We start from the raw sequence: 454725 nt of genomic DNA, 5'->3' as shown, positions 1-454725 counted from the left end.
AGCAGCACACGGAACGGCAGCTCCTGGATCGGCTTCGGAGTCAACCGGGTGGCGGTCCGAATCAGGACGTTGTGGGCGTCGAAGAAGCGCTTCTGCCCCTTGGTCGGGTGCAACTTGAGCATGTCCTGGAACTCGGTCGGCAGGTAGCCCAGGGTCAGCGCCTCGGCATACCAGCCCAGCAGGGCGGTCGGCACCTCGCCGAGGAAGGTCAGCTTCGCAAGCTTGGTGAGGTACTTGCGGACTTCCTCGTCCATCTCGATGCCGGCGACGGTCTCGTCCCAGTACTTCTGGAAGTCGGCGCGGGTCTCCGGCCACATCTCGTAGGGCATCTGCAGCGTGGTGCCCATGGTGGCGCCCATGCGGTAGTGCTCTTCGCTGAGGTTCTTCTTGTGGCCGTACAGGCGCTCGGTGTCCTCCCAGCCCTTGTAGAGGCAGGCGGCGACCCAGAGCTGCAGCTTGGGGTCCATCGCGTTGTACTTGACCGGCGATTCCTTGGTCGAGTGGACCTGGCGGTGGGCGGAGTTGACCGCTTCGCGGTACGCCTTGCGGTCCGCCGGGCTGCCGATCGCCGCGACGGCCAGGTAGCTCAGCGTCGTGCGGGTGCGCTTGATCGGGTGCTTGAGGATGTTGCCCGACTCGACCTTGCTCTCGACGACGCCGCGTCCGACCGGGGCGTTGGCCATCTGCATGATCACGTTCGCAGGTCCCGCGAGCAGGGCCGCGGAGTGCAGCGGGATCGTAGAAACGAGCGCGTCCATCTCTTCGCGCGACATGCGCTCGGGTCGCTGGTCGGCGGGGACGTACGACGGAATGGCGCTCGACGAGGTGGCTGTCATGCTCGCTCCTAGGTTGGTAGAACGATTATCCCACTCTCGCCGTTGAAAGTGTGACAACAACCGTTCTCACTTTCATTGAACGCCCCGACGAGGCCGGTGTCAACGTGACTTTGGGCCCTGGTCCACGACTGCGTGACTGGGGTTACACCAAGGGTTTGCCGATGCGCTGTCGCAGCCGCATATCGAGGATGAGCAGCCGGAACGGGAACTCCGCGATAGGACGCGGGATGAGCCTGCCGACGATGCGCCCGGCAACGTTGTACGTGTCGAAGAATGCCTTCTGCGCGCGGGTCTGCTCGACCTGCATCATCTCCCGGAACTCCGGGGGCAGGAACCCGACGGTCATCGTCTCGGAGAACCAACCGCCGAGCTTCGAGACGACCGGGCCGAAGTTCTCCACCCGAGTCAGGCTGCGCAGGTAGTCGCGCACCTCGTCGTCCATCTCGATGCTGGCGACGGTGTCGTCCCAGTACTTCTGGAACTCCTGGCGGTTGGCCGGCCACATCTCGCGCGGCATCTGCAGCGTCGTGCCCATGATCGCGCCCTGTTGGTAGGCCTCGTCGTTCAGGAGTTTGGGCGAGCCGTAGAGCTTCGCGGTGTCTTCCCAGCCGCGGTAGAGGCAGGCGGCCACCCACAGCTGCAGCTTGGGGTCCATCGCGTGGTACTTCACCGGCGATTCGGCCGTCGAGCGGACCTGCCGGTGCACCGAGTTCACCGCTTCCCGGTAGGCCTTGCGGTCCGCCGGCGTGCCGGCCACTGCGACAGCCATGTAGGTGATCGTGGTGCGCGCCCGCTTGACGGGGTGCTTCATCGCTCTGCCCGACTCGACCTTGCTCTCGACGACGCCGCGCCCGACAGGGGCGTTGGCCAGTTGCATGATTACGTTTGCGATTCCGGCGAAGGTGCCCGCCGGGAACATCCGCAGCGCGTCGGTGGGCAGGGCGTCACGCTCCTCGCGGGACATGCGGGCCGGCTCGCCCGGCGGTACCAGTCTCAGCGACTCGGTCATGAGGGCTCCTCTGGGGCGTTAGTGAGAACGCACGTTGTCACAATCGAGTGAACGCCGGTCGGTGGTGGTTGTCAACGCTGGTCGACGCGCGCCGCGTCCCCTGATACTTACCCGCCCGAGCGCGTGGCTTTGACACAATGGACAGATGTCCTCCCCGTTGTCGATGAACGAGCTGCGCACCTACGCCGGTGAGCAGGGCGACCAACGCGTCGCCCGCCGGCGCCAGCAGCTGCTCGACGCGGCGCTGGAAACGCTCGGATCCAGCGACGGCGGCAGCCTGTCGGTTCGCGGTGTGTGCCGCGAGGCGAAACTGACCGCGCGCTACTTCTACGAGAGCTTCGCCTCCGCCGACGACCTGGTGGCTGCGACCTACGACGGCGTCATCGACGAGATCATGGCGACGGCGAGCGCCGCCTTTGCCAAGCCGACCAAGATCACCGACCGGGTCCGCGCCGCGGTGGCGGCCATCGTCGACCTCATCGACGGCGACCGCCGCAAGGGCCGACTGCTGTTCTCGCAGAGCCTTGTCTCGCCGACCCTGGCGAACCGCCGGTTCGCCGCGACGCAGAAGTTGGCCGAGATCACCGCGCAGTCGGCGGCGAGCATCAAGAACTCGGCATCGCCCGCCGACGTCGCCGCGGCGTACTACCGGGTCGGCGGATTGGCCAACCTGCTGGCCGCGTGGCTCGACGACCACGTCGAGCTGTCCCGCGACGAGCTGATCGACTCCTGCACAGCACTGCTGATCGGCGACCAGGGCTCGCAGTAGTCCCGACTGTCAGGGCGCGATGACACCATCGCGCCATGCGGATCGAGCACGGCGAGCGGATGAGCGCGTCGATCCTGCACGCCGACCTCGACTCCTTCTACGCCTCCGTCGAGCAGCGCGACGACCCGGCGCTGCGCGGGCGACCGGTCCTCGTCGGCGGCGGGGTGGTGCTCGCCGCCAGCTACGAGGCCAAGGCGCTCGGGGTGAGCACCCCGATGCCCGGCGGTCAGGCCCGCGCGCTGTGCCAGGGCGCCGCGGTCGTCGTACGGCCCCGGTTCGACGCCTACGTCGAAGCCTCCCGCGCGGTGTTCGAGGTCTTCCGCGACACCACCCCCATCGTCGAGGGCATCTCCGTCGACGAGGCCTTCCTCGATGTCGGCGGGCTGCGCAAGATCGCCGGCAGCCCAGTGGCGATCGGTGCGCGGTTGCGTCACCGGATCCGCGACGAGGTGGGTCTGCCAATCACCGTCGGCGCCGCCCGCAGCAAGTTCCTCGCCAAGGTGGCCAGCGCCGTCGGCAAGCCCGACGGCCTGCTCGAAGTGCCGGTCGGCGGCGAACTCGACTTCCTGCACCCGTTGCCGGTGCGCCGACTGTGGGGCGTCGGGGCCAAGACCGAGGCGCGCCTGGCCGACGCCGGCATCGAGACCGTCGGCGACCTCGCCGCGCTTGGCGAGGAGCACCTGTCCCGACTCCTCGGCCGCGGCTCCGGTCGACACCTGTACGCCCTGTCGATGGCCCGCGATCCGCGCCGTGTCGAAACCGGCAAGCGGCGCAAGTCGATCGGCGCACAGCGCGCGCTGGGTCGGCGCATCAAGTCCGAGGACGAGATCGAGTCGACGCTGATCGCCATCGTCGACGGCCTCGGCAAGCGCTTGCGGACGGCCGACCGCCTCTGCCGCACCATCGTGCTTCGGCTGCGCTTCGACGACTTCGACCGCGTCACCCGGTCCCGCTCGGTGGGTGAGCCCACCGACTCGACCGCGGTGGTCCTCGCCGTCGCGCGCGGGCTCTTCGACGAGGCGCTCCCGCTCATCCGCGAGCGCGGCTGCACGCTGATCGGGCTGTCGTTGACGAACCTGTGCGGCCACGACGCGGTCCAGTTGGCGCTCCCCTTCACCGCCGACCACGACGCCGAACTCGACGTCGCCGTCGACCGGCTACGCACCCGCTACGGCCGCGACGCCGTCACGCGCGGGCGGCTCGTCGGGCGGCACCACGGGCCCGACGCCCCGATGCTGCCGGATTGATCGTCGCGCCGGTATCGCGTCAGGGCAGAATGCCTGACATGACCAAGGACGAAGAGGACATGATCGCGTTGGTGCGCGACTTCATCGACCAACGGGTCGTCGGCAAGGTCCGCGAGTTCGACGAGCCGGACGTCTACCCCGAGGAATTCATCGAGGAGATGAAACAGCTCGGCTTCTTCGGCCTGCTCGCCCCCGCCGAGTACGGCGGCGTCGACGTGTCGATGGCCTGCTTCGCCCGCGTCTGCGAGGAGTTGGCCCGCGGCTGGATGAGCCTCGCCGGCGCCATCGGCGGCCACTCGGTCATCACCTACCTGATCAAGACCTTCGGCACCCAGGAGCAGAAGGACAAGTACCTGCCGCAGATGGCGGAGGGCAAGATCCGCGCCACCATGGCCCTGACCGAGCCCGGCGGCGGCAGCGACCTGCAGGCCATGCGGACCTATGCGGCCCCATCCGACGACGGCTACACGATCAACGGTTCGAAGACCTGGATCTCCAACGCCGCCCACTCGGGACTGTTCGGGCTACTGTGCCTGACCGACCGCGACGCCAAGCCCGCCCACAAGGGCATGAGCGTGATCCTGGTTGAGCGCAGCGAGGGGAGTCCCGACCTCGAGCCCGGCGACGGCTTCACCATCTCCAAGAAGCTGCCCAAGCTCGGCTACCGCGGCGTCGAGGCGTGCGAGCTGGTCTTCGACGGCCTGCACGTCCCTGCCGACGCGGTACTGGGCGGCGAGCCGAACAATGGTTGGGGCCACATGATGCGCGGCCTGGAGGTCGGTCGCATCCAGGTCGCCTCGCGCGCGCTCGGCGTCGGCCAGGCCGCGCTGGAGGCGGCGACGAAGTACGCCCAGGAGCGCGAGTCCTTCGGCCAGCCCATCTGGAAGCACCAGTCGGTCGGCAACATGCTCGCCAACATGGCCACCAAGCAGCAGGCCGCGCGGCTGCTCACCGTCGACGCCGCGGACAAGCTCGACCACGGGGTGCGCGCCGACATGGAGGCCGGGATGGCGAAGCTCTTCGCGTCGGAGACGGCGATGGAGATCGCCCTCGACGCGATCCGCGTGCACGGCGGCTACGGGTACTCCAAGGAGTACGACGTCGAGCGCTACTTCCGCGACGCCCCGCTGATGATCGTCGGCGAGGGCACCAACGAGATCCAGCGCAACGTCATCGCGGCGCAGCTGATCGCCCGAAACAAGATCTGAGGACGCCATGACCGGACTGCGCCGAGCCGCGATCGTGGCGCCCCTGCGGACCCCCGTCGGCACCTTCGGCGGCGCGCTCAAAGACCTGCCCGTCGAGGACCTCGGCGCGACGGTGGTGCGTGCCGTCGTCGAGCGTTCCGGCATCGATCCGGCCCGCATCGACGACGTCGTGTTCGCGCAGTCGTATGCGAACTCCGAGGTGCCGTGCGTCGGGCGCTGGCTCGCGCTGCACGCGGGCCTGCCCATCGAGGTGCCCGGCATGCAGCTCGACCGGCGCTGCGGCGGCGGCCTCCAGGGCCTCATCACCGCGGCGATGATGGTGCAGACCGGCGGCGCCGACGTCGTGCTGGCGGGCGGCGTCGAGTCGATGAGCCGCATCGAGTACTACTCGACCGCCCAGCGGTGGGGTGCGCGCGCGGGCAACACGGTGATGTACGACCGCCTCGACCGCGGTCGTGAGCGCTCCCAGCCCGAGGACCGGTTCGGCAAGATCTCCGGGATGATCGAGACGGCGGAGAACCTGGCGACCGACTACGACATCACGCGCGAGGCGGCCGACGCGTACGCGGCCCGCAGCCACCAGCGCGCCGCCGCGGCCTGGGCCGCCGGCAAGTTCGATGCCGAAGTGGTGCCGGTCTCGGTGCCCGCCCGGCGCCGGGAGCGCCAGCGAGCGGGCCGAATCCAAGGCGGCAAAGGTGACGTCGATGTTTTCACCCGCGATGAGGGAATCCGACCCGACACCACCGCCGCGACGCTCGCCAAACTGCGGACGGTGATGCCGGGCGGCACCGTCACCGCCGGCAACGCCAGCCAGCAGAACGACGCGGCGGCCGCCTGCCTCATCGTGGCCGAGGACAAGCTCGACGAGCTCGGCCTGACGCCGATCGGCTACCTCACCGGGTGGGCAGCGGCCGGCTGCGATCCCGCCCGCATGGGCATCGGACCGGTTCCGGCGGTGGCCCGCCTCGCCGAGCGCTCCGGCACGACCGTCACCGCGCTGCTCGACGGGCTCGACCTCGTCGAACTCAACGAGGCCTTCGCGGTGCAGGTCCTCGCCGTGCTCAAGGGCTGGGGGTGGGACGAACAGGACCGGCTCAACGTCAACGGATCGGGCATCTCGCTCGGCCACCCGATCGGTGCGACCGGCGTCCGAATGGTCACGACCATGCTCCACGAACTGCAGCGCCGCGGCGGCGGCCAGGGCCTCGCCACCATGTGCGTTGGCGGCGGCCAGGGCCTGGCCGCGACTTTCGAAGCCGTCTAGGGAGTGATCACGACCAGCGTCTCGGCGACGCACGCGGGCTTCGCCGCGCCGCTGGCGGTCACGGCGTACTTGATCGTCAACGTCGCGCCGGCCGGGCCCTCGGTCAGGTCGGCGAACGTCGCCGTCGCCGTCAACGAGCTATCGACGGGTACCGGCGACGGAAAGCGCACCTTGTTGGCGCCGTAGTTGATCCGCGCGCCGCCGAAATCGAGGTGGAACAGGTCGGCGCCGAAGAGCGGCAGCAGCGACAGCGTCAGGTAGCCGTGCGCGATCGTCGTGCCGTACGGACCGTCCTTCGCCCGCTCGGGATCGACGTGGATCCACTGGTGGTCGCCCGTAGCGTCGGCAAAGGCGTCGATCCGCTGCTGGTCGATCACGACCGGTTGGCCGGGTCCGATCTGTTCGCCGAGCGCGGTGCGGACTTCGTCGAGAGAGCTGAAGATGCGGGGCATTGGGTCAATCCTTCCGTCCGGCCAGGGTCAGGCCGAGGGTGGTGCCGGGATGTTCGGCGTCGGGTCCGAAGAGTTCCACCGTCTTGCCGGTGTCGGTCGGCCGGGCGCTGATCGTCGCGGTCTGTTCGCAGAACAACGGTGCGTTCGTGCGGTGGGCGAGTGCGGTGACCGGAGAACCGTCGTCGAGGCGGTGCGCTTCGGCGAGGGCCAGGGTCTGCAGCGGGCCGTGCACGACGAGTCCCGGATAGCCCTCGACGCCGGTCGCGTACGGCCAGTCGTAGTGAATGCGGTGTGCGTTGGCCGTCGCCGCGGAGAACCGCATCAGCAGCGTCGGGTCGGTGCGGAAGCGCCAGCGTCGTCCATCGGCGGATAGCGGTGCTCCGACCGGTTCATTCGAAGGCGTCGCAGCTTGGTCGGTCGCCGGGGAGGCTTCCCGATAAATCAGGTTCTGCTTCTCGGTGAGCGAGCCGTTGGGGCCGATGAGGGTCGTCGACGTCACGACGATGACGAGCGTTCCGCTGCGGCCCGACTTCTCGGTCACGGACTCGACGATCGCTTCTCGTCGTACCTCGTCGCCCACGCGCAGGGTCCCGCTGTACTCGGCGGAACCGCCCGCGAACATGCGTCGTGGCAGCTTCACCGGCGGCAGGAAGTCGCCGCGCCGCGGATGGCCGTCGGACCCGAGCTGCGATGACGGGCACCAGCGCGGCAGCGCCACCCAATGCCAGAGCGGTGGCAGCGGGTCGCCCGGCCGCGGCGTCGGCAGGCCGTCGTCGAAGAGCGCGGCCAGTGCCGCCACCGGGCCGGGGTCGAGGACCTCATCGGTGGTGACCGTGCGCGGCTCCCAATCCATCACATGTACCGGCCGCCGGTGACCTCCAGGACCGTTCCGGTCATGTACGACGAGAGGTCGCTGGCCAGGAACAGCGCGACCTTGGCGATCTCGTCGGGCTCGCCGGCACGGCCCATCGGGATCTCGGTCATCTTCGAATCCCACGCCGCCTGTGGCATCGCCTCGGTCATCGCGGTGCGGATCAGGCCGGGCTGGATCGCGTTGATCCGCACCCCCTTGGCGGCCACCTCCTTGGCGGCGGCCTTGCTCATCGCGACGATTCCGGCCTTGGCGGCGGCATAGTTGGTCTGGCCGAAGTTGCCGACCTTGCCGGAGATCGACGACATGTTCACGATCGCACCGCTGCCCTGCTCGCGCATGATCTCGGCGGCGAGCTTCATACCCAGCCAGGTGCCCTTGAGGTGCACGTCGATGACCTGGTCGAACTGTTCCTCGGTCATCTTGCGCATGGTCGCGTCGCGGGTGATCCCGGCATTGTTGACGACGACATCGAGCGAGCCGAAGGTCTCGACGGCGGTCCGGAGCAGCGCTGCGACGTCGTCGGCCTTGGTGACGTCGGCAGCGACGCCGACCGCCTCGGCGCCGATGGACGTCGCCGCCGAGGCGACCTGTTCGGCGTTCATGTCGCCGAGGACGATGTTGGCGCCCTCGGCCGCGAAACGCTGTGCGATGGCCAGGCCGATGCCCTGGGCGCCGCCGGTGATGACAGCGGTTTTGCCGTTGAGAAGTCCGGTCACTTGCTCAGCCTTTCGTCGCTTGCTTCTTGGCCTCGCGCACGAGACCGCCGCCGATGATGAGGCGCTGGATCTCCGAGGTGCCCTCGTAGAGGCGCAGCAGCCGGACGTCGCGGTAGATGCGCTCGACGGGCATCTCGCGCATGTACCCGCTGCCGCCGTGGACCTGCACGGCCTTGTCGGCGACCTGTCCGACCATCTCCGTGCAGAACAGTTTTGCCACCGACGGCGCGATGCGCCGGTCCTCCTCTGCGACCCACTTGCGGGCGGCGTCGCGCGCCAGTGCGCGCCCCGCCATGATTCCGGTCTGCATGTCGGCGATGTGGGCCTGGACCAGCTGGAAGTCGCCGATCGGGGTGCCACCCTGGGTGGTGACAGCGACGTGCCGCAAAGACTCGTCGAGCGCCCGCTGGGCGGTACCGACCGACATTCCGGCGATGTGGACGCGACCGCGCGCCAGGGACGTCATCGCGGCGCGGTAACCGGTGTCGACATCACCGCCGACGAGGGCGGCGCCGGGCACACGGACGCCGCTGAAGGACACATTCGACGTCCACGCGCCCTGCTGGCCCATCTTCTCGTCGTGCGGGGCGACGGACAGCCCCTTGGCGTCGGCCGGGACGAGGAACACGGCGATCCCCGGCCCGTTCTCGTCGGCGGGTCGGGTGCGGGCGAAGGTGACGAACAGATCCGCGGTCTGTGCGTTGGTGATGAAGCACTTCTCGCCGTCGATGACCCACTCGTCGCCGTCGCGGACGGCCTTGGTGCGCAGCCCGGCAGGGTTGGACCCCGCGCCCGGCTCGGTGAGGGCGAACGACGCGACGACCTCGCCGGAGGCGATCTTGGGCAACCACGCCGCCTGCTGCTCGTCGGTGCCGAAGTTCACCAGCACCTGACCGGCAATCCCGTTGTTGGTGCCGAACATCGAGCGGACGGCGAGCGAGGTGTAGCCGAGCTCCATCGCCAGTTCGACGTCCTGGGCCAGATCGAGGCCCAGGCCGCCCCACTCCTGGGGAATCGCGAACCCGAACAGACCCATGTCCTTGGCCTGCTGCCGCAGGTCGTCGGGGATGGCGTCGTTGTCGGCGATCTCGGCCTCGCGGGGCACGACGCGCGTGCGGACCCACTCGCGCACCGAGTCGCGGATCGCGGCGAAGTCATCGGCATCGACTTCGGCGCCGGCGATCGCCGGGCTCGTGTCAGACATCGGCATGCACTAGAAACTAATGCATGGGCGCAGACGTGGACTGGGAACGGTCGGTGGCCGCATGAGCGGCGACCGGCCCCTCGACGGGCTGCGGGTCGTGGAGTTCGCCAGCTTCGTCGCCGGGCCGTCGGCCGGGATGACGCTGGCCCAGCTCGGCGCAGATGTCATCCGGATCGATCCGCTGGGCGGGAACGCCGACTACCGGCGGTGGCCGGTTGACGCCGGGTCGAGCGACAGCGAGGGGGATGCGGCCGGGTCGAGCGACGGCGAGGGGGATGCTACCGCGTCGGAGAACAGCCTCTATTGGACCTCGCTGAACCGCGGGAAGCGGTCGGTGGCGGTTGACGTCCGTGATCCGGCCGGGCGCGAATTGGTGGTGGCCCTGGCAACGGCCCCGGGGCGCGACGCCGGGATCTTCGTCGACAACACGGTCGGGCGGCCGTGGCTGGCGCACGACGAGTTGGCGGCCAAACGATCCGACATGATCACCGTGCACATCGAGGGCCGCGCCGACGGTTCGAGCGCCGTCGACTACACCGTGAATTCCGAAGTCGGGGTGCCCGACCTGACCGGGCCGGTCGACGGTGGTCCGGTCAACCACGTGCTGCCCGCGTGGGACCTGATCGCCGGGCAATCGGCGACGACGGCCCTGCTGGCCGCGCTGCACCGGCGGGAACGAACCGGTCGGGGGGCGCGGATCGAATTGGCGCTCGCCGACGTGGCCGCCGCGGGGGTGGCCAACCTGGGCTGGGTCACCGAGGCCGCACAGCGCGGCGACCGCGAGCGGCACGGCAATCACCTGTACGGCACCTTTGGCTGCGACTTCGAGACCGCCGATGGTCGGGTCATGGTCGTAGCCCTCTCTGGCCGGCAGTGGAAGAACCTCACCGAGGCGACGGGAACGACTGCGGCACTCGCCGAGCTGGGGGAGTCCGTCGGTGCCGACTTCTTCACCGACGAGGGGCGGTATTCGCACCGTGCCGCGATCACCGACGTGCTGCGTCCCTGGTTTGCGGCGCGCACGTCGGCACAGGCCGCCGAGGCGCTGGAGGCCGGCGGTGTTCTGTGGGGTCCGTACCGGACGATGCGCGGCTTCGCCGACGAGTACCGCTCCGATCCGTCGTCGGCGCCGGTCCTCGTCGACGTCGAGCAGCCGGGCATCGGTTCGGTGATCTCGGCGAGCGCACCGTTCCGCGTCGACGAGGAGTACTCCGGCGCCGTACCGGCCCACGACCTCGGCGCGGATACCGAGCAGGTCCTGGGCGAAGTGCTCGGCCTGTCTGACGCCGAGCTCGCCAAGCTCAAAGCCGCCGGCACCATCTGACCCCCCTTTCCGCCGAGTGGGCGGTCCAACATCGCCGAGTGGGCGGTCCAACATCGTCGAGTGGGCGGTCCAACATCGCCGAGTGGGCAGTCCAACATTGCCGAGTGGGCACCCGGTGACGCCCAGCGAGCCTAGGCTCGAGTCATGAACACGCTGATCGTCGCGGGCCTGGTGGTGGCGGCGGTCATCCATCTGATGCCGCTGCCGGGGGTGCTGGGGGCGTCGTGGCTCGAGCGGCTGTACGGCACGCCGCTCGACGACCCGGACCTGCTGGTGATGATGCGCCATCGCGCCCTGCTGTTCGGCGTGCTCGCCGGGATCATGATCGCCGCGGTCTTCCATTCGGAATGGCGCGGTCTGGCAGTCGTCGTCGGGCTGGTCAGCGCCGCGGGATTCCTGGTGTTGGCGTTGCTGGTCGGCGGGTACGGGCCCAAGACGCGGCGGGTCGTGATCGCCGACGTCGTCGCGGTGGCGGCGCTGCTCGCCGCCGGTGTGGCGCTGGTGGCGGGCTGAGGTCTTTGACGGCCACGCGCACCGCGTGACACTCTGCAGCGAGACAACCAACCGAGCGCTCGCTCGGTGGAGCGGAGTGAGTGATGCCGATCGACCTGTCCTACTCGACCGAGGTGACCGACCTCGTCGCGCGCACCGACGCGTTCATCGCCGACGAGGTGATGCCGGTCGAGATGGAGTTTCACGGCGACATCGAGGCGGCCGGCGGCGACGACCTGCGCCGCGACCTCAACGCCAAGGCCAAGAAGGCCGGCATCTTCGCGCCGCACGCACCCGTCGAATACGGCGGGCTCGGCTTGAACATGGCCGACCGCTCCCCGGTCTTCACCGCCGCCGGGCACTCGGTCTTCGGCCCCGCGGCGCTGCACATCGGCGCCCCCGACGAGGGCAACATCCACATGCTCGCCCACATCGCCAGCGACGCCCAGCGCGACAAGTACCTCGGACCGCTCGCCACCGGCGAGGTGCGCAGCGCCTTCGCGATGACCGAACCCGCCCCCGACGGCGCCGGCGCCGATCCCAATCAACTGTCGACGACGGCGGTTCGAGCCGACGGCGGCTGGAAGATCAACGGCCGCAAGCGCTTCATCACCGGCGCCGACGGCGCGGGCTTCTACATCATCATGGCTCGCACGGCGGGCAAGGTCGGTGACCGCGGCGGCGCGACGATGTTCCTCGCGCCGGGCGACGCGAAGGGCATCACGATCGACCGCCACGTCGGCACCATCGACAAGGCCATGATCGGCGGCCACTGCGAGATGACCTTCGCCGACGTCTTCGTCCCCGACGAGGACGTCCTCGGCGAGGTCGACGAGGGCTACCGCTACGCGCAGGTGCGCCTGGGCCCCGCGCGGATGACCCACGTGATGCGCTGGATGGGCGTCGCGCAGCGGGCGCACCGGATCGCCGTCGACTACGTCCGTGAACGCGAGGGCTTCGGCGGCAAGCTCGCCGACCTCGGCATGATCCAGCAGATGATCGCCGACAACGAGATCGACCTCGCGGCGACCGAGGCACTGCTGATGAAGGCCTGCTACGAGCTCGATCAGGGCGAGCACGCATCGGATTCGACGTCGATCGCGAAGACCTTCGGCGCGGAGGCGTTCTCCCGCATCGTCGACCGGTCGATCCAGATGTGCGGCGGACTCGGCGTCTCCGACGACCTGCCGCTGGCCCGCCTCGCCAACGAACTGCGACCGTTCCGCATCTACGACGGCCCGTCCGAGGTGCACCGCTGGGCGATCGCCAAGCGCGCCGTCGGCCGCGCCCGCAAAGCCGCCGAGCGGAGGGGCTGACCGTGGCCGACCACCCCGGGCTCACCGCCGAATCCCTGCGCAAGCTGCTGGTGGCAAACGGCGTCGACGTTGTCGGCGACTTGAAGATCGACCTCATCAGCGGCGGCCGCTCCAACCTGACTTTCGACGTTCGCGACGACGAGCACCACTGGGTCGCCCGCCGACCGCCGATGGGCGGGCTCACCCCGTCGGCGCACGACATGGAGCGCGAGTGGGCGGTCACCTCGGCCCTTGCCGACACCGACGTCCCGGTCGCGGGCACCGTGGCTATCGACCGCGCGGGTGACATCATCGGCGCCCCGTGCGCGGTCGTCGAATTCGTCGACGGCCTGGTGATCCGCTCCACCGACGACCTGAAGGTCTGGTCCGACGACCAGGTCGGCGCCAACTTCGACGCCCTCGTGCGGACCCTCGCGAACCTGCACGCCGTCGACTACAACGCCGTCGGCCTCGGCGAGTTCGGCCGCCCGGAGGGTTTCGCCGGCCGTCAGGTCAAGCTGTGGGCGCGACAGTGGGGACTGGTCAAGACGCGCGAGCTGCCCGACGTCGACACCCTCGTCGCCAAGCTCACCGATCGGGTGCCGGCGCAGGCGCGCAGCACGATCGTGCACGGCGACTTCCGCGTCGACAACACGATCATCGACCGCGACGACCCGACGACGGTCAAGGCCGTCGTCGATTGGGAAATGGCGGCGCTGGGCGATCCGCTCACCGATGCCGCCCTCATGTGCGTCTATCACCAGCCCGTCTTCGCGAAGGTCCTCGGCTTCGAGGCCGCCTGGACCAGCGACCGCTACCCCGACGAGGACGCCATGGCGCAGGCCTACGCGGCCGCGACCGGGATGGACCTGGGCGACTGGGACTTCTACCTCGGCCTGGCGAACCTGAAGCTCGGCGTCATCGCCGAGGGCATCACCCACCGCGCGCTCGCGGGCGGGTCGTCCGGTGCCGACGGCGCCGAGCAGGCCGCCGAGGCGACGGCGTCGTTCATCGCGGCGGGCCTCAACGCGGTCTCGTAGGCGAAGCCGGCGTCGCCGCGATCAGCGGAACGTCGCGATCCCGCCGTCGCGGTCGGTGAGGTGCAGGTGTTCGTTGACCGAGAGGACCGTGACGCCCTTGCGTCCGACGATGGTCCGCGTGATGGACGCGTTCATCATCGAGGCGGCCAGTTTCGGCCAGTGCTCGGCGTCGATCCCGAGGTGCTGGGCCAGCCAGAGCGTGATGGAACCGGCCGACGACACGACGAGCACGGTCTTGCCCGACCCCGCCTCCTCGACCGCCCGCTGACCGGCCTCGGCCACCCGTCGGGCGTACACGTCGAACGACTCCGGCGCGTCGACGTCGCCGCGGATCCAGGCGCCCAGCGCCGCGTCGAGGGAGGTCTGGAAGCCGCGCCCGTCCGCGTAGTCGTCGGCTGACGTCGTGCCCAGCAGACCGGACAGGTCGTACTCGTCCCAGGCGTCGTCGACGCGGGGCGCGGGGCTCGCGTCGAACGCGCTCAGCACCCCGGTCAGGGTCTGCTTCTGGCGGATCAACGACCCGCTGACCGCCGAGGTGAACCCGGGAACGATTCCGGCGAGCGCGGTCCCGGTGACCTGCGCCTGCATCTGCCCGGTCGGGGTCAGGCTGCCCGGCACCGGTCCGCCGTCGACGCCTTCGACGCCGTAGGCCGATGCTGATGCCTGCCCGTGACGGACCAGGTAGAGGGTGCCCATGGACTCAGGCTACGACGCCGGCATGCGCACGGCGCCGCGGTCTGCGCAGCGGGGTGACCTGCACCACGATCAGACCCGGTCCCGGCGTCGCCGTATTGCGCGTGCAACCTTTTCGCTGCTAGCTTGGCCCACATGTCGTCGCAAGCGCACCGCGCCCCGGAGGTCACCTACGTGACCACCGCTCTGGGCTGCCGCCTGCCGCTGGCGCGAATGCTGTGTTGTTGCCGAATGCACTGAGCTCGTCCTCATCAGCCTGATTCCAGGCGTTTCCCGCATTCACCTCCCGACGCTCAATCGAGCGCATGCCTGCGCGCGTCGGAAATCCGAAAGACAACACCATGACCAGCATTCTCGACCGTCCCACGACCACCACTGCCCGACCGCGGATCCCGCACGCCCGGTCGCCGCGCCCCATCGGCGTTCCGGTCCCGCCGCGCCCCCAGCGCTCCGAGTTGCACATCGCGACGCCCGACCTCGCGCTGTCCGACAAGCCCGCGGCCCAGGTGCTGCGCGCCATCCGGCTCGCCGCTCCGGTGTTCCGCGATGAGATCGCCGAGTCCACCGGCCTGTCCATCTCGACGGTGAACCGTCAGGTGAGCGCCCTGCTCGCCGCCGGCCTCATCCGCGAGCGCAGTGACCTCGCACCGGCCGGTGCCGTCGGCCGCCCGCGACTGCCCGTCGAGATCGCCGTCGCCGAGCACCTGACCATCGGCGTGCACATCGGCTACAAGGTCACCTCGATCACCGCCCACGACCTGCTGCACCGCGTCGTCGGCGCCATCTCGGTGCCTACGCCCGCCGACGCCGGCGCGGAGAACGCACTCACCGCCCTCGCGCACAGCGTCGCCGGCTTCCTGCACCGCTGGCGCGGTCGGGAGATCCGCTGGGTCGGCGTCACCCTCGGTGGCCGCGTGCACGACGGCGGCGTCGTCGACCAGCCGCGGTTCGGTTGGTCGCAGGCCCCCGTCGGCCGCGTCTTCGCCGAGGTGCTGGGCTACCCGGTTTCGGTGGCCTCGCACGTGGAGGCGATGGCTGCCGCCGAGCTGGTCGCCAACCCGGCGCAGCGGTCGAGCTTCCTGTACTTCTACGCGCGCGAAATGGTCGGCGTCGCGTTCAGCGTCGACGGCTCGGTGCACACGCCCAGCGGCGGTCCGCCGGTGATCGGCCACTTCCCGATCGGCGCGACGACGCTGCTCGACCCGCACCGCACCGGGCAGTTGGAGGCCGCCACCAGCGACACCGGCATCGTCGCCGCGGCGAAGGCCGCCGGGCTCGACGTCACCGAGATCGCCGACGTCCACGCGGCCGCCGCTGACGGGAACGAACTCGCCCGCGACATCCTTGCCGAGCGCGCCGAGGTCCTCGGCCGAGCGGTGGCGCTGATCGCCGACATCTTCAACCCCGACCACGTCGTCCTCGGCGGGCAGGCGTTCACCGACGCGCCGCAGACGCTGCCGGTGGTGGCCAAGGTGATCCGCGAAACCAGCGTCACCGACAAGCGCGACGTCCGTGTCTCGCGCGCCGGGGTCACCGTCCAGCAGCAGGCCGCCGGAGCCGTGTCACTCGACGCCCTCTACAGCGACCCGCTGGGCGCGATCGCCATCACCAGCTGAAAAATCTCCCCTGGTGGTACACGGGTGGCAATCTTCCCTCGAAGGGGTCACCAGGGGAGAAACTTCAGCAGCTCAGTCCGTCGTGCGCTTGTAGTAGGCCCGCAGGGCGAACGGCGCGATGATCGCGGTGAGCGCGACCGACCAGATGATCGTCGCCAGCGCCGGGTGCTGCAGCGGCCAGGGGGCGGTCGCGGGTGCCGCCGGACCGTTGCCCCAGAGCACGCGCATGGCCTGCACGAGGGCCGAGATCGGGTTCCACTCGGCAATCGTCCGCAGCCAGGTCGGCATGCCGGCGGTCGGCACGAAGGCGTTGGAGAGGAAGGTGATCGGGAACAGCGTCGTGAACATGAAGCCGTTCACCGCCTCGACGGTCTTGAACGTCGACCCGACCCACAGGCCGAACCAGATCATGGCGAAGCCGAACAGCAGGACCAGCGCGAAGGCGAGCAGCGCCTCGGGCACCGAGGTGCGGATCCGCCAGCCGATCAGCAGGCCGGTCACCGCCATGACCACGATGCCGATGGACGAGTGCAGCAGCGCCGCGATGGCCCGCCCGACGATGACCGACGACTGCCGGATGGGCAGGGACCGGAAGCGGTCGATGATGCCCTTGTCCAGGTCCGACGTCACGCCGTTGGCGACGATGAACCCGGTGAAGGCGATGGTCTGGCCCATGATTCCGGGCAGCAGGAATTCGCGGTAGTTGCTGCCGGCCGGCATGGTCACGGCGGAGCCGAAGACAAAGGCGAACAGCAGCACGAACATGACCGGCTGGAAGGTCACGTCGGCGAGCATCTCGGGCATGCGCTTGGTGTGGATCAGGTTGCGCTTGACCATGATCCACGACTGCTGCCACAGATTGGTGGGCCGGATGGTCACGGCCGGGGCGGTGGCGGTCATGCGAGGGACTCCTGCTCGTCGTCGGATTCGGCGCGTTTGCCGGTGAGGGAGAGGAAGACGTCGTCGAGGCTCGGGCGCGCCAGGCCCAGGTCGTCGACCTCGATGCCGGATTCATCGAGCCAGCCGGCGGCGGTGGTCAGGTCTTTGAGGCCGTTGGCCGCGACGGTCACCCGGCGCGGTCCCTCCTCGATGTGGACCTCGTTGCCGGTGCGTCGCAGCAGCTCGGCGGCGGCGGCGAGGTCTTCGGTGTGCGACACGGTCAGCACCAGGGCGGCCGCACCCGCGCGCTCCTTGAGCTGGAGTGCGGTGCCCTGCTCGATGATCTTCCCGTGGTCGATGACCACGATCTCGTCGGCCAGCTGATCGGCCTCCTCCAGGTACTGCGTCGTCAGCAGCAGCGTCGTGCCCTCGTTGACCAGATCGCGCAGCACCTCCCACAGATCGGAGCGGGCGTGCGGGTCGAGGCCGGTCGTCGGCTCGTCGAGGAACAGGACCGGCGGCGCGGCCAACAGGCTGACCGCGAGGTCGAGCCGGCGCCGCATGCCGCCGGAGTAGTCCTTGACCGGCTTGTTGGCGGCCTCGGTTAGGGAGAACTGCTCGAGCAGCTGGTCGCCGCGGGCGCGCAACTCCTTGCGCCCGATGCCGTAGAGGCCGCCGATCATGTTGATGTTCTCGCGACCGGTGAGGATCTCGTCGACGCTCGCCGCCTGGCCGGTGAGGCCCATGCTGCGGCGCACCTCGTCGGGCTGGGTCCGCACGTCGTAGCCTGCGACGCGGGCGGTGCCGGCGGTCGGTTCGGACAGCGTGGTCATCATGCGGACCGTCGTCGTCTTGCCGGCGCCGTTCGGGCCGAGCAGGCCCAACACGGTGCCGCGCGGTACCGCGAAGCTGACGCCGTCCACGGCGGTGAAGTCACCGAACCGTTTCACCAGGTCGACGGCTTCAATGGCCAGGTCCGAGCTCTCGGTGGAGGTCATGGGTATCGACGGTAGGCGAGGGGTCGGACAAGTGCCACCCGATTTTCTCGGGCGACGATCTCACGTTCGGCCCGGCCCGGCCGTCTACCGTGTGATGACCATGCAGGAACCCTTCGACCGCGCCGTCCGCGCACACGGCCCGACCGTGCTGCGCGTGTGCCGCGCGGTCCTCGGGCCAGGCCCGGACGCCGACGATGCGTGGTCGGAGACGTTCCTGTCTGCGCTGCGCGCGTGGCCCGAGCTGCCGGCCGACGCGAACGTCGAGGCGTGGCTCGTGCGCATCGCCTCGCGCAAGGCCGTCGACGTGGTGCGCGCGCGGCGGGAGGTTCCCGTCGACGCGGTGCCGGAGCGGCCGGCGGCGGCGGTCGACGACGGCGGGGTGTGGCAGGCGGTCGCCGCGCTGCCCGAGCGCCAGCGCCTGGCCGTCGCGTACCACTACTTCGGCGGCCTCCCGCACACGGAGACCGCGGAGATCATCGGCGGGACCCCCGATGCGGTGCGCCGCGCCGCCGCCGACGGACTGAAGACGCTGCGCAAGACCTACCCGGACCAGATGGGGGAACGGCCATGACCGACGACCTGACGACACTGCACACCGACCTGGCCGCACGGGCCGACGCCGCCGGCCTTCTCGACGTGGCGTACCGCATCGTCGACAGCCCGATCGGTGCCCTGCTCCTGGCGGCCACCCCGACGGGCCTGGTCCGCGTCGCCTTCGAACGGGAGGGATTCGACGACGTCCTCGACGCCCTGGCCGCGAAGATCAGCCCCCGGATCCTGGCGTCGTCGGAGCGGCTCGCAATCGCGGCGACCCAACTCGACGACTACTTCGCCGGTCGACGCCGGCACTTCGACCTGCCGATCGACCACACCCTCTCGTCGGGCTTCCGGCTCGACGTCCAGCGCCACCTGCCCGACATCGACTACGGGCACACGATGTCCTACGCCCAGGTCGCCGAGCTGGTGGGCAACCCGAAGGCGGTCCGCGCGGTCGGGACGGCCTGCGCGACCAATCCGCATCCGGTCGTCGTGCCGTGCCACCGGGTGCTGCGCGCCGACGGGGGCCTGGGCGGCTACCTCGGCGGTGCCGAGGCGAAGCGGGCCCTGCTCACGCTGGAGGGCGCGGCTTAGCGCGCCTGCGTCGTGACGGCCGGGCTGGTTTGGGCTTGTCGGCCTTGGCTTGGTCGGGCGTGGCGGGCTCGGGTTTCGGCTGGTCGGGCTTGGTGCGCTCCGCCCTGACCCGCTCCGCCTTCGGCGTTGACAGCGCCCACGCGCGCAGTCGTCGATAGCCGCGGACCGACAGCGGCGGAATCGACCGGACCCGGAACCGTTCGTCGGCGGTCAGCGCCTCGGCCAGCTCGTGGTCGACCAAGATGCTGCCCGGCCGAGCCGAGCTGCACAGCCGCGAGGCGATGTTCACCGGTTCCCCGAACACGTCGCCGTGCCGGTTCAACACCTCGCCGCGGGCCATGCCGACGCACAAGTCGGGCACCGGATCGATGTCGGCGACCTTCTCCAGGATGTCGATCCCGGTCTGCGCCGCGGCGATCGGATCGTTGTTGACGAACAGAACGGCGTCCCCAAGGGTCTTGACCACTTGACCGCCGCGGCCCGTGATGACCTCGTGCGCGCGGTCCTCGAAGGCGGCCAGGAGGCGCTCGAGTTCGAGCATGTCGATCCGCCGGGACAGGCTGGTGAAACCGACGATGTCGGCGAACCCCACGACCTCGGTGGTGCGCACGCCGGCCAGGCGCTCCGATTCGGCCGCCGCCGGATCGACGGGTCCGGTGTCGCGATTGAGGTTGTTCTCCAGATGGCGTCGCCAAACCAGGTGCTGGATCGCTCCGGTCGCCTTTGCCATGTCCTCGACCGACCAGGTGATCGCCTCGTTGTGCGACAGGTCCAGCAGGGTGTCGGCCTGCCAGTCGGCCAGGCGCGCCATTGTCTGGCCGATCGCGCGGGCCATCGCGGCCTGCTCGTCGTCGGGGATGACCCCCGACGCGCTGGCGAGCAGCTTGAGCGAGTCGATGTCACGCTGGGTGAAGACCTTCTCGTCGGCCTGCCGCCGGGCGAAGCCGAACGCGTTCCAGAGGCGTTCCACCTGCTCGGGGGGTGCGTCGAGCGCGGCGATCAACTCATCTCGGTTGTACCGGGGCTCGTCCGTCATGGCTTCAATTTAGCCGCGGTCGGCGGACAACACACCCTTCATCAGGTAGGCCATCTGCGCCCCGAACTCCGGGCGCGACGTCCCGCGGCGCAGGCGCACCGCGTCGTTGACGATGGACAGCGCCGCGTGCACGCCCACAGCCGCCTCGCCGGGGCCGATTCGCCCCTCGCCCGCCGCGGCGTCGGCCTGCGGGAGCAGATCGATCCAGCGCGCCACGTACCGCCGTTGGGTTTCCAGCAGCTCGCGCGCGGCCGGGTCTTCGGCGAGCGCGGCAGCGTTGTTGAACGACACCGAGAGGTCGGGCGTGGCGGTGATGACCGTGACGTAGGAGTCGACGAGGGCGTCGAGGATCTGCGCGGGGTCGTCGGAGGCCGCATAGGCGGCCATGACGCCGGCCTCCAGGCGGGCCGCGCTGCGCTGGCCGATGCCGACGAGGATCGCCGCCTTCGACGGGAAGTGGTTGTAGACGCTCGGCCCGCTGATCCCGACTGCGGCCCCGATCTCGTCGACGCCGACGTCGGCGTAACCGCGCTCGGCGAACAGGTGCGACGCGGCGTCGAGGATCTCGTCGCGGCGGGTCGTCGACGGCAGTGCGGGGATCGCGGGCGGGCGGGGCGGCGCCAGCGACGGGCGCAGCCGCAGGAGCCGGCGCGCCCGGCCGACCAGCTCGTCGATCTCGCGGGTCGGCGACAGTCGTGCCTTGTGCACCGCGCTCGACCCCGCGACCGACAGCAGCGCCCAGGTCAGCTGCGAGCGCTCCCAGTCGGTCAGGCCGTGGTCGTCGCCGAAGAGGATGTCGGCCCAGCGGCGCAGCACCGCGCGGGTGCGCAGCGCGACCTCGCGGTTCTGCTCGTCGCTCAGATAGGCGCCGGTCCAACGCCACAGCGACGCCGAGTCCGGCCGCTTGGCGATGGCTTCGATGAGTGCGCGCAGGGTGTCGTCGGCGGTCGCCTGCGGCGCGGAAAGCGCCCGGTCGGTACAGGTTTCCAGGTCGTCGACGCCGGAGAGGACGGCCGCGCCGAGCAGGTCGCGCTTGTCGGCGAAGTGCCGGTACAACGACGGTGCGGTGACACCGGCCGCGCGCGCGATGTCCGCCATCGAGACATGCGGGTAGCCGCGCTGCACGAAGAGGTCGGCAGCGTGGTCGATGAGCTGTCGACGGCGGTCGGCCGGACGGCTCGCGCGAGCGGATTGCACGGTCATGGTGAACAGACCATAGCCCACAAATTCACGGTGGTGAACATTTTGACCAGTAGGTATAGCCAAATAAGTTATTCCACGTTAGTCTTGCTCGCGTAACCAACGATGGTTCGTGTGAAAGGAACATCCGTGCCTGAGCAAGCATTCATCTACGAGGCGGTCCGCACGCCCCGTGGCAAGCAGCGCGGCGGCGCGCTGCACAGCGTTAAGCCGGTCGACCTGGTCTCGCGCCTGATCGACGAACTCCTGGCCCGCCACGGCAGCCTCGACCCCGCCGACGTCAACGACGTCGTCCTGGGCTGCGTCGGCCCGGTCGGCGAGCAGGGCGCGGTCATCGCCCGTACGGCCGCCCTCGTCTCCGGTCTGCCGGAGTCGGTCCCGGGCACCCAGATCAACCGGTTCTGCGCCTCGGGCCTGGAGGCCGTGAACCTGGCCGCGGCCAAGGTCGCTTCCGGCTTCGACGACCTGGTCCTGGCCGGCGGCGTCGAGTCGATGTCGCGCGTGCCGATGGGCAGCGACGGTGGCGCCCTGTTCATGGACCCGACTACCGCCTACGACAACTACATCGCCCCGCAGGGCATCGGCGCCGACCTGATCGCGACGATCGAGGGCTTCTCCCGCGACGACGTCGACACCTACGCCGCCGAATCGCAGGCCCGTGCCGCCAAGGCATGGGAGTCGGGCTACTTCGCCAAGTCGGTCATCCCGTTCAAGGACATCAACGGCGTCGTCCTGCTCGACCACGACGAGCACATCCGTCCGGGCACGACCGTCGAGTCGCTCGGCAAGCTCAAGCCGGCGTTCCAGGGCCTGGCCGACATGGCCGGCTTCGACGACGTCGTCATGCAGAAGTACCCGAACGTCGAGAAGGTCAACCACGTCCACACCGGTGGTAACAGCTCCGGCATCGTCGACGGCTCCGGCCTGGTCCTGATCGGCTCCGAGGAGGCGGGCAAGCGCAACGGCCTGACCCCGCGCGGCCGCATCGTCTCCTACGCCGAGATCGGCACCGAGCCCTCGATCATGCTCACCGGTCCGACCCCGGCCACCGAGCTGGCCCTGAAGAAGGCCGGCCTGACCGTCGAGGACATCGACGTCTTCGAGCTCAACGAGGCGTTCGCGTCGGTCGTCATGAAGTGGATGAAGGACCTGAAGATCCCGCGCGACAAGGTCAACGTCAACGGCGGCGCGATCGCCATGGGCCACCCGCTCGGCGCCACCGGCGCGATGATCCTCGGCACCTGCCTCGACGAGCTGGAGCGCACCGGCGGCCGCTACGGCCTGGTGACCCTGTGCATCGGCGGCGGCATGGGCGTCGCAACCGTCATCGAGCGCGTCTAAGCGCAGACCAGCAGACCTGAAGAGAGAAGAACCATGAGCGACAACATGTTCAACTGGGAGAAGGACGGCGACGGCGTCGTCATCCTGACCATGGACGACCCGAACCAGGGCGCCAACACGATGAACGACCTGTTCGTCACCTCCATCGCGGCCACCGTGGACCGCCTCGAGGCCGAGAAGGACGACATCACCGGTGTCATCCTCACCTCGGCGAAGAAGACCTTCTTCGCCGGCGGCGACCTCAAGGACATGACGGCCGAGCGCAAGGAGAGCAAGGAAGAGATCGCCACCGCGATCACCGAGCGCGCCAACGGCATGAAGGCCGTCATGCGCCGCCTGGAGACCCTGGGCAAGCCGGTCGTCGCGGCGATCAACGGCGCCGCCCTCGGTGGCGGCCTCGAGCTCGCGCTGCACTGCCACTACCGCATTGCGGCGGACGTCAAGGGCTCCAAGATCGGCCTGCCCGAGGTCACCCTCGGCCTGCTGCCCGGTGGCGGCGGCGTGGTCCGCACCGTGCGCCTGCTCGGCATGCAGAACGCGCTGATGGGCGTCCTGCTGCAGGGCACCCAGTTCAACCCGGCGAAGGCCAAGGAGACCGGTCTGGTCGACGAGGTCGTCGGTTCCATCGAGGAGCTGGTCCCGGCCGCGAAGAAGTGGATCAAGGCCAACCCGGAGGCACAGCAGCCGTTCGACGTGAAGGGCTACAAGATCCCGGGCGGTGCCCCCACCAACCCGGCGGTCGCCGCCAACCTCCCGGCGTTCCCGGCGCTGCTGCGCAAGCAGATCAAGGGTGCCAACATGCCGGCCCCGCGCGCCATCATGGCCGCGGCGATCGAGGGTGCCTACGTCGACGTCGACACCGCCGACCTCGTCGAGACGCGCTACTTCGTCTCGCTGGTCACCGGCCAGGTCGCGCAGAACATGATCAAGGCGTTCTTCTTCGACCTGCAGCACATCAACGGTGGTGGCTCGCGGCCCAAGGGCTTCGACAAGTACACCGCCAAGAAGGTCGGCGTCATCGGCGCCGGCATGATGGGCGCGGCCATCGCGTACGTCAGCGCCAAGGCCGGCTGCGAGGTCGTCCTGAAGGACATCAACCTCGACGCCGCGAAGAAGGGCAAGGACTACTCGGTCAAGCTCGAGGAGAAGGCCCTCTCGCGCGGCAAGACCACCGAGGAGAAGTCGAAGGCGCTGCTGGATCGGATCCACCCGACCACCGACGCCAAGGACTTCAAGGGCGTCGACTTCGTCATCGAGGCCGCGTTCGAGTCCGTCGAGGTCAAGAACCAGGTGTTCCAGGAGATCGAGGACGTCGTCGAGCCCGACGCCGTGCTGGGCTCGAACACCTCGACCCTGCCGATCACCATCCTCGCCGAGGGCGTGAAGAAGCCGGAGAACTTCATCGGCATCCACTTCTTCTCCCCGGTCGACAAGATGCCGCTGGTCGAGATCATCAAGGGCGAGAAGACCTCCGACGAGGTGCTCGCCAAGGTCATCGACTACACGCTGCAGATCCGCAAGACCCCGATCGTCGTCAACGACAGCCGCGGGTTCTTCACCAGCCGCGTGATCGGCACCTTCGTCAACGAGGCCATCGCGGCCGTCGGCGAGGGCGTCGAGCCGGCGTTCATCGAGCAGGCGGGTTCGCAGGCCGGTTACCCGGCGCCGCCACTGCAGCTGATGGACGAGCTGACCCTGACCCTGCCGCAGAAGATCCGCAAGGAGTCCGAGGCGGCGGCCAAGGCCGAGGGCATCGAGTTCCCGCAGCACGGTTCCTACGCCGTCATCGACTGGATGGTCGACGAGGGTCGGACGGGCAAGAAGGACGGCAAGGGCTTCTACGACTACGAGGACGGCAAGCGCGGCCTCATCTGGCCGGGCGTGCGCGAGCACTACAAGTCCGGCAGCAAGGAGATCCCGCTCGAGGACATGAAGGAGCGCATGCTCTTCGCCGAGGCCCTCGAGACCGTCAAGTGCTTCGACGAGGGAGTCCTGACGTCGGTGGAGGATGCCAACATCGGCTCCATCTTCGGCATCGGCTTCCCGCCGTGGACCGGTGGCGTCGTGCAGTACATCAACCAGTACGAGGGTGGCGTGGCCGGCTTCGTCGAGCGTGCCAAGGACCTCGCGTCCAAGTACGGCAAGCACTTCGAGCCCCCGGCCTCGCTGGTTGAGAAGGCCAAGAAGAACGAGAAGCTCACCAACAAGAATCTCGTCAAGGCGAAGGTCAAGGCCTAAGTCTTCCGGCTCTGTGATCAGGCCCCGCACCGACTCGGTGCGGGGCCTGATTTATTCGGTTGCCCACCCGTGTCGCCGGTGGGAGAGTTCTCGCTCGGAAGCAGCGAGTGGAAGCGGCCCGGCCGGGTTACCGCAACCGGGTCCCGCACGTCGCACGAGCTGAGTCCATCCAAGTGGCAAGGCTCTCGAAAAGCCCGAAGGTTCAAGTCCTTCAACCAGGTACGCCGTCCCCGGGGCCACGGGGTTGCGACGGTCCTGCGGTGCCCGGCTCGCCGGAACACCCCACCGTCGGCCCCGCCCGGGGGCGGCGTCCGCTTGGTGGTCGAGCATCCGTATCGAGACCCACAACTGAATCAACAACTTTGCGCACTAAAGGAAAGGAGGCGCGCAATGTCCATTTTCACCCGCTGGGTCGTGAACCCCGGTGAGACTGCCCTGGAGTACCGGGACGGCCAGCTCGCGCGCGTCCTGACCCCGGGTGCGCACCGCGTCGGCCGGCGCAGCGCCGTCGTCCGCGTCGACCTGCGCGAGCGGATCGTCCGCGTCGCGCCGCAGGAGGTCGTCACCGCCGATGGCGTGCCGGTGCGCGTGTCGTTGGCGATCATCATGACCGTCGTCGACGCCGTGGCGTTCACCGAGCGGTCCGACGATCCGATCGACGCCGTGTACGTCGCCGCGCAGGTCGCCCTGCGCACCGCCTGCGCGTCGGTGACCGCCGACGAGTTGGTCGGCCGCACCGACGCCTTCGACGCGTCGGCGCTGACGGCCGCCGCGGTGGCCGCCGGTGAGCCGGTCGGCATCGCCGTGAAGGCCGTGGCGATCCGCGACGTGATCCTGCCGCACGAGATCCGCTCGGCGGCCATGGAGCTGATCACGGCCAAGGCGCGCGGTCAGGCCAAGTTGGAGGCCGCGCGGGCCGAGACGGCCGCGCTGCGGAGTTTGGCGAACGCCGGCCGCATGCTGGACGAGCACCCGGCCCTGGCGCGGATGCGCATGGTCGAGGCGGTGCCGTACGGCTCGAAGGTCGTGCTGTCCGTCGGCAACGACGAGTAGCCCGGCTACCGGGACGGGTCCGCACCTTCGGGTGCGGGCCCGTTCTCGTCAGCGACCGCGCACCAGGGCCAGACACCCGACGGTCGTCACCGTCGCCGACACCGCCGCGATCACCGCCAGGGAGGTGATCGTGTCGGCCCACAGCAGAATCGCCCCGGCTTCCAGCGCGACGGCCACCCACACGGCGATGCCGATCGCGGTGCGCGATGCGGCGATCACCGCGAGCAGCACCAACCCGAGGACCGCGAGGACCGCGCCGGTCAGTGCGAACACCCAGAGGATCCCGGTCAGCGGCTCGTAGTCGTCGCCGACGATCCGCGGGACCAAGGGAGAGGCCAGCCAGACCGACGCCACGGCTATCGCACCGATCCCCGCGACCACCCCGATAGCGACCCGCAACGAACGGCCGCGCCCCGGTGCCGCGAGCCGCGGGTACACGACCGTCCCGATCGCCTGCGGCAACCAGAACGCCGCCTTCGTCGCGACCGCGCCCAGCGCGTAAACACCCGCGTCGCCGTCGTTCACGACGACCCGGGCGAGCAGGAGGTCGATGGACACCGCCGCCAGCAGGGCCAGCTGGACCTGGGACGCACCCAGGACGCTCCTGACATTTTCTGCCGCTGTGGGGGGCACCGAGGGGATATTCCCCTCGGTGGCCGTGTGAGCCGCAGAAAATGTCAGCACGGCGGCGGCCAGCGTCCCGACTGCCCCGGCCCAGAGGGCGCCCACGGCGGAAGCGCCCAGCAACAGCGCGACGATCATCGGCCCGAACCGCAGCACCCCGACCAGCGCCAGTACCCAACCGAGACGCCGGAACCGCCGCTGCCCCTGCAGGAATCCCTGCGCCGCTGCGGTCAGCGTGATCAGCGGCGCCATCACCAGCCCTGCGGCCGCGGCCGCGACGGGGATCCGGGTCAGCGGCACGAGGATCGCACCGGCGACGACGGCCAGGGCGGCGACGAGCAACGCCGTTTGCACGGCCAGCCGCGTCAGCCCCGACCGCCCGTGCACGACTTCCCGCGCGACCACCGCCTGCACGCCCAGCGACGGTGCGGCCACGACGACCATCGCGGCCATCACGACGCCGAACACCCCGTAGTCGGCGGCACCGAGCGCGCGACCGGCCGGAATCGCCACCAGGTAGGCGGCGACATTGGCGACCATCGACCCGATGGTCACCGCACCCACCGAGCGCAACGTCGTCACCCGTTCAGTGTGCCTGGTCACGCGCTCGCGCCAGAACTTTGGCATCCCGACGCCGATAGGCGACGATAGTGGGCGTGTACGACGAGGAATTCGTGACCAATCCTGACTCCGACGACGTCGGGTCGCGCATCGATCCGGTGCTCGCGCGCAGCTGGCTGCTCGTGAACGGCGCTCAGTACGAGCGCTTCGAGCCCGCGTCGAAGTCGCGCGCCGACATCGTGATCCTCGATATCGAGGACGCGGTGGCGCCGAAGGACAAGGTCACCGCCCGCGACAACGCCGTGCGCTGGATGAACGAGGGCCACGAGGACTGGGTCCGCATCAACGGTTTCGGCACCCCCTGGTGGGCCGAGGACCTGGCCGCCCTGTCGAAGACCTCGGTCGGCGGCGTCATGCTGGCCATGGTCGAGTCGATGGACCATGTGACCGAGACCGCGAGCCGCCTGCCCGGCGTGCCGATCGTCGCGCTGGTCGAGACCGCCCGCGGCCTTGAGCGCATCGGCGAGATCGCGTCGGCGAAGGGCACGTTCCGCCTGGCCTTCGGCATCGGCGACTTCCGCCGCGACACCGGTTTCGGCGAGAACCCGCAGACCCTCGCCTACGCCCGGTCGCGGTTCACCATTGCCGCGAAGGCCGCGCACCTGCCGAGCGCCATCGACGGACCGACGGTCGGGTCGAGTGCGCTCAAGCTGTCGGAGGCGACCTCGGTCAGCGTCGAGTTCGGCATGACCGGCAAGATCTGCCTCACCCCCGAGCAGTGCGCCCCGGTCAACGAGGGCCTCTCCCCGTCGCTCGACGACATCTCCTGGGCCCGTGAGTTCTTCGCCGAGTTCGACCGCGACGGCGGCGAGATCCGCAACGGCTCCGACCTCCCCCGCATCGCGCGCGCGACGAAGATCCTCGACCTCGCCCGTGCCTACGGCATCACCTCCAGCAGCTACGCGACCGACGAGTCGGGTCACTCCGCCGCGCCGTCGGACACCTACCACCACTAGGGACCTCCCGGTGTCGCGCGCGTTGGTCGCGGTCAGTGCGACGGCCGGCGCGCTGGTGCTCGGCCTGCGCGGCGGACCGCTGCTTATGCGCGACGCGGTTTCGACGCCGCGCTCCCACCTCACCGACGCCGCACTCGGCTTGACCGAGACACCCGCGCGCGCCGTCCCGCAGGACGGGTTGCTGGCGATGGTGAGCACCGTCGTCCCCGGAACGGTGGCGGTCATCGCCATCACCTGGTTGGCCCTCGCGCTCGCCGGCATCGGGGCCGGACTCCTCGCGACGCGGGTCGTCGGCGGCGGCTGGGCGCCGCAGTGTGCCGCCGCGCTCGTCGCCGTCTGGAACCCGTTCGTCGCCGAGCGCCTCATGCAGGGACAGTGGAGTCTGCTCGCCGGGTATGCGGCGGTGCCGTGGATCGTGCTGGCGGGCGACCGGATCCGACGGTCCGAGCGCGGCGGTTGGCCGATGCTCTGGGCCGCGGTCGTCGGCGCGGGTCTGACGCCGACGGGCTCGCTGCTCGCCGCGGTCGCGGTTATGGTCGCCGTGGTGTCGGTCAGAGATCTGCGACGGTCCGCGGCCGCGCTCGCCGCGGTTGTCGTCGGCGCTCTGCCGTGGCTCGTCGCGACGGCGTTGAGCCCGTCGTCGACGCCTGCCGATCCCGCTGCCGCCGGCCTCTTCGCGCTGCGTGCCGAGCCCGGACTGGGCCGCGTCCTCACCGCCCTCGGGATGGGTGGCATCTGGAACGCCGACGCGGTCCCGGGTAGTCGAACCACCTGGTGGGCGGGGGTCGCGACGGTGCTGCTGCTGGCTGTCGTTGTCGCGGGCTGGGTCTTCGTCGTGCGGGATCTCGAGACGACGACAGTCGCGTCGCGCGCTGCGCTCCTCGCCCTCGGCTCCGCGTCTCTGGTGGTTCTCGCGTCGACCCCGCCCGGTCTGAGCGTCCTCGAGTTCCTGATCGAGCATGTGCCCGGCGCCGGCCTGCTCCGCGACACCCAGAAGTTCCTCGCCCTCCTGCTCCCCGCCGTCGCGATCGGCATCGCCGGAGCGACCCGGGCCCTCGGACGACTGCTCCCGGCGGGCTTCGCCTTCGCCGCCGTCGCGCTGCTCGTCGCCGCACCGCTGCCCGACGCCGCGCTGCGGCTGCACCCCGTCGACCTCCCCGACGACTGGCAGCGCGTCGTCGCGATCATCCCGGCCGACCGGGGAGCCGTCGCGCTCTGGCCGACCGGCATGGTTCGCGACTACTCCTTCACCACGACGCCGAGCCTCGACCCCGCCCGCCGACTCTTGCGCGCACCCGTCCTGGAGACCGGGCAGCTCGACGTCGACGGAAAGACCGTCGACGCGGCACCGGCGTCGCGGGCCGCGCGGGTCGAGGATCTGCTCACGCGGGGCGGCGGGCCGCAGGAACTCGCCCGTCACGGCGTCGGCTGGGTCCTCGTCGAAGAGCCCGAGCGCAATCGGACCCCGGCCGGGCTCACCGATCCGGTGTTCAGCGGTCGGTACCTGACGCTGTACCGCGTCGAGAATCCGGTGATCGTTCCCGGTGCCTCAGCGGCGAAACGGGCCGTCGCGGTCGGCGCCCACCTGACTTGGTTGGCGGTGCTGTTGGTCGCGCTGGCATGCGCCGTTGCGGCACTCGATCATCGAAAGGCGACTGAGGCGAAGACGCGCTCGAAGCCGTCGGCGGTCGCCGACCAGGAGTAGCCCGCGGCCGCCGCGCGGGCGGCGTCGCCGAGCTCGCGGGCGAACGCCGGGTTCTCCAGCAGCTTGCGGGTGGCGGCGACCAGTTCATCGGGTCCCTCGACGAGCAGACCGGTCTCCTCGTCGGCGATCGAGTCGGTGAGCCCGGCCGACGAGCGGTAGCCGATGGTCGGCACGCCGTGCTGGGCGGCCTCGACGACGGCGATGCCCCAGCCCTCCTTGCGCGACGGCATGAGGTGCACCCGCGCGCCGGCGAGCAGCCGGTGCTTGCGCTCCTCGGACACATGCCCGTGGAAGACGACGCGGTCGGCCACCCCGACGGACCGCGCGTGTGCCTGCAGCTCGTCGTCCCACCAACCGCCGCCGACGATGTCCATCCGCAGCCCGGGACGCTCGTCGGCCAGCGCCGCCACCGCGTCGAGCGCGTGCTCGATCTGCTTGTGCGGCACCAGGCGCGACAGCACGACGATCCGCTCGGCAAACTCGCCGACAACCTCGTCGACGGCGAGCGGCGGATCGATGCCGGCGCGCACGACGTCGATCCGGTCGGCGGCGACGCCCAGGTCGACGAGTTCGGCCCGCGACGGCTCGGAGACGGTGATGTACCGCCGACGGCGATGGGCCCACGGCGACAGGCGCGACTCGACCCACCAGCCGAGTCGGGACAGCAGCGGACCGGCGACCGGCCACTGCTCGCGGTGGCAGTGGTGCACCAGCACGACCGTCCGCTTCGAGAGCAGCGCCGCGAAGAAGGGGACGCCGTTCTGGGTGTCGACCACGACGTCGGGCACCGAGCCGCGCAGCGGACCGACGCCCAGTCGGGCACCGACCAGCGTCAGCAGGGCGCGCGGGTACACCGACAACCGCCCGCCGCGGCGCACGATCCGGACGCCGTCGACGACCGACTCGTCGTCGCAACCGGGGAAGGCGGAGGTGAGCAGGGTGACCCGCATGCCGCGGTCGACGAGCTCGGCGCCGACGCGCTGGATGTAGCGCTCGCTGCCGCCGCCCTGCGGGTGCTCGAGGTCGCGCCAGCAGAGCAGGGCGACGACGGGTGCGGCGGTGCTCATCTCGCCGACCAGGATACGCAGGCGGCGACGGTACGCTGGCATCCGTGAGCGACGAAGCTACCCCGGTTCCGGGCACCCCGCGCTGGTGGGCGCAGCGGTCCGCTCAGGGCGAGCCGACGGCGAGCCGTCGCGGCCGTCCGTCGCGCCCGCTCGACGAGATCGTCGGCGCCGCGCTGGCCCTCCTCGATCGGGGCGGCTCCGAGGCGCTGTCCATGCGCACCCTCGCCCGCGAACTCGACTCGTCGACCGCCACGCTCTACCGCCAACTGCCCGGCGGCAAGGAGGAGCTCGAGGCGCTCATCGTCGACCGGCTGATGGGCGAGATGATGGCCGAACTCACCGAAGATCTGAAAGGTGCGTCGGTCGAAGCCGGAGTCGCGCACCTGGCCGAACGAATCCGGGCAGGTGCGCGCGCCAGCTACCGGGTGTTGCGCCGACACCCAGCCGCAGCCAAGCTGTTCCTGCTACAGCGACCGGCTGGGCCCATCGCCCTCATCCGTCAGGAGCTCGGCATCCGGCAGATGGTCCGCGACGGCCTGAGCCCGTCGGAAGCGGCCGACACGTATGTGTCGCTGGGTCGGCTGGTCGTCGGATCGGCCGTGCAGGGGACGCCCGAAGACAAGGACGACGTCGACGAACTGCGCGAGTACTGGGACTCCCTCGACCCGGAGTTCTTCCCGGCGATGACGCAGGTCAGCGACTCGCCGCGCGAGATCGACGACGAGTTCGAATACACCCTGGGGCTGATTGTCGACGGCGTCCTCGCCCGGGTCGGCCGCGGTTGATGCTCGACCGGATGCGACGGCTCGCCACCTGGCGCCGCGCCTGGGGATTGCTCGGCGACTTCCGCTACGAACAGTCGGACCCGGCGCGCTTCTACGGCGCCCTCGCCGACGACACCGCCGCCATGGTCGACGCGCTCGCCCCGGTCGACGGTGCGGTAGTCCTCGACGTCGGCGGGGGGCCGGGCTACTTTGCCGACGCGTTCACCGATCGCGGCGGTCGGTACCTGGCCGTCGACCCCGACGCCGGGGAGTTGCGGGCCGCGGGCTTGGCGCACCGCACCACCGTCCGCGCGGCGGGCGAGGCGTTGCCGTTCGCCGACAACTCGGTCGACATCGCCCTCTCGTCGAACGTCGTGGAGCACACCCCCCGACCATGGGAGATGGCCGACGAGATGATCCGCGTGACGCGACCGGGCGGCGCGGTCATCATTAGCTACACGTTGTGGTGGGGCCCGTTCGGCGGGCACGAGATGGGGTTGTCGCACTACCTGGGCGGTCATCGGGCCGCGGCCAGGTACACCGCGCGGCACGGCCACCCGCCGAAGAACCTCTACGGGCAGTCGCTGTTCAAGGTCACCGCCGCCGAGGGACTCGCGTGGGCGCGCCAGGTCCGCGGCGCCCGCCTTGTCGCCGCCTTCCCGCGCTATCTGCCGAGCTGGCTGTGGTGGGTGCTGCGGGTCCCGGGGCTGCGGGAGGTGGCCGCGACCAATCTGGTGATGGTGCTTGAGGTCGGCGAGTAGCGTGGCCGATGTCACAAGCGTTAGGCTGTCTCCACAGTTAGACAACGACCGTTATCAGAAAGAAAGGCTCCCATGCCCTCGCTGCGCACGACGCTAGATCAGGTGTCCGACACCTTCGGAGCACTCAAAGTCCTGCAGAACGCCGGCGCGATCGATCTGAAGAAGCCCAAGCACGTCGTCGAGTCGGTGAAGCTCGGCAAGCAGATCGGCCCGGTCGCCGCCGTCGTCGGCCAGAATGCCGCCGACTTTCCCAGCCAGCCGGCCATCGTCGACGAAGCCGGCACGCTCACCTACGCCGAGTTCGATGCGCGCGCCAACGCGATCGCCAACAAGCTGCACGCTGACGGGATCAAGCAGGGCGACGTCGTCGGGATCCTCGCCCGTGACCACCGCGGCCTGCTGACGCTGATCGCCGGAACCGGGCGCGCCGGGGTGCGCCTGGCGATGATGAACACCGGCTTCGGCAAGCCGCAGTTCGACGAGGTCGCCAAGCGCGAGGGCCTCAAGGCGATCTTCCACGACGAGGAGTTCACCGACATCGTCGACGGCTTCCCCGCCGACAAGCGCTACCTCACCTGGCGCGACAGCAAGAAGAAGCTGCCCAAGGGGGTGCAGGTCGTCGAGGAGATCGTCACCACCGGCGACACCTCGGTGCCGCCGCGGCCCGAGGAGTTCGCCGGGTTCGTCATCCTCACCTCCGGCACGACGGGCCTGCCCAAGGGCGCCAAGCGCTCCAAGATCTCCCCGTTCGCCAGCGCGCTGATCTTCGACCGCATCCCGGTTCCGCAGCGCAAGGCCGTCGTCATCGTGTCGCCGATCTTCCACGCGACCGGCTGGGCGCTGTGGAGCGTGTCGACCGCCCTCGGCAACGCCGCGGTCCTGCTGCGCCGCTTCGACCCGGAGAAGACGCTCAAGGCGATCGCCGACAACAAGGCCGAGATGCTCGTCGCCGTCCCGACGATGCTGTACCGCATCCTCGCCCTGGGCGACGACGTCATCAAGAAGTACGACACCAGCTCGCTCAAGACCGTCGTCGTGGCCGGATCCGCGCTGCCCCCAGCACTGTGCGAGCGGTGGCAGAACACCTTCGGCGACACCCTCTACAACCTGTACGGCTCCACCGAGGTCGCGGTGGCCTCCGTCGCGCAGCCGGCCGACCTGCGCAAGTCGCCCGGGTGCATCGGCAAGCCGCCCGTCTCCAGCTACCTGCGCCTCTACGACGACAACGACAAGCAGGTCCGGGCCAAGAACAAGCCGGGCCGCCTGTTCGTGCGCAACGGCGCGCCGTTCGAGGGGTACACCGACGGGCGCAACAAGCAGATCATCGACGGCTACATGTCGACCGGCGACATGGCCCTGGTCGACGACGAGGGTCTGTGGCACATCGCCGGCCGCGACGACGACATGATCATCTCCGGCGGCGAGAACGTGTACCCGCAGGAGGTCGAGAACCTCCTCGCGGCGCACGACGGCGTCGCCGACATCGCGGTGATCGGCGTCGACGACGAGGAGTTCGGCACGCGCCTGCGGGCGTTCATCGTGCCGGAGGAAGGCGCGAAGCCGACCGCCGACGAGATCAAGGCCCACGTGCGCGAGCACCTGGCGCGGTACAAGGTGCCGCGCGACGTCATCTTCGTCGACGACCTGCCGCGCAACCCGACCGGCAAACTGGTCCGTCGCGAATTGCCGACCGGACCGATCTGATCCACAGACGCAGAAGCACCCGACCGCAACGGTCGGGTGCTTCTGCGTTTGGCGGTCAGCCCCAGTTCAGGAACTGGCCGGCCGAGCGGCGGCGGCGCATGCGGTCGCGCAACCGGTCGCGACGGCGCTGCTGCTCGAGTCGGCGCTGACGCCGGCGACGCCTGCGACGACGGCGGCGGCGGCGGTCGTAATCGTCATCGAAGGGCATGGGCGGCTCCGTTCGCTCGGGGGATGGCTGTAGTGCCGAGGGTAGCAACGAAATCGGACATTCCGGTGCCGGACAGCGAGAAGCCCGACTGCCGGGGCAATCGGGCTTATCGCAACTGTGTCGTCAGACGCAGGGTCGGCTCAGAACCAGCCCCACATCCAGCGGCGGTAGCGACGGTCGTAGTAGCGACGACGGTAGCGGCGACGACGGCGGGGGCCGTAGTGACCGTGATCGTGGCCGTAGGGGCCGTTGTTGTGGGGACCGTGCCCGTGCGGGCCGTGGTGGTGACGCATGATGCGCTTCCTTTCGTTGCGGTCGGTTTCGTTCAACCACCATGAACGTATCGAGCGAAACCCAACAAGAGCTTCGGGCGAACTGGACATTCTCTGGGAGTCCGATCACGTGTTGGTCACGATGCCGTCGGGCGTCGGGCGGACCTTCGCGCCGCGGTCGGCGATGATGGAGCGATGCGATCCGCCCGCTGTGCCGTGCTCCTGGCCGTCCTCGTCGTCGCGTCGGGCTGCGCGCGGACCGTCGACGGCGATCCCCGCGCCGGGGAGGCGTCGTCTACGACGGTGAGCGTGCGCGAACTGATCGGCACGTGGCGCGGCACCTACCACTGCGCCCAGGGCGAGACGGCGGTCGACCTGGACGTGACGTCGACGTCGCAGCCCGGCAGCGACCTGCCGCGCGCGGCGGCGGTGATGACCTTCGGCCCCGTTCCGTCGAACCCGCGCGTCGAGCGCGGCAGCTACCGGATGACCGTCGTGAACGAGCACGGCAACACGTTCCGGTTCACCCAGCAGGAGTGGATCAGCCGACCGGCCGAGTACGTGATGGTCGACCTCGTCGGCGAGCTGGTCGGCAACACGCTCAGCGGCGGGGTGGCCGGGCCGGGCTGCACGACGTTCCGCGTCGTGCGCGCACGGTGAGCGCCACGTTCTAGGCTGGGTCGATGATCGAGTACCTGGTGATCGCCGGGGCGGGACTGTTGCTGATCGCCGCGGCTACGATGCTGAGCCCGCGCGTCGGCATCGCGACGCCGCTGCTGCTCGTCGGCGCCGGGGTGGCGGCGAGCTATCTCCCGATCTTCCACGACTTCCACCTCAACCCCGAGCTCATCCTGCAGGGCGTGCTGCCGCCGCTGCTCTATGCCGCCGCGGTGGCCATGCCGGCGATGAGTTTCCGACGCGAGTTCGGCGCCATCAGCGGACTGTCGGTGCTCCTGGTCGTCGCCAGCTCTTTGGTCCTCGGGTTGTTCTTCATGCTTGTGATCCCCAGCGTCGGGTTCGCCTGGGGCGTGGCGCTCGGCGCGGTGATCAGCCCGACCGACGCCGTCGCGACGTCGATCATCAAGAAGACGTCGGTGTCCAAGCGCGTGGTCGCCATCCTCGAAGGGGAGAGTCTCCTCAACGACGCCTCGGCCCTGGTCCTGCTGCGCACTGCGATCGTCGCCACGGCGGCCTCGTTCTCGTTCTGGGGTGCGGTGGGCTCCTTCTCGTACTCGGTCGTCGTGGCCCTGCTGATCGGCATCGCGGTCGGCACGGGCAACCTGTTGCTGCGCCGCCGCCTGCACGACCCGGCGGTCAACACGGTCATCTCCTTCACCGTGCCGTTCCTGGGGGCGATCCCCGCCGAGCTGCTGGAGGCGTCGGGTCTGGTCGCCGCCGTCGTGGCCGGTCTGATCACCGGCTTCCGCCAACCCCGCATGCTGCCGCCGCGCAACCGGCTGTCGGACCGGGAGAATTGGCGGACCATCGAACTCGTCCTCGAAGGCGCGATCTTCCTGACGATGGGCCTGCAGATCCGCACCATCGTCGAGGACGTCCAACGCGATCACGAGGGGGTGCTGCACGCCGTCCTGCTCGCGGCGATCGCGCTGCTGATCACCGTGGCGATCCGCGCCGCCTACGTCGCGCCGCTGCTGGCGTGGCTCGGGCGCCGCAGCAACCGCATCGCCAAGATCCAGCCGAAGGTCGCGGACCTGCAGGAGAAGATCAGCACCCCCGAGGGCAAGAGCAAGGTCGCCGACCGGATGGCCCAGCGCAGCGGCCGCGAGCCGACCGAGGCGCACCTCGAACGCTTCTCGACGCGGCTGCGGCGCAGCCTCGCGGACTTCGAGTACTTCCTGCGCGCCCCGCTGGGCTGGCGCGAGGGCGCCGTCGTGGTGTGGGCCGGCATGCGCGGCGCGGTGACCGTCGCGGCGGCGCAGACGCTGCCGTCGGATACCCCGAACCGGTCGGTGCTGATCCTGATCGCCTACACCGTCGCGCTGCTGTCCCTGGTGGTGCAGGGCGGGACGATCGGGCCGCTGCTCGGCGTGCTCAGCCGCAACCCAGACGAGGCCGAGCTGGCCGCCGAGCGGGAACTCGAAGAGGCCGACCGTCGTCGCCTGCACGAGATCATGCGGGAGGCGTACAAGTCGGTGCCGGTGGTCGAGATCCCCGAGGACACCCCGCGCGACGAGCAATTCGAGCTGCGCAAGAAGTACCGCAACGCCATCATCGACGCGCAGCGGGCGGCCCTCCTCGATGCGCGCGAGGACGGGATTTTCGACGCCGACGTCCTCAAGGACGAACTCACCGGATTGGATGCCGACCAGATCGCGCTGAGCATGCGCGGCCCGGCCAGCCACCTCTGATCCGTCCACAGGATTCCACCGTCCACAGATCACCACTTCGGGGGCGGCGCAACGTCGGTCCGGCCGTCTAACCTGGTCGCCATGCCGTCCTACTCCCCGCTCGCCGTGACCACGGGTGAGCTGTTGGACTGCTTCGACGACGGCACGATCGCGCGCGGCACCGCGTATGCCGATCAGGGCCGTGTGATGAACCGTCGCTGGCGCGACGATTTGCTGCTCGAGGGCAGGTGCGTCGGGTCGGGACACGTGTACACCGCCCGGGTGCGCTTCGAACCGGATGGCGATGGTGGCCGGGCGATCATCGACGCGACGTGCACCTGCCCGATCGGGCACTTCTGCAAGCACGCCGTCGCGCTGCTGCTGGCCGAGTCGCGCGACGCCCCGTCGGGCGGCGAACCGGGCGGCGAGCACCAGTGGCGGGCCATGCTCGGCGGCCTCACCGCGGGCGGCGCGCCGTCGACGCAGCCGGCGCTAACGGAGGACACCAAGCCGCTGGCCATCCAGTTCCACGTGCCGGCGAGTACCCGCTACGCGCAGCACCAGGCGCCGACGATCGCACTGCTGACCGTCGGCAAGAGCGGCGCGTGGGTGCGCACCGGCATCAGCTGGAACGCGACGATGAGCACCGACACACCCGGCTACGCCTACATGCCCGGCGTGCCGAGCGAGTTCGACCCTGAGGCGTTCGACGAGCGCCAGCTGGTTGCGGCGCGCGCGATCGCCCGGGCCTTCGCCGGGCACTACACGGCGCAGCACGCGGGCCAGATCTCGCTCGCGGCCGCACCCCCGGACATCTGGGAGCTGCTGGCCCACGCGCGCGACGCGGGGATCGCGCTGTTGCCCGGCAACGGGGTCGATGCCCAGTCGGTGGAGTTGGTGAAGTCCTCCGGCGTCGGGCTCGAGGTGTCGAAGGCGACGGGCGGCATCAACGTCAAGCCGTTCATCCACGTCAACCACGAGGCCTACACCGGCGGCGATGTCGGGCTGATCGGGACGCCGCGACCGCACGGCATGTACTCGGTCTCGGATGGCGTGATGCTGATCGGGTACTTCGAATCGCCCGGCGACGACACCGGTCTGGCGAAGCTGCTCGGCGCCCCGGCCATGTTCATCCCCGACGACGAGGTCGGCGAGTTCGCGACCGAGGTCGTCCCGAGCCTGCCGGCGTCGCTGCCGGTCCTCGTCGACGACGACGCGATCGTCAAGCCGGACGTCGTGGGTCCGTTCGCGCTGCTGAGCGTCGAGTTGAACGATCAGGGTGCGCGGGTGCGGTGGCGTCCCGCGTACGAGGTCAACGGGAAACTCAAGCCCGTGGACGACGGGGGTGCGGCGCTCGCCTATCGGGACGTCGGCGCCGAGGGCGCGGCGTTGGCGTCGGCGGTCGATGCGATGCAGACGGTCGCGGCGGTGTGCCAGCGCTGGCGCAACCAGGCGATCACCTACCTGCAGCACGAGCGTCGGCGGCTGCCCGTCGGGATGGGCGTCGAGCTGTCGCACCAGATCGATGCGCTGATCGAGGCGAAGACCGTTCCGGAGGCCGCGCGGCAGGCCGACGTCGAGCTGCTGCGGCGGGTCTACACGTACTCGCCGATCGACGCCGCGGTCCTGTGCCACGAGGTGCTGCCGGTGTTGCGCGAGCGCGGCGTGCGCGTCGACGTCGACGGGGACGCCGAGCGGTTCCGCGCGGCCGAGGGCGAACCCGACATCACGCTGAGCTCCGACGGCGGTGGCGGCAACGACTGGTTCAACCTGCACCTGCGGGTGGAGGTCGACGGCGTCGTCGTGCCGATCGACCGGCTGATCATCGAGTTGAACAGCAGCGCCACGCACATGCTGCTCGACGACGGCACCTACTTCCCGCTCGATCATCCCGCGCTGGCGAAGCTGGCCGAACTCCTCGACGAGGCGCGGGAGATCGGCGAGATCGAGGGGTCGAAGGTCCGTCGCGACTCCTACAACGCGACGTTGTGGGAGGAGCTGCTGTCGCTGGGCGTCGTCGACGACGATCTGGCGCGGTGGGCCGAGCGGATGCGCCGGCTGGCGTCGGCCGCGCTGCCGGAGCCGGGGGAGCCTCCGGCGACGCTGCGGGCCGAGCTGCGCGACTACCAGCTCGACGGCTACAACTGGCTCAAGTTCCTGTGGGACAACAAGATCGGCGGGGTCCTCGCCGACGACATGGGCCTGGGCAAGACCGTGCAGGCGCTGTCGATGATGGCGGCCGCGCTCGAGGAGGATCCGGACGCCCGGTTCCTGGTGATCGCCCCGACCAGCGTCGTCGGGAACTGGGTGCGCGAGGCGGAGAAGTTCCTGCCGTCGGCACCGGCGGCCGCGGTCGGGTCGGTGCGCACGGACGGGTCGATCGAGTCGCAGATCGGCGACGCGCGGATCGTCGTGACGTCGTACACGCTGTTCCGCCTCCAGTTCCAGGCCTTCAGCGGGTACGAGTGGGCCGCGGTGCTCTTCGACGAGGCGCAGTTCATCAAGAATCACAACGGCAAGACCCACCAGTGTGCGCGGCGGATCCCGGCGGGGCTGAAGATCGCGATGACGGGTACGCCGATGGAGAACAGCCTGATGGAGTTGTGGGCGCTGCTGTCGGTGGCCGCGCCGGGGCTGTTCCCGTCGCCGCGGACGTTCACCGACTACTTCCGCAAGCCGATCGAGTCGGGGACCGAGCCGGAGCGGTTGGCCGTGCTGCGCCGACGGATCAAGCCGGTCATGTTGCGGCGCACCAAGGACCAGGTGGTCAAGGATCTGCCGCCGAAGCAGGAGCAGGTGCTCGCGCTCGAGCTCGCGCCCAAGCACGAGAAGATCTACCAGACGCGGCTCAACCGCGAGCGGCAGAAGGTGCTCGGGTTGCTCGGCGACTGGGAGAAGAACCGGTTCGAGGTGTTCCGGTCGCTGACGATGCTGCGGCAGTTGGCGCTGCACGCGGGACTCGTCGACGAGGACGATCTGGGCGTGGCGTCGGCGAAGATCGACCACCTGGCCGAGCAGCTGCCCGAACTGATCGCCGAGGGGCACTCGGCGCTGGTGTTCAGTCAGTTCACCGGGTTCTTGGGGCTGGTGCGCGCGCGGCTCGACGCCGAGGGGATCGCGTACGCGTATCTGGACGGGTCGATGAGCGCGAAGGCCCGCGCGAAGGAGATCGCGGAGTTCACCTCCGGCGGCGTCCACGTGTTTCTCATCAGCCTCAAGGCCGGCGGGTTCGGCCTGAACCTGACTGAGGCCGACTACTGCTTCGTCTGCGACCCCTGGTGGAACCCGGCCGCCGAGGCGCAGGCCGTCGACCGTGCGCACCGCATCGGCCAGGAGCGTCCGGTCACGGTCTACCGGCTGGTGTCGGCGGGGACGATCGAGGAGAACGTCATCGCCCTGCAGGACCGCAAGCGCGCCTTGTTCAACGCCGTAGTCGAGGACGGCGATCTCTTCGGTGCGGGCATCAGCGAGAGCGACATCCGCGAGTTGTTGGGCGGCTGACGCTCGTAGTCACGCGAGTGGATTCGCGTCACGCGTTGACGATCGTTCACGCGCGACGACAATCGGCCCGCGGGAAGGTACCGGCGCGGTTACGGTGACGTCATGACCGTTGACCAAGACGCCCTGCAACTGATGATCGAAGAGGCGGAAGTCCGTCGACTGCTGACCCGGTACTGCACCGCGGTCGACAGTCACGACTGGGAGCTGTACCGGTCGGTCTTCACCCCCGACGCCTGGATCGACTACACGTCGGCCCCGCACGGCGAGGCGGGGACGCTCGACGAGACCGTCGACTGGCTGTCGAAGAACCTCACCCTGTTGCCGATGACGATGCACTGCGTCATGAACATCGACACCAAGTTCGACGGCGACACCGCGACGGTGCGCGCCCAGTTCTACAACCCGCTGGACATCCCCGGCGTCGACGGGACGTCGTTCTGCGGCGGGTACTACAACCACGACCTGGTCCGCACCGCGGACGGCTGGCGCAGCAAGAAGCTCGTCGAGGATAACGTCTGGTTTGAGAACAACCCGTTCGTGCAGAAGGACTGAATTGAACGTCCCCTGCGTGCCCGCCGACCTCACCCCGGACTGGCTCGGCCACGTGCTGGGCGCCGACGTCGCCGACGTCCGGGTCTCGCCCGTCGGCACCGGGCAGACCGGGGCGACCTACCGCGTCGAGTACGCGCGCGGCGACGGCGAACCGGCCGTGCCGCTGATCGCGAAACTCCCGTCGCAGGATCCGGCGGTGCGCGAACGCGTGGCGCTGAGCTATCGCGCCGAGCACTCGTTCTACGCAAACGCCGCGGACACCGTCGCGGTGCCGCTGCCCCGGGTCCACCACTGCGAGGTCTCCGAGGACTGCACCGAATTCGTATTGCTGATGGAGGATCTCGCCCCGGCGGTGCAGGGTGATCAGCTCGACGGCTGTTCGCCCGAGCGGGCCCGCCTCGCGGTGGAGGCTCTCGCCGGATTGCACGGACCGCGCTGGTGCGATCCCGCGTGGACGGAGTTCCCCGGCGTGACGATGCCCAAACCGGACGCGGACTTCGCGCGGGGGATGGGAGAGCTCGCGCGGATGGCCACCGACATCACGCTCGGCAAGATCGGTGATCGCCTCGACGACGGGCAGCGCGCGACGATCAATGCCGCGGCCGACCGCGTCGAGCGCTGGCTCGGACTCGAACCGGACCGCTTTGCGCTGCTGCACGGCGACTACCGACTCGACAACATGCTGTTCCCGCCCGACGACTCGGCGATCACCATCGTCGACTGGCAGACCCTCACCGTCGGGTTGCCCGCCCGCGACCTCGCCTACTTCGTCGGTACCAGCCTGGTGCCGGAGGTTCGTCGAGAGCACGAGCGCGATCTCGTCGACCGCTACCACGCGGCGCTGCTCGGGTATGGAGTGCGGGACTACACTGCCGACGACTGCTGGCGCGACTACCGGTTGGGCATGCTGCAGATCCCACTCATCACGACACTTGGCTACGCGTTCTCCGCCGAGACCGAACGCGGTGACGAGATGGCCGCGACGATGCTCGCCCGCGGCGCGCGGGCCATCGACGACCACGACACCGTCGCCCTCGTAGAAGAGGTTGCCTGATGGCCGCGCGGGTGCTCGACGATCTCGGCTGCTACCTGCTGGCCGGGGCGGGTGCCGACAACCCGGCGACGCTCCTCGACGAGGCGCGTCGCGCCGAGGAACTCGGCCTGGGGACTGCTTTCATCTCCGAGCGGTGGAACGTCAAGGAGGCGGCGTCGCTGACTGGGGCGGCATGCGCGGTCACCGAGCGAATCCAGATCGCGACCGCCGCCACCAACCACAACACGCGCCACCCGCTGATCACCGCGTCGTGGGCGACGACCATGCACCGGCTGTCCGGCGGGCGGTTCACCCTCGGCATCGGCCGCGGTATCGCAGCGGTGTACTCGGGCTTCGGGATCCCATCGGTCACCACCGCGCAGATGGAGGACTTCGCGGCGGTCATGCGTCGGCTGTGGAACGGCGAGGTCATCGTCGGGCATGACGGCCCCATCGGGCAGTACCAGGTGCTGTTCCTCGATCGCGACTTCCGCGAGAACATCCGCCTGGCGCTCGTCGCCTTCGGGCCGAAGACCCTCGCGCTGGGCGGTCGCGCGTTCGACGACGTCATCCTGCACACCTACTTCACCCCCGAGACCCTGCGGCGCGCGGTCACGACGGTGAAGCGGGCGGCCGAGGAGGCGGGCCGCGATCCGGAGTCGGTGCGGGTGTGGTCCTGCCTGGCAACTGTCGGCGATCACCTGCCCGAAGACGTGCGGCTCAAGAAGACCGTCGCGCGACTGGCCACGTACCTGCAGGGTTACGGCGATCTACTCGTCCGCACCAACGACTGGGACCCCGCGGTCCTCACGCGTTTCCGCGAAGATCCGGTCGTGCTGTCGGTGCCGGGCGGGATCGACCACAAGGCCACGCCCGACCAGATCGAACACATCGCGACGCTGATCCCCGACGAGTGGCTCGAGCCGGCGGCCACCGGGTCGCCGCGGCAGTGCGCGGCGCGGGTGCGCGACGAACTCGGCTATGGCGCGGACGCCGTCATCATGCACGGGTCGACGCCCGACGAATTGGCGCCGGTGGTCGACGCATACCGTCGGTAGCCGCGCATCCTCAGCGCCACCCTGATTCCAAGGGTTTCTTGCATTCGTCGACGCGCATACGGTCGCGGGACAGATCCCCGATCCGGAAGAGCCGTCATGTCTGTACTGCCCGAAGTCCTTGCCGCCAACAACGCCTACGCCGAGTCGTTCGGAGAGAAGAGCGACCTCGCTCTCCCGCCAGCGCGTGGGTTCGCCATCCTCACCTGCATGGATGCCCGCCTCGACCCGGCCAAGTACGCCGGACTGTCCGAGGGTGACGCCCACGTCATCCGCAACGCCGGTGGCCGCGCCAGCGACGATGCGATCCGCTCGCTGGTGATCTCGTACAAGCTGCTCGGCACCAAGGAGTGGTTCGTCATCCACCACAGCGACTGCGGCATGGAGTTCTTTACCGACGAGGTCATCCGCGGCCTGCTCGCCAACAGCCTCGAGACCGCCGAGCTGGGCGCCGACGGCTTCCGAGACGTTGGCAAGGGCCCCGGCTCGCGCGAGGGCGACTACATCGATTGGCTCACCATCGCCGATCAGGCGCAGTCGGTGACCGAGGACGTCCGTCGCATCAGGGAGCACCCTCTGGTGCCAGCGGGCATCCCCGTGTACGGCTACATCTACGACGTGAAGTCGGGTCGTCTACTCGAGGTGCCGACCGCGACCGACGCGGGCAAAGCCGCGTAGCGTCTGCCAGCGGTGGCGATACGCTGCCATTCATGGTCATCGAGCGACTCAGCGAGCACGTGGAGTTGCTGCGCGGAGACAATGCCGGCACATTCCCGCGGGGCAACCCGCTGCTCGTGCGCGGCGGCGATACGACGGTCCGGATCGACGCGTCGCTCGACCACCCCGCCGACGACGATGCCGACCTCATCCTGATCAGCCACTATCACGAGGACCACGTCGTCGGGCTCGGCGAGACGTCGACGCCGGTGCGCGCGCATGAGCGGGACGTGGACGCCGTCCGGTCGTGGGCCGAGTTCTGCCACCGCACCAATCTGAAGGCGGACCGGGAGGAGGAGCTGCGCCGGACGTTCAGCGTGTCCGAGCGCCCCGGCGCAACCGGCTTCGACGATGACGACGTGATCGACGTCGGGGGCGGCGTGCGCATCCACGTGGTCCCGCTGCCCGGCCACACCGCGGGGCACAGCGGATTCCTCATCGAGCCCGACGGGGTGCTGTTCATCGGCGACGTCGACCTGATGGCGTTCGGTCCGTTCTACGCCGACGTCGGCTCCGAGCTGTCCGACGTGCGCCGGACGCTGGTGCGCTGCGCGGAGGTCGAGGCCGACGTCGTCACGACCTTCCACCACAAGGGCCCGTACGCCGATCGTGACGAATACCTCGCCACTCTCGCCACGCACGCCGCCGCGCTCGATGCGCGCGACGAGCAGATCCTCGCCCTCGCGGCCGACGGTCCGATCACCGCGCGCGACGCCGTCGGCAAGGGTGTCATCTACCGACTCGAAGGACGACGGCCGTGGTACGCCGACGAGGTCGAGGAGATCATGATCGGCCAGCACCTCGAAGCGCTGGGTCTCTAGGTTTCAGGCAAGGCGTCGCCGAGCTCAGGCATCGCGGACCGGCGGCAGGTAGTCGGGCCGCTCGTCGGGGAGGTCGTACTCGGCGAGCACAACCTGGCCGTCGCGAAGCTCGGGAAATGGGTCGCCGGGGTGGCGTTGCTCGAAGCAACCGATGGCGAGGTAGGAGTCGGGGTCGCCGCCGTCGAAAGCGGCCAGGCTGACGCTCCGGAAGATGCCGTACGGGTCGTCGATCTCGCCGGCGGTGCCGCCGAAGTCGGCGTAGTACTTGCCGAGCGTCTTACCGGGCTCGTCGAAGTGCGCGCCGGGGTTGTGGTCGGTCAGTTCGCCGATCATGCGCATGCGACGCGGGGTCATTCGAAGTAGCCCGTCCGCCGGGCGAATCTCGCGATGAGTGTCTGCGGCATGGTCTGGCCTTCCGGGTCGACTGCCCAAAGGGTGTCACGCCGGTCTGACAGCGGGCTAGAGCGAGCGGACCATCGTGAGCTGGTGGACGGGCTTGCCGCGATACCGCATGCCGGGCACGCGCGGAGCAGCGCCGCGGGGCTCGAAGCCCTCCTTGGTGAAGAACTTCGTCGCGCGCTCGTTCTCGACGAGGGTCTGCAGGTAGATGCCGGGGCACTTCGCCTTGCGGGCGTGGGCGACGAAGGCGTCGACGAGCTTGCCGGCGAGACCGGTGCCGCGCGCCTCGGGTGCGACGTTGATGTGCAGGTGTGCGGGGAAGGCGGGGTCGTGGAACTCGCCGGCCGATTCGCGCCCGCGGTTGCGGAAGGTGTCCCACGCGGCCCGCGCGAAGAACCGGATCACGCTGGGGATCAGGAACAGTCGGTGCTGTTGGATGACCGCGGACATGCGGTCGTCCTCGCTGTCGACCTTGCCGTCGCCCAGGCTGCCGACGAGGTACCCGACCAGCTTGCCGTCGACCTCGGCCACGAACACCGACTCGGGCTCCTCGTCGAGGTAGGGCGTGAGGTAGATGTCGAGCTCCGACGCCGAGTGCCCCCAGAGCGACTCCGTCGGCGCACCCTCACCCGCGCGCTCGGCGAGCGTCAGGAGCTCGGCGCGGTCGGTGGCGGCGTAGGGCCGGATCGTCTGCTTACTCATCCACAGTTCAGAGTCGTCCACAGAGGGGCGGTGCGCAAGCATCGCCGCGCGGGTTCTGTGGGATCTGCGGCCTACCGTCGACGGTGAGCGGCGAGAAGTGGGTGCAATGTGCACCCATCCGGCCTTAGAATGGGGGGATGTCGAAAGTGATCCAGATTCGCGGGCTTTCCGACGAGGCGCACGCGGCGTTGGTCCGTGCCGCGCAGTCGCGTGGGGTGTCATTGACCAGCTATGTGCGCGGTGAGCTAGAGGCGATAGCCCGACGTGCAGATGTCGCGCAGCACAACGCCGAGGTCATCAGGGAAGCGCGGGCTGAGATCGGCACCCGCGTGAGCGTCGACGATATCGTCACGGCGATTCATGAGGGGCGAGGCGAATGAGGGTCATCGATGCGAGTGTCGTCGTCAACGCGCTACTCGGCAGGAATGATCGGATCATGATCGATGCAGACGACTTGGCCGCGCCTCACTTGGTCGACAGCGAGGTTGTGAACGGACTTCGCCAGATGGTCCGTCGCGGAGACTTGCCGTCGGGTGAAGGCGACCGTGCCTTCGAAGCGTTCACCCGGCTCGCGCTGACCCGTTATCCGGTCACCGGAGTGCTGGGCAGGGTGTGGGAACTGCGCCACAACCTCTCGGGCTACGACGCGAGCTTTGTTGCGTTGGCTGAAGCGCTCGACGCGACGCTTCTGACGGGCGACGCGAAGCTCGCCGCGGCTCCGGGGATCCGCTGCCCGGTCGAACTGGTCGCTTAGATCTACGACTGCGACGAACCTGACGAGCCGGCCGGTGGCGGTGGCTTCTGCTTGCCGCGCGGCACCGCCCAGGTGGCGAGGGTCTTGCCGCAGTCGCACTTGTAGATGATCAGCGTCGGGCGCGGGCCGTTGTTGACCTGGAACGAGAGGCTGCCGCCGACGCTCTGCCCGGGCGAGAGCTTGCGGGTGGGCAGGTTGCTGGTCGGGAACTTGTAGGTCGTGCCGCGGGCCAGCGCCGAGAAGTTGAGACGGTTGACCGGAACCTCGCCGCGCGTCGACGTGAAGCGGACGTTGAACCGCAGCGTGCGGCCCACCATGCGGATATTGGTGACGTCGACATAGCCCGAATACTTCGGGTGGTTGATCTGCTTGCCGGGGATCTTGGGGGCGATCGGCGACGGAGCGGGCGGTGCCGAGTGCGCACCCGGCGGCGCGACGAGCGCGGTGAGGCCGAGTGCCAGGGCACCGGTCGCGGTGGCGATGCGCGTCGTGGTTTTCATGGCTTCGACGGTACTCCTTTCCACAATTCTGCTGGGTCCACAACGGAGAGTCCTTCGGCCCTGCGTGCACGCGTTCTTGCCGGTCAGGGGACATAGATTCCGTCGGTGGTCGAGTGAATCCGAGCGCAGCGAGGATTCGTATCGAGACCTGCGGGGGAGGCATACGAGATCACGCTGGTCCCGTCGGGCCTAGTGGACTGACTCGCCGAGGTGGGCTCGGCAGCCGAGCCGAAACTCCACAATTCGGCGAGTTATCGGGTTGCGCTTGCAGCCGCAGGCCAACTGCGAGTAGCGGCGGAAACCCCACCAAGTGTGCGGCCGCGGACCCCAGATCGACCAGCGCTCGAGAGGCGTGAGGTGGAAACACTCGATCGAGCCATCTTCTTCAACCCACGTGATGTTCCCGTTGAGTAGCCGCTGTGCACGATCGCGAGCGCGGGTAGTCCAATTGCGCATGCTTGACGGTAAGTCGCAGGCCTGACAGTAGGCGAACGAGTTTCTTGGCGTAGCTCGACATCTCGTTCCGCAAATCGCTCCCCGATCTAAGCTGACCGGATGTCGTATCCGGTGATGCCGCGCAAGTTGCGCGACGTGGGTGCCCCGCTCGGCGCGATCATCGCGCTCGGCACGATCGCCGCGCTGATCCTGGTCCTCGTCTTCGTGACGAACCCCGTCGGCGGGGGTATCGCCTTCGTGTTGACGAGCATTGCGATGACCGTCGTCGTCGGGTCCTATCTGTGGCTCGACCGCTGGGAGCCGGAGCCGCCGCGCCTGCTGGTGATGGCGTTCCTGTGGGGTGCGTCGGTGGCGCTAATCGTCGCGTTGGTTGTGAGCCTGGTTTTCTTCGACACCGGCAACCAGTGGATCTCCGGTGTCGTCGGCGCCCCGTTCGCCGAGGAGGCAGCCAAGGGTCTGTTCCTGCTCATCATGATGACCGGGGTGCGCCGCAACGAGCTCAACTCGCTCACCGATTGCCTGGTGTTCGCCGGGCTGGTCGGCGCGGGGTTCGGCTGGATCGAGGACATCTTCTATATCGCCGGCGGCGGTGCCGATGCGACGTTGGCGATCGCAATCCTGCGGCTGGCGATGGGCCCGTTCGCGCACTCGCTGTTCTGCAGCTTTCTGGGCATCGGGGTGTATTTCGCGCTGAACCAGCGGACCACTGCCGCGAAGGTCGGCTGCATCCTGCTCGGCTACCTCGGTGCGGTCGGCATGCACGCGCTGTGGAACACGTCCGCGCAGCTCGGCACCGACTGGTACTTCGGCATCTACGTGGTCTGGATGATGCCGGTCTTCGCGACCATGATCGTCGTGGCCGTCCTGAGTCGACGACGGGAGCAGCGCACGGTCGCGGCCAAACTGCCGGGGATGGTCGAGGCGGGGCTGATCTCGCCGAGTGAGGCCGGCTGGCTCGGGTCGATGAAGACGCGCAACCGGGCGACCGCGATCGCCAAGCGCTTCGGCGAACCGGCGCACGGCGCGGTGCGCGAGTTCTCGCGGCAGGTCGTCTCGCTGGCATTCGTGCGCGACCGGATCGACCGCGGCTTCGGCGATCCCCGGACCACGGCCCTGTTCAACGAGGAGACGCAGTGGTTGCGTCAGGCGCGGGTCGACGCTGGCCCGGCGCTTGCCGCGTTGGCCAATATCCCGCCGGCGCCGGGTGGCTACGTCCCGCCGCCCCGGGTTTAGGGCCCGTACATCCAGACGCCCGAGACACACATGATTGCCTTGCCGGCTCGGTTGCGGGCCACGGGGTAGGTGCCACTGCACGCGGTGCCACCCTCGCGGACGATCGGGTCGACCTTGGCGGTCTGGGTCCAGCGGGGTGTCGGGCGACCGGCGGTGATGCATGCGACGGGCTTGCCTGCCGACGTGTAGCGCAGGTCGCCGAGCTCACTCTTGCTGCAGGCGGCGCCTTCGACGGGCGCGGCATGGGCAGCCGGGGCGGCAAGGCTCAGGCCGGCAATCGCGAGGCCGGCGAGGATGGCTGCTTTGGTCTTCATGGGAGGAACGTACCCCGACCCTCGGACATCGGCACCGGGTTCACCGTCGTCGCCATAAGCTGAGCGCGTGGCGACGAAAGTGATGCTCACCGTGTTCGGCGACGACCTTGGGCCGGTCCTCCTCGGGCCGCAGTTGCGGGAGGCGCTGGCGAAGGCGGGAGCGACCGCGCTCCAAGTGAACATCGACGACGAGAGCGTCGCCCCCGCGATGCGCATCCCCGCCGCCGAGCCCGTGACGGCGGTGCTCTCGGTGTGGACCGATGGAGAGCCGCAGGGGATCGTCGACGCGGTGGCCGAGGCGACCGGTGAGCGGCCGAACGCGTACCGGGTGACGGAGAAGGTTCGTCTCGATCCGCGACCGGTCGCCGACGGTGAGCGGGCCGACGTGTTGGCGAACGTCGCGCTGCTGCGACGGCCGTCGGACATGTCGCGGGCGGACTACCTCGACTACTGGATGCAACACCACACGGCGGTGGCGATCCGGACGCAGAACACGTCGGCGTACGTGCAGAACATCGTCGAGGAAGTGCTCACGGATGGGTCGCCGGAGGTCGCGGGCATCGTCGAGGAGCACTTCCCGATGGCCGGCATGACCGACCTGCACGAGTTCTACGGGAGTCGCGGTGACGACGCCGAACTCAAGCGGCGGATCGAGGAGCTGATGGACAGCGTCGGCAAGTTCGGCGCCGGGGACGGGTTGGACCTCGTCCCGAGCAGTCGGTACTTCTGGAACTTGAAGGCGAGCTAGGACGCCCGGCGCGGGTTCCGCGCTACCGTGAGGAGGAATGGTTCGTGCGAAAAGAGTCAGCGAAACCGACTGGTCAAACGCCACTATCGAAGGAGGCGCGTGCGGATGCTTCGGTGGCCAAGGATGCCAGGGACAGGAGCCGCCAGCGGTTTCAGAGCCGTTTACTGGGCCAGCTGATTGCCATCAGCTACACCTTGTTCTTCTCTGCTGCGCTAGTTCCCCTGGTGAAGGAGCCTGGCAGTCAACCGATCGCGCTCTACCTGCCACATAAGTGGTTTCCGAAGACGCACGACGCCCTCGTCGGCGCGGTTCCGCCAGCAGTAGCTGCAACCGTCGTAGCGTCTCTGGTCGCACTTGTGGCCACTTTGTCGGTGGCATTGTCGGTAAGTTCGAGACCCGAGTCGATTGAAGAGCAGGCCTCAACCGACTTCTGGATTCAGTGTGTGGAAGCGGTCCTTTTTATGGCCACAATCGTTTCGGCGGTAGTAGTCGGAACCGGCTGGTTCAGCGTCGACGGACCGACGGACGCTGGCTTGGTCACTATCGCAACTGTCGCCCTTGTCATCACAGTCGTGCTAGTCAGCGCTATCAAGGGGAACAGCTGGCCGGTGAAGGGGCTCGTACGTTTGAATTCAAGCGAGCAGAGGGTGGAGAAGCTGACTGAGTGGGGGCGAACGCTTAGCACTTGGAACATTGGAATCAACCAGGCGACTGATGTAATGCCTTCCGTTTGGCGCGGTGCTGGTTTGCGACTACTGGTCACCGCCGGGGTGTTGGCCCTTTACTACTTGGGAATATCCTGGTGGGACGGGGCAACCTTCACTTTGAAGTTTGCTGTCGGCCTTCTGGGACTCATGGTGTTAACCACTAGTGAGATCGCCCTCTTTGGCTACTTCGCGGTGCAACGTCGGTCTGCCTATCGAACTCGAATGCCACGGTGGCGCCTCCTGGGACGTCCCGCACTTGAGGTTGTAGGAGTCCTAATGCTGCCGATGCTCGTTCTAGTGGCTGAGTGGGGGACGCACAGAAGAGCCGTGATTCTGGCGGTCGGAGTGCCGCTGATCGTTCTGCCGCTGGTGTTTCTTGTAGTACTTCGGTTTGCTCGTCAGTCCAGGCAGAGTGTCGCAGGCAAGCTAACCTTGCCGATATGGGCCAAAGCCGCCAACAACATCGAACGAGAAACTCGCCTGGCGGCTGCTGACCTTATCGAAGCCGAAAATGAGGTAGCCGAGGCGTACCGACAACGGACTCAACGTTAGTTGGCCTGGTTGTTCGCGACTTCGGAGGGGACTATGCCCTTAGGCTGTTTCCCTCGGCACGGCGGAGTCTGTGATGCTCCGCAATGTCCTGACGATCGCGTTGACGTCGGCCTCGGGGAAGACATAGTCAGGCCCCGTCGGTGCGCGATCAGTGTACGGCGATTCGTACAGGCGGCGCGGATCCATCACACCGTTCCTCGTCAGCTCGTCGACGATATGGCTGACGAAACGAATCTGATCGACCGAGAACGTGGTGTTATCTAGGTACTTCTCGAACGCTTCGGTGACTGCTGACCGGTCGAGGCCGACAAGGCCACGAACGAATAGGCCCAGCCCGCCGGCCTTCTCGCGAGCAGCCGCAATGTCGCCTTCTTTTGCTCCCGCGGCGACCAGCAACTCCTCGAGCTCCACAACGTCGGCAGGCGTCAACTGGCGGTTGCGTCGCAGCCGCTGAAGGGCGATGTTGTCCAGATGCTCCTGCAGGTATGCCTCGGCCTTCGAGCGGAACCTTTCGAAATTGGTCCCTGGAGTGGTGCCGGGCAGGTTTACCTCGACAGCCTCGCTGAAGGTGTCCTCGATGTCGGTGTACACAGGGTTCTGCCTGGCCTTCTTGATCAGTCGGACAAGCGAGCGCATTCGCAGCCGTGCCAGCTCAAGCATCGGCAGCGTGACGTCCACCCACCATTCATCGCCAGCCACGGATTCAAGGAGCTCAGATTGCTCAGCGACCATCGGGACCGTGGTTTGTCCGAGCAGCGCGACGGCGGTTTCCTGCACGATCTCACGAAGACGCTCGGCGGCGACGGCATCACCGTGAAGCTGGGCGAGCTGACGACGCAGCATGATCAGATCGAACCGTTTGGCGGCCTCGTCGTCGTCGCGAACCGAGGACGGGAGCCCCGCCAGCTCGAGCGCGGCTGCAGCGTCGTCTTTGGAGAGGTTCTTCCACGCGTCGGCAGAGGCGAACCACTCCACGGCCTTGCGGTGCTTGCGGACGAGGAAGTTGTCGAGGTTCATGCCATCGACCACTTCATGGAGAGACCCAGCGGTCGATCGACGCAGTTCCGGTTCGCTGTCTCCAACAGTGGTCACCAGGTCGAGCCGAGCCTCGAAAAGTCGCTGCGCGAGTGACTTTTGAATCTGCCCCTGCGATCCGGGAAGGTCCTGGCTGAAGTACTCGAGGTTGCCGCAGAAGTCGAAGACCAGGAAGTCCTGTTTGTCTTTACCGGGGCTGAACAGGTCCGGGCACAATCGTGTGCCGCGTCCGATCATCTGCCAGAACTTCGACTTCGACCGCACCTGCTTGAAGAACACGAGGTTGACCACTTCTGGCACGTCGATACCGGTGTCGAGCATGTCGACGCTGATAGCGATGTGAGGTGCCTTGCCGGGTATGGAGAAGTCGTCGATCAATGACTGTGCGTACGGATTTCCGTGCGTGATGACGCGAGCGAAGTCGCCGCGATACTCAGGGTAGGCGAGGTTGAATCGCTGCTCGATGAAGTCGGCATGCCTCTGGCTCTTGGCGAAGATGATCGTCTTGCCGAGGCGGTCGCCGCCGGCAACCTTGTAGCCCTGCTCCATGAGGGTGGCGAGGACTCTGTCGACGGTGTCTTCGTTGAAGAGGACCCGATTGACTTCCTCGGCACCGACTTCATCTGGTGGGTCATCGTCGCCCCAGTCTAGTGTGTCCCAGTCGTCTCGCTGTTCGGGCGTTAGGTCGCGGTACTTGATACCGGACCTCAGAATGGCGGACCCGATGCTGATGCCCTTCGGCCGAACCAGGTAGTCGTCTTCGATCGCTTCCTCAAGGCTATAGGCGTCGGTGGGCACACCGTCCTCGAGATGGAACAGCCGGTAGGTGTTGTGGTCGACCTCGTCCTTGGGTGTCGCGGTGAGCCCGACGAGGATCGAATCGAAGTAGTCGAAGATGGCGCCGTACTTGGCATAGACGGACCGGTGCGCCTCGTCGATGACAATCAGATCGAAATAACCCGGACCGAAGCGACGCAGGTTGCCGTCGGTCTCGTTTATCAGGTTCATCATCGTGGGGTACGTCGAGACGTACACGCGGCCGTCGACGTCTTTCTCCGTCACCAGATTGACGGTGGTGGAGCTCGGTAGGTGTGCTTTGAAGGCATTCGCCGCCTGGTTGACCAGCGCTATGCGGTCGGCCAGGAAAAGAACCCGTTTGGCCCAGTTCGTCTTCTGCAATAGGTCGACGAGGGCGATCGTGGTGCGTGTTTTGCCTGCACCGGTCGCCATCACCAACAGGGCTTCGCGCTGCTTGCGGTCGAAGGCGTCGGCGACGGCCTTCACGGCGCGGACCTGGTAGCTGCGGCCGGCGATGTCGGTGTTCACCTCGGCAGTCGCTAGCGGCGCCTTCGTGCGACGGCGTTGGATCAGCAGCTCGAGCTCGTCCTTTGTGTAGAACCCTTGGACCTCACGCGGTGGATAGCCGCCGGCGTCGTCCCAGATCCGATGCTCGTAGCCGTTGCTGTAGAAGATGACTGGTCGGCGTCCGAACTGCTTCTCCAAGCAGTCGGCATACAGCTTCGCCTGCTGTTGGCCTACCTCCGGGGACTTCGACGTGCGCTTGGCCTCGACCACCGCCAGCGGCAATCCGTCGTCGCCCCACAGGATGTAGTCGACGAATCCCTTGCCGTCGGCGTTCGGCATTCCGCTGACCTCGTACTCGCGGTCGCGGGCCTGGTCGAGCGGCCAGCCGGCCTCGTTGAGGAGGACATCGATGAAGAGGTCCCGGGACTCGGCCTCGGAGTAGTCGCGGTCGTCGGGTTTCGCCTCCGCCTGGGCGGCAGCGATCTGAGCTTTGAGCTCAGCGATCTCGGCGGCGTGGGCAGCTTCGCGTTCCTCAAAGGCCTTGGCGTGCGCTCGATCCTGCTCCTGGAACTTTGCGAAGAGCTGCGCGGCCTCACTTCTAGTGAGTGGTGCTGACTGCGCCGCGAGTTTCGGGTCGAACCGTGCTTGAAGGGGAACCACATCCGGTTTCGCGGAGTGGTGGTACGACGTCCACACGGCGACGTTGAAGAGCTCGCGCAGTACCTGAAGGGAGATGTCGGGGCGAATCTGGCGGTTGTCGTGGACTGCGGTGTTGGCGATGCGCCGGATCGCGGTCATCTTTTGGGTGATGCCGAGGGGGACCTGGCGTTTGAAGGCTGTGTCGTCGATCTTGGCGGCGAGGTCGTTGCGATAGGGCTCGCGGAGGGAGAGGACGTCGTAGAGGTAGTCAACGATCTCTTCGACCACGCGACGCGAGTAGAAGCAGGCTGTTCGCGGGTCAGAGCTGAGGTACGACTCGGCGCGGGAGCAGTCCTCGTAGACAGACGGCAGGGTTTGCCGCACGAAGGCAAAGTTGCTCATTGGCACTAGTCTCGTTCCTGCTCATTGCCAAGCATGTCGTGATTAGCGACGCAGCTGACGATATCGCTCTTCACTCCAGCTCGTGCCCATCTCAGACTCGCGCCATCCTGACGATGCGTTCTGAACCGGCGTCATTCGAAGAAGTCCTCGTCGACTTCAACGATCTGCACGTGGTGCTTTACCTGCACCCCAACTCCGTAACGGATCATCAGCTGGGTGAGGCGATCTCCGTCGATGAGGATCACGCGGGTAGGTATCGAGTCGGCGTATTCGTAGGCGCCTTTCGAGAATCGACTCGATGTGATGAATACGCCTTGATTTGCCTGGCGGCCTGCGAGGGCGCCGACGAAAGCCTGGATGGCCTCCCTGCCAACCGTGTTCTCGGCGGCGTACCGCTTAGCTTGAACGTAGATGCGAGAGAGTCCGAGGGCGTCCTGGTCGATGACGCCGTCGATACCTCCGTCGTTGGACAGCTGGGTGCGTGTGGCCCGGCCATCCGCCCCGCCGTAACCCATCGCCATCATGAGGTCGAGGACCGCCTGTTCGAAGAAGACTGGTTCGCTCGCCCAAATCCGTTGGAGGAGCTGCTTTGAAACGTCCTCGTCGATGCTCGCTTTGCCTTGGGCGATCATCTCCTGGGGGTCGAGGATCGTCGCATCATCGGACACCGGAGGAGGTATCGACGACGACTTGGTTCGCGCGGACGTGTAGGGGCTTTCGTAGCCCGCGAGATCACGCAGGTCACGCTCGGTGATTCCCTCGGGGTTGTCGGCGAGTAGTTTCCTACCAACGTCGGTGATCCGGTAGTACCCGCGCGAGGTCCGTTCGACTGCGTTGGCTCGGGCAAGATAGGAAAGCGCCCAATTGCCTCGATTATGAAACTGTACTTGGCCGGAGGGGATCAGAATCGCGCGCTCGTCATCGGTTACACCCAGGAAGTCAGCGGCCGCGAAGACGATCGAACGCGCCCGATGAATCTCGCCATCCGACAGGACTTGCAGCGATGGAGCCATGTATCGATCCCACGTAGGTGCGGACATCAGAGCTCTCCTCGGAAGGCGCGCGCCTGCAAGGAGGCAAACAGCTGGTTGTCTGTGTCGAGTGCGCGCTTGACGTCGGATCGAAAAGCGTCTACTGCGGATGCGCGGATCTCGAACTCATCCTGCAGATTCCTTGGTGGATACGGGATCTCAAGCGAACGGATGTCATCGAAGTTCAGACCGGCTTTCACTGCTTCGCGATTTCTGCCAGCGATACGACGCTGTCCTTCGGGTGACGAAATGAAAGCCGACAGGTACCTCGGATTGAGGGACGGCGCTCGGAGGATCGCGAGGTGCTGGTTTATGAAGGTAGTTCCGAGGCCGTTGGGTACGACAGCTGCGCGTCCAAGGTCTGCGGTGATGCTTAGCAGAACATCTCTGGGCTGGACGGCAGTTCGACGGGCCTCTGCGCTATCTGGTGCCGACACAAGGGCCATGTCGTCGAGAATTAGCTCGTCGCGTCCCACATTCTGAATCCGCAGAAAATTGTCGCCAATAGGGCTGTAGTACTTAGCCCAACCCCGCGACCCGCTCGTTAGGAATACGAGCTCGTCGCCGAGGGTGGTTACTCGGTTCGACTCGCCGAACATCAGATCGAATATTGACTGAGTCAGCGAATTCAGGTGGGCCACGACCTGGCGGCGCTTGGCGCGGAGTGTGTCGGCGTGGTCCAGGATCGCAGCGATACGTCGCTGTTCAGGGAGTGGGGGCAGCGGGATTTGCGAGCATTTGACGATTCGCTCGGTGACAGCGGGGTAACTGGCACCCGTTGCCTTGCGAACCATGTCGGCAATGAACTGCCCTGAACGTACCCAGTGGTACAGATACTTCCGGTCTAGCCCGTCGGAGGCGCGAAGGACGGCAAACCCGGTAGATGCGGTAGCTCCGTCCAGTTCTTCAGGGACCATTGCGACGGCATTCAGGTTTGGGCGGACAGTCGACACGAGCACGTCACCGGCTGCGACGATCCGGCGAGCACGGCTAGGTGCCGTCCTGCCGACGTGGGATACGGCACCGTCGATCACCTTCGCGGTGTTGTCGACTGCACTGAGATCGATGTATACGAACTCGGTGTCTGGCGCGTTGGACGGGTTCCAGTTGTTGACCGCGTCGACTAAGTCGCCGATTGAGGAGCTTTTCATCTCAGTAGTGCCTTCAACCTGCCGAGGGTTGTTGATATATCGCCATTCAGCAGCTCGATGTCGGCGATGATCTCCAGCGGCGGCCGATGTTCGACTTCGTTGTACTCGATCTCCCTGTAGCGGCTCAGGGAGAGGTCGTAGTCCTGAGCGGCGATGTCTGCCTTGGGTACGAGGAACGACTTGTCGGTTCGTGCACGGCTCGCCTCGACAGGCTCGCCGGCGGATAGAGACTGCCAGCGGGCGAGGACATCTGGGAGGTCGTTGGCGTCGACCGGCTTGCGCTTGTCATCCAGGGAGAAACCGTCGGCTTGAACGTCGTAGAACCAAACGTTGTCCGTGCCGCCGGAGTTGGTCTTGGTGAACACGAGGATCGCGGTCGAGACGCCGGCGTACGGCTTGAACACACCGCTTGGCAACTTCACCACGGCGTCGAGCTTCTGGTCCTCAACGAGGATCCTGCGCAGCTCCATGTGAGCTTTCGATGATCCAAAGAGGACTCCATCGGGCACGATCACAGCGGCCCTGCCACCGGTTTTGAGCAACTTCAGGAAAAGAGCTAAGAAGAGCAGTTCGGTCTTCTTGGTCTTGACTACTCGCTGGAGGTCTTTGCTAGTGGACTCGTAGTCGAGTGAGCCGGCGAACGGTGGGTTGGCGAGGACCAGCGTGTACTTCTCGGAGTCCTCGCTCGCTCCTTCTGAGAGGGAGTCGCGGTAGCGGATGTCCGGGGCCTCCACGCCGTGCAAGAGCATGTTCATTGAACCGATGCGGAGCATCGTCGAGTCGAAGTCGTATCCGTGAAACATCGACCGGTGGAAGTGGTCGCGCTGCTTCGCGTCGAGCAGGGCGTCGGGATGGGTCTCACGGATGTACTCGCTGGCAGCGACGAGGAAGCCTGCGGTGCCTGCGGCGGGGTCGCAGATCTCGTCGTCGGGCTTTGGGGCGGTCATCTTGACCATTAGGTCGATGATGTGGCGAGGTGTCCGGAATTGGCCGTTCTTTCCAGCAGAGGCGATTTGGGCGAGCAAGTACTCGTAGAGGTCGCCGTTGGTGTCGCGGTCGGCCATCGGGATGTCGTCGAGCATGTCGACGACCTTGCTCAGGAGCGCTGGAGTCGGGATGGTGAAGCGGGCGTCCTTCATGTGCTCGCTGTAGGTGGTCCCATCGCCGAGCGACCGCAGGAACGGGAACACCTCATCACCGACGGTCTTGAACATCACATCGGGGGCGTCATTCTTGAACTCGCTCCACCGAAGATGCTCCTGGTCCGGAGAGAACACGGGGTTCTCGACCTCCTGGCCGGTGGTGCGTGCCTTCTTCTCGGCGAGGGTCTGGATGTCGTCGAGGCGGCGGATGAAGAGCAGGAAGGTGATCTGCTCGATCACCTCCAGCGGGTTGCTTATGCCGCCTGACCAGAAGGCGTCCCAGACTCGGCCGATCTTGCTCTTCAGTTCACCGGTGATCACGAGCTTCACTCTAGTGAGGGTCGTACCACGACGAACGGCATTGACACCCCAGGCTTCGGCTGATCCACGCGGTGTCAGGGTGGGTCCGTAACCTGTAGTGAGTCACCTCACAGCCTGGTGTAAGGAGAACGATGGAAGTCGGGTATCGCGCGGTGCTGCGCCTTGATGACGCGGACAATGCAGTCGCTGTGGCTGAGTCCCAGCTGAGTTCGTGGCTGCGCGGTAAACGACGAAAGGGCGTTGAAAGAACGGACTGGGCCGGGCCAGGTGAGCACCAACTAGGACCTGACGCGTCGCTCACTGTTGTTCATGGTGAGGTGGGGAAGGACCGGAGCCGGCGCCGCTTGTACCGATTTCGTGAGGTCAATTCGAGCGGCACTTTCGTGGTCTCGGTCTTCGCGTTCGATGTTCCAGATGCGCGGCACGCAGCTCAGACTCTAGTCGTTGATGTTTCAACCGACGCGCCGGACGCGAGGAAAGCTGTTAGCAAGGTTGCGCCACCGGCTCTTGCTCGTCAGATTCTTGAGACCTACCAGGCTCATGATGGTGCCACCACTCTGACCGGATCGCCGCAGGTCGTTCGAGGGTCAGACGTGTCGGAAGTGATTGCCGCGATTTGTGATTCCGAACGGACCGCTTCGGTCATTATCGCTCCGAGTCCGGGTGGAAACGAGCTCGAATCACAGTGGCGAGATGTGGTTCGAAGCCTGACCCGGGAAAGTGTCGGAGTGGCCGCCGTGTACCTCTTGGACGCCACTGCCACGGACGCATTGGTGCGAGCCCTTCCTTCGTCGCACACGGTCTCCGCTGGCGTCATCCGGACCTTCTCGCCGCGAGTCGAGCTCGACATCCCGGAAGACCGACTCAGGCACCGGATGTTATTCCCGGACACGCTGGCGAGGGCCTTGTCGCCCTCGAACAAGGTCGCGCCTGGCCTTGCTCGACGCCATGCGGAGTCGACACGGTTGCGGTTCATAGAGCGTGAACTCCCACGTGACGTCCGTCGTGGAATCGACCTCCTCCGGAAGGCGGAAGCCGCCCAGCAACGCTCGCAGGCTGTCAGCCAGCGAGTTGGGGCAAAGCCGTCAACGCCAGAGGAATTGCCAGGCGGTGCCCGCGGTGTCGTACGGCTGCAGGCCCGATTGGCCGCGCTGGTCAAGCGATGGGTTGCGTCTGATGCACCGCTCGACGAGAAGGCGATCATCGACCTCGGAACCACGCTTGAGGTTAAGGCGACGGAGGTGGCGCTTCTTGAGGAGCAGCTCGATAGCGTCGCTGATGAGAACTCCCAGCTCAGGGAGGAGCTCGAAGCCGCTCGATCCCAATTCGAGGAGCTACTCCTTGCGGCGACGATTGCAGAAGACGAACAGCGGAAGGCTGAGCGCCACTCAACCCGATTGACCCAACAACTAGCGGAGATCGGTAGGCTCGACCAGCTCTACGTCGAGCCTGATGGCGAGGTCTGGGAGCCACCAGACGGAATCTACGAGCTTCTCGACCGGATTACTCCTGGCTCGAAGACCCACCGGGCTTTCGACCGCGTGGTTTTTACCGGCGACGAAGATCTAGCGCTCGAAATTGAGAAGCGTGGCCAAGGAATGCGCTACGCACACGCGTTCTGGGACTACGTCCATGTTCTTTATGACTACGCGGAGGGAAAGTCGGACGGTGTGGTTAAGTGTGGCGTCCATTCTTACCTAACTTCGGATCACCTACCCGGCCACAAGTGTTCTCCTGAGCGTCACGCATCGACCGAGAGTGAAACTACGCTCAACAGGTGGGGGAAGGAGCGCGTTTTCACTGTGCCGAAGACTGTGGACAAGTCTGGGAAGATTTTGATGGATGCGCACTTTCGTCCGACCCACATGGACACATTCGCGCCTCGCATGCACTATCACGACGACGTGCATGGGACTGGCAAGATCTACATCGGCTATATCGGGCGCCACCTGCGGAATACGAAGTCTTAAGTTCAGTCACAACTTCAACTGTGCCCACTTGTGGATGGGTAGAGGCCGTCCAGAGCGTGCGGATTCCAACTGGGTTCGCGTGCGAGCGTCACCGCCGAGCTTCAGGAAGGTTGGGCATCGCGGGGAAGCTCGCACCACCGCCAGCTCTCGTCGCGATTCCAGGCAAGAACAACCCAACCACCGCCGTTTAGCCATATGTGCGTCGCGCAGAAGTCGGCAGGCGGGGTGTAAGTCGGAAGTAGGTCACGTCCACGCAGTAACGCATCTACGAGTCCAAACTCAGTGCCGTACAAGTCGACTCCGACAGCAATGTGTCGTTCCGACACGTCTGGGTGGAGTCGGAGCTTCGCCAACTTCCCTTCGAGCCGGGGGTCGTTGAGCAGTGCTGCGACCTGATCGTCCAGAACATCTTGGTTAACGGTGACCATTCCACTGACCCCAGGCAAGCGGATAAAAACCTGTCCTTGACCAACCCACTCGGCGGTGCGAAGGTGCTTCGTGTTGGAGGCCACCCACTGGACGTCATCGGTCCACTCGGATGGCGTCAGCGCACCGAGGCGGTCCACCCCGACCTGATCGCAAAGGCGAATCACGCCTGGAAGATATTCGAGTAGATCGCTGCGCCGGGTATGGAGCCCGACCTCCAGGGACCAACCCCGGGGCGATGGCACTGCGATCCGGTGAGATTCTCCGAGGACCGAATACCATGCGGCCGCATCGCTGTTCCGTATTGAGGTGACCTCGACTGCGCCGTTGCCGTTGGGGGAGGTGAATACGTAGTCGACCGCGTTCTGTCGTCCATTGGTGTCCCACAGCTCAAGTTCGACTTCGTGAACGCATTCGATCGCAAATCGCATGAAGCGTTCAGTCGAGTTCTCCGCAGGTGCCACGATCCTAAGGGCACTGCTCACTCAGCTTCACGGCCCCAAAACTGATGGTGGGGCCCATGACGCGGACCTGGGTGCCGGGCGGCACGGATTGCGTGCACACCTTCCAGTTCCGGTCCATGACCTGCTGCCGGCCGGCGCCCGTCGCATCCGTCGAAGAGGTGAAGTAGCCCGGGTTGCCGGTGATCCGCTGCATCTCGTCCTGCGCGGCCTGCAGTCCCATGCCGACCACGTTCGGCATGACGAAGAAGCCCTCCTGCGCCTGACCCGGCTTCGGAACGCTCGACTCCGCCGGCGTCGGACGCGGCGTTGCGGTCGGCTTAGGAGTCTCCGTCGGAGCAGCCTGCTCCACCGTCTCGGTGCTGACGACGGTCACCGTCGCCGGCGCGTCGTTCTTCGCGCCGCCGCACCCGGTCAGGGTCAGCAGGCCGATGCCGACAGCAGCGATGGCCGCGCAGGCCTTGGTCGTGGTGTTGATCCGCATTGGTGGATCGTAGCCCGACGCTACCCTCGGTGTTATGACTTGGACTCCCACCGAACCCGGTGCCCCCAGCCCGCTGCCCACGCTGCCAAACCTCCGCGACCTCGGCGGCTGGACAGGCGACGGCGGCCGGCCCGTCCAGTACGGCCGGGTGTTCCGCTCCACCGATTTCCGCGCGGTCAAAGACCCGTCGACCGTGCTCGCCGAGGTGCCGCTCAAGATGGTCTACGACCTGCGCACCACCAACGAGATCACGCAGACGCCGGACCCGAAGATGACCGGCGTCGACGACCTGCACCTCGACGTGCTCGCCGACCTGATGGGCTCCAGCGGCGACGCGACCGCGTCGGCGATGCCGGCGGAGATGAACGCCGCGCTTGCCGACCCCGAGAAATTGCACGAGCTGCGCGACCAGATGAAGAGCATCGACGTCGTCGGCAAGATGTCCGAGAGCTATCGGTCGATGGTGTCGTCGGGCAGCGGCAAGAAGGCCTACCGCCGCTTCTACGAGGGCCTACTCCACCAGGACCAGCAGCCCGCCCTGTTCCACTGCACCACCGGCAAGGACCGCACCGGCTGGGCGGCCGCGTCGTTCTTGTCGCTCATGGGCGTCGACCGCGACGACGTCTACAAGGACTACCTGCTCACCAACGACCGGCTGCTGCCCGCGCTCAAGGGCGTCACCGACAAGTGGGTGGCGGCCGGCGGAACCCCCGACGAGGTCGTGCCGTTCTTGGGCGTCGAGAAGGCCTACCTCGACGCTGCCTTCGACGAGCTGGAGAAGAACTTCGGCGACGTCGCCGGGTACTTCACGAGCGGTCTTGGCCTGAGTGTCGACCAGCAGGGCGCCCTGCGGGACAAGTTCCTCGCCGGCTGAACTGACGCCGACGCCAGGCACTGAGCGCGTAGCATCAGGACACCTGGCGAACCCTGACCCAAGGAGTCGATATGCGCCCATTCACCCGCATCGTCGCCGCAGGTGCGCTCAGCGCAGCCACGGTTGTCGGCACCACTTCGCTCGCGCCCGACGCAGACGCGCGAGTCTCCGAGGGCCGCTACCGCGCCGTCACCAGCGTGTTCGGGATGACCTTTCGGACGTACGTCGCCGTGAACGGCCACACGCTCTACGACTTCGGGCCGTTGGGGGCGCAACGCTCCCGCATCGTGTCGACGCGCACCGGCGGCTTCTACGACGCCTACGGCCAACGCCGGGTCCTGAATCGACGTCCGGGCGGCGGCTTCAGCGGCCCGGTCTTCGTGGGTCCCGTCGTCGTCGGCCACTCTGAGCTTCGTCCCACTTCGCACTGACGGTCTGAGCAGCAGTTTCCACAGGTCTGCGGCTTCCACAAGCGGACTTCCTCCGAGTCCTGAGGTCGGCTCGGGGCTGGTCGGCGCCGCCTACGTTCCATGGTTATGGGGGACCAGGAGGCTTACAGTGGCAACCATGATGACCGAGGTGCTGGGCTTGCCGCGCGGGCGAGCGCTGACCCGCGACGACCTCGACTCGATGCCCGATGACGGGCACCGGTACGAGTTGCTCGACGGGGTGCTCGTCGTGAGCCCGTCGCCGCGCTGGGTTCACCAGCGTGTGAGCGTCAACCTGGTGACCCGGCTGTTTGCGGCGTGTCCCGATGATCTGGAGATTCTGCACGCGCCGTTCGACGTCGTCCTCGCCGAGGACACGGTCCTGCAACCCGATGTACTCGTCGTCAGGAGATCCGCGTTCAACGAGCGCGCGTTGCAGGGACCCCCGGAGTTGGCGGTCGAGGTGCTGTCACCGTCGACGCGAGGTGTGGACCTGTTCTTGAAGAAGGACCGTCTGCGGCGGGCGGAGTGCGCTCACTACTGGGTCGTCGACCCCGACGAGCCGTCGATCACGGCGTGGACGCTGCGCGACGGGGAGTATCACGTCGCCGGTACCGCGAAGGCCGATGAGGAATTGGATGTCACGCAGCCGTTCGAGTTCTCAGTCGCGCCGGCTGTGCTTCTGGGCTGAGTTCTGCACAAGTTTGGCGCGTCCACACTTGGGTGTGGAGGTGGACTCCGCCACCGCTTTCCGATTGGTTGAGCGGCCTAGATTCCGTGGCTATGGGGATTGAGGAGGCATACGATGACAACCATGACGACCGAGGTGTTGGGGCTGCCGCGAGGGCGAGCGCTGACCCGCGACGACCTCGACTCGATGCCCGATGACGGGCACCGCTACGAGTTGCTCGACGGGGTGCTCGTCGTGACTCCGGCGCCGCGGATCGCGCATCAAGACGTAGTCGGGAATCTGTTCCTGCTTCTGCGTGCCGCTTGCCCGAAGGGGCTGAAGGTTCTGTTCGCGCCCGTCGACGTCGTCCTGGCGGAGGACACGGTGGTTCAGCCAGACCTGTTGGTGGCTCGACGCGACGCGTTCACTGAGCGGGAGCTGCCGGGTGCGCCGGTGCTGGCGATCGAGGTGCTCTCGCCGTCGACGCGAAACGTCGACCTCATGCTGAAGAAGGAACGGCTGCAGCGGGCGGAGTGCGCTCACTACTGGGTCGTCGACCCCGACGAGCCGTCGATCACGGCGTGGACGCTGCGCGACGGGGAGTATCACGTCGCCGGTACGGCGACGGGCGACGAGGAGTTGACGCTCACGGAGCCCTTCGACATCACGCTCGTGGCTTCGGCGCTGTTGGAATAGCTAGATGCTCTAGCCCCGCGCCATATCCACGAACCGGCTGAGGTGGAGCTGGTGGGCGACGGTGATGGTGGCGGTGGGGCCGTTGCGGTGCTTGCCCACGATGATGTCGGCCTCGCCGGCGCGCGGATCGTCGCGCTCGATGGCGTCGGGCCGGTGCAACAGGATGACCATGTCGGCGTCCTGCTCCAGCGAGCCCGACTCACGCAGATCGGCGACCTGCGGTCGCTTGTCCGTCCGCTGCTCGGGACCGCGGTTCAACTGCGAGATCGCGATGACCGGAACCTCGAGCTCCTTGGCCAACAGCTTCAGCGACCGCGAGAACTCCGACACCTCTTGCTGGCGCGACTCGACCTTCTTGCCCGACGTCATCAGCTGCATGTAGTCGACGACGATCATCTTCAGGCCGTGGCGCTGCTTGAGCCGTCGCGCCTTGGCGCGGATCTCCATCATCGTCAGGTTCGGCGAATCGTCGATGAACAGCGGGGCCTCGGCGATCTCGCCCATCCGCCGCGCCATGCGCGTCCAGTCGTCGTCGCTCATCGACCCCGACCGCATGTCGGCCAGCTTCACCTTCGACTCGGCCGAGAGCAGTCGCATGACGATCTCGGACTTGCTCATCTCCAGCGAGAACATGGCACTGGTCAGCCCGTGCTGGATCGAGCACGACCGCAGGAAGTCCATCGCCAGCGTCGAGTTGTGCGTCGGAACCATCGCCTCGCCGGCCAGGTACAGCTGCGCCGGGTTGTCGACCTGCACGCAGCGCACCGGCACGCTCGGCACCGGCGTGATCGCGACGATCTGCCGCGTCCGCGACGGGCGCCGCACCTCTTTGTGCTTGACCGCCTTGTGGTGGACGGTGAACACGTCGTCGTCGGCGTCGACGCTGAGCCATCCCGACGCCAGCCGTCGGTACGAGTACCCCAAACCGGCCACCAGATCGGCGACCACGAAAGTCATGTGCCGCGTCGCGGCGGCGACGGTGATCCGGCCGTCGTCCTCGACGATGGCGCGCGCGTCGAGGATGCCGGCCAACAGCGCGCGACGCTGCGCGATCGACCCGCGCAGGTACTCCAGGGGCACCTGCCCGCCCAGGTCGGCCATCAGCGTCATCACGTCGACTTCGCCCTCGGCGTCGATGCGCATCGAGATCTCGGGGTCGTCGAAGGCCATGCCGGCCAGCGCGCCCACCGTGTACGGCCCGTACGCGAACCGACGCTTCGGCAGCTCCAGCGGCGCGCCGTTGCGCACCGCGGCGACGCCGGCGTGCGGGCGCAGCTGTTCGGTGGTCGCGATGACCGTGTGCTCGCCGATCTCGGCCTGCCACTGGTGCTCGGCGTCGGCGACGAGGACCGCGCCGTCGTTGAACCGCACCGCGTAGCACGGCCGCTCGGTCATCACCTCGGTGCTGGCGACGACTCGCGTCGGACGACCGTCGGCGTCGAGGAGCTCATCGCCGACGGCGACATTGCCCATCGTCGTCCAACCGCGCGGCGTCGGCAGCGGGGTGTCGAGCGCGAGCGCCTTGCCGACACCGGGGCGCGCCGCGACGATGATCATCTGTCCGGGGTGCAGGCCGTTGGTCAGCTTGTCCAGGTCGGCAAAGCCGGTGGGCACGCCCAGCGAGATGCCGCCCCGCGACGCGATCGAGTCCAGTTCGTCCATCGTCGGCTGGAGCAACTGCTCCAAGGGCACGTAGTCCTCGGAGGTGTTGCGCTCGGTGACGTCGTACACCTCGGCCTGCGCCCGGTCGACGACCTCGGCCACGTCCTGCGCGCCCTCGCCGCCGGCGTACCCGAACTGCACGATGCGCGTACCGGCCTCGACGAGCCGTCGCAGAATCGCTTTCTCGCCGACGATCTCCGCGTAGTACCCGGCGTTGGCCGCCGTCGGCACCGTCTGGATCAGCGTGTGCAGATACGGCGCCCCGCCGACGCGCTTGAGGTCGCCGCGGCGCTCGAGCTCGGCGGCGACGGTGACGGCGTCGGCCGGCTCGCCCTTGCCGTACAGCTCGAGGATGGCGTCGTAGATGGCTTGGTGCGACGGGAGGTAGAAGTCGCCCGGCCGGATCTTCTCCAGGACGTCGGCAATGGCGTCCTTGGAAAGCATCATGCCGCCGAGAACCGACTGCTCTGCTGCCTGATCCTGCGGGGGCTGGCGGCCGAACTCTTCGCTCGGCAGATCCTCGGGGACCGGATCGTGACCATGGTCTTCGGTCACAGACATCTACCCACCCCCTCTCGGAACTCCTGGCAAGCCCCAGTCGCTGGGCCGCGGCGGCCCGCCTACGTCTTTGATACGCCGGACCCCTGACAACGGCGGGGGAGGTTCCCGGGCGGTGACCCGGTGCCGTCCCACCGCCGCGTCGTCTTGGGGGATGCGGCGATCCAACGAGGGAAGATTATTTCCCGCCGCAACTTGGCTCAAACGGCGTTGTGGAAAGGGGTGTGGACAAGCTGTGGACAGCCCCGCGTTGTGCGAGAACGGTTGTGGACAGCGTCGGGGAAAACTAATGAGTAAGTTCACTATTTTCGACGTTTCGCCAGGTCAGCGGGGGTAAGCCTTATCCACACTCGGGGAGTTTAGGATTTGTCGGCGTGTCGCGGAAAACGCGCCGGAGCAACCCTCAAGCAAACCCTGAACCCTGAACGGGAGACCGCAAAGTGAACGGGGTCACAACGCCCGGTAACCTGGCAACCGTCCCTGGGCGGTACCTGCGAATTATCCCCAGGACGCCCGCCGCCGAGCCGTCTCGTGATGAAATGGCATGCAGCAAGAGCAAGGGGAGAACTCAGATGAACACCGCACTGCAGCGCGCGCTGACGGCCACCGTGGCCGGGGCCGCCGCGCTCTCGATCGCGCCGGCGCTCGCCTCGGCCACCGCGCCCGAACTCGACTTCGCCCGCTACCCGGGCGTCAACGCCAACAGCTACGTGTCGTACAACTACGACAACAACGGCGGCGCCTGGTTCCGCGCCGGCGGCTACTACTGCCAGATCGGCCAGTACCCCGGCCGCGTCGCCTGCAAGGGCTTCGTCGGGACCGCCCCGGCCGGCACCCAGGGCGTCCTGCTGAACAACCACCAGGGCCCGTGGTGGGTCACCCCGAAGGGCATCTTCGAGCCGAGCATCCGCATGGAGCCCCGCGCCCACTATCGCGCCAAGGTGCTGCCCGTCGGCCGCAGCATCAATATCTACGACGTCACGTGCGCCCGTCCGCGCGCCCACGTCGTCTCCTGCACCACGCGCGGCCGCGCCTTCGTGATCAGCCCCCGCTGGCACAAGTTCATCGGCCCCGGCGGCACCCACAACTACAACCCGCCCAAGTCCAAGCTCCCGCCGAGCTTGCGCTGAGGCCGTCGGCCTGACAAACGAAAGCCGCCGCCCGGTTCCCCGGACGGCGGCTTTTCGTTTGCGTGCGAACTACTCCGCGACGACAGCCAGATCGAAGTTGGCCGCGACGTTCGGGTGCAGCTTCACGACGACCGGGTAGGTGCCGGTGGCCTTGATGTGGCCGTTCGGCAGCTCCACGTTGCGCTTGTCGACGGCGGGACCGCCGGCGCTCTTGATGGCACCGACGACGTCGCCCGTGGTGACCGAGCCGAACAGCTTGCCCGAGTCGTGCGTCTTCACGCCCAGCGAGACGCTCGACAGGCCCTCGAGGGCCTGCTTCAGCTCGTTGGCGTGCTCGACGTCGCGCACCTCGCGGTCGGCCTGGGCGCGCTTGATGCCCTCGACCTGCTTCTCGGCGCCACGGGTGGCGACGATCGCGAGACCGTTGGGGAGCAGGTAGTTGCGGCCGTAGCCGTTCTTGACCTCGACGATGTCGCCGGCGACACCGAGGTTCTCGACAGCAGCAGTCAGGATGAGCTTCATAGTCAGATCCCTTCCGCTTATCGACCCGTCGAGGTGAACGGCAGAAGCGCCACCTCGCGCGAGTTCTTGACGGCGATCGCGACATCGCGCTGGTGCTGCACGCAGTTACCAGTCACGCGACGCGAACGAATCTTGCCGCGGTCCGACAGGAACCGACGCAGCAGCGCGGTGTCCTTGTAGTCGATGTCCTGCGACTTGTCCTTGCAGAAGCTGCACGCCTTGGCCTTGACGACCTTCTCGATGCGGGGCTTCCGACCCTTTTGCTTTGCCATGTATTACTCCAGATGAATCAGAAAGGTGGTTCTTCCGAGGCACCGCCCGCCGAACCCGCGGCAGGCGCGCTGCCCCACGGGTCCTCGTTCGCTGCCGGCTGGCTCGATGCCGCGGGACGGCCTCCGCCGCCCTGGGGGGCACCGAAGCCGCCACCGCCGCCACCACCGCGCGAAGCGCGGGTGACCTTGGCGGTTGCGTACCGCAGCGACGGGCCGATCTCGTCGACGTCGAGCTCGTACACCGTCCGCTTCTCACCCTCGCGAGTCTCGAAGGAGCGCTGCTTGAGGCGACCGGAAACGATGACGCGGGTGCCCTTGGTCAGGGACTCCGTCACGTTCTCGGCGGCCTCGCGCCAGATGTTGCATCGCAGGAACAGCGCCTCGCCGTCTTTCCATTCATTGGTCTGACGGTCGAAGGTGCGCGGCGTCGAAGCCACCGTGAAGTTGGCGACCGCGGCACCGGACGGCGTGAACCGCAGTTCCGGGTCGGCCGTCAGGTTCCCGATGACGGTGATAACCGTTTCTCCAGCCATGTGCTTTCCCCTCGAGGATCGTGGTGTGTCGGATGGTGGGCAGATGCTCGACGTGCCGTTCCAACCAGGTTGTTTGTCCCTAGCCTATGGACCGGCACTGACAGGCGCGACGCGTATGGGCGAATCGCGCCGTCGGGCTTACTGCTTGCGCAGGACCTTGGTGCGCAGCACCGACTCGTTCAGCTTCAGCTGACGGTCGAGCTCGTTGACCGTGTCCGGCTTCGCGTTCAGGTCGATGACCGCGTAGATGCCTTCGGCATTCTTCTCGATCTCGTAGGCAAGACGGCGCTTGCCCCAGATGTCGACACCGTCCACAGTGCCGCCATCCTTACGGACGACGTTGAGGAAGGTATCCAGGGAGGGGGCGACGGTGCGCTCGTCCAGGTTCGGATCGAGGATGACCATCAGTTCGTAGTGACGCATAAGACCACATCACCTCCTATGGGCTAATCGGCCACGGACGTTCCGTGGCAGGAGGGTCGCCTGCGTCGGCAACCGCTCAAAGATACATGAGGACCGGTTGACCTGCGAAATCGCGGACTCCCCTCGCCGCTCTCGTCGACGACCGCATAGCCTGTACCCCATGTCCGACGACAGCAAGACCGCCGCGCTGGGCCCCCTGGATCGCACGCGCCGCGGCGACGCGGTCACCGCGGCCGTCGTCTCGGTCCTCTTCACGTGTCTGGCGATGGCGTGGAGCTTCGCCGCCAAGCTCCAGTGCGGCGGCCCGCCGTACAAGGCGGAGGGCCGCTCCAAGCGCTGGCCGATCGGCGACGGCGACGCGGTCATCCCCTGCTACAACGACATGATGAACCTGTGGTTGGGCAGGGACATCAACAACCACGTCTTCCCCTACATCCACGGTTCGATCACCTCCGGCGGCGGCCTCGTCGGCGGCTCCGTCGAATACCCGGTGCTCTCCGGCGTGCTGATGTGGCTAGGCGCGATCGGCGCCCACACCGACCGCGAGTTCTTCATCCACTCGGCGCTGATCCTCGCGCCGTTCGGCATCATCGTCACGCTGCTGCTGGTGTACCTGGTCCGCTGGTGGGCGCTGCTGTGGGCCGCGACCCCGCCGCTGGTCCTCTATGCCTTCCACAACTGGGAGCTGCCCGTCGTCGCGACCGCCGTCGGCGGCATCGCCGTCGTCGCATGGGGCGCGTCGCCCGGCCGCGACGGCAATCCGCGGCTGTCCCTGCGCGCGGCGGGGGTGTGGGCGGCGATCCTGTTCGGCATCGGCTTCTCGCTGAAGATGTATCCGGGCTTCTTCGTGCTGCCGCTCGCGCTGTACGTCTTGACGCGCGGCGGCGGGTTCACGCAGCGGTTCCGCTCGCCCAAGGAGGTCGCGACCGACCTCGACTGGCGCGGCTTCTGGACCGTCGCCGGCGCGGCGACCGCGACGGTCGTCGTGACGCAGGGTCCGTTCATGGTGCTCGGCTGGGAGGGGTGGCGCGCGGCGCTGTCGTTCCAGGGCAAGCGCAAGGCCGAAGTCGACACCAACTCCATTTGGTACTGGGGCTGGCGGATCGTCACCGGCGGCGAGCCGGGCTCCTACAAGACATCGGACTCCCTCAACACGTTCGTCGGGATCGCGTCGCCGCTGCTGATCGCGGTGTCGTTCGTGCTCGCCGTCTGGCTGGGCTGGCGCGTGTACCGACCCGACAAGGTGACCATGGGCATCTACCCGTGGATCGGCGTGTGCGGCGCGATGCTCGCCGGCTTCATGGTGTTCCACAAGGTCCACTCGCCGCAGTACACGCTGTGGATCCTGCCGTTCTTCGCGCTGTTGAAGATCCGCTGGCCGGTGATCGTGGCGTACCTCGTCGCCGACCTCGCCCTGGACCTCACGATCTTCCGACTCTTCGGCATCATCAACAACCCGGCGCACCCGCCGATGAAGTGGTGGGTCATCGGGGGCGTCAACCTGGGCGTCTGGGTCCATGCGGCGCTGTTGATCTACCTGATCTTCGCGTTCGTGAAGGCCGCTCCTCGCGCGCCGTTGGCGTCGATGGGCCTGAAGCTTCCGCCCGCGGCTTCTCCCTGACTTCTGGGCGGATCGCCGGTGGGCCCCGCCCGCCGCGCGCATACTTGCCCCATGCTGACCGCCGGACTCGTCCTCGCCATCCTCGCCGCGCTCCTGCACGTCTTCATCTTCTATCTGGAGTCGATCGCCTGGACGTCGAAGCGGGCCCGCGCGGTGTTCGGCACCACCGAGCAGCAGGCGCTCGACACCCGCGAGCTCGCCTTCAACCAGGGCTTCTACAACCTGTTCCTCGCGATCATGGTCGTGGTCGGGACACTGGTCGTCGCGCTGTCCGACCACCGCGGCGTCGGCCTGGCGCTGGTGTTCGCCGGTACGGCGGCGATGCTCGCGGCCGCACTCGTGCTCGGGATCTCCTCGCCGTCGCACCGCGGTGCAGCGGTGCGCCAGGGAGCCCTGCCGCTCCTGGCCGTCGTCGTGCTGGCGATCGCCTGATCTTCGCCCGCCGGCCGTCGACGCGGCCGAGCGGGACAGATCAGCGCGGGACGAGATGCGCGACGATGGCTTGCTCGGCCGCGTCCAGGTAGACCCGCGCTTCGGCGATACCGATGACCAGGTCGTAACCCTCGTCGGTGGTGAAGTCGTGGATATACCCGTTCAGGAAGCAGAAGGTGACCATCAAGGTCCAGCCGGTTCGCTTGTTGCCGTCGATGAACGGGTGATTCCGGACGACGCTCTCGAGCAGTGCCGCGGCCTTTCGCGACAGGGTCGCGTACGCGTCCTTCCCGAAGACCGTCGTCGCGGGCCGTGCCAGCGCCGAGGCGAGAAGGCCGGCGTCGCCGACGATGAAGCCGAACTCATGCGCGACGAGAAGGGCGTCGTCGAGCGTGAGGTAGTCGGTCACGAGTCGGCGAGCCGATCCAGCAGTTCGGCGTCGTGGCTCCGGACGAAGTCGACGGCGGCAAGTATCTCGTCACGACGGCCGTTGCGCTGAGCAAGCGCCTCGATGGCTTGCAGGACCAACGCGTGCTTGGACACGTGCTCGGCAGCGGCGATCGCGTCGAGCCGCGCGTCGAGCTCAGGCGGGATCCGCAGCGTCATAGCCATACCGAAATGGTATCAGTCGCGATGTCGACGGTCGAGAGTGTTTCAGGCCGACAGCGGCGACCGGCTCAGGTGCGGGGTGGGCGTCTCGACGACGTCCGGCTCGTCGTCGTAGTGCTCCCAGATGATGTGCAGGCACACACCGAGCAGCGCGACCATCCGCACGACCACGGCGAGGGTGTACCACTGCGGCGGCAGCCAGTGGTGCGACGGCGCGAGGTAGACGCCCATGCGCGGCACCCACGCCAGGGCCTCGATGAGCATCCACACCATCAGGATCCGACTCGACCGCACCGCCAGCACGGCGAACGGCACCAGCCACAGCGTGCTCTGCGGACTCCAGGTCTTCGACGCGATCAAGGTGCCGGCGATCAGGAGGAACGCAATCGAGTACACGTCGAAGGGCTTCGGCGAGCGCACGACGATCACGATCACCGCGGCGATCGCCGCGATCACCAGCACCAGGGAGATCACGTTCACCGCCGTCACGTTCAACGACAGCTTGACCAGCGTCGCAATCGCGCCGTAGAGACTGTCCGGCTCGGGCGCCCGCGCGGAGAAGAACCGCCAGTACTGCAGCCACCCGGTGCTCGCGCCGATCGCGACGGGCAGGTTCACCACCAGCCACGTCGCCAGAACGGCGACGACGACCTTGAGGGGGTCGCGATACAGATCCCTCGCGGGCCTCGCTCGCCCCCGCCGCTCGAGGTACAGCGACAACCCGAGCGCCAACAGCACGAGCAACGGCCACAGCCCCGTCGTCAGGGCGAGACCGAACAGCACGCCCGACGCCCACCACCGTCGACGGTCCCAGGCCAACAAACCGAGCATGACGAGCATGACCGTCAACAGGTCGAACGACGTGAAGGCGTGGACGAAGATCACCGGCGACAGCGCCGCCACCCACACGAACCAGCGACGTTCGTCGGAGAGCTTCACCAGCACCCAGATCGTCACCAGCCAGCACAGCGCCAGCACGACGGCCACCAGGTTGAAGAACAGCACCGGGCTGATCACCGACGGCACGCCCCAGTGCACGTGCAGCCACTGCCAGCCGGCCACGACCTTGGCCGCGCCGTACGCGAACATTCCGGTCCCGACCGGCGTCGCCCACCGCTGCGTCACGGTCTTGCCGGCGGCGGTCTTGCCCTGCCACGACGTCCAGAACGGCACCCCGTCGCCGAGGTGCTGGCGGCCGTAGACCGCGACGACGTCGGTGTAGCAGAGCGAGTACATCTCGCGCTGGTTGTCCCAATTGAGCCGGTGGGTCTTGTCCACCGACACCCGGGGGCCGTCGGCGGCCGACGACGGCGCCTGCTGCAGGCACGCGGTCTTCCCGGAGAACCCGATCGCCAAACCGACCAGCGCCAGCGCGAACAGCACGCGCAGCGCGGAGAACCGGGCGCGCCCGATGGCGGCGTGTGTGCCGACGGGCCCGCCGATTCGCTCCGAGGACGGAGCGACGAGGGGATCGTCGAGCGACGGCGCCCACCGCCGCACCGACCGATTCAGGTCGGGTGCGAGCGGCGCGGGCGAATCGACCGCGTCGGTCACGTCGGGCTACCGATCAGCCCCAGGGGAACGGCAGTCGCGGCGGCGGCGGTCGCTGCGGACGCGGGCGCGGACGCGGTGGCGGGTTGTATCCGCCGCCCCCACCGCCGCGCGGCGGGTTGTACTGACGCGGCGGCGGCGGGCCGGGCACGGTGATGCCCGGTGCGACGGTGAAGTTGCCGTCGCGACCCTGGCCGGGCAGGCGCTGGCGCTGCGGCGGGGGGGTGTAGCGCGGTGCCGGAGCGACCTCGATCGGCACACCGGCCTGGCCGCCGACCGCTTCGGGCGTCGGGAACTGCTCGATGGGGTCGCCGGAGAGGGCGCCGTCCATCGCCTGCTTCCAGATCTGCGACGGCAGACCCGAGCCGTACACCGGGCCGCCCCACGGGGTCTTCAGCGCGGTGCCCTTGTCGGTGCCGACCCAGACGGCCGTCGACAGCTGCGGGGTGTACCCGACCATCCAGGCGTCCTTGTTGTCACCGGTGTTGCGCAGCTGCGCGGTGCCGGTCTTGGCGGCCGCGGGGCGCGAGCCGTAAGTCGGGTCGTACAGGTTGGCGCCGTTGGAGTAGGCGGGGATCGGCTCCAGCGCGGCGGTCACGTTGTCGGCGACCTTGGCGGGGAAGACGCGCTTGCCCGGATCCTTCTTGCGCTCGAAGAGCACGTTGCCGTCGTTGTCCTCGACCTTGGTGACGAAGTGCGGCTTGCGGTAGATGCCCGACGCGGCGAGCGTCGCGTAGGCCGACGCCATGTCGATGACGCGCGAGGGGTACTGGCCCAGGACCACACCGCCCTCGACGCCGCCGTTCTTCTCCTGCAGCGTGTGCGGGATGTCGCCGAAGCTCTCGGCGATGCCGGCCTTGTGCGCGGCCTTCGCGACCGCGTCGGCCTGGCCCTTGAGGTCCATCATCAGGCGGTAGTAGACGGTGTTGAGCGACATCTTCATCGCCGTCGCCAGGTTGCACGATCCGCAGGACAGTCCCTCGGAGTTCTTCACGACCAGGCCGTTGGTGCCCTCGTAGGGCTCCGAGCTGTAGATCTTCGACAGCGGGATGTCCTGCTCCAGTGCCGCGACGAGCGCGAACACCTTGAACGACGATCCGGTCTGCAGGCCGGCGTTGGCGTAGTCCCAGCCGGCCGCCTGCTTGCCGCCGTAGTAGCCGGCGACGCCACCGGTGCGCGGGTCGATCGAGACGATGCCCGTGCGCGTGGACTTCGGGTAGTCCTCGAGCTTGTCGTCGGCCGCCTCGGTCAGCGAGTTCTGCACCTTCTTGCTGATCGTGGTGGTGATCTTGAGGCCCTCGGTGCGGACCTGCTGCTCGGTGATGTTGAGCTCGTCCAGCTCGTCGAGCACGCGGCGCTTGATCAGGCCCATCGTGCCGTCGTCCTTCTGGCCGGCGCCTTCCTTGTACTTCAGCACCTTCGGGTACTTCATCCCCGCACGGTCGGTCGCGGACAGCGAGCCGGTCTCGACCATCGACGACAGCACCCAGTTCCACCGCATCTCGGCGGCTTCCTTGTTGTTGTCGGGGTCGTAGGTCGACGGCGAGCGGATCGACGACGCGAGAACGGCCGACTCGGCGGTCGTCAGCTTCGACAGCGGCTTGCCGAAGTAGGCCTGCGACGCGGCGGCCACGCCGTACGAGCCACGACCGAAGTAGATCGTGTTCAGGTAGGCGGCCATGATGTCGTCTTTGGACCACTCGTTGCTCATCTTGGTGGCGATCGCCAGCTCGACGAACTTGCGGCGGTAGGAGTGCTCGTCGCCGACGAGGGCGTTCTTCACGTACTGCTGGGTGATCGTCGAACCACCGCCGGCGTCCTCGCGGCCGGTGACGCGGCCGACCACCGCGCGACCCAGGCCGCGGATGGAGAAGCCCGAATTCTTGCGGAACTCACGGTCCTCGGCGGCGATGACCGCGTCCTGCAGCGACTTGGGGATCTCGTCGATCTTGACGTCGGTGCGGTTGCCCTCGGGCGGGATCACCTTCGTCATCACGCCGCCCTCCTTGTACAGGATGTTGGCGACCTGGTTGTGCTTGATATCACCCGAGGCGGGAACGTTGGCGAAGATGTAGGTCAGCAGGAAGGCGAGGATGCCGATGACGGCCATCACCGGCACGAAGCCGCCGACGAGGCCGACGCCCCAGGCGATCTTCTTCTGCTTGGACATCTCTTTGACGCGGCGGGCAGCGGCCAGCGACTTGCTGGTCACCGAGCCCTTAATGCCCGCTGAGCTGGTGGAACCACCCTTCGGTGCACCGGTACCGCTGCTCATGTGTTGCCTTTCCGTGTGCCGCATCGCACGCCGTCATTCCCGACAGGTGCGGGAGACGCAAGAATCACTTCGCTATTTTACGCGTTCGCGGCGTCTGAGAATTCTGACCGGAAACGTATGACCGGATCAAATGGTTCCAATGGCAGGATCGGCACACCTCGACGACGTGCACCGACAGCTCCCCATACTTGTTCGCGAGCTGGTCGATCTCGGCCAGCGAGCGGGCCGATCCGGACGCCTGGCCGAGGCGGTCGCCGAACACCCACGACACCAGGGTGAGTGGTTCCTTGCGGCAGATCGGGCACGTGATGTCCGACGGGCTGCCGTGGAACGCCGCGGCGTTCAGCAGATACGGATTGGCGTCGCAGACCTCGCCGACGCCGATCCGCCCGGAATTGACCTCGGCCAACCGGGACCGTCGTCGCAGGGCGTAGTCCACGACCTGACGCGGCGCGGCTTCCTCCCACGGCGGTGAGTCCGGACGGGGCGCTGCCATGACCCGAGCGTACTCGTGCCCTCCCGCCGGATTGGGGAGGTCGGTGATCTATCCCACCCGACTGGCGCTCGAATATATCGGTGCGATACATTCGACAGCAGCATCGAACCAATGGCTAATCGTGATAGGGCGAACCGCGCATCCGTGCGCGCCGAGGAAAGGAGGCTCAGATGCTCGAACTGGCAGTCCTGGGTCTGCTCCTCGAATCGCCCATGCACGGCTACGAGCTGCGCAAGCGGCTTACCGGTCTGTTGGGCGCGTTCCGTGCGTTCTCGTACGGCTCGCTCTACCCGACGCTGCGCCGGATGCAGGCCGACGGATTGATCGTCGAAGACACCAGTCGCGACGGCACCAAGGTGCGTCGCGGTCGCCGGGTCTACGTGCTGACCGACGCCGGCCGTGCTCGTTTCAACGAGCTCGTCGCCGACACCGGTCCGCAGAACTACACCGACGACGGCTTCGGTGTGCACCTCGCCTTCTTCAGCCGGACCCCGGCGGTGGCGCGGATGCGCATCCTGGAGGGCCGTCGACGGCAGGTCGAGGAGCGCCGCGAGCGGCTCCGGGAACTCATCGGCGGGACCGCCCGCAGCGATGACCGCTACAGCCGCCAGCTCCACGAGCTGAGTCTGGAATCGAGCGAGCGCGAAGTGCGCTGGCTCAACGAACTCATCGCCGCCGAGGCTTCGGCCGGTGATGACACAACAGGTAAGAGAACGACGGCCGGCAAAGCCGCGTCGTCGCAACGAAAAGGAGAGCCCGACCATGGGTGAGCACAATCAGGTGCGTGTGGCCATTGTGGGCGTGGGAAACTGCGCCTCATCCTTGGTCCAGGGAGTCCAGTACTACAAGGACGCCGACGAGAACTCGACCGTCCCCGGTCTGATGCACGTCAAGTTCGGCCCGTACCACGTCCGCGACGTGGAGTTCGTCGCCGCTTTCGACGTCGACGCCAAGAAGGTCGGCTTCGACCTGTCCGAGGCGATCAACGCCTCGGAGAACAACACCATCAAGATCTGCGACGTTCCCCCGCTGAACGTCCAGGTCCAGCGCGGCCACACCCTCGACGGTCTCGGCAAGTACTACAAGGAGACCATCACCGAGGCCGACGGCAAGGGCGTCGACGTCGTCAAGGCGCTCAAGGATGCCAAGGTCGACGTGCTCGTCTCCTACCTGCCGGTGGGTTCGGAAGAGGCCGACAAGTTCTACGCCCAGTGCGCCATCGACGCGAACGTCGCGTTCGTGAACGCCCTGCCGGTGTTCATCGCCTCCGACCCCGTGTGGGCCAAGAAGTTCGCCGACGCCGGCGTGCCGATCGTCGGTGACGACATCAAGAGCCAGGTCGGCGCGACCATCACCCACCGCGTAATGGCCAAGCTGTTCGAAGACCGCGGCGTCGTGCTCGACCGCACCTACCAGCTGAACGTCGGCGGCAACATGGACTTCAAGAACATGCTCGAGCGCGAGCGCCTTGAGTCCAAGAAGGTCTCCAAGACCCAGGCCGTGACCTCGATCCTGGACGGCCCGCTGTCCGGCAAGGTCTACGACAAGAACGTGCACATCGGCCCGTCGGACTACGTCCAGTGGCTCGACGACCGCAAGTGGGCCTACGTCCGCCTGGAGGGTCGTGCCTTCGGTGACGCCCCGCTGAACCTGGAGTACAAGCTCGAGGTCTGGGACTCGCCCAACTCGGCCGGCATCATCATCGACGCGGTTCGCGCCGCGAAGATCGCCAAGGACCGCGGCCTCGGCGGCCCGATCCTGCCGGCCTCGGCCTACCTGATGAAGAGCCCGCCGGAGCAGATCCCGGACGACATCGCCCGCGCCCAGCTCGAGGCGTTCATCATCGGCGCCGAGTAAAGCCGCTCAGCACAGGAGCCCCTGCCCGTTCGGGTGGGGGCTCCTGGCATGTGTGCTGAGATTTCTCCCCTGCTGACCAATGGATGGCAATCTTCCCTTGAGTGGTCACCAGGGGAGATTTTTCAGCAGGGTTCGTCAGACCGAGAAGCAGCCGAGGATTCCCGGCGACACGGTGACGACGATCGGCGCGCTGTAGATGCTGCGGCCGCGGGTCGTCTGTACCGCGCGAAGGACCCGGCGGCCGGGCTCCTTGGGGCGCCAGATGAAGATGCCCTTGTCCGCGGCCGGCACGGTGCGTGCGACGACGCGAGCGCTGCGCGAGCCGGCGCGGCCCTCGACGAGGCGGATGGTGTTCGAGCCGTCGTTCACCCGGACGCGTGCCTCGTAGGGGCAGCCGACGGTGAAGTTCGAGAACGACATCGGCGACGACAGGCTGACGCGCGAGACGACTGTGGCGTCGGCGGGCGCGGTCACCGCGGTGGACAGTGCAGCACAGGCTGCCGCGCTCAGGGCTGTGGCGGCAGTAATCCTCTTCACGACCTTCTCCCTCAGGTTCGTCGAAATCTGATCGCTAACAGAATGACGCATCCCCGTGACCATAACCAGGGGATTACCTGTCAGATCGCTGTGGATGGGCGGCGGCGAAATGTCGCACACTGCAGGGATGTTGGCGAGTGGGTCACGATAGGGTTCGCTAGCGAGAACGACACCCAGGAGGACTCCCGATGACCACCACCGAGGCGCTGCAGCTCAAGGTTCGCGAGATTCTGGCCGAGAATCTGCAGGACAAGGTCCAGGAGACCAAGGCCGGCGGCTTCACCGTGCGCAACGGCTCGAGCCGACTGTTCATCGAGGTCCAGGCCTGGAAGGACAAGACGCTGGTGAGCCTGCGGGTGCCAGTCCTCTTCGACGTGCCGTGCACCGCAGAGCTCAACGAGTACATCGCCTACCACTCGGACTCGTTCGTGTTCGGGGCGCTCGGGCTGCACAAGGGCGAGAAGGCGGACACGGCGACGGTCAGCCTCAAGCACAACCTCCTCGGCGACTTCCTCGATCCGGAGGAGCTGATGTCGGCTGTGTACGGCCTGGCATTCGTGGCCGATGACGTCGACGACGAGTTGAAGGCCAAGTTCGGCGGACTTCGCTTCCATGAGGACGAGGACGAGGCGCCGACCGGGTCGGACGATTCGAAGGCCGAGGACGCCGAGGGTGAAGCGGAAGCTGCTGCCGATGACGACGTTGAGGACGGCGACGCCGAGTAGTCGCCGCTACGTCCCGCGTACCGGGGCGCCCAGGATCTGCGACGCCCGGTAGACGTGCCCTTCGACCGTTCGCACGGAGACGACGAGGCGCTCGGCGATCTCCTTGTTCGACAATCCCTTCGCGGCCAGCCGGACGATCTCGCGCTGACGGTCGGTGAGCCCGTCGTCGTCGACGGCCGCGGCCATCGCCGGGGTCTGGGCGCCGGTCCGTCCGGCCAGTGCTCGCATGCGCTCGGCAGCGGTGAGTGCGGAGCCCGATCTGCCCTCGCGCCGATAGGCCGCGGCGGCCTGGGCGGCGGCGTCCGCGGCACCGACGAGGTCGCCGTAGCGCTCGTACTCCTCGCTTGCCGCCATCAGCGCGGCGGCGTCGCCGGCGGCCAGCGCGGCAGCGTGGACCGCGGCCGTCTGCGCCCTCGGAAGATGGGGCAGCTGCCGGGCAAGCGCGGCCAGCCGCTCGGCGACACACGCCGACCCGAACCGCGCGGCCGTCTGCAGGCAGTAGACCTCGTACGCCGCTTGGTCGGCCTTCTTCGCGAGGGCGGCCGCATCGAGGGCCTCGGTGATCGCCGCCGACGTCGCACCGTCGAGCGCGTCCGCCCAGGCGGCGATGGCCTGCCACTGCGGACGCATCGACGCGTAACCGTCGTGCTCGCCGGTGCTGAGCCGTTCCAGCAGCTCGCCGAGGCGCTCACGGTCGCCGACCTGTGCCGCGACCTCGGCGCGCTCGAGGGCGAAGCTGAACCACATCTCCGGCCCCGCGTCGACGTCGTCAAAGGTGGCGAGTGCATCGTCGAGCAGCGCTCCCGCCGTCTCCAGTTCGCCGCGCGCGCTCGCGGCGACGCCGGCAAAGCCGGTCAACCAACCGGTCACCGCGCCGGGCTGCGGCGGCACCTGCGTCTGGACGGAGCGCCAGACCTGCTGCACGCGCTCGGGGTCGCCGGCCAGCTTCAGTCCGCGCAGGTGCGGCAGGGCCAGCGTCAACCGCCAGTAGGCGATGAGCGCCGACGTCTCGGCGAGCACGGCGCCGCGTCGCACGGCGTCCTCGAGTTCGGGCAGTCGACCCGTCTCGGCCAGCGCGGTCAACTCTGCCCAGTCGACGGTGATGCGGGCCTGTTCGCTCTGCGGCGCCGTCGAGTGGAACTCCGCGATGACCTTCAGCGCCTCGACCGGCTTGCCGGCGGCGGTGAGCAACATGCCGTCGGCGGCGAGGGCCGCGGTTCCGGCGTCTGCGGATCGCGCCCGCTGCACAATCGCCGCCGCACCGTCGGCGTCGTTGCGGGTCCACAGGCGCGTATAGGCCTCCAACACCAGCAGCGATTCCCACTGGGCCGGGCTCAGTTTGGCGACGTCGATGCGCGCATACATGTCCTCCGCGCCGTCGGCGTCGCCGAGCACGGTCATGGCGTGCGCGGCGGTCAGCTGCGCGCTCGGCAGCTGCTCGCCCGGACCGACCTGCGTGGCCAGCTCGATCGCCAGCGGCAGCGCGGCCAGTCCCATCGCGGCGACCGCGCCGTCGCCAAGCACCTCGCCGCGGACGGGCGTGGCATCGGCGCGGCCGGCCAGCACGGCCCGCTTCACGCGGTCCTGGACGTCGGGGTGCTTGACGTTGCCGAGCGCCTCGACGAGTCGGGTCCGCAGGCGCCGCTGTCGTGACTCGGAAAGCCTCGCGAGACGGACTTCGCCGTACAGCGGGTGCGTCAGCCACACGTCGGCATCGCCGGTCGTGCGGCGCTGGGCGTCGACGGTGACGACGTGGGCGGTTTCGGCGGCTTCCAGGGCTTCGGGACTCGTCAGGTCGGCGACGACGGACAGCGGCACCGGTTCGGCGAGCGCCACGACGTCGAGCACGTCGAGGATGTCGTCGGGCAGGTCGCGCAGCCGGGCGTCGAGCACGCCAACGAGCGTCGGTGGCAGCTCACCGTCGCCGCCCGCGAGCCGGCAGGCGGCTGCCGAGGGATTGGCGAGCAGCGACGTGACGAACAGCGGATTGCCCTCGGTGAGGCGCCAGAGTTCGTTGAGGCCTTGGTCGCCGAGGTCGTCGTCGAGAAGGTCGCGCGAGAGCTCCTCGACCGATTCGCGGGACAGGGGAGCGAGGTCGACGCGGGTCAGGCCGTCGACGCGGAGCAGCGGTGTCAGCTCGGGGCTGAGCGGCTCCTCCGAACGCCAGATCAGGACGACGCGAACCGCGTCGGACAGCGCCAGGGCTTGCGTGACGACGATGGACAGCGGGTCGAGGGCCTGGACGTCGTCGACGACGACCACCGCCTCGCCGGGCGGCGACGACATCGCACCGATGAGCTGACCGATGCGGAGGGCGGGATCGACCTCGTCGCCGCTGATGTACTCGGCGTACGCGCCAAGCGGAACCGTGCCCGCCGAGATGCTGCCGCGGACCCAGCGGGTGTTGGCGAGGTCGGCGGTGGCCTCGGCGACCAGGCGGGTCTTTCCGATGCCGGCGGGTCCGGACACCACGACGGTGCGGACCCCCTCATCAAGTCCGCTCTGCACCTGGGCGACCTCGCTCGCCCTCCCCACCAGGGGCCATCGCGAAGGCATTGAATGGATAGTAAGTCTGATTGCCGGACGCCGCGGGAGGTCCGCTCGACAAGCCCTGCGACAATGACACCGTGATCCGCATCTTCGGCCTGTCAGTGGCTGTGACCCTCGCAGCCCTCGTCGCGGCCTACCTGTACGGCGGAACCTCGCAGATGGGTGCGGCCCGCGCGCTGTTCCTCGTCGTGGTCCTGGGCATCCTCGAAGTCTCGCTCTCCTTCGACAACGCGGTCATCAACGCCTCGATCCTGCGCAAGATGAGCCTGTTCTGGCAGCGGATGTTCCTGACCATCGGCATCCTCATCGCCGTCTTCGGCATGCGCCTGGTGTTCCCGCTGGCGATCGTGTGGGCCACCACCAGCCCGCGCCTCGGCCCGATCGAAGGCCTGCGCCTCGCGCTCAACCCGCCGACCGACGGCAGCAAGACCTACGAGCAGCTCGTCACCGCCGCACACCCGCAGATCGCCGCCTTCGGCGGGATGTTCCTGTTGATGCTCTTCCTCGACTTCATCCTCAACCGCCAGGACCGCACCTGGCTCAGCTGGATCGAGAAGCCCCTCATCCGCGCCGGTCGCCTCGACCAGGCGTCGGTGATCGCCGCCCTGATCGTCCTGCTCGCCACCGTGTTCATCTTCGCCGACGCCCGCGAGGAGCACCCGGTCATGATCGCCGGCATCCTCGGCCTGCTGACCTACCTCCTGGTGAACGGTCTCAGCAACTACTTCCACATCGAGACCGAGGAGGACGACGACGAGGAGCCCGCCCAGTCGCACGACGGCCCCGGTCCGATCATGAAGGCGACGGGCCGTGCCGCGTTCATGCTGTTCCTCTACCTCGAGGTCCTCGACGCGTCCTTCTCCTTCGACGGCGTCATCGGCGCCTTCGCGATCACCGCCGACCCCATCATCATCGCCCTGGGCCTCGGCCTCATCGGCGCGATGTTCGTCCGCTCGCTGACCGTGTACATGGTCCGCCGCGGCACCCTCGACGACTACGTCTACCTCGAGCACGGCGCGCACTGGGCGATCGGTGCGCTCGCCATCATGTTGCTGGTCTCGATCGGCGTCCACATCCCCGAGGTCGTCACCGGTCTCACGGGCGTGTTCATCATCCTGGCGTCGTACCTGTGGAGCATCCGCTACCGCAAGCGCAACGTCGCTGCGGCCCCCGAGGCCGTTGATTCGTGAATCGGTCTAGTCCCGCGTGCGGATTGTCATCGCGCGGGCACGATTGTCGACGCGCGACGGCAACCCCCTCGCGCGAGCGGAGAATCTAGGCCGACAGCCCGAACTCCGCGGCGCGATAGCCACTCATGCCGTGCACGCCGCCGCCGGGCGCGGTCGCCGATGAGCAGAGGTACACGCCGGGCACGCCGGGCACGCCGGTCGCATACGGATTCGGGTTGACGAGATTCGCCGACAACCGCGGCCGCGCCAGGACCTGCCACAGCGACGCGGCGCCCGACCCGATGTCCCCGCCGACGAAGTTCGGCTCATGCTCGCCGAGTTCGGCGGCCGTGACCACCTTCGACTCGACGATCACGTCGCGGAACCCCGGCGCACACCGCTCGATCTCCGCGGTCATCGCCGCACCCATGTCCCGCGTCGACCCGTTCGGCACGTGGCAGTACGCCCACGCGATGTGCCGCCCGGTGCCGCCCGCGCGCGACGGATCGATCCGCGTCGGCTCGCCCGCCAACAACCACGGCCGCTCGGGGTGCTCGCCGCGCGCGACGGCCGCCTCGACGTCGGCGATCTGTCGGTAGCCCTCCGCGACGTGCACGGTCGCGGTCCGGGTGGGCAGCGCCGAGCGCCACGGAATCGGCTCCGACAACACGAAGTCGACCTTGCAGACCCCGGGCCCGAAGCGCCAGCGCTCGTATCGCCGTCGCATCCGGCGCGGCAGCCGGTCCCCCAGGATCGCCGCGGCATCGCTCGTCGACGTGTCGAAGTAGTACTGCCGCGCGACGGGCAGCTCGTCGAAGGAGCGCACCCGCCACCCGGTCTGCACCTGGCCGCCCGCCTCCCGCAGACACGACACCAGCGCGTCGGCGATCGCCTGCGACCCGCCCTCGGCGATCGGCCATCCGGTCACCGACGCGGGCGCCAACAGCAGCAGCCCGGGTCCCGTCGACGCGGCCGCCGACAGCGGCCGGATCGCATGGGCGGCGACGCCGGCGAACAGCGTGCGCGTGCCCTCGTCGTCGAAGGCCCCGGTGAACCCGTCGACCGACCGCAGCGCCTTCAGCCCGAACCGCGCCATCACCATCGGATGACGCGGAATCCCCAGCGGACGCAGGACCGAATCGATCAGCATCGGCAGCGTCGACGAGTCGACGCCCACCAACCGTCGCCACGCCCGACCGTCGCCGCCGAGCCCCGCCGTCGTCGCAGCCAGCTCGCGATACACCGCGACGGCCCGCTGCGCGTCGAAGACGTGCGCCAACGACACCTCGGGCGTCACCCAGCGCAGCCCGTGCGCCGCCAGGTCGAACTCGGCGAACGCGGGCGAGACCCGGCCCAGCGGATGGACCGCCGAACAGACGTCGTGCACGGTGCCCGCGCCGAAGATGTCGGCAGATCGCATACCGCCGCCGACGGTGTCGTCGGCCTCGATGACCAGCACCGACCGCCCGGCGCGCGCGAGCTTGGTCGCCGCGGTCAGCCCGTTCGGCCCGGACCCGACGACGACGGCGTCCCATCGCGCCGCGCCACGCCCCGATCCCGACCTCCGCATGGCGTCACTATCGCACGCACAGCCGCTAGATTGGAGTCCATGGCTTTCGCGCGCGTGATCCTTCGACAGTTGGCCGTCGCCGTCGTCCTGTTCGCGTCGGCCTTCCATAGTTTCGTCGCGGCCGGGGCCGCCCACGCCGAGCCCCCGATGAACCTGCCCGAGCAGATGCAGATCCACGACGCCGCGCAGGTCATCAGCGATGACGACCGCGCCAAGCTGCAGACCGCGATCGACAAGCTCTACGAGCAGCGCGGCGTCAGCCTCTGGGTGGTCTATGTGAAGACCTTCGACAACCTCAAGGCCGACCAGTGGGCCAAGCAGGTCGTCGAGAACAGCGAGTTCACCGCCCGCGACGTCCTGCTGGCCATCGCCACCGACTCGCGCCGCTACTACTTGTCGACGCCGGAGGTCCTCGGTCAGTCGAAGATCGACGAGATCGGCGCCAAAGACGTCGAGCCGAAGCTCAAGAAGGGCGAGTGGGGCGCCGCCGGCATCAGCGCCGCGCGCGGCATCGACAAGGCGCTCTCCCCGTCGCGGACGCTCGCCTACGTCGCCACCGGCGTCGGCGGCACCGCGGCCCTCGCCGGCGGCGGCGCCTACCTCTACTCGCGGCGCAAGCGCGAGGAGGAGGCCAAGGCGCGCCTGGAGTCGCTGCGCACCGCCTCCGACGAGCTCACCGTCGACCAGCTCGCCACCCAGTCCCTCGACGTCCTCGATGACTGGTCGCGCGAGATCCTCACCGACACCGACAACGCCGTCCGCACCAGCGCCGAAGAACTGCAGCTGGCCGTCGACGAGTTCGGCGACGCGCAGACCAAGCCCTTCCGCGACGCCGTCGAGTCGGCGAAGAAGAACATGGCCGACTCCTTCGTGCTGCGCCAACGCCTCGACGACGACATCGAGGAATCCGCCGACGAGCAGCGCTCGATGCTCGTGCAGATCATCACCACCTGCCACGACGTCGACGCCAGCCTCGACGAGCAGGTCCGCGAGTTCGACGAGATGCGCAACCTGCTGCTGAACGCGCCTGAGCGCCTCGACGGCCTCACCCGCAGCGTCGTCGACCTCAAGACCCGCGCCGACGCCGCCGAGAGCATGCTCGGCTCCCTCATCGCCAAGCACGGCGAGGACCGCGTCCAATCCGTCTCGCACAACGTCGAGCTGGCCGAGAAGCAGATCGCCTTTGCCGAGGAGAACATCGACGACGGCCGCGTCGCCACGGCCGCTCCCGCCGGCCAGCAGGGCGCCGCCGTCGCCGCCATCCGCGCCGCCGAGGGTGCCGTCGCGCAGGCCGGCAAGCTGCTCGATGCCGTCGCCAACGCCGACGGTGCGATCGCCGCGGCGGGCGTCCGACTGCCCGCCCTCATCGACGAGGTGAAGGCCGAGATCAAGGCGGCGGGCAAGCTCGACTCGTCGCCCGCCCTCGACGACGCCGTCGCCGAGGCGCAGGCAGCGCTCGACTACGCCGCCGCCAACACCGAGAGCGACCCACTCGGCTCCTTCACGACACTCGTCGAGACCGACGCCGTCCTCGACCGCGAACTCGACGCCGCCCGCGCCCAGACCAAGAAGCGCAAGCGGACCGTCGAACTGCGCGAGCAGACCGAGACCGCCGCCGCGTCGAAGGTGGAGTTCGCCCGCGACTTCATCGACACCCGCCGCGGTGCCGTGCAGTCGGAGGCGCGCACCCGCCTGACCGAAGCGCAGCGACTGCTCAAGTCCGCCCGGGACCGGCCGGCCAAGCAGGCGAGCGAGGCCGTCGACGAGGCGCGGCGCGCCGGAGCGCTCGCCGACGAGGCGTTGATGAGCGCGCAGGCCGACGTCGTCGACTGGCAGGCCGTCGAGCAGCCGACCAACCCCGGCAGCGACCCGTCCGCGATCGGCGCGGTCCTGTCCGGCGTCCTCGTCGACAGCTTCCTGCGCGGCACCGCCGGTCGCGGCAACCAGGGCGGCTACACCTACGACGGTCGCTCGCCGGGTTCCTACGGCGGCTCGTCGAGCTCGGGCCGGATCGGTACGGGCGGTCGGTTCTAGCGCGTTTCGCGCACCTCGTCGAGGGATCCGACCCACCCGGAACCCTGGAGGCTGCGTGCCTCGTCGAGGGGCAACGGTTGGTCGCCGGCCGATCGGCGCAGCGCCCACGCACCTGCGGCGGCGACGAGCGCACCCAGCGCGGCGAGCAGCGGGATGATCCGCCCCGCCAGCCAGCCCGGTCGCGCCTGCGAGCGGGCCGCATCGGCGAGCGATTCCCGGGTCTTCGCGTCGTAGCGGAACGTCGCGGCGAATGAGCTGAGCCTGCGGTCTCCGGCGCGGTAATCGCGGTGCACGACGATCTGGGCGTCGATGATCAGCCCCGACTGCTCGTCGACAGAGAGCGTGTAGCTCCCGCCCTGAAACGCGTGCGCTTCGACGCTGGCGCCCGGCCAACCGAACCACGATCCGGGTTTGACGATCCGAGTGCGCGGATCGGCGTCGGGGAGGGCGGCGAGGTCGGTGTCGGGGATGTCGGCGCGCAGCTTGGTGACCGACCGCCCGGCGACGGTGTCGCGGCCGAGCTTGTTGAGGTCGACGGTGCGACGCGTGATCGGGTCGAAGAAGCGCTGACCGTCGGGGTTGAAGCCGGGGGCGAACAGGTAGGTGACGCCGTCGCGCTGGGGCAGGACGACGGCGGGCCGGTTCGAGTCGGTCTGGATGCTCGACTCGCCCGTCGGGGCGGCTGTCGTGCGGCGGACGGTGACGCGGTCGACGACGGCGAGTTGGACCGGGTCGGCGCAGCCGGTCGCGTTGTCGTCGCGGCGGATCACGGTGCCCGCCTGCAGGGTGGCGATGTGGCGGTCGGCCGGTCGGACGGCGACCACGCGCTGGCTGCGGATCAGCTTGCCCGGCGCCAGCATGGCCGCTCTGGGCCGGTCGAGCGAGCAGCGGTCGAGTGTCGCGATGGGCTCGGTCGACGTCGAGATCGCGACCAGGCTGGTGTCGAGGGAGACGCGGGCCAATTGCGGCGCGAGAAACAGGGGCGAGGCGATCGCGACCGTCGCCAACAGCGCGGCCAGGAAGACCAGCGTCGGGGGCAGGAGCTGGCGGGTGGACCACCTGCTGGTCTGGGCGTCGGGCACGGTCGCGAGCGTACCTGTGGTGGTCGAGTGCCGACGAGCGAAGCGAGTTGGTGTATCGAGACCCCGCGAGCCGAACATGCCAACGCCGGTAGATTGGCGCGGGTCATGACAGCAACGACCGACGCCGGGACGCGCCGCTACTACCCGCAGATGGAGGGCATGCGCGCGGTCGCCGCGCTGGGCGTGCTCACCACGCACGTGGCGTTCCAGACCGGTGCGGTCGTGTGGCCCGTCGCCGGCCCGGTCCTCGGTCGGTTGGATCTGGCGGTCGCGCTGTTCTTCGCGTTGTCGGGCTTCCTGCTGTGGCAGCCGCACGCCGCAGCGGCGTGGGGGCTCGGGCCCGAGCCGTCGCTGGCCCGCTACGCCCGCCACCGCTTCTGGCGCATCTGGCCGGCGTACCTCGTGGTGGTCGTCGTCGTGCTGACGCTGCTGCCCGAGGCCAAGACGTCCGACCCCGTCGTGTGGCTGGCCAACCTGACGCTGACGCAGGTGTTCGTGCCGCTGTCGCTGACGGCCGGTCTCACCCAGATGTGGAGCCTGTCGGTCGAGGTCCTGTTCTACGCGGTGCTCCCGCTGTTGGCGCTGCTGCTGGTGTCGTTGCGCGGCGAGCGGGCACGGTGGCGGGTGCTCGGGGTGCTGGGGATCGGGGCCGTCGGACTGCTCTGGGGGCCGATCGCCTCGCTGATCCCCGCACCCGACGGCGTCGAGGCGCAGAACTGGCTGATCGGGCACCTGCCGTGGTTCGTCGCGGGGCTGCTGCTCGCCGAGCTGGTGGCGTGGCGGTCGTCGGGGACGCCGATGCCCCCCGCGCTGCAGCGGTTCTGCGCGCTGGGGGAGAAGCGCGGTGTGATGCTGGCCGTGGTCGTCGTCGCCTATGGGCTGGCGTGCACCCCGCTGGCCGGTCCCGTCGGCATGGGCGAGCTGAGCGCTCCGCGGTTCGCGACGAAGATCCTGCTGGGTGCGATCGCCGCGTATGCCGTGCTCGCCCCGCTGGCGCTGACCGACGGGCCGTTCCGCTTCCTCGCGTCGCCGGTGATGACGACGCTGGGCCGGTGGTCGTACGGCATCTTCATCTGGCACGTCGCGGTGCTGTCGGTGGTGTTCGGGCTGTTCGGGATCATCCCGTTCAGCGGCTCGTTCGTCCTGGTGTGGGTGATCACCGCGGTGCTGTCGATCGGTATCGGCGCCGCGAGCTACGCGTTCATCGAGGACCCGGTGCGACGGTGGGCCGTGCGGCGCGATCGAGAACCGACCGCCACACGGTGACGGCAACCGCGGCGAGCGCCAGGCCCTGCACCCACCAGTCAAACCCGTGGTATCCCGTCGGCGACTTCCACGGTCCGGCGGCCAGGCCACACGCCGCGGCGAAGAACAGCGTGAAGGCCGCGACGACGGGAGCGCTTCGGTAGCGCTCCTGGTTGCTCCACCACCACATGGCCGCACCCGTCGCGGCTGCGACGGTCAGGCCCGCCCAGCCGGCGAGGAGCCAGGAGGCGGCGAGGGTTGTCGTTGCGGTCGCGACTTCGGCTGCGCGGGGTCTCGATACGCCGTCCTCGCAAGCTCGGACGGCACTCGACCACCGAATGGGGGTGGTCGAGTGCCCGGGGAGCGGCTTGGGTCGAGTGCCGAGGAGCGCAGCGACTCGGTGTATCGAGATCCCGACCCGGGTGTATCGAGACCCCCGCCAGTCGAAGGCTGCCAGCGCGAGCACGGCCGCCATCAGGGCGAGCCCCACTCCCAGCGCCCAGCGATACGGCCGATCCAGGGGGTACGTCAGGTCGACGGTCCCGCTGGTATTCGCGGGAATGATCCAGCCCTGCTGCCAGCCGTTCACGGTCTGGGTCTGGAGGTCCTTGCCGTTCAGGCGCGCTCGCCAGCCGGGGTTGGTGCTTTCCGGGATGGCGAGGAGCTGGTCCTTCGGATGCGGGGTGATCTGGACCGAGCGGTTGGTCGCGTCCCAGCGTGGGGTTGCGGGGTCTCGATACACCGAGTCGCTGCGCTCGAATTCGCTCGACGCGGGCGAGGGGTCAGGGGTTCGAGTCCCCTTAGTTCGCAGCTCGACGGCGTCGACGGAGAAGCCCTGGCCCGGGTTGACCGTGAACTCCTGCTCGCCCGCGCCCAACTGGACCGGCCCGCACGGAACCGCGGTCACCGTCGAGCCCGACCGCAGCGCGCCGACCGTCGTATCGACGCGCAGCGGCACGACCTGACCGGAGACGCTCACCGACAACCCCGCGTCGCACCCAACCTGCACCGGACGTGCATCGCCCGGTACCGGCATCGGCGCAGCGGGCACGATCCCTATCTCGCTGATCCCCACCGGCGCGGGCTTGGCGAACCCGAGGTTGTTCACATTGATCAGATCCGACGCCCGGCGGACGGTCAGCACGATCCGATCGGTGACCGCCGGATCGAGCACCACCGTCCCGTCGGCGCCGACCCGTCGCACCTGCTCCCCGTTGCCCAAGTCGACCGCCACCTCGACGGGCGCGGCCGGATAGCCGCGCGGTTTCCCGATGACCAGCTTCTCGACGCGCTGCGGCGCCGGCAGGTGCAGCGTCAGCCGCGCCTGCTTCGCGTTCTTCGACGGCTTGCGCCGCTTGGCACCCCTGGGCGGGGAGGCCGTCGTGTCGGCGCTGGCCTCCGGTGCGATCCACGTGGTCGCCGGGTCGCCGTCGACGGCGGCCGTGGCCGACCCGCGCGGATCGGCGATCTCACCCTCGCCGGACGCGGCCACCGTGCCCGGTTGCAGCAGCAGGCGGCTGAGTGCGTCGCCGGTGCGCGGGCGCAGCGTCACCGTCGCGTCGACCGGTCCGGCGACCGGCACCGACAGCACCCGGGAGAACGCCCCGACGGTCTCCGGCGCGAGTCCGAGACCGGGCGAGCAGCGCACCGTCGCGGCATCGGACACGCACTCGCCGCGACCGGCCTGCTCCTGCCGCAACGACCAGCCGGCGACCGTCGCACCGGCGGGCAACGCGGGCAGTACGACGCGGTGGCGCACCCGCAGCGGCTGGCCGCTGGCCAGGTCGGTCAGCGCGACCTCGGCGAGGGCGAACTGGTTGCCCGCCGTGCCGTTCTTGGTCCGCGTCGCCCGGATCTGGACCTGCTCCGTCGCGCCGGGCGGGAGGGTGACGGTGACGGGCTGGCCCGGCTTGATCCCCTGGGCGACGGCGGTGCCGGTGTCGGTGGTGACGAGGATGCCGGTGACGTCGGGGCCGAGCGCCTTCGCCGTCGTGAGGGTGACGGCCAGGTTGGCGCGCGGCTTGGCGAAGTCGAGCGAGAGCCAGTGGCCGACGGCGTGGTCGAGACCGGCGCTGACCCACGAGGTCGAGTCGTCCTCGTCGAACACCGCCGCCGCCGAGTGCCCCGGCGCGGTCTGCCCCGGCTGCGTCGCATCCGCCGCCGACGACGAGGTGCGCACGCGGACCGCGTCGGGGACGTTGTCGAGGAGCCACTGTCCGACGGCCCGCGGCGGATCGGGGTCTCCGGCCGGATAGTCGGCGACCGCGTTCTTTGTGCGCCGCGGATCGCCCGGAGCGCGGATCGCCGACCGGTTGTCGTCGACGCGGCCGAAGTCGGTCTCGCGGTCGGTCGGGGTGTCGCTCACCCAGACGGGTCCGCCGGCACCGCCGAGGATCGACAGCCGTCCGGGTGGCGCCGCCTCCGGGCCGCCGAGCACGCGCGGCACCGCATCGACGTCGGCGAGGACGGGTCCGGTGCCGTCGAAGATGCGGGATCCGACGGCGAAGATCTGGATGGCGGGCAGGGGCGGCCGCAGCCCGTCGTCGACGACCACGCCCTTGACGACGCGCGGGGCGACCGGATCGCCGAACTGCGCGACCTTCCGCAGCCCCGGCGACGACGCCAGCGCCTGCTGGGCCAGCAGCGGGCGTGCCGAGCGCGACTCCCGCGGATCGAGGTCGGCGCGCAACACCACGTACCCGACCCCCAACTGCGCGAGCATCGGCGCCAGCTGTGCCGACCCGTGACCGGCGGCGACATCGCGCTGCACCGCGTCGAGCGCGCGGATCGCCGGGGGCGGCACGAGCGGGATGGCGTCGCGCACGGCCCACGGCTTCTCGGCGAGGGCCTGCATCGGTTCGTCGCGCGTGGTGCCCCACAGCTGCTGGGCGAACGGCGAGCCCGGCACGACGAGGGCGCGCGACGGATGCGGCCCGGACTGGTGATCGTCGAGCCAGGCCGCCGCGACGCGCCAGTGCTGCGGCAGTCCGCGATAGGTGGCGTCGCCGGCGAGCCCGCCCGTCCACGCGAGCGTCCCGGATCCGAGGAGCGCGACGAGGAGCACGATGGTCGCCGCGATCGGGCGGGAGCGCTGCGGGTGTGCGAAGGCGGCGAGGGCTTCGCGCACCGACACGGTCGGGGGCAGCGGCACCCGCGCGATGAGGTGGGCGATGCCCAGCACGAGCGGGATCCGCAGGAACGGGTCGAACTTGTGCAGATTGCGCAGCGGGGCGCCCGGGCCGTCGAGGAAGACGCGGACGGGCTCGGCGATCGGCGAACCCCACTCGCCGGCGTAGCCCAGGCACATCAGGACCAGGCCGACGCCGAGGATGGCGACGAGTCGTCGGCGATGGGGCAGTGCCGACATGGTGAGCCCGGCCAGGCCGGCGGCGGCGAGCACGCCGGTCGCGAGGACTGCGGCCGGTTGCGTCACGAGGATCGCGCCGGCGACGCGCTCGGGGGAGACGAATGGCGTCCACGCGCTCGTCCCGCGCAGCACCTCGGTCAGCGACGACCACTGGGTCGTCACGCGCGACGACTCGATGAAGTCGAGGAACGGCGGGCTCACCCGCGACATCAACGCCAGGGGGATCAGCCACCACGCGCACACCAGCAGTGCGCCCAGCGCCCACCAGGCGCCGAAGCCGGCCCAGCGTCGACGATCACCGTCGCGGAACGCGAGCGCCCACCACAACACGCCGACGGCCGTCGCGGCGATCGTCGCCACGGCGTTCACCGCGCCCATCAGCGCGATCGGGACGGCGGCCCGCAGGCCCAGGCGCCACAGCGGCGTCGACGTCGACGCGAGGCCGGTGACGACGGCGAGTACAACCCAGGGCGCGAGCATCATCGGGAGGGTCTCCGACGAGATCGAGCCGATGGTGGTGAGCACGCGGGGGCTGAGCGCGAAGACGGCGCCGGCCAGCAGTCGGGAGCCGGGCGAGCCGATGCCGAGGGCCTGCGCCAGCTTCACGATCCCGACGACGCCGACGACGAGCAGCAACGCCCACCACAGTCGCTGGGTGATCCACGGCGGCAGGTGCAGCAGGTCGCCGAGCGCGAAGAAGGCGCCGTGCGGGAAGAAGTAGCCGTAGGCCTGGTTCTGCACCTGGCCGAGTGGGGCGGTCGGCGACCACAGGTGCGCGGCGCGCGCCAGAAAGCCCCACGGGTTGGCCGTGAGGTCGAGTTTGGTGTCGGCGGCGATGCGCCCGGGGGACTGGCTGAACGCCAGGACGAGCGCCGCGGCGCAGATCCCCGCGAGTCCGCGTCGGGTCAGAACCTGTGTTGGGGCGCCACTCAGTTGGCCGCCCCGCCGTCGCCGCGCGAGCCGTAGTCGACGCTGCCGGGCACAAACCCGTCGTTCGGGTTGAACTTGTTGGCGTCGGTGGCCGGGCTGGAAGTGGTGGCGATCCAGGCCGCCGCGAAGATGCCCAAAACCCCGACGAGGATGCCGATGGCTGCGGCGACAGCACCGGCGACCAGGCGGTTATTGAGCATGGCGTCGAAACTACCATCCGACATGGGACACTCGACGTCATGCACATGCGTAGAACAGTTGGCGTTGTCTCGGTTCTGACGGCCGGCGCGATGGTGATCGGCGGCTGCACGACCACGGAGAAGCCCGCCGATCCCGGTTACCCGTCCGTCCCCGCCTACTCGTCGTCGTCCGCGGCGCCGTCGTCGTCGGCCGTGCCGCTGGCCGCCGGCTGCATCAGCGTCGAGGCGGGCAAGATGTCGACGCGCCAGAAGCTGGCCCAGATGCTGATGGTCGGCGTGAAGGACGCCGCCGACGCGAAGGCCGTCGTGAAGAAGGAGCGCATCGGCGGGATCTTCGTCGGCAGCTGGACCGAGAAGTCGATCCTGACGTCGGGCGCGGCGAAGTCGCTGTCGAGCGGCAAGGTGCCGACCATGGTGTCGGTCGACATGGAGGGCGGCCGGGTGTCGCGGCTGAAGTCGATCGGCATCGACCTGCCGCCGGCGCGCGAACTCGCGTCGACCAAGTCCGCCACCCAGGTGCGCCAACTCGCGTACGACGTCGGCGTCAAGATGCGCAACCTCGGCGTCACCGTCGACTTCGCGCCCGACATCGACGTCTCCGATCAGCCGGCCGACTCGGTCATCGGCGACCGGTCGTACTCGGCCGACCCGATCACCGTCGCCCGCTACGGTCGCGCGTTCGCCGCGGGCCTGCGCGACGCCGGCGTCCTCCCGGTGTTCAAGCACTTCCCCGGCCACGGCCACGGGTCGGGCGATTCGCACACCGGCACCGTGAAGACCCCGCCGCTGTCGGACCTGGTCGACAACGACCTCATCCCGTTCCGCACGCTGCTGCCGATGAAGGGCACCGCCGCGATGGTCGGGCACCTGATCGTGCCCGGACTGACCGGACCGGACACCCCGGCGAGCATCAGCCCCGCCGCGATCCAGATGCTGCGCACCGGCGAGGGCTACAACGGTCCCGCGTTCAACGGCGTGATCTTCTCCGACGACCTGTCGGGCATGGCCGCGATCACCGAGAAGTACCCGATCACCCAGGCCGCGCCGATGGCGCTGGCCGCCGGGTCCGACATCGCGCTGTGGCTGACCACCGACAAGGTCACCGCCGTCCTCGACGCCCTCGAGAAGGCCGTCGCGAACAACAAGCTGTCGATGGACCACGTCAACGCCGCGGTCAACCGCATCCTGGCCGCCAAGCGGCTCAAGCGCTGCTGACCCGCCCGCCTTCTCGTCGAGTGGGCGGTCCAACGTCGTCGAGTGGGCGGTCGAACACCGCCGAGTGGGCGGTAAACCACGCCGAGTGGGCCCCTAACTTACTCGTCGGTAATAAAGTCGGGTAAACTTGACTCCGAGGCAAGGAGTCGACGTTGGCCGGTGGGACGAAGCGGTTACCGCGCGCGGTGCGCGAGCAGCAGATGCTCGACGCCGCGGTGAAGGTGTTCGCCGCCAACGGATTCCCGGAGACGTCGATGGACGCCATCGCCGCCGAAGCCAAGATCAGCAAACCGATGCTGTACCTGTACTACGGCTCGAAGGAAGAGCTGTTCAGTGCGTGCATCGCGCGCGAGTCGGCCAAGTTCATCGACGCGATGTCAATCGGCTTCAATCCCGCCCTGCACCAGCGTGAGCAAGCGCGCCTGGTCGTGCGCGAGTTCCTCCGCTTCGTCCACGAGAACGCCGAGTCCTGGCGCGTGCTCTATCGCGTGGCCGTCGGGACCGCGAGCTTCTCGGACCTGGTGCGCCAGAGTCGTCGACGGGTCATCGAGATGGTCGCCGGCCTGATCGAGCAGGGCACCACCGTCGAAGGCGCCACGGGCGTCGACTTCGAGATCACCGCCGTTGCCCTCGTGGGCGCCGCCGAAGCAGTCGGTGACCGGATCAGCGAGGGCGACGTCTCCCTGGAGACCGCCACCGAGCTCCTCGTCGGCATCGTCTGGCGCGGTCTGCGCGGCGTCGGCGTGCACGACGACACCGCCGCTGCCGAAGCCTGACGCTTCACCGCCCACTCGGCGTTGTTTGACCGCCCACTCGGCGTTCTTAGACTGCCCACTCGACGGTGTTTGACTGCCCACTCGGCGAGATTCACCGCCCACTCGGCGAAAGTCTGACGGAGAGACGAGAGAACCCCGCGCCGGTCGACGCGGGGTTCTGGCTCGTGGGACTACTTGATCGCGCGGGTGGTCGCCGTCAGGTGCGGGAAGCCCTTCTTGCGGTCCAGGATCGAGATGTCGTAGTCGCCCGGTCCACCGGCCGGCGTGGTGTAGAGGTTCACCTTCGCCGGCAGCAGGATCGGCTTGCCGAAGCGCACCTCGTACTCGACCGCGTCGGGCAGCTGGTTGCTGACGTTGGCGATCGCCGCCGCGGCGCTCCACATGCCGTGGGCGATGGCGCGCGGGAAGCCGAACGCCTTCGCCGTCAGGTTGCCCATGTGGATCGGGTTGCGGTCGCCCGACGCCGCCGCGTAGTTGCGGATCTGGCCCAGGTTGACCGACAACACCGCGTCCGGCGGGGGCGGGGTGTGGTCCTTGGGCGCCGGACCGCGCTCCTCGTCGGACAGGCTGGTGCGCTGCTGCGAGAGGAAGGTGCCGACCTGCTCGCACACGACCTCGCCGCCGACCTCGAAGGTCGAGGTGACGTCGATCAGCAGGCCCTTGCGGTGCTCGCGCAGGTTGCCCGCCTGCGTGCTGATCGTCAGGTGCTCGTTCGGCGCGATCTGGCGGAATCGGCGGATGCGGTTCTCCACGTGCACCGAACCGACCGCGCTGAACGGGAAGTCGCTGCTCGTCATCAGCTTCATGACGAGCGGGAACTGCAGCACGAACGGATAGGTCAGCGGCAGGTTGTTGCCCAACTGCAGACCGGTCGTCCGGCAGTACTCCTGCAGGCGGTTGAGGTCGGCCGGCCCGGTGGTGAACCGGTAGACGGTGTCGGGCACGACGGCGTCCGGTCGCACCGGACCCGACTTCCCGACCACGGGCAGCATCGCGGTCACGGCCCGCGAGTACACATCGAACGTCGACGGCAGCGCGTCGAGCGTGACGACCTTGCCCATGTCAGGCACCCAGCATGCTCTGGCCGCAGACGCGGACGACATTGCCGCTCACCGCGTTCGACGCCGGGTTGGCGTACCAGGCGACGGTCTCGGCGACGTCGACGGTCTGACCGCCCTGCTGCAGCGAGCTGATGCGACGGCCGACCTCGCGGGTGGCCAGCGGGATGGCCGCGGTCATCGCGGTCTCGATGAAGCCCGGTGCGACGGCGTTGATGGTGATGCCGCTCTTGGCCAGGATCGGCGTGTAGGCGTCGACGAGGCCGATCACGCCGGCCTTGGACGCGCCGTAGTTGGTCTGGCCGCGGTTGCCGGCGATACCGGCGATTGACGACACGTCGATGACGGCGCCGCCGGCCTTGAGGGCCTTGGCCTTCACCAGGTCGTCGACGAGGCGCTGCGGCGCGATCAGGTTGACGCCGATGACCGCGTTCCAGCGGGCGTCGTCCATGTTGGCGAGCAGCTTGTCGCGGGTGATGCCGGCATTGTTGACGATGATGTCCAGGCCGCCGTGGCGCTCCAGGACGTGCTCGGCAATGGTCTTGCCGGCGTCGGGGGCGGTGACGTCGAGCGGCAGGGCGGTGCCCTTGACCTTGTTCGCGGTCTCGCTCAGCGCTTCACCGGCGGCCGGGATGTCGGCGGCGATCACGTGGGCGCCGTCGCGGGCCAGGACCTCGGCGATGGTCGCGCCGATGCCGCGGGCGGCACCGGTCACCAGGGCGACGCGGCCCTCGAGCGGCTTGTCCCAGTTCTTGGGGGCCGTGGCGTCGGCCTCGCCGATGCGGATGACCTGGCCGTCGACGAAGGCCGACTTGGCCGACAGCAGGAAGCGCAGCGTCGACTCGACGCCGGACAGGCCCGTCTTGGCCTTGGGGTGCACGTACACCAGCTGGCAGGTCGCGCCGTTGCGCAGCTCCTTGGCCAGCGAGCGGGTGAAGCCCTCCAGGGCGCGCTGGGCGACCTGCTCGTCAGGCTTCTTGCAGAGCTCGGGGTGGGTGCCGAACACGACGAAGCGCGCGGAGTTGCCGTGCTGGCGCATCGTCGGGCCGAAGAACTCGAAGAGCGCCTCGAGCTCGGCCGGCTTGGTGATGCCGGTGGCGTCGAAGACGGCGGCGCCGAGCTTGTCGGCACCCCGGCCCCCGGCGTTGTTGGTGATCAGGTCGTAGTCCTTGGCCGCGGCGAGGATCTCGCGCAGCGGCTCGACGAGGCGGCCCGAGCCGCCCAGCAGCACCGGCCCGGCCAGCGGCGGCTGCGACGGCGAGTAGCGACGCAGGGTCGGCGGCTGGGGCAGGCCGACGCGGCTCGCGATGAACGAACCGGGGCCGGAGGTGACGAAGGTCGAGTAGAGGTCCTTGTTTGCTTTACCGGACACGAGGCGTACTCCTTCAAGAGTGTGATTTTCGCGGCGTTGGGTCGCTGTCGGCTCGACTGAGTTCGACAAGCAACTTACTCGGGAGTAAGAATACTCTACGAGAAGCACATCCCATCTTTCAGGAGTAGGAAGCCAATGGCCACCACCCCCAGCACCCCGGCGAAGAAGACCGCCGCGAAGAAGACCGCGCCGAAGATCAGCGCCTTCGCGACCAAGCCGAAGCGAAAGGTCGCCATCCTCGGCGGCAACCGGATCCCCTTCGCCCGCCAGGACAAGGCGTACGCGACCGCCAGCAACCAGGAGATGTTCACCGCCGCCCTGTCCGGCCTGGTGAGCCGCTTCAACCTGCAGGGCGAGCAGCTCGGCATGGTCGCCGGCGGCGCGGTGCTCAAGCACTCGCGCGACTTCAACCTGATCCGCGAATCGGTGCTCGGCTCCGAGCTCTCCCCGTACACCCCGGCCTTCGACCTCCAGCAGGCGTGCGGCACCGGCCTGCAGGCCATCACCGCCGTGCACGACGGGATCGCCGCGGGCCGCTACGAGGTCGCCATCGGCGGCGGCGTCGACACCACCTCGGACGCCCCGATCGGCGTCTCCGAGGAGATGCGCCGCCAGATGCTCGAGGTCAACCGCGCCAAGTCGACGGGTGCCCGCGTCAAGGCCGCCCTGGGCCTGGCCAGCAAGCTGGGCATCGAGATCCCGAAGAACGGCGAGCCGCGCACCGGGCTGTCGATGGGCGAGCACGCCGCCATCACCGCCAAGGAGTTCGGCATCAAGCGCGAGGACCAGGACGCCCTGGCCGCCGCCAGCCACCAGAACATGGGCAAGGCCTACGACCGCGGCTTCTTCGACGACCTCATCACCCCGTACCGCGGCCTGACCCGCGACGAGAACCTGCGCCCGGACTCCTCGACCGAGAAGCTGGCCACCCTCAAGCCGGTCTTCGGCGTCTCGCTCGGCGACGCGACGATGACCGCCGGCAACTCGACGCCGCTGACCGACGGCGCGTCGGCGGTGCTGCTGTCGAGCGACGAGTGGGCCGCCGAGAAGGGCCTGCCGGTGCTGGCCTACTTCGTCGACAGCGAGACCGCCGCCGTCGACTACGTCAACGGTCCCGACGGCCTGCTGATGGCGCCGACCTACGCGGTGCCGCGCATGCTCGAGCGCAACGGCCTCACCCTGCAGGACTTCGACTTCTACGAGATCCACGAGGCCTTCGCCTCGGTCGTGCTTGCGACGCTGGCCGCGTGGGAGTCCGAGGAGTACTGCCGCGAGCGCCTCGGCCTGAAGAAGGCCCTCGGCAAGATCGACCGCAAGAAGCTCAACGTCAACGGCTCGTCGCTGGCGGCCGGGCACCCGTTCGCGGCCACCGGTGGCCGCATCGTCGCCCAGGCGGCCAAGCAGATCCACGAGAACGGCGGCGGTCGCGCGCTGATCTCGATCTGTGCCGCGGGCGGCCAGGGCGTCACCGCCATCATCGAAGGCTGACCGGTGGCTCGGGCGTAACGCCCGACGGCGTCGCGCCGATAGAAGTGAATGGGTCCGATTGAACTGCCTGACCCCCGACCCGGCAGTTCAATCGGACCCTTCCCGTTTGTGCCCCGTTCGCGCATTTGGGTGCCGCGACACGGCAACCCGCGTGGTCACCAAGTAGATTTGTGTCAATGAATCCGTCCCTGTCCCGACGCTTGGCCCTGGCCGGCCGAGTAGCCGCGGCGTCCCTGCTGCTGTTCAGCGGGATCACCGCGAGCGATGCGATGGCGACGCACGGGCACACCGCGCGCGGGACGACCATCGCGCAGGTCAAGCTGAGCAACAAGACGTCGGCCGAAGTGGACACGGCGCTCGACCAGCTCCAGCAGACCGCCACCCAGCCGGTGAAGCTGCGCACCTCGTCGGGCGAGACCACCCTCACCCCCGATCAGCTCGGCCTGACCTTCGACGAGCAGAAGACCGTGCAGAAGGCCATGGAACAGCCGCGCAACCCCTTCCGGCGGTTCCTGGCGATCATCGGGTTCAAGCGGCGCGTCCACCCGGTTGTCGGCATCGACCGGGCCAAGTTCGACTCCTCGCTCGACGACGAGCGGGCCAAGCTGGAGAAGGCGGCCGTCGAGGGCGGCGTGCACTTCGAGGCCGACGGCGACAAGGTCGTCCCCAAGCCCGACATGCCCTCGTCGGGGCTGCGCATCAACCGGGACGTGGCGGCGCGCGTGACCGCCGAGCACTGGCTCGACGGCGCCCAGATCACGCTGCCGATGGAGCCCTTCTCGCCGACCGTCTCGGCCGACACAGTCCGCGACACCGAGCGCGGACCGGCGCGCCAGGCCGTTTCCGGGCCGGTGACCCTCAAGGGGCGCGGCGGCAAGGTCATCACCCTCACGCCGAAGGACCTGGTGGGGCTGCTCTCCTACCGTCCCGACGGCAAGGGCGGCCTCGCGCCGACCGTCGACAAGGTCAAGGCGAAGGCGCAGCTCAACTCCCTGCGCGGCACGCAGTCGAAGCCGAAGAACGCCTCCTTCGTGATGAAGGGCGGGCGGCCGACGCTGGTGTCCGGGCAGTCGGGCTACATCGTCGACTGGGCCGGAACGTCGGCCGCGATCGCCGCCGCCGTCGGCAGCCCCACCCGCACCGCCGCCGTCGCCTACAAAGAGACCAAGCCCGGGCTGAGCACCGCGCAGGCTCGCAAGCTCGGCATCCGGCAGGTCGTCAGCGACTACACGACGGGCGGCTTCACCCAGCTCTCTGGCGAGAACATCCGCCGCGTCGCGCAGACGGTCGACGGCGCGATCATCCGACCCGGCAACAAGTTCTCCCTGAACAATTTCACCGGCCCGCGCGACGCGGCGCAGGGATACGTCTCGTCGACGATCATCGACCACGGCCACGCGTCGAAGGCCGTCGGCGGCGGCATCTCCCAGTTCGCGACGACGCTCTACAACGCGGCCTACTTCGCCGGGCTCGAGGACATCGCCCACACCGAGCACAGCTACTACATCTCGCGCTACCCCGAGGCGCGCGAGGCCACCGTGTTCGAGGGCGCGATCGACCTGGTGTTCCGCAACAACACCCCGTACGGCATCTACATCCAGACGATCTGGACGCCGTCGTCGATCACGGTGAAGTTCTGGAGCACCCGCACCGTGAACGTCGAATCGATCACCGGCAACCGCTACGCCTACACCGACCCGCAGACCATGACCCTGCCCAAGGGGGACAACTGCATGCCGTCGAACGGCAGCAAGGGCTTCACGACGTCGAACACCCGCGTCATCACCGACGCGAAGACCGGCAAGGTCATCTCGCGCCAGACCCGCACGGTCAAGTACGACCCGGAACCGATCGTCCGCTGCAAGTAAGGCTGCCCCCTCGCTTCCCTCGACCCGACGGTTAGCCAGGTCACACGCTTTGCGTATCCTCGGCGTATGGATATCAAGGGAGCAAGTGCAATCGTCACCGGTGGTGCCTCCGGCATCGGCGCGGCCTCTGCCCGTCGTCTCGCCGCCCAGGGCGCCAAGGTCATCATCGCCGACCTCAAGGCCGAGGACGGCGAGAAGATCGCCAAGGAGATCGGCGGCAAGTTCGTCCAGGTCGACGTCACCAACACCGAGCAGATCGAGGCCGCGGTCAACGCCGCCGTCGAGCTCGGCCCGCTGCGCGCGGTGGTCAACTCGGCCGGCATCGGCTGGGCCCAGCGCACCATCGGCAAGGACGGCGAGTTCGCCTCGGCGCACAACCTGGACCTCTACAAGAAGGTCATCGCGATCAACCTCGTCGGCACCTTCGACGTGGTCCGCCTCGCGGCCACCGCGATGAGCAAGAACGAGCCCAACGAGAGCGGCGAGCGCGGCGCGATCGTCAACCTCGCCAGCGTCGCCGCATTCGACGGCCAGATCGGCCAGGCCGCCTACTCGTCGTCCAAGGGCGGCGTCGTGGGCATGACCCTGCCGGTCGCGCGCGACCTCTCGGCGGTCGGCGTCCGCGTCAACTGCATCGCCCCCGGCCTGATCGACACCCCGATCTACGGCGAGGGCCCCGACTCGGAGGCCTTCAAGGCCAAGCTGGGCGAGAGCGTCCTCTTCCCCAAGCGCCTGGGCGTGCCCGACGAGCTGGCCTCCATGGTCGAGGAGCTGATCACCAACTCCTACATGAACGCCGAGGTCGTCCGCGTCGACGGCGGCATCCGGATGCCTCCGAAGTAGTCGAACGACTCACCAACAACCACTGAACCCCGCGCTTTCGAGCGCGGGGTTCAGTGCTTGGCGGCTAACTTTGGAGGAGACCCCGACGAAGGATGAGCAATGGCGCGGCACGATTCCGAAGACATCTCGATCAACCCGATCTTCTCCCGCCCCGGGGAGGCGACGTCGTATCCCAAGAGCAGGTTCCCGCAGGGCGAGAGTCTGCCGTCGACGGCCTATCAGGTGGTGCACGACCAGTCGATGCTCGACGGGAACGCCCGGCTCAACCTCGCGACCTTCGTCGGCACCTGGATGGAGCCCGAGGCGTACAAGCTCTACACCGAGGCCTTCGACAAGAACATGGTCGACAAGGACGAGTACCCGGCGACGGCGGAGATCGAGAACCACTGCTGGCAGATGCTCGCCGACCTGTGGCACGCGGAGGATCCGGAGGGCACCATCGGCACGTCGACGATCGGCTCGTCGGAGGCGGCGATGCTCGGGGGCCTCGCCATGAAGCGCCGCTGGCAGAACGCGCGCAAGGCGGCCGGCAAGTCCACCGAGAAGCCCAACCTCGTCCTCTCCAGCGCCGTTCAGGTGTGCTGGGAGAAGTTCTGCAACTACTGGGACGTCGAGGCCCGGCTGGTCCCCATCAGCGACGAGCACAAGGTGCTCGACGGCCACGACCTCGAGAAGTACGTCGACGAGAACACCATCGGCGTCATCGCGATCATGGGCGTGACCTACACCGGCATGTACGAGCCGGTCGAGCAGATCGCGGCCAAACTCGACCAGATTGAGAAGGCCACCGGGCTTGACATCCCCATCCATGTCGACGGTGCGTCGGGCGCCATGATCGCCCCGTTCTGCCAGCCCGACCTTAAGTGGGACTTCCGCGTCAAACGGGTCGTCTCGATCAACACCTCCGGCCACAAGTACGGCCTGGTGTACCCGGGGCTGGGCTGGATCGTGTGGCGCGACAAGGAGAGCTGCCCGGAGGATCTGATCTTCTACGTCAGCTACCTCGGCGGCTCGGAGGCCACCCTGGCGCTGAACTTCTCCCGCCCCGGCGCCCAGGTGCTGCTGCAGTACTACCTGTTCCTGCGCCTGGGTTACGACGGCTATACGCGGATCCAGCAGAACTGTCTCGACGTCGCGCAGGGCCTGGCGAAGGCGATCGCCAAACTCCCGCCGTTCGAGCTCTGGAACGACGGTTCGGACATCCCCGTCTTCGCGTGGAAGCTCAAGGACGGCTACACCGAGAACTGGACGCTCTACGATCTCGCCGACCGCCTGCGCCAAGCCGGCTGGCTGGTGCCCGCCTACCCGATGCCCAACGACCTGCAGGACATCACCGTGCAGCGGATCGTCGTCCGCAACGGGCTCAGCCACGACCTCGCGCAGAAGCTGATCGCCGACATCGAGAAGCAGGTCAAGTTCCTCGACGGCCTCGACGGTCCCATGCCGCGCGCGCACGAGACCACCAAGCAGTTCATCCACTAGGGATGCGAATCGGGCCCGACACCTGTGCGGCGTCGGGCCCGATTCGTTGTTCAGCGGATCAGAACGCGGCTTCGTCGAGCTCCATGATGTCGTTGTCGACGTTCTCCAGGATGCCGCGGGTCGCGGTTAGCTGGGGGAGCATGTTCTTCGCGAAGAAGGTCGCGACGGCGACCTTGCCCTCGTAGAACGCCTTGTCCGCGCCGTCGGCACCCTTGTCCAGGGCGGCGAGGGCGACCTCGGCCTGGCGCAGCAGCAGCCAGCCGATCAGCAGGTCGCCGACCGACATCAGGAAGCGCACCGAGCCGGTGCCTACCTTGTAGAGCTGCTTCGGGTCTTCCTGCGCCGACATCAGGAAGTTGGTCAGCGTCGCCGCCATCGCCTGGGTGTCCTCCAGGGCGGTGTTCAGCAGCGCGCGCTCGCCCTTCAGGCGACCGTCGACCTCATCGTTCTTGATGAACTCGGAGATCTGGCCGGCGACGTGGGCCAGCGCCTGGCCCTTGTCGCGGATGATCTTGCGGAAGAAGAAGTCCTGCGCCTGGATGGCCGTCGTGCCCTCGTACAGCGAGTCGATCTTCGAGTCGCGGATGTACTGCTCGATCGGGTAGTCCTGCAGGAAGCCGGAACCGCCGAAGGTCTGCAGCGACTCGGTCAGCTTCTCGTAGGCCCGCTCCGAGCCGACGCCCTTGACGATCGGGAGCAGCAGGTCGTTGACCTTGAACGCCATCTCCTTGTCGGCACCGGACACCAGCTGTGCGGTCGCGTCGTCCTGGTGGGCGGCGGTGAACAGGTAGATCGCGCGCAGACCCTCGGCGTAGGCCTTCTGGGTCATCAGGGCGCGACGCACGTCCGGGTGGTGGGTGATGGTAACGCGCGGAGCGGCCTTGTTGGTCATCTCGGTCATGTCGGCGCCCTGGATGCGGTTCTTCGCGTAGTCGAGCGCGTTCAGGTAGCCGGTCGACAGGGTCGAGATGGCCTTGGTGCCGACCATCATGCGGGCGTGCTCGATGACGTCGAACATCTGCGCAATGCCGTTGTGGACCTCGCCGACGAGCCAGCCCTTGGCCGGGACGCCGTGCTGGCCGAAGGACAGCTCACAGGTGGCCGAGGCCTTGAGGCCCATCTTGTGCTCGACGTTGGTGACGAAGACGCCGTTGCGCTCGCCGAACTCCTGGGTCTCGAAGTCGAAGTGGGTCTTCGGGACGTAGAACAGCGACAGGCCCTTGGTGCCCGGTCCGGCGCCCTCGGGGCGGGCCAGCACGAGGTGCATGATGTTCTCGAACATGTCGTCGGAGTCGGCCGAGGTGATGAAGCGCTTCACGCCCTCGATGTGCCAGCTGCCGTCTTCCTGCTCGACGGCCTTGGTGCGGCCGGCGCCGACGTCGGAACCGGCGTCGGGCTCGGTGAGGACCATGGTGGCGCCCCAGCCGCGCTCGGCGATGATCTCGGCCCACTTCTTCTGCTCGTCGGTGCCGTTGTTGTAGAAGACCTGGGCGAAGGACGGGCCGGCCATGTACATGAACAGCGCCGGCTGCGCACCGAGGATCATCTCCGCCAGCGACCACTGCAGGGCCGGGGGAACGACGACGCCGCCGAGCTCCTCGCGCAGGCCGAGGGAGCCCCAACCGGCGTCCTGGTAGGTCTTGACAGCCTTCTTGAACGCGTCGGGGATGGTGACCGTGTGGGTGTCCGGGTGGAACACGGGCGGGTTGCGGTCGGTGTCGGCGAACGGCTCGGCGAGCGGCCCCTCAGCCAGCGCCGCGACCTCGCGGAGCATGTCGTCGGCGGTCTCGCGATCGAGGTCGGCGTATTCGCCCTCGCCGAGGACCTTCTCGAGGTCGAGGACCTCGAACAGGTTGAACTGGATGTCACGCAGGTTGGACTTGTAGTGGCCCATGGTGGTGCTTCCTTTGTTGTTGGGCTGTCGGGTTTGGCACGGCCCGCTGTGGGGTTGTTGTCGCGACGGTAAGTTACTCGTCGGTAACCAGGCAAGAATACTAGCAACTCCGAGGTGGAACAACTGGAGGGTTTGTGACCTCGGTCAACCACCCGTGACTACAGGTTAGCGCGGAGATAGGCCAGGTCATCGGGGATTCCGGGGGCCGGAGTCTCAAGTACGACAGGAGCATCGGCGGCCTCGATCACGCCCACCAGGACGGCCGGGTCGATATGGCCGTCGGCGAGGTTCGCGTGCCGGTCGCGGCCGGAATCGAACTCGTCGCGCGAGTTGTTCAGGTGCACCAGGTCGATCCGGCCGGTGATCGCGCGGATCCGCTCGACCAGGCCGACGAGGTCTTCGCCGCCGGCCCACGCGTGACAGGTGTCCAAGCAGAAGCCGGCCTGCTCGAAGTCGCCCACCGCCTCCCAGAGCCGCTCGATCGATTCGAGGGTCCGGGCCATCGCGTGATCGCCGCCCGCGGTGTTCTCGATCAGGATCGGGACGCCGAAACCGCCCTTGTCCTCCTGACGCTCGAACAGCTTGCGCCAGTTCTCGAACCCGAGTGCGGCGTCCTCGCCGTCGCGCAGGTGCCCGCCGTGCACGACGAGGCCGAAGGCGCCCAATTCGGCGGCGGCCGCCGCCTGCTGCTCGACGGCCTTGCGCGACGGCATCCGCAGCCGGTTGTTCAGGCTCGCGACGTTGATCTGATAGCTGGAGTGCACGACGACGTCGACATCCGACGCCGCGATGGCCGCCGCGTCGTCGCGCGCCTCCGGCTTCTTCCACCCCTGCGGGTCGGTGACGAACATCTGGAAGACGTCGATGCCGAGTTCCTTGGCGGTCTCGAGCGGGTTGTCCTCTTCGCGCAGGTGGGCTCCGATTCGCATGGCTCTACGATAAGCGCCATGACGCCGTTGCGATCACTGCTCCTGTTCGTCGCCGCCGCGGTGCTCGAAATCGGTGGCGCCTGGCTGATCTGGCAGGGGCTCCGGGAACACCGCGGCTGGCTGTGGGTCGGCCTCGGCGCCATCGCCCTCGGTTGCTACGGCATCGTCGCCGCCGGCCAGCCCGACGCCAACTTCGGCCGGGTGTTGGCCGCCTACGGCGGCGTGTTCATCGTCGGATCGCTGATCTGGGGGATGGTGGCCGACGGCTTCCGGCCCGACCGCTACGACGTCGTCGGTGCGCTGATCTGCCTCGTCGGCGTCGGCGTGATCATGTACGCGCGCTGACTGTCAGCGCGGGACTTCGACGTCGCCGATCTCGTACTCGGTCTCCACCGACAGCGGCACGCCGGGTGCGATGAGCAGGCTGCACGGTGTCGGGCTGTCGGGATAGAGCGTGAACCACTGATGGTTGGCGTCGTCGCCGTAGACGGTTTCGAGCACGCGCTGCAGGCGGGCCTCCCCCTCGCGGTTGAGGATGTATTTGCTGCCGCCGTAGTGCAGGAATCGATTCGGCATGGGCACCTCCACGAGCTGGATCGTCATGTGACCTGGATCACCATGCTACGGCAGCGGTGCGGCAACGGCGAGCCCCCGAAAACGAGCGAGCCCCGGACCCTGTCGGGTACGGGGCTCGCTCGAAAGGCTGTTGACTAGCCGCGGCGCAGGTTCACCTTCATGAAGTACACCTGGTAGCCGTGCCAGATCGAGTACGTGAAGTACATCGTCGGGCCGTCCAGCGACCACGGGTGGATGAACGGCGCGTAGCCGCCCACCGGGTTCGACGCCGGCACGATGATGTGCGGCTTGGTCCACGGGCCCTCCGGGCGCGGGGCGGTGCGCAGGGCGGCGCCGTCGCGGGTGGAGAGGGACACGTAGCGGCCGATGTACTTGTTGTAGGCGACCGAGAGCTCACCGGTGGGGGCGCTCATGATCGGGGTCGCCAGCGACGGACCCTTGACCCAGTGGCCGTTCGCCCAGTACTCGTACGCACCGAGGTTGGCGATCTTGTCCTCCGGGACGCGGCCGAGGTAGACGGCGCCGAAGCGGCCGCTCGGGGTGCCGTAGGTGTAGACGTAGCCGCCGTCCTTCAGGAAGGCGATCTGCTGGAACTTGCGGTTGCCCTTGTAGTTCGGGCGCTTGGCCACGATCTGCTTGAAGGTGCGGCCGTTGTTCTTCGACACGGCAATCGCGCCGTAGCGGGTCTGCCAGCGGCCCGGGTCGCCCCACAGGTTGATCGCCTGCATGCCCATGTACTGCTTGCCGCCGACCGAGATGCCGCCGGTCGGGACGATGGTGACGTCGCGGCGCGAGGCCTTGACGACGCGCTTGGCGTGTCCGGGCGGGCCCGAGTGGCCGGTGAAGTGCAGGCCGTCGGACAGGTGCGGGTCGCGCGAGCGCAGCAGCATGTTGGAGCGCAGGGCGAACAGGTTGCCGCGCAGCAGCGACCACCCGTTGAAGGACTGGGTGTCACCGAAGGCGGCGAGCACCTCGCGGCGACCGTTGTCCCACAGGATGCCCAGGTCGGTGCCGATGACGTTGTAGCGGCCGACGGTGTCGTTGATGGAGCCGGGGCCCGTGATGCGGGCGACCATTTGACCCGGTCCGGCGACGAACGCGTCGGCGTCGGCAGCCGTGTAGGCAGAGGCCAAGCCGGCGGCGGTGGCCGCGGCGGCGCCGAGGGCGACGGTCTTGACGCTGATAGCTGGAAAACGCATGAAAGGCAGGCTACCAGCGATCGTGACCAATCCGTGATTCGAGCCGCGACGACGGTGACCTACATCACGCTTGTTTCATCCGGTCTTCGGGTTTGACCGACGTGAAGTCGATCTCGGCCTTCGCGTTGTTGACCGCTGCCACGGCGCCGGTGCCGAACGGTCCGTCGACGTCGTAGAGGGTGCAGGTGCTGGCCGAGATGCCGTCGTCCTCGAGGTGGAAATCGGCCTCGACGCCGACCCGCACGCCGCGCGGCAGCCGGGCCAGGACGACAGTCAGGTCGCAGTTGATCAGCGCAATGCCGGTGGTGCCCCAGTTGGCCATCAGGCTGGTCGACTCGGCGGCGATCACGGCCCGCACGAACGGGGAGGGCGTCTCGCCGGGCACGACCGGGAGTGGGTGGGTCCAGTGGCGCTTGCGCCCCGGTCCCTGCAGGGCGGCCAGATCGCTGGTCCACTCGATGGCGGCCACCGGCGAGCCGTCTGCGCTGGTCGTGGCGTCGGCGGCGAACCGCGGGTAGTAGTCGTCGTCGGGGACTTCGGGCGGATCGAAGGCGGACGTCGGGCGCTCCCAGCGCTCGCCGGCGGGGTTGGTCGACTCCTTGAGGAAGACGGTGGTCGAGCGGGCGACGCGGACCGGCTCGTCGCCGCCGTGCTGGAAGATGTCGACCTCGACGACCCGCACCCGGCCGCCCTCGCGCAGCATCGTGGCCGTCGTCGTGGTCGGGTCGGCGCGGGCCGCGCGAAACAGGTCGATGGTGAATCGGACCGGGCGGAATCCGTCGGCGCCACCGGCGATCTCGGCACTGCGGGCGGCGATGGCACACACCGCCGGACCGTTGAGGGTGCGGGGCGCCCAGAGGCTCAGGGAGAAGCGGGTGGGGTCGAATCGGCCATCCGATTCGGTGAAAAAGCTCGCTGTCGACACGTGTCCTTATTACACCCGGCGTGCACCGATCTGAGCCGCGGGATGTGTTCATCGCGGATTAAATTGGAGTTGGTACGGACAACCGGTGTTTCGTGGGCTAATCTCAACGCATGACAATTGCTGATATCGAACGTCAAATCCCGGAGAAGGCCGTTGCCTCCGTTCGGGGAACCATCCTCTTCTCGGCTCTGCTTGGCATCGTGCTCGGCATTGCCGCGCTCGTGTGGCCGGGCAAGACCCTCAACGTCCTGGCGATCCTGCTGGGCATCGCGCTGGTCGCCTCCGGTCTCTTCCGCATCTACCAGTCGTTCTCGGCGACCCTGCTGAGCAAGGGCCTCCGCTTCGCCTACCTGCTCATCGGTCTGATGATCCTGTGGGCCGGCATCGTGGTGCTGTGGCACCCGTCCAACGACGGCTGGGCTGAGGCCGACCGCATCTGGTTCCTCGCGGTCTTCATCGGTGTGGGCTGGATCTTCCAGGGTCTCGCCGAGCTCTTCGCCGCGACCACCGGTTCGGGTCACTCCTCGAAGCTGCTGGCCGTCCTCGCCGGCCTGGTTGCGATCGCCGCGGGCATCATCATGCTGGTGTGGCCGGCCCCGTCGCTGCTGACCTTCGTCTGGATCTCCGCGATCCTGCTGATCGTCGTCAGCGTCGCCTCGCTGTTCACCCTTCCGAAGAAGGTCTAACCGGCCGCGTCGTCAACGACGCGCACGACTACGAAGCCGGCGCCAATCCGTCCACTGTGAGCGGGTTGGCGCCGGTTTCTTTTGTGCTCAACTCGGTGATCGTTGTCAGCAGGTCGACCTTGTGCCGCAGCGGCTGCGCGAGCTCGGCGGAGTCCACCTCGGTGGCGTAGGTTGCCGGGGCGCCGAGCAGTCGTCGCGCGGCATCCGGGTCGGAATCCCACAGGGCGTCGGCGGTCTGCAGGTACAGCGCGACCGCCTGCGGGTAGTCGCGCAGGTTCAGCAACGCCCACGCCCACCGCTTCGCGACGTCGACGGTGTCCTGCTCGGCTCGCCCATGGGTGCGCACGTACTTGCCGTGCAGCTCGGTGCACAGGCCGACGCACTCGGTCCACTTGCTCAGCTCGTAGGCGCACCGGATGCAGTCGTGCAGGTTGTGCAGGTACTGCGGGGAGTACGGGCCCTCCCGTCGGGCGCGGATCTCCGCCAGCACGGAGAACTCGGCGAGGGCGGACATGTATTCACCGTCGGCGTAGAGGGCGCACGCCTCGGCTTCCATCTCGTTGAGCATGGTTCCAGTGTGGCGCATCGGAGTGTGATCTGTGTCATATCCGGGTGATGGGACAATGGCCGGGTGACCAGACGCGCCCGACTCCAACGATTCGCGTGGCTCTCGATCGCGACGGCGGTGGCGACGATCGCGCTGAAGGTCGTGGCGTGGCAGCTCACCGGATCGGTGGGATTGCTGTCCGACGCGGCCGAGTCGGTGGTGAACCTGGTGGCCGCGGTCGTGGCGCTGATCGCCCTGGGCGTCGCGGCCCGGCCCGCCGACGACAACCACAACTTCGGGCACGCCAAAGCGGAGTACTTCTCCGCCGGCGTCGAGGGCGCGATGATCTTCGTCGCCGCGATCGTCATCATCTTCGCCGCGATCGAGCGGATGCTCCACCCGCGTTCGCTCGAGTCGCTGGGAATCGGTGTCGTCGTGTCCGTGGTGGCCGCGGTGTTGAACGGGGTCGTCGCGCTGGTGCTGTTGCGCGCGGGCCGTCGGTACCGATCGATCACGCTGACCGCCGACGGCAAGCACTTGATGACCGACCTCGTCACGACGGCCGGCGTCGTCGTCGGGATCGTGGTCGTCGCGCTGACCGGATGGGAGTGGCTCGATCCGATCATCGCGATCGCCGTCGCGCTCAACATCCTGTTCATCGGCTACCGGCTCATCGTCGAGTCGACCTCGGGGCTGATGGACGTCGCGCTGCCCGACGAGGATGTGGCCCGGTTCTTCTCCGTCCTCGACGAGTTCCGGTCGCCCGACGTCGAGTTCCACGACGTCCGCACGCGCACGAGCGGGCACCTGCGCTTCCTGCAGCTGCACATGCTGGTGCCCGGCGACTGGTCGGTGCAGCGCGGTCACGACCTCGTCGAGGAGGTCGAGGCGAGGCTGCACGAGCAGGTCGAGGACCTCGTCATCACCGTCCACCTCGAGCCGATCGAGGACCCCCGGGCGTACGAGCCCGACCGCCGCCCCTGACCCCACCCGCACTCTGACCCCGCCGAGTGGGCACTCTGACCCCGCCGAGTGGGCACTCTGAGACCGCCGAGTGGGCGGCTACTTGGACTTGAGTATGGCCAATTGCTCGTCGATAGCGGCGTCGAGTTTGTTGCGCACAGCGCCGTGCGCGGCCAAGGTTGCGGCGACGTCACCGTCGGCGAACATCGCCAGCAGTAGGTGCTCGGTACCGACGTAGTTGTGCCCCTTGCCCAGGGCGACCGCCAAGGTCTCGTCGAGGACCTTCTTGGACGCGTCGGAGTACGGGATCATGGTCCGCGCATCGGCTGCGAGCGTGGTCTCGGCGGGCGTTGGATCGCCGAAGGCGGAGCGGAGGCCGTCGACGTCGGCGCCGGTCTGCTTGAGCGCGGCGACCGCCAGCGTCTGATCGTCGGTCAGCAGGTGTCGTGCCACCAGGGCCGGCCCGATGCTCTCAACCTGAGAGCGAACCGCATCGTCGTGAGCCTTGACGAGAACTGCCCGCGCGCGGGGTGTGAAGCGCTCGAACGTGTCACCGTCGGCTTTGGGGGTGAAGCGCTTCTGGGCGGCCTGCTTGGTCACGCCCATGCTGGCGCCGATCGCACTCCAGGGTTGGCCCGCTCGACGTGCCTGGTCGACGAAGTAGCCGATGAGGGAGTCTCCGACATCGCCGAGGTGCTCTGACACCGTCATGGCTGCGGAGAGCTGTTGCAACGGATCCGCAGCGGCTTTGCGCACGGCACCGATGAGGTCGTCGAGGCGAACGTTGGACAAGAACTCAGGGGCATCACTCATGCGTCAACTCTAGGTTGACGACAAGCATCTGTCAACCACGGGTTGACGCGCAGTCTCCTGTGGCTCACCACCCACTTGGGTGAGAGTGACCGCCCGCTCGGCGTGGTTGGGGTGCCCACTCGGCGTGAAACGGTGCCCACTCGGCGGGGAAACGGTGCCCACTCGGCGAGATTTGGTGCCCACTCGACGATAGGGTTGGGGCCATTGCTCAACTGCCGGAAGGGCTGGACTTGATCGGGTACGTCGCGCGACGCACCGCCACGTGGTCGGTGCTCGTCTTCGTCGCGGTCAACCTCACGTACTTCATCGCGACCAGATTCCTGGACCCGCGGTCGAACTACGCGGCGCGCAAGCCGCCCCTCCCGCCGGCGCAGGTCGACGCCCAACTCAGCACCTACAACCTCAACGACAAGACGCCGATCCTCGAGCGCTGGTGGAAGTGGCTGACCGACATCCTGCTGCACTGGAACTGGGGCTCGAGCCCGACCGGCGTCAGCGTCAACGGTCAGATCGCCTACCGCGCCGGCGTCTCCGCGCAGCTCGTCTTCGGCGCGACCGTCCTCGCGACGCTCCTCGGCGTCGGCCTCGGCGTCTACACCGCGATGCGCAAGTACCAGGTCTCCGACCGCGTGCTGCAGGGCGTCTCGATCTTCTTCATCAACCTTCCGGTGGCGGTCATCGGGCTGGCGGTCGTCCTCATCGGCATCACCGTCAACCAGAAGACCGGCCATTCGGTGGTCCTGGTGTCCGGTGCGCGCAGCGTCGACGTCGAAGGCTTCTTCCCGACGGTCCTCGACCGCCTGAAACACCTGATCCTCCCGACGATCACCCTCGTCCTCGCGCAGTACGCCGGCCTGCACTTCCTGCAGCGGTCGCTGCTGCTCGACACCATCGACGCCGACTACGTGCGCACCGCGCGGGCCAAGGGCCTCACGCGCGGTCAGGCGGTGCGCAAGCACGCGCTGCGGACGGCGATCATCCCGGTCGCGGTCGGCGTGGCGTTCGCCATCCCGGGCATCTTCACCGGAGCCGTCATCACCGAGACGATCTTCGGCTGGGAGGGGATGGGCCGCTACTTCGTCACGTCGATCAACTCCAACGACATCCACGGAGCCGTCGCCGTCGCGGCCTTCGGCGCCCTCGCCACCGCGATCGGCGCGATCCTCGCCGACGTCGCCGTCGTCCTGCTCGATCCGCGCGTGAGGAGCAGCCGGTGAAATCCCTGATGTGGCAGCGGTTCGCGCGGCAGAAGCCCGCACTGGTCGGCCTGTGGCTGTTCGTGGCGCTGGTCGCCTTCGCGGTGTTCGGCGGCCTGTTCACCCGCTACAGCTACACCGACACCGACTTCCTCTCGATCGGCTTCCCGCCGAGCCGTGGGCACTGGTTCGGCACCAACGACGCCGGCAACGACCTCTACGCGCAGGTTGTGCACGGCCTGCAGCGCTCGTTGATCATCGCCCTCGCCGTTTCCGTGGGCACGACGCTGATCGCCGCGGTCGCCGGCTCGCTGGCCGCGTTCTTCGGCGGCTGGGTGGAGAAGGCGACGCTCGGCGTCATCTACCTGCTGCTCGTGGTGCCGAGCTTCCTGATCCTCGCGATGACCGCCAACGCGACCGGTGGCGACTGGCGCTGGATCATCGCGGCGCTGATCGTGTTCGGCTGGATGATGCTCGCCCGCGTCGTGCACTCGATGGCGGTCTCGCTGCGCGAGCGCGAGTTCGTCATCGCCGCGCGGTACATGGGAGAGCGGCCGTGGCGGATCATCGCGCGCCACATCATCCCCAACCTGTCGTCGCTGCTCGTCATCAACTTCGCGCTCGGCGTCGTCGGCACGGTCCTCACCGAGACCGGCCTGTCCTTCCTGGGGCTGGGCGTCAAGATCCCCGACGTCTCGCTCGGCTCGCTGCTGCAGTCGGGCGTCGGCACCATCGTCGCCTCGCCGTGGCTGTTCTACTTCCCGGCCGGCGTCCTCGCACTGCTGACCGTCTCGATGACCCTCATGGCCGACGGCCTGCGCGACGCCCTCGACCCCAACGCCGCCAACCCGACGATCGCCGAACCGGTCGACGTCGACAAGGGGGGCGTGGCATGAGCGAGCCACTGTTGCGGGTCACGGACCTGCGCGTCGCCTTCGGGTCCGAGGCCGGTCGCGTCGACGCCGTCCGCGGCCTCGACTTCACCGTCGAGCGCGGCCGGACGCTCGCGATCGTCGGTGAGTCCGGGTCGGGGAAGTCGGCGTCGGCACTCGCCGTCATGGGCCTGTTGCCCGACTCGGCGCTCGTCAGCGGATCAGCGAAGCTGCGGGGCCGCGAGTTGATCGGACTCGACGACGGCGAGCTGTCCGACATCCGCGGCAACGAGATCGCCATGATCTTCCAGGACCCGCTGTCGTCGCTGACACCGGTGTTCACCGTCGGCGACCAGATCGTCGAGGCGCTCCAGGTGCACCGCTCGATTCCCGCCGCGGCCGCCAAGGCGCGCGCCATCGAGCTGCTCGACGCCGTTGGGATCCCCGACCCCGCCACGCGCGCCCAGTCGTACCCGCACCAACTCTCCGGCGGCCAGCGCCAGCGCGTCATGATCGCCATGGCCATCGCCAACGAGCCCGACCTGATCATCGCCGACGAGCCGACCACGGCCCTCGACGTCACCGTCGCCGAACAGGTCTTGCGCCTGCTCACCACGCTGCAGCGGGAGACCGACGCCGGGCTGGTCCTCATCACCCACGACTTCGGCGTCGTCGCGCGCGTCGCCGACGACGTGATCGTCATGAACAGCGGCGACGCCGTCGAGCGCGCCCCCGTGAACGAGCTCTTCGACCACCCGCGCGACCCGTACACGATCCGCCTCCTCGACGCCGTGCCGCGGATCGACGGCCCGATGCGGACGGAGGCGCAGGGTCTCGATACACCGACCTCGCAGGCTCGGTCGGCACTCGACCGCCAAGATGCGGTCCTGTCCGTTGACGACCTCACCAAGACGTTCGCGGTGACGTCGCGGTTCCTGCGTCGGCGCACCGGGGAGGTGCGGGCGGTCAAGGGCGTCTCCTTCGACCTCGACGCCGGCCAGACGCTCGCGATCGTCGGCGAGTCCGGCAGCGGCAAGTCGACGACGCTGCACGAGATCATGGGCTTCGGTCAGCCGCCGGGCGTCGTCCGGCTCGCCGGTCGCGATCCGGCGACGCTGCGCGGTCGGGAACAGCGTGCGCTGCGCCAGCAGATCTCGATGGTCTTCCAGGACCCGGCGGGAGCGCTGAACCCGCGGATGACCGCGCGCGATGTCGTCGCCGAGCCGCTGCGCGTCGCCGGCCAGTCCGCCGACGAGGCCCACGCCCGCGTCGCCGAGCTGCTGGCCCAGGTCGGCCTCGACGCCGACCACGGCGACCGCTTCCCGCGCGCCTTCTCCGGCGGCCAGCGCCAACGCCTCGCGATCGCCCGCGCGCTGGCGACCGAGCCGGCGGTCATCGCGCTCGACGAGCCGCTGTCGGCGCTCGACGTCTCCATCCAGGCCGACGTCCTCGATCTGCTGATCCGGCTCCAGGAGGAGACCGGCGTCGCCTACGTCATCGTCGCCCACGATCTGGCGGTGGTCCGCAAGATCGCGCACCGCGTCGCGGTGATGAAGGCCGGCGAGTTCGTCGAGCAGGGGACCGTCGCCGACGTCTTCACCCACCCGCAACACCCCTACACGCGCGAGCTGATCGCGGCGGTGCCGCCGCTCGATCCCCGCCGCGCCCGGATCGAGGTCGAGGCATGAGACTGCGATTGGCGGCCGTGGTCCTCGCGGCGGCGACGGCCATCGCCGGCTGCGGCGTGGACCTGTCGGCGGACAGTTCCTTCGAACCGGGCAAGGCGCAACTCAACGCCAAGCCGCGCGACCAGGTCCGCGACGGAGGCTCGCTGACGACGGCTCTGACCGAGGTCACCCCGCAGTGGAATAGCTTCCACGCCGACGGCACGGCGTACACGTTGTCGTTGTGGCGCTGGTACAACCCGGTGTTGGCCTACTTCTCGGCCGACGGCGAGTACTCGTTCAACCGTGACTACCTCACCGATGTCCACAAGGCCGTCGTCGGCGGAAAGACGGTCGTGACGTACACGATCAATCCCCGCGCGACCTACAACGACGGGACACCGATCGACTGGCGGTCCTTCGAGAACACGTGGCGAGTCAACAGTGGCGCCGATCCCACCTATGCGGCCAGCAGCACCGACGGCTACGACCAGATTGAAACGGTGACTCGCGGCGTCGACGACAAGCAGGCCGTCGTCACCTTCCGCGGCGTGTGGGCCTGGCCGGACGGGTTGTTCAACCTGCTGCAGCACCCGAAGATCGTCACTGCCGACGACTTCAACCGTTCGTACATGCAGAACCCGCGCGCCGACCTCGGAGCCGGTCCGTACACGGTCGAGTCCTATGACCGGAACGCCGGCACTGTCGTATTCCGCCGCAATCCCAAGTGGTGGGGCAAGCCGGGCAAGCTCGAGCGTCGCGTCTTCCGGCAGATGGAGCCGCAGGCGGCGATCAACGCCTTCCGCAACGGGGAGTTGGATGCCACCGGGGTGAGCAGCAAGGACAACCGAGCCCAGGTGGTGACGATGACCGGCATCGATGTCCGCGCGTCGGCGACACCGGCCAACGCACTGCTCGTGGTCAACCTCGACACCCCGGTGCTGCGTGACATTCGCGTGCGCGAGGCGCTGCTGCGCGGCATCGACCGGCAGACGCTCGCCCGTATTCGTTTCACCGGCCTCGGCTACACCGAGGACTTGCCCGGCTCCTTCCTGCTCTATCCCTTCCAACCCGGTTACCGCGACAACGTCGGGTCGACGGTCACCTATGACCAGGAACGCTCGCGCCGCCTCCTCGACGAGGCCGGCTGGCGGTCCGACAGCGGAGGCATCCGGCACCAGGATGGCCGGCGGTTGACGCTGTCGATGCCCATCCTCGGCGACGACTCGACGACCGCGAACCTCGCGCGGGCGATGCAGGCGATGCTGCGCCAGGTGGGGATCGACCTGGCCATCGCGGTGCGGCCCACTTCCGACTTCTCCAAGGTGATCGTCGGCAAGGAGTTCGACGTGTTCCAGATGGGGTTCAGCTCGTCGGACCCGTTCGGGCTGGCCTATCTGTGCCAGATCTGGTGCTCGAACTCGCAGCTGAACCGGGCGGGCGCGGGATCTCCCGAGCTTGACGCGGAGATCAAACGGGTCCAACAGATCCCCGACCCGACCCAGCAGATCAAGGCAGGCAACGAGGCCGAGGCGAGGGCCTTTAAGCAGTACTCCAACCTGCCTTTGTTCAACGGGCCGACAATGGTCGCCGTGAAGAAGAAGCTGGCGAACTACGGCGCCGGGATGTTCTTCATCGGGCCCGTCGAAGACATCGGCTGGGAGAAGTAGCGCCTTTAGGCGTGCACGTGCGGCGCCGCCCACTGCGGCAGCGGATCGGGGAACTCGGTCCACCCCTGCGGCCCGAGCGCCATCTCGTCGTCGGTCAGCAGGGCCGCCGACAACACGCGCTGCGGCTGGCTGCGGTCCAGGCGCACCCCGATGAACACGAGTTCCTGACCGGGCTTCTCGTCGGTGTTCGCCCACGGCCCGGCGGCCTCGATGAACAGGTTCGGGCCGGCCTGCGACCAGATGGCCGCCGTCTCCGGGCGCGTGGCGACCCAGCAGAAGCCCTTGCTCCGGATGATGCCCTGCAGACCGTCGAGCGCCTGCGCCAGCCGCGCGGGGTGGAAGGGGCGGTCGGAGCGGAAGACGACGCTGCTGATGCCGTACTCCTCGGTCTCCGGCGTGTGACCGCCCGCGATCTCCTCGGCCCAGCCCTCGAGCTGTCGGGCGGCGTTGACGTCGAACAGGCCGGTGCCGAGCACCTCGTCGAGGTCGATGTCGCCCTTGATCGTGCGGATCAGCTTGGCGTGCGGGTTGAGCCGGCTGATCGTCGCCTCGGTGGCGCCCGCGACGGCCTCGGACACCAGGTCGGTCTTCGACAGCAGGATGACGTCGGCGAATTCGACCTGGTCGACGAGCAGGTCGGAGATGCTGCGCTCGTCGCCGGGAGCCGCCTCCAGGTCGCGGTCGGCGAGGTTCTCACCCCGGGTGAGTTCGGCGAGGAAGGTCGAGGAGTCGACGACGGTGACCATCGTGTCCAGGCGGGTGACCGACGACAGCGAGAAGCCGTCCTCAAACTCCCAGTCGAACGTCGCCGCGACGGGCATCGGTTCGGAGATGCCCGTGGACTCGATGACGACGTAGTCGAAGCGGCCCTCCGCGGCCAGGCGGGCGACCGATTCGACGAGGTCCTCGCGCAGGGTGCAGCAGATGCAGCCGTTGGTCAGCTCGACGAGCTTCTCCTCGGTGCGGTCGAGCCGGGCGTCGCCGAAGTCGCCGTCGACGAGCTGGGCGTCGATGTTGACCTCGCTCATGTCGTTGACGATCACCGCGACGCGCAGACCGCCGCGGTTCGCGAGGAGGTGGTTGAGGACGGTGGTCTTGCCGGCGCCGAGAAAGCCGGACAGGACCGTGACGGGGATGCGGGTATCACTGGGGGCTGCCATCTACTAATGATAACCATTATCAATAAGGATTCCCAGTCGGGCCGCTCGACCGGGGCGGCTGACATACTTGGCGGGTGAACCGCGGGACCCTTGCCTTCGTCGGCCTGCTGGTCGTGGGTGTGCTCGTCGCCGTGCCGTTCAACTCCCGGCTCAACGGCGACGAGACGCTCGCGACGGCAGCCACGATCTTCTCCGGCGTCTTCCTGCAGGCCGTTCCGTTCCTCGTCCTCGGCACCCTGGTCAGCGGGGCCATCGCTACGTGGGTGACCCCGGCGATGGTGGCCCGGCTCCTGCCGAAGAAGACCGGCGCGGCGATCGGCGTCGGCGGCCTGGCGGGCGCCCTGCTGCCCGGCTGCGAATGTGCGTCGGTGCCGGTGTCGGCGCGACTGATGGACCGCGGTGTCCCGCAAGCGGCCGCACTCGCCTTCCTGCTCTCCGCGCCGGCGATCAACCCGGTGGTGCTCGTCTCGACCGCCGTCGCGTTCCCGGGCGAGCCGAAGATGGTCGCCGCCCGCTTCGCCGCGTCCCTGCTCACTGCCATCGCCATGGGCGGGCTGTGGGCGCGCTACGGCGACCCGTCGCTCATCGCGCGCCGCGCCGCGCGGTCCGCGGACGACGAGCGGGGCAGCTGGCCGGAGTTCGCCGAGGCGGTGCGCCACGACTTCCTCGAGTCGGCCGCCTACCTCGCGCTGGGTGCGGTGGCCGTCGCGACGCTGCACGTGGTGGTGCCGGACTGGATGTTCGAGAAGGTCGCCGGTCAGATGCTCATCGGGATCGTGTTGATGGCGCTGCTCGCCGTGGTCCTCGCGGTGTGCTCGGAGGCCGACGCCTTCGTCGCTGCGAGCCTGTCCATGTTGCCGCTCGTGCCGCGCCTGGTGTTCCTCGTCGTCGGCCCGGCCGTCGACCTCAAGTTGATCGCCATGCAGGCCGGCGCCTTCGGCTCCCGCTTCGCCGCCCGTTTCTCGACGGCTACGTTCCTCGTCGCCATCGGTGTCGGGACCGGTGTCGGCGCGCTGATCCTCGGGTGGCGCTGATGGGCCGCGAAGCGCAGAACCTCGTGCTGCTCTGCCTCGGGATCACCGTCGCCAAGGTGGTCCTCGACGGGAGTTACGAGCGCTACGTCAAACCCGGTATGTGGCCCTACCTGCTCGTGTCATCGGCGGTGCTGATCGTCCTGGCCGTGTTCGCCATCGGCGCCGACGTCAGTCGGGGCGGCCCGCCGCCGCACGACCACGCGCACGGGCGCTCCCGGGTGCTGTGGTTGCTCACCGTCCCGGTCCTGGTGGTCCTGTTCCTCGCTCCGCCGGCACTCGCCCCGGCCCGCTCCGGCACGACGGCCAACGTCTCGGCGGCCGACTCCGGCGAGTTGCCTCCGCTTCCCGCGGGCCCGGCGCCGACGGTGGGCATCTTCGACGTCGTCCAGCGCGCGATCAGTCCCGGCGGTGGCGGGTTGAGCGGCCGGCCCATCACCCTGCAGGGTTTCCTGCAGCCGCGCGACGGTCGCCCGGAGCTCGCCCAGGTGGTCATCATCTGCTGCGCCGCGGACGCGCGCACCTACCGCATCGAGCTGAGCGGGCCGAAGGCGCAGGAGCTGCTGACCGAGCAGCCCAAGACGTGGTGGCGGATGGTCGGCACGGTCGTCGACGGCAGTACGACCGTCGCGCGCAAGAACGTCCCGCTCTTCGACGTGACGAGCGCCGACGAGGTCCCCGCGCCGAAGAACCCGTACGGCTACTGACCGCGTTCAGGCGGCGGCCGGTGAGTCCTGGAGCGCCGCGACGGCCTTGGCGAACGTCTTCACCCGGTGGCGGCCGACGTCGTAGCCGACGCGGCCGAGCATCGAGTCGCGGAATTGCGGGTGGATCTTGGACGCCACCGGTGTCCACCAGGGCTTGTGGCTGCGCGGCAGGTCGGCGAGCAGCCGATCCGACGCGGCGGTGAACACCGGCGCCAGTCGCAGGTAGTCGGGGCGGAACTCGCGCAGATCGTGTCCGGGGAAGTGCTCCTGCTGCACCTCGACGAGTGCGCGCGGCAGATCGGCATCGATGTGCGCCGACACCCCGTAGAGCAACCCCTTCATCACCGGCAGGTGCGGCCGCTTCGGGTCGCTCGACTCGGCCGTCGACCACGCGGTCGCCCACGCCGGTTCGACGTCGCCGCCGGTCCGGTACGCGGTGAGGTTCCGCTCGTAGTAGTCGTGGAACGTCGGGATCAGGGCCAGTACCCAGTCGGGGTGCTCCAGGCCCAGTGCCGACGGGTCCTGCGCCGCGGCGATCATCTCCTCGGTGACGTACTGGTAGACGCGGGCGAACCACTGCTTCGGATCGTCGTCGGCCGCGAGTTCGTCGGCGAGGGCCCGCTGGGCGGCGAGTGACTCGTGGGCGTCGGCGAGCAGGCCGTCGAAGGTGGGCGCAGTCGACGAGGTGCCGACGGGGCTCGTCGTGGGCAGGGGATCGTCGAAGGAGGCGCCGGCGGCGAGGCCGGCCAGCAGGTCGAGGGAATCGCCGACCTGCTTGCGGATGACGCGACACAGCACGGTGGCGAGCGGGGCGGCCACCAACCGCATGGAGACGTGCCAGGTCAGCTCGGTGCGGTTCCCGTCGACGGGGGTGAAGGTCTGCACGCCGCGATGGCTGATCAGCAGCGGCCCGCCGTCGTACACGCGGTAGCGGAACTCGCGGGGCATCTGTGCGAACTCGACAACCTCGCGCAGCTTGCGCTTGCCGTCGGGGAGCGTGACGACGCGCAGGGCGCCCGCGGTGTCGGGACGGTCGCCGGGGCCCGGTTCGGCGAGGTCGATGCGGGCGGTGGACCAGCGATTCATCTGGTCGGGGTCGGTGACCAGGCGCCACGCGACCTCCGGCGGACAGTCGAGCACGCGCCTGAGGGTGAATGAGGCGCTCATGCGACCGGGTCCATCCGGTTCTGGTCGGCGGCGCGGTACCGGGCGCCGACGATCTTCGGGTCGGACAGGTCGATGCCGAGTCGTCCGGTGGCCAGGCGCAGTTCGCGCCGGGCGACCTTGCGCTCGGAGCCGAGGAGGCCGAGGGCGCGGGCCAGCTCGCGCGAGCGCACGACGGGCCGGGCCAGATCGACGAGGTGGTGCAGCGGATTGGGCCGCAGACCCATCGCGGCGGCGACCTCGTCGTCGACCCAGCGCGTGGACACCGCGGCGAACACCGGTCGCAGGAACGGGCGGGCGACCGCGTGGACGGCGTCGTTGAGCGGGCCGGGCAGCCCGGTGGTCGGCCGGAACCCGTCGTCGAGCAGGGCGCGCACCAACGCTTTCGCCTCGTCGTTGGGGCGGAGCTGGAACTCCTGCGAGATCCGCCAGGTGCGCATCGCGTCGTCGTAGCTGATGGGCAGCAGGTGGTCTTCGACGCCCATCACCCAGCCGACCCAGCGCCACATGTGGGTGATCGCCTCGAGGTCGGCGCGCGAGTAGCGGATGCCGAAGTCCTTGGCGATGTTGAGCGGCAGGGCCAGGAAGCCGGCGGTGATGGTCAGTTGCGAGTAGGTCTGGTTGATCGGGACGCCCCAGGCGTCATCGTCCCAATCGTCCTGCGCGTGCAGGTGGTGGCGGACCATCGCGTGGACCAGCCGGATGCGCAGCGTCTCCACCCAGCCGCCGGCCCCGACGTCCATCAACCCCGGCGCGGTCGCGAGGGTGACCCACCGGGCCGTCGCCTGCACGCGATCCCAGGTGCCCTCGGTGAGGCGCCCGGTCGCGGCGAGCGGGCGGGTGAAGCCGCGGGCCTGGTAGCCGTAGATCAGCGACTGGTAGAGCGTGCTCGACTGCAGCAGTCCGAAGCGCCACCAGGCGTCGGCGCCGGCCCGGGCCAGGGCCGGGTCGAACCACGGCGGTGGCGTGCTGGCGCGCTCGAGGAAGGCGCGGAACCTCGGTGCGTTCTTGAGCAGCACGGGGTCGACGAGCGTCGGGTCGTCGAGCGCGGAGACGATGTCGTGCCACGTGTGCTTGGCCTTGCCGGCGAACAGCTCGGCGATGACCGCGTCCGCGAGCTCGTCGCCCGCCTGCAGGCCGTCGGCCATGGCGTCGACGTGCTCGGGGTAGCGCTCGCGGACGTCGTCCCAGTTCTGGGATCCGGTGATGGCCGCGGCAATCGTCGACGGCACGTGTTTCGTCATAAAGACAGTGTGTCTTTTATGGTCCGTCAGGTCAAGGATCAGGCGTCCGGGGAGTCCTCGTCGTCGATCCCGGAGAAACCCGACCAGACCAGCAGGAACAGGTGGTCGACGACCTCGTCGCGGCTGATCGTCCGGGTCGTCGACCACCAGCCGATCGTCGACGACACGGCGCCGATGAGTGCGCGCGCCCAGGTCTGCGCCGGTGCGTCGTCGCTGCCCCGGGAACGGAAGCCCTCGGCGAGGATGGCCGCGATCGTGTCGACGACCATTCCGCCGGCCGCCGGGGTCGTCGGCAGCAGGTGTCCGGCGAGGGCCTGGGAGAGTTCGGGCTCGTCCTCGAACCAGGCCGCGAGGATGTCGATGGACGCGCGGGTCTGCTCGGCGGGGTCGCTGATGCCGCCGACGATGTCGACGAGTCGGCCGACCAACCGGGCGGCGTGCCGGGTGGCCAGCGCGCTCAGGACCGCGTTGCGATCGGCGAAGGAGGCATAGACGGCGGACCTGGTCAGCCCGGCGGCTGCGGCGACGTCGGCCAGCCCGGCGTCGGGCCCCTGTTCGCGCAGCACGGCCTCGGCGGCGTCGAGCAGCTCCTCGCGGCGCTGCGCGGGATCGACGGGTGGGCCCGGTGGGCGGCCCCGGCGTCGTCGCGCGGTCGTCTTGTCGGCCATGGTCGCCCCAGGCTACCGGTCGACGCAGCGGGGACTTGTTGCTTTCGATGCCGCGCGAGTGTCGGAGTCGAGTCATAAAATCGGTCATATGGAACCGTTTGTCGCCCCCGACGGTGATCCGCGCTGCGCATGGGCCGGCGGGGCCCCCGAACTGTTGGCCTACCACGACGCCGAGTGGGGATTCCCGGTCGGCGACGACGTCCGCCTGTTCGAGAAGGTGTGCCTCGAGGGCTTCCAGTCGGGGCTGAGCTGGCGGACGATCCTGAACAAGCGGGACAACTTCCGCAAGGCCTTCGCGGACTTCGACTTCCACCGCGTCGCCGAGTTCGACGAGGGCGATGTCGAGCGGCTGCTCGGCGACCCGGGGATCGTGCGGCACCGCGGCAAGATCGAGGCCGCCATCAACAACGCGCGGCGGGCCGTCGAGTTGGCCGCCGACGAGGGGTCGCTGGCGGCCTACATCTGGCGATTCGAACCGCCGCCCGGCGAGGTCGGCGTCCCGCAGACCAAGACGACGTCGGCGACCTCCCACGCGTTGTCGAAGGACCTGAAGAAGCGCGGGTGGCGGTTCGTCGGGCCCACCACCGCGTTCGCGTTCATCCAGTCGATGGGGTTGATCAACGACCACCAGTACGGCTGCGTCACGCGCGAGAAGGTCGAACGGGCGCGCCGCGACTTCACGCCGCCGCGTTGACCCGGGAGGCGCGCTAAACCGTCAGCGCGGTCGGTTCGACGAGATCGGCGACGTCGACCGGTCCGTCGAGGAAGCCGTTGTCGTGCAGGAAACGGATCTGGCTGTCGAGCAGGTTCAATCGCGCCGGAGTCAGATCGATGTCCAGCTCGCTGGTCAGCGTGGGCGAGAAGGACGGGATGACCAGTTCTTCGGGGATGCCGGCCTCGGCGGCCAGGATCCGCGCGGATCCGGCCGCGTTGTCGCCGGCCCATCGCGCGGCCGCAGACGTCTCCTCGACGATGGCCGCGACGACGTCGGGGTCATCCTCGAGAAGGTCGCGCGAGACCGTCAGGGTGAGCGGACGCAGATTCGACGACAGCGCGGGATCAGTGTGTGACGACTCGCCCACTTCGACGACCGGTACGGCGCCGGTGATGGCCTGCGTGACGACCCGGTTGGACCCCTCGGAGAAGATCGCGTCGACCTCGCCACGGAAAAGCGCCTCGATCTCGGCGCGCTGGAAGCCGAGCATGAAGCCGGCATCCCACAGTGTCGACGTGGACCCGGTGGCCCGGGTGGACTCGGCCACGAAGGTGCGGTCGACGATGATGTCGCGGAACGTGACGTCGTCGGGGCCCAGGCCCGCCGCCTGCACCGCCCGCTGCGCGCCCTGCAGAACCGACGCCCGCCAGAAGTCAACTGGGTCGTTGACGCGTTTGGGCACGCCGATGGTCTTGCCGCGCAGGTCTTGCGGCGACGCGATGCCCGACGACGGAAGCGTCAGCAATGCTGCGCGCGACGGGGCCACGGAGAGCCCCACGATCGCGAGGCGGGCGCCTCGCGACGTCGCGACAATGGGCGGGATGTTCCCACCGTGCCGCGTGGACCGGGGCTGGGCCTGCGTGAAGTGTGCGGTGCGAGTGCTCGCATCCCGACTGGTGGCCAGGGACTGGAAGTCGACGCCGAGGTCGGCCAGCCGCTGCGGCAAGCCTCCCGTTGCCACCGCGATGCTGAACGCGGTGGGAACGGGGCAGCGCGTGAACCAGACCGGCCCGCGTGCGCTCACGATGCGACCTTCGTGCGGCGCTCGAGGAGCGCGGACACGCGCGGGAAGATCTGCTCGGCGAATCGTCGCGCCTCGCGCTCCACCGGCTGGAACTGCAACATGAAGAGTTCGATCCCGAGGTCGTAGAACTCGACGATGCGCTCGGCGATTTGGTCATAGGTGCCGACCAGGCCCGCGGCCGTGCCGCCGTTGGTGCCGATGTGCGGGAACTTCTTGAAGGTCTCGAACATGACCGCCTTCGGGTCGGCGTTGGCGAAGACGCCGGCGAGCGTCTCGGCATCCTCGTTGGCCAACCGCCAGAACAGCTCGAGCTCCTCGTTCGCCTCCTCCTCGGTCTCCCGGGCGATGACGAAGGCGGACAGCCCGAAGTCGATCGGATCACCGGTGCGGGGCCGATCGGCCACCGACTTGATGAGGTCGCGGACGACCTCGACGGGCTGGCCGTTGATGAACCACGCATCAGCCCGCTTGGCGGCGAGATCGCGGGCGGGTTCTGATTCGCCGCCGAGATAGATCTTCGGCTTGACGGCCGGGTCGGCCGGGCGGATCACGTAGTCGTCGATGGTGAAGTTCTCACCGCGGTGGCTGACATGCTCGCCGCCGATCAAGCGGTCGACGATCGAGAGCCACTCATCACCGTAGGCATAGCGGTCGTCGTGGTCGGCGAACGTTAGACCGGCTTTCTCCAACTCGGGTTTGTACCAGGCGTTCACCAGGTTGATGGCGAACCGGCCGTCGGCGATCTCAGCGATCTGTGCCGCGATCTTCGCGAGGAATACCGGGTTGAACAGGTAGGGCTTGATTGCCGCGATGATCTCGATCCGACTGGTGATCGCTGCCAGTGCCGCCGCGGTCGACCAGGCCTCGAGTTCCGGGAGCTCGTGACCGTTGGGATTCAGGTTGTGCTGGGCGACGAGCGTCGAGTCATAGCCGAGGCGCTCGACTTCGAGCACGAAGCGGCGGTTCAAATCCCAGCTCGCGTCGAAGGGGTCGTCGGGGTAGTTCTGGGCGGCGAAGGGGCCCCAGACGGGCGCCCAGACGCCGAAGCGAGGGCGGGCGAGGTCGGGAGCCCAGGCGAATGGGGCGGTGGTCACGGTGCTGTTGCTCATACCGCGACGGTAGGGAAGGTATTCGAGTGGGGACAGGGTCCGATTCAGGCCGGGTTTAAGTGCTCATCCGATCCGGAACCGCTTGATCCGACTCGTCGCTCCGCTCGCCAGCTCGACACGGCTCTTGGGGACGCCGAAATGCTCGGCGAGGAGCCGGCCGACGGCCTTGGTGGCCTTGCCCTCGGTGGCGGGCTCGCGCACGTACACGGTCAGCTGGCCGTCGTCGCCGACCTCGACGAGCGGACCCTTGCGGCTGTTCGGCTTCACCGTCACGGTCACCGTCTGATCGGTCACCACTGCACGATGCCCTGGCGCTTGCGCTTGTAGTTCTTATTGCTGCGGTTCGGACCGGTGCGGTCCTCGTCGAGGCACATCGAGCGCAGCACGTTGTGGAACACCACCAGCCCGTAGAAGTTCGGCGCGGTGAGGATCCCGACGGTGCGCGGCAGCAGCGTCGGCGAGACGTCGGTGGCGAGCAGGTCGCCGAGGATGCCCGCGGCTGAATCCTGTCCGCCGAGGAACCAGACGGCTTCGACGATGTGCGCGGCGATGCCGTACGCGTAGTACGCCGCGGTCAGCGAGTGCGACACCGTCAGCTCCGACAGCGGGACCGTCTCGCGAAAGTCGAGGCCCTCGAGGTGGTTGTGGTTCAGGCCGATGATCGCCTCGATCGGCGCGCCGCCGACCACCGGGATCATGTACGAGATCTGGGACAGGATCCATTCGCCGAGCGTGAAGTCCGCGGGATCGGTGGGGATCAGGTTGTGGTGGATCCGCGTGTGCTTCATATAGACGTTGAGGTTCTGCGTGACCCCCTTGATCTGCGGAGCCATCGCCGGGTTGGTGGCCACAAGGAACTCCGACGTGCGCGCCACGATCCGCTTGAGCGGCAGGGTTCCGATGTGGCGGCAGGTCTCGACATCGGCGACCGACACCTGACCCGCGATGTCGCGCACGACGTCGGGCACCGCCCACGCGAAGCGCAGGTCCTTCTCGAACTTGCCGGCGCTGTCCTTCTCCTCCTTGGTCACCGACGCGACGCAGGCGAGGGTCAGGTTGACGCTCATGGCCTTGTACAACTGGGTGACCCCGACGACGCCGAGCATGATCGGGATCGACAGGAACATGCCCAGGCTGAGCGGACCGAAGTCGAGCAGGCGCGGCACCGTCCGTCGGAAGATCGTGGCCGGGACGAGCACGGTGACGTAGAGGTACAGGAACGCGGTCTCGACGGCCTGGGCCAGGCTCAGTTTGTCCAGTGAGATCGAGTGCGCCGTCTGGCCGCGGCGAACGTTGACCAGCTGGGTGACGATGTACTGCGAGATCGGATCGCGATACCGCATGATCGGGTCGGCGTCGTCGGCGTCCATGTCGTAGGGGTGGTTGGACACCCACAGCGACGAGATCCGCACCTTGCGCATGTCGGCGCGCATCCGCTTCTTGATGCTGGGCGCATCGCGCCGGATCTGCGGCCCGAGCGTCGGCAGCAGCGAATCGAAGACCGCCTCGACGACGGCGCCCAGCGGTGCGAATCGCGAGCCGACGCACTCCTTCTTCGCCGTCGGGCTCAGGTTGCGCGGCACCTGTTGGGAGCGCTGCTGGTCGGACTGCGGTGCGGCCGCGGCCTGCGGGGCGCCCTGTTCGCCGGCGAACGCGAGTGTGATTGCCAGACAGAGCGCCACGGCGACGCCGGCCAGCCGACGACGACCGGCGCGCGGTACCCGACCCCGCATCGCGAACTCCCTTTGGCGCGCCGCGGTATGACGCGACGATCCGACTACACAGTGATGCAGGAAGTGTATGACCGTGGCCGTCGGGTGGCTCGGGGAATCGGGAGTTACGCGCTCGCGGCGTCGAATTCCCTTCCGATCAGGTCCATGTTCACCATCCCGCCGGTCATCGCGGCCGATCCGATCGCCATGGGGACGGTGAGTGCCGGGTTGATGACGTTGCCGACGGCGTACACGAGCGGGTGGCTGGTCCGCCCGAATTCGTCGACCGTGATGAAACTGCCCATCGGGTTGTCGGCGCGGTCCAGGTTCAGCGGGGCGAGGAAGTCGTCGTTGGGTTTGATCGGGGCACCGGCGAACACGGCGTCGAGCTCCACGACACCGGCCTCGGTGCGCACGCCGGTCAGCGTCGTGCCCTCGCCGAGCAGTTCGAGGACGGGGGCGTCGACGATCTTCACTCCGCGGGAGGAGAGGCGACGGCGCAGATCGTCGTCGACGGCGACGATGTCGTTGGTGAACAGCGTGAGGTCGTCGCTCCATTGGCGGATCAATTGCGTCTGGAGGCCGGCCATCGGCGACAGGCCGAGGACGCCGAGGCGCTGGCCGCGCACCTCCCAGCCGTGGCAGTACGGGCAGTGCAGGATCGACGACCCCCACCGCTGCGCGAAGCCGGGGATGTCCGGCATCTGGTCGGTGAGCCCGGTGGCGGCGACCAGTGCCCGGCCCACGACGGTCGAGCCGTCGTCGAGGGTCACGGTCACGGTGTCGTCGTCGGCCTCGACCGCCGTCGCCCGACCGTCGCAGACGGTCACGGCGTAGTGGCTGACGTCGGCGCGACCGCGGCGCAGCAGGTCGGCGGGTGCCTCGCCTTCCCACCCGAGGACGCCGTGCATGTGCGGCGCGATCCGGTTGCGGGGCTCACCGGCGTCGACTACGAGAACGCGTCGCAGGGCTCGGCCCAGCAACAGCGCGGCAGACAATCCGGCGGCGCTGCCGCCGACGACGATGGCATCCCAGGTCTCACTCATGTGACCAGGAGACTCCCGCTTCGGCAGTTCTGCAAGTATTCTTGCGGAATTGGCAAGGAGGTCGGTCGGTGGGCGACGAAGTGAAGCAGGTCGGCGCGCGACTGCGGGCGCTGCGCAACGGTCGCGGGTGGACGCTCGACGATCTGGCGGCCCGCGCGGGGATGTCGCCCAGCACGTTGTCGCGGCTCGAGTCGGGCAAGCGGCAGCCAAGCCTGGACCTGTTGCTCCCGTTGACGCGGCAACTCGGCATCGGCCTCGACGACCTGGTGTCGCCGACCGTCGCGGACCCGCGCGTCCGGCGTGAGCCGATCCGGCGGGAGGGGATGATCATCCACCCGCTCGTGCCCGAGGGGTCGCCGATGAAGACGTACAAGATCCACTACCTGCCGACCCGCGGCGAGCTGCCCGAGTTGCGCGTGCACGACGGCTACGAGTGGGTCTACGTGCTCTCCGGCAAGCTCCGGCTGCGACTGGGCGACCAGGACCTGGTGCTGTCGCGCGGGGAGGCGGCCGAGTTCGACACCCGGGTGCCCCACGCCCTGGGCGCGCACGGTTCGCGACCCGCCGAGGTGCTGAGCATCTTCAACGACGCGGGCGACCGCATCCACATGCGCACGGGGGAGTGAGCGCCCACTCGCGCAGGTTTGCACCCCAGAGCTGAAAGCGGATGGTCACGTCTGGTTCAACGGACCGAAACATTGCTCGGCCACGCTGGCCGCATGATGACGATGACAGGTTCGCGCCGGGCGGCAACCGGGTTCGCCGCCACGCTGCTCGCGACTTCCCTGCTCGCCGCCGCGGCTGCCGAAGCAGCGCCGCGGCCCGGCGAGTTCAAACCCGATCCGGCCGCGTTGCCGACCCCGCTGCACGATCGTTTCTACGCGAAGCCGGGCAACCTCGACGGCAAGCGCAACGGTGACATCCTCGCCACGCGCGCCCGCGCCAATCCGCCCGGCTTCTTCGACGTGCGCACTTTCCAGGTCAAGTTCCGGAGCACTGATTCCCAGGGCGCCCCGATCGCCGCGGTCACCACCGTGCTGGTTCCGAACCGGCGCGTGCCGAACGGTCCGCTGTTCTCCTTCCAGCACGTGGTGAACGCGACCGGACTGCAGTGCGCCCCGTCGCAGGCGCTGTGGACCAGCGACCCGAACCTCACCATTCGGGAGGCGCCCGGCCTCAACGCGGCGCTGCAACGCGGCTGGACCGTCGCGATCCCCGACCACCTCGGTCCGCGCAGTGCCTACGGGGCCGCCAAACTCGGTGGCCAGATCACGCTGGACGGCATCCGGGCGGTGAAGAGCTTCCGGCCGGCCGCGGCGCGCAACAGTCGAGTCGGCATGGCGGGCTACTCCGGTGGCGGCATGGCGACCGCGTGGGCCGCGGCGCTGCAGCCCACCTATGCCAAGGACCTCAAACTGGCCGGTGCGGCCTATGGCGGGGTGCCGATGAACCTGGTCAAGATGGCCGAGGGCCTCGGCTACGCCAACCCCCATCCGGCGTTCGGCCTCGCGTTCGCCGCCGCGATCGGAATGGCTCGCGAATACCCCCAGGCGATCCCGATGCGCCGCTACCTATCGCCGCTGGGCCACCAGATGTTCCGGCAGCTGCGCAACGCCTGCACCAACGACATCTTGCGCGTGGGCGCCGGACACAGTGCGCGGCAGGTCGCGATCGGGGGTCGTCAGATCTTCAACGACCGGACTGCGCGCAGCAAGGTCGAGGAGAACAGTCTCGCGCTCTATCGCGGCATCCCGAAGACTCCCGTCTTCGAGTGGCACAGCCCCACCGACGTGCTCATCCCCGTGATGTCGATCGACGCGACCAACCGCCGCTACTGCCGAGCCGGCGCGCGGGTCCAGTCGCTGCTGACGCCGTCGCCGGACCACATGAGCGCGGCCGTCATCGGGTTGCTGCCGGCGTTCCAGTATCTGCAGGACCGCTTCGACGGTCGGCCCGCGCCCAGCACCTGCTGAGTCGGCCGAACCGCCGGATCGGCGGACGCCGCCGTCCGCGGCGCCTACCCTCCGGATATGGGCATCGCAACGGCGGTCTGGGGCACCGGCAACGTCGGCCGTGCCGCCATCAGGTCCGTCGCGGCACACCCGGAGCTCGACCTCGTCGCCGTCATCGTGTCGAATCCGGACAAGGCCGGCCGCGACGCCGGTGACCTCGCCGATGCCGGTCGAGACCTGGGCGTCGTCGCGACCACCGACGTCGAGGCCGCCCTGACGGGTCTGGGTGGCGCCGGTGCCGTGGTCTACGCCGTCAACGGCGAGCTGCGACCCGACGAGGCCCTCGTCGACATCCGCAGGGCCCTCGCGGCAGGAGCCGTCGTCGTCAGCCCGTCGGTCTACGCCCTCTACGACCACCGCGGTACGCCGCCGGAGCTGCGCGATCCCGTCGAAGCAGCATGCCGGGCCGGGTCGTCGGCGCTATTCGCCAGCGGCATCGACCCCGGATGGGGCAACGACCTGCTGCCGGCGCTGGTCAGCGGCCTGGGCTCGGAGATCGAGCAGATCCGCTGCCAGGAGATCTTCGACTACTCGACCTACGACGCCGAGGACTCGGTCCGCTACATCGTCGGCATGGGTCAACCGATGGACTACGACCCGCCGATGATCGTGCCCGGGGTCCCGTCGATGGTGTGGGGCGGTCAGGTTCGGCTGATCGCGCGGGCCCTCGGCGTCGAACTCGAGGACGTCCGCGAGACGTCGACGCGTATGCCGCTCGCGGAGACCGTGACCACCGCGCTCGGCGAGTTCGCCGCCGGCACCCAGGGCGCGCTGCGCTTCGAGGTCCAGGGCATCGTCGACGGCGAGCCCAAGATCGTCATCGAGCACGTCACCCGGATCACCGCCGCCGCGGCGCCGGACTGGCCGCAGCCGCCCGACGGCGGGGACGGCGCGCACCGCGTCATCGTCGAGGGCCGACCGCGCATCGAGATCAACGTCGAGGCGACCGACGAGGGCGGCAACCGCTCCGCCGGCGGCAATGCCACCGCCGCCAACAGGCTGGTCAACGCCATCCCGTGGTTGCGGGCCGCCGAGCCGGGCCTGTACGACGGACTCGACGTCCCCCTGACCCCGAGCGCCTACCTGCGCGCATCCCAGCCGGCGAGGAGCTGACATGTTTCTGGACATCCCTGAGGGCAAAGACCCGATCATGTACGTGTGGGGCGAGATGGTCCCCGGTATCGGCCCGGCCGCCGCCGGAGCCGCCACCAGCGTCTACGAGCACAGCACGCTGGGCCTGCGCGAGTTCGAGGCCGCTCGGCTGCGCATCGCCCAGATCAACGGCTGCCTCTTCTGCCAGGACTGGCGCACCGAGCGCGACGGCGTGAAGGTGGAGGAGGGCTTCGACGACGAGGTCGCGAACTGGCGCACCAGCGGCGCCCTCGACGACCGGGCCAAACTCGCCGCCGAGTACGCCGAGCGCTACGCCACCGATCACCACGGCATCGACGATGAGTTCTGGAAGCGGATGCGCGCCCACTACACGGACCGGGAGATCGTCGAACTGTCGATGTGCCTGGGCTCCTGGCTCGCCTTCGGTCGGCTCAACCGCGTCCTCGGTCTCGACTCGGTGTGCGTGCTGCCCAGCCACCTGACGAACTGATCCAGCACGGTTACCTCAGTGCTGCATCGATCCATGCGGGACTGTCGAAACGATGTGGGGTTGTGGCCGATCTCGCCGGCTGAACGACTGACGCGGCCGACCGCCGTACGGTGGCCGTCATGACTGCTGCCCACCCGCCGGTGTCGCCGGCGCCCGCCAAGCGCCGGTCCGCGATCCGGCTCGACCCGCGGATCCTGGTCCTGCTCGCGTCGCTGATCGGCACGACCGCACTCACCTGCGTCCTCGGGATCACCGATCCGGCGGCGCCGCTGTCCTACCCGAGTCGGTTCCTGATCTGGAATCTGTTCCTCGCATGGATCCCACTGGCCTTCGCCCTCGCCTTCGCGGTGGTGCCCGGACGCTTCTGGCTGATCCCCTTCGGCATCGGCTGGCTCGCCTTCCTGCCGAACGCCCCGTACCTGGTCACGGACCTGATTCACCTGCGCGAGGGCTACGAGCTGTGGCGGCACGTGCTGCAATACGGCTTCGCCGCGTGGACCGGCATCATCCTGGGCGTCGTCTCGATGCGCCTGGTCCACCGCCGGCTCACCGCCGAGTTCGGTTCGGTCGTCGGGTGGCTGGCGATGCTCGTCACCGTCGCGCTGTGTGCCGTGGGCGTCGTCATCGGGCGCTTCCAGCGCTGGAACTCGTGGGACTTGGTCCATCGGCCCGACGACGTCGTCGCCGCGACGCTAGATTGGGTGCGCAACCCGTTCTCGTCGGTCCAGTCGACGGGAGTGGGGATCGCAGTGGCGGCGTTCCTCGCGCTGGCCTACCTGACGCTGTGGGGCTACGAGGCGATCGGGGCGAGCGGTCGTGCCGACCACTGACGCTGAGCGGGCCGCTACCATCAGATCCATGACAATGACGAGCAGCGGTAAGCGCGCCGCGCTGGTATTGGCAGCTGCGATCGCGGCCCCCGCGACCCTGACATTCCCGACCGTCGCCCACGGTGACCCGGCACCGGACGCGATGGGCCGGCACCAGGTCGCACGCCCGGCTTTCCCGGAGACCGCCGCCGGGCTGTCGCCGGTTCGCCGTCGCATCGTCGCGGTGTTGCGCGCCGAGTACGCCAACCCGCACGCGCCCGAGTACTACGCGCAGGGCATCCGTGAGGCCTGGTGCGCCGACTTCGTCAGCTGGACCCAGCGCAAGGCCGGCAGTCCGGTGCGCAATCCGAGCAACGGCTCCTGGCGGATTCCCGGTGTTGCGACGCTGACCGAGTACTACCGCTCCGTCGGGCGCTTCCGTGGTCCCGACTACCGCCCCAAGCCCGGTGACGTGGTGCTTTACGCGCCGCCGAACCGCTTCCGGCAGCACACCAACACCGTGATCGCGGTCAACGGTGACCACGTGACGACCCTGGGCGGAAACGAGCCGCCGCACGGCATCAGCATCAACGGTTACGACCGGTCGACGGTCCGCGGCATCGTCGGCTACGGCCTGCCCAAATAACGCGGCAACCTGCGCCTGGCTGGAGAGCCGATGACGGGAATCGAACCCGCACTCTCAGCTTGGGAAGCTGATGTTCTACCACTAAACTACATCGGCATTTCGCAGGTCAGCGACCTGCGAGTGACAGACTAGCAAACTCCTCACACTGTGATCGGCGTCGTCGCGCACAGCCGCGGAAACCTGGCAGAGTTGCGGTCATGGCCCAGAGCAAGCTCAACAAGCCCGTCACCCTCACCCTGTCCGGCGCCGCCGGTCAGATCGGCTACTCGCTGCTGTTCCGCGTCGCGGCGGGGGAGATGTTCGGCCCTGACACCCCGGTCCGACTGCGCATGCTCGAGGCGCCCCAGGCCGTGCGCGCGGCCGCCGGCGTCGCGATGGAGCTGCAGGACGCGGCGTCGCCGCTCGTGGCCGGCATCGAGGTCACCGCCGACCCGCAGGTCGCCTTTGAGGGTTCCAACCATGCCATCCTCGTGGGCGCACGACCGCGCACCGCGGGGATGGAGCGCTCGGACCTGTTGGAGAGCAACGGCGCGATCTTCGGCCCGCAGGGCAAGGCCATCAACGACGGCGCGGCCGACGACGTTCGCATCTTGGTGATCGGCAACCCGGCGAACACGAACGCGATGATCGCCGCCGCCCACGCCCCCGACGTCCCGCGCGACCGTTTCACCGCGCTCACCCGCCTCGACCACAACCGCGCGGTCGCCCAGCTCGCCGCGCGCACCAGTGTCAACGTTCGTGAGATCAAGCGGGTCACCATCTGGGGCAACCACTCGCGCACCCAGTACCCCGACATCCGGCACGCGACGGTCGCCGGTCGCCCCGCGCTGGAGATGGTCGGCAACGAGTGGGCCGAGGGCGTCTTCATCGAAACCGTCGCCCAGCGCGGCGGCGCCATCATCGAGGCGCGCGGCGGATCGTCGGTGGCCTCCACGGCGACGGCCATCATCGACCACGTCCGCGATCGTCGGTTCGGCCTGTCCGACCCGGAGAACTGGACGTCGGCCGCACTCGTCTCCGACGGCTCCTACGGCGTGCCCGAGGGACTGGTCAGCTCGTTCCCGGTCCGCCCGGTCGACGGCAACTGGCAGATCGTCACCGGCCTCGAACTCGACGAGTTCTCCCGCGCCAAGATCGATGCGTCGGTCGCCGAGCTCCAGGAGGAGCGCGCGGCGGTCAAAGACCTCGGCCTGATCTAGACCTGCCACCCCTCGGACTCGCGCCAGCGGGTCCACAGGTCGGCGAACACCCCGCCGCGCTCGAGCAACTCGTCGACCTTGCCGGAGTCGACGATCTTCCCGTCGTCGAGCACGATCACCCGATCGGCCAGCGACACCAGCGCCGGTCGGTGCGTCACGATGACCGTCGTCCGCTCGCCGCGCGTCTGCTCCAGCGCGTCGACGACGGCTCGCTCGGTGATCGCGTCGAGGGCCGAGGTGGCCTCGTCGACGAGCAGCAGCCCCGACGGCTTGGCCAGGGCGCGAGCCAGGCCCACGCGTTGGCGCTCGCCGCCGGAGAGTGCGTTCGCGCCCTCGCCTACCCGCGAGTCCCAACCGGCCGGCAGCGACTCGAGCACGTCACCGAGCTGCGCCCGCTCGGCCAGCGTCGCGAGTGCCGCGCCGTCGTCGGTGCCGACGTTCTCCTTGAGCGTGCCCGGCCGCAGCTGAGTCGACTGGAACACCACCGACGAGCCGGCGAGGCGGTCCGAAGCGGGGCGCACCGCGTCGCCGACGAGTACCTCGCCGTCGGTCGGTTCCCGCAGACCGGCGACCACGTCGAGCAGCGTCGACTTGCCCGAGCCGGACGGGCCGACGATGACCGTGATGCCGCCGGCGGGAATCGCCGTGTCGACGCCGGTGAGAGCGCGCGTCCCGTCCGCGTAGGTGTAGCCGACGTCGCTGAGCGTGAGCTCGGGCGCCCCGGTCACTGGATTGGCGGCGGGGGCGGCCGCCACGGCGGCGTGCTCCTCGTCGACGAGTTCGGCCACCTCGCGGAACACGCGGGAGCCGTTCGCGACGGCGGGACCCAACAGCGACAGCGAGCCCACGACCTCGACGATGCGCAGCAGCACGACGATCATCGCGGCCGCCGTCGCGCCGGAGATCTCGTGGGACAGGTAGAGCGACGCGGTGGTCACTCCGAACGCCAGCAGCGTGAGCTGCAGGACGATGCTGAACAGGAGTTCGCCCGGGATCGTCCAGGCGAGCAGCTTCAACCCGCGGCTGCGGGACTCGCCCAGCACCGAGTTCACGGTCTTGGTGCCGGCGCCGGAACCGCGCAGCGTGGGCTGTGCCCAGGCGAACTCAAGGACGCGGTCGTCGAGCTGCCGATTGGTCTCCGAATAGGCCGCCTCCGACCGCGCGACGATGCGCTGCGAGGCGAGCAGCGCCAGGAACATCACAATCCCGCCGACCAGGGCGACGAGGGCGAGCTTCCACGAGACGAACAGCAGCATCAGCGCGAGCAGGGGCGTGAGCAGCACGACATGGATCAGGGGCGAGCCGAGGAGTACCACCGACGAGATTGACTCCGGTGCCGACACCGACACCAGATCGCGGAGCTTGGATGCGCGCTCCGAGCGCAGTTCGCCGGGGTCGAGGCGGCGGATGCCCCCCAGCCCGGCCTCGGTGATCGTGTCGATGATGCGGAACCCGAGTTTGAGACCGGCGTACATCGCGATCCGGTCGGTGGCCAACGCCAGCAGGAGGAGCACGAGGAGAAGTCCCACCCAGGGCCACGCCTGCGACGGCTGGTCGCCGAAGAGCGCCCGCAGCAGCGGCACCAGCGCGATGACCGACGCCGCCTGCAGCGCGGTGGACACGACGGTCGCCCCGATGAATCGGATGCGCTCACCGCGCGCCCGCGGTCCGGTGACGGTGACAAGGTCCTGGTAGATCATGCGAGTGCCTCCATCGCCTGGTTCTGCATGCGGGCGTACAGGCCACCCTTGGCCATCAGTTCCTCGCGGGTGCCCTGCTCGACGATCCGCCCCTCGTCGAGCACGACGATCTGGTCGGCATGCGCCACGGTGTGCAGGCGATGGGCGATCACCAAGACGGTGCGGCCCGCCAGGAGCCTGGTCAGCCCCTGTCGGACCTCCCACTCGGAGTCCGGGTCGGCGGCCGCGGTCGCCTCGTCGAGGATCACCAGGCGCGGGTCGCCCAACAGCGCGCGGGCGATGGCGATGCGCTGGCGCTGACCACCGGAGAGGCTGTCGCGGTCGACGACGGTGTCGTACCCGTCGGGCAGCGCCTCGATCTCCGTCGCGATGAAGGCGGTCTTCGCGGCCGCGGCGATCTGCTCGCGGGTCGCGTCCGGATGGCCCAGCGCGATGTTGTCGGCGATCGTGCCGTGGACCAGCTGCACATCCTGCAGGACGACCGCGACGTGCCGGCGCAGGTCGTCCTCGTCGATGGTGCGCAGATCGGCGCCGTCGAGGGTGACGGCACCCTTCTCCGGATCCCACAGCCGCGCGGCGAGCGCGGCGACCGTCGACTTGCCGGCGCCGGAGGGGCCGACGACGGCGGTCGTGCCGCCGGGCGGCAGGGTCAGGCGGAAGTCGGTCAGCACGTACTGACCGGGGACGTAGCCGAACGAGACGTCGTCGAAGACCAGTGCCGCCGGACCGGTGCCGGCCGGGACCGGACCGGTGCCCGCGGCGAGCTCCGAGGTGCTCAGCAGCAGTTCGAGGTTGGACTTGGCGTTCATGCCGTCGCGCAACCCGCCGACGGCGAACCCGGCGCCGACGAGTCGGTCGCCCAGCGAGGTGCCCAGGATCAGGAACGGGAGGATGGCGACGGCCGGCATCCAACCGACCGTGATCAACAGCGTGCCGACGACGGCGATCAGGACCGTCGACGTCATCGGCCGGTTGAGTTGGATCATTGTGGCCTTGGCGCCGATCGTCTCCAGCTGCCAGTCCTTCATGAAGGCGCGCAGCTTCGACATCTCGCCGGGCAGGTCGACGGTGGCCCCGTCCCCGAAGACGCGGCTCACGCTTTGGCCGGCGATGTACCGGTCGGCGTCGCCGGGCAGGGTGGCGTTCCAGCGCAGCATGCGGGTCATCCGGGCGCGGTCCATCGCCGCGATCCGGATGGTGATGACCAGGTAGGTGACCACCGGCACCAGTAGGACCAGGGCAAGGGTCCAATTCACCGTGAACAGGTAGACCAGGATGGCCAGCGGCGTGACGATGGCCGTCGCGAGATCGGCCACCGCGTGGGTGATCAGGTAGTGCAGCGACCCGACGTCGTCTTGGGCGAGCTTGCGCACCTCGGACTGTCGACGGCCCTGGAACCAGCCCAGCGGTAGCCGGGTGAACTTCTCCATCACGCGTCGGCGCAGAGCGGTCGCGTAGTACTGGTCGTACACGTGCAGGCCGAACATGAGCGCCGACGTCAGCAGCGCCCCGATCACCAGCACGGCGATGCCGGTGACTCCGACGCGGACCAGGTCGTCTCGGCCGGCTCCCTCGACGAAGCGCTTGGCCAATTCGGCGAACAGGATCAGCGGCACCACCGACAGCGCGGCGAGGGCCACGGCAATGACCGCACTCAGGTAGAAGGCGGGCTTGGCCGGAGCGAGGACGGAGAACTCGCGGTTGCGCTCGCGCGAGGCCTTCATCATCTCCTTCTGGCTCTCAAAGGCGACCGGCGCGGCGGCGGCTCCGGCCGCGGTCGGCGCGAGCTCGACGACGTCGGAGCTCTCCGCCTCCTTGCCCATGGCACGCCCGCGGATCCAGTACGCCTGAGCGTGCATCGTGCCTTTGTTGTGGCCGTCTTCCAGCGTCAGTCGCGACCGGACCAGACGGGTCGCGGTGGTCTCCGCGGCGACGTAGGACTTCCAGCCCTGGAAGCTCTCGGTGCCGAGCGCGTGGACGAGGGCGCGGCCGTCCTCGCTGCCGGGGACGTACGTGACGTCCAGCAGCGGGTGCTCGGGGAAGGGGAGGTCCTTGTCGTCGTCGTGGGTGTACTCGAAGTACACGCGGATCGGGACGGTCTGGTCGGCTTCGGCGACGATCGTGACGAAGGCCGGCCACGACGCGGCGTCGCCGACGAGCAGGTACCCGGCGGGTTGCGGGTCGTCGAGCGGCCACCCGTCGCCGCCGAGGCGCTGCACCACGATCTCGTCGCCCGCTTCGACGTGCTGCGCCCAATACGACGCTGGGCCGCCCGGCTCGTGGGTGACGAAGCACATCGAGAAGCGGCCGGTGGCCGGATCGGGGTCGAGGAGGGTGTAGCCGCGCTGGTGCAGCTTGCTGGTGCCGTGCGGATCGGGGAACCACGCGCGCACCCACGCGGTCGGCTTTTCCCCGTCGGCGTAGAGCAGTGTGTCGCTGATGAAGTCGACCCGGATCACCGACGACGTGAGCTGCGAAACCCCCGTCACGGTGGCCACGTGGTCCTTCGCGCCGGCGACGCGCATGATGACGCCCTGATAACCCTTGCCCATGCCCCTACCTCCGTTACTGGGATAAGCTAAGCCTTAGCTTAGCGACGGGCCGTCGCCCGCGCTTCCCCGGATCGAAGGTTGAGAAATGAAGAAGCTCCTCCTGGCCGTCGCATCGGCCGCCCTGCTGACCGGCGCCCCGGCCGCGCCGGCGCACGCGGATATCGGCATCCGCGACACCCGTACCGCTGACCTGTTCGTGCGCGCGGAGCGCCCCACCGGCACCCAGATGGGGCGGGAGGCCCTGGCGTTCTGGAACCCGAGTGTGCCCAAGAGCGAGAAGCTCAAGGTCGTCCGCGGCGGCGCCAAGGAGAGCGCGAACCTGACCCGGATGTTCTCGGCGGGCAAGACCTACGACCTGTTCTCGGTCACCGGCCGTGCCGCGGGGGCACCGCAGATCGCCGGCGACACGATGTCGGTGCGCTTCCTGGCGAAGATGGCCGGCATCCCGTCGCTCGACACCACCTATTTCTACTTCCGCGAGGGCGGGCTGTGGAAGCTCGACATGAAGCGCTACGTCAACGCCAACCCCGAGCTCAAGAAGATGGGGTGGACCTGGTCGTACTGACCGCGGCGAGCAAACTAAGGTTTGACTAACCTAATTTCCGCTGCCTACAGTTCACGTGTTCCGACCCGCTCACGAAGGAGCCCCCGATGTTGAAGACCGCCAAGATCGCCGCTGCCCTGTTCGCCGGCTCGGTCACCCTAGGCCTTGTCGCGCCCGCCGCCCAGGCTGACGTCTCGGTGCGCGACGGAAAGACCGCGGATCTGTACGTGCGCGCCGAGAAGCCGAACAACGGCCAGCTCGAGCGCCAGTTCGCCGCGTTCTGGAACCCGCGCGTCCCGACGAACCCGAAGGTCGCCGTGTCCTACGGCGGCGAGAAGGCCCGCCCCGCACTGAACCAGGTCATGGGGATGTCGAAGACCTACGACTACTTCTCGATCCAGGGCCGCGCGGCAGGGCCGATCACCATCAACGGCAACCGCATGTCAGTCGTCGTGCACGGCGTGATGGCCGGCTTCCCCGCGCAGACCCTCCGCTACCACTGGCTGCGCGACGCAAACCTGTGGAAGTTCGACTGGAAGCGCACCTGCGCCGAGATCAAGTGCCAGGGCAACCCCAACTTCGGCTACTGAGCCGTAGTCACCGTCCGCAAGGAGACAACGATGTCCACGATGATGAAGACCATCACCGGAACCCTGTGTGCCGGGCTGCTCGCGGCGGGCCTGGCCGCCCCGGCCGCCGCGGCGCCCGACGTAACCATCCGCGGTGCCAAGACCGCCGACCTCTACATGCGTGCGGACAAGCCGTCCAAGCTCGAGGTCAAGAAGTCGTACGCGGCCTTCATGAACCCGAGCCTGCCGATCGGCCCGAAGCTCGAGGTCTCGGTCAACGGTGCGCAGAACCGCGGTGAACTGCAGCGCATGCTCGCCCAGTCGCGACAGTACGACTTCTTCTCGATGAAGGGCGACGTGGTCGCCGTGACCGTCAACGGCAACACCATGACCGCCCGCTTCCACGGCACGATGGCCGGCTTCCCGGCGCAGAGCTTCACGTACTTCTACGTCCGCGAGGGCAAGCTGTGGAAGTACAACTGGAAGCAGAACGCCAAGACCAACGGCATGCCCGCCAGGTTCGTTTGATCGAGGTAGCGGGGGTCACCAAGACCTACGGGAACAAGACCGCCGTCGACGACGTCTCGTTGACGGCCGCATCCGGCGAGATGACGTATCTGCTGGGTCCGAACGGGGCCGGCAAGTCGACGGTCATGCGGATGATCGCCGGGATCGCCAAGCCCGACCGGGGAACCATCACCGTCGACGGCAAGCCGCTGCGCGCGCACGGCGACCTCACCGGGGTGATCGGCTTCTGCTTGGGCGCCCAGTCGCGGAACCCGCAACACACCGCGGTCCAGCACCTGCGCTGGCAGGCGCGGTTGGCGGGGATCGCCCCGCGCGAGGCTGAGCGCGTCCTCGCGCTCGTCGGGCTCGAACCGGCGGCAAAGAAGCTCGTCGGGGGATTCTCCCTCGGCATGCTCCAACGGTTGGGCATCGCTTCGGCACTCCTCGGCGACCCCGCGACCCTGGTGCTCGACGAACCCGCCAACGGGCTCGACGTCGAAGGCGTGCTCTGGCTGCGCGAGCTGTTCCATCAGCTCACCGACCGGGGAACGACGCTCCTCGTCGCGTCGCACAACCTCCCCGAGGTCGAGGTGACCGCGTCGCGGATCATCATCATGGGCCAGGGCCGGGTGCTGTGCGACGCACCGCGCGACGACGTCCTCGCCCTCGGCGAGCAGCCCCGCCGACTCGAGTCGGCCTTCCTCAAGCTCACCCGCGGAACCGTCGAGTACGTGGCCGGGGCGCAGCGATGACGGGGCTGGTGCGCGCGGTGCGCTCGGAAATGGCGAAGCTGTCGTGGCGCAGTCCGGTCTGGTACGCGCTGGTGCCGTTGGCGATCATCCTCCCCATCGGGATCAACTCGACGCTGGCCGCCGCCGCACAGATGAACAAGATCAACGGCGGCGGCGGCATGGACACCGACAACGCCGCCTACTGGGTGATCATCTTCTCGACCTTCATCCTCATGGCCGGTGCGGTGACCTCGTATTGCGGTGAGTTCGCCAACCGGACCGCCGAGATCGTCTTCGGGATCTCGCCGCCCCGCTGGCGGCTGCCGGTGGCCAAGGTCGTCGTGTTCGGCGCCATCGCCGCGGGCACGGTCTTTCTGACCACGCTGGCCAACCTGGCCGTCCTGCCCAAGGTCTTCCCCGAGATCTGGGACCGCGTCGATCCGCTGGACCCGGCCGGTATCCGACTGCTGATCGGCACGCCGATACTCGCCCTGCTGGTGGTCGTGCTGGCCGTCGGCCTGGCGATGATCATTCCGCGTGCCGGCGCCGTGATCATGCTGCTGCTGTTGTGGAAGTGGGGCGTGGACATCGCGGTGGCGTTGATCCCCGGCGGCTTCGGCATCTTCCTGCAGCGCAGCTCGCTGTTCAAGAACGGGGAGATGGGCGCCGGCCAGTCGCCAACCTTCCAGAGCATGTTTGGCAGCGCCAACGGTTCGATGGCGTACTTCGCGGTCGTCTCCCTCATCGTGTTCGGCATCGGCCTGCTCCGGCTGACCCGGCGCGACGTCCCGAACGACTGACCCGGCCACTCGCGATTCCGCGGCGGCCCCGATCCGATAGCCTGGGAAACCGTGCTGCTCTCCGATCGCGACATCCGCGCCGAACTCGACTCCGGCCGCCTGGGCATCGACCCCTTCGAGGCCGACCTGGTCCAACCGTCGAGTGTCGACGTGCGTCTGGACGGGCTGTTCCGCGTCTTCAACAACACGCGCTACACGCACATCGACCCCGCCCAGCGGCAGGACGAGCTCACGACCCTCGTCGAGCCCAAGGAAGGTGAGCCGTTCGTGCTGCACCCCGGCGAATTCGTCCTCGGCTCCACCCTCGAGGTGTGCACCCTGCCCGACGACCTGGCCGGCCGCCTCGAGGGCAAGTCGTCGCTCGGCCGCCTCGGCCTGCTGACCCACTCGACGGCGGGCTTCATCGACCCGGGCTTCTCCGGCCACATCACCCTGGAGCTGTCCAACGTGGCCAACCTGCCGATCACCCTGTGGCCGGGGATGAAGATCGGGCAGCTGTGCCTGATCAAGCTCTCCAGCCCCGCCGAGAACCCGTACGGCAGCTCCGCAGTCGGTTCGAAATACCAGGGCCAGCGCGGCCCCACGCCGTCGAAGGCCTACCTGAACTTCATCAAGTCGTAGCCCGCGCGTCGGACACCCGCCACCGGCCGTCCCCCCGGCGCCGGTAGCCATGGGGTCATGAAGATGACTGTGATCGGCTGCGGCTACCTCGGTGCGACGCACGCGGCCTGCATGGCCGAGCTCGGCCACGAGGTCCTCGGCATCGACGTCGACGCCGCCAAGATCGAAGCGCTCGCCGCGGGCAGCGTCCCCTTCTTCGAACCCGGACTCGACGACGTGTTGCGGCGCAACATCGCCGCGGGCCGTCTGCGCTTCACCGGCGACTTCGCCGAGGCCGCCCGCTTCGGCAAGGTCCATTTCATCGGCGTGGGCACGCCGCAGCAGGCGAACTCCGACGCTGCCGACCTCACCCACCTGCGCACCGCCGTCCGCGAACTGGTCGGTCACCTGCGGGGCGACCACCTGATCGTCGGCAAGTCCACCGTCCCGGTCGGCACCTGCGCCGAGGTCGCCGAGGAGATCGCGGCCCTCTCCCGCGACGCCACGATCGAGCTCGCCTGGAACCCCGAGTTCCTGCGCGAGGGCTTCGCCGTCGACGACACCCTGCGGCCGGACCGCATCGTCGTCGGCACCGATCCGCAAACCACCGCGTCGACGGCCGTGGGTACCCTCACCGAGGTCTACCGGCCGATCATCGACGATGGCACGCCCTTCCTGACGATGGACTGGGCCACCGCCGAACTGGTCAAGGTCTCCGCCAACGCCTTCCTGGCCACCAAGATCTCCTTCATCAACGCGATCAGTGAGATTTGCGAGGTCGCCGGCGGCGACGTGACCGCCCTCGCCGACGCCATCGGCCACGACGCGCGCATCGGCCGCCGCTTCCTCAACGCCGGCCTGGGCTTCGGCGGCGGCTGCCTCCCCAAGGACATCCGGGCGTTCGCCGCGCGCGCCGAGGAACTGGGCGTCGGATCGGCGCTCCACCTGCTGCGCGAGGTCGACGCGGTCAACATGCGCCGCCGCGCCGCCGTCGTCGCCATGGCCGAGCGGGCCTGCGACGGATCGGTGCTCGGCCGCAACATCGCGGTCCTCGGTGCCTCGTTCAAACCGGAGAGCGACGACGTCCGCGATTCACCGGCCCTGGCGGTTGCCGCGCAACTCTCCCTGCTGGGTGCTCGGGTGTCCGTGTTCGATCCGAAGGCCGCCGCCAACGCGGCGCGCGTCCAGCCGTCGCTGCGCTACGCGGAATCGGCGCCCGACGCGGCGTGCGGAGCCGATCTGGTCATCGTCGCGACCGAGTGGGCCGAGTTCGTCCACATGGCACCGGCCGAGCTGTCCGAGGTGGTTTCGCGTCGACTCATCATCGACGCCCGCCGCTGCCTCGACGGTGCCGCATGGACCGCCGCCGGCTGGGACTACCGAATGGTGGGGTCGGCTCCGCAAGGCACGGTCGCCGGTGTCCGCGCGGTGCCATTCAACATGGCGAATACCTCGCGAATTCCCCTTCACCCTTGATATTCTTTGCTAATGCAAACGCCGGACGGCCCAGCTGTGCGTCGTCACGCGGAGCCGAATGCAGCTCTTGACCATGCGCTTGCCGCACGGTTGATCGCTGACGGCCGGGTACTGCCGCCCGAGACCCCGCAATGGGAGGCCGAACTGCTCGCGGTCATGGCCACCGCCCGGGCGCGACTCGAATCCCATTCCTCGGCCTACCTCCTGGGCGACTCGTACGTGTCCCTGGTGCTGGTGACCCGTGAGGACATCGAGGGGCTGGAGCGGGAAGCGCGCCTGACGCGGTTGGGGAGCGAGTTGCCCGACCACATCGATGCGCGGCATACGCTGGGGGCCCACCCGCCGGCGCCGGAGACCATCCCGCCCAAGTGGCGTCGGCCGTCCGGCGGTGAGTCGACACAACAGACCGCGGCCAACGATTCCCCCTTTGCGGTGGAGGTGTCGGTCCGGGTGGAGGGCACCGGCTCCGGGCAGCCTCGCGTCGAAGTCAATCAGCCTGGTGCGCCGTCGCCGACTTTGCCGCCGGGACCGCCGCAGCCGCCGCCACCGAGCAGGCCGCACCGGCCGCACCGGACTCCGCCGGTGGAGGTCGTCGGCACGCCGTGGATCGAGCCGGTCGGATCGCCGCCGGTCGAGGTGGTGGGCGGCGCGGTGGCCGCGGCCGCTCACCACGATCAGCACGACGAGGGTGCCGACCACGTCGACGATGCTGACGAGCAACGCCCCCGCCACGTACGGGTGATCGCCGCCGTCGGGGTCATTGCGCTGGGCATCGGATTCGCCGCGGGCGCGGCCACCCGGATGAACTCGGATCCGGACGATGAGGTACCCCTCGCCAAGGCGTCGGTATCGATACCGACGGGCCCGGATCTGACGGATCCGGACGATGGCTCGGCCGCCGACTATCCGTCGGAATCCGTGGAACCGCTGCGCCTGATCAAGCGTCGACCGGAGGATGCGGCCAGACGGCCATCAGACGAAATGCCTGTTCCGGCGACTCAGCCGCAACCGTCGCCCCCGGGCCAGAATGGCGCGGCCCCGCAGTTGCACCCCCGGCCGCCGCACCTGGGTCGGCGAGCCATTCCGAACCCGCTTCCGGGCCTTGGTCCTATCCCGTTGCCCTAGTTCCAGGGTTCGTGGATGAGGCTTTGACGTGCTAGTTTTGGCCCATGCAGGAGAAGGACGGCCCCGCTGTGCGGCCCTCTGCTGCCGTCACCACGATGGTCGAGCCGAGCGCTGAGAAGGTGGACGGGCCCCTCGTCGTGCCGGCGCAATCCGGCCCCCCGTCGGCCGAGCACTCCGTCGTCGGCGAGTCCGAGTACCACGACTTCGACCCCGGTGAGGACTACTTCGAGCTCCACGAGCAGTTCGATTCCTACGCCACCATCACCGACGCGGAGCCCGCACAGCAGGCCGGCGCGAGGCCGGCCGCGGGCCTGCTGAACCGCGACGTGCCGCGCTGGGCAGTGCCGGCCGGTGGCGCTGCCGCCGTCCTCGTCGTCGGCATCGGCATCGTCGGGGTCGCCGCCGCGGACAAGGGGAGCGCGCCGGCGAAGCCGGAAACCGCAGCCGTCCCGACGGCCGAACCGACCCAGCCCGTCCCGCGGCTCGCGGCGCCCAAGGCCAAAGCGCCGGCCGCGCCGGTCACCACGCAGCCGCTGAAGGCGATGCGCCCGCCGGTTCAGGTCTCCGTCCCGCAGTCGCAGAACCAGACTTCCCGTTCGGGTGGACCCGTGCGCCAGCGCGCGCGCCGCTCGGCACCGCGCCCGCCCAGCATCAACATTCCGGGCCTGCCGCCGCTCCGCCTGCCCTAGCCCCGGTCTCCGAGATAGTCGGCCAGCTGGTTCGACATCGCCGCATCCAGCTCACGGTTGAGCACGTTGTGCGCCGACACCATGCCCGCCTTGCGCAACTCGGCGAGCAGTTCGGCGGCCCACGCCGACTCGTCCTTCGTCTCCGGCAGCCAACCGTCGTGATGCTGCTCGGCGATGAAGGTCCGGCCCGCCGAGATGAGCGTGCTCGCGACGTCGGCCATCTCCTTGGCCGCCTTGCCGTGGACGGTGAGGATTCCGTCGAGGGAGACGCCCAACTTGACCAGCCGGCTGTACGCCTCGATGGTGTCGGTGTCGAGCACGCGGTAGCGACGCTGCTTCGATTTCGACGACGGCTCCTCGGCGATCAACCCGAACTCGGTGAGCTTCGCCAGGTGCCGCGGATTCGTCGTGTTGAGCAGGTCCTTGAGCTCGGCGGCCGTCATCGTGGCGGTGTGCGTCGACGCGAACGGCGCCGACACCACGTCTTCGAGGCCGAGTACCTCGGCCAGGTCGTCGCCGCGCTGCATGCCGGTGAAGAAGTCGGCGATGTGGCGGGTGGTGAAACCCTTGCGCAGAAGTCGGTTGATCACCTGGAGCCGCTCCAGGTGCATGTCGCTGTAGATGGCGATCCGGCCGCGGCGCACCGGGCGCGGCAACAGTCCGCGGTCCTGGTAACCGCGGACGTTGCGCGTCGTCGTCCCGGCCTCGCGGGCGAGGTCGTCGATGCGGTATTCAGCCATGGTGGCCCAACCCTACTGCCGGTAGGACGACAGGAAGTTGCCGATTCGCTCGATCGCCTCCGACAGATCCTGGGCCCAGGGCAGGGTGACGATGCGGAAGTGGTTCTTGTCGTCGAGGTTGAACCCGCTGCCCTGCACGACGAGGATCTTCTCCTGCAGGAGCAGGTCCTGCACGAACTGCTCGTCGTCGTGGATCTCGTGGACCTCCGGGTCCAGCCCGGGGAAGGCGTACAGCGCGCCGCGCGGCTTCACGCAGGAGACACCGGGAATCTCGTTGAGCTTCTCCCAGGTGACGTTGCGCTGCTCGTACAGTCGGCCGCCGGGCTTGCACAGCGCATCGATCGACTGATAGCCGCCCAGGGCCACCTGGATCGCGTGCTGACCGGGCACGTTCGAGCACAGGCGCGTCGAGCAGAGGACGTGCAGGCCCTCGATGAAGCCCTGCGCATGTTCCTTCGGCCCGGTGAGGACGACCCACCCGGCGCGGTACCCGCACACCCGGTACGCCTTGGAGAGGCCGTTGAAGGTCAGACACAGCAGGTCGGGGGCCAACGACGCGATCGAGACGTGCTCGGCGTCGTCGTAGAGGATCTTGTCGTAGATCTCGTCGGCGAGCAGCAGCAGCGAGTGGCGCCGGGCGACGTCGGCGATCTGGGTGAGGACCTCGCGCGAGTAAACGGCGCCCGTCGGGTTGTTCGGGTTGATGACCAGCAGCGCCTTGGTGCGGTCGGTGATCTTCGACTCGATGTCGGCGACGTCGGGCTGCCAGCCGTTCGACTCGTCGCAGCGGTAGTAGACCGGCTTGCCGCCCGACAGCGTCGTCATGGCCGTCCACAGCGGGTAGTCCGGCGACGGGATCAGTACCTCGTCGCCGTCGTTGAGCAGCGCCTGCATCGTCATGGTGATGAGCTCGGAAACGCCGTTGCCGAGCAGGACGTCGTCGACGTCGACGTAGGGGAACTCGTCGATCGTCTCGTAGCGGGTGACCACTGCGCGCCGCGCGGACTGCACGCCGGCGGACTCGGAGTAGCCCTGCGAGTACGGCAGCGCGTGGATCATGTCGCGCATGATCACGTCCGGCGCCTCAAAGCCGAACAGTGCGGGGTTGCCGATGTTCAGCTTCAGGATCCGGTGGCCCTCGGCCTCCAGCCGCGCTGCGTGCGCGTGCACCGGTCCACGGATCTCGTAGCAGACGTTCTGCAGCTTGTAGGACTGCTCGAGCGGCTTGAGGTTCGTGTTCGGGTGCGAAACGTGCGGTCTACTCACCAGTCAATTGTGACAGCCGCCCACAACCGGATTTCACCGAACCCGGGCTCTGTTGCCCAGGCGTGACCGGCGCCATATCTCCTGGCAGCGCCGTACGGCGTCGACCTAGTGCTGTCCCGGCTTCTTCTTGCCCGCGGCCATGCCGAAGCCCTTGGCCTTCGCCTCGGTCGCCTCGGTGTCGGCGGCGCCGTCGGTCGACGGGGCGGGAGCCGGTGCGTCGCTGACGGGAGCCGGTGCGGCCTCCTCGGCAGCGGGTGCGGCTGCGGCCTCCGCGGGAGCCTCGGTTGCCGGTGCGGACTCGGCGGCCGGAGCGGCTGGTGCCGTCGCGGCCGGAGCAGCGGCTTGTCCGGGCTTCTTGATGCCGCCCTTCATGCCGAAGCCCTTGGCCTTGCCCTCGGTCGCCTCGGTGGTCGCCGCCGTCGCCGGGGCAGCCGGAGCAGCCTCGGCAGCGGGTGCGGCCGCGGCGGGAGCCTGGGCGGCCGGTGCGGACTCGGCGGCCGGTGCGGCTGGTGCACTCGCGGCCGGAGCTGCTGCCGGTGCCGAAGCCTGTCCGGGCTTCTTGATGCCGCCCTTCATGCCGAAGCCCTTGGCCTTGCCCTGGGTCGCCTCGGTGGCGGCCGGAGCGGCGGGGGCTTCAGCGGCGGGTGCGGCCTGGGCAGCCGGCGCGGCGTCAGCAGCGGGAGCCGCGGCCTGTCCGGGCTTCTTGAGCCCGCCCTTCATGGCGAATCCCTTTGCCGCGGGCGGACCGGCCGGTGCGGCCGGTGCCTCAGCGGCGGGAGCCGACTCGGCGGGAGCGGCGGGCGCAGCGGCAGGAGCGGCACCTCCACCGGGCTTCTTCATGCCGCCACCCATGCCGAAGCCCTTGGCGGCCGGGGGACCGGCGGGGGCCTCGGCTGCCGGAGCAGCCGCAGCGGCAGGAGCGGCCGGGGCGGTTCCGCCGCCGGGCTTCTTCATGCCGCCACCCATGCCGAAGCCCTTCGCGGCCGGCGGTCCGGCGGGAGCGGCCGACGTGGACGGAGCGGCGGCGGCCGGAGCGGCAGCGGGTGCCGGTGTGGCGGCCGGAGCCGGCTCCTCGACCAGTGCGACCGGCGGGGCCGGCTGTTCGACGTCGCCGGGGCTGCGGACCTTGCCCTCGCGGGTCACGTCGATCTCGATGCCGCGCTTGACGCCCTCCAGCAGCAGCTGGGCGACGTCGACGACCTCGATCTGGTCCTCGTTCTCGGTACCGGCGGTCTGTGCGGTCACACCGTCGGTCAGCATGACGCGGCAGAACGGGCAGCCGGTGGCGATCTTCTGCTTCTCACCGGTCAGCTCGGGGCCGTTTTCGAGCGTGTTCAGCGCCTCGTCGACACGGTCGATGTTGATGCGCTTGCCGATCTGCTCCTCCATCCACATGCGGGCGCCACCGGCGCCACAGCACATGGAGCGCTCGCCGTGGCGAGGCATTTCGGTCAGCGTCGAACCCGAGGCCTCGACGAGCTCGCGCGGAGCGTCGTAGACCTGGTTGTGCCGACCCAGGAAGCAGGGGTCGTGGTAGGTGACCGACTCGCCGCTGGGCGGGGCCACCGGGATGAGGCGCTTCTCGCGGACGAGGCGGTTCAACAACTGGGTGTGGTGCACGACCTCGAAGCGGCCGCGCTCGTCGTCGACCTGCGGGTACTCGTTGCTCAGCGCGTTGAAGCAGTGCGCACAGGTGACGACGATCTTCTTGCGCTGCGTCGGCGCGGTCGCGAACAGCTCGTCGAATTGCTCGATGTTCTGCTGCGCGAGCATCTGGAACAGGAACTCGTTGCCGGCGCGGCGAGCGGAGTCACCGGTACAGGTCTCGCCCTCGCCGAGGACGAGGAAGTTGACCGCGGCGGTGTCGAGCAGCTCGGCGACGGCCTTGGTGGTCTTCTTGGCGCGGTCCTCGTAGGCACCGGCGCAGCCGACCCAGAACAGGTACTCGAAGCCGGCGAAGCTCTCGGTGTCCTTGCCGTAGACCGGGATGTGGATGTCCATCTCGTCGATCCACGCGGTGCGCGCCGACGGGGACTGGCCCCACGGGTTGCCCTTGTTCTCCAGGTTCTTGAACAGGCCGGCCAGCTCGGTCGGGAAGTCCGACTCGATCAGCACCTGGTAGCGGCGCATGTCGACGATGTGGTCGACGTGCTCGATGTCGACCGGGCACTGCTCGACGCAGGCGCCGCAGTTGGTGCAGCTCCACAGCGTCTCGGTGTCGATGACGGCGCCCTCGCCGTGGCCCAGGGCCTCGCCGACGAGCGGGCGCTCGGCCTCGGCGCGCGCCGCCTCGGGAATGGCGTTGATCTTGTCGGTCAGCGCGTTGCCGTCGGCGTCGACCAGGCCGACCTCGTCGCCGCCCATGTCCTTGCGGCCGCCGGCCAACAGGTACGGGGCCTTGTCGTAGCCGTGGTCGCGCAGCGACATGATGAGCAACTTCGGGCTCAGCGGCTTGCCGGTGTTCCACGCGGGGCACTGGCTCTGGCAGCGACCGCACTCGGTACACGTGGTGAAGTCCAGCCACGCCTTCCAGCTGAAGTCCTCGATCTTGCCGGCGCCGAAGGCGTCGACGTCGGGGTCGGCGGTCTCCATGGTGAGCGCCTTGCCGCCGGACATCATCGGCTTGAGCGCACCGAGGGCGACGCCGCCGTCGTTCTCGCGCTTGAAGAAGATGTTGGGGAAGGCCGAGAAGCGGTGCCAGGCCACGCCCCAGTTGACGTTGCTGCCGACCAGCAGCAGGAACAGGCTGCCCGAGAGCAGCTTGATCAGCGCGAAGATCGAGACCATCAGCGGGCTGGCCGGGAGCAGCTTGGCGACCTGCATCGTGAAGAAGTCCGACGCGGGGTTGCTGTGGTGGTAGGTGGCGATCTTGCCGGCCTTGACGAACACCATGCCGAGGCCCTCGATGAGGACGATCGTCTCGATCGTGTACGCGGGGAGGAAGCGGGAGCCGGAGAAGCGGGAGAGGCGCGACGGGACGCGCGGGTGGTTGAGCTGGCGCAGGATGATCAGGGTGACGATGCCGACGACGGTGCCGATGCCCAGGAGCTCGTCCCAGAGGTGCCAGCCGAAGGTGTTGCCGATGATCGGCCAGTGGAAGTCGGGGTTGATCGATTGGCCATAGGCCTCGAAGAACAGCGGGAAGCCGCCGAGAAAGCCGATCATCACCAGCCAGTGGGCCCAGCCGACGGTGCGGAACTTGGCCATCCGGGTGTGCGCGAGGAACTCCTTGAGCATCGTCCACAGGCGCGGGAGGAACGGCAGGAAGCGCCCGGGGGCGGGTTGGCCCTGCGCGACCGTGCGGAAGATGCGGATGACACCGCGCCCGAAATTGGCCCAGCACAACAGGCTCAGAAAAGCCCCGATGAGTCCCAAAGTGATCGTCGTTGTACTCAACGAAGTCACCTCGCCTTTCGTCGACACGAGCAGGTACTACATACCGTCGTGAATACGGTAAAGCGTCGACCCCGGGTTGCGCCTCCCAGGCTTACCTAACTTTGCTGGTCACCGCGCTGGTCGGTGACCTGGGCAACACCCTCCAGCTCGACCAAACCCTCCTCCAGATAGTCCAGGAGGCGCTGCAGGCTCGGCAGCTGGGCGCGTGCCCCGATCAGGCCGAAGCCGATCTGGTCGGCCTCGGAGGTGAGGGTGATGTTGAGCGCGTTGCCCGACGTCGCGATCGACACCGGATAGCAGCCGTCGAGCTTGGCGCCGTTCCAGTACATCTGGTTCTTCGGACCGGGCACGTTGGAGATGATCAGGTTGAACTGCGGCGGCGTGTAGTTCACGAAGCCGGGGATGGACATGAACGCCAGCGGCGCGATGGTCGCCGCGCCCAGGGCGAGGGCCTGGATCGGCTGCAGGCCGCGGATGACGTTCTTGCTGGCGTTCATCGACGCGACCAGCTTCTTCAGGCGAGCGGCCGGATCGGGGTCGTTGGTCGCCAGGTTCGCCATGACGGCGCTGACCGCGTTGCCGTCGTCGGCGTCGCCGACGTGCATGGACACCGGGATCATGGCGACCAGCGGGTCGTCGGGCAGCGACCCGTTCTCGATCATGTACGTCCGCAGCGCCGAGCTGCACATCGCGAGCACGACGTCGTTGATGGTCACCCCGAGTGCGTCGGCCACCTTCTTCATCCGCGACACCGACCACTGGTCGGCGGCGAAGCGCCGCGCGCTGCCGATCGGCACGTCGAACATCGAGCGCGGGGCGAAGGTGCCGGGTGAGACGAAGTCCTCGTCGTTCATGGCCTTCCAGGCGACGTGTCCGGCCGCGGGGACGAGGCCGGCCACCTGCTTGCCGATATCGGCGGCCGCGTTCACCTGTTTGCCGATCTGCTTGCGCAGGTTGCCGAGCAGGCCGCGGTCGGCGGTGTGCTCCTGGTCGAGGATCGCGCGGATCGGCTCGGCCAACGCGCCGCTGCGCTTGCGGAGCTTGGCATCCCACGGCGCCGTGCACTGCCGGTTCGCCGGATCCTCGGACAGCGTGCGGGCCAGCAGTCGCATGGCGGTCACGCCGTCGACGAGGGAGTGGTGGACCTTCGTGTAGAGCGCCGCCCGGCCGTCGGCCAGGCCCTCGATGATGTGGGCCTCCCACATCGGTCGCGACCGGTCGAGAAGCGTGGAGTGGTTGAGCGAGACGTAGTGGAACAGTTCGCGGATGCGCCCCGGGCTGGGCAGGGCGATGCGCCGCACGTGGTAGGCCATGTCGATGTCGTCGTCGACGCTCCACGCCAAGGACCCGACCAGGCTGAACGGCTGGGCCGGTCGTCGCCGGAAGGTCTCGCTGATCGTCATGTCGGGGGAGGTGAAGGCCGCGTGGACCTCGTCGGCGAGTTCGTGCGCGGTCTGCCCCTCGCGGGGAACGAACAATTGCAGGCCGCCGACGTGCATCGGTTGCTCACGCGTCTCGGCGATGAGGAACATCGACGAGGTCATGGGCATGTACTGCATGGAATCCCCTCCGCACGGCTTCGCTGGGTGTCGAACGCTTCGTCACCCTATCCGCGGCGGTGCGTCTCAGGTGCCCCATCGGTCACGTTGTGACCCACTCGACGCCTACGCGGCTACGGTGGCGGGATGGGCAAGGTGCGCACGCGGCGCTGGGGCTGGCCGATCCGGCTGTTGATGCTGGGACTGGTGGTCGTGGAGGGCATCATCGCGGCGGCGGCCACGTGGGCCTATGTCGGTGCGCGGGGCCGGGTGCTCGACGCCGGCGACGTGCCGCCGGGCTCGACCGTCCTGGTCCTCGGGGCGAAGGTGTCCGACGGTGAGCCGGGCGAATACGTGCGGGCGCGGTTGGACACGGCGGTCGAGCTGTATCGGAGCGGGCGCGCGGCACGGATCATCAACTCGGGCAACGGATCGTCGCGCTATGGCAGCGAGACCGACGTCATGCGCGCCTACCTGGAGCGCCAGGGTGTGCCGGCGTCGGCGATTCTGGACGACCCGGCCGGCTACGACACGCAGCGCAGCTGCGCGCGGGCCAAGTCGGAATTCGGTCTGGCCGACGTCGTGCTGGTGACCCAGGACTTCCACCTCGACCGCGCCATCGCCCTGTGCCGGCTCGACGGGCCGTCGCCGACGGGGGTGGCGGCGCCGTGCCCGGATTGTGCGCGGTGGACGATCGTGCGCAACCACCTGCGCGAGACGCTGCTCGCTAGGCCGCGGGCGCTGCTGTCGACGGTGCTGCCGTAGCGCTCTTGCCCTTGCGCAGCTGCGGCATCGGCAGGCGCTCGCGACCGGTCAGGTAGAGCGAGCCGGGCAGGCGGCGCAGGACCTCGACGACGGCCAGCGAACCGGCGACGGTGAGGACGTACACGACGACCGTGCCCAGCGGCTGCGGGACGTGGGTGATCAGCCACGACTTCTCGCCATGCCAGTTCATCCCGAGGACGAAGAACAGCACCAGCACGTGCACCAGGAAGACGCTGAACGAGCGGTTCGACGCGTACGTCACGACGCGCGCGAACCGCGGGGTGTCGTCGCGCTTGTAGTGCGCCCAGGTGAGGGCGGCGGCGTACAGGCACGCGATCGCAACGACGAGGAACGGCAGCAGCGTCGGCTCAAAGGCGCCCGCCGAGGCCGACGGCGGCGGCACCGCGTCCGGGGTGAGCGCTGCCTTGGCGTCGATCCGGCGGTGGAACTCGAACAGGGCGTAGCCGCCGGTGAGGATGGCCGCGGCGGCCAGCCCGAGCCGCACCGAGCGACGGTTGGGGCCGGTGATGATCCGCGCGATCGCGTCGCGGTGGATCGCGGCGACGGCGCCCAGCACCAGGAAGAACTGGTAGGGCAGGAACGTCGCGTAGTGGTGCCACCACGGATCGGTCGTCGGCAGCCAGTGGGTGATGGCGACGGTGGTCAGCACCTGCAGCGCCAGCGAGGCGGTGAGCACGACGGCGTGGAAGCCCTTGGTCGCCTCCAGCAGCCACAGCAGCAGCGGGAACAGCAGGTACACCTGGACCATCACGAACAGGAAGTACATGTGGAAGCCGCCGCCGCCCAGGCCCCACAGCAGGTTGTTGCCGAACTCGCGCAGGTCGCCGCTGACCGTCGACGGGAAGTCGCGCAACGACGACGAGCCGGTCAGGCCGCCCCAGAGGTAGCCCCCCAGATCCTTGGCGTCGCGGGAGAAACGGCCCTGCGGCAGCAGGATCTTCACGGTGAAGTAGATGGCGGTGAAGATGACGTACGGGTAGGCGACGAGCTTGATGCGCCGGCGCCAGAAGGACCAGGTCGTGAAGTCCTGGCGGCCGAAGTACTGGTAGGCCAGGACGAAGCCGGTGAGCGCGAAGAAGGTGTTGCGGGTGAAGTGCAACATCAGGCTGGTGCTGGTGACGCCGACGCTGTTCACCTCGTCGGCGGTCTGCGTCAGCACGTGGACGAAGATCACCAGGGAGAAGGTCGTGGCCCGCACCAGGTCGAGTTGGTGCAGGTAGGGGCGCTTTGCCTTGGCCGGTTTCGGGGCCGCGACGGTACCGGCGTCGTCGCGCGCGAGATCGCGCGTGGCAGCCGCACTGGTCATCGCTGATCGCCCCTCGAGGTTGGATTCTGTGCCGGCATCTGCGGAAGGCGCCGCAGGAAGCAACAGGAACCCAGTCTAACGGGCGAACCTGGGAAGCGGCTAATGAAATGGTTCGATAGCCTAAGTGTTATGGGTCACTCCGGGTGGCCCCGTCACCACCAGCCGGTGGCCTTGCCCAGGTCCTTGCCCAAGGCGGGCGAGAGGCTCCGCGCGAACGTCGCGGTGAAGTGGTGCGTGTCGCGGTAGACCAGGATGTTGCCGACGATGGCCGGGCAGTACCCGTCCTTGCAGACCGCCTTCGTGTAGTCGAGGAAGGTGATGTCCGGGTAGTCGCCCCGGATCTTGAGCGTCGGATCGGTTTTGCTCAGCGCGACCTTCTGGTCGACGCCGCAGATGTGCGCCTTGCGCCCCGACATCAGGCACTCGGGCGGGTTCTGCTTGTTCTCCAGGTGGGTCCACGGGGTGTCGCGCATGGCGATCACCTTCTGGCCCCAGCTCTTGAAGTCGTCGAAGATCTCGATGTAGTCGTGCGGCACGTAGTCGCCCGGGCGCTTGTCGTCCTGCTCGGTCGGGCGGGTGCTGTTGGTGAAGATGAAGTCCGGCTTGTCGACCTGCAGCCGCTTCATCACCTTCGCCGCCCACCGGTTGCAGTCCGGCCGTTCCTTGCCGTACCACTCGAACATGTGCGTCTTGACCAGCGCGCAGCCGACCTTGACGTAGGTGGTCACCTTGAAGTGGTGCTGCTTGCCGAGCTTGTCGATCGCGGGCAACCACATGTCGGCGTGCGAGCCGCCGGCGATGGCGAGGGTGCGGGTCGCGGTCTTGTCGCCGTAGACGCCGACCTTGACGGTGTCGTCGTTCCACCCGGTGATCATCACGTTGGGCTTCTGCCACGTCTGGCCGCGGTCCATGTAGGCGGCCTCGGGCGGCGGCTGCGGCGGCAGGTGCGGCGCCGGCACGTTCCACAGGTAGGCCAGCCCGCCCGGGTACAGCTTCGGGTCGAGGTTCATGGTGTCGACGCGGATGTTCGCGGCGCGGTGGATCCACGCCGCCGACGTCGTGCCGGCGGCGATGGTCGCGATCACCAGGCCGACGACGAGCAGTCGGCGGTAGAGCTTCGAGAAGCCGTCGCCGCGCCCGGCGCGCAGCGGCGTCTCCACGAAGCGGGACACCAGCCAGGCGAGCAGGACCGAGATCGCGAGGATCGCCGTGCCCTCGAAGAAGTTGGCCTTGTCCTTGTAGCGCCAGGTGAGGAAGAAGACCAGCAGCGGCCAGTGGATCAGGTAGAGCGAGTACGCGATGTTGCCCAGCCACACCATCGACGGCCGCGCCATGAGTGCATTGACGTCGGAACGGTCGTCGACGTCGATGTTGGGCGCGCTGTCCGGGCGGGTGGCCGCCGAACCGGTCCAGATGATCAGCAGCGTCGCACCCGCGGGGACGAGCGCGAGGGCGCCCGGGTACTGCTTGACGCCTTCGATCCACCAGCCGCAGGTGACGATCAACAGCAGCGCGAAGACCGTCAGGGCGTTGCGCATCCGCGCGGTGAGCAGGCGGCGGGGCATCCAGACGGCGAGCAGGCCGCCGGCCAGCGGTTCCCAGAGGCGCGCGATCGTGTCGTAGTAGTTGACCGGCTGGTTGATGCCGTGGCGGTAGTTGGCCCACAGGAACGACACCAGGGTGACCGCGCCGAGCGACAGGCCGACGACCCAGCGGATCCGCTGCGGATCGCCCCACTCGGGCCGGCGCACCGCGGCCCACTTGAGGATGCCGCCGAGCGCGAGCGCGGCCAGCAGCGTGACGAGGAAGAACTGGCCCTGCATCGACATCGACCACAGGTGCTGCATCGGGCTCGCGGCCGACGTCGCGGCGCCGTAGTCCTGGGAGGACAGGGCGAGTTGGTAGTTCTGGTAGTACAGCGCCGAGGCGATGACCTCTTTGCCGAGCGGTCCGTAGCGCGACAGCGGCATCACGACGGCGATCAGCACGACGATGACCGCGAGCACCAGGTAGAGCGCGGGGAGCAGGCGGCGCAGCAGTCGGGACAGGCGCGGCCACGGGTCGACCGCCTCGCGCCACGACACCGAGCTCGGGTTGGAGTTGGTGACGTGCTTGAGCAGCGACGCGACGAAGAAGTAGCCGGAGAGCGTCAGGAAGACGTCGACGCCGCCGGATACGCGGCCGAACCAGACGTGGAAGACGGCGACGAGCGCGATCGCCAACCCGCGCAGACCGTCGAGGTCGTGGCGGTACGGGGTGGCCTTGGGCGGGGCTGAGGCGCCGGGGGCCGTCGTCGGGCTCGCAGTCACAACAGGCCAGGGTAGCGGCCCGAGCGCGGCGATGCCTAAGCAGCGCGCGGTGTGCCCGTTTTGTCCCGCCGAGTGGGCACCAGATTCCGCCGAGTGGGCACCGAATCTCGCCGAGTGGGCGGTCAGACGACGCCGAGTGGGCGGTCAGACGACACCGAGTGGGCGGTCAGACGACACCGAGTGGGCGGTCCGACGACACCGAGTGGGCGGTCAAGCAGCGCCGTGGAGGTTCTTCGCCGTCTTGGACGTCGGGACGTCGGCGGGGTCGGGATAGGTGCCGAGCAGGCGGTCGGCCGTGCCGGAACTGGTCACGGTGTACCAGTAGTGCTCGTTCTTGAAGTGGTGATAGCGGTGGTTCTTGTAGACCGCTCGGTAGGGCTGGTGCCGCGGCTTGTAGTCGGTGTGGATCAGGTAGTGGGTCCACTCGTAGAACAGCAGGAACGCGGTCACCGTCAGCAGGAAGGTCATGCCGAGTTCGAGGCGGCTGAACGCGAAGGCGCCGATCAGGACGAGGGCCGGCAGCAAACCGACGAGCACCGGCCAGGGGATGAAGATGAGCGGGATGTCGCGCGGGTCGCGGTGATGGCGACGGTGGTCGCGCGGTAGGACCCAGTCGATGGTCACGCCGCGGAACTTGCGCGGCCGCCAATGCAGGATGCCGACGTGGATCAGCCACTCCACCACGGGTGAGATTGCCAGCAGGACCGCGACGACGAGGGCGTCGGTCCATTGCCAATTGCCGAGATCCAACCGGACGATGAGTGAGCCGAGCAGCGGCACGGCGATCATCCACGGCGACGGGTGCCGCCAGAACTCGAGGAACGCGCTGCGGAGGGTGGTGATCCGCTTGGGCCGGGTCGTGGTGGTGCTCATGGGTGTCTCGCTTCGGTGGCCGACAACCCGATTTTAGGCCGCGCGGCCGCTATTCGTCGTCGATGACGTGGATTGCGGCCTCCTCGGCGGAGGCGCCGGCACCGTCGACGCCGACATCCGTGGCGAGCAGCTGCTCGTCGACGTCGGGACCGGAGCCCTGGTCGGGAGCGACGAGCCGTCCGGCACGCTGGTCGCCCACCTCGTAGGAGGCGGCGTCCTGGTCGTCGTTGGCCGCGTCGACGTCGGGCTCCTCCTCGGCGAGGCGTTCGTCGAGGGTCTCGTGGATGTCGTTGCCGCGCTCGTAGTCGTGCGGCGGACGATCCGGCGGCGAGTAACCGCGGTCGAGGACATCGCCCAGTTCCTCGTCGGCCAGCATGTCCTCGGGCTGAAGTTGCTCGGCGTTGTAATCGCCGTCGACCTCGTCGCGATCATCGCTCATGCCTGCAGCGTATCCGGTGCCGGTCTCGACCACCGGCCGACGGCGCGGGGCACTTGGGCCCGATAGATTGGGACCATGTCACGCGCGAGTTGGTCGTTGGTCCCCGCGATCGCGGTCTATGCGATCACCTGGTGCTGGGTCGCGGTCAGCGCCCCCGACCGGGTGCCGATGCACTGGGGTGCGGGCGGGACGGTGGACCGCTGGGGCAGCCGCACCGAGTTCCTCGCCTTTAGTTTCGGGACGGCGGCGGCGGTGACAGCGCTGCTCGTCGGGCTCGCGGTTTTCGCGGACCGGCTGCCGACGTCGGTGATCAACACCCCGCACCGCGACTACTGGCTCAGCCCGGAACACCGCGCGGCGTTCAACCGGATCAACCGGCAGATGCTGTTCGACATCGCCGCGCTCACCATCCTGCTGTTCGCCGCGATCAACGTCTTCGTGGTCACCGACGCGGGTGGCGGTGCGGTGATCGGCCTGGTTGTCGCCTTCCTCATCGCCATGGCGGTGGTCATCGCCATCCCGGTCCGACGGCTGTACACCGAACCGCGCTCGGCCGGGTCGCGCTAGCGTGTGGCGATGAGCAGCATCGACTACGACGTCCGCGACAACGTCGCGCACGTGCGCCTCAACCGGCCCGACAAGCACAACGGCCTCACGCTCGACATGCTCGACGACCTGGCCAAGGCCGCCGACCGTGCCGGGAAGGACCGCTCGCTGCGCGCGGTGATCCTCTCCGGCGAGGGCAAGTCGTTCTGTTCCGGGCTCGACTTCGCGTCGGCGGGCAAGGAGCGCGGCCGCATCCTGCGCAACCTCGTCCCCAAGCGGTCGTCGGCGGCCAACAACTTCCAGGCGGCCGGGTGGGCCTGGCGCAGCGTCCCGGTGCCGGTGATCGCCGTGATCCACGGCCACTGCTACGGCGGCGGCCTGCAGATCGCCCTCGGCGCCGACTTCCGCTTCAGCACGCCCGAGGCCGACTATTCGATCCTGGAGGCCAAGTGGGGCCTGATCCCGGACATGTCGCTCTCGGCGAGCATCGCCCAGCTGACCACGATCGACGTCGCCAAGCGACTCACCATGACCGGTGAGATGTTCGACGCCCGGCAGGCGCTCGACTGGGGGTTGATCAGCGGCATCGGCAAGGATCCGATGGCGCTGGCCGACGAACTCGTCGACGCGGTCAAGCAGCGCTCGCCGGACGCCGTCGCGGCGTCGAAGGCCCTGTTCGAGAACACCTGGTACAGCGGGTCCCGACTGTCGTTCCCCGTCGAGCAGGCGCTGCAGGTGCGACTGTTGCGGGGCAAGAACTCGGCCATCGCCCGCAAGGCGGGGATCGCCAAGGAGACCCCGCGGTTCGTCGAGCGACAGCTCTGAGCCAGGCGAATCTCGCCTGACCTGCGCAAACCCGACAGTTCGGCACAAAACCCAGCACCCAACGGTGTCGGGTCTTGTCCCGAATAGTCGGGTTTGCGCGGATGAGGCTCAACTTTCTTTCCGAATCCGGGAATGGATCCTGTGCGACGCCGGTTGAACCAGACGTGAAACTTGAGTGCGACTGACTCAAGCAAGGTTGACCGACGACGAATCGGCGACTAGAACTTGAGTCGGAAGCGCTGAGGTTTTCAGCCAAAGACTTTGACCACGGTCGACGATTCGTCGGCGACCAGATCAACAGGAGGAACAACTCTTATGTCCCGTGCTGTCGGAATCGACCTCGGAACCACGAACTCGGTGGTGTCTGTCCTGGAGGGCGGCGAGCCCGTCGTCATCGCGAACGCAGAGGGGTCGCGCACGACCCCGTCGGTTGTCGCCTTTGCGCGCAACGGCGAGGTCCTGGTGGGCCAGCCCGCCAAGAACCAGGCGGTCACCAACGTCGACCGCACCATCCGCTCGGTCAAGCGCCACATGGGCGAAGGCGACTGGTCGGTGGAGATCGACGACAAGAAGTACACCCCGCAGGAGATCAGCGCTCGCACGCTGATGAAGCTCAAGCGGGACGCTGAGGCCTACCTGGGCGAAGACGTGTCCGACGCGGTCATCACCGTGCCGGCCTACTTCAACGACTCCCAGCGCCAGGCCACGAAGGAAGCCGGCCAGATCGCCGGCCTGAACGTGCTGCGCATCGTCAACGAGCCGACCGCCGCCGCCCTGGCCTACGGCCTGGACAAGGGCGAGAAGGAACAGACCATCCTGGTCTTCGACCTCGGTGGCGGTACCTTCGACGTCTCGCTGCTGGAGATCGGCGACGGTGTCGTCGAGGTCCGGGCGACGTCGGGCGACAACGAGCTCGGCGGTGACGACTGGGATCAGCGCATCGTCGACTGGCTCGCCGACAAGTTCAAGGCGGCCAACGGCATCGACCTGACCAAGGACAAGATGGCGATGCAGCGTCTGCGCGAGGCCGCGGAGAAGGCGAAGATCGAGCTGTCTGCCTCGCAGAGCACGTCGATCAACCTGCCGTACATCACGGTCGACGCGGACAAGAACCCGCTCTTCCTCGACGAGCAGCTCTCGCGCAGCGAGTTCGAGAAGATCACCGCCGACCTGCTCGAGCGCACCCGTGCGCCGTTCCAGGCGGTCATCAAGGACGCCGGCATCTCGGTCGGCGACATCGACCACGTCGTGCTCGTCGGCGGCTCGACCCGCATGCCCGCGGTCACCGAGCTCGTCAAGGAGCTGACCGGCGGCCAGGAGCCCAACAAGGGCGTCAACCCCGACGAGGTCGTCGCGGTGGGCGCCGCCCTGCAGGCCGGCGTGCTGCGCGGCGAGGTCAAGGACGTGCTCCTGCTCGACGTCACCCCGCTGAGCCTGGGCATCGAGACCAAGGGCGGCGTGATGCACAAGCTGATCGAGCGCAACACCACGATCCCGACCAAGCGGAGCGAGACCTACACGACCGCCGAGGACAACCAGCCCTCGGTGCAGATCCAGGTCTACCAGGGTGAGCGCGAGATCGCGTCGAACAACAAGCTGCTCGGCAGCTTCGAGCTCGGCGGCATCGCACCGGCCCCGCAGGGTGTCCCGCAGATCGAGGTGACCTTCGACATCGACGCCAACGGCATCGTGCACGTCACCGCGAAGGACAAGGGCACCGGCAAGGAGAACAGCATCCGCATCCAGGACGGTTCGGGCCTCTCCAAGGAGGAGATCGACCGGATGGTCAAGGACGCCGAGGCCCACGCCGAGGAGGACCGCAAGCGCCGCGAGGAGGCCGAGACCCGCAACCAGGCGGAGTCGCTGGTCAACCAGACGCAGAAGTTCCTCTCCGACAACGAGGACAAGGTTCCGGCCGACGTGAAGTCGAAGGTGGAGAGCGCGGTTGACGAGGCCAAGAAGGCCCTCGACGGCAACGACACCGCGACGATCAAGACGGCCATCGAGAACCTCTCGGGTGTTTCGCAGGAGATGGGTCAGGCGATCTACGCGGCGACGTCCGCGGAGGGCGCCGGCGCCGAGGGTGGTGCCGAGGCGGCCGACGACGATGTCGTGGACGCCGAGGTCGTCGACGAGGCCGACGAGGGTGAGTCCAAGTGACCGAGCCCTTCGAGCCCGGCCAGGGCGAGCCCGAGCCGGACGTGACCGAAGCCGCTGCGGCGGGGGCCGATGACGCCCCCGCCGCGGCGGGCGGCCCGGCCGACGCGAGTGCCGACGCGGGTGCCGCTGCCGACGACGAGGTCGCCGAGCTGACCGCGGCACTGCAGCGGGAGCGGGCCCAGTTCGCCAACTTCAAGCGGCGCTCCGAGGAGGAGTCCGCGCAGAAGGTGTCGCTGGGCAAGCAGCTCGTCATCGAGCAGTTGCTGCCGATCCTCGACGACCTCGACCGTGCCCGCGAGCACGGCGACCTCGAGTCCGGCCCGCTGCGCGCACTGTCGGACAAGCTGACCGCCACCCTCGCCGCGCAGGGCCTGAGCACCTACGGCGCGCCGGGCGACCCGTTCGACCCGGAGCTCCACGAGGCCGTCCAGAACGACGGCACCGGGGCCAGCCCGGTCCTCGGCGAGGTGTACCGCGTCGGCTACCGGGTGGGCGACCGCGTCGTCCGCACCGCGATGGTCACCGTCACCGACGGTGACGCCGCCCCTGCTCCCGACGCGGGGTAGACGGCAATCGACCAGATGGAACGAGAACGAGAAGGAGGTGACGCCTGATGGCTCCTCAGCGTGAATGGCTGGAGAAGGACTTCTACTCGGACCTGGGCGTCTCCTCCGACGCGTCGGCCGATGAGATCCGCAAGGCCTACCGCAAGCTCGCGGCCGAGCTGCACCCCGATCGCAACCCCGGCGACACCGCCGCCGAGGAGCGGTTCAAGCGGGTGTCGGAGGCCAACAGCGTCCTCTCCGATCCGGAGAAGAAGAAGGAATACGACGAGACGCGGGCCATGTTCGCCGGCGGTCGGTTCCGCGGCGGGAACGGGTTCCCGGGCGGCTTCGGCGGCGGCGGTGGCGGCACGACGTACACCACCGGCGGCGATTTCGACCTCGACGACCTGTTCGGCGGGGGCGGAGGCGGCGGTGGCGGTCTCGGCGACATCCTGGGCGGCATGTTCGGCGGGGGTGGCGGTGGCGGTCGCGGCACGACCCGCAGCGCCAGCCGACCCCGGCGCGGCCAGGACCTCGAGACCGAGACGACGCTGTCGTTCCGGGACGCGGCCAAGGGCACGACCGTCAGCATGCGGGTCACCAGCCCGTCGCCCTGCAAGACGTGCCACGGCAGCGGGGCCAAGGCCGGCACCACGCCGCATGTCTGCTCCCGCTGTGGCGGGTCGGGTTTCGTCAGCCGCAACCAGGGCGCCTTTGGTTTCAGCGAGCCCTGCCGCGACTGTCAGGGCACCGGGTCGATCATCGACGATCCGTGTCCGGACTGTGGCGGCAAGGGTGTGCAGGTCCGCCCGCGCAACATCAACGTGCGGATCCCGGTGGGCGTCGAGGACGGCCAGCGCATCCGCCTGGCCGGCCAGGGCGAGGCAGGGATGCGGGGCGCCCCGTCGGGCGACCTCTACGTCACGGTGCACGTCGCCGGCGACAAGATGTTCACCCGCAGCGGCAACGACCTCAAGGTCGAGCTGCCGGTGAGCTTCTCCGAGCTGGTGCTCGGCGCCACGGTGTCGGTCCCGACGCTCGACGGCACGGTCGGGGTGAAGATCCCGCCGAACACCGCCGACGGTCGCACGTTGCGCGTGCGCGGCCGCGGCGTGCCCAAGCGGGCCGGCGGATCGGGCGACCTGCTGGTCACCGTCAAGGTGGCCGTGCCGGCCAAGCTCGACGACAAGGCGACCGAGGCGCTCATGGCGTACGCCGAGGCGGAGAAGGCCGCCGGTTACGACCCGCGCGCCGGATGGGGGCGATGAGTCATGGCCCCGGACCGACGACGACCCGGCGACCGTAGCCCGGCCGACGAGGGCGCGACCTATGTCATCTCGGTCGCGGCGGAGTTGGCCGGGATGCACGCGCAGACCCTGCGCACCTATGACCGCCTGGGGTTGGTGACGCCCGCCCGCACGAGCGGCGGCGGGCGTCGCTACTCCCGCGGCGACGTGGAACTGCTGCGCGAGATCCAGCGCCTCTCCCAGGAGGAGGGCGTCAACCTGGCCGGCATCAAGCGGATCATCGAGTTGACCCGCGAGGTCGAGGACCTGCGCGCCGAGCTTGAATCCGGCGGCCGCCGGCGTGGCGGCGAGATCGTCCCCGCGCCGCGCACCACCGCCCTGGTCGTCTGGCAACCGCGCCGGGGTCGGCGCTCCTCCTGATAGCCTCGGCGGTGACCGCCGGTCCGGGCGGGTCGGGGCAGCGACGAAGGTGGAGACAGTGGCGCATGTGATCGGCATCGCCGTCGTCGACGGCCAAATCGTCTCGGTCGTCCGCGACGACACCGATGCCGTCGTCGCCACCAACTCCCTCAATCTCGCCGACGAATCGGCGGCGACCATCACCGCCGCCGTCGACGACCTGGTCTCCTCGGCCCCGTTCGACGTTTCCCGTATCGGCGTCGTGACCGCCGACCCCGCGCTCGTCGACCAGCTGCGCGCTTCTTTCCAGGCGCCCGGCGGACCGGTCTGGCACGCCGACGTCGTCGTCGACGTCCTCGATTCGGCGATGGCGACACTCATCCGCACCGCTCCCGGGCAACACGCCGGTCAGGGCGCGGTCGCCCTGGTCAACCTCGACGAGTACACGGCGCCCACCGCGGGCATCCCGATTCTCGCCGTCGACCAGAAGACTGGCGCGGTGGCCGGCCGTGCCACGTGGCAGCCCTCCTTCGACGAGCCGACCGCGGTGCTCGACCCGAGCGGCGCGGCCAACGTCGCACGGGCCATCGCCGCAATGCCCGGCGGTGACGACGTGACCGCCGTGGTGTGCACCGGCACCGGTGCGGGCGTCCCCGGCGTGCGCGCGGCCTTCGAGCAGGCATTGGGCCGACCGGTCGCGGTGGTCCCCGAGCCGCAGTACGCGCTTGCCGGTGCGGCGGCCGGACTCGCGCGCACCGCGCCCGACCCGGCGTCGGGCACCTTCGCCGCCGCGCCGTCACAGGCCTTCTCCGTTCCCCCGGTGCCCGCCTATTCGGTCGACGCCGACGACAGCACGACCTCCGTCGTCGCCGGGCCGTCGGGCGGCGCGCGTGGCGGTTCGACACCCCGACCGCCGGCCGACCGCCAGACCCGCCGACGGTGGTGGCTGCTCGGCGGCACCGCGGCCGCCGGCTTCTTGATCCTGGGGGCGGCGATCGCCGCGGTGCTGTTCTCGACCGGGACCGCGCAGAAGGTCGTCGGCGTCACCACGGTGTCGGTGAGCACCGAGACGCGGACGGTGACCCACACCGAGACGCAGTCGAACCACACGACGCAACACCAGACCGATACGACGACCGTCCGCCCGGCGCCGCGGACGACGACGGTCACCAAGACCACCACCCAACCGCCGTCGACGGTGACCTCGACCGTCACCGAGACGGTGACCGAGCAACCCGGACCCGATGACGGGGAAGGCGACTTCTAGATCTCGTCGGAGCGCGGCTAGAACGCGTCGTGATGGATCCGACGCGAACTGGCGCCGCTGATGAGCAGCTTGCGCTTGGTCGCCTCGATCATCGCCGGTGAGCCGGCGATGAGGACGTCGCGATCCTCCCAATAGCCGGGCGCGGCGGCCGCGTCGTGGGCCACTGCTTCGGCGAGGGTGCCGATCAGGTGCGGGAACCCCATGTCGCCGGGGGGTGCGAGGGAGGTCAGCCACCAGGGATCGTCGCGCTGCTCGGTCACCGCCGTCACGGTCAGCCAGGGATTCATCGCCGCCATGTGCTGCAGGGTCGGCAGCTCGTACAACTCGCCCGGGTGGCGTGCGCCGTAGTAGAGGTGGACCGGCGGGTTGTTCACGTTGGTGCACAGCGCCGTCAGCAGCGCGCGCATCGGGGCCAGCCCCGTGCCCCCGGCGACCATCGTCGTGGGGGTGCGCGGATCGACGTGCAGCGTGCCGTGGGCCTGGGCGATGGACCAGACGTCGCCGACCTGGGCGTCCTGCACGATCGATCGGCTCACCGTCCCGCCGGGCACCGTCCGCACGTGGAACTCGACCTCGCCGGCGTCGTTCGCGGGGATCGACGGCGAGAGCATCCGCCAGGCGTGCGGCCACTGGGGGATCCGCACTTCGAGGTACTGGCCGGGCAGGTAGACGAGCGGGTGCTGCGCGAGGAGTCGGACGACCGCGTGCTCGCGACTGATCTGGAACTTCTCCACGATCCGGGCCGGGGTGACCGTCGGGCCCGGCGCCCGGTCGGCCGCCTGCCGCATCACGCCGGTGATCAGGCCGGTCACCTGGCCGACCGCCTGCGCCACGTCGGGGGTCCAACCCGGCCCGAGGATGCCGGCGAACTCGGCCATCAACGCCTGGTAGGCCAGGTCGTAGTGGTAGCCGGTGACGCCGTACTTGCGGTGGTCGCGCCCGAGTTGGGCGAGCAGCTCGACCGTTTCGGCGTGCCCGGTGGGCGCCGGGGTCACCTCCAGCACATGGTCGACGATGTGGTGGAAGCCGGTGCGCGCGTGGGTCAGCGAGGCGGGGAAGAGGTCGCGCACGGCCGGGTCGAGGGCGAACAGCCGGGCGAAGAAGGAGCCGGTGAACCGATCGGGGTCGGCGTTGATGCGCTCGCGCAGGCGTGCCAGGGCAAGGGCGGTCTCGTCGGACACGGGCTGGGAGTCCTCTCGGGCGGTGGGCTGCGGTCGAATCCTACGCTCGCCGTGGCGGTGCACGTCGCTCTCGCGTAAGCTTGTGATATCGCCATGATATTGGGAGGTCGCATGTTGAAGAAGGCATTCCGCGTCAACGGATTCATCGCACTCGCCGTGATCGTGCTCCTGATCCTGGGGCTGGGCGCCCTGGCGCTCAAGGCGTTCATCTCCTTCAGTTCCTCCGGTGGCGCCGGCACCCTGATCGCCGCGATCGTGGCCACGTTGGCCGCCGCGGCCGCCTGCTTGCTGCTGACCGGTCTCACCGTCGTCGACCCCAACGAGGCGCGGGTCGTCCAGTTCTTCGGCCGCTACGTCGGCTCGGTCAGCGACCCCGGCTTCCACTTCGTGCTGCCGCTGTCCGTGCGGCGTCCGATCACGCTGCGCGTCCGCAACTTCGAGACGCAGCGGTTGAAGGTCAACGACGCCGACGGCAATCCGGTCGAGATCGCCGCGGTCGTGGTCTATCGCGTCGTCGACAGTTACCAGGCCGCCTTCGCCGTCGACGACTACGAGGAGTACGTGGAAACGCAGTCGGAGGCGGCCGTGCGACACTTGGCCACCACGCATCCGTACGACGCCCACGACGCCGGTCGCACCTCGCTGCGCGACGGAGCCCTGGTGGCCGAGGAGCTCACCGAAGAGCTCGCCGAGCGGACCGGCCTGGCCGGGGTAGAGGTCATCGAGGCGCGGATCACCCACCTGGCGTACGCCCCGGAGATCGCGCAGGCGATGCTGGTCCGCCAGCAGGCCGCTCAGGTCGTGGCGGCCCGCCAGCGGATCGTCGAAGGCGCCGTCGGCATGGTCGGCCTGGCGCTCGACGACCTGTCGAAGCAGGGCATCATCGAGCTCGACGGCGAGCGCCGCGCGACCATGGTGTCGAACCTGCTCACCGTGCTGTGCGCCGATCGCGCGACGCAGCCGGTGCTGAACGTGGGCTCGCTCTACTCCTGATGGCCGCGACGGCACCACCGCCCGACTCCGGGCACAACGCCAAGCGCGAGCCGAAGAAGGTGCTCCTGCGCCTCGATCCGGCGGTCCACGAGGCGATCGCGAAGTGGGCGGCCGACGATCTGCGCAGCGTCAACGGCCAGCTGGAGTACGCGCTGCGGATGGCGCTGAAGCAGGTGGGTCGGCTGCCGGAGTAGCGGTCAGCCGCGCAGGACGGTCGGGCCGAGGAACTCGCAGACCTGCAGGGCGAGGGCGATGTCGAGCCGGTCGTGGATCCGCGGCCCGGCGAGCGCCTTGTCCACGCGGTACTTCACCGTGTTGCGGTGCAGGTTCAGCTTCTCCGCGGTGTGCAGGTGGCTCTCCCCGGTGGCGAAGAAGGTGCCCAGCGTCTGGCGCAGGACGGCCGCGTTCTCCGTGTCGTCGGCCAACGGGCCGAGGACCTCCCGAACCCACGCCCGGGTGGAGTCCAGGTTCGCGGCGAGCAGCGACGTCAGCGCGATGCCGCGGTCGCCGAACCCGACGAGGCCCGCACTGGGGTCCTGCTGGACCGTCGCGACCTCGTAGGCGGCGATGGCCTGCTCGTGGCTGCGACGGAAGCCGTGGACCCCGCCGGCGGGCAGGCCGACGGCGATGTGGAGCGACGGCGGCAGGCTCAGCACGGCGCGCAGCGCGCCGGTGTCCAGGCGCGGCGGTTGGTCGCCGAGCGGGATCCACACCCAGAGCGTCTCCTGGTCGACCGCGGTGGCGATGAGGTCGCCGCCCGCCCCGATCGCGCGGGCCAGGCCCGTCGCGGCGGTATCCATCGAGGCCGGAGTGAGTGGCTGATCGGAATCCGACCAGATCACCGCGCCGAGGTGGTGCTGGCCCAGCCGGTAGCCGGTCTGCGCCTCGAACGCGGCGGTATCGGCGGTCGGATCCCGGAGCAGCCCGTGGATCAGCGCCGAGCGGATGTTGCCGGCCGTGCCCAACCAGAGCTTGCGCTCCTGCTCGTAGACGTCGAAGACGTAGATGGAGATCCAGTCGATGTACGCGAACACCAGGGCGGTGCCGTGGCGCAGCACGCCGACGGCGAGGTCGCGGGGCAGCTCCATCTCGTCGAGGAGCGGGTAGAACTCGTTGAGGAGGTCGTGCTGGCCCATGTGGTACGCGCGGACCAGCGAGTTCGACGGCACGCCGCGCTGGGCCAAGCGGCGGGCGTACTCGACGGCGGCCGACGGCGGCTGCAGCTTGGTCGTCGGCACGTTGTTGGCCAGGCCGTACAGGATGGTGGACACGTTCGACTCGACGCTGTTCCACAGCAGGTCGACGAGTACCGGGTCTTCGTCGAGGCCCTCGATCTCGCGGGCCATGACGGCCGACAGCCCGTCGGTGAGCTCGTCCAGCCGCTTCTGCAGCTTGCCGGCGACCTGGGCCAGCGCGTCGACCACGTCGGGCGCGGCGGGCGGCGGCTGGCGCGGGGTGATCGGCACGGGGGTCAGCCTAGTGGCGGCCCCCGCGGCGTGCGGGGAATACCGAGTCGCGCTAGGTGCGGGGGATGCCGGCATGGCGCAGCGCGCGATCGGCGGCGTTGTAGCCGCACATGCCGTGTACCCCGGCGCCCGGTGGCGTCGACTGCGAGCACAGGTACACCCCGTCGACACCGGTCGCATAGGGGTCGATGCCGAAGCGCGGTCGGAAGACCAGCTGCAGGCCGTCGTTCGCACCGCCGATGATGTCGCCGAGGGCGTAGTTGGGGTTGTACTCCTCGAGCTTGACGGCGTTCGACGACTGCGCGTGCACGATGATGTCGCGGAAGCCGGGTGCGAAGCGCTCGATCTGGTTGATCACCAGCTCGGTGGCGTCGCCGTCGAACCCGCGTGGCACATGGGCATACGACCACAGCGGGTTGATGTTGCCGGCCGAGCGACTCGGATCGGCGAGGTACTGCTGGCTGACCAGGGTGAACGGGTTGTCGACCAGGGTTCCGCCGATGCGGGCCTTCTCGGTGGCGGCGATCTCCTCGAAGGTGCCGCCGACGTGCACCGTGCCGGCCTTCCGGCAGTCGGGGTTCGTCCACGGGACGTCGCCCTCGATCGCGAAGTCGACCTTGAAGGCCCCCGAGCCGACGCGGTATCGCTCATAGGCGCGCCGGATCCGCCCGGGCATCTCGTCGCCGTACAGGTTCAGCGCCTGCGCCGGCGTGAGGTCGAGGAGCACCAGGTCGGCATCGGGGATGTCGGCGCGGGAGCGCACGAATGTGTCCGTCGCGATGGTGACGTCGTAGTCGTTGACGGCGTCGACGAGTGCGCGGGTGATCGAGCCGGAGCCGCCTTTCGCGACGACCCAGCCGTAGCGGTGGCCGCCGGCCAGCATCATCAGGCCCAGGGACGCGGTGAGCGGGCGGTCGAAGCGGGTGAAGGCGTGCGCCGCGGCGCCGCCATACAGGGCCCGGGCCGTGTCGGTTCGCAGGTACTTGCCGACGACGGAGGTGGGCAGCAGCGCCTTGGGCCCGAAGGCCGCCAGGCGGAGCGGGTGGTGCGGAACACCCAGGACCGGTCCCAGGAGGTCTTCGGCGAGTTCGTCGAAGTGCTCGGTGAGCCCGCCGACGAGGTGGTGCCACCGCTTGCCGTCGGAGCCCATACCGGCGGCCGTCCGGTCGACGGATTGGTAGATGACGCCGGCGCGGCCGTCGTCGAGGGGGTGGGCGCAGTCGACCTCGGGGTAACACCACTCGAGGCCGTACCGCTGCAGGTCGACCTGCTTCCAGAACGGGGACCCGATACCGAGCGGGTGCGCCGCCGAGCAGTAGTCGTTGATGAGTCCGGGATAGCCGGCCTCACCGGATCGGGCGCCGCCGCCGACGGTCGACTTGGCCTCCATGATGGTGACCGCGACGCCGTGGCGGGCGAGGTGCAGGGCGGCGGCGAGCCCGTTGGGCCCGCCGCCGACCACTACTGCGGTTGTCACGCGTGCGCTCCCGCGGGGGTCGCGCTCTTGCTGGTGTACGTGTAGGTCAACGGGATGGGCCCGTCGGGGAGCCACGGTTGGGCATCCGCCGAGTCCTTGACCTTGTACGTGCCGCGCTCGACGACACCGAGGGCCGCGTCGATCAACTTCCACTCCTGGTAGTCCTTGTGGATCGGCTGGGACTCTACCCAGGCGACCAGGAACTCGCCCGGCTTGAAGTTGCAGCGCTTCTGAATCGCGGCGATCAGATCCTCGTTGTGGAAGTGGCCGTCGCCGAAGTTGAAGGCGACCACCGAGTTACAGGCGAACTCCGCCTCGCGCATCGTGTACTCGTGCTGGAACTTCTCGTCGCCGAGGTAGTTCCACAGGATCGACATCAGGCCCGGTCCCTGGCTGTGCATGCCGCGCCAGCCGTTGGTGTTGTGCAGGACGACTTCGGCGATGTCCTCGGGGTAGGTCGCCTGCAGCTGGGTGATGGTGTTCGGCGCCGAGCGCACGATGAACTCCTCCATCTTCTTCTCCGCGCCCGGTGCGAAGGCCCACTGGGCCGAGGCCCAGTTGCCGGCGTACTGGCGCATCGACGGCAGGAAGGAGACCAAGTCGGGACGCAGGTTGCCGAGGATGGGCAGCACCAGCAGGGCCGCCAGGATCGGCAGCGTCCAGGCGTAGTCGGATCCGATGAACCCGAAGCCGTCCTTGTTGGGGAAGCCGATGTAGAGGAACACGACGGCGAAACCGAACAGGACGTTCCACTCCAGCGGCACGGCCAGCGGGAAGGTCGAGAAGATCACCACGTGCAGGCCGACCATCATGATGACCGACGCGACGACCAGCCACCACGGGCTGCCGACGAAGAGCAGGACCAGCGGGAAGGTGATCTCGACGACGGTGCCGAGGCCGTGGGCGACGAAGTGGGCCAGACCCGACGGCTGCAGGTCCTCGGGGAAGTTCCGGTAGAACTTCCGGCGGATCCACTTGCCGGGCAACACCGGGGTGTTCGACATCATCGCGGGAACGACCTTGCCGAAGTGCTTGCCGATCTTCGAGATGCCGGCACCGAGCCACACGATGGTGATCAGCACCTTGAGCGCGACGATCATCGTGGCCAGGCCCATGGTGGGCGCCAGCGCGAAGAACAGCATCGCGGGCATGTACTGCTCGGGCCGGGTGGCCAGGAAGGCGACCTTGTCGCGCAGGCCCAGGATTAGCAGGAGCACGATCACGGGGACCAGCAGCACCGGGTTGATCAGCGGCAGCTTGTCCGCCGCGGCCAGGCCCAGGTGCTCCTTGACGGTCGCCCCGCCGGTGTAGCCGGAGGCGTCAACCGTCGGCCAGAACAGCGTGGCGGCCATGGTGATCAGGATCAGTGCGTACACCGTGACGTCGAACCCGGTCCGCCGGTCGCCCTTGGTGCCGGGAACCTTGTCCGGCCACGGTGGGAGGCGGATCGTGTCCGGCTTCAACCAGTGCCGCAGACCGCCGGTCATCGGGCTGAAGTGGGCCGCGAGGGGACCCCACGAGCCGGCCAGGCCGATGGTCTCCAGCAGGGCCGTCCACATGATCATCTTCTGGTAGAAGACCGGCTGGTTCCACCACTCGGACGGGTGCAGCGGGCTGAAGCCGCTGGTCAGGGTGGCGATGCTGATGCCGATGGCCAGGTACAGCACCAGGACCTTGACGACGTAGATCGTCGGCAGGATCTTCGGCGTGCCGAACCCGTTCTCGACCCACGAGCGCGACATGATCTTCACGCGCTCGAGGTAGGGCTTGTCCATGAAAGTTGCTGGATCAGTGTCGGGCAGAACGCCCTCTTTGAATCCCATGGCGATGACTCCTTGACTGTTTCGGGCCGCAGTCGGGCGGCCCCGGGGTGGTTCCGGTGCAGGGGGTTGGGGGTTACGAGCCGGGTCAGGCCGGTGCGCGAGCCTGACTCCGGAGGGTGGGTTTGTCGATCTTGCCCACCGGGTTGCGGGGCAGGGCTTCGACAACGGTGACCGACACGGGCAGCTTCACCCGGGTCAGTCGGCTCGACAGGTGGTCGAGCAGTTCTTCGCCGGACACCTCGGCGTCCGGATAGGCGACGACGTACGCGATCGGCACCTCGCCGTATACGTCGTCGGGTCGCCCGACGACGGCGGCTTCGAGAACGGCCGCGTGCTCGGCGAGCGCGTTCTCGATCTCCTTGGGGTAGATGTTCTCGCCGCCGCGGATGATCATGTCCTTCACGCGGTCGACCAGGGTCAGGTAACCGTCCTCGTCGAGCTTGCCGACGTCGCCGGTGTGCAGCCAGCCGTCGCGGATCGTGCTCTCCGTGGCGTCGGGCAGGCCGAGGTAGCCGCGCATGACGCTCGGGCCGGCGATAACGACCTCGCCGGCCGTGCCCGCCGGCAGGTGCGTGCCGTCGGGGCCGGCGATGGCGATGGTCTGGCCGGGCAGCGCCGGTCCGACCGTGCCGGGCTTGCGCTCGCCGTGGAGCGGATTGCACGCCGACGCACAGGTGCCCTCGGTGAGGCCGTAGCCCTCGAGGATGGGGATGCCCAGCTTGTCCTGGGCGTGGGCGAGCAGTTCGCGGGAGATCGGTGCGGCGCCGCAGATCGCGAACCGCAGCGACGAGAGGTCCGCCGACGGGGGCATCTTCGAGACGAGGAGCGCGTAGATGGTGGGCACGGCCGAGAAGTAGGTGGGCCGCAGGCGGGCGATGTCGTCGAAGAAGCGGGACACCGAGAACTGGCCGGTGATCGAGAGCTGGCCCCCGGCGAGGACCGGGGCGACGAAGCTGATGGCGATCGCGTTCACGTGGAACAGCGGGAGGATGAGCAGCGCGTGGTCGGCCGCGGTCAGTTCGCAGTTCTGGCCGATCGCCGAGCCCATGTAGTGCAGGTTCGCGTGGGTCAGCTCGACGCCCTTGGGCACACCGGTAGAGCCGGAGGTGTAGATCAGCAGGGCGGTGTCGTCGGGGCTCGGCTGCTCCGGCGCCCGCCAGGCCGGGTCGGGCTCGGTCGTGAGGTCGTCGACGAGCAGGACCGGGTGCCCGAGGTCGGGCTGCGCCTCCTGGGCGACGACCAGGACCGCGTCGCAGTCGTCGATCTGTCGCTTGGCCTCAGGGAGGAGGAACTGCGGGTTGACCGGGGTGGCGACCGCGCCCAGCCGCCACGCGGCCATGAGGGTGATGAGGAGTTCGACGCGATTCGGCAGCCAGGCGGCCACGACCGAACCGCGGGTGACGCCCAGCCGCGCGAACTGCGCGGCGGCGGCTTCGGTGCGCGCGGCGAACTGCGCGTAGTCGAGCTCGCTCGCATCGTCGCGAACGCAGGGCGCCTGCCCGCGGTCGGTCAGGTTCCAGGCGAAGTAGCCGATCTCCGACATGCTGTGCATCACTTCCTCAGTGGTATGTGATGCACAACACTAAGGAGGCACTTAGCACCAGGCTACGGTCTGGCCCCATGAACTTTCGGGCCAGTTTTGTGCTTGGAGCACAAGTAACTGGGTCGGATGACCGGATTTGCCGGGGAAGGCGCCGAAACGACGAAGCGCGGGACCCCGTGATGGGGCCCCGCGCTCCGGGGAAGCGTCGTCGCGCTCAGTGCTCGTCGTAGTGGCCGTCGTGCGGTGCGTGGTGGTGGCCGTCGTGGATGTAGTCGACGTGATCGTCGTGCGGGACGGCGACGTGGCCGCAGCCTTCGCCGTGCACGTGATCGTGGTTGGCGTGCTCGGCGTGGCCCGACGGCTCGCAGTCGTCGTAGTGGCCGTCGTGCGCCTTGTGCAGGTGGCCGTCGTGGGCGTAGTCGACGTGGTCGCCGTGGGGGACGGCGACGTGGCCGCAGCCCTCGCCGTGGATGTGCTTGTGGTCGACGTGCTCGGTGTGGGTAGCCATGGGACTCTCCTTTGTTCGTGCTCCGAGTCCTGATGAACTCGATATATGCATCATTGCATATATAAAGAATGACGCATAGGTTGTGTGGCGGGAATCACAGTATGCGGCCCTGTCAGACTGTCGGTTGTGTCGATGTACCCGCAGCTGCGCCTGCATCTCCCGCGCCTCGAGGCGAACATCGCCGCGACGGCCCGCTGGTGCTCGGCCGCCGGGGCCGACTGGTGGCCGCACATCAAGACGACGATGTGTCGGCCGGTGGTGGAGCGGCAGCTCGCGGCGGGGGCGAGCGTCGTCACCGTGGCGACCGTCGGGCAGGCGGCCATCGCGGCGCACTGGGGCTGCGCGCGCCTCCTCGTCGCCAACGAGGTCGTCAACCCGGCCGACCTCGATCAGCTCGCCAGGCTGGCGCGCTCGGCGACCGTGATGCTCCTCGTCGACTCCGCCGCGGGAATCGCTGCGGCCGACAAGGCGGCCGTTGCCGCCGGCGTGCGGTTGAACGTCTTCGTCGACGTGGGCCGGCCCGGTGGCCGCACCGGCGTTCGCGACGCGCGCGCGGCCGTCGACGTCGCCCAACGGGTGCGTGCGGCACGGGGACTGCGCCTGGTTGGCGTGAGCGCCTACGAGGGGGCGGTTCCGCCGCGCCGAGACGAGCAGACCCTCCAGATCGTCGACGAGCACTGCCGGCTGGCCGCCGAGGTCTTCCTCGACGTGATCGGCTTCGCCGACACCGGCACCCCGGTGTTCACGGCCGGCGGGTCCGCCTTCCCCGACCGCGTGCTCGAGGCGTGCGGTCCGGTGCGTGCGGTCCCCGGCGCGATGATCGCCCTGCGACCGGGTTGTTCGACCATCCACGACCACGGCCTCTACGAGCGCGTATCGCCAATCCCCGGCTTGGCGGCGGCGGTGACGATCCGCGGGCAGGTGCTGTCCGCGCCGGAGGCTGGGCTGGTGGTCGTGGGGGCGGGCAAGCGCGACCTGCCCTACGACGCCGACCTGCCGACGGTTGTCGGCGCGTGGGATCCGAAGGGGCGCAGTCGGAAGGGAGGCGCAGCAGAGGTGACCGAACTCTATGACCACCACGCGGTGCTGCGCGTCGAGGAGGCGGGGCCGACCGTCGGGGACCTCGTCGACTTCGGGGTCTCCCACCCGTGCGGCGCGTTCGACCGTTGGCCGACGATCACCGTCGTCGACGATGACGGGTCCGTCCTGGACGAGTGGTCGACTCAGTTCCGGTGAGGCTCGGCGCCGTTCACGCCGAACTGGCGGCGTTGGTCGTCGATCCAGGGGTGGATGGGGGATTGCCCCTTGTCGAGCTGCCAGCGGTAGTTGCTGCACATGATCTTGCGGCCCTGGGCGTCGGTGACCTTCCGGCCGATCTCGGCGCCGCTGCACGGCTGCCCGACCTCCGGCTTGGACGCCTTCGCGGCGGCAACCGGCAGCGAGACGGCGACGGCCACGGCGATGGCGGTCGCGCTCAAGCGCGCGAGCAGCGGGCGGACATGGGTCATAGGTTCGACGGTATCGGCGGTTGCGGGGTCCCAACAGGCCAAGATGCTGGGAAGTTCCCAAGAAAAAGTTCAGCGGACTACAGTAAATGGACCAGAGTCCAGTTCGTTGGGCCCCGGGAAACCCGCGAAGGAGAAAACATGAATACCGCTCTCTGGATCGCCGCCTGGGTGCTGGCCGCCATCTTCCTGTTCGCCGGCCTCGCCAAGATCTTCACGCCGCAGGCCAAGCTCGTCGGTGCGGGCATGGGGTGGGCCGAGGACGCCGACCCGATCGGCATCAAGATCCTCGGTCTCCTGGAACTGCTCGGCGCCATCGGCCTGGTGGTGCCGGCGCTCGCCGACAAGCACACCTGCCTGGTGCCGTGGGCCGCGGTCGGCCTCGGTCTGACCATGGTCGGCGCGATCATCGTGCACCTGCGCCGCAAGGAGACGCCGAACATCGGCGTCAACTTGGTGCTGCTCGCCCTCGCGGTCTTCGTCGCCTGGGGCCGCTTCGGCGCCCACGCGTTCTGACCGCGACGTTCAATCTAGGTTCAGGCGCTCCCGGACTCGGGGGCGCCTGAACTGCTCGTGGGCGGCGAATCTGCTGGGCAAATCCTGACAACGGTTCACTTGCGGCCGGTGCGCTCCTAGGCTGCGAAGTGCGTGACAGTACGACGAACCGATCAGGAGGACACCATGACATCACCGAAGCACCTCGTGCGGTTGGGCGCGGGCGCAGCCGCGGCCGCGGTTGCACTCGGCGTCGTCGGCGCCGGACCCGCGGCAGCGGATCGCGTCTATCCGCTCACCAACTGCACCGCCATGAGCCCCAACGTCGTCGACCTGCCCTACAGTCCGACGCGCGTCATCGTCTCCGAATACGCCGGCAAGACCTACCTCACCACCGAGTTCAACAGCGTGTGGCTCGGCGTCGGCTACACCTCGCGCATGCGCCTGGACTACCGCAACCTGCGGACCGGGCAGCGCGGCGTCCGCTTCTCCACGCGGCACGTGTCGCCGCCCTACACCGGCACGCACCAGATCGTGATCGCGACGTCGTCGCTCGGCCGCGGCCCGGTCCGCCTGGTGTTGAACGCGACCAACAGCAACGCATTGTGGTCCATCCCGGCGCCGACCTGCACGTCGACGATCGTCGTGCGCTGACGTCGGATGGCCGACGCCGGAAGTCCCGATCGGCCGCCGCTGACCGCTGACCTGACGGGCGATGAGCTGCTGCGGTGGTACTGGCTCAAGGATGAGTTGATCGGCTTGGCACGCCGGCTCGGCGTCCGGACTTCGGGCAGCAAAGAGACGCTGACACTGCGCCTCGCAGCCGCCCTCGACGGCGAACCCTTTGCGGAACCGGACCGGGCGCGCCCGACAACCGCGGCGCAGCTGTCCGGGAGGCTCACGGCCGACACCGTGATCCCGAAGGGGCAGCGGTGCAGCCAGGCGGTGCGCGCATGGTTCGTCGAGCAGGTCGGGGAGTCGTTCGGGTTCGACGGCGAGTTGCGCGCGTTCTTCGCCAACACCGACGGCACGCAGACCTTGCGGGACGCCCTCGACCACTATGTCGCCGGTCGGAACCGCGGGTCGACGGAGATCGGCGAGCAATTCGAGTACAACCGCTTCACCCGCGCCTGGCGCACCGAGCACCCGGACGGTTCCCGCGAGGATCTGCTTGCCGCGTGGTACGACTACCGCCGACGACCCGTCGACGAGCGCGGGCGCATCTGACGTGTTAGTTGAGTGGAATAGACTCAACTAGTGCGTGGTTGGACCTATCGACGGACAAAATTGAGTCCGAATGACTAAACTTTACCGCGGGAGAACCCGCAGGTCAGACGAGAGGTAGCAACGAAGTGGACAACTTCAATCCCACCACCAAGGCGCAGGCCGCCCTCCAGGCCGCGGTGCAGAACGCGGCAGCCGCCGGCAACTCCGACGTGCGCCCCGCACACATCTTGGTGGCCCTGCTCGACCAAACCGATGGGATCGCGTCGCCGCTGCTCAAGGCGGTCGGCACCGACCCGTCGCTGATCAAGCGCCAGGCCCAGGAAATCGTGGACCGGGCGCCGACCGTGGCGAGCGCGAGCGCGCCGCCACAGTTGTCGCGCGAGTCGGTCGCGGCCGTCTCCGCCGCGCAGAAGCTCGCCACCGAACTCGGCGACGAGTACGTGTCGACCGAGCACCTGGTCGTCGGCCTCGCCGAGGGCGACTCCGACGCGGCCAAGCTGCTCGTGAACAACGGTGCGACCCCCGACGCCCTGCGCGACGCGTTCGTGAACGTGCGCGGGACCGCCCGGGTCACCAGCCCTGATCCCGAGTCGACGTACCAGGCGCTGGAGAAGTACTCCACCGACCTCACGGCCGCCGCGCGGGAGGGCAAGCTCGACCCGGTCATCGGCCGCGACTCGGAGATCCGCCGTGTCGTGCAGGTCCTGAGCCGGCGCACGAAGAACAACCCGGTGCTCATCGGCGAGCCCGGCGTCGGCAAGACCGCCGTCGTCGAGGGCCTGGCCCAGCGCATCGTCGAGGGCGACGTGCCCGAGTCGCTGCGCGACAAGACCCTGGTCAGCCTCGACCTGGGCGCGATGGTCGCCGGTGCCAAGTACCGCGGCGAGTTCGAGGAGCGCCTCAAGGCCGTCCTCGACGAGATCAAGGCCTCGGCCGGTCAGATCATCACCTTCATCGATGAGCTGCACACCATCGTCGGCGCCGGTGCGACCGGCGACTCGGCGATGGACGCGGGCAACATGATCAAGCCGATGCTCGCCCGCGGTGAGCTGCGCCTGGTCGGTGCCACCACGCTCGAGGAGTACCGCCAGTACATCGAGAAGGACGCCGCCCTGGAGCGCCGTTTCCAGCAGGTGCTGGTCGGCGAGCCCTCGGTGGAGGACACCATCGGCATCCTGCGCGGCCTCAAGGAGCGCTACGAGGTGCACCACGGCGTCCGCATCACCGACTCGGCCCTGGTGGCCGCGGCGTCGCTGAGCGACCGCTACATCACGTCGCGGTTCCTGCCGGACAAGGCGATCGACCTCGTCGACGAGGCTGCGTCGCGCCTGCGCATGGAAATCGACTCGCGCCCCGTCGAGATCGACGAGGTCGAGCGCACCGTCCGCCGCTTGGAGGTGGAGGAGGTCGCCCTCGAGAAGGAGACCGACGCCGCGTCGAAGGAGCGGTTGGCGAAGCTGCGCGCCGAACTGGCCGATCACAAGGAGAAGCTCAACGAGCTCTCCGCGCGCTGGCAGAGCGAGAAGTCGGCGATCGACGCGGTCCGCGACTCCAAGGAGAAGCTCGAGCAGCTGCGCGGCGAGGCCGATCGGGCCGAGCGCGACGGCGACCTGGGCAAGGCCGCCGAGCTGCGCTACGGCCAGATCCCGGCCCTGGAGAAGGAGCTCGAGGCCGCGATCGAGAAGACCGGCACCGACCCCGACGAGGACGTGATGCTGCAGGAGGAGGTCGGCCCCAACGACGTCGCCGAGGTGGTGTCGGCATGGACCGGCGTCCCCGCCGGACGCATGCTCGAGGGGGAGACCGCCAAGCTGCTGCGCATGGAGGACGAGCTCGGCAAGCGCGTCGTCGGCCAGACCGATGCGGTGCAGGCCGTCTCCGACGCGGTGCGCCGCGCCCGGGCCGGCGTCGCCGACCCGAACCGGCCGCTGGGATCGTTCCTGTTCCTCGGCCCGACGGGCGTCGGCAAGACCGAGCTCGCCAAGGCGCTCGCCGAGTTCCTCTTCGACGACGAGCGGGCGATGGTCCGCATCGACATGAGCGAGTACGGCGAGAAGCACAGCGTCGCACGACTGGTCGGCGCCCCTCCCGGGTACGTCGGCTACGAGGCGGGCGGACAGCTCACCGAGGCGGTCCGACGACGGCCCTACTCCGTCATCCTCTTCGACGAGGTGGAGAAGGCCCACCCGGACGTCTTCGACGTGCTGCTGCAGGTCCTCGACGAGGGCCGCCTGACCGACGGTCAGGGGCGCACGGTGGACTTCCGCAACACCATCCTCATCCTGACGTCGAACCTCGGCGCCGGCGGTGACGAGGAGCAGGTGATGGCGGCCGTCCGCACGGCGTTCAAGCCGGAGTTCATCAACCGTCTCGACGCGGTGCTGATCTTCCACGCGCTGAGCCCGGAGGAGTTGGTGACGATCGTCGACATCGCACTGAAGAGCCTGAACAAGCGGCTCGAGGCGCGGCGCCTGACGCTCGACGTCACCGGCAAGGCAAAGGAATGGTTGGCCGAGCGCGGGTTCGACCCGCTCTACGGCGCCCGCCCGCTGCGCCGCCTGGTGCAGCAGGCCATCGGCGACCAGCTCGCCAAGGCGCTGCTGGCCGGGGACATCCGCGACGGCGACACCGTCGTGGTGGACGTGGCGGGCGACGGCGAGTCGCTCACGGTCAAGTCGGCGTCCGCCGTCGAGGCCGAGGCCAAGCCGAAGGCCAAGGGCAAGAAGGCCGAGTAGATCCAACACGCAAGGGCAGGGTCCAACACCGAAAGGTGTTGGACCCTGTCGCCTTGTGTTGGAACTTGTGATCAGCCGAGTAGGCGGTGCGCGATGAGCGCGTACAGCCGCGCGGCCGTGAGCAGGTCGTCGACGGGGACCGACTCGTCCACCTGGTGTGCCTGCGTGTGGATGTCCCCGGGACCGACGACGATCGACGGGATGCCCAAGTCGCGGTGCAGGAATCCGGCGTCGCACGCGGCGCTCCACACGCGGGGGACCGGGTCGAGGCCGAGGGTGGCGAGCGAATCGGAGACGCCGCGGGTCAGCGCGTCGTCGAGCGGCGTGGCGAAGGCGGGGGTCTCGGAGTCGACGGTCACCGTCACCGATGCGTCGGCGGGCAGGTCGAGCGCGGCGATCCGCTCGCGCAGCTCGTCGGTGACGACGGCGATCTGCTCGTCGGGCAACAGCCGTCGGTCGACGCCGAGGCGGCAGTCGGCGGCCACGACGTTGATGCCCTGCCCGCCGGCGATCGTGCCGACATTCCAGGTCGCCGGGCCCAGGTCGGGGTGCGGACGGCTCTTGAGGCGCTCGCCGTCGTCGGCGATCACCGACAGGATCTGGCCGGCGACCGCGATGGCGCTGCAGCCGTCGTCGGGCCGGCCCGAGTGGGCCGCCTTGCCGGTGACGGCGATCTCGAGGTTGGCGGTGCCGCGTCCGGCGTGGACCGCGCGCAGGCCGGTCGGCTCGGCGACGATCGCGCCGAGCACCCCGTCGCGGCGCGAGTCGGGACGGCCGACGTAGGACTGGGCGCCCAGGCCGCCGGCCTCCTCGTCGACGGTGCACACGAACTCGATCCGGCCGGGGGCGCCGGCCTCGCGCAGCGCACCCATCGCCGCGACGATCGCGGCCAAACCGCCCTTCATGTCGGTGGCCCCGCGGCCGATCAGCCGGCCCTCGGCGACATGGGCGGCGAACGGGTCCCCGGACCAGCCGGTGCCGGCGGGCACGACGTCGGAGTGGCCCAGGAACAGCAGCGTCGGAGCGGCGTCCCGGTCGCCCAGGGATGCGATCAGATTGGGGCGCCCGGGCGCGACTTCGTCGACCTCGACGGAGAGCCCGGCGCCGCGGCACGCATCGGCCAGGACGGCGACGGTCCCCGCCTCGGCACCGCCCGGGTTCTCGCTGCGCTCGGCGATCAGCGCGGTCGTCAATTCGACGATCGGACCGGCCTCGAGGCGCGCCAGCAGGTCTCGCTCGACCGTCGACGGTGAGGCGCTCATGGACGTCTCCTCACGGTCTAGGCGGTCAACCATGCGATGCGCAGGTACACCGATAGTAAGGTGACAGGCGATGACCACGATTCTGTACTTCCTCATCTCCGCCAGCGCGCTGGCCGGTGCTGCCGGTCTGTTGTGGCTCGACAACCGCCGTTCCTCGGTGACGCGGCGCGCCCGCGAGGTGTGGGGCGAGTCCCACGGCTTCACCTTCCGCGAGTCCGACACCAAGCTCCGCCGCGTGTTCCGCCGTGCCGGCATGGACGTCCCCGACCACGTCGAGGTGCGCGACGTCGCCTTCGGCGACTACGAGGGCGCCGAGGCGGTCGTGTTCGACCTCACCGAGACCGCCACCGTCGTCGCGGTGCGCCGCGAGGCCGCCTCGCAGGTCATCATCGACCTGCGCCACGAGGACGTGCTGGCACCCGCCGAGACCGACGTCGAACTGCTCGGCGCGATGGGCCCGCGCGTCATGTTCTCCAACAACCTCGAGGTCGCCCGCCGCGTGTGCGACCGCCGCATGGGCGCCTTGGCCAGCACCGCCCCCGACTACGTCGAGGTGCTGTGGACCGAGGGCAAGTGGGCCCTGGGCGCGATGCCGCTGACCAACGACCCGGAGCAGCTCGACACGGCCCTCGACGTCGTGCAGCGGTTCGCCGATCTGCTCCGCGTGCTGCCGCCGTCGGTCGACCCCCAGGATGCGCCGGATCCGCGCGACCCGCACGGCCCGGCGAACCCGGAGCTCGCCGACGAGAAGACCGACCACATGCGCGACAAGCGCCGCCGCGAGGCAGCCGAGCGCGCCGCCGCCGAGTTGGACGCCGTCGAGCCGGAGACCAAGCTGACGCCGATGCCCCCGCGACCCGCCGGTCCCGCCGGTCCGGCGCGACCACGACCCGGCTGGCCGGGCGGTCCGCAGGCGGCCCCGCGCGAGCCTGCGCCGCGGGAACCCGGTCCCCGGCCGTGGCAGCCCGAGCCCGGTGCGCCGGCCGGTCCGCCGCCGCCCGGGTGGCAGCCGCGCCCGAGCCGTTCGCCGCTGCGTCCCGGCGACGACCCGCTGTGACCGCCGCCGACCGCGACCGCCTTGCCACCCTGGTGCGCGAGCTGTCGGTCGTCCACGGCGAGGTGAAGCTGTCGTCGGGCAAGATCGCCGACTACTACGTCGACCTGCGCCGTGCGACGCTGCACCACGAGGCGAGCCGCCTGATCGGCAAGCTGATGCGCGAGATGACCGCCGATTGGGATTTCGCCGCCGTCGGCGGCCTGACCCTCGGCGCCGACCCGGTCGCGACCGCGATCATGCACGCCGACGGCCGCCCGGTCGACGCCTTCGTCGTCCGCAAGGAGGCCAAGGCGCACGGCATGCAGCGCCAAGTCGAAGGGCCGGAGATCAAGGGCCGCCGGGTCCTCGTCGTCGAAGACACCTCCACCACCGGCGGCTCGCCGGCAGCCGCGGTCGAGGCCGTGCGCAAAGCGGGCGCGACGGTGGTCGGCGTGGCGACCGTCGTCGACCGTGCCACCGGCGCCGACAAGGTCATCGGCGAGCTCGGCGTGCCCTATCGCTCCCTGCTCGGCCTGGGCGACCTCGGCCTGGCCTGAGCGCCGTGCCCGCGCCGCCGCCCGACGGGCTGCCCGGCCCCACCGAATGGCAGGGCGCCACGCCGCCGGTGGGCGTCGGACCGTGGCCGGGTGAGCCGCCCGACGACCCGCGCTACGACCCAGAGCTGCTCGCCGACGGCGACCGTCGCAACGTCGTCGACGCCTACCGCTACTGGACGCGCGAGGCGATCGTCGCCGATATCGACCGCCGTCGCCACCCGTTCCACGTCGCGATCGAGAACTTCACCCACGACGCCAACATCGGCACGGTCGTCCGCACCGCCAACGCCTTCGCCGCCGCCGCGGTCCACATCGTCGGCAAGCGCCGCTGGAACCGTCGCGGCGCGATGGTCACCGACCGCTACCAGCACCTCGAGCACCACGAGACGGTCGCCGACCTGATCGCGTGGGCCCGCGAGCGCGGACTGGCCGTCGTCGCCGTCGACAACACCCCCGGCGCGCGGCGGATCGAGCGCACCGAGTTGCCGCGCGAGTGTGTGCTGCTGTTCGGCCAGGAAGGGCCCGGCGTGAGCGACGACGCCCAATCCGCGGCCGACCTGACGGTGTCCATCGCCCAGTTCGGGTCCACGCGCTCGATCAACGCCGGCGTCGCCGCCGGGATCGCCATGCACACCTGGATCAGCCAGCACGCCGACTTCGACGACGCCTGGTAGCACTCTTCCCGCACGAATCGACATATCCCGACGCGATTCCGTCGGGAAGTGTGGATTGGTGCGGGAGGAGCCGCTTGACGTGACGGGCCTCACACCCTAGCGTCATACATCATTCGAAAAATGTATGACGTATAGCGGGGATCTGATGGGCAACCTGGGCAAGCGCGCGGTGATTCTGGGCGGCAGCATGGCCGGCATGTGTGCGGCGGGCGCCGTCGCGCCTCACTTCGACGAGGTGGTCGTGCTCGAGCGCGACGAGATCCCCGCCGACGCGGAGCACCGTCGCGGGGTGCCGCAGAGCAAGCACCCGCACTTCCTGCTGAACTCCGGCCGCCGGGCGATCGAAGAGATCTTTCCCGGCTACGAGGACGCGCTCATCGACGCCGGTGCGCTGCACCTGATGCCGTCGTTGGCCGCCGCCCACTGCGAGGGGTCCGGCTGGATTCCGCGGCAAGAGGGCTCGATGACGATGGTCTACGCCTCCCGCCTGCTGATCGAGCGCACGCTGCGGGCCAGACTCGCCGAGGTGCCGGGCATCCGCGTCGAGGAGGGCGTCAGCGTGATGGGCCTGCAGATCGACGGCAACGCCCGCTCCGGTGGCCGGGTGAGCGGCGTGTGGGTCGCCGGCGGCGAGGCGGGGCCGGAGCGCCGACTGCTCGACGCCGACCTCGTCGTCGACGCCCTGGGGCGCGGTTCGGCGGTCTCCGACTGGCTGCACAAGGCCGGGTGGCCCGAGGTGCCGGTGCAGTCGCTCGACGCGGGCGTCACCTACACCTCGCAGTGGTTCCAGAAGCCGGCCGACCTCCCGGAGAGCTGGTGGTGGGCCCACATGTCGGTGATGCCGACCGTCGAGCCCGGCGACCATCCGCCCGAGCACGACTTCCTCTGCCAGATCTTCCCGATCGAGGGCGACCGCGTGCTCGTGACGCTCGGTTCCTGGGGCCACCCGATGCCGCGCAAGGAGGACGAGTTCCTCGATTCGGTGCACAAGGTGCGCGCGCCGGGCTTCGGCCGCGCGGTCGACCTCTGCGAGCCGATCTCCAAGGTGTTCGTCACCAAGTCCACCGGCAACAAGCGCCGCCGCTACGACCAGGTGTCGAATCCGCCCGCGGGCCTGGTCCACGTCGGCGACGCGATCTGCGGCTTCAACCCGTTCTACGGGCAGGGGATGAGCGCCGCGGCAAAGTCGGCCCTGCTGCTCAAGACCAAGCTCGCCGACGCGACCGCCGTCGACACCCCGTTCGTCACCGACTACCTCGCCGCTCAACGCCAGCTGCTCGATGACATCTGGACGCTGGCCCTGGCCCGCGACCAGGGGTATGCGAACGCCGAGGGCACCGAGGTCGCACCGCGCTGGCGGCAGAAGCTGGCCTACCGCGCGAGCTGGCCGGCCTTCAACCACATCTCGGCGACGACCCGGGAGGATCAAGTGGTCGAGGAGCACTTCTCCCGCGTCTTCAACCTCGACGAGTCGGTGACGACCTTCGTCAAGAACCCGCGCGTCGTCGCCGGTCTCGCATGGTTCGCGGTGAAGCGGGCCTTCGGCCGGAACCGACTGCCGCTGGGCTTCGACAACCAGGCCGACCCGCCGTCGGACATCTGGCGCGACGGCAAGCCCCACCCGGGCGGGCGCGTACAACCCCTCCCCAAGGGCGCCAAGCCCGCCGGGGCCATGGCGAAAGGAGCCTGAGACATGGCTGTCTGCACCGCGGGCGACGTCCCGTCGATCATCACCCGTTACCTCGGATTCGACTGCGCGTCGGCCAACCCGGTCATCACGGTCCGCAACCCGGCCGACCTGGCGAACTGGACGCTGCCGGTCCTGGAGATCACCATCATCATCGGCGCGATCCTCGCGCTGCTGCACGCGATCCGCCGGTGGCGCCGCGACGGCGACCCGACCAACCTGACGATCTGGGTCGCCTCGCTGGTCTACCTGTTCGTCATCGAGCCGCCGCTGTACTTCCCGGAGTGGTTCCACGCCGAAGAGGCGATGGGCTTCATGTTCTCCCACAACGTCTTCACGGTGAACCTCATGTTCGACCGGCTGCCGCTCTACATTGTCGCGATCTACCCGGCGCTGAGCCAGCTGGCGTACGAGCTGGTGCGGTCGTGGGGCTTCTTCGACGGCACGACGCGGGCGGCGGTCAAGGGATCGGTCGTCGTCGCCGTCGTGTTCCAGGCGTTCTACGAGATCTTCGACCAGCTCGGCCCCCAGTTGAAGTGGTGGGCCTGGAACGTCGACGCCCCGTACTACGCCGACACGATCGCGCAGATGCAGGCGCAGGGGATCCACCCCGACAAACTCGGCAACCCGGCCGCGGTGCCGACGCTCGCCTCCGTCCCGTGGGGGAGCGTGTGGCTCTTCGCGACGGTGTCCTTCGCCGTGCTGGTGTTCCTCGCCGTCCGGCTCGTCTACAACCCGACGGTCGCGGGCCATCGCCCGCGCGGACTGTCGTGGGGCTGGCGCACCCTGGTCACCGGCGTGCTCGCCGTCGTCAGCCTGCCGCTGCTGTCCATCCCCACCGGGATCTTCGGCCGCGACGACAACGCCAACGTCACCGCGCAGCACATCGTCTACGTCACCGAGTTCTGCATCGTCTGGATCCTCGCGGGCTACGCGCTGTGGACCCAGTGGCAGCACCTGCGCCGCGACCCGTCGACCGCCGTCGCCGCGGCTCGGTCCGCGCGCCCCTTCCTGGTGGTCTTCGGACCGCTGTTCCTCCTGGTCCACCTGGGCCTGTGGATCACCGCGCTGCCCGCGTTCTTCGCCGCGAAGGACGGGATCACCGCCGACGACACGCCGATCGGCAACCTGCCCTACGTCGTCGTCTGCTTCGTCGTGGCCACCGCGGTCCTGGCCGTCGCACTCAACCGCGGACGGTCGCGGGCGGCCGAGCCGACGCTTGCGGGCGCCGCGTCGCGCTAGCGGCCTGTGGGAGCATGGCGCCATGAGGACGCGCGGCTGGCAGGGCGACCTGCCCCAGGATTCGGACGAGGCGCGCGCGCGAATCCTGGCGGCCGCGGCCACCTGCGTCGAGCGGTTCGGCGCGGACAAGACGCGGCTGGCCGACGTCGCCGGTGAGCTCGGGGTGACGCGGCAGACGGTGTACCGCTACTTCGCCTCGGTCGACGACATGCTCGTCGCCGTCGCCCAGGCCGGCGTCGACGACTTCCTGGACCGGATGCGCGTCGAGCTCGCCCACGTTCACACCGCATCCGACGCGGTCACCGAGACGATCATCTGGTGCCTGCACGCGTTGCCGGAGGAGCCAGCGATCGGGCTGATGGTGCGCACCGGGAAGACGGAGTTCTTCACCCGGGAGGCGACGACGCCGGGCGCGGTCGCGCTGGGCGCGCAGATGCTCCGCCGGCTCGACGTGGACTGGGCGGCCGAGGGCTTTGACGACGACGCGCTGAGCGGGCTGGCCGAGCTGGTCATGCGGGTGTGGCTGAGCTTCCTGCTCTACCCGGCGTCCCCGCCGCGCTCTGACGACGAGCTGCGCGACTACATCCGGACGTGGGTGTGCCCGCCGGCCCTCGCGCGGCGGTCGGTGCCCCAGCGGGTCGACCGCTAGGAAGCGGCTCCGTCGACGTTGCCGGCCCGACGGCGGCGCAGCACCTCGAGGAAGATCGGCACCACCGAGATCAGCACGATCGCGATGAAGATCGGCTCGATCAGCTTCTGGATGATCTCGAACTGGCCCAGCCAGTAGCCCAGCAGCGTGATGCCCGAGCCCCACACGATTGCACCGACGACGTTGTAGGCGGTGAACTTGCCGAAGCTCATGCGCGCCGAGCCCGCCACGATCGGGGCGATGGTGCGGACGATCGGCACGAAGCGGGCCAGGAAGATCGTGATCGGGCCGTGCTTCTCGAAGAACTCGTGCGCCTCGTCGAGGTAGCGCTGCTTGAGGAAGCGGGCGTCGGGCTTAAACATTCCGACGCCGATGGTCCGGCCGATCCAATACCCGACCTGGCCGCCGAGGATGGCGGCGATCGGGATCGCGATGACCAACAGCCAGATGTTGAAGTTGGCGTCGGCGACCTGCTGCGCGTGCTCGGCGGTCGCGCTGCCGGCGGCGATCAGGCCGGCGACGAACAGCAGCGAGTCGCCGGGCAGCACCGGGAACAGCACACCGGATTCGATGAAGATCACGAGAAGCAATCCGACGAAGGCCCACGTCCCGAAGAAGCCGATGACGTTGAAGGGGTCGAGGATGCCGGGCAGGGCGACGACGTCGCCGGCCAAAGACAAGGTGCTCACAGGCCATCAGGGTACCGGCGGGGCGCTGAGAGGGCGCTGAGGGTGGCCGATTCGCAGGTGGCGGCAAGTCGCCCGACCCGACTTGCCATACTGGACACAGCTCACAGCGACTCGCGCCGCGCGAGTGCCCGATCATCGGTTGGAGGACCGTTCCATGCCCATTGCGACTCCGCAGCAATACGCCGAGATGCTTCAGCAGGCCAAGGACGGCGGGTACGCCTTCCCGGCCATCAACTGCACCTCGTCGGAGACCATCAACGCCGCCATCAAGGGCTTCGCCGACGCCGGCAGCGACGGCATCATCCAGTTCTCGACCGGTGGCGCCGAGTTCGGCTCGGGCCTGGGCGTCAAGGACATGGTGACCGGCGCCGTCGCGCTCGCCGAATTCGCGCACGTCGTCGCCGACAAGTACGGCGTCACCATCGCGCTGCACACCGACCACTGCCCCAAGGACAAGCTCGACGGCTTCGTCCGCCCGCTGATCGAGATCTCCCGCGAGCGCGTCGAGGCCGGCGGCAACCCGTTGTTCCAGTCGCACATGTGGGACGGCTCGGCCATCCCGATCGACGAGAACCTGCAGATCGCGCAGGAGCTGCTGGCGGCCACCCAGGCGGCCAACATCATCCTCGAGGTCGAGATCGGCGTCGTCGGCGGCGAAGAGGACGGCGTCGAGAACGAGATCAACGAGAAGCTCTACACCTCGGTCGAGGACTTCGAGAAGACCGTCGACGCGCTGGGCGTCGGGGAGAAGGGCAAATACCTGCTCGCCGCGACCTTCGGCAACGTCCACGGCGTCTACAAGCCGGGCAACGTCAAGCTCAAGCCGTCGGTGCTCAACGACGGTCAGCAGGCCGCCATCGCCAAGCTCGGCCTCAAGGCCGGTTCGAAGCCGTTCGACTTCGTCTTCCACGGCGGCTCCGGCTCGCTCAAGAGCGAGATCGACGAGGCGCTGAGCTACGGCGTCGTGAAGATGAACGTCGACACCGACACCCAGTACGCCTTCACCCGTCCGATCGCCGGCCACATGTTCAGCAACTACGACGGCGTGCTGAAGGTCGACGGCGAGGTCGGCGACAAGAAGACCTACGACCCGCGCAGCTACCTGAAGAAGGCCGAGACCTCGATGGCCGAGCGCGTCGTCGAGGCCTGCAACGACCTGAAGTCGTCGGGCAAGTCGATCAGCGCCAAGGCCTGATCACCCGCACCAACGACGAGGCCCCGCCCGGTGACCGGGCGGGGCCTCGTCGTAGTCGGCGTCGTGTCCGGCGCTACTTGTCCGGGGTGCAGACCTTCCACTCGCCCTCGACCTTGCGCAGGTTGATGGCGGTGGGGGTGACCTCGTTCTCCTTGGCCGTGCGGAAGGTGTTGACCTCGACGACGGCGGTCTTGTCGCCGACGACCTTCGCCGCGCGCACGCTCTGGATGTTCACCAGCTCGTTGCGCTGCTTCTGGGCGTTGAACAGCTGCTGGTACTCCGAGTCGTCGATGCCCTCGTAGTACTTGTGGGTGTCGCCGCACGTCACCGAGCGCAGCGACTGCAGGTCGCCGTTGTTCATCGCCGTGACGTACTTGGTGGCGGCCTCCGCGGCGAGGTCGGCCTGGGCCGGCTTGCGCAGGAAGAACCAGCCACCGGCCGCTGCGCCCGCGAGCAGCAGGATGGCCGCGGCGATCGCCAGGGGCTTCTTGCTCCGCTTGCGCTTGACCTTGACCGGCTTCTCGGTCTCGGTCGCCGGGATGGTCGTCGGCGTCGCCTTGACCTCTTCGGGCTTGGTCTCGACCTTGTCCTTGACCTCGTCGACCTTGGCCTCGACCTCGTCCTTGGCCTTTTCGACCTCGGCTTCGACCTTGTCCTTGACCTCTTCGGCCTTCGACTCGGCCTTCTCCGCGACCTCTTCGGTCTTGGTCTCGGTCTCGTCGGCGGCGTCCTCGGCCTTCTTCGCCGCGGCGGCCGTGGCAGCGGCGGCGGTGGCGGCCGCAGCAACAGCGGCGGCCTTCGTGGACTTCGTGACGCTCGGCGACGACTTCTTGACGCTCGGCGACTTCTTCACGGCGACGTCGTCGGCCTCGGCGTCCTTGTCCGCATCTTCGGCGGTTGCTTCGTCAGCCTTCTCGTCCTCGTCGGCGACAGCCTCCGGCTCGCCGGATTCCGCCGCCTCGTCGGCCTCGGCCTCGGCACTGACGGCCTCGTCGGCCGCGGCGGCCGCGGACTCGGTGTCGTCGTCGGCGGTGTCCTCGGCCTCGGCGGCCTGCGCCTCGCCGGCCTGGTCGTCAGCGGCGGCCTCGTCGGCCTGCGCCTCGGCCGCGGAATCCTCGGCGTTCTCGCCGGCGTCGGCGACATCGCCCAGGTCGGCGGCGTCCAGGTTCTCGGCCGCCTCGGCCGCGGCAGCGGCATCGAGGTCGTCGATGTTGGCCTTCGGCACATCGGCGGCGTCAGTCGGCTCGTCGGCCTTCGTCTCGACCTTCGGCTCGTCGGCGACCGCGTCGATGTCGTCGAGGGGCGGCAGGTCGGCGGCCTTGGGCAGCTGGTCCTTGCCGATCACCCGGGTCGCGGCGTCGATTCCGCCACCGCCACGCGGCTTGGCCTTGTCGGTGGCCTTCTTCTTGGCGGGCGACTTCTTCTTCGCGGGAGCCTTCTTGGCACCGCGCGTCGAATCCGCCTCCGGAGTGCCGGAGTCGTCGACTTTCGTCTCGTCCGTGTCCGGGGTGTCGTCTGACTTTGCCATCGCCCGCGCCCTGCCTTTGTCCTTAGATTGCTAGCGCTCACACACTAGCGAAAACCGCGGGGTAAGACACATTCGGGATGCCCGACCGACGGGGCGATCCGCGCGAGCGCCAAGTGGTTGAATTGGGGTGTGACTTCCTTCGGAGACCTCCTCGGCCCCCCGCCCACTCTGCTCACCGGTGACGACGATGCCGAGTCGGAACTGTTGAACGGCGCCGCTCCCGCGACCGTCGCGGCCGGTTCGCCCACCGCGTCGATCGCGTGGGCCCACCTCGCCGAGGCAGCCCTCGAGGGCGTGGACGCGGCTGCCGCAGGCGCCGGCGACGTGCCGCCGGAGGTCATCGCCGCCTACGCCTACGCGCGGACCGGCTACCACCGCGGCCTCGACCAGCTGCGCCGCCACGGGTGGAAGGGCTACGGCCCGGTGCCGTGGGACCACCAGCAGAACCAGGGGTTCCTGCGCTGCGTCGGCGCCCTGGCGAAGTCGGCGAAGTTCATCGGCGAGGAGGACGAGTACCTCCGCTGCCTCGATCTGCTCAACGACTGCGACCCGAAGGCCGCCGCCGAAGTCGGCCTCGTCTAGCCCCTCAGAGCAACTCCCGCGACACCAACTCGGTGGTCACGAGCACCGCAATGGCGCTCACCGCGAGGAGGGCGACGAGTACGAACAGCTGCATGATCGCGGCGGCCGTCGTCGACGCTCCGCCCAGCACCATGCCGACGAAGGAACCCGGCATGCCGACCAGACCCACCGAGCGCGTCTGATCGATCCCCGGGATCAACGCGGTGGCCGCGGCCGGGCGGACGACGGCGAGCCGGGCGTCGCGGGGCAGGAAACCGAGTGACAGCGCGGCCTCGACCTCGCCGTAGCGGTGCGACAGGTCCTCGTGGGCGTGCTTGCCGGCCAGCGACGTGGCCATCATCGCGTTGCTGAACATGATCCCGGCGGTGGGAATGATGGCGATGCCCGTGGCCGGCACAACGCCAATGGCGACGACGGCCACCATGATCACCGCGTTCGACGCGGCCACCGGCAGCAGGCACAGCGCGACGGTGCGCAGTGGTGTGGGCGACTTCCGCAGGTGGCCACCGGTGATACGGCTGGCCGACGTCGCCGCTGCGGCGACCGCCATCAGGGCGGTGAACAGTATCGACAGTCCCAGGTGCCCGATGACCACGGCGAGAATGGCCGCGAGGGCGGACAGCTGGACCACCGCGCGGATCACCGCGACGACCGTCTCCCGACCGTGACCGCTGGAGGCGGCGACGTTGACGGCGATCGCGAGGCCCGCCAGCACGACGATCACGATGACGAGGGCCGGTCCGATCCGGATGATCGCGTCGCCGATGTGGTCCACGCGCTCATCCTGTCAGTTCGCCGCGTGCCGCCGCTATATCGTGATGCGGTGCGACCACTGAGGGGCAAGGACCGCCCGCATCCGGCGCAAGCCGTGGGGGAGCAGTGGATGCGCGCCCGGGAGCCGGGCAGCAAGGCGCTGCGGCGTCTGCCGCCGCCCTTGCAGCGGCGGGTCCGTCGCCTGCTGAACTCGGCCGTCCCGATCCTGCAGTGCGCGCTCGCCGCGGCCGTCGCCTGGTGGATCGCCACCGTGGTGTTCGACCACCACTCCCCGTTCTTCGCGCCGATCGCCGCGATCATCTCGCTGGGGCTCTCACTGTCCAAGCGGTGGCGACGGTCGGCGGAGCTGGTGGGCGGTGTGGCCATCGGCGTGCTCATCGGCGACTTCTTGGTCCAGCGGTTCGGCTCCGGCGCCTGGCAGATCGCCGTGGCGGTCCTCGTCGCGATGTCGCTGGCCGTCTTCGTCGACAACGGTCCGATCATCCCCATGCAGGCCGCGTCGTCGGCGGTCCTCGTCGTCGCACTGCCGGTCAGCGGCGCCGGCCCCGACCGGGCGATCGACGCGCTCATCGGCGGGGTCGTCGGCATCCTCATCGTGGTCATCCTGCCGACCAATCCGGCCCACCGCGCCCGCCTCGATGCGGCCCGGATCCTCGCGACGGCGCGAGACACCTGCGCGGCGTTGGCGACGGCGGTCCGCGCGGGCGACACCGCGGCCATCAGCGACGTCCACGGACAGATCAGCGGACTCCGCGGCGACTTGGACGAGATGCGCACGGACATGCGCGCCGGGCGCGAGGTCAGCGTGATGTCGCCGCTCTATTGGGGATCGCGCGCCCGGATCGCGCGCATCGCCGCCACCGCCGAGCCGATCGACGCCGCCGTGCGGAACCTGCAGGTGCTCACCCGGCGCATCGACGGGATGGCCGCGCGCGGGGAGCCGGTGCCGGCGCCGGTGGTCGAGCTGATCGCCCAACTCGCCGACGGCTACGAGATCCTGCGCGCCTTCATGCTGGCGCCGCCCACCGGCCAGCCCGACGCCGCCGACGCGGCCCGCGTGTTGCGCGGCATCGTGCGCCAGGCGCGCCCGGAACTCGTCGCGGCCGAGGATGTGACCGCGGCGTCGACGTTGGCGCAGATCCGCTCCCAGCTGGTCGACATGATGATGATCGCCGGGCTCTCTCGCACGACCGCCGTCGCCCAGCTGCACCGCTCGACGGGATAGCGCCCAACTTGCCCATATGCATGACCCCGCATATGTTGGACGCATGGGCCACTCACACGACCACGCGGGACATGCCGCCGCGCGCCGGCGGATCTGGCCCCTCGCGGTCGCGGCGGCGCTCATCGGCGGCTTCATGGTCGTCGAGTTCGCCGTCGGCTTCATCGTCGACTCGCTCGCCCTGATCGCCGACGCCGGGCACATGGCCACCGACCTGGTGGCCCTGCTGATGGGGCTGTCGGCCCTCCTGCTGGCGCGCCACGGCTCGACCACCGCCCAGCGCTCCTTCGGCTGGCACCGAGCCGAGGTGTTCAGCGCCGTCATCAACGCCGTGCTCCTGCTGGCCGTCGGCGCCTACGTCCTCTACGAGGCGATCGAGCGCCTCGGCTCGCACCCGACGGTCCCGGGGCGCACACTGATCGCCGTCGCCCTGCTTGGCCTGGCGATCAACGTGATCGTGATGGTGCTGCTGCGCGCCGACGCCAAGGAGTCGATCGCCGTGCGCGGGGCCTACATGGAAGTGATCGCCGACGCCCTCGGCAGCATCGGCGTCCTCATCGCCGGCGTGTTCGCACTCTTCACCGGATCCGGCTATGCCGACATCGTCGTCGCGGTCCTCATCGCCCTGTGGGTCGTGCCGCGCGCGCTGCGCCTGGCCGGCGACGCGCTGCGGATCCTGAACCAGCAGGCGCCCAAGGACGTCGACGTCGACGCCGTCGAGGCCCAGCTGGCCGCCATTCCCGGTGTCGTCGACGTGCACGACCTGCACGTGTGGACGTTGACCACCGGCATGGACGTCGCCACCGTCCACGTCACCGCCGACGCCGACGGCGCGCCGGTGCTGGCGGCGGCCCAGGAGATCCTCGCCGACCACGGCCTCGAGCACGCGACCGTCCAGGTCGAGACCGGCGGGCGGTCGGGCTGCCGCGACGCCGAGCTCAGCTGGTAGGAACCACCAACCGCCACGGGATGTGGTGCGGGTAGAACGTCGACCGTGGCACCGGCCGCGGCGTGAGCACCCCCTCGCGCTCCACGAACACCTCCGGTCCACCGGTCTGCACCGCGCGGCCCGGCGTCCACCGCGTCGGCAGCACGCGACGGGCGACCCGGCCGCGCAGCCCGGGCGCCGAGGCCAGGGGTTCGATCTCGACCGCGATCGCCTCGCCGTCGAACAGCCGGACGTCGTCGAGGTATCCCTCCCCGCGCAGCGGCCCGCCGTCGGCGCCGACGTGCCGCGCCCGGCCGACGACGACCGATGCCGCGTCGTCGCGGATCAGCGGGAACTCGCGGGCCGTGCCGGCCTCGGCCAGCGCGCGGGCGGCAGCGCCACCGGGCAGGCCGTGCACCCGCGTCGCCCGGGTGGGGCGGGGCGGGACATAGGCGATCTCGACGTCGAGGCGCTCGGCCACCATCAGCCGTGCGACGACGGCGCCCAGGAACGCATCGGGGTGGCCGCAATCGCCGTCGACGACGAGCCGGACCGCCCCGCCGGCCAACGCCTCGTCGACGAGGCTTTTGACCGCCGAGCGCAGCGGCAGCAGACTCCAATCGGAGATCGCGGGCGGCGTCAGGACGGCAGCGGGCACGCGCAATAGCGTAGCCGCGGCGCAAACCAAGTAGGGTTGGGCCGGATTGTCTGGCGAACAAGGAGTCTGACGCATGCCTGCGATCGTGCTGATCGGCGCCCAGTGGGGCGACGAGGGCAAGGGGAAAGCGACCGACTTGCTGGGCGGCAAGCTGCAGTGGGTCGTGCGCTACCAGGGCGGCAACAACGCCGGGCACACCGTCGTCCTGCCCGACGGCGAGTCCTTCGCGCTGCACCTCATCCCGTCCGGAATCCTGACGCCCGGCGTCAAGAACGTCATCGGCAACGGCGTCGTCGTCGACCCCAGCGTGCTGCTGTCCGAGCTCGCCGGTCTGGAGAAGCGCGGCGTCGACACCGCCAACCTGCTCGTCTCGGCCGACGCCCACCTGCTCATGCCGTACCACGTCGCGATCGACAAGGTCACCGAGCGCTTCCTGGGCAACGCCAAGATCGGCACCACCGGCCGCGGCATCGGCCCCTGCTACCAGGACAAGATCGCCCGCGTCGGCGTGCGCGCCGCCGACGTCCTCGACGAGAAGCTGCTCGCCGAGAAGGTCGAGGCGGCGCTGGAGATCAAGAACCAGATCCTCACCAAGATCTACAACCGCAAGGCGCTCGAGCCGCAGGAGATCACCGACGAGGTGCTCGAACTCGCCGAGGGCTTCAAGGGGCGCATCGCCGACACCCGACTGCTGTTGAACCAGGCGCTCGAGCGCGACGAGACGGTGCTGCTCGAGGGCTCGCAGGGCACCCTCCTCGACGTCGACCACGGCACCTACCCGTATGTCACCTCGTCCAACCCGACCGCCGGCGGCGCATCGGTTGGCTCGGGCATCGGCCCTGGCCGCATTTCGACCGTGCTGGGCATCCTGAAGGCCTATACGACGCGCGTCGGGTCGGGTCCGTTCCCGACGGAACTGTTCGACGACGCGGGGGAGTACCTGGCCAAGGCCGGCGGCGAGGTCGGCGTCACGACCGGGCGCGCGCGCCGCTGCGGCTGGTTCGACGCCGTCATCGCCCGCTACGCCACCCGCGTCAACGGCATCACCGACTACTTCCTCACCAAGCTCGACGTCCTGTCGGGGCTCGACGAGGTGCCGATCTGCGTCGCCTACGAGGTCGACGGCAAGCGCTTCGACGAAATGCCGATGACGCAGTCGGACTTCCACAAGGCCAAGCCGGTCTACGAGACCATGCCCGGCTGGTGGGAGGACATCTCGGCGGCTCGCTCCTTCGACGAACTTCCCGCGAACGCCCAGCGCTACGTGCTACGACTCGAAGAGCTGTCCGGCGCCTACATGTCCTGCATCGGCGTGGGGCCGGGCCGCGACGAGACCATCGTCCGGCGCGCCATCGCCTGACGCCTCGCTGACGGGACCGATCGGAAGGAGACGCGGCAATGCCGTTTGCCTCCGCGCGCGACTACGGATCGGTCCTGCTCGGGTCCGCCACCGACAGCCAGCTGGTCAAGCGGATCCGCACCCAGACGCTGTTGACGTCCGCGATCGTCATCGCCAACGTCATCGGCATCGCGGTGGCGGTCGTCTTGCTGACCGTCGGGATCCCGGTTCCGACCATCTTCCGACCGGACACGGTGTGGCTCAACTTCGTGGCCGCGCCGATCTACGTGGTGTTCTCGTTGGCGTTCGGGGTGGTGACCGGCACCTACTTCACCGTCCGCGATCTGCGCTGGGCGATCCGCGGTGAGAAGCCGACGGCCGCCGACGCCAAGAACGCCCGACGGGCACCGCGGCGCCTGACCGCCATCCAGGGCCTGCTCTGGATCGGCGCCACCATCGGGTTCACCGTCGCCTACGGCATCATCGACGCCCAGCTCATCCCCAAGGTCTTGTTCGTCCTGTTGTTCAGCGGCACGGTCGTGACCGGTATCTCGGCCCTGTTCGTCGAGTTCATCCTGCGACCGGCCGAAGCCGAGCTCATTGAGGCGGGATTCACCGGCGGTCGGCGTCGGCTGCGCGGCCGGGCCATCTCGGCGTGGCTGGTCGGCTCGGGCATCCCGATCGTCGGGATCCTGCTGGTCGGCCTGTTCACGCTGCTCTTCGACAACATGGGCAAGCACGACATGGTGATCGCGGTGTGGATGATCGGCGGCGTCGCGCTCTTCACCGGCCTGCTGCTGACGGTGCTGTCCAACATGAGCGTCGTCGGGCCGGTGCGTTCGGTCCAGGAGGGCATGCGCCGCGTGCGCGCCGGGGACAACGACGTCGACATCGTCGTCTACGACGGTTCCGAGCTCGGCGACCTGCAGCTCGGCTTCAACACGATGGTCCACGGGTTGCGCGAGCGGGAACGCATCCGCGATCTCTTCGGCCGCCACGTCGGCCAGGACGTCGCGGCCGCTGCGCTGCGCGAGGACCCCGAACTGGGCGGCAGCGAGCAGATCGTGGCCACCATGTTCATCGACGTCATCGGTTCCACGACGCTGGCCGCCACCCGCAGCCCGTCGGAGACGGTCGCCATCCTCAACCGGTTCTTCGGGGTCATCGTCCGGGCGGTCGAAGACCATCGCGGCCTGGTCAACAAGTTCGAGGGCGACGCCGTGCTCGCCATCTTCGGGGCGCCGCTGCACCTGGAGGACCCCGCGGGCGCCGCGCTGGCGACCGCCCGCACGATCGCCGCGGCCCTGCCGGCCGAGGTCCCGGAGCTGTCGGCGGGCATCGGCGTCGGGTACGGCAGGGCCGTCGCCGGCAACGTCGGCGCCATCGAGCGCTTCGAGTTCACGGTCATCGGCGATCCGGTCAACGAGAGTGCCCGTCTGTCCGAATTGGCGAAGCGCGATCCGCGTCGACCGCTGGCCTCGGAGGTCGCCGTCGGGGCCGCCGACAAGACCGAGGCCGCCCACTGGGAGACCCTCGACGCCGAGGTCCTGCGCGGCCGAACCGAGCCGACTGTGGTGTGCGCCGCGCGGATGGGTGCGAGTGACGTGCACTCAAAGAAAACGGGGAAGTAGGATTCACAACATGACTAGCGATGCCACGCCGTCGGTGCCGTCCGTGCTGGGCACCCCCCTGACCGATTCCGCCGTCCGAGTGTTGCTCCTGGGCGCCGGTGAACTGGGCAAGGAGCTCACCATCGCCTTCCAGCGACTCGGCGTCGAGGTAATCGCCGTCGACCGCTACGAGGGTGCGCCGGCCCAGCAGGTCGCCCACCACTCCGCGGTCATCGACATGACCGATCCGGCGGCCGTCACCCGGGTGGTCAAGAAGTTCAAGCCCGACTTCGTCGTCCCCGAGATCGAGGCGATCGCCACTGCGGCCCTCATCGACATCGAGTCGAGCGGTCTCGCCCGGGTCATCCCGTCGGCCTTCGGCGCCGACGCGGCGATGAACCGCGAACGCGTGCGCCGACTGGCCGACGAGGAGCTGGGCATCCCGGTGCCGCCGTACCTGTTCGCCGACTCGCTCGATGAGTTGAAGGACGCCGCCGCCACCATCGGCTACCCGTGCGTGGTCAAGCCGATCGTGTCGTCGTCGGGCAAGGGACAGACCGTCCTGTCGGGCCCCGCCGATGTGGAAAAGGCCTGGGAGGCCGCCAAGACCAAGGCGCGCGTCAGCAACGACCGCGTCATCGTCGAGGGCTTCATCGACTTCGACTACGAGGTCACGCTGCTCACCGTGCGGTCGGTCGACCCGGCGAGCGGTGAGGTCATCACGCAGTTCTGCGCGCCCATCGGGCACCGCCAGGAGGACGGCGACTACGTCGAGAGCTGGCAGCCGCAGCCGATGGAGGCCTTCGCCATGGCGTCGGCGACGTCGATCGCGGCCCGCATCGCCACCGCGATGTGCGGTGACGTGAACGGCCGGGGCATCTTCGGCGTCGAGCTGTTCGTCAAGGGTGACGACGTCTACTTCTCCGAGGTCAGCCCGCGCCCGCACGACACCGGCCTGGTCACCCTGGCGACCCAGCGGGTCAGCGAGTTCGAACTGCACGCCCGGGCCATCCTCGGCCTGCCCTGCGAGGTCACCCTCGCCTCGCCCGGCGCCTCCGCGGTCATCTACGGCGACCGCGACGAAAAGGCGGTCGGGTACGCCAACGTGGCCGCCGCGCTCGCGGTGCCGGAGACCAGCATCTGGCTGTTCGGCAAGCCCGAGTCCACGCAGCGCCGCCGCCTCGGCGTCGTGACCGCCACCGCCGACGACATCGACGAGGCGCGGGCGCGCGCCACCGCGGCGGCCGGCAAGGTCGGCATCGTGTCGCCGCCGAAGGCGAAGCCGGCCCCGGCGAAGAAGACGCCGGCCCGCAAGCCCGCTGCCAAGAAGGCCGCTCCGAAGAAGCCCGCGGCCAAGAAGTCTGCGACGAAGAAGACTGCGGCCAAGACTGCGACCAAGAAGCCTGCGGCAAAGAAGTCGCCGGCCAAGAAGTCGGCCGTGTCGGCCGCAGCGGTCACGGCCGCCGCGGTAACCCCCGCCGCGACGCCCGCGGTGGCCAAGTCCGAGTAGCCGCCGGTGTCCTTCACCGGTGAGGCCCTCGTCGGTCTCGCCATCCTCGTCGGCCTGGTCGGCGTCGTTGTGCCGGTGTTGCCCGGCGGGCTGCTCATCCTCGGAGCGATCGGCGTCTGGGCTTTCCTCGTCGGCGGCTGGGCGTGGGCCTATTTCGCGGCCGCGGCCGTCTTCATCGTCGCCGCCGAGGTGATCAAGTACTACGTCGCGGGTCGCACCTTGAAGTCGGCGGGCGTGCCCAACACGACGGTCCTCGTCGGCGGTCTGTGCGGCATCATCGGCTTCTTCGTCGTACCGGTCATCGGCCTGCTGCTGGGCTTCATCGTCGGCGCCATGGTTTCCGAGCTGGTGCGCGGGTGGAGTTTCGAGAATGCCTGGCGCGGCGCGTGGGCCGCGACGAAGGCCGCCGGCGCGAGCATGCTCGTCGAGCTGTCCGGCTGCCTGATCGCCACGGTGATCTGGCTCGTGGGGGCCTTCGTCTACTAGGTCAGGCCCGCGCACTCATCCGGGTGGGTGGCGAACGCGTGGAGGACCAGGTCCTCGATGCGGGCCGACACGTCGTGGTCGGCTCCGTCGACCCAGTGCGCGAGCTGGCTCTGCTGGATGGCCAGCAGCGCCCGCGCGTAGGCGTCGGCGTCACCGGGCCGCACCGATCCGTCGGCGATGCACCGTTCGAAGAGGCGCCGCTGGGTGTCGAAGGTCTGGTGCCAGATCGGGGAGAACGACGGACTGTCCGCCGACCAGGCCCGGCTCTCGCGGAGCTCCATCTTCAGGTAGTTGGGATGGTCGATGAAGTACTGCGTCGCCCCGCGGACGCCGAGGACCAGGGTCGCCAACGGTGTCGTGGCCGGCGCGGCGACGACCTCGGCGCGGGCCACCAGCGCCCGCCGGTGGCGGTCGCACACCGCGTCGATGATCTCCTGCTTGCCGGCGAAGACCGAGTAGAGGGTGCGCGGCGCGATGCCGGCCGCCGCCGCGATGTCGTCGACCCTGGTGCCGTCGATGCCGTCGGCGAAGAGTTCCTCGGCACATTCGAGAATGACCCGGCGATAGGCCTCTTGCTTCGCCATGCGGGAGCGGCTCGGTGCCGACATTCGCCCTCCCGACCAGTCGATTCGGTCAAGTCCGCCACAGTGGGGACTTCCCGGTAGTAGTTTCTAACATCATCATGTTAATTCAGTGCGGCCGCGCACGGCAGGAGTCGGAAGAATGAGCAAACGCGTCGTGGTGTGGGGGACCGGGTTCGTCGGGCGGATGGTGATCGCCGAGATCCTCGACCACCCGGATTTCGAACTCGTCGGAGTCGGCGTCAGCAACCCGGACAAGGTCGGCCGCGATGCCGGCGAGCTGTGCGGGCTGGACCAGAAGACCGGCATCGCGGCGACCGACGACGTCGACGCCCTGATCGCCCTGAAACCCGACGCGCTGGTGCACTACGGCCCGACCGCCGCGCACGCCGACGCCAACATCGACCTCATCGGCAGGTTCCTGCGGGCGGGCATCGACGTGTGCTCGACCGCGATGACCCCGTGGGTCTGGCCGCAGATGAAGCAGAACCCGCCCAACTGGATCAAGCCGATCGAGGAGGCGTGCGCCGACGGCAAGGCGTCGTGCTTCACCACCGGCATCGATCCGGGCTTCGCCAACGACCTGTTCCCGATGACGTTGATGGGCCTGTGCTCGAAGGTCCGCACCGTGCGGGCCTCCGAACTGCTCGACTACACGAACTACGAGGGCGACTACGAGTCGGAGATGGGGATAGGCCGCGAGGCGGACTTCACGCCGCTGCTGGAGTACCCGGAGATGCTGATCATGGCGTGGGGCGCGACCGTGCCGATGATCGCCCACGCCGCCGGAATCGAACTCGACGACATCACGACGACGTGGGAGAAATGGGTCACGCCCACCGATCGACAGACCGCCAAGGGCGTCATCAAGGCCGGCAACGTCGCCGCCGTGCGCTTCACCATCAACGGCGTCTACCGGGGTGAGACGCGGATCCAACTCGAGCACGTCAACCGCATCGGGCGCGACGCGGCGCCGGACTGGCCGTCGGGCACGACCGACGACGTCTACCGGGTGGACATCGAGGGCACCCCGAGCATCTCCCAGGAGACCGCGTTCCGTTTCACCGACGGATCGGGCCGCGACGCGGCGACCGCCGGCTGCCTGTCGACGGGGCTGCGCGCGCTCAACGCGGTCCCCGCGGTGAACGACCTCCCGCCCGGGTGGGTCACCCCGCTGGACCTGCCACTGATCGCGGGGCACGGCACTATCCGGTAGCCCCGCCTATCTCGGCCGGCCGTAGCCGACGACGCCCCGCTCGGTCGCGTGGTCGAAGCCCTGGACGCCGATCCCGCCCGGCTCGTTGCCGCCCACGGTCGTGACCCGGCCGCCGTCGACCACGACGACGATGTTCGTGTGCTGTCCCCACTTGCTGTCCGACTGGTAGAGCGCCACGTCGCCGGGTTTCGGCAGGTACTGCGGGCCGCGAAACCGGCCGGTCGAGCGGTAGTAGTCGGTCAGGGTGGCGACCCCGGGGATCCGCCACGTCCCGCTGTTGGGATTGGTCAGCGGCACCCCTGCCCGGCGCATCGTCGTGCTCACGAAGTCGGCGCACCACGGCTCGGTGATCCCTTCGGCGTAGTACTCGCCCGGCTGCGGATCGTCGTACTCCGCGCGGAGCACCTCGATGATGCGGCGTCGGGTCGGCGTCAGCGCGGTGGTGTCGACCGTCGGGAACGGCGGGCGCAGGCCCAGGGCGCGGCGGATCCGATCGTGCTCCTGCCAGGCCACCAGAGCGGCGGCCACCACCGTCGCGATGACGACGAGCGCGAGGATCCGGCTCCCCGCCCGTCGGCCCGTGGTGCTCATGGATCCGATGGTAGCCATGGCCTGCGGGACTTCTGTGAAGTCGCTGCGAAGGGCCGATCTGGCTAACCATCGGGCCGACGATCGCGACATACTCTCTGGCATCGGCCGCACCCCGCGGCCGCACACCTAACAAGGAGGCGAGAAGCCATGCGCAACTCCACCAACATTCGCCGCGGCCTGATCGCTGCCGGCGCCTCGACCATGCTGGCGGCCTCGGCCGTCATGGCGGCCGCACCGGCCAACGCGGCCGGCCCGGGCGAGCTCCAGATCCGCGGCGGCATCGAGTGTCACTTCGGACAGAAGGGTTCCACCTGGAACAACCTCTGGTACCAGGTGCGCTGGATGACCGTCGTCAACGTCGGCGGCTCGACCATGCGCAACGTGAGCCTGCAGGAGATCAACGGTCCGCGCGTGACCGTCCGGGAGATCAAGCCCGGCAAGTCCATGTCGAAGTGGAACACGAAGACCAAGCGCTGGCAGCGGCCGATCGAGACCCGCTGGCCCGGCTGCGTCCCCACGTCGATCAGCGGCTACACCTGGGGCGACACCTACGACGACCTCGGCAACAACTTCGGTTACTGGAGCACCAACATCGACCGTCCGGCCAACCCGCGTATCCCGGCTCCGCCGGCCACCGGGTCCTGACAGGTCGTAAACCTGCCAGGTCGAGTGAATCGCGACGAAGGAGCGATTCGTATCGAGACCCGACAGTTACGAACAAAACCCCACACCGAAAGGTGTGGGGTTTTGTCACGTTCTGTCGGGTTTACCCCGGGCGTCAGGCCTTCTGGACCTTGTCCGGCTCCGAGGCGGCGAGCATCTCCTCGCGCTCGACGACCTTGATGCGCTCGCGGCCCTCGGCGGCGCCCAGGGCGCGCTCGTGCTCGTCGAGGCGGTACCAGCCGTCCCAGGTGGTGAACGGGATGCTGCGCTCCTCCAGGAGGGCGATGACCGCGTCCTCGGACGTGTCGGCGGGGGAGCCCAGCTTGTCGTTCTTCATGTCGTCGACGATGCAGTCGACGGTCTCGTTGGCGTCGCCCTTGGTGTGGCCGATGAGGCCGACGGGGCCGCGCTTGACCCAGCCGGTCGTGTAAAGGCCGGGAAGGTGCGCGCCCTCGTCGAAGATGCGACCCGCCTCATTGGGGATGACGCCAGCAGTGTGGTCGAACGGGATCTCCGGCAGGTTGTCCGAGAGATAGCCGACCGCGCGGTAGACGGCGGTGACATCCCAGTCGGTGGTCTTGCCGGTGGGCTGCACGTTGCCGGTGCCGTCGAGCTCGGTGCGCTCGGTGCGCAGGCCGACGACCTTGCCGTCGTCGCCGAGGATCTCGACGGGGTTCTCGAAGAAGTGCAGGAACAGCTTGTGGATGGCGCCCTGCTTCGGCTCGCGGATCGCGTAGTTCTCGATGATCGTCGCGACCTGGTCGGTGATCTTGCTGCTGCGCCGCGCCACGGCCGAGCCCTCGTCGTACTCGATGTCCTCGGGGTTGACGATGACCTCGATGTTCGGCGAGTGGTCGAGCTCCTTGAGCTCGAGCGGGGTGAACTTCGCCTGCGCCGGGCCGCGGCGGCCGAAGACGTGCACCTCGACGGCCTTGTTGGCCTTGAGGCCCTCGTAGACGTTGGCCGGGATCTCGGTGGGCAGCAGTTCGTCGCCGGTCTTGGCGAGGACGCGCGCGACGTCGAGGGCGACGTTGCCGACGCCGATGACCGCGACCTTCTCCTCGTCGAGAGGCCAGGTGCGCGGGAAGTCGGGGTGGCCGTCGTACCAAGCGACGAACTGCGCGGCGCCGTAGCTGCGCTCCAGGTCGACGCCGGGGATGTCGAGGCCGCGGTCGTCGGTGGCGCCGGTGGAGAAGATCACCGCGTCGTAGTGGCGCTTGAGATCGTCGAGGGTGATGTCGGTGCCGTAGTCGATGTTGCCCAGCAGGCGGATCTGCGGCTTGTCGAGGACCTTGTGCAGCGCGTTGATGATGCCCTTGATGCGCGGGTGGTCGGGGGCCACGCCGTAGCGGATCAGGCCGAAGGGCGCGGGCATCCGCTCGTACAGGTCGATGCTGACGCCGCGGTCGGCCAGGTCGTCGTGCTTCATCAGCGCGTCGGCGGCGTAGATGCCGGCCGGGCCGGCGCCGACGATGGCTACCCGCAGCGGGCGGTTCTCGGAGCTCATGGCTTCTACGGTAGGTGCTCGGCGGCGACGGCCAAAATGGCGGTCCGGACCGGCGGTGAGGTTCGCCTCATTTCGACCGCTGACCTGCGCCGCCATATACTTGGGCGTTGTGGCTGACTCCCCCGACGATGACTTGGGCAGATTGACCGAAGAACTCGACGCGCGCGATGCCCCGACGAAAGCGCCGTTCATCGGAGCGCTCGTCCTCGTCGCACTTTTAATCGGCCTGATTTTAATTGCCCAGTTCGCGAACCCCTTCCACAAGCGGCTCAGTCCGGAGGACCAGGTCCGCGTCGTCATCAGCGACCAGTACACCGCGCGCAACGCCATCGACTACGCGGGCTACCTGCGGGTGACCTGCCAGGAGAAGGCCCAGTCCCGTGCGGACTTCCTCGCGCAGAACACCGTCGCCGCGCGTGACGCGAACGGGAAGATCGTGATCCCGGAGATCACCGGCGTAGTCATCAACGACGACAAGGCCAGTGCGACGGTCGTCTGGAACTACGAGAAGAAGGCCGCCGAGAAGACCACGGTGCCCACGACGCTGGTGCGCCAGCAGGACGGATGGAAGGTCTGCTCATGAGTTACGCAGGCGATGTGACCCCGCTCGAGGCGTGGGAGTTGCTGGAGAACGACGAGAACACCGTCCTGGTCGACTGCCGCACGAGCGCGGAGTGGAACTTCGTCGGCGTGCCCGATCTGGAGATCGTCGAGAAGAGCACGGTCTTCGTCGAGTGGACGACCTTCCCGAACGGCGAACTCAACCACCTCTTCGTCGACCAGTTGCGCGACGCGGGCATCACCGACGACAACCGCGTCCTGTTCATCTGCCGCTCCGGCAATCGGTCGATCGGCGCCGCCGAGGCGGCCACCGCCGCCGGCATCAAGCAGTCCTACAACGTGCTCGACGGCTTTGAAGGACACCTCGACGAGAACGACCACCGCGGTGCGACCGGGTGGAAGGCGCTCAACCTGCCCTGGCGGCAGTCGTGACCGACGACATCTTCGGCGAGCTGCCCCGCGACGTCGGCCCGGACACCCTGGCCGTGCAGGGCGGCACCGCGCGGTCGCAGTTCATGGAGACCTCTGAGGGCCTCTACCTGACCAGCGGATATGTCTTCGACTCCGCCGAGTCGGCCGAGCGCGCCTTCACCGGCGAGGAGAAGCGCTTCGTCTACTCCCGCTACGGCAACCCGACCGTCGCCATGTTCCAGGAGCGCCTGCGCCTGCTCGACGGTGCGGAGGCGTGCTTTGCGACGGGCAGCGGCATGGCCGCGGTCTTCGTCGCGCTCGCCGCGCTGCTGAAGACCGGCGACCGCCTCGTCGCCGCCCGCAGCCTCTTCGGCTCCTGCTTTGTGATCTGCAACGAGATCCTGCCGCGCTGGGGCGTCGAGACCGTCTTCGTCGACGGTGAGGACCTGCAGCAGTGGGAGGAGGCGCTGTCTGAGCCGACCACCGCGGTCTTCTTCGAGACCCCCGCCAATCCGATGCAGACCCTCGTCGACATCGAGGCCGTCTGCAAGCTCGCCCACGCCGCCGGTGCCCAGGTCGTGCTCGACAACGTCTTCGCGACGCCGCTGCTGCAGCACGGCTTCGAGCTCGGCGCCGACGTGGTCGTCTACTCGGCCACCAAGCACATGGACGGCCAGGGCCGCGTCATGGGCGGCGCGATCCTCGGCAGCGAGGAGTTCATCAGCGGACCGGTGCAGAACCTCATGCGCCACACCGGGCCGGCGCTGAGCCCGTTCAACGCGTGGACCCTGCTCAAGGGCCTGGAGACGATGCGCCTGCGCGTCGACGCCGCCGTCGCCTCGGCGCTCAAGGTCGCCCAGTTCCTCGACGACGATCCGCGGACGTCGTGGGTGAAGTACCCGTTCCTGCCGTCGCACCCGCAGTACGACCTCGCGCGCAAGCAGATGGCCGGCGGAGGCACCGTGATCACCTACGAGGTCGCCGACCGGGACGGCAAGAGCGGCAAGGAGCGCGTCTTCGAGGTGCTCAACAAGCTGCGCGTCGTGAAGATCTCCAACAACCTGGGCGACGCGAAGTCGCTGACCACGCACCCTGCCACGACCACGCACCGCGCGATGGGTCCGGAAGGCCGGGCCGCGGTCGGCATCACCGATTCGGTCATCCGGATTTCTATCGGCCTGGAGAACGTCGACGACCTGATCGCAGACCTCGATCAGGCCCTCGGCTGACGGCAAACCCGACCCTGCGTGACAAGACCCGACCGGAATCTCGGTCGGGTCTTGTGATGCAGGGTCGGGTTTGGGTGGCGCTACTTGAGAGCGACCTTGACGCCGCTTGAGAACATCGAATCGTGCAACTCAAGGGTGGTTGGGACCGCGCCCTTGGGGATGTCGAAGACGAGTTTGACGGTCACTTTGTTGCCCGGGTTGATCTTGTCCCAGATTGGGATCTCCGCTCCGCCAAGCGCGATGGCCGCCATCGCGTCCGATTCATGGGTGCGATCGGAGTTGTCGATCAGCTTTTGACTGCTAGGGGTAAACCCCTGGGACTTCTTGTCGATGTTCTTGACGGAAACCGTCACCACCGTGAACGCACCCTGGGCCTTTTCGGTCAGATACGGATTGTCGCCGACAGAAGCGAGGCCAGATTCGACGCCGGTGACAACGAATTCGAACTTGCCATCTCGAACTGCCTGGTTCATCTTGGCGGCGCCGTTCGACTTATCGGTAGTCTTCGGCGCTTCGGTGGACTTCGGCGCGTCCGTCGTCGGGGTTGATTCGTTTGCCGCAGCGGGGGTTTCCGAAGTAGCGGAGGACTTGTTCGCAGTGTCGTTGCCGCCCAGCACGGCTCCGAGGCCACACAGGGCAACCACTGCGACCGCGATTCCGATAATCCATGGCGTTTTGGATGACTTCTTGGGCTCTGGGGCGGCGGGCGGCGGATATTGCGGAGGCTGACCCGGCGGAGGTGGGTATTGGCCTTGAGGAGGATATTGCGGGTAACCGCCTTGCGACGGCGGGTATTGCGAGGGTCGGCCCTGCGACGGGTAATGCGGTCCCTGACCGGGAGGCGGTGTCGTCATTGGTGCTCCTGCCTATGGATTCGGAGAGGCGCGAACCGTCCTCTGGAACAGCACCGTATCCCGCGGCAACTGCACGATCGCTCGAGTTCGTTGAGATTGATCGTTGCGGAGGACTGTTCAAATGGCAGGGGAGGCTCCAACACGGCGTGACACCTTCCAACACCAGACCGTGTTGGAACCAGTCTCGCGGTGTTGGAACTACGAACCGGCGATCGCGGGATCGGCGCCGAGGGCGCGGAGAGCGGTGCCGAACTTGGCGGTCGTCTCGGCCAATTCGGCGGCGGGGTCGGAATCGGCGACGATGCCGCCGCCCGCCCAGGCGGTCACCCGACGACGGTCGGCGGCCAGCTGCACGCAGCGGATGGTGACGACCCAGTCGCCGTCGCCGTCGGCGTTGCACCACCCGACCGCGCCGCCGTAGAAGCCGCGGTCGCCCTCGTATTCGGCGATCATCGCGGCGGCCACATCGCTGGGGGTGCCGCCGAGCGCCGGGGTCGGCGACAGCGTCAGGGCGAGGTCCAGCGACGTCGTGGCCGGGTCGGCCAGCGTCGCGGTGATCGGCGTCGCCAGGTGCCACAGTTCCCCGGTCGACAACAGCACCGGCTCGGCGGGCGCGTCGACCTCGGTGCAGAACGGGGCCAGCCGCTCGCGCAGGAAGTCGACGACGAAGGCGTGCTCGGCCAGGTCCTTCGCCGATCCCCGCAGCGCGGCGGCGCGCTGCTCGTCGACGTGCGGGTCGGGCGAGCGCGGCATGGTGCCCGCGTACGGCCGGCACGACACCTCCCGCCCGCGCTTGCGCACCAGCAGCTCCGGGCTCGCCCCGACGATCCACTGACCGGTGAAGTCGTCGCCGGCCGCATCCAGCGCGACGGCGAAGGCGTTGTGGGCGGCGTTGCCGTTCGCAAAGGCCGCCGCGAGCGCGAGGGGGTCGAGCGCCTCGTCGACGTCGAGCTCCAACGCCCGCGCCAGCACGACCTTGTCCGCCTCCCCGGCGCGGATCCGCGCCACGACCTCGGCGACCCGTCGCTCGTGCTCGGCGGGCTCGGGACGGCGGGCGGCCACCGTCACCCCGTGGCGCTGCGGCCAGGCCGGCCGAACAGGGTTGTGGTCGACGGTCAGCCGCGCCGGCTCCCACAGGGCCGCCGGACCGTCGACGTCGAACGGCAGCGCGCCGACGATCCCGTCGCACTCCCCGGATCGCAGCGCCGCCACGGCACCCGCGCCGTCGGTGAACGCGCGCGCCGCGCCGGCGCCGGTCACCGATCCGGGACGCCCGGACAACAGGAAGTTCGTGTCCACCGCACCACCGTAGCGCCCGGGTGAGCCTGCCCTTACTACCGCACGGCGTGATCCGCGCGACGGACGTCGTCGCCCCGGCCCAGTAATGTCGGCCCGGTGAGCCTTCCCGACATCCCAGCGATCGCGACCGCCGCCGGAGCTCCCGTCGACGGCCCGGCGGGCCAGGCCCTCGCCCTCGGCGCGCCCGAGGCGCTGCGCCACCGGACGTACTGGAACTCCCCGGAGCTGCCCGACGCCGTCGGCGCCCCGGTCACGATCCGAGCCGAGGAGCGCACCCACATCGAGCGGATCGTCGGCAAACCCATCCACCGCCAGTCGTGGCTGGATGCCGCCGACGACTACCTGCGGGGCCGGCACATCAACGCGACCGCCGGCGAACGCGCGCTCGACATCCGCGAGGACGTTCTCGACGACAGCCGCGACGTGTACCTCGACGTCGACGCCTGGCTCACGGCAGTCGGCGCCGCGGGCACCGACAAGGAGTGGGCCGACCACGAGATCGACGCCGTGTCGCGCGCCGCGGTGAAGGCGTTCCAGATCGAGCGCCAGCTGACCGACGACGGCCTGCTGCCGGCGGGCAAACGCGTGTGGACCTACATGGCCTACGACCTGGCCGGCGCGGTCTATCTGGTGCAGGCCGGATTCCGCCTCGGCTTTGCCGACCCGGCGCTGGCGGCGCAGATCCTCGACGCCGCCCGCGACAACGCCGCCGCGATCTTCGGCGACTGGCAGCAGTTCGGCATCAGCTACCTCGCCGCTCGGTCGTGCCTGCACGGCAGCTACCCGTGCGACGACGTGTGGCGCGACGCGTCGAGCACCGTGCGCATCCTGCTCGACGACCCGTCGAGCCCGTGGGTGACCCTCCCGTTCCCGGCGGCGGAGGCCGCCGATGGCTGACGCCGACGACTTCGACGACCTGGCCGCCTCGCTGCGGATGGACCCCGCGTCGACCGGCGCCGACGTCGGTTGGGTGCGCCCGGCGCAGCAACCCCGGATCGACCGGTCCGCGCTCGTCGACCACGCCCTCGCCGACGTGCCGGCCGACCCCGACGGCCCGCTCTACAGCCACCTCGCGCAAGGGCTCGCGCTCGGTGGGCTGACCGCGGTCGCGACCGAAACCCCGTGGAACTCGCTGCGCGACCTCGCGCTGCCCGCCTATCAGCTGCGCGTCGAACTGGAACGCATCTGGGGCATCCACAACGCCGAGGACTGGTTCGCCGTCATGGCGTCGATGATCGGCTTCCAGGAGTTTAGCGAGGCCGAGGCCATGCTCGACGCCCGCGGCGAGGCCGTCGCCCGCGGCGGATACACCCCCGACGACTACGACGGGCTGTGGCGCCAGTGGCTCATCGACCGTGACTTCGACGCGGATGTGTACGAGGGCACCCATGAGCGCCTGGCCACCGTCACGGCCGTCGACGACTGGCTGCGCGACTGCGGCCTCCTCGCCCCCGACGGCCACGTCGGCACCATCGCGGGCTACGCGATCGAATGGGCCGTGCGCCTGGCCCGCGCGGGCCACGTCGCCGGTTACGCCGACGAGGCCGAGGCCGTACAGATGATCCTCACCGCGCGCGACAGCGCGGCGCGCATCTTCGCGTCGTGGACCGAGTACGCGGTGTCGGTCGTCGCCGGCACCCTGCTGCACCACGACGGCGGGTGGGACACCATCCGCACCGCCGTCGCGACCCTGCTCACCGTCGACCACAGCCCGTGGCGGGCGTTGCCCTTCCCGCTGAGCGACCTGCCCGCGCAGGAGGCGTCGTGACCGTCGAGGCCGGCGATTCGCCGGAGCAGGTCGCGGCGGCGATGGCGGTCGACTACTCCCGCGCGCCCATCACCGCCGACCCCGACGGCCCGCTCTACGGCATGCTCGCGCAGGGGCTGGCGCTCGGTGCGCCGCTGACCGTCATGCACGACGGCACGGCGTGGAACTCCGTCTACGACTGCGGCGAGGACGACACCGAGGACTGTCGCTACCTGTTGACCGAGGTGTGGGGGATCGGCTCGGAGGAGCACTGGCTCGAGGTCATCTCCCGCCTCGTCGACGGCGAGTACGGCGACTCCGAGGCCTACTGGGCGGTGCGCATGCGGACGCGGGCGCGGCGTCGTTTGGGTGGCCCGCGCGTCGACGACGCCGCCTGGACCGCCGAGATCGCGAGCGCCTTCACCGAGCCGGAGAACGAGAAGTTCATCGAGCAGATCGCCTCGGCGATCCCGCGGGTGCACGCCGCGGAGAACCAGCTGCGCGCCGCGCACCTGCTCGATTCCGATGAAGAGGTCGAGCACTGCGATGCCTACGACTACACGCGCGCCATCTCGGTCGCCCGCTGGGGAGTGCGGTTCGGCTGGGGCACGCCCAATGTCGTGCCGAACGTCGCCGTGGACGTCGCCCGTCGAGCCGCCCTGGACTATTCCTCGTGGCGCGCCTACGCGCTGGGCTGGGACCTGGGCCGCATCGTCACCTACACGGAGACGTGGGGTCGGCAGACCGTCCAGTCGATCGAGGCCATCCGCCCCCTGCTGGACTCGGTCGCCTCGCCGTGGCGCAACCTGCCCTTCCCGGTCCCGGGGCAGTGGGAGGGCGACGAAGAACCCGGCTGAGATTTCTCCCCAGCCGACCAATGGATGGCAATCTTCCCCCGACGGGGCAGCAGGGGAGGTTTTTCAGCAGGTGAGGTCAGTGACCCTCGGTCTTGAGCCGCTCGACGGCCTCGTCGAGGACCTTCTGGGCCTGCTCTCGGCCGACCCAGCCGCCGGGGGTGACTTCCTTGCCCGGCTCCAGGTCCTTGTAGTGCTCGAAGAAGTGCGCGATCGCCTTGGTCTCGAAGTCGCTGACGTCGCCGATGTCCTGGATGTGGTCCCAGCGGGTGTCGTCGGCGGGCACGCAGAGCAGCTTGTCGTCGCCACCCTTCTCATCGGTCATCGTGTACATGCCGACGACGCGCGCCTTCACCGTGCAGCCGGGGAATACCGACTCGGGGAGCAGGACCAGCGCGTCCAACGGGTCGCCGTCCTCGCCGAGGGTGTGGTCGACGAAGCCGTAGTCGGCGGGGTAGCCGAACGCGGTGTAGAGGTAGCGGTCCAGGAACAGCCGACCGGTCTCGTGATCGACCTCGTACTTGTTGCGGCTCCCCTTGGGGATCTCGATGATGACGTCGACGGCCACGGTGTTAGTCCTCTCGTTGGTCGGCTCTGAGCCGGTTCAACGATACTGTTTACCGCAAGGACGACGACGCGGAGGTAGTGGTGGCCGACACGGTAGAGCTCGGGGCCGGGAGCGGTAAGCGCAAGACGGCGCGCTCGACGGTGATTGGGCTGTTGGTGGTCGCCCTGGTGGCGGCCGCCGGGTTCGTCGGTTGGCGCACGTGGTTCGCCGGCGAGGAGGTGCCCGAGGGCACGCCGGCGCGGCCCGAGCTCATCACCCCGACCCCGGCGATCAAGCCGGTGAACCCGCAGGCCCCGGTGCCGACGTCGCAGGGGCTCGCGATGGCGCTGTCGAAGGTGTCCACCGCGGCCGACCTGGGTGAGCTGACCGGCCAGGTGTCCGATCCGATCACCGGCAAGGTGCTGTGGGAGAAGAACCCGGGCAAGCCGCTGATCCCCGCGTCGAACGCGAAGGTCCTCACCGCGGCCGCCGCACTGCTCGGCATGGCACAGGACCGTCGTCTCACGACGACCGTTCTCGAAGGTCCGGGCGGGCAGGTCATCCTCAAGGGTGCCGGCGATCCGACGCTGTCGGCCCAGCCCATCGGCAAGGACACCTTCTTCACCGACGCGCCGCGCATCGCCGACCTCGCCCAGCAGATCCGTGGTGCCGGCATCAAGGTGAAGTCGGTGGCCATCGACACCTCGCTGTTCTCCGGCCCGACGATGGACCGGACGTGGGACCGCCGCGACATCGCCGGCGGCGACATCACGCCGATCAAGTCGCTGATCATCGACTCCGGCCGCGAGGTCCCGCTCGACGAGTTCTCCCCGCGCGTCGACGAGCCGGCCATGCAGGCCGGCAAGGCGCTGGCCAAGGCCCTCGGCGTCGACGGCCCGGTCAAGACCGCCCGCGCCGCCGACGGGGCCCGCAAGTTGGCGTCGGTGAAGTCGGCGACGTTGGCCACCCGCGTCAACGACATGATGCGCTTCTCCGACAACGTGCTCGCCGAGACGCTGGCCATCGAGCTGTCGCTGTCCCGCGGCGGCCCCGGCACTCTCGACGGCGGCGCCGACGCCGTCCGCAAGACCCTCGCCGACAAGGGCTTCGACACCACCGGCGTCACCCTGCGCGACGCCTCCGGCCTCTCCTACGCCAACAAGGTGCCCGCCCGCGTCCTCAACGACATGATGTCGGGCATCGCCGGCACCCGGTACCCGCAGCTGCGCGTCCTGCTCGACGGCCTGCCGATCGCCGCGGGCACCGGCACCCTGGCCGAGCGGTTCAACCCGAAGAAGACCTCCGGCGCCGGCTGGGTGCGTGCCAAGACCGGCACGCTGACCGGCGTAAGTTCGCTCACCGGCATCGTGCAGACCGTCGACGGCCGGGTGCTCTCCTTCGCGCTGATGTCCAACGGCACCTCGCCGGACCAGGCGCGGCCCGCGCTCGACGCCGTCGTCGGCAAGATCCGCGATTGCGGCTGCCGGTGACCGAGCCCGCCGGCGAGATCGGCCCGGCCATCGACTGGTCGATGGCCGCCGGCATCGGCCGCCGGTTGGCGCGCGGCGGTCCGGCGATGACCGAGTACACGCGCAACCAGGTCTACACGGAGCTGGCCGACGCCTCCCGGCGCGCCGAGGGCCCGGTCCGCGAGGTCACCGGCCTCGCCGACGGACTGGCGGTGCCCGCCGCCCGCGTCGTCGACCGCCCGCAGTGGATCTCGGCCGCCGCCGACTCGATGAGTTCGATGCTCGCGGCGCCCGGACCCTCGTCGACACCGGTCCCGCACGCCGAGCCGGCTGGCGGCAACGGCCTGATGTCGACGATCTCGGCCAAGGCGGGCGGCTTCCAGGCGGGCGGTCTGCTGGCCTTCCTGTCCGGTGCGATCCTCGGCCAGTACGACCCGTTCACGGCCGATCCGGCGACCGGCGACGACGGTGTGCTGCTGCTCGTCGCGCCCAACATCGTCGCCGTCGAGCGCAAGCTCAAGGCGGTGCCGTCGGACTTCCGCCTCTGGGTCTGCCTGCACGAGGTCACCCACCGCGTGCAGTTCTCGGCGAACCCGTGGCTGCGCGACTACATGGTCGACAACATCGCGACGCTGACGGCGGTCGGCGAGGAGACCACCGCCGAGCTGGTCGGCAGGCTCGCGTCGGCGGTCCGCAGCAACCAGCCCCGCGAATCCGGGGTGCTGGGCGTCATGCAGCTGCTGCAGTCGCCCGAGCAGTACGACGCCTTCCAGAACATGATGATGCTCGGCACCCTGTTGGAGGGCCACGCCGACCACGTCATGGACGCCGTCGGGCCCGCGCACGTCCCGACGGTAGAACGGATCCGCGCCGGCTTCGACGCCCGCCGCACCGCGCCGCGCAACCCGATCGCGCGGATCATGCGCGCCCTCATCGGCATGGACGCCAAGATGGCCCAATACATCCGCGGCAAGGCGTTCACCGACCACGTCGTCGAGAAGGTCGGCATGCCCGCCTTCAACACCGTGTGGACCGGGCCCGAGACCCTGCCCAAGCCCGACGAGATCGACGAGCCGGACCGGTGGATCACACGCGTGCTCTGACCGACGCGGTTGCGGCCTTCGCGAAGGAGCACTTCGCCGCCGACCGCCGCGTCTGCGTCGCCCTCTCCGGCGGCCCCGACTCCCTGGCCCTGACCGCCGCCGCGATCGGTGCCGACCTGGCGGTCACGGCCCTCGTCGTCGACCACGGCCTGCAACCGGAATCCGCAGGCACCGCGGCCGAGGCGGCGGCGGCAGCGGAGCAGCTGGGGGCCGACGCGCGCGTCCTCCCGGTGACGGTCGGGGCCGACGGCGGACTCGAGGCCGCCGCCCGCGCCGCGCGCTACGGCGCCCTCGACGGTGCGCGCGAGGGACGGCCGGTGCTGCTCGGCCACACCCTCGACGACCAGGCCGAGACCGTGCTGCTGGGCCTGGCCCGCGGATCGGGCCCGACGTCGCTGTCCGGCATGCGCGCGTGGCGGCAGCCCTGGGGCCGACCGCTGCTGTCGGTGCGCCGCGCCGACACCGTCGCCGCCTGCGCCGAATGGGGACTGCACCCGTTCGACGACCCGCACAACAGCGACCCCCGCTTCACCCGCGTGCGCGTGCGCACCGAGGTGCTGCCGCTGCTGGACGACATCCTCGGCGGGGGAGTCCCGCGGGCGCTGGCCCGCACCGCCGACATGCTGGCCGCCGACGACGAGGCGCTCGCCGGTCTCGCCGACGAGCTCGCCGCCACGACCACGACGCCCGACGGCCTGCGGCTCTCGCCCCTGCGCGCGGCCCCGACGGCGCTGCGCACCCGGGTCCTGCGGCGCTGGCTGCTCGACGGCGGCGCCACCGAACCGACCGGCCGCGTCATCGCCGCGGTCGATCAGTTGGTCATCGGCGCACCGGGCCGCGGCGCCGTGGCCGTCGGCGGCGATCCGGCGACCCGGCTGACGGTCGCCCGTGACGGGGACCTTCTGGTGTGGCGCACCGCGCCCCGCGGCTAAGGTGACATGCGTGAGCAGCCATCCCTACGGCGACGACATCGAAGCGGTGATCATCACCGAAGAGCAGATCAAGCAGCGCACCGCGGAGCTGGCTGAATCGGTGGCCGAGCGCTTCCGGGACGCCCCGGACGATCTCGTGCTCATCGGCGTCCTCAAGGGCGCGATCATGTTCATGACCGACTTCGCCCGCGCGCTGCCGATCCCGTCGCAGATGGAGTTCATGGCGGTCTCCAGTTACGGCTCGTCGACCTCGTCGTCGGGCGTGGTGCGCATCCTCAAGGACCTCGACCGCGACATCGCCGGGCGCGACGTCGTGATCGTCGAAGACGTGATCGACTCCGGGCTGACGCTGTCGTGGCTGATGCGGAACCTCGCGACCCGCTCGCCGCGCTCGCTGAGCATCTGCACGCTGTTGCGCAAGCCCGATGCGCTGAAGGTCAACCTCGACATCGCCGACGTCGGCTTCGACATCCCGAACGACTTCGTCGTCGGCTACGGCCTCGACTACGCCGAGCGCTACCGCGACCTCCCGTTCATCGGCCGCCTCAAGCCGTCGGTCTACCAGCGCTGACGCGCCCGCCCGTCACCGCCATCGCCGACGCTGAATCGGCGCCACGGGTAGCCTGGTAGCAATCTCTGTGATGGAAGGACGATGGCGGCCCGAACCGGGCCGCCGCACCACGTATGAACCGTAAGACTGTCTTTCGCAATGTTGCGATCTTCGTCCTGATCCTGCTGGCGCTGTGGGGTTGGAGTTCCATGCGCGACAGCGCGCGCGAATACCACTCCGTGGACACCTCCGTCGCGCTCACGCAGCTCAACGTCAAGAACGCCAAGTCGGTCGAGATCGACGACCGCGAGCAGCAGTTGCGCATCGAGCTGAAGAACAAGATTCCGCTCAAGGAGAAGGACGCCCGCAACCCCAAGCGCGAGGAATCGGACAAGATCTCGGCCAAGTACCCCGCGCGCGGGGCCGACTTCGTCTTCCAGTCGGTGCGCGAGTCGGGCGCGGAGTACCAGACCAACGTCCGCCAGGACTCGGCACTGATGCAGATCCTCGCGCTGATCCTGCCGCTCGTGCTGCTGCTGGGCCTGTTCATGTTCGTGATGAACCGCATGCAGGGCGGCGGTCGGGGCGGCGTGATGGGCTTCGGCCGTTCGCGCGCCAAGCAGATCACCAAGGACATGCCGCAGAACACCTTCGCCGACGTCGCCGGTGCCGACGAGGCGGTCGAGGAGCTCTACGAGATCAAGGACTTCCTGCAGAACCCGGCGCGCTACGAGGCGCTGGGCGCGAAGATCCCCAAGGGCGTGCTGCTCTACGGTCCGCCCGGCACCGGCAAGACGCTGCTGGCCCGCGCGGTCGCCGGCGAGGCCGGGGTGCCGTTCTTCACGATCTCCGGTTCGGACTTCGTCGAGATGTTCGTCGGCGTCGGCGCCTCGCGCGTCCGCGACCTGTTCGAGCAGGCCAAGCAGAACAGCCCGTGCATCATCTTCGTCGACGAGATCGACGCCGTCGGCCGCCAGCGCGGTGCCGGCTTCGGCGGCGGCCACGACGAGCGCGAGCAAACCCTCAACCAGCTGCTCGTCGAGATGGACGGGTTCGGCGACCGGTCCGGCATCATCCTGATCGCCGCCACCAACCGCCCCGACATCCTCGACCCCGCGCTGCTGCGCCCCGGTCGGTTCGACCGCCAGATCCCGGTCAGCAACCCCGACATGCGCGGTCGCGAGGCGATCCTCAAGGTGCACGCCAAGGGCAAGCCGTTGGCCCCCGACGTCGACCTGGCCGGCCTGGCCAAGCGCACCCCCGGCATGTCCGGCGCCGACCTGGCCAACGTCATCAACGAGGCCGCGCTGCTCACCGCCCGGGAGAACCAGACGGTGATCACCGCCGCCACCCTCGAGGAGGCGGTCGACCGCGTCATCGGCGGTCCGCGCCGCAAGAGCCGCGTCATCAGCGAACACGAGAAGAAGGTCGTCGCGTACCACGAGGGCGGTCACACCCTGGCCGCGTGGGCGATGCCCGACCTGGACCCGATCTACAAGGTCACCATCCTCGCCCGCGGGCGCACCGGCGGTCACGCGCTCGCCGTGCCCGAGCAGGACAAGGATCTGATGACCCGGTCGGAGATGATCGCCCGCCTGGTCATGGCCATGGGCGGCCGTGCCGCCGAGGAACTCGTCTTCCACGAGCCGACGACGGGCGCCTCCAGCGACATCGACCAGGCCACGAAGATCGCCCGGGCCATGGTCACCGAATACGGCATGAGCTCCAAGCTCGGCGCCGTCCGCTACGGCCAGGAGCAGGGCGACCCGTTCATGGGTCGGTCGATGGGCTCGCAGACCGACTACTCCGACGAGGTGGCCGCACAGATCGACGACGAGGTGCGCCGACTGATCGAGGCCGCGCACAACGAGGCGTGGGCCATCCTCGCCGAGTACCGCGACACCCTCGATGTGCTGGCCACCGAGCTGCTGGAGAAGGAGACGCTGACGCGCAAGGACCTGGAGAAGATCTTCGAAGGGGTCACCAAGCGCGAGCGCATCACCGACTTCAACGACTTCGGCGGTCGCACGCCCAGCGACAAGCCGCCGGTGAAGACGCCGGGCGAGCTAGCCATCGAGCGCGGCGAGCCATGGCCCCCCGAACCCGAGCCGGTCCCGCAGCCGGTGGCGGCGCCGCAGGGTTACCCGCCCGCCGACTTCCCGCCGGGCACCCAGCCCCAGGGCTACCCGCAGGGCGCCTACCCCCAAGGCGGCTACCCGCAGGGTGCGCAGCCGCAGTCCGGCGGCGTCGACTACGGCGCCCCGGCGGGCTGGTCGGCGCCCGGCTGGCCGCCCGCACCGCACAACCCCGGTCGGCCCGACGGATCCCCGATCCCGCCGGCCGCACCGAACGGGCAGCAGCCCGCCGGCGACCAGGACGTCAACGGGACGGGTGGCGATGAGCGCTAAGGACAAGAACGTCGCCCACGGCGACTTCGACCAGGCGCGCGCCGAGGCAGCGGTGCGCGAACTGCTGATCGCCGTCGGCGAGGATCCCGACCGGGAGGGGCTGCGTCGCACCCCCACCCGCGTCGCCAACGCGTTCCACGAGGTGTTCGCCGGGCTCTACACCGACCCCGACGAGGTCCTGGAGACCACCTTCGACGAGGACCACGACGAACTGGTCCTGGTCAAAGACATCCCCCTGTACTCGACCTGTGAGCACCACCTCGTCGCCTTCCACGGCGTCGCGCACGTCGGGTACATCCCCGGCTCGTCGGGCCGTGTCACCGGGCTGTCGAAGCTGGCGCGCGTCGTCGACCTGTACGCCAAGCGCCCGCAGGTGCAGGAGCGGCTCACCAGTCAGATCGCCGACGCCGTGATGAACAAGCTCGATCCGCGCGGCGTCATCGTCGTCATCGAAGCCGAGCACCTGTGCATGGCGATGCGCGGCATCCGCAAGCCCGGCTCGCGCACGACGACCTCGGCGGTGCGCGGGATCTTCAAGTCCAACGCTGTTTCGCGCAGCGAGGCCTTGCAGCTGATCGTCAACTGACCCGGGCGGAGACGAGCCGATGGGCGGGGCAGTGACGGGCAGCGGGGTGAAGATCCTCGGCGTGGTCAACGTGACCGCCGATTCGTTCTCCGACGGCGGCAAGTTCCTCGACGTCGACGCCGCGCTCGCCCATGCCCGCAAACTCGTCGCCGACGGTGCCGACATCGTCGATATCGGCGGGGAGTCCACCCGACCCGGCGCCCACCGCGTCGACGAGGAGACCGAGGCCGGCCGCGTCGTGCCGGTGATCGCCGAATTGGCCCGTGCGGGCGTGCCCGTCTCCGTCGACACGATGCGCTCGGGTGTGGCCGCCGCCGCCATCGAAGCCGGCGCCGCCTACGTCAACGACGTCTCCGGCGGTCGGGCCGACCCGCAGATGGCCAAAGTCGTCGCCGCGGCGGACCTGCCCTGGATCCTCATGCACTGGCGCCCGCTCACCGAGCGCGCCGGTGCCGGCCCGTACGGGCCGGAGGACTTCACCCACCGCGCCGGGCAGACCGGCGCCTACCGCGACGTCGTCGGCGAGGTCAGCGGCGAACTGCTCGCCCAGGTCGATTCGGCCGTCGCGGCGGGCGTCGACCCCGACCGGCTGATCCTCGACCCCGGACTGGGGTTCGCCAAGAGCGCGGAACACAACTGGGAGCTGCTGCGGGGCCTGCCGACGCTGCTCGGCCTGGGTTTCCCCGTCCTCGTCGGCGCCTCCCGCAAGCGGTTCCTCGGCTCGTTGCTCGCCGAGCACGGCGAGGACCGCCCGCCGGCCGGGCGCGAGATCGCCACCGCGGCGGTGTCGGCGCTGGCCGCGGCGGCCGGGGTGTGGGGCGTGCGGGTGCACGACCCGGCCGCGAGCCGCGACGCGATCGCCGTCGCCCAGGCGTGGACCGGTGCGGAAGGGGAGGGTCATGGCTGACCGGATCGAACTGCGGGGCCTCAAGGTCCGCGGCCACCACGGCGTCTTCGACCACGAGCGCCGCGACGGCCAGGACTTCATCATCGACGTGTCGGTGTGGATGGACCTGTCCATCGCCGCCGATTCCGACGACCTCGCCGACACCCTCGACTACGGCGAACTGGCCCAGCTGGTCCACGACATCGTCGCCGGCGAGCCCTGCAACCTGATCGAGAAGGTCGGGAGCGACGTCGCCGAGGCGATCATGGCCGACGAGCGGCTCGCCGCCGTCGAAGTCACCGTCCACAAGCCGTCGGCGCCGATCCCGCTGAGCTTCGAGGACGTCGCCGTCGTGACCCGCCGCTCGCGCAAGACGATGCTCCACCGGGGGCTCGGTTGAGCGCACCCACGACCACCGCCGTCCTGTCGGTCGGCTCGAACCTCGGTGACCGCCTCGCGCACCTGGCGAGCGTGGTCGACGGTTTCACCGCCTCCGGCGACACCGTCGTCGCCGTCTCGCCCGTCTACGTCACCCCGCCGTGGGGCGGGGTCGAGCAGGACGACTTCTACAACGTCACGATGATCGTCACCGGCCGGCGCGACGCGCTGTCGTGGTTGCGGCGCGGCGCCGAACTGGAGAACGACGCCGACCGTCGACGGGAGGTCCACTGGGGGCCGCGCACCCTCGACGTCGACGTGATCGCCGTCCGCGACGACGCCGGCCGGCCGGTGTTCAGCGCCACCGACGAGTTGACCCTGCCGCACCCGTACGCGCACCAGCGCGGGTTCGTCCTCGTGCCGTGGCTCGACATCGATCCCACCGCCGTGCTCGACTTTCCCGAGGGGGACAGCGCCCGCGTCGCCGACCTGGTCGCCGCGCTGGACCCGGCCGAGCGCGCCGCCCTGCAGCCCCTGGGCGCCGATCTGCCGAGCGGACCCGTTCGATGACCGCGACCCCGCCCGACAACGACGCTGACGGCCGCCTGGGGCCCACGAAGGTCCGCGACCTGCTGCTGTGGGCCGCCGCCGCGGCGGTGCTGGCCTGGGTGTTCGTCTCCTACAACTTCGGCGACCTCCCGATCATCCGCTGGTACACCAGCGCGGTACTCCTGGTGCTCGCCGCACTCGAGGCGGCCGCCGCCCTGATGGTCCGCCGCCGCGTCGCCGACGACGAGGTCGGGCAGGCGCAGGAGCAGCTCCATCCGGTGACGGTGGCCCGGCTCGTCGCCCTGGCCAAGGCGTCGGCGATCCTGGGTGCCGTCGCGGCCGGAGCGTGGGCGGCGATCGCGCTCTACCTGTTCCGCCTCGACGACGTCGCGAGCGCGAACGCGAGCAAGGTCGGGACCGTCGTCGGCGCCATCGGCGGCGTCGCGCTGGCGGCCGCCGCACTGTGGTTGGAGCAGTGCTGTCGCACCCCCGAGGACCCCGCCGACGAGGGCCAAGTGGCCAATCCGGACGTCGCCTGACAGTCTGAAGGGCGAGAATCCGCAAATGTGACTCTCCGGCTGAGGTTGAGCCGTTCCCCATCGCAGACAGGTAAGTTCACGACTATGGCGACTCGCGAAGGTCGTTCGGCGCGTGCCACGGGCCAGTGGCTCGTCGGCCTGCTGATCGTGCTCGCCCTGGTCGCCAGCTGCCTGATGGTCTGGAGCGACCAGCTGACCGTGCCGGCCTCGGTCGCCGTCATCGCCGCCCTTTGGGCCGCCGTCTTGGGCGCCATCGGGATCACCCGCTACCGCCGCCAGGCCGAGCTCGCCGAGGCCCGCGGCCGCGACATGCGCCTGGTGTACGAGCTGCAGCTCGAGCGGGAGATCGCCGCCCGCCGCCAGTACGAGATGGACATCGAGGCGCAGATCCGCACCGAGGTCGCCGCCGAGGCCAACGAGGACCTGCAGGCGCTGCAGGCCCAGATCGTCGCCCTGCGCGCCAGCCTGGAAGCGATGATGGGCCGGCCGCTGCCCGAGGAGCGCGTCGCCCTGCCCAATGAGCGGCTGCGCGAGCTCGCCTCGTCGATACCCACCTTCGAGCCCGACGACAGCGCCCTGGCCGCCACCGACTTCGCCTCCACCGCGCCGCCGCCCAGCAGCGGCCGCCACGGCCCCGCGCCGCAGAGTGGGCGGTCCGAGTGGACCGAGGTCATCCCCATCGTCGAAGAGGTCGACGAGGTCGAGGTCGACGCGGCCCACTACGACGGGCCCGGCTTCGACGAGCCGGCGCCCCGCCAGCGGGAGTCGCGGCGGCCGAGTTGGTCGTCGGACCAGACCAGCGCCACCTGGAGCAGCGACCCCGCACCGCGGGAGGCCGACACCTGGTCGCCGTCGGCACCGGTCGATCCCGAACCCGAAGCCGGCGGTCGGAGCCGTGGCAAGAGCGGCCGCGGGCGCGGCCAGCACCAGTCCGGCGGCATCTCGGCGGCCGAGCTGCTCGACCAGCTCCGCCGCGAAGACGACTGACCCGCCGCGCGGCTGCGGTGAAGCCGGTCACACCGGATGGTCAGCACCGACTCGAACGCCGTATTCTTGGGAGGTAAACGTCTGGTACCCGCCGTCTGTGGCAGGACTGGAACGGACTCTGGAGGATCACGGTGACCGATTCACCGCTGCTCGGTGTTGCCGACCCGTCGGCACCCGCGCGGCTGGCCGTGGGCCTCGTCTCCGCCGGTCGCGTCGGTACCGCGCTGGCCCAAGCCCTCGAATCCGTCGGCCACGTCGTCGGCGCCGTCCTCGCGCGCTCCGACGAATCCCGCGAGCGCGCGGCGCTGCGCCTGCCCGACTCGGAGGTCTTCGACAACGCCGCCGACGTCGCCGCGCGCAGTGAGCTGCTGATCCTCGCCGTACCCGACGACGAGCTCGCCGCCATCGTCGCCGAGCTGGCCAGCAGCGGGGCGGTGCGCCCCGGCACGATCGTCGCGCACGTCGCCGGCGCCCACGGGACCGCGGTCCTGGACCCCCTGACCGAACTCGGCGCGCTGCCGCTGGCCCTGCACCCGGCGATGACCTTCGTCGGCGGCCCCGAGGACACCGAGCGACTGCAGTCGGCGTGCTTCGCGGTGACCGCCGCCGACGAGGTCGGGCAGACCGTCGGTGATTCCCTCGTCTACGAGATCGGCGGACAGCCGGTCCATATCGCCGAGGCCGACCGCACCCTCTACCACGCCGCCCTCGCCCACGGCGCCAACCACCTCGTCGCCCTCATCAGCGACGCCGTGACGGTGCTGCGGTCGGTCATCGAGCGCGCCGACGTCGACGGCACGTCGTCGCCGCTGCGATCGGCCCCGGAGATGCTGGCCCCCCTGGTGACCGCCGCCCTGGCCAACGTGCTCGAACAGGGCCCGTCGGCGCTGACCGGTCCGGTGGCGCGCGGCGACGCCGACGCGGTGGCCGCCCACCTCGACGCCCTGCGCGACTGGTCTGCCGGGGCCCCGGCGGCGGACGCGACGATCGTCGACGCCTACCTCGCCCAGGCCCGGCGCGCTGCCGCGCATGTGCCCGCGTCGCCGGAGTTGGCCCGCGTGTTGGGGGAGGCGTCATGACCGCGCCCGCGTTCGCGCCCGGCGAGCTCACCGTGCACCGCGACCCCGCCGACATGAACCGGGTCAGCAAGGCGCTGCGCAGCACCGGCAAGCGGGTGGCCCTGGTGCCGACGATGGGCGCGCTGCACGACGGCCACCTGCAGCTGGTCCGCACGGCGCAGGCCGCCGGCAACACCGTTGTGATCGTGTCGATCTTCGTCAACCCCCTGCAGTTCGCCGAGGGCGAGGACCTCGACGCCTATCCGCGCACCTTCGACGAGGATTGCGACAAGCTGCGCGAGCTCGGCGTCGAGCTGGTCTTCGCGCCGACGGTCGGCGGCATGTACCCCGGTGGTCGGCGCACCACGATCCTGCCCGGCCCGGCCGGCGAGGGCCTGGAGGCCGCCTCGCGCCCGACGCACTTCGCCGGGATGCTGACCGTCGTCAACAAGCTGCTCAACATCTGTGCCCCGCACGCCGCGTACTTCGGGGAGAAGGACTACCAGCAGCTCGTCCTGATCAACCAGATGGTCGCCGACCTGAACATGGACGTCGAGGTCTACGGCGTGCCCATCGTCCGCGAGGCCGACGGCCTGGCGATGAGTTCGCGCAACCGCTACCTCGGCCCGACCGAGCGCGAGCTCGCCACGGCGCTGTCGGCGGCCCTCGTCGCGGGCCGGCACGCCGGCACCGGCGGCCGCGAGGCAATCGTCGCCGCTGCCCGCGCCGTCCTCGACACCCGGCCCGAGATCGAGGTCGACTACCTCGAACTGCGCGACCGCAACCTCGGCGTCGCGCCCGACGAGGGTGACGGGCGACTGCTCGTCGCCGCCAAGCTCGGCACCACCCGACTGCTCGACAACGTCGGCGTGGTGATCGGCGAACCAGACCAGACCGACCAGCAGCACACAGACAGCCCGGACCCGCAGGGCCGGGACTAGAAGAGGGGTAACACCATGTTTCGCACCATGATGACGTCCAAGATCCACCGTGCCACGGTGACGCAGGCCGACCTGCACTACGTCGGCTCGGTCACCGTCGACCAGGACCTCCTGGACTCGGCCGGACTGCTCGAAGGCGAGCAGGTCGCCATCGTCGACATCGACAACGGCAACCGGCTCGAGACGTACACGATCGCCGGTGAGCGCGGCTCCGGCATCATCAGCATCAACGGCGCGGCCGCGCACCTGGTGAAGCCGGGCGACCTGGTCATCATCATCGGCTACTCCATGCTCGACGAGAAGGAGCTCAAGGAGTACTCGCCGAAGGTCGTCTTCGTCGACGAGAACAACCGGCAGGTCACGCTCACCGACGACCCGGCCGACGTGCCGGCGGGCTCCGGCCTGAAGGATCCGCGGACCCCGGCGGGCGGTCGCGCGCACCAGCACGCCCCGCTGCCGGACTACGACGTGGACGAGCTGTCCGCCGACGAGCTCCTCGCGCTGGCCGGCGAGCCGCGCTGGTACAAATGCTGCTGACCATCGACGTCGGCAACACCAACATCCACCTCGGGGTGTTCGCCGGCGCGGGTGATCACGCGCACCTGGTGCGCGATTGGCGGGTCCACACCGACCCGCACATGACCGCCGACGAGCTGCAGCTGATCATCCGCGGACTGCTCGGGCCGGACATCGAGCAGGTCACCGGGGTGGCCGCGCTCTCGACGGTGCCGTCGCTGCTGCGGGAGCTGCGGACCATGGTCGACAAGTACTACGGGTCGGGTCAGAACGTGCTGTTGGAGCCCGGCGTGCGAACCGGGGTACCGCTGCTCGTCGACAACCCCAAGGAAGTCGGCACGGACCGCGTCGCCAATGCGGTGGCCGCCACCGGCAACTTCGGCGACGGCCCGTGCATCGTCGTCGCCTTCGGCACGGCCACCGTCGTTGACGCCGTCTCCGCCAAGGGCGAGTTCCTCGGCGGCGCGATCGCCCCGGGTGTGAACCTGGCCGTCGACGCGCTCTCCGAGCACACGGTCACCGTCCGCCGCGTCGAGCTGCGCCCGCCGCGCAGCGTCCTGGGCAAGAACACCGTCGAGGCGCTGCAGTCGGGCATCCTGTTCGGCTTCGGCGGTCAGGTCGACGCGCTGGTCGACAAGATCCGCGACGAGGTCGACGGCTTCGACGCCGACGACGTGACGGTCGTCGCGACGGGCTACCTCGCCCCGCTCATGGTCGGCGAGTGCCAGACGATCACCGACCACCACGCCCACCTCACCCTCGACGGGCTGCGCCGCGTTTACGAGCGCGTGAAGGCCGGCAAGAACCGCTGACGATTCCCGCCGAGTGGGCACCCAAACCTCGCCGAGTGGGCAGTCGAACCTCGCCGAGTGGGCAGTCGAATACCGCCGAGTGGGCACCCAAACCTCGTCGAGTGGGCGGTCGAATACCGCCGAGTGGGCGGTCGAAACGAACGAACCCCGCACCGAATCGGTGCGGGGTTCGTCGCGATCTGTTGGGTTAGTCCCAAGCGGCCCTTACGGGAGCTTGATGACCTGCCCGACGTTGATCAGGTCCGGGTTGGCGATCCCGTTGAGCTCGGCGAGCTGCGGGAACTTGTCGCCGTCGCCCAGGAAGCGCTCGGCGATGGCCCACAGGGTGTCGCCCTCGACGACGGTGTAGGTCTTCTCGCCGCCCGACTCGTTCGACGCGGCCTGGATGGCAGCGTTCTTGTCGACGGTCTTCGAGCTCCACTTGCCCTGCTGGCCGACGTACAGCACGACGTTGCGGTCGTCCTGGACAACCAGGCGAGCGCCGGCGCCGGAGGTCTTGGTCGACCAGACACCCTTGTCGGAGCCGTCGTACAAGACGAAGTTGCCGTCCTCCTGGACGGTGGCGCGCGTAACGCCCTTGCCGTTGGTCTTGGTCGACCAGACAGCGTTGCCGCCCTCGGTCAGAACGAGGTTGCCGTCGTCCTGCAGCGTCAGCGTGTAAGCGCCGTTGGCCGAGGTCAGCGACTGGCCGGTGCCGAGACGGTCACCAACGTTGAGCGTGTCACCCATTTAAATCCACCTTCACTTCGATTGTCCGCACCGCTGCGTGCGCGATGCGACTCCACAGTAGTCGTCCGGTGGTGTGCCGGGATGAACCGGCGGTGAAATCTGGTGGATTTCGCGCAGGGCGGAACCAAATGTTGAGCGGGCATGGTCGGCATGGCAAACTGGTCGTCGTGATCAAGCGTTGTCGGAAGTGTTGTCAGGGCTAGAGCTGCCTCCCCAGGCGCCGGCCCCGATTCCCGCTTTCCGAAAATCCGCTTGCTCGTCCTCGATAGGACTTGAGCGATCACACCCCGAAAGGTCTGCAATGACCACCACCGTCTCTGCCCCCGTCCCGTCGGCCACCGTCGTGCCCGCCGCGCCCACCGAAGCGCCGGCGGTCGCCACCAAGCTCTCGGTGCCCGCGCGCGACTTCCGTCCCGCGCTCGACGCCGGACTGCGAGCCGTCGACATCCGCACGCAGGACCGTCGCAACGCGACCGGCGCCATCCACGGCGCACTCGCGCTGGCCCCGCTCGAGGCGCTCGATCGCCTGACCCCGGGAACGACCGAATCGCTGCGGTCCGCGACCGCCGATGCCCGCTGGCTGCTCATCTCGGACGACGGCGACGACGCCGAGTGGCTCGCATGGCACTTGCAGGCCCGCGGCGTCACCGGCGCGATGTTCCTCGCCGGTGGCCACGAGGCGCTGCGTCGCCACCAGGTCAACGGCGACCTCGCCGACGGCGAGCTGGCCATGATCGCCGACCACGAGCGATAGGTTCGACTGCCCACTCGGCGACGTTCGGGTGCCCACTCGGCGGTGCAGGGGTGCCCACTCGGCGTTGTTAGACCGCCCACTCGGCGGGAAATGCCGCCCACTCGGCGTTGATGGACCGCCCACTCGATACAGTTGGCACCCGTGAGCGATGCCAAGAATCCCGCCCCGGACGCAGCGGAATCCGACCTGCCCGAGCAGCTGCGGATCCGGCGGGAGAAGCGCGAGAAGATCCTGGCGCAGGGTCGCGAGGCGTACCCGGTCGAGGTGGCGCGCACCCACACGCTGGCCCAGATCCGCGACGAGTACGGGCACCTCGAGGCCGGCGCGGAAACCGGCGTCGACGCGGGAGTCGCTGGGCGCGTCATCTTCCTGCGGAACAAGGGCAAGCTCTGCTTCGCGACGCTCCAGGAGGGCGACGGCACGCAGCTACAGGTCATGATCAGTTTCAACGGGGTCGGCGAGGAGTCGCTGGCCGCGTGGAAGGCCGACGTCGACCTCGGCGACATCGTGTTCGTCCACGGCCAGATCATCTCCTCGCGCACCGGCGAGCTCTCGGTCATGGCCGACGACTGGGCGCTGGCGTCCAAGTCGCTGCGCCCGCTGCCCGTCGCGCACAAGGACCTCAGCGAGGAGACGCGGGTGCGCCAGCGCTACGTCGACCTCATCGTGCGACCCGAGGCCCGCGAGATCGCCCGCACCCGCATCAAGGTCATGGCCGAGCTGCGCGCCTTCCTCGGTGAGCGCGGCTTCCTCGAGGTCGAGACGCCGATGCTGCAGACGCTGCACGGCGGGGCCGCGGCGCGCCCCTTCGTCACCCACTCGAACGCCTTCGACATCGACCTGTACCTGCGCATCGCGCCGGAACTGTTCCTCAAGCGCTGCGTCGTCGGCGGCATCGACAGGGTCTTCGAGGTCAACCGCAACTTCCGCAACGAGGGCGCCGACTCCACGCACAGCCCCGAGTTCGCGATGCTGGAGACCTACCAGGCCTACGGCACCTACGACGACGCCGCCGAGCTGATCCGCAGCCTCGTGCAGACCGTCGCGCAGCAGGCGCTGGGCACCCTCACGCCGACCATGCCCGACGGCAGCACCTACGACCTGTCCGGCGACTGGACCGAGGTGTCGATGTACCCGTCGCTGTCCGAGGCCCTCGGCCGCGAGATCGTCCCGCAGCACGAGGTCGACGGCGTCGCGCAGGGGACGTCCGTCGACGAGTTGTTGAAGATCGCCGACGAGGTCGGCCTCGACGTTCCCAAGGACAAGGGATATGGCCACGGCAAGCTCGTCGAAGAACTGTGGGAGCACCTCGTCGGCGCGAAGCTGGACCAGCCGGTGTTCGTGCGCGACTTCCCGGTCGAGACGTCGCCGCTGGTGCGCGCGCACCGCAGCGTCCCCGGCGTCGTCGAGAAGTGGGACCTCTACGTCCGCGGCTTCGAGCTGGCCACCGGCTACTCCGAGCTCGTCGACCCGATCATCCAGCGTGAGCGCTTCGTCGACCAGGCCCGATTGGCGGCGGCCGGCGACGACGAGGCCATGGTCCTCGACGAGGAGTTCCTCGCCGCGATGGAGCACGGCATGCCGCCGACCGCGGGCACCGGCATGGGCATCGACCGCCTCCTGATGGCGCTCACCGGCCTCGGAATCCGCGAGACCGTGCTGTTCCCCCTCGTGAAGCCGCGCGCCGACTGATCACCCGCCCCGACGCGGCCAGCGCCGGAACCCGCCGATGTAGTCCGGTGCGGTGTGCAGCGCGCGCACGGCGGCGAGCGCGGAATCATCCGCCGGGATCCGGTGCCAGGGCTGCTCGGGCGGCACGACGTTGGCCGTCTGCGACCGTGCGACGTCGGCCGTGGCGTCCGACGCGTCCGGTCCGCGGCCCTCGATCCGCGCGATCCGGGTCGCCTCGTCGAGTTCGAGCCAGACCCCGGTGAACCGGGCGCCCGCATCGCGGGCGACCCGCTCGATGCCGTCGCGACGGGCCGGGGTGCCCCACACCGCGTCGGCGATCACGCACATCCGCCCGTCCAGGTCGATGGCGGCCAGGCGCTCGAGCTCGCCGAAGACGCGGGCGCCCATCTCGCTCGTGTAGCCCGACTCGGGCAACCGATCGAAGACGCCCACGCCGGCCAGGCGTTTGCGCAGCACGTCCGAGCGCAGGATGCGGGCACCCGGGGCCGCGCCGACGTCGCCGCCGACGGCCCGCGCGATCGTCGACTTCCCCGTGCCGGACGACCCGCCGATCGCCAACAGTCGGACCGTCGCCGGCTCCAGCACCGCCAGCGCCAGATCGAGGTAGGACCGCGACTCGTCGACGTCCTCGGCCGCGGCCAGCACGTGCGCTCGGACGGTGGCGCGCACGCTGATCAGCAGCGGCAGCAACCCGAAGCCGTCCTCGTCGTCGGGCGAGGAGTCCAGGTACGCGTTGGCGACGACGTTCGCCTCGTGCCGCAGACCGCGCGCCCACAGGTCCATCAGCAGGAACGCCAGGTCGTAGAGGACGTCCGACGTGGCCAGTTCCGGATCGAACTCCAGGCAGTCGAAGGGGACGGGGACCGGACCTGAATCAGACCGCTCACCCGCTCCCGGCGCCGCGTCCAGCAGGGCGATGTTGGCCAGGTGCAGGTCGCCGTGCCCGTGGCGCACCCGTCCGCGGGCGGCACGGCGATCGAGTAGCTCGGCATGCGCGGCGATCAGCCCGCGCTGCCTCTCGGTCAGTTCGTCGGCCCGCACCGGATCCAGCACCTCACCGAAGCGCGCCATGCTCTCCCGGTTGCCGACCACGACGTCGAGGATCCGATCGGCCCCGGCCGGATCGGTACTGATCTCGGCGTCGGTGTGCAGCGCCACCGCCTGATCCGCCAGCGCGGCCAGCAACCGGTCGTCCAGCTCGCCCGCCTCGGCGCGGTCGGCGAGCAGCGCGCCGTCGGGGAACCGCTTCATCTCCAACACCCAGTCCACGACGTCCCCGTCGCCGTCGAGCTCGACGCCGTCGTCGGTCCGGGTGATCGCGTGCACCCGGAGGTAGAGCTGCGGGGCGGTGCGCCGGTTCAGCTCCAGCTCGGACCGCAGGGCCCGTCGGCGCAGATCCGCCGTCGAGAAGTCGAGGTACCGGTAGGCGACGGGTCGCTTGAGCTTCCAGGCGCGGTCGTCGTCGAGCACGATGACGGCGCCGTGGGTGACGATGTGCGACGCGCGCGGGCCGACCGCACCGGTTGCGGCCAACAGCTCGGCGAGTGGCGCTCCCGGATCGTCGACGGTCATGTCCCGACCTTAACCCGCGCCCAAATAACCCCTCGGGGGGATGTGGCCAAGCACACGGTCGCAGCCGGGGTGCGCGCCCTTAGACTGGGGTGGTGAGCAACAAGGAGCGACCACGTCCGCCCATCGGGGAGTTCATCCCCTACGCCTATGGCCGACGCACCTACGGCAAGCGCCCCCTCCCGGCGAAGTACAACGACTGGGTGCGCGAGGACAACGCCGGACCGGGTGCCACGCGCCGCGTCGTGACCCGCTTCATGATCCCCGTCGTGCTGCTCATGTCGCCGTTCCTGCTGACCCACGAGTCGGTCGGCTGGGGCAGCGCGATCATCATCACGCTCCCGATCATCCTGGGCGCCCTCTACTTCTGCTTCGTCTTCGACAAGTACTACCGCCGCGCGACCCTGCGCCGCCACGGCTTCGCCGAGTCGCTCGCCGACGAGAACGTCCGCCGCAAGGACGCCGACGCCCACCTCGAGTACGAGAAGCGGCACGGCCGCGCCTGATCGGTGATGGCGGCGCGGCGCGACCTTCTCGCCGCGATGCCGCGCGTCCTCGACCCCGAGGGCAAGTCCTACTTCCTGGTGCCCCGCGACATGGGCGGGCCCGATCTGCGGCGCGCCGTGCTCGACACCTATGTCGCCAATGCCGGCGGCGGGTACCCGGGCGGCGACTTCCCGGTCACCCCGTTCTCGCCCGATGAGATCGCACGCGTCGAGGCGCGCCAGACCGCCAACCGATGGACCTACAACCGCGTCGCCGGGTGGGCGATGGCGCACGGCGCGGCGTTGGCCACCACGCCCAACGGGATGCTCATGGGCATGGGCGGCAACCCGCTCGCGAGGGCCTGGAGCCAGCAGGGCGGCACCACCTGGGGCGACCTGTTCCTGATCAACGTCGGCCGCGGCGTCGACCCGACGGATGCGCTGACCGCCACCATCGTCGGCGGCGCCCCGGTCTACCGCCGCAAGGCGACGCTCTACCGCGGCGATCTGCCCCTGGACCTGTTGCTCCACCACGAAGAGATCCATGCCCGGCAGTGGGCGCGCTACGGGCGGGCGCGGTTCGCGGCGGCCTACCTGCGCGAGCAGGCGCGGGCCGCGCGCACCGGAACGGCGAACCGCTACGAGGTCGAGGCGGGCCTGGCCGACGGCGGCTACTAGGACAGTTCGCGCTTGAGGATCTTGCCCGACGCGTTGCGCGGGAACTCCTCCACGACGACCACCGACCGCGGCACCTTGAAGTTCGCCAGGTGCTCGCGGGCATGCGCGACGACGGCCTCGGCGTCGACGGCGGCACCGGGCTTGGCGGTCACATACGCGCGGCCGACCTCGCCGAGGCGCTCGTCGGGGACCCCGATGACCGCGACCTCGGCCACGCCGTCGACGTGGGCGAGGACCTGCTCGACCTCGGCCGGGTACACGTTGAACCCGCCGCAGATGTACATGTCCTTGAGGCGGTCGGTGATCTTGAGGTTGCCGTTCGCGTCGATGGTCCCGACGTCGCCGGTGTGCAGCCAGCCGTCGTCGTCGATCGTCTTGGCGGTCGCCGCCGGATCGTCGAGGTAGCCGCGCATGACCATCAGCCCGCGCGCGAGGACCTCGCCGGCGCCGCTCTCGTCGGGGTTGTCGAGCTTGATCTCCATCCCCGGGTACGCGCGGCCGCAGGTGGTCGCGACGGTGACGTCGTCATCGTCGGCCGTGCAGGTGGTGATGAAGCCGCTGGTCTCGGTCTGCCCGTAGGCGGTCAGCACGGTGTCGACGCCCAAGTCCGACTGCAACCGCTCGACGAGCACCACCGGCACGACGGTGGCGCCGGTGACGACGAGCCGCAGCGACGACAGGTCGTACCCGGAGCGCTCCGGCGAATCGAGGATCGTCTGGAAGACGGTCGGGGCCCCCGGGAAGACGGTGATCCGGTGCTCGGCGACTGCGCGCATCGCGGCGTCGGGGGAGAACACCGCGAGCGGCACCATCGTCGTGCCGAAGAGCACCGACGGGAGGATGCCCGCCTTGTAGCCGAAGGTGTGGAAGTACGGGTTCGCCTGCAGGTAGCGGTCGTCGGCGGTCAGGCCGCCGTTGGCACCCCAGCCGTGCGCGCCGGCGACGGTGTGCCGGTGCTCGGCCAGCACTCCCTTCGGCTGACCGGTGGTGCCGGAGGTGAAGAGGATGTCGGACAGGTCGGTGGGCCGGACGGCGTCGGCGCGATTGTCGGCGGCGCCCAGGTCGGTGCCGCGGGTGAGGAACTCGGGCCAGCCGACCGCGGGCGCGGGCAGGGCGCCGGAGCCGTTCAGATCGATGCCGACGACGGTGCGGCCGTTGCTCACCGGGTTGCCGAGGAGGTCGGCGAGCCGGTTGGTGCCGACGAACTCCTCGACGGTGACGATCAGGCGGGCATCGGCGCGCTCGATGATGTCGGCGGCCTCGCTGATCGTGTAGCGGGTGTTGAGGGGGACCAGCACGGCGCCCGCGTAGTGCGTGCCCAGCGCGGCGATCGGCCAGTGGTAGCTGTTCGGCGCCCAGATGGCGATGCGGTCGCCGGCCTCGATGCCCGAGGCGATCAGGGCGGCGGCGAAGACGCGCACCTGGGCCAGGAGCTGCTCCCAGGTGAGGGTGATGGGGGCATCCAGATCGAGGAGCTCGGTCCACTGGTCGTCGATGATCGCGGGCCGGTCCGGCCAGGTCTGCGCCGCTCGTCGCAGCGCTTGCGGGGTGGTCTGGGCGGGCGCATCCATAACCAAAACCTAGCAAATGCTTGGTAGGTTAAGCTAGGGGTCATGACGTCGATCAACCTGGCCGACCGTGCCGTCGACCTCGGCGAATGGGCGGCGAATACCCCCGACGCCGACGCCGTCTTCGCGGCTGCGGTGCGGGAGTGGCTCGAGCAGAACCTGACCGGCGAGTTCGCCCACCTGCGCGGCCGTGGCGGGCCCGGCAGCGAGCACGAATTCTTCAACGACCGACTCGCCTGGGACCGCCACCTCGCCAAGCACGGCTGGACCTGCCTCGGCTGGCCGTCGCGCCATGGCGGCCGCGGCGCGACGATGAACCAGCGGATCATCTTCCACCAGGAGTACGCCCGCGCCGACGCGCCCGCCCGCGTCAACCACCTCGGCGAGGAACTCCTCGGTCCGACGCTCATCGAGTTCGGCACCCCCGAGCAGCAGGAGCGCTTCCTGCCCGGCATCGTCAACGTCACCGAGCTGTGGGCGCAGGGCTATTCCGAGCCCGGCGCCGGGTCCGACCTCGCCGGCGTCGCGACGACCGCCCGCCTGGACGGCGACGAGTGGACGATCAACGGACAGAAGATCTGGACCTCCCTCGCGCACGTCGCGCAGTGGGTCTTCGTCATCGCCCGTACCGAGCCGGGTTCGCAGCGCCACGCGGGCCTGTCCTTCCTGCTGGTCCCGCTCGACCAGCCGGGCATCGAGGTCCGCCCGATCCAACAGCTCACCGGCACCTCCGAGTTCAACGAGGTCTTCTTCGACGACGCCAAGACCGACGCCGACCTGATCGTCGGCAAGCCCGGCGAGGGCTGGGCCGTGGCCATGGGGCTGCTGCAGTTCGAGCGCGGGGTGTCGACGCTGGGCCAGCAGGTCGGCTTCGCCCGCGAACTCGACGACCTGATCGACATCGCCAAGCGCACCGGCGCCGCCGACAACCCGGAGATCGCGAGCGCCCTGAAGCGGGCCCGCATCGAACTCGCCGTCATGCGCGCCCACGCCGGCCGCACCCTCGACGAGGCGTTGGGCGAGACGACCGCCTCGCGCACCACCCACGGCTTCAGCACCGCGGCCGGCGACGCCTCGGTGGCCAAGCTCCTGTGGGCGAACTGGCACCGTCGTCTCGGCGAGCTCGCCATGGCGGTCATCGGCGCCCCGTCGCTGGTCGGCCCGGCCACGACGACCGAGGGCGTCCCCAACGACCTGACCGACCCCGAGCACGTCGAACTCGACGAGTGGCAACGACTCTTCCTCTTCACCCGCGCCGACACGATCTACGGCGGGTCGAACGAGGTGCAGCGCAACATCATCGCCGAGCGCGTGCTCGGCCTACCCCGAGAGGCCCGCGCATGACCGACCGCCCCCAGTCCCCGCTCGCAGCCGTGCCCGACGAGATCGGCGGCCACAACCTGCTCGCCGGCAAGAAGGTCGTCGTGACCGCCGCCGCCGGCACCGGCATCGGTTTCGCCAGCGCCCGCCGCGCGCTCCTGGAGGGCGCCGACGTGCTCGTCTCCGACTTCCACGAACGCCGTCTCGGTGAGACCGTCGAGGCGCTCTCGGCCGAGTTCGGCAAGCAGCAGGTCGCCTCCTTCGTCTGTGATGTCTCCAGCACCGAGCAGGTCGACGCCCTGATCGCGTCGGCCGCCGACCAGCTCGGCCGCGTCGACGTGCTGATCAACAACGCCGGCCTCGGCGGCGAGACCCCCGTCGTCGACATGACCGACGAGCAGTGGGACCGCGTCCTGGACATCACCCTGAACAGCTGCTTCCGCGCCACCCGGGCCGCGCTGCGCTACTTCCGCGAGGCGGACCACGGCGGGGTCATCGTCAACAACGCCTCGGTCCTGGGCTGGCGCGCCCAGCGCGGCCAGGCCCACTACGCCGCGGCCAAGGCCGGAGTCATGGCGCTCACCCGCTGCTCGGCGGTCGAGGCCGCCGACTACGGCGTGCGCATCAACGCCGTCGCCCCGTCCATCGCCCGGCACCCGTTCCTGGCGAAGGTGACCAGCGACGAGCTGCTCGACGAGCTGGCCTCCCGCGAGGCCTACGGCCGCGCCGCGGAGGTGTGGGAGATCGCCGCGACGATCGCCATGCTCGCCAGCGACTACACGACCTACCTGACCGGGGAGATCGTGTCGATCTCCAGCCAGCGCGCCTGACGCGACCACTTCTTAGGAGTACCCATGAGCACCCCCCAGGCCTACATCGTCGACGCCGTCCGCACGCCGGTCGGCAAGCGCAACGGATCGCTCGCCAAGGTCCACCCCGCCGACCTCGGCGCCCACGTCATCTCCGCGATCGTCGAGCGCACCGGCATCGACCCGGAGGCCGTCGACGACGTCGTCTTCGGCTGCGTGGACACCATCGGCCCGCAGGCCGGCAACATCGGCCGCACCGCGTGGCTGACCGCCGGCATGCCGCTGGGCGTGCCCGGCACCACCGTCGACCGCCAGTGCGGTTCGAGTCAGCAGGCCATCCACTTCGCCGCGCAGGGCGTCATGAGCGGCACCCAGGACATCGTGCTGGCCGGCGGCGTGCAGAACATGAGCGCCATCCCGATCAGCCAGGCGATGATCGCCGGGCAGGAGCTCGGCTTCACCACGCCGACCGCCGAATCGCCCGGGTGGACCAAGCGCTTCGGCGACGCCGAGATCAGTCAGTTCGTCGGCGCCGACATGATGGCTAAGAAGTGGGACATCAGCCGCCTCGATATGGAGAAGTGGGCGCTGCAGAGCCACGAGCGCGCTCGCGCCGCGATCGCCGCCGGACGGTTCGACTCCGAATACGTCCCGCTGGGCGACTGCGTCGTCGACGAGTGCCCGCGCGAGACGTCGCTGGAGAAGATGGCCTCGCTCGACGTCCTCGCGCCCGGTTCGGACCTGACCGCCGCGGTCGCCTCGCAGATCTGCGACGGTTCGTCGGCCGCGCTCATCGTCAGCGAGAAGGCCCTCAAGGAGCACGGCCTGACCCCGCGGGCCCGCATCCACCACCTCTCGGTGCGCGGCGACGACCCGGTGATGATGCTGTCGGCACCGATCCCGGCCACCAAGTGGGCGCTGGGGAAGACCGGCATGAGCATCGACGACATCGACGTCGTCGAGATCAACGAGGCCTTCGCCCCCGTGGTGCTGGCCTGGCTCAAGGAGACCGGCGCGGACCCGGCGAAGGTGAACCCCAACGGCGGCGGCATCGCGCTCGGCCACCCGCTCGGCGCCACCGGCGCCAAGCTGTTCGCCACCCTGCTCAACGAGCTCGAGCGCACCGGCGGTCGCTACGGCCTGCAGACGATGTGCGAGGGCGGCGGCACCGCCAACGTCACCATCATCGAGCGCCTCTAGACCCGACGACGGAGATCAACCCCGGCGCGATGCCTTCGCGACCGGGGTTGATCGGCATCGGGGGTGTGATCGGCGCCACCCTTCGGGGTAGGCTTTGAGATAGATCAGTGGTTTTGTTTCACGCATTGGAGTTCCCACATGACCAAGCCAGCCGAAGTCGGTGTGCGCACCGGCGACAAGGTGTCGTCCGAGACCCACACCATGGAGGAGCTGCTGGAGATCCAGCGCGCCGCGTTCCTGCGCGACGGGATCCCCGATGCGAAGACCCGCATCGACCGCATCAACCGGCTGCAGGCCCTGCTGCTGGACAACGCCGACGAGATCTGCGAGGCGCTCGACGCCGACTTCGGCACCCGCCCGCGCGAGCTGTCGATCTCCGCGGACGTCGCCGGCTGCATGATCGACCTCACCCACCAGCGTCGCAGCGTGACCAAGTGGATGAAGGAGAAGAACGTCTCGAAGATCCAGGGCGCGCTCGGCTTCACCCAGCGCCTGCGCCACGACCCGCTCGGGGTCGTCGGGATCATGGGCCCGTGGAACTTCCCGCTGCAGCTGACGATCGTCCCGGCCGGTTCGGCCTTCGCCGCGGGCAACCGCGTGCTGCTGCGCCCGTCGTCGATCACCGCGAAGACCACCGAGGTCATCGCCAAGCACGCGCCCGACTACTTCTCGATCGAGGAGCTGGCGGTCATCACGGCCAAGCATGGCGGCGGCGCCGACTTCTCCAAGCTGAAGGTTGACCACATGTTCTTCACCGGTTCGCCCGAGGTGGGCGCCTCGGTGGCGGTGGAGGCCGGTAAGAACCTCGTGCCGGTCACCCTCGAGCTCGGCGGCAAGAACCCGGCCATCGTCGACGTCGACGCGGATATCGACGACGCCGCGAAGTTCCTCGCCGACGCCCGCATGGTCAACGGCGGCCAGGTCTGTCTCTGCCCGGACTACGTGTTCGTCCCCGAGAACAAGATCGGCGAGTTCACCGACAAGGTCATCGAGCGGTGGACCACCAACTACCCGTCCATCGTCGGCAACAAGCAGTACACGTCGACGATCAACGACAAGAACTACCAGCGCATCGTCGGGCTCATCGACGACGCCGTCGACTTGGGCGCCACCAAGCGCCAGGTCATCCCGGCCGGTGAGAAGCTCCCCAACGACACGGCACGCAAGATCCCGCCGACGCTGCTCACCGGCGTCAAGGCGGGCATGAAGATCGAGGAGGACGAGGTCTTCGGCCCGGTCCTGACCGTCTACCCCTACCGAGAGCTCGACGAGGCGATCGACAAGATCAACTCGGCCGGCCACCCGCTGACCCTGTACTGGGTCGGCAAGGACAACGACCGGATGGCCAAGGTCGCCGACCACACCCGCAGCGGCTCGATCAGCGGCAACGACTTCGCGATGCACCTGATCAGCCACGGACTGCCGTTCGGCGGCGTCGGCCGCTCCGGCATGGGCAACTACCACGGCGAGTTCGGCTTCCAGACCTTCAGCCACGCGCGTGCGGTCACCAACTCGACGCTGCCCATCAAGTTCGCCGAGTTGATGTCGGCGCCGTTCACAGACCGTGACACTAAGCTCGTCGACCGACAGATGGCGATGTTCCGCCGCTTCCTGCGCGGTTCGATCCGCAAGAACGCCAAGCGGTAGGTCGGTGGCCGCACACGGCACCTGCGACCCCCGGTTCGGCGGGGTGCAGAAGGCATTCGGCGGGCTGTTCGGCGGTCGTCTGAACGGCGGCGGCGCGCTTGCGGTCTATCAGGACGGCGAACCGATCGTCGACCTGTGGGCCGGTACGTCGGATTTGCACGGCAACCGGCCGTGGACGGAGTCGACCGGGGCGATGCTCTACTCGGCTTCCAAGGGCCTGTCCGCGCTCGTCGTCCACCGGCTGGCCGACCGCGGGCTGATCGACTACGACAAACCGGTGGCGGATTACTGGCCCGAGTTCGCCTCGCGCAGTGGCGACACGAAGCTGACGGTCCGCCGGTTGATGCTGCACCGCGGCGGCCTGTCGCAGCTGCGCGGGATCGCCGAGGACGCCTCCGACCTCCTCGACCACGAGCTGATGCACTCGCGCTTGGCCGCGGCCATGCCGGACCGGTATCATGGTGCGCCGGCCTATCACGCGCTGACCTTCGGCTGGCTGATGAGCGGCCTGGCCGGCGCGGTCACGGGCAAGTCGATGCGCGAGCTCTGGCACGACGAACTCGCCATCCCGCTCGACCTCGGCGACGAACTGTCGCTCGGTGCGCCGCCGGCCGGCAGTGCGATGACGGTGGCCGAGTTCGTCGATCCGTTCAAGATCGGTGAATACGGACTGAGCGACGCGGTGTTCTCGGTCGTCAAGCACCTGCCGACCTCGTTGGGGAACATGGTCGGCAGCGTCGACGCCGGCAAGGGCAGCGCGGAGCTGCTCAAGGGCCGCGATCCGGCGCTGCTGGAAGCACAGATGCCGGCGGCCAACGGCGTGGCGACCGCACGGGCGCTCGCCCGCATCTACGCCCCATTGGCCACCGACGGCACCCTCGACGGGAAGCGCTTCCTGTCCGAGGCGGCGGTGCGCTCCTTCGACGGGCCGTACCGCTGGCGTCGCGACCGGGGGCTGGGACTGCCGATGTCGTGGAACCACGGCTTCCACCGGGCGCCGATCCCCGTCGCCAACGGCTTCGGCCACGTGGGCATCGCCGGGTGTTTCGGCTGGGCCGATCCGGCCACCGGGGTCTCGGTCGGCTTCGTCCACAACCGCATGCTGTCGACGGTCGTCGGCGACCTGGGGATCTTCCTGTGGCTGCTGCCGATGGTCACCCGGGCGGCGGCGAAGGAGAAGCCGCGGTCGAAACCGGTCGGTTCGCCGACGCGGCCCTCGCGCGCGAGCTGATCAGCAGGCGCGGTAGACGCGGCGCACCCGGAAGGTGCCCAGATCCGTCACACCGCCGCGCCGGGTGACGCCCCAACGGCTCGCGCCGACCTCGTGGCCCTCGCTGCCCCAGCGGTAGGTGGAGCCGTCGGGCCGTGTGCCGCTGTTGCAGCTGGAGAAGATCCGGTCGACGACGACGCGGTACGCGCGCCGAGATTGCAGGCCGCCGAAGACCATGCAGCCGCGGGGCGAGGAGTTCAACGTCCGTTTCGCGCCGAAGTCCCAGAAGTTGCGGTTGTTGATCGTCATCGGCCCGACGTAGGGGTCGCCGCCGAGGCGGGCGCACACGCGCACGCCGGTGACGGCGGCGTCGGCCGTGGCCGGTTGGGCGGCGGCGATCCCGCTGCCGAGGGCGGTGGCGGTGGCGAGGGTGATGAGCAGCTTCTTGGCGATCATGGGTCTACCTTCCTCCAGGTTCCGTGCGGAGACTAACAAGCAAGCACTTGCTAGGGTGAAGAGTCCGACGAAATCCCAGGAGGAACGCGGTGGCGACGAAAACTGGTGGCGCGTCCGGCGCCACCCGGCGCGACGAGCTGCTCGGCATTGCCGGCGAGCTGTTCGCCGACCGCGGGCTGCGCTCGACGACGGTCCGCGACATCGCCGATACCGCCGGCATCCTCTCCGGCAGCCTGTACCACCACTTCGACTCCAAAGAGGCGATGGTCGACGAGCTGCTCAGCGGCTTCCTCGACGAGCTGTTCTCACGCTATCGGGCCATCGCCGACGCCGGCCTCCCGGCTACCGAGACCCTGCGCCAACTCGTCATCGCCAGCTTCGAGGCGATCGACGCCCGGCACACCGCCGTCGCGATCTACCAGAACGAGGCGCGCCACCTCGCGTCGCAGGAGCGCTTCGCCTACATCAACGAGCGCAACGTCGAGTTCCGCGAGCTGTGGGAGTCGGTGCTGCGCCGCGGCGTCGCCGAGGGCGACTTCCGCAGTGACCTCGACGTCGACCTGGTCTACCGCTTCCTGCGCGACACCGTCTGGGTCGCCGTGCGCTGGTACCGCCCGGGCGGGCCCAAGCCGGTCGAGGAGATCGCCGACCAGTACCTGGGCGTCGTGCTCGACGGCATCCTCCCGCGATGACCGGCGACATCCCGGCGATCCAGTACACCTACGTCTGCCAGGACGGCGACGCGAAGCGCTTCACCCGGGACGGCCTGCGACGCTACTACCGCCACTCGCGCCGACCGTGGATCGTGTTGGCCGTCCAGGCCCTGGTCTTCGTCGGGATAGCGCTGCTGACCGGCTGGTGGTGGCTGTTGGTGCTGGTGCCGCTGACCCTCGCGTTGGCCATCGCGATCGACGTGCGCAATGTCGGCCGACGCTTTCGGACGGTCGCGGCGCCGGGCACCGAGTGGGCGTCGGGCTTCGACGACAAGTCGTTCATCATCGTCGACGGTGGCGCGCTGACCGTCGTCGACTACGCCAACGTCACCGCGATGCGGCGGATGGACGACGGCTATCTGCTGGTGCGGACCAATGCGCCGGGCGTCGTCGTGTTTCCGCCGGAGTTGTCGCCCGCCGCCGCCGAGGAAGCGATGCGAGCGGGCGTCAGCGCCGCGTCGACGCGGTGACGGTGAACTTGCGGTTCCGGGCGATCTGACGGGTCGGGCCGACTGTCCGCTCGAGCGCGCCGCGGTAGCGCAGGTGGGAGTTCCACACGCACCACAGCTCGCCGCCGGGCCGCAGCACCCGGGCCGCGTCGGCGAACAGGTGCTCGGCGATGCCGGTGGAGACGGCCGCGTCGGAGTGGAACGGCGGGTTGAGCAGCACCAGGTCGAGTGAGCCGCCGGTGATCGTTTCGGCGCCGTCGGACCGACGGACGTCGACCTCGACCCCGTTCGCCTCGGCGGTGGCCAACGCCGACGCCACAGCCGCTGCCGATCGATCCGTGGCGATCACGCGGGCGTCGGGGTGGGCCCGGGCGAACCACGCCGCGACGGTTCCGTTGCCACAGCCGAGGTCGAGGACCTCGGCTCCATCGGCCCCGCCCAGGTGCTCCACCAGCAACCGTGTGCCGATGTCGATCCCGGTGCCGGCGAACACGCCGCCGTGCGCGGCGATCACCAGGTTGGGGTCGTCGTGACGCTCGGCGTGCGGCTGGGAAAGCAACAGGTCGCGGGCGGTATCGGACCGCGGCCCGCGGGCGAGTAGGACCCGCGACTTCTGCCGGGCGTGCGTGACGTCGACGCGCTCGAACACCTGGCCCAGCATGTCGTTCATCCGGGGCGTCATGTGCTTGATCCGACCGCCGGCCACCACCACGACGTCCGATGCGGCGTGCGCGGCGATGAGCTGGGCGACCTCGGCGAGACGGTCGAGCGAGCGGGGGAGTCGCAACACCACGAGGCGCGCCCCTCGCACGGCATCGGGACCGAAGGGCACGGAGCTGAACCCGGTGATGGCGAGCCGCTCGGCATTGGCGGCAAGGGCGCGTTCACCGGTCAGCAGGTCCTGGTGGACCCGGATCGTGCCGTCGCCGTCGACGGCCTCGAGCAGACCGAGCGTCAGCGCGCCGTACGCGTCGTCGATGACGACGACATCGTCGCGGGTGAGGCCGTCGGTGAACGCTGCTGCCTCGTCGAGGATCAGTCGGTCGGCGGCATCGACGGCCACCAACCCGGGCCCCTCGACGTCGGGGAAGCGGCGCAGATCCACGGATCGAGCGTACTTGGCGGGCAGATGTTGCCGTTTGGTTCGGTTACCGGTTCAAACCGCAATGAATCCCGCGGGTCAGCCCAGCTTCTTGAGCACGTCCAGGCGCGCGTGCGCCTGCGCCATGATCGACTGGATCAGCTCGTCGCACGACGGCAGGTCCTCGATCATGCCGACGACCTGACCGGAGGCGAGCACGCCCGCATCGGTGCGGCCCTCGACGAGGCCGGCCTTCAGCAACATCGGGGTGTTGCCGGCCATGATGATCTGCTGCCAGGTGCGCTCGCCCGACTTCTTCATCGAGCGACCGTCCTTGAGCATGGTCGTCCAGCGCATGCCGGTCATCTGCTTGAAGTCGTTGGCGTTCTTCGCCGCGGCGGCCAGCGCCTTGACGCCTGAGCCGCTCTCCAGCGCTTCGACGAGCTGGGTGCGCAGCACGCGGTGCGGCATGCCGTCGACCTTGGTCGACACGACCGTGTCGCCCAGACCGCGGGTCAGGTACTCCTGCTTGACCGAGTCCGGCACCGCCGAGTCCGACGTCAGCAAGAAGCGGGTGCCCATCGCGACGCCCTCGGCGCCGTACGCCAGCGCTGCGATCAGGCCGCGACCGTCGAAGAAGCCGCCGGCGGCGACGACCGGGATCGACGTCGGTCCACCGCTCTCGCTGAGAGCGTCGATCACCGACGGAAGCAGCAGCGTCGTGGCGACCGGACCGGTGTGGCCGCCGCCCTCGCCGCCCTGCACGATGACCGCGTCGGCGCCCCACGAGGCGACCTTCACCGCGTGCTTGGCGGCACCGATCGACGGGATGACCACCACGCCGTTGTCCTTGAGCTTCTTGATGAGCTCGGGCTTGGGGGCCAGCGCGAACGACGCGACCTTGACGCCCTCGCGGATGAGCAGGTCGATCCGCTCACCGGCGTCGGTCGCGTCGGCGCGTAGGTTCACGCCGAACGGCTTGTCGGTGAGGGTCTTCGTCTTCGCGATGGCCGCTTCGAGCTCGTCGTAGGTCATCGTCGCCGACGCCAGGATGCCCAGACCGCCGGCGTTCGCCGTGGCCGACGTCAGCGCCGGACCGGAGACCCAGCCCATGCCGGTCTGCACGATCGGGTACTTGACTCCGACGAGCTCGGTGAACCGGGTCGACAGCGTCGGGGCGCTCACGCCTTCACCTCGCGATCGCGCACGCCCTTGGGATCGAGGACCTCGCGGATGATCCGAAGCTGCTCGCCGGTGGGGGCGGCGGTCTCCGGCGCCTTGTCCAGGCCGACGACCTCGAAGGTGGTGTTCTCGGCGACCTCGTCGGCGGTGACGCCCGGGTGCAGCGTCAGCGCCTGCATCGTGTGGTCGGGGCCGTTGAAGTCGAACACGCCCAGGTTGGTCACCACGCGGTGGATGTTCAGGTGGTCGTAGGCCGGGTTCTTCGGGTCGACCTTGTCGAAGCCGACGCCCGAGACGATGTCGACCTGGTCGACGAACACGCGCGCGGAGTGGCGCGCCACCCAGTAGCTCGTCGGGTGGTTGATCGTGTTGCCCGGAGCGCCGCGCACGCCGAACATCTGGCGTTTGGGGTGCTGCAGCGGACCGAACGCCGACAGGTTCTGGTTGCCGTGGCGGTCGATCTGGTTGGCGCCCATCACGACGTGGCGGCGGCCCGACGCGACGACGTCGAAGACCCGGCGGAAGGGCATCCAGCCCTCGATCGGACCCGACTTCCCGATGGCCGGGGTGTCGGCGAAGATCAGCGCCTCGCCGTCGGTGATCAGCAGGTCGGGCTCGCTGGTCAGGCGGGCCAGGCGGGCGCCCAGCAGCGGCGTCGGAGCCATCGGCGACGCCATGATCTCGCCGGCGCCGGTGAAGATGTCGGCGCAGGCCGCGACGCAGTACTCGGCGCGGGTGATGTCGGTGCTCACTTGCTGTCCTCCTGCTCGGCCTGCCACTTGGCGACCTCGGCCTGATAGGTCTGCTCGTCGACGTCGAGGAAGCGCGCCTTGAACGCGGCCCAGGTGTCATCCTCCCCGGCGGCCTCGACGTAGAACCGCTGGAACGCCTCGTCGCGGCCGTAGCCGCCGGCGAAGGTGAAGTGCGCGCCGTTCGGCGCGAGAACGACGCGGTCGACGTTCATCCGGTTGATGAGCAGTCGCTCGCGTTCGACCGAGCCGACCAACTCCTCGGTGGAGACGAGTTCGTCGGTCTCCAGGTAGCGGCGGTCGGCGGCGGCCAGGTAGAGGTCGTCGAAGTACGGGTCGACGCCGGTGTAGGCGGCGTTGCCGTGGCAGTCGGCGCGGTCCAGGTGGACGAACGCGGCGTCCAGGCGCAGCCCGGGCATCGCGATCAGCGTCTGCGTACGCCCGTCGGCGTCGGGGTAGGGCGACTCGACGGTCTTGAGCTCGCCCTCCCAGAAGTTGGGGACGTCCGAGCCGAGGCCGGCGCGGATCGGCAGGAACGGCAGTCGGGCGGCGGCGGCCTCCAGGCCGCACTTGACCATGCCTTCGTCCATCTCGCGGACGGTGATGGCACCGGTGGTGCGGGCCTTGGCGAACCAGGGGTCGTAGAACGGCGCCGAGTCCAGCGACACGAAGCCGTAGTAGGCCTTGCTGACCTTGCCGGCCTCGCACAGCAGGCCCAGGTCCGGTCCGCCGTAGGTGACGACGGTCAGGTCCTTGACGGTCGAGCGGGCCAGTGCGCGCACCAGGGCCATCGGCTTGCGGCGCGAGCCCCAGCCACCGATGCCGATGGTCATGCCATCGCGCAGCTCGCCGATCACATCGTCGAGCGATGAGGTCTTGTCGGTCGCCATCTCTACTTCCCCTTCGGCTTTCCGGTCTCGACGAACGCGTCGCGGTGCTCGTCGGCGACGCCGGCGAGGTTCAGTTCGTAGGTGTAGCGCTGCTCGAGCAGGTAGCTGTTCTTCACGTCGACCGGGTCGATGCCGTTGATTGCGGCCTTGGCGCGGCGGATGACGCGCGTGTCCTTGGTGGTGATCATGCGCGCGACCTCGAGGGCGGCGTCGTAGAGCTCCTCGCGCGGCACGACCTTGTAGACCGAGCCGAACTGGTGCAGTTGCTGGGCCGTCGCGTTCTGCGCGGTGTAGTACAGGGTGCGCATCATGTGCTGCGGCATGAGTCGGGCCAGGTGGGTGGCCGCGCCGAGCGCGCCGCGGTCGACCTCGGGGAGGCCGAAGACGGCGTCGTCGGAGGCGACGATGCAGTCGGCGTTGCCGACCAGGCCGATGCCGCCGCCGACACAGAAGCCGTTGACCGCGACGATCACCGGGACCGCGCAGTCGTAAACCGCCGAGAAGGCGGCCGCACAGCCCTGGTTGGCGGCGATGAGGGCGTCGAAGCCGGTGGTCTGCTGCATCTCCTTGATGTCGACGCCGGCGTTGAAGCCGCGGCCCTCGGCCCGCAGGATCACCACGTGGGTGCTCTCGTCGGCGCCCGCGGCGGTGATCGTGTCGGCCAGTTCGAACCACGCGGCGCTGGGCAGCGCGTTGACCGGCGGGAAGTCGACGGTGATGGTGACGATGCCGGAGTCGTCGGACCCCGCGGCACCGCGAGTCGTCGTGATGGGCACGGGTGCGGCTCCTCATCTCTGGGCAAACCAAGCAAGTGCTTGGTTGTTTGTTAGAGTAGCAGCCATGACACCAACGCGTCCCGCGACGTCGAGCACCGCTGATCTCGGTCTGAAGGGCCGGGTGGTTCTGGTAACCGGCGGTGCACGAGGGGTCGGCGCGGGAATCGCGACGGTGTTGGACGGGCTGGGTGCGATTCCGATCGTGTGTGCCCGCAACAAGGGCGAGGATTCCTTCGAGTTCCACTCCTGCGACGTGCGCGATTCCGAAGCCGTCGCCGCGATGATCAAGGCCATCGTCGACAAGCACGGTCGACTCGACGGCGTCGTCAACAACGCCGGCGGCTCGCCGTTCGCGCTCGCCGCCGACGCGTCGGACAACTTCGCCCGCAAGATCGTCGAGCTCAACCTCGTCGCCCCGCTCGTCGTCGCCCGTGCCGCGCACGCGGTGATGGCCGAGCAGGACGGCGGGGGAGCGATCGTCAACGTCTCCAGCGTCAGCGGCCACCGCCCGTCGCCGGGCACCTCAGCCTACGGGGCGGCCAAGGCGGGCCTGGACAACCTGACCGAGAGCCTCGCCGTCGAGTGGGCGCCGGCTGTGCGCCTCAACTCCGTCGTCTGCGGCCCGGTCGAGACCGAGCTCTCGCACCTGCACTACGGCGATGCCGACGGCGTGGCCGCCGTCGGTGCGACCATCCCGATGGGTCGCCTGGCCGCGCCCGCCGACATCGGCAACGCCGTGGCCTTCCTGCTGTCCCCGCTCGCCGCGTACATCACCGGCTCGACCCTCACCGTCCACGGGGGCGGCGAGAAGCCGGCCTTCCTCGACGCCGGCAACTCCGACAACCGCGTCTAACCACCAACCGCTTCCCGAAGGAGCACCCATGTCCGATCAGATCAGCACCGGCCGCGTCGTCATCGTCACCGGCGCCGGGCAGGGCATCGGCCGCGCCCACGCGCTCGCCTTCGCCGCCGACGGCGCCAGCGTCGTCGTCAACGACTACGCCAAGGATGCCGCCCAGGCGGTCGCCGACGAGATCGTCGCCGCGGGCGGCAAGGCCGTCGCGAACGGCGCCGACGTCGCGGACTGGGCGGCCGGCGCCGAGCTGGTGCAGACCGCCATCGACGAGTTCGGCGGCCTCGACACCGTCGTGAACAACGCCGGCTTCGTCCGCGACCGCATGCTGGTCTCGCTGTCCGAAGACGAGTGGGACTCGGTCGTGCGCGTGCACCTCAAGGGCCACTTCGTGATCCTGCGCCACGCCGCCGAGTACTGGCGCGCGCAGTCGAAGGCGGGCGCGCAGCGCGAGGCGCGCGTGGTGAACACGTCGTCGGGCGCGGGCCTGTTCGGCTCGGTCGGCCAGGGCAACTACGCCGCGGCCAAGGCCGGCATCGCCGAGCTGACCATCCAGGCCGCCGCCGAACTGGGCGGCTACGGCATCACCGTCAACGCAATCGCCCCGGCGGCCCGCACCGCCATGACGATGGGCGCCGGCGAGGCGATGGCCGCGCAGATGGCCGCCCCCGAGGACGGCTCCTTCGACGCCATGGACCCGGCGAACATCTCGCCGCTGGTCGTCTGGCTCGGCTCGGCGCAGGCGGGCGACGTGTCCGGCCGCGTCTTCGAGGTCGAGGGCGGCGTGATCACCGCGCTCGACGGCTGGCAGCGCGCCGCCACCGTCGACAAGGGTGCGCGCTGGGAGCCCGCCGAGGTCGGTTCGGCCGTCGCGAAGCTCATCGCCGATTCGCCCAAGCCGGTCCCGGTCTACGGCGCTCGCTGAGAAAGGGTCTCGATACAACCGCTCGCGTCTCGATAAGCCGGCTCCTGCGTCGCTGGCACTCGACGTGCCTCCGGCATCGCGGCCACTCGACCAGCGGTGGTGGTCGAGTGCCCGAGGAGCGACTTGGGTCGAGTGTCGGTGAGCGAAGCGAGCCGACGTATCGAGACCAAGACTCGGGTGTATCGAGACCCGGGCGTCAGGCGCCGGGGGCGCGCACGACCATCGGCACGCCCGGGAAGAGCGCGGCCATCTCCGAGCGCGACTTGCGCAGCGCGGCCATGCCGAAGCCCTGCTTGCGGCGCTCGGGGCGGATCCAGATCCGCACGTCGACCTCGCCGTCGGCGAGTTCGCCCATGACCAGGCCGATCTTGGCGTCGCCCTCGACAGCGGTCAGCCACACGGCCTCCTCGTCGTCGACGCGGCCCGACGCGGCGGCCATCTCGTCGTCGATGGCGCCGGCGGGCTTGCCCGAACCGTCACCGGCCGAGCCCTGCTCCGCGGTGCGCTCGGCGAACAGGTCCGCGTCGGCGTCGGGGGAGAAGGGGCGCAGGTCGAGGGTGTCGCCGCTGGCGGCGGGGCGCTCGGCGAGGGTGAAGGTCAGCGTCGAGTTGAGGTCGTCGAGCTCGGCCTGATTGCGCCGGCGCTGATCCTTGGTGAGCTGGTAGAAGGACATCCCGAGAACAGCCTCGGCGCCGAGCTTGGACTTGTCGAGCAGGTCGGCGACGGCGTCGACGGCGTCGGCGCGGGTGTCCGCGGCGACGATCGCGTCGAGGACCTCATGGCGGCGCTCCAGTGCGGTGAGCAGGGCGTCGGTGATGTCGCGGCGGGCGGTGGTCTTGTCCAGATCAGTCATGTGGCCGATCGTAACGCCGTATTCTTGCTACTGGTGAGTCTACTGAGGAGTAGTTTTCTCGGCGGAAAAATGTAACACGTTCTTGATCTAGGTGTTGCGTACGAAACCATCTGTGAACTGTGTGTTTCGGGGTACCGCTTCCCTCAAACTAGAACACGTCCTAATCTGGACGTCATGACGGAAATCGACCTCCTGCGCGGCGACACCCACCTTGGCGACTACCTCGTCGCCGCTCTCCATCGACACCGGAGCCGCCCGGTCCTGCAACTCGGCGACGTCGAGCTCACCGGCGCACAGATGGCCGACGCCATCAGCACCTATGTCCAGGCCTTCGAATCGCTCGGCGCCGGGACCGGCACCGCGGTCGGCCTGCTGGCCCTCAACCGGCCGGAGGTCCTCCTGGTCATCGGCGCCGGCCAGACGCAGGGCTACCGGCGTACCGCGCTGCACCCGCTCGGCTCGGCCGACGACCACGCGTACGTCCTGAACGACGCCGGCGTCTCGACGATCATCATCGATCCGAACCCCAAGTTCGTCGAGCGCACCCTCGAGCTGCTGCAGAAGGTGCCGGGCTTGAAGAAGGTCCTCACCCTCGGCCCGGTCCCGCCGGAACTCGCCGACGTCGGCACCGACCTGATCGCCACCGCCGCGGGCTTCGCGCCCAAGCCGCTCGAGGCGGCGCGTCTCGCACCCGACCACGTCGTCTCGATCACCTACACCGGTGGCACGACCGGCAAGCCCAAGGGCGTCGTCGGCACGGCCCGGGCGATGTCGACGATGACCCAGATCCAGCTCGCCGAGTGGGAGTGGCCCGATCGCCCGCGCTTCTTGATGTGCACCCCGCTCTCGCACGCGGGTGCGGCCTTCTTCACGCCGACACTGATGAAGGGCGGCACGATGATCGTGCTCCCGACCTTCGATCCGGCCCTGGTCCTCAAGACCATCGAGGAGCAGAAGATCAGCGCCACGATGCTCGTGCCGTCCATGCTCTACGCATTGATGGACCACCCCGACTCGAAGACGCGCGATCTGTCGTCGCTGGAGACGGTCTACTACGGCGCCTCGCCGATCAACCCGGTGCGCCTGGCCGAGGCGATCGACCGCTTCGGCCCGATCTTCGCGCAGTACTACGGCCAGTCCGAGGCGCCGATGGTGATCACCTACCTGCGTCGCGACGAGCACGACCCGGCCCGCCTCGGCAGCTGTGGCCGCCCGTCGGCGTTCCTGCGCACGGCGCTGCTCGACGGCGACGGGAACAAGGTGCCCGCGGGCGAGCCCGGCGAGATCTGCGTGTCCGGCCCGTTGCTGTCCGGGGGCTACCTGGACCTGCCGGAACAGACCGCGGAGACGTTCACCGCCGAGGGCTGGATGCGCACCGGCGACGTCGCCCGCGAGGACGAGGACGGCTTCTGGTTCATCGTCGACCGCACCAAGGACATGATCGTCTCCGGCGGCTTCAACGTGTTCCCACGCGAGGTCGAGGACGTCATCGCCGAGAACCCGGCCGTCGCGCAGGTCGGCGTCGTGGGCGCGCCCGACGAGAAGTGGGGCGAGGCCGTGACGGCCGTCGTCGTGCTGCGCCCGGGGGCCGCTGACACCGACGACGCCAAGAACGTGATCGCCGACGAGATCAAGGCCGCGGTCAAGGACCGCAAGGGTGCGGTGCAGTCGCCGAAGGAAGTGCTCTTCGTCGACGCCCTGCCGCTCACCGCGCTGGGCAAGCCGGACAAGAAGGCGCTGCGCGCCCAGTTCTGGAAAGGCAGCGACCGCAGCGTCGGATAGCCCGCTAACCGCTCGCCGGGTGGTGCGCGCCCAGTGGGTGCCCGCCGTCCGCCAGCTGCTGCCCGATCGCTGTCGGGATTTCACCGGTCACCGTCCGGCACATCGAGAACGCGATGCGGGCCGCCTGCAGCTTGGCCAGGTCGGCGTTGGGGCCGCTGTGCCGGTCGTCGACGGTCCGCTGCCAGATCTGCAACCAGCGCTCGAAGTGCGCGGCGCCCATCTGCGCCTTCTCCTGCAGCTCCTTGTGCGGGATCAGCACGTTCCGCTTGTAGACACCCTCGTGCAGCACCGTCTTGCACCAGAAATCGGTGATCGCCGGGATGTGCTTCGCCAGGTCCATCTGCGCGATGTCGACGAATACCGGGCGCAGCAGCTCGTCGGCGAACGCACGGGTGTAGAAGTCGTCGAGGAGCTCCGCGACGTCGCCGCGGTCGACCAGGTCGGGCATACGGCCCAGGCTAGGCCTTGGCCATCGGGCAGCCGTAGTCGACGCCCAGGCCCTTCACCCCGTTGAGCCAGCCCGAGCGCACGCGCCGGATCTCGCTGACCCGGCTGATGTCGGGCATGACGTCGGCGATGGCGTTGAAGATCAGGCCCAACTCCATGCGGGCGAGGTTCGCGCCGATGCAGAAGTGGGCGCCGTTGCCGCCGAACGCCAGGTGCGGGTTCGGGTCGCGCAGGATGTTGAACGTGAACGGGTCGTCGAACACGTCCTCGTCGTAGTTGGCCGAGCTGTAGAACAGGCCGACGCGCTGTCCCTGCGCGATGTCGACGCCGCCGATCTGGGTGTCGGCAGTGGCGGTGCGCTGGAAGGCGTGCACCGGCGTCGACCAGCGCAGCACCTCGTCGACCATGCTGCCCGGGCGGTCGGACTTGTAGAGCTCCCACTGGTCGGGGTGGTCGAAGAAGGCGTTCATGCCGTGGCTGGTCGCGTTGCGGGTCGTCTCGTTGCCGGCCGTGATCAGCAGGATGACGAAGAAGCCGAACTCCAGCTCGGTCATCGCCTCGCCGTCCTCGCCCGCCTGGACCAGGGCGGTGACGATGTCGTCGGTCGGGTTCTTCCGGCGCTCCTCGGCCATCTGGTACGCGTAGGCCATCAGCTCGGCGTTGGCGGTGACCGGGTCGAAGGGCTGGTCGGGGTCGTTGTAGTTGATGATCGAGTCGACCAACTGGTGGATCCGGTGCTGATCCTCCTCGGGGATGCCGAGCAGGCCCATGATCGCCTTGAGTGGCAGGTGGATGGCGACGTCGTCGACGAAGTCGCCGCTGCCCTTGGCCGCCGCGTCCTCGACCACCTGGCGGGCGGTCTCGGTGAGCTGCTCCTTCGAGCGAGTGGACCGCGCGCGGGGTGAACATCCGCGAGACGATCTTGCGCAGGCGGGTGTGCTCGGGCGGGTCGTGGTTGATCAGCAGCGCCTTGGTGAACTCGAGCTGGTCGGGCTCCATGTATTCGGGCAGGCGGATGATCGCGCCCTTCTCGTTCGTCGACCACAGGCCGCTGTCCTTGGAGATGTCGCGGACGTGTTGGTGTTTGGACACCACCCAGAAGCCCTCGTCGCCGAAGATCTCGCCCATGACCGGCTGTTCGTTCCACCAGACCGGCGCGGTCTTGCGCAGTTGGGCGAACTCGGCGACGGGCATGCCGCGCTCGAGGACGTCGGGATCGGCGAAGTCGAAGCCCTTGCTGATCGGACAGGCGTCGGGGACTGCGGTCATCGGTGTACCTCGCATTGGTCGGCTGTGGCGGCGATCACTACACCATACATGAATCAAGAATGTGTATGGTCGACGATCGCCGACATCCACCTGGGTAGGGTGGGCAGCCATGCGCACCCACGGCTGGGGCGGCAACCCGCCCGTCGACGACGAGGAGGCGATCGCCCGCATCCTCGCCGGCACCCGCGAGTGCATCGACGAATCCGGCGCGGCCACCAGCCTCGCCGACGTCGCCCGCCACCTCGGCGTCACCCGGCAGACGGTCTACCGGTACTTCCCCAGCACCGGCGACCTGCTCGCCGCGACGGCGATGGGCGCGGTCGGCGGCATGCTCGACCGGCTGACCGTCGAGCTGGCCGGATACACTCGCCCCGACGAAGCTGTCGTGCAGGGGCTCGTGGCGGTCATGTCCGCCCTCGCCGACGATGCCTACATCGGCCTGGTGCTGCGCGGCGACCAGCTGAGCCTGCCCGTCGTCGGCGACTTCACGTCGGAGGTCGGCCAGGGGTTCGCCCGCGAGATGATGGGCCGCATGGCCGTCGACTGGGCGTCGTGGGGGCTGGGCGAGGCGCAGGTCGCCGACATCTCCGAGATCATCCTGCGCACCCTGCAGTCCCTGGTCCTCGACGACGAGCGGCGCGACCGCGGCGAGCTGGCCGGGTTCCTCGATCGGTGGACGGGTGCGGCGATCCGGGAGATGTGCGCGCCGCGTGACGTAACTTGAAGTCATGGTCGAAGACTTCGAAGCCGTCCGGCGGCGGCGTCAGAAAATCGCCGGGACCGTGTTGCTGGTCGTGTTCCCGATCGTGCTCTTCCTGGTCCTGCTGTCGTTCGGGATGCAGTGGGTGACCGCTCTCGGGATCACACTGCTGGCCCTCGTCGTGGCGTTCGGCCGCTGGCGCCTCAAGTACGGCGTCTGGCCGTGGCAGGCGCCCGGCTGACGACGCGTGATCGGCGTGGCTAGCCCCGCGGCTCGCAGATGACGACGGGGATCTCCCGGTCGGTCCAGGCGTCGTAGGTCTCGAAGTCGGCGTAGAGGTCGACCAGGCGCGGCCACAGCTGCGCCTTCTCCTCGGCCGAGGCGGTACGGGCGGTCAGCTCGTGGCGGGTGCCCTTCACCTCGACGACGACGTCCGGGTTGGCCTGCAGGTTCAGGTACCAGGCCGGATGCTTGGGCAGTCCGCCCTGGGAGGCCACGACGACGAAGCGGTCCCCGTCGGCCAGGTAGATCAGCGGCGCCGTGCGCGGCTCGCCGGACTTGCGCCCGATGGTCGTGAGCAGGCAGACCGGCGCGGGCTTGCGCAGTCCGGCGCCGACCCGCCACGTGCCGCCCAGTCGGCCCCCGGTGGCGCGGTAGAGCCGCGTGTTCAGCCGCGAGCCGACCTTGATCAGTTTCGCGACGACCGGGGAGTCCAGCTGGTCGGGCCGCTTGTCGCCGTCCATGGCCGCGACTAGATCCGCTCGATGATCGTGCCGGTGGACAGCGCGCCGCCGGCGCACATGGTGATCAGCGCCGTCTCGCCGTCGCGGCGCTCCAGCTCGTGCAGCGCGGTGGTGATCAGGCGCGAACCGGTCGAGCCGACCGGGTGGCCGAGCGCGATCGCTCCGCCGTTGACGTTGACCTTGTCCATGTCGGCGTTGTGGACCTGCGCCCAGCTCAGCACGACCGAGGCGAAGGCCTCGTTGATCTCCACCAGGTCGATGTCGGACAGCTTCATACCGGACTTGGCCAGCACGCGCTCGGTCGACTGCACCGGACCGTCGAGGTGGTAGTACGGCTCAGCGCCGACGAGGGCCTGCGCCTTGATGCGGGCGCGCGGTTTGAGGCCCAGGGCCTTGGCCTTGTCCTCGTCCATCAGCAGGACCGCGGCCGCGCCGTCGGAGATCTGCGACGAGGTGCCCGCGGTGTGGCGGCCGCCCTCGATGACCGGCTTGAGCGCGGCCAGCGACTCCAGGGTCGTGTCGCGCAGGCCCTGGTCCTTGTTCACGGTGAGCTTGTTGCCGGTCAGCTCGCCCTCTTTGGTGCGCTCGGGGGCGATGACCTCGAGGACCTCGCGGTCGAAGCGGCCCTCGTCCCACGCCTGCTTGGCCAGCTGCTGGCTGCGCAGGCCGAAGGCGTCGAGGTCCTCGCGGGTGATGCCGCGCAGGTCGGCGATCCGCTCGGCGGCGTCGAACTGGTTGGGCATGTCGATGTCCCACGACTCCGGCCGGCGCGGGCCGGCACTCTCGACGACGTTGGCGCCGAGCGGCACGTGGCTCATCGCCTCGATGCCGCAGGCGACGCCGACGTCGATGGCGCCCGCGGCGATCAGGCCCGCGATGAGGTGGTTGGCCTGCTGGGCCGAGCCGCACTGGCAGTCGACGGTGGTCGCGCCGGTCTGCCACGGCAGTCCGGCGTGCAGCCACGCGGTGCGCGTGACGTTGTTGCCCTGCTCGCCGACCTGCATGACGCAGCCGCCGATGACCTGCTCGACCAGAGCGGGGTCCAGGCCGGCCCGTTCGATGACGCCTTTCTGGGCGGCGCCGAGGATTTCCGCAGCGTGCAGACCCGAGAGCCAGCCGTTGCGCTTGCCGATCGGCGTGCGCGCCGCTTCCACGATTACCGGGACACCCATGTCCGTCTCACTTCCAGTTGAGGACTTTCGCCTTCAAAACTAGAACAAGTTCTTGTTCCATGTCTATGCAGTGTGGCAGAGTGATCACTGTCATAAATTGAAACACGTTCTTGTTTGGTCGCAGCCCGACAGGGAACAGGTTGGAAGAGGTACAGACGTGACCCAGGCGAACGACATCGCGGTCTCGCAGGGCGACGCCGCAGGGCAGTGCCCGTTCATGAAAGACAAGAGCTGGGACTTCACCAGCCCCGACCTGCTGGAGCAGGGCGTTCCGATGGAGGAATTCGCCTGCCTGCGCAAGACCGCCCCGGTGTGGTTCAACGCGCAGCAGCCCGGCAAGGGCGGTGGTTTCCACGACGCGGGGTACTGGGTCGTGTCGAAGCACGCCGACATCCGCGACATCTCGAAGAACTCCGAGGACTGGTCGACCAACGAAAACGGCGTCATCATGCGCTTCGAGGACGACATGCCGCCTGAGGCGATGGAAGTCACCAAGGCGCTGCTGATCAACAAGGACGCCCCCGAGCACACCCGACTTCGCAAGGTCGTCGCGAAGGCCTTCACCCCGCGCGCCGTGCAGGCGCTCGAGGAGAAGCTCGACGACGCGGCACGCAAGATCGTCCAGGAGGCGGCGGAGAAGGGTCAGGGCGACTTCGTCCACGACGTCGCCGTCGGCCTGCCCCTGATGGCCATCGCCGACCTGCTCGGCGTGCCGCAGGAAGACCGCATGAAGCTGTTCGACTGGTCGAACTCGATGATGAACGCCGACGACCCGGAGTTCACCACCCCGCCGGACCAGGCCTCCGCCGAGATCCTCGGCTACGGCTACAACATGGCCGACGAGCGTCGCAAGTGCCCGGCTGACGACATCGTCACCACGCTGATCACCGCCGACATCGACGGCCACTCGCTCGACGAGACCGAGTTCGGCTTCTTCTTCATCCTGCTGACCGTCGCCGGCAACGAGACCACGCGCAACGCGATCAGCCACGGGATGAACGCCTTCATGGACAACCCCGACCAGTGGGAGCTGTTCAAGAAGGAGCGCCCGGCGACCACCGTCGACGAGATCGTCCGCTGGGCGACCCCGGTGAACTGCTTCCAGCGCACCGCGCTGCGCGACACCGAGATCCGCGGCGTGCCGATCAAGAAGGGCGACCGTGTCGGCATGTTCTACGGGTCGGCCAACTACGACGAAGAGGTCTTCGACGATCCCTTCAGCTTCAACATCCTGCGCGACCCGAACCCGCACGTCGGCTTCGGCGGCAACGGTGCCCACTTCTGCGTCGGCGCGAACCTCGCCCGCATGGAGATCGGCCTGATGTTCAACGCGCTGGCCGACCTGGTGCCCGACATCACCAAGCTCGAGCAGCCGCGCCGCCTGCGCCACGGTTGGATCAACGCGATCAAGGAGATGCAGGTCGACTATGGCACCAAGTGAAGCCGCCGCCGGCGAGCAGCAACTGCCGTCGTACCTGAACATCGACCGGGAGAACGCGCCCGGCGTCGTCGTGGGGCGCAAGTCCCGTGCCGCCGTCGAGGCGCGCGACAAGGAGGCCTGGCTGGCCAACTTCGCCGAGGACGGCATGGTCGAAGACCCGGTCGGCCCGTCGATGTTCGACGAGCAGGGCGTCGGCCACCGCGGTCGCGATGCGCTGTCCAACTTCTGGGACATGACCATCGCGACCACCGAGAAGATCGAGTTCGTCTTCGACGAGGGCACGATCTGCGGCAACGAGGTGGCCTACGTCGGCAAGATCGTCACCCACATCGGCGGCCACATCTCCGAGGCGAAGGGCGTCTTCACCTACGCCGCCGACGAGAACGGCAAGCTGAAGTCGCTGCGCGCCTTCTGGGAGGTCGCGAAGACGATGGAGTCCTTGCGCCCGGCCTAAACCCGACTCTGCCTGACAAGACCCGACACCCTGCGGTGTCGGGTCTTGTCACGTAGTGCGGGGTTTGCACGCATTGGTCCGCCCGATCGGCGTTACATTTACGCGGCGGCGCGCGAAGGAGGGGTATGTCGAAGGCACTGTTGATCTGCGTTTCGGTTTCCCAGGGCAATACTCGACGCGTCGCCGACGCGATGGCGCCGGTGCTCGGCGCCGCCGTCGTCGCGCCGGAGGACGTGTCCGTCGCGGAGCTGGCCGACTACGACCTGGTCGGCTTCGGTTCCGGCATCTACAACCAACGACTGCACGCCCGGCTCCGCGACTTCGTGGCAGCGATTCCCGACGGCGCCGCCTCCGGTCGTGCATTCGTATTCGGCAGCAGTGGGTTTCCGCCGCTGCTGCCCAAGCAACTGCAGCGACACTTGGTGCGGGCCGGGTTCACCGTGGCCGGGGAGTTCTTCTGCCGCGGCTACGACACCTCGCCGCCGTTCGGCTGGTTCGGCGGCGCCAAGCGCAACCGCCCCGACGATGCCGATCTGGCGGCGGCTCGCGCATTTGCCCAACGCCTCGTCGACTAGCGGCGTTACAGTTTCGCCGTCCGGCGCGAAGAGGTGATGGATGGACGGTGGATTCGAGGGCATATACCGCGAACACGTGACGCCGCTGTGGCGCTACGTGCGGGTGCGCGTGCCCTCGGACGCCGATGCCGAGGACGTCATCAGCGAGGTGTTCGTGGCCGCAATGCGATCGTGGGACCGCTACGACCCTGCCGCGGGCAGCGTCGGCGCCTGGCTCACCGGCATCGCCCGGCACACCGTCGCCGGGTGGTGGCGCAAGAGCGGTCGGGAGATCCCGTCGGAATCGGTCGCTGAGGACCGGGTGGCGCCGGGCGACGATCCGGAGACTGCCGCGCTGCGCCGCCTGGCCGACGACGAGGTGCGCGCCCATCTGTCGGTGCTGACCGACCGGGAGCGCGACGCCGTCGCACTTCGCTTTGGCGCCCGGCTGTCGTCGCCGGAGATCGGCGAAGCCCTCGGCATCTCGGCGCCGGCCGCGCGGATGCTCGTCTACCGCGCCGTGGGCAAGCTGCGAAAGGAGGTGGTGGCATGAACGCCGACCAGCGGGCCGCCGACGCCCTCGACGTCGCCATCGACGACGCACTCGCCGGTGACCGCGCCGACCCCGCGCTGACCTGGCTCGCCGACGCCTTCGCCGTCGTGCCGCCGCCGGCCACGACCGAGCGCGTCGCCCGGCGCATGGCCTCCGCCCAAGCTTCCGGGCGGCGGCGACGGCCGACGCGTGCGCGCCCCGATCTGTGGCGCTGGCCCCGGATCGCCGCGGCGGTTCTCGGTGCGCTGCTGGTCTTCCAGGGTGTCTCCAACCTGACGTCGGGGCGGTGGATCGCGGCCAACCTGGGCGAGGCCTTCGCGCCACACGTCTCGACGGAGGCGGGGTTCGCGCTGATCGCCGCCGGATTGGTCGCCCTGGTCGCCTCGCTCGACCGCCAGTGGCTGGTGCTCGCGCTCGTGGGCGGAGTCCCGCTGGGTGCCGCGCTCGGCGTGCACGGGATCCGCGAGCTCAACGTCTGGTCGATGGGGGCGGCCCTGCATCTCGCCGAGGGGGCGTTCGCCCTCGTACTGCTCGTCACGTTCGTGGTCGCCTGGCGTGCGCGACGGCGGGCGGGAGGCTAGGAGATGCACGTCTTCGTCACCGGAGGGACCGGCGCGATCGGCCGCTACGCGGTCCCGGCCCTGATCGCCGCCGGACACCGGGTGAGCGGGCTGGCGCGCAGCGATGCCGCGGCCGCGTCGCTGACCCTGGCGGGCGCGACCCCGGTGCACGTCTCCCTCTTCGACGTCCCGGCGCTCACCGACGCCTTCGCCGGGTGCGACGCCGTCGTCAACTTGGCCTCCGCGCTCCCGTCGACGGCGACGTTTCCCTTCTACTCCGCGTGGCGCGAGTGTTTGAAGATCCGGTCGGCGGGCTCGGCCGCTGTGGTCGACGCCGCGCTCGCCGCCGGCGTCCCACGAGTCGTCCAGGAGTCAGTGGTGATGGTGTACGACGACGGCGGTAGCGCCTGGCTCGACGAGTCGTCGCCCGCCGATCCGTATCCGATTTCGCGGGGCAACCACGCCGCCGAGGCCAGCGCACTCCGATTCACCGAGGCGGGTGGCAGTGGCACCGTCCTGCGGTTCGGCCTGTTCTATGGCGTCGGCGCGGCGCACAGTGAGGAAATCATGGCGATGGCCCGACGACATGTCGGGCTCGTCGCCGGCCGACCGGGTTCCTACCAGTCGTCGATCCACCTTGCCGATGCAGCCTCCGCGGTGGCCGCTGCCCTCGAAGCTGCGGCGGGAACCTACAACGTCGTCGACGACGAGCCACTCACCAAGCTGGCCAACGCCGAGGCGCTTGCCGACGCGGTGGACCGACGTCGATGGGTCACGGGCCCGGGTCGCGCTCCCTACGCGCTCGGTGATCGGACGACCTCCCTGACCCGTTCGCTGCGGGTCAGCAACGCGAAGTTCAGGTCGGGAGTCGGCTGGTCACCGCGGTACCCGAGTGTCCGCGAAGGGTATGTGCAGATGGCGGCCCAATTGTGAGGGCGGGCCGTTACGGATCGGCACGCCACCGCCAAGTACGGGAGTAACCCGCCGGGCAACAGGAGGAAACCATGCGCGCGATGCGTCGAATGTGGAGCTACACCAAGGCCTTTTCGCAGACCAAGCGGAACCGGACCGACTTCTTCGGTTGGATGATCCGCCGCCCGCTGCTGTTGATCGCCAACATCTGGTACGAGACGGCCGCGCTGTTCTCCAACCGCGTCGACCCGCACTACAAGGAGTTGGCGCTGCTCAAGGCCGCCGGCATGGTCAGCTGCGAGTTTTGCCTCGACATCGGTTCGACCCTGGCGCGCACCTCCGGCATCACCGAGGCGCAGATGCGCGACCTTCCCCGCTACGCCGACAGCGACGCCTACACCGACGACGAGAAGCTGGTGATCGCCTTCGCCGAGGCGGTGACCGCGACCCCCGCCGTCGAGGAGCGCCTGACGTCGCTGCGCACCGAATTGCTGGAGCACTTCACCAAGGGGCAGATCGCCGAGCTCGCGGCCGAGATCGCGTGGGAGAACCACCGCGCCCGGCTCAACCAGGCCCTCGGCGTGCGGCCCACCGGCATGTCCGACGGTGCCGTTTGTGCGATGCCGGAGATCCCGGCCGCCTAGCCGAGCCGCGGCCCGTGCCGCGATCGGTCCGCGGCGCGTACGTCGAGCGACTGATGCTTCCGCGTGCATGGACCCGGTGCTTGATATCGTCCATAGGCCGGTATTCGCACGCATGACCTGCGGATTCGACGGCTACGAGGAGGATTGACATGGCATCTCGGCTGACACGACTCGCGGGCATCGCCGCGGCGGTTGGCGCACTGGTGACGGCGACCGCGCCCATGGCGGCGGCGGAACCCCACCTGGTCGACCAGGACGTCGTGAACGCGACGGTCGCGATCAAGACGGTCCTGACCGCGCAGATGCTGATCCCGGACCCCGACGGCGGCAAGGCGGCGTGGACCAGCCCGGTCGACATCCCGATGCTGTGCCAGGGTTTCTTCGTCGACGACAAGTCGTCGATCGCCACCACGACCGGTTGCATGAGCCGCAGCACCAAGACGCTGCGCCGGCAGATCATCCGCGCCACCGCCAAGGGCACCTTCTCCGACGCCGACGTCGACCGCACCACCGACATTGCAAACGATGCCGGTTGGACGGTCCGAGCGAACGAGGCGAACCCCGACTCGCTCTACGAGCGCAAGGTCTGGGTCAAGCAGGTCTCGCAGTCGGCCACGATCACCGATTGGGCGCCGGCGCTCGTGGTGAAGGTCGAGGACTGGGTGCTCGGCGCCAGCTCCAACGCGCTGATCCGGCTGTCCGAGCCGAAGACCGGCCTGCCCTTCCTGCGCCTGGCGCCGACGCCGCCGGAGATCGGCCAGAAGATCACCGTGTTCGGCCTGCCCGACGAAACCATCACGACCACCAACCCGATGCCCGAGCCGAGCGGCAAGGCCGGCACCGTGGTCGCCCGTCCGGTATCCGACAAGGGCGTCACCCAGACGCAGTTCTCCCCGCAGCTGTCCAGCGGCGATCTCGGCGGACCGGCGCTGAACGAGCGCGGCGAGGTCGTCGGCATCGTGAACAACTTCCAGCCGGCGAGCAGCTCGGACGCCAGCGCCAACACGGTCAGCGACATCCCCGGACTGCGCGCCTTCCTGACGCAGAACGGGGTGAACCTGGCCGACCCGACGAAGGGCTCCGGTTCCCCGTTCGGCTTGATCGCCGCCGTCGTCGGCGGACTGGTCGGCCTGCTGCTCCTCGGACTGATCGTCATGATGGTGCTGCGCTCCAAGCGCAAGCCCGCCATGGCCGGTCCGCAGTTCGGCGCCCCGCCCTTCGGCAACGCCCCGGGCGGCCCGCAGCCGTTCGGCCCCCAGCCGCAGTTCCCGCAGCAGCCGCCGGCGCCGCAGGGCCCGCCCCCGCAGGCGTACCCGCAGCAGGGCGCCCCGCACCCCCAGCAGCAGCCGTTCCCGCCGCCGCAGGGTCCGCAGGGCGGTGTGAACCCGAACAGGCCGCCGGGCCAGTAGGACGGCACGCAACGACGAAGCCCTCCCGGGTGATCCCGGGAGGGCTTCGTCGTGAGTGGTGCTAGTTCTCCGGCTTGTCCTTGCCGAGCAGCCACATGGAGAAGTACTGCGAACCGCCGCCGTAGGCGTGGCCGAAGGCCTTGCGGACGCCGTCGACCTGGTGGTCGCCGCCCTTGCCCATGACCTGGATGGCGGCCTCGGCGCAGCGGATCATGCCCGACGCCCCGATCGGGTTCGACGACAGCACACCGCCGGAGGCGTTGACCGGCAGCTTGCCGCCGATCTCGGTCTCGCCGGCCTCGGTGAGCTTCCAGCCCTCGTTCTCCGGCATGAAGCCCAGGTTCTCCAGCCACATCGGCTCGAACCACGAGAAGGGAACGTAGATCTCCGCGGCGTCGACCTCCTCGAGCGGGTTGGTGATGCCGGCGTCGCGCCACAGTGCTGCCGACGCGTCGCGGCCAGCCTGCGGACTGACCACGTTGCGGTGCGCGTAGGCCAGCGGCTCGGTGCGCATCGCCGTCGCGTGGATCCAGGCGACGGGACGGCCCGCGGCGACGTTGTCGTCTGCCGCGGCCTCGTCGCCGATCACGACGGCACACGCGCCGTCCGACGACGGACAGGTCTCGTCGAACCGGATCGGGTCCCACAGCATTTGTGAGGCCATGACCTTCTCGACGGTGATGTCCGGCTGGTGCAGGTGGGCGAGGGGGTTCTTCGCGCCGTTGCGCCGGTCCTTCGCCGCGACCATCGCACCGATGTGCTCGGGCGCCTTCGAGTTGTGGATGTAGGCGCGCACGTGCGGGGCGAAGAAGCCGCCGGCACCCGCGCCGACCGGCATGGTGAACGGCACCGGGATCGACAGCGCCCACATGGCGTTCGACTCCGACTGCTTCTCCCACGAGACGGCCAGCACGCGTCGGTGCACGCCCGCTTTCACCAGCGACGAGGCGACGACGGCCGTCGACGCGCCCACCGAACCGGCGGTGTGCACGCGGATCAGCCGCTTGCCGACGGCGCCGAGCGCCTCGGCCATCGCCAGTTCCGGCATCATCGAGCCCTCGAAGAAGTCGGGGGCCTTGCCGATGACGATCGCGTCGATGTCGTCGATGCTGACGCCCGAGTCCGTCAGCGCCCGGTCGATGGCCTCGCGGACCATGCCCGACATCGTGACGTCGGTGCGCTTTGCCACGTACTTCGTCTGCCCGGTGCCCAGCACCGCGGCCCTGTTGCGTGCCATCACTTGTCTCCCTTGAGGGTCACGACCATGTTCTGCTGCAGCATCGGACCGCTCGTCGCATGCGCGACGGCGCTGCCGGCCTCGCCGCTCAGGATCGCGGTGGCGGCGTAGCCGATCCGCTGCAGGCCCGCCGAGAAGAGGGCGTTGCCGCCCTGCACCCCGCCGGACGGGTTGATCTTCGTCTTCTCGCCGATGCCCAGGGCGTCGCGGACGATCAACTCCTGGTGCGTGTACGGCGCGTGGATCTCGGCGACGTCGACGTCGCGCGACTGATCGCCGAACGCGGTGTCGGCGGCGAGCTTCGTCGACGGGGAGACCGTGAGGTCCCGCGCGCCGAAGTTGGGGGAGTCGATGCGGTGGTCCCAGCCGGTGATGAAGGCCGGGTTGTCCACCAGCTCGCGGGCCTTCTCCTCGGTGGCGAGGATGACCGCGGCCGCCGCGTCGGCGTACGGCGCGATGTCATGCGGGCGCAGCGGGTCGGCGACGTAGTCGGCCTTGAGCAGCTTGTCGACGGAGTCGCCGGTGAAGCGCGAAGCGACGGCCGCCATGTCGGCCTCGGTCCACTTGCCGGCGTCGATGCCGGCGCGCGCCTGCAGGCCGGCCAGGCCGTACGCGGTCGGCCACAGCGGTGCGACGGTGTACGGGTCGGTCTGCAGCGCCAGGGTCAGATCGCTATCGCCGGCGGAGGCCTTGCCGAAGCCGTAGGCCAGGGCGGTGTCGACCTCGCCGGAGGCGATCTTCACCCAGGCCTCGTACAGCGCCCAGGCGCCGTCCATCTCGACGTGCGACTCGTTGATGGGCGGCACGGCGCCGATCGAGTCGATGGCCGAGATGAACGAGAACGCGCGGCCGGCCAGGTAGTCGGACGATCCGCTGCACCAGAAGCCGATGTCGGAGCGGGTGATGCCGAGCTGGCCGTAGAGCTTGTCGAAACACGGGATCAGCATCTCGACGCCGTTGGTGGTGCCGGTGGTCTCGGCGACGTTGGGGCTGTGCGCGAAACCGATGACGGCGATGCGGGGCAGGGTTGAACTGCTCATGGTGGGTATCTCCTTCGCCTACAGGTGGTCTCGGTACGACTCGAAGTCGGCGTCCGGCTCACCGCTCGGCGCGAAGTGGCTGATGTTGCGCAACGTGTAGTCCCACTCCTCCTCGGGCCGCCAGACGGCCTTGACCCGCATGCCCATGCGGACGTCCTCGGCGGGGCAGTCGAGGATCAGGTGCAGGAACGGGATGTCCGCGCCGTCGAGCAGGACGTAGGCCGCGACGTAGGGCGGCTTGATCTGCTGGCCCATGAAGGGCACGTTGACAATGCAGAAGGTGGTGACGGTGCCGTGGTCGGAGACCTCGACGCGGTCGGTGGTGCGCGACCCGTCGGCGGGGCTGACCTGGCGCGGCGGGAAGTAGACCTCGCCGGTGGTGACGCGGCCGCCGAGCAGCTTGCCGGCCTTGAGGCCCTCGAGGTACCAGGACTCTTCCTCGGTGGCGGTGTGCTCGATGGTCATCGAGATCGGCGTCGTGATGACGACGTTGCCGTCCTTGCCGGTGATCTCGGTGTCGTCGGTGTTCGCCGGGGCCGGTTGGGCGGCATCGGCGAGCGTGAAGTGTGCGATGTCCTTGATCCAGCCCCGACGGTCCGGGCGCCACACGGCGGCGACGCGGGCGCCGGTCTTCAGCTGCGACGCGTCCTCGGCGTCGACGGCGTGCAGCAGCGCGGTGTCGGCGCCGTCGAGCTTGATCAGCGCCCACGCGAAGGGCTTGTCGAGGGGGTGGCCGGGCTCGGGCTTGGGCTCCCACGACCACGACGTGACCGTGCCGACGGGCTGGACCTCGACGAGGTCGGTGGTCGGGGCGCCGGTGCCGGCGTCGAACTCGACGGGCGGGACGCTGACGCGGCCGTCGCTGCCCTTGGACCCGAGGATCTTGCCGTCGCGCAGGGCGAGGGCGAAGGGGGACAGCACCGGGCCCAGCGACCGGGTGTAGTCGAAGGAGTTCGTCAGCGGTGCGGACAGGATCTTGGTGGCGGGCGCGGGCACCTCCGCGACCGGATCGGCGATCGGGCTTTTACTCACACCTCTACTAGAACACGTTCTAATATTGGCGCGCAAGGACGAGCGCAATGAATGTTTCCCAGGGCGGTAACAGGTTCTAGGAAACTACTGATCGAAGTCGACCGACACCTCGCTGCTGATCGGCACGGCCTGGCAGGCAAGGGTCAGGCCCGCCCGCAGATCCGCGTCGACGAGGGTGTCGTTCTTGAGCATCTTGACCTCGCCCGAGGTCACCGTGCAGGCGCACGAACTGCACTCGCCCTCGCGGCAGGAGTACGGGGCGTCGAACCCCTGGGACAACAGCAGGTCGAGCAGCTTGGTCGTGCGCGGCCACGCCAACTCGACGGTCTGCCCGGCCCGGGTGACCGTCACCGTCGCGGTGTGCTCATCGGCGCTCGGCGGGGCCACGACGACGTCGGCGAAGGGGTCGCCCTCGAGCGAGCGGTACTTCTCGACCGCGATGTGCCCGGCGGGGATGCCGACGCGGCGCAACGCCTCCCGCGCCAACGACATGAACGGCGCCGGGCCGCAGACGAAGGCGTCGTAGGCGGAGAACAGTTCGAGCGCGCGGGTCAGTCCATCGGCGGTCGGACGGCCGCGCTCGCTCTCAAACCAGTGCTCGACGGCGAACCGGGTGGGGAACTCGGCGAGCATCGAGGTGAGTTCGCGGCCGAAGATCGTCGACCGCGGGTCACGGTTGGCATAGAGCAGGTAGACGGTGCCGCTGCCGCCGATCAGGACCGATTTCGCAATCGACATCAGCGGGGTGATGCCGCTGCCGGCGCCGACGAGTAGGACGTCGTTGTCCAGATCGGCCGGGGTGAAGTGGCCGGACGGGGTGAGGACCGTCAGCGTCCCGCCCGGATGCGCGTTGTCGCACAGCCAGTTGGATCCGTAGCCCCCCGGCGTGCGCTTGACGGTGATCACCAGATCCGTCTCGAAATGCGGGGAACTCGACAGCGAATAGCTGCGGGCGGCGCCACCGGGGCGATCCGTCGGAATCTTGACGGTCAGGAACTGCCCCGGGTGGTAGCGGAACGCGGACTCGAGGTATTCGGGGACGTCGAGCACGATCGACATCGCGTCGGGCGTTTCGGCGACGACTTCGACGATCTCGAGCTCATGGGCGTGGCTGACCGGCGCGGTGGCAACCGCGGAGCGGGGGGAGGACATGACGGGTCAGCGTCGCCGATCGGCGTCGACCTTGGCCCGCAGGTCGGGCGGGAGGGCGCCGGAGAGCTTGTAGAGGCGGGTCGTGACCGGCCCCTTGATCATGCCGGCGTCGTAGAGGAACTCGAGCAACGGACCGGCCATGAACTGGCCCGTCTCTTTGAACTGCGGTGAGCGGCGCGCGTCGATCATGCCGCGCAACGGGCTCAGCCCGACCGAGCGGTAGACGCGCGGGTCGATGATCTGTTCTTGGACGAAGTTCACCATCAGGGCGAACGCGACGCGGTGGGCGGCGTTGGACATCCGGCCGCGGGCCTGGATCGAGCGCACCAGCTCTTCCCGGGCGTAGGTGATGTGCCGCGCCTCCTCGAGGATGTGGATCTTCATCAGCTGGCGGAAGTGGGGCTGGAGGGTCTCGTCCATCATCCCCTCGCGCTGCAGGCGGTCGAGCACTTCTTCGATCAGCAGCGTGCCGGCGTAGATCGCGGGCCCCATCGGGACGAAGCCGACGAACCGGAAGAACTTCAGCACGGCCTTCGGCTGCTTGTACGGCTTCAGGCCGGTCTTGTTGATGAGTCGGCCGAACATCGTCGAATGGCGGGTTTCCTCGGCGACCTCGGCGAGGGCATAGCGGGTGTGGTCGTCGACGAAACCCGGGTTGCGCAGCACGCCGCGCATGAGGTTGGTGGAGAGTGCGACCTCGGCAAAGATGCCGTAGGAGAGGACGGCGACCGCCTCGTACATGGTGAGCAGTCGCTTCTGCTCGTCGGTGAGTTTGTCCCAGTGCTCGGTACCGCGCAGGGTGAGCCGATGAATCGGGATCCACGGGGCGCCCTCGACGATGGGTGCGTCCCAATCGATGTCGAGTTCGCCGTCGTAGGAGCGGTCGGCCGTGGAGCGCAGGAGGCGTTGCGCGGTCTTCTGCCGGTCCCCGACGTCGACGCTGGTGGTGCTGACCGCGCCCTTGTAGAGGCGGGGACCCCCCGACGGGTCCCGTGCCGCCTCGGTCGCAGTCGAGTCCACTACGGTCATGATTCTCCCCTCGTGAACCAGAGGTATCGGCTACCGCTGGTACCAGTGTCCTGCGTCACAGTCCCCGTTGTCAAGATCGTGGCCGCCGGAATCCGGCGCGCCGCAGCATCGATCGGCTCATCGGGTCGCGGAACAAGCCGGCCTCGGCCGCGAAGCGCACGGTGTCGGTGAACGCGGCGTCCATCCGATGCCGATGCGCGTCGGAGGTGCGCGCGGCGCGCACCGCGCGGGGCACGGGCAGGCCCATGTCGCGGTACACATCCGGATTGATCATCAGCCTGCCGACGGCGGTGACGACTCCGGCGCCGGCGACAGAGGCGGCGGCGCGGCGCACCGGACCGCGCCCGGCCAGGCGCTCCACCAGGTCCTCCCGGGCGAACCGGAGGTGTCGGCGGCTGGCGATCAGGTGGATCTGGGTGATCTGCGCGACGTGCGGCTGGACCTCGCCGTCGCCGGCCATGCGCATGAGGCCGGCCAGCGCGCCCTCCAGCATCAACGTCACCGCGCCGGTCGTCGCGCCGTTGGGCACGAGCAGCGTGTACTTCTCCAGGCGGCGCGCAAGCTTCTTGCGCCGGTAGGCGGGCAGTCCGGTGAGGTCGACGAGGCGGCCGAACATGGTGATGTTGCGCGCGTGGGTGTCGACACACTTGAGCATCCACCGAGCCCGGTCGTCGGCGATGCCGCTGCGCTCGGCGACGTCGCGGAAGGTCAACATCGACAGGACGGTCTCGGCGTAGACCGCGAGGGTGAGGAGATCGACGAGCTCGCGGCGCGACAGGTCGTCGCGCTCCACCGGCGAGAGCGCGGTCCACTGCTCGGTGCCGTGAAGGGTGACCATTGTCGGCGGCAGCCACGGCAGCCCGTCGATGGGCGGTGCATCCCAGGCGATGTCGAGTTCGCCGTTGTAGGAGTCCTCGGCGGCCTCGAACAGGAAGCGCTGTGCGGTCGCCTGACGGTCCACGATGGATCGCCGTCGGGAGACGGGGCCGCCGTCGGTGGTGGTGGGTTCGAAGAATTCGGTGCCCATGGTCAGCCCTTCACCCGTGCGCGTCGACGAGACTTCGCCGGGGTGAAGTGCAGTGCGTCGTCGGCGATCGGCCGCAGGCGCAGGGCCACATAGTCGGCGACGTAGTCGTGGCGGACCTTCCACACCCCGCTGCGCCCCTGCTTCGGCAGGGTGTCGGCGGCGCGCAGGACGTATCCCGCGGTCAGGCTGCCGAACACAGTCTCGTCCGACGTCGGAGCGCCGTCGGCGGTGGGCACGACGACGCCGTAGCCACGGTTGGCCATGTAGCCGAGCAGCCGGGTGAGGTAGTGGGTCGCCAGGCCGACCTTGAGCGTCCACGACGCGTTGGTGTAACCGAAGATGAACAGGGCGTTCGGGACGCCCTCGAGCATCACGGCCTTGTAAGTCAGGCGGTCGGCGACGACCACCGGCTCGCCGTCGACCAGGACATCGATACCGCCGTTGAACTGCACGTTCAGGCCGGTTGCGGTGACGATGATGTCGGCATCGACATGCTCGCCGGAGGTCATCTGCACCCCGGTCGGGGTGAACTTCTCAATCGTGCCGGTGACGATCGAGGCCGCTCCGCTGTTGAGCGACTTGAACAGGTCGCCGTCGGGGACGACGCAGATCCGCTGGTCCCACGGCTTGTAGGACGGCGTGAAGTGCTTGATGTCGATCTCGGGCCGCAGGCGCCCGGCCGCAACCCGGGTCAATGCGCGCTTGGTCGTGCCGGGGAACGTGCGCGTCGCCCCGAACACCACCCGGCCACCGACGGCGGCGGCCGTGCGGACGGCGGCGAACAGCGGCTTCTCGGGCAGGAACCGCATCGCGACGGCGGCTGCCCTGTTAACCGCCGGCAGTGGGACGACGTAGGTGGGGGAGCGCTGGATCATCGTGATGTGCGCGGTGTCCTCGGCCATGTTCGGCACGAGGGTGACCGCGGTGGCGCCGCTGCCGATGACGGCGACGCGCTTGCCTCGGTAGTCCAGATCCTCGGGCCAATGCTGCGGGTGCACGATGGTGCCGCGGAATGCGGTCTCGTCCGGGAACTCGGGCCGGTAGCCGTGGTCGAAGTCGTAGTAGCCGGTGCAACCGACGACGAACCTCGCGACATAGTGCCGCTCGGCGCCGGTGTCATCGGTCGCGAGCAGGGACCACCGCTGCTCCTCGGTCGACCAGGATGCGTGCCGCACCGTGATGCCGAAGTCGATCCGGTCGGTGACGCCGTACCGCGCGGCGGTCTGCTCGACGTACTCGCGGATCGACGGGCCGTCGGCGAGAACCTTGGCTTGGGTCCACGGGGCGAAGTCGTAGCCGAAGGTGAACATGTCCGAATCCGACCGGATTCCCGGGTAGCGGAACAGGTCCCACGTGCCGCCGATGCGCTGGCGACGTTCGACGATCCGCACGTCGAGTTCGGGGCGATGTTGCGCCAGCCGGCAGGCGGCGCCGATTCCCGAGATGCCCGCGCCGATGACGAGCACGTCGACTTCGAGCGCGTCGGGGTCGACGTCGGTGGGGTGGAGTTCCTCGACCGTCATGTGTTACCTCCGGTATCCGATACCGCCAGTATTGCTAACCGCGACGACGTGTGGGCCGGTTTCGAGGTTTCCGCGCATGATCCATACTGGGTCGGCAGAATCAGCCGACAGCGAGAGGGGGCGACATGGCGGACGCGCGCACCGAACGGTGGGCCGAGCACCGCAAGAAGATGCGGCGCACCCTCGTCGACGCCACGATCCGTGCCATCGACGACCGCGGGCCCGACGTCAGCATGCGCGAGATCGCCGCCGAGGCCAAGATCCCCAAACCGACGCTGTACCGCTTCTTTACGGACAAGTCGGCGCTCGTCAACGCCATCAACGACCGTGTCATGGACGCGCTCACCGAGCGGATCGTCACCGGGCCCCAGCTCACTGCGGGCACGTTGGGCGAGCTGGTCCGCGCGGGGATCTCGGGCTATGCCGAATTCGTCGGCGAGCACCCCAACGTCTTTCGCTATCTCCAGCTGAACTTCTCCGCCACCAGCAACACGTCGTCCTCGCCGAGCGTCCACGCGATCGAAACCGCGCGGACGATGGCCTCCGACATCGCCACCCTCCTGGCCGCCCTGGTGCCCGGTGACGAGGACGGTGACGCCCGTCCGCGGCAGCTCGACTCCGCGGCGGCGATGATCATGGGTGCGGTGGTGTTCGCGGCCGACGGGTGGGTCGGCGATGACGGGCCGACCGAGAGTGTGGACAGCTTCGTCGACCGGGTCGAGCCCTACATCCGGGCGCTGCTGCAGGTGGCCGCGGCCAACAACGGCGGCGCCGCGTTGGACTTCGACGCGTCGATCGCCGACAACCTCGCCGCGGTCTACGCCGGCTAGGGCGACTCGTCGGCAGCTTCGACTTCTGCCAGCTCGGTCGGCACGTGGTACGGCGGCGTGCTCTTTCCCATGATGCGGAAGCGGTTCCACGGATCGGGATCGCCGATCACGGCCGGTCGCGCGCTGTGGTCGGTGCGCACGGTGATCGTGGTGCGCTGCGCGTCGCCGAGGACCTCGGCCAACTGCTCGTTGGGCGACACCCGGCCGATCCACCGGTACACACCGTCGATCGGTTCGCGATAGCCGCGCATCTCGACGTGTACCGGGATCTCCGTGCCGCGAACGATGATTGTCGCGTCCCCGATGTAGTCCGAGCCCTCGTGCGGGCTGTGCGTGAAGACGCTGTTCATGCTACCGATGGTATGCGATACTTCCGGTTCTGATCGGCACATCGCCGAACCACCACCGACGAGGGGGAAGTCGTGCGGAAATTCGAGGGCAAGGTAGCCGTCATCACCGGGGCGGGCTCCGGAATTGGCCGGGCGCTGGCGGTGAACCTCGCCGGCCGCGGTGCGATTCTGGCGCTGTCGGACGTCGACGAGGCCGGTGTCGCCGAGACGGTGGAGCGCTGCGAGCAGGTGGGTGCGCGCGCCGCGGGGTTCCGCCTCGACGTCGCCGACCGCGACGCGGTCTACGCCCACGCCGACGAGGTCATGGATCGCTTCGGCCGCGTGAACATCGTGGTCAACAATGCGGGCGTCTCGCTGTCCGCGACGGTCGAGGACATGGCCTGGGACGACTTCGAGTGGCTGTTCAACATCGACTTCTGGGGCGTCGCCAACGGCACCAAGGCGTTCCTGCCGCACCTCATCGCGTCGGGCGACGCCCACATCGCCAACGTCTCGTCGGTGTTCGGGCTGATGGGCATCCCCAGTCAGAGCGCGTACAACGCGGCGAAGTTCGCCGTGCGCGGCTTCACCGAGTCGCTGCGTCAGGAGATGCTGATCGCCGGGCACAACGTCGGCGTCACGTGCGTGCATCCCGGCGGCATCAAGACCAACATCGTCGTCAACGGTCGTGGCGCGGGTGACAGCCCGGAGGAGATCGCCAAGGCCGGTGCGCAGTTCGACAAGATTGCGGTCACTTCACCGGAGGGTGCGGCCAAGGCCATCGTGCGCGGGATCCGTCGCAACGCGCCGCGAGTGCTCATCGGTCCCGACGCCCGCTTCTTCGACGCCGTGCCCCGGGTCATCGGGCCGCGCTACGAGGACATCGCGGGCCGACTGGGCAAATGGGGCGGAGTCGCCGACCGCCTCTGACCGGGCCTACTCGCCGGTGAAGACCGGCTTCTCCTTGTTGGCGAAGGCGCGGGGGCCGATCTTGGCGTCGGCCGACTTGAACACGCCGAGGCCTACCCGGCCGTCGGCCTCGAAGGCGTCCTCTTCGTGTTGCCCCTCCGAGTCGCGCATCGTCTTGAGGATCGCCTGTACCGCGAGCGGGCCGTTGGCGGCGATCTTCTCGGCGATTTCCATCGCCGTCTCGAGCGCGCCGCCGTCGGGCACGACGTAGCCGATGAGGCCGTACTCCTTGGCCTCGGCGGCGGTGATGTGGCGGCCGGTCAGCAGCAGGTCGGCGGCGATCGTGTACGGGATCTGGCGCGGCAGGCGCACGGCGCTGCCGCCGAGCGGGTACAGGCCCCAGCGGGCCTCGGCGACGCCGAACTTGGCGCTCTCGCCGGCCACGCGGATGTCGGTGCCCTGCAGGATCTCGGTGCCGCCGGCGATGGCGGGGCCCTCGACCGCGGCGATGAGCGGCTTGGTCAGCCGACGGCCCTTCAGCAGGGCGGGCAGCTTGGCTGGGTTCCACGCGCCGCTGTCGGCGGTGTCACCGGGGGAGTTCTTGTTCATGGCCTTGAGGTCCATGCCGGCGCAGAAGGCGCCGCCGGCGCCGGTCAGCACGCAGACGCGGATGTCGGGATCGGAATCGACCCGGTCCCAGGCCTCCTCCATGATGCGCATCATCTCGGTGGACAGCGCGTTGCGCGCCTCCGGGCGGTTCATGGTGACGACGAGGACGTGTCCGTGCTGCTCGACGAGGCAATCGGCCATCGTGGGCTCCTTCTCCAGGCGCGGTCCGCTGTCCGGGCCGGTCGGCCTGCCCGGAAGTGGTTGCCGAAAACAGTAACACGTTCTAGTTTCTATCCATGGCCTATACGATTGCCGACCTGATCGAGCACGCCGTCGACCTCATGCCCGAGCGCATCGCGCTCGAATCCGGCGACCGTTCGCTGACCTATGCCGAACTCGAGGACCAGGCGAACCGGCTCGCACACGTCCTCGTCGACGCCGGCGTCGAACCGGGTGACGCAGTGGGTCTGTACAGCCGAAACACCATCGAGGCCGTCATCGGGATGCTCGCCATCTTCAAGGCCCGCGCGGTCATGGCCAACGTCAACTACCGCTACGTCGAGGCCGAGCTCGAGCACATCTTCACCGACTCGGGCATGAAGGTCCTGATCCACGAGGACCGCTACACGGAACGCGTCTGCAACACGTTGCAGAACTGCGACACCAAGATCACCAAGCGCATCGTCATCGCCGACGAGGACAGCAAGGGCGGCCCCGCGGCCTGCACCGGCGACAAGGCGAGCAAGGTCGACGTCGTCGGCTACACCGAGGCCCTGGCGGACGCGTCGGGCGAGCGCGACTTCTCCGAGCGCACCGACGACGACCTGTACATGCTCTACACCGGCGGCACCACCGGCAAGCCCAAGGGCGTCGTGTGGCGCCAGGAGGACGTGTGGCGCGTGCTCGGCGGCGGCATCGACTGGTACTCCGGCGAGCCCGTCGCCGACGAGTGGCAGATGGCCAACACCGGCAAGGAGGGCGGCCAGCTGGTCCGCTTCCCGATCCCCCCGTTCATCCACGGCGGCTCGCAGTGGGCGATCTTCCAGTCGCTGTTCGCCGGCGGCAAGGCCGTCGTCTACCCCGACTTCGACGCCGAGGAGGCCTGGCGGGTCATCGAGCGCCACGGCGTCAACGTCGTCTTCATCACCGGCGACGCCATGGGCCGCCCAATGATCGAGGCCTACGAGGCCGGCGATTTCGACACCTCGACGCTGGTGTCGGTCGCCTCGTCGGCCGCGCTGTTCTCCCCGTCGGTCAAGGACCGCTACGTGACCGCCTTCCCGAACGCGGTCGTCATCGACGCCATCGGATCGTCGGAAACCGGTTTCGGCGGCATGAGCGTCGTCGAGAAGGGGCAGAGCCACGTCGGCGCCCCGCAGGTCAAGGCCGACCCGGAGACCCACGTGCTCCGTGAGGACGGCACCCCGGTCGAGCCGGGCAGCGGTGAGATCGGCGTCCTCGCGCGCTCGGGCCACGTGCCGCTGCGCTACCACAACGACCCGGCGAAGTCGGCCAAAACTTTCGTCGTCTACGACGGCGTCCGCTACTCGCTGCCCGGCGACTTCGCGACGCTGGAGTCTGACGGCACCATCACGATGCTCGGCCGCGGCTCGGTGTCGATCAACACCGGCGGCGAGAAGGTCTTCCCCGAAGAGGTCGAGGCCGCCCTCAAGGCGCATCCCGACGTGTTCGACGTGTCCGTCGTCGGCGTCCCCGACGAGCGCTTCGGCCAGCGGGTGGCCGCCGTCGTCGCCACCCGCGACGGCGCCCGCCCGACCCTGGCATCGCTCGGCGAGGCGTCCCGGGCCGAGCTCGCCGGCTACAAGGTGCCGCGCAGCGTGTGGTTCGTCGACGAGATCAAGCGTTCCCCGGCGGGCAAGCCCGACTACCGCTGGGCCCAGTCGGTTGCCGAGTCCCGCCCGGCCGACGAAGCCTCCTAGAACCCCCAGCCCCCCAACGTCAGGAACCCCCGTGAAAACCCAGCTCAGCGAAAAGTTCGGCATCGAGTACCCGATCTTCGGCTTCACCCCGAGTGAGGACGTCGCCGCCGCGATCAGCCGCGCCGGCGGCCTCGGCGTCCTCGGGTGCGTCCGCTTCAACGAGGCCGAGGAGCTCGACGCCGTCCTCGAGCGCATGCACGAACTCACCGAGGGCAAGCCGTTCGGCGTCGACATCGTTATGCCGGCGAAGATCCCGACCGAGGGTTCCAAGGTCGACCTCGACGCGATGATCCCGCCGGAGCACCGCGCCTTCGTCGAGCGCACCCTCGACGACCTGGGCGTCCCGCCGCTGCCGGACGGCAGCCGCATCAACACCGGCGTCCTCGGCTGGCTGCACTCGGTGGCCCGCTCGCACGTCGACGTCGCCATGGAGCACGCCCGCAAGTACGGCCAGATCAAGCTGATCGCCAACGCGCTCGGTTCGCCGCCCGACGACGTGATCCAGGTGGCCCACGAGAACGGGGTCGCCGTCGCCGCGCTGGCCGGCGCCAAGGAGCACGCCATGAACCACGTGCAGGCCGGCGTCGACATCGTCATCGCCCAGGGCTACGAGGGCGGCGGTCACACCGGTGAGGTCACCTCGATGATCCTGTGGCCCGAGATCGTCGACGCCATGGGCGACACCGCGCCCGTGCTCGCCGCCGGCGGCGTGGGCAGCGGCCGCCAGGTCGCCGCGGCCCTCGCGCTCGGCGCGCAGGGCGTGTGGATGGGCACCTATTGGCTGACCGCCGCCGAGTACAAGCTCGGCGCCACCGGCGACGGACCGTCGACGGTCCAGGAGGCGCTGCTGAAGGCGACCTCGCGCGACACCGTGCGCCGCCGCATCTACTCCGGCAAGCCCGCCCGCCTGCTCAAGACGAAGTGGACCGACGCCTGGGATTCGGAGAACGCCCCCGATCCGCTACCCATGCCGCTGCAGAACCTGCTCGTCGGCGAGGCGCACGCGCGGATCTCCGCGTCGGACGACCCCGACGTCATCGCCATGCCCGCCGGTCAGATCGTCGGCCGCATGAACGCGATCACCCCGGTGGCCGATCTGATCGCCGATCTGGTGAGTGAATACGACGACGCGGTGGCCCGGCTGAACAAGACCCTGTAACGGGTCGGATCGGACCTCGTAACAAGACGGCATACCCGACCGGCCAAAGGTCCCTTTTGCCGCTTCGATGTGGTCGAATTGACCACATAAGCTGCGCGGATGCGCGCGCGGGAGTTCTTGCGAAGGGGTGCCACAATGGCGTGGTCGATTGACGACATCGACGACCAGACCGGCCGGACGGTGGTGATCACCGGGGCCAACGGCGGTCTGGGCGAGGTCGCGACGCGCGCGTTGGCCGAGCGCGGTGCGACCGTCATCATGGCGTGCCGCGACACGCGGAAGGCCGAGCTGATCGCCGAGGGCATCTCCGGCGACGTGCGGGTCAAGCCGCTCGACCTGGCCAACCTCGCGTCAGTGCGGCACTTCGCGGCGCGGATGGGCGAGTTCGACGTCCTGATCAACAATGCGGGGCTGATGAACCTGCCGCTCAAGCGGACCGCCGACGGCTTCGAGATGCAGTTCGGCGTCAACCACCTCGCGCATTTCGCGCTGACCGGGCTGCTGCTCGACCAGATCACCGACCGCGTCGTCACCGTGGCGAGCATCGCGCACCGCCAGACGCCCAAACTGTGGATCGACGACCTCAACTACGAGAACCGCCGGTACCAGCGCAACCTCGCCTACGCGCAGTCGAAGCTGGCCAACCTCATGTTCGCCCGCGAGCTGCAACGGCGTCTCGACGAGGCAGACTCCCAGCTGCGCTCCTACGCGGTACACCCCGGTGTCTCCGGCACCGACCTGTTCACCAAGACCGAGACGCCCGTCGACCTGGTCGGCAAGGGCTTCGCCGCCGTATGGGGCCACGAGCCGAAGAAGGCCGCGCAGTCGATCCTGTTCGGCGCGACCGAGCCCGACATCGACCCGCACAAGTACTGGGGCCCGACCGGCGGCATCGGCCAGTCGCGCGGCCCGGTCCGTTCGGCGCCGTCGTCGAAGCTCTCCCAGGACCGCCGCATGTGGCGCCGCCTGTGGGAGGAGTCGGAGGCGATGACGGGCGTGACCTACAAGCTGCCGCGGTCGGTCGACGAGACCGCGCGGTAGCGCCGGTCGACCCGCGACCAGTCCGGCGGCTCTGCCGCACCGCGCAGCTCGGTGCGCACGGTTTTGAATGTCGCCGTCTGCGGCAGCTCGTCGACGATGCGGATGTGCGACGGCCACTGTTTGGGGCCGAGGTCTGACTGCGCGGCGAGGAAGTCGGTGAGGTCGTCGGGCGTCAATCCGGGTGCGACCAGGGCCGCCCACAGCTCGTCGCCGATCTCCACCGGCACCCCGTAGACGGCGGCCTGCCGGATCGCCGGGTGCCGCAGCAGGATCTTCTCGATCGGCGCGGTGCCCAGGTTCTCCCCGTCGACGCGCGCCCAATCGCCGAGCCGTCCGGCGAAGTGGATGTAGCCGCCGGCGTCGACCCAGCCGAGGTCGCCGGTGCGGTACATGCCGCCGCGGAGCCGTTCGGCGGTCGACGCGTCGTCGCCCCAGTAGCCGTCGAACAGCCCGGGCCCCGACGTGTTCACGATCTCGCCGACCTCGCCGGCGGGAACCGGTGACAGCGTTTCCGGGTCGACGACGGCAATCGGTTCCCGCAGCGGGCCGAGCGCGTCGGGCGGGGTGTCCGGGGTGCGCGAGATTGAGACGCCGCCCTCGGTGGACCCGAAGCCGTCGACGACGGTGCAGTTGAAGCGGCGGGCGAACTCGGCCCGATCCGCGGCGCTGGCCTCGTTGCCGTACATGATGCGCAGGGCGACGTCGGCGTCGTCGGGCCGCGGCGGGACGGCGAGGATGTAGTGGAGCGGTTTGCCGACGTAGTTCGCGTAGGTGACGCCGTAGCGGCTCACGTCCTCGAGGAACCCCCGTGCGGAGAACGCCGGGCGCAGTACGAGCGAAGAGCCGGCCGCCAGCGCCACCGCCCACCCGGCGACCATCGCGTTGGAGTGGAACAGCGGCATCGAGACGTACACGACGTCGTCGGCGCCCAGCCCGAACCGGTCGGCGAGCATGACCCCCGGCGCCGCGAACTTGCGCATGCTGCAGCGCACTGCCTTCGGGTCGCCGGTCGTGCCCGAGGTGAAGATCAGCATCACCAGGTCGTCGGGGGAGCGATCGGGCACGACGACCCGCTCCGGCGATTCCACCGCGTCGACCATCTCGTGAAACGGCTGGTCGTGCACGACGAGTTCGGGCACGTCGAGGCCCTGGAACAGCTCGGTGGTGGCCGAGTCGGTCAGCACGAACTGGCAGTCGGCGGTCGCCACGTCACCGGCCAGGGCTGCCCCGCGCCTGGTGGTGTTGATGCCGACGACGACAAAGCCCTCCAGCACCGCCGCGGTCAGGAAGACGCAGTAGTCCACCGGCATGGTGAGCGCGACGCCGATATGCGGCGGGCGGTCGGGGTCGAGGCGGGCGCGCACCGCCTTGCCGATGTGCGCCGCCTGCCGCAGGTGGTCGTGCCAGGAGATGTAGATCTCCCCGTGGTGCAGCCCCCGGTCGGTGACGTCGACGAGCGGCGCCAACAGCTCCGACAACGAGCGCGCGTCGGCGACTGAAGGCGCGCTCGGCGAGTTTCTGGGCACGCTCGGCGAGAGGCTACGCGGGGTCGGCGGCGATGCGGTCGCCGAGTCGGGCCAGCACCGCGGGTTCGCCGGCGAGGGCGTACTCGTTCTGCTTGGCCCGCAGGAAGTAGCGGTGCGTCGGGTGCGAGGTGTCCAGTCCGACGCCGCCGTGCACGTGCACCGCGGTGTGTCCGACGCGGTGCCCGGCCTGCCCGGCCCAGAACTTCGCCGTGTCGATCGCCTCGGCCGCGTCCATGCCCTCGGACAGCTGCCACGCGGCCTGCGTGGTGGTCAGCTGCAGACCCTGGACGTCGATGTAGCCGTCGGCCAGCCGCTGCGCGACGGCCTGGAACGAACCGATCTTGCGGTCGAACTGCTCGCGCTCGGCGGCGTACTCGGCGGTGCGGCGCAGCGCCTGCTCGACGATGCCGCACTGCTCGGCGCAGGCGGCCAGGTTCAGCCGGTTCACCAGCTCGGCGACGGCATCGCCCTCGGCCACCACGTTCGCGGCGTCGACCGCGACACCGGCGAAGTCGACCTGGGCGGTCGGCAGCAGGCCGGTGGACGGCGCGGGGGTGACGGTGACTCCGGCGGCGCCGGTCTCCACCAGGACGGCGACCGGGCCCTTGCCACCGTCGGCGGTGACCAGCAGCGCCTCGGATGCGCCGGCGAAGCCGACGTTGACCTTGGTGCCGTTCAGCTTGCCCTTGGCGTACTTGACGGCGGCCGGTGCGAACGGGTCGTAGACGGTGTCCTCGTCGACGGCCGCGGCGATGACGGCCTGGCCGCCGGCGACCTTGGCGATCCACTCGTCGCGCTTGGCGCCCGACCAGCCGGCCAGCGCCGGTAGGACGGCGATCGCGGTCGTGGCGTAGGGGACCACGCCCAGGGCGCGGCCGACCTCGGTGGCGACGGCGACGGTGTCGACGGTGGTCAGCCCGCCGCCGACGCCGGCCAGATCCTCGGGCAGCTCCAGGCCGATCAGGCCGGCCGAGCCGAGTTCGCGCCAGAGCGTGTCGTCGAGCGGGGCCAGCTTCTCCTCGAGCTCGGCGACCCGCTCGGGCGTCGAGATCTTGGTGGCGATGTCGCGGGCGAGCGTGACCAGCTCGCCGGTGGTCTCTTCGGTGCGGAAGTCCATGAGAAGTCTCCTTATCGCCGCTGGTGCGGCTGGCCGAGGGCGAGCATGGCGATGATGTCGCGCTGGACCTCGTTGGTCCCGCCGCCGAAAGTGAGGATCAGCGACGAGCGCTGGAAACGCTCGAGGCGGCCGAGCAGGTGGGCGCCGGTCGAACCCTGGCGCAGCGTCGCCGCCGGGCCGATGACCTGCAGCAACAGGCGGTAGGCCTCGGTGGCGAACTCGGTGCCGTACACCTTGGTCGCCGACGCGTCGGCCGGGCTGGGGGCCTCGCCGGAACCCGCCTGCGAGGCGATCTTCCAGTTGATCAGCTTCAGGAATTCGACCCCGGCGTGCACGCGGGCCAGGTTCGACCGGACCCACGGGGTGTCGATGACGCGCTCCCCGGTCGGGGTCTTGGTCTGCTGTGCCCACTGGGTGGTCTCGCGCAGCGCGGTCTGGATGGGCGCGGCGCTACACAGTGCGACGCGCTCGTTGTTGAGCTGGTTGGTGACCAGCGGCCAGCCGCCGCCGAGCTCGCCGACGAGCGCCGTCTTGGGCACGCGCACGTCCTGGTAGTAGGTGGCGGAGGTGTCGACGCCGCCCATCGTGTGGACCGTCGTATAGGAGAAGCCCTCGGCGGTCGTCGGCACGATGAGCATCGAGATGCCCTTGTGCTTCTTGGCCTCCGGGTCGGTGCGTACGGCCAGCCACACGTAGTCGGCGTAGGGGATGAGGCTGGTCCACATCTTCTGGCCGTTGATGACGAACTCGTCGCCGTCCTCGACCGCCGTCGACCGCAGTGACGCGAGGTCGGTGCCGGCGCCCGGCTCGGAGTAGCCGATGGAAAAGTGCAGTTCACCTGCGGCGATCTTGGGCAGGAAGAACTTCTTCTGCTCCTCGGTGCCGAAGTGCATGATGGTCGGCGCGACCGAGTTGATGGTCAGGAACGGCACCGGGGCACCGGCGATGGCGGCCTCGTCGGTGAAGATCAGCTGATCCATCATCGAGCGGTTCTGGCCGCCGAACTCCTCGGGCCAGCCCAGGGCGAGCCACCCGTCCTTGCCCATCTGGCGCACGACGTCGCGGTAGGCGTCGCCCTCGCCCATCTCGCCGGAAGTGGAGGTGAGCGCCGCGCGACGCTCGGGGGTCATGAGCTTCTCGAAGTACGCGCGCAGTTCCCGGCGCAGCGCTTCCTGCTCTTCGGAATAGGCGATGCGCATCGCGACTCCAGCTTTCGTTTTAGGGGGTTTACTCGCTTGTTTCTGTAACACGTTCTAACCTGAGACGAGTGGGTTCGTCAACCGAGGCGGACTCCAAGGAGAGGAGTTGTGCGATGCGCATCAGTTGTGACTTCGACCTGTGCGAGTCAAACGCGATCTGTGTCGGTATGGCGCCGGACGTTTTCGAGCTGGATGACGACGATTACTTGGTTATCCTGCAGGAAGACCTCCCGACCGACCGTGCCGAGGAGATGCGTCAGGTGGTGGCCAGCTGCCCCAAGTCGGCCCTGACGCTGCACGAGTAGACCCCGTAGGAAATTCTCGGGGTGTCAGCCCACACCCCGCCGCGAGCCTGTATGGTGCCTGAAACAGGTTCTAGTTTTGAGTCAGTGGACTCGACTGCGAATACAGCCCGGACATAGCTGGAGGATGAGCGTGAGTGGATCGTTGGACGGCCGCGTGGCCGTCGTGACCGGTGCCGGCGCCGGATTGGGCCGTGCCGAGGCCATCGGCCTGGCGCGGGCCGGTGCGACCGTCATCGTCAACGACCTTGCGCAGGCCCTCGACTCCAGCGACGTGCTCGACGAGATCAAGGCCGCGGGTTCCCGCGGCGTCTCGGTGGCGGGCGACATCTCGGCGTCGGAGACGGCGACCGAGATCATGCGCACCGCCACCGAGGATCTCGGCGGCCTGAACATCGTCGTGAACAACGCGGGCATCACGCGCGACACGATGCTCTTCAACATGACCGACGACGAGTGGGACCTGGTGCAGCGCGTCCACCTGCGCGGCCACTTCCTGCTCAACCGCAACGCCGCGGCCTACTGGCGCGGCCTCGCCAAGGAAGGCGACGGCACGACCTACGGCCGCCTGATCAACACCTCGTCGGAGGCGGGCCTGTTCGGCCCGCCCGGACAGGCGAACTATGCGGCCGCCAAGGCCGGTATCACCGCACTGACCCTGTCGGCGTCGCGCGCGCTGGGCCGGTACGGCGTCACCGCGAACGCCATCTGCCCGCGGGCCCGCACGGCGATGACCGCCGACGTCTTCGGCGATGCGCCGACCGACGGCGTCGACCCGCTCTCGCCCGAACACGTCGTCAAGCTCGTCACCTACCTGGCCGGACCGTCGGCGCAGTCGGTGAACGGCCAGCTCTTCGTCGTCTACGGCCCGAAGGTCACGCTGATGGCCGCGCCGGAGATCGCCGAGGTCTTTGCGGCGACCACGGACGATTGGTCGGATGGGGAGCTCGATAAGGCGCTGACCAGCTATTTCGATGCGCGGGATCCGAAAGTCACGTTTGCGGCAAGCTCGCTGGCCAACTGACAACGGTGCAGTAACGCGCATGGTAGGTTTTCGAAAGTCACGGGGGAAGGAGTGACGGTGCTCACTAAGCTTGCGACGCCGTTCGCTGCTTTTGGCGACTTCTTCGCCCTGACCACCGAGACGGCGCGGGAGTTGTTCCGCCGTCCGTTCCAGTGGCGCGAGACGATTGAGTGCTCGTGGGCGATCGCGCGCGTCTCGATGGTCCCGACCCTGCTGGTCGCGATCCCCTTCACCGTGCTGGTCAGCTTCACGCTGAACATCCTGCTCCGCGAGATCGGCGCCCAAGACCTCTCCGGCGCCGGCGCGGCGCTGGGCACCATCACCCAGATCGGTCCCATCGTCACCGTGCTCATCGTCGCCGGTGCCGGCGCGACGGCGATCTGTGCCGACCTCGGCGCCCGCACCATCCGCGAAGAGATCGACGCGATGAAGGTGCTGGGCATCAACCCGATCCACCGCCTCGTGGTCCCGCGCGTGATCGCCTCGACCGGCGTGGCCCTGCTGCTCAACAGCCTGGTCTGCACCATCGGCATCGGCGGCGGCTTCGTCTTCTCCGTCTACCTGCAGGATGTGAACCCGGGCGCCTTCCTGGCGAACCTCACGCTGCTGACCGGCCTGGGCGAGCTGATCATCTCGATGATCAAGGCGGCCCTGTTCGGCCTGTTCGCCGGCCTCGTCGCCTGCTACCAGGGACTCAACGTCTCCGGTGGCGCGAAGGGCGTCGGCGACGCCGTCAACGAGACGGTGGTCTATTCGTTCATGGCACTGTTCGTCGTCAATATTGTCGTGACGGCGGTCGGACTGACGGCGACGGGGAGCTGAGATGGTCTTGCCCCACACAACCAGTCTTCGACGCGCGCGCGTCGCCCTCAAGCGCTCCGGCGATCGGTGGGCGGATCTGGGCGACCAGGCGCTGTTCTACTGGGACAGCATCGTGTCGATCCCGCGCGCCCTCAAGCACTACAAGAAGGAGACGCTGCGCCTGATCGCGGAGATCTCCATGGGCACCGGTGCGCTCGCCATGATCGGCGGCACCGTCGTGGTCGTCGGCTTCCTGACCCTGTTCACCGGCGGCACGATCGCCGTGCAGGGCTACAACTCGCTCGCCAACATCGGCGTCGAGGCCCTGACCGGCTTCTTCTCCGCCTTCATCAACGTGCGCATCGCGGTCCCGGTGATCGCCGGTATCGCGCTGGCCGCGACGATCGGCGCCGGTGCGACGGCACAGCTGGGCGCCATGCGCGTCAGCGAGGAGATTGACGCGCTCGAGACGATGGCCGTGCAGTCGGTGCCCTACCTGGTGTCGACGCGCATCATCGCCGGCCTGGTCGCGATCATCCCGCTGTACGCGCTCGCCGCGCTCGCCTCCTTCGTCGCCAGCCGCATGGCGACGGTGTTCCTCTACGGGCAGTCGCCGGGTGTGTACGACCACTACTTCCGGACCTTCCTGATCCCGTCGGACATCATGTGGTCCTTCGCGCAGGCGATCGCCATGGCCGTCGCGGTCATGATGATCCACACGTACTACGGTTACACCGCGTCGGGCGGCCCGGTCGGTGTCGGCGTGGCCGTCGGCAACGCCGTGCGCACCTCCCTGGTCGTGGTCGTCGTGATCACGCTGCTCACCTCACTCGCCATCTACGGCGCCGACGGCAAGTTCAACCTGGCGGGGTAGGGGCATGTTGGAACGAGATGAACGCAGCCCTGCGGTCCGGCGGACCGCCGCGGTCGCGATGGTCACCGTCCTCACCCTGCTCGTCGTGGGTGCGGCCGGACAGTTCCTCGGCTGGTTCACCCGGACCGCCGACGTCACCGTCGTCGCTCCGCGCGCCGGCCTGGTGATGAATCCCGACGCCAAGGTCAAGCTGCGCGGCGTCGAGGTCGGCCGCGTCCGCTCGATCACCGAGCAGGACGGCCACGCGGTCCTCGACCTGAAGATCCCGCGCAGCCAGCTGGGTAAGATCCCCGGCAACGTCCGCGCCGACATCAAGTCGAACACGATCTTCGGCGCCAAGGCGGTCACGCTCGTCGAGCCGTCGGACAAGGTCGGCTACTCGCTGCAGGCCGGCTCGGAGATCAAGGGCGACAACGTCACCGTCGAGCTCAACACCGTCTACCAGCGCCTGGTGGGCGTGCTCGCGGAGCTGCAGCCGGACAAGCTGAATGCGGCGATCGGCGCGATCACCACCGCCCTCGACGGCAACGGCGAGTCCATCGGCAAGGGCATCCAGAGCCTGTCGGACGTGCTGGGCAAGACCAACCCGCACCTGGACGAGCTGACCACGCTGATCAACCAGTCCGCGCCGGTGATGAACCTCTACGGCGACGTGATGCCCGACCTGATGAAGACCGTCGACAACGCGGTCTTCCTGGGCAACACGATGGTCGACAACCGCACCAACCTCGAGGCGCTGCTGGCCAACACCATCGGCATGTCGAACACGATCAACGGCATCTTCGAGCCGAAGAAGGCCGCGATCATCGCGATGCTCAACGACTCGAACCCGACGATGTCGCTGCTCGGCTACAACGCCCCCGGCATCGCCTGCTTCATCCGCACCGCCGCGGTCGGCCACGAGATCGGTGCGCCGATCTTCGGCCTGAACGACGGCATGCTGAAGCTCAACGCCGGCCTGCTCCCGGGCAAGGACCCCTACGAGTACCCCAAGGACCTGCCGTGGAACCGCGGTGCGGCCCCGCCGACCTGTGAGAACGGCCTGTCCAACCCGCGCACCAAGAAGAAGGCGAACTTCCTGGTCATCGACAACGGACCGAACCCGTACCAGCCGCGCACCAAGGCGAAGATGAGTACGACCAAGGTCTTCCAACTGCTATTCGGAGCGCCGCCCCGTGGATAATCGCGCACGCCAGTTCCGGGCGACCTGTATCAAGCTGGGCGCATTCGCCACCGCGATGCTCCTGGTCTTCGTCGGCCTCGTCGCCGTCTTCAGCCGCTTCCAGGGCACCCGGACCAACACCTACGACGGCATCTTCACCAGCGCCTCGGCCATGCGGCCCGGCGCGAAGGTGAAGATCGCCGGCGTCGACGTCGGCGCGGTCAAGGGCGTCGCACTGACCGATGACAACAAGGCGAAGGTCACCTTCTCCGTCGACCGGAAGTACCCGCTGCCGAAGTCCGCCGAGGCGCTCATCCGCTACGAGAACCTGACCGGCGACCGCTTCATGGAACTGCGCCGCGGTTCGGGCAACCCGGGCGATGTCCTCGCCCCCGGGTCGACGCTGCCGCTGACGCAGACCGAGCCCGCGCTCGACCTCGACAAGCTGCTCGGCGGCTTCAAGCCGCTGTTCCGGACGATGGACGGCAAGCAGGTCAACGAGCTGTCTAACAACCTCGTCCGGGTCTTCCAGGACGAGAACATGGGCCCGTCGCTCAACAACCTGCTGAAGATGACCGCGCAGCTGACCGACGCCCTCGCCGACCGCGACGAGTTGATCGGCGCGGTCATCGACAACCTGAACGCGACGCTGACGACGATCGACAAGGACCGCACCGGCCTCATCGACAGCATCGACCGCCTGGAGACGCTGATGACCGGCCTGGCCGACCAGAAGGGCACCATCGGCTCGTCGCTGACGTCGACCGCCGCGGTGGCCACCGACATGGCCAAGCTCCTCGGCGACACCCGCCCCGGGCTGCAGAACACCTTCAAGAACCTCGACGGCGTCTCCGAGGCGCTGCTGCGCGACGAGGCCTACGTCCGCGGGCTGCTCGGCCGCTTGCCCAGCGACTTCAAGAAGCTGTCCAACCTGGGCAGCTACGGCGCCTGGCTGCAGATCTGGATCTGTCGCCAGCGGCTGATCTTCGGTGCCCCTGGCACCCCGCAGCTGGTCATGCCGACCATCGACGCCACGGGTAACACGCAGATGGCCGGCGGGAGGTGCCAGCCGACATGACCGACGCAGTCCCCGAAGTCCAGCGCAGCGGGTCGAACGCCGCCGACGTCGAGCGCGACATCGCGCGCGGTCAGCGCAGCCGTGCCGCCACCGGCGTCATCGGCTTCCTCGTCACCGGCCTGGTCGTCGTCTCCGCGCTGGAGATGACCAGCCTGCCGTTCCTGTCGCCGGTGAGCACCTATAAGGCGTACTTCGACGACGCCGGCGGCCTCGTGCCCGGCGACATCGTGTCGGTGTCCGGCGTCGAGGTCGGCAACGTCGAGTCGATCTCGCTCGCCGATACCAAGGATGGCAAGAAGGCGGCGGTGAAGTTCCGCCTCAAGGACCGGGTCAACCTTGGCGTCGACACCCAGGCCGCGATCAAGACCGAGACGGTCCTGGGCCGTCGCAACCTGACGCTGATTCCGCACGGCCCCGGCCGCATCGAGCCGGGCAGCGACATCGGCCTGGAGAACACGGTCGCGCCGTACTCGCTGACCGACGCCCTCGACAACGCGACCAGCACGCTGGAGGAGACCGACACCGACCAGCTGCGGACCGCGATCGACGCGATGTCGAAGACCTTCTCCGCGACGCCCGACGTCGTCCGCAGCGCCGTCGACGGTGTCGCGCGGCTCTCGCAGTCGATCGCCGACCGGGACAAGTCGCTGCGCGAGCTGCTGGGCAAGGCCAACAACGTCAGTGCGATCGTCGGCGACCGCAACGAGCAGGTCAACAAGCTGCTGATCAGCGCCAACGCGCTGCTCGGCGAACTGCAGACCCGTTCGGCCGCGCTGGAGCAGATCATCACCGGTGCCCGCGATGTGTCCAACCAGATCAAGGGCTTCATCAAGGAGAACAACGCGCAGTTGACGCCGATGTTGAGCAAGCTCGACCGCGTCACCCAGATCCTGATCGACAAGAAGTCGGACCTGGAGCAGGCCGTCGACCGCCTCGGCCCGTACGCCAACCTGCTCGGCGAGGCCGTGTCCTCGGGCCCGTACTTCTCGTCGCTGGTCGGCGTGCCGACCTTCGGCGACTACACCGCGGTCTTCATGAAGGCGCTGCAGCGCAAGTACCCGGAGATCTGGCAGGCGTACGACTGGACCAACTCGACCTTCCTGCCGAACAAGTGGCAGATCGCGCCCGAGTACAACCCGAACAAGCCGAAGAAGCCGGTTCCCAAAATCACCTACCCGGACGGAACGGGGGGTTAGGCGTGATGACGAGTAAGCGTTTGATCACCGCGGCGATCGCCGCATTCGCCGCGCTGCTGCTGGTGGCCGCGGGCTACTTCGGCTACCAGAAGGCGACCACCGACACCGTGACCGTCTACTTCCGCTCGGCGACCGGGCTGTTCCCCGGCGACCCGGTGCGCGTCCTGGGCGTCAACGTCGGCCGGGTCGTCGCCGTCGACCCCCAGCCGGACGCGGTCAAGGTCAAGCTGCGCCTGGACAAGTCGGTCGACGTCCCCGCCGACGCGCGCGCCGCGATCGTCGCGCAGTCGCTGGTGTCGGGCCGCTTCATCCAGTTGGCGCCGGTCTACAAGCAGGGGCCCAAGCTCGTCGGCGGCGACGACATCCCGATGGAGCGCACCGCGGTCCCGATGGAGTGGGACGACCTGAAGAAGCAGCTGTCGAAGTTCACCGAGGCCGTCGGCCCCGACGGGGCCAGCGATGGCGCCGCGACCCGCGCGGTGGGCGTCGCGAACAAGAACCTCGAGGGCAACGGCGAGGCGATCAACCGGTCGCTGCGCGAGATGTCGAAGCTGACCGGCACGCTGTCGGCCGGCCGCGACGACCTGTTCTCCACGATCCGCAGCCTGCAGAAGCTGACCGACGTCCTGTCGTCGAGCCAGGAGCAGCTGGTCCAGTTCAACGGCCGCATCGCCAGCGTGTCGACGGTCCTCTCGGACACCGCCGCGCTGAACGACGCCCTACTCGGTCTGGACTCGGCGATGGTGGAGATCAAGAAGTTCCTCGACACCAACGGCGACGCCCTCAGCAACTCGGTCAACAAGCTCACCACCGCGACGAACATCCTGCGCGAGAAGGACGCCAAGCTGCGCGGCCTGCTGCACTCGGCGCCCACGCAGCTGTCGAACTTCTACAACATCTACAACCCGATGACCGGTTCGCTCGGCGGCATCTTCGGCCTGGGCATGGGCAACAACATCATCACGCTGCTGTGCGGCACGATGCAGGCCAACAACCGTCCCGGGCAGAGCCAGGCCGAGGTCGACAAGTGCGTCGACGTCCTCGCGCCGGTGATGAAGGCGATGGTCGTGAACTACCCGCCGTTCCTGACCAATCCCGTTCAGGGCCAGGTCGCCCGACCGGAACAGCTGCGCTACCAGAACGACGACGTGAAGGCGCGGGCGCAGAACCGCATCCGCGAGCTCGACGAGAACACGCGCCAGCGCAACAACCTGCCCAACCCGCTGGGGAACATGCTCGTGCCGTTCGGGGCGGAGAACTGATGACGACGCAGACGAAGAAGTATGTGCGCCGCGGGGTCGCGGCGGTGGCCATCGGCACCGCGGTGACGACCGGCCTCGTCGGCTGTGGCTTTGGCGGTGCCAATACGCTGCCGGTTCCCGGTGCGCCCGGCACCGGCGACGGTTCCTACCGGGTCAGCGCGATCATTCCCACCGCCGCCGGCCTGGTGACGAATGCGCCGATCATGCTCGACGACGCGACCATCGGGTCGATCGGCAAGATCACCGTCGACAACTGGAACGCCCGCGTCGAGATGCGCATGAACAAGGGCGCGCAGATCCCCAGCGGATCGCACGTCATGGTCGGTATGACCAGCGTGCTGGGCTCCTCGCACTTGCAGATCTTGCAGCCGGACTCCCCGGGCGGCTCGATGATGCGGGCGGGCGACACCATCCCGTTGGCGAAGTGCCCCGAGCAGCAGAACATCGCGGGCCCCGCCGACAAGGGCAAGGCCATTCCCGACGTCAGCGTCGCCCAGCAGGTCTCGGCCTGTGCCTTCCCGACGACCGAGCAGGTCCTCAGCTCGCTGTCGGTCGTGCTCAACGGCGGCGGCCTCGCCCAGTTCGGCGACATCGTCACCGAGGTCAACAAGACGTTCGACGGCCGCCAGGACGCCATCGCGGACCTGGTGCCGCGGATGAACAAGCTGGTCGGCACGCTCAACGCCCAGCGCGGCAACATCATCAAGGCGATCGACGGCCTCGACCGGTTGACGCAGACGATGAACGAGCAGGCGCCGACGATCGAGAAGGCGCTCGCCGACTCGCCGAAGATCCTGCAGCTATTAGTCGACCAGAAGCAGCAGCTTGTCGATGCGCTCGGCGCGATCGGCAAGCTGTCGGACACCGCCGACGACATCCTCAAGGCCAACGGCGACGACATCCGCACCGCGGTGAAGGCCCTCGAGCCGACGCTGGCCCAGCTGGAGTCGACCGGCCCGTCGCTGGCCAAGTCACTCGGCGTGCTGCTGAGCTTCCCGTTCCCGGAGAAGGCGATCAGCAATGTGGTCCGCGGTGACTACGTGAACACCGACCTGAACCTGGACCTCACCTTCTACCGCCTGGGCAAGACGCTGTTCCCGTCGGTGCTGGGCAGCCGCATCATCGGCCCCGAGGCGGTCGCCGGCCGTCCCGCCGGGGCCGCCGGGCGCGGGCTCAACCCGTTCCGGTCGCCGATGCAGCGAGAGAACCTCAACCCGCAGAACCTCAATCCGCAGGGCATCATCCCGGGTCTCGTCCCGGGTCAGGCGCCCGGTGCGCGCAAGCCGGGCGCGAAGAAGCCGAAGCGGAACCAGCAACCGGGGAGGGCGCCGCGATGAAGATCTTGAGCTTCCAGCGTGCCCAGCTGATCATCTTCACGATTGTCGCGATCATCGCGGTGATCGCCATGGGCATCTACTACATCCGAATCCCGCAGATGCTCGGCGTGGGCGTCTACCGGGTGAACCTGGACCTGCCGACCACCGGCGGCATCTACAAGAACGCCAACGTCAGCTACCGCGGCGTCGACGTCGGCAAGGTCGAAGCGGTGCAGTTGACCGACGAGGGCGTGCGCGCCCGTCTGGTCATCAACTCCGGCGCGAAGATCCCGGCCAACTCGAAGGCCGGCATCCGCTCGGTCTCGGCCGTCGGCGAGCAGTTCGTCGTGTTCACCCCGCCGGGCGACCCGTCGTCGGATTCGCTGCACAACAACGCCACGGTGACCAGCGATGACGTGCCGGTCGAGATCTCGACGATGCTCGACCAGGCCGATCAGTTGCTGACCAGCGTCGGCGACTCGCAACTGCGGTCGGTCATGGACGAGGTGTTCCAGTCGTTCAACGGCACCGGTGAGGAACTGCAGCGACTGCTCGACTCGATGACGCTGCTCACCACCGAGGCGAACAAGAACTCCGAGCAGATGATCGCCCTGGTCCAGCAGGCGGGCGACGTGCTGTCGACGCAGAGCCGGACTGCCGACTCGGTGCGCTCGTGGACGTCGCAGATGACCAAGGTGACCGATCAGCTGCGCGCCAACAAGCCGGAGATCACCGGGATCCTGGCCAAGGGGCCGAACGTGACGGCGCAGACCGGGCAGGTCTTCGAGAACATGAAGATGTCGATCCCGCTGCTCGTCGACAACCTCGGCACCACCCTGAAGACGCAGGCGGTGTACCACCCGAACATGCGCCAGATCCTGGTGCTGTACCCGCGCCTGCTCGACGTGCTGATCACCGCGGTCAACACCGGCGACGTGGACCGCTACGGCGCGAACGCCGACTTCGCGCTCGGGTTCCAGGACCCGGGCACCTGCACTGTCGGCTTCCTGCCGCCGAGCGCCTGGCGCTCGGGCTCGGAGGTCGAGGCGCGCGAGATGCCGCCGGGGATGCTGTGCCGGGTCCCACAGGACCAGAACCTGGCCGTCCGCGGTGCCCGCAACTTCCCGTGTGTGGAGTTCCCCGGTCGACGCGCGTCGACGCCGGAGGAGTGCCGCACCGGGTACAAGCCGCTGGCCCGGCAGAACGGCCCGTTCCCGAACGGGCTGCCCTTCGGCCTCAAGTGGCAGGGCCCCGGTACGCCGGGGGTGGCCACGGCGGGCTTTGGCGGCGGCACCGGTACCGTGGTGCCCGGAACGCCGAGCCAGTTCAAGAAGAACCGCAATCAGCCGGCGGTCTACTCGACCACGTACGACCCCAAGTCGGGCGACTACATCGGTCCCGACGGCAAGACTTACAACGCGGGTCTGGGCAAAGACTCGCGGGGGAAAACGACTAAATGGCAAGAGATGATCAACCCGAGGGTCAAGTGAGCGAATCCACGTCGGATTCAGCGAGCACACCGGAAACCCCTGAGACCACCGAGACCGTGGCGAAGCGCGCCAAGCGCCCGGCGGCCCAGCCCGTCCGCGTGGCGCCGATCAAGCGTCGCCCCAGGGGTGGTCGAGTGGCGGCGGAGCGCAGCGAGCCCGTTGTATCGACGCCCAGCAAGGCGACGGCGCCGGCCGAGGCCGCTGTATCGAGTGACCGCGACTCCGCTGTATCGAGTCCCCGCAAGTCGAAGCCGGAAACCGCCAAGGCCTCGTCGAAGACGGAGTCCTTCGTCACCGTCGACCGCGTCGACCCGCGCGTGGCGGCCCTGGGCTTTGCGGCCGCAGCCGTCGCGACGCTGCTGCTCGTCGCCTCGGTGCTGTTCGGCTACTTCGGCTACCGGCTCCACGAGCGCAACGATCTGCGGCATCAGTACGACGACTTCGCCCAGCAGGTGACCGTCAACCTGACGTCGCTCAACAAAACCAACGTCGACACCATCCGCAAGACGCTGCTGGACAAGACCAGCGGCACGGCCTACGAGAACCTGAACCTGGTCACCCAGCAGATCATCGGGATGATCGAGCAGCACGACATTCAGACCCAGGGTCAGGTGCTCTCGCGCGCCGTGACCCGGGCCGAGCCCGACTACGGCCAGGTGCTGATGGTCCTCGGGTGGACGCAGCGCCTCAGCAACAAGAAGGAGGACGTCGAGCGGCAGGTCTTCCGCTGGAAGGTCGACATGCGCCGGATCAACGGCGACCTCAAGGTGACCAAGTTGGATTGGGTGTACTGACGTGGCGGAGACAGTGAGCGAACGGGCCGAATCCGTGGCCCGGCGGATGAGTGGGAAGTCCGAGTCCGAGGAGATCCCGCGCAGCTGGTACATCGTGGCCGCCGTCCTGGCGGCCCTGCTGGTCCTCACCCTGGTGCTGGCCCTCAACTGGTTCCGGCTCTGGCAGGTCGAATCGGCGCGCAACAACTCGTTGGACGCCGCCAAGGGCTACGCCGACACGATGTTCAGCTACGAGCCGAAGAACGTCGATCAGAAGATCGAGGAGTCCAAGGGCTTCCTCATCGACCTGGCGCGCAAGCAGTTCGACGAGCAGGTCAGCGACCTGAACATGGCGAAGAACGTCAAGGACAACAAGATCATCTCCAAGCTCACCGTGCGTGACGCGGGCGTGGTCACCAACACGCGCAAGACGTCGACGGTCCTGCTGTTCCTCAACCAGTCCGTCACGAGTGCCGCCGAGCCGAAGATCCGCGTCGACCCGAGCCGCGTGCAGTTCACGATGGCCAAGAAGGGCGGCGAGTGGAAGATCAACTCGATCGACATCTTCACCGACGACTCGCTGCGCAACGTCGTCGAGCGCCAGACGAAGACGCCGGCGACACCCAACCCGCCGGCCGGTCCCCGTCCCCCGCGCTAATCGCCGCTTGGGTCGAGTGGCCGCGACGTAGGAGCGGCTGTATCGAGACCAGGGCACCAATAACTCGCCGAGTGGGCACCAATAACTCGCCGAGTGGGCACCAAACGAAAACCGGCCGCACCCGGATCGGGTGCGGCCGGTTTCGGCTTTGTGTGACTAACCCTGCGACGAGTAGCCCATCGGCATCAGGATGGCCTTGTGCTCGAGGTAGGACTCGAGGCCTTCGCGGCCGTTCTCGCGACCGATGCCCGACGTCTTGTAGCCGCCGAACGGCGAGGCCGGGTCGATGGCGTACCAGTTGATGCCGTAGGTGCCGGTGCGGACCTGCTTGGCGATCTCGACGCCCTTCTCGATGTCCGAGGTCCACACCGAGCCGGCGAGTCCGTAGTCGGAGTCGTTGGCGATGGCGATGGCCTCGTCGACGGTGTCGTAGGGGATCACCGAGATGACCGGGCCGAAGATCTCCTCGCGGGCGATCGTCATGTCGTTGGTGACGCCGGTGAAGATCGTCGGGGCGACGAAGTGGCCGGAGTCGAGGCCGTCGGGCCGACCGCCGTCGAGCACGGCCGTGGCGCCCTCGTCCTTGCCCTTCTTGATGTAGCCCTCGACCTTGTCGCGCTGCTTCTCGGTGATGATCGGGCCGAGCTTGGCCTCCGGGTCCGACGGCACGCCGGGGGTGAAGGTCTTGGCGGTCTCGACCATCGCGGCGACGATCTCGTCGTGCCGCGAACGCGGGACCAGGACGCGGGTCTGAGCGACGCACGCCTGGCCGTTGTTCAGCAGGCCGGAGAACACCAGCATGTGGATGCTCGACGGCAGGTCGACGTCCTCTAGGACGATCGCCGCCGACTTGCCGCCCATCTCCAGCGAGTAGCGCTTGAGCAGCTCGCCGCAGCGCGACGCGATGATCTTGCCCGCGGCGGTGGAGCCGGTGAAGGTGATCTTGTCGACGTCGGGGTGCTCGACGAGCGCCTGGCCGGCTTCGAGACCGCCCGTGACGACGGAGATGACGCCCTCGGGCACGCCGGCCTCGGTGAAGATCTCGGCGATCAGGTTCGCGTCGAGCGGCGTCTCCGGGGCGGGCTTCAAGACGATCGAGCAGCCGGCCGCCAGCGCGGGGCCGAGCTTGTTGCAGACGAGGAACAGCGGGACGTTCCACGCGGTGATCGCTCCGACGACGCCGACCGGCTCGCGGACGACGATGGTCTCGCCGAACAGGCCGGTGCGCTTCTCTTCCCACTGGTAGGCGTCCGACGCGTCGGCGTAGGCGTTGAGCACACCGGTGCCCGGCAGCATCTGCAGCGTCGCGACGTCGGCGGCGGATGCGCCCATCTCGGCCGAGATGAGGCCGGTGACGTCACCGGCGCGCTCATTGAGCAGCTCGGCGGCCTTGCGGAGCACCGCGGCGCGCTCGGCCGGCGCCTTGGTGCGCCAGATGCCCGAGTCGAACGCCGCCTTGGCGGCCTTGACCGCGGTGTCGACGTCGGTGGCGTCGCCGTCGGGGGCGGACCCGACCTTCTGACCGGTCGCCGGCGAGATGACCTCGAGGCGCTTGGTCGAGTGCGGCGCAACCCACTTGCCGCCGATGTAGAGGTTGGGCTGGTCGCCCCCACCGACGAGGGTGTCGGGGGCGGTCGCGGTCTCGGTCATGAATGCTCCAAGGTTGGTGATCTGGTTCACCTTCGATACTAGAACACGTTCTAGTTCGCGACCAGGGGTTCGTGATTCGTGGTCGGATGGAGGGGCAGGAGCGCGAGTCCGCGCGGCGCGGTCCGGGTGCGCTACTTGCCGGACGGCTTGGCGTCGATGACGACCTCGAATTCGAGGAGGTTCGCACCCGATGCGACGGGCTTCTGCGTGCGCTGCGCGGCGTGGGCGGCACGCGCGTCGCCGTTGGCCCAGTTCTGGTAGTCCTCCTCGGACTCCCACTCGGTGTAGACGAAGTAGCGGTCGTCGCCAGCGACGGGGCGCAGCAGCTGGAAGCCGAGGAAGCCCGGCGACGAGTCGACGCTGTGCGCACGGTTGGCGAAGCGCTTCTCCAGCTCGGGGCCGGCGCCTTCGGGGATGCTGATCGCGTTGATCTTCACTACTGACATGAGCCCCAGCCTATCGACGCCGCGAGTGCGCCAGTAGGGACCAAACGCCCGGTACCGTCGAGCCGTGACCGACTTCGACGCGCTCACCGACCACGGGGGCGACGGACCGCCGATCCTGCTGCTGCACGGACTGATGGGCCGGGGCCGCACCTGGTCGCGCCAGGTCGGGTGGCTGCGGCGCTACGGCCGCGTGTTCACCGTCGACGCGGCTTTTCACGCCGGCCCGCTCGACGAGCCCGAGCTCGCGCCCGACGCCATCGCGACCGAACGCTTCGTCGACGACACCGTCGACGCCCTGGGCCGGATCGCCGCGCGGACCGGCGACGACCGCGCCGCGGTGCTGATCGGCCACTCGATGGGCGGCTTGCACGCGTGGTGCACCGCCGCGGCGCGTCCGGAGCTCGTGCGCGGGCTCGTCGTCGAAGACATGGCCCCCGACTTCCGCGGTCAGACGACTCGCAATTGGACGCCGTGGTTCGAGACCTGGCCCGACCGGTTCGAATCGCTCGCGCAGGCGCAGGAGATGTTCGGCGAGGTCGCCGGCCGCTACTTCTACGAGGCGTTCGACGACGGCCGCCTGCACGGGCACATCGACACCTTCATCGCCATCGCCGATCAGTGGGGGCGGCGCGACTATTGGCAGCAGTGGGCGGCCGTCGACGTCCCGACGTTGCTGATCGAGGCCGGCTTCACCGTCGCACCCCCGGGTCAGATGGCCCAGATGGCCGTGCGCAACGCCAACGCACAGCACGTCGTCGCCGACGGCGCCGGGCACCTCGTCCACGACGACGCCCCCGAGTTCTTCCGCGGCGCCGTCGAGGCCTTCCTCAGCGCGCTTCCTCCCGCAGCGATTCACACTTCCCGCTGAAACCGCGTCGGGAGCGGGAGGAACGCTAGCCGCCGAGGCGGAACAGGCCGTCGTCGGTGACCTCGATCAACCCGTCGACGAGCAGCGAGTCGAGTGCTCGCGCGCGTTGTCCCGGATCGATCGGCCATGCGACGTCGAGCCGTGCCCGCTCGACCGGCCCGGGGCTCTCGCGCAGCACGTCCAGCAGCCGACCGCGGGCCTGGCGGTCGGTGCCCTCGTAGCGCTGGCTGGGTTTGCGCGGCGACGTCGACGCGGGTTTGCCGGCCGCGACCCACGCACAGGTCGCCAGCAGCGGGCATTCGTCGCAGCGCGGATTGCGCGCGGTGCAGACCAGTGCGCCGAGTTCCATGAGCGCGGCGGAGAACCGGGGCGCCGTCGCGGCGAGCGAACCGTCGGGATTGCGCGGTGCGACGGCGAGCGCATCGTCGAGGTCGGTGCGCTTGGGCGGTCCGGCCTCGGCCAGCCCGTGGCAGGCGCGGGCGATCACCCGGCGGACGTTCGTGTCGACGACGGGGACCGCCTGCCCGTACGCGAAGCAGGCGACGGCCCGCGCGGTGTACTCGCCGACGCCGGGCAGGGCGAGGAGTTCGTCGACGTCGTCGGGGACGATGTTGCCGTGGTCGGCGGCGATCGCCCGGGCGCAGGCGTGCAGTCGTTGTGCCCGTCGCGGATAGCCCAGTTTGCCCCAGGCGCGCAAGACGTCGGCGCCGTCGGCGGCGGCCATATCCGCAGGTGAAGGCCATCGCGCGACCCACTCCCGCCACGGCTGCAGGACCCGCGCGACTGGCGTCTGCTGGAGCATGAACTCACTGATCAAGATGTGCCACGCGGTCGCGTCGTCGCGACGCCAGGGCAGATCCCGCACGTTGTCGTCGAACCAGCCCAAGACCGATTGCGGTGGCATACTCGGAACCATGCACAAACCTTCAGAACGGTTGACGCCCGCCCAGGCCTGGGCGAACCTCAAGGCCGGGAACGATCGCTTTGTCGCAGGGAAGCCGGAACACCCGAACCAGGGTATCGACACCCGCGCGGTCCTGGCCGACGGTCAGTCGCCGAATGTCGTCCTGTTCGGCTGCTCGGACTCGCGCGTCGCGGCCGAGATGATCTTTGACCAGGGTCTCGGCGACATGTTCGTCGTCCGCACCGCCGGGCACATCATCGACTCCTCGGTCCTCGGCTCACTCGAGTTCGCGACCGAGTTGCTCGACGTCCCGCTCATCGCGATCCTCGGGCACGACTCGTGCGGCGCGGTCGGATCGACGGTCGACTCGCTCAACGACCTCACCATCCCGACGGGCTACATCCGCGACATCATCGAGCGCGTCGGCCCGAGCATCCTGTCGGCCCGCGCCAAGGGCAAGACCCGGCTCGACGAGTTCGAGGCAGAGCACGTCGTCGAAACCGGCCGACTGCTGCTCCAGCGCAGCCAGCTCATCAAGGAGCGCGTCGACCGCGGCGAGGTCGCGATCGTCGGCCTCACTTACCACCTCGCCGACGGCCGCGTCGCGCTCCGCAGCGCCCTCGGCGATATCAACGATCTGCCGGTCGAGCCCGTCGAGGTGTAGCCGGGGCGCAAATCCACGTTTCGTGTGATCAGCGCCCTATTCGCGACACGCCGGATAGCCTCAGCGGCCGCATCGCCGCTGGCAGTTAGCGTTGATGGCGTGATCGAACCGCAAGGCCCCCTGCCGCAGGAAATCTACTGGCGACGCCGCATCGTCGCCGGTGTGGGCGCGCTTGCCTTCGTCGGTTTGGTCCTGGCGCTCATCATCTCGGCGCTGCCGTCGAAGGGCGACAACCAGAAGGTCGCCGCGACGAGCTCGGCGCAGCCCGCCCCGAAGCCCGCTCCGCCCGCCCCGGCCGGTGACAACCAGGCCGGTGCCCAGTCGGGCGATCAGGCCAACGGTCAGGGCGATGGCACGCAGGGCGACGACCAGTCCGCGCCCTCGACGCCGAAGGCCGCACCCACGCCGCGGCCCGACGGTCAGGCGGCCGCTCCCGACGGCACGCCCGGCGGTCCGAACAACGCCGCCGGTCCGGCCATCCCCGCGCAGAACCTGTGCACCGACCAGAGCCTGTCGGTGGTGCTCTACACCGACAAGCCCACCTACAAGGTCGGCGACCAGCCGGTGTTCACCCTCGCGGTGACCAACGGCGGTCTGACCGAGTGCACCCGCGACATCGGCAAGTCCGTGCAGAACGTCGTGGTCCGCTCGCTCGACGGCACGCGCACCCTGTGGACCGCGCGCGACTGCTCGCCGCTGCGCTCGGTGAACAACGTGAACTTCCAGCCGGGCCAGCAGGAGCGCGACACCATCAACTGGTCGGGCACCACCAGCAAGCCGGGCTGCAAGACTCCGCGCGAGCCGATTCCGCCGGGCGCCTACCGCGCGATCGGCAAGATCGGTGAGCGCGAGTCCGCGCCGATCACGTTCAACGTCGTCGCCCCCGCGCAGCAGCCGTAGTCCCGCTTCACGAATCCGCTCCCGCGCCGTCGATCGGTGGCGCGGGACCGAAATCAGGGTGCGTTAGTACCGGTCCAGACTTGATTCGGCCAGGCGCGACAGTCCTTCACGGATGTGGCGGGCCCAGATGCTGCCGATTCCCTCGACGCCCTGCAGGTCGGCGGCACTGGTGGCCAGGAGCGACTGCAGCGATCCAAAGTTGGTGACCAGGCGGTCGATGTGGCCGAACTGCAGCCGCGAGATCCGCGACAGCAGCCGATAGCCGCGCGGGGTCATCGTCGTGTCCAGGGCCTCGACGGTCGTCGGGTAGCCGAAGCAGCGGCCGATCAGCGAGAGGTCGAGCAGGTCGGTGTCCGACAGCTTGCCGATCGCCGCCAGTGCCCGCTTGAGCTCCTCCGACGTCGGCGGCTCGGGCGAGGCGTAGTAGTCGCGGACGAGCAGTTCGCGGCTCGCGTCGTTGTCGCTGAGGAGCTCCTCGCGCTGCAGCCGGACCTGTCGTCCGTTGGTGCCGAGCTCGAGGATGTAGAGGTCGATCTCGTCGGCGACGCGTCGGACCATCTCCATCCGCTGCGCCACGCTCATCACGTCGCGCAGGGTGACGTCGTCCTCGATCTCCGACCGCGACAGCTGGCCCAGCACCTCGTCGAGCCGCGAGCGGTAGCGCTCCAGGGTGGCGAGGGCGACGTTGGCGCGCGAGAGGATCGGGTCGGGGCTCTCGACGATCCGCCGCGCGCCGTCGACGTAGATGCTGACGATCGACATCGACGCGCTGACCGAGATCACCGGGTAGCCGGTCTGGATCGCGGTGCGTTCGGCGGCGCGGTGCCGGGTGCCCGACTCGCTGGTCGGAATCGTCGGGTCCGGCATGAGCTGCACGTTGGCGCGCAGGATCCGCGAGCCGTCGGTCGACAGCACCAGGGCGCCGTCCATCTTCGACAGCTCGCGCAGCCGCGTCGGGGCGAAGTCGACGTCGAGGGTGAACCCGCCGTCGCAGAGCTTCTCCACGTCCTTGTCGTAGCCGAGCACGATCAGGGCGCCGGTGCCGCCGCGCAGGATCCGCTCCAGGCCGTCGCGCAGCCCGGTGCCCGGCGCCACCCGCGCGAAGGTCTCACGCGTCAGGTCCGACATCGGGGCGGGCATGGGTGCTCCAGGGGCTCAGGGGTGTGGGTGACACCGTGGGGGAGAAGTGACGAAACTAGAGTATCGGTCTATGAGTGGCAGTTTTGCAGTACCCGAAGACCTGGAGCCGTTGACGCGCCATCCGAAGGTCTCCCCGCCGGGTCAGATCATGCGCTACCACCACGCCCTCTGCTACGGCTGCGGCGACGACGCGATCAACGGACTGCACGTCGCCGTGACCGCGGGCGAGGGCCTGACGTCGACCGCGACGATGACCGTCCGCCAGTGGATGGAGGGCGGTCCCGGCGTGATCCACGGCGGCGTCCTCTCCGCGGCCTTCGACGAAGTCATGGGCACGACGGCCCTGCTCTGCGGCGTCCCGGTGGTGACCGGCCACCTCGAGATCGACTTCGCCAAGCCGATCCCGATCGACTCGTCGCTGCGGTTCACCGCCGAGATCCTCGGCAAGCAGCGGCGCAAGATCTACACGAGCGCGACCGCCTACATCGAGGGCCCCGACGCCCCGACGGACCCGGTGGCCCGCAGCCGCGCGCTGTTCGTCGGCATCGACCCGCGCCAGCACTTCTCCGAGCACGTCGCGAAGGCGCAGCGTCCGGGCGAGCACTGGAGCAAGTACTCGAGCCCGTAACCCTAGAAGTCGAACGACGGCTTGCCGCCGGACAGGCAGGCGTCGACGGCCTCGAGGAGGTTCGCGACCCGGCTGACCCGGATGCCCTTCGGCAGCTCCTCGCGGTCGGCGCCCGACGACGGGATGACCGCGTGGCGGAAGCCCAGCCGCTTCGCCTCGGCGACCCGTCGGGTGAGCGACCCGACCGGGCGCACCTCGCCGGCCAGCCCGACCTCCCCGATCACGACCGTGTCGAACGGGATGGGGGCGTCCTTCGCCACCGAGGCGATCGCCATCGCGATGGCCAGGTCGGCGGCCGGCTCGGTGACCTTCATGCCGCCCACCGTCGAGGTGTAGACCTCCGACTTGCCGAGGTCCTTCATCCCCAGCCGCGCCTGCAGCACCGCGAGGACCATCGCCACCCGGGCGCTGTCGAGGCCGGAGACCGCGCGCCGCGGGTTGTTCATCTCGGCGGGGTTGGCCAGCGCCTGGATCTCGCCGACCAGTGCGCGTTTGCCGTCCATCGTGACCAGCACGGCCGAGCCGGTGACGTCGCCCGCGCGCTCGTGCCAGAAGATGCCCGACGGATCGGTGACCTGGTGGATGCCGTTGTCGCGCTGCTCGAAGCACCCGACCTCGTCGGCGGCGCCGAAACGGTTCTTGACCCCGCGCACCATCCGCAGCGGGGAGTGGCGGTCGCCCTCGAAGCTCAGCACGACGTCGACGAGGTGCTCGAGCGAGCGCGGCCCGGCGACGGCGCCGTCCTTGGTGACGTGGCCGACGAGGATGACGGCGACGCCGGTGTTCTTGGCGAGCGAGACCAGCGCGGTGGTGACCGCGCGGATCTGGGTGACGCCGCCGTGCACGCCGTCGGAGTCGCCGGCGACCATCGTCTGCACCGAGTCGACGATCAACAGCGTCGGATCGACCTCGGTGACGTGCCCCAGCACCGTCCCCAGGTCGGACTCGGCGGCGAGGTAGACGTTCTCGTCGACGGCATCGGTGCGCTCGGCGCGCAACCGCACCTGCCCGGCCGACTCCTCGCCGGTGACGTAGAGGACCTTGCGGCCGCCGCGCGCCCAGTGCTTGGCGGCCTCCAGCAGCAGCGTCGACTTGCCGACGCCGGGCTCGCCGGCCAGCAGGATCACCGAGCCGGGGACGACCCCGCGGCCCAGGACGCGGTCGAACTCGCCGATACCGGTGGGGATGACGGCCGCCGCCTCGGAACCGATCTCGGTGAGGCGCTTGGCCGGGCTGCTCGGCGCGACGCCGGCCGTCGTGCGCCCCTTGGCGGCGACAGCGGCCACCGCTTCATCGACGGTGCCCCATTCGCCACATTCCGGGCAGCGTCCCACCCACTTGGCGGGTTGGTGCCCACAGGCACTGCACCGGAATACCGCTCGGGTCTTGGCTGCCACGCGGTCAGCCTAGAGCGCGGGTCGGACGCGGATCGCTCAGTGGCCGCTCTCGGCCGAGTCGGCCGGGTCCTTGTCCTTGCGCTCGGCCAGCGAACCCACGTCGACCGGGGTGTTGACGACGACTTTGATCGGCTTGCCGGCCTGGGTGAAGTTGAACGTGAGCGGCACGGTGAGCCCGGGCGCGACGGTCTTGCCGGCGCCGTTGAAGGTCACGTCGAGCTGCTTCTGTCCCTCGGCGGGGGTCATGCCCGCGGGCTTGCCGGCGCGCAGGGCCAAGCCCGGCTTCACGTCGGTGTCGGCGGGCAGGGTGACGGTGCCGGTCGGCGCCTCGATGGAGTCGAGCTTGAGAACGTTGACCGGGTCCTCGTTGGTGATGACGAAGGCCAGCTTGAACGGGCCGCCCGCGGCGAAGGCCGCGGCGGAGTCGCCGTCGGGGTAGACGATCTGTGCGTCGTTGACGGTGATCGAGCCCTCGCGCACGGTGGCGCCGTTGACGGCGGCGGCCTGCGTCGCGGTCTGGGAGACCTGGCCGGAACCGCAGGCGGAGGCCGAGACGATCACGCCGGTGCCGATGGCGACGGCGAGCGCGGACTTGACGAGTGCGGACTGGGAGAGCAGGGACACCGTAATCCTCCAGCTGGTGGGGCTTCATCGCGCTCACTGCGGCACATCGGTCGCGGAACGCTCACTACGCAGCGTAGTGGGCGTGGACCGGTTCCGTCCCCCGGGGTGGCGAGATTCGTCGAAAAATCGTGCCGCCGTCGTCGGTGCGCGCCCCACAATCGTCGTCGGGTGTGGGCGCTACCACAGTCCGTAGTAGCCCCCGATAGTCCCCCTGGCCAGCACAAAGGGGTCTGATCACCCCCTTGACCTGCACCTTCGTGAAAGGGGTGTCTGACCCGCGTGTTAGACTTGCCTCAGTTGAAAGGGGCGCTAAGTTCATGAATTTCAAAGTCGGCGACACCGTTGTCTACCCCCACCACGGTGCCGCGAGGGTTGAGGACATCGTCACTCGCACCATCAAGGGCGAGCCGGTCGAATACCTCGTACTGAAGGTGACCGACGGTGACATGACCGTCCAGATCCCTTCGTCCAAGCTCGAATACGTCGGTGTCCGCGACGTTGTCGGCGAGGAGGGCCTGGACCAGGTCTTCCAGGTGTTGCGCGCGCCGCACACCGAGGAGCCGACCAACTGGGCCCGCCGCTTCAAGGCCAACCAGGAGAAGCTGATCTCCGGCGACATCATCAAGGTCGCCGAGATCGTGCGCGACCTGTGGCGCCGCGAGCAGGACCGCGGACTGTCGGCCGGCGAGAAGCGCATGCTCACCCGTGCGCGCCGCGTCCTCGTCGACGAGCTCTCCCTCGCGCAGAACACCGACGACGAGAAGGCCTCCAGCATTCTCGACGAGGTGCTGGCCGCCGCCTCCTAGGCGCACCGCCACTTGTCCACCTCGGTCATCGTCCCGGCCGCCGGGTCGGGGACCCGGCTGGGCGAGAACCGGCCCAAGGCCTTCGTCGACCTCTCCGGTGCGACGATCCTGTCCCGCACGCTCGCCGCGGTGCAGTCGTCGGACGTCGGGCTCGACCGCATCGTCGTCGTCGTGCCCGAAGAGCTGATCGAGCAGACTCGTGCCGAACTGACCGGATCGCGCTGTGCGGTCGACGTCGTGGCCGGCGGTGCCGAGCGCTCTGATTCCGTGCGCGCCGGGCTGGCCCGCGCCACCGGCGAATTCGTGCTCGTCCACGACGCCGCCCGCCCGTTCACCCCCGCCGCCGTTTTCGAGCGCGTCGTCGAGGCGCTGCGCGCCGGGCACCAAGCGGTGGTGCCGGGGCTGCCCGTCGTCGACACCCTCAAACGCGTCGACGACGAAGAGCAGGTACTGGAAACAGTCGACCGCTCGGTGCTCCGCGCGATCCAGACCCCGCAGGGCTTTCACGCCGACGCACTCGCGCGGGCCTACGCCGACGCCGGGGACGTCGCCACCGACGACGCCGGACTGGCCGAGCGCGCCGGGATTGCGGTGCACGTCGTCGCGGGCGACCCCGACGCTTTCAAGATCACGACGCCGTGGGACCTGCGGTTGGCGCGGGCCATCGCGAAAGGGTGGGACTGACATGCGGGTGGGCATCGGCACCGACGTGCACAAGATCGCCAAGGGTGTGCCCTGCTGGCTGGTCGGCCTGAACTTCCCCGACGACGACGGCTGCGAGGGCCACTCCGACGGCGACGTCGGCGCGCACGCGCTCTGCGACGCCGTGCTCTCGGCCGCCGGGCTCGGTGACCTCGGCAGCGTCTTCGGCACCGGTCGGCCCGAGTGGGACGGCGTCTCCGGCGTACAGATGCTCGAGCACGTCGCCACACTGGTCGCCGAGGCCGGGTTCGCCGTGGCCAACGGATCGGTGCAGGTGATCGGCAACCGTCCGCGCATCGGGCCGCGCCGGGAAGAGGCGTCGGCGGTGCTGTCCAAGGCACTCGGCGCACCGGTGTCGGTCTCGGCCACGACCACCGACGGACTGGGCCTGACCGGGCGCGGCGAGGGCATCGCCGCCGTCGCCACCGCGCTGGTCACCGAGGCCGGGCGCGGCGCCGACCGCGGCCGGTAGGATTGCGCGTCGTGACCCTCCGCCTCTTTGACACCGCCGCCCGCGAGGTGCGCGAGTTCCGTCCCCTCGTCGATGGACGGGTGACGATCTACCTGTGTGGCGCGACGGTCCAGGGCGTGCCGCATATCGGTCACGTCCGCAGCGGAATCGCCTTCGACGTGCTGCGCCGCTGGCTCGCCCACCAGGGCAACGACGTGCTCTTCGTCCGCAACGTCACCGACATCGACGACAAGATCCTGCGCAAGGCCGACGAGGCCGGCCGCCCCTGGTGGGAGTGGGCCGCCACGCACGAACGGGCCTTCGACGACGCCTACCGCGCATTGGGCGTGCTGCCGCCGTCGGCCGAGCCGCGCGCGACGGGGTTCGTCCCGCAGATGATCGGGTACATGCAGCGGTTGATCGACCGCGGCCACGCGTACGTCGCCGACGGCAACGTCTATTTCGACGTGCAGAGCCTGCCCGACTACGGCGCGCTGTCCGGGCACAAGCTCGACGACGTCCACCAGGGCGAGAGCGCCGGCACCGGCAAGCGCGACGCGCGCGACTTCACGCTGTGGAAGGCCGCCAAGCCCGGCGAGCCGTCGTGGGACACCCCCTGGGGACCGGGCCGACCCGGCTGGCACCTGGAGTGCTCGGCCATGGCGACGAGTCTGCTGGGCCCCGAGTTCGACATCCACTGTGGCGGCATGGACCTGGTGTTCCCGCACCACGAGAACGAGATCGCCCAGAGCCACGGCGCCGGCGACCCCTTCGCACGCTACTGGCTGCACAACGGCTGGGTCACCATGAGCGGCGAGAAGATGAGCAAGTCGCTCGGCAACGTCGTCGCGATCCCGGAGATGCTCCGCAAGGTGCGCCCGGTCGAGCTGCGCTACTACCTGGGCAGCGCCCACTACCGCTCGATGCTCGAATACTCCGACGGCGCGCTGGCCGAGGCCGCGACCGCCTACCGCCGCGTCGAGTCCTTCGTGCAGCGCGTCGACGCCCGCGTCGGCGCGGTGACCGTGGGCGAGGTGGACCCCGAGTTCACCGCCGCCCTCGACGACGATCTCGGCGTGCCCGCCGCGCTCGCGGTCATCCACAACACCGTGCGCGCCGGCAACACCGCGCTGGAGAACGGCGACGGCGACGCGGCGGTGAAGATCGCCGGCTCGGTCCGCGCCATGATGGGCATCCTCGGCGTCGACCCGATGGCGTCGAACTGGGCCCAGGCGCAGGAGAACGCGACGGCGATGGAGGCCCTCGACGTGCTGGTGCGCGCCGAATTGGACCGTCGTTCGCAGGCTCGCGCGGACAAGGACTGGGCGGTCGCCGACGAGGTGCGCGACCGACTGGCCAAGGCCGGGGTCGAGGTCACCGATACCCCCGACGGGGCGCAGTGGGCGCTGAGGGAAGGTGAAGCCTGATGGCCGGCAACTCCAAGCGCAAGGGCGCGATCCGCAAGTCGGGCACCAAGAAGGGGCAGACCGTCGGGTCCGGCGGTCAGCGCCGCCGTGGCCTGGAGGCCCGCGGTGCGACGCCGAAGGCCGAGGACCGCGTCTACCACGTCGCGCACAAGCGCAAGAACGCCCAGCAGAAGCAGGCCGCGAGTCGTCGCTCGCGCCGCGACGAGGACACCGCCGAGTACGTGCTCGGGCGCAACCCCGTCGTCGAGTGCCTGCGCGCCGACGTCCCCGCGACGGCGTTGTACCTGGTCAGCGGCGGTCCCGCCGACGAACGCGTGACCGAGGCGGTGCAGCTCGCCGGCACCAAGGGCATCTCGATCCTCGAGGTCACCAAGAACGAGCTCGACCGCATGTCGTCGAACGGCCTGCACCAGGGCATCGCGCTGCAGGTGCCGCCGTACGTCTACGCCCACCCCGACGACGTCATGGCCGACGCCATCGCCTCGGGCGAGCCGCCGCTGCTCGTCGCACTCGACAACATCACCGACCCGCGCAACCTGGGCGCGGTCATCCGCTCGGTCGCCGCGTTCGGCGGCCACGGCGTGCTGATCCCGCAGCGGCGCAGCGCGAGCGTCACCGCCGTCGCCTGGCGCACCAGTGCCGGCGCCGCCGCCCGACTGCCCGTCGCCCAGGCGCCGAACCTGACCCGCACCCTCAAGGAGTGGGCGAAGACCGGTGCACAGATCGTCGGCCTCGACACCGAGGGCGCGGTCAGCCTCGACGACTACGACGGCACCGGTCCGACGGTGATCGTCGTCGGCTCTGAGGGCAAAGGGCTGTCGCGCCTGGTCCGCGAGACCTGTGACTCGGTCCTCGCCGTGCCGATGGCCGGCGACGTCGAGAGCCTCAACGCCTCGGTCGCCGCGGGAGTAGTGCTCGCCGAATTCGCCCGCCAGCGTCGCCAGGCCTAGCTCGCGCGTGTGGATTCGCGTCGCGCGTGGCCGATTGTCGACGCGCGATGACAATCCCCTCGCGGGAGGCGTCAGTCGCGGCTGATCGGCGCGATCTTCACGCCCGCCGCCAGGAGTGCGTCGCGCGTGCGGGTCGCGTGCTCGACCGCCCCCGGGGTGTCCCCGTGCAGGCAGATCGACTCCGCGTCGACGGTGATGACCGACCCGTCGACGGCGGTCAGCGTCCCGGTGGTGACCAGCTCGACGACCCGTCGCGCGATCTGCGCGGAATCGGTCAGGAGCGCACCGGCCTCGGTGCGCGGGACGAGGGTGCCGTCGGGGCGGTAGCCGCGGTCGGCGAAGGCCTCGGTGATGACGGGCAGTCCGGCGTCGCGGGCGAGCGCGAGGACGAGGGAATTCGGCAGTCCCATCACCGCCAGCCCCGGATCGACCGACCGCACCGCCGCGACGACCGCCGCCGCTTGCTCCTCGTCGGCAACGACCGTGTTGTAGAGCGCGCCGTGCGGCTTGACGTAGGTGACGCGGGATCCGGCGGCCGACGCCAACGCCGCGAGGGCGCCGACCTGGTACACGATGTCCGACCGCAGATCCTCCGGGTCCATCGCCATGTAGCGGCGGCCGAAGCCCTCCCGGTCGGGGTAGGAGACCTGGGCGCCGATCGCGACGCCGCGCTCGTGCGCCTGGCCGCAGGTGCGGGCGAGGAGCGTCGGCGATCCGGCGTGAAAACCGCAGGCGATGTTGGCGCTGGTCACGACGCCGAGCATCGCCTCGTCGTCGCCGACGCCCTCGCCCAGATCGGCGTTCAAATCGATGGTGCTGCCCACGAACATCGATTCTAGGAGGGCTACCCTGGAGAACCATGACATCGATGAATGATCTGATCGCCACGGCCGAGGGCCTGGTGGTCGGTGTTCGCGGCAAGCGCCTGCGCGCGGGCACGATCAGCTGGAAGGGCATCCCGTACGCCGCGCCGCCCGTCGGCCCGCTGCGCTTCCGTGCGCCGCAGCCAGCTCCGCCGCTGAAGGGCAAGTTCCTCGCGAACCGCTACGGCAAGGCCGAGATCCAGGACAAGCTCTACACCGCGACCGGCGCCGGCGGCTTCCAGCCGATGAGCGAGGACTGCCTGACGCTCAACGTGTTCTCCCCCGACCGCATCTCCGCGACGCCGCGACCGGTCATGGTGTTCATCCACGGCGGCGCCTACCTGCTGGGCGCGACGGCGACCCCGCTCTACGACGGCGCCCTGCTCGCGAAGGCCGGCGGCGTCATCGTCGTGACCATCCAGTACCGCTTCGGTCCGTTCGGGTGTCTCGACTTCTCCCAGTTCTCCAGCCCGGGCCGCAAGATCGACGACAACCTCTGCCTGCGCGACCAGGTTGCCGCGCTCGAATGGGTGCAGCGCAACATCGCGTCCTTCGGCGGCGATCCCGACAATGTGACCGTCTTCGGCGAGAGTGCCGGCGGGTCCGCGGTTACCGCCCTGCTCGCCACGCCGGCGGCCGAGGGCCTGTTCCACAAGGCGATCGCGCAGAGCCCGGCCAACGAGTTGAACCTGTCCAAGGACACCGCCGACCACCTCGCAGGCGAGTTCGTGAAGATGCTCGCCGACCGCTCCTACCGAGCGGGTTCCGGTGGCGCGCCGATCGAGAAGTCGCGCGCACTTGAACTGCTGCACAGCGCGTCGCCGGAGGTGCTGCACAAGGTTGGCAAGAAGCTGACCGCGTACACGCCGCAGTCCGGACTGGGCGAGTTCCTGCCCTTCGGCCCGACGTTCGGCACCGACTACCTGCCGGAGGAGCCGAACCAGGCCGCCCGCCACGGCAACACCCACCCGGTGCCGCTGATCATCGGCACGAACCGCGATGAGGCCAACCTCTTCACCAAGGGCATGAGCCTGCTGCCCGGCAACAACCGTGACTCGCTCGAGGGGGTCTTCCCGACGGGCGAAGAAGTCTTCGTGAGCGTGCCCGACCCGGCGAGCCGCACCGAGCTCGTCGAGGCCTACCGGGTGGGACACCGCGGCGGCGACCCGGTGCACATGCTCGGCGACTCCGTGTTCTGGGGGCCGGCGGTCCCGTTCATCGAGGGGCACGCGGCGGCGGGCAACCCGACCTACGTGTACCGCTACGACTTCGACACCAAGGTGCTGCGTGCCACCGGGATGCGGGCCACGCACGCCATGGAACTCTTCCCGGTCTTCGGCATGTTCCGGTCCTTCGGCGCCGGCCTGGCCGCCGGCGACTGGCGCAACACCGGCAAGATCACCCGCGTCATGCAGGGCCACTGGTCGACGTTCGCGCGGACCAGCCAGCCGGAGTTGCAGTGGACGCGGTACACCGCCGAGCACCGCGACACGATGGTCTTCGACGTCCACTCGCGGATGGTGAGCGACCCGTACCCCGAGCGCCGCGAAGCGTGGATGCGCGCACACGGCCAAGTGCCCGCGTGATGCCGGCCGTTCGTCGGACGCTCGGCTGCGGCGGTGTCGCCGCGCTGGTGCTGGCCGCCGTCGTCGGGTGTGGTTCTGATGCCGACGACTACCGCGCTGCACCCGAGCCGACGACGGTGAGCACGACCGCCGACGCGGAGTCGGACTCGCCGAGCACCTCGGTCGTGTACCTGCCACCCCCGTACATCGATCACACGGAGTGGGTCGAGACTGCCGTCGGCCCGAGCCTGCAGGTCTATCCGACGCCTAACGGTCGTCGCGTGACGACGGCGGATGCGCAGGGGAAGGCGTGGCGCGAGGTCGTCAAGAGGTCGAGCGGCTACGGCCAATACTCCGCGCGCACGCCGGGGATGCGGGCCCAGTTCGACTGTCACTGGATCTGGGCCCGGGCGGTCCAGCCCGACAAGTCGTCGTGGAACCTGGAGCCCACGCGTCCGGTCGTGTCCGAGGACCAGATGGTCGCCACCCGCTGCAACCCCGGATTCGCCGAGGAATACTGACCGCCGACGATTGTCCGACCACGCGGGGATACTGGGCAGCACACCCCGCGACGGAAGGTGCCGATCATGGCCGACGACGTTCTTGACATCTACCAGGGCGGCCTGGACTTCTTCGGGTCGATAGTCCAAGCGGTGCCCGACGGTGCATGGCGGCGGTCGTCGCCCTGTGCCGGGTGGACCGCGCTCGACGTGCTGGGCCACGTCGGGGAGACGACGCGGATCGGTGCGCTGATCCTGTCGGAGGCGCCTTTCGATCCCGTCGAGTTTGATCCGCCGGCCAAAGCGGTCGACGGTGATCCGGCCTTCTGGTGGCAGCAACAGGCGGGCAAGGCCTACGAGGTGCTGGCCGGCGACGTCGATCTGGATCGGGTCGTCGACAGCCCGATGGGTCGGCGGTCGGTTCGCGAGGGGTTGGCGTTCCCGGCGGCCGACCTCTACCTGCACGGCTGGGACCTGGGTACCGCGACCGGGCAGTCCGTCACCATCCCGGATGGGGCGATCGCCTTCATCCGCGGCATGTTCGAGTACGTGCCCGAGGAGGCGGCGCGACGCCCCGGCGTCTTCGACGCGGCCAAGCCGGCGCCGGCCGACGCCACGCCCACCGAGGACCTGATCGCCTGGACCGGGCGCGACCCGCGCGGCACCTGACCATGCTCAGCGTGAAGGCGCTCGCCCGCGACGAGCGGGCCAGCCTGGCGGAGTTCCTCGCCACGCTTACGCCTGCCGAATGGGACTACCCGTCGTTGTGCGAGGGTTGGTCGGTGCGCGACGTCGTGGCCCACCATCTCAGCTACGACGAGCTGACCGTGCCGGCCATGCTCGGTCGATTCGCGCGCAATTTGGGGCGCTTCGACCGGGCCAACGCCGATGGCCTCGCCGCCATGAGCGGCGTCGGGCCGGAGCAGTTGCTGGAGTTGCTCGACGGCCACCTCACGCCGAGTGGCCTGCCGACCGCCTTCGGCTCCCGCATCGCGCTGCTGGACTGCATGGTCCACCAGCAGGACATTCGACGCCCGCTCGGGCGGCCGCGCGAGATCCCCGCCGAGCGGTTGATCCCCGCATTGAACTTCGCCCGGATGGCACCGCCGATCGGTGCCCGCGGCCGCATCAAGGGCCTGCGGCTCGTCGCCGACGACATCGACTGGGCCGCCGGGCGCGGTTCAGAGGTGACCGGCACCGGTGAGGCGATCCTGCTGGCCATGGCGGGCCGGCGTGACGCGGCGTCGGCGCTCTCCGGCCCCGGTGTCGCGACACTGCGGGAGCGGCTGGGCTAGAGCCGTCGCGCACGCGGTAGCCGGGTCGAATCAGGCGAGGATCGAAAGGGAGGGTTCTAATGTATGCGATCTACCTGGGCGAACTTGGTGAGCGCCCGATGAAGGACGAGTTGACGTGGTGGGCGTCTCAGGAGACTTTCGAAAGAATGATTGACGAAGCACTCGCCCATCACGGCCTCGACGAAAGCCACGCCGATCGGAAGTTCGAGGCCAGTATGTATAAAGGGCTTTCCGGATTGAACCGATGGCCCGAGTTGCTGGAAGCTCTCGACAGGGTCGCTTCCTCGCCTTCTCGATGCCCCAATGAGTCAGATGATGACTTCGAGTACTACTCAGGCCAGGCTCACGAATTTCGGGGCATCTACCAGAATTACCTCCGGAGCCGTCCCGCGTAGGCGTGGGCAAGTCCTGGACCAAGGGGCCTGATGAAGCCAGATGAGGCGAAAGTCTTCGACATCGCGCTGAGTTATGCCATCGAGGACGAGGTTCCGATCTACTTCCTGTACGGCGCAGTTAAGTATGTGACTGGTTCAACCCACCACGCGCGGCGGATCCTCGACGCGGTATTCGACCGCTTGCTCAGCGAGGGGCTTGTCGTGGTCGGAAACCCGGGTGCAGGACAGTTCAACCCTTGGCCTGGCGAGGCGATCATGGCAATGGAGCGAATTCGCTCCTTTCTGGACGACTACCCCTTGGACCCCGGAATGGAGGGCACGGGCATTTGGTACATCTTGACCGACGCAGGGCACGACCTCGCTGAGCGCACGCCAGACCCCTTCGACGGTGAGGATGCCTGACCTTGGAGGGTCTAGCTGTCCCAGTTCAGCTTCGACCCTCCAGCCACGCAAAGAACTCGTGTAGATCGAGCGGTGCCAGTCGCCATGCCCATTCACGGCCGGTGAAGTAGGTCGATCCCTGAACCCACGTTCGTGGCTCGCAAGAAATCTCTGGGCCGTCCGAGCCGTTGCCGATGCTGATGTCTGGGAGGACGGTCCCCCGCACCGCCGCATTTCTCAGGCGATGGGAACGGTCCCAACGCTCGACCGCCTCAAACTCTCGCGCCGCCGGATCGTCGGCTGGTGTGTCGACCCAGATATCCGGCACGGCGTCAAAGGCTCTCCGGTAGGCATGTGTGAGCGATTCCGTCTTCATCACCACAAAGGGTGGTTCCTCGGAGCAAAGTGCGTCTCGATTCTGCTGGCACCAGCGAGTGAAGACGTCGGTGTCGAGCTCCCCAGTAAATAGCGGGACACGACTGCCGCTCTCACTGAGGAGGTACAGGCTGGCGGTCGGCACCGAGGTTGGCGACCAATCAGCTCGTTCTATGCGCTCAATTCGCAGTATATACACGCGTGCTCCCGTGCTCTGTCCGCAACCACTCGAAGAATTCATGGAGGTTGACCGGGTAGTAGCGCCAACGCCACTCGGCACCCGTGAACGCTTCATCGTCGTCGGGAGGCCTCGGCTCGCAGGAGATTTCCGGGCCGTCGATCCCGGTGCCCATTGAAATGCCGGGCAACTTCCATTCGCGGGACCAAGCCAGCGTGTGTGCCTCACCCCACTCGTCGACGAGAACCTCATACAGGAAGTCCGGATCATCGTCTGCGACCTCTAGGCCGGTGTACGGGGCGGCTTCCTGTGCCCGCTGGTAGGCCGCGCTCAGTGACTCATCGCGACGTACCGGAAAAGGAGGCAAGGTCTCGGCTTTGATCGATTCTTCGTTCTCGACGCACCATTCGTGGAAGTCGTCGAAGTCGAGAACACCCTCAAAGAGTGGTATCTGCCGGCCATCATCGTCAACAAGGTAGATCGAATGAAACGGCTGGACGTCAGCGGCGTCGGCGACGACCAAGCTGGCGATCCTCAGCCTCAGCATGGCTGGAGCTCCATATCGATCAGCCCTTTCGATAGTTGTCGCGCGGGGTCTTCGGATACCCCTGGGCACCTTGCTCCGCTCATCTACCGGTATCGCGATTCTGACGCCAGCGCGAGAGTGGACTTTCGCGGCGCGGCACGCTCGCCGATCGCCGGGCCTCAGCGGCGCGCAACTCCCGATTCCGTCGCCTGTCAGCACGCCTTCGCGCTATTTCATAGCGGGAATCAAAGCTCAGTTGCCCGACGGCAGCGGCAAACACGAACCAGGTGACGACTAGCGCGCGCCACCCCTCTAGAACACACGCAAGTATTGAGACGGCAAAGGTAAGCGGGATCAGAACAAGCATTGCCTTGCGGTCAAGGATGGTTTCAACGAATAGGTTCACGATGGAAAATGAGCAGAGCCAGATTATCAGCGCTACCCCACCAGCAATCTGTAGTGGCGTCACGCTCGGCATCTCCAGGCGCCGTCGATGTCCGCCATGCTGTCGTTGATGTCGCGGTACATAGTCATCGAGGACACATCGCCGGGTTGTCGTACCCCACTACGTACGGTTTGACGGAGCCATCCTGATGTCGGGCCTTGCCGATGGCCAGGCAACCACCGTGCCGCGTGGCGCTGTCGACGCTTTCCTTGATCAGATCCATCGTGACCGATCGATACGCTTCGTCGACCTGTGGTGGAAAGTAGCGCTCGAAGAACTGCTCGTCCGGAAGCCTCCTGCTGAACGCGCTGGTCTCAGCGGCACTGAAGCGATGTTCGTCGAAGGTCTGAAGGCCGGGGATCTCGAAGGGCCTGCCTTGTTTGGCGGCGCTGTCCTGACACCCCGCCAGCGCTATTGCTCCAGCCACGACTACGGTCGCTGCGGCCGTTTTGGTCAGCGGTCTTCCCGTGCTTAACGGGGACATAGTCGTGACCACCCTGCGCACTGCGTTCCCTTCTGAAAGCTCCTCAACCTGCCCAGATTAGTAGCACGCACCGCCCAGCCGACGGGGGCGGATTCAAGAGAATCGGGAGAAGCTCAGACGCCGTCGCGCACGCGGTCCCGGCCGATCCAGCGGCAGACCAGATAGATGACGAACGAGATCGTCGTGACGAACACCGACACCGGCAGGCCGGGGGCGAGTGACAGGATCAGGCCGCCGATGGCGGCGGTCTCGGCGAACAAGATCGCCAGTCCGGTGACCACCGCGGGGTTCGACGACAGCCGCATCGCCGCTGCGCCCGGCGTGATCACGAGGGACATGACGAGCAGTGCGCCGACGACCTGGACGCCCTGTGCGCAAGCCAGGCCCATGAGCACGGCGAACAGGATCGACAGCCAGCGCGTTGGCACGCCGCTGGCCAGCGCGACCCGCGGGTCGACCGACGAGAAGAGCAGCGGGCGGTAGACGACGGCGAGAACCAGCAACACGACCCCGGTGGTGATCGCGACGCCGATCAGGCGCTCGGCACTCACGCTCACGACCTGGCCGGTCAGCAGGGCGAATCCCTGGCGCACGTTGGTCTGCAGGGCGAGGAACAGCACGCCCAGGCCCAGGCCGAAGGACATCACGACGCCGATCACCGAGTCGCGTTCGCGGGCGCGGTTGCCGAGGATGCCGAAAGTCAGCGCGGCGACGACGGCGCCGAGGATCGCACCGACGTTCACCGCGGTGTTCAGGCTTGCGCTGGCCGCGCCGACCACCAGCATGGCGGCGGCCGCACCGGTGACGGTGAGTTCGCTGATGCCGTGAACGGCGAACGACATCTGTCGGGTGACGATCAGCGGCGAGATGACCCCGCCGAGCAGTCCGAGCAGCGCCAGGGCGAGCAGTGCCTGGTGGACGAAGTCGCGGCTCAGGAGATTGGCGGTCTCGGTGAAGAAGCTACCCATGGACCGGCCTCTGCTCGCAGTGCCGGGCTTCCTCGGTACCGAGGACGACGATCCGGTCATCGACGCGTACGACGTCGATCTGTGCGCCGTAGAGGTCGGAGAGGACCTCGGTCGTCAAGACCTCGTCGGGGGTGCCGACGGCGAACCGGCCGTCGACGAGGTAGAGGACGCGGTCGACGTAGGGGAGCACCGGGTTGATCTCGTGGGTGACGAGCACGACGGCGGTGTCGGCCTGCTGGCGACGCTGGTCGAGCAGGCTGAGCACGCGGCGCTGGCTGCCCGGGTCGAGGCTCGCGAGTGGTTCGTCGCACAGCATCAACTGCGGGTCGCGGGTCAGGGCCTGGGCGATCCGCAGGCGCTGTTGCTCGCCGCCGGACAGCAGGCCGAAAGGGCGGTCGGCGAAAGCGGTCGCGTCGACTTCGGTCAGCGCCGCGTCGACGAGTTGGCGGCGCCGGTTGCGACCGAACCAGCCGATGCCCCACGCCCCGCCGTCGACGCCGAAGCCGACGATGTCGCGCCCGCGGACCGCGAGCGGGTCGGCGTCGTCGGCATGCTGTTGCGGGACGTACCCGATGCGCCCGGTCACCTCGACGGTGCCCGCGGTGGGCTGGATCTGGCCGAGCAGCATCCGCAGGAGCGACGTCTTGCCCGAGCCGTTGGCGCCGAGCACGGCGATGAACTCGCCCGGCGCGACGTCGAGGTTCAGCCCGCTCCACAGCACGCGATCGCCGAACGCCAATTCGGCGTCGACGAGGCGGGCGACGGGGGCCGCGGTCACTTGTCGAGGGCCTGCGCGAGGGCGTCGATCTGCTTGCCCTGCCAGTCGATGTACGACGTGACGCCGGCCGGCAGCGACTCGCTGAAGTTCACCACCGGAACGCCCGCCTTCTCCGCGGTGGCGCGCACCGAGTCGGTGACCGCATCGGTCGACTGCGTGTTGTAGACCAGCGCCTTGACGGTCTTCGAGGTCAGCAGGTCGTCCATCTTCGCGCGGTCGGCGGCCGACGGGGACTGGCCGTTGGCGACGGCGTTGGTGAACGCTGGCGGCGCGGCGTCGGTGATGCCGGCGGCCGCGAGGAGATAGCCGCCCAGCGGCTCGGTCTGCGCGACCCGGGCGCCGCGGTGCTTGGCGGCGATGGCGGCCAGCTTCGCCTGCAGGCCGTCGAGCTGCACGCCGAAGGCGGCGGCGTTGCGGCGGTAGTCGGCGGCGTGGTCGGGGGCCTTCGTCGCGAGTTCGTCGGCGAGCTTGTCGGCCGCCTTGCGGACGGCACTCAGGCTGTAGAAGACGTGCTCGTTCGGGGCGTCGGCGGAGTGGGTGTGCCCGTGGTCGTGGTCATCCCCATGGTCGTGACCGTCGTGGTCATGGTCGTGACCGTCGTGGTCGTGGTCGTCGTCGTGCGATTCGATGCCGAGGAGCGCGGCGGCGTCGACGATCGCGACCGTGCGCGTCCGCTTCGTCGCGTCGGCCAGGTATTGGTCGTAGTGGGCGCCGTTCATCAGCACGACGTCGGCGTCAGAGATCTGAGCGGAGTCGGCGGCCGACGGCGTGAACTCGTGCGGGTCGCCGTCGGGCGAGCTGTAGAGCGCCTTGACGGTGCCGTGCTCGCCGACGACGGCTTGCGCGACCGAACCCCAGACGTTCGTCGACGTGACGACGAGGGGTCGGGTCACGTTCTTGTCGGAATCGGTCGAGCATCCGGTCAGGGCGGCGGCGAGGGCGAGGACGGCGATCGCAACAGCGGCGACGAGGCGCAGGGGGTGACGCACGGAGGGCCTCCAGGGGCGGTGGTCGTGGGCTTGCACAAACCGTTAATGAAAATGGTTGCCGAAAGAATAGCGTGGACGTCGGCGATGTGCCCACTCGACCGCCGAAATCAGGCGACGACGACCGGTGCGACGAAGGTGCGCAGCATGTGCGCCTCGTCGGCGGGGGAGGCACCCGGGGTGCTGAGCAGCGACAGCATCGCGCGGACCAACCAGTGCGCGCGGTCCTCGGTGTTGGGGCTGCCGAGTCCGGCGACGAAGTCTCGGGCGAGCGCTTCGATCGCCGGGGAGACGACGGCGAGTTGAGCCGCGGTCGCCACCCCGTCGGGGCGGAACCAATTGGCGAAGGCCGGGTTCTCGCGCACCAACCGCAGGGCTGTGGTGACGGCGGCGACCAGTTGCTCGGCCGGATCACCGGCGGGAACTTCGTCGGCCACCGCCTTGGCCAGGCGTCGTGCGGAGCGTTCGACGAACGCGGCCTGGACCTCCTCGCCGCTGTGGAAGTAGCGGTAGAGCGTCGCGCGCGAACAGCCGACCTCGCCGGCCAGCGCACGCATCGTCACCCCGTCGACGCCGCGGGCGGCGTACATCCGTTCGGCGGTGTCGAGGATCCGCTCGGCGACGGCGTCGGTGCGCACGGTCTGCCACGCGGCGACGGTCATGCGCGGCGCCCCGGGTGGAAGGGGATGTACTCGGGCCAGCGCACATAGTTGCCCGGCGCCCAGCGCATCCCGGACTCGTCGACGTCGAAGTCGGGGAAGCGGGCGAGGATCTCGGTGAGCGCGACGCGCGTCTGCATGCGGGCGGCGGCGGCGCCGAGGCAGTGGTGGTTGCCGTGACTGAAGGTGAGGATCGTGCGCGGGTTGCGGAGCACGTCCAGGCGGTCGGCGTCCGGGCCGTACTTGGCCGGATCGCGATTGGCCGATCCGTAGCAGAGCAGGACCTTGCGGCCCGCGGGGATCGTGACCGGGCCGCGCGGGGTGTCGGGGTAGTCGACGTCGCGAGTCGTCATGCGGGCCAGTCCCTGCGCGGGGGAGGTGAGGCGGAGCAGTTCTTCGCCGGCGGGGCCGATCAAGTCCGGGTCGTCGAGGAGGATCCGTCGCTGATCGGGATTGGCCGCGAGGAGTTGCAGGCTGCCGCCGAGCGAGCCGGTCGTCGTGTCGTTCCCGCCGGCGACCATGGTGAAGGTGAAGGCGAGGATCGACAGCAGCCCGGCGGGGTCGTCGCCCTTGCCGGCCTCCACGAGGGCGGAGACGGTGTCGTCGCCGGGATGTTGTTTGCGGTACTCGATCAGCTCGCTGAAATAGCCCAGCATCTCCGCGGTGGCGTTGCCCGCGCCCGTCGCCGCGGCGGCCATACCCCCGGCGGCGTTGGCGCCGACGATCGCGTGCGTCCACCCGTCGAACCGCGACCAGTCCTCCTCCGGCACACCGAGGTAATACGCGACGACCATCGACGGCAGCGGCTTCAGGAGTCGTCCGACGATGTCGACGGTGTCGTCGGCGGACTGGGCGATTTCGTCGAGCCGGTCGACGACGAAGGAGCGCACCAGCGGCTCGACGTCGGTCACCTGCTTGGGCGTGAACCCGCGTGCCACCAGCTTGCGGAACTGTGTGTGCACGGGCGGATCCTGCATGACCATCGGCGGGTGGTCGGCCATGCCGATCGCCTCGAGGTCGCCGTAGGTGACGGTCAGCCCCTGGGCCGACGAAAAGGTCTCCGGGTCGCTCGCCGCCGCCCACACGTCCGCGTGGCGGGTGAGCACCCAGTACTCCCCGGGGTCGGCGCCCTCGGCCGCCGTCTCGACGCGGTGGACCGGGTCGAGTGCGCGCAGGTCGTCGTACATGGGGAACGGGTTGCGCCAGGTCTCGCCCGAGCACAGCCGGAAGCGCGGCGGACTGGTCACGGAGGTACTCATGTATGAAGAATAAGACACTTAGCGGATTATGTCTTGCGATTCACCGCACACTCGGCGATGCCTCACCGCCCACTCGGCGGGGTTGGACCGCCCACTCGGCGGAATCTGGTGCCCACTCGGCGGAATCTGATGCCCAGTCGGCGGGGCTAAGCTGGACTCATGCCATCAGCACTGTCGCGGAACCCGGCGCTGCCGCGCCGGATCGCGGTCATCTCCGTGCACACGTCGCCGTTGGCCCAACCCGGCACCGGCGACGCGGGCGGGATGAACGTGTATGTCTGGCAGACCGCCGTGCGCCTGGCCCGTCGCGGCGTCGAGGTGGAGATCTTCACCCGCGCGACGTCGTCGTCGGACGAACCGATCGTGCACGCCGCACCCGGCGTCATCGTGCGCCACGTGCAGGCCGGTCCCTTCGAGGGCCTGGACAAGGCCGATCTGCCCGCCCAGCTCTGCGGCTTCTCCGCCGGGGTCCTGGGCGTCGAGGCGGCCCAGCCGACCGGCTACTACGACCTGATCCACTCGCACTATTGGCTCTCCGGCCAGGTCGGGTGGCTGGCCGCGAACCGGTGGGGCGTGCCGCTCGTGCACACCGCGCACACCCTCGCCGCGGTCAAGAACGCATCGCTGGCCGACGGTGACGTCGAAGAGCCCCGACTGCGGATCGTCGGCGAGCAGCAGGTGGTCGAGCTGGCCGACCGCCTCGTCGCCAACACCGCCACCGAGGCCGGCGAACTGGAGTCGATGTACGGCGCCGACCCCGCCAAGATCGACATCGTCGCGCCCGGCGCCGACCTCGACTGCTTCACGCCCGGTCCGCGCGACGCCGCGCGCGCCGAGCTGGGCCTGCACCCCGACGAGACGATCGTCGCCTTCGTCGGCCGGATCCAGCCCCTCAAGGCGCCCGACGTGCTGCTGCGCGCTGCGGCCCCGCTCATCGACGCCGCGCGCGCCGCCGGCCAGCCGCCGCTGCGCGTCGTGGTCTGCGGCGGTCCGTCGGGCACCGGCCTCGAGCACCCGACCGCCCTCGTCGACCTCGCCGACGAGCTCGGCATCGCCGACCGCGTCACCTTCCTGCCGCCGCAACCCGCGCCCAAGCTCGCCCAGCTCTACCGCGCCGCCGACGTCGTCGCCGTGCCCAGCTACTCGGAGAGCTTCGGCCTGGTGGCCATCGAGGCGCAGGCGTGCGGCACCCCGGTGCTCGCGGCCGATGTCGGCGGACTCGGCGTCGCGGTCGTCGACGGCAAGACCGGCGCACTCGTCGACGGCCACCGCACCGCCGATTGGAGCAACGCGCTCGAGAAGCTCCTTGCCGACCCGGGCCGCCTCGCGACGATGGGCACGGCTGCCCGCGCCCATGCCGAACAGTTCTCCTGGGACCGGACCGCCGACGGCCTGCTCGACTCCTATGCGCACGCCCTCGCGGCCAGGCGCCAGGCCCGCGGCACCCGGATGCGGTGGCGCCGGCGCTCCCGCCAGGAGGTGCGGCCGTGAGCAGCGCCGACAACCTGGCCCTGCTGGAGCGGGTCCTCACCGAGCGGGAGATCGCCTTCGACCGCAAGTCCTCGGGCGGCACCGACGGCGAGCACCTGGTGCTCGAACTCCCCGGCGAGAAGAAGCTCAAGACGACGGTGCTGCTGACCGCGACCGCTCACGGCGCGCGGGTGGAGGCCTTCGTCTGCCGCCAGCCCGACGAGAACCACCTCGGCGTCTACAAGTATCTGCTGCAGCGCAATCGTCGTCTCTACGGCGTCGCGTACACGATCGACAACATCGGCGACATCTACCTCGTCGGCCAGATCAGTTCCGACGCGTTGACTCCCGACGAGCTCGACCGCGTCCTCGGCCAGATCCTCGAGGCCGCCGACGGCGATTTCAACGTGCTCCTCGAACTCGGCTTCGCGACGTCGATCCGGCGGGAGTGGGCGTGGCGGGTGTCGCGCCGCGAGCCGCTGCACAACCTGCTGGCCTTCGAGCACCTCATCGACAAGGAAACGCTGCCCGAGCCGGGCGAGCCGCTGCCCGAGCAATACCGCCCGACCCGCCCCGTTCAGGGTGCGGCGCAGGGCGACGACCCCGCCGGACCACCCGCCTGATCGACCGGGCAACTGTGCGAAAATGGCTGCCATGAGCAACGGCACCCTGATCCTGATGCGCCACGGCGAGAGCGAGTGGAACGCTTCCAACCAGTTCACCGGCTGGGTCGACGTCGCATTGACCGACAAGGGCCGCGCCGAGGCCGTCCGGGCCGGCGAGCTGCTCGTCGAGCACGACCTGCTGCCCGACGTGCTCTACACGTCGCTGCTGCGCCGCGCGATCATCACTGCGCAGATCGCGCTGGACACCGCCGACCGCCACTGGATCCCGGTCGTCCGCGACTGGCGCCTCAACGAGCGCCACTACGGCGCGCTGCAGGGACTGAACAAGGCCGAGACCAAGGAGAAGTACGGCGACGAGCAGTTCATGCTCTGGCGCCGCAGCTACGACACCCCGCCGCCGCCGATCGACCCGGGCGACCAGTACAGCCAGGTCGGGGACCCGCGCTACGCCGACATCACCGTGCCGCTGACCGAGTGCCTGCTCGACGTCGTCAAGCGGCTGATCCCGTACTACACCGAGACCATCGCCGCCGACCTGCGCGCGGGCAAGACGGTCCTGATCGCCGCGCACGGCAACTCGCTGCGCGCACTGGTCAAGCACCTCGAGGGAATCTCCGACGCCGACATCGCCGAGCTCAACATCCCGACCGGCAACCCGCTGCGCTACGACTTCGACAGCGACGGCAAGGCGACCGGCAAGGGCGTGTACCTGGACCCCGAAGCGGCCGCCGCCGGTGCCGCCGCCGTGGCCGCCCAGGGCCAGAAGTAATTCCTGGCGGGGGCCGCGACCCGCGCGCTAGGCTGGCGATATGTCCGATCTCCGCGTTGACCACCAGCCCGCCCGAGAGCGCTACGAGGCGTTCCTCGATGAAGACGGCACGGAGAAGTCGATCGGCTACGTCGACTACATGACTGAGCCGAACACGATGCTGTTGACGCACACGGTCGTGCACGAGCAGTTCGGCGGCCGCGGGTTCGCCGGCCAGCTGGTCAAGTACGTCCTCGACGACGCGCGCGCCAACGGCCAGCAGATCGTCCCGGTGTGCAGCTACATCCAGAGCTACGTCACCAAGCACCCGGAGTACGCGGACCTGGTCCGCGCCCAGGACTGAGCTCCGATACCACCTACTCGGCGAACGCCGGGTAAACGCGGGCCGAATTTCCACCGGCGGGCTGGGTATTGCGAACCTGCTCGTCGTACTCTTGTGGTGTGACCGTTGCCTGGATCGTCGCGGCGATCGCCCTTGCGCTCATCGGAGGCATCGGCATCGGACGCATCCTCTTCGGCCAACCGGCCTTCCTCTTCGATGAGCCGCTCACCCCGCTCTCGGTGTTGCCGGCGGCCCCGCCCGCCCCCGAGGGCCTCACGCCGCAGGACCGCAGCGACATCCTGCGAATGATCGTCCGCCGCTCCGAACACGGCGTCATCGTGGTCGAGGAGAGCGGCGACCTGGCCCTCTACAACGAAGCGGCCGTCAAGCTCGGCCTCGTCACCGACAACGACCTCAACGCTGGCGTCATGTCGCGCGCCGAGGAAGTGCTGCGCACCGGCGAGGACTTGCGGTTCGAGTTCGTGCCGCCGCCGACCACGGCCGGCTTCCTGGCCACCGCCCGCGCCACGGCGGCGCACCCGGTGCTGTCGGTCCGCTGCCTGGCCCGCTATGTCGAGCGCGGCGGCATGCGCTTCGCCATCATCTTCGGCGACGACGACTCGGAGAACGTGCGCGTCGAGGCGACCCGGCGCGACTTCGTCGCCAACGTCAGCCACGAGCTCAAGACCCCGGTCGGCGCGATCGGCCTGCTCGCCGAGGCGCTCCTCGAATCGGCCGACGACCCCGACTCGGTGCGCCACTTCGGTACGCGGATCGTGTCCGAGAGCAAGCGGATGGGCAACCTGGTCACCGAGCTGATCTCCCTGTCGCGCCTGCAGGGCGGCGAGACGGCCGAGCTGGAGCCGGTCGACGTCGACGGCCTGATCGACGAGGCCCTGACCGTCGCGCAGATCCCCGCGGAGGCCGCCGGCATCACGTTGAACAGCGACGAGCCCTCCGGGCTGAAGCTGTACGGCGACCGCCCGTTGCTGCTGACCGCGCTCAACAACCTGCTGTCCAACGCCGTGGCCTACTCCCCCGAGGGGACCACCGTTTCGGTGAGCCGCCGCCTGATCGAGCCGGCCGAGCCCGAGGCCGCCCCGATGGTCGCCATGGCCGTCACCGACCGCGGCATCGGCATCGAGCAGGCCGACCAGGAGCGCGTTTTCGAGCGCTTCTTCCGCGTCGACCAGGCGCGCTCGCGGTTGACCGGCGGCACCGGGCTGGGTCTGGCCATCGTCAAGCACGTCGCCGCCAACCACTCCGGCACGATCAGCGTGTGGAGCCGCCCGGGCACCGGGTCGACCTTCACGCTCGCCATCCCGCAGGCCGGCGTCGTCGACGCCGCCCCCACAGCCACCGAACCCACAGACAAGAGGGAAGAGGAAGTTTCGTGACGCACGTTCTCATCGTCGAAGACGAGGAATCGTTGGCCGACCCACTGGCGTTCCTGCTCCGCAAGGAGGGCTTCGAGGCCACCGTCATCAACGACGGCGCCGCCGCGCTGGCCGCTTTCGACCGGGCCAACCCCGACATCGTGTTGCTCGACCTCATGCTGCCCGGCATGTCCGGCACCGAGGTCTGCAAGGCACTGCGCGCCAAGTCGTCGGTCCCGGTGATCATGGTGACCGCGCGCGACACCGAGATCGACAAGGTCGTCGGCCTCGAACTCGGCGCCGACGACTACGTGACCAAGCCGTACTCGGCGCGCGAGCTCATCGCGCGCATCCGCGCCGTGCTGCGCCGAGGTGCCGACACCCCGGCCGACGAGGAACTCGTCGACGGCGTCCTCGAGGCCGGCCCGGTGCGGATGGACGTCGACCGGCACACGGTCAGCGTCAACGGCGAGGCGATCACGTTGCCGCTCAAGGAGTTCGACCTCCTGGAGTTCCTCATGCGCAACGCCGGCCGGGTGCTGACGCGCGGCCAGCTGATCGACCGGGTGTGGGGCGCGGACTACGTCGGCGACACCAAGACCCTCGACGTCCACGTCAAGCGGCTGCGCTCCAAGATCGAACCCGATCCGTCGACGCCGACCTACCTGCTGACCGTGCGCGGGCTGGGCTACAAACTCGAAGCCTGACCCCAGGGTGGCTCTCTCGCGCCGTGCGGCGCTCACCGGCTCGCTCGCGGTGACCGTCGGCGCCGCACTGTCCACCGCGGGATGCGACCGCCGTGAGCGTCGCATCGGCCTCGTCGACCTCGAGCGTCGGCACGGTGCACGCATCGGCGCCTACGCCCGCGACCTGGTGTCGGGCCACCGAATCGTCCACCGCGCCGACGATTTCTTCGCCATCTGTTCGACCTTCAAGGCCTACGCGGCCGGTCGGGTGCTGCAGCTCGCCGATGCGCGAAAGCTGACCCTCGACGACGCGATGACGATCGCCCCGGGTGACGTGGTCGAGTACTCGCCGGTGACCGGGCAGCGCGTCGGCGGGTCGATGACGCTTGCCGAGCTCTGCCGGGCGGCGCTGCAGCAGAGCGACAACACCGCAGGCAACCTGCTGCTCCGGACCATCGGCGGGCCGCCCGCGATCACCGCTTTCGCGCGCAGCATCGGCGACGACCGCACCCGGCTCGACCGCTGGGAGACCGACCTCAACAGCGCCGTCCCCGGCGATCCGCGTGACACGTCGACGCCGACGGCACTCGCGGCGGGGTACACCGCGCTGCTGACCGGTGACATCCTCGGTGCCGGCCGACGCGAGCAGCTCGCGCGGTGGATGCTGGGCAACGAGACCTCTTCCATGCGGCCCGGCCTGCCCGCCGGGTGGTCCAGCGCCGACAAGACCGGCGGCGGCGATTACGGCACCACCAACGACGTCGGTGTCGTCTTCGGGCCCGGCGGCCGGCGGGTGGTCGTCGCCATCATGATTCGGTCGGCCGGCGATGAGAAGGCGGCGTCGAACTTCCGCGACATCGTGCCCGAAGTCGCACGGCGTCTCCTTGCCGCGCTCTGAGGCTTACGTAGGTTCAGCAGTTGCCGCGTCATCGCGCGGCAGGATGACCCAGGCCAGCAGGCTGCCGACGAACAGGAAGAGCGCACCGACGGCGAATCCGGTCAAGAAGCCCTCACGTGGGACGGTGAAATGGCTGGCGATCGTCACCAGTACCGCCAGGCCGATCGTGCCGCCCAGCTGGCGCGCGCTGTTCGCCACGCCCGAGGCGATGCCGACCTCGTCGGATGACACGCCCCTGGTGGCGACGACCCCGACCTGCACCATTGCGGCGCCCAGGCCGATCGCGGTCACGGCTGATGGCAGCAAGATGCCGAGCCAGAAGTTGAATTCGGCGGGAATCTGCGAGAACAGCAACAGCCCGACTGCGGTCACAGCTCCCATCAGCACCATCGTCCGGCGCGCACCGATAGCGGCGGCCAGCTTGTTGCCGACCACGATGCCGACGAACACGCAGGCGGAGAACGGGAGGAACAATGTGCCGGCGATCCCGGGATCGACGTGCCACACCGTCTGCACGTAAAGGGACGCAAAGTAGAACGCGGCGAGTTGGCCGGCGGCAAGCATGAAGCCGAAGGTGTTGGCCCCCAGGATGCTGCGGCGGCGCATCAGCGCGGGTGGCATCAGCGGATGCGGCGCGCTGCGCTCAACGATCGCGAAGCCGGCCAGCAGCACCGCCGCCACGACTGCACCGATGAGGAAGCGGGGCGAGGACCAGCCGTGGTCGCCGGCCGAACTCACCGCGTACACGAGGGAGCCGACGCCGGCGGTCACCAGGATTGCGCCGACAACGTCGAGCCGGCCCGTTGCCTCGCCCCGGTCGCGGGGAACTCCGCGTAGCGCGCCCAGCAGGGCGATTAGCACGATCGGCACGTTGATGAACAGCACCGCGCGCCACGAGAACCAGTCGGTCAGGAGACCGCTGAGCACGACGCCAACGGCGCCGCCCGCTGCGCCGGCGCCGCCCCACATGCCCATCGCCTTCTTATGCCGGACCGGGTCCGTCACCGTGGTCACCAGCGCGAGGGCGGCCGGCGCGAGCAACGCACCCGCGACGCCCTGCAGCCCGCGAGCGGCGATGAGCATGCCGGCCGACGTCGCCCATCCGCCCACCAGACTTGCGGCGGCAAACACGATCAGGCCGGTGATGATCACCCTGCGCCGTCCCACGAGGTCGCCGAGGCGCCCGCCCAGCAGCATGAAGCCGGCGAAGGTCAGCAGATAGGACGTGACGACCCACTGCAGGCCACTCGCCGTGAAGCCCAGGGCGTGCTGAATCTCCGGGAGCGCGATGTTGACCAGCGACATGTCCAGGGCGACGAGGAATTGCAGGAAGAATACGGTCACCAAGAGGGCGGCGAAGTGTGTCTCGGTCAGTGTTTCGGCGGGTTCGTTCCGGGTCATCGCATCCCCTCGAGTTGTGTTCGTACGCGTACGGTATTCGTACGCGTACGATAGGTTACCCTAAGTTCTAGGCGATGCCAACGGATGGCCTGTGATGGGCCACAATGGGGCGCATGTCGCCCGCCGCCCGTCTCGACCGCGACGCCATCGTCGATGCCGCCGTGCGCATCATCGAGCGCGACGGCGCGGAGGCGCTGAGCATGCGACGATTGGCCGCCGAACTCGGCTCCAAGCCGATGTCGCTCTACCACTACGTGCCCAACAAGGCGGCTCTGATGTCCTTGGTGCTCGGCGAACTGGCGGACCGGATCGAGTGGCGAGTGATCACCGGCAGTCCGCGCGACCGCATGGTCGGCCTCGCAATCGACATGTACGACAAACTGAGCCAGATTCCGTGGCTGGTGCGCATTCTTCGCGAAGGGGTGTTCACCGGACTTCCCGCGCTCACCCTGCCCGACCAGTTCATCGCCGCAGCCAACGAGGCTGGGTTCGATGACCGGCAGGCATTCGGTCTCTGGCGATCGTGTTGGGATCTCGTCGCGTCCGAGCTGCAGTTCCAGATCTCGGCGGCGCAGCGCGCGTCCGGTGAGCGGCCGTGGTACGACGCCGTCGACCCGGCCGACCTTGCCGACTACCCCGCCGTCCTCCGGCTGCTCCCATCGTGGGGCGAATACTCCAGAGGGTTCCGCGTCGACGATGCGGTGGCAATGCTCATCGACGGTGCGCTGGCAACCCGGCTTTAGAGAATCTCGTACTTGACGTCGGTCTCCCGACGCCGGCCGGCGGCAGTCGTGGCCGGGTGCACCGCGAGGAGACCCAGGGCAGAGCGTCGACGGCAGGCATCGGCCAGCACCGCGTACGCGCTCGCGCCGATCAGCTCGGTGAGCTCGGGCGCGTAGGACTCCCACACCTGCTTGGCGCCGACGTGCGCCTCCGGCGAGCCCGAGCAGTACCAGGCCAGGTCGTGCCCGCCCTCGCCCCATCCGCGACGGTCGTACTCGGTGATCGTGTCGACGAGGATCTGCGTGCCGTCGGGGCGGTCCTCCCACTCCTGGGTGCGCCGCACCGGCAGCTGCCAGCAGACGTCGGGCTTCACCGTCAGCGGTTCGAGGCCGCGGCGCAGCGCCATGCCGTGCAGCGCGCATCCGGCGCCCTTCGCGAAACCCGGCCGGTTCAGGAAGACGCACGCACCGTCGTGCACGCGCGTCTTGAGCGCGGGCCCGTCGTCGTCCTCGTCTTCGACCAAGTAGCCGTTCGGGCCGAGCGGGTCGCCGCCGCCGCCGATGTCGCGCAACTGCCAGTCGTCGGGGCCGAGCATCGCGACGCTGGCCTCCAGTCGTGCGCGGTCGTCGGCGTCGGACAGGTACGCGCCGTGGCTGCAGCACCCGTCGTCGGGCCGGCCCTCGATGATGCCGTGGCACGCCGGGGTGCCGAACACACAGGTCCAGTGCGAGCACAGCCACGTCAGATCGGCACGGACCCAGTGCTCGGGGTCGTCCGGATCGGCGAACTCGTACCACTCGCGCGGAAAATCCAGGTCTGCTTCGGGCTGCACATCTCCACGGTAGCCACCGAACGGCCGCGGAGCGCGCCGGAGACACGCCCGGGTGCAATCACCCGCCGCGTCGGCGAGCCACTACCGTGGAGTCGTGCGTTTAGGAGTCCTCGACATCGGCAGCAACACGGTGCACCTGTTGGTCGTCGATGCCCATCGCGGGGGGCACCCGAACCCGATGAGCTCGACGAAGTCGGTGCTGCGCCTGGCCGAGCGGATCGACGCCGACGGCCGCCTCGCCGACGACGCGGGCAAAGACCTCGTGGAGGCGGTCGACGACTTCACCCGGATCGCGCGCACCTCCGGGTGCGAACAGGTGATGGCGTTCGCGACGTCGGCCGTGCGCGACGCCACCAACTCCGACGACGTGCTGGCCGACGTGCTCGACCACACCGGGGTCGAGATCGGCGTCCTCTCCGGCCGCGACGAGGCGCGGCTGACCTCGCTCGCCGTGCGCCGCTGGTACGGGTGGAGCGCCGGGCGCATCCTCGCCCTCGACATCGGCGGCGGTTCGCTCGAGTTGTCCAACGGTGTCGACGAAGAGCCCGACGTCGCACTGTCGGTGCCGTTCGGGGCGGGTCGGCTGACCCGTGAATGGTTGCCCGGCGATCCGCCCGACCGCCGGCGCATCAACGTCCTGCGGGACTGGCTCGACGCGGAGCTGAAGCCGGTGGCCGCCGAGGTGCGGGCACCCGGCAAACCCGATCTGGCGGTCGGGTCGTCGAAGACCTTCCGCAGCCTGGCGCGGCTCACCGGTGCCGCCCCGTCGAGCGCCGGTCCGCGGGTGCGCCGCCAACTGACCGCGAGCGGCCTGCGCCAGCTGATCTCCTTCATCTCCCGCATGTCCCGCGACGACATCGCCGAGCTCGAAGGCGTCAACGCCGCGCGCGCCGGTCAGCTCGTCGCCGGCGCCCTGGTGGCCGAGGCGGCGATGCGCGCGCTCGATCTCGATACACTGGACATCTGTCCCTGGGCGCTGCGGGAGGGTGTGATCCTGCGCCGCCTGGACTCGGAACTGTTCGACGGCGAGCTGGCGATCCTGCCGGTGTCGAGCGACGACAACGACTAGTGAGGACGTAGCCATGGCCAAGGACGACCCGGAATCCCGGCCGATCCCGGCATCCGAGCTGCTGGCGCGCAAGCGCGAGGCGGCCAACGCCGCCGAGGACACCGGCGAGATCCCGCGGGTGGCGTTCCCCCGGTCGGCCAGTCCGACCGCCCAGCGGGCCACCGGCGGCGTGACCGCGAGCGGGATGCCCGCCTTCGCGCCGGCTGAGCCCGCCGAGCCCACGACCGCCGAGTCCAACCGCGTCACCGGTGTGATCCCGTCGGTCGACCACACGATCGCGTCGGCCGAGAGCGCCCCGGCCACCGGCTCGATCTTCCGCGGCCAGGACGACATCGACTTCGAGTCCTATCGCAACTTCGACGACGTCATCGCCACCGAGGAGCCGACCGAGAAGAAGGGGCTCTTCGCGCGCCGCAAGCGCAAGGAGAAGGACAAGGGCAAGGCGAAGGCCAAGGGCCGCACCAAGACGGAAGAGCCCGTCGACGAGGCACCCGCGCCCCGCACGGCCGCCACGCCGGTCGAGGTGGCCCACGCCGACACCGGACCGATCCAGCCGGTCGCCGTCGCGCCCGCCGAGGACACCGCGTCGCTCGCCCCGGTCGACGATGAAGACCTCGTCGAGGTCGACGTGCCGGTCGTCGAGCACGCGCCGCTGGTCGACCCGGTCACCGGCCGGTTCGCCGCGCCCGCCGCTGCTGCTGCCGCCGCCACGGCGGAGGAGGAGGCCGCGCCGGCCGTCACGCCGTCGGTGACTCGCCGACCCGCCGGGGCCGAGGCCGCCGCGCCGCTCGTCGACGATGACGAGGACGAGGAGAAGCCGCGCGAGCGCCGCCGTCGCCGCAAGTCGAAGGCCAAGGCCGACAAGCCGGCCAAGGCCGCGACGGCCAAGACAAAATCGCCCAAGACCAAGGTGGCCAAGGCCACGACCGCCACGGCGACCGATGCCGACGACTCGGACACCGCGGTCGTCGACGAGTCGCCGCTGGCGTCGGAGTACTCGCCGCTCATGCAGTGGGTGATCCTGATCGGCCAGATGCTCGGCGGGCTGGTGTTCGGCGCCGCCGCCTTCTGGGGATTCGTCCAGCTGTGGCGCTGGAACGTCTACTTCGCCCTCGTCGCCGCCGCGCTGGTCATCTTCGGCATCGTGACGCTGGTGCACATCGTGCGCCGCCGCCACGACCTCGCCACGACCCTGCTCGCGTTGGGCGTCGGACTGTTCATCACCATCGGACCATTGATCCTGCTGGCCACTTCGTGAGCCAACGGGTCATCGAGGAGGGGGCCTGGTGATCCTGGAGGAGATCCCGGTGGGGCTGTCCACCGCGTCGGTCTACCCGCAGGGGATCGAAGCGGCGTTCCGCTACGCCGCCGACCTCGGCTACGACGGGGTCGAGGTCATGGTCTGGGGCGACCCGATCAGCCAGGACGTCGGCCGTGTCGAGCGGCTGTCGCACAAGTACCAGATGCCGATCCTGTCGATCCACGCCCCGTGCTTGGTGATCTCGCAGCGCGTGTGGGGCCGCGATCCCATCCGCAAACTCGGTCGCGCGGTCGAGGCCGCGGACGCGCTCGGTGCGCCGACGGTCGTCGTGCACCCGCCGTTCCGCTGGCAGCGCGCGTATGTGGCCGCCTTCGAGGACCTGGTCGGCGAACTCGAATCGGACAGCGGCATCGCCGTCGCCGTGGAGAACATGTTCCCGCTGCGCGCGGACCGCTTCTTCGGGGCGGGGGAGCGGTCGGCCAAACGCATGGCGGCGCGCGGCGGCAGTGCCGGGCTGGCGACGTCGGCCTTCGGCAAATCCATCGATCCCACCGACGACGGCTACGCGAACTACACGCTCGACCTCTCCCACACCGCGACGGCCGGCATGGACGCGCTGGCGATGTTCGAGCGCATGGCGTCGGGGATGCGGCACCTGCACCTGACCGACGGCGACGGCGCCGCGCACGATGAACACCTGATCCCCGGTGACGGGAACCAGCCGTGCAGCGAGATCTGCCGCCGCATCGCGGCCAGCGACTTCGACGGCGGGGTCGTCCTCGAGGTCACCACCAGCGGCGCCCGCAGCAAGGACGAGCGCGCCGCCATGCTCGCCCGGTCGCTCGACTTCGCGCGCACGCACCTGCGTCGACCGGGAACCATCGACGGCCACGACCCGGCCGTCCGACAGGGCCGCCCGTGAGTGCGCTGGGCGACGCCCTGACCCCGACGATCATCGACCGCGACGACGAGTCGATGCGGCTGCGCGCGACCATCGACCCGGTGTTCACCATCGGGCCCAAGGTGCACGGCGGCTCGGCGCAGGCGTTGATCGTGAACGCCGCCCACGCCGCGCACCTGGCACTCACCGGGCAGGAGGGCGTCGACCTCGCCGACGTCGACGGGGCCGCGGCGCTGCCGGTGGCCGCCACCAGCACCTACCTGAACGCACCCGACCCCGCGGAAGTCGAGCTGGTCGCCCGCCTGGTCAAGCGGGGCCGGACGGTATCGGTCGTCGACGTGGAACTGTCCCAGGGCGGCCGGGCCATGATCACCACGACCGTCGTCATCGCGCTGCTCGACCATGGCGAACCGCGCCACAGCGCCGCGGTTCCGCTGCGCGAGTTACCCGTCGAGCCGGCCGCCGATGCGCTGCACCTGGCCGGGTCGCCGATGGAAGAGATCATGCACATGCACCCGGTCGTCGACTTCGCCCTGGATCCGGCCACCTTCCCGGCGGCCGTCGGCGGTCGGGGCGAGCCGACCACCCGCGGTTGGGTGCGGCCCACGGCGGCGGCCGCGGACCTGCCGTTCGTCACGCTCGTGTGCGACATCTCGCCGCCGGTCGTGATGAACCTCGGGGTTTTCGGCTGGGCGCCGACCGTCACCCTGGCGACCTATCTGCGGCGCATCCCAGCGGCGGCACCGGCGTCCGACGGCGGGCCGGGGTGGCTGCGCTTCGAGAATCGGAGCATCGAAGTGGGGCAGGGGATGTTCGAATCCGACCACACCGTGCTTGACTCGACCGGAGTCGTCGTCGGCCAATCCCGGCAGCTCGCGCTGATCCCGGCCAAGCCGGTACCGGGCCCGACATCAGTGAAGTGAACATATTGAGGAAAGCGAGAACCCCATGTCCGAGCGCGTAGCCATCATCGGCGGCGGCAAGATCGGCGAGGCCCTGTTGGCCGGCCTCATCGCGTCGGGCAAGCCCGCGCGCGACCTCGCGATCGTCGAGCGCGGACCGGAGCGGGCCGCCGAACTCGCCGACGTCTACAAGGTGCTCGTCACCGACATCCCGACTGCCGCCGAGCACGCGCAGATCGTGGTCATCGCGGTCAAGCCCGACGCCGTGGACTCGGTGTTGGCCGAGCTGGGCAAGGTCGAGGACAACAACGACGTCGAGCGCGTCACCGTGACCCTCGTCGCCGGGCTCCCCGCCGCCAAGTACGAGAACGCGCTGCCCGCGGGTTCGCCGGTCATCCGCGTGATGCCCAACATGCCGCTGCTGGTGAACGAGGCGATGAGCGCGCTGGCCCCCGGGCGGTATGCGACCGACGAGCAGGTCGCGGCGGTCTCCGAGCTGCTGTCGGCGGTCGGCAAGGTGATGGTCGTGCCGGAGAGCCAGATGGATGCGGTCACCGCTATCTCCGGCTCCGGCCCCGCCTACGTGTTCTTGCTCGCCGAATCGATGATCGACGCCGGCGTCGCACTGGGGCTGACCCGCGCGCAGGCGGCCGAGATGGCCAAGCAGACCATCCGCGGTGCGGGCGCGATGCTCACCGAGTCCGGCATGACGTCCACCGACCTGCGGGCGGCGGTCACCTCGCCCGGCGGCACGACCGCCGCGGCGATTACGGAACTGGAGCGCGGCGGGCTGCGTTCGACGATGTATGCGGCCACCGCGGCGGCGGCGGCGAAGAGTGCGAAACTCAGCCGTCGATCCGAGCTTGAGGGTTCCTCCGGTAACGGAAAAGACCGAGAAGACTGACGCGTATAGCAGTTGATCCGGCAAACTCCCAGGTGACTCGCCGGTTTTGGCCACGCTAAGGCAACAAATCAGTACTTGTCCGCAACTCCCGTCGCTATTTTCACATCAGCCACGCTAAGCTGCCTTCAGCACGTGCGTGTCAGATAGCCGTCGGAGGGGAAGCCAACGGCCGCGACTCGTGCTGTGAGAGGTATGAGTACTGATGGCACCTGCAGATATGTCTGGTGACCGCAACGGCGGGAATGCGGCTGGTTCGCAGTTCCTGACCGTCGCCGAGGTCGCTGCGCTGATGCGCGTCTCCAAGATGACCGTCTACCGCCTGGTCCACAACGGCGAGCTCCCGGCGGTTCGCGTCGGCCGTTCGTTCCGCGTCCACGCCAAGGCTGTGCACGACTACCTGGAGACGTCGTACTTCGACGTCGGCTAGCGGTTATCGCTTAGCAAACTCGTCAAACCCCCGGCCACCATCGGAGGTCGGGGCTTTGTCGTGTGTACCGGGCGATTAGGGGCAGTCGGCGCCAGCCCGGTAAAGTGGCCCTATTCGCCAGGGGTGGCCGCGCCGCCCGACCACGAACGTGAGGAACGACCCCATGGGTTCTGTCATCAAGAAGCGCCGCAAGCGCATGTCGAAGAAGAAGCACCGCAAGCTGCTCCGCCGCACGCGCGTCCAGCGTCGCAAGCTCGGCAAGTAGGCCAGAGCCGCACTACGATCGCCGCATAGGGGGTAACCGCCATGGCACAGGATGATTCCGGTACGCAGGCGGCTGCCCCGCGCGTGGTCCTGGTGACCGGCGCGTCGACCTTCCTCGGCGGCCACCTGGTGGCCCGGTTGGCCGCCAACCCCGAAATCGAGAAGGTGCTCGCGGTCGACTCGCGGGTGCCGAACAAGGCGCTGCTGCGCCGCATGGGCCGGGCCGAGTTCCTGCGCCTGGACATCCGCCGGCCGGTCATCGCCAAGACGATCGCCGCGCACGAGGTCGACACCGTCGTGCACGCGGCCACCTCGATCATGGACGTCGCCGCCCATTCCGCGGCGATCAAGGAGTTCAACGTCGTCGGCGCCATGCAGGTCTGCGCGGCCTGCCAGCGCAGCCCGTCGGTGAAGCGCCTCATCCTCCGCTCCACCGCCATGGTCTACGGCGCCAGCAGCAAGGATCCCGCGTACTTCAGCGAGGGCGACCGCGCGGTGCGCGAGCCCACCAACGGCTACGGCCGCGATCTCCTCGACATCGAGGGCTATGCGCGCGGACTGGCCCGTCGCCGCCCCGACATCGCCGTGACCATCGCCCGCCTCCAGGCGATCCTGGGCCCGCGGATGCAGACCCGCATGGGCGCCTACCTGTCGGCCCCGCTCGTCCCGACGGTGATCGGCTACCAGCCGCGCCTGCAGTTCCTGCACGAAGAGGATGCGCTCGCGGCGATGGAGCGCCTCACGACGTCCGCGCCGGCGGGCACCTTCAACATCGCCGCCGACGGCGTCATCACCATGACCCAGGCGATCCGCCGCGCCGGCCGCATCGAGCTACCCGTCCCATCCGGGCTGGTCACCCCGATCAGCGGCGTGTTCGCCGACGTCCGCTCGGCGCGCCTGCGGTCGTCGCAGATGGACTGGGTGACCTACGGCCGCGTCCTGGACAACACCCGGATGCGCACCGAGCTGGACTTCCACCCGCGGTACACGACCAGCGAGACCGTCGACGACTTCATCGAGCGCGGCGCCTCCGACATGCTGATCAGCCCCCGGCGCTGGCACGACCTGGAACAGCGGGTCGTCGGCGCGGCACATCAGCTTTTGTGATCCTGACCTGGCGATTCGCCAGTGTGACGCAATCCTGTGTGATTTTTCACGACCCTGAGCGGCAACGTCCCGCGCGCGGCCGCCACGTCGTAAGCTTGGCCCGATACAGCTGTCCGTCGATCCACGAACGGGGGTGAAACCCATGGCCGGCCGTCGCGCACACGACCCGCGCACCGCGAAGGTGATCCAGCTCTACTCGACGCCGGGCGCCCAGCCCGTCAACGAGGCGGCCGCTCGACGGCAGTCGGGCAAGCAGCGCCACCCGTCGCAGGCCGTGGGCCACCCGAACACCGACGGCTTCGGTCGCGAGCCCGCCGCGATCACCCCGATCAACGACGACGTGCAGCTGCCCGACGAGGCCCTGGGCATCGAGCACGTCGGCCCCGCGCAGCCGAGCCCGTTGCTCAGCCTGGACGGTGTGCGCACCAGCCTCGCGGACGCGCTCACCAACACCGCCGGCTACCTGCGCGAGCGCCTCGCCGGCGAGTACGAGGTCGACGACTTCGGCTTCGACCCGCACTTCACCGACTCGGTGTGGTTCCCCGCGATCCGCCCGATCTACGAGAAGTGGTTCCGCGTCGAGGTCACCGGCATCGAGAACCTGCCCGTCGACGGCGGTGCGCTGCTCGTCGCCAACCACGCCGGCAGCATCCCGATCGACGCGCTGATGACTTCGCTCGCGGTGCACGACAACCACCCGACCGGTCGACACCTGCGCATCCTGGCCGCCGACATGGCGTTCGACGCGCCGGTCGTCAGCGAACTCGCCCGGCGCATCGGTGCGACCCTCGCCTGCAACAGCGACGCCGAGCACCTCCTGCGGGCCGGCGAGCTGACGGCGGTGTGGCCGGAGGGCTACAAGGGCATCGGCAAGATGTACAAGGACCGCTACAAGCTGCAGCGCTTCGGGCGCGGCGGCTTCGTCACCACCGCGATCCGCACCGGCGCCCCGATCATCCCCGTGTCGATCGTCGGCTCGGAGGAGATCTACCCGATGCTCGGCGACCTCAAGCCGGTCGCGAAGCTGCTGGGCCTGCCGTACTTCCCGATCACGCCGCTGTTCCCGTGGCTCGGCCCCCTCGGTGCGATCCCGCTGCCGTCGAAGTGGCACATCCACTTAGGCAAGCCGATCGCCACCGACGGCTACGACGAGTCGGCCGCCGACGACCCGCTGGTGGTCTTCGACCTCACCGACCACGTCCGCGAGGAGATCCAGCAGACGCTGTTCCGCATGCTGAGCCGCCGCGGCAGCGTCTACCTGGGCTGATCAGCCGCTGCGCCCGCGCCGCAGCACCGCGGCACCCACACCGCCGAGCGCGCCCAGCGCGACCGCCGTCGGCACGCCGTACTTCGCCGCCTTGCGCGCGGTGCGGAAGTCGTAGGTCTCCCAGCCGCGCACCCGCGCGACCTCTTTGAGGTCGGAGTCGGGGTTGATCGCCACCGCGGTCCCGACGAGCGAGAGCATCGGGACGTCGTTGTGCGAGTCGGAGTAGGCCGTGCAGCGCTGCAGGTTCAGCCCCTCGCGGATCGCCAGCGAGCGGACGGCCTGCGCCTTGCCCGGCCCGTGCAGGACGTCGCCGACGAGGCGTCCGGTGAAGATGCCGTCCTCGCTCTCGGCCACCGTGCCCAGGGCGCCCGTCAGGCCCAACCGGTTGGCGATGGTCTGCGCCAGTTCGACCGGGGTGGCGGTCACCAACCAGACCTGTTGGCCGGCGTCGAGGTGGCGCTGCGTCAGCGCGCGGGTGCCCGGCCAGATCTTGTCGGCGATGTACTCGTCGTAGATCTGCTCGCCGAGTTCGACGAGCTCGGCGGTGGGCCGACCGGCGATGAACGACAGCGCCTTGTCGCGGCCCTCGGCGACATCCTCGGCGTTCTCCTTGCCGGTGATCCGGAACTTGACCTGGGCCCACAGGGCGCTGGCGACGTCGTTGTAGGAGAAGTACTTGTGGGCGGCCAGGCCGCGGGCGAAGTGAACGATCGAGGCGCCCTGGACGAGCGTGTTGTCGACGTCGAAGAAGGCGGCCGCGGTCAGATCGGCGCCGTCCGGCCGGGTCTCGGCGCGCTGTGCCAACGATTCCAGCGCGGCCTTGGCGGCGGCCTCCCCGGCGAGGTTCTGCCGGAGCTCCGCCGCCGTTTGCCGGAACCGGCCACTGGCGGAACTGACCCACTCCCGGACGCGGCGATCCGACTCGGTCTCGACGGCCTCGTCGCCCGCGGCGACGGTCTCCGCGTCGGCCTCGAGGTCGTCGAGTTCGTCGAGGTCCTCGGGCTCGAAATCAACGTCCGGGTCGAGGTCGCGATCGCGGACCGGGACGTCGTCCGGCTCGTCGTGGCGGTCGTCGCTCACGTCGCTCCCTCCGCTGGGCAGGCACCGCTGCTTGGCTAGGACTCCAACACTAATCGCAATGGCACACTGGTGGAGGTGAGGAGGGCGACATGCGAATCGTGTTGCTGAGCCGGGCTGGCTGCAGCGCCTGCGACACCGCGCGCGGCGACCTGACGCGGATCTGTGCCGATCTCGGCGAGGGTTTCGACGAGGTCGACGTCGACGAGCGCGCGGCGGCCGGGGACGCCGAGTTGCGGGCCGAGTACGGCGACCGACTGCCCGTCATCCTGCTCGACGGCGACGAGCACAGTTATTGGACCGTCGACGAGGGGCGCCTGCGCAACGACCTCGCGTCGTAGATATCCTGTTCCAATGACGTCGCTGTCTGAGAGCAGACCGACGGCCAGGATTCCCGGCCCGTCGGTGGCCCGCTTGGCGACCTACCTGACCGCCCTGCGCGAGCGCGCCGCGACCGGCGTCACCGTCATCTCCAGCGCCGAACTCGCCCAGGCCTCCGGGGTGAACCCGCTGATCCTGCGCAAAGACCTGTCCTACGTCGGCGGGCACGGCGTCCGCGGCGTCGGCTACCAGGTGCACAAACTGATCGCGACGGTCTCGATGGCGCTGCACAGCGACTCGGCCCAGGTCGTGGCCCTCGCCGGCGTCGGCTCGCTCGGGCGGGCACTGCTCGCGCACACCGGCAAAGACCCCCGCTACACGCTCGGCGCCCTGTTCGACGACGACGTGGACCTCGTTGGCACCCGCCTGGACCCGGACGGCCCGATCGTGCAGCCGCTGAGCGCCATCGGCGGCAGCGCGGCCGACGGCGAGCCCTTCGACATCGGCGTCATCGCCACCGACGACGCCAGCGCCCAAGCGGTGTGTGACGCCTTCGCGGCGGCCGGGGTCCAGCAGATCCTCAACGTCACAACCGTGTCGCTGACTCCGCAAGACGGCCAGTCCATCCGCCGGATTGACCTAGCCTTGGAGTTGCAGCTGTTGAACTTCGCGGCTGCGGCGGAGAAGGTGAGCCCGTTGTGAGCATCCTGTTGTTCGGTGTGTCGCACCGCAGCGCCCCGGTCGGGGTGCTGGAGCGGTTGGCCATCTCCGAGCACGACCGCCCCAAGATCGTCGACAAGCTGCTCACCGCGCAGACCATGTCCGAGGCGATGGTCGTGTCCACCTGCAACCGCGTGGAGATCTACGCCGTCGTCGACGCCTTCCACCCGGCGCTCGAGGCCGTGGGCAACGTCCTCGGCGAGCACTCCGGCCTCAGCATCAACGAGATGACCCAGCACGCGTACGTGCGCTACTCGGAGTCGGCGGCCGAGCACCTGTTCACCGTCGCGGCCGGACTCGATTCCCTCGTCGTCGGCGAGCAGCAGATCCTCGGCCAGATCCGCAGCGCCTACGCCAGCGCCGACGCAAACCGCACCGCCGGCCGCGTGCTGCACGAGTTGGCGCAGCAGGCGCTGCGCGTCGGCAAACGGGTCCACACCGAGACCGGCATCGACCGGGCCGGCGCCTCCGTCGTCTCGGTGGCCCTGCACAAGGCCCGCGGCGTGCTCGACTCGGCGGGCGGCGAGCTGCGCCGCGGCGTCGTCCTGGGCGCCGGCGCGATGGGCGGGCTGTCGGCCGTGCACCTGGCGCGCGAGGGCGTCAACCAGATCACCATCGTCAACCGCAGCGTCGAGAAGGCGCAGCGCCTGGCCGACAACGTCGCCGCCAACCACCCGTTGGTCACCGCCGTCGGCGTCGGCCTCGACGAACTGCCGGCCGCGATGGCGTCGGCGGACGTGCTGATGACCTGCTCCGGCTCGGTCGGCTCGGTCGTCAGCGTCGCCGAGGTGCACCACGCCCTCGCCGCGCGCACCGCCGAGACCCCGCTGGTCATCTGCGACCTCGGCCTGCCCCGCAACGTCGACCCGGCCGCGGGACGCCTGCCCGGCGTCGAGCTCATCGACATCGAGGGCCTGCGCGGCGACGAGGAGGCCCAGGCCGCCGAGACCGACGTCGTCGGCGCCCGCGCGATCATCGCCGCCGAACTCGCCGACTACCTCGCCGCCCAGCGCCGCGCCGAGGTCACCCCGACGGTGACCGCGCTGCGCCAGCGCGCCAACGACGTCGTCGAGGCGGAGATCCTGCGCCTGGAGTCGCGCCTCCCCGAGATGTCGGACACCGAGCGCGACGAGGTCGCCAAGACCGTGCGCCGCGTCGTCGACAAGCTGCTGCACGCCCCGACCGTCCGGGTGAAGCAACTGGCGGCGACCGCCGACGGCGATCAGTACGCGCAGGCGCTGCGCGAGCTCTTCGAGCTCAAGCCCGGTGCCGCGGAGGCGGTGGCCGCGCCGGACGCCGACGCGCTGCTGCTGCCCGACCAGGACGGACCCCAATGACCCCTCCGGTGCTGCGCATCGGGACCCGCGGATCACTGTTGGCCACCACCCAGGCCGGGCACGTCGCCCAGGCTCTGACCGACGCCGGACACCCCGCGGACCTCGTCATCATCAAGACCGAGGGCGACCTGTCGGCGGCCCCGGTGGCCGAGATCGGCGTCGGCGTCTTCACCACTGCGTTGCGCGTGGCCCTGCGCAACGACGAAATCGACGTCGCGGTGCACTCCTACAAGGATCTGCCCACCGCGCCCGAATCCGACCTGGTGATCGCGGCCGTCCCGACCCGGCAAGATGCACGAGATGCCCTGGTCAGCGTGGGAAACCGGGTCTTGGGGGAGCTGCCGCCCGGAGCCACGGTGGGCACCTCGGCCCCGCGACGGGTCGCGCAGCTTAGAGCATTGGGTCTCGGTTTGGAAATCCGCCCCCTAAGAGGCAACCTTGATTCTCGGTTGGGCAAAGTCGCCAACGGTGAACTCGACGCAGTCGTGGTTGCCCGGGCCGGGTTGGCCCGCATCGGCAAGACCGAGGTCATTGCCGAAGCGTTCGATCCGGTGGTGCTGCTGCCGGCGCCGGCCCAGGGAGCCCTGGCCGTCGAGTGCCGCACCGACGATGCCCAACTGGTGAGCACGCTCGCCACGTTGGACGATCCGTCCAGCCGTGCGGCGGTCGACGCCGAACGCGCAGTGCTGGCGGCCCTGGAGGCCGGTTGCACCGCGCCGGTCGGGGCCTACGCCGAGGTCGTCGAGTCTCTCGACGACGACGGTCGGATCTTCCTAGAGCTGTCGCTTCGTGCGGCGGTCGCCGCCCTCGACGGGTCCGATGTGATCCGGAGTTCGGCGGTCGGCCCGATCGAACGGGCGGCAGACGTGGGGCGCGAGCTCGCAGCGGAAATGCTGGAGTCAGGAGCCGCGTCGCTTCTGGCCTAGCAGACGAACTACCACCCCGCAGGGGTAGGAGAGTGCGACTGATGAGCCGGACGACTAAGAAAGTCACCCCGGGACGGATCCTGTTCGTGGGCGCCGGTCCGGGCGACCCGGATCTGCTGACGGTTCGCGCGCGCAGCGTGCTGACCAACGCGACGACCGCGTTTATCGACCCCGACGTCCCGCCCGGCGTCGTCGAACTGATCGGCAAGGTGCACCGGCCGGAGGTCGCGCCGACCACCCGGCGCACCAAGGCCGCCCAGCCCGAACCGGCCGACGCCGACCAGGCGCAGGACGCGACCGCTGCCGATCCCGCCGCCGACACCGCTGACGAGGCCCCCGAGGACCCGGTGAACATCCACCCGGCGCTCGGCGATCCCGCCGACGTCGCGAAGACCCTCGTGGCCACCGCCAAGACCGGCACCGACGTCGTGCGCGTCGTCGCCGGCGACCCCCTGACCTCCGACGCCGTGCACGCCGAGGTCACCGCCGTGGCCCGCACCGTCGTCCAGTTCGAGGTGCTGCCCGGCCTGCCCGCCGCCGCGGTCGTGCCCAGCTACGCCGGCATGGCGCTCGGCTCGGGCTACACCGTCGCCGACGTCCGCGGCGACGTCGACTGGGCCCGCCTCGCGTCGGCCCCGGCGCCGCTGGTGCTGCACGGCACCGCCAGCCACCTCGCCGAGGCGATGTCGGCCCTCATTGAGAACGGCCTGTCTGCGAGCACCCCGGTCGCAATCACCGTCAACGGCACGACCTGCGCCCAGCGGACCATCGAGGCCACGCTGGAGACCGCCGCCGAGCAGGGTGGCGAGCTCACCGGCCCGCTGCTGCTGACCGTCGGCAAGATCGTCAACCAGCGCGGCAAGCTCTCCTGGTGGGAGTCGCGCGCCCTCTACGGCTGGACCGTCCTGGTGCCGCGCACCAAGGAGCAGGCCGCCGACATGAGCGAGCGCCTGGTCGGCCACGGCGCCATCCCCAAGGAAGTCCCGACGATCGCCGTCGAGCCGCCGCGCTCGCCGGCGCAGATGGAACGCGCCGTCAAGGGCCTCGTCGACGGGCGCTACCAGTGGGTGGTGTTCACCTCCACCAACTCGGTGCGCGCCGTGTGGGAGAAGTTCGCCGAGTTCGGCCTGGACGCCCGCGCCTTCTCCGGCGTGAAGATTGCCTGTGTGGGCGAGGCGACCGCCGACCGCGTCCGCGCCTTCGGCATCGAGCCGGAGCTGGTCCCGTCGGGCGAGCAGTCCTCGCTCGGCCTGCTCGAGGACTTCCCGCCCTACGACGAGGTCTTCGACCCGGTCAACCGGATCCTGCTGCCCCGCGCCGACATCGCCACCGAGACCCTCGCCGAGGGCCTGCGCGAGCGCGGCTGGGAGATCGACGACGTCACCGCCTACCGCACGGTGCGCGCCGCGCCGCCGCCCGCGGAGACGCGCGAGATGATCAAGACCGGCGGTTTCGACGCGGTCTGCTTCACGTCGAGCTCCACGGTGCGCAACCTCGTCGGCATCGCCGGCAAGCCGCACGCGCGGACCATCGTCGCCTGCATCGGCCCGAAGACGGCCGAGACCGCGATCGAGTTCGGCCTGCGCGTCGACGTCCGCCCGGAAACCGCGTCCATCCCGGACCTGGTCGAGGCGCTGGCGTCGCACGCCGCCCGCCTGCGCGCCGAGGGCGCCCTGCCCCCGCCGCGCAAGAAGTCGCGCCGCTCGCGGTCCTAGGCTCACTAGACTCGACGCCGTGACTGCTGACCGAGTGCCCGGCCCGACGATCCGTCCGCGCCGCCTGCGGTCGACGCCGGCGATGCGCCGACTGGTCGCCGAGACCGATTTGGCCCCGCGGCGGCTGGTGCTCCCGATGTTCGTCGCCGACGGCATCGACGAGCCCAAACCGATCGCGTCGATGCCCGGCGTCGTCCAGCACACGCTCGATTCGCTGCGGTCGGCCGCGGACGAAGCGGTCGCGGCCGGCGTCGGCGGGCTGATGCTCTTCGGCGTCCCGCGCGCCGCCGACAAGGATGCGATCGGCTCCGGTGCCGACGCCGCCGACGGCATCCTCAACTGCGCGCTCGGTGAACTGCGCAAGGACCTGGGCGATGCGACGGTCCTGATGGCGGACACCTGCCTCGACGAGTTCACCGATCACGGGCACTGCGGCGTCGTCGACGACGACGGCCGCGTCGACAACGACGAGACCCTGCAGCGCTACGCCGCGATGGCCGTCGCACAGGCCCGCGCCGGCGCTCACGTCCTCGGGCCCAGCGGGATGATGGACGGCCAGATCGCCGCGATCCGCACCGCGCTCGACGACGCGGGCTTCGACGACATCGCGCTGCTTGCCTACACCGCGAAGTACGCGTCGGCGTTCTACGGCCCGTTCCGCGATGCCGTCGACTCGTCGCTCGACGGCGACCGCCGCACCTACCAGCAGGACGCCGCGAACCGTGCCGAAGCGCTGCGCGAACTCGAACTCGACCTCGCCGAGGGCGCCGACATGGTGATGGTGAAACCGGCGATGGCCTACCTCGACATCCTCGCCGACGTCGCCGAGGTGGCCACCGTGCCGGTCGCCGCCTACCAGGTCAGCGGCGAGTACTCGATGATCAGCGCGGCCGCCGAGCGCGGCTGGATCGACCGTCGCGCCGCGGTCCTCGAATCGCTGACCGCGATCCGTCGGGCGGGCGCGTCGATCGTGCTCACCTACTGGGCCGCCGAAGTCGCCGGCTGGCTCAGCGGCGGCGACGGTCAGTAGCCTGGACTCATGACCGTTCCACAGCAGCCAGAGCGCCCCGCGCTGGCGTCGCCGATCGCCATTGCGACGGAATTGTGGCTGGTGGTCATCGCCGCGATGTCGGTCGCGACCATCGGCAGCTACCCCCGCCTGCGCGAGGTGATGGTCGACTACCGCGACAACCTGCCGAAGGACGCGAGCGCATCGGTGCGCGAGTCGGCGGACCTGCTGACGCAGTCGTCGGTGGTGATCACCTCGCTGGTGCTGTCGGTCCTGCTCGCCGCGGCCGTGGCGCTCGTGGGCATGGTGTTCGTGCGGCAGGGCTACAACTGGGCCCGACTGCTGCTGTCGGCGTTGAGCGCCTACCTCGTGGCCAACGGACTGCTCACCTTCGCCGGTGAGCGCGCCTGGACGCAGGTCCCCCAGTTGATCGCTGCCGGCTGCGCCGGTGGTGCCCTGCTGCTGCTGATGCGCCGCGAATCCGACACCTACTGCCGGGAGATGGCCGAGTTCCGCGCCGCGACCAAGGAGCCCGCCGTACCGCCGACCGGAGCCTGGTCGCAGCAGCCGTGGCAGTTGCCGCCCCAGCCGCCGCAGGGCCCGCCCGCCCCGCCGCAGAACCCGGGAGGTCAAGCGTGAGCGACTCCGACGAGCCCATCGAGGAGTCCCTCGACGACGTCGAGGTGCTGCCCGGCCCCTTCGAGGGGCTGACCCCGATTCCCGACGACGTCGGCGAGGTCCTGTACGCCGAGCCCGGCAGCAGCTGGTGGCCGATCTTGATCGGCCCCATCCTCATCGGCGCCATTCTGATCATGGAGGCCCTCGGGCCCGGCCAGGTCCACTGGCTGGTCATGGGCATCTTCTTCGTCGTGATCACCGGCCCGGTGTACCTGTTCATCACGGCGGCGAAGGAGTTCGCGAGCGTCGAGCTCACCGAGAAGACCCTGCGGTGCGGCACGCGGCGGATCTGCCTGTGCGACATCGCGACGATCTACCCGGAGAACAACGGCAACGACTTCAAGGACTGGCAGAAGGCCACCGCCCTCGGCGGCCTGCCGACCGTGCCGCGCGGCCGCAAGGGCATCGGCCTCAAGATGGTCAACGACAAACTGACGCAGGCCTGGGCGCGCGACGTCGACGTCCTGCGGACCGAGCTCACCCAGGCCCACCTCGCCGTCCAGATGGGCCTCTAGCCCCCTTTACGCCGAGTGGGCGGTCAGATCACGCCGAGTGGGCGGTCAGCCGTGCTCGAGCATGGGCGCGACGAGGAGTTCCTCCGGGATGCCGAAGGCGTCGACGAGGGTCCGTGCGTAGGGGCGCAGGTCTGAGCACAGCTCGTTGACGCCGCGCCGGATCGCCTTCGCGCGCTCCACCGAGACGTGGCGGTGCATCAGGAACCACGAGAGGTCGTTCTCCAGCGCCGAGTACACGTACAGGTCGCAGACCTTGCCGAGGAGTTCGGCGGCCGCTTTCGAATCGCAGTCGGCGATGGCCTGGATGAACGACTCCAGCACGAGCCGCTCGATGTGGGCGTTGGCCGCCTTGAGCAGGTGGTCCTGCGCGTCGTTGAAGACGGCGAACGGGTCGTCGGCGTCGGCGGCCTTGCGCAGGCGCTGGGCGCACGTGCGGCGCAGGTGCTCCTCGCGGTTGCGGAACAGGCGGACCTGGGTGCCGCGATTGGTCAGCTCGGAGTCGTCGGTGTTCTCGTCGGAGGAGTCGAGCACGGTCTGCACGACCTGGCGCACCGCGGTCTTCTCGGCGACGGTGTCGCCGACCATGCCCGCGACGAACTTCACCCAGCCGGCGGCGTTGAGGCCGCGCATCTCCTCGCTATAGGAGCCGAGCAGCTCCTTGCCGACCAGCTGCGTCAGCACGGTGTTGTCGCCCTCGAAGGTGGTGAACACGTCGATGTCGCCGCGCAGGATCGACAGCTGGTTCTCGTCGAGGTAGCCGGCGCCGCCGCACGCCTCGCGGCAGACGTTGATGGTGTGGCTGGCGTGTCCGCTGCCGTAGGCCTTGAGGCCGGCGGCCCAGCCCTCCAGGACGCGCTGGCGCTTCTCGTCGACGTCTTCGGGCTTGAGCGTCTGAACGTCGTGCAGTTCGGCGGTGAGCTCGTTCTGCGCGAAGGCGATGGCGTACGACTTCGCCAGCAGCGGGAGCAGCTTCCGCTGGTGCGCGCGGTAGTCGAGGATCGTCACCTCGCTCGACCCGTCCGGGGTCTCGAACTGCTTGCGGATCAGCGCGTACCGCACGGCCAGGGTCAGCGCCTTGCGGGCGGCGGCGCCCGCCGTCGCACCGACCGAGACACGACCGCGGATGAGCGTGCCGAGCATCGTGAAGAAGCGACGGTTGTCGCTCTCGATGGGGGAGCTGTAGGTGCCGTCCGCGGCGACGTCGGCATACCGGTTGAGCAGGTTCTCGGCCGGGATGCGGACGTCCTTGAAGGAGATGCGCCCGTTGTCGACGCCGCGCAGACCGCCCTTGTAGCCGCAGTCGGACGTCGTGATGCCGGGCAGGTCGTTGCCCTTGGCGTCGCGCAGCGGCACGTAGAAGCAGTGCACGCCGCGGCTGTGCGGTTCCTCGCCGGGTCCGCCGGTGATCAGCTGCGCGAAGACCGCCGACACCTTCGCGTGCTCGCCGGCGCCGCCGATGTAGTCCTTGCGGGCCAACTCGGTGGGGGAGTTGAGGATGAATTCCTGCGTCTTCGGGTCGTAGGTCGCGGTGGTCTCCAACGACTGCACGTTGGAGCCGTGGCCGGTCTCGGTCATGCCGAAGCTGCCGAGGAGCTTCAGATCGATCAGGTCCTTGACGTACTTGTCGTGGTGGCGCTTGGTGCCGAGGTTCTCGACCGCGCCGCCGAACAGCCCCCACTGGACACCCGACTTCACCATCAGCGACAGGTCCGCGTAGCCGAGCATCTCGATCCCGACGATGGCCTTGCCGACGTCGCCGGTGCCGCCGTGCTCCTTGCGGAAGCCCGCGGACACGAAGTTCTTCTTCGCGAGGATCTTCATCTCTTTGAGGATCTTCGCGCGCGACGGCCCCAGGTCCAGCGCGGGATCGGCGAGCAGGTCCGAGCGGGAGATTTCCTTGCGCAACTCGTCGCGGGTCTGCGCCCACGGGCCGTCGAGCGCGGCGCGCAGCCCGTCGAGGGTGGTCTTGTCGGAGATCTGGTCAGCGGTCGTCGGGTCCGATTCAGCCATGTGTCCACCGTAGGCGACCGGTCGTCGTGACGGCAGGGGCCGGGCCGATCCGGTGCTGCGAGTTGGCTGTGGGCGACCGCCGCGCGAGCGCCTACCCTCGACGATGTGCAGACGAGACGGGTGATCGCCGCCGCCGGGTGCGCGGTGGCAATGGCGGTGGCCGGGTGTTCGCCCGGCGACGACGGTCCGGCGCCTTCCGCGGCCCCGGTCGGCGCGCGGTACGCGCACCTCGGCGACAGCTACGCCGCGGGCTCGGGCATCGACCCGATCATCCCGGACTCGCCGGCCATGTGCCTGCGCTCGCAACTGAACTTCGGCCAGCTCCTGGCCAAGGCCCGCGGCTATACCGGCGCCGACTTCGCCGACAGCTCGTGCGGTGCGGCGACGACCGCCAACGTGACCGCCACCGACCAGTACTTCGGGGTGCCGCCCCAGGTCGAGGTCCTCGGCCCGCGCACCGAGCTCGTCACCTTGATGATCGGCGGCAACGACGACCGCCTGTTCCTCGACGTCGTCTCCGACTGCGGCTCGGTCGCCGGCAGCGACCCGACCGGGGATCCGTGCCGCCGCGGCCACCGCGGTGAGTTCGACGAACGGATCGACGACGTCGTCGCGCCCGCCGTCGACGACGCGGTGGCGACCGTCCGCGAGCGGGCCCCCAACGCCAAGCTCCTCGTCGTCGGCTATCCGCGCCTGCTGCCCGCCGACCACGGCTGCTACCCGCAGGTCGGCGTGGCCAGCGGCGACGTCGCGTACGTCAACGAACTGCTCCAACGGGTCAACCGGGCCCTTCGCGCCGCGGCCGAGGCGCACGACGCGGTGTACGTCGACACCTGGTCCGCGTCGGTGGGGCGCGACGCGTGCGAGAGTCCCGAGCGGCGCTGGATCGAGCCGACGCAGGGCTCGCGGATCCGCACGACGGCGCACCCCAACGCCGCTGGTCAGCGGGGGATCCTGGCGGCCGTCGAGGCGGCGCTGCGCTGATCGACCGTCGAACCTGACAGCACGCTGAGCCGGATTGGGTTTCACCGGGCGTTTTTGGAACACTGGACGTCGTGACTGTGAGCCCCGAGCGACGCACCGCGGTGTCGGCCGAATCCTTCGCCCGCGCCGAGCAGGTCATCCCCGGCGGCGTGAACTCTCCGGTCCGCGCGTTCTCCGCCGTCGGCGGTACTCCGCGCTTCATCGCCTCGGCGGCCGGTTGCCGCCTCACCGATGTCGACGACAACGTCTACGTCGACCTCGTCTGCTCGTGGGGCCCGATGATCCTGGGCCACGCCCACCCCGCCATCGTCGACGCCGTGCGGACGGCCGCCACCGGCGGGCTGTCCTTCGGTGCGCCCACCCTCGCCGAGGTCGAGCTGGCCGAGGAGATCGCCGCGCGCGTCGACCCGGTCGAGCGTGTGCGCCTGGTCAACTCCGGCACCGAGGCCACCATGTCGGCCGTGCGCCTGGCCCGTGGCTTCACCGGCCGCGCCAAGATCATCAAGTTCGCCGGCTGCTACCACGGCCACGTCGACGCCCTGCTCGCCGACGCCGGCTCGGGCGTCGCCACCCTGGGCCTGCCGACCTCGCCCGGCGTCACCGGCGCTGCCGCCCACGACACCATCGTGCTGCCCTACAACGACCTCGGCGCCGTCGAGGCGGCCTTTGCCGCGCACGACGGTCAGATCGCCGCCGTCATCACCGAGGCCGCCGCCGGCAACATGGGCGCGGTGGCCCCGCTCCCCGGGTTCAACGCCGGCCTGCGGAAGCTGTGCGACGAGAACGGCGCGCTGCTGATCATCGACGAGGTGATGACCGGCTTCCGCGTCAGTCCCGCCGGGTGGTTCGGCCTGGAGGGCATTGGCGGCGACCTCTACACCTTCGGCAAGGTGATGAGCGGCGGGCTGCCCGCGGCGGCGTTCGGCGGTCGCGCCGACGTCATGGCCCACCTCGCGCCGACGGGGCCGGTCTACCAGGCGGGCACGCTGTCGGGGAACCCCGTCGCCGTCGCCGCCGGGCTCGCCACGCTGCGCAACGCCGACGCGGCCGCCTACGCCACGCTCGACGCCAACAGCCGACGGCTCGGCGACCTGATCGGCGCGGCACTCACCACCGCCGGCGTCGGACACCGCGTCCAGTACGCGGGCAACCTGGTGAGCGTTTTCTTCACCGACCGGCCCGACGACCCGATCACCGACTACGACAAGGTGCGGGCCACCCAGACGTACCGCTTCGCGCCGTTCTTCCACGCGCTGCTCGACGGCGGGGTCTACCCGCCGCCCAGCGCGTTCGAGGCGTGGTTCGTCTCCACCGCCCTCGACGACGACGCCTTCGAGACCATCGCCGCGGCGCTGCCGAGTGCGGCCGCCGCGGCCGCAGCCGCCACGGGCGGGGAGTAGGACCCATGAGCGAAAAGGCCATCCGCAGCAGCGGCGTGCGCACCGGTGAGCACACGATCGTGCACCTGATGCGCCACGGCGAGGTGCACAACCCCGAGGGCGTCCTCTACGGCCGCCTGCCCGGCTACCGCCTGTCCGACACCGGGCGCGCACAGGCGCAGACCGTCGCCGACTCGCTGGCCGACCACGACATCGCCGTCGTCTTCGCGTCCCCGCTGCAGCGGGCGCAGGAGACCGCGGCGCCGCTGGCCCGGGCGCACGGCCTGGAGATCATCACCAACGAAGACCTCATCGAGGCGGACAACGTCTTCGAGGGGCTCAAGGTGTCCGCCAGCGGCGGCGCGCTGTCGAAGCCGCGGCACTGGCCCAAGCTGCGCGACCCCTTCACGCCGTCGTGGGGCGAGCCGTACATCCAGCTGGCGCACCGGATGCTGGCCGCGGCCACGACGGCGCGCGACAACGCCCGCGGCCGCGAGGCGGTGTGCGTGAGCCACCAGCTGCCCGTCTACACGCTGCGGCGCTTCCTCGAGGGGCAGCGGCTCTGGCACGACCCGCGCAAGCGGCAGTGCTCGCTCGCCTCGGTGACCAGCCTGGTCTACGACGGCGACGCCCTCATCGACATCGTCTACTCCGAGCCGGCCGGCGCGACCGACCCGACCGTCACGGGAGCCTGACGTGGCCCCCCGGTTTCTCCGACGCCTGACCGCCGCGACCCTGGCCGTCGCGGCCGGTGCCACCGTGCTCGTCGGCTGCAGCACCGGCAAGGACGCCGTCCACCAGGGCGACACGTGGCAGTTCGTCTCGCCCGGCGGGCAGACCGTCATCCACTACGCCCCGGCGCAGCGCAAGCCCATCGCGCCGCTGTCGGGCCCGGAGCTGGTCACCGACAAGCCGGTCGGCGTCGGCGACTTCCCCGGGCAGGCCGTCGTGATCAATGTGTGGGCGTCCTGGTGCGGACCGTGCCGCGGCGAAGCAGACCTGCTGCTGCGCACCTACCACCAGACCCGCGATCAGGGCGTCGCCTTCCTCGGCATCAACCTGCGCGACGACCGCGCCGCCGCCCGCGACTTCGTCGCCGACCGCAACGTCGACTACCCGTCGATCTACGACTTCACCGGCGCCCGCCTGGCCGCGCTGACCACGCCGACGTCGGTCGTCCCGACGACGGTCATCCTCGACCGCCAGCACCGACCGGCCGTCGTGTACCTGCGCGCCGTGGAAGCCGTCGAGCTCAAGGACGAGATCGGGCGCGTGCTCGCCGAGCCGGCCGCCGCGCCCGCCGCTGACCGGGTGCCCGCGGCGAAGTGAACGTCGCCAGCCCGCTTTCCGACGCAGCCGCCTCCGGGCCGCTGCTGATCGCCGTCCTCGCCTGCGCGGCGGCCGGGTTCCTGTCCTTCGCGTCGCCGTGCGTCGTGCCGCTGGTTCCCGGCTACCTGTCGTACCTGGCCGGTCTCGTCGGGGCACAGGCGCCGGCGGTGACCGTCGACGAGTCGCGGGGGGTCCGCCGCTCGGGCCGGTACCTGGTCGTCGGCGCCGCGCTGTTGTTCGTCCTGGGGTTCACCGCGGTCTTCGTCGCGGCCTCGGTCGCGGTCTTCGGGCTGACCGGCACGCTGGCGCGGGGGAGCGAGGCGCGCCAGTGGCTCCAATACATCGGCGGCGGGCTGATCGTGGTGCTGGGCTTCGCCTTCCTCGGGTTCATCCCGGCCCTGCAGACCGAGCGCCGATTCGCGCCCGCCCGCGTGACCGGCCTGATCGGTGCCCCACTCCTCGGCGGCGTCTTCGCGCTCGGGTGGATCCCGTGCATCGGGCCGACGCTGATGGCGGTCCTCGCGACGGCCAGCGCCACCGAGGGCACCACCGCCGCACGCGGGACGCTGCTCATCGTCGCCTACTGCCTCGGCCTGGGCATCCCGTTCCTGGTGCTCGCCCTGTCGTCGACGTGGGCGGTGCGCAGCTGGAGCTGGTTGAGCAAGCACACCCGGACCATCCAGGTCATCGGCGGCGTCACGCTGATCCTCGTCGGACTGGCCGTCATGACCGGGGTGTGGGAACACTTCATCGCCTGGCTGCAAACCCGGTTCGACCCCGACGCGGGACTGGTGCTGTGATGAGCGCTCCCCGTCGCCAGTCCTCGCTGCAGCGCTACCTGATCGCACCCGCCCGCAACGCGTGGCGGTCGTTGACGTCGATGCGCACCGCGCTGATCCTGCTGTTCCTCCTGGCGCTCGCCGCGATCCCCGGCGCGCTGCTGCCGCAGCACCCGCTCAACGAGGCGAAGACGCAGAACTACATCCAGACCCACGGCACGCTCGGCAAGGTCATGGACCGGCTGCAGTTGTTCGACGTGTTCGCCAGCAGCTGGTTCACCGCGATCTACGTCCTGCTGTTCGTCTCCCTCGTCGGCTGTCTGCTGCCGCGCACCCTCGAGCACTGGCAGAGCCTGCGCGCCCGGCCGGTGCCCGTCCCGCGCAACCTGCTGCGGATGCCGCGCCACGAGGAGATCGAGGTCGACGGCGACGTCGACCCGGCCGAGCTCGCCGAGCGCATCGAGGGCAACCTGCGCGGCTGGCGCAAGACGATCTACACCCCGGAGCAGAGCAAGGCCGGCACCTACGAGGTGTCCGCGGAGAAGGGCTATCTGCGCGAGTTCGGCAACCTGGTGTTCCACTTCGCGCTGTTGAGCCTGCTGCTGGCCGTCGCGGTCGGCAAGATGATCGGCTACGAGGGCACCCGCAGCCTCATCGCCGACGGCGAGCAGGGCATGTGCAACACGTCGACCGCCGTGTACGACTCGTTCCGGGCCGGGCGCCTCGTCAACGGCACCAAGCTCCAGCCGTTCTGCATCCACGTCGACGACTTCACCGCCACGTACCTGCCCAGCGGTCAGCCCGACATGTACGAGGCGACCATGCGGTACGCCGAAGGCGCCCCCACCACCGACCCGCAAACGTGGCCGGCGGCGAAGGTTCGCGTGAACGCGCCGCTGCGCGTGGCCGGCAGTCGCGTGTACGTGCTGGGCCACGGCTTCGCGCCGACGTTCACGGTGACCTTCCCCGGCGGCCAGAAGCGCACCCAGACGGTCCCGTTCGCGCCGGACGAGATGGCGACGATGCTGTCGTCGGGCGCCGTCCGCGTCGACCCGCCGGCGGGCATGTTCCCGGCGGAGAAGGTGCGCCGCCGGAACCAGATCGGCATCGACGGCATCTTCGCGCCGACGGCGAGCTTCGACGGGACGCTGCTCTCGTCGTCCGGGCCGATGCCGAAGGACCCCTACGTCGCTATCCGCGTCTACCGCGGCGACACCGGGCTCGACTCGGGGCGCCCGCAGAACGCCTACGCGCTGGACACCTCGCTCATGCACAGCGGGCAGCTCAAGCGCGTCGGGCAGGCCAACCTCAAGCCCGGGGGAGTGCTGCGCCTCGACGACGGGACGTCGGTGACGTTTGACGGCTACCAGCGCTGGATCTCGATCCAGGTCAGCCACGACCCGACCCAGGTGTGGGTGCTGGTGTCGGCGATCACGATGGTCGCCGGTCTGCTGGTGTCGTTGCTGGTGAAGCGCCGTCGCGTGTGGGCCCGGATCCAGACCGCCGATGACGGGCCGGATGGTGAACGACGTACCGTAGTAACGGTGGCCGGACTGGCCCGCACCGATTCCGCGGGCTGGGGCGACCACTTCTCGGAGCAGGCGCGCGAGCTCGTGCTGGGCACAGGCAAGAGGTGAGGCAGATGAACCAGGTTCTGGCTGAGACCGGTGAGGCGACGGTCCACATCAACGAGACGCTGTCGCGCTGGTCGGGCGTCCTGTACGGCACCGCGCTGGGCGTGTACGCGATCGCCGCACTGCTGCTGTTCGCGGGCTTCGCCGCGTCGACCAAGAAGTTCAGCGTCGGCGAGCGCGCCGCGGTTCTCGCAGGCTCCGGCGGCCCGGTCGTCACCGCCGATGAATCGGCACCCGGCCGCGTCGTGCCGGCCGAGCAGAAGTCGAACGACCGTCGCCTGCTCAACATGGGCTACGCGGTCGCCATCGTCGGCGCGCTGGCCCACTTCGCCTCGATCGTCACCCGCGGCTTCGCCACCGGCCGCGCGCCGTGGGGCAACATGTACGAGTTCATCGCCCTGACGATGCTCGCCTGCATGGTCGGCGGCCTCGTCGCGCTGCGCTCGCAGGCCAGCCGCCGCTACCTGGGGTTCGTCGTCGCGGTCGTGCTGCTGTTGCTCGTCATCAACGACCGCTTCCTCTCGACCGACGCAGGACCGGTGGTTCCCGCGCTGAAGTCGTACTGGCTGGTCGTGCACGTCTCGATCATCTCGATCAGCTCCGGCGTCCTGTTGGTGTCCGGCGTCGCCAGCATCCTGTTCCTGCTGAACAACTCGTTCGGGTGGTTCGGCCAGGAGGCCGCCGACCGACTCGACCGCATCGCCTACCGCTGCGTCGTCTTCGCCTTCCCGCTGTTCAGCCTCGGCGTCATCTGCGGCGCCATCTGGGCCGAGCACGCGTGGGGCCGCTACTGGGCCTGGGACCCGAAGGAAACCGTGTCCTTCATCTCCTGGGTGATCTACGCGGCCTACCTGCACGCCCGCGCCACCGCCGGCTGGCGGATCCAGGCCGCCGCGATCAACGTCGTCGGCTTCGCGTCGGTGTTGTTCAACCTCTTCGCGATCAACCTGGTCGTCTCGGGCCTGCACTCCTACGCCGGCGTCGGGTAGTTCCAACACCGCAGTACAACTTCCAACTCGGATTGGTGTTGGAAGTTGTCGTGGGCTGTTGGAACCTCGGGTCGACCCGCGTAGCGTCGCCGTTACAGAGCGACCGCCACCCGCGAAGGACCGGATATGAGGAACTGGAGTTTCGCCCAGATCGGGCTGTTCGTCATCGCGTTGCTGCACGTCATCCAGGCGATCATCGGATTCATCGCCGAACCCAGCTTCGCCATCGGTCCCGACGCTCCGACCGCACGCGTACTCGGCATGGACTACAACGGCTGGCACGCCGTGGGCGGGCTGGCGCTCTTCGCGCCGGGCCTGATCCTGGCGTTCAGCAAGCCGTGGTCGGTGCTGTACCTGCTGCTGGCCGGCGTCTTCGGGGCGATCCCCGGCATCTGGGCGTTGTTCTCGAAGCAGGTCGGCATCGTGCTCGCCTTCCCGAACAACATCACCGACGCGATCCTGCATTTGGTGACCGGGGCGATCATGATCGGCATCGCGCTCATTCAGATCCGGCGCGACGGCGGACTTCGAAACTCGCTGGCCGGGCTGCGTGCGCCGTCGCGCACCGGCTAAACCCGACACTGCATGACAAGACCCGACACCCCCAGGTGTCGGGTCTTGTCATGCAACGTCGGGTTTGCGGGACTAGTCGCGGTCCTGGTTCTTGCGGCGCAGGTCCAGGAGGAAGTCCGGATCGTCGTCGGGGCCGATGGGGCCGCGGGGAGCTTGCGGTCGGGGGGCGCGGGGCGCACGGCCGGCGATGCCCCCGGGTGCGCGGGTCAATCGGAAGATGACCACGCCCAACACGACGACGAACGCGATCAGCAATAGGAACTGCACGTCGAACCTCCCTCAACGCCTCCAGGGTACGCGAGGGAGAGGGCGGGGCGGACGGGCAAGAACGGTGCGGTCAGACCGGGAGGTCGTCGCGGTTGTTGAGCAGGGCAACGACGTCGCTCTCGCGGTAGCGGCGATGGCCGCCCGGGGTACGGATCGACTGCAGCAGGCCGGCGGCCGACCAGCGCGCAACCGTCTTCGGGTTCACGCTGAACATCGCGGCGACGTCGGCGGGCTTCAGGTTGAACTGGCTCGCGTTGGCCGCGGTGATCGTCGACGGCTCGTTGAGGATCGTCACGAGTACCCCTCTATCTCGGGCGGAATTACCTGGTTCGACCGTTTTACCCCCTGAGACACCGGGTGTTCGAACCGTCATTGACAAGTAAAGGGATGGTCAAATTGCCCGGTTTGGGGGTTTTGCTCCGACGGCATCGAGTCGCGGCGTCGCGGGACCGTCGCGCCAGATAGGCTGGCCGGGTGACTAAGGAAACCCCCGCCGACGAGCCCGCCGCCGCGGCCCCCGACCTGATCGGGCTGATCGGAGCCCTGTTGGCCTACGTCGGCGCCCGCCTGCTGCTGGTCGCGCTGGTGACCGCCGCGATCATGGGCATCGGCTCGCTGGTCAACCAGACGGTGCCGCTGATCGTCGCCGTCGCCTTCGGCTTCGTGATCGCCTTCCCGATCGGGATGGTGCTCTTCAAATCGCTGCGCACGAACGTCAACACCCGCATCGCCGAGTACGACGAGGCGCGCGCCCGCCGGCGCGACGACCTGCAGGGCCGCCTGCGCGGGTCGGGCAAGTAGCCAGACGGCCGCCATGACTCGCAGCGTCGAACACCGCGCCGACCGCGACTGGGTCCACCGCGCGGTCTCCCTGATAGAGGCCGATTCGAGGCGCTCGGCCGATACCCACCTGCTCCGCATCGAGATGCCCGCCTGGGCGCGGTGGACCGACGACGACGGCCGGCCCGCGGGCGTCGACCTCTACGTCAAAGACGAGTCGACACACCCGACGGGCTCGCTCAAGCACCGCCTGGCGCGGTCGCTGTTCCTCTACGCGCTGTGCAACGGCTGGATCACCGAGTCGACGACCGTGATCGAGGCGTCGTCGGGCTCGACGGCGGTCTCCGAGGCGTACTTCGCCAAATTGATCGGCGTGCCCTTCGTCGCCGTGATGGCCGCCAGCACCTCGCCGGCCAAGGTGCGCCTGATCGAGCGCGAGGGCGGGCGCTGCCACTTCGTCGACAACGCGGCCGAGGTGTACGACGTCGCCGCGCGGCTCGAGAAGGAGCTGGGCGGGCACTACATCGACCAGTTCACGATGGCCGAGCGGGCCACGGACTGGCGCGGCAACAACAACATCGCCGAGTCGATCTTCCGGCAGATGTCGGCCGAGCGATATCCGTCGCCGACCTGGGTGGTGGTCGGCGCGGGCACCGGTGGGACGTCGGCGACGCTGGGCCGCTACCTGCGCTACCAGGGCCACGACACGTCGCTGTGCGTCGTCGACCCCGAGAACTCCGTGTTCTTCCCGGCGTACGAGTCGGCCGACGGTGCCTACTGCGCGGTCCACCTCGACGTCGGCTCGCGCATCGAGGGGATCGGTCGCCCGCGCGTCGAGCCCTCGTTCGTCTCCCAGGTCATCGATCGCATGATCTCGGTCCCCGACGCCGACTCGATCGCCGCCATGCGGTTCTTCTCGGATCTGATCGGCCGCCGCGTCGGACCGTCGACGGGGACCAACATCCAGGGCGCGCTGACGGTCGTCGGCGAGATGGTCGCCGCGCGCCGGCCCGGCTCGGTGGTCACCCTGCTGTGCGATCCGGGCGAGCGCTACGGGGAGACCTATTACGACGACGCCTGGCTCGCCGAGCGCGATCTCGACATCGAGCGACCACTGGCCGAGCTGACGGAGTTCTGGCGCGACGGAACGTGGCCGAACGGGTCGCGATGAGCCCGAACATCGTCAAACATGTCGACCGCCCGCCGTTGGTCAGCGCCCGCGACCTCGTGCGCGAGTACGAATTCGGCGACACGACGGTCCGCGCGCTCGACGGCGTCGACCTCGACCTGCCCGGTGGGCGGTTCGTGTCGATCGTCGGCCCGTCCGGCGCCGGCAAGTCGACGCTGCTGCACATCCTCGGCGCCCTCGACCAGCCGACGTCGGGCAGCATCACCGTCGACGGGGTGTCGCTGACCGACCTCGACGACGCCGCGGCCTCGGAGTTCCGCCGCCGCCGCGTCGGCTTCATCTTCCAGTTCTTCAACCTGGTGCCGACGATGTCGGCGTGGGAGAACGTGGCCCTGCCGCGCCTGCTCGACAACCAGTCGCTCCGCAAGGCCAAGCCCGAAGCGGTGGCGCTGCTCGAGCGGGTCGGCCTCGGCAACCGCGTCGACCACCGGCCCGGCGAGCTCTCCGGTGGGCAGATGCAGCGCGTCGCCATCGCGCGCTCGCTCATCATGGACCCGGCGATCCTGCTGGCCGACGAACCGACCGGCAACCTGGACAGCCGCACCGGGGAGGACGTGCTGCAACTGCTCTCCGACCTCGCCCACGACCGGCCCGACCGCCTCGTCGTCATGGTCACCCACGACAACAACGCCGCCGCGTCCACCGACCACGTCATCACCGTGCGCGACGGGCGGGTCCTGACGCGATGACGGGCATCGCGGGGCGCCTGCGCGCCGGGCTGACCCGGGTGCGCCTGCTGAACCTGCGCGAGATCGTCACGCACCGATTGCGCGTCGTCACCTCGCTGTCGGTGGTCGTCGTGGCGTCGGCGCTGCTGGTCGCCGTGTTCGGCACCTTCGGCTCGCTGACCGGCTCCGTCCGCGACATGACCGCGGCCCTCACCGGCGAGTCCGACCTGGAGATCGCCGCCATCTCCGACACCGGCTTCGACGCCGGGATCGCCGGCCAGCTGCGCGCCGAATTGGACGGTGCCAAAGCCGTCGTGCCGATGATCCGCGACGACGTGCGCATCGACCCCGCCGACGGCGCCGAGTCCGACGATCCGCGGGTGAGCCTGCTGATCGGGTCGGATCAGCGCGTCACCGAACTCTCGCCGCAGTTGCGCCACGCGATGCGCACGGCAGGCGGCGACGAGATCAGCCTCGACGACCTGGAGACCGGGGTGGTCGCCGGTGCGGGAACCGGGACGGCGAAGGGGGACCGGCTCAAACTGAACGGCGTCGAGGTCACCGTGCTGCAGGTCGCGCCCGCGGCCGGCACCGAGGTCCTCAACCGGGGCAACTTCTTCTTCGCCTACCTCGGCCTCGCCCAGCGCATCGCCCACGCCGACGGCAAGGTCGATTCGCTGTCGATCGTCGCCAAACCCGGCGCCGACCTCGGCCAGATGCGGCAGCGCGCCGAACAGGTCGTCGACGGGCGCGCGGTCGTCGTGAGTCAGGACTACCGCCTCAAGCAGGCCGAGGTCGCCACCGCGGTCACCCGGGATTCGACGCTGTTGGTGTCGGTGATCTCGCTGGTGATCGCCGGCTTCCTGGTCTTCAACACGATGAACATGGCGGTCGCCTCGCGACGGTCGTCGCTGGCGATGATCCGGGCGCTCGGCGCCCGCCGTGGCCAGCTGGTCGGCGACATGTTGTGGGAGGCCGCCGTTTTCGGGCTCGTCGGCGGGGCCATCGGCATCCCGATCGGCATCTTCGCGGGGAAGTGGGCCATCGGCCGGCTGCCCGAGATGACGCTCAATTCGGTGGGCACCGCCGTCAACTACCACCTGCCGACCTTCGCGCCGTTCGTCGCGCTGGGGGCGTGTATCGCGGCGTGTGTGGCCGCGACGGCGCTGGCCGCGCGCACCGTTTTCTCCGTGGCGCCGGTGGAGGCGATGTCGGCGGCGGGCGGTGACGTCGACCAGCCGCTGTCGCGCCCGGTGGTGTGGACGGCCGGGCTGCTCGGGGTCGTGGGCGTCGCCGTCGCATGGATCCTCGCCACGACGATGCCCGGCCGCGCGGCGATCATCGCCGGCGCGGTGTTCGGCGGCGCCGGCCTGTTGATCTGCTTCGCCCTCACCGGTCCGCTGGTGCGGGGCGTCACCTGGCTCGCCGGGCGCTTCCGCGCGCCGGGGACGCTCGCCGCGGTGAACACCGAGCGGGCGTCGCGCCGAGTCTGGGCGACGGTGATGACCGTCGCGGTGGCGATCTCCGTCGGCATGGGCACCTCGGGGGCGCTGAACAACCTGGTGTCGTCGATCTCCGGTTCACTCAAGGGCCTCGGCGACCCCGCGTTCTACCTCTCCTCGTCGAGCAAGGACGGCATCCCCACCGGCCCGACCTTCTCCGACGACGTCGAGAACGACGCCAAGAAGGTGCCCGGTGTCGGCGAAGTCCACGGCTCGCAGTGGTCGTCGGTCAATGTCGGCGAGGCGCGCATCCTGCTGCAGGGCCTGGAGGCGGGGATGAGCGCGCCGTTCGTCGTGAAGACCGACCCGGCCGCGTTGCAACAGGTGCTCGGCGGCGACGGAATCGTGCTGTCGTCGGTGGCGTCGCGCAACCTCGGCAAGAAGGTCGGCGAGCAGGTGCGGCTGGCGACGCCGAGCGGCTTCCACTCGCTCACCGTCCGCGACATCGTCGACTACGTGACCATCGATTCGGGCAGTGCGGCGATCTCCCTGGACAAGCTGCGCGAGTGGTTCGACCGCCCCGGGGCGACGTATCTGCAGGTCCAGCTCGCCGACGGCGCCGACGCCGAGCAGGTGCGCGCGGGGCTGACCGAGGTGGCCCAGAAGTACTCCGCCGGACGGCTGCCGCTGCACGTGTACTCCGGGGAGGAGGCGCTCCGCGCGACGCAGCACTCGGTGGAGCAGTCGGGGGCGTTCACGGTCGCGATCCAGTGGATCGTCGCCGTTGCCGCCGCGGTGGCGCTGCTCAACACCCTGCTGTTGTCGGTGATCGAGCGGCGTCGGGAGATCGCGGTGTTGCGCGCCCTTGGCTCGTCGCGACGCTTCGTGTTCTCGATGGTGCTGTCGGAGGCCGCGGCGATCGCGGTCGTCGGGTCGGCAGCCGGGCTGGTCCTCGGCGGGATGTTGCACCTGATCAGCAACCAGATCCTCAGCGCGAGCACCTCGATCGCCGTGCACTACGCGGCGCAGTGGACGACGCTGCTCTACGTGCTGGTGTCGGTCGCGCTGTGCATCATCGGTGCGCTGACCCCTGCCATCCGCGCGGCACGCCTCAACATCTCCGAGGCGATCGCCGACGAGTAGTCAGCCGGCCGGCCAGTAGTGGCTGTCGGGGGTGTCCCGCTTGCCGAAGATGGCCTGCCCGACGCGTACGCAGGTCGAGCCCTCGGCGATCGCGAGGGCGTAGTCGCCCGACATCCCCATCGACAACTCGCCCGCACCGATCAATGCGGGATCGTCGTCGCGGGCCGCGTCGCGCAGCTCGCGCAGCATGCGGAAACAGCCGCGCACCCGATCCTCGTCGTCGGAGTTGGCGGCGAGCGCCATGAGGCCCTGCACCCGCAGGCGGTCGAAGGCGGCGAGTTCGCCGAGGAAGCCGAGCAGCTCTCCGGGGGGCAGGCCGAATTTGGACTCCTCGCCGGAGGTGTTGACCTGGACGTAGACGTCGAGGGTGCGGTCGAGCATTGCGAGGCGACGGTCGAGCGCTTCGGCGAGCCGGATGCTGTCGAGGGCCTGGAATTCGTCGGCGATCGCCGCGACGTCCTTGGCCTTGTTGGTCTGCAGGTGGCCGATGACCGCCCACTTCACCCCGGTGTCGGCGAGCTCGGTGTGCTTGCGCTTGGCCTCCTGAACCTTGTTCTCGCCGAACCAGGCGCAGCCCGCGGCGACGGCATTGCGGAGTCGATCGGCCTCGACGGTCTTCGAGACCGGCAGGAGACGGACCTCGCCCGGGTCGCGACCCGCCGCGCTTGCCGCCTCGTCGATCCGCGCGCGCACGGCGGCGAGGTTCGCACGGAAGTCGTCGACGGTGTGGGCGGCGGGGTAGTCGGTCACGGTTCTCATTGTTCCAAACGCGCCCGCGTGGCTGCGGGGACCAGGTGGGGCTGGTCAGCCCTTCGAGTGGTGGCGCACCCGATCGACGACGGCCTCGACGGCCTGCTGCGGTGAGTTGCCGAGGTGTTGGGCGTCGCGGAGGTAGCGTTCGGCCAGGTCGTCCAGGGCTGCACGCGCGACCGTCGGGTCGTCTGCGGCGGGTCGTGCTGCTACCCGTGTTCCGCCACCGCGACGGCTCTGGGTGAGTCCAGACTCGTCCAGCATCTGATACGCGCGCGCAGCGGTGTTCACAGCGATTCGCAGGTCGCCCGCCAATTGGCGCAGCGGCGGGAGTCGGGACCCCACGGGAAGTGCGCCGCTGGCGATGTGACCGACGATCTGTCGGTGGATCTGCTCGTAGGCGGGAGCCGGGTCGTTGTCGTCGAGAACGATCCGCGCCGGACCGTTCATCGGGGCGTCCCGGCTTTCCCGGGAACGAGAACCGGCGGTTTCACGAACGCCACGAGGAGTACGACGCCGACCGCCATCGCCGCGAGCCCAACGATGTCGGTGAGGAGGGGCAGCGACAAGCGCTCGGTCAGCGAGTGCACTGAGTCGCCGTGCTGCCCCTGCCAATCGTGGAACTTCCACCACGCAGATCGGAACGTGCTGAGTCCTGCGATGAAGCAGCCGATCGCGGCGAGAGCGGCCAATGTCGTTGCGCGAATGGCAACGCCGCTGCGCGACCACGCGTCCGACGGCGACTCGGGATCGAGATCTGGGCGCTGCAGGACCAGGCGTACAACCCAGGTGGCGAGGGCAGCCGCGACAAGGACCTGCCCCAACGAGAGCAGTAAACGACGGGTGCCCACATCGAAGCGGACCGCCGAATGCGCCTCGCCGAGGCCGCCGTCGGTGGCGATGGCCAACAGGACGGTGACCGTGGCCAGTCCGATTGCGGCTCCCACCGTGACGAGCAGCCAGCGTGGGATGAGTGCGGACGGTGACCGCGTCGTCAGGGTCGCGACGCGGGTGCTGGGCGTTCGGGTGCCGAGTTCAGTGATCAACAGTGCCAACAAGGGCAGCAGTATGAAGCCGTATCCGATGACCAGCTCCATAAGCGTGTAGACCCCGCGAGGGTAATGCGTCGTGCGCTCGCCGCGAGATGCGGATATCCCGGAGGCGACGAGGCCGTAGAGGGCAAAGCCGATCGGCAGTGCGAGGGAGATGCCGAGATTTCTGCGCAGTCTGCTGCGATAGGCGGCGAACGCGGGCGAGGCCGGCGGGCGTGCTGGTCGGATTGCGAATCCGGCGATGATGGCAATCGCCATGAACGCGACGAGCATGGGGTTCAGCATCGGGGCGGCCTCTCTTGTATTAAACCAATTGATACAAGTGAGAAAACCAGAACTCTGCGTTTGTGTCAATCAGGTTGACACAAGTTCTCGATCGGCGGCGTCGGGTTCGCGGGTCGACGCAAGAGCTATGTCAATAATTCTTGACAACTTGGCGATGTCAACATAACCTGACGTTGTGACTGAGAACGAGAACACGACCGCCGATGCGGTCGCCGACAAAGATCCGGCACGCGGCCTGGCCGCGGTACGCGCCCTGCGCACCTTGGCGGATCGCTTGGAAGACATCCATGTCGACAACGCCCGACGAGCCGGGTGGAGCTGGCAGCAGATCGCCGACGTACTGGAGATCAGCCGCCAGGCCGTCCACCAGAAGCACTCGCGGCGCGACTCAGCCACCGACTGACCACAGACCAACACGAAGGAGGAGCCACTATGTTTGGCCCACGACTAGCCCAGGACGATCGTGTCCTTTTCATGTTCGCCGTTGCCGAGGCGCAAGAACTCGGTGACCGCCGTATCGGTGCCGAGCACCTGATCCTCGGTGCACTCGGCAATGCCCGGGATCCCCTCGTCGGCGTTCTCGCCGAGCATGGCATCACCCTGCACGCCGCCCGCGATGCGGTGCGCGGCGCCGAGACCACCGATGAGCCCGATGCCGACCCCGAGGGCGACACCGACCGCTACGCGGCCGACCGCGAAGCCCTCGGAACCCTCGGGATCGACCTCGACCAGGTTCGCAAGGCCGTCAAGAAGAACTTCGGCGACGACCTCACCGAAGGTTGGGGTCGCCGCCCCGAGCGCCGCGGTCGACGCGGCGGACCCCACGGTCGCGGCGGACCGCACGGCCGAGGAGGACCCCACGGCCGCGGTCGGGACTTCGATCCCGGTGATCCTCGCGGCTTCGACCCCGGCGACGACGGGCACGGCGGTTTCGACCCCGGCGACCCGCGCGGCTTCGGTCGCGGCCCGTGGGGCGGCGAGGACCGGGGCGATGGCCCCTGGGACTACGGCCGCGGTCGGCGTGGTCCGCGCGGTCACGGCCGGCGCACGCCCCGGTTCGCCGAGGACACCCGACGAGTCCTGATTGAGAGCAGGCGGGAGAGCATGTTGCGCGGTCGCGGATTCACCGCCGCCGACATCGTGAGTGCCGCGCTCGACGCCGACAGCCCGCGGGTGGAGGCGATCATCGCCCTCGCCCCCGATGCCGAGGCGCTGCGCAAGGCCGTGGCCGACCAGGCCGCGGAGTAGCGCGAAACCCCAAACTGCCGAGCGCGGCTGTCACCTGGTGGCAGCTGCGCTCGGCAGTCTTGTACTCGGGCCCCCTAGAACAGGCGCGTGTGCGGTGCGCCGTCGAGCGCCCAGATGAAGGCGAGCGCCGTCACGACCGACCAGCCCAGCATGATCCAGCCGGTGTTGCCGAGAGCGCGGATCAGTGCCGGTCCGTCGGCACCGCCGACGATGTTCCGCCCGACCCCGTTGGCCAGCGGCGCGAAGGCCAGGCCGACCAGTGCCCACGGGTGGAAGAAGGCGATGAACACGGTGATCACGAACGGCAGGGTGATGAGGAACGCGTAGAGGTACCGCGTCGAGTAGTCGCCCAGTCGCACGGCGAGGGTGTGCTTGCCGGCCGCGGCGTCGGTCGCGATGTCGCGCAGGTTGTTGGTGACCAGCACCGCCGACGCGAAGGATCCGACGGCGACGGCGATGAGCACGCCGATGGCGTCGATCTTCCCGGCGAGCACGAACTGGGTGCCCAGCACGCCGACCAGGCCGAAGAAGACGAAGACGGCGATCTCGCCGAATCCGGAGTAGCCGTACGGGCGCTTGCCGCCGGTATAGAACCAGGCCGCCGCGATGCAGGCTGCGCCCACCAGGATCAGCCACCAGTGCGTCGCCAGCGACAGCCAGACCCCGGCCGCCGCGGCGACAAGGAAGGCGATGATCGCCGCGGTCCGCACGGACCCGGGTGACGCGGCGCCGCCGCCGACGAGGCGGGCCGGACCGGTGCGCACGTCATCGGTGCCGCGCACGCCGTCGGAGTAGTCGTTGGCGTAGTTGACGCCGATGATCAGCGCGATGGCGACGACGAAGGCCAGCACGACGTGCCACCAGATCGGGCCGGGTGCGCCGGGACCGGCGTGGCCGTGCACGTGGTACGCGGCGCCGAGGCCGGCGATGACCGGCGAGAGCGCGATCGGCAGGGTGCGCGGACGTGCGCCGTTGATCCATTCGGAGACTGAGGCCATGCGGTCATTCAACCACGCCGGCGATCGTCGGCGGATCAGTCGCTCGTGGCTCCCGATCCGGCGGAGAGGGCGGCGGACAACATGTCCCGCAGCGCCCGGCGGTCGACCTTGCCCGCGCCGCGCAGCGGCAGGGATTCGACGACGACGATCTGCCGTGGCGCGGCATGGCGGTGCACCCGCGCGGCAACGAGGTCGCGCAGCGCGGCGACGTCGGGCGCGCTGCCGGGAGCGGGTACGACGGCGGCGACGACCTGTTCACCGAGGCGCTCGTCGGGCAGGCCGACGACGGCACACTCGGCGACGGCGGGATGGGCGCTCAGCTCGGCCTCGACGACCTGCGGGATGACTGTGAGACCACCGGTGCTGATGCCGTCGTCGGCGCGGCCCAGGGTGGTCAGCACTCCGTCGTCGACGCGCCCCAGATCGTCGGTGCGGAACGATCCGGGAACCGCGAACGCCGGATCGTCGGGCCGCCCCCGGTAGCCGTGGGCGACCATCGGTCCCGACAGCACCACGCGACCGTCGTCGATGCCGACGGTGACCCCGTCGAGCGCGCGGCCGTCGTAGACGCAGCCGCCGCCGGTCTCGCTCATGCCGTAGGTCCGCACGATGGGCAGCCCCGCCGCCAGTGCTCGGTCGCGCAGCGCGGGCGGGGTGGCGGCTCCGCCGACGAGGACGGCGTCGAGGTCGGCGACCGCCGCGGTCGCCTCCTTCGATGCCAACACCGCGACGAGCTGCGTCGGCACCAGCGAGGTGTAGCGGCGCGGACCGCGCAGCAGCTTCACGTCGGCGGCGAAGCGGTCGGCGTCGAACCCGTCGCGCAGATCTGCGATCGCCGGGGTGAACCCGGCCCGCAGCGCGCGCAGCAACACCTGCAGCCCGGCGATGTGGTGGGCGGGCAGCGCCAACAGCCAGTTGCCGGGTCCGCCGAGGCGGGCATGCGTGGCATCGGCCGATGCGGCGAGTGTGCGAGGCGTGTGGATCGCGCCCTTGGGTTCGCCGGTCGAGCCGGAGGTTGCGATGACCAGGCACGCCTCGGGGTTGTCGACGGGCTCACCCGCGTGCAGCGAGGCCTCCAACAGTTGGCGGTCGGGGGCCAGCGGGTCGTCGACGACGGGGAGGAAGCATTGCGCGCCCGCCGCCATCGCGACGAGGTCGGCAAAGGATTCGGCCAGCGCCGGACCGGCCGCGAGGGGCAAGGGGCGCAGGACCGGCACGATGCCTATCCGGCGGAATCGGGTCGCTGATGCGAGGGTTCGCGGCGCAGCGGCTCGTCGTCGAACGGCCATCCGGCGCCCACCAGCACCGAGCGCACGCGGGCGAGATCGGTTTCGCTGGGCAGCTCGTCGAGGATCTTGTTGATCTCGACGCCGACGTCGATCCGGGTGATCTCCGGGACGTCCTCGGCCTGGATCGACGCGGTGTCCGTCGGTGTCGCGGCCACGGCCTCGTTGACGAGGGTGGCGGCGACTTCGCGGACCTCGTCGTCGCTGAGTTGACGGCGGAGGATGGCGACGAGCGGGATGTAGTCGCCGCTGGGGACCCCGTTGGGGTAGCCAGCGCGGAGCCAGTTGACTACTGACGCCAAGAATTGCGGTCGATCAGCCACTGACTTCTCCTTTCGCTGGTCGCATTCGATTATAGGTGTGAAGTCGCTGGTGAGCAGCGACGCGGAACACCCTTACTTGTAGCCGAACGGGAAGAGCTTGACCCCGAAGTGGAAGTAGATGGTCTGTCGGGTGATCCAGAGGATGCCGATGATGATGGCGGCGCTGACTAGAACGAACAGCAGACCGCCCAGCGCCTTCAGCACGGGGTTGTGATTGGTGACGGTGCCGTCGGCGTTGTAGCCGTTGGCCCACAGCCGCAGCCCGAGGGCGAAGAGTGCGGGGAGGCCGGCACCGAAGACCAGGCCGATGACGAGGACTCGGAGGATGGAGTCGGCGATTGCCATGGTGTGTCCTTCTCGGTAATCCGGGTCAGGCGCTCACGCGCTGCGGGAGCTCGGGGATCTCGACCGGCATGAGGCCGCTCTCGTCGTCCCACTCGGCGTTGACGTTCTCGTGGTCGACCTTGTTCTGCTGGGCTCGCCAGTACATGTAGCCGGAGAGCGCGACGAGCACGGCGAAGATGGCGATCGCACCGCCGAGGTTGCCGAGCAGGTGGGCCAGGCCGAAGCACATGGCGCCGACGGCGGCGGCGGCGGGCAGCGTCGTCACCCAGGCGACGACCATGCGGCCGGCCACCGACCAGCGGACGGTCGCACCCTTCTTGCCGACGCCGGTGCCCAGGATCGAGCCCGTGGCGACGTGGGTCGTCGACAGCGGCATGCCGGCGGCGCTGGAGGTCAGGATGATCGCGGCGGAGCTGGCCTCGGCGGCCATGCCCTGCGGCGGGGCGATCTCGACCAGGCCCTTGCCCAGCGTGCGGATGATGCGCCAGCCGCCGAGGTAGGTGCCCAGCGCGATGGCCAGGGCGCAGCTCAGGACGATCCAGAACGGCAGGCCGTGCGAGACCGACTCGGCGTTGAGGTGGCCGGTCGCGATCAGCGCCAGGGCGATGACGCCCATCGTCTTCTGCGCATCACCGGTGCCGTGGGCGAGCGAGACCAGCGACGCGGTCGCGATCTGGCCGTAGCGGAAGCCGTCGTCCTTCTGGTGCGAGGCCAGCTTGTCGGTGAGCTTGTAGACGAGCCAGGTGCCGCACGCCGCGACGATGCAGGCGATGACCGGCGCGAGCAGCGCGGGGATCAGGATCTTGCCGGTGATGCCCGACCAGTTGACGCCCGAGGTGCCCAGGGCGGCGAGGCCGGCGCCGATCAGACCGCCGAACAGGGCGTGCGAGGAGCTCGACGGCAGGCCGAAGAGCCAGGTGAAGAGGTTCCACAGGATGCCGCCGACGAGGCCGGCGAAGATGATCAGCAGTGCCTTGTTGGTGTCCAGGCCCGGGATCAGCTCGCCGTGGCCGCCCTGGATCTTCAGGACGTCCTTGGTGATGGTGGCGGCAACCTCGACCGAGAGGAAGGCGCCGACCAGGTTGAGGACGGCCGACAGTGCGACGGCCACCTTCGGCTTGAGCGCACCGGTGGCGATCGAGGTCGCCATGGCGTTGCCGGTGTCGTGGAAGCCGTTGGTGAAGTCGAAGCCAAGGGCGGTGATGACGAGCAGCACCAAGATCAGCATCTCTACGGTCATGCCTCAATTCTGAGTGCTGCCGGGGAGATCCGCCTAACCGACGTGCCGAAGATTTAGGCCTCTGACCAGGCATTATCTGGAATTGGATTGTTGTTCACCCGTAGTTAACCCGACGGTCGGCGACTGTCCATTCACCGGGCGCGTGTCAGAATCGTGCGATGACCGCGATCACGCTCGGAATGCCCATCAACTACGCGGGCGATTTCCGCGAGACCATCGCCAATCTCGGCGACTACGAGGCCGCCGGTGTCCGCCGGATAGCTGTTCCGGAGGCGTACAGCTTCGACGCCGTCAGCCAGCTGGGCTTCATCGCGGCCAAGACCGAGAAGATGGAGCTGCAGACGGCGATCCTGCCGATGTACTCGCGGACCCCGACCAACCTGGCGATGACCGCGGCCGGTCTCGACTACATCAGCGGCGGCCGGGCGATCCTGGGGATCGGGGCGTCGGGGCCGCAGGTCATCGAGGGTTTCCACGGCGTCAAGTACGACTTCCCCCTCGGGCGGGCGCGCGAGCACGTCGAGATCTGCCGCAAGGTGTGGCGCCGCGAGAAGGTCGAGTTCCACGGCAAGCACTACACGCTCCCGCTCGACGAGGAGCACGGCGGCAGCGGCCTGGGCAAGGCGCTGAAGATCATCAACCACCCGGTGCGCGAGCGGATCCCGATGCTGCTCGCCGCGATCGGTCCCAAGAACGTCGAACTGGCCGCCGAGCTCTACGAGGAATTCCAGCCGTTCCTGTTCCACCCCGACTACGTCGATGCGGCGTTCGGTGAACCGCTGGCCGCGGGCAAGGCCAAGCGCGATCCGTCGCTGGGCGAGCTGCGCATCGTCGTGCAGTCGGCCGCACTGGTGACCGAGGACGCCGATCAGATCGAGAACGCGCTGAACACCGTGCGCCACCACGCCGCGCTCTACGTCGGCGGCATGGGTGCGCGGGGCAAGAACTTCTACAACTCGCTCGTCCAGCGCTACGGCTACGTCGACGAGGCCAAGCTGATCCAGGACCTCTACCTCGACGGCAAGAAGGCCGAGGCGGCGGCGGCCGTGCCCGATGAGCTGGTCCGCTCGATGAGCCTGATCGGCCCCAAGTCGCTCGTCGCCGAACGCCTCGAGGCGTTTCGCGGTGCCGGTGTCGGCGTCATCCTCGCCTCGCCCGCCGCGGGCACCCACGCCGAGCGCGTCGCGACGATGGAGACCCTCGCCGGGCTCGTCGACTAGTAGTAATAGGGGTAGTCGTCCCAGTTCGGGGGGCGCTTCTCCAGGAAGGCGTCACGGCCCTCGACGGCCTCGTCGGTCATGTAGGCCAGGCGGGTGGCCTCGCCCGCGAACACCTGCTGGCCCATCAGGCCGTCGTCGGCGAGGTTGAACGCGAACTTCAACATCCGCTGTGCCGTCGGCGACTTGGAGTTGATGGCCCGCCCCCACTCGATGGCCGTCGCCTCCAGGTCGGCGTGGTCGACGACCCGGTTCACCGCACCCATCGCGTGCATGGTCTCGGCGTCGTAGGCCTCGCCGAGGAAGAAGATCTCGCGGGCGAACTTCTGCCCGACCTGCTTGGCCAGGTAGGCGCTGCCGTAACCGGCGTCGAAGGAGCCGACGTCGGCGTCGGTCTGCTTGAACCGCGCGTGCTCGCGCGAGGCGAGGGTGAGGTCCGCGACGACGTGCAGCGAGTGCCCGCCGCCGGCCGCCCAGCCGTTGACGACGGCGATGACGACCTTGGGCATCGTGCGGATGAGCCGCTGCACCTCGAGGATGTGCAGGCGTCCGCCCTCGGCCTTCACCCGCGCCTCGTCGACGCCGTCGCGGTCGGCGGCCTCGACGTCGGCGTCGTGACTGGTGGCGTACTGGTAGCCCGACCGGCCGCGGATCCGCTGATCGCCGCCGCTGCAGAACGCCCAGCCGCCATCCTTCGGCGACGGCCCGTTACCGGTCAGCAGGACCGTTCCGACGTCGGGGGTGCGTCGCGCGTGGTCGAGGGCGCGGTACAGCTCGTCGACGGTGTGCGGGCGGAACGCGTTGCGCACCTCGGGACGGTCGAAGGCGATGCGCACGATGCCGTTGGCGCGGCCCTCGCCGACGTGCCGGTGGTAGGTGATGTCGGTCAGGTCGTCGAACCCGGGGACCGCGGCCCACTGCGCGGCGTCGAACGGGGTGGAAGCGCTCATGGCGCCCAGCGTAAACCGCCCGCAACGGCAGGCGATAACGTGAGGAAATGAGCGATGGTTCCCACGAGGGCGGATTCCGCCCGGATCTTGCGATCTCCACCACGCGCGGCGGGACGCACTACCCCGAGTTCAACGAACAGGTCCGCACGCTGATGGACAAGGTCCGCTACGCGTGCCCCGACGACGAGCTGGCCCTCGAGGCCATCGCGACGCTCAAGGACCTCAACGCCAAGCTCGACGACCACCTCGTCGACGAATGGACCACCCCGGCCGGCACGCGCGTCGACCTGCCGGCGCGCGGCAACATCACGCTGCCGCCCTATGAACTCACGAAGGCCGGTCCCGACGGCGTCGAGGGCACCGTCTGGTTTCGCCCGTACCACCTCGGCGGCAACGGCGTCGCGCACGGCGGCCAGGTCGCCGTCGCATTCGACGACATCGGCGGCATGGCCGCGGCCCTGGCCGTCGACGGCGTGTGCCGCACGGCCTTCCTCAAGGTGAACTACCGGTCGCTGACGCCGCTGAACACCAACCTGCAGATCAAGGCCTGGGTCGACCGGCGCGACGGCCGCAAGATGTTCGTCGCGGGCACCCTCCACGACGGCGACCGCCTGTGCGCCGATATCGAGTCGCTGTTCATCGCACTCAAACCCGGTCAGGCGTAGCCGACTACTTAGGTTTACCTAATTTCGGTGCTAGGGTTTGCCCATGGGCAAGTTCGCACCGTCGCCGCTGGACCAGCGGGCACAGGCTGTCGCCGACCGACTCACCAGGGCCAGTAAGCGTCAGCAGCTGCCGGGCGCCCTGCCGATGCTCGGCCAGGCCGTCCGGTCCAAGCTCCGCGACGGAACCTGGGATCCGACGATGAGCGAACCGGGCAAGCGGTTCCTGGCCGACAAGTACGTCGCGCTCGACCCGGAGAAGGCCGCCCTCTGTTACCTGCTGTGCCGCTCGCTCGACGCGCGTCGCGTGGTCGAGGTGGGGACGTCGTACGGGGTGTCGACGATCTATCTGGCTTCCGCGATCCGGGACAACCTCGCCGCAGCGCCGGGGGAGAGTGGAACCGTCATCGGCACCGAACACGAACCGGCGAAGGTCGCCGCGGCGCGCGAGCACCTCGTCGAAGCCGGTGTGGCCGACTACGCCGACATCCTCGCCGGCGACCTCCGCGAAACCCTGCCCGCCGTCGATGGCCCGATCGACTTCGTGCTCGTCGACATCTGGATCCCCATGGCCGAACCGGCGCTGCGCATCCTCGAGCCCAAGCTGCGGCGCGGCGCGCTCGTGGTCTGCGACAACATCGTCAGCGGCGCCTCGTCGTACCGCGCCTACACCGACTACGTGCGCGACCCGGATGGGCCGTTCCAATCGGTGACCGTTCCGGGCCGCGGCGGCATCGAAGTCTCGATGAAGCGCTGACCGGGAGGACGGGTCAGAGGGCGGTGACGCCGATCCGGAAACCCGCGTTCTGCAACCGTTCGACGAGCACATCGCCCATGGCGACCGCCGGGGTGAGCACGCCGGCGCGGTCGGGCAGCCGGTCGCGGTCGAGGGCCAGGGCCAGCGCTGACTCGCCGAGCATCACCGCGGTCGCCTTGTAGCCGGGGTCGCCGTGGGCGACCATCTCGCTGCGATAGCGCTTGCCGGTGGACGTCGTGGTGAAGGTCTGCGTGGTGAAGTGGCCCTTGTCGCGCGCCTTCTCGCTCGGTCCGCTGCCCGGTTTGGGCAACACCTTGTCCAGCAGCGTCCGCGTCGGCTTGAAGGCCATCAGGCCCATGCCGACGCCGAGTCCGCCGGCCACCGCCGCCGATGCGATCGCCGACACGACCGGGATGCCGCCGACGGCCATCACCTCGCCGTAGCGGAAGTCGGGGCCGTAGTCGAGGAGTGAGTCCGACCGGCGCACGATGCGGGTGTTGAACGAGCTCATGAAGAAGGGTGCACAGGTGCCGCGCAGCGACGGGTCGATGGTCTTCGCGTTCACGATCGCGGCGTCGCTGGGCTCCGAGCGCAGGTCGGCGCGGACCATCTCGCCCGGACCCGACGACAGTGCCTGTGGGTTGAGCAACACCTTGCGGATCTGCGGATCGCGAGCCTGTTCGGCGATCACGCGCACCGAGTCGACGGTGCCGCCCGAGGCGCCGCCGCGCATCGACTGCACGACCATCGTGGTGGTCCCCAGCGTGCCGGCGCCGTCCCGCTCCGCCTGCCGGTGCAGGAGGTAGGCGCCCAGGTCGGACGGGACCGAGTCGAAGCCGCACGCGTGCACGATCCGCGCGCCGGTGGCGGCGGCCGTTTCACCGGCCTTGTCGATCGAGTACCGCACGAACGGGACCTCCCCGGTGAGGTCGACGTAGTCGGTGCCGGCGCTGGCGGCCGCGGTCACCAGCGACTCGCCGTACTTCAGGTACGGGCCGACCGTCGTGCACACGACTTGCGTGCGGGCGCACATCTCGTCGAGCGTGGACGGCCGGTCGGCGTCGGCGACGATGAGCGGCCACCCGGACGCCTTCGGGCCGAGTCGGCCGCGCACGCCGGCCAGCTTGGGCTCGGACCGTCCGGCCAGGGCGATCTTGGTGCCGGTGGGCGCCGATTCGGCGAGGTAGCGGGCGGTCAGCTCACCGACGAATCCGGTGGCGCCGAAGACAACGATGTCGAATTCGCGGCTCATGGCGCCAGCGTATCGGGTGACCGCGCCCTCCCGCGGCGACTACAGGTGCTCGAGGCTGACGCCGCGCGTCTCGATGCGCAGCTTCCATGTGGCCAAGGCGCCGAGGAAGGAGGCGCCCACGAGGATCGTCAGCAGCGCCTCGGTGCCGATCTTGTTCATCAGCATCGGGAACAGGAAAGCGGCGATGACCGCGCCGACCTTTGCGAAGGAAGCGGCCAGTCCGGCGCCCGTCGCCCGGACCTCGGTGGGGAAGACCTCCCCGGCGATCACATAGGTCTGGGTGTTCGGCCCGACGTTGGTCATCACGTTGAACAGCATGACGCCGACGAAGAGCAGGACCACCGCGGTCGTGCCCCCGGCGAGGCTGGACACCGCCGCGGCCGACAACCCGAGGGCGCAGCCGATGAACCCGACGATCTGCAACTTGATGCGGCCGACGCCGTCGACGAGGAAGAAGGCGATCACGACGCCGACCAGCAGGCAAAGGTCGATCAGCACACCGCCGCGCGCACCGATCGCGTCGTTGTGGATGACCTCGGCGATGTTGCGCGGATCGGTGGGCCGCGCGACGCCGCCGGCGGTCGTCGCGATGATCACCGGCGTGAAGATGCCGATGCCGTAGGTGCTCAGGTCCTGCAGGAACCAGGGGATCGAGGCGAACAGCGTGGCCCGGCGGTACCGCGGTCCGAACAGGTCGCGGACCCGGACGCGGCCCTCGATCTCCGGATCGCGGGTGGGGCGCAGCTCGACGTCGGACGGGTAGGCCGGGACACGGGCGAGCAACTCGCGCGTCGCCGAGCGGGCCTCCTCGACGCGCCCCTTGGCGATCAACCAGTGCGGGCTCTGCACGACGAACAACCGGCCGACGGTGACCAGCACCGCCGGGACGACGGCGATGAAGTACATGAGCCGCCAGTCGGTCTGCGACGTCTTGGTGCTGAGCACGATGTACCCGACGAAGGTGCCGGCGACGGCGCCGAGCGCCTGGAAGCCGAAGGCGCTGAGCACCAGTCGCCCGCGCAGGCGGGTGGGACTGCACTCGGAGATCATCACGTGCGCGGTTGGGTAGTCGCAGCCGAGGGCGACGCCGACGAACAGCAGGCACAGCAGCAGCATCGGCAGGTTCGGGCTCAGCGCGACGCCGAGGAGGAACACCGCGAACAGCGCCATCTCGCCGACGAAGACCTCTTTGCGGCCGAGGCGGTCGGACAGGTTGCCGAGCAGGCTGGCGCCGAGCAGGATCCCCGCCAGGGACGCGGAGCTGACCAGCCCCTTCTGCAAGGAGGTGAGGTTGAACTCGAAGGTCAGCAGCGGCAGCGCCACGCCGGCGACGAAGACGACGAAGCCCTCGAAGAACTTGCCGGAGGCGGCGAGCGCCCAGATGTACCACTGCATCTTGGTCAGCGGCGTCGCGGTTGCGGGGGTGCCGTCGGACCACACCGGCGTCTCGTCGATGTACTCCTGGACGCTCTTGGGCACGACGACGTCATCCGGGCGGGTCGTCGCCCACGTGCGGATCCGATGGTTGGCTTCGGTCACTGGTCCCACTTTCCTTGTGGGCATCCTGCCGCAGCCGGGTACCGGCGGGCCACTCAAGGGTGGCCGGTAGGCGACCGGCCCAGGAACAGTCGACGGCTACCGGGTCAGTTCGATCAGCTTGTCGACGGTGTTGAGGTTGCGGGCGGTCCCCGGCACGCCGAGCGCGCGGCCGATCGACGCGTCTTTCATCTGGGGGCGGCCCGCACCGTCGGCGTAGCGGATGTGCATGTCCTTGCCGATGATCTCCCAGCGGTCGTCGCCGGTCTCGTAGCCGCGCGCCTTCGCGACGTTCTCCGGCGACGGTTCGGCGGCGAGGAAGGTGACATACGAGTACTTCGGCGCGATCACCTCGAACGGGTGTGCCGCGCGGGCGGCGACCAGGTCGTCGTGGCTGCGCGAGATCACTTCGCGGAAGTAGCCGAAGCGCTCCTCGACCGCCTTTTCCAGCGCGCGGTCGAAGTCGTCGGGGTCGCCGGGCGGGGTGGTGATGAGGTTCCCCGACGCGATGTAGGTCGCGATGTCGGTGGCGCCCAGGTCCGCCGCGATCTCGCGGAGCTCGGCCATCGGCAGCTTCGCGCCACCGACGTTGACCGCTCGCAACAGATGGGCGCGCAAGGTCATGGCGCCACCGTAGCCGTGCCGACGGACAGTGCGCCGAAGGTCTTCGGCGTCTTCACCGCGTAGAACTGGTCCAGTTCCACCGGCTCCCAGCCGGCGTCGGTGAGCAGCGCGGGGATGTCGCGGGTGAGGTGGCAGCCGCCGCCGAGGCGCTTCTGCACCGGTTCCAGGCGGCGCTGCCAACGCCGGACCTGCTCGTCGGGTGCGCGACCGTGCTCGAGGAAGTGCAGTCGCCCGCCGGGCTTCACGACGCGGCGCAACTCGGCCAGTGCCGTGGGGAGGTCGGGGATGGTGCACATCGTGTAGGTCGAGAGTGCGGCATCGAAGGTGTCGTCGTCGAACGGGAGGCGCTGACCGTCGAGCCCGCCCCGGGTGATCGGCACGGTGCTGCTCGCGACGGTGTCGGCGGCCATGCGCCACGCGGTGTCCGACGGTTCGACGGCCGTCACCGATGTGACGTCGTCGGGATAGCAGGGGACGTTGGCGCCCGAGCCAAAGCCGATCTCGATGATGTCGCCGCGCAGGCCCTCGGTGGCCCGCCGGCGGACCTTGCGCATCGCGGGCATCCCGCACGTCACCTCGATGATGTGCGGCAGGATGCGGTCTTCGTAGAAGCCCATGGTCCGATTGTCGTCGCGTCGCGCCGCGCACGCCTCGAAACGGGGCAAAGCCGCGTCGGTCAGCTGGTGAGCCGTCGCCGTCGGGTGGCTGTTCGGACGGTCAAGACGACCCAACACAGGACCGCGAACGCAGTTAGGGCGGCGGGTGCCCAGTGGTGCAGCAGGATCGACGCTGCGGTCGCGCAGGAGAATGCGGTGAGGTTGGCGACCGCGTCGTAAACCGGAGCGACGAAGCGGGTATTCACCACGTGCGCTGCCGCGATGAACAAGCCGCAGGCGAAGGTGATGGAGAGCAGGGTGGACACCACTCGCCCGATTCTAGGCGTGACAGACTGGACCCATGCCGATCAATCCGTCGACGCTGCAGGGCCGGGTGATCGTCGACGAGATGATCCGCGGCGGCGTGACCGACGCGGTGCTGTGCCCCGGGTCCCGCAACGCCCCCCTGGCGTTCGCCCTGCACGCCGCCGATGCCGCCGGGCGGATCCGCCTGCACGTGCGGATCGACGAGCGCTCGGCCGGCTACCTGGCCCTCGGCCTGGCGACGGCTTCGCGGCGACCGGTGCCGATCGTCCTCACCAGCGGCACCGCCGTCGCCAACGTGGGCCCCGCGGTCTTCGAGGCCAACTACGCCCGCGTGCCGCTGGTCGTGGTCAGCGCCAACCGCCCCTATGAGCTGCTGGGATCCGGCGCCAACCAGACGATCGAGCAGTTCGGCCTGTTTGGCACCCAGGTCCGCGCGGCCATCAGCATCGGCCTGGCCGAAGACGGTGTCGACACCAACAGCCAGTGGCGCTCGGCCGTCGGGCGCGTGCTCGCCGCGGCGCGCGGCGCGCGCACCGGCAACGCCGGCCCGGTCCAGTTCGACATTCCGCTGCGCGAACCGCTGGTGCCCGACCCCGCCGAGCCGTCCGACGACGACCTCGCCGGCTTCACCGGCCGACCGAACGGGGAGCCCTGGACCCGGGCGCCGTCGGGCCGCCTCGACATCCCGGTGCCGATCGACCTGAGCCTGGACACCGTCGTCGTCGCCGGGCACGGCGCCGGCGCCAACCCCGAGCTGGCCGGGCTGCCGACAATCGCCGAACCGACCGCGCCCGTCCCCGACAACCCCCTGCATCCGCTGGCGCTCGGCGGCCTCAAGCCGCAGCAGGCCATCATCTGCGGCCGCCCGACGCTGCACCGCGGCATCGCCCGCCTGCTCGCCGACCCGGAGGTCCGCGTCCACGCGATCACCACCGGCCCGCGCTGGCCCGACGTCTCCGGCAACGTCTACTCGACCGGCACCCGCGCCGAGCCCAGCGGCACCCCGCGCACCGCCTGGATCGACGAGTGCGCCGCCGAGCACCGCCGCGCCGTCGACGCGGTGGCCGGCGTCCTCGCCGAGACGCCCGCGACCACCGGACTGCACGTCGCGGCAGCCGTCGCGGGAGCCGTCGGGCCCGGTCACCAGCTGCTGCTGGGCGCCTCCAACCCGATTCGCGACGTGGCCCTCGCCGGCTCGCTCGGCGCCGGCGTCAAGGTGGTGTCGAACCGCGGTGTCGCCGGCATCGACGGCACCAATTCGACCGCCATCGGGGCGGCGCTGGCGGGCGGTCCGACCGTCGCGCTCATGGGCGACCTCACCTTCATCCACGACACCACCGGGCTGATCATCGGGCCGGGGGAGCCGCGCCCCGACGACCTGCGGATCGTCGTCGCCAACGACGACGGCGGGGGCATCTTCGGTGTGCTGGAGCAGGGCGATCCGCGCTTCCAGCAGGGCGACTACGCCGGCGCCTACGAGCGGATCTTCGGCACTCCGCACCACACCGACCTCGCGTCGCTGTGCGCCGGCGTCCGCGTGCCGCACCGCCGCATCGACCCGGCCGAGCTGCCCGCCGCCCTCGCCGGCCCGGCATCGGGCCTGCAGGTGCTCGAGGTGCCCACCGACCGCAGCGGTCTGCGCGCGGTCCACGAGGCCATCGCCGCCCGCCTCAGCCGGTAGCCTGTCTCAGATGACCGCCACCGCCCAGCGCATCACGCAGATCACCCTGCTCGTGCTGGGCGTCCTGCTGTCGCTGATGGCGGTCTTCCTGTTCCTCGGCTGCGTCAAGGGCGACCGCCAGATCGACAAGAACAAGGCCACCGCGGTCGCCGAGGTCTCGTCGGCCGACCGGTTGCGCGCGTCGGCCGGGTTCTTCACGCCCGACGGCAAGTTCCACAACCCGCAGGTGGGGCTGCTGTATCCGACGCGGCTGTCGGTGGGGCAGCGCATCGCCGTCGACTACGACGCGGCGAACCCGGACGGCCTGGTCCGGCCCACCGGGCGCAACTGGACCCTCGCGATCGTGCCCTGCCTGTCGGTGATCGTCGGGTCGTGGCTGATCATCGGCCTGGCGATGGTCGCCGTGGCCGAGACCGGGAAGCGCCGTCGGGAACAGACCCCGGAACCGGCTGGTCAACCCGCATAACGTTGGCCGCCCGTTCACCCGGGCGCAAGGTGGACACCACTCTCGCGCAGCCTTGACTGGTGAGACTGGTGGCATGCGAGTGGCAATTGTGACCGAGAGCTTCCTGCCGCAGGTGAACGGCGTGACGAATTCCGTCCTCCGCGTCGTCAACCATCTCGAGCGCGGCGGGCACGACGCGCTGGTGATCGCCCCGGACACCCCGCGCGGCCAGCCCAGCGGCCCGACCGTGGTCGGCAACCGCACCCCGGTCCACCACGTTCCGGCCGTGATGGTCCCGGGCGTCCCGTCGCTGCCGGTCGGCGTGCCCACCCCGGTCATCCACCGTGCGCTGCGCGACTTCGCCCCCGACGTCGTACACCTGGCCTCCCCGTTCGTCCTCGGCGGCGCCGGCGCCTTTGCGGCCCACCGCCTGGGCCTGCCGACGGTCGCGGTCTTCCAGACCGACGTGCCCGGCTTCGCCGCCAGCTACGGCGCCGACTTCACCTCGCGCACGGCGTGGCGCTACCTGCGCAAGCTGCACTCGGCCTGCGACCGCACGCTCGCCCCGTCGACCGCGTCGGTCAAGGACCTCGCCGCGCACGGCATCCCGCGAGTGCACCGCTGGGGCCGTGGCGTCGACCTGGACCAATTCGGTCCCGAACACGCCAGCGCCGACCTCATCGCCCGGTGGTCGGGCGCCGGTCACGACGACGACCGCGAGCGTCGGCTCATCGTCGGCTTCGTCGGCCGACTGGCACCGGAGAAGGACGTCGACAAGTTGGCCGCGGTGGCGGGCGACCCGACGATCCAGTTGGTCATCGTCGGCGACGGGCCCGAGCGCAAGAACCTCGAGAAGCTGCTGCCCGGTGCAATCTTCACCGGCGAACTGCACGGCGAGGAGTTGGCCCGCGCGTACGCCAGCTTCGACGTGTTCGTCCACGCCGGCCGTCACGAGACCTTCTGCCAGACCATCCAGGAGGCCATGGCCAGCGGCGTCCCCGTGATCGGCCCGCTGGCCGGCGGTCCCCGCGACCTGATCGCCCACGAGCGCACCGGTTTCCTGATCGACCCCGACCGCTTCACCGACGCGCTGCCCGCCGCAATCGACGAACTGCGCGACCCGGCCACCCGCGCGCGCTTCGGCGGCGCCGGCCTCGCCTGGGTGCGCACCCGCACGTGGTCGTCGGTGTGCGATGAACTGCTCGAGCACTACCGGGCCGTCGTCGGCGAGCACGCCGACGGGCCCACGCCCGCGCCGATCGCGGGCTGACCGGACTCCCGTCGTCGCCGGCGGGGGACTACCGTTGGGCGCGATGAATGAGCGCGCAGGCAATGACACTTCCCCCGGCGACGTCGCCGACCTGACCAAGCGTCCCGACGAAGTCGCGTCGATGTTCGACGGCGTCGCCAAGCGCTACGACCTGACCAACACGGTTCTCTCCTTCGCCCAGGACCGTCGCTGGCGGGCCGCCACCCGCCGCGCGCTCGGCCTCAAACCCGGCGAAGTCGCCCTCGACCTGGCCGCCGGCACCGCCGTCTCCACCGTCGAACTGGCCAAGAGCGGCGCCGACGTCATCGCCGCCGACTTCTCCCTCGGCATGCTCAAGGCCGGCGCCCGCCGCGACGTGCCGAAGGTCGCCGCCGACGCACTCGCGCTGCCGTTCGCCGACGAGTCGTTCGACGCGGCGACCATCTCCTTCGGGCTGCGCAACGTCAACGACGTGCCGCTCGCCCTGAGCGAGTTGCGCCGCGTCCTCAAGCCGGGCGGGCGCCTGGTGATCTGCGAGTTCTCGACGCCCACCTGGCGTCCGTTCCGCACCGTCTACCTCGAGTACCTGATGAAGGCCCTGCCCGAGGTCGCCACCCGCGTCTCCAGCAACCCGGACGCATACGTCTACCTCGCCGAATCGATCCGGGAATGGCCCGACCAGCAGGGGCTCGCGCGCCTGATCACCGACGCCGGCTTCCGCGGCGTGCACTGGCACGACCTCACCGGCGGGATCGCCGCGCTGCACAGCGGGGTCAAATAGTCGGGCCGTGAAGTAGCGTTGCCCGCGTGAGTCATCGCATCGACGAGCCCGCCGAGCGGCCCAACGTCGCACCGGCCGCCGGTCATCACCACCATCACCATCACGGCGATGGGCCGGTGCCACTCGGCGACGCCGCCCGCTGGGTGGTCATGGCGATTCTGGGAATCGCCGGCGCCGCCGTGGTGGTCGGGATGTTCCTGTTGTGGCCGTCGTCGGGCGGCGAGCACCCCATTCCGATCCAGTTCCGCTCGGCCGACGGCGGATCGATCCGGACCGATACCGGCACGGTCGTCGCACAGGCCCGCGCCGAATGTCAGAACCAACTCGTCGGACAGGCCGTCGACCAGTCGGCGCTGGAGATCGACGCGACCGCCGACGGCCCCTGTTTCGCGACGACCGTCCGCCTCGACAGCGGCGCCGACAAGGGCAAGGTCGTGCTGCTGCAGATCCCGACGAATCGCGCACAGGCCGGCAGCGGGCCCGACCAACCGGCCATCAACCCCGCCACCGCCGACCAGGTGCAACCGGGCCAGCCGACGCTGGGCGTGGGCAACACCATCCGCTTGAGCACCACGCCCGGCGAGGACGGCGGTCCGCGCTACAACTTCTACGACTTCGCGCGGGGATCCGCGGTCGTCGTGTGGGCGATCCTGTTCATCCTGGCGGTCGTCCTCGTCGCCGCCTGGAAGGGGCTGCGGTCGATCATCGGCCTGGTCTTCGCCTTCGCGGTTCTCGGCTTCTTCACCCTGCCGTCGATCCTCGAGGGTCACTCGCCGGTCGCGGTGGCCGTCGTCTCCGCGTCGCTCATCCTGTTCGTCGTGCTCTACCTCGCGCACGGCGTCAGCATGCGGACGTCGGCGGCCCTGGTCGGGACGCTGGTATCGCTGTTGTTCGCGGGGTTGCTGAGTTGGCTCGCGATCCGCACGATGCACATCGCGGGCCTGTCCGGCGACCAGTCGATGAGCCTGCAGCTCTATCAGGGCACCATCTCGATGACCGGCCTGCTGCTCGCCGGGTTCATCATCGGCGCGCTGGGCGTCCTCAACGACGTCACCATCACGCAGGCGTCGGCGACCTTCGAGCTGGCCGCCGCGGGGGAGCCGTCGCGGTTGGCGACGTTCCGCGCCGCGATGCGCGTCGGCCGCGACCACATCGCTAGCACGGTCTACACGCTGGTCTTCGCGTACGCAGGCAGCGCGTTGCCGCTGTTGCTGCTGTTCTCCGTGGCGGCGCAGCCGTTCGGGTCGCTGGTGACCACCGACCAGGTCGCGATCGAGTTGGCCCGGGCCTTCGTCGGCGGTATCGCCATCGCGATGTCGGTGCCGCTCACCACGGCCGTCGCCGCGTCGCTGGTGACGATCAACCCCCGCCGTTAGTGCCCACTCGCCGAGATTTTGGTGCCCACTCGGCGGAATCTGGTGCCCACTCGGCGAAACTCTGGTGCCCACTCGGCGAAACTCTGGTGCCCACTCGGCGGAGTCTGCGGGCTAGCGGAAGGGCGGGCGCTCGTCGACCTTCACCGACAACCGCCCGGCGGTCCGCCAGGCCCGCGCGATGACGTCCTTGTCCTCGTCGGTGACGAGGTTGGCCATGACGCGCACGACCGTCGACATCAGCCGGCCCGACCGCAGCCCGGGGCGACCCAGCAGGGGCACGACCTGCGGCACGGTGAACAGCGTGGCAAGCCGTCGCGCGGCGGAGAACGCCAGCGAATAGTGCTCGGTCAGCAGATCCGGCCAGCGCTCGGTAAAGTCCTCGCCCACGTCGTCGAGCAGCCCGACGGCCAGCCGCGCGGTCTCCAACCCGTAGTCGATGCCCTCGCCGTTGAGCGGGTTCACGCACGCGGCGGCGTCGCCGATCAGCATCCAGTTCCGCCCGGCCACGCCGCTGACCGCACCGCCCATCGGGAGCAGCGCGGAGGTGATCCGCTGCGGCTGCCCGGTGATGTCCCACTCCGCGCGGACCATCTCGTTGTAGTGCCGCAGCGTCGGCCGCAGGTCGACGTGTGACGGCCGCTTGGCCGTCGCGAGCGCACCCACCCCGACGTTGACCTGTCCGCCGCCCAGCGGGAACACCCAGCCGTAGCCGGGCAGCAGGGTCCCGTCGGCGGCGCGCAGTTCCAGGTGCGAGCCCATCCACTCCGAATCCGCGCACCCCGACGCGGCGTACGCGCGTCCGGCCGTCCCGTACGCGGTGTCGCGGTGCCACTGCCGGCCGAGGACCTTGCCGAGCCCGGAGCGCACCCCGTCGGCGACGATGACCGTTTGCGCGCGGATCGTGCGACGCCCCTCGGGTCCCTCGACGACGACGGCCCCGATGCGGTCGCCGTCCCAGTCGACGTCGACGGCCTTGGTGCCGGGCACCATCTGCGCACCGGCGTCGACGGCGAAGCGGCGCAGCTCGTCGTCGAACTCGATGCGCGCGACCGCGCTGCCCCAGTCGGCGAACCGATCGCCCGGCCAGCGGACGCGCTGATCGGCACCCCAGCCGTGCAGGTGCAACCCGATGATGCGCGGCCGGCCGGCGAGGAAGTCGGCGAAGCCGAGCTCGATCAGCTCAGTGATCGCGCGCGGCGTGAGGCCGTCGCCGCAGGTCTTGTCGCGCGGAAACGTGGCCATGTCGAGCAGGGCGACATCGCGCCCCGCGCGGGCCGCATAGGCGGCCGCCGCCGACCCGGCGGGACCGGCGCCGACGACGAGGACATCGACGTCCCCGACCGGCGTCGACGGGCCCGATCCGGGCGCGGTGGCGTTGCTCACCCGACCAGTATGTCGGGTGCGCGGGTCGGCTACGCTCGCCGAGTAGGCGCGACCGCGCCGGGACCCCGAACGCATCTGCAGGTGGCATCACACGTGAAGTCGACGATCGCCGGCTTGAACCTCGGCTCCGACGAGTTCTCCGAGGCGGTGAAATCCTCGTTGGCACAGGTCGAGGACCTGTTGCTGAGCGAGCTCTCCTCCGGCGACGACCTGCTCACCGAGGCCGCCACCCACCTGGCGAAGGCCGGCGGCAAGCGCTTCCGCCCGATGTTCGCCATCCTCGCCGCTCAGTTCGGCCCGAAGCCGGACGCCCCCGAGGTCATCACCGCCGCCACGGTGGTCGAGATGATCCACCTGGCCACGCTCTACCACGACGACGTCATGGACGAGGCGCCCGTGCGGCGCGGCGCCCAGTCGGCGAACGCTCGCTGGACCAACTCCATCGCGATCCTCTCCGGCGACTTCCTGTTCGCGCGCGCCTCGCACCTCGTCTCGACGCTGGGCCCCGAGTCGGTGCGCATCATCGCCGACACCTTCGCCGAACTGGTGACCGGCCAGATGCGCGAGACCGTCGGCGTCAGCAGCGGCGGCGACCCGATCGAGCACTACCTGAAGGTGGTGTGGGAGAAGACCGGCTCGCTGATCTCCGCGGCCGGGCGGTTCGGCGCCATGACGGCTGCGGCCGACGCCGAGACCGTCGAGCGCCTGGCCCGCCTCGGCGACGTCATCGGCACCGCGTTCCAGGTCTCCGACGACATCATCGACATCGCCTCGCCCACCGGCGACTCGGGCAAGACTCCGGGCACCGATCTGCGCGAGGGCGTGCACACCCTGCCCGTCCTGTACGCGCTCGCCGGCGACGACGACACCGGCACGCGACTGCGCCAATTGCTCGTCGACGCCGACGGCAAGCCGCGCCCGCTCACCGACGACGCCGAGGTTAACGAGGCGCTGACGCTGCTGCGCTCGTCGGCGGGCATGGTGGCCGCGCACACGAAGCTGCAGGAGTACCTGCACTCGGCGCAGGCCGACCTCGCCGAGCTGCCCGCCGGACCGGCGCGCGACGCGCTCGCCGACCTGGCCGCCTACACGGTGGAACGCACCGGATAGGCGACGCGCCCGAAATTCGCGCTGATGTCGGGAACGATCCGTGATCGGCAAGCGTTTGGCACTATGCAAGGTGAGTGGCCGCGCACGGCGGCCCACCAGAAGAGGTAAGACATGCATTTCTTCAACGGTGTGAAGACCGCGGTACTGCTCGGTCTGATGTCGGCGATCATCGTCGGCATCGGCGCCATGTTCAAGAGCCCGGCCATCCTGCTCGGCTCGGTCGTGCTGGCCATCGCCACCAACGCCTACGTGTACTTCAACTCGGCCAAGATGTCGCTGCGGGCGATGCACGCCCAGCCGGTGACCGAGGTCGAGTTCCCCGCGCTCTACAAGATCGTCCGTGAGCTGGCGACGGACGCCAAGCAGCCGATGCCGGCGCTCTACATCAGCCCGACGGACTCACCAAACGCGTTCGCCACCGGCCGCAACCCCAAGAACGCGGCGGTCTGCTGCACGCAGGGCATCCTGCCGCTGCTGTCCGAGCGCGAGCTGCGCGCCGTCCTCGGCCACGAGCTGTCGCACGTCTACAACCGCGACATCCTGATCTCGTCGGTGGCCGGCGCGCTCGCCGCGATCATCACCGGCCTGGCGCACTTGGCCATGATGTTCAGCGGCGGCAACCGCGACGGCAACGGCCCCGGCATCCTCGCCAGCCTGCTGCTGATGGTCCTGGGCCCGCTGGCGGCCGGCGTCATCAAGATGGCCGTGTCCCGCTCGCGCGAGTACCAGGCCGACGAGTCCGGTGCCGAGCTGACCAAGGATCCGCTGGCGCTCGCGTCGGCGCTGGAGAAGATCTCCACCGGCATCAGCTCCGAGCCGCTGCCCAAGGATCCGTCGATCGAGTCGCAGGCTCACATGATGATCGAGAGCCCGTTCGGCGGCATGCAGAAGCTGATGTCGACGCACCCGCCGACCGAGGACCGGATCGCGCGCCTGCACGAGATGGCTCGCAAGATGGGCGAGACCGGCTAGTCCGACTGCCCCGATGCGAAAGCGGCCCCCGACACTCGTCGGGGGCCGCTTTCCGTTCGGCTAGCGGTAGTTGACGAACTGCAGCGCGACATCGAGGTCGGCGCCCTTGAGCAGCGCGATGACGGCCTGCAGGTCGTCGCGCTTCTTGCTCGAGACGCGGACCTCCTCACCCTGGATCTGCGCCTTGACGCCCTTGGGCCCCTCGTCGCGGATGATCTTGGTGATCTTCTTGGCGTGCTCGGAGTCGATGCCCTGCTTGAGGGTGCCGGTGATCTTGAAGGTCTTGCCCGAGGCGACCGGGTCGCCGGCCTCGAAGGCCTTCAGCGAGATGTCCCGTCGGATGAGCTTCTCCTGGAACACCCCGAGCGCGGCCTGCGCGCGCTCCTCGGCATCCGAGGTGATGACGATCGCCTCGTCGCCGGACCACTCGATGCCGGTGTTGGTGCCGCGGAAGTCGTACCGCTGCGCGAGTTCCTTGGCGGCCTGGTTGAGGGCGTTGTCGACCTCTTGCCGATCGATCTTGCTGACCACGTCGAACGATGAATCTGCCATGGCCACAGCGTAGCGGGCCGCGGTGCGGCGGTCCGTGAACAGCCGGTTTGCGCGGGTACCGGGGCGGCGTTGTATTCTTTGCGGCGTTGCCCTTCGTCGCCGACGGCGGTGAGGAGCGCACCGGCAGGTTGCCCGAGCGGCCAAAGGGAGCGGATTGTAAATCCGTCGCGCAAGCTACATAGGTTCGAATCCTATACCTGCCACGACGTGCGGTTTCCCGCCGAGAACGAGCCCCGGACGGATTTGTCCGAGCCCGTTTCCGGTGTGTAATCTCGTCATGTTGTCTACCGCCGCGGGCTGGCCCGGGGCACGGATGACGACGCCCCCTTAGCTCAGTCGGTAGAGCGTTTCCATGGTAAGGAAAAGGTCGACGGTTCGATTCCGTCAGGGGGCTCGCTGGAACCGGTCGGCGATCGGTCCGCGCGGCGGTGTAGCTCAGCTGGTTAGAGCGCACGACTCATAATCGTGAGGTCGGGGGATCGAGTCCCCCCACCGCTACACATCGGAATCGGCGGCCGCCGATCCGAAGAACACGGCCCAGGGCCGGCCGAGAGGTCGACCCGGGGCCCGAGTACCACCGAAAGAAGGCAGCGACGTGGCCTCCTCGACTGACGTTCGCCCCAAGATCACCTTGGCGTGCGAGGTGTGCAAGCACCGCAACTACATCACCAAGAAGAACCGTCGGAACGACCCCGACCGCTTGGAGATCAAGAAGTTCTGCCCCAACTGCGGAACGCACCAGGCGCACAAAGAAGCGCGCTGACGACGAGGGGCACCGCCGGGCGGTGTCCCTTTTCCGTTTCCGCGACCTCCGGCCTTCGGTGCCGCCGGCCGCACAGCCCATTCGTCCCTAGGCAGGTGTGAACGTGTTTTCCGGATCCGACCCCGATGCAGCACCGGTGGAGAAGCTGAGCCCCGACGAGCTCGCCGAGCGCACGCACAACCTCGTCGGCTACCACTACACGGTCGACGACTATTACGAGGTCGGCCGCGAAGAGGTCCGCAAGCACGCGATGTCGGTGCAGGACGCGCACCCGACGCACTGGAGCGAGGCCGCCGCCGCCGAGTACGGCTACGACAGCCTCGTCGCGGCGCCGACCTTCGTCTCCGCCTTCGGCATCACCGCCCAGCGCTACCTGTTCGAGCACGTCGTCAAGGGCTACGACCTCTGGCAGATCATGCAGACCGACCAGCGGCTCATCTTCCACCAGCCGATGAAGGTCGGCGACCAACTCATCTGCGACGTCTCCCTGGACTCGCACCGGCACATGAGCAAGCCGGAGAGCCTGGACATGCTGGTGAGCAAGAACGTCATCTGGAACCAGCACGACGAGCCGGTCATGACCACCTACACGTCGCTGGTCGCGCGCACCGGCGTCGAGGTCGACCCCGAGCTGGTTGACCAGCTCGACCACGTGATGGCCAAGTGCGACAAGTTCGGCGACCCCGGCAAGACCGTCAACCGCCCGCCGGCGCAGCCCGGTCAGCCGGACCCGACGCAGTCGCCCGGCCCCGGTAAGGCGATCGACTTCGACACCCTGACCGTCGGCCAGGAGTTCGCGCCGAAGTCGTTCCTGCTGACGCGCGGCAACCTGGTGAACTACGCCGGCGTCGTCGGCGACCCCAACCCGATCCACTTCTCTGACCACGTGGTCCAGGCCGCCAAGCTCGACGGCGTTGTCGCGCACGGCATGCAGACGATGGGCCTGGGCGCGACCTACGTGTCGGAGTTCATCGGCGACCCCGGCGCCTTCTGCGAGTACAACGTGCGGTTCACCAGCCCGGTGTACGTGCCCGCCGACGACTACACGTCCGTCGACTTCAGCGCGAAGGTCAAGTCGCTCGATCCGGAGACCCGCAAGGGCACGATCGCGCTGACCGCCAAGCAGGGTGAGCGCAAGATCTTCGGTCGCGCGACCGTCGTCGTCCAGTTCAACTGAGCACCCGGTCGCCGGGGAGGCGAACTGATTGGTGTCGGGCGGCACCGGTGCTCTACACTGAAGTGTCAGATTGACTCTTGACTTGCGCGCCGCCCATAGGGTGGCGCGTTGGTGTTGTCAGGGGTTAATCCGGCGTGACCAGCCTGGTCACAAAGGGGCGTAGCTCAACTGGCAGAGCAGCGGTCTCCAAAACCGCAGGTTGCAGGTTCAAGTCCTGTCGCCCCTGCCGTGGACTGCCACGGTCACCGGACACGAGAGGACTCGAATGAGCAAGCGCGATCGAGCTAAGGGCAAGGCCAAGGCCGACGTCGACGACGTGGCGGACGCCGCTGTCGACACGCTCGACGACGACGCCGAGCTGCGGCCGAGCGGCAAGCGCGCCGGTTCGTCGCGTCGCGGCGCGCGCACCGAGAAGTCCACCGAGTCGGAGACCGCCGGCAGGCGCAACCCGTTCACCGTGATCTGGACGTACCTGCAGCAGGTCGTCGCGGAAATGAAGAAGGTCATCTGGCCGACCCGGCGCGAGACGATCATGTACACGCTCATCGTGCTGATCTTCATCGTCCTGTTCACGCTGCTGATCCTCGGCCTCGATCAGGGCTTCGCCTGGATCGTGCTGAAGGCGTTCGGCGGCGGCAAGAACGCCGGCGACTCGTAACCGACCACCGCTGCCACGCACCACCACGCTTGACCGATAGAAGGAGCATCGGGTGACGAACCCCGAGAACGAGATCGACACGACCGAGGACACCACCTCGGCGGCCCCGGCTGCCGTGGAGGCCGTCGACACCGTCGAAGAGACGAGCGTCGACGTCGTGGCGACCGACGAGGCTCCGGCCGAGGCCGACGCGCCGGCTTCCGAAGCCGCGGCCGACGATGCTCCGGCTGCTGCCGATGACGCCGCTGCCGACGCCGCTTCGGCGGACGCGGGCGAGGAGGCCGAGGAGGAGGATCCGGCCGAGGCGATGCGCCGTCAGCTGCGATTCGCGCCGGGCGACTGGTACGTCATCCACTCCTACGCCGGCTACGAGAACAAGGTGAAGGCCAACCTCGAGACCCGCGTGCAGAACCTCGACCTCGAGGACTACATCTTCCAGGTCGAGGTGCCGACCGAAGAGGTCACCGAGATCAAGAACGGCCAGCCGAAGAAGGTCAACCGCAAGGTGCTGCCCGGCTACATCCTGGTGCGCATGGACCTCAACGACGAGTCGTGGGGCGCCGTGCGCAACACCCCCGGCGTCACCGGCTTCGTCGGCCTGACGTCGCGGCCGTCGCCGCTGACCCTCGACGAGGTGCTCAAGTTCCTGGTGCCGCGCACCGAGCCGAAGAAGGCCGCCTCGACCGCCAAGGGCGCCGACGTGGCCGCCGCTGCTGCCGCGGCGACCGCGCCGATCGAGGTCGACTTCGAGGTCGGCGAGTCGGTCACCGTCATGGACGGCCCGTTCGCGACGCTGCCCGCCTCCATCAGCGAGGTCAACGCCGAGCAGCGCAAGGTCAAGGTGCTCGTGTCGATCTTCGGCCGCGAAACGCCGGTCGAGCTCGGCTTCAACCAGGTCGAGAAGATTTAGCCCCCATAGGTTTCGACGACCCGGTCGTCGCACAGAGAGACTTCCGCGTATCCAGCGTGCGCGGATGAGGAAAGAAAAAGGACAAAGAGGATGCCTCCCAAGAAGAAGAAGGTCGTCGGGCTGATCAAGCTCCAGATCCAGGCGGGCCAGGCCAACCCGGCGCCGCCCGTGGGTCCGGCGCTCGGCCAGCACAGCGTCAACATCATGGAGTTCTGCAAGGCCTACAACGCGGCGACTGAGAACCAGCGCGGCAATGTGGTCCCCGTCGAGATCTTCGTGTACGAAGACCGTTCGTTCGACTTCAAGCTCAAGACCCCGCCGGCGGCCAAGCTGCTGCTGAAGGCCGCAGGCCTGCAGAAGGGCTCGGGCGAGCCGCACGTGAACAAGGTCGGCAAGGTCACCATGGACCAGGTCCGTGAGATCGCCAAGACCAAGGCCGAGGATCTCAACGCCAACGACATCGATCAGGCCGCGAAGATCATCGCCGGTACCGCCCGTTCCATGGGCATCACCGTCGAAGGCTGAGAAGAAAACACCCCGTGGGAGGGCCGGCTCGGCCCACTAACCACTAACCCGAAGCACTCGGAGAAGGAACAGAGCAATGGCACAACGAAGCAAGGTCTACCGCGCCGCAGCGGAGAAGATCGACAAGGACAACCTGTACAGCCCGCTGGAGGCCGTGCAGCTTGCCAAGGACACCGGCTCGAAGAACACCGACTCGACCGTCGAGGTCGCGGTACGTCTGGGCGTCGACCCCCGCAAGGCCGACCAGCTGGTGCGCGGCACCGTCAACCTGCCGCACGGCACCGGTAAGACCGCCCGCGTCATCGTGATCGCCGCCGGTGAGAAGGCCGACGAGGCCAAGGCCGCCGGTGCCGACGAGGTCGGCGCCGAGGAGCTGATCGAGAAGATCAGCGGCGGCTGGCTCGAGTTCGACGCCGCGATCGCCACCCCGGACCAGATGGCCAAGGTCGGCCGCATCGCCCGCGTCCTGGGCCCCCGCGGTCTCATGCCGAACCCGAAGACGGGCACCGTGACCACCGACGTCACCAAGGCCGTCAACGACATCAAGGGCGGCAAGATCAACTTCCGCGTCGACAAGGCCGCCAACCTGCACTTCGTGATCGGCAAGGCGTCCTTCAGCGCCGAGCAGCTCGCGGAGAACTACGGCGCCGCGTACGACGAGATCATGCGCGCGAAGCCGTCGGCCGCCAAGGGCCGCTACGTCAAGAAGGTCACCGTGTCCACCACGACGGGCCCGGGCATCCCGGTCGACCCGGCCGTGACCCGCAACTTCGCCGAGGCCGCCGAGGCCTGACGGGCGGTATCTCTGCCGAGTGGGGCATCGCCGGAAGGCGGTGCCCCACTTGTCATTGTTTCGAGCCCGCGAGCAGTAGGCTCACCGCATGCGTGCAGTAGTAGCGGCGAAGGCGGGCGGCATTCCCGCCCTGCGCGAGGTGGCGACGACAGCCCTGCGGCCGGGTGAGGTGTTGGTCGAGATCGCCGGCGTCGGGATCTGCCACACGGATCTGACGGCACTGGCCGGGTACCTACCGGTGCCGACACCGGCGGTGTTGGGACACGAGGGGGCCGGGCGGGTGGTCGCAATCGGCGACGAGGTCGACGGGTTGGCGCCCGGCGATGCCGTGGTGCTCTCATTCTCCTCATGCGGCGCCTGTCCAGCCTGCGGGAAGGGCAGACCGGCCTACTGTCGGGCATTTGCGCTCCTCAACTACTCGGGCCACCGGGCCGACGGCAGTACGACGCTGCGCGACAACGACGGCGACGTGCACGGCAGTTGGTTCGGCCAGTCGTCCTGGGCCACCCACGCGATCGCCGACGTCCGGAACGCGGTCAAGGTTGACGACGATCTGCCGCTGCACCGGTTCGGTCCGCTGGGCTGCGGGCTGTTGACCGGCGCCGGCACGGTGTTGAACGTGCTGCGCCCCGAACCGGGCCAGCGGCTCGGCTTCTGGGGGATGGGCACGGTCGGACTGGCCGGGGTGATGGCGGCCCGGGCGGCGGGTGTCGAGGAGATCGTGGCGGTCGATTTCCATCGGGACCGACTCGAGCTGGCCCGGGAACTCGGCGCCACCCACGTGTTCGAGCCGTCCGACGATCTGGTCGGAAAGATCCGCAAGCAGGTGGGTGGCCTGGACGCCACCATGGAGGCGGTTGGATCGGGTGCGGTAATCGCGCAGGCGCTCGGCGCGCTCCGCTCACCCGGGATCTGCGCAACCGTCGGATTGCAGGGGCCCGGGAACGAGATCACCGTCGACCAGGGGCACCTGCTGATGGGACGCACGCTGAGCGGGGTGATCGAGGGTGACGCGGATCCGCACACCTTCATCCCGCGGCTGGTTCAGATGTGGCGCGACGGAGACTTCCCGTTCGAGAAGCTTGTCGCCGAGTACCGACTGGACGACATCGCCACCGCCCTCGACGACTTCCGCGCCGGCCGGGTCGTCAAACCGATCCTGGTCCCCTGACAACATGACGATCGACGGCGCGACGGCGGTGGTGACGGGCGGAGCGAGCGGCATCGGCGCCGCGCTGGCCGTCGGGCTCATCGCACGCGGAGCCCGCGTGGTGGTTGCGGACCTCGATCCAGTGGCCACCGGCGAGGCCGTCGCAGCGTTGCCGCCGGGAACTGCGATCGCCGTGGCCGGGGACACCGCCGATCCTGCCGTCGTCGACGCGCAGATCGCCGCGGCCGAGCAGCATTTCGGCCCGGTCGACTACTACTTCGCCAACGCCGGGATCGCCGGCGCCGCCGGGTTGGCGGCCACCGACGAGGAGTGGGCCGCAGCACTCGGGGTGAACCTCTTGGCGCACGTGCGGGCCGCGCGCGCACTGGTGTCGGGCTGGGTGGCGCGGGGGAGCGGGCACTTCGTCGTGACGGCGTCGGCCGCCGGGCTGCTCTCGCAGGTCGGTTCGGCCACGTATTCGACGACCAAGCACGCGGCCGTCGGCTTCGCCGAGTGGCTCGCCCTCACGTACGGCGACGATGGCGTGCGGGTCAGTTGTGTCTGCCCGATGGGCGTCGACACGCCGCTGCTGCGCCCCGAGCGCGACGTCGACGATGACGAGGCGCTGATGTTGCACACCGTCGAGTCCGCCGGTGCCGTCCTGTCGCCGGCCGAGGTTGCCGCCGTCGTGCTCGATGCGGTCGAGGAAGGGACGTTCCTGATCCTGCCGCATCCGGAGGTCCTGGACATGTACCGCGGCAAGGGTGCCGACTACGAGCGGTGGCTCGGCGGGATGCGCAAATTGCAGCGCGGCATGCGCCGATCGCTGCGGCCGAACACGCCGTCGCCGACACCCGAGGGAACCGTTTCGGGCCGCGAATAGTCTAAGAAGTATGCGCGACGACAAGACGCTCGCCCGGATCGCGGCCCTGCTGCGCCAGGCCGAGGGCACCGACAACGAGCACGAGGCCGAGACGTTCATGTCGGCGGCCCAGCGGCTCGCTACCGCTGCGGCCATCGACCTCGCGATGGCGCGGGCCCACGATCCGGCGGCGCGGGAGAAGTCGGTGCCGGTGGCACGGCAGATCACCATCGGGGAGGCCGGCAAGCGGGGCCTGCGCACCTACGTCCAACTGTTCGTCGCCATCGCCCGCGCCAACGAGGTGACCGTCGACGTCGCGCACAACTCGACGTTCGTGCTCGCCTACGGCTTCGACACCGACATCGACAACGTCGAGGCGCTCTACACGTCGCTGCTCATCCAGATGGTCGCCGCGAGCGACGCCTATCTGAAGTCGGGTGCGTACAAGGGGGAGACCGCCAAGCGCGTCGTCGTGCGGAACAACGGGTGGATCCGTCGGCGGGTCGTCGAGAAGACGCAGCTGTCGCCGATCACCGCGCGGTTGAACTTCCAGTCGGCCTTTGCCGAGCGCGTCGGCAGTCGGCTCGGGCAGGCGCGGGACGAGGCGCGCAAGGACGCCGAGCGGGCCGAGCGGCCCGGCGGGCGGTCGACGGCGCTGGCGTTGCGGAACAAGGAGCTGGAGGTCGCCGACTTCTACTCGTCGAAGTCGACCGCGCGTGGCAGTTGGCGCCCGGCGCGGGCCGAGGCCGGATACTCCGAGGCCGCTCGTCGGGCCGGTGACAAGGCGGGTCGTCGTGCCCGGTTGGGGGAGCAGTCGCGGTTCGGTGCGCCGCGCGGGGCGATCGAGCGGTGACGGCCCGCCCGGTCGATTCGCAGCGCGGCGCGGTCTACGCCGCCGAGCAGATGGTGTTCGGACTCTTCGACAACGTCGGATCCACGCGGTCGGTGCGCCTCGGGGGCACCGAGCTGACCCTGCCGCACGAGGCCAGGTTCGCGTCGCTGGATTCGATCGCCGACTACGTGGCCAAGGTCATGGCCCTGCCCGCCGTCGTCGCGCGGTTTCCCCGCGCCCGACGGCCCGTGCGCGTGCGCGCCCGGCGCGGGGCCGCCGCCGCGACGTATGAGCGGGAGAACGCGGTGATCGCGATTCCGGCCAACCACGCGAGCGGGGGCTGGGCCCTGCGCGAGTTGGTGGTGCTGCACGAGGTGGCCCATCATCTCGACGATTCCGTCGGACCCGTCCACGGCCCCGATTTCCGTGCGACGCTCACCGATCTGGTCGGCCTGGTCCTCGGCCCGGAGGCCGCGTTCTGCTACCGGGTGATCTTCGGGGAAAGCGGTCTTCCGGTCAACTGACCCCACATCACGTTTCTGACAACGTGCGTGAGCGCTTGGCCGAGAAGTGTGAGCGGCAACACAGTCGAGTGGTACGCTGACGCGGGTTTGGGGGCCACGGCAGTTACCGATCGAAGGGGGTGATGTTCCGGCATGGGTGTGCCCGCAGCGTATCGGCCGACTGGATTCGGCTGGGCATACAAGCTCTACGAACGGCTGGTCACCGCCCTCGGCAACGTCGGTCACTTCCTCTCCTTCGCGTACTACGCGGTGCGCTACGCCCCACAGGCGATGTGGCGATTCCGCGGCCAGACCATCCGGACCGTCACCGACCTCGCCTGGGGACGCGGCGCGATCATCGTCGGCGGCGGTACCGCGCTGGTGATGGCCGTCCTCGGACTGGCCGCCGGTGCGACCGTCGCGATCGTCGCCCACGGCACGTTGAGCATGCTCGACCTGGGACCGGTGGCCGGCGGTGTCTCGTCTTACGCCATCACCCGCGAGTTCGCACCATTGCTCGCCGCGCTGGGTTTCGCGGTGCAGGCCGGGTGCCGCATGACGGCGGAGATCGGGTCGATGCGCATCAGCGAAGAGATCGACGCCCTCGAGGTCGTCGGCGTCCACTCGATCGCCTTCGTGGTGTCCACCCGCGTGATCGCCGGCATCATCACGATCCTGCCCACCTTCCTCATCGCGATGCTCGCCGCGTATCTGTCCAGCGCGGTCGTGGTCAACGCGCGCGGCGAATCCGCGGGCGCCTACGCCCACTACTTCAACCAGTTCATCAACTTTCCCGACCTGGTCTACTCGACGGCCAAGGTTGCCGTCTTCATCGTCGTGATCATCGTCATCCACTGCTACAAGGGGTATTTCGCCGCCGGCGGACCCGAGGGCGTCGGGGTGGCCTCGGGCCGGGCGATTCGGGCCAGCCTGGTTGCCATCGTGATGCTCGACCTCCTGCTCACCCTTGCCTTCTGGGGCTTCAACTCGCCGTTCGTGTTCCGGGGGTGATGGACGATGCCTGACTACCGCGCACCCGGCATGGCCGCCGACAAGCAGACCTATGTCCGTCGTGCCGTCATCGCGATCATTGCGGCGGCGGTACTCGCCGGCGCCGCGATCGTGGTGGCCAAGTCGATGCCCGACGACGCCTACCGGCTCACCATGCGCACCGACACGCTGGCCGGCGGAATCGAGAAGGGTACCGGGGTCGTCGTGAACGGCTCGGAGATCGGCACCGTGGAATCGGTGGCCGCCGACAAGCAGGGCGAGTTCGTCCTCGGTCTGGCCCTCGACAAGAAGCGCCTGTCGAACCCGCAGGTGATCACCTCGACGACCCGGCTCACCTACGCGCCCAAGAACCTGTTCGGCATCGCCGCCGTGGTTCTCGACAGCCAGCCCGGCGGCGACCCGGTCCGCAGCGGTGGCACCTTCTCCCCGGACACCCCGGCCGATGCGACTCTCACCACGATGCTGCGCCAGCTCAGCGACCTGCAGGGCGACGCCTTCGATCCGTATGTCGGCGATCTGCTCGCCCAGGCCGACAAGGTGTCGATGGCGATGCTGCCGGTACTCGACATCGCGGGTCGCATGACCGACCTGATCCTGGAGACCGAGTCCATTCCGGCAGAGAAGTCGTTGCCACAGCTCGCCGGGATCATCAACGCACTCCCGCCCGGCCTCGACAACATCCTCGGTTCGGTGGACCGCCTCGTGCAGTGGCCGGGCATGCGTCAGGGCGGCGCCGACTTCCTGCAGCGCGAACGGGCGGGCATCAACATGGCCACAACCGAGTCGCTGCCGGCCGCGGCGCGACTGCTGGGCCCAGAGGGGCTCGGTCAGTTGATGCCGTTGATGCCGCAGGTCCAGCCGCTGCTCGACCGCATCTTGGAGAGCTCGCCGAACGCCCGGAAGAACGGATTGCAGATCCGCCAGCTGATCTACAACCTGAACAAGGCGCTGCCCACGATCGATGGCCGGCCGGTCTTGAAGGTCGACGTGGTCTTGCGCGGCATGCCCGGCCCGACGGCTGCGCTGACGGGGGGTGTGCGGTGACCTCCGCCAAGCGCGCGCTCATCTATCTCGTCGTCTTCGCCGTCGTCGCGATCGGCGGCGGAATCTTCGTGACCAACGGCATCCTGCGGCCGGTGGCCGGGGCGAAGGCCGAGTACACCGCCGACTTCGAGAACGTCTCCGGGTTGCGCGTCGGCAACGATGTGCGCCGACTGGGCACCCGGATCGGGAAGGTCACCGCCGTCGACCTGCACCGCGACGACAAGGCGCAGACCAGCGTCGGCCGGGTGAAGTTCACCCTCACCGACGGCGAGAACGTCTATCCCGATTCGACCCTCGCGATCCGCTACCTGAACCTCACCGGCATCAGGTACCTGGATCTGCAGCAGAAGTCGCGGTCGGGGGCGCCGTTGAAGGCGGGCGCGTTGATCGGGATGGACGCCACCACTCCGTCCTTCGACATCACCCAGGTGTTCCACGGCCTCGCCCCCGTGTTCCAGGTGATGAAACCCGAGGACATCAACCAGCTCGCCGAGGGCATGGTTGCCCTGGTCGAGGGCGACGGGTCCGGGTTCGCCAAGACCGTCGACTCCCTCACCCACCTGCTGGGCGTCGTGGACCAGCAGAACGAGGTCATCGACACGCTCGTCGACAACATGAAGGTGCTGTCGACGACGATCAAGGGCAACTCGAACTACATCGGCCCGTTGATCGAATACGTCCAGCGGTTCGGCAATGTCCTGATCGCCAAGAACGCGGATCTGCGCACCTATGCCGATTCCACCGGAAAGGTCATCGCCCAACTCGACGACATGGTTGCCGCGATCGGCTTCGACAAGAACGATTCGCCCGGCTTCAACGACCTGGTGCGCCAGGTCCTGCCGATCGGCCAGTTCGCCGTCGCCATCCTCGCGCTGACCCCGGGCATCCTGGCGGCCTTCAACTCCATCCTGCCGCCGGCCGGCACGCCGGCGGCGATGAAGTGCAGCAAGGGTGAGGCGCCGATCCCGGCCAACCTCCAGGTCTTCCTCCGCGGAACGCAGGTGAAACTGTGTCAACGGTGAACACGTCGTCGCGCTGGTCCCCGCGCGATTTGTTGCGGCGCCTTTCGGACAAGCCGGCCATGAGCACCGCCCAGCGCGAGCGCGGCGAGTTGCGGTGGGGGATCGGGGCGGCGGCGATTCTGGTGGTGCTCGGCCTGGCCGCGGCCGGCATCTACGTCTTCACCCCGGGGCAATCGCGGGTGTCGGCCCAGTTCGACGAGGCCGGACAGATCAAGGCGGGTGACAGCGTGCGGGTGGCCGGTGTGCCGGTGGGCACGGTCAAGAAGGTCACGCTCGCCGGCAACCACGTCGACGTCGTGATGTCGGTCCGGCGCGGCGTGTTCATCGGCGACGAGTCCCGCGCCGACGCCAAAATGTTGACCGCGGTCGGCGGCAACTTCATCGATATCACGTCCACGGGTGACCGCCCGATCGGCGACAAGCCGATGACGGTGGACAACACATCGGTGCCGTATTCGTTGACGCAGACCTTCTCGCTGGTGACGCCGAAACTGGAGAAGGTCGACGTCAAGCCGCTGAGCACCCTTCTCGCCCAGGTGCACGACGGGTTCGAGGACAATCCGGGGGCGCTCAAGAAGAACCTGGCGATCATGGAGTCGATGCTGATCAACCTGAACAAGCGCCAAGACGAGTTCGGGACGATGCTGTCGCTGGCCGCCGAGTACACCGAGCGGGTCGACGTCGACGGCAACACCATCACCACGCTCGGTCGTCAACTGGCCACTTTCATGACCGAGTTCGAGACCTACGGCTCCCGGTTCAGCTACTACCTGGGTCGACTCGCCGACCTGCTCGAGCGGGTCAAGGGCATCATGCTCGAATACGACACGACCATCGATCCACTGGTGCGTGAGGTCGACGCCATCGGCCGGAAGTTCGGGCCGCTGTTGCAGCGCTACGAGCCGCTGATCAAGTCGGGCCGCGACTTCATCAAGCGCCTGGAGGGCATGGTCGCGCCGGACGGCTCGATCCGCTTCGACCACTCGCCGTTGGTCCTGTCGACGGACTACTGCTTCCCGATGCCGGGGGTGGGCTGCTGATGTTGAAGAAGTTGCTCGGCTCCAAGTGGCTGGTGTCCGGCCTCGCCATCGGCATGGCAGTCGTCCTCGGGCTCGCCTACCTGGGCTACCAACGGCTCAGCGAGCGCACCGTCACGCACTGCGCCGAACTGGCCGACGGGATCGGCCTGTTTCCGGGCAATGCGGTGATGCGCCGCGGGGTGCGGATCGGCACCGTCGAGAAGATCGAGCCGGGCGGCGGCTTCGCGAAGGTCACCTTCAAGGTCGATCAGAAGTTCCCGCTGCCGGCCGACGCGGAAGCGACGAGCGTGTCGCCGTCGATCATCGCCGTGCGGCAGCTGGCCATCCTCGGCGACCCGGCGCCGGGTGGTTCGAGGTTGGGCTCGAATGCCTGCATCCCGCTGTCGCGGACGGCCACGCCGGCATCGATCAGCCAGGCGTTGCAGAGTGTGAACCGGATCGCCGACGAACTCACCAACGGCAGCTCCCCGGAGCAGTCGGCCAAGGTGATGTCGAGTCTCGCGTCGATCGCCAAGGAGCTCGACGGCGTCGGCCCGGTGCTCAACGGTCTGATCAAACAACTGGCGGTTCCCGCGCGCACGCCGATGACGGGGGCGCTCGCCGACATGGCGACCTCGCTGGACCACACCAGTGCCCTGGCCGGCGGCCTGGCCGACAACTGGGGCGTGCTCAAGCAGGTGGTCGAGGCGGTCAACCAGGTCACCGACCCGCTGGCCGTGCCCATCCTCAAGACGATGGCCCGGATCGCCTACGCGCTGCCGGAGATTCTCACCACCGCCACCCCGCTCGTTGCGAAGTACCAGCACTTCGCGTGGCCGGCGCTCGACGTGATCCTGCCGATCACGCGGATGATCGGGGCCGGCTTCCGCAATTGGGGCGATCTGCTGGGCATCCTGCCCGTGCTGATCCGCGCCTTTCACGTCGCCTTCGACCAGAAGACCTTCGGGCTGCGCATCAGCTACAAGCCGCCGCGCACCCAGATCCCCGCCAAGAATCCACGGTTGACGTGTGCCAACGTCAACCGCTTCCTCCCCAACCAGTGCAAGGTGATCGGACCGGACAAGATGGAACTCGACGCACTGCGGGCGGTCATGCTCTTCACGGGAGCGGGGCGGCCATGACGACTCGGCGATGGACCCGGCTCGCCCGTGCAGTCGGTGTACTCCTGACGGCCGCCGCGGTATCGACCGGCTGTGCGTCGTTCACGGTCGAGCGCCTGCCCGCACCCGGCGGCGGCCGGGACAGCTGGCCGCTGCACGTGCAGTTCGACACGGTGATGAACCTGCCCACCCAGGCCAAGGTGACCGTCAACGGACTCGACTCCGGCATCGTTTCCCGCATTGCCCCGGCGCCCGACTACGCGAAGGTGACGCTGCGCCTGGAGCCGTCGACAGTGGTGGGCACCGGCGCCACCGTCGAGCTGCGGCAGGACACGCTGCTGGGCGATACGTACGTCGCGATCACCAATCCGTCCGACGCGTATTCCTCGCCGCTGCCGCACGGGTCGACCCTGGGCAAGGACCGGGTGAAGGCGCCGGTGCAGGTGGAGGGGTTGCTGAACAGCCTCGCCAACTTCGTCGGCAGCGGCAGCCTTCCGCAACTGGGCAACACGTTCGACCGCGTCGTGAAGCAGTTCCCCAGCGATCCGGGCAAGACCAGGCAGTCGACGGCGGCACTGACGGGCACGTTGAACGCGCTCGCCGGGCAGAGCGACCGGTTGCGGTCGATGCTGTTGTCGAGCAACGCCATGGTCGGCCAGCTCGCGTCGATGGAAGCGCAGTTGCGGTTCGCCCTCAGCCCGGAGGGACTGCAGTTCATCGATGCGGCCACCGTGCCCGCGCAGATCGTCGACCTGATGGGTCGGCTCGGGGTCGCGCTGGCACCGGTGCTGCCGCTGGTGCCGGTCGCCAAGGCGCTGACGCAGATCATCGAGCGGGTGGTCAAGCCACTGCTGATTCCCGGCTGGCCCGACTACTTCGGCCAGGCGTCGAACCCGCAGGCGCTGCTGAACGTCTTCACCGACCGCCTCGTCCCGTTTCTCAAGGAGGGCCCGGCGGTGAACGTCAACCGGATCGCCATCGAGAACGACGTCTCGAACCGACAGCTCGCCGATGTGATGCTGCGGCAGATGCGGATGATGGGGTTGGTGCGATGAGCAAGGTCACCCGGGAGTTGATCTTCAACGTCGTCGTCTTCACGACGGTCGTCGCGCTGTGCGGGGCCTACCTGGCGATCTCCGTGTATCGATGGCATCCGTTCGAGAAGACCTCGACGGTGACGATGAAGGTGAAGGACACCAACCTCATCCTCGACAAGACCGGCGTCTTCGTCAGCGGCGTCCGCGTCGGCGAGGTGTCGAAGGTGGACCTCACCCCCGACGGCGCGTCGGTGCGGCTGAGGTATCCGACGAGCACGAAGATCCCGTCGACCGCGCCGCTGACCATCGGGATGCAGTCGGCGCTGGGTGAGCCGTACATCAACTTCGAACCCGCCTCGTCGACCGGGCCGTTCCTCAAGGACGGCGACACGGTTGCGGCGGAGAACCTCGTCGAGCCGGAGTCGATCCCCGGCATGTTCGACCACTTCCAGGAGATGATGGCGGTCGTCGCCGTCGACCCGCTGAGCACCCTGCTGCGCGAGGCGTGGGAGGCGCTCGAGGACACCGATGAGGCGACCGGTCGCCTGAGCGATGGATCGCGGCTGATTGCCGGGGTGCTGGCGGCGCGGACGCCGCAGATCCGATCCATGTTCCAGGCCACGCAGCGCTACAACCAGAACCTGACCTGGGCCATGGGGGCGGTGCCGGAGTTCCTCGACTCGTGGTCCAAGATTCTGTTCAACTACTCCGACGTGCTCGACGGCGTCACGGCGCTGACCAACAAGGGTCGGCTGTATGAGAACTTGCAGGTGTTGCAACCGTTCCTGGTCAAGGTCACCGACTACCTGGTGAAGATCCTGCCCCCGACGATGGACTCGCTCGGCCCCATCATGCCGATCGTGACCGCACTCAACCAGACCATCCCGCAGATCAACCTGTCCGAATTCCTCTCCGACGCGCTGCAACTCTTCGGTGCCGGCAACGGCATGCGGGTGGTTGTGACGCCGGTGAATTAGGCTTCAACCTTCTATTAGCGACCCGAAGGGGATTCAGTGCCGACTAGTAACGACGACGACTCGACCTCCGACGAGAAGGGGGTGGTCGAGGTCAAGAAGCGCACCTCGACCGCTTCGAAGTCCTCGGCGAAATCGTCGAAAGCCGGGCCGAAGAAGGCGGCGGCCAAGAAAGCCGGGCCGAAGCCGTCGGCAACGAAGAAGCCGGCGCAGCAGCAGGCCGAGCCGGCGTCGTCGACCGACGCTGGTCCGCGTCAGATCACGCTATCGGTCCGGACGCTGGTCTTCGGTGTCCTGGGCACGCTGGCGGTGATCGGCCTGCTGTTCGGGGTGGTGGACAACCTGCGCGTGCGCAGTCAGCTGCACAAGGTCGAGAGCCAACGGGACAACAGCGCCAAGGCCGAGCAGGTGTCCGGCGACTACGCGGTGCGGGCGGCGACCCTGAACTACAAGGACCTCACGCCGTGGGCGGCGAATCTGAAGAAGGGGGTGTCGCCGGAGCTGGCGAAGCAGTTCGACGTCGCAGTCCCCGCGATGCAGCAGGTCCTGACGCCGGTGCGCATGACCGCGACCGCGAAGCTGGTGTCGGCCAAGACCACCGACATCGCCGGCGACATCTACAAGGTCACCGCAGTCGTCGAAGTCGACTCGACCAGCTTGCAGGCGCCCAACGGCGCGACGTCGCTCGCCGCTTACGTGCTGACGCTGAACAAGGCGCAGAACTGGATGATCACTGCCGTCGGCGACCAGGCCGCGCCGGGATCGCCCAAGCTTCCGGGCCTGCCCGGCGCGCAGTCGGGCCGCACGACGTCGCCGCGATCGACTGCGCCATCGTCGAGTACCGCGCCGGGCGCGACCACGACCACGCCGACCGGGACGACGCCGTCGAGCGTCGCACCGAATTCGGGAGGATGACGTCGTGACCGCCTCGACCGCGGGCAGCGTTCTGACCGGGAACCTGCGCGACAACGCCATCGGACCGGTGCGCACCCTCGGGCGCACCTTCCAGCTGGCGGTGCAGGGTGTCGCGCAGATGCTGCTGGACATCGGTCGAGGTCAGTTGAAGGTCAAAGAGACCCTGATCCAGGCGTGGTACCTGGTCAGCGTCACCGCGCTGCCTGCCTTCTTGATGGCGATCCCGTTCGGCGTGATCGTCACGATTCAGATCGGCAACGTCATCAACCAGCTCGGCGCCCAGTCCCTGCTGGGCGCCGGAAGCGGCTTCGCCGTGATCCAGCAGGCCGCACCGTTGGCGTCGGGCATGTTGCTCGGCGGGGCAGGGGCGTCGGCGATTGCGGCCGACCTCGGTGCCCGCAATGTCCGCGAAGAGATCGATGCGATGCGCACGATGGGCGTCGACCCGATCCAGCGCCTGGTCGTGCCGCGCATCATCGCTTCCGTCCTGGTTGCACCGCTGCTCGCGCTGTTCATCATCCTGGTGGGTGTGGTGGCGGCGTATTACGTTGCGGTGCTCGGCCAAGATGTTGGTGCGGGGAGCTACTGGCAGTCGTTCGGCGCGTTCGCATCGGTGCGCGACGTGGTGCTCGCGATGGTCAAAGCCGTCGTCTTCGGCTTCCTGATCGCAGTCATCGGATGTCAGCGCGGGCTCGAGGCCAAGGGGGGCCCGAAGGGCGTCGCCGACGGAGTCAACGCGACGGTCGTCGTCTCCACCGTCGCGATCATCATCGTCAACATGCTCATCACCCTGGTCTACACGGTCTTCTTCCCGATGCAGCTCGGCTGACCGCTCCTCCAACCCCGCCGAGTGGGCGGTCGATCTCGTCGAGTGGGCGGTCCAATCTCGTCGAGTGGGCGGTCCAATCTCGTCGAGTGGGCGGTCCAATCTCGTCGAGTGGGCGGTCCAATCTCGTCGAGTGGGCGGTATCGCCGCCGTTGCGCCTACTGCTGAAGGATCCGTTTGTGCTTCCACTGCGTCTAAGAATGCATGAGGAACTATGACGTAGGAGCACGAGCCGCGCACTTCCAGGAGGTGGCTCGCATACGCGTTGGAGACCTTCGGTCCGGGAAACGGTATATCGACGGCACGACGGCGGTGGGCCGGGCGGAACTTCTGTCGGCCCGCGAGCGCATCCTGGCAACTGCTCAGAACGCGCACGGTCGGCCCGTCGTCACCGGTATCTCTGCGTCTATCCTCCACGGCACCAAGTGGTTCGATCCGCATTTCGATGTCGAGCTGCTACATGACCTGGCGGGATCGACCTGGAAAGGAGCGGGCCGCACGGTTCGCCGCTACCAGCTCGCGCCGTCCGATGTCACTGACATCGACGGTGTGCTGGTGACGTCGCGAGTGCGTACCGCCTTCGACGTCGGTCGGATTCCGCCCGCCTGGCGGGGGTTGGGGAATCTCGATGCCCTGCACCGCGCCGCACCGTTCTCCTTCCTTGCCCTGATTAAGTACATCGACGAACACCGAGGGTGGCGGTACATCAGGCAGTTGAGGGCGATTGCCCCGCTCGTCGACGGCGCAGCCGAGTCGCCGCCCGAAAGTTGGTTGCGACTCCTACTCATCCAGAGCGGCCTACCGCTGCCGGAACTGCAGATCGTGGTCGTCGATGAGACAGGGTATGGATTCGCTCGCGTCGACATGGGCTATCGCGGGCCGAAGATCGCGATTGAGTACGACGGGGAGGAGTTCCACTCGTCGGAGGAGCAGCAAGATTGCGACGCTCGACGAGACGCGAAGTTGGCGGCGCTCGGTTGGGCGACAGTGCACGTCGATGCGGAACGCCTCTTTGATAGACCGTGGACAATCCTGACGGAGGTTGAACAGTTGCTGCACGAACGTGGCGCGTACTGACCGCCCACTCGGGGGTATTGGACCGCCCACTCGGCGGGGTTGGACCGCCCACTCGGGGGTATTGGACCGCCCACTCGGGGGTATTGGACCGCCCACTCGGGGGTATTGGACCGCCCACTCGGCGGTTAGGCGGTTGGGAAGGAACCGATCGCCTGGAAGGTGAGGTGGCTGGGGTGCTCGGGGTCGAGGACCAGACGCTGTTTGCGGGTGCGGGCCTTGACGAGGTCGGGCACCAGCGTGAGGAAGCGCGGGAAGCTGGCTGCGTAGACGTCGACGCGCAGTCGGTGGCCGGCCTCGATGATCGCGTCGGTCGGCACCAGGTCGACGTCGATCGCCACCGGGACGTCGACCGGGACCGGCAGCTTGCGGACCCGGGTCAGGTAGTGGTGCGCGCGCAGCAGGTTGCCGTCGGCGTCGTATTCCGACTGCTGCTGGTCCAGCGCGCGATTCGAGACGGTCAGCCCGCCGTTGGTCAGAACCGTCGACGTCCCGTCGGGCGCGACGTCGTTGACCGTTACCGCCCAGGTGCCCTCCTGGCCCGTGCTGGCGACGTACAACCGCAGGTTCGCCGCGCCGCTGATCTGCACCGGCTCGGTAGCCGCGGGCGTCGTGAAGGTCAGGCCGCCGCGCTCCTGGAATTCGGCGTCGGTGCTGAACTTCGACCCCAGCACGATCGACGCGCCGGCGGTCACCTGCGACATGTCGCGCGACGCTAGCCCGCGCAGGTCGGGGCGCAGCGACAGCGAGACGGTGGCACCGGTCGGCGCGACGCGGCCGAGGCTGCCGTCGTGCCGGGCGTGGCCCGCGCTGCCGGAGGCCGACTCGGACAGGTACAGCCGCTGCGTGCTGACGCCCGGCCGCGGGAACTGCGCCCCCGACGTCCAGCCGCCGCCCTGCTGCTGCATGACGACCGGTCCGTACTTCTCGACCCCGTTCTCGATGTCCTTGAGCCAGTGGTCGAACCACGCGCGCTCGAGCACGTCGAGCCGCGGCGGCGCGAACCGTCCGCCCTGGCCGGTGCCGACGTCGACGTGGTAGCCGTCGGCGACGAGCATCTGCTTCTCGCCGGGCTTGAGGTTGAGGCGGTCGTACACCTGCGTGCTGCTCGGCCCGAACAGGTCGTGCCACGCGCCGACGGTGAACGTCGGACAGGTGATGTTGCCGATCTTCGGGTCGCGCTCGTCGAAGTACGGGTCGTCGAAGATGCGCTCGTCGCGGGTGGTGAGGAAGCCCCACAGCAGCGACGGCAGTTCGGTGGCCGGCGACTTCACGCGGTCGCGCAGCCAGCGCGCGAACTCGCCGTGGCCGAGGTCGTACAGCGCGGTGCGCGGATTCGGCACCCACTTGAGGACGTTGACCAGGCTCAGCCAGATCGGGATGAACGCCGAGTGCATGCCGCCGGTGATGTAGATGTCGCGGACGATGTCCGAGGTGCCCTCGATCGCGAACACCGCCTGCAGCGCCTTGGGCCGCTTGTCGGCGGCCTGCAGCGAGTTGATCGCCGAGTACGACCAACCGGCCATGCCGACACGGCCGTTGCTCCACCGCTGCGTGGTCACCCAGTCGATCAGTTCGACGGAGTCCTTCTGCTCACGACCGCCCAGGATCTGCCACTTGCCCTGCGACGCGCCGGTTCCGCGGACGTCGACGAGCACCTGCACGTAGCCGCTGCGGACGAGGTTGCGGTTGACGCCGAAGATGTCCAGGGCGCCGCCGGCGACGACTCCGGTCAGGCGCGTCAGGCCTTCGAGCGGCGTGCCCGACGCGTCGACGGCCGCCGACGCAGACTTCATCGCCCGGCCCACCACGGGCATGTTGAGGCCCTCGTCGAGGGCGTCGAGGGTGGCGCGGTTGTACGGGTTGACCGACAGGATCGTCGGGTACGGGGTGTTGACCGGGGCGCCGAGGCGGTTGGCGGGCCGCACGACGGTGGCGCGCAGGCGCACGCCGTCGCTCATGGTGATGGTGACGGTGCGGTCGATGTGCACGCGCGGATAGCGCTGCTTGCCGTCGACGAGGGCCCGCCAGGCGCGGGCGTCGGCGCCGCCGGTGGGATCGCCGAGGGGCAGGGACGTCGGGTCCGGTCGCGACGGCAGGGCGGGCGCGACGGTGCGCGCACGCTTACGAGCAGCGGGATCCATCCGGTAAGCCATCGGTTCACCTGCCTGTCGGCGCAGCCGAGGGGCACGGTGCCCGGCGCTGGGTCGACCTGTCGTGGTTCTCGGTATCGAATCGTATGCACAAAATCGAATCCGGAACGGTGTTGCCGAATATATCGGACGACGGTCACGGTTCGTTAACCGGGGGACGGCGTTTTCGAATCCGAAAAACGACCCGCTACCTGGTCGGTTGTCCCACTGTGCGGCCGGCGGGTCAGTGCTCGGCGATGCCCCCGGCCACGCGCGCCGCGGCCTCCAGCGTCTTCCACGCCGACAGCTGCACCGACAAGTCGCGCTCGGGCGTCTCCGAGGACCGCACCGCGCCCTCGATGAACTGCGACTCCGCGCCGTCGGCGGTGGGGATCACCGCCGGCCGTCGCGGATCGGCGCTGAACACGGGCCGCTCGTCGACGACCGCCCGCGTCTCCCAGACGGCTTCGGCGGAGTCGAGGACGATTCGCGCCGCGCGCGCCCGCACGTCGGCGGCACCGGCGCCGTCGGGCAGGTCGGTGGCGACCAGGGCCAGGTACCGGGCCAGGATCCCGGCGAACAGCCCGCCGTCGCCGCCGCCCGCGCCGGGGATGATCCGCACGGCGCGCTCTTCGTCGTCGACGGTGACGGTCGCATCGACCAGCAGGTGCTTCTCGACGGCCGTCAGCAGCGCGCCGATCCGCTCGCGGTGCCGGTCGCCGCCGCCCGCGCGCAGCACCTCGAGCTCGGCGCCCAGCACGACGCCCTGGCAGTACGTGTAGATGTCGCGGACCAGCTGCCAGTCGCCCTTCGGATCGTCCAGCGGCGGCGGCTTGATCCCGTCGAGGATCAGTCCGTTGTCGCCGACGAGCGTCTTGTGGACCCAGTCGCACATGGCTGCGGCCCGCTCGGTCTCGCCGGTGCGCGCCATCAGGATCGCCCCGGGCCCGTTCGACGGCGCGTTGAAGAAGTAGTCCATCGTGCGCCACGGGATGCCGCCGCCCTTGGCCGGCGCCCACGACCCGTGGATGCGGCCGGCCAGCACGCGCAGCCCGCGGGCGCTGCCGACGCCGAGGTGGCGCCGGGCCCGCTCGATGGCGAGCCCCAGCCAGGCCATGTCGTCGTAGTAGTCGTTGGTCCACCGCGCCAGGTTGTGCAGGTGGATGCCGCGCAGCAGCTGCCCGACGCGCGCGGTCCCCACCGATCCCGGGCGGGCCACCTCGGCGTCGACGAGCAGGTCGACGAAGTGGGCCTGCCACCAGTAATGCCAGTGCGTCGTCGACGACGCCGGCCAGGCGACCGTCCCGATGAGGGTGCCGGGCAGGCCGGCGAACCGTCGCAGGTGGCGGTCGATGACGGCGTCGGCGGCGGCCGCCGCGCGCGCCGACGCATCGGTGGCGGCCGATTGCGACGCTGACCACTCGGGATGCGGGGAATCGGATTTGGATCGCTGCGCCATACCCGGTAGCCTATTCGCTTGTTGTGGGCATGTGCCCGCGACAGGTTCAGCCAGAGACCGTTGGTCGTGGGAAGTCCCCGGACATCCCATCGAAGGCCCGACGTCAACACGTCGGCGGCCCACGCAGGATGACCCGAGGAATACCGCGACGCATGCCGTCGTCCGTACGCCCCGTGTGCTTCCTGCGCGGGGCGTTTTTTGTTGACTCGGCCCCGGCCGTCAACGCCTCTGCGCACTACGAATGAGAGGAGGCGAAGTATGGCCAACCCCGACAAGGTCGCCGCAGTCGCGGAGATCACCGAGCGTTTCAAGGAGTCGACGGCAACGGTCGTCACGGAATACCGTGGCCTGTCCGTCCCGGAGATCTCCGAGCTGCGCCGGTCCCTCGGCGAGGGCACCACATACTCCGTCGCCAAGAACACCCTGACCAAGCTCGCCGCGAAAGAGGCGGGCGTGGAAGGGCTCGACGAGCTGTTCAACGGCCCGACGGCCATCGCCTTCATCGAGGGTGAGCCCGTCGTCGCGGCCAAGGCGATCAAGAAGTTCGCCAAGGACAACAAGGCTCTTGTCGTCAAGGGCGGCTACATGGACGGCCGCGTGCTGTCCGTCGCCGAGATCGAGAAGATCGCCGACCTGGAGACCCGTGAGGTCCTCCTGGCCAAGCTCGCCGGTGCCATGAAGGGCAACTTGGCTAAGGCCGCCGGGCTGTTCAACCAGCCCGCATCGCAGGTGGCGCGCCTCGCCGCGGCCCTGCAGCAGCAGAAGGAAGCTGCGGGCGAGGAGTAATCCCCGCCGCCACCTGAGACCACCCGGTCACAGCAAAACCCGGTCGGCGCTGCACCGCAGCCGTCGACCACCTAAAGGAAGGACGCCATCATGGCGAAGCTCAGCGCTGACGAGCTCATCGATCAGTTCAAGGAACTGACTCTGCTGGAGCTCAGCGATTTCGTGAAGAAGTTCGAAGAGGTCTTCGAGGTCACCGCGGCCGCCCCGGTCGCCGTGGCTGCTGCCGGCGGTGCCCCGGCTGCCGGCGGCGACGCCGGTGCCGCCGCCGACCAGGACGAGTTCGACGTCATCCTCGAGGGTGCCGGCGACAAGAAGATCCAGGTCATCAAGGTCGTCCGCGAGGTTGTCGCGGGTCTCGGCCTGAAGGAGGCCAAGGACCTCGTCGAGGGTGCGCCGAAGCCGCTCCTCGAGAAGGTTTCGAAGGAAGACGCCGAGGCCGCCAAGGCCAAGCTGGAAGAGGCCGGCGCCTCCGTCTCCCTCAAGTGACCCGTTGACCGGGCCCGCCGCCCGGTCGCGATTCACCGCCAAACACCCCGCGAGATCACGGTCTCGCGGGGTGTTTGCGCATCTGGGGGCGGGGTTGGAGACCGGTGTGGCATGGGTTACTCTTAGCCTTCGTTAAGGGTCCTACTCGCCGGTAGGGACAACTGTCCAAGTCGACGAGACCGGAGTTCCTTCCGGAACCGGGCCCGCGGTGCGTTAGAGTGACTGCGACCACATATGTCCATGGGGATTGCGGGAGTCACTCGGACTGCCGTCAGCGGGACGATCGATGGAGGGAACCGCAGTGGGTGTTGAAGTAAGCGTGGAGGGACTGACTAAGTCCTTCGGCTCGCAGAACATTTGGCGCGACGTCACCTTGACCTTGCCCGAGGGCGAGGTCAGTGCACTGCTCGGCCCGTCCGGTACCGGTAAGTCCGTCTTCCTGAAGACGCTGATCGGTCTGCTCCACCCGGAGCAGGGCTCGGTCATCATCGACGGCACCGACATCACCAAGTGCTCGGCGCGCGAGCTCTACGAGATCCGCAAGCTGTTCGGCGTCCTCTTCCAGGACGGCGCACTGTTCGGTTCGATGAGCCTCTTCGACAACATCGCCTTCCCGCTGCGCGAGCACACCAAGAAGAGCGAATCGGAGATCCGTCGCATCGTGATGGAGAAGATCGACCTCGTCGGTCTGGCCGGCGCCGAGGACAAGCTCCCCGGTGAGATCTCCGGTGGTATGCGCAAGCGCGCCGGTCTGGCCCGCGCCCTGGTGCTGGACCCGCAGATCATCCTCTGTGACGAGCCGGACTCGGGCCTGGACCCCGTCCGCACCGCGTACATCAGCCAGCTGCTGATCGACATCAACGCGCAGATCGACGCGACGATCCTGATCGTCACGCACAACATCAACATCGCCCGCACCATCCCGGACAACATCGGCATGCTCTTCCGCAAGGAACTCGTCATGTTCGGCCCGCGCGAGGTCCTGCTCACCAGCGAACAGCCGGTCGTCAAGCAGTTCCTCTCCGGTGACCGCTTCGGCCCGATCGGCATGTCCGAGGAGAAGGACGAGGCCGTCGCCGCGGCCGAGGCCGCGATGCAGGCCGCCGGCATCTCCGGTGGTGGCACCAAGGACGACTTCAGCGAGATCATCGCGCAGGTCCAGCCGAACCCGGGCATGCCCGAGCGCAAGGCCGCCGCGCGTCACCGCCAGAACGTCGAGGAGATCATCCACACCCTCCCGCCGAACGCCCAGGAGGCGATTCGCCGGAGCATGGAGGAAGAGGATAAGCTTCTCGCGGAAAACCGCGCTCAGGCCGCCACCCAGGCTGCTGCTGCCGAGTCCGCCGCCATGGCGACGGCCGCGGGCAGCGCCGCTGCCGGGGTGACTGCGAACGCGGCTCAGGCTGAGGCAGAGCCGATGGTGACGCCGAGCGTGAAGAAATCCGCCAAGAAGAAGACCAAGGACTAGCGGGAGCTAAACCAGCGATGACGACCGCCACTGAGCGTGGCGTCGATCGAATTGCGGCGGCCGGGGCCGGAGCTTTTGAGCAAACGGGCCGGATCGTACAGCTATTCATCGACGTTGCGCGCCAATCCGTCGTGCGCCCGTTTCAGTGGCGGGAGTTCATCCAGCAGGCCTGGTTCATCGCCAGCGTCACGATCCTGCCGACCGCGCTCATCGCGATCCCGTTCGGCGCCATCGTCTCGCTGCAGACCGGCTCGCTGATCAAGCAGATCGGTGCGGAGTCGTACACCGGCGCCGCCAGCGTCCTGGTCGTCATCCAACAGGGCTCACCCCTGGTGACCTCGCTACTCGTGGCGGGCGCGGCCGGTTCGGCCGTCGCCGCCGACCTCGGTGCGCGCACCATCCGCGAAGAGATCGACGCGATGGAGGTGCTGGGCATCAACCCCGTGCAGCGCCTCGTCGTCCCCCGCGTGCTCGCCATGGTGCTGGTCGCGATCCTGCTCAACGGACTCGTCGCCGTCATCGGCATCGCCGGCGGTTACTTCTTCAACGTGGTCGTGCAGGGCGGTACGCCGGGCGCGTACCTCTCGTCGTTCGGCTCGCTCGCACAGCTGCCCGACCTCTACATCTCGACGCTCAAGGCGGCCATCTTCGGTTTGATCGCCGGCGTCATCGCCGCCTACAAGGGCCTCAACCCCAAGGGCGGCCCCAAGGGCGTCGGTGACGCGGTCAACCAGTCCGTCGTCATCACCTTCCTGCTGCTGTTCTTCGCCAACCTGATCCTGACCGCGGTGTACCTGCAGGTCGTTCCGCCGAAGGGGGCGTGACCATGAGCGAAGGCGGCGGCGTCACCATTGCCAAGAGCCGGGCCGAATACGTCGGCTACGAGCTCCGCAAGCAGGCCGACAAACCGCTCCGGGTGCTCGACGGCGCCGGTGAGCAGATGTCGTTCTACGCGCGGGCCATCGGCTGGATCCCGCGCACCCTGGTGCACTACTACCGCGAGGTCCTGCGCCTGCTGGCCGAGGTGGCCTTCGGCTCGGGCGGCCTCGCCGTCATCCTCGGTACCGTCGGCGTGATGGTGCTGATGTCCGGCTTCACCGGCGTCGTTGTCGGCATGCAGGGCTATGCGGCGCTGCAGAACCTGGGCGCGCAGGCCCTGACCGGCTTCCTGTCGGCCTACGTCAACACCCGCGAGGTCGCGCCGCTGGTCGCCGGCCTCGCCCTGTCGGCGACGGTCGGCTGCGGCTTCACCGCCCAGCTCGGCGCCATGCGCATCTCCGAGGAGATCGACGCCCTCGAGGTCATGGCGGTTCCGTCGATCCCGTTCCTGGTCACCACCCGCGTGATCGCCGGTTTCGTCGCGGTCATCCCGCTGTACGTGCTCGGCCTACTCGCCGCCTATACGGCGTCCAGAACGATCAACACCGTGTTCAACGGGCAATCGGGCGGGTCGTACGACCATTACTTCAACCAATTCCTGCCACCGGCCGACGTCCTATGGTCGTTCGGCAAGGTCTTGGTCTTCGCGTTCGTCATCATCCTGGTGCACTGCTACTACGGCTACTACGCCAGCGGCGGCCCGGCCGGCGTCGGCGTGGCGGTGGGACACGCGGTGCGCGCGGCCCTGGTGCTGATCGCCCTGCTGGACTTCTTCCTGGGCCTGGCGATCTGGGGCACCACCACGACGGTTCGAGTGGCGGGCTGACGCATGCGAAAACTTCGACTCCGAGCGGCCGGACTGGCCTTCTTCGCGGTGATCGCGCTGTTCATCGGCGGATCGATCCTGAAGTTCCAGGGCAAGTTCAGCCCGACGAAGGACGTGGTGCTGCACACCGACTCGGCGGGCAACTCGCTGTCCGAGCACGCCGACGTCAAGGCGCGCGGCATGATCGTCGGCACCGTCAAGGCGGTCACCCCGTCGCCGGACGGCAAGGTCGACGTCGTCCTCGCCCTGCAGCCGGACAAGCTGTCGCTGCTGCCCACCGACACCACCGCGCGGATCCTGCCCAAGACGCTGTTCGGCGAGCGCTACGTCGCCCTCGAGGTGCCGCGCGACTCGTCGACGACGGCCACGCTGGCCGGCGGGGCCACCATCGAGACCGCCGAGCAGGGCAACGCCAAGGAAGTCCAGGACTTCTTCGACCGCCTGCTGCCGCTGCTCAAGGCGGTGCCGCCGCAGGACCTCAACGTGACGCTGACCGCGCTGTCGCAGGCGTTGAGCGGCCGCGGGCAGGAGCTGGGCGAGACCGTCAAGCGCCTCGACGCGATCTTCGCCGAGATCAACGACCACACGACGGACCTGCAGAAGACGCTGCGCGGGCTCGCGTCGTTCTCGCAGACCTACTCCGAGGCGCTGCCGTCGATCATCGACGGCCTGGACAACCTGCGCATCACCGGCAACACGATCGTCGAGCGCCAGGGCGACCTGGCCGGTCTGATCGCGTCGCTGGGCGTCGCGGCGACCGACACCACGTCCTTCCTGAACACGAACCGCAAGGATCTGATCAGCATCTTCACCGGCACGCAGGACATGCTGCAGGGCCTGGCGCGCCAGTCGCCGACCTTCGGCTGCACGTTCAAGAACTTCGCCGCGCTGATCCCCGAGTCGCGCCGCATCGTCGGTGAGGGCACGCAGAACCCCGGCGTCCGCGTGAACCTGCAGTTCGTCAACCCGCGCGGGCGCTACCTGCCCAACCAGGACGAGCCGCGCCTGTTCGACTACGACCGCAACCCGGTCTGCTACACCCCGGCCAAGAACGGCCGCCCGTTCCCGCAGTACCCGGGCGGCGGCCTCGCCGACGGCTCCTACCAGGTGCCCTCGCGCAACCCTGGTCCGCGCAACGTGCCGGAGATGCCCGCCGCGCAGTACTCGGTGCTGCCGTCCGGCGTCGCCGCCGCGCCGACCAGCCCCTGGTCGGATCCGGTGTTCCGCGCACAACTGCAAATGATCTACGGCGCGGCGTCGGGCGTCTCGCCCGAGCAGGTCCCCAGCTGGGTGACGATGCTCGGCGCGGCCCGACTCCCGGGAGCGCAGGTGAACATCCGATGAGGTCCATCGTCCCCGCACTGGTCAAGCTGATCACCTTCGCGGTGGTCACCGTCGTCGCGACGACGATGTTGGCGCTGACCATCGCCAACGCCGGCTCGTCGGGCAAGCACGACTTCGCCGCGATCTTCGACGACGCCGCCATGCTCAACCCGGGCGACGACGTCCGGATCGCGGGCGTGCGCGTCGGCGCGGTCAGCAAGGTCGAGGTCTACGACAAGAACCGGGCCAAGGTGAGCTTCGCCGTGGACCGCGACTCGCTGCCCGACGGCACGCAGGTCGCCATCCGCTACCGCAACCTGACCGGGTTGCGCTACCTCGCCCTCGAGCGCGGGGCGGGCGAGGCCGGCAAGGAGCTGCGCCCGGGCTATGTCTTCGGCGAGAACCGGGACAAGACCGAGACGACGTCGGCGGTGAACCTGACCGAGCTGTTCAACGGCTTCAAGCCGGTGTTCATCCAGCTCAAGCCGGAGGACGTCAACAAGCTGGCCGACCAGATCATCAACGTCTTCCAGAACACCCCGGGTCAGAACATGGGCGGCACGATGTCGTCGCTGATCTCGCAGACCGCCGAGCTCACCAACACGCTGGCCAACCGCGACGAGGTGATCGGCGAGCTGATCACGAACCTCAACAAGGTGCTCGACACCGTCAACACCCACGACACGCAGTTCGAGTCGTTGCTGGTGAACACCTCCCAGCTGGTCACCGGCCTGGCCGGGCAGAAGGAGTCGGTCGGCTCGGCGATCACGTCGGTGTCCGGCCTGACGACGGTGCTCGGCGGCATCCTCTCGCAGACGCGCCCGGCGATCGCCGGCGACATCGCGGGCCTGCGGTCGGTGTCCGACGAGATCATGCGCCGCGACAAGGACGTCCAGGCGATCCTGACCAACCTGCCGCCGAAGCTGGAGAAGATCGGTCGCGCCGCGACCTTCGGCTCCTGGTTCCAGTTCTACCTGTGCGGCGTCGACTTGGTGATGGGCAACGGAAAGTCGGTCCTGCTGACCGACCCGTTGATCCCGATGCCCGATATCAACCACGTGCTCTACACCAGCGCGGCGACCAGGTGCTGGCGGGATAACCGCCGGCCGTCGTTCTAGGGGTGGACATGGCTGACGAGAAGGATCAGGCAGCAATGCCCGACGACAACGACAAGGCCGCCGCCGACGCCGCGGCCGCCGCGCTCGAGCCGCAGGCGCTGCACCCGTCGCGCCGCTTCGCCGGCCGGCGCTCACCGATCACGGTCGGCGCGCTGGGCGTCCTGATGCTGCTGATGGTGTCGATTTCGTCGTTCTACCTCACCGATCTGCCGATCCTCGGCGCCGGTCCGCGGTACACCGCCGAGTTCAACGAGGCCGCCGGTCTGCAGAAGGGCAACGAGGTCCGCGTCGCCGGCATCAAGGTCGGCACCGTCGACAGCGTCGACCTGAATAAGGACGGCAACAAGGTCCTGGTGCGGTTCAACGCCAACGACACCTGGATCGGCGACCAGACGCAGGCGTCCATCCAGATCAAGACGCTCCTCGGCCAGAAGTTCCTCGGCCTGACGCCGCGCGGTTCGAAGGCCGCCGACCCGTCGGTGCCGCTCAAGGACACCATCGAGCCCTACGACGTCATCGCCGCGTTCAGCGACGCCAGCAACCAGCTGACCGAGCTCGACACCGACAAGGTCTCCGAGTCCCTCGACGCGCTGTCGACCGCCTTCTCCGGTACGGCTGGCGACTTCGGTCCGGCGCTGACCGGCCTGAGCCGACTGTCGCAGACGATCGCCAAGCGCGACCAGGACATCCAGAAGCTGCTGTCCGCCACCAAGACGACGTCGAAGATCCTGGCCGACCGCAACGAGGAGTTCGTCTCGCTCATCGCCGGCACCGGCCAGCTGCTCGACGAGCTGAACAAGCGGCAGCAGTCGATCAGCACGCTGCTGGAGTCCACGACGCAGCTGAGCAAGTCGCTCTCGGGCATCGTGAAGGACAACCAGGCGCAGGTCGGTCCGGCGCTCAAGTCGCTGCAGCAGGTCGCGGGCCTGCTCGCTAAGCAGAAGACCAACCTGAACCGCTCGATCGAGAGCCTCGCGCCGTTCTACCGCCTGTACGGCAACGTGCTGGGCAACGGTCGCTGGTTCGAGTCGATGGTGACGAACCTGATCCCGCCGGCGCTGCCGCAGCAGAACACGACGCGGCCGCCCAACATGGTCAAGCAGTTCAACAACGGTGGAACGGAGGCCGGCCGATGACCGCTCCGGATCTGACGACGACCTCCGGCCCGGGCCGCTGGTTCACCCCCCGCCACATCGTGGGCATCGTGCTGGGCACGGTGCTGGCGCTGGTCCTCGGCGGCGTGCTGTGGTGGGTCCTGTCCGGCATCGGGCAGACCACCATCGACGCCACCTTCAAGCGCGGCGTCGGCATCTACAAGGGCTCGGACGTCCGCCTGCTCGGCGTGAAGGTCGGCAAGGTGACCAAGGTGGTGCCCGACGGGGACAAGGTCCACGTCGACATGCGCGTCAAGCGCGGTCTGAAGCTGCCCAAGGATGTGCGCGCCGTCCAGGTCGCGCCGTCGATCATCTCCGACCGCTACGTCCAGCTCACCCCCGCCTACACCGGCGGCGACCGCGCCGGCAGCCACATCGTGCTGGGCGAGGACCAGACGATGGTGCCCGTCGAGGTCGACGAGCTGTACGGCAACTTGCAGAAGCTGTCGAAGTCGCTCGGCCCGGACGGGGTCAACGCCAAGAAGGGCGACAAGGAGGGCGCGGTGACCCGCGCCGTCCGCGTCGGCGCCGACAACCTGCGCGGCAACGGCGAGAAGCTGGGCGCGACTTTCGAGAACCTGTCGAAGGCGGCGACGACGCTGTCGGACTCCAGCGGCAACCTCGTCGACACGATCAAGCAGCTGAACACCTTCGTGTCGGCGCTCGAGCAGAACGACACCCAGGTCCGCCAGTTCAACACCCAGATGGCCTCGTTCAACACCTTCCTGGCGGGGGAGAGCGATCAGCTCGGCCAGGCGCTGGCGACGCTGTCGGTGGCGCTGGGCGACGTGAGCCGGTTCGTCGGCGCCAACCAACAGGCGATCGGCGACACCGTCCGGTCCCTGAAGCCGACCACCGAGGTGCTCAAGCAGCGCCAGGACTCCATCAAGGAGATCTTCTCGGTCCTGCCGGTCACCGTCTCCAACCTGATCAACGCCTACGACGCCGAGTCGGGCACCCTGGCGATGCGCCTGACGGTCCAGGACCTGCAGGCGCTGCTGTCCATGCAGTGCAACCTGCTGAACCCGGGCAGCATCATGCCGGGCACCCAGCCGTTCCTGGAGTGGCAGCGCAAGGTCGCCCCGATCATCAGCCACTGCTCCGACCTGGCCCGCCAGGTGGAGAAGGGCATCTCGCCGCACCTGCCGGTGCTGCCCTTCGGCATCATGAGCAACGACAAGACGCAGAAGTACTCGGTGCCCGGCACCCGCCGCGGCCGCCAGGACCCAGGTCTGATGCTGCCGCAGCAGACGACGCCGGCGCCGCTGCCGCCGCGCAAGCGCACCCCGAAGCCGTCGGCGACCCGCCCGGCGAACCCGTCGGCCACCGTGCCGTCGACGCCGCCGCGCACGCATCCCGCGCGCGCGCCGCAGACGCCGTGGGGAGGTGGCCGCTGATGCGCTGGGTGAAGGCCGCGACGGCCACGACCATCGCCGTGACGGGCATCGGCCTGCTGTCCTCGTGCAGCGGCCTGCAGTCGGTGCCGCTGCCCGGCGGCGCGTCCGTCGGCGACAACCCGAACCACTACGTGGTGAAGTTCGACGACATCCTCGACCTCGTGCCGCAGACACTGGTGAAGAAGGACGGCATCGTCGTGGGCCGCGTCACCGACATCTCGATCGCCCCCGACGAGTGGCAGGCGTCGGTCAAGATCGCGGTCCGCAACAACGTCAAGGTCTCCAACCAGGTGCACGCCGCGATCCAGCAGACGGCGCTGCTCGGCGAGAAGTTCGTCGGGCTGACCGAGCCGGAGGGCGGCGACAGCGCGCCGCCGCAGAGCACCTCGACGCCGATCGCCGGCACGGACTCCGACGGCCAGCCGCGCACGCGCACCGCCACCGACATCGAGCAGGTGCTCGGCGCCCTGTCGCTGCTGCTCAACAACGGCGGTCTCAACCAGCTGCAGCCGATCGTCTCCGAGCTGAGCAAGGCGCTCGACGTCGCCGGCGCCAACGGGAAGTCGTTGGTCGACAACAAGGTGCGCAGCCTGCTGGTGCAGTCCGACAAGCTGATCGGCAACCTCAACAAGCAGCGCGACGACATCGTCACCGCGATCGACGGGCTGGCCAAGCTGTCCACCCGCGCCTCCGCGCAGAGCGAGAAGATCGAGCAGATCCTCGAGCAGCTGCCCGCCGGCGTGCAGGTCCTCGAGCAGCAGCGGCCGCAGTTCGTCGACCTGCTCACCAAGCTCGACAAGCTCGGCGAGGTCGGCACCGACGTGCTCAGCAAGTCGCGCAACGCGATCATCGCGGACCTGAAGGCGCTGCGCCCGGTCCTGTCGTCGCTGGCCAAGTCGATGCCCGACCTGGTCACCGCCGCCCCGCTGATGCTGACCGTTCCGTTCCCCGACTGGCTGACGCCGGCCGCGAAGGGCAACGCGACCAACCTGTTCATGACGCTGGACCTGCGCCTGAAGAACCAGCTGGAGGCGCTCGGCGTCGGGCAGGGCGCACCGATCTACTCGCCGCCCAAGGCGCGCGCGATCCCCGTCGACCCGGCCAACCCGTACTACAAGGGCAACGGCCCGCGCTGGGGCTGGCCGACCGTCGGCCTGCTGCCGCCGCCGCCCAACTCGCGGATCGGCCCGTGGACGCCGCCGTCGTACGGCAACTACCGGCCCGATCTGCCGTACCCGGCGTCGAAGAAGAAGCAGCGCCGGCCGCAGTACATCGTGCTGACCCCGCCGAAGCCGGGGCAGTCCCCGCTCGACGGCCCGGTGTCGATGCTGAAGGGCGGTCGCTGACATGTTGCGCCGCACCAAGATTCAGCTCATCGCGTTCGCGATCCTGGGCATCGTCGCGATGCTCGTCGTGGGCAACAACTATGCGCGCCTGCCGCAGCTGGCCGGCCTGTCCGACTACCCCGTGACGGTGCACCTGAAGGACTCCGGCGGCATCTTCGCCAACGCCGAGGTCACCTACCAGGGCGTCAAGGTCGGCCGGGTGCAGTCGTTGACGATGACCAAGGACGGCGTCGACGCCAACCTGCGGATCAACAAGAACGCGCCCAAGATCCCCGCGTCGGCCAACGTGGCCGTCGCGTCGCGCTCGGCGATCGGCGAGCAGTACCTGGACCTGCGGCCCACGTCGGCCGGCGGCCCCTACCTGGCCAAGGGCTCGGTGATCCAGTCCGACAACACGACGCTGCCGCCCCCGCTCGAGGACGTGGTGAACAGTGCGCTCGACTTCGCCGAGTCGGTGCCGGTCGATGATTTGCACACGATCGTCGAGGAGTTGGGCAAGGCCTTCAACGGTCAGGGGGAGAACCTGACGCGGCTGGTGAATTCGTTGAACACGCTGTCGCAGGCCGGGTATGACTCGATCGGGGACACGATTGCGTTGCTGCAGTCTTCGAGCAAGGTGCTTTCGACGCAGCGGGAGCAGTCGGATGCGATTTTGCAGTGGTCGAAGAATTTGCAGGTGGTGACGGCGACGTTGGCGTCGGCCGATCCGGATGTGCGTCGGTTGTTGACGACGGGGCAGACGTCGGCGGCGGCGATTTCGACGTTGCTGCAGAAGCAGGGCGGGGATATCACCGCGGCGCTCAAGGACCTCGGCTCGGTGACCCGGACCGCGATCGAGCCCACCGGCTTCGCCACCAACACCCTGTTCGCGATGCTCTCGGCCCTGTCGGCCGGCTCGCACAGCCCCGCCCCCGGCGACGGGCAGATCCACTTCGGTGTGGTGTTGGAGACGAACAACCCGGCGGCGTGTACGCAGGGTTATGAGTCGACGCAGACGATGATTGATGCGATCAAGCGGAAGAATCCGACGTTCGACATCAACTACGACGACTTCCCGTTGAACCTGAACGCGCGGTGCACGGTGCCGCAGGGATCGCCGACGAGCGTGCGCGGTGCGGCGCGGGCCACCCTGGCCAACCCGAACATTCCGCAGCCGTGGGACAACAAGCCCAAGAAGGACCCCGACAAGCTGGATCTGAGCCAGCTGGCCTGGCAGCTCGCCTGGCTGATGGGCGTCCACCCGACCAAGTACTAGCGGGCGGCTGCACCGGCGTCGACGGATTCGCCCGGCAGCGACCCGCGCGGATAGAGTGACGGCTGTTATGAGTGACGAGAAGAAGGTCGACGACGCGATCGACGACGCCGTCGAGGCCGTCGACGAGGCCACCGACGACGACGCCTCCGGCGATGACGGCGAGGCGGCCACGGCAGACAAGCCTGCAACCCGCTCGCGGGGCGCCGATGACTCGGCGACGCGCCTCATCTGGGCGGTGGCGGGCATCATCGCCGCCGTCGGCCTGATCGTCGGGATCCTCGGCGCGTACAACGGCTTCCGGGGCTACCGGGACAAGCCGGTGGAGAAGGCGCGCAACTCGGTCCTCGAGGCCGCCCAGGCCGCGGTCCTCAACGTCACGACCCTCGATCCGAAGAACCCGACGAAGTTCAAGAAGAACATCGACTCGTCGCTCACCGGGCGGGCCCTGCAGGAAATGCGGACCAACGCCGCCTACCAGCAGTTGATGCACAACCCCAAGGCGACCGGACGCACCGAGAGCCGGCCGCTGCGCAGCGCGGTCACCGAGTTGAACTCCGGCAGCAAGAAGGGCAAGGCCCTGGTCGCCGTGCAGACCGTCGCCAAGGTCCCCGGTCAACCCGAGGTGCCGCAGGTGATGGTCTTCCTGGTGAGCGTCGTCGACACCCCCGACGGCTACAAGGCCGAGCTCCTCGAGCCGCTCTCCGGGATCCAACTGCAGCAGGCCGCCAGCCCGGTCGGTGCCCGCCCGGGCGCGACCCGCCGCGGCTCGGGCTCCACCGACGAGCAGGACGGGGGCAACTGATGTCCGACAGCATGCCCCCCAAGAAGAAGCGCCCCCGCGTCGCCGGGCAGCCGCCCGCCGGGGCGGGCGCCAAGCGCGGTTCCGGCAGCGCCAAGCGGGCCCCGATCGAGCGCCTCGCCGGCGCCGACGCCAAGGCCGCCAAGACCTCCCCGCTCAAGGGCGCGTCGGCCAAGCGCGTCGGCAAGGGCAAGCTCGCCGCACCGGTGTCGACGGCGAAGGCCGCCGGATCGTCGGCGTCGGCCGGCGGCGGTGTCGCGAAGACCGCGCCGCGCGCAGCCGGCGGCCAGATCCCGCGTGGCGCCCAACTGCTCGGCCTCATCGGCCTGATCGGACTGATCGTCGGCCTGCTCGGTTTCTGGCACCCCGGCGGCGTCGGTCGCGGGTCGGATCAGAGCTTCATCAACTCCAAGGCGACCGCCGAGGTCCTGGGGCAGATGGACACCGCCGCGTGCCTGTCGCCCAAGCCGGGGGAGACCTTCGAGCAGTGGATGAAGCTCAACCGGTCCTGGTTGGCCGGCAAGGCCCTGGACCAGTGGAACAAGAGCGAACAGGCCAACCGGCAGATCTTCGAGCAGACCGCCGGCGCCAAGCAGGACTGCAAGGTCCGGGCGATCGGCGTCCGCGATCTGACCGGCAGCGGCAACGGTTCCACCGCCCACGTGCTGGTCAACTTCGCCACCAGCACCGCCGGTTCGACCGCCAACAGCATGATCATCACGCTGCAGATGGAAGTCGAGCGCATGGACGGTCGCTGGCGCATCCGCCAGATTGACACGTGGTGACACGCCGGATCCGGTGACCGTTTCGTCGGTTGACGTGGGAAAACACCAACCAATTTGCGCGTAACGCTTGACGCGCGGGCTCCGGCGGGTCAGTCTATTGGCCAAGACCGCGCAATGCCCAGCCAGCGCGCGCGGATCCTTCGCAGACGCGACTTGACAAAGCGCGTCTATTTTCTGATACAGTTGGACGTTGCGCTGGCTGCCTCCTGTCCTCTTTGATTCGCCCGTCTGCACACGGTTGTGCTGATTCGAGTGTTTCGCCGTTTCAGGTCGTCAGACCAGCGACACCGGCGCAAGCCCACCTCGTAGCAGCTAGTCAACTTTCGTGTTGGAAGGACGCATCTTGGCACCCACCCGCCAGTCCACCTCAACCACTTCGATCCCGGGCGCTCCGAAGCGCGCGTCGTTCGCCAAAATCTCCGAGCCGCTGGAAGTCCCCGGCCTGCTCGACATCCAGCTGGACTCGTTCCAGTGGCTCATCGGCTCCGACAAGTGGCGCGCCGAAGCCATCGCCCGCGGCGAGGAGAACCCGCAGGGCGGGCTGGAGTCCATCCTGTCCGAGCTGTCCCCCATCGAGGACTTCTCCGGCTCGATGTCGCTGTCGTTCTCGGAGCCGCACTTCGAGGACGTCAAGGCGAGCATCGCCGAGTGCAAAGACAAGGACATGACCTACGCGGCGCCGTTGTTCGTCACCGCGGAGTTCATCAACAACAACACCGGTGAGATCAAGTCGCAGACCGTCTTCATGGGCGACTTCCCGATCATGACCGACAAGGGCAGCTTCATCATCAACGGCACCGAGCGCGTCGTCGTGAGCCAGCTGGTCCGCAGCCCCGGCGTGTACTACGACGCCTCGATCGACAAGGCCACCGAGAAGACCCTGCACACCGTCAAGGTGATCCCGGGTCGCGGCGCGTGGCTGGAGTTCGACATCGACAAGCGCGACACCGTCGGCGTCCGCATCGACCGCAAGCGCCGCCAGCCGGTCACCGTGCTGCTCAAGGCCCTCGGCATGACCGCCGAGGAGATCCGCGAGCGCTTCGGCTTCTCCGAGATCATGATGTCGACCCTGGAGAAGGACCCGACGTCGAACTCGGACGAGGCCCTCCTCGAGGTGTACCGCAAGCTGCGCCCGGGCGAGCCGCCGACCAAGGAGTCCGCCGAGGCCCTCCTGGAGAACCTGTTCTTCAAGGAGAAGCGCTACGACCTCGCGCGCGTCGGCCGCTACAAGATCAACAAGAAGCTCGGCCTGACCGACAACCCGATGAACGGCCCGACGACCCTCACCAACGAGGACATCATCGCCATCGTCGAGTACCTGGTCCGGCTGCACGACGCCGACCCGCACGTCACCCCGCTGGCGAAGGTCGCCGGGCCCAAGGGCCTGGAGGTGCCGATCGAGGTCGACGACATCGACCACTTCGGCAACCGTCGCATCCGCACCGTCGGCGAGCTGATCCAGAACCAGATCCGCGTGGGCCTGTCCCGCATGGAGCGCGTCGTGCGCGAGCGCATGACGACCCAGGACGTCGAGGCGATCACCCCGCAGACCCTGATCAACATCCGTCCCGTCGTGGCGGCGATCAAGGAGTTCTTCGGCACCAGCCAGCTGTCGCAGTTCATGGACCAGAACAACCCGCTCGCCGGGCTGGGCCACAAGCGCCGCCTGAACGCCCTGGGCCCCGGTGGTCTGTCGCGCGAGCGCGCCGGCCTCGAGGTCCGAGACGTCCACCCGTCGCACTACGGCCGCATGTGTCCGATCGAGACCCCGGAAGGCCCGAACATCGGCCTGATCGGCAACCTCGCCGTCTTCGCGCGGGTCAACCCGTTCGGCTTCATCGAGACGCCGTACCGCAAGGTCGTCGACGGTCGCGTGACCGACGAGATCGAGTACATGACCGCCGACGAAGAGGACCGCTTCCTCATCGGCCAGGCGAACACCAACTACGACGACAAGGGCCGCATCACCGATGAGCGCGTCCTCGTCCGCGTCAAGGGCGCCGAGGTCGAGTACGTGGACGCCGACCGCGTCCAGTACATCGACGTCAGCCCGCGCCAGATGGTGTCCGTCGCGACCGCGATGATCCCGTTCCTCGAGCACGACGACGCCAACCGCGCCCTGATGGGTGCGAACATGCAGCGCCAGGCGGTGCCGCTGGTGAAGTCCGAGGCGCCGCTGGTCGGCACCGGCATGGAGCTGCGCGCGGCCGTCGACGGCGGCGACGTCGTCGTGTCCGACCGCACCGGCGTGGTGGAAGAGGTTTCGGCCGACTACATCACCGTCATGGACGACGACGGCACCCGCGAGAGCTACCAGCTGCGCAAGTTCGAGCGCTCCAACCACGGCACGTGCGCCAACCAGCGCCCGATCGTCGAAGAGGGCGACCGCGTCGAGAAGGGCCAGGTCCTCGCGGACGGTCCGTGCACCGACAACGGCGAGATGGCGCTGGGCAAGAACCTGCTCGTCGCGATCATGCCGTGGGAGGGTCACAACTACGAGGACGCGATCATCCTGAGCCAGCGCCTCGTCGAGGAGGACACCCTCACCTCGATCCATATCGAGGAGCACGAGATCGACGCCCGCGACACCAAGCTCGGTGCCGAGGAGATCACCCGGGACATCCCGAACGTCTCCGACGAGGTCCTTGCCGACCTCGACGAGCGCGGCATCGTGCGCATCGGTGCCGAGGTCCGCGACGGCGACGTCCTCGTCGGCAAGGTCACCCCGAAGGGTGAGACCGAGCTGACCCCGGAGGAGCGCCTGCTGCGCGCCATCTTCGGCGAGAAGGCCCGCGAGGTCCGCGACACGTCGCTGAAGGTGCCCCACGGCGAGACCGGCAAGGTCATCGGCGTGCGCGTCTTCAGCCGCGACGACGACGACGATCTGCCCCCGGGCGTCAACGAGCTCGTCCGCGTCTACGTCGCGCAGAAGCGCAAGATCTCCGACGGCGACAAGCTCGCCGGCCGCCACGGCAACAAGGGCGTCATCGGCAAGATCCTCCCGCAGGAGGACATGCCGTTCCTGCCCGACGGCACGCCGGTCGACATCATCCTGAACACCCACGGTGTTCCGCGTCGTATGAACATCGGCCAGATCCTGGAGACCCACCTCGGTTGGGTCGCCAAGGCCGGCTGGAACATCAACGTCGCCGCGGGTGTGCCCGACTGGGCGGAGAAGCTGCCCGAGGAGATGTACGCCGGCGAGCCCGACACCCTCACCGCGACCCCCGTCTTCGACGGTGCGCAGGAGGAGGAGCTCACCGGACTGCTCTCCAGCACGCTGCCCAACCGCGACGGCGACGTCATGGTCAACGGCGACGGCAAGGCCACCCTGTACGACGGTCGCTCCGGCGAGCCGTTCCCGTACCCGGTGGCGGTCGGCTACATGTACATCATCAAGCTGCACCACCTCGTCGACGACAAGATCCACGCGCGTTCGACCGGTCCGTACTCGATGATCACCCAGCAGCCGCTCGGCGGTAAGGCCCAATTCGGTGGCCAGCGCTTCGGTGAGATGGAGTGCTGGGCGATGCAGGCCTACGGTGCGGCGTACACGCTGCAGGAGCTCCTGACGATCAAGTCCGACGACGTCGTCGGCCGCGTGAAGGTCTACGAGGCCATCGTCAAGGGCGAGAACATCCCGGAGCCGGGCATCCCCGAGTCGTTCAAGGTGCTGCTGAAGGAACTGCAGTCGCTGTGCCTGAACGTCGAGGTGCTCTCGAGCGACGGCGCGGCCATCACGATGGCGGACAACGACGACGAGGATCTGGAACGCGCCGCGGCCAACCTCGGCATCAACCTGTCCCGCAACGAGTCGGCCAGCATCGACGATCTCGCCAACTGACAACGACCAGACTGACTACCAAGAGACACTGAGAGGCAACAAGTGCTCGACGTCAACTACTTCGACGAACTGAAGATCGGCCTGGCAACGGCCGATGACATCCACAACTGGTCGTACGGCGAGGTCAAGAAGCCCGAGACCATCAACTACCGCACGCTCAAGCCCGAGAAGGACGGCCTGTTCTGCGAGAAGATCTTCGGACCGACTCGCGACTGGGAGTGCTACTGCGGCAAGTACAAGCGCGTGCGCTTCAAGGGCATCATCTGTGAGCGCTGCGGCGTCGAGGTCACTCGCGCCAAGGTGCGTCGCGAGCGGATGGGCCACATCGAGCTGGCCGCACCGGTCACGCACATCTGGTACTTCAAGGGCGTCCCGTCGCGCTTGGGCTACCTGCTCGACCTGGCGCCGAAGGATCTCGAGAAGATCATCTACTTTGCCGCCTACGTGATCACCACCGTCGACGACGAGCTGCGCCACAACGAGCTGTCGACCCTCGAGGCCGAGATGGGCGTCGAGCGCAAGACCCTCGAAGAGGATCGCGACGTCGCGTTGAACGAGCGCCAGGCCAAGCTCGAGGCCGACCTGGCCGAGCTGGAGGCCGAGGGCGCCAAGTCCGACGCCAAGCGCAAGGTCAAGGACGCCGCCGAGCGCGAGATGAAGCGCATGCGCGACGCCGCCGGGCGCCAGCTCGACGAGCTCGACGAGATCTGGGACCGCTTCACCAAGCTGAAGCCGGGCGAGCTGATCGTCGACGAGAAGATCTACCGCGAGCTCGAGGGCCGCTTCGGCGAGTACTTCACCGGTGCCATGGGCGCCGAGGCGATCAAGAAGCTGCTCGAGGACTTCGACATCGACGCCGAAGCCGAGAACCTGCGCGAGATCATCCGCACCGGCAAGGGCCAGAAGAAGCTGCGCGCGCTCAAGCGACTCAAGGTCGTCGCGGCGTTCCAGCAGTCGGGCAACTCGCCGCTGGGCATGGTCCTCGACGCCGTCCCGGTGATCCCGCCGGAGCTGCGCCCGATGGTCCAGCTCGACGGTGGCCGCTTCGCCACGTCGGACCTGAACGACCTCTACCGCCGCGTCATCAACCGCAACAACCGCCTCAAGCGACTGATCGACCTCGGTGCCCCCGAGATCATCGTCAACAACGAGAAGCGGATGCTGCAGGAGTCGGTCGACGCCCTGTTCGACAACGGTCGTCGCGGCCGTCCGGTCACCGGACCGGGCAACCGCCCGCTGAAGTCGCTGAGCGATCTGCTCAAGGGCAAGCAGGGTCGCTTCCGTCAGAACCTGCTCGGCAAGCGCGTCGACTACTCGGGCCGTTCGGTCATCGTCGTCGGCCCGCAGCTGCAGCTGCACCAGTGTGGTCTGCCGAAGCTGATGGCCCTCGAGCTGTTCAAGCCGTTCGTGATGAAGCGCCTCGTCGACCTGAACCAGGCGCAGAACATCAAGTCGGCCAAGCGCATGGTCGAGCGCCAGCGCCCCGCGGTGTGGGACGTCCTCGAAGAGGTCATCGCCGAGCACCCGGTGCTGCTGAACCGTGCCCCGACGCTGCACCGCCTGGGCATCCAGGCCTTCGAGCCGCAGCTCGTCGAGGGCAAGGCCATCCAGCTGCACCCGCTGGTGTGTGAGGCCTTCAACGCCGACTTCGACGGCGACCAGATGGCCGTGCACCTCCCGCTGAGCGCCGAGGCGCAGGCCGAGGCCCGCATCCTGATGCTGTCGTCGAACAACATCCTGTCCCCGGCGTCGGGTCGCCCGCTGGCGATGCCGCGCCTGGACATGGTGACCGGCCTGTTCTACCTGACCACCATCAAGGAGGGTCTGGACGGCGAGTACCGGCCGGCGACCAAGAAGGACGTCGAGCGCGGTGTGTACTCGAGCCCGGCCGAGGCCATCATGGCCGTCGACCGCGGTGCGATCACCGTGCAGACGCAGATCAAGATCCGCCTGACCGACCAGCGTCCGACGCCGGAGATCGAGGCCGAGCAGTTCCCCGACGGTTGGGCCTACGGCCAGCCGTGGGAGATCGTCACCTCGCTGGGTCGCGTGCTGTTCAACGAGCTGCTCCCCGTCGAGTACCCGTTCGTCAACGAGCAGATGCCGAAGAAGCGCCAGGCCGTGATCATCAACGATCTGGCCGAGCGCTACCCGATGATCGTCGTCGCGCAGACCGTCGACAAGCTGAAGGACGTCGGCTTCTACTGGGCCACCCGTTCGGGCGTCACCGTCGCCATGTCCGACGTGCTCGTGCCGCCGAACAAGACGGAGATCCTCGACAAGTACGAGGAGCGGGCCGACAAGCTGGAGCGCAAGTTCCAGCGCGGCGCCCTGACCCCGGACGAGCGGCGCGACGCGCTGGTCGAGATCTGGAAGCAGGCCACCGAAGAGGTCGGTGACGCCATGGAGGCGCACTACCCGGAGGACAACCCGATCGTCATGATCCCGCGCTCGGGTGCCACCGGTAACCTCACGCAGGTCCGCAACCTGTCGGGCATGAAGGGTCTGGTCACCAACCCGAAGGGTGAGTTCATCCCGCGTCCGATCAAGTCCTCGTTCCGCGAGGGCCTGACCGTCGCCGAGTACTTCATCAACACGCACGGCGCCCGCAAGGGTCTGGCCGACACCGCGCTGCGCACGGCCGACTCGGGTTACCTGACCCGTCGTCTGGTCGACGTCAGCCAGGACGTCATCGTGCGCGAGACCGACTGTGGCACCGACCGCGGCATCAACGTCACGCTCGGCGAGAAGCAGGCGGACGGCTCGATCATCCGCGATGCGCACGTCGAGACGAGTGCGTACGCCCGCACGCTGGCCGCCGATGCGACCGACGCCAAGGGCAACGTGATCGTCGAGCGCGGCCACGACCTGGGCGACCCGGCCATCGAGGCGCTGCTGGACGCCGGCATCACCGAGGTCAAGGTCCGTTCGGTCCTGACCTGTGACACCGGCACCGGCGTGTGTGCCCAGTGCTACGGCCGTTCGATGGCGACCGGCAAGCTCGTCGACATCGGCGAGGCCGTCGGCATCATCGCGGCACAGTCGATCGGTGAGCCCGGCACGCAGCTGACCATGCGCACCTTCCACCAGGGTGGCGTCGGTGACGACATCACCGGTGGTCTGCCGCGCGTCCAGGAGCTGTTCGAGGCCCGCGTCCCCAAGGGCAAGGCCCCGATCGCCGAGGTCTCCGGCCGTATCCGCCTCGAGGACGACGATCGGTTCTACAAGATCACGATCATCCCCGACGACGGTTCGGACGAGGTCCCGGTCGAGAAGATCTCGAAGCGCCAGCGCCTGCGCGTGTTCAAGCACGACGACGGCACCGAGCGCCTCCTCGCCGACGGCGACCACGTCGAGATCGGCCAGCAGCTCATGGAAGGCGCTGCCGACCCGCACGAGGTGCTCCGCGTGATGGGCCCCCGCGAGGTGCAGATCCACCTCGTCAACGAGGTCCAGGAGGTCTACCGGAGCCAGGGTGTGTCGATCCACGACAAGCACATCGAGACGATCGTTCGCCAGATGCTGCGCCGCGTGCAGATCATCGAGTCGGGTGCGACGGAGTTCCTGCCCGGTTCGCTGGTCGAGCGCTCCGAGCAGATCGCCGAGAACAAGCGCGTCGTCGCCGAGGGCGGCGAGCCCGCGTCGGGTCGCCCGGTGCTGATGGGTATCACCAAGGCATCGCTGGCCACCGATTCGTGGCTGTCGGCGGCGTCCTTCCAGGAGACCACCCGAGTGCTCACCGATGCGGCCATCAACAGCCGCAGCGACAAGCTCATCGGTCTCAAGGAGAACGTCATCATCGGTAAGCTCATCCCGGCCGGTACGGGCATCAACCGTTACCGGAACATCCAGGTGGAGCCGACCGAAGAGGCTCGGGCTGCCGCCTACGCGGTCCCGAACTACGACGACACCTACTACAGCCCGGACGGCACCTTCGGTGCTCCGGCCGGCGCTGCGGTTCCGCTCGACGACTACGGTTTCGGCGACTACCAGCGCTGAGCCAACAACGAGACGCGCCCCGTGCCTTTGGTACGGGGCGCGTTCCGCTTTCCCCGCAAACCCGACTCTGCGTGACAAGACCCGACGTGGATCCGGGTCGGGTCTTGTAGCGCAAAGTCGGGTTTGCCGCAGCGGGGCATGCTGCCGGGGAGGGCATGGGAACCGCTGGCACGCTGATCGCGTCCAAGTTGTATGGAACCGTTTCCCTGGGACCCCGACGGACTGCTTCGAGTCTCCGACGCGCAGGCGCTGGGAGTTGATCCGCGTCGTGTCTATGACGCCGAGCGGCAAGGGCGCGTCATGCGCGTCGCGCGCGGCGTGTATGCGCTGCCGTCCGAGCGCAGACCCGAGAGTGTTCATCGCCTCGAGGTTCTCGCGGCGCGCATCACCGCTGACGAGGTGGTGAGCCATACCTCCGCAGCGGTGCTCCACCGACTGTCGATGCTTCAGCCCGACCTTTCCAAGCTCCACCTGACGACGGTGGGAAGCGATCGCGGCTATCGACGGCGGACCCGCCATGTGCACCCCGGTCCCCTCGCCGGTGCCGAGATCGGTCAAGTGGGCGGTATCCGCGCAACAACGCTCGAGCGCACCGCGTACGACGTCGCGCGGTCGTCGCGCATCGGGTTCGCCGGTGCGCTGTCGGTCTTCGATTCCGCGTTGCGCGGTGGCGCGGATCGTCGGGTCATCGAGACGCTTTGCCTGCGACGACAGGCTGGCGTCGCCACGGCGCGCAACGCGATCCGGTGGGCCGATCCGCTGTCGGAGAATCCCGGGGAGTCGTGGGGACGAGCGCAACTGATCGCCGGGGGTGTCCGGGCACCGGTCTTGCAGCACGAGGTCCTCGACGAATACGGACTCGTCGTCGCCCGCCTGGACTATGCGTGGGACGACGATGAGGGGCAGGTGCGCCTTGCCGGTGAATTCGACGGGCTGAGCAAGTACGTCGACCACACCCGGCGCGGCGAGACGCCACAAGATGTCCTCCGCCGGGAGAAAGAGCGGGAGAGCATGCTGCAGGACCTGGGGATCGCCGTGGTCCGGTGGAACTGGGCCGACCTGCGCGCCGGTCGGGTGGCACCACGCGTTTCCGGTGCCCTCCGTCGCCTCCGACTCGTCTAAACCCGACTCTGCGTAGCAAGACCCGACCCGTATCCATGTCGGGTCTTGTCACGCAGAGTCGGGTTTGCGGGAGTTGATAGGGTCGGCCCCATGATGCAACGGACACGCGCAATCGGAGTGGGACTGCTGGCGGTCGGCCTTACGGCGACGGGCTGTGGCAGCAACGACAAGGGTGCCGACGCGGGTGCCGGCGGCGACGTGAAGTCGAGCTGCGCCATCGCCTACGGACCGGCGACTGCGGTCCCCGGCCAGCTGGTTTCCTATCGCTCGCTCGGCGACGTGAACAAGCTGCCGATCAGTGACGCTTCGCTCAACGACTCCATGCTGAGCCTCGTCAAGGATCCCAAGCTCACCGAGATCGCCAAGCGCGGCTTCGCCAACGGCAAGGCATTCAATGAAGCGCTGGCCAAGAAGGACAACGCTGCTCGGGACAAGGCCATCGTCGCCTCCCGGCCCATCCTCAAGGACTACGAGTCCGTGTGCGCCGGGGCGATGGGCAGCGAGTCGGTCTACCAAAGCCTTGAGGAGGTCGTGGCGTCCGGCACCCTGCCCCAAGCGGTGAGTGGTCCGGCGGCCCCGACGGCCGCATCGTCGACGACGCCGTCGGCACCGACGAGCAGCAAGGCGGCGGCGCCGGTGGTGGTGACTCCGCCGGGTGCAGAGGTGAAGGTCGGCCAGTCGGTGACCATCGAGGCGAAGACCTACGGCGGCGAAACCGGTAAGTACACGTTCACGATCACAGCGATCGACGAGGCGAAGGGTTCGGACCTGCGCCGGATCAAGCCCGAGCTGCGCGAGAAGATCGGCACGATGCTCTACATCCGAGCGCAGTTGCGACCCGCGGATGAGAAGGCGAAGGCGTCGAGCATGGTGTCCTCGACGTTCGACCCGCAGTATCTGATCAGCCCGACCGATGACACGCCCGCGCAGGTCCTCACCTTCTTCGGCGACTTCAAGCCGTGCAAGGACGAGTCGAAGGACGGCGGCAAGGACTTCTGCACGCCGATCTCGGTCACCAAGGGCGAATCGCTGCTGGCCGTCGCGGTGAAGAGCTTCGAGAGCGGGGCGATCACCGCTGATACGCCGCTGTACACCTGGAAGGTGAAGTAGCGCCGCGGGCGCGCCGCTTACGCTGGACCGCGTGGGCACCAACCGCATCCTGCACGTCGACCTGGACCAGTTCCAGGTGTCGGTGGAGCGGCGGCGCAGTCCCGAACTCGTCGGCGTGCCGGTCATCGTCGGGGGCAACGGCGACCCGACGGAGGCGCGCAAGGTCGTGACGTGCGCGTCGTACGAGGCCCGGGCCCAGGGGGTGCGGGCGGGGATGCCGTTGCGCGCGGCTCATCGGAAGATGCCCGACGCCGTCTACCTGCCGCTCGACACCGACGCCTACGACGACGCATCGGCGCAGGTCATGGGTACCCTGCGGACCTTCGGCCCGGTCGAGGTGTGGGGCTGGGACGAGGCCTACCTCGGCGCCGGCGACCTCGACGACGATCGTGCTGCGGTCCTGGCGGCCGACGTCATCGCGACGATCGCCGAGCGCACCGGACTGCCCGCCTCGATCGGGATCAGCGACAACAAGCAGCGTGCCAAGATGGCGACCAACTTCGCCAAGCGGCACCCGCCCGACGACGGCCCGCGCGTCTTCACCCTCGACGCCGACAACTGGGGCGAGCTGATGGGCGGGCAGCCGACCCGGGAGCTGTGGAGCGTTGGGCCGAAGACCGCCGCCAAGCTGACCGACCTCGGCATCAGGACCGTCGACGAGCTCGTCGCGACACCGAAGGACGACCTCATCGCCGCCTTCGGGCCGCACCAGGGCAACTGGCTCTACGTGCTGTGCCGCGGCGGGGGAGATGCGACGATCACCGAGGAGCCGTGGGAGGCGAAGTCGCACTCGCACTCGCGCACCTTTCCGACCGATCTCACCGAGCGCGACGACCTGCACGCCGCCGTCGACGAGCTCACCGCCGAGGTACTGGGCCAAGTCGTCGACGAGGGGCGCGAGGTGTTCCGGGTCGCCGTCACCGTGCGGACGAAGACGTTCTACACGCGGACCAAGTCGCGCAAGCTGACGCGCCCGACGACCGACCTCGCCGAGATCGCCCCGACCGTGCACGCACTACTCGACGACTTCGAACAGGGTCGCCCGGTACGACTGCTCGGCGTGCGGCTCGACCTCGTGCCGACTGATCAGAATCAGGCTGAGAGCAAATAGCACCGATGGACCGCCGTGGTCTTACATAGCGGAATGAGCATATTACTGATCGGCGACGGTGCGCCGGACTTCGTCTCCGAGACCCAGGACGGGCCCTTCCGGTTCCACGATTGGCTCGACGGTTCGTGGGCGGTGCTCTTCTCCCACCCGAAGGACTTCACACCCGTCTGTTCCACCGAGGTCACCGAAGTGGCTCGACTGCGCGACGAGTTCGCCGCGCGCGGCGTCAAGGTGGCGACGTTGTCGACCGGGACTGCCGCGAGTCATCGCGAGTGGGCGGCCGAGCTCACCGCCACCTTCGACGTGCCGGTCGACTTCCCGCTGATCGTCGACGACGAGAAGCTGACCATCGCGCGACGATTCGGCATGGTCCATCCCAAGGCGAGCGACCTCACCACGATCCGATCGGTGTTCGTCATCGACCCCGACCGAATTGTCCGCGCGACGTTCTCCTACCCGCACACCACGGGCCGCAACTTCCCGGAGATCCTGCGCGTCATCGACTCCCTCCAACTCGCCGATCGCGCCGGAATCGTCACCCCGGTCAACTGGCGGCCGGGCGACGACGTCCTGGTCCCGGTGGACATCGAGACCGATGAGGCGCGCCGCCGATTCGGATCGGTCACCGAACACCTTCCGTACCTGCGCACCGCGACCGTCGCGGCGACCGCCGACTAGCAAACCACTCGACCAGAGCACCAGAGCAAAGGAATCACCATGACCACCGCACAAGCAGTCAACACCGTCTCGGTCCAGCCGATCGGCGGACCGACCGCACTCCTCGAGATCGGGGGCCTGCGCCTGGTCGTCGACCCCACCTTCGATGAGCCGCACGACTACACCGGCGAGGACGGCACCGACGGGCTCCCGTTGGTCCGCACCGAGGGCCCGGCGCGAAGCATCGCAGACATCGGCACGATCGACGTCGCACTGGTGTCGCACGACCACCACGTGGACAACCTCGACCGTTCTGGTCGCGAGGTGCTCGCGAACGTGGCCACCGTCCTGACGACCGGCGTCGGGGCCGAGCGACTCGGCGGCGGCGCCCAAGGCCTCGACGACTACGCCTCGGTCGACCTCGACCTGCCCGCCGGTGGCTCAATCACGATTCACGGCGTGCCCGCCCACCACGGTCCGGAGGGGATCTGGCAGGCGATCGGCCCGGTGACGGGATTCGTCATCACCGGCGACGTGCCCACGACCTACATCAGTGGGGACAACTCCTCGCTCGACGTCGTCCGTGAGATCGCGCAGCGCTTCCCCGGAATCGAACTGGCGGTGCTCTTCGTCGGCGGTGCGGGCTTCGAGCAGGTCGCCGACGGTGTCAGCATCACCTTGACGAACGACGAGGCGCTGGCCGTCAGCGAGATTCTCGACGACGCGGTCATCGTGCCGGTCCACCACGACTCATGGACGCACTTTCGCGAGGACGCCGCAGCGCTGACCGAGGTCTTCGCGCGAGCTAATGCCGCCGACCGGTTGCAGGTCGTCGCGCGCGGCGAGAGCCACGAGTTCCCGGCGCAGCAGGCGTAACGCTAGCGCGGAACCCGCACGCCGCGCAGCTGCACGTCGGGGTCGACGTCGAGCCCGATCCGGTCCCAGGGGAGACCGACCGACAGCACGGCGTAGGCCGACGTGGGGAAGTCGGGGACGTCGCCGTCGGGGTCGAGGGTGAGCGCGGTGGACGGCATCCCCGGGACGTGCCCGACGACGAGCAGCGTCTCGGCGGACGCGGGGGCGTGGACGCGGATCGTCTCCAGGATCGACGACGCCGACGCGTCGTAGAGATCGTCGAGGTACTGCGTCGGCGCGGTGATCGCGGTGCGTGCCAAGGTCTCGCGGGTGCGACGCGCCCCGGAGCAGAGGACGGCGTCGACGGACAGTCCCTCGTCGCGCAACCACTGCCCGGCGAGTGCGGCCTGACGTTCGCCGCGCGGGGCGAGTGGACGGTCGTAGTCGATGACGCCGGTCGGGTAACCCGACTTGCCGTGCCGGAGCAGGACGAGGGTGCGGCTCACGCGCTGCGGCGCTGGACGACGTCGCCGTCGAGCATGACCGTCAGCATCGCGGAGGTCTCCCGCCACGCGACCGCTTCTTGCCAGTGGAACTGCGCCTCGTCGTCCTCACGCGCCTCGTCGTATTCGACCAGGTGCTCGTCGAACCTCTCCCGGCACATCACGATGAACTCCGGGATCTGCGTCGCGTCGGCGCAGACCAACTCGATCTGATGACGGCTCAACGTCATCAGGCGCTCCAACTCGTCGGAAAATCCCATGGCTCAAACGCTAGCGCCGAGGTCTGACAAACTCCCGCCGCCGCGCCGTCCACCAGACAAACAGGTGGCAGAGCAGGTATGAAGACAGCATGCGAAACACGATGCGCCTCGCCGCGACGACCCTGGCTGCCTCCACCCTCGCCGTCGGCGCGCTCACCGCGCTCAGCCCGCCCGCCGAGGCGAAGATCGACTCGGGCCGGTACACGTACGTCACCTGGAACCACTTCGGGGAACAGACGATTCGCCAGGAGATCAAGATCATCGGGAACCGGATCTTCGTCAAGCGCGGCATCTCGCACGTGCTCCACCCGACGCCGCGCGGTGCCTGGTACGACAACGCCGGGGTGCGCACGACCTTCTGGCGCTCCGGCGACGGCTACGCGGGCACGCAGAAGCCGTTCTGGGACCGTGCCAACCGAGTCCGACTGCTGCCCGGCTGGGGGTTGGACCAGGCGCCGCCGACGTAGGGCGGGCACGGCCGCGGGGGCGCCTCGCCTGCGGCGTAATGGGAAAGTTGTCTTTAAGTAAAGACTTGGTAATATCCATGGCATGGATATGAAGAAGACAACGACGTCTGCCCTCATCGCCCTGACCATCGCCGCGGGTACCACCGCCCTTACCGCCGCGCCGGCACAAGCCCGCGTCGCGCCGGGCAACTACTGGTACACCGTGCACAACAACTCCGGCACCAAGACGCAGGCGGCCGTGAGCGGCAACATGATCAACATCGGCGGCAAGCGCCACCGGCTGATCCAGACCCCGCGCGGCGCCTACTTCCTGAGCGGCGGCCTCAAGTTCAGCTTCTGGCAGGCGCCGCACGGCTACGACGGCTCGATCAACACGATCATGCGTCCCACCCGCATTTCGCTGTTCCCCCGCTGACCCGACCGCAAACCCGACAACGCAGGACAAACCCAGCACCTCTCAGGTGCTGGGTTTGTCCCATTCCGCGGGGTTCGCGGGGTAACGTCTGCCGGGAACGACAACCCGTGGGGGAACAGGACACATGCAGCACAAGCGGATCATCGGAGCAGCTCTGGCAGCGGCGGGCGTCGCGTCGGGAACGATGGCGGTCACCGCGCCGCAGGCGCAGGCGCGCATCGCGTCGGGGCACTACGTGTTCACGAGCTTCTACGACAACGGCATGCAGATCCACCGGTACCCGGTGTACGTGCGCCGCAACCGCATTTACCTCACCCGCGAGCGCGCGTGGCGCGACATCACGCCCACCAAGCGCGGCGGCAGCTACACCGTCGAGGACCTCACGCGCTTCAACTTCTGGCGCAAGGGCGACGGGTACACCGGCGTGGGCTACAACCAATGGCTGCGGCATCTGCCCGATCAGAAGTTCGTGACGTTCAAGGCGACGCTCACCCGGCCGGGCACGCCGATCCCGGACACGCCGCTGTACTCGGGCTGATCGACCTCCACTCGACGCCGACGGTCGGTCGTCGGCGATAATCGGACCGTGCATACCTGGCTCCCGGTACTCCTGGCGGTGATCGCCGCGTTCCTCATCGCCCTGGGGACGGTCATCCGCCAACGCGAGTCGGCGACGTCGGGCGCGATCAGCGCGAAGTGGTGGATCGGCGCGGTGATCGCGCTCCTCGGCTTCGCCGCGCAGGCCGCCGCGCTCGGCCTCGGCCCGATCCTGCTCGTGCAGCCGCTGATCGTGCTGGCCATCCTGTTCGCCCTGCCGATGGAGGCCTGGGCCGATGACCGCCACCCGCACACCGACGAATGGCTGTGGGGCCTGGCGCTCGTCGTGTGCGTCTCGACGTTCCTGTTGATCGCCCGGCCCGAGCAGTCCGAGCACAGTCCGAACCGCCGCACCCTGGCGATCGCGACGGCCGCCGTGATCGCCGCGGTGATCGTGCTCGTGGTGCTCGCCGAGCGGTCGTTTAACAACCACTACCGCGCGCTGTACTACGGCATGGCCGCCGGCGTCCTGTTCGGCGTCTCGGCGCTCTTGGTGAAGGCGATCATCATGCACGCCATGCGCGACTGGCACGAGATCTTCACCCACCCGCAGCTCTACGTGCTGCTGATCGTCGCGCCGAGTGCGATCGTCGCCCAGCAGCGCGGCTTCGGTGCGGGCGATCTGCAGACGTCGTTCCCGGCGATGAACGTCATGGAGCCGGCGGTTGCGATGGCCCTGGGTCTGTTGGTGCTGGGGGAGCGGATCGAAGTCAGCGTCCCGACCGCCCTGTTCCTCGGGGTCGTGCTCGCGGTGATGATCCGAGCGGTGCTCGAGCTGGCGAAGCTGGCCGCCGTCCGTGCCGACGTCGTGCACGATCACGACGTCGAGCGGGCCATCCTCAAGCGTGCGGCTGCCGAGTCGGACTGATCAGGTCGGAGTGATCAGGCGTTGATGACCGGGGCGATGCCCTCGGCCCACTCGGCGGCCTGCGTGGTCGGCTTGATGTCCGACGAGAGGTCGTGGCGGCCGTGCTCGCCGACCTGGGTGGCACCCAGCTTGGTGAGCATCTCGGCCATGATCTCGCCGCCGCGGTTGTACGTGTCGCCGTACACCTTGTCGCCCAGGCCGAAGACCGCGAAACGCAGGCCGTTCAGGTCGGGCTTGTTGGCGTCGAGCTCGTCGGCGAACGGCAGTGCGCCGGTGGGCAGTTCGCCCTCGCCGTAGGTCGAGCACACGACGATGACGAAGTCGCTCGGGTCGAGGTCGTCGACCGCGAAGTCAGTCATGTCGTAGATCGAGGGATCGTGGTCAGCAGCGAGGACATCGGCGATGGAGTCGGCGACGAGCTCACAGGTGCCGGTCTCTGTGCCGTACAAAATGACAGTGGACATGGGCCAGAATTCTACGGCGTGAGCAGCGGGAATCGGAAATCCAGGTCACGAGACATTAGTCTCGGGTTGTGAGGACTATGGACCCTGACGAACGGGTGATCGTCGAGACCGCTAGGGCCTTCGCGGACAAGCAATTGGCGCCAAACGCGCTGGACTGGGACCGGGATGAGCACTTCCCGGTCGACGTCATGCGGGAGGCCGCCCAGCTGGGCATGGGGGCCATCTACTGCGACGAAGAACACGGTGGTTCCGGGCTGCGCCGCCTCGACGGCGTGCGGATCTTCGAGCAATTGGCGACCGGCGACCCGGTCATCGCGGCGTACCTCTCGATCCACAACATGTGCACCTGGATGGTCGACACCTACGGGACCGATGAGCAGCGCGCCGCGCGGTTGCCGGGGCTCGTCGGGATGGACACCGTCGCCAGCTACTGCCTGACCGAGCCGGGCGCCGGGTCGGACGCGGCGGCGTTGACGACGCGCGCGGAGAAGGTCGACGGCGGGTATGTGCTCAATGGGGTGAAGCAGTTCATCTCCGGGGCGGGCGCCTCCGACCTCTACGTCGTCATGGCCCGCACCGGCGGCCCGGGACCCAAGGGCATCTCGACGTTCCTCGTCGACAAGGGCACGCCCGGGCTGTCCTTCGGCGCGCCGGAGACCAAGATGGGCTGGCACGCCCAGCCGACCGCCCAGGTGATCCTCGACGACGTCCGCGTCGGCGACGACGCGCTGCTCGGCGGCATCGAGGGCAAGGGCTTTTCCATCGCGATGACCGGGCTCAACGGCGGTCGGATCAACATCGCGGCGTGCTCCCTCGGCGGCGCGCAGGCCGCCTTCGACCTCGCGTCGGCGTATGTGGCCCAGCGCGAGGCCTTCGGCAAGGCGCTGATCGACGAGCCGACGATCCGGTTCGCCCTCGCCGACATGGCCACGTCGCTGCACACCGCGCGGCTGATGCTGTGGGACGCGGCGGCCGCCCTCGACGACGACGCGCCCGACAAGGTCGAGCTGTGCGCGATGGCCAAGCGGTATGTCACCGACGCCGGCTACCAGGTCGCCGACCAGGCGCTGCAGCTGCACGGCGGCTACGGCTACCTCACCGAGTACCGGGTGGAGAAGATCCTGCGCGACCTGCGGGTCAACCGCATCCTCGAGGGCACCAACGAAATCATGCGCGTCGTGCAGGGGCGGATCATCGCCGACCGCGTCACGCAATAGAGTTGTACCCATGAGGCAGTGGTGGGCGCTGACGACGCGCGGAATGGCCTCGATCCTGCGTCGCGGCGAATTCGTCTTCGCCCTGCTGTCCCCGGTGATCCTCGCGGTCTGCTTCTACCTGCCCCTGCGGTCGATGATGAACAAGGCGCCCGGCATGGACTACGCGTCCTTCCTGATGCCGGTGGTCGCGCTGCAGTCGGCCGCGTTCGTCGCCAGCGTCGCCGCGGTCCGCGTCGCCTTCGACCGCGTCAACGGCATCAACACCCGCTTCCGCAGCCTGCCGATGTCGTCGCTCGCCCCCGGTGCCGCGCGCCTGTTCGCCAACGGGGCGCTGCTCGTCGCGTCGCTGGTCGTGGCGGCCGTGGTCTGCCTGATCATGGGGTGGCGCCCGCACGGCGGGTCGTCGGGCACCATCGCACTGTTCGCCCTGATCTTCGTCGTCGGCATCGCGCTGATCCTGCTCGCCGACGGCATCGGCCTTCTCTCGGGCAGTCCCGAGGCCACCAGCCAGGTGCTGACGCTGCCGGTCCTCATCCTGGGCATGCTGTCGACGGGGTTCATGCCCGCCGAGCGCTTCCCGGACTGGATCCAGCCGTTCGTGCGCAACCAGCCGATCTCCCAGATCGCCCAGGCGATGCGCGCCCTCAACGACGGGAAGGCGACCACGGCCATCGTCGCGCCGTCGCTGTGGTGGACCGCCGGGCTGCTCGTCGTCGGCGTGGTGCTCATGGTGCTCGGCACGCGGAGGCTCGCCCAATGACGACGACAGCCGCGCAGACCGCGCCCGCGCCGGCGCAGACAACCGAGCGCTCCCTCGGCAACTGGCTGCGCAACAGCCTGATCCTGGCCGGCCGCCAGCTCGGGGTCACCCTCAGCGACGTCCCGACGCTCATCCAGATCATCGCCGTCCCGGTGGTCACGATGCTCCTGTTCAAGGTCGTGTTCGGCGACGTCGTCGGCCAGGCCTCCGGCCAGGACAGCGTCTACGGGACCGTGCCGCTGGTGGTGCTGGTCAGCGCGATGTTCGGCTCGGTGGCCAGCGCGGTGCGCCTCAACAACGAGCGACGGACCGGCCTCCTCGCACGCCTGCACGTCCTGCCGATCAACCGCGGCGCCGAGCTCACGTCGCGACTGCTGACCGAGGTGCTGCGCGTCGTCGTCATCACGGTCGTGCTGCTGGCGGTCGGCGCCGCCATCGGCTTCCGCTTCACCCAGGGACTGCTGCCCGCGCTCGGCCTGGTCCTGGTCGCCGTGCTGTTCGGCCTCATGTTCTCGATCGTGACGCTGACCCTGGCGATCAACGGCAAGCCCGGCTCGCCGATCGTGCCGATCATCTCGCTGCTGAGCAGCCTGCTGATGTTCTTCAACTCCGGGTTCACCCCCGTCGACCAGTACCCGAAGGTGCTGCAGCCCTTCGTCGAGCACCAGCCGATGACCCCGGCGATCAACGCGATGAACCACCTCGCGACCGGCGGCCCGGTGGCCGGCGACCTGCTGACGGTCCTCGCGTGGACCGTCGGCGCCATCCTCGTATTCACCTATCCCGCGGTCCGCGGCTATCGCCGCGCCGCCGTGGGGCGATAAGCACATGAGCGCAGACGGCGATCAGCACATGAGCGCAGACGAAGGGAAGTCGATGCCGCAATCGGAGTCGCCGCAGAACGTCTCCCCGGCGGGACCGGCCATCACCCCGGTGAGCCCGGCGGTGACGCCCAGCGCGCCGGCGGTCACCCCGTCGGTGAAGAAGAGCAAGAAGAAGCCGAAGGTCACCAAGGCGAAGGTGACGAAGTCGGCGAAGCGGCCGGCGGTGGCCGCCGAGCCGAACATCATCGCCGTGCCGAAGGCCTTCGACGACTACTACGGCGCCGAGTCGACTGCCGAGCAGGCCGTCGTCGACGCGCAGGCGGCACCCGTGGAGGTGGCCGCCGAACTGTCCCCGAAGCGGACGGCGGCGTCGCGCGAGGCCCGCTCGCGCATGGCGCTGGAGCCGCCGGCGATCGAGGTGATCGGCCTGCGCAAGGAGTTCGGCGACACCGTCGCGGTCGACGGCGTCTCGCTGATCGCCGAGGCCGGCACGGTGCTCGCCGTGCTCGGCCCGAACGGCGCCGGAAAGACCACGACCGTCAACATGCTCACGACGCTGCTGCGGCCCGACGACGGCGTCGCCCGCGTCGCCGGTTTCGACGTCGTCAAGGAGGCCGCCAAGGTGCGCGCATCCATCGCGCTCACCGGTCAGTTCGCCGCCCTCGACGAGGAGTTGAGCGGGCGGGCCAACCTCGTGTTGTTCGGCCGACTGCACGGACTGGCCAAGTCGGCCGCGCAGGCGCGCGCCGACGAGTTGATCGAGCAGTTCGACCTCGTCGACGCCGCCGATCGCCAGGTCGCCAAGTACTCCGGCGGCATGCGCCGACGGATCGACATCGCGTGCGGGCTCGTCGTGAAGCCGCGCGTGTTCTTCCTCGACGAGCCGACGACCGGCCTCGACCCGCGCAGCCGCCAGGAGGTGTGGTCGCTGATCGAGCAGCTCAAGGACGAGGGCGTCACGGTGCTGCTGACGACGCAGTACCTCGAGGAGGCCGATCTGCTGTCGGACTACATCGTCGTGATCGACCACGGCAAGGTGATCGCGTCGGGCACCGCCGAGCAACTCAAGGCGGCCACCGGCGGAACCGTGTGCTCGGTGACGCCGGCGCGCGCCGCCGACCTGCCGCGCCTGGCCGAGGCCGTCGCCGATCTGCTTCCGCCCGACGGCAGCGGGGTCGGGGAGACGTCGATCGGCGTGCCGGCGGCGTCGGGGACAGACATCCTGGTCGAGGTGGTGCGCCGCACGACCGCCGCCGGGATCGACCTGGCCGACATCAGCATGCAGAGCCCGTCCCTCGACGACGTGTTCTTGAAACTGACCGGCCCGGATCGGGCGACCGGCTAATTGGCATACTGGACGCAACACCTCTGAAGGAGATCATCAGATGACCAACCCCTTCGACGACGAAGACGGCCGGTTCTACGTCCTGGTCAACGACGAGAACCAGCACTCGCTATGGCCGACGTTCGCCGACATCCCCGCCGGGTGGACCCAGGTCTTCGGTGAGGACAGTCGCGAGGCGTGCCTGGCGTATGTCGAGGAGAACTGGACCGATCTGCGCCCCAAGAGCCTGATCGAGGCCATGGAGGCCGACGGTGTGGCGACGCCGGCGCCGGCCAAGAAGGCTGCGGCGACGAAGACCGCCGCGAAGAAGGCGCCCGCCAAGAAGGCTGCAGCGACGAAGACCGCGGCGAAGAAGACCACCGCCAAGAAGACTCCGGCCAAGAAGACCGCGGCGAAGAAGGCTCCCGCGAAAAAGAGCTGATCGCAGACACGCCGTCGTCAGTCGTGTGACTGGATAGGCGCAAGTGACGCGTTATGCTGCGGATTTTGCTTTTTCGTCACCCAAAAGGTGTCAATCCTCCATGTGCTGTGGCAAACTTGTGAGTGTTCTGGGAGTTTCCTTGAACATTCCGCACAGCCACCTCGGCGCCGCGGTACCCCGAGACTGTGAGGAATCGGAATGATGACCCAGGTTATCGACCACGTCAGCAACCGTGCGACGGCTACGCCGCGGTTGACCGCTGCCCGCTTCGGCGAGAGCGCGGTTTCCTTTGGCGACCTGGACAAGGCTGTGCACGACTACCAGGAAGTCCTGCACCAGCACGGCCTGAGCGATGACGCCGCCCTCCCGGCCGCGATCATGGCGACCCTGCCGGACGTTTCCACCGGAACCAACGTCGTCGAGATCATCGACTGGCTGCAGCGCGACCTCGCGCCCGCCGCTCCGGCCACGCGCCTGCGCGCCGTCGGCTAGACATCGCGACATCACAGCGCCGCGCCTGACACACTGGGCGGGTGCCCTCCACACATTCTGACAATCACCCCGCCGCGCTGATTCGCGGCTCCGGTCCCGCCTACGCGGTCAACGCGAAACCGGGCGTCGGCCTAACGTCGGCGCACCCGTGGGGCTACTCCTTCACCGGCAAACCCGGCCACCCGTGGCGGACCGTCGTCGTCGACACCGGTCTGGAGGGCCGCGAGGTCCCGGCGGGCGCCGCACTGCGCTTCGCGGTGTTCGGGGTCTTCGACGCCGACGAGCCCGACGTGCGCGACGGGTATGCCGCGACGGCCGTCGCCGTCGACCTGCTCTTCACCGATGGGACGCGGCTGTCCGACCGTCGCCCGGTCGACCAGTACGGCACGGTCCTCGATCCCGTCGCGCAGTATGAGGCGCGCATGCACGGCGTCGACCAGTGGTCATCGCGAACAGTCTCGTTGGTCGCGGTTGCCGGACGCACCGTCGAGCGCGTCGAGCTGGCCGGCGTCGTGCCGTTCCGGTTCGACGGTCGCCCGCACCCGCGCGTGCAGAACGGCTTCGTCGACCGCATCGACATCGTCGACGACGAGTCCGCCGTCCCGGGCGAGCCGATCGATTTCGTGCGCACGACGCGCGGCACCTTCTCGTCGGACCGGTTCTCCCGCGGCGGGTGTGCGCCGCTGGTCGCGGTGCCGCACGGCTTCGTCTTCGGCCTGCCGATGACCGACGGTGGCAATCGCGGCTGGCCGTACTCGTATCACGAGGCGAGCCGCGTGCAGTCCAATCCGCCGGAGGACCGCTCGACCGATGACGGCAGCGTCCGCCCGGCGCTGCAGGCGTTCGCGACGTCGCACATCCCGTCGCCGTGGATGGGCGACCGCGGCAGCTTCCAGGTCTTCCCGCATCCGCTGGCGCACCCGAAGCCCGACCGCGGTGATCGGGCGCTGCCCTTCTCGCACGACGACGAGCTCGACCGGCCGCACCTGTACGCCGTCACGCTCGACGACGGCATGCACCAGCCGATCAAGGCCGAGCTCACCGCCGGGTCGCACTCCATCTGGCTGCGCGCCACCTACGGCGGCGACACCGGATCGCTGATCTTCGACAGCTTCGACAACGACGGCCACCTCGACCTGCCCGATCCGGTGCCGGGCAAGAAGTACGTCGCGACCGGCTATGTCGACGGTCCGGGCGGGCTCACGCACGTGCCGCGCACCTACGTCCACATCGAGGTCGACGGCCGGGTGCTGACCGCGCACCGGTTCCCCGGGCACGAGCGGGAGAACGTGATCGGGTCGCTCACCGTCGGGCTCAAGGCCGACAACCGCGCGGTCACCGTCGGCATCGGCGTCTCGCACATCAGCCTCGCGCAGGCCAAGCGGAACCTCGCGCAGGACCGCCAGAAGACCTTCGACGCCATCGCCGCAGACACCCGCGCCCAGTGGGAGGAGATCCTCGGCCGACTGCGCCTCGAGGGGGCCTCACGCGACCAACTCACCGCGCTGTACTCGAGCCTGTACCGGGTGCACCTGTACCCGAACAACGCGTCGGAGAAGACGACGAAGGGCTGGCAGTACGCGTCGCCGTTCGCCTATCCGCAGGACGTGAAGGACACCAAGACGCGGACCGGGCGGCGGATCGTCACCGGGCGGCTCACGGTGACCGACGGGTTCTGGGACTCGTATCGGGCGAGTTGGCCGCTGCGCACGCTGATCGCGCCGAAGCTGACCGGCGAGCTCGTCGACGGCTTCGTCGAGCACTTCCGCGAGGGCGGGTGGGTGAGTCGGTGGTCGGCGCCGGCGCCCGCCGACATCATGACCGGAACGTCCAGCGACGCGGTGTTCTCCGACGCCGCCGTCGCCGGGCTGGCCGAGCACGGGGGTTTCGACGAGTTCGACGCCTACGACTCTTGCCTGCGCAATGCGACGGTCCCGTCGCCGAGCCGGTTCGTCGGGCGCAAGGGCATGGAGCGGTCGATGTTCACCGGCTACGCCGACACCGAGGCGCACGAGGGGATGTCGTGGACGATCGACGCCGCGATCAACGACGGTGCGATCGCCGCGTTCTCCGCCCACCTGGCCGAGAAGCACCCCGACCACGAGCGGCACGCCGAGTTCGTCGCCAACACCGCGTGGTTCGCCGCGCGGGCCCAGCGGTACGCGTTGATGTTCGACCCGCAGACCGGCTTCTTCCGTGGTCGCGAGCCGTCGGGGGCGTGGCGGTCGGGACCGTTCGACCCGCGCAACTGGGGTACCGACTACACCGAGACGAACGCCTACGGCACGCGGTTCACCGCGCCGCAGGACGGCGAGGGCCTCGTCGCGCTGTACGGCGGTCGCGAGCAGTTGGAGGCGCGTCTGGACGAGTTCATGGCGCTGCCGGAGACCGGGCGCCCCGAGTTCATGGGCGGCTATCCCGTCGTCATCCACGAGATGCGCGAAGCCCGCGATACCCGGATGGGCATGCTGGCGCTGTCCAACCAGCCGGCCCACCACATCCCGTTCATGTACGCGTTCGCCTCGCGCCCGGGCAGTCGGGCGCACGCCAAGACGCAGGCCATCGTGCGCGACGCCGTGCACCGGTTGTTCGTCGGCTCCGACCTCGGCCAGGGATACCCGGGCGATGAGGACAACGGCGAGATGTCGGCGTGGTTCCTGTTGGCGGCGTCGGGGCTGTACCCGCTGACCATCGGCAGCGGGCAGTACGTGCTGTGCGCACCGGCGTTCGAGCGGCTCACCTGGACGATGGAGAACGGCAAGGTGCTCGACATCGTCGCGCCCGGGGCGTCGCCGGTGAACCGCTACATCCAGGCGGTGACCATCGACGGTCAACCGTGGGACTACATCACCGTCGACCGGGGTCGGATCCGCAAGGGTGCGGTCATCCGGTTCACGCTCGGACCGGAGCCGTCGGACTGGGCCGCCGGCAGTGTGCCGCCGTCGTTGACCCCTCCCGGTTTGCCGCCGAAGCCGCCGATGGACCTGACGTCGCCGGTAGGTTCCGGCGCGTTCGGCGTCGACGGCGCGAGCAGTGCCTTCGACGACTCGTCGGCGACGGCGTCGGTGGCGTTGAAGCGCGGCGACGAACTCGGGTGGGACTTCGGCGGCTCGACGGAGATCGACCACTACACGGTGACCGTCGCCGCGTCCGGCGAGTATTCGTGGCGGCTGCAGGGCCGCGGCGCAGACGGCGAGTGGACGACGCTCGACAAACAGCAGGGCGTGGCGTTCCGGTGGGAGAAGCAGACGCGGATCTTCGCCGTCGACGGCCTGGAGTCGGCCTATCGGATCGTCGCCGACAAGAAGGTCGACGTCGCGCAGCTGGAGTTCCTACACCTTCGCCGGTGACAGGATCGTCGCGTCCTGGAACTCCATCTGCAGCTTGCCGACCGACGACGTCATCAGCGCGTGGCGCGAGAGGTCGAGGGTGCGCAGCTCGTCGGCGATCGGGTGGCTGCCGAGGGTGAGCTTGGCGCCGCCGATGCGTGTGCGGACACCGCTGGTCTCGGTGAGGTGCCACGGCGTGCGTCGCAGGACGCCGTCGAGGTAGGAGTAGGCCTGCAGCGTCGCCTCGCCGCCCTGGTCGGGGACGGGGATGCCGGGGGAGAGGGTGAGGTCGACGATCTCGTGGCCGTCCTGGCGGACCGCGCCGTGCTTGCGCGACGAATCGTGGTCGACGTCGAACTCGGCAATCGTCTTGGGGAAGCCCCAGATGCCGCGGCCGGCGGCGAGGGTGAAGTCGCCGTCGACGGGCAGGTGGTGGATGAGCGCGCGGGCGTCGGACTTGGCGAGCGAGCGGATCGACTGCAGCGGGGAGGCGGCGGGCTGGTCGGGGTCGTTGACCAGGAAGCAGACGCCGAACTCGTGGTACGGGCCGAGGTCGCCGTCGATGTACTGGACGAAGACCAGCATCGCCATGGTGCGCGGCTGCAGGAAGCGGCGCGGGTCGAGGCTGCGGGGGTTGAGGATCATCGGCTGCAGGCCGGTCGGCGCGATTGCCTTGCCGACGGCGTCGGCCGACGCGCTGAAGCCCGCGACGAAGCAGCGGGCGTTGCGGATGACCACGGGCATTTCGACGGTGGTCCCGAGGACCTCATGACTCTTGGGCACTGCGACTCCAGAAACTAGAACGTGTTCTCGTTCTTATGGTCGCATAATCGAGCCGAGTGGACTAGCGCGTCCCCAGATCCCGGGCGAGCGACGGCCAGGTGTTGTGCAGGTCGTCCTCCCAGTAGCCCCACGAGTGGGTGCCGCCGGGGCGCGTCGTCAGCTTGAACGGGATGCCGAGCGAGCGGAGTCGGCCGGCCATCTGCTGCGTGCACTCGTTTACCGCGGCCTCGATGACGCCGCCGACGACGGCCTGGTTGGCCAGGACGAAGGCGTCGCCGCCGATGCCCTTGTCACCCAGGTTCTCGTGCGAGCCGGGCAGGCCGGTGCCGGTGGTCATGTAGATCTTGGTGCCGCGCAGGCGGGGGGCCTGGATGTACGGATCGTTCTTGCGCCAGCCGGGGCCGTTGAGCGGGCCCCACATGTTGGCCATGTTGGCGCCGCCGCGGTCGACGACGAGCTTGATGTACTGCTGGCCAAGGGTGTCGCTGGTGCGGGCGCAGCCGGAGAAAGCGGCGACCGAGCGGTAGAGGCGGGGCTTGGCGATGGCGAGGTTGAGCACCGACGTGCCGGCCATCGAGATGCCGGCGATCGCGTTGCGCTTGGAGGTGTTGAACTTCGCGTCGATCAGCGGGGGCAGTTCCTTGGTGAGGAAGGTCTGCCACATCGGCTTGCCGAGCGCGCGGTCGCGGCGGACCCAGTCGGTGTAGTAGCTGAAGGCGCCGCCGATGGGGGTGACGACGTAGGCGTTCTTGTTCTTGAAGAACTTCGTGTACTTGGTGCGCGCCGCCCAGGTGGCCGAGTCCTCGCCGCCGCCGGCGCCGTTGAGCAGGTAGAGCACGGGGCGCGGCTTGCTGCGGTCGCGGGGGAGCAGCACGGTGATCGGGAACGACTGGCGCATCGCGGCCGAGTAGACGACCAGCGTCGTCTCCTGCTTCGAGTCGTCGTAGCTGCTGATGATCCGCGAGACGGGTGCGGCCTGCACGGCACCTGCACACACGGTCGCTGCCGCCGCTGAAGCCAGCAGTGATCCGGTCAGGGTCTGTCCCCGCACGCCAAGTCCTTTCGTCGAACAGTCGCGAGGGTCGAGAATACCGGGTCTTCCTGGGACAACACTGGGAGGTGTCCGGGTTGGGGCCGGATGTGAGCCGTTCTGAGACTTGGCGCGTTCAGCGGGCGGCTCGTTGGTCGCGACGTGTGGCGACAACGGTCTCCATGCATTGCCGAATAAATGCCGTAGGCCGCTGCCCGCGATCGGCAGCCATCTGACGCACCTCGTCCAGCACATCTTTGGGGAAGCGAACGGTGATGCCGATCATGGCGTCGCTCTGCACCGACGTATCGAGCGCCGCCTCTTTCAAGACGTCGCTCAGGTCGGTGGAGTCGTAGTACTCGCGGGCCTTCGCGAGCTCGTTCTCGTTCATTTGGTTCACCTGCCTTTTCGTCTGAAGGTGCGCTTCTCGCGTTCTGTTTGTTCTCGGGCCGTCACCACGAAGCAGTCGCCGTGGTCTGCTGTCGGATCCAGGGCGTCCGCGACGACGATGACGAGGTATCGGCCCGCATACGTCTGCCCAAACACGATCTGTGCCCCATCAGGTGCCGTGGCGATGTATCTGGGCGCCTCAAAGAGAGCTTCTTCGACCTCCGAAGGGGCAACTCCGTGCCGTGCGATGTGGTCTTCGCTGTTCTCATTCCACAGAACTCCCTGGTATCGGAATCCATTGTAACGCGATTCGTAACGCGATGTACCGTAGTCGCTCACGTTCGCCCCCCGACGACGCATGTCCAAGCCTTCGTGACCAACGTAGCGAGCAGGTCCGACATCAGGGCCGGTCAAGATCCGGGTCGACTGCGGAGGTGTTGACCGCCAGTACCTGTGACGGGCGGTGCTGATGTGACGTTCCGCGGAACGCTTCAGCGGCCCCGACGTGCGGCTGTCTGACTACATTCGATGTCAGATGGGGCTGCTGACCTGCGATTTTGGGTGATTCGGCCTGGACCTCGGTCCATTTCGGGCCGCGAGGCGAAAAAGACGCCGCGTTCGTCGCAGGTCAGAACGCTTTCCAAATCTAAGTGTGATGTGGTTCACTATCTGTGTCTGGGTGTTTTACTCAGCAAAGATCGACCGTCGATCCAGTCAGCCGCTGGACGCCCAGGTCGATCTCACGAACTGAACGCAGGAGGCGTCGTGAAGGCAACGAAGCACAACGACGGGGGTCGGGGGACCAATCGAGCGGCTCGCCGCAAGAACATGAAGCTGCGAGGTGCGGTCGCGGGTGTGGCCGTCGCATCCTCGCTCGCACTGGGTGGTGCGCTCGTTGCCCCGCCGGCGCCGGCGCACGCGGCGTCCAACGGGTACCTTGGAGGGGTCGCTCTCGACCCACAGGGTGTCGTGGAGAAGTTTCCCCTAGGGGATGTCATCTGGCCTGGCATAAAGGGCCTGTTCGGCGATAGCAATTCTACGGCGATCCTGCCGTTGTCGTTCGCAGTCAGCGCCGCACCCAAAGGGCAAAGTGCGACGGCATTCGCCATGATTGGCCTAGCTATGGCAACCGGCGACCTCGACATCGCCAGCATCTTGAAGGCGCCCGGTCAACTGGTTTGCCTTGGCGGTTTGACTATTGCGACATCGTCAAATGATGGCGCCTGTGCGAACGCGCTTGGGGTCCTGTCTGGTGACTACAACCCGAACGACAAATCAGTATCGGTCGGGCTGATAAACCCGCTTGGTGTCATTGAGGTAATCAGCGACCCAACTGGCACCCTCCTCGATATGCTCAAGAACGTTGGCGACGGAGACTCGAGGACGATTCAGAAGCTGCTCACTAAGGACTTCGCGCGCTTGGGGCTGAGTGTGGGCGGTCGTACGGGCTCTTACGGGCTCCCGAATCTTGTGGCCGTAACCAGCGACTACTTCTTCCAGAAGCCGATCACGATTGACTGGTTGGGCCAGAAGGTTACGATCTTCCCTCAGCCGACGCTCACGGGCACCACGAAGGCGGCCACCACGCCGAACTACGTCGCGCTGCCGAACGTCCAGCTCTCCAGCCTGGATACGTCCAAGTTCCTGCCGGCGATTAGCGGTCTCAGTTTGAGCAACTTCAAGATTCCTGGCGCGGATATCCTCGACCTGCTCGGTGATCTCGGACAAGTGGCGGGAGGCGGTTCGCCTCTTGGCAAGACTGCCGCAGCTCCCCAGACGTTCTCGCTAAACGTCGACGACCAGCAATCAACCGGCGAACTGGTCCAGAGCACCCTGACCGCGTCTCGGATTGCTGGTGACTCGCGAGCAACGACTGACCCGCAGGTGCTGCCCAACGGATCGGCTCCTACAGGGTCTGGCTCGCCGACGCCCGCTACTGCTTCTGTGCCCAGCAATACGACCGGTGCGAACGTCAATGGCACGAACGGCACCGGTTCGGCGACAGGCGGTGAAAGTGGTACCGGTGCTGGCAGTGTGCCGAGTGGCAGCCCTGGCGGATTGAACGTCACGCCGGATGCCGGGTCGCAGTCCGGCGCCGGTGGCGCCGCTGACAGCGGGTCCCCAAGTGGCAACCCTGGCGGCATGAATGTCACCCCGGATTCCGGGGCGCAAGGTAGTGGTGGCGCGGCCACTAACCCTGGAGTAGGTGCGCCTAATCCGGCGACCGGTGGCACCACAACACCTGACACTGGCGGCGGGGCGCCCGACTCTGCTGCGGGTACTTCCGCTCCGAGCGGTACGGCTGGCCCGACGGGTTAGCCCTAACGACCCAGCGCCCGCCGCGACCACCCCCCGGGTCCGGCGGGCGCTGGCATTTTGGACGCGACTCGCCGTCGAAAGTCCCGCTAAACAGCGCTCACCATCACCAATTGGGTGTTTGAATGAGTGAAGACCGGTTGTTCCTCGCAACAGTGGTTGCGGGGCCGGGCTCCTAGAAGGGGACAGCATGGCTGGCAAGTTTGAGGTGTTCGAGGCAAAAGACGGCAAGTACCACTTCCGGCTGAAGTCCGGCAACGGCGAGATCGTCGCCCAGAGCCAGGCGTACAAGACCAAGGAATACGCCCTCAACGGCATCGCGGCGATCAAGCGTGACGCCGCCGACGCGCCAGTCGTGGATGTCGAGAGCTGATCAAAGAGCTGTCTCTGCAGCCGCTGCGCCCGTCGTCGACTCCGGTCGTCGGCGGGCGCAGTCAGTTGAGGTCTCGATACACCGGCTCGCTTCGCTCGCCGGCACTCGACCACCGAGGCAACAGCTACCCTGAATCCATGGCCACTCGAGTTGACTCCTGGATCTGGTCGATCCGGCTCACCAAGACGCGCTCGGCAGCCGGCGCCGCCTGCCGCGGCGGGCACGTGCGCGTCAACGGCGCTACCGCCAAGCCCGCCCAGGTCATCACCGTCGGCGACGAGGTGCGCGTGCGGATCGGCGGTCGCGAGCGGATCGTCGAGGTCGCCAAAGAGGTGTCCAAGCGCGTCTCGGCCCCGATCGCGGCCACCTGCTTCATCGACAAGAGCCCGCCACCGCCGTCGAAGGAAATCTTGGCGAGCCAGCCCCGTCGCGACCGCGGCGCCGGCCGGCCCACCAAGCGCGAGCGCCGCGAACTCGACCGCTTGCGCACCGCGCCGCTGCTGGCGCTGGTGGCCGCGCTGATGCTCGTCGTCGCGGCTTGTGGCGGCAAGGACGACGGCGGGGTGAAGACCGACAAGAACGGTGTTCCGCAGGCGCCCGGCGCGGCCGGCGAAGGTCCGTACTTCGGCGAGTGCGGCGGCGTCAGCACCGAAGAGGTCATGCAGATCACCGGCTTCCCCGCGCTGAAGAACACCGTGAACAACACGTCGTCGTGCGAGTGGACGGCCAACAACTTCCGCACCGGCGCCGTCGCGTCGTTCAACTGGTACCGCGGCTCGCCCATCGACCGCGAGCGCGCCACCGAGCAGCTCTCCCGCGCGGTCACCCAGGACATCGACATCAAGGGCAACAAGGGCTTCATCGCCTGGGACCAGACGATCTGCGAGATCGGCATCGGCTTCGGCGCCGACTTCTTCGAGTGGTCGGTCCGCGCCGACGCCGAGTCGAACACCCCGACCGAGACGATCTGCAACGCCACCAAGCGGCTCGCGTCCATGTCGATCGAAAGGTCGCAGAAATGAACCACTTTCGACGGGCCGCACTCCTCGCCGCCGCGGTGGCGACGACCATCGGCGTCGCCGGCTGCACGACCAACGGCACCGCCTACCCCGAGGGCAAGGTGAAGAAGCCGGGCCAGGTCAACACCGACAAGTTCGACAAGCTCACCCTCGAGTGCTCGCTGCTCAACCCGATGCAGATCGGCAAGGCCGTCGGCGGCGCCGTCGCGTCGCCGGGCTTCAACGGCGCCATCTGCCGCTGGACGCTGTTCGGCGCCCCGCCCACGACGGTCACATTCAACTGGTTCGAGTGGGGCACCGTCTCCGCCGAGCAGAAGACCGCCAAGAAGATGGGCTACCAGACCGAGAACGTGAAGATCAACGGCATCACCGCGTTCAAGCAGACCAAGTCCGACCGCAACATCTGCGGCGTGACCGCCAAGGCGCCCAGCCGCGGCATCTACACCTGGTTCGTCGAGACCCCCGGGGGACGCGGTGGCGACCCCTGCGACGGCGCGACCAAGCTCATGGAACTGGTGCTGAAGACGAGCGCCTGATGGCCGCGCCGCCGCCCGAATGTGGGCACCCCGCTCGACGACGCGAAGTAGGCGCTACTTGTTGACGTAGGGGTTCAGGACACTCTGGATGCTGGCCGAGTCCGGCTCGGTGTGCAGCCGGTTGTCCTCGGCCTTGCCGCGGACCATCGTGATGAACGGGCAGTTCTTCTCGCGGCTGCCGTCGACGGAGATGTCGGCGACCTTCTTGCCGGTGCGAGCCTCGACGAGCTTGCCCTTGTAGCGCCCCTGGTACACCGGCATCGTGCCCTTGTTGAACTCGCAGTCGTCGACCTTGTCGCCCGAGCTCACGTCGTTGAAGCAGGCCACCAGCTGCACGGCCTTGGCGTTCTGGGTGTCGTAACCGGGCGGGGTGTTGCCGGTGATGCGCACCTGCCGCAGACCGGAGGCATCCGTTCCGCTGCGCGCGAAGACGGCGGTGGGGTGCGGTCCGTCGCCGGTGTACGGCGCAGCGTCGCGGAAGTAGGTGGGTGCCCTGCCGCAGACCTTGGACAAGTCCGCGCTGTACTTCAGGTCTTCGGTCGACGCCTTGGCGGCGAAGAAGGTCCAGTACAGGGAGTAGACGAGTCCGACGGCGAGCAGCGCGGCGCCCGCGCGAACGGCAGTCTGTGCGGTCGAACTGAGCTGGAGCGGTTGACCGCTGCGGCCGGCGCGCGCGGACATGACGAGCCACGCGATCAGCGCGATGGCCACGAGCGCGAAGACGAGCCCGGGGATCACCCCGCCGCGCTTGAACGACAGGAACGAGAACACGCCCGACGCGAGGGCGAGGATGATGGCGAAACGAAGCATGACGTCTGCCTGCCGCTCGCGACTACGAGCCGAAGGGCCCGGTGCGCGTCAGGCGGACCCAACTGCTGGGGTTGACGGAGTCCGGGCCGGTGATCGAGGTGCCGGTGATCATCAGGTTCCACACGTTGCTGCGGCAGCGCACCGAGTGGCGGACGTGGGCGAACACGCGGACCTGCGGACCCGATCGACCGATCTCGCGCCACTGGGCGGCGCACACGCCCGGCAGGACGATCGTGCCGCGCAGCGGGCGCGACCGGGTCACCGTGAGGTAGGCGGAGTTGACCTGGATGGGCCACACCACGACGCCGCTCCACCGGCCGCGGAGGTCGGGAGCTGCATCGGCGACCGCCGGCTGGACGGCCGTGATGATCGCACCCGAGGCGAGTGCGGCGGCTGCGGCGGCACCGAGGCGCTTGGACTTGGTGTTCTGCATGTGGGGGTCTCCATCCGGGGTGCGAGATCGAAGGCGGTCAGCGTCATGCTGACACAGGAGTCGCGGCCGTCGCGGATGAACGTGAATCCTTCACAAGTGTAGGAAAATGGGTCTACGGTTGATTCGTGACCGTTGCAACTCCCGCGCGCAAGACCCGAGCGGCACACCTGGGCCCCGACCGGCGACGCCCGCTGGTGCTCGACGCGGCGCTGCGGATCGCGGTGGACGAGGGGTTCGCCGCGGTCAGCATTGCGTCCCTCGCGTCGTCGATGGGGGTCACCCGCCCGGTGGTGTACTCCTGCTTCCCCGACCGCGGGACGATCGTCGGCGCGCTCCTCGAGCGTGAAGTCGACCTACTGCTCGGCTCGACCCTCGAAGCGCTGCACTCGGCGACCGGAGCGGACCCCGATCAGGTCTTCGTCCACGGCTATCGCGCCCTGCTCACGACCGTCGCGGAGCGACCCGACTCGTGGCGCCTCGTCTTCGACTCCGACGCCGACCCGGAAACGACGCGACGCGTCGCCGAGGCGCGGGCCGTCGTCTTCGACGCGTCGACCCGTTGGATCGCGCCCGCACTGGAGAAGTGGTGGGGGACCGCCGATCTCGACCGCAAGCTGCCCGCCCTCATCGAGCTGTTCGTCTCGTCGTGTGAAGGGGCAGTGCGGGTGATGCTCGACCCCGCCAACGACCTCGCCGTCGACGACCTGGCCCCGCTCTACGGCCGCATGATGTCCGCCGCCTATCGGGCTGCGTAAGGAGACCGACCATGTTCACCCTTGCCGACTACCGCACGACCGACTACGGGTTCTTCGGCCCTGAATCGCTCTCATGGAAGCTCTGGACCCACCCGACCGCGCTCATCGCCTTCCAGCGCGCCGTCGTCCTCGAGCACTTCGATCCGGCACTGGCCGCGGCCGTCGCCGACATGGGCGGCATCTACGACGACCCGCAGCGACGGCTCGATGCGACGCTCGCCTACTTCATCACCGTCGCCACCGCCGACTCCAAGACGGCGATCGAGGCCTCCGAGCACCTCATGGGCGTGCATGCCAAGGCCACGGGCATCGAGCCGCTCTCGGGCAAGCGCTACAGCGCCAACAACCCCGCGTCGCAGCTGTGGATCCACGTGACCGGCTGGCACTCGGTTCTCAAGTGCTACGAGGTGTACGGGTCCGGCCCGCTCTCCGACGAGGAGGTCCGCCAGTACTGGGCCGAATCGCGCATCGCCGCCGAGCTGCAAACGTGCGACCCGGCCGACGTCCCGGCGGACCGCGACGAGGTTCGCGAGTACTTCGAGCGCGTACGGCCGGGCCTGGCCGTCAGCGAACGCGCGCTGCGCGGCATGCACTACCTGTTGCGCACCGACCACCACGCCAACCTGCGACTGCGCCTGGCCAGTCGGGTCATGGCGCCGGCCGCGATCGCCACCCTGCCCAAGTGGATGCGCGAGATGGGGCAGTTCGACCAGCCCGGCATCGTCGACGCCGGCTGGCGGCAGCCGACGAGGGCCGCGGTGCGGATGTCGACGAATCCGGTGGCTGCGGCACTGGTCATCCGGCCGTTCTCACCGATGGTGTCGAAGGCGCTGCGGGCGCATCGAAAAGCGTCGACGCCGATCCGGCCCGTCGTCGTCACGCCGGCCGAAGCCCGTGAGCGCTACGGGAGGCTGGGCCACCGGACCGCGACCGTGTAGCGCGGTCTACGCCCAGAACATGAACAGGTCGCGGCCCTCGCTGACCAGGCGCCACGGGGTGCCGAACAGCTGGACGACGTCGTAGATCCCGGTGAAGAACGCCTGGTTGACCGCGGGGATGAGGATCAGCGCGAAGATGATCAGGAACCCGTAGGGCGCGATCTTCGCCGCCGACTGCCGCGCGCCCGGCGAGAGCCACGGCTCGATCACGCCGTAACCGTCGAACCCGGGCATCGGGATGATGTTCAGAATCGCGGCGGTGATCTGCAGGAAGCCCAGGAAGGCGACGGCGGCCGCCAGGTTCGACTGCTCGTCGAGGAACGGCACCGCGATGAGCAGGACCGCGCCGAGGATCAGGTTGGTCAGCGGCCCGACCGCGGACACGATCGAGCGCTGCGCCTTGGTGAAGCCCTGCGTGTGCAGGTACACCGCCCCGCCGGGGAAACCGATGCCGCCCATCAGGATGATCAGGATCGGCAGGCCGATCGACAGTCCCGGGTGGGTGTACTTCAACGGGTTGAGCGTCAGGTAGCCGCGCGAGTCGACCGAGTGGTCGCCGTAGCGGAACGCGGTGAAGGCGTGCGCGAACTCGTGCAGGCACAGGGAGATCACCCAGCCGGCCAGGATGAACACGACTGCGCCCGTGGTCGCGAGGGTCGTCCGCTCCGATCCGCTCTGGATCAGCATCCCGATGCCGAAGCCGAGCGCGATGATCAGGCACAGGAACACCGATCCGGGTTTCACGGACTTCAGGGCCTGGAGGGTGGGGGTGGGAGTGCTCATGTTGGTCTTTCGGCTTGCGGGGTCTCGATACAAATTCTCGCTGCGCTCGAATTCACTCGACCACCGTGGGGGCTGGCCCGACGGACATGGTGGCGGCGACCTTCTGTTCGCCGTCGTCGTCCATCAGCATCCAGAGGGTCAGGGTGTCGCCGTCGCGCAGACGGCGGATCATCAGGCGGTGGCCGGGCTGGATGGGCCGCATGTACTCGATGATCATCCGGTGCGGGCCCTCGACGAGGTCGGGGTGGTCGATCAATTCGTCCTCGAGCACTTCCAGGTACGCGGCGTTGTTGAGGTGCTTGAACGGATCGAAGTCGGTCGCGCGCAGGACGTGCTCGCGGTCGGGCGCGCTGCCGGCGTCGGGCGCCTTCTCCGGGTTCATCGCCTTCCAGCGCAACCGGTGTTCGTCGGTCATCGAGCTCAACATCTCGAACGCCTCGTCGGAGATGCGCGACGGCATGCCTTGGTCGTTGACGTTGATCCAGAAGCCCTCGGTCTCGATCAGGCCCGGCTCCCGCTCGTCGGGGTTGAACAGGTTGGTCTCGTGGTCGGCGGTCATCGTCACGCGCATGTTGGTCCACCGCGTCGACGCCGCGCCGCACCAGCGCTGCGCGGTCACCGTCCCGGGCCACGAGAACGGGCGGATCACGTCGATGATCGTGCGCCGCACGATCCAGAACGGATCGGTCTTGGTGAAGTCCGTCGCGTCGATGTTGTCGTTGGCGATGTCCTGCAGATAGCGGGCCGCGGAGTCGAGTCGCACGCGCATGTTCTGGTCCACATCACCGGTGCGGATGCGGTACTGCGCCTCGAAGAACCGGCCGCCGTCCTTGCGCGTCGAGAGGGGCTCGGGGGTGGGGGTGGTGGCGGTCACGATCTCCCTTATGGATAGGCCCGAATCGGTGCGCTAGAGTTGGAGTGAACTAGAACACGTTCTACCTGACGACCCGCGAGGTATCCCCAGATGGCGCACGTTATCACTCGGCCGTGCTGCAACGATGGCAGCTGCGTAAGCGTCTGCCCGGTCAACTGTATCCACCCGACGCCCGATGAGCCGGAGTTTCTCACCGCCGAGCAGCTCTACATCGACCCGGAGACCTGCATCGACTGTGGTGCCTGCATCGACGAGTGCCCCGTCGAGGCCATCTTCCCCGACGACCAGCTCGACGAAAAAGACG

Annotated in this window: 453 protein-coding genes, 5 tRNA genes and 3 pseudogenes (2 of these 461 cut by a window edge); 297 read left to right on the top strand and 164 right to left on the bottom strand. The window is 69.0% G+C overall.

The window, feature by feature from the left end:
* A protein-coding gene (locus QM728_RS14210) for an oxygenase MpaB family protein (protein WP_415032654.1) crosses the window boundary here: on the bottom strand, positions 1 to 836 show its 5' portion. The gene continues 46 nt to the left of window position 1, outside the view; only the first 836 of its 882 coding nucleotides appear in the window; its start codon is at positions 834 to 836; the stop codon falls past the left edge of the window.
* Positions 837 to 978: 142 nt separating this feature from the next.
* Positions 979 to 1845, bottom strand: coding sequence for an oxygenase MpaB family protein (locus QM728_RS14205; RefSeq protein WP_415032653.1), 867 nt, complete (start codon positions 1843 to 1845; stop codon positions 979 to 981).
* Positions 1846 to 1990: 145 nt separating this feature from the next.
* On the opposite strand from QM728_RS14205, the gene QM728_RS14200 reads away from it, so the two are divergent.
* The 4 genes from QM728_RS14200 to QM728_RS14185 are packed head-to-tail and all read left to right on the top strand — an operon-like array spanning position 1991 to position 6333.
* On the top strand, positions 1991 to 2614 hold the full coding sequence (locus tag QM728_RS14200; RefSeq protein WP_415032652.1) for a TetR/AcrR family transcriptional regulator: 624 nt from the start codon (positions 1991 to 1993) through the stop codon (positions 2612 to 2614).
* A 35-nt stretch (positions 2615 to 2649) separates the two neighbouring features.
* Positions 2650 to 3861 (top strand): DNA polymerase IV, encoded by a 1212-nt coding sequence (dinB, locus tag QM728_RS14195; protein WP_415032651.1) that lies wholly within the window; start codon positions 2650 to 2652, stop codon positions 3859 to 3861.
* Between the two features lie 38 nt (positions 3862 to 3899).
* The gene (locus QM728_RS14190; RefSeq protein WP_415032650.1) at positions 3900 to 5069 is read left to right on the top strand and encodes an acyl-CoA dehydrogenase family protein; all 1170 of its coding nucleotides are present in this window, start codon (positions 3900 to 3902) and stop codon (positions 5067 to 5069) included.
* Positions 5070 to 5076: 7 nt separating this feature from the next.
* Positions 5077 to 6333: an acetyl-CoA C-acetyltransferase gene (locus QM728_RS14185; protein ID WP_415032649.1), complete on the top strand. Its 1257-nt coding sequence runs from the start codon at positions 5077 to 5079 to the stop codon at positions 6331 to 6333.
* Here the strand turns inward: QM728_RS14185 and QM728_RS14180 are convergent.
* The 4 genes from QM728_RS14180 to QM728_RS14165 are packed head-to-tail and all read right to left on the bottom strand — an operon-like array spanning position 6330 to position 9579.
* Positions 6330 to 6785 (bottom strand): MaoC family dehydratase, encoded by a 456-nt coding sequence (locus QM728_RS14180; protein WP_415032648.1) that lies wholly within the window; start codon positions 6783 to 6785, stop codon positions 6330 to 6332. The two genes, QM728_RS14185 and QM728_RS14180, sit on opposite strands and share 4 nt — an antisense overlap.
* A 4-nt stretch (positions 6786 to 6789) precedes the next feature.
* The gene (locus QM728_RS14175) at positions 6790 to 7638 is read right to left on the bottom strand and encodes a MaoC family dehydratase N-terminal domain-containing protein (RefSeq protein WP_415032647.1); all 849 of its coding nucleotides are present in this window, start codon (positions 7636 to 7638) and stop codon (positions 6790 to 6792) included.
* Positions 7638 to 8375: a 3-oxoacyl-ACP reductase FabG gene (fabG, locus tag QM728_RS14170; RefSeq protein WP_415032646.1), complete on the bottom strand. Its 738-nt coding sequence runs from the start codon at positions 8373 to 8375 to the stop codon at positions 7638 to 7640. Before fabG ends, QM728_RS14175 begins: the two co-directional genes overlap by 1 nt.
* A 4-nt stretch (positions 8376 to 8379) precedes the next feature.
* Positions 8380 to 9579 (bottom strand): acyl-CoA dehydrogenase family protein, encoded by a 1200-nt coding sequence (locus tag QM728_RS14165; RefSeq protein WP_415032907.1) that lies wholly within the window; start codon positions 9577 to 9579, stop codon positions 8380 to 8382.
* 61 nt (positions 9580 to 9640) lie between these two features.
* Here QM728_RS14165 and QM728_RS14160 point away from each other — a divergent pair, with 61 nt between their 5' ends.
* From QM728_RS14160 to QM728_RS14145, 4 genes are all read left to right on the top strand, one after another.
* Positions 9641 to 10903 (top strand): CoA transferase, encoded by a 1263-nt coding sequence (locus tag QM728_RS14160; protein WP_415032645.1) that lies wholly within the window; start codon positions 9641 to 9643, stop codon positions 10901 to 10903.
* A 144-nt stretch (positions 10904 to 11047) separates the two neighbouring features.
* A complete protein-coding gene (locus tag QM728_RS14155; RefSeq protein ID WP_415032644.1) occupies positions 11048 to 11416 on the top strand; it encodes a hypothetical protein in 369 nt (122 codons plus the stop codon).
* 83 nt (positions 11417 to 11499) lie between these two features.
* Positions 11500 to 12711 (top strand): acyl-CoA dehydrogenase family protein, encoded by a 1212-nt coding sequence (locus QM728_RS14150; protein WP_415032643.1) that lies wholly within the window; start codon positions 11500 to 11502, stop codon positions 12709 to 12711.
* A gap of 2 nt (positions 12712 to 12713) precedes the next feature.
* Complete coding sequence (locus QM728_RS14145) at positions 12714 to 13730, top strand: phosphotransferase family protein (RefSeq protein ID WP_415032642.1); 1017 nt, start codon at positions 12714 to 12716, stop codon at positions 13728 to 13730.
* Between the two features lie 21 nt (positions 13731 to 13751).
* Here QM728_RS14145 and QM728_RS14140 read toward each other — a convergent pair whose 3' ends face one another.
* Positions 13752 to 14426, bottom strand: coding sequence for a histidine phosphatase family protein (locus QM728_RS14140; RefSeq protein WP_415032641.1), 675 nt, complete (start codon positions 14424 to 14426; stop codon positions 13752 to 13754).
* A gap of 338 nt (positions 14427 to 14764) precedes the next feature.
* Here QM728_RS14140 and QM728_RS14135 point away from each other — a divergent pair, with 338 nt between their 5' ends.
* Positions 14765 to 16039, top strand: a complete 1275-nt coding sequence (locus QM728_RS14135; protein WP_415032640.1) for an ROK family protein — start codon at positions 14765 to 14767, stop codon at positions 16037 to 16039.
* Positions 16040 to 16111: 72 nt separating this feature from the next.
* Here the strand turns inward: QM728_RS14135 and QM728_RS14130 are convergent, their stop codons facing one another.
* Both QM728_RS14130 and QM728_RS14125 read right to left on the bottom strand, forming a co-directional pair.
* Complete coding sequence (locus tag QM728_RS14130; protein WP_415032639.1) at positions 16112 to 16939, bottom strand: ABC transporter permease; 828 nt, start codon at positions 16937 to 16939, stop codon at positions 16112 to 16114.
* Positions 16936 to 17916 carry an ATP-binding cassette domain-containing protein gene (locus QM728_RS14125; protein WP_415032638.1) on the bottom strand — a complete coding sequence of 327 codons (981 nt, stop codon included), beginning with the start codon at positions 17914 to 17916 and terminating at the stop codon, positions 16936 to 16938. The genes QM728_RS14130 and QM728_RS14125 overlap by 4 nt, the downstream gene beginning before the upstream one ends.
* Positions 17917 to 18016: 100 nt before the next feature.
* On the opposite strand from QM728_RS14125, the gene QM728_RS14120 reads away from it, so the two are divergent.
* Complete coding sequence (locus QM728_RS14120) at positions 18017 to 18487, top strand: RNA polymerase sigma factor (RefSeq protein WP_415032637.1); 471 nt, start codon at positions 18017 to 18019, stop codon at positions 18485 to 18487.
* Positions 18484 to 19047, top strand: a complete 564-nt coding sequence (locus QM728_RS14115; protein ID WP_415032636.1) for a methylated-DNA--[protein]-cysteine S-methyltransferase — start codon at positions 18484 to 18486, stop codon at positions 19045 to 19047. Before QM728_RS14120 ends, QM728_RS14115 begins: the two co-directional genes overlap by 4 nt.
* Here QM728_RS14115 and QM728_RS14110 read toward each other — a convergent pair.
* Together QM728_RS14110 and QM728_RS14105 are read right to left on the bottom strand one after the other, a co-directional pair.
* Positions 19025 to 20083: an adenylate/guanylate cyclase domain-containing protein gene (locus QM728_RS14110; protein WP_415032635.1), complete on the bottom strand. Its 1059-nt coding sequence runs from the start codon at positions 20081 to 20083 to the stop codon at positions 19025 to 19027. The two genes, QM728_RS14115 and QM728_RS14110, sit on opposite strands and share 23 nt — an antisense overlap.
* 9 nt (positions 20084 to 20092) lie before the next feature.
* A complete protein-coding gene (locus tag QM728_RS14105) occupies positions 20093 to 21286 on the bottom strand; it encodes a TetR/AcrR family transcriptional regulator (protein ID WP_415032634.1) in 1194 nt (397 codons plus the stop codon).
* A gap of 126 nt (positions 21287 to 21412) precedes the next feature.
* Here QM728_RS14105 and QM728_RS14100 point away from each other — a divergent pair, with 126 nt between their 5' ends.
* The 3 genes from QM728_RS14100 to QM728_RS14090 all read left to right on the top strand — a co-directional run bounded on the left by QM728_RS14100 (position 21413) and on the right by QM728_RS14090 (position 25915).
* Positions 21413 to 22624 carry an acetyl-CoA C-acetyltransferase gene (locus QM728_RS14100; RefSeq protein WP_415032633.1) on the top strand — a complete coding sequence of 404 codons (1212 nt, stop codon included), beginning with the start codon at positions 21413 to 21415 and terminating at the stop codon, positions 22622 to 22624.
* 33 nt (positions 22625 to 22657) lie between these two features.
* Complete coding sequence (locus QM728_RS14095; RefSeq protein WP_415032632.1) at positions 22658 to 24862, top strand: 3-hydroxyacyl-CoA dehydrogenase NAD-binding domain-containing protein; 2205 nt, start codon at positions 22658 to 22660, stop codon at positions 24860 to 24862.
* 390 nt (positions 24863 to 25252) lie between these two features.
* Positions 25253 to 25915, top strand: coding sequence for a slipin family protein (locus QM728_RS14090; RefSeq protein WP_415032631.1), 663 nt, complete (start codon positions 25253 to 25255; stop codon positions 25913 to 25915).
* 48 nt (positions 25916 to 25963) lie between these two features.
* Here QM728_RS14090 and QM728_RS14085 read toward each other — a convergent pair whose 3' ends face one another.
* Positions 25964 to 27121, bottom strand: coding sequence for a polysaccharide biosynthesis protein (locus tag QM728_RS14085; RefSeq protein WP_415032630.1), 1158 nt, complete (start codon positions 27119 to 27121; stop codon positions 25964 to 25966).
* 74 nt (positions 27122 to 27195) lie between these two features.
* On the opposite strand from QM728_RS14085, the gene QM728_RS14080 reads away from it, so the two are divergent.
* Positions 27196 to 28116, top strand: a complete 921-nt coding sequence (locus tag QM728_RS14080) for an HpcH/HpaI aldolase/citrate lyase family protein (RefSeq protein WP_415032629.1) — start codon at positions 27196 to 27198, stop codon at positions 28114 to 28116.
* Positions 28117 to 28126: 10 nt separating this feature from the next.
* Positions 28127 to 29821, top strand: a complete 1695-nt coding sequence (locus QM728_RS14075; protein WP_415032628.1) for a hypothetical protein — start codon at positions 28127 to 28129, stop codon at positions 29819 to 29821.
* Here QM728_RS14075 and QM728_RS14070 read toward each other — a convergent pair.
* Positions 29758 to 30888, bottom strand: coding sequence for a glycosyltransferase family 4 protein (locus tag QM728_RS14070; protein ID WP_415032627.1), 1131 nt, complete (start codon positions 30886 to 30888; stop codon positions 29758 to 29760). The two genes, QM728_RS14075 and QM728_RS14070, sit on opposite strands and share 64 nt — an antisense overlap.
* Positions 30889 to 30932: 44 nt before the next feature.
* Between QM728_RS14070 and QM728_RS14065 the strand changes: the two genes are divergently transcribed.
* The 3 genes from QM728_RS14065 (at position 30933) to QM728_RS14055 (ending at position 34117) form a co-directional block, all read left to right on the top strand.
* Complete coding sequence (locus QM728_RS14065) at positions 30933 to 31673, top strand: TetR/AcrR family transcriptional regulator (RefSeq protein ID WP_415032626.1); 741 nt, start codon at positions 30933 to 30935, stop codon at positions 31671 to 31673.
* Positions 31674 to 31684: 11 nt separating this feature from the next.
* Complete coding sequence (locus QM728_RS14060; RefSeq protein WP_415032625.1) at positions 31685 to 32413, top strand: class I SAM-dependent methyltransferase; 729 nt, start codon at positions 31685 to 31687, stop codon at positions 32411 to 32413.
* Between the two features lie 72 nt (positions 32414 to 32485).
* Positions 32486 to 34117 (top strand): acyl-CoA synthetase, encoded by a 1632-nt coding sequence (locus QM728_RS14055; protein ID WP_415032624.1) that lies wholly within the window; start codon positions 32486 to 32488, stop codon positions 34115 to 34117.
* Positions 34118 to 34172: 55 nt separating this feature from the next.
* On the opposite strand, the gene QM728_RS14050 is transcribed toward QM728_RS14055, so the two are convergent.
* Together QM728_RS14050 and QM728_RS14045 are read right to left on the bottom strand one after the other, a co-directional pair.
* Positions 34173 to 34325 carry a hypothetical protein gene (locus QM728_RS14050; protein ID WP_415032623.1) on the bottom strand — a complete coding sequence of 51 codons (153 nt, stop codon included), beginning with the start codon at positions 34323 to 34325 and terminating at the stop codon, positions 34173 to 34175.
* Between the two features lie 140 nt (positions 34326 to 34465).
* The gene (locus QM728_RS14045) at positions 34466 to 34618 is read right to left on the bottom strand and encodes a hypothetical protein (RefSeq protein WP_415032622.1); all 153 of its coding nucleotides are present in this window, start codon (positions 34616 to 34618) and stop codon (positions 34466 to 34468) included.
* A 174-nt stretch (positions 34619 to 34792) separates the two neighbouring features.
* Between QM728_RS14045 and QM728_RS14040 the strand changes: the two genes are divergently transcribed.
* The 8 genes from QM728_RS14040 to QM728_RS14005 all read left to right on the top strand — a co-directional run bounded on the left by QM728_RS14040 (position 34793) and on the right by QM728_RS14005 (position 44624).
* Positions 34793 to 35257: a hypothetical protein gene (locus tag QM728_RS14040; protein ID WP_415032621.1), complete on the top strand. Its 465-nt coding sequence runs from the start codon at positions 34793 to 34795 to the stop codon at positions 35255 to 35257.
* A gap of 23 nt (positions 35258 to 35280) precedes the next feature.
* The gene (locus QM728_RS14035) at positions 35281 to 36966 is read left to right on the top strand and encodes a cation:proton antiporter (RefSeq protein WP_415032620.1); all 1686 of its coding nucleotides are present in this window, start codon (positions 35281 to 35283) and stop codon (positions 36964 to 36966) included.
* 81 nt (positions 36967 to 37047) lie between these two features.
* The gene (locus tag QM728_RS14030; RefSeq protein WP_415032619.1) at positions 37048 to 40446 is read left to right on the top strand and encodes an SNF2-related protein; all 3399 of its coding nucleotides are present in this window, start codon (positions 37048 to 37050) and stop codon (positions 40444 to 40446) included.
* 102 nt (positions 40447 to 40548) lie between these two features.
* Complete coding sequence (locus QM728_RS14025; protein ID WP_415032618.1) at positions 40549 to 40998, top strand: nuclear transport factor 2 family protein; 450 nt, start codon at positions 40549 to 40551, stop codon at positions 40996 to 40998.
* A 16-nt stretch (positions 40999 to 41014) separates the two neighbouring features.
* Positions 41015 to 42052, top strand: coding sequence for a phosphotransferase family protein (locus tag QM728_RS14020; RefSeq protein WP_415032617.1), 1038 nt, complete (start codon positions 41015 to 41017; stop codon positions 42050 to 42052).
* Positions 42052 to 43089, top strand: coding sequence for a TIGR03857 family LLM class F420-dependent oxidoreductase (locus QM728_RS14015; RefSeq protein ID WP_415032616.1), 1038 nt, complete (start codon positions 42052 to 42054; stop codon positions 43087 to 43089). The genes QM728_RS14020 and QM728_RS14015 overlap by 1 nt, the downstream gene beginning before the upstream one ends.
* Positions 43090 to 43185: 96 nt before the next feature.
* The gene (locus tag QM728_RS14010) at positions 43186 to 43764 is read left to right on the top strand and encodes a beta-class carbonic anhydrase (protein ID WP_415032615.1); all 579 of its coding nucleotides are present in this window, start codon (positions 43186 to 43188) and stop codon (positions 43762 to 43764) included.
* A 32-nt stretch (positions 43765 to 43796) separates the two neighbouring features.
* Entirely contained in the window at positions 43797 to 44624 is an 828-nt protein-coding gene (locus QM728_RS14005) for an MBL fold metallo-hydrolase (RefSeq protein ID WP_415032614.1), read from the top strand.
* 24 nt (positions 44625 to 44648) lie between these two features.
* Here the strand turns inward: QM728_RS14005 and QM728_RS14000 are convergent, their stop codons facing one another.
* Both QM728_RS14000 and QM728_RS13995 read right to left on the bottom strand, forming a co-directional pair.
* Positions 44649 to 44978 (bottom strand): hypothetical protein, encoded by a 330-nt coding sequence (locus QM728_RS14000; protein ID WP_415032613.1) that lies wholly within the window; start codon positions 44976 to 44978, stop codon positions 44649 to 44651.
* Positions 44979 to 45083: 105 nt separating this feature from the next.
* Positions 45084 to 45725 carry a GNAT family N-acetyltransferase gene (locus QM728_RS13995; protein WP_415032612.1) on the bottom strand — a complete coding sequence of 214 codons (642 nt, stop codon included), beginning with the start codon at positions 45723 to 45725 and terminating at the stop codon, positions 45084 to 45086.
* A gap of 137 nt (positions 45726 to 45862) precedes the next feature.
* Here QM728_RS13995 and QM728_RS13990 point away from each other — a divergent pair, with 137 nt between their 5' ends.
* Both QM728_RS13990 and QM728_RS13985 read left to right on the top strand, forming a co-directional pair.
* A complete protein-coding gene (locus QM728_RS13990; RefSeq protein ID WP_415032611.1) occupies positions 45863 to 46105 on the top strand; it encodes a hypothetical protein in 243 nt (80 codons plus the stop codon).
* Positions 46102 to 46479 (top strand): type II toxin-antitoxin system VapC family toxin, encoded by a 378-nt coding sequence (locus tag QM728_RS13985; RefSeq protein WP_415032610.1) that lies wholly within the window; start codon positions 46102 to 46104, stop codon positions 46477 to 46479. Before QM728_RS13990 ends, QM728_RS13985 begins: the two co-directional genes overlap by 4 nt.
* Before the next feature lie 2 nt (positions 46480 to 46481).
* Here the strand turns inward: QM728_RS13985 and QM728_RS13980 are convergent, their stop codons facing one another.
* Complete coding sequence (locus QM728_RS13980; protein WP_415032609.1) at positions 46482 to 46979, bottom strand: hypothetical protein; 498 nt, start codon at positions 46977 to 46979, stop codon at positions 46482 to 46484.
* Positions 46980 to 47534: 555 nt separating this feature from the next.
* Here QM728_RS13980 and QM728_RS13975 point away from each other — a divergent pair.
* On the top strand, positions 47535 to 48668 hold the full coding sequence (locus QM728_RS13975) for a PrsW family intramembrane metalloprotease (RefSeq protein ID WP_415032608.1): 1134 nt from the start codon (positions 47535 to 47537) through the stop codon (positions 48666 to 48668).
* Here QM728_RS13975 and QM728_RS13970 read toward each other — a convergent pair.
* Positions 48665 to 48982 carry a hypothetical protein gene (locus QM728_RS13970; RefSeq protein ID WP_415032607.1) on the bottom strand — a complete coding sequence of 106 codons (318 nt, stop codon included), beginning with the start codon at positions 48980 to 48982 and terminating at the stop codon, positions 48665 to 48667. The genes QM728_RS13975 and QM728_RS13970 overlap by 4 nt on opposite strands.
* A 67-nt stretch (positions 48983 to 49049) precedes the next feature.
* Between QM728_RS13970 and QM728_RS13965 the strand changes: the two genes are divergently transcribed.
* Together QM728_RS13965 and QM728_RS13960 are read left to right on the top strand one after the other, a co-directional pair.
* Entirely contained in the window at positions 49050 to 49730 is a 681-nt protein-coding gene (locus QM728_RS13965; protein ID WP_415032606.1) for a hypothetical protein, read from the top strand.
* Between the two features lie 113 nt (positions 49731 to 49843).
* Complete coding sequence (locus QM728_RS13960; RefSeq protein ID WP_415032605.1) at positions 49844 to 50989, top strand: hypothetical protein; 1146 nt, start codon at positions 49844 to 49846, stop codon at positions 50987 to 50989.
* Positions 50990 to 51028: 39 nt separating this feature from the next.
* On the opposite strand, the gene QM728_RS13955 is transcribed toward QM728_RS13960, so the two are convergent.
* The 4 genes from QM728_RS13955 to QM728_RS13940 all read right to left on the bottom strand — a co-directional run bounded on the left by QM728_RS13955 (position 51029) and on the right by QM728_RS13940 (position 58015).
* On the bottom strand, positions 51029 to 54370 hold the full coding sequence (locus QM728_RS13955; protein ID WP_415032604.1) for a DEAD/DEAH box helicase family protein: 3342 nt from the start codon (positions 54368 to 54370) through the stop codon (positions 51029 to 51031).
* 131 nt (positions 54371 to 54501) lie between these two features.
* Positions 54502 to 55383 carry a restriction endonuclease gene (locus QM728_RS13950; protein ID WP_415032603.1) on the bottom strand — a complete coding sequence of 294 codons (882 nt, stop codon included), beginning with the start codon at positions 55381 to 55383 and terminating at the stop codon, positions 54502 to 54504.
* Positions 55384 to 55409: 26 nt separating this feature from the next.
* Complete coding sequence (locus QM728_RS13945; RefSeq protein ID WP_415032602.1) at positions 55410 to 56552, bottom strand: restriction endonuclease subunit S; 1143 nt, start codon at positions 56550 to 56552, stop codon at positions 55410 to 55412.
* Positions 56549 to 58015 carry a type I restriction-modification system subunit M gene (locus QM728_RS13940; protein WP_415032906.1) on the bottom strand — a complete coding sequence of 489 codons (1467 nt, stop codon included), beginning with the start codon at positions 58013 to 58015 and terminating at the stop codon, positions 56549 to 56551. Before QM728_RS13940 ends, QM728_RS13945 begins: the two co-directional genes overlap by 4 nt.
* Positions 58016 to 58743: 728 nt before the next feature.
* On the opposite strand from QM728_RS13940, the gene QM728_RS13935 reads away from it, so the two are divergent.
* A complete protein-coding gene (locus QM728_RS13935; protein ID WP_415032601.1) occupies positions 58744 to 59985 on the top strand; it encodes a hypothetical protein in 1242 nt (413 codons plus the stop codon).
* A 101-nt stretch (positions 59986 to 60086) separates the two neighbouring features.
* Here the strand turns inward: QM728_RS13935 and QM728_RS13930 are convergent, their stop codons facing one another.
* Together QM728_RS13930 and QM728_RS13925 are read right to left on the bottom strand one after the other, a co-directional pair.
* A complete protein-coding gene (locus tag QM728_RS13930) occupies positions 60087 to 60875 on the bottom strand; it encodes a hypothetical protein (protein ID WP_415032600.1) in 789 nt (262 codons plus the stop codon).
* A 4-nt stretch (positions 60876 to 60879) separates the two neighbouring features.
* Positions 60880 to 61356: a PASTA domain-containing protein gene (locus QM728_RS13925; protein WP_415032599.1), complete on the bottom strand. Its 477-nt coding sequence runs from the start codon at positions 61354 to 61356 to the stop codon at positions 60880 to 60882.
* A gap of 34 nt (positions 61357 to 61390) precedes the next feature.
* On the opposite strand from QM728_RS13925, the gene QM728_RS13920 reads away from it, so the two are divergent.
* The 4 genes from QM728_RS13920 to QM728_RS13905 all read left to right on the top strand — a co-directional run bounded on the left by QM728_RS13920 (position 61391) and on the right by QM728_RS13905 (position 64024).
* Positions 61391 to 62230, top strand: a complete 840-nt coding sequence (locus QM728_RS13920; protein ID WP_415032598.1) for a tyrosine-protein phosphatase — start codon at positions 61391 to 61393, stop codon at positions 62228 to 62230.
* Between the two features lie 71 nt (positions 62231 to 62301).
* Complete coding sequence (locus QM728_RS13915) at positions 62302 to 62661, top strand: hypothetical protein (RefSeq protein ID WP_415032597.1); 360 nt, start codon at positions 62302 to 62304, stop codon at positions 62659 to 62661.
* A gap of 136 nt (positions 62662 to 62797) precedes the next feature.
* Positions 62798 to 63349: a Uma2 family endonuclease gene (locus QM728_RS13910; RefSeq protein WP_415032905.1), complete on the top strand. Its 552-nt coding sequence runs from the start codon at positions 62798 to 62800 to the stop codon at positions 63347 to 63349.
* Between the two features lie 114 nt (positions 63350 to 63463).
* On the top strand, positions 63464 to 64024 hold the full coding sequence (locus tag QM728_RS13905) for a Uma2 family endonuclease (RefSeq protein ID WP_415032596.1): 561 nt from the start codon (positions 63464 to 63466) through the stop codon (positions 64022 to 64024).
* 9 nt (positions 64025 to 64033) lie between these two features.
* Here the strand turns inward: QM728_RS13905 and dnaB are convergent, their stop codons facing one another.
* Entirely contained in the window at positions 64034 to 66247 is a 2214-nt protein-coding gene (dnaB, locus tag QM728_RS13900) for a replicative DNA helicase (protein ID WP_415032595.1), read from the bottom strand.
* 569 nt (positions 66248 to 66816) lie between these two features.
* Between dnaB and QM728_RS13895 the strand changes: the two genes are divergently transcribed.
* Positions 66817 to 67374, top strand: coding sequence for a hypothetical protein (locus tag QM728_RS13895; RefSeq protein WP_415032594.1), 558 nt, complete (start codon positions 66817 to 66819; stop codon positions 67372 to 67374).
* A gap of 69 nt (positions 67375 to 67443) precedes the next feature.
* Here the strand turns inward: QM728_RS13895 and rplI are convergent, their stop codons facing one another.
* The 4 genes from rplI to rpsF form a co-directional block, all read right to left on the bottom strand.
* Entirely contained in the window at positions 67444 to 67896 is a 453-nt protein-coding gene (gene rplI, locus QM728_RS13890; RefSeq protein ID WP_415032593.1) for a 50S ribosomal protein L9, read from the bottom strand.
* A 17-nt stretch (positions 67897 to 67913) separates the two neighbouring features.
* Positions 67914 to 68168, bottom strand: a complete 255-nt coding sequence (gene rpsR / locus QM728_RS13885; RefSeq protein WP_415032592.1) for a 30S ribosomal protein S18 — start codon at positions 68166 to 68168, stop codon at positions 67914 to 67916.
* 17 nt (positions 68169 to 68185) lie between these two features.
* Positions 68186 to 68701 carry a single-stranded DNA-binding protein gene (locus QM728_RS13880; protein WP_415032591.1) on the bottom strand — a complete coding sequence of 172 codons (516 nt, stop codon included), beginning with the start codon at positions 68699 to 68701 and terminating at the stop codon, positions 68186 to 68188.
* 138 nt (positions 68702 to 68839) lie between these two features.
* On the bottom strand, positions 68840 to 69124 hold the full coding sequence (gene rpsF, locus QM728_RS13875) for a 30S ribosomal protein S6 (protein ID WP_415032590.1): 285 nt from the start codon (positions 69122 to 69124) through the stop codon (positions 68840 to 68842).
* A 160-nt stretch (positions 69125 to 69284) separates the two neighbouring features.
* Between rpsF and QM728_RS13870 the strand changes: the two genes are divergently transcribed.
* On the top strand, positions 69285 to 70745 hold the full coding sequence (locus QM728_RS13870) for a hypothetical protein (protein WP_415032589.1): 1461 nt from the start codon (positions 69285 to 69287) through the stop codon (positions 70743 to 70745).
* A gap of 51 nt (positions 70746 to 70796) precedes the next feature.
* Complete coding sequence (locus QM728_RS13865) at positions 70797 to 71177, top strand: DUF1304 domain-containing protein (RefSeq protein WP_415032588.1); 381 nt, start codon at positions 70797 to 70799, stop codon at positions 71175 to 71177.
* A 40-nt stretch (positions 71178 to 71217) separates the two neighbouring features.
* Here QM728_RS13865 and QM728_RS13860 read toward each other — a convergent pair whose 3' ends face one another.
* The 5 genes from QM728_RS13860 to QM728_RS13840 form a co-directional block, all read right to left on the bottom strand.
* Positions 71218 to 71586, bottom strand: a complete 369-nt coding sequence (locus QM728_RS13860; protein WP_415032587.1) for a type II toxin-antitoxin system death-on-curing family toxin — start codon at positions 71584 to 71586, stop codon at positions 71218 to 71220.
* Entirely contained in the window at positions 71583 to 71789 is a 207-nt protein-coding gene (locus tag QM728_RS13855) for a CopG family ribbon-helix-helix protein (RefSeq protein WP_415032586.1), read from the bottom strand. Before QM728_RS13855 ends, QM728_RS13860 begins: the two co-directional genes overlap by 4 nt.
* 42 nt (positions 71790 to 71831) lie before the next feature.
* Complete coding sequence (locus tag QM728_RS13850) at positions 71832 to 73340, bottom strand: glycosyltransferase 87 family protein (RefSeq protein ID WP_415032585.1); 1509 nt, start codon at positions 73338 to 73340, stop codon at positions 71832 to 71834.
* A 13-nt stretch (positions 73341 to 73353) separates the two neighbouring features.
* Positions 73354 to 75612 (bottom strand): transglycosylase domain-containing protein, encoded by a 2259-nt coding sequence (locus QM728_RS13845; protein ID WP_415032584.1) that lies wholly within the window; start codon positions 75610 to 75612, stop codon positions 73354 to 73356.
* A 64-nt stretch (positions 75613 to 75676) separates the two neighbouring features.
* Entirely contained in the window at positions 75677 to 76108 is a 432-nt protein-coding gene (locus QM728_RS13840) for a DUF5318 family protein (RefSeq protein ID WP_415032583.1), read from the bottom strand.
* A gap of 170 nt (positions 76109 to 76278) precedes the next feature.
* On the opposite strand from QM728_RS13840, the gene QM728_RS13835 reads away from it, so the two are divergent.
* A complete protein-coding gene (locus tag QM728_RS13835; RefSeq protein WP_415032582.1) occupies positions 76279 to 76878 on the top strand; it encodes a PadR family transcriptional regulator in 600 nt (199 codons plus the stop codon).
* The gene (locus QM728_RS13830; protein WP_415032581.1) at positions 76871 to 77965 is read left to right on the top strand and encodes an inositol-3-phosphate synthase; all 1095 of its coding nucleotides are present in this window, start codon (positions 76871 to 76873) and stop codon (positions 77963 to 77965) included. Before QM728_RS13835 ends, QM728_RS13830 begins: the two co-directional genes overlap by 8 nt.
* Before the next feature lie 135 nt (positions 77966 to 78100).
* On the opposite strand, the gene QM728_RS13825 is transcribed toward QM728_RS13830, so the two are convergent.
* Positions 78101 to 78502: a hypothetical protein gene (locus QM728_RS13825; RefSeq protein WP_415032580.1), complete on the bottom strand. Its 402-nt coding sequence runs from the start codon at positions 78500 to 78502 to the stop codon at positions 78101 to 78103.
* 188 nt (positions 78503 to 78690) lie between these two features.
* Here QM728_RS13825 and QM728_RS13820 point away from each other — a divergent pair, with 188 nt between their 5' ends.
* Positions 78691 to 79227: a T3SS (YopN, CesT) and YbjN peptide-binding chaperone 1 gene (locus QM728_RS13820; RefSeq protein WP_415032579.1), complete on the top strand. Its 537-nt coding sequence runs from the start codon at positions 78691 to 78693 to the stop codon at positions 79225 to 79227.
* 6 nt (positions 79228 to 79233) lie between these two features.
* Here QM728_RS13820 and QM728_RS13815 read toward each other — a convergent pair whose 3' ends face one another.
* Positions 79234 to 81783 carry a LuxR C-terminal-related transcriptional regulator gene (locus QM728_RS13815; RefSeq protein ID WP_415032578.1) on the bottom strand — a complete coding sequence of 850 codons (2550 nt, stop codon included), beginning with the start codon at positions 81781 to 81783 and terminating at the stop codon, positions 79234 to 79236.
* Positions 81784 to 81854: 71 nt separating this feature from the next.
* Between QM728_RS13815 and QM728_RS13810 the strand changes: the two genes are divergently transcribed.
* Positions 81855 to 82967 (top strand): DUF475 domain-containing protein, encoded by a 1113-nt coding sequence (locus QM728_RS13810; protein ID WP_415032577.1) that lies wholly within the window; start codon positions 81855 to 81857, stop codon positions 82965 to 82967.
* 85 nt (positions 82968 to 83052) lie between these two features.
* Here QM728_RS13810 and QM728_RS13805 read toward each other — a convergent pair whose 3' ends face one another.
* A complete protein-coding gene (locus QM728_RS13805; RefSeq protein WP_415032576.1) occupies positions 83053 to 84516 on the bottom strand; it encodes a phytoene desaturase family protein in 1464 nt (487 codons plus the stop codon).
* Positions 84517 to 84555: 39 nt separating this feature from the next.
* On the opposite strand from QM728_RS13805, the gene QM728_RS13800 reads away from it, so the two are divergent.
* The gene (locus QM728_RS13800) at positions 84556 to 86550 is read left to right on the top strand and encodes a TPM domain-containing protein (RefSeq protein ID WP_415032575.1); all 1995 of its coding nucleotides are present in this window, start codon (positions 84556 to 84558) and stop codon (positions 86548 to 86550) included.
* On the opposite strand, the gene QM728_RS13795 is transcribed toward QM728_RS13800, so the two are convergent.
* A complete protein-coding gene (locus QM728_RS13795; RefSeq protein WP_415032574.1) occupies positions 86547 to 87632 on the bottom strand; it encodes a DUF3068 domain-containing protein in 1086 nt (361 codons plus the stop codon). The two genes, QM728_RS13800 and QM728_RS13795, sit on opposite strands and share 4 nt — an antisense overlap.
* A 105-nt stretch (positions 87633 to 87737) precedes the next feature.
* Between QM728_RS13795 and QM728_RS13790 the strand changes: the two genes are divergently transcribed.
* Positions 87738 to 88898, top strand: coding sequence for an acyltransferase family protein (locus tag QM728_RS13790; RefSeq protein WP_415032573.1), 1161 nt, complete (start codon positions 87738 to 87740; stop codon positions 88896 to 88898).
* Here the strand turns inward: QM728_RS13790 and QM728_RS13785 are convergent.
* Together QM728_RS13785 and QM728_RS13780 are read right to left on the bottom strand one after the other, a co-directional pair.
* Positions 88834 to 93177, bottom strand: a complete 4344-nt coding sequence (locus QM728_RS13785) for an alpha-(1->3)-arabinofuranosyltransferase (RefSeq protein WP_415032904.1) — start codon at positions 93175 to 93177, stop codon at positions 88834 to 88836. The genes QM728_RS13790 and QM728_RS13785 overlap by 65 nt on opposite strands.
* Positions 93174 to 93374: a DUF2613 family protein gene (locus QM728_RS13780; protein ID WP_415032903.1), complete on the bottom strand. Its 201-nt coding sequence runs from the start codon at positions 93372 to 93374 to the stop codon at positions 93174 to 93176. Before QM728_RS13780 ends, QM728_RS13785 begins: the two co-directional genes overlap by 4 nt.
* A gap of 45 nt (positions 93375 to 93419) precedes the next feature.
* On the opposite strand from QM728_RS13780, the gene QM728_RS13775 reads away from it, so the two are divergent.
* On the top strand, positions 93420 to 94589 hold the full coding sequence (locus QM728_RS13775; RefSeq protein WP_415032572.1) for a glycoside hydrolase family 3 N-terminal domain-containing protein: 1170 nt from the start codon (positions 93420 to 93422) through the stop codon (positions 94587 to 94589).
* 152 nt (positions 94590 to 94741) lie between these two features.
* Entirely contained in the window at positions 94742 to 95365 is a 624-nt protein-coding gene (locus QM728_RS13770) for a TetR/AcrR family transcriptional regulator (RefSeq protein ID WP_415032571.1), read from the top strand.
* A gap of 170 nt (positions 95366 to 95535) precedes the next feature.
* On the opposite strand, the gene QM728_RS13765 is transcribed toward QM728_RS13770, so the two are convergent.
* Together QM728_RS13765 and QM728_RS13760 are read right to left on the bottom strand one after the other, a co-directional pair.
* A complete protein-coding gene (locus QM728_RS13765; protein WP_415032570.1) occupies positions 95536 to 96426 on the bottom strand; it encodes a MaoC/PaaZ C-terminal domain-containing protein in 891 nt (296 codons plus the stop codon).
* 1 nt (position 96427) lies between these two features.
* Positions 96428 to 97795, bottom strand: a complete 1368-nt coding sequence (locus tag QM728_RS13760; protein ID WP_415032569.1) for a 3-oxoacyl-ACP reductase — start codon at positions 97793 to 97795, stop codon at positions 96428 to 96430.
* A gap of 135 nt (positions 97796 to 97930) precedes the next feature.
* Between QM728_RS13760 and QM728_RS13755 the strand changes: the two genes are divergently transcribed.
* The 4 genes from QM728_RS13755 to QM728_RS13740 all read left to right on the top strand — a co-directional run bounded on the left by QM728_RS13755 (position 97931) and on the right by QM728_RS13740 (position 103476).
* Entirely contained in the window at positions 97931 to 99283 is a 1353-nt protein-coding gene (locus tag QM728_RS13755) for an acetyl-CoA C-acetyltransferase (RefSeq protein WP_415032568.1), read from the top strand.
* Between the two features lie 176 nt (positions 99284 to 99459).
* On the top strand, positions 99460 to 101151 hold the full coding sequence (locus tag QM728_RS13750; protein ID WP_415032567.1) for a VanW family protein: 1692 nt from the start codon (positions 99460 to 99462) through the stop codon (positions 101149 to 101151).
* 66 nt (positions 101152 to 101217) lie between these two features.
* Entirely contained in the window at positions 101218 to 101994 is a 777-nt protein-coding gene (locus QM728_RS13745; protein ID WP_415032566.1) for an SDR family NAD(P)-dependent oxidoreductase, read from the top strand.
* 99 nt (positions 101995 to 102093) lie between these two features.
* Entirely contained in the window at positions 102094 to 103476 is a 1383-nt protein-coding gene (locus QM728_RS13740; protein WP_415032565.1) for a glutamate decarboxylase, read from the top strand.
* 58 nt (positions 103477 to 103534) lie between these two features.
* Here the strand turns inward: QM728_RS13740 and QM728_RS13735 are convergent, their stop codons facing one another.
* Together QM728_RS13735 and QM728_RS13730 are read right to left on the bottom strand one after the other, a co-directional pair.
* Positions 103535 to 105370 (bottom strand): acyl-CoA dehydrogenase, encoded by a 1836-nt coding sequence (locus QM728_RS13735; RefSeq protein ID WP_415032564.1) that lies wholly within the window; start codon positions 105368 to 105370, stop codon positions 103535 to 103537.
* Positions 105371 to 105528: 158 nt separating this feature from the next.
* The gene (locus QM728_RS13730) at positions 105529 to 106299 is read right to left on the bottom strand and encodes a deoxyribonuclease IV (RefSeq protein WP_415032563.1); all 771 of its coding nucleotides are present in this window, start codon (positions 106297 to 106299) and stop codon (positions 105529 to 105531) included.
* Positions 106300 to 106317: 18 nt separating this feature from the next.
* On the opposite strand from QM728_RS13730, the gene QM728_RS13725 reads away from it, so the two are divergent.
* On the top strand, positions 106318 to 106644 hold the full coding sequence (locus tag QM728_RS13725) for a YnfA family protein (protein WP_415032562.1): 327 nt from the start codon (positions 106318 to 106320) through the stop codon (positions 106642 to 106644).
* Between the two features lie 3 nt (positions 106645 to 106647).
* Here the strand turns inward: QM728_RS13725 and QM728_RS13720 are convergent, their stop codons facing one another.
* The 3 genes from QM728_RS13720 to QM728_RS13710 form a co-directional block, all read right to left on the bottom strand.
* Positions 106648 to 106902 carry a hypothetical protein gene (locus tag QM728_RS13720; protein ID WP_415032561.1) on the bottom strand — a complete coding sequence of 85 codons (255 nt, stop codon included), beginning with the start codon at positions 106900 to 106902 and terminating at the stop codon, positions 106648 to 106650.
* Positions 106903 to 107009: 107 nt separating this feature from the next.
* Positions 107010 to 108074, bottom strand: coding sequence for a DUF4185 domain-containing protein (locus QM728_RS13715; RefSeq protein WP_415032560.1), 1065 nt, complete (start codon positions 108072 to 108074; stop codon positions 107010 to 107012).
* A gap of 64 nt (positions 108075 to 108138) precedes the next feature.
* A complete protein-coding gene (locus QM728_RS13710; protein WP_415032559.1) occupies positions 108139 to 108999 on the bottom strand; it encodes an acyl-CoA thioesterase domain-containing protein in 861 nt (286 codons plus the stop codon).
* 110 nt (positions 109000 to 109109) lie between these two features.
* Between QM728_RS13710 and QM728_RS13705 the strand changes: the two genes are divergently transcribed.
* Positions 109110 to 109685, top strand: coding sequence for an HdeD family acid-resistance protein (locus tag QM728_RS13705; protein ID WP_415032558.1), 576 nt, complete (start codon positions 109110 to 109112; stop codon positions 109683 to 109685).
* A gap of 28 nt (positions 109686 to 109713) precedes the next feature.
* On the opposite strand, the gene QM728_RS13700 is transcribed toward QM728_RS13705, so the two are convergent.
* Positions 109714 to 110253, bottom strand: coding sequence for a hypothetical protein (locus tag QM728_RS13700; RefSeq protein WP_415032557.1), 540 nt, complete (start codon positions 110251 to 110253; stop codon positions 109714 to 109716).
* A gap of 63 nt (positions 110254 to 110316) precedes the next feature.
* Between QM728_RS13700 and QM728_RS13695 the strand changes: the two genes are divergently transcribed.
* Entirely contained in the window at positions 110317 to 111216 is a 900-nt protein-coding gene (locus QM728_RS13695) for a cation diffusion facilitator family transporter (RefSeq protein ID WP_415032556.1), read from the top strand.
* 78 nt (positions 111217 to 111294) lie between these two features.
* Here QM728_RS13695 and QM728_RS13690 read toward each other — a convergent pair whose 3' ends face one another.
* Complete coding sequence (locus tag QM728_RS13690) at positions 111295 to 112008, bottom strand: Clp protease N-terminal domain-containing protein (RefSeq protein ID WP_415032555.1); 714 nt, start codon at positions 112006 to 112008, stop codon at positions 111295 to 111297.
* A gap of 230 nt (positions 112009 to 112238) precedes the next feature.
* Between QM728_RS13690 and QM728_RS13685 the strand changes: the two genes are divergently transcribed.
* From QM728_RS13685 to QM728_RS13670, 4 genes are read left to right on the top strand one after another with little or no spacing between them, the layout of a single operon-like run.
* Complete coding sequence (locus tag QM728_RS13685) at positions 112239 to 113225, top strand: ABC transporter permease (protein WP_415032554.1); 987 nt, start codon at positions 112239 to 112241, stop codon at positions 113223 to 113225.
* 8 nt (positions 113226 to 113233) lie between these two features.
* On the top strand, positions 113234 to 114100 hold the full coding sequence (locus QM728_RS13680; RefSeq protein ID WP_415032902.1) for an ABC transporter permease: 867 nt from the start codon (positions 113234 to 113236) through the stop codon (positions 114098 to 114100).
* Positions 114097 to 115764 carry an ABC transporter ATP-binding protein gene (locus QM728_RS13675; protein WP_415032553.1) on the top strand — a complete coding sequence of 556 codons (1668 nt, stop codon included), beginning with the start codon at positions 114097 to 114099 and terminating at the stop codon, positions 115762 to 115764. Before QM728_RS13680 ends, QM728_RS13675 begins: the two co-directional genes overlap by 4 nt.
* The gene (locus tag QM728_RS13670) at positions 115761 to 117410 is read left to right on the top strand and encodes an ABC transporter family substrate-binding protein (RefSeq protein ID WP_415032552.1); all 1650 of its coding nucleotides are present in this window, start codon (positions 115761 to 115763) and stop codon (positions 117408 to 117410) included. Before QM728_RS13675 ends, QM728_RS13670 begins: the two co-directional genes overlap by 4 nt.
* 5 nt (positions 117411 to 117415) lie before the next feature.
* On the opposite strand, the gene QM728_RS13665 is transcribed toward QM728_RS13670, so the two are convergent.
* Positions 117416 to 118570, bottom strand: a complete 1155-nt coding sequence (locus QM728_RS13665) for a GTP-binding protein (RefSeq protein ID WP_415032551.1) — start codon at positions 118568 to 118570, stop codon at positions 117416 to 117418.
* A 74-nt stretch (positions 118571 to 118644) separates the two neighbouring features.
* On the opposite strand from QM728_RS13665, the gene QM728_RS13660 reads away from it, so the two are divergent.
* Entirely contained in the window at positions 118645 to 119604 is a 960-nt protein-coding gene (locus tag QM728_RS13660) for a permease (RefSeq protein WP_415032550.1), read from the top strand.
* A complete protein-coding gene (locus QM728_RS13655) occupies positions 119604 to 120308 on the top strand; it encodes a TIGR03943 family putative permease subunit (RefSeq protein WP_415032549.1) in 705 nt (234 codons plus the stop codon). The genes QM728_RS13660 and QM728_RS13655 overlap by 1 nt, the downstream gene beginning before the upstream one ends.
* A 6-nt stretch (positions 120309 to 120314) precedes the next feature.
* Here QM728_RS13655 and QM728_RS13650 read toward each other — a convergent pair whose 3' ends face one another.
* Genes QM728_RS13650 through QM728_RS13640 form a run of 3 tightly spaced genes read right to left on the bottom strand, consistent with a single transcriptional unit; the run spans position 120315 to position 123384 of the window.
* The gene (locus tag QM728_RS13650; protein ID WP_415032548.1) at positions 120315 to 121475 is read right to left on the bottom strand and encodes a DUF5995 family protein; all 1161 of its coding nucleotides are present in this window, start codon (positions 121473 to 121475) and stop codon (positions 120315 to 120317) included.
* Positions 121472 to 122716: an oxygenase MpaB family protein gene (locus QM728_RS13645; RefSeq protein ID WP_415032547.1), complete on the bottom strand. Its 1245-nt coding sequence runs from the start codon at positions 122714 to 122716 to the stop codon at positions 121472 to 121474. The genes QM728_RS13650 and QM728_RS13645 overlap by 4 nt, the downstream gene beginning before the upstream one ends.
* A 38-nt stretch (positions 122717 to 122754) precedes the next feature.
* Entirely contained in the window at positions 122755 to 123384 is a 630-nt protein-coding gene (locus QM728_RS13640) for a TetR/AcrR family transcriptional regulator (protein ID WP_415032546.1), read from the bottom strand.
* 88 nt (positions 123385 to 123472) lie between these two features.
* On the opposite strand from QM728_RS13640, the gene QM728_RS13635 reads away from it, so the two are divergent.
* Positions 123473 to 124078, top strand: a complete 606-nt coding sequence (locus QM728_RS13635) for a DNA-3-methyladenine glycosylase I (RefSeq protein ID WP_415032545.1) — start codon at positions 123473 to 123475, stop codon at positions 124076 to 124078.
* 13 nt (positions 124079 to 124091) lie between these two features.
* Here QM728_RS13635 and QM728_RS13630 read toward each other — a convergent pair whose 3' ends face one another.
* The 5 genes from QM728_RS13630 to QM728_RS13610 all read right to left on the bottom strand — a co-directional run bounded on the left by QM728_RS13630 (position 124092) and on the right by QM728_RS13610 (position 128990).
* The gene (locus QM728_RS13630; protein ID WP_415032544.1) at positions 124092 to 125123 is read right to left on the bottom strand and encodes an ABC transporter substrate-binding protein; all 1032 of its coding nucleotides are present in this window, start codon (positions 125121 to 125123) and stop codon (positions 124092 to 124094) included.
* Positions 125120 to 126232: an LLM class flavin-dependent oxidoreductase gene (locus QM728_RS13625; protein WP_415032543.1), complete on the bottom strand. Its 1113-nt coding sequence runs from the start codon at positions 126230 to 126232 to the stop codon at positions 125120 to 125122. The genes QM728_RS13630 and QM728_RS13625 overlap by 4 nt, the downstream gene beginning before the upstream one ends.
* Before the next feature lie 63 nt (positions 126233 to 126295).
* On the bottom strand, positions 126296 to 126526 hold the full coding sequence (locus QM728_RS13620; RefSeq protein ID WP_415032542.1) for a DUF167 domain-containing protein: 231 nt from the start codon (positions 126524 to 126526) through the stop codon (positions 126296 to 126298).
* A complete protein-coding gene (locus QM728_RS13615; protein ID WP_415032541.1) occupies positions 126523 to 127965 on the bottom strand; it encodes a hypothetical protein in 1443 nt (480 codons plus the stop codon). Before QM728_RS13615 ends, QM728_RS13620 begins: the two co-directional genes overlap by 4 nt.
* A 104-nt stretch (positions 127966 to 128069) precedes the next feature.
* A complete protein-coding gene (locus QM728_RS13610; RefSeq protein ID WP_415032540.1) occupies positions 128070 to 128990 on the bottom strand; it encodes an NAD(P)/FAD-dependent oxidoreductase in 921 nt (306 codons plus the stop codon).
* Between the two features lie 68 nt (positions 128991 to 129058).
* Here QM728_RS13610 and QM728_RS13605 point away from each other — a divergent pair, with 68 nt between their 5' ends.
* From QM728_RS13605 to QM728_RS13580, 6 genes are all read left to right on the top strand, one after another.
* The gene (locus QM728_RS13605) at positions 129059 to 129616 is read left to right on the top strand and encodes a helix-turn-helix domain-containing protein (RefSeq protein WP_415032539.1); all 558 of its coding nucleotides are present in this window, start codon (positions 129059 to 129061) and stop codon (positions 129614 to 129616) included.
* 96 nt (positions 129617 to 129712) lie between these two features.
* On the top strand, positions 129713 to 130963 hold the full coding sequence (locus tag QM728_RS13600; RefSeq protein ID WP_415032901.1) for a lipase family protein: 1251 nt from the start codon (positions 129713 to 129715) through the stop codon (positions 130961 to 130963).
* A 57-nt stretch (positions 130964 to 131020) separates the two neighbouring features.
* A complete protein-coding gene (locus QM728_RS13595; RefSeq protein ID WP_415032538.1) occupies positions 131021 to 132115 on the top strand; it encodes a dihydrodipicolinate reductase in 1095 nt (364 codons plus the stop codon).
* 1 nt (position 132116) lies between these two features.
* Positions 132117 to 132605 (top strand): carboxymuconolactone decarboxylase family protein, encoded by a 489-nt coding sequence (locus QM728_RS13590; RefSeq protein WP_415032537.1) that lies wholly within the window; start codon positions 132117 to 132119, stop codon positions 132603 to 132605.
* A 119-nt stretch (positions 132606 to 132724) separates the two neighbouring features.
* Entirely contained in the window at positions 132725 to 133435 is a 711-nt protein-coding gene (locus QM728_RS13585; RefSeq protein ID WP_415032536.1) for a DUF1361 domain-containing protein, read from the top strand.
* A gap of 28 nt (positions 133436 to 133463) precedes the next feature.
* Positions 133464 to 134060, top strand: a complete 597-nt coding sequence (locus QM728_RS13580) for a CHAP domain-containing protein (RefSeq protein WP_415032535.1) — start codon at positions 133464 to 133466, stop codon at positions 134058 to 134060.
* Positions 134061 to 134085: 25 nt separating this feature from the next.
* On the opposite strand, the gene QM728_RS13575 is transcribed toward QM728_RS13580, so the two are convergent.
* Positions 134086 to 134156 (bottom strand) — tRNA-Gly (locus QM728_RS13575).
* Between the two features lie 101 nt (positions 134157 to 134257).
* On the opposite strand from QM728_RS13575, the gene QM728_RS13570 reads away from it, so the two are divergent.
* Positions 134258 to 135259 carry a malate dehydrogenase gene (locus tag QM728_RS13570; protein ID WP_415032534.1) on the top strand — a complete coding sequence of 334 codons (1002 nt, stop codon included), beginning with the start codon at positions 134258 to 134260 and terminating at the stop codon, positions 135257 to 135259.
* Here QM728_RS13570 and QM728_RS13565 read toward each other — a convergent pair.
* Complete coding sequence (locus QM728_RS13565; protein WP_415032533.1) at positions 135256 to 136959, bottom strand: ABC transporter ATP-binding protein; 1704 nt, start codon at positions 136957 to 136959, stop codon at positions 135256 to 135258. The genes QM728_RS13570 and QM728_RS13565 overlap by 4 nt on opposite strands.
* Entirely contained in the window at positions 136956 to 139511 is a 2556-nt protein-coding gene (locus tag QM728_RS13560; RefSeq protein WP_415032532.1) for an ABC transporter ATP-binding protein/permease, read from the bottom strand. Before QM728_RS13560 ends, QM728_RS13565 begins: the two co-directional genes overlap by 4 nt.
* A gap of 85 nt (positions 139512 to 139596) precedes the next feature.
* Here QM728_RS13560 and QM728_RS13555 point away from each other — a divergent pair, with 85 nt between their 5' ends.
* The 9 genes from QM728_RS13555 (at position 139597) to QM728_RS13515 (ending at position 146552) form a co-directional block, all read left to right on the top strand.
* Positions 139597 to 140076 carry a hypothetical protein gene (locus QM728_RS13555; RefSeq protein ID WP_415032531.1) on the top strand — a complete coding sequence of 160 codons (480 nt, stop codon included), beginning with the start codon at positions 139597 to 139599 and terminating at the stop codon, positions 140074 to 140076.
* Positions 140077 to 140162: 86 nt separating this feature from the next.
* Positions 140163 to 140645, top strand: coding sequence for a hypothetical protein (locus QM728_RS13550; protein ID WP_415032530.1), 483 nt, complete (start codon positions 140163 to 140165; stop codon positions 140643 to 140645).
* 30 nt (positions 140646 to 140675) lie between these two features.
* Positions 140676 to 141152 (top strand): hypothetical protein, encoded by a 477-nt coding sequence (locus tag QM728_RS13545; RefSeq protein ID WP_415032529.1) that lies wholly within the window; start codon positions 140676 to 140678, stop codon positions 141150 to 141152.
* Positions 141149 to 141883, top strand: coding sequence for an ABC transporter ATP-binding protein (locus QM728_RS13540; protein WP_415032528.1), 735 nt, complete (start codon positions 141149 to 141151; stop codon positions 141881 to 141883). The genes QM728_RS13545 and QM728_RS13540 overlap by 4 nt, the downstream gene beginning before the upstream one ends.
* Positions 141880 to 142662, top strand: coding sequence for an ABC transporter permease (locus QM728_RS13535; RefSeq protein WP_415032527.1), 783 nt, complete (start codon positions 141880 to 141882; stop codon positions 142660 to 142662). Before QM728_RS13540 ends, QM728_RS13535 begins: the two co-directional genes overlap by 4 nt.
* Positions 142663 to 142713: 51 nt before the next feature.
* Positions 142714 to 143283: a dCTP deaminase gene (dcd, locus tag QM728_RS13530; RefSeq protein ID WP_415032526.1), complete on the top strand. Its 570-nt coding sequence runs from the start codon at positions 142714 to 142716 to the stop codon at positions 143281 to 143283.
* A 57-nt stretch (positions 143284 to 143340) separates the two neighbouring features.
* Positions 143341 to 144738 carry a UDP-glucose dehydrogenase family protein gene (locus tag QM728_RS13525; RefSeq protein ID WP_415032525.1) on the top strand — a complete coding sequence of 466 codons (1398 nt, stop codon included), beginning with the start codon at positions 143341 to 143343 and terminating at the stop codon, positions 144736 to 144738.
* Between the two features lie 12 nt (positions 144739 to 144750).
* Complete coding sequence (locus QM728_RS13520; protein WP_415032524.1) at positions 144751 to 145863, top strand: hypothetical protein; 1113 nt, start codon at positions 144751 to 144753, stop codon at positions 145861 to 145863.
* Positions 145864 to 145907: 44 nt separating this feature from the next.
* Complete coding sequence (locus QM728_RS13515; protein ID WP_415032523.1) at positions 145908 to 146552, top strand: hypothetical protein; 645 nt, start codon at positions 145908 to 145910, stop codon at positions 146550 to 146552.
* Here QM728_RS13515 and QM728_RS13510 read toward each other — a convergent pair.
* From QM728_RS13510 to QM728_RS13495, 4 genes are all read right to left on the bottom strand, one after another.
* On the bottom strand, positions 146549 to 147292 hold the full coding sequence (locus QM728_RS13510; RefSeq protein WP_415032522.1) for a MerR family transcriptional regulator: 744 nt from the start codon (positions 147290 to 147292) through the stop codon (positions 146549 to 146551). The genes QM728_RS13515 and QM728_RS13510 overlap by 4 nt on opposite strands.
* A 12-nt stretch (positions 147293 to 147304) precedes the next feature.
* Positions 147305 to 148558 carry a pyridoxal phosphate-dependent aminotransferase gene (locus QM728_RS13505; RefSeq protein WP_415032521.1) on the bottom strand — a complete coding sequence of 418 codons (1254 nt, stop codon included), beginning with the start codon at positions 148556 to 148558 and terminating at the stop codon, positions 147305 to 147307.
* Positions 148559 to 148663: 105 nt separating this feature from the next.
* Complete coding sequence (locus QM728_RS13500; RefSeq protein WP_415032520.1) at positions 148664 to 151954, bottom strand: (Fe-S)-binding protein; 3291 nt, start codon at positions 151952 to 151954, stop codon at positions 148664 to 148666.
* 95 nt (positions 151955 to 152049) lie between these two features.
* Positions 152050 to 153513 carry a WS/DGAT/MGAT family O-acyltransferase gene (locus QM728_RS13495; RefSeq protein WP_415032519.1) on the bottom strand — a complete coding sequence of 488 codons (1464 nt, stop codon included), beginning with the start codon at positions 153511 to 153513 and terminating at the stop codon, positions 152050 to 152052.
* Positions 153514 to 153639: 126 nt separating this feature from the next.
* Between QM728_RS13495 and QM728_RS13490 the strand changes: the two genes are divergently transcribed.
* Complete coding sequence (locus QM728_RS13490; protein ID WP_415032518.1) at positions 153640 to 154257, top strand: SanA/YdcF family protein; 618 nt, start codon at positions 153640 to 153642, stop codon at positions 154255 to 154257.
* Here QM728_RS13490 and QM728_RS13485 read toward each other — a convergent pair.
* The 4 genes from QM728_RS13485 to QM728_RS13470 form a co-directional block, all read right to left on the bottom strand.
* A complete protein-coding gene (locus tag QM728_RS13485; protein WP_415032517.1) occupies positions 154220 to 155584 on the bottom strand; it encodes an acyltransferase in 1365 nt (454 codons plus the stop codon). The genes QM728_RS13490 and QM728_RS13485 overlap by 38 nt on opposite strands.
* A gap of 152 nt (positions 155585 to 155736) precedes the next feature.
* Positions 155737 to 157893, bottom strand: coding sequence for an acyltransferase family protein (locus QM728_RS13480; RefSeq protein ID WP_415032516.1), 2157 nt, complete (start codon positions 157891 to 157893; stop codon positions 155737 to 155739).
* A 210-nt stretch (positions 157894 to 158103) separates the two neighbouring features.
* Positions 158104 to 158766, bottom strand: a complete 663-nt coding sequence (locus tag QM728_RS13475; RefSeq protein ID WP_415032515.1) for a sterol desaturase family protein — start codon at positions 158764 to 158766, stop codon at positions 158104 to 158106.
* A 49-nt stretch (positions 158767 to 158815) separates the two neighbouring features.
* A complete protein-coding gene (locus QM728_RS13470) occupies positions 158816 to 159205 on the bottom strand; it encodes a DUF5709 domain-containing protein (protein WP_415032514.1) in 390 nt (129 codons plus the stop codon).
* Between the two features lie 75 nt (positions 159206 to 159280).
* Between QM728_RS13470 and QM728_RS13465 the strand changes: the two genes are divergently transcribed.
* The 7 genes from QM728_RS13465 (at position 159281) to QM728_RS13435 (ending at position 166194) form a co-directional block, all read left to right on the top strand.
* Positions 159281 to 159772, top strand: a complete 492-nt coding sequence (locus QM728_RS13465; RefSeq protein ID WP_415032513.1) for a DUF1648 domain-containing protein — start codon at positions 159281 to 159283, stop codon at positions 159770 to 159772.
* Positions 159773 to 159781: 9 nt separating this feature from the next.
* Complete coding sequence (locus QM728_RS13460; protein WP_415032512.1) at positions 159782 to 160576, top strand: crotonase/enoyl-CoA hydratase family protein; 795 nt, start codon at positions 159782 to 159784, stop codon at positions 160574 to 160576.
* Positions 160577 to 160891: 315 nt separating this feature from the next.
* Positions 160892 to 162736, top strand: a complete 1845-nt coding sequence (gene dnaK, locus QM728_RS13455) for a molecular chaperone DnaK (RefSeq protein WP_415032511.1) — start codon at positions 160892 to 160894, stop codon at positions 162734 to 162736.
* Positions 162733 to 163302, top strand: a complete 570-nt coding sequence (gene grpE, locus QM728_RS13450; RefSeq protein WP_415032510.1) for a nucleotide exchange factor GrpE — start codon at positions 162733 to 162735, stop codon at positions 163300 to 163302. The genes dnaK and grpE overlap by 4 nt, the downstream gene beginning before the upstream one ends.
* A 47-nt stretch (positions 163303 to 163349) precedes the next feature.
* On the top strand, positions 163350 to 164549 hold the full coding sequence (gene dnaJ / locus QM728_RS13445) for a molecular chaperone DnaJ (RefSeq protein WP_415032509.1): 1200 nt from the start codon (positions 163350 to 163352) through the stop codon (positions 164547 to 164549).
* 3 nt (positions 164550 to 164552) lie between these two features.
* Entirely contained in the window at positions 164553 to 164948 is a 396-nt protein-coding gene (locus tag QM728_RS13440; protein ID WP_415032508.1) for a heat shock protein transcriptional repressor HspR, read from the top strand.
* Positions 164949 to 165006: 58 nt separating this feature from the next.
* On the top strand, positions 165007 to 166194 hold the full coding sequence (locus tag QM728_RS13435) for a hypothetical protein (protein ID WP_415032507.1): 1188 nt from the start codon (positions 165007 to 165009) through the stop codon (positions 166192 to 166194).
* A 17-nt stretch (positions 166195 to 166211) separates the two neighbouring features.
* On the opposite strand, the gene QM728_RS13430 is transcribed toward QM728_RS13435, so the two are convergent.
* A complete protein-coding gene (locus QM728_RS13430) occupies positions 166212 to 167375 on the bottom strand; it encodes an FAD-binding oxidoreductase (RefSeq protein WP_415032506.1) in 1164 nt (387 codons plus the stop codon).
* Between the two features lie 111 nt (positions 167376 to 167486).
* Between QM728_RS13430 and QM728_RS13425 the strand changes: the two genes are divergently transcribed.
* Together QM728_RS13425 and QM728_RS13420 are read left to right on the top strand one after the other, a co-directional pair.
* Positions 167487 to 168368, top strand: a complete 882-nt coding sequence (locus tag QM728_RS13425; RefSeq protein WP_415032505.1) for an SPFH domain-containing protein — start codon at positions 167487 to 167489, stop codon at positions 168366 to 168368.
* Positions 168368 to 168562: a hypothetical protein gene (locus tag QM728_RS13420; protein ID WP_415032504.1), complete on the top strand. Its 195-nt coding sequence runs from the start codon at positions 168368 to 168370 to the stop codon at positions 168560 to 168562. The genes QM728_RS13425 and QM728_RS13420 overlap by 1 nt, the downstream gene beginning before the upstream one ends.
* A 3-nt stretch (positions 168563 to 168565) precedes the next feature.
* Here the strand turns inward: QM728_RS13420 and QM728_RS13415 are convergent, their stop codons facing one another.
* The 5 genes from QM728_RS13415 to QM728_RS13395 form a co-directional block, all read right to left on the bottom strand.
* Positions 168566 to 169834: a PucR family transcriptional regulator gene (locus QM728_RS13415; RefSeq protein ID WP_415032503.1), complete on the bottom strand. Its 1269-nt coding sequence runs from the start codon at positions 169832 to 169834 to the stop codon at positions 168566 to 168568.
* A 52-nt stretch (positions 169835 to 169886) separates the two neighbouring features.
* A complete protein-coding gene (locus QM728_RS13410; protein WP_415032502.1) occupies positions 169887 to 171311 on the bottom strand; it encodes a phytoene desaturase family protein in 1425 nt (474 codons plus the stop codon).
* Positions 171308 to 173134 carry a DUF3556 domain-containing protein gene (locus QM728_RS13405; protein WP_415032501.1) on the bottom strand — a complete coding sequence of 609 codons (1827 nt, stop codon included), beginning with the start codon at positions 173132 to 173134 and terminating at the stop codon, positions 171308 to 171310. The genes QM728_RS13410 and QM728_RS13405 overlap by 4 nt, the downstream gene beginning before the upstream one ends.
* Positions 173135 to 173219: 85 nt before the next feature.
* Complete coding sequence (locus QM728_RS13400) at positions 173220 to 174677, bottom strand: class I adenylate-forming enzyme family protein (RefSeq protein ID WP_415032900.1); 1458 nt, start codon at positions 174675 to 174677, stop codon at positions 173220 to 173222.
* Positions 174678 to 174891: 214 nt separating this feature from the next.
* Positions 174892 to 175185, bottom strand: a complete 294-nt coding sequence (locus QM728_RS13395) for a hypothetical protein (RefSeq protein ID WP_415032500.1) — start codon at positions 175183 to 175185, stop codon at positions 174892 to 174894.
* 132 nt (positions 175186 to 175317) lie between these two features.
* Here QM728_RS13395 and QM728_RS13390 point away from each other — a divergent pair, with 132 nt between their 5' ends.
* A complete protein-coding gene (locus QM728_RS13390) occupies positions 175318 to 176421 on the top strand; it encodes an alanine racemase (protein WP_415032899.1) in 1104 nt (367 codons plus the stop codon).
* On the opposite strand, the gene QM728_RS13385 is transcribed toward QM728_RS13390, so the two are convergent.
* On the bottom strand, positions 176409 to 176693 hold the full coding sequence (locus tag QM728_RS13385; protein WP_415032499.1) for a hypothetical protein: 285 nt from the start codon (positions 176691 to 176693) through the stop codon (positions 176409 to 176411). The genes QM728_RS13390 and QM728_RS13385 overlap by 13 nt on opposite strands.
* 138 nt (positions 176694 to 176831) lie before the next feature.
* Between QM728_RS13385 and QM728_RS13380 the strand changes: the two genes are divergently transcribed.
* The 4 genes from QM728_RS13380 (at position 176832) to clpB (ending at position 181147) form a co-directional block, all read left to right on the top strand.
* A complete protein-coding gene (locus QM728_RS13380; RefSeq protein WP_415032498.1) occupies positions 176832 to 177206 on the top strand; it encodes a DoxX family protein in 375 nt (124 codons plus the stop codon).
* Between the two features lie 165 nt (positions 177207 to 177371).
* Positions 177372 to 177839, top strand: coding sequence for a hypothetical protein (locus QM728_RS13375; protein WP_415032497.1), 468 nt, complete (start codon positions 177372 to 177374; stop codon positions 177837 to 177839).
* 6 nt (positions 177840 to 177845) lie between these two features.
* The gene (locus QM728_RS13370; RefSeq protein WP_415032496.1) at positions 177846 to 178412 is read left to right on the top strand and encodes a DUF6434 domain-containing protein; all 567 of its coding nucleotides are present in this window, start codon (positions 177846 to 177848) and stop codon (positions 178410 to 178412) included.
* 125 nt (positions 178413 to 178537) lie between these two features.
* Positions 178538 to 181147 (top strand): ATP-dependent chaperone ClpB, encoded by a 2610-nt coding sequence (gene clpB, locus QM728_RS13365; protein ID WP_415032495.1) that lies wholly within the window; start codon positions 178538 to 178540, stop codon positions 181145 to 181147.
* A gap of 71 nt (positions 181148 to 181218) precedes the next feature.
* On the opposite strand, the gene QM728_RS13360 is transcribed toward clpB, so the two are convergent.
* A complete protein-coding gene (locus QM728_RS13360; protein ID WP_415032494.1) occupies positions 181219 to 182409 on the bottom strand; it encodes a M20 family metallopeptidase in 1191 nt (396 codons plus the stop codon).
* A 70-nt stretch (positions 182410 to 182479) separates the two neighbouring features.
* Here QM728_RS13360 and QM728_RS13355 point away from each other — a divergent pair, with 70 nt between their 5' ends.
* The 6 genes from QM728_RS13355 (at position 182480) to QM728_RS13330 (ending at position 188254) form a co-directional block, all read left to right on the top strand.
* Positions 182480 to 183466: a hypothetical protein gene (locus QM728_RS13355; RefSeq protein ID WP_415032493.1), complete on the top strand. Its 987-nt coding sequence runs from the start codon at positions 182480 to 182482 to the stop codon at positions 183464 to 183466.
* Positions 183463 to 184002 carry an orotate phosphoribosyltransferase gene (pyrE, locus tag QM728_RS13350; protein ID WP_415032492.1) on the top strand — a complete coding sequence of 180 codons (540 nt, stop codon included), beginning with the start codon at positions 183463 to 183465 and terminating at the stop codon, positions 184000 to 184002. The genes QM728_RS13355 and pyrE overlap by 4 nt, the downstream gene beginning before the upstream one ends.
* A gap of 5 nt (positions 184003 to 184007) precedes the next feature.
* Positions 184008 to 184676, top strand: a complete 669-nt coding sequence (locus tag QM728_RS13345; RefSeq protein WP_415032491.1) for a TrmH family RNA methyltransferase — start codon at positions 184008 to 184010, stop codon at positions 184674 to 184676.
* 124 nt (positions 184677 to 184800) lie between these two features.
* The gene (locus QM728_RS13340; protein WP_415032490.1) at positions 184801 to 186366 is read left to right on the top strand and encodes an FAD-dependent oxidoreductase; all 1566 of its coding nucleotides are present in this window, start codon (positions 184801 to 184803) and stop codon (positions 186364 to 186366) included.
* Between the two features lie 3 nt (positions 186367 to 186369).
* Positions 186370 to 187605 (top strand): hypothetical protein, encoded by a 1236-nt coding sequence (locus tag QM728_RS13335; RefSeq protein ID WP_415032489.1) that lies wholly within the window; start codon positions 186370 to 186372, stop codon positions 187603 to 187605.
* A gap of 22 nt (positions 187606 to 187627) precedes the next feature.
* Positions 187628 to 188254 (top strand): TetR/AcrR family transcriptional regulator, encoded by a 627-nt coding sequence (locus QM728_RS13330; RefSeq protein ID WP_415032488.1) that lies wholly within the window; start codon positions 187628 to 187630, stop codon positions 188252 to 188254.
* On the opposite strand, the gene QM728_RS13325 is transcribed toward QM728_RS13330, so the two are convergent.
* Complete coding sequence (locus QM728_RS13325) at positions 188251 to 188943, bottom strand: VTT domain-containing protein (RefSeq protein WP_415032487.1); 693 nt, start codon at positions 188941 to 188943, stop codon at positions 188251 to 188253. The two genes, QM728_RS13330 and QM728_RS13325, sit on opposite strands and share 4 nt — an antisense overlap.
* 154 nt (positions 188944 to 189097) lie before the next feature.
* On the opposite strand from QM728_RS13325, the gene fbaA reads away from it, so the two are divergent.
* On the top strand, positions 189098 to 190138 hold the full coding sequence (gene fbaA / locus QM728_RS13320) for a class II fructose-bisphosphate aldolase (RefSeq protein ID WP_415032486.1): 1041 nt from the start codon (positions 189098 to 189100) through the stop codon (positions 190136 to 190138).
* 73 nt (positions 190139 to 190211) lie between these two features.
* Here the strand turns inward: fbaA and QM728_RS13315 are convergent, their stop codons facing one another.
* Positions 190212 to 191666: a hypothetical protein gene (locus QM728_RS13315; RefSeq protein WP_415032485.1), complete on the bottom strand. Its 1455-nt coding sequence runs from the start codon at positions 191664 to 191666 to the stop codon at positions 190212 to 190214.
* A 129-nt stretch (positions 191667 to 191795) separates the two neighbouring features.
* Between QM728_RS13315 and QM728_RS13310 the strand changes: the two genes are divergently transcribed.
* Entirely contained in the window at positions 191796 to 192248 is a 453-nt protein-coding gene (locus QM728_RS13310; protein ID WP_415032484.1) for a DUF3151 domain-containing protein, read from the top strand.
* Positions 192249 to 192252: 4 nt separating this feature from the next.
* On the opposite strand, the gene QM728_RS13305 is transcribed toward QM728_RS13310, so the two are convergent.
* Positions 192253 to 193023 carry an ABC transporter permease gene (locus QM728_RS13305; protein WP_415032483.1) on the bottom strand — a complete coding sequence of 257 codons (771 nt, stop codon included), beginning with the start codon at positions 193021 to 193023 and terminating at the stop codon, positions 192253 to 192255.
* Positions 193024 to 193131: 108 nt separating this feature from the next.
* On the opposite strand from QM728_RS13305, the gene QM728_RS13300 reads away from it, so the two are divergent.
* On the top strand, positions 193132 to 194247 hold the full coding sequence (locus tag QM728_RS13300; protein WP_415032898.1) for an FUSC family protein: 1116 nt from the start codon (positions 193132 to 193134) through the stop codon (positions 194245 to 194247).
* A 43-nt stretch (positions 194248 to 194290) separates the two neighbouring features.
* Positions 194291 to 195193, top strand: a complete 903-nt coding sequence (locus tag QM728_RS13295) for a cation diffusion facilitator family transporter (protein ID WP_415032482.1) — start codon at positions 194291 to 194293, stop codon at positions 195191 to 195193.
* Here the strand turns inward: QM728_RS13295 and QM728_RS13290 are convergent.
* A complete protein-coding gene (locus tag QM728_RS13290) occupies positions 195183 to 195830 on the bottom strand; it encodes a hypothetical protein (protein WP_415032481.1) in 648 nt (215 codons plus the stop codon). The genes QM728_RS13295 and QM728_RS13290 overlap by 11 nt on opposite strands.
* Positions 195831 to 195903: 73 nt before the next feature.
* On the opposite strand from QM728_RS13290, the gene QM728_RS13285 reads away from it, so the two are divergent.
* The 4 genes from QM728_RS13285 to QM728_RS13270 are packed head-to-tail and all read left to right on the top strand — an operon-like array spanning position 195904 to position 200775.
* Positions 195904 to 197190, top strand: coding sequence for an adenylosuccinate synthase (locus tag QM728_RS13285; RefSeq protein ID WP_415032480.1), 1287 nt, complete (start codon positions 195904 to 195906; stop codon positions 197188 to 197190).
* A gap of 38 nt (positions 197191 to 197228) precedes the next feature.
* Positions 197229 to 198800, top strand: coding sequence for an adenylate/guanylate cyclase domain-containing protein (locus tag QM728_RS13280; protein WP_415032479.1), 1572 nt, complete (start codon positions 197229 to 197231; stop codon positions 198798 to 198800).
* 10 nt (positions 198801 to 198810) lie between these two features.
* Complete coding sequence (gene purT / locus QM728_RS13275; RefSeq protein WP_415032478.1) at positions 198811 to 200289, top strand: formate-dependent phosphoribosylglycinamide formyltransferase; 1479 nt, start codon at positions 198811 to 198813, stop codon at positions 200287 to 200289.
* A 6-nt stretch (positions 200290 to 200295) separates the two neighbouring features.
* The gene (locus tag QM728_RS13270; RefSeq protein WP_415032477.1) at positions 200296 to 200775 is read left to right on the top strand and encodes a DUF456 domain-containing protein; all 480 of its coding nucleotides are present in this window, start codon (positions 200296 to 200298) and stop codon (positions 200773 to 200775) included.
* On the opposite strand, the gene QM728_RS13265 is transcribed toward QM728_RS13270, so the two are convergent.
* Complete coding sequence (locus QM728_RS13265; protein ID WP_415032476.1) at positions 200772 to 201359, bottom strand: TetR/AcrR family transcriptional regulator; 588 nt, start codon at positions 201357 to 201359, stop codon at positions 200772 to 200774. The genes QM728_RS13270 and QM728_RS13265 overlap by 4 nt on opposite strands.
* Before the next feature lie 139 nt (positions 201360 to 201498).
* On the opposite strand from QM728_RS13265, the gene QM728_RS13260 reads away from it, so the two are divergent.
* Positions 201499 to 202572: a dihydrodipicolinate reductase gene (locus QM728_RS13260; RefSeq protein WP_415032475.1), complete on the top strand. Its 1074-nt coding sequence runs from the start codon at positions 201499 to 201501 to the stop codon at positions 202570 to 202572.
* Positions 202573 to 202578: 6 nt separating this feature from the next.
* On the opposite strand, the gene QM728_RS13255 is transcribed toward QM728_RS13260, so the two are convergent.
* A complete protein-coding gene (locus QM728_RS13255) occupies positions 202579 to 203163 on the bottom strand; it encodes a CHAP domain-containing protein (RefSeq protein WP_415032474.1) in 585 nt (194 codons plus the stop codon).
* Positions 203164 to 203310: 147 nt separating this feature from the next.
* Between QM728_RS13255 and QM728_RS13250 the strand changes: the two genes are divergently transcribed.
* The gene (locus tag QM728_RS13250; protein ID WP_415032473.1) at positions 203311 to 203808 is read left to right on the top strand and encodes a hypothetical protein; all 498 of its coding nucleotides are present in this window, start codon (positions 203311 to 203313) and stop codon (positions 203806 to 203808) included.
* A 133-nt stretch (positions 203809 to 203941) separates the two neighbouring features.
* Here the strand turns inward: QM728_RS13250 and QM728_RS13245 are convergent, their stop codons facing one another.
* The gene (locus QM728_RS13245) at positions 203942 to 205333 is read right to left on the bottom strand and encodes an FAD-dependent oxidoreductase (protein ID WP_415032472.1); all 1392 of its coding nucleotides are present in this window, start codon (positions 205331 to 205333) and stop codon (positions 203942 to 203944) included.
* A gap of 109 nt (positions 205334 to 205442) precedes the next feature.
* Here QM728_RS13245 and QM728_RS13240 point away from each other — a divergent pair, with 109 nt between their 5' ends.
* The 3 genes from QM728_RS13240 to QM728_RS13230 are packed head-to-tail and all read left to right on the top strand — an operon-like array spanning position 205443 to position 207534.
* Entirely contained in the window at positions 205443 to 205916 is a 474-nt protein-coding gene (locus tag QM728_RS13240; protein WP_415032471.1) for a hypothetical protein, read from the top strand.
* On the top strand, positions 205913 to 206326 hold the full coding sequence (locus QM728_RS13235; protein WP_415032470.1) for a rhodanese-like domain-containing protein: 414 nt from the start codon (positions 205913 to 205915) through the stop codon (positions 206324 to 206326). Before QM728_RS13240 ends, QM728_RS13235 begins: the two co-directional genes overlap by 4 nt.
* A gap of 8 nt (positions 206327 to 206334) precedes the next feature.
* On the top strand, positions 206335 to 207534 hold the full coding sequence (locus QM728_RS13230) for an O-succinylhomoserine sulfhydrylase (protein WP_415032897.1): 1200 nt from the start codon (positions 206335 to 206337) through the stop codon (positions 207532 to 207534).
* Between the two features lie 80 nt (positions 207535 to 207614).
* On the opposite strand, the gene QM728_RS13225 is transcribed toward QM728_RS13230, so the two are convergent.
* Both QM728_RS13225 and QM728_RS13220 read right to left on the bottom strand, forming a co-directional pair.
* Positions 207615 to 208151, bottom strand: coding sequence for a DUF4352 domain-containing protein (locus QM728_RS13225; protein ID WP_415032469.1), 537 nt, complete (start codon positions 208149 to 208151; stop codon positions 207615 to 207617).
* A 435-nt stretch (positions 208152 to 208586) separates the two neighbouring features.
* Positions 208587 to 209687 carry an isochorismate synthase gene (locus QM728_RS13220; RefSeq protein WP_415032468.1) on the bottom strand — a complete coding sequence of 367 codons (1101 nt, stop codon included), beginning with the start codon at positions 209685 to 209687 and terminating at the stop codon, positions 208587 to 208589.
* Between the two features lie 96 nt (positions 209688 to 209783).
* Here QM728_RS13220 and QM728_RS13215 point away from each other — a divergent pair, with 96 nt between their 5' ends.
* From QM728_RS13215 to QM728_RS13205, 3 genes are read left to right on the top strand one after another with little or no spacing between them, the layout of a single operon-like run.
* On the top strand, positions 209784 to 210584 hold the full coding sequence (locus QM728_RS13215) for a DUF1266 domain-containing protein (RefSeq protein WP_415032467.1): 801 nt from the start codon (positions 209784 to 209786) through the stop codon (positions 210582 to 210584).
* Complete coding sequence (locus tag QM728_RS13210) at positions 210577 to 211455, top strand: DUF1266 domain-containing protein (protein ID WP_415032466.1); 879 nt, start codon at positions 210577 to 210579, stop codon at positions 211453 to 211455. The genes QM728_RS13215 and QM728_RS13210 overlap by 8 nt, the downstream gene beginning before the upstream one ends.
* Entirely contained in the window at positions 211452 to 212291 is an 840-nt protein-coding gene (locus tag QM728_RS13205) for a DUF1266 domain-containing protein (RefSeq protein WP_415032465.1), read from the top strand. The genes QM728_RS13210 and QM728_RS13205 overlap by 4 nt, the downstream gene beginning before the upstream one ends.
* A gap of 76 nt (positions 212292 to 212367) precedes the next feature.
* Here QM728_RS13205 and QM728_RS13200 read toward each other — a convergent pair whose 3' ends face one another.
* The gene (locus tag QM728_RS13200) at positions 212368 to 212856 is read right to left on the bottom strand and encodes an inorganic diphosphatase (RefSeq protein WP_415032464.1); all 489 of its coding nucleotides are present in this window, start codon (positions 212854 to 212856) and stop codon (positions 212368 to 212370) included.
* Between the two features lie 80 nt (positions 212857 to 212936).
* On the opposite strand from QM728_RS13200, the gene dacB reads away from it, so the two are divergent.
* The 15 genes and pseudogenes from dacB (at position 212937) to QM728_RS13125 (ending at position 226549) form a co-directional block, all read left to right on the top strand.
* Positions 212937 to 214325 (top strand): D-alanyl-D-alanine carboxypeptidase/D-alanyl-D-alanine-endopeptidase, encoded by a 1389-nt coding sequence (gene dacB / locus QM728_RS13195; RefSeq protein WP_415032463.1) that lies wholly within the window; start codon positions 212937 to 212939, stop codon positions 214323 to 214325.
* A gap of 41 nt (positions 214326 to 214366) precedes the next feature.
* Complete coding sequence (locus QM728_RS13190; RefSeq protein WP_415032896.1) at positions 214367 to 215407, top strand: zinc-dependent metalloprotease; 1041 nt, start codon at positions 214367 to 214369, stop codon at positions 215405 to 215407.
* Positions 215386 to 216339 (top strand): tRNA lysidine(34) synthetase TilS, encoded by a 954-nt coding sequence (tilS, locus tag QM728_RS13185; RefSeq protein ID WP_415032462.1) that lies wholly within the window; start codon positions 215386 to 215388, stop codon positions 216337 to 216339. The genes QM728_RS13190 and tilS overlap by 22 nt, the downstream gene beginning before the upstream one ends.
* 10 nt (positions 216340 to 216349) lie before the next feature.
* On the top strand, positions 216350 to 216910 hold the full coding sequence (gene hpt, locus QM728_RS13180) for a hypoxanthine phosphoribosyltransferase (protein WP_415032461.1): 561 nt from the start codon (positions 216350 to 216352) through the stop codon (positions 216908 to 216910).
* Between the two features lie 113 nt (positions 216911 to 217023).
* On the top strand, positions 217024 to 219297 hold the full coding sequence (gene ftsH / locus QM728_RS13175; RefSeq protein ID WP_415032460.1) for an ATP-dependent zinc metalloprotease FtsH: 2274 nt from the start codon (positions 217024 to 217026) through the stop codon (positions 219295 to 219297).
* Positions 219287 to 219883, top strand: coding sequence for a GTP cyclohydrolase I FolE (gene folE / locus QM728_RS13170; RefSeq protein ID WP_415032459.1), 597 nt, complete (start codon positions 219287 to 219289; stop codon positions 219881 to 219883). Before ftsH ends, folE begins: the two co-directional genes overlap by 11 nt.
* Before the next feature lie 19 nt (positions 219884 to 219902).
* The gene (gene folP, locus QM728_RS13165) at positions 219903 to 220790 is read left to right on the top strand and encodes a dihydropteroate synthase (RefSeq protein ID WP_415032458.1); all 888 of its coding nucleotides are present in this window, start codon (positions 219903 to 219905) and stop codon (positions 220788 to 220790) included.
* Positions 220783 to 221169 (top strand): dihydroneopterin aldolase, encoded by a 387-nt coding sequence (gene folB / locus QM728_RS13160; RefSeq protein ID WP_415032457.1) that lies wholly within the window; start codon positions 220783 to 220785, stop codon positions 221167 to 221169. The genes folP and folB overlap by 8 nt, the downstream gene beginning before the upstream one ends.
* Positions 221166 to 221717 (top strand): 2-amino-4-hydroxy-6-hydroxymethyldihydropteridine diphosphokinase, encoded by a 552-nt coding sequence (gene folK, locus QM728_RS13155; protein ID WP_415032456.1) that lies wholly within the window; start codon positions 221166 to 221168, stop codon positions 221715 to 221717. The genes folB and folK overlap by 4 nt, the downstream gene beginning before the upstream one ends.
* Positions 221714 to 222235 (top strand): DUF3180 domain-containing protein, encoded by a 522-nt coding sequence (locus QM728_RS13150; RefSeq protein ID WP_415032455.1) that lies wholly within the window; start codon positions 221714 to 221716, stop codon positions 222233 to 222235. Before folK ends, QM728_RS13150 begins: the two co-directional genes overlap by 4 nt.
* An 84-nt stretch (positions 222236 to 222319) precedes the next feature.
* Positions 222320 to 223222: a DUF6779 domain-containing protein gene (locus QM728_RS13145; RefSeq protein WP_415032454.1), complete on the top strand. Its 903-nt coding sequence runs from the start codon at positions 222320 to 222322 to the stop codon at positions 223220 to 223222.
* A 131-nt stretch (positions 223223 to 223353) separates the two neighbouring features.
* The gene (locus QM728_RS13140; RefSeq protein ID WP_415032453.1) at positions 223354 to 224301 is read left to right on the top strand and encodes a Rossmann-like and DUF2520 domain-containing protein; all 948 of its coding nucleotides are present in this window, start codon (positions 223354 to 223356) and stop codon (positions 224299 to 224301) included.
* Positions 224298 to 225221, top strand: a complete 924-nt coding sequence (panC, locus tag QM728_RS13135) for a pantoate--beta-alanine ligase (RefSeq protein ID WP_415032452.1) — start codon at positions 224298 to 224300, stop codon at positions 225219 to 225221. The genes QM728_RS13140 and panC overlap by 4 nt, the downstream gene beginning before the upstream one ends.
* 15 nt (positions 225222 to 225236) lie before the next feature.
* Positions 225237 to 225650: pseudogene (gene panD, locus QM728_RS13130) on the top strand (aspartate 1-decarboxylase); the annotation flags it as partial.
* Positions 225651 to 225748: 98 nt separating this feature from the next.
* On the top strand, positions 225749 to 226549 hold the full coding sequence (locus tag QM728_RS13125; RefSeq protein ID WP_415032451.1) for a type III pantothenate kinase: 801 nt from the start codon (positions 225749 to 225751) through the stop codon (positions 226547 to 226549).
* Between the two features lie 204 nt (positions 226550 to 226753).
* On the opposite strand, the gene QM728_RS13120 is transcribed toward QM728_RS13125, so the two are convergent.
* Entirely contained in the window at positions 226754 to 227278 is a 525-nt protein-coding gene (locus QM728_RS13120; RefSeq protein WP_415032450.1) for a LysM peptidoglycan-binding domain-containing protein, read from the bottom strand.
* Between the two features lie 301 nt (positions 227279 to 227579).
* On the opposite strand from QM728_RS13120, the gene QM728_RS13115 reads away from it, so the two are divergent.
* Together QM728_RS13115 and lysS are read left to right on the top strand one after the other, a co-directional pair.
* Positions 227580 to 228032 (top strand): rhodanese-like domain-containing protein, encoded by a 453-nt coding sequence (locus QM728_RS13115; protein WP_415032449.1) that lies wholly within the window; start codon positions 227580 to 227582, stop codon positions 228030 to 228032.
* Positions 228033 to 228173: 141 nt separating this feature from the next.
* The gene (gene lysS, locus QM728_RS13110) at positions 228174 to 229724 is read left to right on the top strand and encodes a lysine--tRNA ligase (protein ID WP_415032448.1); all 1551 of its coding nucleotides are present in this window, start codon (positions 228174 to 228176) and stop codon (positions 229722 to 229724) included.
* Here the strand turns inward: lysS and QM728_RS13105 are convergent, their stop codons facing one another.
* Positions 229725 to 231296 carry an AAA family ATPase gene (locus QM728_RS13105; RefSeq protein WP_415032447.1) on the bottom strand — a complete coding sequence of 524 codons (1572 nt, stop codon included), beginning with the start codon at positions 231294 to 231296 and terminating at the stop codon, positions 229725 to 229727. It abuts the gene before it with no gap.
* 92 nt (positions 231297 to 231388) lie between these two features.
* On the opposite strand from QM728_RS13105, the gene QM728_RS13100 reads away from it, so the two are divergent.
* Positions 231389 to 231799: a DUF5313 family protein gene (locus QM728_RS13100; protein WP_415032446.1), complete on the top strand. Its 411-nt coding sequence runs from the start codon at positions 231389 to 231391 to the stop codon at positions 231797 to 231799.
* A gap of 6 nt (positions 231800 to 231805) precedes the next feature.
* Positions 231806 to 232456, top strand: a complete 651-nt coding sequence (locus QM728_RS13095; RefSeq protein WP_415032445.1) for a hypothetical protein — start codon at positions 231806 to 231808, stop codon at positions 232454 to 232456.
* Here QM728_RS13095 and QM728_RS13090 read toward each other — a convergent pair.
* Positions 232453 to 234027, bottom strand: coding sequence for a FadD3 family acyl-CoA ligase (locus QM728_RS13090; protein ID WP_415032444.1), 1575 nt, complete (start codon positions 234025 to 234027; stop codon positions 232453 to 232455). The two genes, QM728_RS13095 and QM728_RS13090, sit on opposite strands and share 4 nt — an antisense overlap.
* 42 nt (positions 234028 to 234069) lie before the next feature.
* On the opposite strand from QM728_RS13090, the gene QM728_RS13085 reads away from it, so the two are divergent.
* The 5 genes from QM728_RS13085 (at position 234070) to QM728_RS13065 (ending at position 240231) form a co-directional block, all read left to right on the top strand.
* Positions 234070 to 235368: an acyl-CoA dehydrogenase family protein gene (locus QM728_RS13085; protein ID WP_415032443.1), complete on the top strand. Its 1299-nt coding sequence runs from the start codon at positions 234070 to 234072 to the stop codon at positions 235366 to 235368.
* Complete coding sequence (locus QM728_RS13080) at positions 235365 to 236174, top strand: SDR family oxidoreductase (protein ID WP_415032442.1); 810 nt, start codon at positions 235365 to 235367, stop codon at positions 236172 to 236174. Before QM728_RS13085 ends, QM728_RS13080 begins: the two co-directional genes overlap by 4 nt.
* 24 nt (positions 236175 to 236198) lie before the next feature.
* Positions 236199 to 237353, top strand: coding sequence for an acetyl-CoA C-acetyltransferase (locus QM728_RS13075; RefSeq protein ID WP_415032441.1), 1155 nt, complete (start codon positions 236199 to 236201; stop codon positions 237351 to 237353).
* 138 nt (positions 237354 to 237491) lie between these two features.
* Entirely contained in the window at positions 237492 to 239000 is a 1509-nt protein-coding gene (locus QM728_RS13070; protein ID WP_415032440.1) for an aldehyde dehydrogenase family protein, read from the top strand.
* A gap of 4 nt (positions 239001 to 239004) precedes the next feature.
* A complete protein-coding gene (locus QM728_RS13065; protein ID WP_415032439.1) occupies positions 239005 to 240231 on the top strand; it encodes a serine hydrolase domain-containing protein in 1227 nt (408 codons plus the stop codon).
* Here the strand turns inward: QM728_RS13065 and QM728_RS13060 are convergent, their stop codons facing one another.
* Positions 240232 to 240666 (bottom strand): hypothetical protein, encoded by a 435-nt coding sequence (locus QM728_RS13060; protein WP_415032438.1) that lies wholly within the window; start codon positions 240664 to 240666, stop codon positions 240232 to 240234.
* An 89-nt stretch (positions 240667 to 240755) separates the two neighbouring features.
* Between QM728_RS13060 and QM728_RS13055 the strand changes: the two genes are divergently transcribed.
* Entirely contained in the window at positions 240756 to 241358 is a 603-nt protein-coding gene (locus QM728_RS13055; protein ID WP_415032437.1) for a TetR/AcrR family transcriptional regulator, read from the top strand.
* Positions 241355 to 241849, top strand: a complete 495-nt coding sequence (locus QM728_RS13050; RefSeq protein ID WP_415032436.1) for a hypothetical protein — start codon at positions 241355 to 241357, stop codon at positions 241847 to 241849. The genes QM728_RS13055 and QM728_RS13050 overlap by 4 nt, the downstream gene beginning before the upstream one ends.
* Here the strand turns inward: QM728_RS13050 and QM728_RS13045 are convergent.
* From QM728_RS13045 to QM728_RS13025, 5 genes are all read right to left on the bottom strand, one after another.
* Complete coding sequence (locus tag QM728_RS13045) at positions 241827 to 242933, bottom strand: class I SAM-dependent methyltransferase (RefSeq protein WP_415032435.1); 1107 nt, start codon at positions 242931 to 242933, stop codon at positions 241827 to 241829. The two genes, QM728_RS13050 and QM728_RS13045, sit on opposite strands and share 23 nt — an antisense overlap.
* A 75-nt stretch (positions 242934 to 243008) precedes the next feature.
* Complete coding sequence (locus QM728_RS13040) at positions 243009 to 244094, bottom strand: NAD(P)H-dependent flavin oxidoreductase (RefSeq protein ID WP_415032434.1); 1086 nt, start codon at positions 244092 to 244094, stop codon at positions 243009 to 243011.
* Positions 244091 to 244843 carry a CoA-transferase subunit beta gene (locus QM728_RS13035; protein WP_415032433.1) on the bottom strand — a complete coding sequence of 251 codons (753 nt, stop codon included), beginning with the start codon at positions 244841 to 244843 and terminating at the stop codon, positions 244091 to 244093. The genes QM728_RS13040 and QM728_RS13035 overlap by 4 nt, the downstream gene beginning before the upstream one ends.
* Positions 244840 to 245730, bottom strand: coding sequence for a CoA transferase subunit A (locus QM728_RS13030; RefSeq protein ID WP_415032432.1), 891 nt, complete (start codon positions 245728 to 245730; stop codon positions 244840 to 244842). Before QM728_RS13030 ends, QM728_RS13035 begins: the two co-directional genes overlap by 4 nt.
* Positions 245731 to 245732: 2 nt before the next feature.
* On the bottom strand, positions 245733 to 246506 hold the full coding sequence (locus QM728_RS13025; protein ID WP_415032431.1) for an enoyl-CoA hydratase family protein: 774 nt from the start codon (positions 246504 to 246506) through the stop codon (positions 245733 to 245735).
* Between the two features lie 64 nt (positions 246507 to 246570).
* Here QM728_RS13025 and QM728_RS13020 point away from each other — a divergent pair, with 64 nt between their 5' ends.
* Positions 246571 to 247359 (top strand): SDR family oxidoreductase, encoded by a 789-nt coding sequence (locus QM728_RS13020; RefSeq protein ID WP_415032430.1) that lies wholly within the window; start codon positions 246571 to 246573, stop codon positions 247357 to 247359.
* Between the two features lie 28 nt (positions 247360 to 247387).
* Complete coding sequence (locus QM728_RS13015; protein ID WP_415032429.1) at positions 247388 to 248284, top strand: SDR family oxidoreductase; 897 nt, start codon at positions 247388 to 247390, stop codon at positions 248282 to 248284.
* Positions 248285 to 248480: 196 nt separating this feature from the next.
* Here QM728_RS13015 and QM728_RS13010 read toward each other — a convergent pair whose 3' ends face one another.
* A complete protein-coding gene (locus QM728_RS13010) occupies positions 248481 to 249137 on the bottom strand; it encodes a GNAT family N-acetyltransferase (RefSeq protein ID WP_415032428.1) in 657 nt (218 codons plus the stop codon).
* Between the two features lie 174 nt (positions 249138 to 249311).
* Here QM728_RS13010 and fadD8 point away from each other — a divergent pair, with 174 nt between their 5' ends.
* Entirely contained in the window at positions 249312 to 250919 is a 1608-nt protein-coding gene (gene fadD8 / locus QM728_RS13005; RefSeq protein WP_415032427.1) for a fatty-acid--CoA ligase FadD8, read from the top strand.
* A 4-nt stretch (positions 250920 to 250923) separates the two neighbouring features.
* Here fadD8 and QM728_RS13000 read toward each other — a convergent pair whose 3' ends face one another.
* Together QM728_RS13000 and QM728_RS12995 are read right to left on the bottom strand one after the other, a co-directional pair.
* Positions 250924 to 251367: a group III truncated hemoglobin gene (locus QM728_RS13000; RefSeq protein WP_415032426.1), complete on the bottom strand. Its 444-nt coding sequence runs from the start codon at positions 251365 to 251367 to the stop codon at positions 250924 to 250926.
* A gap of 10 nt (positions 251368 to 251377) precedes the next feature.
* A pseudogene (locus QM728_RS12995) lies at positions 251378 to 252635 on the bottom strand (cytochrome P450).
* Between the two features lie 109 nt (positions 252636 to 252744).
* Here QM728_RS12995 and QM728_RS12990 point away from each other — a divergent pair.
* Positions 252745 to 253359, top strand: a complete 615-nt coding sequence (locus QM728_RS12990; protein WP_415032425.1) for a TetR/AcrR family transcriptional regulator — start codon at positions 252745 to 252747, stop codon at positions 253357 to 253359.
* Positions 253360 to 253363: 4 nt separating this feature from the next.
* Positions 253364 to 253576, top strand: coding sequence for a hypothetical protein (locus tag QM728_RS12985; protein WP_415032424.1), 213 nt, complete (start codon positions 253364 to 253366; stop codon positions 253574 to 253576).
* Between the two features lie 19 nt (positions 253577 to 253595).
* Here QM728_RS12985 and QM728_RS12980 read toward each other — a convergent pair whose 3' ends face one another.
* Complete coding sequence (locus tag QM728_RS12980; protein WP_415032423.1) at positions 253596 to 254078, bottom strand: nitroreductase family deazaflavin-dependent oxidoreductase; 483 nt, start codon at positions 254076 to 254078, stop codon at positions 253596 to 253598.
* A gap of 8 nt (positions 254079 to 254086) precedes the next feature.
* Positions 254087 to 255250, bottom strand: coding sequence for a steroid 3-ketoacyl-CoA thiolase (locus QM728_RS12975; protein WP_415032422.1), 1164 nt, complete (start codon positions 255248 to 255250; stop codon positions 254087 to 254089).
* 217 nt (positions 255251 to 255467) lie between these two features.
* Here QM728_RS12975 and QM728_RS12970 point away from each other — a divergent pair, with 217 nt between their 5' ends.
* The 8 genes from QM728_RS12970 to QM728_RS12935 all read left to right on the top strand — a co-directional run bounded on the left by QM728_RS12970 (position 255468) and on the right by QM728_RS12935 (position 261777).
* Positions 255468 to 256691 (top strand): cytochrome P450, encoded by a 1224-nt coding sequence (locus tag QM728_RS12970; protein WP_415032895.1) that lies wholly within the window; start codon positions 255468 to 255470, stop codon positions 256689 to 256691.
* On the top strand, positions 256678 to 257145 hold the full coding sequence (locus QM728_RS12965; protein WP_415032421.1) for a nuclear transport factor 2 family protein: 468 nt from the start codon (positions 256678 to 256680) through the stop codon (positions 257143 to 257145). The genes QM728_RS12970 and QM728_RS12965 overlap by 14 nt, the downstream gene beginning before the upstream one ends.
* A 125-nt stretch (positions 257146 to 257270) precedes the next feature.
* Positions 257271 to 257720 (top strand): flavodoxin domain-containing protein, encoded by a 450-nt coding sequence (locus tag QM728_RS12960; protein WP_415032420.1) that lies wholly within the window; start codon positions 257271 to 257273, stop codon positions 257718 to 257720.
* Positions 257721 to 257760: 40 nt separating this feature from the next.
* Positions 257761 to 258252: an RNA polymerase sigma factor gene (locus QM728_RS12955; RefSeq protein WP_415032419.1), complete on the top strand. Its 492-nt coding sequence runs from the start codon at positions 257761 to 257763 to the stop codon at positions 258250 to 258252.
* Positions 258249 to 258833, top strand: a complete 585-nt coding sequence (locus QM728_RS12950) for a hypothetical protein (RefSeq protein WP_415032418.1) — start codon at positions 258249 to 258251, stop codon at positions 258831 to 258833. Before QM728_RS12955 ends, QM728_RS12950 begins: the two co-directional genes overlap by 4 nt.
* 3 nt (positions 258834 to 258836) lie before the next feature.
* The gene (locus tag QM728_RS12945; protein ID WP_415032417.1) at positions 258837 to 259745 is read left to right on the top strand and encodes an NAD-dependent epimerase/dehydratase family protein; all 909 of its coding nucleotides are present in this window, start codon (positions 258837 to 258839) and stop codon (positions 259743 to 259745) included.
* 71 nt (positions 259746 to 259816) lie between these two features.
* On the top strand, positions 259817 to 260368 hold the full coding sequence (locus tag QM728_RS12940) for a carboxymuconolactone decarboxylase family protein (protein ID WP_415032416.1): 552 nt from the start codon (positions 259817 to 259819) through the stop codon (positions 260366 to 260368).
* 149 nt (positions 260369 to 260517) lie between these two features.
* Positions 260518 to 261777: a S1 family peptidase gene (locus tag QM728_RS12935; RefSeq protein WP_415032415.1), complete on the top strand. Its 1260-nt coding sequence runs from the start codon at positions 260518 to 260520 to the stop codon at positions 261775 to 261777.
* Between the two features lie 61 nt (positions 261778 to 261838).
* Here QM728_RS12935 and QM728_RS12930 read toward each other — a convergent pair whose 3' ends face one another.
* The 7 genes from QM728_RS12930 to QM728_RS12900 form a co-directional block, all read right to left on the bottom strand.
* Positions 261839 to 263014, bottom strand: coding sequence for a thiolase domain-containing protein (locus QM728_RS12930; protein ID WP_415032414.1), 1176 nt, complete (start codon positions 263012 to 263014; stop codon positions 261839 to 261841).
* Positions 263014 to 264054 carry a thiolase domain-containing protein gene (locus QM728_RS12925; protein ID WP_415032413.1) on the bottom strand — a complete coding sequence of 347 codons (1041 nt, stop codon included), beginning with the start codon at positions 264052 to 264054 and terminating at the stop codon, positions 263014 to 263016. The genes QM728_RS12930 and QM728_RS12925 overlap by 1 nt, the downstream gene beginning before the upstream one ends.
* An 18-nt stretch (positions 264055 to 264072) precedes the next feature.
* Positions 264073 to 265086, bottom strand: coding sequence for a Zn-ribbon domain-containing OB-fold protein (locus tag QM728_RS12920; protein WP_415032412.1), 1014 nt, complete (start codon positions 265084 to 265086; stop codon positions 264073 to 264075).
* A gap of 84 nt (positions 265087 to 265170) precedes the next feature.
* Positions 265171 to 266238, bottom strand: a complete 1068-nt coding sequence (locus tag QM728_RS12915) for a 2Fe-2S iron-sulfur cluster-binding protein (RefSeq protein ID WP_415032411.1) — start codon at positions 266236 to 266238, stop codon at positions 265171 to 265173.
* Between the two features lie 6 nt (positions 266239 to 266244).
* Complete coding sequence (locus QM728_RS12910; protein ID WP_415032410.1) at positions 266245 to 267267, bottom strand: AurF N-oxygenase family protein; 1023 nt, start codon at positions 267265 to 267267, stop codon at positions 266245 to 266247.
* Positions 267268 to 267337: 70 nt separating this feature from the next.
* Entirely contained in the window at positions 267338 to 268294 is a 957-nt protein-coding gene (locus QM728_RS12905) for a diiron oxygenase (RefSeq protein ID WP_415032409.1), read from the bottom strand.
* Positions 268295 to 268296: 2 nt separating this feature from the next.
* Positions 268297 to 269817 (bottom strand): flavin-containing monooxygenase, encoded by a 1521-nt coding sequence (locus QM728_RS12900; protein WP_415032408.1) that lies wholly within the window; start codon positions 269815 to 269817, stop codon positions 268297 to 268299.
* 125 nt (positions 269818 to 269942) lie between these two features.
* On the opposite strand from QM728_RS12900, the gene QM728_RS12895 reads away from it, so the two are divergent.
* A complete protein-coding gene (locus QM728_RS12895; RefSeq protein ID WP_415032407.1) occupies positions 269943 to 270647 on the top strand; it encodes a TetR/AcrR family transcriptional regulator in 705 nt (234 codons plus the stop codon).
* On the opposite strand, the gene QM728_RS12890 is transcribed toward QM728_RS12895, so the two are convergent.
* Positions 270644 to 270997: a DUF4873 domain-containing protein gene (locus QM728_RS12890; RefSeq protein WP_415032406.1), complete on the bottom strand. Its 354-nt coding sequence runs from the start codon at positions 270995 to 270997 to the stop codon at positions 270644 to 270646. The genes QM728_RS12895 and QM728_RS12890 overlap by 4 nt on opposite strands.
* A 72-nt stretch (positions 270998 to 271069) precedes the next feature.
* Between QM728_RS12890 and QM728_RS12885 the strand changes: the two genes are divergently transcribed.
* Positions 271070 to 271906, top strand: coding sequence for an SDR family NAD(P)-dependent oxidoreductase (locus QM728_RS12885; protein ID WP_415032405.1), 837 nt, complete (start codon positions 271070 to 271072; stop codon positions 271904 to 271906).
* A gap of 6 nt (positions 271907 to 271912) precedes the next feature.
* Here the strand turns inward: QM728_RS12885 and QM728_RS12880 are convergent, their stop codons facing one another.
* Positions 271913 to 272695 carry a crotonase/enoyl-CoA hydratase family protein gene (locus QM728_RS12880; protein WP_415032404.1) on the bottom strand — a complete coding sequence of 261 codons (783 nt, stop codon included), beginning with the start codon at positions 272693 to 272695 and terminating at the stop codon, positions 271913 to 271915.
* 95 nt (positions 272696 to 272790) lie between these two features.
* Here QM728_RS12880 and QM728_RS12875 point away from each other — a divergent pair, with 95 nt between their 5' ends.
* From QM728_RS12875 to QM728_RS12865, 3 genes are all read left to right on the top strand, one after another.
* Positions 272791 to 274434: an acyl-CoA synthetase gene (locus QM728_RS12875; protein ID WP_415032403.1), complete on the top strand. Its 1644-nt coding sequence runs from the start codon at positions 272791 to 272793 to the stop codon at positions 274432 to 274434.
* A gap of 31 nt (positions 274435 to 274465) precedes the next feature.
* On the top strand, positions 274466 to 275593 hold the full coding sequence (locus QM728_RS12870) for an NAD(P)H-dependent flavin oxidoreductase (RefSeq protein WP_415032402.1): 1128 nt from the start codon (positions 274466 to 274468) through the stop codon (positions 275591 to 275593).
* Between the two features lie 135 nt (positions 275594 to 275728).
* Positions 275729 to 276634 (top strand): oxidoreductase, encoded by a 906-nt coding sequence (locus QM728_RS12865; protein WP_415032401.1) that lies wholly within the window; start codon positions 275729 to 275731, stop codon positions 276632 to 276634.
* Here the strand turns inward: QM728_RS12865 and QM728_RS12860 are convergent.
* From QM728_RS12860 to QM728_RS12850, 3 genes are read right to left on the bottom strand one after another with little or no spacing between them, the layout of a single operon-like run.
* A complete protein-coding gene (locus QM728_RS12860; protein WP_415032400.1) occupies positions 276595 to 278160 on the bottom strand; it encodes an AMP-binding protein in 1566 nt (521 codons plus the stop codon). The genes QM728_RS12865 and QM728_RS12860 overlap by 40 nt on opposite strands.
* A gap of 13 nt (positions 278161 to 278173) precedes the next feature.
* Positions 278174 to 279277, bottom strand: coding sequence for an acyl-CoA dehydrogenase family protein (locus QM728_RS12855; protein ID WP_415032399.1), 1104 nt, complete (start codon positions 279275 to 279277; stop codon positions 278174 to 278176).
* 11 nt (positions 279278 to 279288) lie between these two features.
* Complete coding sequence (locus QM728_RS12850; RefSeq protein WP_415032398.1) at positions 279289 to 280476, bottom strand: acyl-CoA dehydrogenase family protein; 1188 nt, start codon at positions 280474 to 280476, stop codon at positions 279289 to 279291.
* A 113-nt stretch (positions 280477 to 280589) separates the two neighbouring features.
* On the opposite strand from QM728_RS12850, the gene QM728_RS12845 reads away from it, so the two are divergent.
* From QM728_RS12845 to QM728_RS12790, 12 genes are all read left to right on the top strand, one after another.
* On the top strand, positions 280590 to 280781 hold the full coding sequence (locus tag QM728_RS12845; protein ID WP_415032397.1) for a ferredoxin: 192 nt from the start codon (positions 280590 to 280592) through the stop codon (positions 280779 to 280781).
* Positions 280782 to 280911: 130 nt separating this feature from the next.
* Complete coding sequence (locus tag QM728_RS12840) at positions 280912 to 281802, top strand: 3-oxoacyl-ACP reductase (protein ID WP_415032396.1); 891 nt, start codon at positions 280912 to 280914, stop codon at positions 281800 to 281802.
* A gap of 57 nt (positions 281803 to 281859) precedes the next feature.
* A complete protein-coding gene (locus tag QM728_RS12835) occupies positions 281860 to 282624 on the top strand; it encodes an MlaE family ABC transporter permease (RefSeq protein WP_415032395.1) in 765 nt (254 codons plus the stop codon).
* A gap of 1 nt (position 282625) precedes the next feature.
* Positions 282626 to 283477: an MlaE family ABC transporter permease gene (locus tag QM728_RS12830; RefSeq protein ID WP_415032394.1), complete on the top strand. Its 852-nt coding sequence runs from the start codon at positions 282626 to 282628 to the stop codon at positions 283475 to 283477.
* A 4-nt stretch (positions 283478 to 283481) separates the two neighbouring features.
* On the top strand, positions 283482 to 284660 hold the full coding sequence (locus QM728_RS12825) for an MCE family protein (RefSeq protein ID WP_415032393.1): 1179 nt from the start codon (positions 283482 to 283484) through the stop codon (positions 284658 to 284660).
* Positions 284653 to 285717, top strand: coding sequence for an MCE family protein (locus QM728_RS12820; RefSeq protein WP_415032392.1), 1065 nt, complete (start codon positions 284653 to 284655; stop codon positions 285715 to 285717). The genes QM728_RS12825 and QM728_RS12820 overlap by 8 nt, the downstream gene beginning before the upstream one ends.
* The gene (locus QM728_RS12815; RefSeq protein ID WP_415032391.1) at positions 285714 to 286913 is read left to right on the top strand and encodes an MCE family protein; all 1200 of its coding nucleotides are present in this window, start codon (positions 285714 to 285716) and stop codon (positions 286911 to 286913) included. The genes QM728_RS12820 and QM728_RS12815 overlap by 4 nt, the downstream gene beginning before the upstream one ends.
* A gap of 5 nt (positions 286914 to 286918) precedes the next feature.
* Complete coding sequence (locus QM728_RS12810; protein WP_415032390.1) at positions 286919 to 288175, top strand: MCE family protein; 1257 nt, start codon at positions 286919 to 286921, stop codon at positions 288173 to 288175.
* Positions 288175 to 289512 (top strand): MCE family protein, encoded by a 1338-nt coding sequence (locus tag QM728_RS12805; protein WP_415032389.1) that lies wholly within the window; start codon positions 288175 to 288177, stop codon positions 289510 to 289512. Before QM728_RS12810 ends, QM728_RS12805 begins: the two co-directional genes overlap by 1 nt.
* Positions 289509 to 290981, top strand: coding sequence for an MCE family protein (locus QM728_RS12800; protein WP_415032388.1), 1473 nt, complete (start codon positions 289509 to 289511; stop codon positions 290979 to 290981). The genes QM728_RS12805 and QM728_RS12800 overlap by 4 nt, the downstream gene beginning before the upstream one ends.
* Positions 290982 to 291037: 56 nt before the next feature.
* Positions 291038 to 291775 (top strand): hypothetical protein, encoded by a 738-nt coding sequence (locus QM728_RS12795; RefSeq protein ID WP_415032387.1) that lies wholly within the window; start codon positions 291038 to 291040, stop codon positions 291773 to 291775.
* Position 291776: 1 nt separating this feature from the next.
* On the top strand, positions 291777 to 292412 hold the full coding sequence (locus QM728_RS12790; protein WP_415032386.1) for a hypothetical protein: 636 nt from the start codon (positions 291777 to 291779) through the stop codon (positions 292410 to 292412).
* A 156-nt stretch (positions 292413 to 292568) separates the two neighbouring features.
* Here the strand turns inward: QM728_RS12790 and QM728_RS12785 are convergent, their stop codons facing one another.
* On the bottom strand, positions 292569 to 294062 hold the full coding sequence (locus QM728_RS12785) for an aldehyde dehydrogenase (protein ID WP_415032385.1): 1494 nt from the start codon (positions 294060 to 294062) through the stop codon (positions 292569 to 292571).
* Between the two features lie 131 nt (positions 294063 to 294193).
* Positions 294194 to 294508, bottom strand: coding sequence for an antibiotic biosynthesis monooxygenase family protein (locus QM728_RS12780; RefSeq protein WP_415032384.1), 315 nt, complete (start codon positions 294506 to 294508; stop codon positions 294194 to 294196).
* 64 nt (positions 294509 to 294572) lie between these two features.
* Here QM728_RS12780 and QM728_RS12775 point away from each other — a divergent pair, with 64 nt between their 5' ends.
* Positions 294573 to 295376: an alpha/beta fold hydrolase gene (locus QM728_RS12775; protein ID WP_415032383.1), complete on the top strand. Its 804-nt coding sequence runs from the start codon at positions 294573 to 294575 to the stop codon at positions 295374 to 295376.
* Between the two features lie 25 nt (positions 295377 to 295401).
* Here the strand turns inward: QM728_RS12775 and QM728_RS12770 are convergent, their stop codons facing one another.
* Positions 295402 to 296292, bottom strand: coding sequence for an A/G-specific adenine glycosylase (locus QM728_RS12770; protein WP_415032382.1), 891 nt, complete (start codon positions 296290 to 296292; stop codon positions 295402 to 295404).
* Between QM728_RS12770 and QM728_RS12765 the strand changes: the two genes are divergently transcribed.
* Together QM728_RS12765 and QM728_RS12760 are read left to right on the top strand one after the other, a co-directional pair.
* Positions 296291 to 296944, top strand: a complete 654-nt coding sequence (locus QM728_RS12765; protein WP_415032381.1) for a carbonic anhydrase — start codon at positions 296291 to 296293, stop codon at positions 296942 to 296944. The two genes, QM728_RS12770 and QM728_RS12765, sit on opposite strands and share 2 nt — an antisense overlap.
* 99 nt (positions 296945 to 297043) lie before the next feature.
* The gene (locus QM728_RS12760) at positions 297044 to 297844 is read left to right on the top strand and encodes a hypothetical protein (RefSeq protein ID WP_415032380.1); all 801 of its coding nucleotides are present in this window, start codon (positions 297044 to 297046) and stop codon (positions 297842 to 297844) included.
* 63 nt (positions 297845 to 297907) lie between these two features.
* Here the strand turns inward: QM728_RS12760 and disA are convergent, their stop codons facing one another.
* The gene (gene disA, locus QM728_RS12755; RefSeq protein ID WP_415032379.1) at positions 297908 to 298984 is read right to left on the bottom strand and encodes a DNA integrity scanning diadenylate cyclase DisA; all 1077 of its coding nucleotides are present in this window, start codon (positions 298982 to 298984) and stop codon (positions 297908 to 297910) included.
* Positions 298985 to 299054: 70 nt separating this feature from the next.
* On the opposite strand from disA, the gene QM728_RS12750 reads away from it, so the two are divergent.
* Positions 299055 to 299612, top strand: a complete 558-nt coding sequence (locus tag QM728_RS12750) for a PaaI family thioesterase (protein ID WP_415032378.1) — start codon at positions 299055 to 299057, stop codon at positions 299610 to 299612.
* Positions 299613 to 299614: 2 nt separating this feature from the next.
* Here QM728_RS12750 and radA read toward each other — a convergent pair whose 3' ends face one another.
* Both radA and QM728_RS12740 read right to left on the bottom strand, forming a co-directional pair.
* Complete coding sequence (gene radA, locus QM728_RS12745; RefSeq protein ID WP_415032377.1) at positions 299615 to 301009, bottom strand: DNA repair protein RadA; 1395 nt, start codon at positions 301007 to 301009, stop codon at positions 299615 to 299617.
* Between the two features lie 36 nt (positions 301010 to 301045).
* Entirely contained in the window at positions 301046 to 301633 is a 588-nt protein-coding gene (locus QM728_RS12740; protein WP_415032376.1) for a hypothetical protein, read from the bottom strand.
* Between the two features lie 317 nt (positions 301634 to 301950).
* Here QM728_RS12740 and QM728_RS12735 point away from each other — a divergent pair, with 317 nt between their 5' ends.
* From QM728_RS12735 to rlmB, 5 genes are read left to right on the top strand one after another with little or no spacing between them, the layout of a single operon-like run.
* Positions 301951 to 302439: a CarD family transcriptional regulator gene (locus tag QM728_RS12735; protein ID WP_290719040.1), complete on the top strand. Its 489-nt coding sequence runs from the start codon at positions 301951 to 301953 to the stop codon at positions 302437 to 302439.
* Between the two features lie 12 nt (positions 302440 to 302451).
* Positions 302452 to 303123 (top strand): 2-C-methyl-D-erythritol 4-phosphate cytidylyltransferase, encoded by a 672-nt coding sequence (ispD, locus tag QM728_RS12730; protein ID WP_415032375.1) that lies wholly within the window; start codon positions 302452 to 302454, stop codon positions 303121 to 303123.
* A 1-nt stretch (position 303124) separates the two neighbouring features.
* Positions 303125 to 303613, top strand: coding sequence for a 2-C-methyl-D-erythritol 2,4-cyclodiphosphate synthase (gene ispF, locus QM728_RS12725; protein ID WP_415032374.1), 489 nt, complete (start codon positions 303125 to 303127; stop codon positions 303611 to 303613).
* Positions 303614 to 303624: 11 nt separating this feature from the next.
* Positions 303625 to 305019 (top strand): cysteine--tRNA ligase, encoded by a 1395-nt coding sequence (gene cysS, locus QM728_RS12720; protein ID WP_415032373.1) that lies wholly within the window; start codon positions 303625 to 303627, stop codon positions 305017 to 305019.
* Positions 305019 to 305969: a 23S rRNA (guanosine(2251)-2'-O)-methyltransferase RlmB gene (gene rlmB, locus QM728_RS12715; protein ID WP_415032372.1), complete on the top strand. Its 951-nt coding sequence runs from the start codon at positions 305019 to 305021 to the stop codon at positions 305967 to 305969. The genes cysS and rlmB overlap by 1 nt, the downstream gene beginning before the upstream one ends.
* 71 nt (positions 305970 to 306040) lie before the next feature.
* Here the strand turns inward: rlmB and QM728_RS12710 are convergent, their stop codons facing one another.
* On the bottom strand, positions 306041 to 306793 hold the full coding sequence (locus QM728_RS12710) for a LamB/YcsF family protein (protein ID WP_415032371.1): 753 nt from the start codon (positions 306791 to 306793) through the stop codon (positions 306041 to 306043).
* Positions 306794 to 306837: 44 nt separating this feature from the next.
* Between QM728_RS12710 and QM728_RS12705 the strand changes: the two genes are divergently transcribed.
* From QM728_RS12705 to QM728_RS12680, 6 genes are all read left to right on the top strand, one after another.
* Complete coding sequence (locus QM728_RS12705) at positions 306838 to 308418, top strand: carboxylesterase/lipase family protein (protein ID WP_415032370.1); 1581 nt, start codon at positions 306838 to 306840, stop codon at positions 308416 to 308418.
* Positions 308418 to 308918 carry a DUF2599 domain-containing protein gene (locus tag QM728_RS12700; RefSeq protein ID WP_415032369.1) on the top strand — a complete coding sequence of 167 codons (501 nt, stop codon included), beginning with the start codon at positions 308418 to 308420 and terminating at the stop codon, positions 308916 to 308918. The genes QM728_RS12705 and QM728_RS12700 overlap by 1 nt, the downstream gene beginning before the upstream one ends.
* Before the next feature lie 66 nt (positions 308919 to 308984).
* The gene (locus QM728_RS12695) at positions 308985 to 309566 is read left to right on the top strand and encodes a TIGR03086 family metal-binding protein (protein ID WP_415032368.1); all 582 of its coding nucleotides are present in this window, start codon (positions 308985 to 308987) and stop codon (positions 309564 to 309566) included.
* Positions 309567 to 309568: 2 nt separating this feature from the next.
* Complete coding sequence (locus QM728_RS12690) at positions 309569 to 310192, top strand: maleylpyruvate isomerase family mycothiol-dependent enzyme (RefSeq protein WP_415032367.1); 624 nt, start codon at positions 309569 to 309571, stop codon at positions 310190 to 310192.
* Positions 310193 to 310251: 59 nt separating this feature from the next.
* Positions 310252 to 310587 carry a hypothetical protein gene (locus tag QM728_RS12685; RefSeq protein ID WP_415032366.1) on the top strand — a complete coding sequence of 112 codons (336 nt, stop codon included), beginning with the start codon at positions 310252 to 310254 and terminating at the stop codon, positions 310585 to 310587.
* Positions 310588 to 310617: 30 nt separating this feature from the next.
* Complete coding sequence (locus tag QM728_RS12680) at positions 310618 to 310989, top strand: hypothetical protein (RefSeq protein ID WP_415032365.1); 372 nt, start codon at positions 310618 to 310620, stop codon at positions 310987 to 310989.
* A gap of 25 nt (positions 310990 to 311014) precedes the next feature.
* Here QM728_RS12680 and QM728_RS12675 read toward each other — a convergent pair whose 3' ends face one another.
* The 8 genes from QM728_RS12675 to QM728_RS12640 form a co-directional block, all read right to left on the bottom strand.
* Positions 311015 to 311344 carry a hypothetical protein gene (locus QM728_RS12675; RefSeq protein WP_415032364.1) on the bottom strand — a complete coding sequence of 110 codons (330 nt, stop codon included), beginning with the start codon at positions 311342 to 311344 and terminating at the stop codon, positions 311015 to 311017.
* 178 nt (positions 311345 to 311522) lie between these two features.
* On the bottom strand, positions 311523 to 312044 hold the full coding sequence (locus QM728_RS12670; RefSeq protein ID WP_415032363.1) for a hypothetical protein: 522 nt from the start codon (positions 312042 to 312044) through the stop codon (positions 311523 to 311525).
* Between the two features lie 533 nt (positions 312045 to 312577).
* A complete protein-coding gene (locus QM728_RS12665) occupies positions 312578 to 312919 on the bottom strand; it encodes a hypothetical protein (protein ID WP_415032362.1) in 342 nt (113 codons plus the stop codon).
* A gap of 170 nt (positions 312920 to 313089) precedes the next feature.
* A complete protein-coding gene (locus QM728_RS12660) occupies positions 313090 to 313944 on the bottom strand; it encodes a metal ABC transporter permease (RefSeq protein ID WP_415032361.1) in 855 nt (284 codons plus the stop codon).
* Entirely contained in the window at positions 313937 to 314722 is a 786-nt protein-coding gene (locus QM728_RS12655; RefSeq protein WP_415032360.1) for a metal ABC transporter ATP-binding protein, read from the bottom strand. The genes QM728_RS12660 and QM728_RS12655 overlap by 8 nt, the downstream gene beginning before the upstream one ends.
* Positions 314719 to 315711: a metal ABC transporter solute-binding protein, Zn/Mn family gene (locus tag QM728_RS12650; protein WP_415032359.1), complete on the bottom strand. Its 993-nt coding sequence runs from the start codon at positions 315709 to 315711 to the stop codon at positions 314719 to 314721. Before QM728_RS12650 ends, QM728_RS12655 begins: the two co-directional genes overlap by 4 nt.
* 107 nt (positions 315712 to 315818) lie before the next feature.
* Entirely contained in the window at positions 315819 to 316370 is a 552-nt protein-coding gene (locus QM728_RS12645; protein ID WP_415032358.1) for a TetR/AcrR family transcriptional regulator, read from the bottom strand.
* The gene (locus QM728_RS12640; protein WP_415032357.1) at positions 316367 to 317626 is read right to left on the bottom strand and encodes a cytochrome P450; all 1260 of its coding nucleotides are present in this window, start codon (positions 317624 to 317626) and stop codon (positions 316367 to 316369) included. Before QM728_RS12640 ends, QM728_RS12645 begins: the two co-directional genes overlap by 4 nt.
* 159 nt (positions 317627 to 317785) lie before the next feature.
* Here QM728_RS12640 and mshA point away from each other — a divergent pair, with 159 nt between their 5' ends.
* The 7 genes from mshA to bla all read left to right on the top strand — a co-directional run bounded on the left by mshA (position 317786) and on the right by bla (position 323773).
* Positions 317786 to 319117 carry a D-inositol-3-phosphate glycosyltransferase gene (mshA, locus tag QM728_RS12635; protein WP_415032356.1) on the top strand — a complete coding sequence of 444 codons (1332 nt, stop codon included), beginning with the start codon at positions 317786 to 317788 and terminating at the stop codon, positions 319115 to 319117.
* Positions 319114 to 319719 (top strand): YbjN domain-containing protein, encoded by a 606-nt coding sequence (locus tag QM728_RS12630; RefSeq protein ID WP_415032355.1) that lies wholly within the window; start codon positions 319114 to 319116, stop codon positions 319717 to 319719. The genes mshA and QM728_RS12630 overlap by 4 nt, the downstream gene beginning before the upstream one ends.
* Before the next feature lie 31 nt (positions 319720 to 319750).
* Positions 319751 to 320491 carry a phosphoglyceromutase gene (locus tag QM728_RS12625; RefSeq protein ID WP_415032354.1) on the top strand — a complete coding sequence of 247 codons (741 nt, stop codon included), beginning with the start codon at positions 319751 to 319753 and terminating at the stop codon, positions 320489 to 320491.
* A gap of 40 nt (positions 320492 to 320531) precedes the next feature.
* A complete protein-coding gene (locus QM728_RS12620) occupies positions 320532 to 320834 on the top strand; it encodes a GNAT family N-acetyltransferase (RefSeq protein WP_415032353.1) in 303 nt (100 codons plus the stop codon).
* Positions 320835 to 320932: 98 nt separating this feature from the next.
* Positions 320933 to 322210 carry a sensor histidine kinase gene (locus QM728_RS12615; protein WP_415032352.1) on the top strand — a complete coding sequence of 426 codons (1278 nt, stop codon included), beginning with the start codon at positions 320933 to 320935 and terminating at the stop codon, positions 322208 to 322210.
* Entirely contained in the window at positions 322207 to 322896 is a 690-nt protein-coding gene (locus QM728_RS12610; RefSeq protein ID WP_415032351.1) for a winged helix-turn-helix domain-containing protein, read from the top strand. The genes QM728_RS12615 and QM728_RS12610 overlap by 4 nt, the downstream gene beginning before the upstream one ends.
* Before the next feature lie 7 nt (positions 322897 to 322903).
* Positions 322904 to 323773, top strand: coding sequence for a class A beta-lactamase (bla, locus tag QM728_RS12605; RefSeq protein WP_415032350.1), 870 nt, complete (start codon positions 322904 to 322906; stop codon positions 323771 to 323773).
* A 3-nt stretch (positions 323774 to 323776) separates the two neighbouring features.
* Here the strand turns inward: bla and QM728_RS12600 are convergent, their stop codons facing one another.
* Entirely contained in the window at positions 323777 to 325174 is a 1398-nt protein-coding gene (locus QM728_RS12600; protein WP_415032349.1) for an MFS transporter, read from the bottom strand.
* 113 nt (positions 325175 to 325287) lie between these two features.
* Between QM728_RS12600 and QM728_RS12595 the strand changes: the two genes are divergently transcribed.
* Positions 325288 to 325917, top strand: coding sequence for a TetR/AcrR family transcriptional regulator (locus tag QM728_RS12595; RefSeq protein ID WP_415032348.1), 630 nt, complete (start codon positions 325288 to 325290; stop codon positions 325915 to 325917).
* Here the strand turns inward: QM728_RS12595 and QM728_RS12590 are convergent.
* On the bottom strand, positions 325914 to 326729 hold the full coding sequence (locus QM728_RS12590) for a hypothetical protein (protein WP_415032347.1): 816 nt from the start codon (positions 326727 to 326729) through the stop codon (positions 325914 to 325916). The two genes, QM728_RS12595 and QM728_RS12590, sit on opposite strands and share 4 nt — an antisense overlap.
* Positions 326730 to 326823: 94 nt before the next feature.
* On the opposite strand from QM728_RS12590, the gene QM728_RS12585 reads away from it, so the two are divergent.
* The 9 genes from QM728_RS12585 (at position 326824) to QM728_RS12545 (ending at position 334831) form a co-directional block, all read left to right on the top strand.
* Positions 326824 to 327798 carry a hypothetical protein gene (locus QM728_RS12585; protein WP_415032346.1) on the top strand — a complete coding sequence of 325 codons (975 nt, stop codon included), beginning with the start codon at positions 326824 to 326826 and terminating at the stop codon, positions 327796 to 327798.
* 13 nt (positions 327799 to 327811) lie between these two features.
* Entirely contained in the window at positions 327812 to 329056 is a 1245-nt protein-coding gene (locus QM728_RS12580; protein ID WP_415032345.1) for a hypothetical protein, read from the top strand.
* 28 nt (positions 329057 to 329084) lie between these two features.
* On the top strand, positions 329085 to 329981 hold the full coding sequence (locus tag QM728_RS12575) for a sugar phosphate isomerase/epimerase family protein (protein ID WP_415032344.1): 897 nt from the start codon (positions 329085 to 329087) through the stop codon (positions 329979 to 329981).
* Positions 329978 to 330883: a thioesterase family protein gene (locus QM728_RS12570; RefSeq protein WP_415032343.1), complete on the top strand. Its 906-nt coding sequence runs from the start codon at positions 329978 to 329980 to the stop codon at positions 330881 to 330883. The genes QM728_RS12575 and QM728_RS12570 overlap by 4 nt, the downstream gene beginning before the upstream one ends.
* A 25-nt stretch (positions 330884 to 330908) precedes the next feature.
* Entirely contained in the window at positions 330909 to 331766 is an 858-nt protein-coding gene (gene proC / locus QM728_RS12565; protein WP_415032342.1) for a pyrroline-5-carboxylate reductase, read from the top strand.
* 202 nt (positions 331767 to 331968) lie between these two features.
* Positions 331969 to 332193, top strand: a complete 225-nt coding sequence (locus tag QM728_RS12560; protein WP_415032341.1) for a helix-turn-helix domain-containing protein — start codon at positions 331969 to 331971, stop codon at positions 332191 to 332193.
* 163 nt (positions 332194 to 332356) lie between these two features.
* Complete coding sequence (locus QM728_RS12555; protein ID WP_003402602.1) at positions 332357 to 332458, top strand: 30S ribosomal protein bS22; 102 nt, start codon at positions 332357 to 332359, stop codon at positions 332456 to 332458.
* A gap of 41 nt (positions 332459 to 332499) precedes the next feature.
* The gene (locus tag QM728_RS12550; RefSeq protein WP_415032340.1) at positions 332500 to 333564 is read left to right on the top strand and encodes an NAD-dependent epimerase/dehydratase family protein; all 1065 of its coding nucleotides are present in this window, start codon (positions 332500 to 332502) and stop codon (positions 333562 to 333564) included.
* 142 nt (positions 333565 to 333706) lie between these two features.
* On the top strand, positions 333707 to 334831 hold the full coding sequence (locus QM728_RS12545) for a lysophospholipid acyltransferase family protein (RefSeq protein WP_415032339.1): 1125 nt from the start codon (positions 333707 to 333709) through the stop codon (positions 334829 to 334831).
* On the opposite strand, the gene QM728_RS12540 is transcribed toward QM728_RS12545, so the two are convergent.
* Positions 334832 to 335911 carry an HAD family hydrolase gene (locus QM728_RS12540; protein ID WP_415032338.1) on the bottom strand — a complete coding sequence of 360 codons (1080 nt, stop codon included), beginning with the start codon at positions 335909 to 335911 and terminating at the stop codon, positions 334832 to 334834.
* An 89-nt stretch (positions 335912 to 336000) separates the two neighbouring features.
* Between QM728_RS12540 and QM728_RS12535 the strand changes: the two genes are divergently transcribed.
* Genes QM728_RS12535 through QM728_RS12500 form a run of 8 tightly spaced genes read left to right on the top strand, consistent with a single transcriptional unit; the run spans position 336001 to position 343129 of the window.
* On the top strand, positions 336001 to 336249 hold the full coding sequence (locus tag QM728_RS12535) for a glutaredoxin family protein (protein ID WP_415032337.1): 249 nt from the start codon (positions 336001 to 336003) through the stop codon (positions 336247 to 336249).
* Between the two features lie 13 nt (positions 336250 to 336262).
* Complete coding sequence (locus QM728_RS12530) at positions 336263 to 336931, top strand: redox-sensing transcriptional repressor Rex (protein WP_415032336.1); 669 nt, start codon at positions 336263 to 336265, stop codon at positions 336929 to 336931.
* Positions 336928 to 338286: a glutamyl-tRNA reductase gene (locus QM728_RS12525; protein WP_415032335.1), complete on the top strand. Its 1359-nt coding sequence runs from the start codon at positions 336928 to 336930 to the stop codon at positions 338284 to 338286. The genes QM728_RS12530 and QM728_RS12525 overlap by 4 nt, the downstream gene beginning before the upstream one ends.
* The gene (gene hemC / locus QM728_RS12520) at positions 338283 to 339212 is read left to right on the top strand and encodes a hydroxymethylbilane synthase (RefSeq protein WP_415032334.1); all 930 of its coding nucleotides are present in this window, start codon (positions 338283 to 338285) and stop codon (positions 339210 to 339212) included. Before QM728_RS12525 ends, hemC begins: the two co-directional genes overlap by 4 nt.
* A gap of 41 nt (positions 339213 to 339253) precedes the next feature.
* A complete protein-coding gene (locus QM728_RS12515) occupies positions 339254 to 340927 on the top strand; it encodes a uroporphyrinogen-III synthase (RefSeq protein WP_415032333.1) in 1674 nt (557 codons plus the stop codon).
* Between the two features lie 19 nt (positions 340928 to 340946).
* Complete coding sequence (hemB, locus tag QM728_RS12510) at positions 340947 to 341957, top strand: porphobilinogen synthase (protein WP_415032332.1); 1011 nt, start codon at positions 340947 to 340949, stop codon at positions 341955 to 341957.
* 9 nt (positions 341958 to 341966) lie between these two features.
* Positions 341967 to 342575 carry a hypothetical protein gene (locus tag QM728_RS12505; protein ID WP_415032331.1) on the top strand — a complete coding sequence of 203 codons (609 nt, stop codon included), beginning with the start codon at positions 341967 to 341969 and terminating at the stop codon, positions 342573 to 342575.
* Positions 342572 to 343129: a DUF3093 domain-containing protein gene (locus QM728_RS12500; protein WP_415032330.1), complete on the top strand. Its 558-nt coding sequence runs from the start codon at positions 342572 to 342574 to the stop codon at positions 343127 to 343129. The genes QM728_RS12505 and QM728_RS12500 overlap by 4 nt, the downstream gene beginning before the upstream one ends.
* Positions 343130 to 343174: 45 nt before the next feature.
* Here QM728_RS12500 and QM728_RS12495 read toward each other — a convergent pair whose 3' ends face one another.
* Entirely contained in the window at positions 343175 to 345139 is a 1965-nt protein-coding gene (locus tag QM728_RS12495) for an acyl-CoA dehydrogenase (protein ID WP_415032329.1), read from the bottom strand.
* A 105-nt stretch (positions 345140 to 345244) separates the two neighbouring features.
* Between QM728_RS12495 and QM728_RS12490 the strand changes: the two genes are divergently transcribed.
* From QM728_RS12490 to QM728_RS12455, 8 genes are all read left to right on the top strand, one after another.
* Positions 345245 to 346123: an SGNH/GDSL hydrolase family protein gene (locus QM728_RS12490; RefSeq protein ID WP_415032328.1), complete on the top strand. Its 879-nt coding sequence runs from the start codon at positions 345245 to 345247 to the stop codon at positions 346121 to 346123.
* Positions 346124 to 346194: 71 nt separating this feature from the next.
* Positions 346195 to 347523, top strand: coding sequence for a glutamate-1-semialdehyde 2,1-aminomutase (hemL, locus tag QM728_RS12485; protein ID WP_415032327.1), 1329 nt, complete (start codon positions 346195 to 346197; stop codon positions 347521 to 347523).
* 5 nt (positions 347524 to 347528) lie between these two features.
* Positions 347529 to 348197: a histidine phosphatase family protein gene (locus tag QM728_RS12480; protein ID WP_415032326.1), complete on the top strand. Its 669-nt coding sequence runs from the start codon at positions 347529 to 347531 to the stop codon at positions 348195 to 348197.
* A 1-nt stretch (position 348198) separates the two neighbouring features.
* Positions 348199 to 348831, top strand: a complete 633-nt coding sequence (locus tag QM728_RS12475) for a TlpA disulfide reductase family protein (RefSeq protein ID WP_415032325.1) — start codon at positions 348199 to 348201, stop codon at positions 348829 to 348831.
* On the top strand, positions 348828 to 349631 hold the full coding sequence (locus QM728_RS12470) for a cytochrome c biogenesis CcdA family protein (RefSeq protein WP_415032324.1): 804 nt from the start codon (positions 348828 to 348830) through the stop codon (positions 349629 to 349631). The genes QM728_RS12475 and QM728_RS12470 overlap by 4 nt, the downstream gene beginning before the upstream one ends.
* Positions 349631 to 351247, top strand: coding sequence for a cytochrome c biogenesis protein ResB (locus QM728_RS12465; RefSeq protein ID WP_415032323.1), 1617 nt, complete (start codon positions 349631 to 349633; stop codon positions 351245 to 351247). The genes QM728_RS12470 and QM728_RS12465 overlap by 1 nt, the downstream gene beginning before the upstream one ends.
* A gap of 5 nt (positions 351248 to 351252) precedes the next feature.
* The gene (gene ccsB, locus QM728_RS12460) at positions 351253 to 352233 is read left to right on the top strand and encodes a c-type cytochrome biogenesis protein CcsB (RefSeq protein ID WP_415032322.1); all 981 of its coding nucleotides are present in this window, start codon (positions 351253 to 351255) and stop codon (positions 352231 to 352233) included.
* A 126-nt stretch (positions 352234 to 352359) separates the two neighbouring features.
* Complete coding sequence (locus tag QM728_RS12455) at positions 352360 to 352806, top strand: DUF4383 domain-containing protein (RefSeq protein WP_415032321.1); 447 nt, start codon at positions 352360 to 352362, stop codon at positions 352804 to 352806.
* A gap of 72 nt (positions 352807 to 352878) precedes the next feature.
* Here QM728_RS12455 and QM728_RS12450 read toward each other — a convergent pair whose 3' ends face one another.
* Together QM728_RS12450 and QM728_RS12445 are read right to left on the bottom strand one after the other, a co-directional pair.
* On the bottom strand, positions 352879 to 353073 hold the full coding sequence (locus tag QM728_RS12450) for a hypothetical protein (protein WP_415032320.1): 195 nt from the start codon (positions 353071 to 353073) through the stop codon (positions 352879 to 352881).
* A 70-nt stretch (positions 353074 to 353143) separates the two neighbouring features.
* Positions 353144 to 353368 carry a BldC family transcriptional regulator gene (locus tag QM728_RS12445; RefSeq protein ID WP_415032319.1) on the bottom strand — a complete coding sequence of 75 codons (225 nt, stop codon included), beginning with the start codon at positions 353366 to 353368 and terminating at the stop codon, positions 353144 to 353146.
* 179 nt (positions 353369 to 353547) lie between these two features.
* On the opposite strand from QM728_RS12445, the gene QM728_RS12440 reads away from it, so the two are divergent.
* Genes QM728_RS12440 through QM728_RS12425 form a run of 4 tightly spaced genes read left to right on the top strand, consistent with a single transcriptional unit; the run spans position 353548 to position 358295 of the window.
* Complete coding sequence (locus QM728_RS12440; protein WP_415032318.1) at positions 353548 to 353874, top strand: DUF4229 domain-containing protein; 327 nt, start codon at positions 353548 to 353550, stop codon at positions 353872 to 353874.
* Between the two features lie 13 nt (positions 353875 to 353887).
* Positions 353888 to 355024 (top strand): PLP-dependent cysteine synthase family protein, encoded by a 1137-nt coding sequence (locus QM728_RS12435; RefSeq protein WP_415032317.1) that lies wholly within the window; start codon positions 353888 to 353890, stop codon positions 355022 to 355024.
* Positions 355021 to 355731: an ABC transporter ATP-binding protein gene (locus tag QM728_RS12430; protein ID WP_415032316.1), complete on the top strand. Its 711-nt coding sequence runs from the start codon at positions 355021 to 355023 to the stop codon at positions 355729 to 355731. The genes QM728_RS12435 and QM728_RS12430 overlap by 4 nt, the downstream gene beginning before the upstream one ends.
* Entirely contained in the window at positions 355728 to 358295 is a 2568-nt protein-coding gene (locus QM728_RS12425) for an ABC transporter permease (RefSeq protein WP_415032315.1), read from the top strand. Before QM728_RS12430 ends, QM728_RS12425 begins: the two co-directional genes overlap by 4 nt.
* Here QM728_RS12425 and QM728_RS12420 read toward each other — a convergent pair whose 3' ends face one another.
* From QM728_RS12420 to QM728_RS12410, 3 genes are read right to left on the bottom strand one after another with little or no spacing between them, the layout of a single operon-like run.
* Positions 358296 to 359054 (bottom strand): YggS family pyridoxal phosphate-dependent enzyme, encoded by a 759-nt coding sequence (locus tag QM728_RS12420; RefSeq protein WP_415032314.1) that lies wholly within the window; start codon positions 359052 to 359054, stop codon positions 358296 to 358298.
* 45 nt (positions 359055 to 359099) lie between these two features.
* Positions 359100 to 359495 (bottom strand): GntR family transcriptional regulator, encoded by a 396-nt coding sequence (locus QM728_RS12415; protein WP_415032313.1) that lies wholly within the window; start codon positions 359493 to 359495, stop codon positions 359100 to 359102.
* Positions 359492 to 360382, bottom strand: a complete 891-nt coding sequence (locus QM728_RS12410) for a hypothetical protein (protein WP_415032312.1) — start codon at positions 360380 to 360382, stop codon at positions 359492 to 359494. Before QM728_RS12410 ends, QM728_RS12415 begins: the two co-directional genes overlap by 4 nt.
* Before the next feature lie 175 nt (positions 360383 to 360557).
* Between QM728_RS12410 and QM728_RS12405 the strand changes: the two genes are divergently transcribed.
* Positions 360558 to 360785, top strand: coding sequence for a helix-turn-helix domain-containing protein (locus QM728_RS12405; RefSeq protein ID WP_415032311.1), 228 nt, complete (start codon positions 360558 to 360560; stop codon positions 360783 to 360785).
* Positions 360786 to 360856: 71 nt separating this feature from the next.
* On the top strand, positions 360857 to 361630 hold the full coding sequence (locus QM728_RS12400) for a Clp protease N-terminal domain-containing protein (RefSeq protein ID WP_415032310.1): 774 nt from the start codon (positions 360857 to 360859) through the stop codon (positions 361628 to 361630).
* 74 nt (positions 361631 to 361704) lie between these two features.
* Here the strand turns inward: QM728_RS12400 and QM728_RS12395 are convergent, their stop codons facing one another.
* The 5 genes from QM728_RS12395 to QM728_RS12375 all read right to left on the bottom strand — a co-directional run bounded on the left by QM728_RS12395 (position 361705) and on the right by QM728_RS12375 (position 365822).
* On the bottom strand, positions 361705 to 362628 hold the full coding sequence (locus tag QM728_RS12395; RefSeq protein WP_415032309.1) for a 1,4-dihydroxy-2-naphthoate polyprenyltransferase: 924 nt from the start codon (positions 362626 to 362628) through the stop codon (positions 361705 to 361707).
* A 35-nt stretch (positions 362629 to 362663) separates the two neighbouring features.
* Positions 362664 to 363845, bottom strand: a complete 1182-nt coding sequence (menE, locus tag QM728_RS12390; protein ID WP_415032308.1) for an o-succinylbenzoate--CoA ligase — start codon at positions 363843 to 363845, stop codon at positions 362664 to 362666.
* A gap of 5 nt (positions 363846 to 363850) precedes the next feature.
* Positions 363851 to 364237 carry a DUF3349 domain-containing protein gene (locus QM728_RS12385; RefSeq protein ID WP_415032307.1) on the bottom strand — a complete coding sequence of 129 codons (387 nt, stop codon included), beginning with the start codon at positions 364235 to 364237 and terminating at the stop codon, positions 363851 to 363853.
* 72 nt (positions 364238 to 364309) lie between these two features.
* Positions 364310 to 364582: a hypothetical protein gene (locus QM728_RS12380; RefSeq protein WP_415032306.1), complete on the bottom strand. Its 273-nt coding sequence runs from the start codon at positions 364580 to 364582 to the stop codon at positions 364310 to 364312.
* 25 nt (positions 364583 to 364607) lie between these two features.
* Complete coding sequence (locus QM728_RS12375) at positions 364608 to 365822, bottom strand: inorganic phosphate transporter (protein WP_415032305.1); 1215 nt, start codon at positions 365820 to 365822, stop codon at positions 364608 to 364610.
* Positions 365823 to 365980: 158 nt separating this feature from the next.
* On the opposite strand from QM728_RS12375, the gene QM728_RS12370 reads away from it, so the two are divergent.
* Positions 365981 to 367042, top strand: coding sequence for an LLM class F420-dependent oxidoreductase (locus QM728_RS12370; protein ID WP_415032304.1), 1062 nt, complete (start codon positions 365981 to 365983; stop codon positions 367040 to 367042).
* Here QM728_RS12370 and QM728_RS12365 read toward each other — a convergent pair.
* Positions 367039 to 367989 (bottom strand): 1,4-dihydroxy-2-naphthoyl-CoA synthase, encoded by a 951-nt coding sequence (locus tag QM728_RS12365; RefSeq protein ID WP_415032303.1) that lies wholly within the window; start codon positions 367987 to 367989, stop codon positions 367039 to 367041. The genes QM728_RS12370 and QM728_RS12365 overlap by 4 nt on opposite strands.
* A gap of 47 nt (positions 367990 to 368036) precedes the next feature.
* Here QM728_RS12365 and QM728_RS12360 point away from each other — a divergent pair, with 47 nt between their 5' ends.
* Together QM728_RS12360 and QM728_RS12355 are read left to right on the top strand one after the other, a co-directional pair.
* Positions 368037 to 368654, top strand: a complete 618-nt coding sequence (locus QM728_RS12360; protein WP_415032302.1) for a PaaI family thioesterase — start codon at positions 368037 to 368039, stop codon at positions 368652 to 368654.
* Positions 368655 to 368697: 43 nt separating this feature from the next.
* Complete coding sequence (locus tag QM728_RS12355; protein WP_415032301.1) at positions 368698 to 369408, top strand: O-methyltransferase; 711 nt, start codon at positions 368698 to 368700, stop codon at positions 369406 to 369408.
* Between the two features lie 13 nt (positions 369409 to 369421).
* On the opposite strand, the gene QM728_RS12350 is transcribed toward QM728_RS12355, so the two are convergent.
* The 5 genes from QM728_RS12350 to QM728_RS12330 form a co-directional block, all read right to left on the bottom strand.
* Positions 369422 to 370660, bottom strand: a complete 1239-nt coding sequence (locus QM728_RS12350) for a saccharopine dehydrogenase family protein (protein ID WP_415032300.1) — start codon at positions 370658 to 370660, stop codon at positions 369422 to 369424.
* A 39-nt stretch (positions 370661 to 370699) separates the two neighbouring features.
* Positions 370700 to 372199 carry an MFS transporter gene (locus QM728_RS12345; RefSeq protein ID WP_415032299.1) on the bottom strand — a complete coding sequence of 500 codons (1500 nt, stop codon included), beginning with the start codon at positions 372197 to 372199 and terminating at the stop codon, positions 370700 to 370702.
* Positions 372200 to 372295: 96 nt separating this feature from the next.
* The gene (locus QM728_RS12340; protein ID WP_415032298.1) at positions 372296 to 372820 is read right to left on the bottom strand and encodes a DUF1697 domain-containing protein; all 525 of its coding nucleotides are present in this window, start codon (positions 372818 to 372820) and stop codon (positions 372296 to 372298) included.
* Complete coding sequence (locus QM728_RS12335) at positions 372817 to 373437, bottom strand: class I SAM-dependent methyltransferase (RefSeq protein WP_415032297.1); 621 nt, start codon at positions 373435 to 373437, stop codon at positions 372817 to 372819. The genes QM728_RS12340 and QM728_RS12335 overlap by 4 nt, the downstream gene beginning before the upstream one ends.
* A 59-nt stretch (positions 373438 to 373496) precedes the next feature.
* Positions 373497 to 373742: a hypothetical protein gene (locus QM728_RS12330; protein WP_415032296.1), complete on the bottom strand. Its 246-nt coding sequence runs from the start codon at positions 373740 to 373742 to the stop codon at positions 373497 to 373499.
* Between the two features lie 35 nt (positions 373743 to 373777).
* On the opposite strand from QM728_RS12330, the gene menD reads away from it, so the two are divergent.
* From menD to QM728_RS12305, 5 genes are all read left to right on the top strand, one after another.
* Entirely contained in the window at positions 373778 to 375424 is a 1647-nt protein-coding gene (gene menD, locus QM728_RS12325) for a 2-succinyl-5-enolpyruvyl-6-hydroxy-3-cyclohexene-1-carboxylic-acid synthase (RefSeq protein WP_415032295.1), read from the top strand.
* A 10-nt stretch (positions 375425 to 375434) separates the two neighbouring features.
* Positions 375435 to 375890, top strand: a complete 456-nt coding sequence (locus QM728_RS12320) for a hypothetical protein (protein ID WP_415032294.1) — start codon at positions 375435 to 375437, stop codon at positions 375888 to 375890.
* A 73-nt stretch (positions 375891 to 375963) separates the two neighbouring features.
* Entirely contained in the window at positions 375964 to 377139 is a 1176-nt protein-coding gene (locus QM728_RS12315; RefSeq protein WP_415032293.1) for a glycosyltransferase family 4 protein, read from the top strand.
* A gap of 43 nt (positions 377140 to 377182) precedes the next feature.
* Positions 377183 to 377899 (top strand): demethylmenaquinone methyltransferase, encoded by a 717-nt coding sequence (locus tag QM728_RS12310; protein ID WP_415032292.1) that lies wholly within the window; start codon positions 377183 to 377185, stop codon positions 377897 to 377899.
* A 26-nt stretch (positions 377900 to 377925) separates the two neighbouring features.
* Positions 377926 to 379275, top strand: a complete 1350-nt coding sequence (locus QM728_RS12305) for a YibE/F family protein (protein ID WP_415032291.1) — start codon at positions 377926 to 377928, stop codon at positions 379273 to 379275.
* 111 nt (positions 379276 to 379386) lie between these two features.
* Here QM728_RS12305 and QM728_RS12300 read toward each other — a convergent pair whose 3' ends face one another.
* On the bottom strand, positions 379387 to 380658 hold the full coding sequence (locus QM728_RS12300; protein ID WP_415032290.1) for a geranylgeranyl reductase family protein: 1272 nt from the start codon (positions 380656 to 380658) through the stop codon (positions 379387 to 379389).
* Between the two features lie 93 nt (positions 380659 to 380751).
* Between QM728_RS12300 and QM728_RS12295 the strand changes: the two genes are divergently transcribed.
* Both QM728_RS12295 and htpX read left to right on the top strand, forming a co-directional pair.
* Complete coding sequence (locus QM728_RS12295) at positions 380752 to 381768, top strand: polyprenyl synthetase family protein (RefSeq protein ID WP_415032894.1); 1017 nt, start codon at positions 380752 to 380754, stop codon at positions 381766 to 381768.
* 111 nt (positions 381769 to 381879) lie between these two features.
* Positions 381880 to 382740: a zinc metalloprotease HtpX gene (gene htpX, locus QM728_RS12290; RefSeq protein ID WP_415032289.1), complete on the top strand. Its 861-nt coding sequence runs from the start codon at positions 381880 to 381882 to the stop codon at positions 382738 to 382740.
* Between the two features lie 60 nt (positions 382741 to 382800).
* On the opposite strand, the gene QM728_RS12285 is transcribed toward htpX, so the two are convergent.
* Positions 382801 to 383292 carry a YajQ family cyclic di-GMP-binding protein gene (locus tag QM728_RS12285; protein WP_415032288.1) on the bottom strand — a complete coding sequence of 164 codons (492 nt, stop codon included), beginning with the start codon at positions 383290 to 383292 and terminating at the stop codon, positions 382801 to 382803.
* Positions 383293 to 383414: 122 nt separating this feature from the next.
* On the opposite strand from QM728_RS12285, the gene QM728_RS12280 reads away from it, so the two are divergent.
* The 24 genes from QM728_RS12280 (at position 383415) to QM728_RS12165 (ending at position 401511) form a co-directional block, all read left to right on the top strand.
* Positions 383415 to 383495: transfer RNA gene (locus QM728_RS12280), tRNA-Tyr, on the top strand.
* Positions 383496 to 383613: 118 nt separating this feature from the next.
* Positions 383614 to 383686 (top strand) — tRNA-Thr (locus QM728_RS12275).
* Between the two features lie 30 nt (positions 383687 to 383716).
* Positions 383717 to 383790: transfer RNA gene (locus QM728_RS12270), tRNA-Met, on the top strand.
* A 97-nt stretch (positions 383791 to 383887) separates the two neighbouring features.
* The gene (gene rpmG / locus QM728_RS12265) at positions 383888 to 384055 is read left to right on the top strand and encodes a 50S ribosomal protein L33 (protein ID WP_415032287.1); all 168 of its coding nucleotides are present in this window, start codon (positions 383888 to 383890) and stop codon (positions 384053 to 384055) included.
* A gap of 103 nt (positions 384056 to 384158) precedes the next feature.
* Entirely contained in the window at positions 384159 to 385232 is a 1074-nt protein-coding gene (locus QM728_RS12260; protein WP_415032286.1) for a fused (3R)-hydroxyacyl-ACP dehydratase subunits HadA/HadB, read from the top strand.
* A 153-nt stretch (positions 385233 to 385385) separates the two neighbouring features.
* Positions 385386 to 385458, top strand: a tRNA-Trp gene (locus QM728_RS12255).
* Between the two features lie 39 nt (positions 385459 to 385497).
* Positions 385498 to 385890, top strand: coding sequence for a preprotein translocase subunit SecE (gene secE, locus QM728_RS12250; protein ID WP_415032285.1), 393 nt, complete (start codon positions 385498 to 385500; stop codon positions 385888 to 385890).
* A gap of 52 nt (positions 385891 to 385942) precedes the next feature.
* Entirely contained in the window at positions 385943 to 386800 is an 858-nt protein-coding gene (gene nusG / locus QM728_RS12245) for a transcription termination/antitermination protein NusG (RefSeq protein ID WP_415032284.1), read from the top strand.
* A 90-nt stretch (positions 386801 to 386890) separates the two neighbouring features.
* Positions 386891 to 387325 (top strand): 50S ribosomal protein L11, encoded by a 435-nt coding sequence (rplK, locus tag QM728_RS12240; RefSeq protein WP_415032283.1) that lies wholly within the window; start codon positions 386891 to 386893, stop codon positions 387323 to 387325.
* Positions 387326 to 387401: 76 nt separating this feature from the next.
* The gene (gene rplA, locus QM728_RS12235; RefSeq protein WP_415032282.1) at positions 387402 to 388118 is read left to right on the top strand and encodes a 50S ribosomal protein L1; all 717 of its coding nucleotides are present in this window, start codon (positions 387402 to 387404) and stop codon (positions 388116 to 388118) included.
* Between the two features lie 88 nt (positions 388119 to 388206).
* Complete coding sequence (locus tag QM728_RS12230; RefSeq protein WP_415032281.1) at positions 388207 to 389289, top strand: NAD(P)-dependent alcohol dehydrogenase; 1083 nt, start codon at positions 388207 to 388209, stop codon at positions 389287 to 389289.
* A gap of 4 nt (positions 389290 to 389293) precedes the next feature.
* The gene (locus QM728_RS12225) at positions 389294 to 390151 is read left to right on the top strand and encodes an SDR family oxidoreductase (protein ID WP_415032280.1); all 858 of its coding nucleotides are present in this window, start codon (positions 389294 to 389296) and stop codon (positions 390149 to 390151) included.
* Between the two features lie 10 nt (positions 390152 to 390161).
* On the top strand, positions 390162 to 390983 hold the full coding sequence (locus QM728_RS12220) for a DUF2786 domain-containing protein (protein ID WP_415032279.1): 822 nt from the start codon (positions 390162 to 390164) through the stop codon (positions 390981 to 390983).
* Complete coding sequence (locus QM728_RS12215; protein WP_415032278.1) at positions 390980 to 391486, top strand: TIGR04338 family metallohydrolase; 507 nt, start codon at positions 390980 to 390982, stop codon at positions 391484 to 391486. The genes QM728_RS12220 and QM728_RS12215 overlap by 4 nt, the downstream gene beginning before the upstream one ends.
* Before the next feature lie 132 nt (positions 391487 to 391618).
* Entirely contained in the window at positions 391619 to 392476 is an 858-nt protein-coding gene (locus QM728_RS12210) for an ABC transporter permease (RefSeq protein ID WP_415032277.1), read from the top strand.
* Positions 392477 to 392482: 6 nt separating this feature from the next.
* Positions 392483 to 393520, top strand: a complete 1038-nt coding sequence (locus QM728_RS12205; protein WP_415032276.1) for a hypothetical protein — start codon at positions 392483 to 392485, stop codon at positions 393518 to 393520.
* Complete coding sequence (locus QM728_RS12200; protein WP_415032275.1) at positions 393517 to 394542, top strand: MlaD family protein; 1026 nt, start codon at positions 393517 to 393519, stop codon at positions 394540 to 394542. Before QM728_RS12205 ends, QM728_RS12200 begins: the two co-directional genes overlap by 4 nt.
* Positions 394543 to 394601: 59 nt before the next feature.
* Positions 394602 to 395582 (top strand): MlaD family protein, encoded by a 981-nt coding sequence (locus QM728_RS12195; RefSeq protein WP_415032274.1) that lies wholly within the window; start codon positions 394602 to 394604, stop codon positions 395580 to 395582.
* Positions 395582 to 396703: an MlaD family protein gene (locus QM728_RS12190; RefSeq protein WP_415032273.1), complete on the top strand. Its 1122-nt coding sequence runs from the start codon at positions 395582 to 395584 to the stop codon at positions 396701 to 396703. The genes QM728_RS12195 and QM728_RS12190 overlap by 1 nt, the downstream gene beginning before the upstream one ends.
* Positions 396700 to 397737, top strand: a complete 1038-nt coding sequence (locus QM728_RS12185; protein WP_415032272.1) for an MlaD family protein — start codon at positions 396700 to 396702, stop codon at positions 397735 to 397737. Before QM728_RS12190 ends, QM728_RS12185 begins: the two co-directional genes overlap by 4 nt.
* Entirely contained in the window at positions 397734 to 398696 is a 963-nt protein-coding gene (locus tag QM728_RS12180) for an MlaD family protein (protein ID WP_415032271.1), read from the top strand. The genes QM728_RS12185 and QM728_RS12180 overlap by 4 nt, the downstream gene beginning before the upstream one ends.
* A 36-nt stretch (positions 398697 to 398732) precedes the next feature.
* Positions 398733 to 399608: a hypothetical protein gene (locus QM728_RS12175; RefSeq protein ID WP_415032270.1), complete on the top strand. Its 876-nt coding sequence runs from the start codon at positions 398733 to 398735 to the stop codon at positions 399606 to 399608.
* A gap of 4 nt (positions 399609 to 399612) precedes the next feature.
* The gene (locus tag QM728_RS12170) at positions 399613 to 400437 is read left to right on the top strand and encodes an MlaE family ABC transporter permease (RefSeq protein WP_415032269.1); all 825 of its coding nucleotides are present in this window, start codon (positions 399613 to 399615) and stop codon (positions 400435 to 400437) included.
* Positions 400438 to 400638: 201 nt separating this feature from the next.
* Positions 400639 to 401511, top strand: a complete 873-nt coding sequence (locus QM728_RS12165; protein WP_415032268.1) for an endonuclease domain-containing protein — start codon at positions 400639 to 400641, stop codon at positions 401509 to 401511.
* 125 nt (positions 401512 to 401636) lie between these two features.
* On the opposite strand, the gene QM728_RS12160 is transcribed toward QM728_RS12165, so the two are convergent.
* On the bottom strand, positions 401637 to 403664 hold the full coding sequence (locus QM728_RS12160) for a CocE/NonD family hydrolase (RefSeq protein WP_415032267.1): 2028 nt from the start codon (positions 403662 to 403664) through the stop codon (positions 401637 to 401639).
* A 220-nt stretch (positions 403665 to 403884) separates the two neighbouring features.
* Positions 403885 to 405099, bottom strand: coding sequence for a glycoside hydrolase family 76 protein (locus QM728_RS12155; RefSeq protein WP_415032266.1), 1215 nt, complete (start codon positions 405097 to 405099; stop codon positions 403885 to 403887).
* Between the two features lie 258 nt (positions 405100 to 405357).
* Between QM728_RS12155 and rplJ the strand changes: the two genes are divergently transcribed.
* The 20 genes from rplJ to QM728_RS12055 all read left to right on the top strand — a co-directional run bounded on the left by rplJ (position 405358) and on the right by QM728_RS12055 (position 431440).
* Positions 405358 to 405885 carry a 50S ribosomal protein L10 gene (rplJ, locus tag QM728_RS12150; protein ID WP_415032265.1) on the top strand — a complete coding sequence of 176 codons (528 nt, stop codon included), beginning with the start codon at positions 405358 to 405360 and terminating at the stop codon, positions 405883 to 405885.
* A 90-nt stretch (positions 405886 to 405975) separates the two neighbouring features.
* On the top strand, positions 405976 to 406371 hold the full coding sequence (gene rplL / locus QM728_RS12145) for a 50S ribosomal protein L7/L12 (protein ID WP_415032264.1): 396 nt from the start codon (positions 405976 to 405978) through the stop codon (positions 406369 to 406371).
* A gap of 301 nt (positions 406372 to 406672) precedes the next feature.
* Positions 406673 to 407839 (top strand): ABC transporter ATP-binding protein, encoded by a 1167-nt coding sequence (locus tag QM728_RS12140; protein WP_415032263.1) that lies wholly within the window; start codon positions 406673 to 406675, stop codon positions 407837 to 407839.
* A gap of 17 nt (positions 407840 to 407856) precedes the next feature.
* A complete protein-coding gene (locus QM728_RS12135; RefSeq protein ID WP_415032262.1) occupies positions 407857 to 408663 on the top strand; it encodes an MlaE family ABC transporter permease in 807 nt (268 codons plus the stop codon).
* A gap of 2 nt (positions 408664 to 408665) precedes the next feature.
* Positions 408666 to 409544: an MlaE family ABC transporter permease gene (locus QM728_RS12130; protein WP_415032261.1), complete on the top strand. Its 879-nt coding sequence runs from the start codon at positions 408666 to 408668 to the stop codon at positions 409542 to 409544.
* A gap of 3 nt (positions 409545 to 409547) precedes the next feature.
* Entirely contained in the window at positions 409548 to 410888 is a 1341-nt protein-coding gene (locus tag QM728_RS12125; protein ID WP_415032260.1) for an MCE family protein, read from the top strand.
* Positions 410885 to 411985 carry an MCE family protein gene (locus QM728_RS12120; protein ID WP_415032259.1) on the top strand — a complete coding sequence of 367 codons (1101 nt, stop codon included), beginning with the start codon at positions 410885 to 410887 and terminating at the stop codon, positions 411983 to 411985. The genes QM728_RS12125 and QM728_RS12120 overlap by 4 nt, the downstream gene beginning before the upstream one ends.
* Positions 411986 to 411993: 8 nt before the next feature.
* Positions 411994 to 413121, top strand: coding sequence for an MCE family protein (locus QM728_RS12115; RefSeq protein WP_415032258.1), 1128 nt, complete (start codon positions 411994 to 411996; stop codon positions 413119 to 413121).
* Complete coding sequence (locus QM728_RS12110) at positions 413118 to 414536, top strand: MCE family protein (RefSeq protein ID WP_415032257.1); 1419 nt, start codon at positions 413118 to 413120, stop codon at positions 414534 to 414536. The genes QM728_RS12115 and QM728_RS12110 overlap by 4 nt, the downstream gene beginning before the upstream one ends.
* Complete coding sequence (locus QM728_RS12105) at positions 414536 to 415882, top strand: MCE family protein (protein WP_415032256.1); 1347 nt, start codon at positions 414536 to 414538, stop codon at positions 415880 to 415882. Before QM728_RS12110 ends, QM728_RS12105 begins: the two co-directional genes overlap by 1 nt.
* A gap of 1 nt (position 415883) precedes the next feature.
* Positions 415884 to 417137, top strand: a complete 1254-nt coding sequence (locus QM728_RS12100) for an MCE family protein (RefSeq protein ID WP_415032255.1) — start codon at positions 415884 to 415886, stop codon at positions 417135 to 417137.
* A gap of 67 nt (positions 417138 to 417204) precedes the next feature.
* A complete protein-coding gene (locus tag QM728_RS12095) occupies positions 417205 to 417939 on the top strand; it encodes a hypothetical protein (RefSeq protein ID WP_415032254.1) in 735 nt (244 codons plus the stop codon).
* Entirely contained in the window at positions 417939 to 418721 is a 783-nt protein-coding gene (locus QM728_RS12090; protein ID WP_415032253.1) for a hypothetical protein, read from the top strand. Before QM728_RS12095 ends, QM728_RS12090 begins: the two co-directional genes overlap by 1 nt.
* A gap of 343 nt (positions 418722 to 419064) precedes the next feature.
* On the top strand, positions 419065 to 422565 hold the full coding sequence (locus tag QM728_RS12085; protein ID WP_415032252.1) for a DNA-directed RNA polymerase subunit beta: 3501 nt from the start codon (positions 419065 to 419067) through the stop codon (positions 422563 to 422565).
* A 42-nt stretch (positions 422566 to 422607) separates the two neighbouring features.
* Positions 422608 to 426564 carry a DNA-directed RNA polymerase subunit beta' gene (locus QM728_RS12080; protein ID WP_415032251.1) on the top strand — a complete coding sequence of 1319 codons (3957 nt, stop codon included), beginning with the start codon at positions 422608 to 422610 and terminating at the stop codon, positions 426562 to 426564.
* A 192-nt stretch (positions 426565 to 426756) separates the two neighbouring features.
* Complete coding sequence (locus QM728_RS12075; RefSeq protein ID WP_415032250.1) at positions 426757 to 427686, top strand: type IV toxin-antitoxin system AbiEi family antitoxin domain-containing protein; 930 nt, start codon at positions 426757 to 426759, stop codon at positions 427684 to 427686.
* Positions 427687 to 427776: 90 nt separating this feature from the next.
* Positions 427777 to 428796, top strand: coding sequence for a hypothetical protein (locus QM728_RS12070; RefSeq protein ID WP_415032249.1), 1020 nt, complete (start codon positions 427777 to 427779; stop codon positions 428794 to 428796).
* Positions 428797 to 428827: 31 nt separating this feature from the next.
* A complete protein-coding gene (locus QM728_RS12065; RefSeq protein WP_415032248.1) occupies positions 428828 to 429907 on the top strand; it encodes a DNA polymerase IV in 1080 nt (359 codons plus the stop codon).
* 33 nt (positions 429908 to 429940) lie between these two features.
* On the top strand, positions 429941 to 430585 hold the full coding sequence (locus QM728_RS12060; protein ID WP_415032247.1) for a redoxin domain-containing protein: 645 nt from the start codon (positions 429941 to 429943) through the stop codon (positions 430583 to 430585).
* A gap of 39 nt (positions 430586 to 430624) precedes the next feature.
* Positions 430625 to 431440, top strand: coding sequence for an MBL fold metallo-hydrolase (locus tag QM728_RS12055; protein ID WP_415032246.1), 816 nt, complete (start codon positions 430625 to 430627; stop codon positions 431438 to 431440).
* Positions 431441 to 431442: 2 nt separating this feature from the next.
* Here the strand turns inward: QM728_RS12055 and QM728_RS12050 are convergent, their stop codons facing one another.
* On the bottom strand, positions 431443 to 431925 hold the full coding sequence (locus tag QM728_RS12050) for a SixA phosphatase family protein (RefSeq protein WP_415032245.1): 483 nt from the start codon (positions 431923 to 431925) through the stop codon (positions 431443 to 431445).
* On the bottom strand, positions 431922 to 432182 hold the full coding sequence (locus QM728_RS12045; protein WP_415032244.1) for a hypothetical protein: 261 nt from the start codon (positions 432180 to 432182) through the stop codon (positions 431922 to 431924). Before QM728_RS12045 ends, QM728_RS12050 begins: the two co-directional genes overlap by 4 nt.
* 89 nt (positions 432183 to 432271) lie before the next feature.
* Between QM728_RS12045 and QM728_RS12040 the strand changes: the two genes are divergently transcribed.
* From QM728_RS12040 to QM728_RS12025, 4 genes are all read left to right on the top strand, one after another.
* A complete protein-coding gene (locus QM728_RS12040) occupies positions 432272 to 432649 on the top strand; it encodes a hypothetical protein (protein WP_415032243.1) in 378 nt (125 codons plus the stop codon).
* Between the two features lie 82 nt (positions 432650 to 432731).
* Positions 432732 to 433064 (top strand): hypothetical protein, encoded by a 333-nt coding sequence (locus QM728_RS12035; protein ID WP_415032242.1) that lies wholly within the window; start codon positions 432732 to 432734, stop codon positions 433062 to 433064.
* A 124-nt stretch (positions 433065 to 433188) separates the two neighbouring features.
* On the top strand, positions 433189 to 433602 hold the full coding sequence (locus tag QM728_RS12030; protein WP_415032241.1) for a hypothetical protein: 414 nt from the start codon (positions 433189 to 433191) through the stop codon (positions 433600 to 433602).
* Positions 433603 to 433650: 48 nt separating this feature from the next.
* Positions 433651 to 434529, top strand: coding sequence for a DMT family transporter (locus QM728_RS12025; RefSeq protein WP_415032240.1), 879 nt, complete (start codon positions 433651 to 433653; stop codon positions 434527 to 434529).
* A gap of 14 nt (positions 434530 to 434543) precedes the next feature.
* Here the strand turns inward: QM728_RS12025 and QM728_RS12020 are convergent, their stop codons facing one another.
* Positions 434544 to 434993 carry a flavodoxin domain-containing protein gene (locus tag QM728_RS12020; RefSeq protein ID WP_415032239.1) on the bottom strand — a complete coding sequence of 150 codons (450 nt, stop codon included), beginning with the start codon at positions 434991 to 434993 and terminating at the stop codon, positions 434544 to 434546.
* Between the two features lie 77 nt (positions 434994 to 435070).
* On the opposite strand from QM728_RS12020, the gene QM728_RS12015 reads away from it, so the two are divergent.
* The 7 genes and pseudogenes from QM728_RS12015 to QM728_RS11985 all read left to right on the top strand — a co-directional run bounded on the left by QM728_RS12015 (position 435071) and on the right by QM728_RS11985 (position 443402).
* Positions 435071 to 436210, top strand: coding sequence for an acyl-CoA dehydrogenase family protein (locus tag QM728_RS12015; RefSeq protein ID WP_415032893.1), 1140 nt, complete (start codon positions 435071 to 435073; stop codon positions 436208 to 436210).
* Between the two features lie 10 nt (positions 436211 to 436220).
* Positions 436221 to 436970, top strand: a complete 750-nt coding sequence (locus QM728_RS12010) for an ABC transporter permease (RefSeq protein WP_415032238.1) — start codon at positions 436221 to 436223, stop codon at positions 436968 to 436970.
* A complete protein-coding gene (locus QM728_RS12005) occupies positions 436967 to 437794 on the top strand; it encodes an ABC transporter permease (protein WP_415032237.1) in 828 nt (275 codons plus the stop codon). Before QM728_RS12010 ends, QM728_RS12005 begins: the two co-directional genes overlap by 4 nt.
* 28 nt (positions 437795 to 437822) lie before the next feature.
* Positions 437823 to 439139 carry an ATP-binding cassette domain-containing protein gene (locus tag QM728_RS12000; protein ID WP_415032236.1) on the top strand — a complete coding sequence of 439 codons (1317 nt, stop codon included), beginning with the start codon at positions 437823 to 437825 and terminating at the stop codon, positions 439137 to 439139.
* 40 nt (positions 439140 to 439179) lie between these two features.
* Positions 439180 to 439389, top strand: a pseudogene (locus tag QM728_RS11995) (MbtH family protein); the annotation flags it as partial.
* 369 nt (positions 439390 to 439758) lie between these two features.
* On the top strand, positions 439759 to 440052 hold the full coding sequence (locus QM728_RS11990; protein ID WP_415032235.1) for a hypothetical protein: 294 nt from the start codon (positions 439759 to 439761) through the stop codon (positions 440050 to 440052).
* Positions 440053 to 440093: 41 nt separating this feature from the next.
* Positions 440094 to 443402 carry a GH92 family glycosyl hydrolase gene (locus tag QM728_RS11985; protein WP_415032234.1) on the top strand — a complete coding sequence of 1103 codons (3309 nt, stop codon included), beginning with the start codon at positions 440094 to 440096 and terminating at the stop codon, positions 443400 to 443402.
* Here the strand turns inward: QM728_RS11985 and QM728_RS11980 are convergent.
* From QM728_RS11980 to QM728_RS11965, 4 genes are all read right to left on the bottom strand, one after another.
* Positions 443385 to 444125 (bottom strand): acetoacetate decarboxylase family protein, encoded by a 741-nt coding sequence (locus QM728_RS11980; RefSeq protein ID WP_415032233.1) that lies wholly within the window; start codon positions 444123 to 444125, stop codon positions 443385 to 443387. The genes QM728_RS11985 and QM728_RS11980 overlap by 18 nt on opposite strands.
* Positions 444126 to 444225: 100 nt before the next feature.
* Positions 444226 to 445215: an alpha/beta hydrolase gene (locus QM728_RS11975; RefSeq protein ID WP_415032232.1), complete on the bottom strand. Its 990-nt coding sequence runs from the start codon at positions 445213 to 445215 to the stop codon at positions 444226 to 444228.
* A 115-nt stretch (positions 445216 to 445330) separates the two neighbouring features.
* Positions 445331 to 445585, bottom strand: coding sequence for a hypothetical protein (locus tag QM728_RS11970; protein WP_415032231.1), 255 nt, complete (start codon positions 445583 to 445585; stop codon positions 445331 to 445333).
* A gap of 5 nt (positions 445586 to 445590) precedes the next feature.
* Positions 445591 to 445923 carry a hypothetical protein gene (locus QM728_RS11965; RefSeq protein WP_415032230.1) on the bottom strand — a complete coding sequence of 111 codons (333 nt, stop codon included), beginning with the start codon at positions 445921 to 445923 and terminating at the stop codon, positions 445591 to 445593.
* Positions 445924 to 446349: 426 nt separating this feature from the next.
* On the opposite strand from QM728_RS11965, the gene QM728_RS11960 reads away from it, so the two are divergent.
* The 4 genes from QM728_RS11960 to QM728_RS11945 all read left to right on the top strand — a co-directional run bounded on the left by QM728_RS11960 (position 446350) and on the right by QM728_RS11945 (position 449828).
* Entirely contained in the window at positions 446350 to 447903 is a 1554-nt protein-coding gene (locus QM728_RS11960; protein WP_415032229.1) for a hypothetical protein, read from the top strand.
* Between the two features lie 187 nt (positions 447904 to 448090).
* Positions 448091 to 448273 carry a YegP family protein gene (locus QM728_RS11955; RefSeq protein ID WP_415032228.1) on the top strand — a complete coding sequence of 61 codons (183 nt, stop codon included), beginning with the start codon at positions 448091 to 448093 and terminating at the stop codon, positions 448271 to 448273.
* A gap of 137 nt (positions 448274 to 448410) precedes the next feature.
* Positions 448411 to 449295 (top strand): DUF3558 family protein, encoded by an 885-nt coding sequence (locus QM728_RS11950; protein ID WP_415032227.1) that lies wholly within the window; start codon positions 448411 to 448413, stop codon positions 449293 to 449295.
* Positions 449292 to 449828: a DUF3558 domain-containing protein gene (locus tag QM728_RS11945; protein WP_415032226.1), complete on the top strand. Its 537-nt coding sequence runs from the start codon at positions 449292 to 449294 to the stop codon at positions 449826 to 449828. Before QM728_RS11950 ends, QM728_RS11945 begins: the two co-directional genes overlap by 4 nt.
* Positions 449829 to 449882: 54 nt before the next feature.
* On the opposite strand, the gene QM728_RS11940 is transcribed toward QM728_RS11945, so the two are convergent.
* Entirely contained in the window at positions 449883 to 450638 is a 756-nt protein-coding gene (locus tag QM728_RS11940) for a hypothetical protein (protein ID WP_415032225.1), read from the bottom strand.
* Between the two features lie 22 nt (positions 450639 to 450660).
* Complete coding sequence (locus tag QM728_RS11935; protein ID WP_415032224.1) at positions 450661 to 451071, bottom strand: hypothetical protein; 411 nt, start codon at positions 451069 to 451071, stop codon at positions 450661 to 450663.
* A 125-nt stretch (positions 451072 to 451196) separates the two neighbouring features.
* Between QM728_RS11935 and QM728_RS11930 the strand changes: the two genes are divergently transcribed.
* Both QM728_RS11930 and QM728_RS11925 read left to right on the top strand, forming a co-directional pair.
* Positions 451197 to 451826 carry a TetR/AcrR family transcriptional regulator gene (locus QM728_RS11930; protein ID WP_415032223.1) on the top strand — a complete coding sequence of 210 codons (630 nt, stop codon included), beginning with the start codon at positions 451197 to 451199 and terminating at the stop codon, positions 451824 to 451826.
* Positions 451827 to 451837: 11 nt separating this feature from the next.
* Positions 451838 to 452764: an oxygenase MpaB family protein gene (locus QM728_RS11925; RefSeq protein ID WP_415032222.1), complete on the top strand. Its 927-nt coding sequence runs from the start codon at positions 451838 to 451840 to the stop codon at positions 452762 to 452764.
* Between the two features lie 6 nt (positions 452765 to 452770).
* Here the strand turns inward: QM728_RS11925 and QM728_RS11920 are convergent, their stop codons facing one another.
* Positions 452771 to 453547 carry a site-2 protease family protein gene (locus QM728_RS11920; RefSeq protein ID WP_415032221.1) on the bottom strand — a complete coding sequence of 259 codons (777 nt, stop codon included), beginning with the start codon at positions 453545 to 453547 and terminating at the stop codon, positions 452771 to 452773.
* A gap of 52 nt (positions 453548 to 453599) precedes the next feature.
* The gene (locus QM728_RS11915) at positions 453600 to 454421 is read right to left on the bottom strand and encodes an acyl-[acyl-carrier-protein] thioesterase (protein ID WP_415032220.1); all 822 of its coding nucleotides are present in this window, start codon (positions 454419 to 454421) and stop codon (positions 453600 to 453602) included.
* A gap of 90 nt (positions 454422 to 454511) precedes the next feature.
* On the opposite strand from QM728_RS11915, the gene QM728_RS11910 reads away from it, so the two are divergent.
* Positions 454512 to 454725: the 5' end (the start) of an FAD-dependent oxidoreductase gene (locus tag QM728_RS11910; protein ID WP_415032219.1), read on the top strand. 1448 nt of this gene lie beyond the right edge of the window; the window shows 214 of its 1662 coding nt (coding positions 1–214); the start codon lies at positions 454512 to 454514; its stop codon lies beyond the right edge, outside the window.

This window comes from Gordonia sp. (in: high G+C Gram-positive bacteria) (genome assembly GCF_047602025.1).
Taxonomy (GTDB): domain Bacteria; phylum Actinomycetota; class Actinomycetes; order Mycobacteriales; family Mycobacteriaceae; genus Gordonia.
The sequence above is the reverse complement of the archived record's forward strand: the minus strand, read 5'-3'. Positions and strand labels throughout refer to the sequence as shown.

Bases quoted from the DNA above. Each gene is read 5' to 3' on its own strand.
- QM728_RS14205 (WP_415032653.1), bottom strand. From the start codon at position 1,845: ATGACCGAGTCGCTGAGACTGGTACCGCCGGGCGAGCCGGCCCGCATG.
- QM728_RS14200 (WP_415032652.1), top strand. From the start codon at position 1,991: ATGTCCTCCCCGTTGTCGATGAACGAGCTGCGCACCTACGCCGGTGAG.
- dinB (WP_415032651.1), top strand. From the start codon at position 2,650: ATGCGGATCGAGCACGGCGAGCGGATGAGCGCGTCGATCCTGCACGCC.
- QM728_RS14190 (WP_415032650.1), top strand. From the start codon at position 3,900: ATGACCAAGGACGAAGAGGACATGATCGCGTTGGTGCGCGACTTCATC.
- QM728_RS14185 (WP_415032649.1), top strand. From the start codon at position 5,077: ATGACCGGACTGCGCCGAGCCGCGATCGTGGCGCCCCTGCGGACCCCC.
- QM728_RS14180 (WP_415032648.1), bottom strand. From the start codon at position 6,785: ATGCCCCGCATCTTCAGCTCTCTCGACGAAGTCCGCACCGCGCTCGGC.
- QM728_RS14175 (WP_415032647.1), bottom strand. From the start codon at position 7,638: ATGGATTGGGAGCCGCGCACGGTCACCACCGATGAGGTCCTCGACCCC.
- QM728_RS14165 (WP_415032907.1), bottom strand. From the start codon at position 9,579: ATGTCTGACACGAGCCCGGCGATCGCCGGCGCCGAAGTCGATGCCGAT.
- QM728_RS14160 (WP_415032645.1), top strand. From the start codon at position 9,641: ATGAGCGGCGACCGGCCCCTCGACGGGCTGCGGGTCGTGGAGTTCGCC.
- QM728_RS14155 (WP_415032644.1), top strand. From the start codon at position 11,048: ATGAACACGCTGATCGTCGCGGGCCTGGTGGTGGCGGCGGTCATCCAT.
- QM728_RS14150 (WP_415032643.1), top strand. From the start codon at position 11,500: ATGCCGATCGACCTGTCCTACTCGACCGAGGTGACCGACCTCGTCGCG.
- QM728_RS14140 (WP_415032641.1), bottom strand. From the start codon at position 14,426: ATGGGCACCCTCTACCTGGTCCGTCACGGGCAGGCATCAGCATCGGCC.
- QM728_RS14135 (WP_415032640.1), top strand. From the start codon at position 14,765: ATGACCAGCATTCTCGACCGTCCCACGACCACCACTGCCCGACCGCGG.
- QM728_RS14130 (WP_415032639.1), bottom strand. From the start codon at position 16,939: ATGACCGCCACCGCCCCGGCCGTGACCATCCGGCCCACCAATCTGTGG.
- QM728_RS14125 (WP_415032638.1), bottom strand. From the start codon at position 17,916: ATGACCTCCACCGAGAGCTCGGACCTGGCCATTGAAGCCGTCGACCTG.
- QM728_RS14120 (WP_415032637.1), top strand. From the start codon at position 18,017: ATGCAGGAACCCTTCGACCGCGCCGTCCGCGCACACGGCCCGACCGTG.
- QM728_RS14115 (WP_415032636.1), top strand. From the start codon at position 18,484: ATGACCGACGACCTGACGACACTGCACACCGACCTGGCCGCACGGGCC.
- QM728_RS14110 (WP_415032635.1), bottom strand. From the start codon at position 20,083: ATGACGGACGAGCCCCGGTACAACCGAGATGAGTTGATCGCCGCGCTC.
- QM728_RS14105 (WP_415032634.1), bottom strand. From the start codon at position 21,286: ATGACCGTGCAATCCGCTCGCGCGAGCCGTCCGGCCGACCGCCGTCGA.
- QM728_RS14095 (WP_415032632.1), top strand. From the start codon at position 22,658: ATGAGCGACAACATGTTCAACTGGGAGAAGGACGGCGACGGCGTCGTC.
- QM728_RS14090 (WP_415032631.1), top strand. From the start codon at position 25,253: ATGTCCATTTTCACCCGCTGGGTCGTGAACCCCGGTGAGACTGCCCTG.
- QM728_RS14070 (WP_415032627.1), bottom strand. From the start codon at position 30,888: ATGAGCACCGCCGCACCCGTCGTCGCCCTGCTCTGCTGGCGCGACCTC.
- QM728_RS14060 (WP_415032625.1), top strand. From the start codon at position 31,685: ATGCGACGGCTCGCCACCTGGCGCCGCGCCTGGGGATTGCTCGGCGAC.
- QM728_RS14055 (WP_415032624.1), top strand. From the start codon at position 32,486: ATGCCCTCGCTGCGCACGACGCTAGATCAGGTGTCCGACACCTTCGGA.
- QM728_RS14050 (WP_415032623.1), bottom strand. From the start codon at position 34,325: ATGCCCTTCGATGACGATTACGACCGCCGCCGCCGCCGTCGTCGCAGG.
- QM728_RS14045 (WP_415032622.1), bottom strand. From the start codon at position 34,618: ATGCGTCACCACCACGGCCCGCACGGGCACGGTCCCCACAACAACGGC.
- QM728_RS14040 (WP_415032621.1), top strand. From the start codon at position 34,793: ATGCGATCCGCCCGCTGTGCCGTGCTCCTGGCCGTCCTCGTCGTCGCG.
- QM728_RS14035 (WP_415032620.1), top strand. From the start codon at position 35,281: ATGATCGAGTACCTGGTGATCGCCGGGGCGGGACTGTTGCTGATCGCC.
- QM728_RS14030 (WP_415032619.1), top strand. From the start codon at position 37,048: ATGCCGTCCTACTCCCCGCTCGCCGTGACCACGGGTGAGCTGTTGGAC.
- QM728_RS14025 (WP_415032618.1), top strand. From the start codon at position 40,549: ATGACCGTTGACCAAGACGCCCTGCAACTGATGATCGAAGAGGCGGAA.
- QM728_RS14015 (WP_415032616.1), top strand. From the start codon at position 42,052: ATGGCCGCGCGGGTGCTCGACGATCTCGGCTGCTACCTGCTGGCCGGG.
- QM728_RS14010 (WP_415032615.1), top strand. From the start codon at position 43,186: ATGTCTGTACTGCCCGAAGTCCTTGCCGCCAACAACGCCTACGCCGAG.
- QM728_RS14005 (WP_415032614.1), top strand. From the start codon at position 43,797: ATGGTCATCGAGCGACTCAGCGAGCACGTGGAGTTGCTGCGCGGAGAC.
- QM728_RS14000 (WP_415032613.1), bottom strand. From the start codon at position 44,978: ATGACCCCGCGTCGCATGCGCATGATCGGCGAACTGACCGACCACAAC.
- QM728_RS13995 (WP_415032612.1), bottom strand. From the start codon at position 45,725: ATGAGTAAGCAGACGATCCGGCCCTACGCCGCCACCGACCGCGCCGAG.
- QM728_RS13990 (WP_415032611.1), top strand. From the start codon at position 45,863: ATGTCGAAAGTGATCCAGATTCGCGGGCTTTCCGACGAGGCGCACGCG.
- QM728_RS13985 (WP_415032610.1), top strand. From the start codon at position 46,102: ATGAGGGTCATCGATGCGAGTGTCGTCGTCAACGCGCTACTCGGCAGG.
- QM728_RS13980 (WP_415032609.1), bottom strand. From the start codon at position 46,979: ATGAAAACCACGACGCGCATCGCCACCGCGACCGGTGCCCTGGCACTC.
- QM728_RS13975 (WP_415032608.1), top strand. From the start codon at position 47,535: ATGTCGTATCCGGTGATGCCGCGCAAGTTGCGCGACGTGGGTGCCCCG.
- QM728_RS13970 (WP_415032607.1), bottom strand. From the start codon at position 48,982: ATGAAGACCAAAGCAGCCATCCTCGCCGGCCTCGCGATTGCCGGCCTG.
- QM728_RS13955 (WP_415032604.1), bottom strand. From the start codon at position 54,370: ATGAGCAACTTTGCCTTCGTGCGGCAAACCCTGCCGTCTGTCTACGAG.
- QM728_RS13950 (WP_415032603.1), bottom strand. From the start codon at position 55,383: ATGGCTCCATCGCTGCAAGTCCTGTCGGATGGCGAGATTCATCGGGCG.
- QM728_RS13945 (WP_415032602.1), bottom strand. From the start codon at position 56,552: ATGAAAAGCTCCTCAATCGGCGACTTAGTCGACGCGGTCAACAACTGG.
- QM728_RS13925 (WP_415032599.1), bottom strand. From the start codon at position 61,356: ATGCGGATCAACACCACGACCAAGGCCTGCGCGGCCATCGCTGCTGTC.
- QM728_RS13920 (WP_415032598.1), top strand. From the start codon at position 61,391: ATGACTTGGACTCCCACCGAACCCGGTGCCCCCAGCCCGCTGCCCACG.
- QM728_RS13915 (WP_415032597.1), top strand. From the start codon at position 62,302: ATGCGCCCATTCACCCGCATCGTCGCCGCAGGTGCGCTCAGCGCAGCC.
- QM728_RS13910 (WP_415032905.1), top strand. From the start codon at position 62,798: ATGATGACCGAGGTGCTGGGCTTGCCGCGCGGGCGAGCGCTGACCCGC.
- QM728_RS13905 (WP_415032596.1), top strand. From the start codon at position 63,464: ATGACAACCATGACGACCGAGGTGTTGGGGCTGCCGCGAGGGCGAGCG.
- dnaB (WP_415032595.1), bottom strand. From the start codon at position 66,247: ATGTCTGTGACCGAAGACCATGGTCACGATCCGGTCCCCGAGGATCTG.
- QM728_RS13895 (WP_415032594.1), top strand. From the start codon at position 66,817: ATGAACACCGCACTGCAGCGCGCGCTGACGGCCACCGTGGCCGGGGCC.
- rplI (WP_415032593.1), bottom strand. From the start codon at position 67,896: ATGAAGCTCATCCTGACTGCTGCTGTCGAGAACCTCGGTGTCGCCGGC.
- rpsR (WP_415032592.1), bottom strand. From the start codon at position 68,168: ATGGCAAAGCAAAAGGGTCGGAAGCCCCGCATCGAGAAGGTCGTCAAG.
- QM728_RS13880 (WP_415032591.1), bottom strand. From the start codon at position 68,701: ATGGCTGGAGAAACGGTTATCACCGTCATCGGGAACCTGACGGCCGAC.
- rpsF (WP_415032590.1), bottom strand. From the start codon at position 69,124: ATGCGTCACTACGAACTGATGGTCATCCTCGATCCGAACCTGGACGAG.
- QM728_RS13870 (WP_415032589.1), top strand. From the start codon at position 69,285: ATGTCCGACGACAGCAAGACCGCCGCGCTGGGCCCCCTGGATCGCACG.
- QM728_RS13865 (WP_415032588.1), top strand. From the start codon at position 70,797: ATGCTGACCGCCGGACTCGTCCTCGCCATCCTCGCCGCGCTCCTGCAC.
- QM728_RS13855 (WP_415032586.1), bottom strand. From the start codon at position 71,789: ATGGCTATGACGCTGCGGATCCCGCCTGAGCTCGACGCGCGGCTCGAC.
- QM728_RS13845 (WP_415032584.1), bottom strand. From the start codon at position 75,612: ATGAGCAGCGGTACCGGTGCACCGAAGGGTGGTTCCACCAGCTCAGCG.
- QM728_RS13840 (WP_415032583.1), bottom strand. From the start codon at position 76,108: ATGGCAGCGCCCCGTCCGGACTCACCGCCGTGGGAGGAAGCCGCGCCG.
- QM728_RS13835 (WP_415032582.1), top strand. From the start codon at position 76,279: ATGCTCGAACTGGCAGTCCTGGGTCTGCTCCTCGAATCGCCCATGCAC.
- QM728_RS13830 (WP_415032581.1), top strand. From the start codon at position 76,871: ATGGGTGAGCACAATCAGGTGCGTGTGGCCATTGTGGGCGTGGGAAAC.
- QM728_RS13820 (WP_415032579.1), top strand. From the start codon at position 78,691: ATGACCACCACCGAGGCGCTGCAGCTCAAGGTTCGCGAGATTCTGGCC.
- QM728_RS13815 (WP_415032578.1), bottom strand. From the start codon at position 81,783: ATGCCTTCGCGATGGCCCCTGGTGGGGAGGGCGAGCGAGGTCGCCCAG.
- QM728_RS13805 (WP_415032576.1), bottom strand. From the start codon at position 84,516: ATGCGGAGGTCGGGATCGGGGCGTGGCGCGGCGCGATGGGACGCCGTC.
- QM728_RS13800 (WP_415032575.1), top strand. From the start codon at position 84,556: ATGGCTTTCGCGCGCGTGATCCTTCGACAGTTGGCCGTCGCCGTCGTC.
- QM728_RS13790 (WP_415032573.1), top strand. From the start codon at position 87,738: ATGACAGCAACGACCGACGCCGGGACGCGCCGCTACTACCCGCAGATG.
- QM728_RS13780 (WP_415032903.1), bottom strand. From the start codon at position 93,374: ATGCTCAATAACCGCCTGGTCGCCGGTGCTGTCGCCGCAGCCATCGGC.
- QM728_RS13775 (WP_415032572.1), top strand. From the start codon at position 93,420: ATGCGTAGAACAGTTGGCGTTGTCTCGGTTCTGACGGCCGGCGCGATG.
- QM728_RS13765 (WP_415032570.1), bottom strand. From the start codon at position 96,426: ATGGGCAAGGTCGTCACGCTCGACGCGCTGCCGTCGACGTTCGATGTG.
- QM728_RS13755 (WP_415032568.1), top strand. From the start codon at position 97,931: ATGGCCACCACCCCCAGCACCCCGGCGAAGAAGACCGCCGCGAAGAAG.
- QM728_RS13750 (WP_415032567.1), top strand. From the start codon at position 99,460: ATGAATCCGTCCCTGTCCCGACGCTTGGCCCTGGCCGGCCGAGTAGCC.
- QM728_RS13745 (WP_415032566.1), top strand. From the start codon at position 101,218: ATGGATATCAAGGGAGCAAGTGCAATCGTCACCGGTGGTGCCTCCGGC.
- QM728_RS13740 (WP_415032565.1), top strand. From the start codon at position 102,094: ATGGCGCGGCACGATTCCGAAGACATCTCGATCAACCCGATCTTCTCC.
- QM728_RS13735 (WP_415032564.1), bottom strand. From the start codon at position 105,370: ATGGGCCACTACAAGTCCAACCTGCGTGACATCCAGTTCAACCTGTTC.
- QM728_RS13730 (WP_415032563.1), bottom strand. From the start codon at position 106,299: ATGCGAATCGGAGCCCACCTGCGCGAAGAGGACAACCCGCTCGAGACC.
- QM728_RS13725 (WP_415032562.1), top strand. From the start codon at position 106,318: ATGACGCCGTTGCGATCACTGCTCCTGTTCGTCGCCGCCGCGGTGCTC.
- QM728_RS13720 (WP_415032561.1), bottom strand. From the start codon at position 106,902: ATGACGATCCAGCTCGTGGAGGTGCCCATGCCGAATCGATTCCTGCAC.
- QM728_RS13715 (WP_415032560.1), bottom strand. From the start codon at position 108,074: ATGCGTTTTCCAGCTATCAGCGTCAAGACCGTCGCCCTCGGCGCCGCC.
- QM728_RS13705 (WP_415032558.1), top strand. From the start codon at position 109,110: ATGACAATTGCTGATATCGAACGTCAAATCCCGGAGAAGGCCGTTGCC.
- QM728_RS13700 (WP_415032557.1), bottom strand. From the start codon at position 110,253: ATGCTCAACGAGATGGAAGCCGAGGCGTGCGCCCTCTACGCCGACGGT.
- QM728_RS13690 (WP_415032555.1), bottom strand. From the start codon at position 112,008: ATGAGTGATGCCCCTGAGTTCTTGTCCAACGTTCGCCTCGACGACCTC.
- QM728_RS13680 (WP_415032902.1), top strand. From the start codon at position 113,234: ATGTGGCAGCGGTTCGCGCGGCAGAAGCCCGCACTGGTCGGCCTGTGG.
- QM728_RS13675 (WP_415032553.1), top strand. From the start codon at position 114,097: ATGAGCGAGCCACTGTTGCGGGTCACGGACCTGCGCGTCGCCTTCGGG.
- QM728_RS13670 (WP_415032552.1), top strand. From the start codon at position 115,761: ATGAGACTGCGATTGGCGGCCGTGGTCCTCGCGGCGGCGACGGCCATC.
- QM728_RS13665 (WP_415032551.1), bottom strand. From the start codon at position 118,570: ATGGCAGCCCCCAGTGATACCCGCATCCCCGTCACGGTCCTGTCCGGC.
- QM728_RS13655 (WP_415032549.1), top strand. From the start codon at position 119,604: ATGGGCCGCGAAGCGCAGAACCTCGTGCTGCTCTGCCTCGGGATCACC.
- QM728_RS13650 (WP_415032548.1), bottom strand. From the start codon at position 121,475: ATGAGCGCCTCATTCACCCTCAGGCGCGTGCTCGACTGTCCGCCGGAG.
- QM728_RS13645 (WP_415032547.1), bottom strand. From the start codon at position 122,716: ATGACGAAACACGTGCCGTCGACGATTGCCGCGGCCATCACCGGATCC.
- QM728_RS13640 (WP_415032546.1), bottom strand. From the start codon at position 123,384: ATGGCCGACAAGACGACCGCGCGACGACGCCGGGGCCGCCCACCGGGC.
- QM728_RS13635 (WP_415032545.1), top strand. From the start codon at position 123,473: ATGGAACCGTTTGTCGCCCCCGACGGTGATCCGCGCTGCGCATGGGCC.
- QM728_RS13625 (WP_415032543.1), bottom strand. From the start codon at position 126,232: ATGAGCAACAGCACCGTGACCACCGCCCCATTCGCCTGGGCTCCCGAC.
- QM728_RS13615 (WP_415032541.1), bottom strand. From the start codon at position 127,965: ATGCGGGGTCGGGTACCGCGCGCCGGTCGTCGTCGGCTGGCCGGCGTC.
- QM728_RS13610 (WP_415032540.1), bottom strand. From the start codon at position 128,990: ATGAGTGAGACCTGGGATGCCATCGTCGTCGGCGGCAGCGCCGCCGGA.
- QM728_RS13600 (WP_415032901.1), top strand. From the start codon at position 129,713: ATGACGATGACAGGTTCGCGCCGGGCGGCAACCGGGTTCGCCGCCACG.
- QM728_RS13595 (WP_415032538.1), top strand. From the start codon at position 131,021: ATGGGCATCGCAACGGCGGTCTGGGGCACCGGCAACGTCGGCCGTGCC.
- QM728_RS13590 (WP_415032537.1), top strand. From the start codon at position 132,117: ATGTTTCTGGACATCCCTGAGGGCAAAGACCCGATCATGTACGTGTGG.
- QM728_RS13585 (WP_415032536.1), top strand. From the start codon at position 132,725: ATGACTGCTGCCCACCCGCCGGTGTCGCCGGCGCCCGCCAAGCGCCGG.
- QM728_RS13580 (WP_415032535.1), top strand. From the start codon at position 133,464: ATGACAATGACGAGCAGCGGTAAGCGCGCCGCGCTGGTATTGGCAGCT.
- QM728_RS13570 (WP_415032534.1), top strand. From the start codon at position 134,258: ATGGCCCAGAGCAAGCTCAACAAGCCCGTCACCCTCACCCTGTCCGGC.
- QM728_RS13565 (WP_415032533.1), bottom strand. From the start codon at position 136,959: ATGATCTACCAGGACCTTGTCACCGTCACCGGACCGCGGGCGCGCGGT.
- QM728_RS13560 (WP_415032532.1), bottom strand. From the start codon at position 139,511: ATGGGCAAGGGTTATCAGGGCGTCATCATGCGCGTCGCCGGCGCGAAG.
- QM728_RS13555 (WP_415032531.1), top strand. From the start codon at position 139,597: ATGAAGAAGCTCCTCCTGGCCGTCGCATCGGCCGCCCTGCTGACCGGC.
- QM728_RS13550 (WP_415032530.1), top strand. From the start codon at position 140,163: ATGTTGAAGACCGCCAAGATCGCCGCTGCCCTGTTCGCCGGCTCGGTC.
- QM728_RS13545 (WP_415032529.1), top strand. From the start codon at position 140,676: ATGTCCACGATGATGAAGACCATCACCGGAACCCTGTGTGCCGGGCTG.
- QM728_RS13535 (WP_415032527.1), top strand. From the start codon at position 141,880: ATGACGGGGCTGGTGCGCGCGGTGCGCTCGGAAATGGCGAAGCTGTCG.
- QM728_RS13525 (WP_415032525.1), top strand. From the start codon at position 143,341: ATGAAGATGACTGTGATCGGCTGCGGCTACCTCGGTGCGACGCACGCG.
- QM728_RS13520 (WP_415032524.1), top strand. From the start codon at position 144,751: ATGCAAACGCCGGACGGCCCAGCTGTGCGTCGTCACGCGGAGCCGAAT.
- QM728_RS13515 (WP_415032523.1), top strand. From the start codon at position 145,908: ATGCAGGAGAAGGACGGCCCCGCTGTGCGGCCCTCTGCTGCCGTCACC.
- QM728_RS13510 (WP_415032522.1), bottom strand. From the start codon at position 147,292: ATGGCTGAATACCGCATCGACGACCTCGCCCGCGAGGCCGGGACGACG.
- QM728_RS13495 (WP_415032519.1), bottom strand. From the start codon at position 153,513: ATGCAGTACATGCCCATGACCTCGTCGATGTTCCTCATCGCCGAGACG.
- QM728_RS13490 (WP_415032518.1), top strand. From the start codon at position 153,640: ATGGGCAAGGTGCGCACGCGGCGCTGGGGCTGGCCGATCCGGCTGTTG.
- QM728_RS13485 (WP_415032517.1), bottom strand. From the start codon at position 155,584: ATGACCAGTGCGGCTGCCACGCGCGATCTCGCGCGCGACGACGCCGGT.
- QM728_RS13475 (WP_415032515.1), bottom strand. From the start codon at position 158,766: ATGAGCACCACCACGACCCGGCCCAAGCGGATCACCACCCTCCGCAGC.
- QM728_RS13470 (WP_415032514.1), bottom strand. From the start codon at position 159,205: ATGAGCGATGATCGCGACGAGGTCGACGGCGATTACAACGCCGAGCAA.
- QM728_RS13465 (WP_415032513.1), top strand. From the start codon at position 159,281: ATGTCACGCGCGAGTTGGTCGTTGGTCCCCGCGATCGCGGTCTATGCG.
- QM728_RS13460 (WP_415032512.1), top strand. From the start codon at position 159,782: ATGAGCAGCATCGACTACGACGTCCGCGACAACGTCGCGCACGTGCGC.
- dnaK (WP_415032511.1), top strand. From the start codon at position 160,892: ATGTCCCGTGCTGTCGGAATCGACCTCGGAACCACGAACTCGGTGGTG.
- dnaJ (WP_415032509.1), top strand. From the start codon at position 163,350: ATGGCTCCTCAGCGTGAATGGCTGGAGAAGGACTTCTACTCGGACCTG.
- QM728_RS13440 (WP_415032508.1), top strand. From the start codon at position 164,553: ATGGCCCCGGACCGACGACGACCCGGCGACCGTAGCCCGGCCGACGAG.
- QM728_RS13425 (WP_415032505.1), top strand. From the start codon at position 167,487: ATGTTGAAGAAGGCATTCCGCGTCAACGGATTCATCGCACTCGCCGTG.
- QM728_RS13420 (WP_415032504.1), top strand. From the start codon at position 168,368: ATGGCCGCGACGGCACCACCGCCCGACTCCGGGCACAACGCCAAGCGC.
- QM728_RS13405 (WP_415032501.1), bottom strand. From the start codon at position 173,134: ATGGGATTCAAAGAGGGCGTTCTGCCCGACACTGATCCAGCAACTTTC.
- QM728_RS13400 (WP_415032900.1), bottom strand. From the start codon at position 174,677: ATGTCGGAGATCGGCTACTTCGCCTGGAACCTGACCGACCGCGGGCAG.
- QM728_RS13395 (WP_415032500.1), bottom strand. From the start codon at position 175,185: ATGGCTACCCACACCGAGCACGTCGACCACAAGCACATCCACGGCGAG.
- QM728_RS13390 (WP_415032899.1), top strand. From the start codon at position 175,318: ATGTACCCGCAGCTGCGCCTGCATCTCCCGCGCCTCGAGGCGAACATC.
- QM728_RS13385 (WP_415032499.1), bottom strand. From the start codon at position 176,693: ATGACCCATGTCCGCCCGCTGCTCGCGCGCTTGAGCGCGACCGCCATC.
- QM728_RS13380 (WP_415032498.1), top strand. From the start codon at position 176,832: ATGAATACCGCTCTCTGGATCGCCGCCTGGGTGCTGGCCGCCATCTTC.
- QM728_RS13375 (WP_415032497.1), top strand. From the start codon at position 177,372: ATGACATCACCGAAGCACCTCGTGCGGTTGGGCGCGGGCGCAGCCGCG.
- QM728_RS13370 (WP_415032496.1), top strand. From the start codon at position 177,846: ATGGCCGACGCCGGAAGTCCCGATCGGCCGCCGCTGACCGCTGACCTG.
- QM728_RS13360 (WP_415032494.1), bottom strand. From the start codon at position 182,409: ATGAGCGCCTCACCGTCGACGGTCGAGCGAGACCTGCTGGCGCGCCTC.
- QM728_RS13355 (WP_415032493.1), top strand. From the start codon at position 182,480: ATGACCACGATTCTGTACTTCCTCATCTCCGCCAGCGCGCTGGCCGGT.
- QM728_RS13340 (WP_415032490.1), top strand. From the start codon at position 184,801: ATGACGTATAGCGGGGATCTGATGGGCAACCTGGGCAAGCGCGCGGTG.
- QM728_RS13335 (WP_415032489.1), top strand. From the start codon at position 186,370: ATGGCTGTCTGCACCGCGGGCGACGTCCCGTCGATCATCACCCGTTAC.
- QM728_RS13330 (WP_415032488.1), top strand. From the start codon at position 187,628: ATGAGGACGCGCGGCTGGCAGGGCGACCTGCCCCAGGATTCGGACGAG.
- fbaA (WP_415032486.1), top strand. From the start codon at position 189,098: ATGCCCATTGCGACTCCGCAGCAATACGCCGAGATGCTTCAGCAGGCC.
- QM728_RS13315 (WP_415032485.1), bottom strand. From the start codon at position 191,666: ATGGCAAAGTCAGACGACACCCCGGACACGGACGAGACGAAAGTCGAC.
- QM728_RS13300 (WP_415032898.1), top strand. From the start codon at position 193,132: ATGCGCGCCCGGGAGCCGGGCAGCAAGGCGCTGCGGCGTCTGCCGCCG.
- QM728_RS13295 (WP_415032482.1), top strand. From the start codon at position 194,291: ATGGGCCACTCACACGACCACGCGGGACATGCCGCCGCGCGCCGGCGG.
- QM728_RS13285 (WP_415032480.1), top strand. From the start codon at position 195,904: ATGCCTGCGATCGTGCTGATCGGCGCCCAGTGGGGCGACGAGGGCAAG.
- QM728_RS13280 (WP_415032479.1), top strand. From the start codon at position 197,229: ATGCCGTTTGCCTCCGCGCGCGACTACGGATCGGTCCTGCTCGGGTCC.
- purT (WP_415032478.1), top strand. From the start codon at position 198,811: ATGACTAGCGATGCCACGCCGTCGGTGCCGTCCGTGCTGGGCACCCCC.
- QM728_RS13265 (WP_415032476.1), bottom strand. From the start codon at position 201,359: ATGGCGAAGCAAGAGGCCTATCGCCGGGTCATTCTCGAATGTGCCGAG.
- QM728_RS13260 (WP_415032475.1), top strand. From the start codon at position 201,499: ATGAGCAAACGCGTCGTGGTGTGGGGGACCGGGTTCGTCGGGCGGATG.
- QM728_RS13255 (WP_415032474.1), bottom strand. From the start codon at position 203,163: ATGAGCACCACGGGCCGACGGGCGGGGAGCCGGATCCTCGCGCTCGTC.
- QM728_RS13250 (WP_415032473.1), top strand. From the start codon at position 203,311: ATGCGCAACTCCACCAACATTCGCCGCGGCCTGATCGCTGCCGGCGCC.
- QM728_RS13245 (WP_415032472.1), bottom strand. From the start codon at position 205,333: ATGAGCTCCGAGAACCGCCCGCTGCGGGTAGCCATCGTCGGCGCCGGC.
- QM728_RS13235 (WP_415032470.1), top strand. From the start codon at position 205,913: ATGAGTTACGCAGGCGATGTGACCCCGCTCGAGGCGTGGGAGTTGCTG.
- QM728_RS13210 (WP_415032466.1), top strand. From the start codon at position 210,577: ATGGCTGACGCCGACGACTTCGACGACCTGGCCGCCTCGCTGCGGATG.
- QM728_RS13190 (WP_415032896.1), top strand. From the start codon at position 214,367: ATGGCCGCCGGCATCGGCCGCCGGTTGGCGCGCGGCGGTCCGGCGATG.
- ftsH (WP_415032460.1), top strand. From the start codon at position 217,024: ATGAACCGTAAGACTGTCTTTCGCAATGTTGCGATCTTCGTCCTGATC.
- folE (WP_415032459.1), top strand. From the start codon at position 219,287: ATGAGCGCTAAGGACAAGAACGTCGCCCACGGCGACTTCGACCAGGCG.
- folP (WP_415032458.1), top strand. From the start codon at position 219,903: ATGGGCGGGGCAGTGACGGGCAGCGGGGTGAAGATCCTCGGCGTGGTC.
- folB (WP_415032457.1), top strand. From the start codon at position 220,783: ATGGCTGACCGGATCGAACTGCGGGGCCTCAAGGTCCGCGGCCACCAC.
- QM728_RS13150 (WP_415032455.1), top strand. From the start codon at position 221,714: ATGACCGCGACCCCGCCCGACAACGACGCTGACGGCCGCCTGGGGCCC.
- QM728_RS13145 (WP_415032454.1), top strand. From the start codon at position 222,320: ATGGCGACTCGCGAAGGTCGTTCGGCGCGTGCCACGGGCCAGTGGCTC.
- panC (WP_415032452.1), top strand. From the start codon at position 224,298: ATGACCGCGCCCGCGTTCGCGCCCGGCGAGCTCACCGTGCACCGCGAC.
- QM728_RS13125 (WP_415032451.1), top strand. From the start codon at position 225,749: ATGCTGCTGACCATCGACGTCGGCAACACCAACATCCACCTCGGGGTG.
- QM728_RS13120 (WP_415032450.1), bottom strand. From the start codon at position 227,278: ATGGGTGACACGCTCAACGTTGGTGACCGTCTCGGCACCGGCCAGTCG.
- QM728_RS13115 (WP_415032449.1), top strand. From the start codon at position 227,580: ATGACCACCACCGTCTCTGCCCCCGTCCCGTCGGCCACCGTCGTGCCC.
- QM728_RS13105 (WP_415032447.1), bottom strand. From the start codon at position 231,296: ATGACCGTCGACGATCCGGGAGCGCCACTCGCCGAGCTGTTGGCCGCA.
- QM728_RS13095 (WP_415032445.1), top strand. From the start codon at position 231,806: ATGGCGGCGCGGCGCGACCTTCTCGCCGCGATGCCGCGCGTCCTCGAC.
- QM728_RS13090 (WP_415032444.1), bottom strand. From the start codon at position 234,027: ATGGATGCGCCCGCCCAGACCACCCCGCAAGCGCTGCGACGAGCGGCG.
- QM728_RS13085 (WP_415032443.1), top strand. From the start codon at position 234,070: ATGACGTCGATCAACCTGGCCGACCGTGCCGTCGACCTCGGCGAATGG.
- QM728_RS13080 (WP_415032442.1), top strand. From the start codon at position 235,365: ATGACCGACCGCCCCCAGTCCCCGCTCGCAGCCGTGCCCGACGAGATC.
- QM728_RS13075 (WP_415032441.1), top strand. From the start codon at position 236,199: ATGAGCACCCCCCAGGCCTACATCGTCGACGCCGTCCGCACGCCGGTC.
- QM728_RS13070 (WP_415032440.1), top strand. From the start codon at position 237,492: ATGACCAAGCCAGCCGAAGTCGGTGTGCGCACCGGCGACAAGGTGTCG.
- QM728_RS13060 (WP_415032438.1), bottom strand. From the start codon at position 240,666: ATGATCGCCAAGAAGCTGCTCATCACCCTCGCCACCGCCACCGCCCTC.
- QM728_RS13050 (WP_415032436.1), top strand. From the start codon at position 241,355: ATGACCGGCGACATCCCGGCGATCCAGTACACCTACGTCTGCCAGGAC.
- QM728_RS13030 (WP_415032432.1), bottom strand. From the start codon at position 245,730: ATGGCGACCGACAAGACCTCATCGCTCGACGATGTGATCGGCGAGCTG.
- QM728_RS13020 (WP_415032430.1), top strand. From the start codon at position 246,571: ATGACACCAACGCGTCCCGCGACGTCGAGCACCGCTGATCTCGGTCTG.
- QM728_RS13015 (WP_415032429.1), top strand. From the start codon at position 247,388: ATGTCCGATCAGATCAGCACCGGCCGCGTCGTCATCGTCACCGGCGCC.
- QM728_RS13010 (WP_415032428.1), bottom strand. From the start codon at position 249,137: ATGACTGATCTGGACAAGACCACCGCCCGCCGCGACATCACCGACGCC.
- fadD8 (WP_415032427.1), top strand. From the start codon at position 249,312: ATGACGGAAATCGACCTCCTGCGCGGCGACACCCACCTTGGCGACTAC.
- QM728_RS13000 (WP_415032426.1), bottom strand. From the start codon at position 251,367: ATGCCCGACCTGGTCGACCGCGGCGACGTCGCGGAGCTCCTCGACGAC.
- QM728_RS12990 (WP_415032425.1), top strand. From the start codon at position 252,745: ATGCGCACCCACGGCTGGGGCGGCAACCCGCCCGTCGACGACGAGGAG.
- QM728_RS12985 (WP_415032424.1), top strand. From the start codon at position 253,364: ATGGTCGAAGACTTCGAAGCCGTCCGGCGGCGGCGTCAGAAAATCGCC.
- QM728_RS12980 (WP_415032423.1), bottom strand. From the start codon at position 254,078: ATGGACGGCGACAAGCGGCCCGACCAGCTGGACTCCCCGGTCGTCGCG.
- QM728_RS12975 (WP_415032422.1), bottom strand. From the start codon at position 255,250: ATGGGTGTCCCGGTAATCGTGGAAGCGGCGCGCACGCCGATCGGCAAG.
- QM728_RS12970 (WP_415032895.1), top strand. From the start codon at position 255,468: ATGAAAGACAAGAGCTGGGACTTCACCAGCCCCGACCTGCTGGAGCAG.
- QM728_RS12965 (WP_415032421.1), top strand. From the start codon at position 256,678: ATGGCACCAAGTGAAGCCGCCGCCGGCGAGCAGCAACTGCCGTCGTAC.
- QM728_RS12960 (WP_415032420.1), top strand. From the start codon at position 257,271: ATGTCGAAGGCACTGTTGATCTGCGTTTCGGTTTCCCAGGGCAATACT.
- QM728_RS12955 (WP_415032419.1), top strand. From the start codon at position 257,761: ATGGACGGTGGATTCGAGGGCATATACCGCGAACACGTGACGCCGCTG.
- QM728_RS12950 (WP_415032418.1), top strand. From the start codon at position 258,249: ATGAACGCCGACCAGCGGGCCGCCGACGCCCTCGACGTCGCCATCGAC.
- QM728_RS12945 (WP_415032417.1), top strand. From the start codon at position 258,837: ATGCACGTCTTCGTCACCGGAGGGACCGGCGCGATCGGCCGCTACGCG.
- QM728_RS12940 (WP_415032416.1), top strand. From the start codon at position 259,817: ATGCGCGCGATGCGTCGAATGTGGAGCTACACCAAGGCCTTTTCGCAG.
- QM728_RS12935 (WP_415032415.1), top strand. From the start codon at position 260,518: ATGGCATCTCGGCTGACACGACTCGCGGGCATCGCCGCGGCGGTTGGC.
- QM728_RS12930 (WP_415032414.1), bottom strand. From the start codon at position 263,014: ATGGCACGCAACAGGGCCGCGGTGCTGGGCACCGGGCAGACGAAGTAC.
- QM728_RS12925 (WP_415032413.1), bottom strand. From the start codon at position 264,054: ATGAGCAGTTCAACCCTGCCCCGCATCGCCGTCATCGGTTTCGCGCAC.
- QM728_RS12915 (WP_415032411.1), bottom strand. From the start codon at position 266,238: ATGTCCTCCCCCCGCTCCGCGGTTGCCACCGCGCCGGTCAGCCACGCC.
- QM728_RS12910 (WP_415032410.1), bottom strand. From the start codon at position 267,267: ATGACCGTAGTGGACTCGACTGCGACCGAGGCGGCACGGGACCCGTCG.
- QM728_RS12905 (WP_415032409.1), bottom strand. From the start codon at position 268,294: ATGGGCACCGAATTCTTCGAACCCACCACCACCGACGGCGGCCCCGTC.
- QM728_RS12900 (WP_415032408.1), bottom strand. From the start codon at position 269,817: ATGACGGTCGAGGAACTCCACCCCACCGACGTCGACCCCGACGCGCTC.
- QM728_RS12895 (WP_415032407.1), top strand. From the start codon at position 269,943: ATGGCGGACGCGCGCACCGAACGGTGGGCCGAGCACCGCAAGAAGATG.
- QM728_RS12890 (WP_415032406.1), bottom strand. From the start codon at position 270,997: ATGAACAGCGTCTTCACGCACAGCCCGCACGAGGGCTCGGACTACATC.
- QM728_RS12880 (WP_415032404.1), bottom strand. From the start codon at position 272,695: ATGGCCGATTGCCTCGTCGAGCAGCACGGACACGTCCTCGTCGTCACC.
- QM728_RS12875 (WP_415032403.1), top strand. From the start codon at position 272,791: ATGGCCTATACGATTGCCGACCTGATCGAGCACGCCGTCGACCTCATG.
- QM728_RS12865 (WP_415032401.1), top strand. From the start codon at position 275,729: ATGGCGTGGTCGATTGACGACATCGACGACCAGACCGGCCGGACGGTG.
- QM728_RS12855 (WP_415032399.1), bottom strand. From the start codon at position 279,277: ATGGACTTCCGCACCGAAGAGACCACCGGCGAGCTGGTCACGCTCGCC.
- QM728_RS12850 (WP_415032398.1), bottom strand. From the start codon at position 280,476: ATGCGCATCGCCTATTCCGAAGAGCAGGAAGCGCTGCGCCGGGAACTG.
- QM728_RS12845 (WP_415032397.1), top strand. From the start codon at position 280,590: ATGCGCATCAGTTGTGACTTCGACCTGTGCGAGTCAAACGCGATCTGT.
- QM728_RS12830 (WP_415032394.1), top strand. From the start codon at position 282,626: ATGGTCTTGCCCCACACAACCAGTCTTCGACGCGCGCGCGTCGCCCTC.
- QM728_RS12825 (WP_415032393.1), top strand. From the start codon at position 283,482: ATGTTGGAACGAGATGAACGCAGCCCTGCGGTCCGGCGGACCGCCGCG.
- QM728_RS12815 (WP_415032391.1), top strand. From the start codon at position 285,714: ATGACCGACGCAGTCCCCGAAGTCCAGCGCAGCGGGTCGAACGCCGCC.
- QM728_RS12810 (WP_415032390.1), top strand. From the start codon at position 286,919: ATGACGAGTAAGCGTTTGATCACCGCGGCGATCGCCGCATTCGCCGCG.
- QM728_RS12805 (WP_415032389.1), top strand. From the start codon at position 288,175: ATGACGACGCAGACGAAGAAGTATGTGCGCCGCGGGGTCGCGGCGGTG.
- QM728_RS12800 (WP_415032388.1), top strand. From the start codon at position 289,509: ATGAAGATCTTGAGCTTCCAGCGTGCCCAGCTGATCATCTTCACGATT.
- QM728_RS12785 (WP_415032385.1), bottom strand. From the start codon at position 294,062: ATGACCGAGACCGCGACCGCCCCCGACACCCTCGTCGGTGGGGGCGAC.
- QM728_RS12780 (WP_415032384.1), bottom strand. From the start codon at position 294,508: ATGTCAGTAGTGAAGATCAACGCGATCAGCATCCCCGAAGGCGCCGGC.
- QM728_RS12765 (WP_415032381.1), top strand. From the start codon at position 296,291: ATGCACAAACCTTCAGAACGGTTGACGCCCGCCCAGGCCTGGGCGAAC.
- QM728_RS12770 (WP_415032382.1), bottom strand. From the start codon at position 296,292: ATGGTTCCGAGTATGCCACCGCAATCGGTCTTGGGCTGGTTCGACGAC.
- disA (WP_415032379.1), bottom strand. From the start codon at position 298,984: ATGCCCGCCCCGATGTCGGACCTGACGCGTGAGACCTTCGCGCGGGTG.
- QM728_RS12750 (WP_415032378.1), top strand. From the start codon at position 299,055: ATGAGTGGCAGTTTTGCAGTACCCGAAGACCTGGAGCCGTTGACGCGC.
- QM728_RS12735 (WP_290719040.1), top strand. From the start codon at position 301,951: ATGAATTTCAAAGTCGGCGACACCGTTGTCTACCCCCACCACGGTGCC.
- ispF (WP_415032374.1), top strand. From the start codon at position 303,125: ATGCGGGTGGGCATCGGCACCGACGTGCACAAGATCGCCAAGGGTGTG.
- rlmB (WP_415032372.1), top strand. From the start codon at position 305,019: ATGGCCGGCAACTCCAAGCGCAAGGGCGCGATCCGCAAGTCGGGCACC.
- QM728_RS12705 (WP_415032370.1), top strand. From the start codon at position 306,838: ATGAATGATCTGATCGCCACGGCCGAGGGCCTGGTGGTCGGTGTTCGC.
- QM728_RS12700 (WP_415032369.1), top strand. From the start codon at position 308,418: ATGCCGGCCGTTCGTCGGACGCTCGGCTGCGGCGGTGTCGCCGCGCTG.
- QM728_RS12695 (WP_415032368.1), top strand. From the start codon at position 308,985: ATGGCCGACGACGTTCTTGACATCTACCAGGGCGGCCTGGACTTCTTC.
- QM728_RS12690 (WP_415032367.1), top strand. From the start codon at position 309,569: ATGCTCAGCGTGAAGGCGCTCGCCCGCGACGAGCGGGCCAGCCTGGCG.
- QM728_RS12685 (WP_415032366.1), top strand. From the start codon at position 310,252: ATGTATGCGATCTACCTGGGCGAACTTGGTGAGCGCCCGATGAAGGAC.
- QM728_RS12680 (WP_415032365.1), top strand. From the start codon at position 310,618: ATGAAGCCAGATGAGGCGAAAGTCTTCGACATCGCGCTGAGTTATGCC.
- QM728_RS12675 (WP_415032364.1), bottom strand. From the start codon at position 311,344: ATGAAGACGGAATCGCTCACACATGCCTACCGGAGAGCCTTTGACGCC.
- QM728_RS12660 (WP_415032361.1), bottom strand. From the start codon at position 313,944: ATGGGTAGCTTCTTCACCGAGACCGCCAATCTCCTGAGCCGCGACTTC.
- QM728_RS12645 (WP_415032358.1), bottom strand. From the start codon at position 316,370: ATGACCGTCGCCGCGTGGCAGACCGTGCGCACCGACGCCGTCGCCGAG.
- QM728_RS12640 (WP_415032357.1), bottom strand. From the start codon at position 317,626: ATGAGTACCTCCGTGACCAGTCCGCCGCGCTTCCGGCTGTGCTCGGGC.
- mshA (WP_415032356.1), top strand. From the start codon at position 317,786: ATGCCATCAGCACTGTCGCGGAACCCGGCGCTGCCGCGCCGGATCGCG.
- QM728_RS12625 (WP_415032354.1), top strand. From the start codon at position 319,751: ATGAGCAACGGCACCCTGATCCTGATGCGCCACGGCGAGAGCGAGTGG.
- QM728_RS12620 (WP_415032353.1), top strand. From the start codon at position 320,532: ATGTCCGATCTCCGCGTTGACCACCAGCCCGCCCGAGAGCGCTACGAG.
- QM728_RS12600 (WP_415032349.1), bottom strand. From the start codon at position 325,174: ATGACCCGGAACGAACCCGCCGAAACACTGACCGAGACACACTTCGCC.
- QM728_RS12595 (WP_415032348.1), top strand. From the start codon at position 325,288: ATGTCGCCCGCCGCCCGTCTCGACCGCGACGCCATCGTCGATGCCGCC.
- QM728_RS12580 (WP_415032345.1), top strand. From the start codon at position 327,812: ATGGCCAAGGACGACCCGGAATCCCGGCCGATCCCGGCATCCGAGCTG.
- proC (WP_415032342.1), top strand. From the start codon at position 330,909: ATGTCCGAGCGCGTAGCCATCATCGGCGGCGGCAAGATCGGCGAGGCC.
- QM728_RS12560 (WP_415032341.1), top strand. From the start codon at position 331,969: ATGGCACCTGCAGATATGTCTGGTGACCGCAACGGCGGGAATGCGGCT.
- QM728_RS12555 (WP_003402602.1), top strand. From the start codon at position 332,357: ATGGGTTCTGTCATCAAGAAGCGCCGCAAGCGCATGTCGAAGAAGAAG.
- QM728_RS12550 (WP_415032340.1), top strand. From the start codon at position 332,500: ATGGCACAGGATGATTCCGGTACGCAGGCGGCTGCCCCGCGCGTGGTC.
- QM728_RS12545 (WP_415032339.1), top strand. From the start codon at position 333,707: ATGGCCGGCCGTCGCGCACACGACCCGCGCACCGCGAAGGTGATCCAG.
- QM728_RS12535 (WP_415032337.1), top strand. From the start codon at position 336,001: ATGCGAATCGTGTTGCTGAGCCGGGCTGGCTGCAGCGCCTGCGACACC.
- QM728_RS12530 (WP_415032336.1), top strand. From the start codon at position 336,263: ATGACGTCGCTGTCTGAGAGCAGACCGACGGCCAGGATTCCCGGCCCG.
- hemC (WP_415032334.1), top strand. From the start codon at position 338,283: ATGACCCCTCCGGTGCTGCGCATCGGGACCCGCGGATCACTGTTGGCC.
- QM728_RS12515 (WP_415032333.1), top strand. From the start codon at position 339,254: ATGAGCCGGACGACTAAGAAAGTCACCCCGGGACGGATCCTGTTCGTG.
- QM728_RS12505 (WP_415032331.1), top strand. From the start codon at position 341,967: ATGACCGTTCCACAGCAGCCAGAGCGCCCCGCGCTGGCGTCGCCGATC.
- QM728_RS12495 (WP_415032329.1), bottom strand. From the start codon at position 345,139: ATGGCTGAATCGGACCCGACGACCGCTGACCAGATCTCCGACAAGACC.
- QM728_RS12480 (WP_415032326.1), top strand. From the start codon at position 347,529: ATGAGCGAAAAGGCCATCCGCAGCAGCGGCGTGCGCACCGGTGAGCAC.
- QM728_RS12465 (WP_415032323.1), top strand. From the start codon at position 349,631: ATGAGCGCTCCCCGTCGCCAGTCCTCGCTGCAGCGCTACCTGATCGCA.
- ccsB (WP_415032322.1), top strand. From the start codon at position 351,253: ATGAACCAGGTTCTGGCTGAGACCGGTGAGGCGACGGTCCACATCAAC.
- QM728_RS12455 (WP_415032321.1), top strand. From the start codon at position 352,360: ATGAGGAACTGGAGTTTCGCCCAGATCGGGCTGTTCGTCATCGCGTTG.
- QM728_RS12435 (WP_415032317.1), top strand. From the start codon at position 353,888: ATGACTCGCAGCGTCGAACACCGCGCCGACCGCGACTGGGTCCACCGC.
- QM728_RS12430 (WP_415032316.1), top strand. From the start codon at position 355,021: ATGAGCCCGAACATCGTCAAACATGTCGACCGCCCGCCGTTGGTCAGC.
- QM728_RS12425 (WP_415032315.1), top strand. From the start codon at position 355,728: ATGACGGGCATCGCGGGGCGCCTGCGCGCCGGGCTGACCCGGGTGCGC.
- QM728_RS12420 (WP_415032314.1), bottom strand. From the start codon at position 359,054: ATGAGAACCGTGACCGACTACCCCGCCGCCCACACCGTCGACGACTTC.
- QM728_RS12415 (WP_415032313.1), bottom strand. From the start codon at position 359,495: ATGAACGGTCCGGCGCGGATCGTTCTCGACGACAACGACCCGGCTCCC.
- QM728_RS12410 (WP_415032312.1), bottom strand. From the start codon at position 360,382: ATGCTGAACCCCATGCTCGTCGCGTTCATGGCGATTGCCATCATCGCC.
- QM728_RS12400 (WP_415032310.1), top strand. From the start codon at position 360,857: ATGTTCGCCGTTGCCGAGGCGCAAGAACTCGGTGACCGCCGTATCGGT.
- QM728_RS12395 (WP_415032309.1), bottom strand. From the start codon at position 362,628: ATGGCCTCAGTCTCCGAATGGATCAACGGCGCACGTCCGCGCACCCTG.
- QM728_RS12380 (WP_415032306.1), bottom strand. From the start codon at position 364,582: ATGGCAATCGCCGACTCCATCCTCCGAGTCCTCGTCATCGGCCTGGTC.
- QM728_RS12375 (WP_415032305.1), bottom strand. From the start codon at position 365,822: ATGACCGTAGAGATGCTGATCTTGGTGCTGCTCGTCATCACCGCCCTT.
- QM728_RS12370 (WP_415032304.1), top strand. From the start codon at position 365,981: ATGACCGCGATCACGCTCGGAATGCCCATCAACTACGCGGGCGATTTC.
- QM728_RS12365 (WP_415032303.1), bottom strand. From the start codon at position 367,989: ATGAGCGCTTCCACCCCGTTCGACGCCGCGCAGTGGGCCGCGGTCCCC.
- QM728_RS12360 (WP_415032302.1), top strand. From the start codon at position 368,037: ATGAGCGATGGTTCCCACGAGGGCGGATTCCGCCCGGATCTTGCGATC.
- QM728_RS12355 (WP_415032301.1), top strand. From the start codon at position 368,698: ATGGGCAAGTTCGCACCGTCGCCGCTGGACCAGCGGGCACAGGCTGTC.
- QM728_RS12350 (WP_415032300.1), bottom strand. From the start codon at position 370,660: ATGAGCCGCGAATTCGACATCGTTGTCTTCGGCGCCACCGGATTCGTC.
- QM728_RS12340 (WP_415032298.1), bottom strand. From the start codon at position 372,820: ATGACCTTGCGCGCCCATCTGTTGCGAGCGGTCAACGTCGGTGGCGCG.
- QM728_RS12335 (WP_415032297.1), bottom strand. From the start codon at position 373,437: ATGGGCTTCTACGAAGACCGCATCCTGCCGCACATCATCGAGGTGACG.
- menD (WP_415032295.1), top strand. From the start codon at position 373,778: ATGCCGATCAATCCGTCGACGCTGCAGGGCCGGGTGATCGTCGACGAG.
- QM728_RS12320 (WP_415032294.1), top strand. From the start codon at position 375,435: ATGACCGCCACCGCCCAGCGCATCACGCAGATCACCCTGCTCGTGCTG.
- QM728_RS12315 (WP_415032293.1), top strand. From the start codon at position 375,964: ATGCGAGTGGCAATTGTGACCGAGAGCTTCCTGCCGCAGGTGAACGGC.
- QM728_RS12310 (WP_415032292.1), top strand. From the start codon at position 377,183: ATGAATGAGCGCGCAGGCAATGACACTTCCCCCGGCGACGTCGCCGAC.
- htpX (WP_415032289.1), top strand. From the start codon at position 381,880: ATGCATTTCTTCAACGGTGTGAAGACCGCGGTACTGCTCGGTCTGATG.
- QM728_RS12285 (WP_415032288.1), bottom strand. From the start codon at position 383,292: ATGGCAGATTCATCGTTCGACGTGGTCAGCAAGATCGATCGGCAAGAG.
- secE (WP_415032285.1), top strand. From the start codon at position 385,498: ATGAGCAAGCGCGATCGAGCTAAGGGCAAGGCCAAGGCCGACGTCGAC.
- rplK (WP_415032283.1), top strand. From the start codon at position 386,891: ATGCCTCCCAAGAAGAAGAAGGTCGTCGGGCTGATCAAGCTCCAGATC.
- rplA (WP_415032282.1), top strand. From the start codon at position 387,402: ATGGCACAACGAAGCAAGGTCTACCGCGCCGCAGCGGAGAAGATCGAC.
- QM728_RS12230 (WP_415032281.1), top strand. From the start codon at position 388,207: ATGCGTGCAGTAGTAGCGGCGAAGGCGGGCGGCATTCCCGCCCTGCGC.
- QM728_RS12225 (WP_415032280.1), top strand. From the start codon at position 389,294: ATGACGATCGACGGCGCGACGGCGGTGGTGACGGGCGGAGCGAGCGGC.
- QM728_RS12220 (WP_415032279.1), top strand. From the start codon at position 390,162: ATGCGCGACGACAAGACGCTCGCCCGGATCGCGGCCCTGCTGCGCCAG.
- QM728_RS12210 (WP_415032277.1), top strand. From the start codon at position 391,619: ATGGGTGTGCCCGCAGCGTATCGGCCGACTGGATTCGGCTGGGCATAC.
- QM728_RS12205 (WP_415032276.1), top strand. From the start codon at position 392,483: ATGCCTGACTACCGCGCACCCGGCATGGCCGCCGACAAGCAGACCTAT.
- QM728_RS12195 (WP_415032274.1), top strand. From the start codon at position 394,602: ATGAGCACCGCCCAGCGCGAGCGCGGCGAGTTGCGGTGGGGGATCGGG.
- QM728_RS12190 (WP_415032273.1), top strand. From the start codon at position 395,582: ATGTTGAAGAAGTTGCTCGGCTCCAAGTGGCTGGTGTCCGGCCTCGCC.
- QM728_RS12185 (WP_415032272.1), top strand. From the start codon at position 396,700: ATGACGACTCGGCGATGGACCCGGCTCGCCCGTGCAGTCGGTGTACTC.
- QM728_RS12180 (WP_415032271.1), top strand. From the start codon at position 397,734: ATGAGCAAGGTCACCCGGGAGTTGATCTTCAACGTCGTCGTCTTCACG.
- QM728_RS12165 (WP_415032268.1), top strand. From the start codon at position 400,639: ATGAGGAACTATGACGTAGGAGCACGAGCCGCGCACTTCCAGGAGGTG.
- QM728_RS12160 (WP_415032267.1), bottom strand. From the start codon at position 403,664: ATGGCTTACCGGATGGATCCCGCTGCTCGTAAGCGTGCGCGCACCGTC.
- QM728_RS12155 (WP_415032266.1), bottom strand. From the start codon at position 405,099: ATGGCGCAGCGATCCAAATCCGATTCCCCGCATCCCGAGTGGTCAGCG.
- rplJ (WP_415032265.1), top strand. From the start codon at position 405,358: ATGGCCAACCCCGACAAGGTCGCCGCAGTCGCGGAGATCACCGAGCGT.
- rplL (WP_415032264.1), top strand. From the start codon at position 405,976: ATGGCGAAGCTCAGCGCTGACGAGCTCATCGATCAGTTCAAGGAACTG.
- QM728_RS12135 (WP_415032262.1), top strand. From the start codon at position 407,857: ATGACGACCGCCACTGAGCGTGGCGTCGATCGAATTGCGGCGGCCGGG.
- QM728_RS12130 (WP_415032261.1), top strand. From the start codon at position 408,666: ATGAGCGAAGGCGGCGGCGTCACCATTGCCAAGAGCCGGGCCGAATAC.
- QM728_RS12125 (WP_415032260.1), top strand. From the start codon at position 409,548: ATGCGAAAACTTCGACTCCGAGCGGCCGGACTGGCCTTCTTCGCGGTG.
- QM728_RS12120 (WP_415032259.1), top strand. From the start codon at position 410,885: ATGAGGTCCATCGTCCCCGCACTGGTCAAGCTGATCACCTTCGCGGTG.
- QM728_RS12115 (WP_415032258.1), top strand. From the start codon at position 411,994: ATGGCTGACGAGAAGGATCAGGCAGCAATGCCCGACGACAACGACAAG.
- QM728_RS12110 (WP_415032257.1), top strand. From the start codon at position 413,118: ATGACCGCTCCGGATCTGACGACGACCTCCGGCCCGGGCCGCTGGTTC.
- QM728_RS12105 (WP_415032256.1), top strand. From the start codon at position 414,536: ATGCGCTGGGTGAAGGCCGCGACGGCCACGACCATCGCCGTGACGGGC.
- QM728_RS12100 (WP_415032255.1), top strand. From the start codon at position 415,884: ATGTTGCGCCGCACCAAGATTCAGCTCATCGCGTTCGCGATCCTGGGC.
- QM728_RS12095 (WP_415032254.1), top strand. From the start codon at position 417,205: ATGAGTGACGAGAAGAAGGTCGACGACGCGATCGACGACGCCGTCGAG.
- QM728_RS12090 (WP_415032253.1), top strand. From the start codon at position 417,939: ATGTCCGACAGCATGCCCCCCAAGAAGAAGCGCCCCCGCGTCGCCGGG.
- QM728_RS12075 (WP_415032250.1), top strand. From the start codon at position 426,757: ATGGAACCGTTTCCCTGGGACCCCGACGGACTGCTTCGAGTCTCCGAC.
- QM728_RS12070 (WP_415032249.1), top strand. From the start codon at position 427,777: ATGATGCAACGGACACGCGCAATCGGAGTGGGACTGCTGGCGGTCGGC.
- QM728_RS12060 (WP_415032247.1), top strand. From the start codon at position 429,941: ATGAGCATATTACTGATCGGCGACGGTGCGCCGGACTTCGTCTCCGAG.
- QM728_RS12055 (WP_415032246.1), top strand. From the start codon at position 430,625: ATGACCACCGCACAAGCAGTCAACACCGTCTCGGTCCAGCCGATCGGC.
- QM728_RS12045 (WP_415032244.1), bottom strand. From the start codon at position 432,182: ATGGGATTTTCCGACGAGTTGGAGCGCCTGATGACGTTGAGCCGTCAT.
- QM728_RS12040 (WP_415032243.1), top strand. From the start codon at position 432,272: ATGCGAAACACGATGCGCCTCGCCGCGACGACCCTGGCTGCCTCCACC.
- QM728_RS12035 (WP_415032242.1), top strand. From the start codon at position 432,732: ATGGATATGAAGAAGACAACGACGTCTGCCCTCATCGCCCTGACCATC.
- QM728_RS12030 (WP_415032241.1), top strand. From the start codon at position 433,189: ATGCAGCACAAGCGGATCATCGGAGCAGCTCTGGCAGCGGCGGGCGTC.
- QM728_RS12020 (WP_415032239.1), bottom strand. From the start codon at position 434,993: ATGTCCACTGTCATTTTGTACGGCACAGAGACCGGCACCTGTGAGCTC.
- QM728_RS12015 (WP_415032893.1), top strand. From the start codon at position 435,071: ATGGACCCTGACGAACGGGTGATCGTCGAGACCGCTAGGGCCTTCGCG.
- QM728_RS12010 (WP_415032238.1), top strand. From the start codon at position 436,221: ATGAGGCAGTGGTGGGCGCTGACGACGCGCGGAATGGCCTCGATCCTG.
- QM728_RS12005 (WP_415032237.1), top strand. From the start codon at position 436,967: ATGACGACGACAGCCGCGCAGACCGCGCCCGCGCCGGCGCAGACAACC.
- QM728_RS12000 (WP_415032236.1), top strand. From the start codon at position 437,823: ATGAGCGCAGACGAAGGGAAGTCGATGCCGCAATCGGAGTCGCCGCAG.
- QM728_RS11990 (WP_415032235.1), top strand. From the start codon at position 439,759: ATGATGACCCAGGTTATCGACCACGTCAGCAACCGTGCGACGGCTACG.
- QM728_RS11980 (WP_415032233.1), bottom strand. From the start codon at position 444,125: ATGCCCGTGGTCATCCGCAACGCCCGCTGCTTCGTCGCGGGCTTCAGC.
- QM728_RS11970 (WP_415032231.1), bottom strand. From the start codon at position 445,585: ATGAACGAGAACGAGCTCGCGAAGGCCCGCGAGTACTACGACTCCACC.
- QM728_RS11955 (WP_415032228.1), top strand. From the start codon at position 448,091: ATGGCTGGCAAGTTTGAGGTGTTCGAGGCAAAAGACGGCAAGTACCAC.
- QM728_RS11950 (WP_415032227.1), top strand. From the start codon at position 448,411: ATGGCCACTCGAGTTGACTCCTGGATCTGGTCGATCCGGCTCACCAAG.
- QM728_RS11945 (WP_415032226.1), top strand. From the start codon at position 449,292: ATGAACCACTTTCGACGGGCCGCACTCCTCGCCGCCGCGGTGGCGACG.
- QM728_RS11940 (WP_415032225.1), bottom strand. From the start codon at position 450,638: ATGCTTCGTTTCGCCATCATCCTCGCCCTCGCGTCGGGCGTGTTCTCG.
- QM728_RS11935 (WP_415032224.1), bottom strand. From the start codon at position 451,071: ATGCAGAACACCAAGTCCAAGCGCCTCGGTGCCGCCGCAGCCGCCGCA.
- QM728_RS11925 (WP_415032222.1), top strand. From the start codon at position 451,838: ATGTTCACCCTTGCCGACTACCGCACGACCGACTACGGGTTCTTCGGC.
- QM728_RS11920 (WP_415032221.1), bottom strand. From the start codon at position 453,547: ATGAGCACTCCCACCCCCACCCTCCAGGCCCTGAAGTCCGTGAAACCC.